The sequence below is a fragment of the Wansuia hejianensis genome (assembly GCF_014337215.1).
GTDB lineage: Bacteria > Bacillota > Clostridia > Lachnospirales > Lachnospiraceae > Scatomonas > Scatomonas hejianensis.
The window spans coordinates 3,219,697-3,681,069 of the sequence record NZ_CP060635.1 but is presented as its reverse complement, the minus strand read 5'-3'; the positions used below and the strand labels follow the sequence as shown (position 1 = coordinate 3,681,069).

The 461,373-nt window shown below is 49.6% G+C and carries 404 protein-coding genes, 9 tRNA genes, 7 pseudogenes, 5 riboswitches and 2 other annotated features (2 of these 427 cut by a window edge); of the genes and pseudogenes, 106 read left to right on the top strand and 314 right to left on the bottom strand.

Going from position 1 to position 461,373, the window contains the following annotated elements:
* From H9Q79_RS16885 to H9Q79_RS16815, 17 genes are all read right to left on the bottom strand, one after another.
* Positions 1-437 carry the 5' end (the start) of a propanediol/glycerol family dehydratase large subunit gene (locus H9Q79_RS16885; RefSeq protein WP_118646274.1) on the bottom strand. It extends 1,228 nt beyond the left edge of the window, so the window shows 437 of its 1,665 coding nt (coding positions 1-437); it begins with the start codon at positions 435-437; its stop codon lies off the left edge, out of view.
* 362 nt (positions 438-799) lie between these two features.
* The gene (locus H9Q79_RS16880; protein ID WP_118646276.1) at positions 800-2,419 is read right to left on the bottom strand and encodes a CvpA family protein; all 1,620 of its coding nucleotides are present in this window, start codon (positions 2,417-2,419) and stop codon (positions 800-802) included.
* Positions 2,420-2,525: 106 nt separating this feature from the next.
* Positions 2,526-3,293: a sulfite exporter TauE/SafE family protein gene (locus H9Q79_RS16875; RefSeq protein ID WP_118646278.1), complete on the bottom strand. Its 768-nt coding sequence runs from the start codon at positions 3,291-3,293 to the stop codon at positions 2,526-2,528.
* Complete coding sequence (locus H9Q79_RS16870; RefSeq protein WP_118646279.1) at positions 3,290-3,748, bottom strand: MarR family winged helix-turn-helix transcriptional regulator; 459 nt, start codon at positions 3,746-3,748, stop codon at positions 3,290-3,292. Before H9Q79_RS16870 ends, H9Q79_RS16875 begins: the two co-directional genes overlap by 4 nt.
* A 187-nt stretch (positions 3,749-3,935) precedes the next feature.
* Positions 3,936-4,874 carry a serine O-acetyltransferase EpsC gene (epsC, locus tag H9Q79_RS16865; RefSeq protein WP_249328774.1) on the bottom strand — a complete coding sequence of 313 codons (939 nt, stop codon included), beginning with the start codon at positions 4,872-4,874 and terminating at the stop codon, positions 3,936-3,938.
* 130 nt (positions 4,875-5,004) lie between these two features.
* Positions 5,005-5,391 carry a hypothetical protein gene (locus H9Q79_RS18435; protein ID WP_330596852.1) on the bottom strand — a complete coding sequence of 129 codons (387 nt, stop codon included), beginning with the start codon at positions 5,389-5,391 and terminating at the stop codon, positions 5,005-5,007.
* Between the two features lie 7 nt (positions 5,392-5,398).
* Positions 5,399-5,794 (bottom strand): MATE family efflux transporter, encoded by a 396-nt coding sequence (locus H9Q79_RS18430; RefSeq protein ID WP_330596851.1) that lies wholly within the window; start codon positions 5,792-5,794, stop codon positions 5,399-5,401.
* Positions 5,795-5,822: 28 nt separating this feature from the next.
* Complete coding sequence (locus H9Q79_RS18425; protein WP_330596850.1) at positions 5,823-5,945, bottom strand: hypothetical protein; 123 nt, start codon at positions 5,943-5,945, stop codon at positions 5,823-5,825.
* Between the two features lie 334 nt (positions 5,946-6,279).
* Positions 6,280-6,807, bottom strand: coding sequence for an FmdE family protein (locus H9Q79_RS16855; protein ID WP_118646385.1), 528 nt, complete (start codon positions 6,805-6,807; stop codon positions 6,280-6,282).
* 56 nt (positions 6,808-6,863) lie between these two features.
* Positions 6,864-7,634 (bottom strand): ABC transporter ATP-binding protein, encoded by a 771-nt coding sequence (locus tag H9Q79_RS16850; protein ID WP_118646280.1) that lies wholly within the window; start codon positions 7,632-7,634, stop codon positions 6,864-6,866.
* Complete coding sequence (locus tag H9Q79_RS16845; protein WP_249328773.1) at positions 7,627-8,706, bottom strand: FecCD family ABC transporter permease; 1,080 nt, start codon at positions 8,704-8,706, stop codon at positions 7,627-7,629. Before H9Q79_RS16845 ends, H9Q79_RS16850 begins: the two co-directional genes overlap by 8 nt.
* A 15-nt stretch (positions 8,707-8,721) precedes the next feature.
* Positions 8,722-9,909 carry an ABC transporter substrate-binding protein gene (locus H9Q79_RS16840; RefSeq protein ID WP_118646281.1) on the bottom strand — a complete coding sequence of 396 codons (1,188 nt, stop codon included), beginning with the start codon at positions 9,907-9,909 and terminating at the stop codon, positions 8,722-8,724.
* A gap of 146 nt (positions 9,910-10,055) precedes the next feature.
* Positions 10,056-10,139: transfer RNA gene (locus tag H9Q79_RS16835), tRNA-Leu, on the bottom strand.
* A 75-nt stretch (positions 10,140-10,214) separates the two neighbouring features.
* The gene (locus H9Q79_RS16830; RefSeq protein WP_330596848.1) at positions 10,215-11,483 is read right to left on the bottom strand and encodes a diaminopimelate decarboxylase; all 1,269 of its coding nucleotides are present in this window, start codon (positions 11,481-11,483) and stop codon (positions 10,215-10,217) included.
* A 27-nt stretch (positions 11,484-11,510) separates the two neighbouring features.
* The gene (gene pyk, locus H9Q79_RS16825; protein WP_249328772.1) at positions 11,511-12,947 is read right to left on the bottom strand and encodes a pyruvate kinase; all 1,437 of its coding nucleotides are present in this window, start codon (positions 12,945-12,947) and stop codon (positions 11,511-11,513) included.
* 91 nt (positions 12,948-13,038) lie between these two features.
* Positions 13,039-13,893: a DUF1751 domain-containing protein gene (locus tag H9Q79_RS16820; RefSeq protein WP_118646283.1), complete on the bottom strand. Its 855-nt coding sequence runs from the start codon at positions 13,891-13,893 to the stop codon at positions 13,039-13,041.
* Between the two features lie 48 nt (positions 13,894-13,941).
* Entirely contained in the window at positions 13,942-14,883 is a 942-nt protein-coding gene (locus H9Q79_RS16815) for a magnesium transporter CorA family protein (RefSeq protein ID WP_118646284.1), read from the bottom strand.
* A 418-nt stretch (positions 14,884-15,301) separates the two neighbouring features.
* Between H9Q79_RS16815 and aroC the strand changes: the two genes are divergently transcribed.
* Together aroC and add are read left to right on the top strand one after the other, a co-directional pair.
* The gene (aroC, locus tag H9Q79_RS16810) at positions 15,302-16,402 is read left to right on the top strand and encodes a chorismate synthase (protein WP_249328771.1); all 1,101 of its coding nucleotides are present in this window, start codon (positions 15,302-15,304) and stop codon (positions 16,400-16,402) included.
* Entirely contained in the window at positions 16,395-17,360 is a 966-nt protein-coding gene (gene add, locus H9Q79_RS16805) for an adenosine deaminase (protein WP_118646285.1), read from the top strand. Before aroC ends, add begins: the two co-directional genes overlap by 8 nt.
* A gap of 96 nt (positions 17,361-17,456) precedes the next feature.
* On the opposite strand, the gene rplT is transcribed toward add, so the two are convergent.
* The 4 genes from rplT to H9Q79_RS16785 form a co-directional block, all read right to left on the bottom strand.
* The gene (gene rplT, locus H9Q79_RS16800) at positions 17,457-17,813 is read right to left on the bottom strand and encodes a 50S ribosomal protein L20 (RefSeq protein ID WP_249328770.1); all 357 of its coding nucleotides are present in this window, start codon (positions 17,811-17,813) and stop codon (positions 17,457-17,459) included.
* Positions 17,814-17,836: 23 nt separating this feature from the next.
* A complete protein-coding gene (gene rpmI / locus H9Q79_RS16795; RefSeq protein WP_118646287.1) occupies positions 17,837-18,034 on the bottom strand; it encodes a 50S ribosomal protein L35 in 198 nt (65 codons plus the stop codon).
* A 21-nt stretch (positions 18,035-18,055) separates the two neighbouring features.
* Positions 18,056-18,553 (bottom strand): translation initiation factor IF-3, encoded by a 498-nt coding sequence (gene infC / locus H9Q79_RS16790; RefSeq protein WP_118646288.1) that lies wholly within the window; start codon positions 18,551-18,553, stop codon positions 18,056-18,058.
* Positions 18,554-18,861: 308 nt separating this feature from the next.
* Positions 18,862-19,944: a uroporphyrinogen decarboxylase family protein gene (locus H9Q79_RS16785; protein WP_118646289.1), complete on the bottom strand. Its 1,083-nt coding sequence runs from the start codon at positions 19,942-19,944 to the stop codon at positions 18,862-18,864.
* Positions 19,945-20,127: 183 nt separating this feature from the next.
* Here H9Q79_RS16785 and H9Q79_RS16780 point away from each other — a divergent pair, with 183 nt between their 5' ends.
* Complete coding sequence (locus H9Q79_RS16780; protein ID WP_118646290.1) at positions 20,128-20,907, top strand: IclR family transcriptional regulator; 780 nt, start codon at positions 20,128-20,130, stop codon at positions 20,905-20,907.
* Positions 20,908-21,123: 216 nt separating this feature from the next.
* Here H9Q79_RS16780 and H9Q79_RS16775 read toward each other — a convergent pair whose 3' ends face one another.
* From H9Q79_RS16775 to H9Q79_RS16760, 4 genes are all read right to left on the bottom strand, one after another.
* On the bottom strand, positions 21,124-22,536 hold the full coding sequence (locus tag H9Q79_RS16775; protein WP_118646291.1) for an amidophosphoribosyltransferase: 1,413 nt from the start codon (positions 22,534-22,536) through the stop codon (positions 21,124-21,126).
* 171 nt (positions 22,537-22,707) lie between these two features.
* Complete coding sequence (locus H9Q79_RS16770; RefSeq protein ID WP_249328769.1) at positions 22,708-23,787, bottom strand: uroporphyrinogen decarboxylase family protein; 1,080 nt, start codon at positions 23,785-23,787, stop codon at positions 22,708-22,710.
* 33 nt (positions 23,788-23,820) lie between these two features.
* The gene (locus H9Q79_RS16765; RefSeq protein WP_249328768.1) at positions 23,821-24,861 is read right to left on the bottom strand and encodes a uroporphyrinogen decarboxylase family protein; all 1,041 of its coding nucleotides are present in this window, start codon (positions 24,859-24,861) and stop codon (positions 23,821-23,823) included.
* Positions 24,862-24,883: 22 nt separating this feature from the next.
* A complete protein-coding gene (locus tag H9Q79_RS16760) occupies positions 24,884-25,594 on the bottom strand; it encodes a FadR/GntR family transcriptional regulator (RefSeq protein ID WP_249328767.1) in 711 nt (236 codons plus the stop codon).
* Positions 25,595-25,792: 198 nt separating this feature from the next.
* Between H9Q79_RS16760 and H9Q79_RS16755 the strand changes: the two genes are divergently transcribed.
* Positions 25,793-26,428, top strand: coding sequence for a hypothetical protein (locus H9Q79_RS16755; RefSeq protein WP_147371465.1), 636 nt, complete (start codon positions 25,793-25,795; stop codon positions 26,426-26,428).
* 106 nt (positions 26,429-26,534) lie between these two features.
* Here H9Q79_RS16755 and H9Q79_RS16750 read toward each other — a convergent pair whose 3' ends face one another.
* Together H9Q79_RS16750 and thrS are read right to left on the bottom strand one after the other, a co-directional pair.
* Positions 26,535-26,855, bottom strand: a complete 321-nt coding sequence (locus H9Q79_RS16750; protein ID WP_118646299.1) for a DUF1540 domain-containing protein — start codon at positions 26,853-26,855, stop codon at positions 26,535-26,537.
* A 62-nt stretch (positions 26,856-26,917) separates the two neighbouring features.
* On the bottom strand, positions 26,918-28,831 hold the full coding sequence (gene thrS, locus H9Q79_RS16745; RefSeq protein WP_118646301.1) for a threonine--tRNA ligase: 1,914 nt from the start codon (positions 28,829-28,831) through the stop codon (positions 26,918-26,920).
* Between the two features lie 87 nt (positions 28,832-28,918).
* Positions 28,919-29,128, bottom strand: a binding site (T-box leader).
* Between the two features lie 213 nt (positions 29,129-29,341).
* Here thrS and H9Q79_RS16740 point away from each other — a divergent pair.
* Positions 29,342-30,220: a LysR family transcriptional regulator gene (locus H9Q79_RS16740; protein WP_118646303.1), complete on the top strand. Its 879-nt coding sequence runs from the start codon at positions 29,342-29,344 to the stop codon at positions 30,218-30,220.
* 24 nt (positions 30,221-30,244) lie between these two features.
* Here the strand turns inward: H9Q79_RS16740 and H9Q79_RS16735 are convergent, their stop codons facing one another.
* The 8 genes from H9Q79_RS16735 to H9Q79_RS16700 all read right to left on the bottom strand — a co-directional run bounded on the left by H9Q79_RS16735 (position 30,245) and on the right by H9Q79_RS16700 (position 36,428).
* Positions 30,245-32,629: an ATP-dependent DNA helicase gene (locus H9Q79_RS16735; RefSeq protein WP_249328766.1), complete on the bottom strand. Its 2,385-nt coding sequence runs from the start codon at positions 32,627-32,629 to the stop codon at positions 30,245-30,247.
* 143 nt (positions 32,630-32,772) lie between these two features.
* Positions 32,773-33,012, bottom strand: a complete 240-nt coding sequence (locus H9Q79_RS16730) for an HPr family phosphocarrier protein (protein WP_118646305.1) — start codon at positions 33,010-33,012, stop codon at positions 32,773-32,775.
* A gap of 186 nt (positions 33,013-33,198) precedes the next feature.
* Positions 33,199-34,026 carry an Mrp/NBP35 family ATP-binding protein gene (locus H9Q79_RS16725; protein WP_118646307.1) on the bottom strand — a complete coding sequence of 276 codons (828 nt, stop codon included), beginning with the start codon at positions 34,024-34,026 and terminating at the stop codon, positions 33,199-33,201.
* A 27-nt stretch (positions 34,027-34,053) separates the two neighbouring features.
* Entirely contained in the window at positions 34,054-34,401 is a 348-nt protein-coding gene (locus tag H9Q79_RS16720) for a metal-sensing transcriptional repressor (RefSeq protein ID WP_118646309.1), read from the bottom strand.
* A gap of 17 nt (positions 34,402-34,418) precedes the next feature.
* On the bottom strand, positions 34,419-34,643 hold the full coding sequence (locus H9Q79_RS16715) for a hypothetical protein (protein ID WP_118646311.1): 225 nt from the start codon (positions 34,641-34,643) through the stop codon (positions 34,419-34,421).
* A gap of 43 nt (positions 34,644-34,686) precedes the next feature.
* Positions 34,687-35,202, bottom strand: coding sequence for a DNA-deoxyinosine glycosylase (locus H9Q79_RS16710; RefSeq protein WP_118646313.1), 516 nt, complete (start codon positions 35,200-35,202; stop codon positions 34,687-34,689).
* Complete coding sequence (locus H9Q79_RS16705; RefSeq protein ID WP_118646387.1) at positions 35,183-35,416, bottom strand: hypothetical protein; 234 nt, start codon at positions 35,414-35,416, stop codon at positions 35,183-35,185. The genes H9Q79_RS16710 and H9Q79_RS16705 overlap by 20 nt, the downstream gene beginning before the upstream one ends.
* 232 nt (positions 35,417-35,648) lie before the next feature.
* The gene (locus H9Q79_RS16700; RefSeq protein ID WP_249328764.1) at positions 35,649-36,428 is read right to left on the bottom strand and encodes an SDR family NAD(P)-dependent oxidoreductase; all 780 of its coding nucleotides are present in this window, start codon (positions 36,426-36,428) and stop codon (positions 35,649-35,651) included.
* A 212-nt stretch (positions 36,429-36,640) separates the two neighbouring features.
* Here H9Q79_RS16700 and H9Q79_RS16695 point away from each other — a divergent pair, with 212 nt between their 5' ends.
* Entirely contained in the window at positions 36,641-37,498 is an 858-nt protein-coding gene (locus H9Q79_RS16695) for a helix-turn-helix domain-containing protein (RefSeq protein WP_249328763.1), read from the top strand.
* A 103-nt stretch (positions 37,499-37,601) separates the two neighbouring features.
* Here the strand turns inward: H9Q79_RS16695 and H9Q79_RS16690 are convergent, their stop codons facing one another.
* Both H9Q79_RS16690 and H9Q79_RS16685 read right to left on the bottom strand, forming a co-directional pair.
* Positions 37,602-38,780 (bottom strand): phosphoribosylaminoimidazolecarboxamide formyltransferase, encoded by a 1,179-nt coding sequence (locus H9Q79_RS16690; protein WP_118646319.1) that lies wholly within the window; start codon positions 38,778-38,780, stop codon positions 37,602-37,604.
* Positions 38,781-38,792: 12 nt separating this feature from the next.
* Positions 38,793-39,506, bottom strand: a complete 714-nt coding sequence (locus tag H9Q79_RS16685; RefSeq protein WP_118646321.1) for an IMP cyclohydrolase — start codon at positions 39,504-39,506, stop codon at positions 38,793-38,795.
* A 60-nt stretch (positions 39,507-39,566) separates the two neighbouring features.
* A riboswitch (ZMP/ZTP riboswitch) is annotated at positions 39,567-39,645 on the bottom strand.
* A gap of 174 nt (positions 39,646-39,819) precedes the next feature.
* Here H9Q79_RS16685 and H9Q79_RS16680 point away from each other — a divergent pair.
* Genes H9Q79_RS16680 through H9Q79_RS16670 form a run of 3 tightly spaced genes read left to right on the top strand, consistent with a single transcriptional unit; the run spans position 39,820 to position 42,442 of the window.
* Positions 39,820-40,797: a Gfo/Idh/MocA family protein gene (locus H9Q79_RS16680; protein WP_118646323.1), complete on the top strand. Its 978-nt coding sequence runs from the start codon at positions 39,820-39,822 to the stop codon at positions 40,795-40,797.
* Between the two features lie 35 nt (positions 40,798-40,832).
* Positions 40,833-41,624, top strand: coding sequence for an SDR family NAD(P)-dependent oxidoreductase (locus H9Q79_RS16675; protein WP_118646325.1), 792 nt, complete (start codon positions 40,833-40,835; stop codon positions 41,622-41,624).
* An 11-nt stretch (positions 41,625-41,635) separates the two neighbouring features.
* Positions 41,636-42,442: an SDR family NAD(P)-dependent oxidoreductase gene (locus tag H9Q79_RS16670; RefSeq protein WP_249328762.1), complete on the top strand. Its 807-nt coding sequence runs from the start codon at positions 41,636-41,638 to the stop codon at positions 42,440-42,442.
* Between the two features lie 118 nt (positions 42,443-42,560).
* On the opposite strand, the gene H9Q79_RS16665 is transcribed toward H9Q79_RS16670, so the two are convergent.
* The 21 genes from H9Q79_RS16665 to H9Q79_RS16565 all read right to left on the bottom strand — a co-directional run bounded on the left by H9Q79_RS16665 (position 42,561) and on the right by H9Q79_RS16565 (position 63,303).
* Entirely contained in the window at positions 42,561-43,679 is a 1,119-nt protein-coding gene (locus H9Q79_RS16665; protein ID WP_118646331.1) for a sialidase family protein, read from the bottom strand.
* Positions 43,680-43,752: 73 nt separating this feature from the next.
* The gene (locus H9Q79_RS16660; protein WP_249328761.1) at positions 43,753-45,591 is read right to left on the bottom strand and encodes a hypothetical protein; all 1,839 of its coding nucleotides are present in this window, start codon (positions 45,589-45,591) and stop codon (positions 43,753-43,755) included.
* 77 nt (positions 45,592-45,668) lie between these two features.
* Entirely contained in the window at positions 45,669-46,907 is a 1,239-nt protein-coding gene (glyA, locus tag H9Q79_RS16655; RefSeq protein ID WP_283245087.1) for a serine hydroxymethyltransferase, read from the bottom strand.
* Between the two features lie 84 nt (positions 46,908-46,991).
* A complete protein-coding gene (locus tag H9Q79_RS16650; RefSeq protein WP_147371467.1) occupies positions 46,992-47,882 on the bottom strand; it encodes a DMT family transporter in 891 nt (296 codons plus the stop codon).
* Positions 47,882-49,048: an N-acetylglucosamine-6-phosphate deacetylase gene (locus H9Q79_RS16645; protein WP_118646339.1), complete on the bottom strand. Its 1,167-nt coding sequence runs from the start codon at positions 49,046-49,048 to the stop codon at positions 47,882-47,884. Before H9Q79_RS16645 ends, H9Q79_RS16650 begins: the two co-directional genes overlap by 1 nt.
* A 23-nt stretch (positions 49,049-49,071) precedes the next feature.
* Positions 49,072-49,950, bottom strand: coding sequence for an ROK family protein (locus tag H9Q79_RS16640; RefSeq protein WP_118646341.1), 879 nt, complete (start codon positions 49,948-49,950; stop codon positions 49,072-49,074).
* Complete coding sequence (locus H9Q79_RS16635; RefSeq protein WP_118646389.1) at positions 49,947-50,633, bottom strand: N-acetylmannosamine-6-phosphate 2-epimerase; 687 nt, start codon at positions 50,631-50,633, stop codon at positions 49,947-49,949. The genes H9Q79_RS16640 and H9Q79_RS16635 overlap by 4 nt, the downstream gene beginning before the upstream one ends.
* Positions 50,634-50,825: 192 nt before the next feature.
* Positions 50,826-51,290 carry a NanQ anomerase/TabA/YiaL family protein gene (locus H9Q79_RS16630; protein WP_118646343.1) on the bottom strand — a complete coding sequence of 155 codons (465 nt, stop codon included), beginning with the start codon at positions 51,288-51,290 and terminating at the stop codon, positions 50,826-50,828.
* A 1-nt stretch (position 51,291) separates the two neighbouring features.
* Complete coding sequence (locus H9Q79_RS16625) at positions 51,292-52,173, bottom strand: dihydrodipicolinate synthase family protein (protein WP_118646345.1); 882 nt, start codon at positions 52,171-52,173, stop codon at positions 51,292-51,294.
* 19 nt (positions 52,174-52,192) lie between these two features.
* Positions 52,193-53,539, bottom strand: a complete 1,347-nt coding sequence (locus H9Q79_RS16620) for a hypothetical protein (RefSeq protein WP_118646347.1) — start codon at positions 53,537-53,539, stop codon at positions 52,193-52,195.
* Positions 53,536-54,564, bottom strand: coding sequence for an ABC transporter ATP-binding protein (locus H9Q79_RS16615; protein ID WP_118646349.1), 1,029 nt, complete (start codon positions 54,562-54,564; stop codon positions 53,536-53,538). The genes H9Q79_RS16620 and H9Q79_RS16615 overlap by 4 nt, the downstream gene beginning before the upstream one ends.
* Positions 54,561-55,568 carry an ABC transporter ATP-binding protein gene (locus H9Q79_RS16610; protein WP_118646351.1) on the bottom strand — a complete coding sequence of 336 codons (1,008 nt, stop codon included), beginning with the start codon at positions 55,566-55,568 and terminating at the stop codon, positions 54,561-54,563. The genes H9Q79_RS16615 and H9Q79_RS16610 overlap by 4 nt, the downstream gene beginning before the upstream one ends.
* A 12-nt stretch (positions 55,569-55,580) precedes the next feature.
* On the bottom strand, positions 55,581-56,504 hold the full coding sequence (locus H9Q79_RS16605; protein ID WP_118646353.1) for an ABC transporter permease: 924 nt from the start codon (positions 56,502-56,504) through the stop codon (positions 55,581-55,583).
* 11 nt (positions 56,505-56,515) lie between these two features.
* On the bottom strand, positions 56,516-57,475 hold the full coding sequence (locus tag H9Q79_RS16600) for an ABC transporter permease (protein ID WP_118646355.1): 960 nt from the start codon (positions 57,473-57,475) through the stop codon (positions 56,516-56,518).
* A 91-nt stretch (positions 57,476-57,566) separates the two neighbouring features.
* Entirely contained in the window at positions 57,567-59,315 is a 1,749-nt protein-coding gene (locus tag H9Q79_RS16595) for an ABC transporter substrate-binding protein (RefSeq protein ID WP_118646357.1), read from the bottom strand.
* Positions 59,316-59,427: 112 nt separating this feature from the next.
* Positions 59,428-60,315 (bottom strand): aldo/keto reductase, encoded by an 888-nt coding sequence (locus tag H9Q79_RS16590; protein ID WP_249328760.1) that lies wholly within the window; start codon positions 60,313-60,315, stop codon positions 59,428-59,430.
* Entirely contained in the window at positions 60,312-61,112 is an 801-nt protein-coding gene (locus H9Q79_RS16585; RefSeq protein ID WP_118646363.1) for an SDR family NAD(P)-dependent oxidoreductase, read from the bottom strand. The genes H9Q79_RS16590 and H9Q79_RS16585 overlap by 4 nt, the downstream gene beginning before the upstream one ends.
* Before the next feature lie 14 nt (positions 61,113-61,126).
* A complete protein-coding gene (locus H9Q79_RS16580) occupies positions 61,127-61,903 on the bottom strand; it encodes an HpcH/HpaI aldolase family protein (RefSeq protein ID WP_249328759.1) in 777 nt (258 codons plus the stop codon).
* Between the two features lie 34 nt (positions 61,904-61,937).
* Positions 61,938-62,390, bottom strand: coding sequence for a hypothetical protein (locus H9Q79_RS16575; protein WP_118646365.1), 453 nt, complete (start codon positions 62,388-62,390; stop codon positions 61,938-61,940).
* Complete coding sequence (locus H9Q79_RS16570) at positions 62,387-62,830, bottom strand: hypothetical protein (protein ID WP_147371468.1); 444 nt, start codon at positions 62,828-62,830, stop codon at positions 62,387-62,389. The genes H9Q79_RS16575 and H9Q79_RS16570 overlap by 4 nt, the downstream gene beginning before the upstream one ends.
* A 5-nt stretch (positions 62,831-62,835) precedes the next feature.
* A complete protein-coding gene (locus H9Q79_RS16565) occupies positions 62,836-63,303 on the bottom strand; it encodes a hypothetical protein (protein WP_118646369.1) in 468 nt (155 codons plus the stop codon).
* Between the two features lie 463 nt (positions 63,304-63,766).
* Here H9Q79_RS16565 and H9Q79_RS16560 point away from each other — a divergent pair, with 463 nt between their 5' ends.
* Both H9Q79_RS16560 and H9Q79_RS16555 read left to right on the top strand, forming a co-directional pair.
* Positions 63,767-64,750 carry an ornithine cyclodeaminase family protein gene (locus tag H9Q79_RS16560; protein ID WP_118646371.1) on the top strand — a complete coding sequence of 328 codons (984 nt, stop codon included), beginning with the start codon at positions 63,767-63,769 and terminating at the stop codon, positions 64,748-64,750.
* 190 nt (positions 64,751-64,940) lie between these two features.
* On the top strand, positions 64,941-65,636 hold the full coding sequence (locus tag H9Q79_RS16555; protein WP_118646373.1) for a FadR/GntR family transcriptional regulator: 696 nt from the start codon (positions 64,941-64,943) through the stop codon (positions 65,634-65,636).
* An 89-nt stretch (positions 65,637-65,725) separates the two neighbouring features.
* Here the strand turns inward: H9Q79_RS16555 and H9Q79_RS16550 are convergent, their stop codons facing one another.
* The 3 genes from H9Q79_RS16550 to H9Q79_RS16540 are packed head-to-tail and all read right to left on the bottom strand — an operon-like array spanning position 65,726 to position 68,820.
* Complete coding sequence (locus tag H9Q79_RS16550; protein WP_249328758.1) at positions 65,726-66,634, bottom strand: aldo/keto reductase; 909 nt, start codon at positions 66,632-66,634, stop codon at positions 65,726-65,728.
* A gap of 17 nt (positions 66,635-66,651) precedes the next feature.
* Positions 66,652-67,884: a DegT/DnrJ/EryC1/StrS family aminotransferase gene (locus tag H9Q79_RS16545; RefSeq protein ID WP_118646379.1), complete on the bottom strand. Its 1,233-nt coding sequence runs from the start codon at positions 67,882-67,884 to the stop codon at positions 66,652-66,654.
* Between the two features lie 36 nt (positions 67,885-67,920).
* Positions 67,921-68,820 (bottom strand): AraC family transcriptional regulator, encoded by a 900-nt coding sequence (locus H9Q79_RS16540; protein ID WP_249328757.1) that lies wholly within the window; start codon positions 68,818-68,820, stop codon positions 67,921-67,923.
* 709 nt (positions 68,821-69,529) lie between these two features.
* Here H9Q79_RS16540 and H9Q79_RS16535 point away from each other — a divergent pair.
* On the top strand, positions 69,530-70,414 hold the full coding sequence (locus tag H9Q79_RS16535) for an AraC family transcriptional regulator (RefSeq protein WP_118644787.1): 885 nt from the start codon (positions 69,530-69,532) through the stop codon (positions 70,412-70,414).
* Between the two features lie 151 nt (positions 70,415-70,565).
* On the opposite strand, the gene H9Q79_RS16530 is transcribed toward H9Q79_RS16535, so the two are convergent.
* The 33 genes from H9Q79_RS16530 to H9Q79_RS16370 all read right to left on the bottom strand — a co-directional run bounded on the left by H9Q79_RS16530 (position 70,566) and on the right by H9Q79_RS16370 (position 101,127).
* A complete protein-coding gene (locus H9Q79_RS16530; RefSeq protein ID WP_118644789.1) occupies positions 70,566-71,879 on the bottom strand; it encodes an aminotransferase class III-fold pyridoxal phosphate-dependent enzyme in 1,314 nt (437 codons plus the stop codon).
* A 164-nt stretch (positions 71,880-72,043) separates the two neighbouring features.
* The gene (locus H9Q79_RS16525; protein WP_249328756.1) at positions 72,044-73,237 is read right to left on the bottom strand and encodes a DegT/DnrJ/EryC1/StrS family aminotransferase; all 1,194 of its coding nucleotides are present in this window, start codon (positions 73,235-73,237) and stop codon (positions 72,044-72,046) included.
* A gap of 131 nt (positions 73,238-73,368) precedes the next feature.
* Positions 73,369-74,733, bottom strand: coding sequence for an MATE family efflux transporter (locus H9Q79_RS16520; protein WP_249328755.1), 1,365 nt, complete (start codon positions 74,731-74,733; stop codon positions 73,369-73,371).
* Between the two features lies 1 nt (position 74,734).
* Positions 74,735-75,643, bottom strand: a complete 909-nt coding sequence (locus H9Q79_RS16515; RefSeq protein ID WP_118644797.1) for an AraC family transcriptional regulator — start codon at positions 75,641-75,643, stop codon at positions 74,735-74,737.
* Between the two features lie 134 nt (positions 75,644-75,777).
* On the bottom strand, positions 75,778-76,698 hold the full coding sequence (locus H9Q79_RS16510) for a dihydrodipicolinate synthase family protein (protein ID WP_118644799.1): 921 nt from the start codon (positions 76,696-76,698) through the stop codon (positions 75,778-75,780).
* A gap of 104 nt (positions 76,699-76,802) precedes the next feature.
* Positions 76,803-77,714, bottom strand: a complete 912-nt coding sequence (locus H9Q79_RS16505; protein ID WP_118644801.1) for a dihydrodipicolinate synthase family protein — start codon at positions 77,712-77,714, stop codon at positions 76,803-76,805.
* 185 nt (positions 77,715-77,899) lie between these two features.
* Entirely contained in the window at positions 77,900-78,958 is a 1,059-nt protein-coding gene (locus H9Q79_RS16500) for a M24 family metallopeptidase (protein ID WP_118644803.1), read from the bottom strand.
* Between the two features lie 39 nt (positions 78,959-78,997).
* The gene (locus H9Q79_RS16495; protein ID WP_249328754.1) at positions 78,998-80,275 is read right to left on the bottom strand and encodes an O-acetylhomoserine aminocarboxypropyltransferase/cysteine synthase family protein; all 1,278 of its coding nucleotides are present in this window, start codon (positions 80,273-80,275) and stop codon (positions 78,998-79,000) included.
* Between the two features lie 185 nt (positions 80,276-80,460).
* Positions 80,461-82,830 (bottom strand): ribonucleoside triphosphate reductase, encoded by a 2,370-nt coding sequence (locus H9Q79_RS16490; protein ID WP_118644805.1) that lies wholly within the window; start codon positions 82,828-82,830, stop codon positions 80,461-80,463.
* A 237-nt stretch (positions 82,831-83,067) separates the two neighbouring features.
* Positions 83,068-84,303: a GTPase HflX gene (gene hflX / locus H9Q79_RS16485; RefSeq protein ID WP_118644807.1), complete on the bottom strand. Its 1,236-nt coding sequence runs from the start codon at positions 84,301-84,303 to the stop codon at positions 83,068-83,070.
* Positions 84,304-84,309: 6 nt separating this feature from the next.
* The gene (locus H9Q79_RS16480) at positions 84,310-85,323 is read right to left on the bottom strand and encodes a tetratricopeptide repeat protein (RefSeq protein WP_249328753.1); all 1,014 of its coding nucleotides are present in this window, start codon (positions 85,321-85,323) and stop codon (positions 84,310-84,312) included.
* Positions 85,324-85,393: 70 nt separating this feature from the next.
* Positions 85,394-86,740 (bottom strand): phosphoglucosamine mutase, encoded by a 1,347-nt coding sequence (gene glmM, locus H9Q79_RS16475; RefSeq protein ID WP_249328752.1) that lies wholly within the window; start codon positions 86,738-86,740, stop codon positions 85,394-85,396.
* A gap of 18 nt (positions 86,741-86,758) precedes the next feature.
* The gene (locus tag H9Q79_RS16470) at positions 86,759-87,679 is read right to left on the bottom strand and encodes a nucleotidyltransferase family protein (protein ID WP_118644813.1); all 921 of its coding nucleotides are present in this window, start codon (positions 87,677-87,679) and stop codon (positions 86,759-86,761) included.
* Between the two features lie 7 nt (positions 87,680-87,686).
* Positions 87,687-88,772: a peptide chain release factor 1 gene (gene prfA, locus H9Q79_RS16465; RefSeq protein ID WP_118644815.1), complete on the bottom strand. Its 1,086-nt coding sequence runs from the start codon at positions 88,770-88,772 to the stop codon at positions 87,687-87,689.
* A 12-nt stretch (positions 88,773-88,784) separates the two neighbouring features.
* The gene (gene prmC / locus H9Q79_RS16460) at positions 88,785-89,648 is read right to left on the bottom strand and encodes a peptide chain release factor N(5)-glutamine methyltransferase (protein ID WP_118644817.1); all 864 of its coding nucleotides are present in this window, start codon (positions 89,646-89,648) and stop codon (positions 88,785-88,787) included.
* Positions 89,641-90,639, bottom strand: coding sequence for a DUF1385 domain-containing protein (locus H9Q79_RS16455; protein ID WP_118644992.1), 999 nt, complete (start codon positions 90,637-90,639; stop codon positions 89,641-89,643). The genes prmC and H9Q79_RS16455 overlap by 8 nt, the downstream gene beginning before the upstream one ends.
* A 148-nt stretch (positions 90,640-90,787) precedes the next feature.
* On the bottom strand, positions 90,788-90,985 hold the full coding sequence (gene rpmE, locus H9Q79_RS16450) for a 50S ribosomal protein L31 (RefSeq protein WP_118644995.1): 198 nt from the start codon (positions 90,983-90,985) through the stop codon (positions 90,788-90,790).
* A 133-nt stretch (positions 90,986-91,118) separates the two neighbouring features.
* Positions 91,119-92,510 carry a transcription termination factor Rho gene (gene rho / locus H9Q79_RS16445; protein WP_118644998.1) on the bottom strand — a complete coding sequence of 464 codons (1,392 nt, stop codon included), beginning with the start codon at positions 92,508-92,510 and terminating at the stop codon, positions 91,119-91,121.
* Between the two features lie 395 nt (positions 92,511-92,905).
* A tRNA-Leu gene (locus H9Q79_RS16440) sits at positions 92,906-92,985 on the bottom strand.
* A gap of 74 nt (positions 92,986-93,059) precedes the next feature.
* Positions 93,060-93,132, bottom strand: a tRNA-Lys gene (locus H9Q79_RS16435).
* A gap of 8 nt (positions 93,133-93,140) precedes the next feature.
* Positions 93,141-93,212: transfer RNA gene (locus tag H9Q79_RS16430), tRNA-Gln, on the bottom strand.
* A 20-nt stretch (positions 93,213-93,232) separates the two neighbouring features.
* Positions 93,233-93,306, bottom strand: a tRNA-His gene (locus H9Q79_RS16425).
* A 93-nt stretch (positions 93,307-93,399) separates the two neighbouring features.
* Positions 93,400-93,473 (bottom strand) — tRNA-Arg (locus H9Q79_RS16420).
* Between the two features lie 19 nt (positions 93,474-93,492).
* Positions 93,493-93,563, bottom strand: a tRNA-Gly gene (locus H9Q79_RS16415).
* Between the two features lie 25 nt (positions 93,564-93,588).
* Positions 93,589-93,663 (bottom strand) — tRNA-Pro (locus H9Q79_RS16410).
* Between the two features lie 130 nt (positions 93,664-93,793).
* Positions 93,794-94,276 (bottom strand): metallophosphoesterase family protein, encoded by a 483-nt coding sequence (locus H9Q79_RS16405; RefSeq protein ID WP_118644819.1) that lies wholly within the window; start codon positions 94,274-94,276, stop codon positions 93,794-93,796.
* Positions 94,273-94,884, bottom strand: a complete 612-nt coding sequence (locus H9Q79_RS16400; protein WP_118644821.1) for an XTP/dITP diphosphatase — start codon at positions 94,882-94,884, stop codon at positions 94,273-94,275. Before H9Q79_RS16400 ends, H9Q79_RS16405 begins: the two co-directional genes overlap by 4 nt.
* 51 nt (positions 94,885-94,935) lie before the next feature.
* Positions 94,936-96,093 carry a THUMP domain-containing class I SAM-dependent RNA methyltransferase gene (locus tag H9Q79_RS16395; RefSeq protein ID WP_118644823.1) on the bottom strand — a complete coding sequence of 386 codons (1,158 nt, stop codon included), beginning with the start codon at positions 96,091-96,093 and terminating at the stop codon, positions 94,936-94,938.
* An 8-nt stretch (positions 96,094-96,101) separates the two neighbouring features.
* Positions 96,102-96,644: a phosphodiesterase gene (gene yfcE, locus H9Q79_RS16390; RefSeq protein WP_118644825.1), complete on the bottom strand. Its 543-nt coding sequence runs from the start codon at positions 96,642-96,644 to the stop codon at positions 96,102-96,104.
* Positions 96,645-96,774: 130 nt separating this feature from the next.
* On the bottom strand, positions 96,775-97,083 hold the full coding sequence (locus tag H9Q79_RS16385) for a rhodanese-like domain-containing protein (protein ID WP_118644827.1): 309 nt from the start codon (positions 97,081-97,083) through the stop codon (positions 96,775-96,777).
* A gap of 113 nt (positions 97,084-97,196) precedes the next feature.
* Positions 97,197-97,391 (bottom strand): hypothetical protein, encoded by a 195-nt coding sequence (locus tag H9Q79_RS16380; RefSeq protein ID WP_249328750.1) that lies wholly within the window; start codon positions 97,389-97,391, stop codon positions 97,197-97,199.
* Between the two features lie 108 nt (positions 97,392-97,499).
* Positions 97,500-98,435 (bottom strand): cysteine synthase A, encoded by a 936-nt coding sequence (gene cysK / locus H9Q79_RS16375; protein WP_330596844.1) that lies wholly within the window; start codon positions 98,433-98,435, stop codon positions 97,500-97,502.
* Positions 98,436-98,544: 109 nt separating this feature from the next.
* On the bottom strand, positions 98,545-101,127 hold the full coding sequence (locus H9Q79_RS16370) for an FAD-dependent oxidoreductase (RefSeq protein WP_249328749.1): 2,583 nt from the start codon (positions 101,125-101,127) through the stop codon (positions 98,545-98,547).
* Between the two features lie 240 nt (positions 101,128-101,367).
* Between H9Q79_RS16370 and H9Q79_RS16365 the strand changes: the two genes are divergently transcribed.
* Positions 101,368-102,243, top strand: a complete 876-nt coding sequence (locus H9Q79_RS16365; protein WP_249328748.1) for a LysR family transcriptional regulator — start codon at positions 101,368-101,370, stop codon at positions 102,241-102,243.
* Here the strand turns inward: H9Q79_RS16365 and H9Q79_RS16360 are convergent.
* Positions 102,240-103,043 (bottom strand): NifB/NifX family molybdenum-iron cluster-binding protein, encoded by an 804-nt coding sequence (locus H9Q79_RS16360; RefSeq protein WP_118644831.1) that lies wholly within the window; start codon positions 103,041-103,043, stop codon positions 102,240-102,242. The two genes, H9Q79_RS16365 and H9Q79_RS16360, sit on opposite strands and share 4 nt — an antisense overlap.
* Before the next feature lie 685 nt (positions 103,044-103,728).
* Between H9Q79_RS16360 and H9Q79_RS16355 the strand changes: the two genes are divergently transcribed.
* The 4 genes from H9Q79_RS16355 to H9Q79_RS16340 all read left to right on the top strand — a co-directional run bounded on the left by H9Q79_RS16355 (position 103,729) and on the right by H9Q79_RS16340 (position 107,221).
* Positions 103,729-104,103 (top strand): metal-dependent transcriptional regulator, encoded by a 375-nt coding sequence (locus tag H9Q79_RS16355; protein WP_118644833.1) that lies wholly within the window; start codon positions 103,729-103,731, stop codon positions 104,101-104,103.
* A 135-nt stretch (positions 104,104-104,238) separates the two neighbouring features.
* The gene (locus H9Q79_RS16350; protein WP_408646482.1) at positions 104,239-105,711 is read left to right on the top strand and encodes a DUF1538 domain-containing protein; all 1,473 of its coding nucleotides are present in this window, start codon (positions 104,239-104,241) and stop codon (positions 105,709-105,711) included.
* Positions 105,708-106,391, top strand: coding sequence for a P-II family nitrogen regulator (locus tag H9Q79_RS16345; RefSeq protein WP_118644835.1), 684 nt, complete (start codon positions 105,708-105,710; stop codon positions 106,389-106,391). Before H9Q79_RS16350 ends, H9Q79_RS16345 begins: the two co-directional genes overlap by 4 nt.
* Before the next feature lie 62 nt (positions 106,392-106,453).
* Entirely contained in the window at positions 106,454-107,221 is a 768-nt protein-coding gene (locus H9Q79_RS16340) for an SDR family NAD(P)-dependent oxidoreductase (RefSeq protein ID WP_118644837.1), read from the top strand.
* Here the strand turns inward: H9Q79_RS16340 and H9Q79_RS16335 are convergent, their stop codons facing one another.
* The 7 genes from H9Q79_RS16335 to H9Q79_RS16305 all read right to left on the bottom strand — a co-directional run bounded on the left by H9Q79_RS16335 (position 107,222) and on the right by H9Q79_RS16305 (position 116,189).
* Entirely contained in the window at positions 107,222-108,589 is a 1,368-nt protein-coding gene (locus H9Q79_RS16335; RefSeq protein ID WP_118644839.1) for a UDP-N-acetylmuramoyl-tripeptide--D-alanyl-D-alanine ligase, read from the bottom strand.
* Positions 108,586-109,632 (bottom strand): D-alanine--D-alanine ligase family protein, encoded by a 1,047-nt coding sequence (locus H9Q79_RS16330; RefSeq protein WP_118644841.1) that lies wholly within the window; start codon positions 109,630-109,632, stop codon positions 108,586-108,588. The genes H9Q79_RS16335 and H9Q79_RS16330 overlap by 4 nt, the downstream gene beginning before the upstream one ends.
* A gap of 31 nt (positions 109,633-109,663) precedes the next feature.
* Positions 109,664-111,100, bottom strand: a complete 1,437-nt coding sequence (locus tag H9Q79_RS16325) for a L,D-transpeptidase family protein (RefSeq protein WP_249328746.1) — start codon at positions 111,098-111,100, stop codon at positions 109,664-109,666.
* A gap of 158 nt (positions 111,101-111,258) precedes the next feature.
* Entirely contained in the window at positions 111,259-112,554 is a 1,296-nt protein-coding gene (locus tag H9Q79_RS16320; RefSeq protein ID WP_118645004.1) for an aspartate aminotransferase type Ic, read from the bottom strand.
* Positions 112,555-112,821: 267 nt separating this feature from the next.
* Entirely contained in the window at positions 112,822-113,682 is an 861-nt protein-coding gene (locus H9Q79_RS16315; RefSeq protein ID WP_118644845.1) for a class I SAM-dependent methyltransferase, read from the bottom strand.
* Between the two features lie 17 nt (positions 113,683-113,699).
* Entirely contained in the window at positions 113,700-114,209 is a 510-nt protein-coding gene (locus H9Q79_RS16310; protein WP_118644847.1) for a flavin reductase, read from the bottom strand.
* A gap of 48 nt (positions 114,210-114,257) precedes the next feature.
* A complete protein-coding gene (locus tag H9Q79_RS16305; RefSeq protein WP_249328745.1) occupies positions 114,258-116,189 on the bottom strand; it encodes a gluzincin family metallopeptidase in 1,932 nt (643 codons plus the stop codon).
* A gap of 247 nt (positions 116,190-116,436) precedes the next feature.
* On the opposite strand from H9Q79_RS16305, the gene H9Q79_RS16300 reads away from it, so the two are divergent.
* Both H9Q79_RS16300 and H9Q79_RS16295 read left to right on the top strand, forming a co-directional pair.
* On the top strand, positions 116,437-117,744 hold the full coding sequence (locus tag H9Q79_RS16300) for a putative DNA modification/repair radical SAM protein (RefSeq protein ID WP_249328744.1): 1,308 nt from the start codon (positions 116,437-116,439) through the stop codon (positions 117,742-117,744).
* A gap of 102 nt (positions 117,745-117,846) precedes the next feature.
* A complete protein-coding gene (locus H9Q79_RS16295) occupies positions 117,847-118,686 on the top strand; it encodes a TIGR03915 family putative DNA repair protein (RefSeq protein WP_118644855.1) in 840 nt (279 codons plus the stop codon).
* A gap of 22 nt (positions 118,687-118,708) precedes the next feature.
* Here H9Q79_RS16295 and H9Q79_RS16290 read toward each other — a convergent pair whose 3' ends face one another.
* The 3 genes from H9Q79_RS16290 to aspS are packed head-to-tail and all read right to left on the bottom strand — an operon-like array spanning position 118,709 to position 121,510.
* Complete coding sequence (locus H9Q79_RS16290) at positions 118,709-119,380, bottom strand: YkgJ family cysteine cluster protein (protein WP_118644856.1); 672 nt, start codon at positions 119,378-119,380, stop codon at positions 118,709-118,711.
* A gap of 13 nt (positions 119,381-119,393) precedes the next feature.
* On the bottom strand, positions 119,394-119,744 hold the full coding sequence (locus tag H9Q79_RS16285) for an SdpI family protein (RefSeq protein ID WP_118644857.1): 351 nt from the start codon (positions 119,742-119,744) through the stop codon (positions 119,394-119,396).
* A gap of 14 nt (positions 119,745-119,758) precedes the next feature.
* A complete protein-coding gene (gene aspS, locus H9Q79_RS16280) occupies positions 119,759-121,510 on the bottom strand; it encodes an aspartate--tRNA ligase (protein ID WP_118645007.1) in 1,752 nt (583 codons plus the stop codon).
* Positions 121,511-122,293: 783 nt separating this feature from the next.
* On the opposite strand from aspS, the gene H9Q79_RS16275 reads away from it, so the two are divergent.
* Positions 122,294-122,488, top strand: a complete 195-nt coding sequence (locus tag H9Q79_RS16275; RefSeq protein WP_118644858.1) for a hypothetical protein — start codon at positions 122,294-122,296, stop codon at positions 122,486-122,488.
* 135 nt (positions 122,489-122,623) lie between these two features.
* Here the strand turns inward: H9Q79_RS16275 and H9Q79_RS16270 are convergent, their stop codons facing one another.
* The 5 genes from H9Q79_RS16270 to H9Q79_RS16250 form a co-directional block, all read right to left on the bottom strand.
* Complete coding sequence (locus H9Q79_RS16270) at positions 122,624-123,742, bottom strand: sialidase family protein (RefSeq protein ID WP_249328743.1); 1,119 nt, start codon at positions 123,740-123,742, stop codon at positions 122,624-122,626.
* Between the two features lie 22 nt (positions 123,743-123,764).
* Entirely contained in the window at positions 123,765-124,625 is an 861-nt protein-coding gene (locus H9Q79_RS16265; RefSeq protein ID WP_249328742.1) for a carbohydrate ABC transporter permease, read from the bottom strand.
* 12 nt (positions 124,626-124,637) lie between these two features.
* A complete protein-coding gene (locus H9Q79_RS16260) occupies positions 124,638-125,576 on the bottom strand; it encodes a carbohydrate ABC transporter permease (RefSeq protein ID WP_118644862.1) in 939 nt (312 codons plus the stop codon).
* A 152-nt stretch (positions 125,577-125,728) separates the two neighbouring features.
* The gene (locus H9Q79_RS16255) at positions 125,729-127,183 is read right to left on the bottom strand and encodes an ABC transporter substrate-binding protein (RefSeq protein ID WP_249328741.1); all 1,455 of its coding nucleotides are present in this window, start codon (positions 127,181-127,183) and stop codon (positions 125,729-125,731) included.
* Between the two features lie 62 nt (positions 127,184-127,245).
* Positions 127,246-128,364: an ABC transporter ATP-binding protein gene (locus tag H9Q79_RS16250; protein WP_118644864.1), complete on the bottom strand. Its 1,119-nt coding sequence runs from the start codon at positions 128,362-128,364 to the stop codon at positions 127,246-127,248.
* 229 nt (positions 128,365-128,593) lie between these two features.
* Between H9Q79_RS16250 and H9Q79_RS16245 the strand changes: the two genes are divergently transcribed.
* Both H9Q79_RS16245 and H9Q79_RS16240 read left to right on the top strand, forming a co-directional pair.
* Complete coding sequence (locus H9Q79_RS16245; RefSeq protein ID WP_118644866.1) at positions 128,594-129,700, top strand: sialidase family protein; 1,107 nt, start codon at positions 128,594-128,596, stop codon at positions 129,698-129,700.
* 47 nt (positions 129,701-129,747) lie between these two features.
* Complete coding sequence (locus H9Q79_RS16240) at positions 129,748-130,407, top strand: DUF624 domain-containing protein (protein WP_118644868.1); 660 nt, start codon at positions 129,748-129,750, stop codon at positions 130,405-130,407.
* 80 nt (positions 130,408-130,487) lie between these two features.
* On the opposite strand, the gene H9Q79_RS16235 is transcribed toward H9Q79_RS16240, so the two are convergent.
* From H9Q79_RS16235 to H9Q79_RS16220, 4 genes are all read right to left on the bottom strand, one after another.
* The gene (locus H9Q79_RS16235) at positions 130,488-131,789 is read right to left on the bottom strand and encodes a DUF2099 family protein (protein ID WP_118644870.1); all 1,302 of its coding nucleotides are present in this window, start codon (positions 131,787-131,789) and stop codon (positions 130,488-130,490) included.
* A 259-nt stretch (positions 131,790-132,048) separates the two neighbouring features.
* Entirely contained in the window at positions 132,049-133,254 is a 1,206-nt protein-coding gene (locus H9Q79_RS16230) for an MFS transporter (protein WP_249328740.1), read from the bottom strand.
* 13 nt (positions 133,255-133,267) lie between these two features.
* Entirely contained in the window at positions 133,268-134,257 is a 990-nt protein-coding gene (locus H9Q79_RS16225; protein WP_118644880.1) for a uroporphyrinogen decarboxylase family protein, read from the bottom strand.
* Between the two features lie 32 nt (positions 134,258-134,289).
* Positions 134,290-135,630: a Na+/H+ antiporter NhaC family protein gene (locus H9Q79_RS16220; protein ID WP_118644882.1), complete on the bottom strand. Its 1,341-nt coding sequence runs from the start codon at positions 135,628-135,630 to the stop codon at positions 134,290-134,292.
* A gap of 186 nt (positions 135,631-135,816) precedes the next feature.
* On the opposite strand from H9Q79_RS16220, the gene H9Q79_RS16215 reads away from it, so the two are divergent.
* Positions 135,817-137,358 (top strand): PucR family transcriptional regulator, encoded by a 1,542-nt coding sequence (locus H9Q79_RS16215; RefSeq protein WP_249328739.1) that lies wholly within the window; start codon positions 135,817-135,819, stop codon positions 137,356-137,358.
* Between the two features lie 12 nt (positions 137,359-137,370).
* On the opposite strand, the gene H9Q79_RS16210 is transcribed toward H9Q79_RS16215, so the two are convergent.
* From H9Q79_RS16210 to H9Q79_RS16130, 17 genes are all read right to left on the bottom strand, one after another.
* Positions 137,371-137,871, bottom strand: a complete 501-nt coding sequence (locus H9Q79_RS16210) for a DUF3887 domain-containing protein (RefSeq protein ID WP_249328738.1) — start codon at positions 137,869-137,871, stop codon at positions 137,371-137,373.
* Positions 137,868-138,545, bottom strand: a complete 678-nt coding sequence (locus tag H9Q79_RS16205; protein ID WP_118644888.1) for a YhfC family glutamic-type intramembrane protease — start codon at positions 138,543-138,545, stop codon at positions 137,868-137,870. Before H9Q79_RS16205 ends, H9Q79_RS16210 begins: the two co-directional genes overlap by 4 nt.
* Positions 138,542-140,011: a sensor histidine kinase gene (locus tag H9Q79_RS16200; protein WP_118644891.1), complete on the bottom strand. Its 1,470-nt coding sequence runs from the start codon at positions 140,009-140,011 to the stop codon at positions 138,542-138,544. The genes H9Q79_RS16205 and H9Q79_RS16200 overlap by 4 nt, the downstream gene beginning before the upstream one ends.
* A 12-nt stretch (positions 140,012-140,023) precedes the next feature.
* Complete coding sequence (locus H9Q79_RS16195) at positions 140,024-140,722, bottom strand: LytR/AlgR family response regulator transcription factor (RefSeq protein WP_118645013.1); 699 nt, start codon at positions 140,720-140,722, stop codon at positions 140,024-140,026.
* A gap of 112 nt (positions 140,723-140,834) precedes the next feature.
* The gene (locus tag H9Q79_RS16190; protein ID WP_118644894.1) at positions 140,835-141,158 is read right to left on the bottom strand and encodes a TfoX/Sxy family protein; all 324 of its coding nucleotides are present in this window, start codon (positions 141,156-141,158) and stop codon (positions 140,835-140,837) included.
* A 149-nt stretch (positions 141,159-141,307) separates the two neighbouring features.
* Entirely contained in the window at positions 141,308-141,829 is a 522-nt protein-coding gene (locus H9Q79_RS16185) for a nitroreductase family protein (RefSeq protein WP_249328737.1), read from the bottom strand.
* 126 nt (positions 141,830-141,955) lie between these two features.
* Complete coding sequence (locus tag H9Q79_RS18420) at positions 141,956-142,105, bottom strand: helix-turn-helix transcriptional regulator (RefSeq protein WP_330596838.1); 150 nt, start codon at positions 142,103-142,105, stop codon at positions 141,956-141,958.
* 289 nt (positions 142,106-142,394) lie between these two features.
* A complete protein-coding gene (gene tuf / locus H9Q79_RS16175; RefSeq protein WP_118644900.1) occupies positions 142,395-143,588 on the bottom strand; it encodes an elongation factor Tu in 1,194 nt (397 codons plus the stop codon).
* Positions 143,589-143,713: 125 nt separating this feature from the next.
* Entirely contained in the window at positions 143,714-145,831 is a 2,118-nt protein-coding gene (gene fusA, locus H9Q79_RS16170) for an elongation factor G (RefSeq protein ID WP_118644903.1), read from the bottom strand.
* A gap of 14 nt (positions 145,832-145,845) precedes the next feature.
* Positions 145,846-146,316 carry a 30S ribosomal protein S7 gene (gene rpsG / locus H9Q79_RS16165; protein WP_249328736.1) on the bottom strand — a complete coding sequence of 157 codons (471 nt, stop codon included), beginning with the start codon at positions 146,314-146,316 and terminating at the stop codon, positions 145,846-145,848.
* Positions 146,317-146,509: 193 nt separating this feature from the next.
* Complete coding sequence (rpsL, locus tag H9Q79_RS16160) at positions 146,510-146,923, bottom strand: 30S ribosomal protein S12 (protein ID WP_118644909.1); 414 nt, start codon at positions 146,921-146,923, stop codon at positions 146,510-146,512.
* 192 nt (positions 146,924-147,115) lie between these two features.
* Positions 147,116-147,189, bottom strand: a tRNA-Pro gene (locus H9Q79_RS16155).
* A gap of 132 nt (positions 147,190-147,321) precedes the next feature.
* Positions 147,322-148,551 (bottom strand): PcsB-like coiled-coil domain-containing protein, encoded by a 1,230-nt coding sequence (locus H9Q79_RS16150; RefSeq protein ID WP_118644912.1) that lies wholly within the window; start codon positions 148,549-148,551, stop codon positions 147,322-147,324.
* A 215-nt stretch (positions 148,552-148,766) separates the two neighbouring features.
* On the bottom strand, positions 148,767-150,206 hold the full coding sequence (locus H9Q79_RS16145) for an RsmB/NOP family class I SAM-dependent RNA methyltransferase (protein ID WP_249328735.1): 1,440 nt from the start codon (positions 150,204-150,206) through the stop codon (positions 148,767-148,769).
* Between the two features lie 298 nt (positions 150,207-150,504).
* Positions 150,505-150,783: a septation regulator SpoVG gene (gene spoVG, locus H9Q79_RS16140; protein WP_118644918.1), complete on the bottom strand. Its 279-nt coding sequence runs from the start codon at positions 150,781-150,783 to the stop codon at positions 150,505-150,507.
* A gap of 29 nt (positions 150,784-150,812) precedes the next feature.
* Positions 150,813-151,928, bottom strand: a complete 1,116-nt coding sequence (glgD, locus tag H9Q79_RS16135) for a glucose-1-phosphate adenylyltransferase subunit GlgD (protein WP_118644921.1) — start codon at positions 151,926-151,928, stop codon at positions 150,813-150,815.
* Positions 151,929-151,930: 2 nt separating this feature from the next.
* Complete coding sequence (locus tag H9Q79_RS16130; RefSeq protein ID WP_249328734.1) at positions 151,931-153,202, bottom strand: glucose-1-phosphate adenylyltransferase; 1,272 nt, start codon at positions 153,200-153,202, stop codon at positions 151,931-151,933.
* Positions 153,203-153,567: 365 nt separating this feature from the next.
* Between H9Q79_RS16130 and murC the strand changes: the two genes are divergently transcribed.
* The 4 genes from murC to H9Q79_RS16110 all read left to right on the top strand — a co-directional run bounded on the left by murC (position 153,568) and on the right by H9Q79_RS16110 (position 158,673).
* The gene (gene murC, locus H9Q79_RS16125; protein ID WP_249328733.1) at positions 153,568-154,947 is read left to right on the top strand and encodes a UDP-N-acetylmuramate--L-alanine ligase; all 1,380 of its coding nucleotides are present in this window, start codon (positions 153,568-153,570) and stop codon (positions 154,945-154,947) included.
* Positions 154,948-155,314: 367 nt separating this feature from the next.
* Complete coding sequence (locus H9Q79_RS16120; RefSeq protein WP_118644930.1) at positions 155,315-156,475, top strand: DnaD domain protein; 1,161 nt, start codon at positions 155,315-155,317, stop codon at positions 156,473-156,475.
* 22 nt (positions 156,476-156,497) lie between these two features.
* Positions 156,498-157,505 carry an ATP-binding protein gene (locus H9Q79_RS16115; RefSeq protein ID WP_118644933.1) on the top strand — a complete coding sequence of 336 codons (1,008 nt, stop codon included), beginning with the start codon at positions 156,498-156,500 and terminating at the stop codon, positions 157,503-157,505.
* The gene (locus tag H9Q79_RS16110) at positions 157,489-158,673 is read left to right on the top strand and encodes a ribose-phosphate pyrophosphokinase (protein WP_249328732.1); all 1,185 of its coding nucleotides are present in this window, start codon (positions 157,489-157,491) and stop codon (positions 158,671-158,673) included. Before H9Q79_RS16115 ends, H9Q79_RS16110 begins: the two co-directional genes overlap by 17 nt.
* Before the next feature lie 58 nt (positions 158,674-158,731).
* Here the strand turns inward: H9Q79_RS16110 and H9Q79_RS16105 are convergent, their stop codons facing one another.
* The 14 genes from H9Q79_RS16105 to H9Q79_RS16040 form a co-directional block, all read right to left on the bottom strand.
* A complete protein-coding gene (locus H9Q79_RS16105; protein WP_249328731.1) occupies positions 158,732-159,094 on the bottom strand; it encodes a hypothetical protein in 363 nt (120 codons plus the stop codon).
* A gap of 49 nt (positions 159,095-159,143) precedes the next feature.
* Positions 159,144-160,085 (bottom strand): ROK family protein, encoded by a 942-nt coding sequence (locus H9Q79_RS16100; protein WP_249328730.1) that lies wholly within the window; start codon positions 160,083-160,085, stop codon positions 159,144-159,146.
* Positions 160,082-161,002 (bottom strand): 1-phosphofructokinase, encoded by a 921-nt coding sequence (pfkB, locus tag H9Q79_RS16095; RefSeq protein WP_249328729.1) that lies wholly within the window; start codon positions 161,000-161,002, stop codon positions 160,082-160,084. The genes H9Q79_RS16100 and pfkB overlap by 4 nt, the downstream gene beginning before the upstream one ends.
* Before the next feature lie 29 nt (positions 161,003-161,031).
* Entirely contained in the window at positions 161,032-162,150 is a 1,119-nt protein-coding gene (locus tag H9Q79_RS16090; protein ID WP_118644950.1) for a uroporphyrinogen decarboxylase family protein, read from the bottom strand.
* Between the two features lie 18 nt (positions 162,151-162,168).
* Positions 162,169-163,686, bottom strand: coding sequence for a xylulokinase (locus H9Q79_RS16085; protein WP_249328728.1), 1,518 nt, complete (start codon positions 163,684-163,686; stop codon positions 162,169-162,171).
* Positions 163,687-163,707: 21 nt separating this feature from the next.
* Complete coding sequence (locus tag H9Q79_RS16080; RefSeq protein WP_118644962.1) at positions 163,708-164,709, bottom strand: zinc-dependent alcohol dehydrogenase family protein; 1,002 nt, start codon at positions 164,707-164,709, stop codon at positions 163,708-163,710.
* A 28-nt stretch (positions 164,710-164,737) separates the two neighbouring features.
* Positions 164,738-165,790: an NAD(P)-dependent alcohol dehydrogenase gene (locus H9Q79_RS16075; RefSeq protein WP_249328727.1), complete on the bottom strand. Its 1,053-nt coding sequence runs from the start codon at positions 165,788-165,790 to the stop codon at positions 164,738-164,740.
* 23 nt (positions 165,791-165,813) lie between these two features.
* Positions 165,814-166,797 (bottom strand): ABC transporter permease, encoded by a 984-nt coding sequence (locus tag H9Q79_RS16070; protein ID WP_118644968.1) that lies wholly within the window; start codon positions 166,795-166,797, stop codon positions 165,814-165,816.
* Between the two features lie 3 nt (positions 166,798-166,800).
* Complete coding sequence (locus H9Q79_RS16065; protein ID WP_249328726.1) at positions 166,801-168,288, bottom strand: sugar ABC transporter ATP-binding protein; 1,488 nt, start codon at positions 168,286-168,288, stop codon at positions 166,801-166,803.
* Positions 168,289-168,469: 181 nt separating this feature from the next.
* Positions 168,470-169,675, bottom strand: coding sequence for a sugar ABC transporter substrate-binding protein (locus tag H9Q79_RS16060; protein WP_249328725.1), 1,206 nt, complete (start codon positions 169,673-169,675; stop codon positions 168,470-168,472).
* A gap of 380 nt (positions 169,676-170,055) precedes the next feature.
* Positions 170,056-171,120 carry a LacI family DNA-binding transcriptional regulator gene (locus H9Q79_RS16055; RefSeq protein ID WP_118644977.1) on the bottom strand — a complete coding sequence of 355 codons (1,065 nt, stop codon included), beginning with the start codon at positions 171,118-171,120 and terminating at the stop codon, positions 170,056-170,058.
* A 228-nt stretch (positions 171,121-171,348) separates the two neighbouring features.
* Positions 171,349-172,104, bottom strand: a complete 756-nt coding sequence (dapB, locus tag H9Q79_RS16050; protein WP_118644980.1) for a 4-hydroxy-tetrahydrodipicolinate reductase — start codon at positions 172,102-172,104, stop codon at positions 171,349-171,351.
* A gap of 10 nt (positions 172,105-172,114) precedes the next feature.
* Positions 172,115-173,005: a 4-hydroxy-tetrahydrodipicolinate synthase gene (dapA, locus tag H9Q79_RS16045; protein WP_118644983.1), complete on the bottom strand. Its 891-nt coding sequence runs from the start codon at positions 173,003-173,005 to the stop codon at positions 172,115-172,117.
* Between the two features lie 80 nt (positions 173,006-173,085).
* A riboswitch (Lysine riboswitch) is annotated at positions 173,086-173,257 on the bottom strand.
* A 52-nt stretch (positions 173,258-173,309) separates the two neighbouring features.
* On the bottom strand, positions 173,310-173,936 hold the full coding sequence (locus tag H9Q79_RS16040) for a single-stranded DNA-binding protein (protein WP_118644986.1): 627 nt from the start codon (positions 173,934-173,936) through the stop codon (positions 173,310-173,312).
* Between the two features lie 729 nt (positions 173,937-174,665).
* Between H9Q79_RS16040 and typA the strand changes: the two genes are divergently transcribed.
* Positions 174,666-176,492: a translational GTPase TypA gene (typA, locus tag H9Q79_RS16035; RefSeq protein WP_249328724.1), complete on the top strand. Its 1,827-nt coding sequence runs from the start codon at positions 174,666-174,668 to the stop codon at positions 176,490-176,492.
* A 103-nt stretch (positions 176,493-176,595) separates the two neighbouring features.
* Here the strand turns inward: typA and H9Q79_RS16030 are convergent, their stop codons facing one another.
* The 20 genes from H9Q79_RS16030 to H9Q79_RS15935 form a co-directional block, all read right to left on the bottom strand.
* Complete coding sequence (locus tag H9Q79_RS16030; protein ID WP_249328723.1) at positions 176,596-177,732, bottom strand: polysaccharide deacetylase family protein; 1,137 nt, start codon at positions 177,730-177,732, stop codon at positions 176,596-176,598.
* A gap of 898 nt (positions 177,733-178,630) precedes the next feature.
* A complete protein-coding gene (locus H9Q79_RS16025) occupies positions 178,631-179,203 on the bottom strand; it encodes a manganese efflux pump MntP (RefSeq protein WP_118646964.1) in 573 nt (190 codons plus the stop codon).
* A 230-nt stretch (positions 179,204-179,433) separates the two neighbouring features.
* Positions 179,434-180,750, bottom strand: a complete 1,317-nt coding sequence (locus tag H9Q79_RS16020) for a zinc-ribbon domain-containing protein (protein ID WP_249328722.1) — start codon at positions 180,748-180,750, stop codon at positions 179,434-179,436.
* Positions 180,751-180,764: 14 nt separating this feature from the next.
* On the bottom strand, positions 180,765-181,391 hold the full coding sequence (locus tag H9Q79_RS16015; RefSeq protein WP_249328721.1) for a YARHG domain-containing protein: 627 nt from the start codon (positions 181,389-181,391) through the stop codon (positions 180,765-180,767).
* 73 nt (positions 181,392-181,464) lie between these two features.
* Positions 181,465-185,175 (bottom strand): DNA-directed RNA polymerase subunit beta', encoded by a 3,711-nt coding sequence (gene rpoC / locus H9Q79_RS16010; protein WP_249328720.1) that lies wholly within the window; start codon positions 185,173-185,175, stop codon positions 181,465-181,467.
* Between the two features lie 17 nt (positions 185,176-185,192).
* Complete coding sequence (gene rpoB / locus H9Q79_RS16005) at positions 185,193-189,053, bottom strand: DNA-directed RNA polymerase subunit beta (protein WP_249328719.1); 3,861 nt, start codon at positions 189,051-189,053, stop codon at positions 185,193-185,195.
* A gap of 419 nt (positions 189,054-189,472) precedes the next feature.
* On the bottom strand, positions 189,473-190,231 hold the full coding sequence (locus H9Q79_RS16000; RefSeq protein ID WP_118646956.1) for an ABC transporter ATP-binding protein: 759 nt from the start codon (positions 190,229-190,231) through the stop codon (positions 189,473-189,475).
* Positions 190,215-191,183, bottom strand: coding sequence for an ABC transporter ATP-binding protein (locus tag H9Q79_RS15995; RefSeq protein ID WP_249328718.1), 969 nt, complete (start codon positions 191,181-191,183; stop codon positions 190,215-190,217). The genes H9Q79_RS16000 and H9Q79_RS15995 overlap by 17 nt, the downstream gene beginning before the upstream one ends.
* A gap of 8 nt (positions 191,184-191,191) precedes the next feature.
* On the bottom strand, positions 191,192-191,989 hold the full coding sequence (locus H9Q79_RS15990) for an ABC transporter permease (RefSeq protein ID WP_249328717.1): 798 nt from the start codon (positions 191,987-191,989) through the stop codon (positions 191,192-191,194).
* A gap of 1 nt (position 191,990) precedes the next feature.
* The gene (gene nikB / locus H9Q79_RS15985; RefSeq protein WP_330596836.1) at positions 191,991-192,920 is read right to left on the bottom strand and encodes a nickel ABC transporter permease; all 930 of its coding nucleotides are present in this window, start codon (positions 192,918-192,920) and stop codon (positions 191,991-191,993) included.
* A gap of 74 nt (positions 192,921-192,994) precedes the next feature.
* The gene (locus H9Q79_RS15980; RefSeq protein WP_249328715.1) at positions 192,995-194,590 is read right to left on the bottom strand and encodes an ABC transporter substrate-binding protein; all 1,596 of its coding nucleotides are present in this window, start codon (positions 194,588-194,590) and stop codon (positions 192,995-192,997) included.
* A gap of 181 nt (positions 194,591-194,771) precedes the next feature.
* Entirely contained in the window at positions 194,772-195,152 is a 381-nt protein-coding gene (gene rplL, locus H9Q79_RS15975; protein ID WP_118646949.1) for a 50S ribosomal protein L7/L12, read from the bottom strand.
* 78 nt (positions 195,153-195,230) lie between these two features.
* A complete protein-coding gene (gene rplJ / locus H9Q79_RS15970; RefSeq protein WP_118646948.1) occupies positions 195,231-195,734 on the bottom strand; it encodes a 50S ribosomal protein L10 in 504 nt (167 codons plus the stop codon).
* A gap of 35 nt (positions 195,735-195,769) precedes the next feature.
* Positions 195,770-195,905, bottom strand: a sequence feature (ribosomal protein L10 leader region).
* A gap of 170 nt (positions 195,906-196,075) precedes the next feature.
* A complete protein-coding gene (rplA, locus tag H9Q79_RS15965; protein ID WP_118646947.1) occupies positions 196,076-196,768 on the bottom strand; it encodes a 50S ribosomal protein L1 in 693 nt (230 codons plus the stop codon).
* A gap of 92 nt (positions 196,769-196,860) precedes the next feature.
* A complete protein-coding gene (rplK, locus tag H9Q79_RS15960; RefSeq protein ID WP_118646946.1) occupies positions 196,861-197,286 on the bottom strand; it encodes a 50S ribosomal protein L11 in 426 nt (141 codons plus the stop codon).
* Positions 197,287-197,343: 57 nt separating this feature from the next.
* On the bottom strand, positions 197,344-197,865 hold the full coding sequence (gene nusG / locus H9Q79_RS15955) for a transcription termination/antitermination protein NusG (RefSeq protein ID WP_118646945.1): 522 nt from the start codon (positions 197,863-197,865) through the stop codon (positions 197,344-197,346).
* A 16-nt stretch (positions 197,866-197,881) separates the two neighbouring features.
* Positions 197,882-198,121: a preprotein translocase subunit SecE gene (secE, locus tag H9Q79_RS15950; protein ID WP_118646986.1), complete on the bottom strand. Its 240-nt coding sequence runs from the start codon at positions 198,119-198,121 to the stop codon at positions 197,882-197,884.
* A gap of 18 nt (positions 198,122-198,139) precedes the next feature.
* The gene (rpmG, locus tag H9Q79_RS15945; RefSeq protein WP_118646944.1) at positions 198,140-198,289 is read right to left on the bottom strand and encodes a 50S ribosomal protein L33; all 150 of its coding nucleotides are present in this window, start codon (positions 198,287-198,289) and stop codon (positions 198,140-198,142) included.
* Between the two features lie 227 nt (positions 198,290-198,516).
* On the bottom strand, positions 198,517-199,029 hold the full coding sequence (locus H9Q79_RS15940) for a ferritin (RefSeq protein WP_118646942.1): 513 nt from the start codon (positions 199,027-199,029) through the stop codon (positions 198,517-198,519).
* A 92-nt stretch (positions 199,030-199,121) separates the two neighbouring features.
* Positions 199,122-200,987 (bottom strand): DUF975 family protein, encoded by a 1,866-nt coding sequence (locus H9Q79_RS15935; protein ID WP_118646940.1) that lies wholly within the window; start codon positions 200,985-200,987, stop codon positions 199,122-199,124.
* Positions 200,988-201,399: 412 nt separating this feature from the next.
* Here H9Q79_RS15935 and H9Q79_RS15930 point away from each other — a divergent pair, with 412 nt between their 5' ends.
* The 10 genes and pseudogenes from H9Q79_RS15930 (at position 201,400) to H9Q79_RS15890 (ending at position 211,082) form a co-directional block, all read left to right on the top strand.
* Entirely contained in the window at positions 201,400-202,767 is a 1,368-nt protein-coding gene (locus tag H9Q79_RS15930; protein ID WP_118646984.1) for an MATE family efflux transporter, read from the top strand.
* Between the two features lie 192 nt (positions 202,768-202,959).
* On the top strand, positions 202,960-203,532 hold the full coding sequence (locus H9Q79_RS15925) for a TetR/AcrR family transcriptional regulator (protein ID WP_118646938.1): 573 nt from the start codon (positions 202,960-202,962) through the stop codon (positions 203,530-203,532).
* Between the two features lie 83 nt (positions 203,533-203,615).
* On the top strand, positions 203,616-203,906 hold the full coding sequence (locus tag H9Q79_RS15920; RefSeq protein WP_118646936.1) for a DUF1330 domain-containing protein: 291 nt from the start codon (positions 203,616-203,618) through the stop codon (positions 203,904-203,906).
* A gap of 3 nt (positions 203,907-203,909) precedes the next feature.
* On the top strand, positions 203,910-204,761 hold the full coding sequence (locus H9Q79_RS15915; protein ID WP_249328713.1) for an MBL fold metallo-hydrolase: 852 nt from the start codon (positions 203,910-203,912) through the stop codon (positions 204,759-204,761).
* 581 nt (positions 204,762-205,342) lie between these two features.
* Positions 205,343-206,365, top strand: a complete 1,023-nt coding sequence (gene asrA / locus H9Q79_RS15910; RefSeq protein WP_118646931.1) for an anaerobic sulfite reductase subunit AsrA — start codon at positions 205,343-205,345, stop codon at positions 206,363-206,365.
* Positions 206,352-206,623, top strand: a pseudogene (locus H9Q79_RS18575) (anaerobic sulfite reductase subunit AsrB); the annotation flags it as partial. The gene asrA and the pseudogene H9Q79_RS18575, both read left to right, overlap by 14 nt.
* A 155-nt stretch (positions 206,624-206,778) precedes the next feature.
* Entirely contained in the window at positions 206,779-206,970 is a 192-nt protein-coding gene (locus H9Q79_RS18705) for a ferredoxin-like domain-containing protein (protein WP_408646481.1), read from the top strand.
* Positions 206,971-206,991: 21 nt separating this feature from the next.
* Positions 206,992-207,264: a hypothetical protein gene (locus H9Q79_RS18700; protein ID WP_330596834.1), complete on the top strand. Its 273-nt coding sequence runs from the start codon at positions 206,992-206,994 to the stop codon at positions 207,262-207,264.
* A gap of 234 nt (positions 207,265-207,498) precedes the next feature.
* A complete protein-coding gene (locus H9Q79_RS15895; protein ID WP_249328712.1) occupies positions 207,499-209,235 on the top strand; it encodes an ABC transporter ATP-binding protein in 1,737 nt (578 codons plus the stop codon).
* Positions 209,232-211,082 carry an ABC transporter ATP-binding protein gene (locus tag H9Q79_RS15890; protein WP_118646927.1) on the top strand — a complete coding sequence of 617 codons (1,851 nt, stop codon included), beginning with the start codon at positions 209,232-209,234 and terminating at the stop codon, positions 211,080-211,082. Before H9Q79_RS15895 ends, H9Q79_RS15890 begins: the two co-directional genes overlap by 4 nt.
* Positions 211,083-211,128: 46 nt before the next feature.
* Here H9Q79_RS15890 and H9Q79_RS15885 read toward each other — a convergent pair whose 3' ends face one another.
* Entirely contained in the window at positions 211,129-211,944 is an 816-nt protein-coding gene (locus H9Q79_RS15885) for a MerR family DNA-binding transcriptional regulator (protein WP_249328711.1), read from the bottom strand.
* 439 nt (positions 211,945-212,383) lie between these two features.
* On the opposite strand from H9Q79_RS15885, the gene H9Q79_RS15880 reads away from it, so the two are divergent.
* Complete coding sequence (locus H9Q79_RS15880) at positions 212,384-213,256, top strand: Rpn family recombination-promoting nuclease/putative transposase (RefSeq protein WP_249328710.1); 873 nt, start codon at positions 212,384-212,386, stop codon at positions 213,254-213,256.
* A gap of 324 nt (positions 213,257-213,580) precedes the next feature.
* Here H9Q79_RS15880 and H9Q79_RS15875 read toward each other — a convergent pair whose 3' ends face one another.
* The 6 genes and pseudogenes from H9Q79_RS15875 to H9Q79_RS15850 form a co-directional block, all read right to left on the bottom strand.
* Entirely contained in the window at positions 213,581-214,462 is an 882-nt protein-coding gene (locus H9Q79_RS15875; protein ID WP_118648373.1) for a MerR family transcriptional regulator, read from the bottom strand.
* A gap of 262 nt (positions 214,463-214,724) precedes the next feature.
* Entirely contained in the window at positions 214,725-215,666 is a 942-nt protein-coding gene (locus H9Q79_RS15870) for an ABC transporter permease (RefSeq protein WP_118648351.1), read from the bottom strand.
* A gap of 9 nt (positions 215,667-215,675) precedes the next feature.
* Entirely contained in the window at positions 215,676-216,635 is a 960-nt protein-coding gene (locus H9Q79_RS15865) for an ABC transporter permease (protein ID WP_118648353.1), read from the bottom strand.
* A 1-nt stretch (position 216,636) separates the two neighbouring features.
* A complete protein-coding gene (locus H9Q79_RS15860; RefSeq protein WP_249328709.1) occupies positions 216,637-218,136 on the bottom strand; it encodes a sugar ABC transporter ATP-binding protein in 1,500 nt (499 codons plus the stop codon).
* A gap of 93 nt (positions 218,137-218,229) precedes the next feature.
* Complete coding sequence (locus tag H9Q79_RS15855) at positions 218,230-219,399, bottom strand: sugar ABC transporter substrate-binding protein (RefSeq protein WP_118648355.1); 1,170 nt, start codon at positions 219,397-219,399, stop codon at positions 218,230-218,232.
* 11 nt (positions 219,400-219,410) lie between these two features.
* Positions 219,411-221,144 (bottom strand): annotated as a pseudogene (locus H9Q79_RS15850) (recombinase family protein); the annotation flags it as partial.
* 285 nt (positions 221,145-221,429) lie between these two features.
* On the opposite strand from H9Q79_RS15850, the gene H9Q79_RS15845 reads away from it, so the two are divergent.
* From H9Q79_RS15845 to H9Q79_RS15770, 16 genes and pseudogenes are all read left to right on the top strand, one after another.
* On the top strand, positions 221,430-222,413 hold the full coding sequence (locus tag H9Q79_RS15845; RefSeq protein WP_002586632.1) for a DUF6017 domain-containing protein: 984 nt from the start codon (positions 221,430-221,432) through the stop codon (positions 222,411-222,413).
* A 23-nt stretch (positions 222,414-222,436) separates the two neighbouring features.
* Positions 222,437-222,658, top strand: coding sequence for a DUF5348 domain-containing protein (locus H9Q79_RS15840; RefSeq protein ID WP_002569164.1), 222 nt, complete (start codon positions 222,437-222,439; stop codon positions 222,656-222,658).
* 41 nt (positions 222,659-222,699) lie between these two features.
* On the top strand, positions 222,700-223,176 hold the full coding sequence (locus tag H9Q79_RS15835) for a PcfB family protein (protein ID WP_002586631.1): 477 nt from the start codon (positions 222,700-222,702) through the stop codon (positions 223,174-223,176).
* Complete coding sequence (locus H9Q79_RS15830; protein WP_002586630.1) at positions 223,173-224,981, top strand: VirD4-like conjugal transfer protein, CD1115 family; 1,809 nt, start codon at positions 223,173-223,175, stop codon at positions 224,979-224,981. The genes H9Q79_RS15835 and H9Q79_RS15830 overlap by 4 nt, the downstream gene beginning before the upstream one ends.
* A complete protein-coding gene (locus H9Q79_RS15825; RefSeq protein WP_002586629.1) occupies positions 224,968-225,270 on the top strand; it encodes a hypothetical protein in 303 nt (100 codons plus the stop codon). Before H9Q79_RS15830 ends, H9Q79_RS15825 begins: the two co-directional genes overlap by 14 nt.
* A 276-nt stretch (positions 225,271-225,546) precedes the next feature.
* Complete coding sequence (locus H9Q79_RS15820; RefSeq protein ID WP_249328708.1) at positions 225,547-225,708, top strand: Maff2 family mobile element protein; 162 nt, start codon at positions 225,547-225,549, stop codon at positions 225,706-225,708.
* Between the two features lie 64 nt (positions 225,709-225,772).
* Positions 225,773-226,114, top strand: coding sequence for a transposase (locus H9Q79_RS15815; protein WP_118648886.1), 342 nt, complete (start codon positions 225,773-225,775; stop codon positions 226,112-226,114).
* Positions 226,111-227,019 carry an IS3 family transposase gene (locus H9Q79_RS15810; RefSeq protein WP_118648884.1) on the top strand — a complete coding sequence of 303 codons (909 nt, stop codon included), beginning with the start codon at positions 226,111-226,113 and terminating at the stop codon, positions 227,017-227,019. The genes H9Q79_RS15815 and H9Q79_RS15810 overlap by 4 nt, the downstream gene beginning before the upstream one ends.
* 49 nt (positions 227,020-227,068) lie before the next feature.
* Positions 227,069-227,137 carry a Maff2 family mobile element protein gene (locus H9Q79_RS15805; RefSeq protein ID WP_015524261.1) on the top strand — a complete coding sequence of 23 codons (69 nt, stop codon included), beginning with the start codon at positions 227,069-227,071 and terminating at the stop codon, positions 227,135-227,137.
* A gap of 19 nt (positions 227,138-227,156) precedes the next feature.
* Positions 227,157-228,026, top strand: a complete 870-nt coding sequence (locus tag H9Q79_RS15800; protein WP_002584320.1) for a VirB6/TrbL-like conjugal transfer protein, CD1112 family — start codon at positions 227,157-227,159, stop codon at positions 228,024-228,026.
* Positions 228,027-228,203: 177 nt separating this feature from the next.
* Positions 228,204-228,605 carry a PrgI family protein gene (locus tag H9Q79_RS15795; protein ID WP_002569171.1) on the top strand — a complete coding sequence of 134 codons (402 nt, stop codon included), beginning with the start codon at positions 228,204-228,206 and terminating at the stop codon, positions 228,603-228,605.
* Positions 228,556-230,994, top strand: a complete 2,439-nt coding sequence (locus H9Q79_RS15790) for a VirB4-like conjugal transfer ATPase, CD1110 family (RefSeq protein WP_117534033.1) — start codon at positions 228,556-228,558, stop codon at positions 230,992-230,994. The genes H9Q79_RS15795 and H9Q79_RS15790 overlap by 50 nt, the downstream gene beginning before the upstream one ends.
* A complete protein-coding gene (locus tag H9Q79_RS15785; protein ID WP_002585097.1) occupies positions 230,991-231,950 on the top strand; it encodes a DNA-methyltransferase in 960 nt (319 codons plus the stop codon). The genes H9Q79_RS15790 and H9Q79_RS15785 overlap by 4 nt, the downstream gene beginning before the upstream one ends.
* A gap of 35 nt (positions 231,951-231,985) precedes the next feature.
* Positions 231,986-234,055 carry a C40 family peptidase gene (locus H9Q79_RS15780; protein ID WP_002585096.1) on the top strand — a complete coding sequence of 690 codons (2,070 nt, stop codon included), beginning with the start codon at positions 231,986-231,988 and terminating at the stop codon, positions 234,053-234,055.
* Positions 234,056-234,089: 34 nt separating this feature from the next.
* The gene (locus H9Q79_RS15775; protein WP_002585095.1) at positions 234,090-234,368 is read left to right on the top strand and encodes a DUF4315 family protein; all 279 of its coding nucleotides are present in this window, start codon (positions 234,090-234,092) and stop codon (positions 234,366-234,368) included.
* Positions 234,361-234,666: pseudogene (locus H9Q79_RS15770) on the top strand (CD1107 family mobile element protein); the annotation flags it as partial. The gene H9Q79_RS15775 and the pseudogene H9Q79_RS15770, both read left to right, overlap by 8 nt.
* A 46-nt stretch (positions 234,667-234,712) precedes the next feature.
* On the opposite strand, the gene H9Q79_RS15765 reads toward H9Q79_RS15770, so the two are convergent.
* The gene (locus H9Q79_RS15765) at positions 234,713-235,621 is read right to left on the bottom strand and encodes an IS3 family transposase (protein ID WP_118648884.1); all 909 of its coding nucleotides are present in this window, start codon (positions 235,619-235,621) and stop codon (positions 234,713-234,715) included.
* Positions 235,618-235,959 carry a transposase gene (locus H9Q79_RS15760; protein WP_118648886.1) on the bottom strand — a complete coding sequence of 114 codons (342 nt, stop codon included), beginning with the start codon at positions 235,957-235,959 and terminating at the stop codon, positions 235,618-235,620. The genes H9Q79_RS15765 and H9Q79_RS15760 overlap by 4 nt, the downstream gene beginning before the upstream one ends.
* Before the next feature lie 76 nt (positions 235,960-236,035).
* Here H9Q79_RS15760 and H9Q79_RS15755 point away from each other — a divergent pair.
* From H9Q79_RS15755 to H9Q79_RS15725, 7 genes and pseudogenes are all read left to right on the top strand, one after another.
* Positions 236,036-236,437: pseudogene (locus tag H9Q79_RS15755) on the top strand (DUF4366 domain-containing protein); the annotation flags it as partial.
* Positions 236,434-236,622, top strand: a complete 189-nt coding sequence (locus tag H9Q79_RS15750) for a hypothetical protein (RefSeq protein WP_002585093.1) — start codon at positions 236,434-236,436, stop codon at positions 236,620-236,622. The pseudogene H9Q79_RS15755 and the gene H9Q79_RS15750, both read left to right, overlap by 4 nt.
* A 15-nt stretch (positions 236,623-236,637) precedes the next feature.
* Complete coding sequence (locus H9Q79_RS15745) at positions 236,638-238,728, top strand: DNA topoisomerase 3 (protein WP_074033657.1); 2,091 nt, start codon at positions 236,638-236,640, stop codon at positions 238,726-238,728.
* 239 nt (positions 238,729-238,967) lie between these two features.
* Positions 238,968-242,294, top strand: a complete 3,327-nt coding sequence (locus tag H9Q79_RS15740) for an antirestriction protein ArdA (RefSeq protein ID WP_002585091.1) — start codon at positions 238,968-238,970, stop codon at positions 242,292-242,294.
* 3 nt (positions 242,295-242,297) lie between these two features.
* Positions 242,298-243,101, top strand: a pseudogene (locus tag H9Q79_RS15735) (hypothetical protein); the annotation flags it as partial.
* Between the two features lie 78 nt (positions 243,102-243,179).
* Complete coding sequence (locus tag H9Q79_RS15730; protein ID WP_118648886.1) at positions 243,180-243,521, top strand: transposase; 342 nt, start codon at positions 243,180-243,182, stop codon at positions 243,519-243,521.
* A complete protein-coding gene (locus H9Q79_RS15725) occupies positions 243,518-244,426 on the top strand; it encodes an IS3 family transposase (protein WP_118648884.1) in 909 nt (302 codons plus the stop codon). The genes H9Q79_RS15730 and H9Q79_RS15725 overlap by 4 nt, the downstream gene beginning before the upstream one ends.
* On the opposite strand, the gene H9Q79_RS15720 is transcribed toward H9Q79_RS15725, so the two are convergent.
* The 3 genes from H9Q79_RS15720 to H9Q79_RS15710 are packed head-to-tail and all read right to left on the bottom strand — an operon-like array spanning position 244,383 to position 248,288.
* Positions 244,383-244,733 carry an MptD family putative ECF transporter S component gene (locus tag H9Q79_RS15720; protein ID WP_118648525.1) on the bottom strand — a complete coding sequence of 117 codons (351 nt, stop codon included), beginning with the start codon at positions 244,731-244,733 and terminating at the stop codon, positions 244,383-244,385. The genes H9Q79_RS15725 and H9Q79_RS15720 overlap by 44 nt on opposite strands.
* An 11-nt stretch (positions 244,734-244,744) precedes the next feature.
* A complete protein-coding gene (locus H9Q79_RS15715; RefSeq protein ID WP_249328707.1) occupies positions 244,745-246,487 on the bottom strand; it encodes an ABC transporter ATP-binding protein in 1,743 nt (580 codons plus the stop codon).
* The gene (locus H9Q79_RS15710; RefSeq protein ID WP_249328706.1) at positions 246,453-248,288 is read right to left on the bottom strand and encodes an ABC transporter ATP-binding protein; all 1,836 of its coding nucleotides are present in this window, start codon (positions 248,286-248,288) and stop codon (positions 246,453-246,455) included. The genes H9Q79_RS15715 and H9Q79_RS15710 overlap by 35 nt, the downstream gene beginning before the upstream one ends.
* 279 nt (positions 248,289-248,567) lie before the next feature.
* Here H9Q79_RS15710 and H9Q79_RS15705 point away from each other — a divergent pair, with 279 nt between their 5' ends.
* Positions 248,568-249,524: a helix-turn-helix transcriptional regulator gene (locus H9Q79_RS15705; RefSeq protein ID WP_249328705.1), complete on the top strand. Its 957-nt coding sequence runs from the start codon at positions 248,568-248,570 to the stop codon at positions 249,522-249,524.
* Positions 249,525-249,947: 423 nt separating this feature from the next.
* Here the strand turns inward: H9Q79_RS15705 and H9Q79_RS15700 are convergent, their stop codons facing one another.
* The 12 genes from H9Q79_RS15700 to H9Q79_RS15645 all read right to left on the bottom strand — a co-directional run bounded on the left by H9Q79_RS15700 (position 249,948) and on the right by H9Q79_RS15645 (position 262,796).
* Positions 249,948-250,472 carry a hypothetical protein gene (locus tag H9Q79_RS15700; RefSeq protein WP_118648515.1) on the bottom strand — a complete coding sequence of 175 codons (525 nt, stop codon included), beginning with the start codon at positions 250,470-250,472 and terminating at the stop codon, positions 249,948-249,950.
* Between the two features lie 496 nt (positions 250,473-250,968).
* Positions 250,969-252,546 carry a type IV secretory system conjugative DNA transfer family protein gene (locus H9Q79_RS15695; RefSeq protein WP_118648513.1) on the bottom strand — a complete coding sequence of 526 codons (1,578 nt, stop codon included), beginning with the start codon at positions 252,544-252,546 and terminating at the stop codon, positions 250,969-250,971.
* 23 nt (positions 252,547-252,569) lie between these two features.
* A complete protein-coding gene (locus tag H9Q79_RS15690; protein WP_249328704.1) occupies positions 252,570-253,487 on the bottom strand; it encodes a plasmid recombination protein in 918 nt (305 codons plus the stop codon).
* Positions 253,488-254,155: 668 nt separating this feature from the next.
* Positions 254,156-255,478: a helix-turn-helix domain-containing protein gene (locus H9Q79_RS15685; RefSeq protein WP_249328703.1), complete on the bottom strand. Its 1,323-nt coding sequence runs from the start codon at positions 255,476-255,478 to the stop codon at positions 254,156-254,158.
* A gap of 39 nt (positions 255,479-255,517) precedes the next feature.
* A complete protein-coding gene (locus H9Q79_RS15680; protein WP_118648505.1) occupies positions 255,518-255,814 on the bottom strand; it encodes a hypothetical protein in 297 nt (98 codons plus the stop codon).
* Entirely contained in the window at positions 255,801-256,886 is a 1,086-nt protein-coding gene (locus H9Q79_RS15675) for a hypothetical protein (protein WP_118648503.1), read from the bottom strand. Before H9Q79_RS15675 ends, H9Q79_RS15680 begins: the two co-directional genes overlap by 14 nt.
* A 14-nt stretch (positions 256,887-256,900) precedes the next feature.
* The gene (locus tag H9Q79_RS15670; RefSeq protein ID WP_118648501.1) at positions 256,901-257,200 is read right to left on the bottom strand and encodes a hypothetical protein; all 300 of its coding nucleotides are present in this window, start codon (positions 257,198-257,200) and stop codon (positions 256,901-256,903) included.
* A 3-nt stretch (positions 257,201-257,203) separates the two neighbouring features.
* Complete coding sequence (locus tag H9Q79_RS15665; protein ID WP_249328702.1) at positions 257,204-258,007, bottom strand: coiled-coil domain-containing protein; 804 nt, start codon at positions 258,005-258,007, stop codon at positions 257,204-257,206.
* Between the two features lie 18 nt (positions 258,008-258,025).
* Entirely contained in the window at positions 258,026-258,637 is a 612-nt protein-coding gene (locus tag H9Q79_RS15660) for a hypothetical protein (protein WP_118648497.1), read from the bottom strand.
* A 1-nt stretch (position 258,638) separates the two neighbouring features.
* Positions 258,639-259,346 carry a C40 family peptidase gene (locus H9Q79_RS15655; RefSeq protein ID WP_118648495.1) on the bottom strand — a complete coding sequence of 236 codons (708 nt, stop codon included), beginning with the start codon at positions 259,344-259,346 and terminating at the stop codon, positions 258,639-258,641.
* Positions 259,347-259,363: 17 nt separating this feature from the next.
* On the bottom strand, positions 259,364-260,719 hold the full coding sequence (locus tag H9Q79_RS15650) for a C39 family peptidase (protein ID WP_118648493.1): 1,356 nt from the start codon (positions 260,717-260,719) through the stop codon (positions 259,364-259,366).
* A gap of 268 nt (positions 260,720-260,987) precedes the next feature.
* Positions 260,988-262,796 carry a VirB4 family type IV secretion system protein gene (locus H9Q79_RS15645; RefSeq protein WP_249328701.1) on the bottom strand — a complete coding sequence of 603 codons (1,809 nt, stop codon included), beginning with the start codon at positions 262,794-262,796 and terminating at the stop codon, positions 260,988-260,990.
* 51 nt (positions 262,797-262,847) lie between these two features.
* Here H9Q79_RS15645 and H9Q79_RS15640 point away from each other — a divergent pair, with 51 nt between their 5' ends.
* A complete protein-coding gene (locus tag H9Q79_RS15640; RefSeq protein ID WP_118648886.1) occupies positions 262,848-263,189 on the top strand; it encodes a transposase in 342 nt (113 codons plus the stop codon).
* A complete protein-coding gene (locus tag H9Q79_RS15635; protein ID WP_118648884.1) occupies positions 263,186-264,094 on the top strand; it encodes an IS3 family transposase in 909 nt (302 codons plus the stop codon). The genes H9Q79_RS15640 and H9Q79_RS15635 overlap by 4 nt, the downstream gene beginning before the upstream one ends.
* Before the next feature lie 26 nt (positions 264,095-264,120).
* Here the strand turns inward: H9Q79_RS15635 and H9Q79_RS15630 are convergent, their stop codons facing one another.
* From H9Q79_RS15630 to H9Q79_RS15600, 8 genes are read right to left on the bottom strand one after another with little or no spacing between them, the layout of a single operon-like run.
* Positions 264,121-264,684, bottom strand: a complete 564-nt coding sequence (locus H9Q79_RS15630; RefSeq protein ID WP_118648844.1) for a hypothetical protein — start codon at positions 264,682-264,684, stop codon at positions 264,121-264,123.
* A complete protein-coding gene (locus H9Q79_RS18695; RefSeq protein WP_118648842.1) occupies positions 264,674-264,988 on the bottom strand; it encodes a DUF5592 family protein in 315 nt (104 codons plus the stop codon). The genes H9Q79_RS15630 and H9Q79_RS18695 overlap by 11 nt, the downstream gene beginning before the upstream one ends.
* Positions 264,989-264,990: 2 nt before the next feature.
* Positions 264,991-267,057: a pLS20_p028 family conjugation system transmembrane protein gene (locus H9Q79_RS15625; RefSeq protein WP_118648840.1), complete on the bottom strand. Its 2,067-nt coding sequence runs from the start codon at positions 267,055-267,057 to the stop codon at positions 264,991-264,993.
* Positions 267,029-267,313, bottom strand: a complete 285-nt coding sequence (locus H9Q79_RS15620) for a hypothetical protein (protein ID WP_118648838.1) — start codon at positions 267,311-267,313, stop codon at positions 267,029-267,031. The genes H9Q79_RS15625 and H9Q79_RS15620 overlap by 29 nt, the downstream gene beginning before the upstream one ends.
* Entirely contained in the window at positions 267,310-268,386 is a 1,077-nt protein-coding gene (locus H9Q79_RS15615; RefSeq protein WP_118648836.1) for an ArdC-like ssDNA-binding domain-containing protein, read from the bottom strand. Before H9Q79_RS15615 ends, H9Q79_RS15620 begins: the two co-directional genes overlap by 4 nt.
* Positions 268,387-268,410: 24 nt before the next feature.
* A complete protein-coding gene (locus tag H9Q79_RS15610; protein WP_118648834.1) occupies positions 268,411-269,115 on the bottom strand; it encodes a DUF5688 family protein in 705 nt (234 codons plus the stop codon).
* A 5-nt stretch (positions 269,116-269,120) separates the two neighbouring features.
* Positions 269,121-269,264: a hypothetical protein gene (locus H9Q79_RS15605; RefSeq protein ID WP_249328700.1), complete on the bottom strand. Its 144-nt coding sequence runs from the start codon at positions 269,262-269,264 to the stop codon at positions 269,121-269,123.
* A gap of 16 nt (positions 269,265-269,280) precedes the next feature.
* A complete protein-coding gene (locus H9Q79_RS15600) occupies positions 269,281-269,508 on the bottom strand; it encodes a hypothetical protein (protein ID WP_249328699.1) in 228 nt (75 codons plus the stop codon).
* A 302-nt stretch (positions 269,509-269,810) separates the two neighbouring features.
* Between H9Q79_RS15600 and H9Q79_RS15595 the strand changes: the two genes are divergently transcribed.
* Positions 269,811-271,028, top strand: coding sequence for an IS110 family RNA-guided transposase (locus tag H9Q79_RS15595; protein ID WP_118648864.1), 1,218 nt, complete (start codon positions 269,811-269,813; stop codon positions 271,026-271,028).
* Between the two features lie 90 nt (positions 271,029-271,118).
* On the opposite strand, the gene H9Q79_RS15590 is transcribed toward H9Q79_RS15595, so the two are convergent.
* From H9Q79_RS15590 to H9Q79_RS15550, 9 genes are all read right to left on the bottom strand, one after another.
* Positions 271,119-272,177, bottom strand: a complete 1,059-nt coding sequence (locus H9Q79_RS15590) for a hypothetical protein (protein ID WP_118648293.1) — start codon at positions 272,175-272,177, stop codon at positions 271,119-271,121.
* Positions 272,161-275,937, bottom strand: coding sequence for a VaFE repeat-containing surface-anchored protein (locus H9Q79_RS15585; protein WP_249328698.1), 3,777 nt, complete (start codon positions 275,935-275,937; stop codon positions 272,161-272,163). Before H9Q79_RS15585 ends, H9Q79_RS15590 begins: the two co-directional genes overlap by 17 nt.
* Positions 275,938-275,953: 16 nt before the next feature.
* Positions 275,954-276,370, bottom strand: coding sequence for a single-stranded DNA-binding protein (locus H9Q79_RS15580; protein WP_118648287.1), 417 nt, complete (start codon positions 276,368-276,370; stop codon positions 275,954-275,956).
* A 49-nt stretch (positions 276,371-276,419) separates the two neighbouring features.
* A complete protein-coding gene (locus H9Q79_RS15575; RefSeq protein WP_118648285.1) occupies positions 276,420-279,560 on the bottom strand; it encodes an MSCRAMM family protein in 3,141 nt (1,046 codons plus the stop codon).
* The gene (locus H9Q79_RS15570) at positions 279,557-280,084 is read right to left on the bottom strand and encodes a signal peptidase I (protein WP_118648283.1); all 528 of its coding nucleotides are present in this window, start codon (positions 280,082-280,084) and stop codon (positions 279,557-279,559) included. The genes H9Q79_RS15575 and H9Q79_RS15570 overlap by 4 nt, the downstream gene beginning before the upstream one ends.
* Positions 280,085-280,144: 60 nt before the next feature.
* Positions 280,145-281,323 (bottom strand): hypothetical protein, encoded by a 1,179-nt coding sequence (locus H9Q79_RS15565; protein ID WP_118648281.1) that lies wholly within the window; start codon positions 281,321-281,323, stop codon positions 280,145-280,147.
* A gap of 163 nt (positions 281,324-281,486) precedes the next feature.
* The gene (locus H9Q79_RS15560; protein WP_249328697.1) at positions 281,487-282,170 is read right to left on the bottom strand and encodes a TasA family protein; all 684 of its coding nucleotides are present in this window, start codon (positions 282,168-282,170) and stop codon (positions 281,487-281,489) included.
* A 92-nt stretch (positions 282,171-282,262) separates the two neighbouring features.
* Entirely contained in the window at positions 282,263-282,673 is a 411-nt protein-coding gene (locus H9Q79_RS15555; RefSeq protein ID WP_118648277.1) for a hypothetical protein, read from the bottom strand.
* Position 282,674: 1 nt separating this feature from the next.
* A complete protein-coding gene (locus tag H9Q79_RS15550; protein WP_118648275.1) occupies positions 282,675-283,193 on the bottom strand; it encodes a hypothetical protein in 519 nt (172 codons plus the stop codon).
* A 534-nt stretch (positions 283,194-283,727) separates the two neighbouring features.
* Between H9Q79_RS15550 and H9Q79_RS15545 the strand changes: the two genes are divergently transcribed.
* Positions 283,728-284,543, top strand: coding sequence for a collagen-like domain-containing protein (locus H9Q79_RS15545; RefSeq protein WP_283245086.1), 816 nt, complete (start codon positions 283,728-283,730; stop codon positions 284,541-284,543).
* Positions 284,544-284,678: 135 nt separating this feature from the next.
* Here the strand turns inward: H9Q79_RS15545 and H9Q79_RS15540 are convergent, their stop codons facing one another.
* The 5 genes from H9Q79_RS15540 to H9Q79_RS15520 form a co-directional block, all read right to left on the bottom strand.
* Positions 284,679-285,821 carry an adenosylcobinamide amidohydrolase gene (locus H9Q79_RS15540; protein ID WP_249328696.1) on the bottom strand — a complete coding sequence of 381 codons (1,143 nt, stop codon included), beginning with the start codon at positions 285,819-285,821 and terminating at the stop codon, positions 284,679-284,681.
* Positions 285,811-286,791 (bottom strand): TIM barrel protein, encoded by a 981-nt coding sequence (locus tag H9Q79_RS15535; protein ID WP_249328695.1) that lies wholly within the window; start codon positions 286,789-286,791, stop codon positions 285,811-285,813. Before H9Q79_RS15535 ends, H9Q79_RS15540 begins: the two co-directional genes overlap by 11 nt.
* A gap of 406 nt (positions 286,792-287,197) precedes the next feature.
* Positions 287,198-287,392, bottom strand: a riboswitch (cobalamin riboswitch).
* A gap of 93 nt (positions 287,393-287,485) precedes the next feature.
* On the bottom strand, positions 287,486-287,626 hold the full coding sequence (locus H9Q79_RS15530; protein WP_249328694.1) for a hypothetical protein: 141 nt from the start codon (positions 287,624-287,626) through the stop codon (positions 287,486-287,488).
* Between the two features lie 23 nt (positions 287,627-287,649).
* The gene (locus H9Q79_RS15525; protein ID WP_118648271.1) at positions 287,650-292,071 is read right to left on the bottom strand and encodes a DUF3783 domain-containing protein; all 4,422 of its coding nucleotides are present in this window, start codon (positions 292,069-292,071) and stop codon (positions 287,650-287,652) included.
* Between the two features lie 157 nt (positions 292,072-292,228).
* Positions 292,229-292,768 carry a DUF6512 family protein gene (locus tag H9Q79_RS15520; RefSeq protein WP_118648269.1) on the bottom strand — a complete coding sequence of 180 codons (540 nt, stop codon included), beginning with the start codon at positions 292,766-292,768 and terminating at the stop codon, positions 292,229-292,231.
* 66 nt (positions 292,769-292,834) lie between these two features.
* Between H9Q79_RS15520 and H9Q79_RS15515 the strand changes: the two genes are divergently transcribed.
* Positions 292,835-293,824, top strand: coding sequence for a 2-hydroxyacid dehydrogenase (locus tag H9Q79_RS15515; protein WP_118648267.1), 990 nt, complete (start codon positions 292,835-292,837; stop codon positions 293,822-293,824).
* On the opposite strand, the gene yaaA is transcribed toward H9Q79_RS15515, so the two are convergent.
* The 3 genes from yaaA to H9Q79_RS15500 all read right to left on the bottom strand — a co-directional run bounded on the left by yaaA (position 293,819) and on the right by H9Q79_RS15500 (position 297,013).
* Positions 293,819-294,568 (bottom strand): peroxide stress protein YaaA, encoded by a 750-nt coding sequence (gene yaaA, locus H9Q79_RS15510; RefSeq protein WP_118648295.1) that lies wholly within the window; start codon positions 294,566-294,568, stop codon positions 293,819-293,821. The two genes, H9Q79_RS15515 and yaaA, sit on opposite strands and share 6 nt — an antisense overlap.
* A 13-nt stretch (positions 294,569-294,581) precedes the next feature.
* Positions 294,582-295,775 (bottom strand): pyridoxal phosphate-dependent aminotransferase, encoded by a 1,194-nt coding sequence (locus tag H9Q79_RS15505; protein ID WP_118648265.1) that lies wholly within the window; start codon positions 295,773-295,775, stop codon positions 294,582-294,584.
* A gap of 377 nt (positions 295,776-296,152) precedes the next feature.
* Positions 296,153-297,013 carry an Rpn family recombination-promoting nuclease/putative transposase gene (locus H9Q79_RS15500; protein ID WP_249328693.1) on the bottom strand — a complete coding sequence of 287 codons (861 nt, stop codon included), beginning with the start codon at positions 297,011-297,013 and terminating at the stop codon, positions 296,153-296,155.
* Between the two features lie 250 nt (positions 297,014-297,263).
* Between H9Q79_RS15500 and H9Q79_RS15495 the strand changes: the two genes are divergently transcribed.
* The 5 genes from H9Q79_RS15495 to H9Q79_RS15475 all read left to right on the top strand — a co-directional run bounded on the left by H9Q79_RS15495 (position 297,264) and on the right by H9Q79_RS15475 (position 300,995).
* Positions 297,264-297,524, top strand: coding sequence for a helix-turn-helix transcriptional regulator (locus tag H9Q79_RS15495; protein WP_118648812.1), 261 nt, complete (start codon positions 297,264-297,266; stop codon positions 297,522-297,524).
* A 69-nt stretch (positions 297,525-297,593) separates the two neighbouring features.
* Positions 297,594-298,262 (top strand): response regulator transcription factor, encoded by a 669-nt coding sequence (locus tag H9Q79_RS15490; protein ID WP_118648824.1) that lies wholly within the window; start codon positions 297,594-297,596, stop codon positions 298,260-298,262.
* An 88-nt stretch (positions 298,263-298,350) separates the two neighbouring features.
* Positions 298,351-299,265 (top strand): ABC transporter ATP-binding protein, encoded by a 915-nt coding sequence (locus H9Q79_RS15485; RefSeq protein ID WP_118648814.1) that lies wholly within the window; start codon positions 298,351-298,353, stop codon positions 299,263-299,265.
* On the top strand, positions 299,258-300,088 hold the full coding sequence (locus tag H9Q79_RS15480; protein WP_249328692.1) for an ABC transporter permease: 831 nt from the start codon (positions 299,258-299,260) through the stop codon (positions 300,086-300,088). The genes H9Q79_RS15485 and H9Q79_RS15480 overlap by 8 nt, the downstream gene beginning before the upstream one ends.
* Positions 300,089-300,107: 19 nt before the next feature.
* A complete protein-coding gene (locus tag H9Q79_RS15475; protein ID WP_118648820.1) occupies positions 300,108-300,995 on the top strand; it encodes a sensor histidine kinase in 888 nt (295 codons plus the stop codon).
* Here the strand turns inward: H9Q79_RS15475 and H9Q79_RS15470 are convergent.
* Positions 300,974-302,302, bottom strand: a complete 1,329-nt coding sequence (locus H9Q79_RS15470) for an MATE family efflux transporter (protein WP_249328691.1) — start codon at positions 302,300-302,302, stop codon at positions 300,974-300,976. The two genes, H9Q79_RS15475 and H9Q79_RS15470, sit on opposite strands and share 22 nt — an antisense overlap.
* 217 nt (positions 302,303-302,519) lie before the next feature.
* Entirely contained in the window at positions 302,520-302,729 is a 210-nt protein-coding gene (locus H9Q79_RS15465) for an alpha/beta-type small acid-soluble spore protein (RefSeq protein WP_118648822.1), read from the bottom strand.
* A gap of 393 nt (positions 302,730-303,122) precedes the next feature.
* Here H9Q79_RS15465 and H9Q79_RS15460 point away from each other — a divergent pair, with 393 nt between their 5' ends.
* Positions 303,123-303,971: an Rpn family recombination-promoting nuclease/putative transposase gene (locus H9Q79_RS15460; RefSeq protein ID WP_249328690.1), complete on the top strand. Its 849-nt coding sequence runs from the start codon at positions 303,123-303,125 to the stop codon at positions 303,969-303,971.
* 177 nt (positions 303,972-304,148) lie between these two features.
* On the opposite strand, the gene H9Q79_RS15455 is transcribed toward H9Q79_RS15460, so the two are convergent.
* The 13 genes from H9Q79_RS15455 to addB all read right to left on the bottom strand — a co-directional run bounded on the left by H9Q79_RS15455 (position 304,149) and on the right by addB (position 324,701).
* Positions 304,149-305,582: an ATP-binding cassette domain-containing protein gene (locus tag H9Q79_RS15455; protein WP_249328689.1), complete on the bottom strand. Its 1,434-nt coding sequence runs from the start codon at positions 305,580-305,582 to the stop codon at positions 304,149-304,151.
* Positions 305,572-307,353, bottom strand: coding sequence for a sensor histidine kinase (locus tag H9Q79_RS15450; protein WP_249328688.1), 1,782 nt, complete (start codon positions 307,351-307,353; stop codon positions 305,572-305,574). The genes H9Q79_RS15455 and H9Q79_RS15450 overlap by 11 nt, the downstream gene beginning before the upstream one ends.
* Before the next feature lie 20 nt (positions 307,354-307,373).
* The gene (locus H9Q79_RS15445) at positions 307,374-308,990 is read right to left on the bottom strand and encodes a response regulator (RefSeq protein ID WP_118647104.1); all 1,617 of its coding nucleotides are present in this window, start codon (positions 308,988-308,990) and stop codon (positions 307,374-307,376) included.
* Positions 308,991-309,131: 141 nt separating this feature from the next.
* Positions 309,132-309,776 carry a dihydroxyacetone kinase subunit DhaL gene (gene dhaL / locus H9Q79_RS15440; RefSeq protein WP_118647106.1) on the bottom strand — a complete coding sequence of 215 codons (645 nt, stop codon included), beginning with the start codon at positions 309,774-309,776 and terminating at the stop codon, positions 309,132-309,134.
* A 9-nt stretch (positions 309,777-309,785) separates the two neighbouring features.
* Positions 309,786-310,781, bottom strand: a complete 996-nt coding sequence (locus H9Q79_RS15435) for a dihydroxyacetone kinase subunit DhaK (RefSeq protein WP_118647108.1) — start codon at positions 310,779-310,781, stop codon at positions 309,786-309,788.
* Positions 310,782-310,821: 40 nt separating this feature from the next.
* Positions 310,822-311,880, bottom strand: coding sequence for an alcohol dehydrogenase catalytic domain-containing protein (locus tag H9Q79_RS15430; protein WP_118647110.1), 1,059 nt, complete (start codon positions 311,878-311,880; stop codon positions 310,822-310,824).
* Positions 311,881-311,902: 22 nt separating this feature from the next.
* A complete protein-coding gene (locus H9Q79_RS15425) occupies positions 311,903-312,871 on the bottom strand; it encodes an ABC transporter permease (protein WP_249328687.1) in 969 nt (322 codons plus the stop codon).
* Positions 312,872-312,877: 6 nt separating this feature from the next.
* Positions 312,878-314,383: a sugar ABC transporter ATP-binding protein gene (locus H9Q79_RS15420; protein ID WP_118647114.1), complete on the bottom strand. Its 1,506-nt coding sequence runs from the start codon at positions 314,381-314,383 to the stop codon at positions 312,878-312,880.
* An 87-nt stretch (positions 314,384-314,470) separates the two neighbouring features.
* Positions 314,471-315,562, bottom strand: coding sequence for a substrate-binding domain-containing protein (locus H9Q79_RS15415; protein WP_249328686.1), 1,092 nt, complete (start codon positions 315,560-315,562; stop codon positions 314,471-314,473).
* Positions 315,563-315,657: 95 nt separating this feature from the next.
* The gene (locus H9Q79_RS15410; RefSeq protein ID WP_118647120.1) at positions 315,658-316,740 is read right to left on the bottom strand and encodes a uroporphyrinogen decarboxylase family protein; all 1,083 of its coding nucleotides are present in this window, start codon (positions 316,738-316,740) and stop codon (positions 315,658-315,660) included.
* A 129-nt stretch (positions 316,741-316,869) separates the two neighbouring features.
* Positions 316,870-317,310, bottom strand: a complete 441-nt coding sequence (locus tag H9Q79_RS15405; protein WP_118647122.1) for an RpiB/LacA/LacB family sugar-phosphate isomerase — start codon at positions 317,308-317,310, stop codon at positions 316,870-316,872.
* A 240-nt stretch (positions 317,311-317,550) separates the two neighbouring features.
* Positions 317,551-321,249, bottom strand: a complete 3,699-nt coding sequence (gene addA, locus H9Q79_RS15400) for a helicase-exonuclease AddAB subunit AddA (RefSeq protein WP_249328685.1) — start codon at positions 321,247-321,249, stop codon at positions 317,551-317,553.
* Positions 321,240-324,701 carry a helicase-exonuclease AddAB subunit AddB gene (gene addB / locus H9Q79_RS15395; protein ID WP_118647151.1) on the bottom strand — a complete coding sequence of 1,154 codons (3,462 nt, stop codon included), beginning with the start codon at positions 324,699-324,701 and terminating at the stop codon, positions 321,240-321,242. The genes addA and addB overlap by 10 nt, the downstream gene beginning before the upstream one ends.
* Positions 324,702-324,902: 201 nt before the next feature.
* On the opposite strand from addB, the gene H9Q79_RS15390 reads away from it, so the two are divergent.
* The gene (locus H9Q79_RS15390) at positions 324,903-325,358 is read left to right on the top strand and encodes an FMN-binding protein (protein WP_118647124.1); all 456 of its coding nucleotides are present in this window, start codon (positions 324,903-324,905) and stop codon (positions 325,356-325,358) included.
* 112 nt (positions 325,359-325,470) lie between these two features.
* Here H9Q79_RS15390 and H9Q79_RS18400 read toward each other — a convergent pair whose 3' ends face one another.
* From H9Q79_RS18400 to H9Q79_RS18560, 3 genes and pseudogenes are all read right to left on the bottom strand, one after another.
* Positions 325,471-326,625 (bottom strand): GNAT family N-acetyltransferase, encoded by a 1,155-nt coding sequence (locus H9Q79_RS18400; RefSeq protein ID WP_330596831.1) that lies wholly within the window; start codon positions 326,623-326,625, stop codon positions 325,471-325,473.
* Positions 326,626-326,769: 144 nt separating this feature from the next.
* Positions 326,770-327,018, bottom strand: coding sequence for an ACT domain-containing protein (locus tag H9Q79_RS18565; RefSeq protein WP_334298983.1), 249 nt, complete (start codon positions 327,016-327,018; stop codon positions 326,770-326,772).
* A 159-nt stretch (positions 327,019-327,177) separates the two neighbouring features.
* Positions 327,178-327,801: pseudogene (locus H9Q79_RS18560) on the bottom strand (CatA-like O-acetyltransferase); the annotation flags it as partial.
* A 225-nt stretch (positions 327,802-328,026) separates the two neighbouring features.
* On the opposite strand from H9Q79_RS18560, the gene H9Q79_RS15365 reads away from it, so the two are divergent.
* The gene (locus tag H9Q79_RS15365; RefSeq protein WP_118647126.1) at positions 328,027-329,757 is read left to right on the top strand and encodes a Na/Pi cotransporter family protein; all 1,731 of its coding nucleotides are present in this window, start codon (positions 328,027-328,029) and stop codon (positions 329,755-329,757) included.
* Between the two features lie 57 nt (positions 329,758-329,814).
* On the opposite strand, the gene H9Q79_RS15360 is transcribed toward H9Q79_RS15365, so the two are convergent.
* From H9Q79_RS15360 to H9Q79_RS15350, 3 genes are all read right to left on the bottom strand, one after another.
* Positions 329,815-331,743: an NAD(+) synthase gene (locus H9Q79_RS15360; RefSeq protein WP_249328684.1), complete on the bottom strand. Its 1,929-nt coding sequence runs from the start codon at positions 331,741-331,743 to the stop codon at positions 329,815-329,817.
* Positions 331,744-331,820: 77 nt separating this feature from the next.
* Entirely contained in the window at positions 331,821-332,717 is an 897-nt protein-coding gene (gene hslO, locus H9Q79_RS15355) for an Hsp33 family molecular chaperone HslO (protein ID WP_249328683.1), read from the bottom strand.
* 83 nt (positions 332,718-332,800) lie between these two features.
* Positions 332,801-333,574: a class I SAM-dependent DNA methyltransferase gene (locus tag H9Q79_RS15350; RefSeq protein WP_118647130.1), complete on the bottom strand. Its 774-nt coding sequence runs from the start codon at positions 333,572-333,574 to the stop codon at positions 332,801-332,803.
* A gap of 189 nt (positions 333,575-333,763) precedes the next feature.
* Between H9Q79_RS15350 and H9Q79_RS15345 the strand changes: the two genes are divergently transcribed.
* Positions 333,764-335,131 (top strand): MATE family efflux transporter, encoded by a 1,368-nt coding sequence (locus tag H9Q79_RS15345; protein ID WP_118647132.1) that lies wholly within the window; start codon positions 333,764-333,766, stop codon positions 335,129-335,131.
* Positions 335,132-335,168: 37 nt separating this feature from the next.
* Here H9Q79_RS15345 and H9Q79_RS15340 read toward each other — a convergent pair whose 3' ends face one another.
* A complete protein-coding gene (locus H9Q79_RS15340; RefSeq protein WP_249328682.1) occupies positions 335,169-336,425 on the bottom strand; it encodes a ComEC/Rec2 family competence protein in 1,257 nt (418 codons plus the stop codon).
* A gap of 276 nt (positions 336,426-336,701) precedes the next feature.
* On the opposite strand from H9Q79_RS15340, the gene H9Q79_RS15335 reads away from it, so the two are divergent.
* Together H9Q79_RS15335 and H9Q79_RS15330 are read left to right on the top strand one after the other, a co-directional pair.
* Positions 336,702-337,151: a pyridoxamine 5'-phosphate oxidase family protein gene (locus H9Q79_RS15335; RefSeq protein WP_118647134.1), complete on the top strand. Its 450-nt coding sequence runs from the start codon at positions 336,702-336,704 to the stop codon at positions 337,149-337,151.
* Positions 337,152-337,163: 12 nt separating this feature from the next.
* Positions 337,164-337,637, top strand: coding sequence for a hypothetical protein (locus H9Q79_RS15330; protein WP_118647136.1), 474 nt, complete (start codon positions 337,164-337,166; stop codon positions 337,635-337,637).
* 93 nt (positions 337,638-337,730) lie between these two features.
* Here the strand turns inward: H9Q79_RS15330 and H9Q79_RS15325 are convergent, their stop codons facing one another.
* The 5 genes from H9Q79_RS15325 to H9Q79_RS15305 form a co-directional block, all read right to left on the bottom strand.
* The gene (locus tag H9Q79_RS15325) at positions 337,731-337,904 is read right to left on the bottom strand and encodes a DUF4250 domain-containing protein (RefSeq protein WP_118647138.1); all 174 of its coding nucleotides are present in this window, start codon (positions 337,902-337,904) and stop codon (positions 337,731-337,733) included.
* Positions 337,901-340,504 (bottom strand): ATP-dependent chaperone ClpB, encoded by a 2,604-nt coding sequence (clpB, locus tag H9Q79_RS15320; protein ID WP_118647140.1) that lies wholly within the window; start codon positions 340,502-340,504, stop codon positions 337,901-337,903. The genes H9Q79_RS15325 and clpB overlap by 4 nt, the downstream gene beginning before the upstream one ends.
* A 93-nt stretch (positions 340,505-340,597) precedes the next feature.
* Positions 340,598-341,590 carry a DnaJ C-terminal domain-containing protein gene (locus tag H9Q79_RS15315; protein WP_118647142.1) on the bottom strand — a complete coding sequence of 331 codons (993 nt, stop codon included), beginning with the start codon at positions 341,588-341,590 and terminating at the stop codon, positions 340,598-340,600.
* A 100-nt stretch (positions 341,591-341,690) separates the two neighbouring features.
* Positions 341,691-342,125, bottom strand: coding sequence for an Hsp20/alpha crystallin family protein (locus H9Q79_RS15310; RefSeq protein WP_118647144.1), 435 nt, complete (start codon positions 342,123-342,125; stop codon positions 341,691-341,693).
* A 212-nt stretch (positions 342,126-342,337) separates the two neighbouring features.
* Positions 342,338-342,754: a hypothetical protein gene (locus H9Q79_RS15305; RefSeq protein ID WP_118647145.1), complete on the bottom strand. Its 417-nt coding sequence runs from the start codon at positions 342,752-342,754 to the stop codon at positions 342,338-342,340.
* Positions 342,755-342,769: 15 nt separating this feature from the next.
* Here H9Q79_RS15305 and H9Q79_RS15300 point away from each other — a divergent pair, with 15 nt between their 5' ends.
* A complete protein-coding gene (locus H9Q79_RS15300) occupies positions 342,770-344,275 on the top strand; it encodes a response regulator (RefSeq protein ID WP_330596829.1) in 1,506 nt (501 codons plus the stop codon).
* Between the two features lie 11 nt (positions 344,276-344,286).
* On the opposite strand, the gene H9Q79_RS15295 is transcribed toward H9Q79_RS15300, so the two are convergent.
* Positions 344,287-344,685, bottom strand: coding sequence for an SDR family oxidoreductase (locus H9Q79_RS15295; RefSeq protein ID WP_118647149.1), 399 nt, complete (start codon positions 344,683-344,685; stop codon positions 344,287-344,289).
* Between the two features lie 362 nt (positions 344,686-345,047).
* Here H9Q79_RS15295 and H9Q79_RS15290 point away from each other — a divergent pair, with 362 nt between their 5' ends.
* The 3 genes from H9Q79_RS15290 (at position 345,048) to H9Q79_RS15275 (ending at position 347,525) form a co-directional block, all read left to right on the top strand.
* Positions 345,048-346,256 (top strand): IS110 family RNA-guided transposase, encoded by a 1,209-nt coding sequence (locus H9Q79_RS15290; RefSeq protein WP_118648870.1) that lies wholly within the window; start codon positions 345,048-345,050, stop codon positions 346,254-346,256.
* Positions 346,257-346,686: 430 nt separating this feature from the next.
* Positions 346,687-346,899 carry a hypothetical protein gene (locus H9Q79_RS15280; RefSeq protein WP_249328681.1) on the top strand — a complete coding sequence of 71 codons (213 nt, stop codon included), beginning with the start codon at positions 346,687-346,689 and terminating at the stop codon, positions 346,897-346,899.
* Positions 346,896-347,525 carry an EAL domain-containing protein gene (locus H9Q79_RS15275; RefSeq protein WP_249328680.1) on the top strand — a complete coding sequence of 210 codons (630 nt, stop codon included), beginning with the start codon at positions 346,896-346,898 and terminating at the stop codon, positions 347,523-347,525. Before H9Q79_RS15280 ends, H9Q79_RS15275 begins: the two co-directional genes overlap by 4 nt.
* 30 nt (positions 347,526-347,555) lie before the next feature.
* Here H9Q79_RS15275 and H9Q79_RS15270 read toward each other — a convergent pair whose 3' ends face one another.
* From H9Q79_RS15270 to H9Q79_RS15255, 4 genes are all read right to left on the bottom strand, one after another.
* Positions 347,556-348,119, bottom strand: coding sequence for a biotin transporter BioY (locus H9Q79_RS15270; RefSeq protein WP_249328679.1), 564 nt, complete (start codon positions 348,117-348,119; stop codon positions 347,556-347,558).
* Complete coding sequence (gene bioB / locus H9Q79_RS15265; RefSeq protein WP_249328678.1) at positions 348,112-349,110, bottom strand: biotin synthase BioB; 999 nt, start codon at positions 349,108-349,110, stop codon at positions 348,112-348,114. The genes H9Q79_RS15270 and bioB overlap by 8 nt, the downstream gene beginning before the upstream one ends.
* Before the next feature lie 277 nt (positions 349,111-349,387).
* Positions 349,388-350,719 (bottom strand): C40 family peptidase, encoded by a 1,332-nt coding sequence (locus H9Q79_RS15260; protein ID WP_118648830.1) that lies wholly within the window; start codon positions 350,717-350,719, stop codon positions 349,388-349,390.
* Between the two features lie 218 nt (positions 350,720-350,937).
* The gene (locus tag H9Q79_RS15255) at positions 350,938-352,026 is read right to left on the bottom strand and encodes a BMP family lipoprotein (RefSeq protein WP_118648828.1); all 1,089 of its coding nucleotides are present in this window, start codon (positions 352,024-352,026) and stop codon (positions 350,938-350,940) included.
* A 208-nt stretch (positions 352,027-352,234) separates the two neighbouring features.
* Positions 352,235-352,319: riboswitch (ZMP/ZTP riboswitch) on the top strand.
* A 135-nt stretch (positions 352,320-352,454) separates the two neighbouring features.
* Here H9Q79_RS15255 and H9Q79_RS15250 point away from each other — a divergent pair.
* The 4 genes from H9Q79_RS15250 to H9Q79_RS15235 all read left to right on the top strand — a co-directional run bounded on the left by H9Q79_RS15250 (position 352,455) and on the right by H9Q79_RS15235 (position 358,261).
* Entirely contained in the window at positions 352,455-354,143 is a 1,689-nt protein-coding gene (locus H9Q79_RS15250) for a formate--tetrahydrofolate ligase (RefSeq protein WP_249328677.1), read from the top strand.
* Positions 354,144-354,234: 91 nt separating this feature from the next.
* Positions 354,235-355,161, top strand: coding sequence for a DMT family transporter (locus H9Q79_RS15245; protein ID WP_249328676.1), 927 nt, complete (start codon positions 354,235-354,237; stop codon positions 355,159-355,161).
* 170 nt (positions 355,162-355,331) lie between these two features.
* Complete coding sequence (locus H9Q79_RS15240) at positions 355,332-356,519, top strand: acetyl-CoA C-acetyltransferase (RefSeq protein WP_249328675.1); 1,188 nt, start codon at positions 355,332-355,334, stop codon at positions 356,517-356,519.
* Between the two features lie 716 nt (positions 356,520-357,235).
* Complete coding sequence (locus H9Q79_RS15235; RefSeq protein ID WP_249328674.1) at positions 357,236-358,261, top strand: uroporphyrinogen decarboxylase family protein; 1,026 nt, start codon at positions 357,236-357,238, stop codon at positions 358,259-358,261.
* A gap of 138 nt (positions 358,262-358,399) precedes the next feature.
* On the opposite strand, the gene nrdD is transcribed toward H9Q79_RS15235, so the two are convergent.
* From nrdD to H9Q79_RS15215, 4 genes are all read right to left on the bottom strand, one after another.
* Positions 358,400-360,535 (bottom strand): anaerobic ribonucleoside-triphosphate reductase, encoded by a 2,136-nt coding sequence (gene nrdD / locus H9Q79_RS15230; protein WP_118648325.1) that lies wholly within the window; start codon positions 360,533-360,535, stop codon positions 358,400-358,402.
* A 152-nt stretch (positions 360,536-360,687) separates the two neighbouring features.
* Positions 360,688-361,068 carry a hypothetical protein gene (locus tag H9Q79_RS15225; RefSeq protein WP_118648323.1) on the bottom strand — a complete coding sequence of 127 codons (381 nt, stop codon included), beginning with the start codon at positions 361,066-361,068 and terminating at the stop codon, positions 360,688-360,690.
* Complete coding sequence (gene dapF, locus H9Q79_RS15220; protein WP_118648321.1) at positions 361,065-361,901, bottom strand: diaminopimelate epimerase; 837 nt, start codon at positions 361,899-361,901, stop codon at positions 361,065-361,067. Before dapF ends, H9Q79_RS15225 begins: the two co-directional genes overlap by 4 nt.
* Before the next feature lie 26 nt (positions 361,902-361,927).
* Positions 361,928-362,698, bottom strand: coding sequence for an NYN domain-containing protein (locus H9Q79_RS15215; protein ID WP_118648319.1), 771 nt, complete (start codon positions 362,696-362,698; stop codon positions 361,928-361,930).
* 291 nt (positions 362,699-362,989) lie between these two features.
* Between H9Q79_RS15215 and H9Q79_RS15210 the strand changes: the two are divergent.
* The 3 genes and pseudogenes from H9Q79_RS15210 to H9Q79_RS15200 all read left to right on the top strand — a co-directional run.
* Positions 362,990-363,555, top strand: a pseudogene (locus H9Q79_RS15210) (IS110 family transposase); the annotation flags it as partial.
* A gap of 240 nt (positions 363,556-363,795) precedes the next feature.
* A complete protein-coding gene (locus H9Q79_RS15205) occupies positions 363,796-364,920 on the top strand; it encodes a GGDEF domain-containing protein (RefSeq protein ID WP_118648317.1) in 1,125 nt (374 codons plus the stop codon).
* Positions 364,921-365,074: 154 nt separating this feature from the next.
* Positions 365,075-365,272, top strand: a complete 198-nt coding sequence (locus tag H9Q79_RS15200) for a hypothetical protein (protein ID WP_118648315.1) — start codon at positions 365,075-365,077, stop codon at positions 365,270-365,272.
* 88 nt (positions 365,273-365,360) lie between these two features.
* On the opposite strand, the gene H9Q79_RS15195 is transcribed toward H9Q79_RS15200, so the two are convergent.
* Both H9Q79_RS15195 and H9Q79_RS15190 read right to left on the bottom strand, forming a co-directional pair.
* Positions 365,361-366,092 (bottom strand): polysaccharide deacetylase family protein, encoded by a 732-nt coding sequence (locus H9Q79_RS15195; RefSeq protein WP_118648313.1) that lies wholly within the window; start codon positions 366,090-366,092, stop codon positions 365,361-365,363.
* 153 nt (positions 366,093-366,245) lie between these two features.
* Positions 366,246-367,493, bottom strand: coding sequence for a 6-phosphofructokinase (locus H9Q79_RS15190; protein ID WP_249328673.1), 1,248 nt, complete (start codon positions 367,491-367,493; stop codon positions 366,246-366,248).
* Between the two features lie 222 nt (positions 367,494-367,715).
* Here H9Q79_RS15190 and H9Q79_RS15185 point away from each other — a divergent pair, with 222 nt between their 5' ends.
* Entirely contained in the window at positions 367,716-368,363 is a 648-nt protein-coding gene (locus tag H9Q79_RS15185; RefSeq protein WP_249328672.1) for an L-rhamnose mutarotase, read from the top strand.
* Positions 368,364-368,544: 181 nt separating this feature from the next.
* Here the strand turns inward: H9Q79_RS15185 and hisC are convergent, their stop codons facing one another.
* The 3 genes from hisC to trkA are packed head-to-tail and all read right to left on the bottom strand — an operon-like array spanning position 368,545 to position 372,438.
* On the bottom strand, positions 368,545-369,609 hold the full coding sequence (gene hisC, locus H9Q79_RS15180) for a histidinol-phosphate transaminase (RefSeq protein WP_249328671.1): 1,065 nt from the start codon (positions 369,607-369,609) through the stop codon (positions 368,545-368,547).
* Between the two features lie 15 nt (positions 369,610-369,624).
* Positions 369,625-371,067, bottom strand: a complete 1,443-nt coding sequence (locus tag H9Q79_RS15175; protein WP_118648307.1) for a TrkH family potassium uptake protein — start codon at positions 371,065-371,067, stop codon at positions 369,625-369,627.
* A gap of 12 nt (positions 371,068-371,079) precedes the next feature.
* On the bottom strand, positions 371,080-372,438 hold the full coding sequence (gene trkA / locus H9Q79_RS15170; protein WP_249328670.1) for a Trk system potassium transporter TrkA: 1,359 nt from the start codon (positions 372,436-372,438) through the stop codon (positions 371,080-371,082).
* A 146-nt stretch (positions 372,439-372,584) separates the two neighbouring features.
* On the opposite strand from trkA, the gene H9Q79_RS15165 reads away from it, so the two are divergent.
* The 3 genes from H9Q79_RS15165 (at position 372,585) to H9Q79_RS15155 (ending at position 376,633) form a co-directional block, all read left to right on the top strand.
* Positions 372,585-372,869, top strand: a complete 285-nt coding sequence (locus H9Q79_RS15165) for a helix-turn-helix transcriptional regulator (RefSeq protein ID WP_118648305.1) — start codon at positions 372,585-372,587, stop codon at positions 372,867-372,869.
* A gap of 100 nt (positions 372,870-372,969) precedes the next feature.
* Complete coding sequence (recQ, locus tag H9Q79_RS15160) at positions 372,970-374,811, top strand: DNA helicase RecQ (protein WP_249328669.1); 1,842 nt, start codon at positions 372,970-372,972, stop codon at positions 374,809-374,811.
* A gap of 85 nt (positions 374,812-374,896) precedes the next feature.
* Positions 374,897-376,633, top strand: a complete 1,737-nt coding sequence (locus H9Q79_RS15155) for a S8 family peptidase (protein WP_249328668.1) — start codon at positions 374,897-374,899, stop codon at positions 376,631-376,633.
* Between the two features lie 156 nt (positions 376,634-376,789).
* On the opposite strand, the gene H9Q79_RS15150 is transcribed toward H9Q79_RS15155, so the two are convergent.
* Both H9Q79_RS15150 and H9Q79_RS15145 read right to left on the bottom strand, forming a co-directional pair.
* Entirely contained in the window at positions 376,790-377,638 is an 849-nt protein-coding gene (locus tag H9Q79_RS15150; protein WP_249328667.1) for a DMT family transporter, read from the bottom strand.
* A gap of 11 nt (positions 377,639-377,649) precedes the next feature.
* Complete coding sequence (locus tag H9Q79_RS15145; protein WP_249328666.1) at positions 377,650-378,189, bottom strand: prolyl-tRNA synthetase associated domain-containing protein; 540 nt, start codon at positions 378,187-378,189, stop codon at positions 377,650-377,652.
* Positions 378,190-378,307: 118 nt separating this feature from the next.
* On the opposite strand from H9Q79_RS15145, the gene H9Q79_RS15140 reads away from it, so the two are divergent.
* The gene (locus H9Q79_RS15140) at positions 378,308-379,180 is read left to right on the top strand and encodes a LysR family transcriptional regulator (protein WP_118647610.1); all 873 of its coding nucleotides are present in this window, start codon (positions 378,308-378,310) and stop codon (positions 379,178-379,180) included.
* 407 nt (positions 379,181-379,587) lie between these two features.
* On the top strand, positions 379,588-380,022 hold the full coding sequence (locus H9Q79_RS15135; RefSeq protein WP_118647612.1) for a hypothetical protein: 435 nt from the start codon (positions 379,588-379,590) through the stop codon (positions 380,020-380,022).
* A gap of 169 nt (positions 380,023-380,191) precedes the next feature.
* On the opposite strand, the gene H9Q79_RS15130 is transcribed toward H9Q79_RS15135, so the two are convergent.
* On the bottom strand, positions 380,192-380,800 hold the full coding sequence (locus H9Q79_RS15130) for an NUDIX hydrolase (protein WP_249328665.1): 609 nt from the start codon (positions 380,798-380,800) through the stop codon (positions 380,192-380,194).
* Positions 380,801-380,840: 40 nt separating this feature from the next.
* Positions 380,841-381,479: an ECF transporter S component gene (locus H9Q79_RS15125; RefSeq protein ID WP_249328664.1), complete on the bottom strand. Its 639-nt coding sequence runs from the start codon at positions 381,477-381,479 to the stop codon at positions 380,841-380,843.
* A 216-nt stretch (positions 381,480-381,695) separates the two neighbouring features.
* Positions 381,696-381,821: riboswitch (FMN riboswitch) on the bottom strand.
* Between the two features lie 112 nt (positions 381,822-381,933).
* Here H9Q79_RS15125 and rbr point away from each other — a divergent pair.
* Positions 381,934-382,527 carry a rubrerythrin gene (gene rbr / locus H9Q79_RS15120; protein ID WP_118647614.1) on the top strand — a complete coding sequence of 198 codons (594 nt, stop codon included), beginning with the start codon at positions 381,934-381,936 and terminating at the stop codon, positions 382,525-382,527.
* Here rbr and H9Q79_RS15115 read toward each other — a convergent pair.
* On the bottom strand, positions 382,496-383,140 hold the full coding sequence (locus H9Q79_RS15115; RefSeq protein WP_249328663.1) for a TetR/AcrR family transcriptional regulator: 645 nt from the start codon (positions 383,138-383,140) through the stop codon (positions 382,496-382,498). The genes rbr and H9Q79_RS15115 overlap by 32 nt on opposite strands.
* A 171-nt stretch (positions 383,141-383,311) precedes the next feature.
* Here H9Q79_RS15115 and H9Q79_RS15110 point away from each other — a divergent pair, with 171 nt between their 5' ends.
* The gene (locus H9Q79_RS15110) at positions 383,312-385,747 is read left to right on the top strand and encodes a YhgE/Pip domain-containing protein (protein WP_249328662.1); all 2,436 of its coding nucleotides are present in this window, start codon (positions 383,312-383,314) and stop codon (positions 385,745-385,747) included.
* Between the two features lie 112 nt (positions 385,748-385,859).
* On the opposite strand, the gene H9Q79_RS15105 is transcribed toward H9Q79_RS15110, so the two are convergent.
* A complete protein-coding gene (locus tag H9Q79_RS15105; protein WP_249328661.1) occupies positions 385,860-388,001 on the bottom strand; it encodes a Tex family protein in 2,142 nt (713 codons plus the stop codon).
* Between the two features lie 166 nt (positions 388,002-388,167).
* Here H9Q79_RS15105 and H9Q79_RS15100 point away from each other — a divergent pair, with 166 nt between their 5' ends.
* Both H9Q79_RS15100 and H9Q79_RS15095 read left to right on the top strand, forming a co-directional pair.
* Positions 388,168-388,599 carry a hypothetical protein gene (locus H9Q79_RS15100; RefSeq protein WP_118647622.1) on the top strand — a complete coding sequence of 144 codons (432 nt, stop codon included), beginning with the start codon at positions 388,168-388,170 and terminating at the stop codon, positions 388,597-388,599.
* On the top strand, positions 388,596-389,312 hold the full coding sequence (locus H9Q79_RS15095) for a DUF975 family protein (protein WP_118647624.1): 717 nt from the start codon (positions 388,596-388,598) through the stop codon (positions 389,310-389,312). Before H9Q79_RS15100 ends, H9Q79_RS15095 begins: the two co-directional genes overlap by 4 nt.
* Positions 389,313-389,331: 19 nt before the next feature.
* Here H9Q79_RS15095 and H9Q79_RS15090 read toward each other — a convergent pair whose 3' ends face one another.
* The 10 genes from H9Q79_RS15090 to secA form a co-directional block, all read right to left on the bottom strand.
* The gene (locus tag H9Q79_RS15090) at positions 389,332-390,807 is read right to left on the bottom strand and encodes a GntR family transcriptional regulator (protein ID WP_249328660.1); all 1,476 of its coding nucleotides are present in this window, start codon (positions 390,805-390,807) and stop codon (positions 389,332-389,334) included.
* Between the two features lie 16 nt (positions 390,808-390,823).
* A complete protein-coding gene (locus H9Q79_RS15085) occupies positions 390,824-393,565 on the bottom strand; it encodes a bifunctional diguanylate cyclase/phosphodiesterase (RefSeq protein ID WP_249328659.1) in 2,742 nt (913 codons plus the stop codon).
* A gap of 7 nt (positions 393,566-393,572) precedes the next feature.
* Positions 393,573-395,129 carry a sensor domain-containing diguanylate cyclase gene (locus H9Q79_RS15080; protein ID WP_249328658.1) on the bottom strand — a complete coding sequence of 519 codons (1,557 nt, stop codon included), beginning with the start codon at positions 395,127-395,129 and terminating at the stop codon, positions 393,573-393,575.
* 30 nt (positions 395,130-395,159) lie between these two features.
* Positions 395,160-396,488 carry an ABC transporter substrate-binding protein gene (locus H9Q79_RS15075; RefSeq protein ID WP_118647627.1) on the bottom strand — a complete coding sequence of 443 codons (1,329 nt, stop codon included), beginning with the start codon at positions 396,486-396,488 and terminating at the stop codon, positions 395,160-395,162.
* The gene (locus H9Q79_RS15070) at positions 396,485-398,623 is read right to left on the bottom strand and encodes an ATP-binding protein (RefSeq protein WP_118647629.1); all 2,139 of its coding nucleotides are present in this window, start codon (positions 398,621-398,623) and stop codon (positions 396,485-396,487) included. Before H9Q79_RS15070 ends, H9Q79_RS15075 begins: the two co-directional genes overlap by 4 nt.
* A gap of 288 nt (positions 398,624-398,911) precedes the next feature.
* The gene (locus H9Q79_RS15065; RefSeq protein WP_118647633.1) at positions 398,912-400,114 is read right to left on the bottom strand and encodes a cofactor-independent phosphoglycerate mutase; all 1,203 of its coding nucleotides are present in this window, start codon (positions 400,112-400,114) and stop codon (positions 398,912-398,914) included.
* Positions 400,115-400,143: 29 nt separating this feature from the next.
* Positions 400,144-401,361, bottom strand: coding sequence for a homoserine dehydrogenase (locus H9Q79_RS15060; protein WP_118647635.1), 1,218 nt, complete (start codon positions 401,359-401,361; stop codon positions 400,144-400,146).
* Between the two features lie 7 nt (positions 401,362-401,368).
* Positions 401,369-401,803: an ACT domain-containing protein gene (locus H9Q79_RS15055; protein ID WP_118647637.1), complete on the bottom strand. Its 435-nt coding sequence runs from the start codon at positions 401,801-401,803 to the stop codon at positions 401,369-401,371.
* Between the two features lie 212 nt (positions 401,804-402,015).
* Positions 402,016-403,126, bottom strand: a protein-coding gene (gene prfB, locus H9Q79_RS15050) for a peptide chain release factor 2 (protein WP_118647639.1) whose coding sequence is annotated in 2 segments (ribosomal slippage) — positions 402,016-403,050 and positions 403,052-403,126 — 1,110 coding nt in all. Because the reading frame shifts where the segments join, the coding sequence is not laid out codon by codon here.
* A gap of 235 nt (positions 403,127-403,361) precedes the next feature.
* Entirely contained in the window at positions 403,362-405,932 is a 2,571-nt protein-coding gene (gene secA / locus H9Q79_RS15045) for a preprotein translocase subunit SecA (protein ID WP_118647643.1), read from the bottom strand.
* Positions 405,933-406,163: 231 nt separating this feature from the next.
* Between secA and H9Q79_RS15040 the strand changes: the two genes are divergently transcribed.
* Positions 406,164-406,622: a ferritin-like domain-containing protein gene (locus tag H9Q79_RS15040; protein WP_118647645.1), complete on the top strand. Its 459-nt coding sequence runs from the start codon at positions 406,164-406,166 to the stop codon at positions 406,620-406,622.
* Positions 406,623-406,739: 117 nt separating this feature from the next.
* Here H9Q79_RS15040 and H9Q79_RS15035 read toward each other — a convergent pair whose 3' ends face one another.
* The 4 genes from H9Q79_RS15035 to H9Q79_RS15020 form a co-directional block, all read right to left on the bottom strand.
* Positions 406,740-407,219: a flavodoxin gene (locus H9Q79_RS15035; protein WP_118647647.1), complete on the bottom strand. Its 480-nt coding sequence runs from the start codon at positions 407,217-407,219 to the stop codon at positions 406,740-406,742.
* A 209-nt stretch (positions 407,220-407,428) separates the two neighbouring features.
* Positions 407,429-407,956, bottom strand: a complete 528-nt coding sequence (gene hpf, locus H9Q79_RS15030) for a ribosome hibernation-promoting factor, HPF/YfiA family (RefSeq protein WP_118647649.1) — start codon at positions 407,954-407,956, stop codon at positions 407,429-407,431.
* Positions 407,957-408,054: 98 nt separating this feature from the next.
* Entirely contained in the window at positions 408,055-411,567 is a 3,513-nt protein-coding gene (locus H9Q79_RS15025) for an FtsX-like permease family protein (protein WP_249328657.1), read from the bottom strand.
* Between the two features lie 15 nt (positions 411,568-411,582).
* Entirely contained in the window at positions 411,583-412,287 is a 705-nt protein-coding gene (locus tag H9Q79_RS15020) for an ABC transporter ATP-binding protein (RefSeq protein WP_118647655.1), read from the bottom strand.
* Positions 412,288-412,604: 317 nt separating this feature from the next.
* Here H9Q79_RS15020 and H9Q79_RS15015 point away from each other — a divergent pair, with 317 nt between their 5' ends.
* Positions 412,605-413,786 carry an IS91 family transposase gene (locus H9Q79_RS15015; RefSeq protein ID WP_249328656.1) on the top strand — a complete coding sequence of 394 codons (1,182 nt, stop codon included), beginning with the start codon at positions 412,605-412,607 and terminating at the stop codon, positions 413,784-413,786.
* Between the two features lie 49 nt (positions 413,787-413,835).
* Positions 413,836-414,021, top strand: coding sequence for a hypothetical protein (locus H9Q79_RS15010; RefSeq protein ID WP_249328243.1), 186 nt, complete (start codon positions 413,836-413,838; stop codon positions 414,019-414,021).
* Positions 414,022-414,093: 72 nt separating this feature from the next.
* Here the strand turns inward: H9Q79_RS15010 and H9Q79_RS15005 are convergent, their stop codons facing one another.
* From H9Q79_RS15005 to H9Q79_RS14885, 25 genes are all read right to left on the bottom strand, one after another.
* On the bottom strand, positions 414,094-414,708 hold the full coding sequence (locus tag H9Q79_RS15005) for a nucleoside recognition domain-containing protein (RefSeq protein ID WP_249328655.1): 615 nt from the start codon (positions 414,706-414,708) through the stop codon (positions 414,094-414,096).
* A 118-nt stretch (positions 414,709-414,826) separates the two neighbouring features.
* Positions 414,827-415,420, bottom strand: a complete 594-nt coding sequence (locus H9Q79_RS15000; RefSeq protein ID WP_118648595.1) for a hypothetical protein — start codon at positions 415,418-415,420, stop codon at positions 414,827-414,829.
* A 15-nt stretch (positions 415,421-415,435) separates the two neighbouring features.
* A complete protein-coding gene (locus H9Q79_RS14995) occupies positions 415,436-416,035 on the bottom strand; it encodes a GTP-binding protein (protein ID WP_249328654.1) in 600 nt (199 codons plus the stop codon).
* Positions 416,036-416,206: 171 nt separating this feature from the next.
* Positions 416,207-417,442 (bottom strand): uroporphyrinogen decarboxylase family protein, encoded by a 1,236-nt coding sequence (locus H9Q79_RS14990; protein ID WP_118648599.1) that lies wholly within the window; start codon positions 417,440-417,442, stop codon positions 416,207-416,209.
* Positions 417,439-418,056: a GTP-binding protein gene (locus H9Q79_RS14985; protein ID WP_118648601.1), complete on the bottom strand. Its 618-nt coding sequence runs from the start codon at positions 418,054-418,056 to the stop codon at positions 417,439-417,441. Before H9Q79_RS14985 ends, H9Q79_RS14990 begins: the two co-directional genes overlap by 4 nt.
* 33 nt (positions 418,057-418,089) lie before the next feature.
* Positions 418,090-419,202 (bottom strand): uroporphyrinogen decarboxylase family protein, encoded by a 1,113-nt coding sequence (locus H9Q79_RS14980; protein WP_118648603.1) that lies wholly within the window; start codon positions 419,200-419,202, stop codon positions 418,090-418,092.
* A 24-nt stretch (positions 419,203-419,226) separates the two neighbouring features.
* Positions 419,227-419,961, bottom strand: a complete 735-nt coding sequence (locus H9Q79_RS14975; protein WP_249328653.1) for an MBL fold metallo-hydrolase — start codon at positions 419,959-419,961, stop codon at positions 419,227-419,229.
* 116 nt (positions 419,962-420,077) lie between these two features.
* Complete coding sequence (locus tag H9Q79_RS14970) at positions 420,078-421,487, bottom strand: MATE family efflux transporter (protein ID WP_249328652.1); 1,410 nt, start codon at positions 421,485-421,487, stop codon at positions 420,078-420,080.
* A 34-nt stretch (positions 421,488-421,521) separates the two neighbouring features.
* Positions 421,522-422,514 carry a uroporphyrinogen decarboxylase family protein gene (locus H9Q79_RS14965; RefSeq protein ID WP_249328651.1) on the bottom strand — a complete coding sequence of 331 codons (993 nt, stop codon included), beginning with the start codon at positions 422,512-422,514 and terminating at the stop codon, positions 421,522-421,524.
* A gap of 102 nt (positions 422,515-422,616) precedes the next feature.
* A complete protein-coding gene (locus tag H9Q79_RS14960; protein WP_249328650.1) occupies positions 422,617-424,326 on the bottom strand; it encodes a UGSC family (seleno)protein in 1,710 nt (569 codons plus the stop codon).
* A 27-nt stretch (positions 424,327-424,353) separates the two neighbouring features.
* Positions 424,354-425,562: an MFS transporter gene (locus H9Q79_RS14955; RefSeq protein WP_249328649.1), complete on the bottom strand. Its 1,209-nt coding sequence runs from the start codon at positions 425,560-425,562 to the stop codon at positions 424,354-424,356.
* Positions 425,563-425,653: 91 nt separating this feature from the next.
* Positions 425,654-426,943: an iron-containing alcohol dehydrogenase family protein gene (locus H9Q79_RS14950; protein WP_249328648.1), complete on the bottom strand. Its 1,290-nt coding sequence runs from the start codon at positions 426,941-426,943 to the stop codon at positions 425,654-425,656.
* Positions 426,944-426,963: 20 nt separating this feature from the next.
* Positions 426,964-428,451 (bottom strand): FAD-dependent oxidoreductase, encoded by a 1,488-nt coding sequence (locus tag H9Q79_RS14945; protein WP_118648615.1) that lies wholly within the window; start codon positions 428,449-428,451, stop codon positions 426,964-426,966.
* Between the two features lie 26 nt (positions 428,452-428,477).
* Positions 428,478-429,512 (bottom strand): Gfo/Idh/MocA family protein, encoded by a 1,035-nt coding sequence (locus H9Q79_RS14940; RefSeq protein WP_118648563.1) that lies wholly within the window; start codon positions 429,510-429,512, stop codon positions 428,478-428,480.
* Positions 429,513-429,761: 249 nt separating this feature from the next.
* Entirely contained in the window at positions 429,762-430,997 is a 1,236-nt protein-coding gene (locus H9Q79_RS14935; RefSeq protein ID WP_118648567.1) for a type 1 periplasmic-binding domain-containing protein, read from the bottom strand.
* Between the two features lie 103 nt (positions 430,998-431,100).
* A complete protein-coding gene (locus H9Q79_RS14930; protein ID WP_249328647.1) occupies positions 431,101-432,069 on the bottom strand; it encodes an ABC transporter permease in 969 nt (322 codons plus the stop codon).
* 24 nt (positions 432,070-432,093) lie between these two features.
* Complete coding sequence (locus H9Q79_RS14925; protein WP_249328646.1) at positions 432,094-433,035, bottom strand: ABC transporter permease; 942 nt, start codon at positions 433,033-433,035, stop codon at positions 432,094-432,096.
* Positions 433,032-434,558, bottom strand: coding sequence for a sugar ABC transporter ATP-binding protein (locus H9Q79_RS14920; RefSeq protein WP_249328645.1), 1,527 nt, complete (start codon positions 434,556-434,558; stop codon positions 433,032-433,034). The genes H9Q79_RS14925 and H9Q79_RS14920 overlap by 4 nt, the downstream gene beginning before the upstream one ends.
* Positions 434,559-434,806: 248 nt before the next feature.
* Positions 434,807-435,184 carry a PucR family transcriptional regulator gene (locus H9Q79_RS14915; protein WP_249328644.1) on the bottom strand — a complete coding sequence of 126 codons (378 nt, stop codon included), beginning with the start codon at positions 435,182-435,184 and terminating at the stop codon, positions 434,807-434,809.
* Entirely contained in the window at positions 435,162-436,313 is a 1,152-nt protein-coding gene (locus tag H9Q79_RS14910; RefSeq protein ID WP_249328643.1) for a hypothetical protein, read from the bottom strand. The genes H9Q79_RS14915 and H9Q79_RS14910 overlap by 23 nt, the downstream gene beginning before the upstream one ends.
* A 236-nt stretch (positions 436,314-436,549) precedes the next feature.
* Positions 436,550-437,590 carry a uroporphyrinogen decarboxylase family protein gene (locus H9Q79_RS14905; RefSeq protein WP_118648581.1) on the bottom strand — a complete coding sequence of 347 codons (1,041 nt, stop codon included), beginning with the start codon at positions 437,588-437,590 and terminating at the stop codon, positions 436,550-436,552.
* Positions 437,591-437,628: 38 nt separating this feature from the next.
* Positions 437,629-438,801, bottom strand: coding sequence for an MFS transporter (locus H9Q79_RS14900; RefSeq protein ID WP_249328642.1), 1,173 nt, complete (start codon positions 438,799-438,801; stop codon positions 437,629-437,631).
* A 33-nt stretch (positions 438,802-438,834) separates the two neighbouring features.
* A complete protein-coding gene (locus tag H9Q79_RS14895; protein ID WP_249328641.1) occupies positions 438,835-439,794 on the bottom strand; it encodes a uroporphyrinogen decarboxylase family protein in 960 nt (319 codons plus the stop codon).
* A 3-nt stretch (positions 439,795-439,797) separates the two neighbouring features.
* Positions 439,798-440,862, bottom strand: coding sequence for a uroporphyrinogen decarboxylase family protein (locus H9Q79_RS14890; RefSeq protein ID WP_118648585.1), 1,065 nt, complete (start codon positions 440,860-440,862; stop codon positions 439,798-439,800).
* 187 nt (positions 440,863-441,049) lie between these two features.
* The gene (locus H9Q79_RS14885; RefSeq protein ID WP_118648587.1) at positions 441,050-442,531 is read right to left on the bottom strand and encodes a PucR family transcriptional regulator; all 1,482 of its coding nucleotides are present in this window, start codon (positions 442,529-442,531) and stop codon (positions 441,050-441,052) included.
* A gap of 311 nt (positions 442,532-442,842) precedes the next feature.
* Between H9Q79_RS14885 and H9Q79_RS14880 the strand changes: the two genes are divergently transcribed.
* Entirely contained in the window at positions 442,843-443,865 is a 1,023-nt protein-coding gene (locus H9Q79_RS14880) for a uroporphyrinogen decarboxylase family protein (protein ID WP_249328640.1), read from the top strand.
* Positions 443,866-444,152: 287 nt separating this feature from the next.
* Positions 444,153-445,466 (top strand): MFS transporter, encoded by a 1,314-nt coding sequence (locus H9Q79_RS14875; protein ID WP_249328639.1) that lies wholly within the window; start codon positions 444,153-444,155, stop codon positions 445,464-445,466.
* A gap of 18 nt (positions 445,467-445,484) precedes the next feature.
* Here the strand turns inward: H9Q79_RS14875 and H9Q79_RS14870 are convergent, their stop codons facing one another.
* The 10 genes from H9Q79_RS14870 to H9Q79_RS14825 all read right to left on the bottom strand — a co-directional run bounded on the left by H9Q79_RS14870 (position 445,485) and on the right by H9Q79_RS14825 (position 457,442).
* The gene (locus H9Q79_RS14870; protein ID WP_249328638.1) at positions 445,485-446,177 is read right to left on the bottom strand and encodes an L-ribulose-5-phosphate 4-epimerase; all 693 of its coding nucleotides are present in this window, start codon (positions 446,175-446,177) and stop codon (positions 445,485-445,487) included.
* A gap of 169 nt (positions 446,178-446,346) precedes the next feature.
* Positions 446,347-447,201, bottom strand: coding sequence for an L-ribulose-5-phosphate 3-epimerase (locus tag H9Q79_RS14865; RefSeq protein ID WP_118648860.1), 855 nt, complete (start codon positions 447,199-447,201; stop codon positions 446,347-446,349).
* A 119-nt stretch (positions 447,202-447,320) separates the two neighbouring features.
* Positions 447,321-448,415: a hypothetical protein gene (locus H9Q79_RS14860; RefSeq protein ID WP_118648858.1), complete on the bottom strand. Its 1,095-nt coding sequence runs from the start codon at positions 448,413-448,415 to the stop codon at positions 447,321-447,323.
* A 41-nt stretch (positions 448,416-448,456) separates the two neighbouring features.
* The gene (ulaG, locus tag H9Q79_RS14855; protein ID WP_249328637.1) at positions 448,457-449,560 is read right to left on the bottom strand and encodes an L-ascorbate 6-phosphate lactonase; all 1,104 of its coding nucleotides are present in this window, start codon (positions 449,558-449,560) and stop codon (positions 448,457-448,459) included.
* A 97-nt stretch (positions 449,561-449,657) separates the two neighbouring features.
* The gene (locus H9Q79_RS14850) at positions 449,658-451,160 is read right to left on the bottom strand and encodes an FGGY-family carbohydrate kinase (protein WP_249328636.1); all 1,503 of its coding nucleotides are present in this window, start codon (positions 451,158-451,160) and stop codon (positions 449,658-449,660) included.
* 19 nt (positions 451,161-451,179) lie between these two features.
* Positions 451,180-452,691 carry a trimethylamine methyltransferase family protein gene (locus tag H9Q79_RS14845; RefSeq protein ID WP_118646397.1) on the bottom strand — a complete coding sequence of 504 codons (1,512 nt, stop codon included), beginning with the start codon at positions 452,689-452,691 and terminating at the stop codon, positions 451,180-451,182.
* 4 nt (positions 452,692-452,695) lie between these two features.
* A complete protein-coding gene (locus H9Q79_RS14840) occupies positions 452,696-453,646 on the bottom strand; it encodes an ABC transporter permease (RefSeq protein ID WP_118646399.1) in 951 nt (316 codons plus the stop codon).
* On the bottom strand, positions 453,643-454,599 hold the full coding sequence (locus tag H9Q79_RS14835; protein WP_118646401.1) for an ABC transporter permease: 957 nt from the start codon (positions 454,597-454,599) through the stop codon (positions 453,643-453,645). Before H9Q79_RS14835 ends, H9Q79_RS14840 begins: the two co-directional genes overlap by 4 nt.
* Positions 454,596-456,125: a sugar ABC transporter ATP-binding protein gene (locus tag H9Q79_RS14830; protein ID WP_118646403.1), complete on the bottom strand. Its 1,530-nt coding sequence runs from the start codon at positions 456,123-456,125 to the stop codon at positions 454,596-454,598. Before H9Q79_RS14830 ends, H9Q79_RS14835 begins: the two co-directional genes overlap by 4 nt.
* A 150-nt stretch (positions 456,126-456,275) precedes the next feature.
* Positions 456,276-457,442, bottom strand: coding sequence for a substrate-binding domain-containing protein (locus tag H9Q79_RS14825; RefSeq protein WP_118646405.1), 1,167 nt, complete (start codon positions 457,440-457,442; stop codon positions 456,276-456,278).
* Positions 457,443-457,738: 296 nt separating this feature from the next.
* Here H9Q79_RS14825 and H9Q79_RS14820 point away from each other — a divergent pair, with 296 nt between their 5' ends.
* Positions 457,739-458,518, top strand: coding sequence for a DeoR/GlpR family DNA-binding transcription regulator (locus tag H9Q79_RS14820; protein ID WP_118646407.1), 780 nt, complete (start codon positions 457,739-457,741; stop codon positions 458,516-458,518).
* 11 nt (positions 458,519-458,529) lie between these two features.
* Here H9Q79_RS14820 and H9Q79_RS14815 read toward each other — a convergent pair whose 3' ends face one another.
* The 4 genes in view from H9Q79_RS14815 to H9Q79_RS14800 are tightly spaced (at most 52 nt apart) and all read right to left on the bottom strand, a layout consistent with a single transcriptional unit that may run on beyond the window.
* A complete protein-coding gene (locus H9Q79_RS14815; RefSeq protein WP_249328635.1) occupies positions 458,530-459,306 on the bottom strand; it encodes an MBL fold metallo-hydrolase in 777 nt (258 codons plus the stop codon).
* Between the two features lie 29 nt (positions 459,307-459,335).
* Positions 459,336-460,109 carry an SDR family NAD(P)-dependent oxidoreductase gene (locus tag H9Q79_RS14810; RefSeq protein WP_249328634.1) on the bottom strand — a complete coding sequence of 258 codons (774 nt, stop codon included), beginning with the start codon at positions 460,107-460,109 and terminating at the stop codon, positions 459,336-459,338.
* A gap of 52 nt (positions 460,110-460,161) precedes the next feature.
* The gene (locus H9Q79_RS14805; RefSeq protein WP_249328633.1) at positions 460,162-461,187 is read right to left on the bottom strand and encodes an alcohol dehydrogenase catalytic domain-containing protein; all 1,026 of its coding nucleotides are present in this window, start codon (positions 461,185-461,187) and stop codon (positions 460,162-460,164) included.
* Between the two features lie 15 nt (positions 461,188-461,202).
* A protein-coding gene (locus H9Q79_RS14800) for an enolase C-terminal domain-like protein (RefSeq protein WP_249328632.1) crosses the window boundary here: on the bottom strand, positions 461,203-461,373 show its final stretch. It continues 1,077 nt past the right edge of the window; only the last 171 of its 1,248 coding nucleotides appear in the window; the start codon falls outside the window, past its right edge — the gene reads right to left on this strand; it ends in the stop codon at positions 461,203-461,205.

Below are 461,373 nucleotides of genomic sequence, written 5' to 3'. Positions count from 1 at the left end.
GTGATATGAGCCTGGTTGCCCGGCGTCTTCCTGGCACGTATTTTCTGCATGCCCATCATCAGCTCCACCACATTCAGATGGTTCATAACCTCTACCATCTTGGCAGGTGTGATTCCGGAAATTAATTCCAGGATCTCCTTCCGGGACACATGTATATCCACAATCATCCTGGCAATGTTCAAAGCAGGCACCGACATGGATTTTTCCGCTCGTTCAATATCAATCGCATAATCTGCAATAAACTGGTCAATAAAATCAAATTCTTCTCTTTTCTTGCCGTCCAGTTCAACGATCTTCCCTTCCCGCACTTTCACGGATGGCTTGGGATCGTAGGGACTGCTCATCGCAACAAATCCCATTTCAGGCCATTCATTAATAAATCCGTCCAGATTCACCGGCCGTTGATCCAGTGTTTCAATACGTTTAGATCTCTTCATCTTCATTCTCCTTGCAGATACTTCTCCACAATTCCATCGTTAGGCTCATTATAACGCAACCCCACTAAAATAGCAATAGATATTTCCCCAAAACATTCACAATCCCACATTTTTCTGCGAATCATTCCACAAGAAGCAACATCAAAGTCCCGCTCAATCTCACAAATTCCCGCAAATCTATACCCACAAGGCATCCCGAAATACATGCCCCAGCAGGCAGGGGAACAGACCGGAAAAATTCAGGGAACTTACTATCCACCAAAAACAGAAGGACAGGCACTCTATCAATGATCCCCTCATTCACTGAGCACCTGCCCCTCTGACCTGTCAGCGAAGTTCCGTTTCTACGACAGGCAATAAATTTATTTTATTTCGCTGACGATGCAGCTATCCACACCTTCTGTATACTCTATCGTGATACGGTCTCCCACGTCAAATCTCAGCACATCCAGATTTTCCGCTACATTCACATCATAGAGGTTCTCATCTCCTTCCAGCATGATATAGAAGTGAGTATTGCCTTCCACTACCACCTGAACCATTTTTTCAATGATGCCTCGCGCGCTCTGGCTTTCCTTGACCTCTGTCCCAATGTCATTCGTAGCCAGAAGCTTCGCATAATTCTCCTGGCACTCGCTGACCGTATCGCCGATCGCAACAATCTGGTATTTCTGCACATTCACCAGGGCATATTTCTTCACCAGGCCACTGTCGTCTTTCAATGCCAGGAAATATGTCGGCTGGTCGCTGATATTCAACAGCAGCGGGAAAGTCGCCCGGTAACCCAGGTTCTGCACCTGGCCCTCCGCGCTGCCCATGGCACTGTTTTCCACGGCGCCGGTCACGGAATAGAATTTCGTCTCCTTCGTCCGCTGGTTCATCAGCACAAAACCGACAATACTCTGGTCACCCGTCACGGAAGTCACGCCCGTATACACCCAGACATCATCATCGATCGCAAGATAATTATATCCGTCTGTAGTCGTCAGGCAGTCCTTCTGACCGAGAACAGAATTCAGCCAGCCGTGCTTCAGCGTCCCATAATAATCATAGAACTGAGTGAGCAGCTCCGCCGAATAGACCTTATCCACCCACTGCGGCACGTCCTCCACCGCCAGATCCTGGCATTCGCCGGTCTGGGCATTACACAGCACCACCCGGCCGATGGTCTGGCCGCCGAACAGCCCAATCGTAAATTTCTTCACGGAACAGATATACCAGGGAGTCCCTTCATCGTCTATCTCAAAAAAGAGATTATCAAAAATATAAGTTGGATATTTGAACCGCAGATGGCGGTAAATGTTCCTGTTAAAATGTTCACCCTTCGAGTAGCGGATTGGCTTATCCAGCTTTACCAGCTCTGTATCCTGAGTCGCCATATCAATCTTCATGTAGGCAGGAATTCCGCTGCTCTGATTCGTCAGCCATTTGATCGGGCTGGCATAGGTCAGGGGCGATACACGGACAGGGGCATCCTGATAATTAATCTGGCTGTAATCATCTGCCACTTCAAACTGAGACACCATATCCGCCATGCTTCCCATCTTCCTGTTCCCCAGAAGAGTCGCGCTGTCCTTGTCCAGAAGCGGGATCGTCTTGATATCCACCTCCTCAATATCAGATGCAAAATCCCCCTCCTGTACTGTCAGGAGCTTTTGGTATTTCCCTGCATTCACGATGGGGGAAGATAAAATGGAACCAATAATAAATATCAAAATCAACGCCCCAACAATGATAATTCCAACTCTCAGAGGCTTGTCTCCCCGGAAATCAGGGGAAATCCCATCCTCCTGCGATCTCTTTATCAACGGCAGTACCCGCAGTACGGCCACCAGCAGGATGGCAATCAGGATCATGAATCCCCAAAACCCCCCCGAATGGATATTAATTGCAGGAAGTTCAATATAATAATACAGAAACACAATCGCTGCGAGAACCGCAATTAATATAATTCTTCTTTTTAGTTTCTTTGATTTGCTCATACCTGTTATTCTCCTATATTCTACCGTACTCGTGTGCCGAGACTTCTGTATTTATTATACAGTAAGCCACATAAAGATGCTATAAGAATTTTAGCCACATATCCGTTTAAAGATAATTTACCGCCAGAATTGCAACGCCTAATACTGTCAGGACTACACCGGTAACGCGGTTCAGCACAATGGGCTCTGCCTTATTGGCAAATTTAGCAGCAATTCTGGCCCAAAGCAGCGTACTTGCCACGCAAAACACAAAAGTGGTGATCTCCGGCAAGCCCCCGATCACAAAATGGCTGGCTGAACCTGTCAGGGCTGTAAATGTCATGATAAAGACGCTGGTACCCACGGCTGTCTTCAATTCATAACCCAGCACGCTGGTCAGCAGCAGAAGCATCATCATGCCGCCTCCCGCTCCGACAAAGCCGCAGATGAAACCAACCACACTGCCGCAGACCAGGGACTGTATGATCCTTTTCCTGACACTGACGCCTTCCATGGAAGCTTTGGTCGTCATGACCGGCCTCACAATAAACTTTATTCCCAGAAGCAGCGTCATAAATGTGGAAAATCCCCCCATGGCCGTGCTGGGTACAAGGCTCGATACGTAACTGCCTACCAGGGTAAAAGCCAGTACAGCCGCCATCATGACCAGACCGTTCTTAATGTCCAGATTTTTATTCTTACCATAAGTATAGGCAGAAACAGCGCTTGCTAATACATCGCTTGCCAAAGCAATTCCAACTGCCATATAAGGTTCCATGCCTAAAAATGCGATCAGCATGGGGCTGATCACCGCAGCCGCGCTCATACCTGCAAAGCCTGTGCCAAGCCCGGCCCCCATGCCCGCCAGAAAACAGATCACTAACTTATAAATCATTTCCGCTTCTCCTTCCCTTCCTCTCTCTCTCGCAGCGCTTCCTGTATATTCAGGTCAATGCGCCGTGCGAATCGATTCCAGAGTTCTCGCTCCTCCTCAGTGAACCCCCTGAGCGCCCGCGCAAACCCGGCTGTCTGACAGGCCGCCAGTTCTTCTGCTCTGCCGAGCATTTTATCCGATATACTCAGCCGCTTGATCTTCCTGCTCTCCGGATCTGGTTCGCTGTTCAAATATCCCCGCCCGCGCAGAATCTCCACTGCATTGGACACATTCGATTTGGCCAGCCCGCGCATTTCGGAAATATCCCGGACTGTATTAAATTCCGGATTATTATATAAAAACAGCAAGACATCAATTTCCAGCTGTGACAGCCCATACTTGTCTGCGTATGCCGAAAAAACCTGAGTATAAAACTTTTTAAAATGGCTGATATACCCCAATAACTCCGTTCTCATCTTCACTCCCCTCCGGACTCCCATCCCTATATTGTAATAATTATAACAGTTATAAATATAACATATATTTTGTAATGCGTCAAATACAGTCCGACAAAATTCAGTAATTCTTTTTTCTATATTAAAGTCCCATACAAAAAAGGTACCGTCCCCAGTACCCTTTTCATAATTACCATATACAAAATTTCTATATCACCCAATCCCAGAATTCATCCTGCACCAGTTCGCTGGCGGAGGTTCCCTCGCTGAACTGCAGTTCCGGATTTTTCACGCTTACCTTCATCCCTTCTGCTATTGAGCTCACAATAAATGCATTGCCCCCGATTGTCGCCCCGTTCCCAATAACAGTATCTCCTCCCAGCACCGTAGTTCCCGAATAGATGGTTACATTATCGCCGATGGTCGGATGACGTTTCACACCCTTAAGCTGCTGTCCTTTCCTTGTTGAAAGGGCGCCCAGTGTCACGCCCTGATAAATCTTTACATTGTCCCCAATCAGCGTGGTCTCGCCGATTACAATGCCTGTACCGTGATCTATAAAAAAATGTTTTCCGATTGTTGCACCAGGATGGATATCAATTCCCGTGACGCTGTGTGCATATTCTGTGATGATTCTCGGTATCATCGGAACCTTCAGAAGCCAGAGTTCATGGGCAATCCGGTACACAGTGACTGCAAAAACCCCAGGATAACAGAAAATAATCTCATCTGTGCTGTATGCCGCCGGATCTCCATTATAGGCCGCCTCTATATCTGTAGACAGGTACTCCCGGAGCTTCGGGATTTTAGAGATAAATTCATAGACCAGATCTTCCGCCTGCTTCATGATTACAGAACGCCTGCACTCTTCGCACAGGTCCCGGTTTCCCAGAGCCTTCGCAACCTGTTTTCTCAAATGGTACTGAATAAATTCCATACGTTCACCCACGAGAAACTTCACATATTCCGTACGGACTCTGTTAGGATCAAAAAATCCCGGAAAAAGGAGCTGTCTGATCTTCTCCACAACTTCAATCAAAATTTCCTTATTCAGAATATTATCCTCATCCAGCCGGGTAATTGTATCATATTGTTCATAGCTTTCCAGAATTGCATCCACTAATTGCTCCGTATTACGCTTCATCATGACCTCCCTATCCATTTACTGCATTCCATAAGACACTTTAACGCATGCCATGCCGGGCGTGAAGCTCGTGGTGCCCTGCGGGCATGTAATCCGTCCTGTCAATCTATGGTAGCATCGCCCCCGCCACTTGTCAATGGCGTACCTCTCCGCGAACCCGCCGCTCCCGTCCATATTTGTGCATCAGAGCTGTTACGGCTATGGCAACCGCCAGCTCGGTAACCGGCATCGCGAACCACAGAGAGTCCGCTCCCGCAATTACAGGCAGCAGCCAGATCAGAATTCCGCTCACCGCCAGCCCTCTGAGAATCGATATCCTCAGCGAAGCCGCCGGTTTCATCACCGACTGAAAATAGTAGGTGGAAAACCCTGTCACAAGAACTCGCCGGCTTTTTTCCGCCATTCGTCCCGGCCTGACCAGTCTGAGAGAATTCTTCCGGGAGAAAAAATGGGCCGTCATGACCAGCAGAGTAATCAGCGCGCCGATAGCCGTTGCCAGCCCGGCCCCTTCTATTCCCATATCCATCTTAAATACAAAGAAATAGTCGCCGAATATTAAAAACACCTCCGGACAGGACTGCCGCCGTGGCAAAACCCGGATGATTATCATTTCTGAGAAACGCAGACAGCATCTGATTGAATACGAACAAAGGCACAGCAAATTTCACGGGAAACAGATATCTCTTGGCCAAAATCATCAGCGTTTCTTCCGCTCCAAAAAAACCGAGCAGCTGTGTATCCCAGAACACTATGACAAACCAGCTGACTGCCGCCAAAAAGGCAGTAAGGATTAAGGCTAAAGTAAAATAATCATTCCCCTTCTTTTTATCTCCCCTGCCGCGCGCGGCGCTGAATAATACCGAACCGCCGATTCCCGTCAGCAGCCCCGGGCTGTAGATGAGATTCCAGACCGGAGCCGCCACTGCAAGCGCTGCCGTGCCTCCGGAACCTTCATACTAACCCCACCATAGCCATATCCACAATGCTGTAAATCGAGCTGACCAGCGCGCTTCCGAAAGCGGCGCTTAAATACCTGAAATAAACGGTTTTGATATTGCCTCTTAATACGTCCATTTTTTCTCCTTTCCGCCATTTTAAAATTTCCCCTTAAAATCACCTGCCGCATTACTGTTCACTCCGAAATAGGCGGCGCCCTGATGTGCTGCTGAAGTCCAGCTTTTCCCCCGCCCGTCATGCGCATCCGGCCAGAAAGCTTTCGTAACAAAAAGAAGCCCCCAGAGCTTTCTTATATAACAAAAAAGCTGGATAAGGGTACAGGCATCTCAGCCTGTCACCTTATCCAGCTCACCATTTTCTTGACGAATGGCTCACCCTCCGAGTAAACAATACGCAGTATAAAGGATACCCGTTCAAATATCAACCCGGTTTTTCGACTATTTTCTGATTTTCAGACGTCAAAGCGGCTGTATGCGTGGAAACAATCCAGGCACAGCTTTCTGCCATTTTCAAGCCTGAGCATATTCTCAGCGGTGGCTTCACCGCATTCCTCACATTCCAATGACCGGAAAATACATGCTCGTTCCGGTACCACAGCCATCGCTTCTTTTACCTCAAACATTTCTGCCGGTTCCAGGGACTGGTAATAGTGAAAAGACTCTTCCCTGCTCATCCCCTCCGGCCGCTTTTTCAGCACCAGGCGGACAGATTTCCCACTTTTCCGGTTATAGAAGGAAAAAGCCTGTTTGCCCCGCATGCGGAATAAAAGATTCCCTTTACCGACGCTGCAGCCCAGGATCACCTGAATGGCATCCACGCCGCAGGCGTCATTTTCAGCAATACACACCACCTGCTCATCATCCGAAAACTTCAATTCCAGAAGCTCAATCGCATAGAGGGCCGCTTTATAGCCAATGGTCAGCCCACCGCATTCGTGGCCGTGAAAGGCCACACATTTTTCCCAATCATTCTGTTCCATCTCACTCATCCTTTCTCCTGCCCGGGCCAGCCTCCTGGCTTCCCCCACGATCCTGTTCAGACCTTTACATCCGGAAACGGTACAATCACCGGAATATCCATATATTCAATAATATGTACATGCATTTTATACACTTCCTCTATCGCCTCCGGGGTCATCGTCTCAATCCCCCCGTAGGAATACACCTTCGCGCCGTCCAGGAACAGGAACCGGTCACAGTAACGGATGGCCAGGTTCAGATCATGTATGATAATTATCACGCTGATCTTGCGTTCCTTCGCAATCCCTCTCACAAGCCTCAGGACTTCATGTTGATTGTGCGGATCCAGGTTGCTGGTAGGCTCATCCAGCAGAAGCAGCCGGGGCTCCTGGGCCAATGCCCTCGCCAGCGCCACCTTCTGCGCTTCCCCGCCTGACAGCTCAGACACATTCCGCAGTATATAATCCTCCAGCTTCATCTTGCATATGATATTACTGGTGATTTCCCGGTCCTCCTTCGCAGCGTCCCACTTGATATAAGGCCTGCGGCCGAGAAGCACCGCATCATACACCGTCATATTAATAGCGCCTGTGTTCTGGGGGACGTATGCGATATTCTGCGCCATTTCACTGCTGTGCATGGAAAAAACATCCTTGCCATCCACCGCAACCGATCCTTCCTGGGCATGGCAGATCCTGTCAATGCACTTCAGAAGTGTGCTCTTCCCTGCTCCGTTGTTGCCCAGAACCGCGATACACTGCCCTTCCTCTATATCAAAACCGATCTGCTCCAGTACATTTTTGCCTGTCCGGTTATAAGCGAACGTTATGCCTTCCACATTAACCATTTGTCTTTACCCCCTTAAACAACAGGAACAAAAACATGGGTGCGCCCAGGAATGAGGTGATCGCGCCGATCGGCAGAATGACAGGCGCAATGATCCATTTTCCAAAGGTATCCGCAAGAATCAGCAGCAGCGCTCCCGCCACCGCGGAACAGGGCACCAGATAGCGGAAATCATTCCCCACAAACCGGCGCATAATATGTGGGGCGACCAGTCCCACGAAGCTGATAATTCCCACGAACGAAACCGCGACCGATGCAGCCAGGGAGCAAATGGCCATGCTCACCACCATGACCACGCGCGTATTTACACCCAGGCTCTTGGCCGTATCTGCTCCGCTTTCCATGGCATTGTAATTCCATCTGTTCAGCATGAAATAAATCATAGAACAGACAAACACCAGCAGTAGAATCAGCAGCTCCGTCCAGTTTGCCCCGCCCAGATTTCCAAACGTCCAGAATACTACAGCTCCGATCTTCTGTTCATCGGCAAAATACTGAAGAAGCGTGCTCCCGCCGGAAAACAGAGAGCTGAGAGCCACCCCTGCCAGCACAAGGCCAGCAGGCCCTATATCCTTCTTAAGCTGTGAAATAGCGATGATCACAACCGTGGAAAGTGCCCCGAACACGAAAGCACAGAGTGTAACAATATACGGGTTATCAATGGTAACCGCTGACGCGGCAGACGCTGAATTCACTACGCCCCCGCCGAACACGATGATGCCCAGCGCGGCCCCGAAGGCCGCTCCCTGTGATACGCCCAGCGTCGACGCTGACGCCAGAGGATTCCTGAGCACACACTGCATGACAGCCCCTGAGGTAGCCAAAATCGCCCCGACCAGGATCGCCGCCGTCACCCTGGGAAGCCGTATGCCCATAATAACTGTCTGGGACTGGAGCTCCCCCCGCCCGAAGATCGTCCCGATAATCTCCTTCACCGGAATCTGTATCGAACCTACACCGATGGAAAAGAGGGCAATCACCAGAGTTGCCGCCGCCGCGATCAGAAAGACCAGCTTCTTGCGGCGCACAAACCGCGTATATTTTTCCATCTGAACCATTTGATTCTCTGCCATCACACCAATCCCCGCTTACTCCCCGAAAGTGACCTTCCCATAGCCCGCGCCGGCGTCTTCCAGCACGCTGAGATAATCCGGCTCTCCGAGAAACATATCGAATATTTCGCTTGCTTTTTCTTCAAAATCCACATCACTGAAAGCATCCGGATAGAGAAGCATGGCGGTATAATACGCGCTCACCAGAGGGATCTCCACATTCGACCAGTGCCAGGTGGAATTCGGCCACTGATATACATTTCCATCGGTAAAAGCCTTCAACTGCTGATAATAATCCGGATTTTCCGCATAATCTGCCCTGACAAGTTCTACGCCACTGTAATCCAGAAAAATCATATCCGGATTCCAGGAAAGGATCTGCTCCTTATCCACCAGAAGCCCGCCTACCGTATCCGAAATCCCCACGGCCATATCCTTCGCCGCGATTTCAGCAAAAACCGGATAGTTAGAGTATACGCCTTCAATTCCATGGCTGCCCTTAAAGGTGGCAGCGGCTCCCAGTACAGACGGCTTGTTCTCATCAGGAATCGATTCCGTTCTCGTCTCAAGGTCTTCCAGGCACTGTTTGATATAGGCAATTAATTCTTCCGCCCTGTCGCTCACGCCGCAGACCTCACCCAATATGCGGAGCGCCTCGTCATAATCCTCATCGAAGAGGGTCCCCTGGGAAACTGCCACTACAGGGATACCTGTCTGCTTCTGAATGTCATTCGCCGCATCCTCTGTATAAGTACAGAGAATCACATCCGGGGCGGCCGTAATGATCTCTTCCGGATAATAGGCAGTTTCCCCCATCGCATCCGTTCCGCAGTTGGGCAGCCCGCTCCAGTTCTTTTCATTCACATAGGCGTAAGCTTTAATCGGACTGTCGGCTGTTTCACATTCCCCAATTCCCACAACCATGTCTGCAACACCGAGATATGCCACCATGCGCGGCGCATTTCCCAGCGGAACAATCGCGTCCACAACCGACGGAATCTCCACCTCCCGGCCCAGCGCGTCAGTCACTGTTCTGGTACCCCTTTCGCTGCCGCCCGCTGTCTTATCTTTCGCACTTCCTGCGCTGCTGTCCGCCGCGCTGCTTCCTGTATGTTTTGGCTTTGACTGATCTGCCGTCTGATTCTGCTTAGCGCCGCATGCGCCCAAAGACACCGCCAGTACAAACGCCGTCAGAACAGAGGCCATTTTCACCGCGTTCTTCATCTATTTTTCTCCTGTTTTCTATTCATTTATTCCCGGGTATGATAAAATCATAACACAGCAGTTCATACAGCGTAAGCCCCGTGGGGGGTATGAATTTATACAAAAAGAAAAGGCCCGGCATTCCTGAGAATGCTGAACCTTGTGCCTGCCGGCGGCGGGACTTGAACCCGCACGATGTTGCCATCAACAGATTTTGAGTCTGCCTCGTCTGCCAATTCCGACACGCCGGCTGAAAAGTGTTCCGGTTGAGTCCGGAACACTTTGTTATTCTATCATAATCACCATTTAAAATCAAGTATTTTCCTCTAACCGAACATTTTCCTGTATTCCGGCGTGAAATCCAGTGTGGCAAAGTAATCCTTCGGTGTCTCCGGCCGGCGGATCATCTCGTAGCTGCCGTCTTCCTTCAGCAGCACTTCAGCGGACCACAGCTTTCCGTTATAGTTATAGCCCATGGCAAAGCCGTGCGCACCGGTATCATGGATTACCAGGAGATCACCCATATCAATCTTCGGAAGCATCCGGTCGATAGCGAACTTATCATTGTTTTCGCAGAGCGAGCCTGTCACATCGTACTTGTGGTCGCAGGGCGCGTCCTCTTTGCCCATCACCGTGATATGATGATAAGATCCATACATGGCAGGGCGCATCAGGTTAACCGCGCAAGCGTCACAGCCGATGTATTCCTTATAAATATGCTTCTCATGAATGGCGGTGGTGACCAGGCAGCCATAGGGGCCCATCATGAAACGTCCCATCTCTGTATAAATGCTCACATCCCCCATACCTGCTGCCGTCAATACCTTATTGTACACCTGACGGACGCCCTCGCCGATCACCCGGATATCGTTAGGCTCCTGATCTGGCCGGTAGGGAATTCCAACACCGCCGGAAAGATTGATAAAGCTTACGTGACAGCCTGTCTCCTTCTGCAGCTTCACAGCCAGCTCAAAGAGCACCTCCGCCAGCATCGGATAATATTCATTGGTCACGGTGTTGCTGGCCAAAAAGGCATGGATTCCAAATTCCTCAGCTCCCTTAGATTTTAGAATCCGGAACGCGTCAAACAGCTGCTCCGTCGTCATCCCATATTTGGCATCGCCAGGGTTGTCCATGATGTCATTGCTGATTTTAAACAATCCGCCGGGATTATAACGGCAGCTGATTTTCTTTGGGATATATCCCAGAGTTTTCTCCAGGAAATCAATATGGGTGATATCATCCAGATTTATAATGGCTCCTATCTTTTCTGCCATTTCATATTCACAGGCAGGCGTTACGTTGGAAGAGAACATGATCTCATCGCCAGTAAATCCCATGGCATCCGACAGCATCAGCTCCGTCATGGAAGAACAGTCACAGCCGCAGCCGTATTCCCTCAATATCTTAATCAATGTAGGATTGGGATTCGCCTTTACCGCAAAATACTCACGGAACCCCGGATTCCATGAAAAAGCTTCCTTGACTGCCTTTGCGTTCTCACGAATGCCCTTTTCGTCATAAAGATGGAAGGGAGTTGGAATCTCCTTCACAATCTCCGTTAATTTGTCCTTTGACACAAATGGTTTTTTCATAATGTCTCTCTCCTCAACTTCTCTCTTCTATTTCACCTGTGCGATGTGAAGCATGTTGGTGGCATTGCCCTCATTGCTCACCTCGTTGGTTGCCGGATCTCCGGCTGTAAAAATAACCATTTCACCTTTTTTAACAAGTTTTTCCCGTACGATCATGTACAGCGCGTGGGATATGATATTCTCCGTAGAATCTTCCATATAGCCTGTTACAGATTTCACGCCCCAATAGAGCTGCATCTTCCTTTTTGCCCACTCATGGGGAGTCACCGCATAGATTGGCACGCTGGGGCGCAGGTTGGAGATCAGCCGGGCCGTCTGCCCCGACATGGTTGGCGTGGCAATACAGGCGGCATTGATATGTTCCACCATATCAACTGCCGCAAAGCCGACTGCACTGGATACGCTGGCAGAATCTCTGGCAACCTCTACATCCCTGTAGCTTTCAAATTTTAAAAACCGCTCTGTTTCCAGCGCGATATGCACCATCATTTCAACCGATTCAATGGGATATTTGCCCATGGCTGTCTCCCCTGACAGCATGATGGCATCTGTACCGTCATAGATCGCATTGGCCACATCTGTCACTTCAGCCCGGGTTGGCCGCGGGTTCCGGATCATGGAATCCAGCATCTGCGTCGCTGTAATAACCGGCAGATAATGATGATTACATTTTTCAATGATCGTCTTCTGGATATGCGGCACCTTGTAGGCGGGTATCTCCACACCCAGGTCGCCCCTGGCGACCATCACTCCATCTGTCACAGCAATAATTTCATCAATGTTTTCAACGCCCTCTGCGTTCTCAATCTTCGCAATGACGTCAATATGGTCTCCGCCGTGCTCACTCAGGAACCTTTTAATCTCCCGGATGTCCTCAGCCTTCCGCACAAAAGAAGCCGCTATATAATCCACGTCCTGCTCAATTCCGAACAGGATATCGCTCTTATCCTTATCTGTGATGGCCGGAAGATTGACTGCCACGTTCGGCACATTAATCCCCTTCCGCTCTCCCAGCTCCCCGCCATTAATAATCCGGCATGTGATCTCCGTATCCGTCAGGGCCATTACCTTCAGCTCGATGAGGCCGTCATCAATCAGGACTGTATCCCCCTCCTTCAGATCCGACGGCAGTTCCCGGTAACTGATAGAAACCTTCTGAGCATTCCCCACGATTTCTTCCGTGGTCAGTACCAGGGTATCTCCTTCCTCCAGGCTGACCTTCCGTCCGGCTTCCAGCAATCCCGTCCGGATCTCCGGGCCTTTGGTATCCAGAAGTATGGCGACAGGGATCTTCTTCTCTTCCCGGATCGCTTTCAGGCGGTCCATTCTCAGTTTATGTTCCGCGTGATCTCCATGGGAAAAATTAAAACGCGCCACATCCATTCCTGCATCTACGAGGCCCTCCAGCAGCCCCGGTTTATCTGAGTTCGGACCCATCGTACATATAATTTTCGTTCGCTTCATGCTTTTTTTCTCGTCTCCCATCATTTCATCTCTTCCGTCCGCTGCGCCGCACCGGACCGGCGCCGGTCTTGATCAGTCAGCTTCCGGGATCTCACTTGACATGCTCATGTGTGAACAAATGATTCTGGCAATATTCATAGTTACCGTTACATTTGGAGCAGAACCGGAATTCCAGATTCGGGTCGTCCAGCTCCGTCCGCCCGCAGATGGCACATTTATGCTTGGCAACCCTTCCGCCGCCCCTGGCCTGGCCGTAGCCCATGGCCTTCGTAAAGTCCTTCTTCCGCTTCCGCTCCTTGGGATTAAACCTCTGGTAATTCCTCGTCCCCAGGAAGAACAGAATCGTGCTGGCCAGTGAACAGATGATCATCACACGGGAGACCCATCCGCCCTGTATCATGTTGTAGACCAGATACACCACATCCACCAGTGCCAGGTATTTGATCTTAATCGGTATAATGAACATAAACAGCATCTGCTGATCGGGAAAAGTCATGGCAAATCCCAGGAATATTGAAAGGCTGACATAATATGTGGAGAACAGCATCCCTCCAGTCATCTCAATCAGCAGGGCTCCGCCGGCAAAATACATAATAAACGCGCCGATTACCGTCATGATAAGGCCGAAAAAGATGTAGACATTATAGAGGAATGCACCCCAGGTGCGTTCCAGAATAGAACCCAGCTGATAGTAGCAAATCAGCATGATAATCGTGAATACATCCAGAGAACCCGGCGGCATCAGCACCCAGGTCACGAGCCTCCATACCTGGCCGCGCATGATCGCCCCAGGGTTCATCGTCAGCCAGCTCAGAACATTGAATGAACTGTAGCTGCTGATCAGCAGGAGTACATATCCGACAATATACGTCAGTATGATATATTTCGTAAGATTACGGATCGCGTATTTACCAAATTTGCGTTCCATTTTGTTCAAAAATTTCATTTTACCCTCCGTAGCACAATCCTTTGTATTCTATCCCCGCCCCCAGTTTCAGAATAACTTTTTCTTGGCCATAATCAACGCAACCACCAGGCACACGACCAGCGAAAACAGGCAGACGATCAAAAAACCCTGGGGATGGTCCGCGAATGGCATTCCGATCCCTTTCAGGTTCATGCCGTAGGCCGAAAAGATAATCGTAGGAATGGACAGGACAATGGTCACTGTCGCCAGAAATTTCATGACAATATTCAGGTTATTAGAAATAATAGACGCGAAGGCCTCTGTCATATCGCTCAGAATATTGCTGTAGATACCCGCCATCTCGATGGCCTGCTTATTCTCGATGATGACGTCCTCCAGCAGATCCTCATCCTCCGGATAATGCTTGATTGAATCAATCTTCATCAGTTTTTCCAGAACCAGCTCGTTAGAACGGAGAGAAGTGGTAAAATAGACCAGACATTTCTCCAGTTCCAGCAGCTCGATCAGCTCCTTGTTCTTCTGGGAAGAATGAAGCAGATCCTCGATCTGCTCACTTTTTTTATCGATTATTCTCAGATAATGCAGATACATATTGGCATTCTTGTATAGCATCTGTAAGATAAACCGTGTTTTCATATAAGTATAAAAATTGCGGACACGTCCATCCATAAAGCTGCTCAGCACCGGCGTATCCTCTAAGCAGACCGTTATGATCACCTTATCCACCACTATGATGCCCATGGGGATTGTCACATACCAGTCCTTATCATTCCTCTCCTCTAACGCGGGTATATCCACAAGGATCAGCGTATAATTATCCTCTGCCTCTATACGCGACCGTTCCTCTTCATCCAGAGGTGCCCGGAGATCGTCCACCTCAATCCCGAATTTCTGCGCGATCTCAAATATCTCTGTCGCCGTAGGGTCCGTCAGGGCGATCCAGCATCCATCGGCAGGCTCTTCCAGCTGTTCCAGAGCCCCGTCCGCCGTCTTAAATATTCTAACCATGTTGCCATACTCCTCTTCTGTCCGCAAAGGGACAAAAAAACAGCACGCCTTTGTCCGCCTTGCTTATTTATACAACTTCTGTATTCGACCTTCCTCGCTACTCGGACCAGGCACGCCTTCCATAACAACACATCCCTTCTATTATCACCAGGTTTTACTAAATATTATCCCACAATACAAGCCCATTATAAGCGTCCGCCTTTGGTTTGTCAAACTCTTTACATAAATTTAATCCCTCCGCAGAAGCCCGCCGGTAACCGTCCGCAGACGAAGTTCCACGAGGTATTTTTTAGGGGCAGAGCAACGTAAAAGCAGCAGAATCCCCGGCCGTCTCATAAATCAGTAATTTTCTTTTGACCACAAATGTGATAAACTGGATTTCAGAGACAAACAGCCCTATTTCAAAGGAGATACACATATGTCAGGTTCATCATTCGGCACTATTTTCAGGATTACCACCTGGGGAGAATCCCACGGCAGAGGGGTCGGCGTAGTAGTCGACGGCTGCCCCGCCGGCCTCCCCCTGCAGGAAGAAACCATACAGGCCTTTCTGGACCGGAGGAAGCCGGGACAGAGCCGCTATACCACGAAACGGGCAGAGGCCGACCGGGTAGAGATCCTTTCCGGCGTCTTTGAGGGACGTACCACCGGGACCCCTCTGTCCATGGTCGTATTCAATACCGACCAGCGATCCAGGGATTACAGTGAGATCGCCAGGTGCTACAGGCCCGGCCATGCGGATTACGGCTTTGACGTCAAATACGGCTTCCGTGATTACCGGGGCGGCGGGCGCTCTTCCGGCCGGGAGACCATAGGCCGGGTAGCCGCAGGCGCTGTCGCTTCCCAGCTTCTGAAAGAGCTTGGGATCACGCTCTGCGCCTACACTCGCTCCATCGGACCCGTAACGATCCGCAGCTTTTCCCAGGATGAGATAGCCAACAATTCCCTGTACATGCCTGATCCTGAGGCCGCCAGAGAAGCGGAACAATGGCTGGAATCCTGCATGCAGCAGAAGAATTCCTCCGGCGGCCTGATCGAGTGCGTCGTTCACGGCATGATTCCCGGGGCAGGCGACCCGGTCTTCGATAAACTGGACGCTAACCTGGCCAGGGCCATCATGTCCATAGGCGCCGTAAAGGGTGTTGAAATCGGTGACGGTTTTTCAGCTGCCTCCTCCACAGGAGCTGATAACAACGATGCTTTCACATTGGACGAACAGGGCCGCATCACGAAACTCTCCAACCATGCAGGCGGGATTCTGGGCGGCATCAGCGACGGAAGTGATATCATCCTGCGGGCGGCTTTCAAGCCCACTCCTTCCATCGCTTCCCCGCAGAAAACCGTGACCTGTTCCGGAGACCCCACAGAGATTGTAATCCACGGACGTCATGATCCCGTCGTCGTCCCACGCGCCGTCGTAGTCGTAGAATCCATGACAGCAGTCACACTGGCGGACGCCCTGCTGTGCGGCATGGGCAGCCGCCTGGACAACGTGAAAAAGGTTTGGCACCATGATTGATCTGCATCTTCATATGGACGGTTCGCTGACTCCGGAGCTGGTCGGGGAGCTGGCTGCAGAACGCTCCATCCGCCTGCCCGTGCCGGAGGGCCGCACCCTGGCGCAGTCCCTCCGGGTGCCGGATTCCTGCCGTTCGCTGAATGACTATCTGGCCTGTTTTCACCTGCCTCTTCTGGTTCTTCAGGACCCTCCGGCTGTGGAAAAAGCTTTCGACAGCCTGTGCCGGCGTCTGAAGCGGCAAGGTCTGGCCTATGCCGAGATCCGTTTCGCGCCCCAGCTCCATCTGAAAAACGGCTGCACCCAGGAGGAGATCACAGAGGCCGCAATCCGCGGAATTGCCCGGAGCGGATTTTTTGCCGGGCTGATCCTCTGCTGTATGCGTGGAAAAGGCAACGAAGCAGAAAATCTGGAAACATTAGAGACAGCCTCCCGCCGCCTGGGCAGGGGTGTGGCAGCCGCAGACCTGGCAGGTGCAGAGGCTCTCTATCCCACCAGGGCTTTTTCCGGTCTGTTTGCCAGAGCTGCGGTTCTGGGTCTTCCTCTTACCACCCATGCAGGCGAGGCAGGCGGCCCGGACAGCGTCGCCTCCGCCGTCAGCTTTGGCGCGGTACGGATCGGGCATGGTCTTCGCAGCGTGGAAGATCCGCAGGTAATGAGCCTGCTTGCCGAACAGCAGATCTGCCTGGAGCTGTGCCCCACCAGCAATCTCCAGACAGGCGCCTGCCCTTCCCTGGCCGAATACCCGGTCCGGCACTTTCTGGAACTGGGCATTCCCTGCACCATCAACACGGATAACATGACCGTTTCAGGAACCGACATATTCCGGGAACACAGTCTGCTCCAGCACGCCTTTTCCTTCACAGCGGAAGAAATGGGCGGCTTCCTCCAGACGGCTATTCGGCACGCCTTCCTGGACCCTGAGCAGAAACAGTTTCTCCGGCGGTCCATCGGAATCTGAGCCTTCTCCTCATAACTGCAAAAAAGAACGAGAATCTCCCCTCTCAGGACATCCTCGTTCTTTTTTCAAATCATCTATGATCAAACTATTCAGTTCTTAAGCTACTTTGCTCTTAGCCAGCTGAGCCAGAGTGGTGAAGCCTTCTTTGTCATTAACGGCCATATCAGCCAGAACCTTTCTGTTCAGCTCCACGCCGGCCACCTTCAGGCCGTACATGAACTTGCTGTAGGTAAGTCCGTTCAATCTTGCTGCTGCATTGATACGGGCAATCCACAGCTGACGGAACTGGCGTTTTCTCTCTTTTCTTCCTGCGTATGCGCTGGTCAGAGCACGCATTACGGACTGTTTGGCAACTCTGTACTGCTTGCTTCTGGCTCCTCTGTAACCTTTCGCCAGCTTTAATACTCTATTGTGCTTTTTCTTAGCGTTTAATCCGCCTTTAATTCTTGCCATTTTTTATATCCTCCTTAACCCAATTATAAATACGGTAAAATTTTCTTCATGTTCTTTACGTTGGTCTGATCCACAACCGTCTGCTTTCTCAGATTTCTCTTTCTCTTCTGGGATTTTTTGGTTAAGATATGGCTCTTATAAGCTTTGTTTCTCACTAATTTACCGGTTCCGGTCACTTTAAAACGCTTTGCTGCGGCTCTGCTGGTTTTCATTTTTGGCATTGTCTGTTTCCTCCTTGATTATCAATTCCGTTTTTCGGTTAATACCATTGTCATGCTTCTGCCTTCTACCTTCGGATGCTTCTCAATTACCGAAATATCGGACAGCTGCTCAGCAAATTCAGTCAGGATATGTCTGCTGCTCCCCATATGGGCCATCTCACGTCCGCGGAAACGCAAAGTCACCTTTACTTTATCGCCTTTGGTCAAAAATTTTCTTGCAGCACCTACTTTAGTGTTTAAATCATTGGTATCAATGTTGGGAGATAGGCGCACTTCCTTGATTTCCACAGTCTTCTGCTTCTTCCGTGCTTCCTTTTCTTTCCGGGCCGTCTCATATCTGAATTTCCCATAATCGATAATTTTGCAGACGGGCGGTTTTGCCATAGGCGCAATTTTAACCAGATCCAGCCCTGCCTCCTGAGCCTTCAGATATGCATCTCTGGCCGACATAATACCTAACTGTTCCCCATCCTCACCGACCAGCCGGACTTCTCTGTCACGGATCTGATCATTAATCATTAAATCGCTAATTGTAGTATACCTCCATCCAAATTCACTGTTGACATTGCCTGTACCCGCTGACAGTCTGTCTCTTGGACATAATAAAAAGCGGATAGTCAGACTATCCGCATAATACGCCATAATAAAGGTTCCTTTATTATTTCCATATTAACCATAGTCGCCCGATTGCGCTAAGGTGAGAGCGGATACTCTTCTTTGTTTTCATACTTTGTAATAATAGCACGGGCCTTCTTGAAAGTCAAGCTTTTTCTTGATTGGGTTTCAGCAATCCCATACTCTGTTCTATCCGGCTCTTTTACCCCTGCCTAAATATTAGCCTGGCAAACATCATTCACACCCAGCTCTTTTGCCTTATTCAAAAAATAAATGACGTTTTCAGTGGGCACCCCTTCGTGAAACGAATGGTCTGTCGCAATGATCAGTCCGCCGTCCTGGCCTGCTATGTCAATTACGTCCTGAATCGCATCTGCAATCAGCTGCTGATCACTCTGGCACATAATACCGGTCGCATCTACATTTCCCACGATCGTAACCCGGTCTCCAATCCGTTTCTTCGTGGAGGCCAGATCCATACCGGCACGCACCTGGATGTTATTAATCGCGTCAATCCCCATGTCCGCCAGATCTTCCAGTATGGCATCTATGTTACCGCAGGAGTGAAGAAGCACCCTGCCGCCTGCTTTTTTCCAGGTTTCAATCTGCTTTTTCATCGACGGGAAGAAAAATTCCCGGAACTGTGCCGGCGAAAGCAGCGTTCTCTGGTTCATTCCCATATCATTCGCCACATAGAGGGCGTCGCAGCCTGCATCGATGAGCCGTAAGCCCAGCTCTGTCCAGAAGTCATCAGCCGCTTCAATAATTTCTGTCAGCAGCTCCGGCTCATTATAAATGGCGTCAGACATATTTTCAAGACCCAGCAAAATAAACAGAAATCCAAACGTCCCTCTTACGCTTCCGAAAACAGCGATTTCATCCCCTGCCTCTTCTACCGCTTCTTTAACCTGTAAGACGTCCTCATCCGTAATTTGGGCATTCCGTATGGTTTCCAGCAATTCCTTGCTGACTTCCTGGGGGTTGACTGCCATACCCAAAGGCCATGAAGTATCCACAACTTTACAGTGAACCCCAAAACGGTCCGTGAAAGTCGTCGGGGTGTCAAACTGATCTCTCGGAGGTATCAGACAGGTATACGGAGCACTGTGCGCCACCACTGCATCCATGCCCACTTTTTTTGCCAGCCGCACCGCCAGCCTTCCTTTTGATTCATAATTATCTGCCCCCAAAATATCCCGGTACATATCCGGTTTATTAATAGCATCAAATACGGGGAGCCGGTCCGCTTTTTTATGTTCAAAAGCACAAATGATTCTCTGTTTTCCTGTGTACATGAGATACCTCCTTCAAAGTGCGCTCATTCATATATATGAACGTCATTCCTATATAAAATCATAATTTCATATTATACTCTGCTGCTTCATGTGTCAACCAGAAATTATATATCTATTTCATTTTCTTGCCAGGAATTGCAAAGTATAGTATACTAGACCTCAAAAACGGAAGGGGTTCCAGATATGAACAACACAGTCATCAAGGCTTTTGAAATTTTAAAGCTGGTTTCTCAAAACAAAAGCGGACTTACACTGGCTCAAATTACCAGATCACTGAACCTCTCCAAAAGCACTGCATTTAATATCGTTCATACATTGACAAACGTAGGCTTACTCACCATGGAGGAAGGTCAGCTTCCAGTATACCGGATGGGTATTGAAAGCCTGAAGCTGGGCCTGGCCTATCTGCGCGAAACCTCCCTGGATACAGCAGCGCGCCCGGTTCTTTCCCGTCTGTGCAGAGATGTTCAGGAGACTGTTTTTATGGCGGTCCGCTGCGGTATGACAGATCTGGTCTACATCATGAAATTTATATCTGATTCAGAATTCCAGACTGTCTATTCGGTGGGAGACGTCCGGCCTATGCTCTCTCTCGGCATGGGCAAAGCAATGCTCTCCGCCATGACAGATGAAGAAATCCGGTCAATTATAACTCCCGAACACTTTTCCTTCAGCAACCAGCCTTCCATCTCAGACATGAACTCACTGCTGGAATACATCCATAATACAAGAAATATCGGCTATGCTATCGACGATACCTCAGAAAATATTTACTTCGCAGGTACTGTAGCCGCTCCGGTTTTGGACATCGATAACCATCTGGCCGGTGCTATTTCTATCGTCTTTATCCGAGATCCCCGTAATATAGACCGCGTTCAACTACTCGGCCAAAAAGTCAGCCAGGCGGCGCTGGAAATCTCTCAGGGACTGGGTTACATGCACAGCAACTTGTATTCCACCTGATTCCTCCTCGAACCCTATTGTACATCACCAGCCTGCCCGCCGAATTTACCTGACAAGATACTGGCTTGCCGGACTCGCGCGCCGGAGCGCGGTCGCCTCAGCGGCCATATTTTCTCAGTGCGGAGTGCGCATCCCCCGGAACTATCCTATGAAATAAAAAACAGTGTAACAAAAGATAATTCCTATCTCTTGTTACACTTAAGTTTCCAGGCCATTCTATTCTTTTCCGTTAAAGCAATACGTACAAACCTTGCAAGGATCAATCCCAATAGACGCCAGCAGATCATCCAGCCGATGAAAACGGAGCGTTGTAAAATTCTGCTGTTTCCTGATATCTTCAATTAACTGAGCATACCGGCAGCTGCAGGGATCGGCATATTCATCCAACACCTCCTGGGGGCAGCTGTCGCCTTCGCGCTTCCGGATCGTCTGCCTGGTAATCAATTCCATCTCCGATTTCGACCGCGAGAAATTCAGGAACTTACAGCCGTACAAAAGCGGGGGGCACGCAGGACGGACATGTACCTCCTTAGCGCCGCTCTGATATAAAAATTCGGTTGTCTCCCTGAGCTGTGTGCCGCGGACAATTGAATCATCAATCAGCAGCAGCTTTTTATTATTAATCAGCGCCTGTACAGGAATCAGCTTCATCCGTGCAATCAGATTCCTCTGATTCTGATCCGTGGGCATAAAAGAACGGGGCCAGGTTGGCGTATATTTGATAAACGGCCTCGCATAAGGGATTCCTGATTCGTTGGCGTAACCGATTGCATGGGCCACACCGGAATCCGGCACGCCGGCCACACTGTCCGGGTGAACGGAATCCCCGTCACGCTTTGCCAGCATACTGCCGCATTTATACCGCATTTCTTCTACATTGACGCCCTCGTAGGAAGAAGTGGGATACCCGTAATACACCCACAAAAAGGAACAGATCTTCATCTCATGCCCCGGCTGTTTCAGCGTCTCGACTCCTTCCGGTGTAATATATGCGATTTCTGCCGGTCCCAGCTCCCTGTAATCGTTATAGCCCAGATTAATATATGCATGGCTTTCAAACGAAACACAGTAAGCGCCTTCCTTATGCCCGATCACCAGCGGTGTCCTTCCAAAACGGTCCCGGGCCGCATAAATTCCTTCCTTAGTCATCACCAGCATGGTCATAGATCCGTCCACAATCTCCTGGACATATTCCATACCTTCTAAAATCGAATCCTTCTCACAGATCAGCGCCGCAATCAGCTCCGTCACATTCACCTGCCCGTTTGTCATCTCCTGGAAATGTGAATGCGCGCTGTTAAACAGCCGGACCCGCAGCTCGTCATAATTATTCACTTTACCAACCGTTGTGATCGCAAAGCTTCCCAGCTTCGACTGGATCAGCAGCGGCTGCGGCTCAAAATCGGAGATACAGCCAATCCCCAGATTGCCCTTCATCTCTCCGACATCATGGTCAAATTTCGTTCGAAACGGAGAATTCTCAATATTGTGGATCGCACGGTTAAATCCCTCAGCCCCGTATGTTGCCATTCCTCCGCGCCTGGTTCCCAGATGAGAATGATAATCTACTCCATAAAAAAGCTCTAACGCACATTCATTCTTCGATGCTACACCAAAAAAACCGCCCATTTCACAACTCCTTTTCTGCTCCTGCTATGAATTCCGGCATTTCCAAAACACCGTAACATACCCATTCCTCCTGAGAAATAGGCTGTACTTTTATATCATATCATAAAACCAGTTATACTGGGCAGATATTTTCTATAAATTTCAAAAGAATACGTTATAGTATCTCCCATTTCAGTTTTGCTTCCGGCCAGCCGGTGAAGAGGGCATGCCGTGCCCCAGCTTTACCAGCGCCTGCACGTTCTCCAACGGCGCATCCACTGCGATCTCACATCCGCTTCCCAATATGAACCGGCTTCCGGCGGCTGCCTTCTGAATGGCTGTCATTGCTTCTTCCCTCACGTCCTCTGCCGTCCCTGACATCACGTTACCGGCCGGATTAATATTTCCCAGCAGACAGACTCTGTCTCCTATCTTTTCTTTATAATAGGATAAATCCACTTTATAATCCACCTCCAGGATATCGCAGCCGGTATCTGCCAGTTTTTCTGCCACTCTGCTATTATTTCCGCAAATATGCAAAAGTGTTGCAAAGGAATAATCTTTCTTCAGCAGATTCAGCCTTCGGAAAAATTTTTTTTCAAAAGGCAGAGCATATTTCTCATATATGGCTGGCGAAATCATATCCAGCGAAGCCAGAGAATCCGCGTCCTGGACGATGCTGGCCCCCGCCTTAACGCAGGCCTCTGCAAAACGGCAGAGAGTCTCCGTACAAACCTCCATCATCTCCATGATATATTTTTCTTTCTCTGTATCCTCTTCTGCCTCAGTAACCGCCAGCTCCATGACAAACTCATTAATCCCCATCAGATGGGCTGCCATGGCCAGAGAACCGCAGCCGGGCGCCCGTACAGGAACTTCTCCCTTCAGCTTCTCCGCCAGATGGCCAACCGCTTCTATATACACATAGGCACGGCCATCTCTGTACGGATCGATAGGTCTCAGCTTCCCAACATCTTTCAGTTCCTTCACCGGCACCTCTCTGACTCCCGGCAGCCTGTCATGGTAGTATTCTGTCTTAACGCCCATTCCTTCCACCATATAATACTGGTCCGACTGAGCGACTACCACATCCTGACCCACCAGCTCCCAGGCCCGGTACTGGGCTTCCGCCAGCTTCTTCCCGTCAAGATAGCATTCATCAAGCGTATAACCTGACGTATGTATGGAAAAATTCCCATTGTAAGGAGCCACGGGGAGACAGTCTGTCTGCTCTCCCCGGATCGCTCCGAATACCCTCTCCATCGAATTCATTTTGCTCCTCCTTGTATCTATAAGCATCTGCCTCTAAATATGACGGTATTTCAGCGCCGCACGGCAGTAGGCCTCCACATTTTCCAGCGGAGCGTCCATGCCGACACCGTTGGACGGCGATATGATATAGCGGCCGTTCCTTCCCAGGATCTCTGTCACATGTTTCACATTCGCATCGATTTCTTCCGGTTTCAGGAACGGAATCACATTCTGGTTGCAGATACCTCCGAAGAAGGTCAGCCTTTTACCGTATTGATCCGCCAGCTCCTGAATGTCCATGACATTAGGCTGTACAGGGTTCAGCACGTTCACTCCGATCTCTATCAGATCCTCAATGATCGGCGTGATGTTGCCGCAGCTGTGATGGATCACAGGCAGGCCTGCATTTCTGTATACTGCAATAATCCTGGCCAGGCGCGGCTTGATATACTTTCTCCACATGGGCGGGGACATAATCATTCCAATCTGGCTTCCGTAGTCATCCACTGTCCTTCCGCAGTTTACACCCAGCTGGATATAACGTTTCGCCAGCTCCACATGAAAATCCGTGATGCGGTCCAAAAGGTCGCTGACCAGTTCCTCTTCTTCAATGAAATCCGCAAGCACATTCTCAAAACCCCTCAGGATGTACGCCCTCTCGAACAGACAGCAGAAATGATAAGCGGTTACTATATGTGTCTCCGCATATTCCTTCACCAGCTTCTCCGTATAGTCCAGATAACCCGGCGCCCAGGGATCCGGAAAAACATACTTTTCGTAATCTTCCCAGTCTGGAATCGGATGGCTGCAGTAAAACAGATCCTGGGAAGTATCCCAGTCACAGCCCCACTCATCCGTGATCACAGCCTTTCCGCCAAAATTCTTGGTCTTCATCTGAAGTACAGCACCGTTCATATAGGCATACAGCACATGATTCGGAAAGAAAGGCAGCAGTTCCAGATCGCTGACATTAGTAATCCCTTTACTGGCCAGGAAGTGCTTCAGTCCGCTGCCCGAAAAATCACACTGTACAGGCAGCATATCCAAATCCTGCCCGAAAGCACATCTTGTAAAGCGTTCACGTTCATTCATCATTATTTTTCTCCTTTTTTCTTCTTTATTTATTTTTAATTCCTTTTGTAACCCGCTCTTTCACATCTCGGATATGCCCTGCCATCGCTTCCCGGGCGCCCTCCTCGTCACCGGCCTGAATTCTGTCGATGATTCTCCGGTGATATTCAAGAGCGGCCTTGGTCTTATCCTCAGACATCACTTCTATATTACTTTTCAATAAGACCACAGCCAGCGCATCAAGCATGCTGCACATAAATACATTCTGTGATCCTTCGGCTATCGCCTTATGTACACGGAAATCACATTCAACAATTTCCTCCTTGTCACCTCGCTCTACTGCCTCTTCCAACCTCGCGTTGGCCTCGGCCATGGCTTCTATCTGATCCCCGGAAGCCCTCCTGGCCGCCAGCGCCACTGTCTGCACCTCTAGTGCCTGCCTCGCTTCGCTCATATCCAGAACATTAAAAGCTTCAATCATCTGGCTGGTGTTAAAGATCCTGGCTGCTCCTACCGGTATGTCCGTCAGGTAGGAACCACTCCCCGCCCGTTTTTCTACAATCTCCATTGACTGCAGAACTCGGAGTGCTTCACGGACAGAGGAACGGCCGACACCGAACATCTCCGAAAAATCTCTTTCCGTCGGAAGGAGCTCACCCGGCTGGTAGACTCCCTGTTCTACCAGATCGAGTATCTTCGCCACAATCTTCTCACAAATTGTTGTCTGTTTGATTTTCCCTATTATCTCTTTCTCCATAGCTCTCCTCCCGTCCTTCATGTATTCAGGTTGTCAGACCAATTTTGTTTATAACATATCATTCTGCGGCATAATTGTCAATTAGCAATATCCCATAAAAAAACGTCTTTGTTTTTTCACAGTTTTACTCCACGGATGCTTGTCTTCTTCAGAAAGTGATGATAAAATTGTACCAGAAAAAATAGAAGGGATGTTGTTATGAAAAAACGTTTTATATACCCTGTCATAGCCGCTCTGTGCCTGACAGCTCTGGCAGCGGGAGGCTGCAGCAAAGAAGAAACTGTCACTGGAAGCAGCTCCGCCTCCTCTGCCTCAGCCGGCAAAAACCCGTCTTCCACTCCTGCCGCAACGCCTGAAGCGTCGCCCACCGAAGACCCGTCAACCATGGGAGAAGGCGCGGCGCCAACGGACATGCCTGAACTGGAGTCTGCCATCGCCAGGAGCTTGAATGAAACCTGTGAATTTACGAAAGATGGACAGTCTCTGTATACCGTGACAATCACTGGTGTTTCCTTCACAGACCGGAGAGCAGTCGTAGATACTGAAGAACCTGAGAAAATCCTGCTCGTCACCTATACTTACCAATCCCTCACTGACGATCCCGTGTTGGTGGATGACATGAGCTTCCGTTGTATCATCAATGATACTGAAGTCGCCCCGCCCTACTACCTGACAGACCAGGTGATGCCTGAACTATCCGTCAGGGATCAGCCTGTCACGGCCGAGCTGGCATACAATGTTCCCGCCAATACTGAAAAAGCCGCTTTGTACCTGACGAATACTTCCAATCCAGAGGGGGACAGCTTCCTGGTAACAGCCAGTTCCATCCAATAGCCCCACATATTAAAATAAGCGCAGGCCGTTCCACAACCGGAACGGCCTGCGCCTCACTCACAGGAGCATCAGGCAAGCTGCTGACTCTCATCTGTGATCATAATTATTACTTACAGCGAAAGCTGCCACATCTCGTATCTTCACGATGGCAGGCTTCACAGCCTTCAATATTAATGGCTCCTGCCACACATTTGCATTTGTCGTTTGAAATGCAGTCATGGGCATCGCAGTCAACACCGATATTGGTGCAGCCGCATCCGGTTCCCATGCTGTTAGACATGGAACCTTCATTTCGCTCCTTAAAGCTTTCGCAGCAGGTCTCGTCCGCGGTCATCGCGTTGCTTCCGCCCACCTTGATATCGCCCTTAGAACAGAGCTCCCCATCGTTATAGACGCACGTCATTGCTGAACATCTTAAAGCCGGCATATACAATACCTCCTTTCATTTATTCGGAGATAGTATATCCTGTTTTCCGGTATTTATTCGCGTCACTCAGCCTGCATTCTTTTTTCAGCAATTTCTGATTTAATTTCTGCGACGAAATCCTCCAGGCTCTTCTGTCCCTGGTCTCCACCCAGACGGGTGCGGACAGCCACGACTCCCAGCTCTTCTTCCTTGGCGCCCACGACCAGCATAAATGGAATTTTCTGATTTTGAGCCTCGCGGATTTTGTAACCGATTTTTTCAGAACGGACATCCAGCTCTGCACGGATTCCTGCATCTTCCAGCGATTTCTTAATTTTCTCACCGTAATCCAGGAATTTTTCGGAAATCGGCAGTACCTTTACCTGTACCGGAGCCAGCCAGGTCGGGAAAGCCCCTGCAAAATGCTCAATCAGTATACCGATAAACCTTTCAATCGACCCGAAAGCAACTCTGTGGATCATGATCGGCCTGTGTTTTTCTCCGTCAGCTCCTGTGTATTCCAGCTGGAAGCGCAGCGGCAGCTGGAAATCCAACTGGATCGTTCCGCACTGCCAAGTTCTTCCGATAGAATCCTGCAGATGGAAATCAATCTTGGGACCGTAGAAGGCACCGTCGCCCTCGTTGACCGCATATTCCAGACCCAGGTCATCCAGGGCGCCCCTCAGCGCTTCTGTGGCCATCTCCCAGTCCTCGTCGCTTCCCATGGAATTCTCCGGCCTGGTAGACAGCTCTACATGATATTTGAATCCAAACAGGCTGTAGACCTCATCGATCAGCTTTGCAACCCCTTTGATCTCATCTCTGATCTGATCCGGAGTCATAAAAATATGGGCATCATCCTGGGTGAAGCAGCGTACACGCATCAGCCCGTGAAGCTGTCCTGACTTCTCATGACGGTGGACAATTCCCAGCTCACCCAGACGCAGGGGAAGATCACGGTAAGAGCGCGGTTCCGACTGATACACCAGAACGCCGCCGGGACAGTTCATGGGCTTGATCGCATAATCCTGCTCGTCGATCACCGTCGTATACATATTATCCTTATAGTGATCCCAGTGGCCGGAAGTCTCCCACAGGCTCCTGTTCAGGATGATCGGCGTGGCGATCTCCTGATAGCCGTTCCGGTTATGAAGCTCATGCCAGTAATCCAGCAGCGCGTTTTTCAATATCATACCCTTCGGAAGGAAGAATGGGAAACCCGGTCCGGCATCATTCATCATGAACAGTCCCAGTTCTTTTCCCAGCTTTCTGTGGTCACGCTTTTTAGCCTCTTCCATCATCGTCAGATAATCGTCCAGATCACTCTTCTTAGCAAAAGCTGTACCATAGATGCGGGTCAGCATCTTGTTGTGCTCATTCCCTCTCCAGTAGGCACCGGCCAGACTGGTCAGCTTAAACGCCTTCACCGGCTTGGTACTCATCAGATGGGGACCCGCGCAGAGGTCCACAAACTCGCCCTGCTCATAAAAACTAATCTCTGAGCCCTCCGGCAAATCCTCAATCAGTTCGACCTTATACGGCTCCTGCCGATCCCTCATGAAGGCGACTGCCTCATCCCTGGGCAGAGTAAATCGTTTCAGGGGAAGCGCTTCTTTGATGATCTTTTTCATCTCTGCTTCAATTTTCTCCAGATCCTCCGGAGTGAAGCCGCCTTCAATATCTATATCATAGTAAAATCCGTCCGCAATAGACGGCCCGATGGCTAGCTTCGCCTGAGGGTACAGGCGCTTAATGGCCTGAGCCATGATGTGGGAAGTCGTATGGCGATAAGCAGCCAGGCCTTCCGGATCATTTGCGGTCAGAATATTCAAACTGCAATCCTCATCAACTTCATGCCTTAAATCTACAACCTCCCCGTTTAATTCGCCGGCCGTAGCCATGCGCCCCAGACCCTCGCTGATGTCCCTGGCAATATCCAGCACAGACATCGGTGAACTGTACTCCTTGGTTGATCCATCCTTCAACGTAATAATCATATTCCTCTCTCCTTTTCAGCTTAAGAATAAATAGACAGGCCGGCTGAACAAAAAAAGTATTCATTCCCTGCAGTTTCCTGAGAAACGGCAAGGGACGAATACTTTTGAATTCGCGGTTCCACCCTGATTGTCCTGAATCTGCATTCAGAACCACTTCATTATGACGATAACGGAATCACCGGGCCTGATTGGGGCCGCTCCGAGATGGTCTTCAGCTGGTTCCTGCCGGGATGCTTCCACCGTTCCATCCCTCTCTGTGACATTGCCGCAGCTTACTCTTCTCTTCAGCGCTTTCATTTATATGCTTATATCTGTGTTTTCATTCATTATAACACCATTCTTTTATTTGTCAACGCCGGAGTTTCTCTTAACTTTTCACCGTACTAGCCAGCTTTGTCCGGGACAGCTTCACATAGAAGAGCGGCTTGCTTCTTTTCTGAAGCTCCAGATAAATGAAACTGTTGACATACTAACTTTTCCTCTTTATACTTTTTATAAGGAGGTCTTATCATGGATATTAATTATGAGTTATATAAAGTCTTTTATCACGTAGCCGTTTCCCTGAGCTTTTCGGAAGCTTCCAAACAACTGTTCATCTCTCAGTCAGCCGTCAGCCAGTCTGTCAAAGTGCTGGAAAAGAAACTGGGTATCACTCTCTTCATCCGCAGCACCAAGCGGGTACAGCTGACGCCGGAGGGTGAGATTCTTCTGCGCTACGTAGAGCCTGCCATCAACCTGATTAAGCGTGGAGAAGCCCAGCTCATGGAATCCAGCACCCTGGGCGGCGGCCAGCTGCGCATCGGAGCCAGCGATACAATCTGCCGCTATTTCCTGGTCCCTTATCTGAACCAGTTTCACAAGGAATATCCCAATGTCCACATCAAGGTGACCAATCAGACCTCCACGAAATGCGTGGATCTCCTGGAATCCGGGCAGGTGGACTTGATCGTCACCAACTATCCCAATTCCCACCTCCCGGAACGCATGAAATCCATCCCGATCCACACCTTCCAGGATGTATTTATCGCCAGCCGGGAATATTATCCCGAACTGATGGACAAGGCCATCTCCCTAAAGGAGCTGCTGAACCATCCGATCCTGATGCTGGACCGGAAAAGCACCACCAGCGAATTCCTCCATCAGCTATTCCAGCAGCACCAGCTGGACCTGGTGCCGGAAATCGAGCTGGGCAGCAATGACCTGCTGATCGATCTGGCGAATATCGGACTCGGCGTCGCTTTCGTCCCAGACTACTGCCTGACCAGTACCGGAACCCTCTTTCAGGTCCATATCACAGAGCCGCTTCCCACGCGGGAGCTGGTCATCGCCCACAACGCCCACCTCCCGGTTCCCCAGGCCGCCAAAGCGTTTATACAGTCCTTTTCCTGAGACCCGACGGATTCCCGCGCCCTATCAGCACCCGATGCGGTCCCAGAATTCTCTGATTTCACCGGCGACGGTCTGGAGGGTACACAGCCGGCAATCCGACCATTCCCTGGGGAACAGGTCCCGGTACTCCCGGAGCCGGAACCGCTCGTCCAGCAGCAGGATCACTCCCTGGTCCTCTGTGGTTCGGATCACCCTGCCGGCAGACTGAAGAACTTTATTCATTCCCGGGAACCGGTAGGCGAAGTCAAAACCGTTTTCTCCTTTCCGGTCATAAAAACGGCGCAGCAGCTCCCGTTCATCGCCGATCTGGGGCAGCCCTGTCCCTACGACGATTGCCCCGATCAGCCGTTTTCCGCTCAGATCAATGCCTTCTGCAAAAATGCCCCCCATCACACAGAAACCAATCAACGTGCGCCCATCCTCATCCTGAAAGCCCGCCAGGAAATCTTCTCTGGCCGCCTCTCCCATGGACGGAGTCTGACAGACACACCGGCAGCCATCCGGGGCTGCCGGAAGGAATTCCTGTTCAAAAATCCCATAAACTTCAGAGAGCATCCGGTAAGACGGAAAGAACACCAGATAGTTGCCACGCCGTCCCATCGTGACCTGCCGGATATAGGAAGCCATCCGTACATATTCTTCCCGGGTCCTGCGCTTATACCTGCTGCTCACATCGCTGCCGATTGCCAGATACCGATTGGACGGGGCGAAGGGCGATGGGATATATACTGCATAATCGTCCGTGCGGGCGCTCAAGAGACTCTGATAATACCTGACCGGCAGCAGCGTGGCCGACAGGAACACCGTACTTCTCCCCCTGTCCAGGCAATTCTGCAGGTTTACGGCCGGATTAACACAGAACAGCTTCAGCTGGAATTTTCCTTCCTCCGTATGCCTGGTATAAATCAGATAGTTCTCATCTACCAGCTCATAGATTGACGCGAAGGACCGGGCCTGAAAGTAAAATTCCAATACCTCTTTTCTCAGACTCCCTTCTGCCAGCTCCGGAAGGAATTCCTCCAGTTCGCCCAGAAGCCCTGTCAGTAACAGCACAAAGCTGCCCACTGATTCCAGCTCTCTGCACTCATCACACTCCCGTTTATTGACCAGCAGTTGATGGTTGCAGCGCTCCAGGGCCTTTTCCAGCTTCTTACTGTAAGCTCTCAGCTTTTTTTTCATCTCCAGGAAATCTTCTTTATACAGGCTGGCGCTGTACATCTCCCGTCCCCGTTCTACCAGGTTATGGGCTTCATCGATCAGGAAAAGGTATTCTCCCTTCCTGCCTCCTTCTCCGAAAAACCGTTTCAGATGGACAACCGGGTCGAACACGTAATTATAATCACAGATCACCGCATCCATAAAAACCGCCAGATCCAGCTGCATTTCATAGGGACATACCTGCCATTTTTCACTCTGGGCAAGAATATCATCCCTTCCAAAGCGCTCCTGTTCCGTCAGCATTTCAAATACCGCATCATTCACCCGGTCGAAATGCCCTTTAGCCCGTGGGCAAAGCTCCGGATTGCAATCCACCTCCTCACAGACACACATTTTCTCCTTGGCAGTTATGGTCAGAGCTTTGCAGAAAAGCCCCTGCCCCTTCAGCACGGAAAATGCCTCCTCCGCCACCGTCCGGGTAATCGTCTTTGCCGTTAAATAGAAGATTTTCTCGCCATATCCCTCGCCCAGGGCGCGAACCGCCGGGAACACAGCTGACATGGTCTTGCCGATTCCCGTGGGAGCCTGGACAAACAACTGCTTCTTCCGCAAAATCGTCCGGTACACATCGGCAACCAGACCCTTCTGACCCTGCCGGTAGTCGAAGGGAAACTCCAGGCCTTCCATGGAGGCATCCCGCTTCCGCTCCCAGCACACTTGAAAGTCCGCCCACTTGTAATAAGAATCTAAAAGGCTGGAAAACCACAGGTCCAGTTCCTCCATCCGGAAATCCTGGACGAATTTACGAACCTCCTCCGTATCCATGTTACAATAGGTCATCTGTACGCGGATCTGCTCCAGCTTTTGCTGCAGTCCGTAGACATATGCATAACACTTCGCCTGAGCCAGGTGAACAGGCACCGGCTCCTCTAACTGCTCCAGATTCTGGTAAACCCCTTTGATCTCATCAATCACAGTCCCCTTCTGGTCAGTAAAAATACCGTCGGCACGCCCCTCCACGATCAGGATAAAATTCTCATATTCTTTTTCAAAGCGCAAAGGTACCTCCGCCTGATAACCGCCCCCCATGCGCTTCTGAAGCTTCCTGTGTATCCTGCTCCCCTGCTGCATGGCCTCCTTGTCAGCCCAGCCTCCTCCCCTGTTATCCAGATCGCCGCTGCGCAGCAGAAATTCCACCAGAGAACGGACAGAAATCCTTTCTCTCTTTTTTTCTCCTTTCCTGTCCGCCACCTCCGGCTCACCTCCAATCGGCTGATTGATTGCTCCCCCGGCCGGTCCCGCCCGAGAAGCCCATCCCTATTAACAGAAAAAGCTGCTGCAGATCACTCTGCAGCAGCATCACAAAATCACATCACATACCTGTCTGTCCCCGTTCAGGCTTCCATCGCGGAAAACCGCTTTAAGGTACGGTTAAAATCCGGATTGGTGCCATAACACTGAACAGTCAGCGCCTGGCTCAGGTCCATGCTGAGTATGCCGAGAATGGACTTGGCGTCGATGATTACACGGTTATAAAAAATATCAATGTCGAAATCACATCTAGAAGCGGCGTCAACAAACTCTTCAACTTCTTCTGCATCATGAAACCTGACTTTCATTTTCGTCTCAGACATATCAATCATCCTTTCCAAATACTTCTATAAAAGCTGTGAACAATTGTCCTCTTTTCATTTTTCTTTTACGGTAGTATCTCACTTTTTGGCAGGAATTGTCAATCGACGAATCGACGAAAATATTGTGAAATCGTTCTCATATTTGTGCAAACCGCTGTAAAATCAGCAGAAAATTTTTGTAAAATCCTATTTTTTCAGGGACGCTGCAGCGTTCTCCAGATATTCATTTAAGACTTCCGCAAACCGTCCTTCGTCGGCTGCTTTTGCATATTCGGTCTGGATCGGCATCTTGCCCAGAACCTCCAGATCCATAGATGCCGCTATTTCATCGATGTGGCTCTCACCGAACACATAGATCCTCTTGCCGCAGTCCGGGCATTCCACATAGCTGTAATTTTCCACAATCCCCAGCACTGGAACCTTCATCATCTGGGCCATCTTGTAAGCCTTCGTCACAATCATCTTCACAAGATCCTGAGGTGAAGTCACAATCACGACACCCTCCACCGGCAGTGACTGGAACACCGTCAGCGGAACGTCGCCTGTTCCCGGAGGCATGTCCACAAACAGATAATCCAGCTCGCCCCAGACCACATCTGTCCAGAACTGCTTCACCATATTGGCAATGATCGGGCCTCGCCAGATTACAGGCTCTTCCTCACCCGGCAGCAGCAGATTGATGGACATCACCTTAATGCCGTTGGCCGTCAGCGGCGGATAAATCCCATTGTCATCCACCTGGGCAGGGCCCTGCAGCCCAAACATACGGGGAATTGACGGACCGGTAATATCGGCATCCAGAATCCCAACCCTGTAGCCCTTCGCCGCCATGGCATTGGCCAGGGACGCGGTTACCAGAGATTTCCCCACGCCTCCCTTGCCGCTCACCACGCCGATCACATGGCCGATGCTGGAATAGCTGTTCAGCTCCGCCCGGAAATTCGGCTTTTCTCTGCTGGGACAGCCCTCACAGCTCTCCTTTGTACACGTTTCATTGCTGCATTCCTTTTCCATTTCAAATGTCTCCCTTGATATTATCTCTTATTTAATAAACTGATCGATTGCTTTGTTCAATTCGTCCAGCGCTTCCGTATCGCCGCTCTCCACCGCATCCACTATGCAGTGGGCGATATGGTCATGCAGGATCACCTTACCGGTGTTATTAATGGCTGCCTTCACCGCTGACAGCTGGATCAACACCTCGCTGCAGTCACGCCCGCTCTCCACCATGCGCTTAATGGATTCCAGATGGCCGATTGCGCGGGAAATCCGGTTTAATACCGCCTTTGTATTCTGATGCGTATGCGCGTGGGTGTGCTCATGGGTATGTTCCACCACCGTACCGTCTTCCAGCACATGGGTGTGTTTCTCCGTTGATAAATGCTCCATTGTATTCCGCATCCTTTCTATTCAGAAAAAGTATACCGCTGGTGGATTCCCGAAGTTATGATATCGAATACCATCGTACCGTCCGGGCGCACCGTTTTCTCATAAGTCATTTCTTTATCCTTAAATTTATCCCGGATATAAGTTTCCGGATCATCGGTTTCAATTTCTTCTATAAACACATCCCGCATCTGATTGTTCGGGCACTGATTAAAGATCTCCCAAACTGCTTCGTATGTTTTCATAATCCTGCCCTCCTCTGAAAATTCTTCCATTCAGATAACGCTATTATACCCCATTTTCCATAAAACTCAAGCAAATCTTCCATTCGCTCTTCAGTTTTTCCAGATTCCAAGCTGCATTCGCCGGACTGGTGGACGGGAGCTTCACCGCCTCGCGCCCAGTCAAAGGATAGAGATATTTCCTATATAACTGATAAGAGGTGCCACCGTTGCAAAAAATACAACGAATTGGAGCCGCCTCCAATATTCTGCCGATCTCGTTGGGCACGACCTCACGAATGCTGCTGTCGCTGGAACCCGTAATCACACAGGAGGCGATTACATCCCAGACGGCGATGTGGCGTTGCAGAAGAAACGCCTTTTTCTCTTCTGTCGTTACCGGCACCTCTGAATCAGTGATACCGGCCAGCACTTTCCAGAAACGGTTCTGGGGATGGCCGTAGAAAAAACCGGCTTCTCTGGATTTTACCGATGGAAAGCTGCCCAAGATCAGTATTCTGGAAGCACTGTCGAACACCGGCTCTATGGTATGTACCTGATTCTCAGGATGGTTCTTCTTCATCAAATTCGACAATCGTATAATACCCCCTGCTGGTCTGATTGATTTCCCTGACAATTCCCTTCGTGGACTTCAGCCGTTCATAGGCCTGGTAATTCCTGCTCATGGCGATGGCCGGCACGATCGTATAATAATAAGAAGTCGGAAGAGCACTTTCCGTCACTGTAATTTCCTGCCCCGCCTCTAAGAGCCCGTGACGCTCCATTTTAAATTCCATGGTCCGCACAGGATCACATCCTTTCTTTTAAATCTTTGTCTTTCAGTATAGCACAAAATATATATTTTCGGAACAAAAAAGGCGGTAATCCGCCAATTATGTAATGCTAGAGACAATTTCAGAATAGCCGGAAAAACCCTCCCGCCAGGCCCGGCTGTCTACGCCAGGGCCTGACGGGAGGGTTTTTCGTGCAGATTTCCACCCACTTCCACCTCACCGCAAACTGAATTATTTACCAGGCTGTCCATCCTCCGTCTACTACCACATTCGCACCAGTAGTAAAAGAAGCCGCATCCGAGGCCAGATAGACAAATGCTCCGGCGATCTCCTCCGGACGGCCTACGCGTCCAAGCATGGTTTTCTTAGACATTTCTTTCATGAAATCTTCCGGCGGATTTTTCCTCGCATCCGGGAACGGCCCAGGTGTCACGCAATTAGTCCGGATTCCATAAGATGCCAGATGAGCGGCGCAATAGCGGGTAAACTGTGCTACTGCTGCTTTTGCCGCGCCGTAATTCGGCGGATTATTCTGTCCGCTGTCCCCGTAGATCCTGTAATCTGGTGATACCAGGCCATACATGGAACAGGTATTTACAATCGCGCTGTTTTCGTTCTTTTTCAGATAGGGGATCGCTGCCTGGGTCGCACGGAACACATAGCCAATGCAGCCGTCAAACATGCTGTTCCAATCCTCATAGCTCATTGTCTCTAAATTTCCGGCTCTTCCATAGCAGGCAATATTCAACAGCGTATTGAACCCGCCAAATTCTGAAATACAGGTGTCATATGCCGCCTTGATTTCATCAGTGCTTTCCAGATTACACTGAAAGCAAACACAATTGGGATTCTCCCTCAGATCCTGAATGTAAGGTTCGCTCCATTCCGGGAATACGTCCGCTACAACTACCTTTGCCCCCTCGTTCAGAAACGCCCGTGTTATAGCGCTTCCCAGATACCCTGCGCCGCCGAAAATGACGACTTTTTTCTGCTTCATTTCAAAAATACTTCCCATTTCCTGCCTCCTCTGTTTTGTGGGTGAACATCCTCATACAGATCACTCATCGTACCTACATGTTACTCTATTGCGCCCGCGGAAACAATAATTAGAACAGACGGATATGCCTTTTTTTTGTCCCTTTTGGACTATCCAGCAATCCCCTTTTTGACAATTAGCAGAAAGAGCGCTATACTTTAAAAAAAGCGGATTAAGGAGGAGCTTGATTTATGGAACGTGTTGAACTGGATATCCGATATGAAAATTCACATTTTACAATTCTATGTAAAAATTCCCCTACAGACGCCCCCGCTTCTTATGTGCAATATCTGCATACCCACCGGCTGAGTGAGCTTCACGGCATTATTTCCGGACAGGGAATTCTACATACAAATAACGGGCAGCATTTGTTAAAGCCTGGCGACTGTCTGCTCATAGGCCCATTTGTTCCCCATTATTTCAGCCTGGACCCGGGAAGCACGCTGGTGCGTCTGGAAGCGTATATCCGAGCAGACGGCAGCGATCCGGCAGATCTGTACTCATCGATCATCAACCGGTCGGATGTGCGCATCTGGTCCCTGGATGATGCCGCCTTTTCCTATTTCCGCCAGGCAGTCGAAGAGCTGTCTGCATGCCGGGCCGGATATCTGGAAGCAGCTTCCGCCTACCTGACTCTGCTTCTTACAGAGCTGCTGCGGCAGAATAATTCCTACCTCTCCTCATCGGACCAGAAGGAAAGCAAATCCACGCTGGAATTCCAGATTGCAGCACAGATCGATGTGTTCTTCTCAGAAAATTACAATCAGCCGGTGACGATTGATGACCTTTCAGAATATCTAAATGTCAGTTCCAGACAAGCCCAGAGGCTGGTATACCGATACTGCGGCACCACCTTCCGCCAGAAAATCATTTTTATCCGCATGGAATTTGCCAAACGGTATCTGGAAGAGACAAAGCTTCCCATCGCACAGATTTCAGAGCTTATCGGGTATGAATATCCCAGCAGCTTCTGCAAAGCCTTTTACAAACAGCTGGGCCTGACCCCGGACAGTTACCGCAGACAGGTTCACGAGAGTATAAACGCATAATCAAGAGGCTGCTGCAAAATATATCCTTCCTGCAAGAACTACACTTGCAGGAATTCATATTTTGCGGCAGCCTCTTTTCAATCATCCGGCTTCCCGGTAAGAATCAGTGATGGAACAGACGGATTCCTGTGAAGGCCATTGCCATTCCATATTTATTGCAGCATTCGATCACTGCATCATCACGCACGGAACCTCCTGGCTCTGCTACGTACTGCACACCGCTCTTATGCGCTCTTTCGATATTGTCGGAGAAGGGGAAGAAGGCGTCTGAACCAAGTGTCACGCCTGTCATCTGATCCAGCCAGGCACGTTTTTCCTCTCTCGTGAAAACCTCTGGCTTCTCCTTGAAGATCTTCTGCCATGCGCCGTCAGCCAGAACATCCATGTACTCCTCGCCGATATAAACATCAATCGCGTTATCCCTGTCCGCACGGCGGATGCCGTCTACGAAGGGCAGGTTCAGCACCTTCGGGCACTGGCGCAGCCACCAGTTGTCGGCCTTCTGCCCGGCAAGGCGGGTACAGTGAACCCTTGACTGCTGTCCGGCGCCAACGCCGATCGCCTGTCCATCTTTGACAAAGCAGACAGAATTAGACTGAGTATATTTCAGGGTAATCAGGGAGATCTTCAGATCTCTCAGCGCTTCCGCAGGAATGTCTTTCTTCTCTGTCACTACATTGGACAGGAACGCATCATCAATCACCAGTTCCTGCCTGCCCTGCTCAAAGGTAACGCCAAACACTTCTTTGTGTTCCAGAGGCGCGGGCACATAATTCTCATCGATCTGGATTACACAATAATTGCCGTTTTTCTTGCTTTTGAGAATCTCTAATGCTTCATCGGTATATCCAGGCGCGATCACTCCGTCCGAAACCTCTCTTTTAATCAGAGAAGCCGTGTCTTTATCACATATATCTGACAGAGAAACAAAATCACCAAAGGAAGACATCCTGTCAGCGCCTCTTGCTCTCGCATAGGCACATGCCAGCGGTGAAAGCTCGCCCATATCATCCACCCAGTAAATCTTCTTCAGAACATCGCTCATGGGAAGGCCTACGGCGGCTCCTGCAGGAGACACATGCTTAAAGGAGGTCGCCGCCGGAAGTCCTGTGGCTTTCTCCAATTCACGCACCAGCTGCCAGCCGTTGAACGCATCCAGAAAATTGATATATCCGGGCCGTCCGGAGAGCACCTGAATGGGCAAGTCGCCGCCGTCCGCCACATAGATCCGGGACGGCTTCTGGTTGGGGTTACATCCATATTTTAATTCCAGTTCCTTCATGAAAATTCCTCCTCAGCAATTTTTATTAACAATTTTAGTCTCATATTTACCGGTTGCAATATCGATATAGCGGACGAATAGGGATACTTTGTTGTCCTCATTCAGGCTGTCCCACAGCATATCTGTAAAAGCGCCGATCTCATCAGGAATGGCCACCAGCTTCGGCTCGCCCTCAAAGCTCGGCAGCGGGTTACCGTCATGCATATAGGTATGGATAAAATGCCCTTCCCCGGCCACACACTCATTATATGCAAAAGTAAAGCGGTTGCACTGTGCCGGATTACCGTTGTTGCTCTTCAGAATCGAAAGGGCATAGCTGAAGGTTCCGTTCTCCACATGCAAAATGCCGGAAATCCTCGGCGTATAATTGGGAGCGTCAGGCTCAAATTCACGGATGCGCAGAGACTGTTCAAAGGTCAGCTGTTTGTCCATTCCCTCATAAATCGTATCCGTCTGATCCCCATTCGTCACAATTGTCTTATTGCCCAAAACGCGCACCGGCGCATAAATGATCAGGCTCGGGTCTGTCAGCTTCGAGGGGTCAAATGCCTGCGTGCGGATGCCCTCGCCATCTTCCACAAACACACGGTTTCTGCTGTTTTCACTTCTGCCCATGATAAAATAAGCAGTTACGGCTGATTTCCCATCCCCGGACCGTCCGATCACGATACCTCTTCCGGGATAAGAATTACTCTTCAGATCCTGTTCCAGTGATAACATTTCCATGAACTCTTCTCCTTTTCTCACTTGTTAACGGGTTTAAAAAAAGACCATACACACTCCAAGCAGATATGCCCAGACGGTCGGCCTCAAATCATTATACTTCCTGTGGTCAATTCCACTTCCGTCAGTCGTATAATTCAATTTTACCTTAACATCTTCCTCCAAAAATGTCAACAAGATTTTCCTTTTATCTCATCGTCCTATCCGGACAAAAGCCGCCGATTTATGTCTGAAAAGCATATTGACTTCATCTTTGTATCCTGTATAGTGAGAGTAGGATATTATTCCGGAAAATATAAGAAAACGAGGTGTCACTATGTCCAATCAATTTCCACTCGGAGACAAAGAACTGAAAATCGGTATCCTCGGCATGTCTGAGGGCAACGCGCATCCCTTCTCCTGGAGCGCCATGTACAACAATTACAACAAAGAAGAAATGGACAAATGGACGAGGGAGCTGTATCCCACAATTCCTGCATATCTGGGCAAGCAGCCGTCTGAGACTCTGGCGATCCCGGGCGCTCACATCACTCACATCTGCTTTACAGGCTATGCCGACAGGAAGATGGCTGAGAACTGCGCGCGCGCTTCACTCATTCCCAATGTGGTGGATAAGCCGGAAGACATGATCGGCGAAGTCGATGCCGTTATCTGTGCCACCGATATCGGCGCTGAGCACATCGAGCGCTGCCGTCCTTTCCTGGAAGCAGGGCTGCCCATGTTCATCGATAAACCTCTGGTTGATAATGAAGAAGATCTGAAGACATTTGTAAAATGGCGTGATGAGGGAGCACATTTCATATCTTCCTCCTCCATGCGCTACAGCAAGGCTATGGAGCCCTTCTATGAGAACCACTACGAGTTCGGCAAGCTCCGCTACATCTGCAGCCCCATGGCCAAAAAATGGGAAACCTACGGAATTCACGCGGTTGAAGGCATGTTTAACCTGCTGGGACGGGGATTCGATTCCGTGCAGAACACCGGAACCTATGAGAGCACCATGGTCCATCTCCACCACGAGAGTGGCTGTTATGTGGACATTCCCATGGGAATCGGTATGGCCGGACTTGGAATCATGATTCTGGGTGAAGGCGGCTCCACCTTGGTCAAGGATGGCGACTCCTATTACGCATTCAAGAAACAGATGGACAACTTTGTGCACTATCTGCGCACCGGGGAAGAACCTTGCCCGTTCGAGGATACAATCGAGATGATGAAGATTATCATCGCCGGAATCCGCAGCCGTGAAGAAGGCGGAAGAAAAGTAATGCTTTCTGAAATCAAAGAACGGTAAACCTCAGACCCCGGACGAAAATCAGGAGATAAATTATGAATATTCTTGACAAATTTTCACTGGCCGGTAAGCACGCTCTTGTGACTTATCCGGAATATACTTACGGCACAGAGATCGCTGCCGGACTGGCCGCTGCAGGCGCAGCCGTCTATCTGGCAGGCCCGGATCAGGAAGCCCTTGACCAGGCGGCGGCAGACATGCAGGCTGCAGGCGTTTCCGCTGCCGGCACCTTTATCTACTCTCAGGAGACAGAGGCTGCCGCTGCCGCGCTGGCTGCGTCAGTAAAAGCCGCCCTTCCTTCTCTGGACATCTTCGTGGACAACAGCTCCGGCCTTCAGCTGGAGGGGTGGAGCCATTCTTTTGAGGAGATTTACAATAATCTGCGCATCACACAGATGGGCATGATGCTGACAGTCAAGCATTTGGGAGAAATCATGGCAGAGCAGGGGCACGGTTCGATGATTTTTGTGTCCGACTATGCGGCTCTGGTAGGCTGTGATCCTCAGAACTACAAAGACTGCCCGGAATATGCCCCAAAGGATTTTTCAGTAGATTACTGCTTTGTCAAGGGCAGCTATGTCAATTACGCAAGGCAGGCCGCCGGTTACCTGGGCGCTCATAACTGCCGCTGCAACTGTATCGCCTATGGCCCGCTGGCAGGCACCAAGCCTGAGGCGTTTGAAAAAGCCTTTATTCGTCACTCGCACATTAAACGTCTCGCCAACGGCGATGACGTTGCACAGGCAGCCGTTTTCTTCGCCTCTGACGCGTCGGAGTTCATCACGGGCACAACGCTGGCAGTGGACGGCGGCTACACGGCGAAATAGGAGGCGCATCTATGAATACATTTGATTTATTTTCTTTAAAAGGAAAGACGGCCCTGATCACCGGCGGCCGCGCCATGTACGGTAAGGGCGCGACGCTGGCTCTGGCAGACGCCGGCGCAGATATCTATCTGGCCAGCCACTCCATCGAATCCGCACAGGAATTCGTCGAAGAGCTGAAACGCGAAAAGGGCGTAAAGGTAGAAGCTATCCCCTTCGAGCAGGGTGACATCGACAGCATCCGCAATCTGGTGGATACCGTCATACAGAAAGCCGGACGCATAGACGTATTCATCAACTGCAGCCGCATTCTTCCCCAGGGGGACGGCGGTGTCGGCTGGTTTCAGGATGAGAAGCAGATGGACGAAGGCGTCCGTGTCAACACCGCGGCATCCCTTTACATGACCACCCTGGTAGGCGATCAGATGATCCGGCAGCACAGCGGTTCTATTGTCACCTTCGGTTCCATGATGGGCCTGATCGGCGTGGAGGAGCATAATTACGACGGCAATCCCGGCATGGCTGCCGGAACCTTCGGCCACATTTATGCCGTGGACAAATCAGGTGTTTCCGCCTGGGTACGCCATGCCGCCAGTTATTACGGCCAGTACGGCGTCCGCATTAATGCGGTATGTCCCGGCGGCCTTCAGTCAGACCGCACCAATCCCGTCTTTGCAAAGGAGTACAGTAAGCACACTCAGCTGGGACGGCTGGCCAACGGAGACGACATCAAAGGTCCCATCGCATTCCTGGCCTCTGACGCATCTGCTTATCTGACAGGACTGAGCATACCGGTAGACGGCGGCTATACCTGCATCTGACACTTCCGGCAAATGATCTTATTAAAAACCTCCGAGCTGAAACCTCTTCAGACTCGGAGGTTTTTTCTCCGGCACCTCTCCGTGGAGGCTTCCAATTGGTCAATGAGGAATCCCAAAATTACAGTTCGATCCTGGTGGCCGCTATCTTGGCCTCCCCGTTCTCCTCAAACCAATGCGTCATCAGAAGCTCCTTTTCCGACAGCCGAACCGCGCTGGGCTGCCCGAATTTCAGATAAGCGAATACATCCGCGAACTTATCATTTTTCACCACCGGGACGCCCGGCTCCCAGAGCAGCTTCTTTTCTTCCGTTTTCCATTCCCCGTGTTCCAGCAATACCCGGCATCCGTAGATTCCAGGACGCTCTGTATCTCTTCTGCAGGCGTGCAGGGACAGAAGCTCGTTGCCGCCCAGGGCGCACACACTGGACGCCTGTCCCATAATTCCCGTGTCTCTGGGCTCTGAAAATGTCTTTCCGTTGTCATGTGATACCGTATAATGGTTCGTCATGCGGCGGCCGACCGCCGTATCTTCATTCCAGGCGATCACTACCAGATCCCCGCTCGCCTCCAGCTGGCACAAACGCTGCTCATAGCACAGTACCGTATGACCCGGAAAATCCATGCAGACAGTCTCGTCCTGCCAGCTCTTCCCCTGGTCGCTGCTGCGGAGAAGCCTGCCACAGTTCACTCCGGCCAGCCTTCCGTCCCAGCCGGGAAATCCGGTGATGGGAGTTACCCAATCCCCATCTTTTAGCACCGTAACAGGAGCCGATGCCTCCGTATGCCCGTTCCAGGCAGTGGGAATCACCGACGGCTCCGACCAGCTAACGCCGCTGTCCCGGCTTTCCGCCCAGAACACCTCGTCCTCCAGCAGGCCGCCTGTCTCCGGGTTGCCCAGGGGGCAGTCCGGGTCCTCCCTCCGGAACCGGTATCCCAGAACGATCAGACGCCCGTCTCCAACTCTGGTAATTTTAGCCACATCGCTCACCGGCACTCTCTCACGCTCCGCAGAAACCTGTCCCGAAAACATCCGGATCGGTTCAGACCACGTTCTCCCCCCGTCATTGGATCTGGCCAGATAACTGGTCTGGTCTACGCTCTCCATCGCCTGGCCGATTGCAAAGGCCGCCGCCAGTTCGCCGCCATCCAGAAGGCACAGATTGGGGAAATACGCTTTCCTGGCCTTCAGTTGGGGAAGCGGATTTTCATATATGATTGAACATTCGGATACTCTCATTGTAAAACCTCCCAATATAAAGAACGGAGGCTATTTTCTCCCAAAAGGGCACAGCCTCCGTCAATTAATTTACTTAATTATGCTTTTTCCGCTTGATAACCACGGTTGACAGAGTAATCAATACACCGCAGCCTGCCACGGCTAATACAATCCAAAAATCCATATGATTCTCATCACCTGTTTTCGCGTTAACCGCGCTGGCTGTCTTAGTTCCGCCGGCACCCGCTGCCTTCGTCGGAGTAACTGTACTCTCCGACCCTCCCGGGGTAATGACCGCTTTCTTTTCAAGGCCTTTGATAGCATTCTCTATTGCCGCCGCCATGGCGTCAACCTCTGACTGCCTGGAAACATCCATATCCCGGATTACGCCACTGACAGCAGCATCAACCGCTGAAAAATCTTTATAATCATTCTTATTCAGGGCTTCAGCCTTCTTTACCGCTTCATCCACCTTGCTGTAATCTGCCCGTTCCAGCATAGCGATCTCTTCTGTCCTTGTATGGCTGCTGTCATTCCTGCAGGTAAAAGTCTTCACACCCCCTGACGTGACCGTAGGTGCCGTTGTTATTACTCCCTCGTCCCAGTCATGGATCGCGTTAATCGCATTTCCGGTCACCTCAAACAGCGAATTACATCTGCTGCTGATTTCACCGTCATTTTTGAGAGCCGTTCCTTCCGTCTCCTTCACCGTCCCCAGGTTCTCAAGTACACCGGCATTCACAGAAACTGCCCCATTCAGCAACACCGTTCCGTGATTGATTAATTTACCGTTCAGAATCACTGCAGCAGCTTTCGACAGATCCAGCGTCACATTTTCCGAAATCATGACCTCTGAACCGGCCGGAATCGTCAGGGTCTGCCCTTCTGACAGCGCCTCATCCGCAGCTACCGTATAGATACCGCTCAGCACAACCATTTGATCCGAACTGTGTAAAATCTTTCCATTTACAGAAGTACCTTCCCCGCAGGTCACCGTACCGGCACCTGAAGCACGCAAAATCGCGGTTCCCACCTCTTCCCCGCTGAGCACTGCCCCGTTTTGGACAATGATATTTCCCGTATACTGATCCGGATAAGACGTAAAGGAATTAGCTCCATAGGACGTACCGGAAAAAGAAACACTGCCTCCGTCGATCACAATATCACTGTCTGCGCTGATGCCGCAGCTCAAAGTGCCTTCCGCCTGATAACCGGCATTGGATATCAGCGTCAGATTACAGTCTTTCAGTTCCGTTACATACTTTTTATCCAGATTGAGACCACGGATACAAGCTCTGGCCGGAGTACCAATCACCCCACTGGGACAGTCTGTGGAAATCGTACCGGTACAGGCAGTCAGATAAACCCCTCCGAACCGGCTGCTGAGCGCTGCGTTCGGAGCTGTGACATCCAGCTCAGTATCTGCGATAACCAGATTTTCATTATTCGCATGGAAGGCGTTAATGCCCGACACTGCTTTTATCTTGCTTCCGGAAATATTCATCCCGTCGTAACAGTTCAAAGTAACGCCGCTGGATGTTAAATCCATCTCGCAGTCAGTGATAGTGAGATAAAATTCGCTCATGATACACGCGATGGATCCGCTTCCGGGATCAGACGGCTCATTGACTGCCGTGAGCTTACAGTTCTCAATGCTGATATCACGCTCACTGTGGATCGCGTAATCCTTTCCGGTGATCGACAGCGACGGTCTGGAATCCGCATCTCCCACGCCTTCAATGTTCAGATACCACCACTTTTTATCAAAGCTTCCCCTGTAATCATATCCCAGAGACGCATTTTCTGTCTTTAAACCATCGCTTGTGGTGGCGCCAATCGCGTTCACACTGCCTGCCGCCAGTTCCAGATTCAGGTTGCAGTCTGCCACAATCGGCCCGCCGTTATAGCCGTCCAGCCTCAGTTTATGTATCATTTCCACTTCATTATTCCTGTTGGTAAACTCCTCTGAGCCGAGATACTGCCAGCCGGACGTTCCGCCCTTACTTCCTCTCACATCAACGGATATTTATCCGTCAGCGATTTCACATTTGCTTTCGCCTGTTCTGCGTTGCTCTCCGGATCCTTCAGCATTATGGCTATGGTTTCCGCGATCAGATCCATATCCTGCTCATTCATCCCCCGGGAAGTGACAGCCGGGCTTCCCAGACGCAGGCCGCTGGTCACAAAAGGTGATTGGGGATCGTTGGGAATCGTGTTCTTATTAGCTGTAATATTCACGCTGTCCAGGAGATTCTCCACTTCTTTTCCCGTCTTGCCGATGGCCGCCAGGTTCACCAACATCAGGTGATTGTCCGTGCCTCCGGACACCACCGGAATTCCCCGGCTGATCAGGCCCTTGCAAAGCGCTTTCGCATTCAGCACAACATTTTTTCCATATTCCTGGAACTCAGGACTCAATACCTCCTGGAAGCAGACCGCTTTGGAAGCGATCACATGCATCAGCGGTCCCCCCTGGATTCCCGGAAATACCGCCTTATTCAGCTTGTGTTCCTTCGCAAATTCCTCACTGGACAGGATCAGGCCGCCTCTTGGACCTCTCAGCGTCTTATGCGTGGTAGTCGTAGTCACATGCGCATAGGGAATTGGGCTGGGATGCTGCCCGGTAGCCACAAGCCCCGCAATATGGGCAATATCCACCATCAGATACGCGCCCACCTCATCCGCTATCTCACGGAACCGCTTAAAATCAATCGTTCTGGCATACGCGCTGGCGCCTGCCACAATCATCTTCGGCCGGCATTCCCGGGCGATGCGCTCCACCTCATCGTAATCAATGAAGCCTTCCGCATTAACCCCATAGGGTACGACTTTAAAATAGGCGCCGGAGAGATTTGCCGGGCTTCCGTGCGACAGATGGCCACCCTCCGAAAGGTTCATGCCCATCACGGTATCCCCTGGCTGAAGCAGGGCAAAAAATACTGCCATATTTGCCTGCGCGCCGGAATGAGGCTGCACGTTAGCATAGGTACATCCAAAAATCTTCTTGGCACGCGCTATGGCCAAAGCCTCCACTTCATCTACGCACTGGCAGCCTCCATAAAACCTTTTTCCCGGATATCCCTCTGCATATTTATTGGTAAGGGGGCTTCCCATAGCTGCCATAACCGCTTTAGAAACCCAGTTTTCTGATGCAATCAGTTCAATATGGCTGTTCTGACGGGCCAGTTCTGCCATGATCAATTCGGCAATTTCCGGATCGACCGCTCTTACTTCGTCCAATGAATACATTGTAATCTGTTCCTCCTAGAGATACTTTTGTAGTTCCCGTGCAAACACGGCCTTCTAACATGATAAGGATAAACGCGAAAAAAGTCAAGCCTTAACGGCAGTATTTTTCTTGCCCCACGGCCTTTCCTGCAGAATAATTCCCATTATGACAAATATAATCCCCGCTGCTGAATACGCCGTCACTTTTTCCCCCAGGAATACGCAGGTAAAAATCAGGGACACAAAAGGAGTCAGGTACGATAGCGTCGATACCTTCGCCGTGTCTCCCGCATCCATCGCATAGGCCCAGGCCAGATACGCTGTGCCGATGCAGACTACACCCTGGTAAATCAAACCGCCCCAGTTAGCGGTCTGAACCAGATGGATCTGGCCGGACGCCAGCACCCACACCAGGGAACAGGCCGCGCTGGTGACACAGGCAATTGTGATGCAGAGGAATTTATCGTAGGATTCCCTTTTATTTAGCACAGAATACAAGCTGTAAACAACCGCCCCCAGTAAAGCAAAAGTCACTCCCTCTGCCTTACTGGTGAACAGAGACTTGAGATTCCCGTCCGCTGAGTAGATGAGCACTCCGGCAAAGGATACCAGAACCGCCCCAACCTTCCAGAAGGTCAGCTTCTCCTTCAACAGAAAGCCGGAAAACACCACGATCAGCGCCGGCCAGAAATAATTCAGCATATAAGCCTGCTGAGCCGGCATACACTCCACGGCGCGCATATAAAGAGCATTATACACAAACATACCCACTAATCCGATCAGGATCATCCGAAAAATGGTTCCTGCGGAATACTCCCTGAGCTTCCGGAAACGTCCCTGAACCCCACACACAATACACAGGAACACCGCCGCCGTCAAGGAAACGCCAAACAGGAGAAAGACGGTGTCCAGGCTGCCCTGCATCAGCTTCACCGAAGTAGCCGAAGTTCCCCATGCCAGTATAGCAATTCCGGCGTATAAATATTCCTTTTTCATCAGCAAACCGCCTCTCTCCTCACAGGCTTTCCATGTAAAAATACTTGTTCTACCTTCAATTCGCTGTCGCAGATCAGAATGTCCGCCCACTTACCGGCCGCAAGCGATCCGGTCTGCTCATAAAGCCCTACCGCCCTGGCCGGATTGGCCGCCGCCATCAGAAACAGCTCTCTGACCGTCGCTCCCGTATGGCGGCGCATGTTCTTCACCGCCAGCTCCATTGTCAGCCTGCTGCCAGAAAGCTCCCCGTCACTGTTAAAATTCAGATCCGGATAGCGGCGCCTCATATCATCCTCCGAAAGCTCTTCCAGCCGGTATTGCCCAATATTGGCGTCCGTAATCAGAATGATATTTTCCGCCCCGGCCGCCCGGAGCGTCAGGCGGAGGTTAGCAGGCTTCACATGCATTCCCGCGCTGTCACAGATCAACTCATAGTACAGCCCTTCCTGCGCCAGCGCCACCTCCGCGGCCGTCTCCTGAATCACTCCCGTCACGGCGATGGAATCATTGCCTCTCCAGCAGCCCATTGCATCAAACAGATGCGTAACGATCGTCGCCCCATGGCTCATGGCCCGTTTCAATTCCTCCGGAGACATCTCGGTGTGGCCCACGGATTGTGGGATCTGAAGCTTTTCTACATATTCTTCAAATTCCTCTATTCCCGGGATCTCCGGCGCATGGGTCACCTGGCGGACGCAGCCTGCCGCCTCCCGGAACAGCAATTCATAGTCTTCTCTGTTCAGTTCCCAGGCCTTTGCTGCGGCAGCCCCATATTTCTGGCTGGTGTAGGGACCTTCCAGATGAATGCCCGCCACGCTGTTCCCGCCCTGTTTCATGGCCTGCCGGATGTTGCGGATTCCCTGGAGCATCTCTTCCTTCGTCAGCTCGTAGGCCAGCGAGGGGCAGATAGAGGTCGTTCCATACTGAAGATGATATTCCGCCATCTCAAGAGGCTCCCCATGAGAGGTATGGCTTCCGCCTCCATGCGTATGTATATCCACGTAACCGGGGCCCACATAGCCCCCGGCCGCGTCGATAACCTCCGCCCCTTCAGGCGCCGTTTTTTCTTCAACAGACAAAATCCTGCCGTTTTCCATGAGCAGAACACGGTCTGCCAGGATTTTGTCCTCCAACACAATTCTGCCGTTAACAATCGCCGTTATCACCGCTGTATCCCTCCTGCCGCAATTTATAACTCCTTTTCCGCGGTCATGGCCGCTCCAAGCATGCCCGCCTGATTACCTAGCCTGGCCCTCTCAAACTGTACATGAGCGAAACTCGGCATGATATAGCTGCCGATCCTTCTGCGTATTTCTTCTAATATGTACGGCTGGTTCATTACCCCACCTCCCAGCACTATATAAGACGGGTTAAAGATATGGATCAGACTGGATAATCCCAGCAGAATCTCGCCGATCCATTCATCCACAATCTCTCTGATCTCCGCTTCCCCCAGCCTTGCAAAAATAGCTCTCCCATCTGTACAGGAAGTGTCGCGCGCGCTGGCCATGCGCACCAGAGCCGTGGTAGACGCATATTTCTCATAAATACCTGCCGGAAACCCGCCCTGGTTCTCCTGATCCTTCCCGTGTGTCACGATCGACCCGAATTCCGCCGCAGAAAAGCTGCTTCCCCGGAATATCTGCCGGTCCTGCACGATGGCTCCTCCGATCCCCGTACCATAAGTCAGGCACAGAAAATCTCTCTGATCTTTACCTGCGCCCAGGTACGCTTCCCCGATGGCCGCCATGTTCACATCATTGTCCACCACCACAGGCACAGAAAACGCGTCCTCCAGTATCTCTCTGACCTTTGTCCCCGTATAGCCGGGGATGTTCTCATTGGCATATCGGATGCTGCCGCTGACCACGTCAACCTGTCCCGCCGTGCTGACCCCGATGGCATCATAGCCTGTATAGCCGCGCAATATCTGTTTTGCACATTCCATGAGCGCCGCTCCCCCTTCCCTGGCCGGGGTGGGCGTCTCCTGGATCTGCTGCAGCCCCGCAGGCCCATAGATCCCGGACTTTATGAAGGTTCCGCCAATATCCAGAACCGCTGTCCTCACTGGATGGCCTCCACATATCTGCGGGTAATCTCTCTCGGCCTAGTAATCGCCGTTCCCACAACTGCTGCCAGGGCGCCTGTATCCAGGGCTTGTTTCAGTTCTGCCGGAGACCAGATGCCTCCTTCTGCAATCACTGGTTTTCCGCTCTTTTCTACCAGTGTCTTCATCATATTGAAATCCGGAATTGACGTTCCCTTAGTATAAGGAGTATAACTGGCCATCGTAGTCCCAATCAGGTCAAAGCCGATTTCCGCGGCATGCAGCCCCTCTTCTATACAGGAGCAATCCGCCATGAATAATTGATCCGGATACTTTGCCCTGACTTCTCTGAAGAATTCTGCGATCGGCCTTCCGTCAGGTCTTGGGCGCTTTGTGGCATCCATTGCGATGATTTCCACACCCGTAGCCGCCAGATCATCCACTTCCTTCATGGTAGGCGTTATATAGACGTCACAGCCGTCATATACCTGCTTAACAATTCCGATAACGGGAAGGCTCACCACCTTGCGGATCTCCGTAATATCTTCCGCCGTATTGGCCCTGATTCCCACGGCCCCGCCTTCATAGGCCGCAAAAGCCATCCGTGACATGATGTAAGAACTGTGCAGCGGCTCGTCCTCCAGCGCCTGACAAGATACAATCAGGCCTCCTCTGATGCGTTCTAAAATCTCCTGGTTGTTCATGAAAATCATCTCTCCTTTCTGCAATCTCTGTGCCCCCATATGGCAGCCGCAAAACATTCCACCGCCGGGGCCTGAAACATCAGTTTCTGTTCCTCCAACACGATTTTAAAGCTTAGCAAACGCAAAGAAAGCCGCCGCATGGAACACTGCCGGAAATCGTCCGGCACACATTACATGCGGCAGCCTGCTTTCTTAATCCTGTACCGGCACCTTCAAAATTAACCGTTTCGCCGGTTTCGCTTCGCCGCTGCAGATACAGGGCATATGCCCGTCCTGAGGATACCATACGGCAAAATCGCCCACACGAAATGTAAACAGCACAACCTCCTCCTTATCCTCAGCCAGAAGCGCGTCCTGCTCTTCCACATATTCCTGTGTGATCTTTTCCAGCTCTGCAGCGGGCTTATAGCCAATCTGCTCCGTGCCGGAAAGCATTGCCATCACGTCAATATAACGGCGGTGCGCCTCAAAACAGCAGTCCTCCAGAGGCCGGGTGGTATAAGCAGCACATCTAACCAGAACGCCGCAGCCGGGATCGTATTCCCTCGATTCATCAAATCCTTCTTCGGAAATCACTTTCAGAAAATTCAGCGCTGCGTCCATCGCTTCTCCGGTTCCCAGATAGGTCCCTATATTTTCAATCCGGTCAAATACCATATTAAATTTCTCCTATTTTCCTCATGAATTCTGTAACCCGCGCTCTGTCATCATCTGATATGCCGTCTTCATAATCGATGGCAAAGCTGCCCTCACATCCCAGAAGATTCATCGCATGGGTATAGGCATTCAGCAGAGAAGGCGTCGTCAGGAAGAGATCGCGCAGAGCCAGAATAGAATCCAGGCACTGTCCCGCAGTCTCTCTGTCTCCGGCTTCCAGCGCCCGGTACATTTTTCCTGCCGTTTTCGGCGTACAGGAAAACATACCGTCCAGATTACGATCAATTCCGTAACAGTAAGCGATGTCAAATTCATCTATATTGCTGAAAATCATGCTGAAATTGTCCGGCCTGTCTTCACTCCGCTTCAAAATTCTCTGGGTCACCAGATTTCCGGATTTAATTCCCCGGATGTTCGGATGCTTCCAAAGCTTCTGAACCGTGGACGGAGCAATCGGCGCTTTAGTTACCACGGCCAGGTCATAGAGATATACAGGATATCTGGACGCATCTGCAAGAGCAGTATAGAAATTATAAATATCGCTCTGGCCACAGGTGGAATAATAGGGTATTGTTGAAACAACTCCCTCTATGCCGTCGATATCCGATACTTCTTTGATCCTGTCAATTACACGGGCTATGGATACATCGGTAACGCCTACCAGAACAGGACATTTGCCTCTGGCGGCTGCAACACTGATCTCCGCCACTTTTCGGTATTCAGAGTTCTTAATATAAGGCTCATTTCCCATGGATCCCATCACTAAAAGGCCGGAAGCCCCCGCTGCAACCTGCCGCTCAACTTGTGTGACCATGCTTCCGGCACAGAAAGTGCCATCCTTTTCTACCGGCGTCCCTAGAGCCGTATAAAATCCTTTTTCCATGCTTGGATCTCCCTTGTTTTTACTTTAATATGTCATCCACCAGCTCACAGCAGGCATTCCCCAGCAGTTCCCCCGCTTCAGGAGCAAATTTACTGCTGCATATGGATGTTTTCACTTCGTAACCACCCTGCCCAAAGGCTTCTCTTGTCGGTATGTAGCCCACATAGTCATTTGCCAGACCAAAGATCATAGTATCCTTAAGGGGCGAGTGACGGATTACCTGAAGGCCATATTCCAGAAACACTTCTCCGGGGAAAGTGACAATCAGCTCATCGTCAATCTTAACCGCCTGCACAGGAACATCTTCCTCCTTCTTTGGATATTCAGCCATCTCCAGTATGCTGGTGGCTTCTGCTCTGGGATCCAGCCCGTGAAGAAGTACGTCTTCTGTCAGATGCTCCAACATTTCCCTGGCCCTCGCCACATCAGCCTCCGGAACCTTACGGATGGGAAGCGTCACTTCTCTTCTGAGCGTCCGGATATCCACCTCACGCTTCAGCTCCTTGTCCATGAGAATCCGGTCGGCGATGAGCTTTGCGCCGTCAGCCATACCTTTCCCCACTTTATCAGCTTCTTCCCAGCCGGTGATAAATGGCTTGTAGGGGTCAGCAGCCACCTGATTGCCCTGTGCGCCGTTGGCATAAAGCACCACTACTTCCCGGCCATATCTCTTCTGAAGTTCTACGGTCAGAGCATTGATATAATCCCGGGTATAAAGCCAGTCCTCACCGCAGACTACTGCGGGATGGCTGGTATAATTCACCAGAATGCCTTTTACATTTTCTTTCATATCTGTCAGAAGAAAAACACTCATAACAGGATTGCCGTTGGGACAAGCCAGATGGTCGATGTCTTCTGGATCATACTCCTCAAACACCATCTTAAAGGTACCGTCCTTCAGAACGATCCGGCGGCAGAAGGAGTATCCCTCCACCACATCCCGTCCGTATCCCAGCTTGCCGTCGAAAGCATTTCCGACCAGGGCAGGAACCGGTTTTACCAGTTCCTGTACCAGCCATTCTGTATATTCCGCACAGTTTTTTATATCCTGCTCTGTCAGAAAACACTTGAAAAACTCATGCATATTCGGGCCGCTATGCGTGTGCGTCGCCATAATATTGATTTCATCCGGCGACAGTCCCACAACCTTCCCGATCTGTTCCTTGACCCGGTCCGCATCTGCCCGGAAGAAAGCCAGCAGGTCAAGACCGATAAACAAAAGCCTCTTCCCATTGCTTTCCATGAAAAGATAATTTGCCCTCAAATCATCGTGAACTCCTTTGGAATTACTGTCCGCCCGGCCGTTTCCCGCCAGCGGGATACCTACCGGAGGCGTGATCACGATGGAATCCATATTAATCTTCATGATTTAACTTCCTCTGCTGATTTACCATTTTTTTTAAAATGCTCATCTGAAAAATGACAAGCAACCATATGCTCCCGGCCATTTACCATATATTTCTTCAGCTCGGGCTCCTTCTCCTTACAGATATCCTGACAATATTTACACCTGGTATGGAACCTGCAACCGGAGGGTATGTTCATGGGGCTGGGCACATCACCTTCCAGAAGGACTCGTTTCTTCTGATAGTCAATATCAGCCACCGGGATTGCTGAAAGCAGCGCCTGGGTGTAGGGATGTACCGCTGAACGGTACAGCTCCTCCGCATCCGCGATCTCCATGATCTTGCCCAGATACATAACTGCTATACGATCACTGATATATTCAATTACGCTCAGGTCATGGGAAATGAATATATAAGTCAGATTTCGCTCTTCCTTCAGCTTATTCAAAAGATTCAGCACCTGCGCCTGGATAGACACGTCCAGGGCACTGACCGCTTCGTCGCAGACAATCAGTCTCGGATTGATAGACAATGCCCTTGCAATACCGATACGCTGCCTCTGGCCGCCGGAAAACTCCGTCGGATAACGGTCCATATAATCCCGCTGCATGTTAACTTCTTCCAGCAGATCCCCAACAATTTTCCTTCTCTCTTCCTTAGTCTTTACCCCAAATTTCTTCAGCGGGTCCGACATGGACTGGTAAATAGTAAAAGAAGGGTTCAGGGATGACTGCGGATCCTGAAATACAATCTGCATTTCCTTTCTTGCCGCGTCCAGCTCTCTGTTACTCATTTTCCGGAGATCCTTGGGACCATCCTCAAATTCATAAATCACTTCACCGCCGGTAGGCTTAATCAGCTGCAGGATCGATTTCCCCAGTGTAGTTTTTCCGCAGCCCGATTCTCCCACCAGACCCAGTGTCTCCCCTTCATATACCACCAGATCAATTCCGTCCACAGCCCTGACCGCCTTCTTGCTGCCTTTCACAGGAAAATGGGTCTGAATATTATTTACCGTCAAAATTGGTTTTCTTTCTTCCATCATTTATTCAGCACCTCCTTCCAGCGATAGCAGCGAGCCATGTGCGTTCCCTCTATGATGTCCTCGTCAGGCATTGCCTCCCGGCATTTGTCACAGGCGAAATCACACCTGGGCTCAAACTGACAGCCCGGCGGACGGTTGTAGGGATCAGGAGTCATGCCGCGGATCGGCTCAATCTGCTGGTCCTTTCCTCTTCCCAGGATCGGAATCGAGGCCAGCAGAGCCTGGGTATACGGATGAGCCGGCTTCTTCAGAACCTCCCTTGCCGTACCGCTTTCAATCACATTTCCCATATACATGACGATTACGTCATCCGCTAGCTCACTCACCACACCCATATCGTGTGTGATCAGTAAAATTGCCGTATCATACTCCGTCTTCAGCTTCTCCATCAACTCAAATATCTGTGCCTGAATGGTAACGTCCAGCGCCGTGGTAGGCTCGTCCGCCAGAAGCACTTTGGGATTACAGCTCATGGCCATGGCTATCATGGCTCTCTGTCTCATACCTCCCGAATATTCATGGGGGTACTGATCAATTCTCTTCTCCGGCTCCGGGATACCCATCTGTTTCAACAGATCCAGCGCCCTTTTCCGGGCTTCCTGTTTGGTCACATCCTCATGCTGGAGGATATTCTCCGTGATCTGCCAGCCAACCTTGTATACTGGATTCAACGCGGTCAACGGATCCTGAAAAATCATGGCGATATCGCTGCCGCGGAAACTTCTCATCTCTTTGCTGTTCCTCTTCAGCTTGCTCAGAACAATATCACCCTTTTCTTCAGAATGATAGGTGATTTCTCCTTCTTCAATCCTCGAAAGCTTTGGAAGAAGCTGGATGATAGAGGAAGCGGTAACACTCTTGCCGCAGCCGGATTCACCTACCACACAGAGTGTGCGCCCTTTCCGGATATCAAAGCTGACACCGTTCACCGCTTTATTGCAGCGGTTATTGGAATAAAAATATGTTTTTAGATTTTTTACGGTAATTACATTTTCTCCACTCATATGCTGCCTCCTTTAACCCTGCATCGAAGAGTCCGTCGTGTCACGGATACCGTCACCAACAAAACTGATACTCATAACGAACAGAGAAATAACAATTCCGACAGGAGCCCACATCCACCATGCATTCTGCAGTGTGTACATATCCTGCGATGCATTCAGTATATTGCCCCAGGTCGGTACGGCCAGAGGAACGCCCAGGCCCAGGAAGCTGAGAGACGCCTCCTCCAGAATAAATGCAGCAACATTAATGGTAATATTAACGATAATTGGACTCAGCGCATTGGGCAGCATGTGTTTAAAACAGATCACCAGATCGCTCAGCCCAAAGGCATGCAGGGCCTGGACATACTCTTCCTCACGTATGGAAAGCATCGCCGCCCTCGCCTGACGGTATACACCTCCCCAGCCGGTTATCATGAAAATAATGATGATATTCTTTGTGCTCTGTCCCATAATGGACACCAGCATCAGCACCAGAATCAGCTGCGGGAAAGACATGAAGATTTCAGACAGACGCATGGTCACTTTATCAAACCATCCGCCCTTGTAGCCGGCAAAACATCCCAGGAGAACGCCGACAGCAGCTCCGCCCAGCGCGCCTCCCCCGGCGACCAGGATCGATATCCTTCCGCCGTACAGACAGCGGGCGAACAGGTCACGCCCAACCTTATCCGTGCCAAACCAGTGCTCCGGTGACGGCGGCTTCAGAATATTCAGAAGGTCTACTGTCTCCGGATTATACGGTGTAACCAACGGTGCGAATACACATGCCAAAAATATGATAGCAAATATAATTAAACCAACGACAGCCAGCTTGTTGCTTTTAAACTTTGCCAGTGCCCGGCTGCCTTTTTTCTTCTGTTTTAAAACGCCAGACTCTTCTAGTTGGCGTATTTTATCTAATCTCCGATTAAATCTTGCTTCGCCTATAGCCATAGTATCCCTCCTTACTCTAGTTGTACACGTGGATCGAGAACTCTTGTCAAAATATCCAGTAACAGGCTCATCAAAAGCACCATGACAACCATGATCAGAGCGATCATCATAACCAGCGGGTAGTTGGATGACGTTACAGCTTCCTTGAAGGTCACACCGATACCCGGCCACTGGAAGACATTTTCAATAACTACGGCACTACTTATCATAAGCGGCAGACGAAATGCGATCAGAACCACTACGGGAGTCATGGTAACCCTGAATCCGTGTACCAGATTGACTCTCCACTCCGGCAGACCTTTACTTCGTGCTGTCTTCACATAATCCTTGTTCATACTGTCCAGCATGGCAGAACGGGCATACCTCATAACGGAAGCCGTCTGGGTCAAGCCCAGAACCAGTGCCGGTAAAATCAGATACCTCAAATGTTCCCACCAGTGCACCATCTGAGGCGTTGTCCGCCCACCGACAGGCAGCCAGTGCAGGTTCAAAGCAAAAATCAGGATGGCCACCATACCGAAGAAAAACTGTGGTATAGACATTCCGATAACGCCGGCCACCGTCAACGCATTATCGGCTATCGAGCCTCTTTTTAAGGCCGAAATCAAACCAAAAACACTACCTAATATTACAGAAATTATAAGCCCGGTAATCATCAGCTCTAATGTAATCGGAAGCTTCTGAAGAATAATATCCTTTACCGGGGCACCGCTCGACATACTATAACCCCAATTGCCAGTCAACACCTGACCCAACCATTTACCATATCTCACTATAAACGGATCGTTCAAACCATAGGCTTCCCGGACAGCATCCAGCTCCTCAGGCGTCATCTGCGCCTGGGCATCCGGTGAAATCATGCTGGACACAATGTCCCCGGGAGCCAGCTCCATGCCTCCGTAAATCAGAAAGCTCATAAGAAAAATCATGGGTATACAGATCAGGATTCGCCTAATAATAAATTTTGCCATACATAAGCCCCTTTCCGTTCTTTATACATGGAGAGGCAGCCCTAAAGCTGCCTCCCCACCTTCTCTTGCTTTTCATACTCAGGGGTTGATATTACTTCAGCTCCCAATTCTGAATATCCCAATTCCAGAAGTACTGCGGGTTGCCCCAGGTCTCTACGTTGTCAATGATCTTGTCGCTTGCAATAACCCATGCCGGCTGATAATACAGCGGGACATACAGCATATTCTCTGCCTGATAAGCTTCAATATCTGCTACGATCTCTTTCTGTTTGTCGGTATCAACCGTGCTGTTCAGTTCTTCCAGGAGTCCATCCAGTTCTTCCGTTGCCGGTGTGCAGTAGTTAGCCGGATCTGTAGAACCAAATCTGTTGTAATAATCTGTCGGGGACATAGCAGCCAGCGCGCCGTAGCAAATATCCCATTTAACACCAGAAATACCGTTAGCATCCTTAGAGGTCGGCGGTACGTTCAGAACGGCTGCCGTATCACCGGTTACCAGTTCTGCTTCAATGTTGATTCCAACCTGAGCCAGCATCTGCTGCAGAATGGAAACAAGATCCTTGGTCTGCTCATCCTGATAGTAATAGACCATCTTCAGGGTCTGGCTGGAATCCCATCCTGCCTCGTCGAGAAGGGCTTTTGCTTTTTCAGGATCATACTCATATTTTTCGCAGTTTTCATTCTTCATTGCTGTTCCTGTGGGAAGCAGAGTGCCGTCACCAGGATCACATGCGCCTTCAAAAATAGATTCACAGATCTGTTTTCTGTCAATTGCATACGCAACTGCCTGACGGACGCGCTTGTCGGCGAAGGTACCTGTCTCACCTTCTGCCTTCGGATACTCGTTCAGCTGCAGCCAACGGGTATACAGAACAGGAACGGTGATGATATTGATGCCTTCTGTACCCTGCAGAGCCTGTACGTCTGCATAGGATTTAGTGAACGCATAGTCAACTTTCCCGTCTTTTGCATTCTTAACGATGTTCGCATCAGACTCTGCTGAAGAAGCGTAAGCCTGAATTGTGAAATCTGCCACACCGTTCCAGTAATCTTCAAACGGAACATACGTAGCATAGTTGCCGATCTCAACTTTTCCAACCTTGAACGGACCGGAACCGATGGGGTTCTGCCAGAACGGATCCTGCTGGAACTGGGTCTTATCCGCTTTTTCCAGGCAGTGCTTTGGAAGAATTGCCAACTGTGCGAAGCTGATCAATACGTTAGGAGCAACTTTGGCAAATTTAAGCGTAACCGTGTTGCCGTCTGTAGTAATTCCTGAAAAATGTTCAGCAGTGCCATCTGCGCACTCCTGATAACCTTCGATAGACTGTACTGTGCTCTTGATCATCTCTTTGGCGCTTGAGGTAATCGTCGCCAGAGTTTCCATGGACCACTGCACATCCTCTGCGGTTACGTCCTGGCCGTCATGCCATTTCAGGCCGTCACGCAGCTTCAGAGTCAGGGTGAGACCATCCTCGCTCAGTTCATAGCTCTCGCACATGCCGCTGTCCGTGGTAGGCTCGAAGTTCGCATCAGTTCCGATGAGTGTCTCGAACAAAACTTTGTGGTCCACGTACTCGCCACAGTTGAACCAGGGTACTTCGAAGAAGTCTTCCGGTGCAGTATTCGTGTACACGATCTTCTCTCCGGTAGTCTCTGCTCCTGAAGAAGCGCCCGAGCTGCTGGAGGCCGCACTGGAGCTGCCAGAGGCTGCGCTGGAGCTGGAACCTGTGCTTCCAGAGGAAGCAGCAGATGAGCTGCCATTGGATCCACCACCACATGCGGTCAGTCCTACTGCCATTGCACCTACGAGTAACAATGAGATAATTCGTCTTTTCATACGTTCATCTCCTCCTTATAATTATTTTTCGTCATCAGCCATACTATGATTTCTTGTCTGACAACTGATTTATGTAAAACAATACATAAATTTCATCTAAATCAGACCTCTGTCACTTCTTGCCCAGAATGCGGTCCATCGCCTCCTGGATCGGAACCCGTTTGCCCAGCGCGCGGATCGCATCCGTGCCCGCAGGGGAAATAGCTTTTACACCGATCAACGCCGCATTTTCCTTCACTTGTCCGGCGGTCTCGCAGCCCAACGCCAGAGAGGTAATCCCCGGCAGATCCCGGATATATGCTACAGACATTTCACGAAGGCTCATATTCTCTGATTTCGCTATATCTCTCAGTTCTTCCACATAAGGCCCCAGGAATTCAAATCTCTCGGGAACTGTATCCATACACAGGAGCCCCTGAAGAAATACACTCCTGACAAACACCAAAACGCCCCGCTTCTTCAGCTCTTCCAAAAGTCCTGACTCCACGATCCGGTTATCCAGGATGTTCATGGGAACCTGTATTCCCTGGAGCCATTCGCACTTCAGAAAGTCTTCTATATCCTCTACTTCATAGACAGAAGCGCCTACCATAGAGGTCAGTCCTTCTTCCTTCATCCTCTCCATCGGCTCTCTCAGAAGGCTGCCGTAAGCCCGCATCTGATGAGCGTCATGGTAAAAATACATATTTACCTTACCCAAATGCTCCTTCGTGAGATTCTTCTGCTGCTCGAATTCCGCTAGAGGATCATCCTTCCCGGCCAGCTTAAATTTGCTGGTAATGAAGAACCTGTTCTGGCTCTGGGCCAGATATTTACCGATCACTTCCTCGGAAGTACCATAAGCGACAGCCGTATCCAGAGAGGTAACTCCGTTCTCCGCAGCCGCGTCCAGAATAGCAAAAGCCTGTTCTGTGGACGGCTGACCCGTCTTGTTCGCCATGCCATAATTCATTCCCAGCTGGACCGTGCCCAGCGTAAACTTAGAAATCTGTTCTGTCATTTCGCCGTATAACCTCCATCTACCGGAATATTCGTACCGGTTACATAACCGGAAGCATCCATTGCAAGAAACATGACTGTGCCCACCAGATCAACCGGCTCCGCCATTCTTCCCAATTGGGTTCTCACTCCATACCTCTCCGCAAATACCTCCGTCTGATGCTCGCTTCTGCAGCCGCCGGGACTCACACAGTTCACACGTATATTATACGGTCCATAATGGCTGGCGCAGAACCTGGCGAAGTTAATATCGCCGCTTTTGTGGAAGAAATAGTCCGGCGCCGCGTTGGCGGCATTGAACATGTTCTGTCCCTCATAAAGCGTCCAGTCTGGCCCGATCATGCCCTGCATCGAACCGATAATGATAATTGACCCATGCCTTTGATCCACCATGGTGTCACCAAGGGTTCTTGTGGCGAGGAACAGCCCTGTCGCATTGACCTTCATGGATTCCTCATACTCTTCCTTCGGACAATTCCAATCGGAGGTTGTTCTCGCAACCGCGTTCAGAACAAGCGCGTCTATGTGGTCCGTCTCTTTGAATATGGAATCCCGGAATGTAAACAGGCTTTCTTCATCCGCCTGATCGCAGGGAAATGCAGTCACATCATAACCCTCGTCTCTGAGTTCTGCCGCATTGGCCTCCAGCGGCTCCAACCGCCGGGCGCCAGTAAACACCCGGGCGCCGGCCTTCGCAAATGCCTCTGTCAGCGCATTGCCATAGACTCCCTTTCCACCGACAATTACAACCACTTTATCTTCCAGTGAAAACAAATCCGTAATTTTCTTGTCTGTCATGGCAGTCCTCCTGTTTATAGACCCAGCTTCTTCACCTCAGAAATAATATTGCCGAAATAAGAACTCAGCGCTACCACATCTGCTCCCAGATTCACGAAACGGAAGCCCATATCATACAGCTCCTTTACATTACCCGTACCGCCGACGGTCCCGGCATACTTTCCATGGGCCTTGGCCGCTTCCACAACCTTTTTTCTGGCCTCCAGAGTCTTTTCATTCCAGATATTCTCCGGGCAGCCAACCGACTGCGAGAAATCCGCAGGCCCAAAGAACAGCATGTCAATTCCCTCCAGCGCTGCGATCTTATCCAAATCCTCCAGCGCCTCCACATCTTCGATCTGAATGATCGTCAGCTTCTCTTCGTTGGAATACTTCAGATAGCTGTCCTGATCCAGCATACAATACATGCCGTCAGCATTGCCGCCGTCCAGCGGACGACGTCCGATCGGATGGAATTTCGTATAATACACTACCTCTTTCGCGTCTTCATAACTCATCACGTGGGGCACCATCACGCCGGAAGCATCCATCTCAAGAGGCCTCGTCAGATTGGAATAAGCTCCCCTCGGGGTTCTGACGATCACCTCTGTTCCGTGCATCTTGGCTCCCAGCATGGCTTTGTTCACCTGGCTGTAATCTGCAGCCACATGCTCCATGTCCAGCCACACACAGTCAACACCGCACATAGCGGCAATCTCTGTCGGAATATTGTCCGTAATATTGATTTTGAGACATGTTACCAGTTCGTCTCTTTTCAGTTTTTCAATCATCCTGTTCTTCTTGTAGTCCATGGTTCATCCTTTCGCTGTGTTTTCCACACAATATTTATATTTTTTCCCCGTCTTCCCAGGGACCGGTAATCGTCAGACAGCAGGCCGCGTGATCCACACCGTCCATATTATAATCATAGGTATAGCCCAGTTTTTCCAGCACGCGCCTGTAAATCAGGCCGCAGTGACCGCAGTAATCGTGATAAGGAACCATCTGTTTAAATTCCAGCAGCCTGCCCTTGGAGGGGCAGTGGTGCATATCGATGATAAATTCCTTCTTCTCTTCATCCAGTGTCATGGTAAAATCGGCCGCTTCTTCATTGAGGCTCTTAGACCAATAAGTATAACATCCTTTCAGTCCTTCTGCCCTGACACATTTATCCAGTTCCTGAATCGCATTTTGTGCTATGTATTCCCAATAGTCAATAACAGCTTCCCGTCCGCCTATATGTTCCAGATATGTAAACAGTTCACTGTATGCCGGGATAAATTCTGTGCAGGAAATCATGCCTGTTTCTCCTTTCTGGTTACCCGTTCAATGCACCTTGCTTCATCTGCATGGCTGATATCCATTTCATAATGGTAGCCCATCTTCTCCAGGACGCCGGCGTAGATCCAGGAACAGTGCCCACAGTAATTCCTGTAGGGAACCAGCTGCTTGTATTCCAGAAGCCTTCCCATAGACGGGCAATGGTGCATTACACATTCATAGGTATCCGTATCTTCATCATAGGTCATGGTAAAATCTGCGGCTTCCTCATTCAGATTCTTGGAAAAATAAGTATAACAGCCCTTTACACCTTCAGCCTCTACTGCTTTTGCCAAACCATCCAGGGCGTTTCCTGAAATATACTCCCAATAATCCTCTACCGCTTCATCACCACCGAGTCCGTCAAGATAAGTGAACAGTTCACTGTATGCCGGAATGAATTCTGTACAAGAGATCATTGCCATTACCCCTTTCTGAACAGATGAACCGCTTTTCCCGTCTCTTCGTCATAAGATCGCATTTCATAAGTAAATCCCGTATCCTCTGCCAGAGTTTTGTAAACCACTCTGGACGTCTCCGGGTAAACTTCTGAAACCGTATGTCCAGTCTCATGGATATATGTAACGCCAGGGCACCTGTCAACACTTACCTTCATGCCTTCTTCCGACTCTTCTATATGCAGATCTCCCAAAGCCCCCTCAATCTCATATATCTTTTCCAGATGTTCCCTGAATGGAGACAATCCTTCCGCTTTCATCCGTTCAATCAAAGGTCCATAAAAATGTCTCGTAAAAGTCTCCAGATAATCCACCACTTTTTCAGGGCCATACTTTTTATACAGATAATCGATCCCCACATTGATGTGATTGTGAAATTCCCGATGGAAATAGGGATTATCCGTAGCTTTCCGTTCCATCACAAGCTTGGCCATTTCTCTTCTCCTCGCTTTCCCGATGCTAAAAGGCAGTCGCATCTTTCCTGATTAATTGTACAATCGATATACAATTCATTACATAAAAGCTCCCTTTTTAGTGGGAGTGAGTGTTAGAATGGTTTAAAAAAAGCGCATAAATATATCGTTCTTTTATAAATACTTTATGCACCTTTGCTGAGTAATGTATTCAATTGTACTTTTCTGATAAGATAATTCTAACACTTACAACTATATTTGTCAACGATTTTTCTTCAAATCTGTTCCGTCAAAAAATACTTTTGTCCGCCAGGCGCAATACAACCGCTATCCCTGAGCATTCAGAAATATATGGAAAATTTATAAAATCACTTGACGAAAATCCAGATATCGGCTACTCTATTGATAGGATTGTAGGATGATTGGACATATCATTTCCCCGATCCTGAAATCAGGCAGGTTTTAATTAAAGGAGGATAATCTCATGCAAGAAAATGTTATGGTAATCAGTGAAAGTCTGGTACGAAAACACCTGACGCCGGAGGACGCAATCCACTGTGTAGAAGAAACATGGCTTGAATATGGCCGCGGAGAAGTGATCATGCCCTCCAAAATCACCCTGGATATGGCCAATGCCGGCATAAAAGGCTGGTATAATTCTATGCCCTCTTACATACGGCAGACAGATCTTGCAGGCATTAAATGGGTCGGCGGATTTGAGGATAATCCCAAACACGGCATGCCCTTCATCCGGGCCAAGGTGCTGTTGAGCGATCCTCGCACCGGCAGTCTCCGGGCACTGGTTGCGGGAGATTATATTTCTGACCTCCGCACAGGCGCCCAGCCGGCCATCGCAGCTAAATACCTGGCTGCGTCCACAGATGTGGTCACTATCATCGGAGCCGGCAACCAGGGCTACCACTCCCTGCTGTGCATGTCCAAAATACTCGATCTGAAGGAAGTACGGATCTGCGATCTGAACCCGGCAGCAAGAGAACAGTTTATATCCAGATTTCCGGATGCCAACTTTAAGCTGGTATCCTGTGAAGACAATCAGACTGCCTGTCTGGGAAGCGACATTATTATCACAGTAACCACCGCAAACGCTCCTCTGGTTCAGGAATCCTGGGTGAAAAAGGGCGCGCTGGTCATGACCATGGGTTCCTATACAGAAGTATCTGAAGAACTGATGCGCTGCTCCGACAAGCTGGTAACAGACCATATCGGCCAGGCCCTTCACCGCGGAGGCTTTGCGGAAATGGCCGCCAAAGGAGAAATAACCGCTCAGTCCTTCTGCGCCGAACTGCCTGACATCATAGCGGGAACAAAATCCGGCCGAACCTCCTCTGATGAGCGGATACTGACCGCCCTGATCGGAATAGGCGCCCATGACGCCGCCTGTGCAGCCCTGATCTGCCGCCGGCTTGAAGAAATCGGAGAAGCCGTTCCCACCGTGGATATGGCATAGTTACCCTTGATGTTACGCTTCCTCATATGTTATACTTCAATGTATCCCCGCAATGCACGCCCTGACAAGCGCAGGCATATGTTGCGGGACTCTGGAGTATACCCATAGGGCATGCATTACGGGGTGACCTGTGAGTATCATTCATTGATTTAATACAACACACCCTCCGGGTAGAAATGAGGAAGCTAGCATGATACAGCCGATTGTAAAATCCAAATTATATGAAGATGTTTCACGCCAGATCAAGGAGCTGATCAAGACCGGCACCTGGGAAGAAGGCATGAGGATTCCCACTGAGAATGAACTGGCCGCACAGTTTCACGTGGGCCGCAATTCGGTGCGGGAAGCGATTAAAAGCCTCCAGATGACCGGTATCCTGACTTCTTCACCTGGCAGGGGCACCTTCGTCACAGGCAATGCCCTCCATGCCATTTGCCTGAACGAACTGTTCACCATAATGTCAGACGAAAAATACATGACCGATCTGATCGAGACAAGGCTGGCCCTGGAAAGCTACATGGCCTACCTGGCAGCCAGGCGCGCAGATGCTTCTGATCTCTCTGCAATGGACGGTATTCTGAAAGTCATGCACGGCTGCACTTCTAAAGAAGAACTGATGAAACAGGGCTACCTGTTCCACCGGAAAATTGCTGAAGCCGCCGGCAATAAGATATTGAGCGGATTCTACCACTCAATCGAGACCCAGCTGCTCAGTCAGAGAGATCTGGATTTCCTGACGATGGAGGTCTACCAGCGGGGAATCGGTGACCATGAAGCCATCCTTCAGGCCATAAAGGCCCATGAGGCAGATCTGGCTAAAACGCTCATGGAACAGCATCTCCGGCGGGACTATCAACGTTACCTGGACACCCGGGCTCCGGAGTAATTGCTGTTCTCAAGATACAAAACGGGATTCTTTTCTGCCTTATTTTTCCGGGCAGAAAGAATCCCGTTAGTTTTTACGGCTTAAGATGCTTATGCCTTAACGGCCGCATCGATCTGCGACGTTTTCTTTACTCCTACTATAGCAGATACTACTGCCGGCTGGCGCAGCGTCCAACGAATCGCATATTCAAGCATTGTGCAGCCTTCTTTTGCCGCTTCTGCTTCAATCGCTTCCAGCTGGTCGTACAGGCCATCCTCCAGCTTCCAGAGCCATCCGGGCATTTCACTTCCTCTGGAGCCTTCAGGCGCCTGCGCGCCTCTGTGGTATTTACCGGTCAAAAGGCCGCCCTGGAAAATCTGATAAGGTGTCACAGCAATATTTTCCTTAGCACACAGCGGCAACAGTTCCTCCAGCGCTTCCTGTTTCAACAGGCTTAAGGGAGGTTCGCATATAACAGGGCGCGCCACATCCAGGCGGTCCGCCGTCTGAATCAGCTCAGACAGCTGAGCAGCATTATAATTGCTGACGCCGTAATACCGTACTTTGCCTTCTTTGATTTTCCGGTTCATTGTCGTCAGAGTATCTTCCAGGGACGAATCCGGGTCTGGTTTGTGAAGATAGTAAATGTCCACATAATCTGTCTGCATCCGTCTCATGCTCAGTTCCAGATGTTTATCAATGGCGGCCGCACTGGTCCCCTCGTCCTCCGGGGCATCTCCCACTTTCATGCCAAGCTTGGTCGCAATCACTACTTTGTTTCTATCATATTTTTTCAGAAAAGCACCTATAATTTCCTCAGCAACTCCACCGCTGCTTCCCGGCGTCCGGTTATATCCTTCATACATGTTAGCTGTATCGATGATATTGATTCCCTGGCTCACCGCATATTCCGTCAGCCTGACAGCATCCTCAAAGGGTACCGGTGATCCATAGGTCATAGTTCCCAGCGTGATCGTGCTGACATTCAGATCCGTACCCGGAATTTTTCTATATTCCAATCTTATGCCCCCCTATATTATTTTTTCAGATCGGCAATCGCCGCCTTCAAAGAATCCGCAATAGTTACCAGAACTTCATCCGGCATTCCGCACCACATCGGCACGCTGAAGGAATTATCCCACCAGCTCTCAAGCACCGGGCAGTCAAACTCGCCGGCCCCCAGCTTCTGGAACAGCGGGTAACGGTACAGCGGATAATATTGTGTAATACAGCGGATACCGTATTTTCCGGTCATCAGATCCAGAAGATCATTCCGGTCCTTGCCGAACGCGCTGCCGTCAAAATGCTGAATCCACTGATGTCTCACATGACGGTATCCTTCCGGAATCTTGTTAAAGCTGATTTCCGGTACATCCTTCAGAAGCTCACGAAGCCTTTCATTCGTTGCGATGATCGTATCTGTATTCTTTTTCAGAGATTTCAGGGATACGCTTCCCAGCGCGCACTGAGCTTCTCCGATACAGAAATTGTTGGGCCAGAAGCCTTCAATGTCCAGATCCACATTGCTCATAGCCGGCACCCAGTACCGCTCTCTCGGATAATTGAAACCGGTACAGCCGTTGTGACGGATTCCCGGTACCAGTTTTGCATCGTCGTCACTCTTTACCAGAAGCACTCCGCCCTCTCCCAGGGTAGTCATGGTCTTCGCACCATGGAAGCTGAAGCATCCATAATCGCCAAAGGTTCCCACATGCTGGCCGTTGATTCTTGCATCCAAAGCCTGCGCACAGTCTTCTACCACCTTCAGGTTGTGTGCTTTGGCAATCTTCATGATCTCTGGCATATTTGCCGGCATCCCAAGAAGGTGAACGGCAACAATCGCTTTTGTCTTCGGTGTGATCTTTCTCTCGATATCCTTCGGGTCGATGGTCCAGGTCTCGGGATCTATGTCGCCCCATACGATCTTAGCCCCTGCTTTTCCAAATGGTATTGCGCTCGCACAGAAGGTATACGCGGAAATGATCACTTCATCCCCTTCCTGAATACCGCAGAGGGTAGCTGCCAGAGAAAGAGCATTTGTCGCATTGTCTACCGCAAATGCGTGATTTGCGCCTGTAAATTCAGCGAAATCCTTCTGAAACTGGGCCAGCTTCGGCCCCTGTGTCTGGCACTCGCAGTTACGCATAACATCCACTACGGTAGCGATCTCCTCTTCCGTATACGGATGCTGCCTTGCCGGAATGGAAACCCGGAAGCCTTCCACCTGTCCTCTGCCTGAAGCATCACCTTTTAATACTTTGTCTGCCATTCTCTCATCCTCCTAAATCTAAATTTTCTTCTTAATTCATACACTTCTGTAAGTGTTTGATTCTTTAACTGTCTGTCTCTTGCTCTCTTTCCGGATCTCAAGCGGTGTCTTTCCGGCCATCTTTTTCACAAAAGAGCAGAAATTGGCGGTACAGCTGTACCCCATAAGCTCACTGATCTCGCCAATACTTTTCTGCGTCGACTTCAACAGGTCTGTTGATATTTCCAGACGAACCTCATTCATTTTCTCCCTGTAATTCATCCCGTATTGCTCGTTCAGAATGCGGTTCAGCTGCCGTCTGCTGACACCCAGCTCCGCAGCCAATATTTCATCTCCATCCCGCAGATAAAAGCTGTTATTAAAAAACTCTCCTATTTTGTAATTCCGGCAGATTCTCTCCAACTCCGGATCGCCGGACGGATCTGTCAAAAGCTTCCGGTTAATCTTCTGAGACAGCTCCAGCACCAGAATCTCAGACAAGGCCCTCAGTTCTTCCCGAACCACCAGCTTATGTATACTCTTCCCTGAGGCCTCCTGGATTCTCCGCAGGATCTGTGAAGTATCCCCCGCTTCCCCCCTGAAAACATCCAGAGAGTTCAAAGTTTCCAACAGCATAACCGCCTCTCTGTTCTTATATTCCAGAGAAGGCCTGGGCACTTCGAAACCTATACACAGCCTGCCTGCAGTATCAGGCTGCGACTTGACAGAATGATAAATGCCGGGCGCAATCAGGCATATTTCGTCCTTATGCATCTCATGAATACGATCCCCTATGTCAAGCTCACACTCTCCCTCATAGACATAATGCAGCTCAAAATACTGATGTTGATGCCTGTAATAAGGAGCCTCAATCTGCGCCCGGTAATCCGGTGAAATTGTAATCAGCTGACAAGGAATTTCCTCAATTCGAAAATCCAGCATATACACATGATCCATCTGAATTCCTCCGTGTCTCTATGAATTAACTATAGCAAAATATTGCTTTTGAGACAATCCTTTCAGTTGCCGACTTACACTTTTTCACGTCCGGAAATCACAATATAGTGGGTTTATGGTGAGTGGGGTGGATACCCGGACGAAAAGCAGCGGGAGAGCTTCAGCGGTTGCGTCCTGCCAGAGGTGGAACCCCGGTGTCCTCAGACGGTATATTTCAGTATTTAATAAAGAAATACTGGCGCCAATAGATTACAATCAGCCACTGATTACTGTCTGAAACCATACCGATGACACTTTCGGAGAACCCGGGTGAAGCGTTTAGATCACCAGAAAGGGTGGGGGGAGGCGGGGCGGAACAGGGACGGCGCCATGGATTTCTGCAGGCCTGATTAGTTCTGCTTAGCGGGCAGCAGCGCCGGAAGGGAGGGCAGGTATTGTGCCTCAAGCACAATACCTGAAGGGCACGGAGGATAGAAAGACATCAGTCTTTCTACCGGACTTGCCCTGGTACCTCCCTGTAGGCGCTGATGGCCGCTTAGCAGAACTTCAGGCCGAAGCCTTCCATGGCGCCGCCCCTGTTCCGCCCCGCCTCCCCTCAGCCTTTCGTCCGGGTATCCAAATCCCCCTCCCCGACTATTTGGAAGCAATTTTCTTGTTTTTTTGAAGATTTCATATATAATAGGATAGAGACATACATCTGGAGGTGCTCATGGAACATCTTTTTATGCTGGAATTTAATGCCGGGGGCGTACCCGGAAGGCTGATTACGTTTTCCGCGGAATATCAACAGCCTTCGGAAACTTCATATTTTAGGCACCGCCACCAGCACTTCGAGCTTCATTATGTGCGGGAGGGCAGCTGTACATTTCTCGCGGATGCAGATTCTTTCGTGGTGGAAGCCGGGAATCTCTGTCTGATCGCGCCGGATAATTATCATTCCATTAAGTCTACTTCTCCGGATCTGAAGAAGATGTGTATTGGTTTTGAACTTTCTTTGCCGCCTGACGCCGAGGCAGACAGCTTATCCGCTGTTCTGAGGCCGTTTCAGTCTTTTCGGGTATTCACCGGGCCCGCTTCACGTCTGCAGAATACGCTTCAGAGAATCCTGCAGACCACCATGAGCAGCCAGCCTGAATTTTTTGCCCGTGAGGAACTGCGCTGCCTCCTTTCTCTGCTGCTGCTGGAGCTGGCGCGTCAGATCGGACCGGTTCCTCCGGCCACAAGAGACAGTGGCATCACCATTGATCTGAAACGGAATTACATGATTGATGAATTCTTCAACAATAACTTTCACCTCCGCGGAGGCGATCAGGTCCTTGCGGGACAGCTTCATATCAGCAGCCGCCAGCTGGACCGCATTTTGAAATCACTGTACGGGAAAAGCTATCGGGAAAAACTTCTGGAAATTCGGTTGGAGGTTTCACTGGATTTGCTGAAATTCTCTGACAAATCCGTAGCTGCTATTTCCGAGCTCACCGGTTACAGCAACCCGGCCAGCTTCTGTTCCTTTATAAAAAAGGAAACCGGGCATACACCCGGAGAAATACGCCGGCTAACCTCCCCGGTACACACGCCCGGTTCTGGATTCTGTTAATCCTTTCCTGACAAGGGCTGCGCCCCAGCTGCCGGATCTCCGGCGTCTGGGGCGCTCATAGTATGGCTATATATTAATTATGTATGGCCTTAAAATAAATAGCTAGCCTGTTCCAACTCCTATCCCGTCAATCGTGAGGAACCTGGATGTTTTAATTCAGGCGCTTGAAACCCGACACGCACACCGGTCCTCCGATGGCTTCTTCAAGGTTCCCTTTTTTCAGAATGTCTGCTATCTCGCCAAAGACTTCATCTACGGCTTTGCGGTACAATTCTAGAACCTCAGGCGTATGCGCCAGCGTCGGATAAATCGCCGTATTTCCCAAAAATCCTTTTTTCAGCATGAGAACTGTATAAAGTGTCTTCAGCTCCATAGGATGTTCCGTAAATGCGAAGTGGGCAAGGCTTGTGATCTCATTTTCCACATGGACCGGAAGACCGTGGGCCTCCCCTAAATCCTTCCAGTATTCCGCAACTTTCGCGCCACAGTCCTGGACGTATTCCCATGCCCTGGTCTTTTCCATCTTATCCAGAGTAGCCAGAGCCGCCGCCGGCCCTATGGATTCTGTCCAATAGGTGCTGCTGATGAAGGAAAAGTTCGCTCCTTCCATGGCGGCCTTTGTCCCTATGACCGCTGCGATCGGATGTCCGTTGCCCAGCGCTTTCGCGTAGGTAGCCAGATCCGGTTGAACCCCCAGCACCAGATGGGACCCTCCAAAAGTATACCGCCAGCCAATAGTGATCTCATCATAGATCAACAGGCCGCCCGCTCTGTGAATCCGGTCTCGGACATGCTGAAGGAACTGATCCTTGGGCAGCTCATTCCTGACCGGTTCCATAATGACGCATGCCAGCTGGTCTCCGTATTGATCCATCACCTGGTCAAATTCTTCCCGGTTATTAAAGTGGAAGGTGACGGTAGTATTTCTGAGATTTTTCGGCACGCCGGCGGGCTTCAGGCCCGGAAGCAGATGGCCGCAGAGAGAATCATCCTCTCCCAGGTTTGCCGCGAGATACCAGTCATGCCATCCGCTGTATCCGCAGACGGCCACCATCTGACGCCCCGTCGTCGCTCTTGCTATCCGCACAGCCATGGCGGCGCACTCCCCGCCCGTCCTGGCAAATCTGGCCTGTTCTGCCCATGGATGTATTCCAATCAGCCGCTCGGCCAGCTCTACTTCTTCCGGCGGATTTAAAGTACACATGGAACCGTTCTCTACCCGGCGGATCACCGCCGCGGATACATCCGGATCGGCAAAGCCCAGCATACAGGCCCCGATTCCATTTGTCGTCATATCGTAATAGTGGTTTCCATCCAGATCCCACACTTCACAGCCCTTTGCTTTCGCAAAATAACCCGGCCACTGTCCGGGGGCAAACTGCTCCGGGCTCTTGCTCAAAAGCTGCACTCCTCCCGGGATCAGCTCTTTTGCTCTCTTATACTTTTCCTGTGTTTTATTCCCCATATCCTGTCCTCCTTGTTTTTTCCACATGTGGCTTGTTTTCACTATAACAGGATATTCCCCCCGTTACAATTTCAGGGCCTGCCTACTTTTTCCGAATGACGTCTGAATTTCTATATTTGCCGTAAAAGCTCTGCCTGTTGTAGAATAGCCGGCTTTTATAATCATCAGAAATAATCAATGGTTTTTCTGAGGATATCCGCCTGGCGGACCGCATCCTCTTCCTTCCAGTAATCCGTCTTAAACTGGAGGATTCTGGGCTGCAGGTCTTCAGCCACAGGGCACAGGCCCGGACCGTAAGGATAGTCCCCGAAAGCTTCCACCAGCTTCTCTCTTCCCAGGAACGCGTGGTTACGGAAAGCCGGCTCCATATATGACAGCTTCCAGGCTCCGTATATGCCGTCGCCTCCCAGCTCCATGAATTTTCCCCGGAATTCTCTCCACCCCACCTTCTCTGTATCCAGCAAAAGCGGAAGGCACCAGTAGACATGCCGGCTGCCTTCCGGCACCTTCTGAGGCTTCAGCCAGGTACAGCCTTCCACCGCTTCCAGAAAGTGCCCGGCCGCGCGGACGCGGGCGCCGACCAGCTCATCCAGCCTCTCCAGCTGTCCCAGGGCGACTGCCCCGCACAAGTCTGACATTCTGTAATTCCAGCCCAGAACCAGATGGCGTTCATATTCCGGGTCCTGAATTTCATCTCTCGTGATCCTTCCTTTTCCAGGCGTGATTCCGGCATAACCCAGCCCGGAATACCTGCGGATCTTCAAGGCCAGTTCGTCATCATTCGTAATCAGCATACCGCCTTCCCCGCAGGTCATGTGTTTGGAGGTCTGAAAACTGAAGGAAGCCATATGTCCCAGGCCTCCGGCCAGCCGTCCCTTATATGTACCTTCAAAGCACTGGGCATCGTCTTCTATTACTGTCAGTCCATATTCACCGGCTATTTTCATGATTTCATCATAGTCCGGCGTAAGACCGTACAGGGCCACCGGAATAATCGCTTTTGTCCGCACGGTAATTTTCTTCCGGACAGACTCCGGTGACAGCAAAAAGGTCTCCGGATCCACATCGGCGAATACCGGAACAGCATTTGCCATCAACACAGCCAACGATGTGCTGCTCATGGTGAGAGGCGGGCAGATGACCTCGTCTCCCATCCCCACACCTGCCGCCTCCAGAGCGATGTGCAGGGTGCAGGTTCCATTCACCATAGCTACCGCATGGTTCACCTGAAATTTATCTGCAAACTTCTTTTCAAGCGCCGTGACCATAGAATAAGAGGTGGCGCTTTTGAACTGCCCATTCAAAAAATCATCCAGATATTTTCTTTCCAGGCTGCTGATTCTCTCTATTTCATTCATTCTGAATTCTCCTTTTTCTATAAGAAATGATCCTCATCAGAGGAGTTACCTTGAATATAAGAGAATTCAGCTACCCATCTTCTATGACCGGCTTCATAGTTTCTCTCCAGTCTGTCTGATTGTCAGCCGGTTCAGGTCGTTCCCACCGCCATCTGCCTCTGCCATTTGCCATGCACATACCGCAGCAGCACCAGGGTGAACCTGACCGCCCAGTCAATAACCATTGCTATCTTTACTCCCAATATGCCCATTCCCAGATATTGCCCCAGAATGAAGCTGAATACCACGCGGAACAGCCAGACACATATGATAGAGCTCCACAGGCAGAACTTAACATCATTGGCTGCCCTGAGCACATTCGGCAGGTTAAAGCCCACCGGCCAGAGCGTCACGCTGAACAGCCCCATCATGATAATAATCTGCCGGGTCAGTTCCCCCGTCGACGGCGACAGGTGGTAAATCCTCAGTATTACCGGCATCAGAAACAGAATCAGAAGATTAATCCCTGCCACCATAAGGTAGGAAAATCCAAGCAGCTTTTTGGCATAAAATCTGACCTGTTCATATTTCCCTGCTCCCACACAGTGGGCTGCCACCGTCAGCATCACATAACCAACAGCTTCACCCGCCAGCGTCTGGAAGACCGCAACCGTATTGGAGACCGCGTTTGCCGCAATGGCCGCCGTTCCGAAGGTGCTGGTCAGAGACAGCAGAAGAATCGTCCCCAGCTGGAAAATGCCGTTTTCAATTCCATTCGGCACACCGATATGAAAAATACGTTTTAAGAGGTCCCATCTGAATCTCAGTACCGGCCTCCTTGACAGATGTAGCAGACGGCCCTGGTTTCTCAAAAGCGCAATCATAAGAATACTCGTGACGCCTCTGGATACCAGCGTTGATAGGGCAGCTCCCTCAATGCCGAAATGGAACCCGTAAAGCAACACCGCATTCAGCGGGATGTGAATGCCGTTCATGAGCAGCGACATCTTCATAGGCGTTGCAGAGTCTTCCATCATGCGGAACATTGCTGATCCCGCATTGTACAGAGAAAGAAACGGAATTGAAAACGCGACAACCGTCATATAGACATTCGCGTTATATTCCACATCTGCTTCTATGGACCCATAGATTCCCCGGAATATCAAAGTGCGGCAGGCCATCATCACTACAACCGCAGCAACCGAGGCCAGGACTGTGAAAAGGAACAGCTGATCCGCCGAATCACAGGCTTCTTTCTTCCTGCCTGCTCCCAGGAACTGGCCGCACACGATAGCGGCTCCGTTCGCCAGGGAGGTGAAGAAAAGCGTCAGCATGCAAAAGGTAGTATCCACCAGTGATACCGCCGATACTGCTTCCTCACCGATCACAGAGACCATGATCGAATCAATAATCCCGATCATATTCACCAGTGCCAGCTCTGCCATGACAGGCAGCAGCAGACGGATCAGAAATCCGTTGGTAAAGGGATAACCTTCCCTGTTTTTTAACCAGTTCATTTTAACATGCCCCCGCTGTTCTGGACTTTTCATTCAGGATCTCACAACGCGTCCTTTTCATCTGACGTATCTGCGTCGGCGTCATTCCTGTAGTGCTTTTAATAAAGGCGCTGAAATTAGCCGGCGCACTGTAGCCTACCAGCTCCGAAATTTCTGCAATGCTGATATTCGTCGAATTCAGCAGATCTATGGATACTTCCAGGCGGATCTCCATCAGTTTTTCCCTATAGCTTTTGCCGTACAATGATTTGAGGATACGATCCAGATGGCGGCTGCTTACGCTGAGCTTATCAGCCAGTATCCGGTCGCCGTCCCTCAGATTAAAATCACGGCAAAAGAACTCTTCAATCAGGAAATTCCTCCTGATGTCCCCCGGCTTTCCTCTTCCGGCCTCTTCCTTATGGGGCAGAAGCCCAATCTGGCGGGACAGCTCTGAAAGCAGCAGAATCAGCATAGCCTTCAGCTGTTCCCTGGCGACCAAATCCCATCCCTCTCTTCTCGACATGGAGCGAATCTGCTCCAGCATCGGTTCCAGGGTCCCCGCTGCACAGGCGAACACCCCCTGTGACAGAAGCTTTTTTTCCAGGCGGCGAGACTCTTCGTCAGAATATCCAGCTACCGGCTCCTCCATTCCAAATCCGATACAGAGCTTGCCCAGATCTGAGGACACTTCACGGTTTGAATGATAAAACCCCGGCGGAATCAGGCATATCTCCCCCTTCTGAACACAGCACTCTCCGTCACGAATGCCGAACACACATTTCCCCCGGTACACATAGTGAAGCTCAAAACACTGGTGCTGATGCCTGAGATACAGCTCTTCTTTGTTCGGCTCGAAATCCGGGTCCAGGGTCAACATCTGAAAACGGACTTCCCCGATTCTGAAGTCCAAAACACCCGGTCCACTCATTTTTCATCCCTCCCCGATCCCTCCATGATGGCAGGGATCTTTGCTTTCAGCCTCACTATATCAAAAGGAACCGCGAATGACAATGCTGCAAACCGTCAACTTTATGCTATAAATGTCCGAAATTCAATAGTCGCTTATATCTCTTCCAGCCAATGGGGAAGTGCAGCTGCAACTTCTGCCCTGAAAATCTCATATTCTTCATCGCTGATCCCCTCATACGGCGGATAGAGCCTCTGTGGGAAATCTGGCAGGGAAAATTTTACAAATAGCTTATCATAGGCTCCATCCATTTTTCCTGCCGGTAGGCGCCCTACCAGCTCCAGGCATCTGTGGAACTCCCCGGCCAACCGTATCACTTTCCCTGTGTCTTGCTCCACTCCTGCCTGATAATACTCCTGTGTCCGCCGGTAATTGATATTCCCAAGAGAAATGAGAAGAGAGGCTTCTCCGGTCAGGCTGGCATAGCCATAGGCTTCCTCCAGAAAAAATATCTGCAAAGGCAGATCCCGTTCCATCAGATCCAGTATCTCATAGACAGTGGCCGCCGTATGCTTCACTGCCACAAGGTTTGGAATTTCCCTGCAAATCCGTTCGTAATCCTTCCCTCCCAGTTTCTTCCTGGAACGAAGTCCATTATTATAATGCATGAAAGAAAGTTCCGGAAACCTGTCACAGATATAGTGTAAAAACGTCAGGGCCTCACTGTCGCCCACCGCTCCCCAGGCTGGAAAAGATATCTGAAAATCTCTGATCCCTGCCGCCGCCGCACAGTCGATTCTTCGGAGTATTTCATCCGGAGACAGGCTGATGACTCCAACCATCGGACGCACCCCCTGCCTGCACCGAGTCTCTTCGTAAAATGCCTTTACTATTTCCAGATACTGCGTATTGCTGACACTGTAGCCTTCTCCTGCCGTTCCATAGAGATAAATATTCTTCAGACCATTGTCACAAAGCAGATCTACCTCCTGCCGGAACATCTGTTCATCAAAGCAGTAATCTTCCGTCCACGGTATACAAGCCGTAGCCATAATTCCACGGGGATATCTTTTCATCTCTATTCCTCCTTGTCAAAAAAATGAGCTGCCCCACAACGTGAAATCTTCAGATTCCAGTTCTGTGACAGCCTCATTAATATCACGCCCTATGACTGTAAATATCAGCAGAATTTCGCTTTTGCAGCCACGATCATTTCTGCGCACCGATCAATAACCGGAACATCTTCTTCGGTGAACGGAGGCAGCGGGAGCCGTGCCTGCCCGATATCAATTCCCTGATGCCGCAGGATCTCTTTCTCGACAGAGTACAGATTACCTTTGCAGGAAACCATTGTGTAGATGATCTCGTTGATCGAGTTCTGAATATCTCTGGCTTTTCTGATATCCCCGTTTTCCAGCGCCGCATTCGCCGCCAGGAACAGCTCGGGCATAACACCGTATGTACCGCCGATACCTGCATCCGCGCCGATCACCCGGCCGGAAATAAACTGTTCGTCGGGCCCGTTAAACACCACAAAATCTTCACCTCCGGCCGATTTAAACTTCTGTATGTCCTGAGTGGGCATTGAAGAGTTCTTCACGCCAATCACTTTATCATAGGTCCTCATTTTATTGAACAGGTTCATGGAAAGAGTAAACTGTGTTGTACCCGGAATGTTATAAATGATAAAAGGCAGGTCAGTGGCGTCAAACATCGCTTTCCAATACTGCTCAACCGCATATTCCGGAAGTGTAAAATAGTAGGGTGGCAGAGCCGCCAGCGCGTCGGCACCGCATTTCTCCGCATGTTTTGCAAGTTCAACACTTTCCCTGGTGGACAGTGCAGCAATGTGAGCGATCACGGTGATTTTCCCCTTCGCAACAGCCATGACATTCTCCAGAACCAGCATACGCTCTTCCTTGGTCATGTAGATGCACTCTCCTGAGCTTCCATTTACATACAGCCCGTTAACACCCTTGTCAATCAGAAACTGGGTAAACGCCCTGACCCTCTCCGGACTCACTTCACCGCTCTCATCGTAGCAGGCAAAAAATGCCGGAATCACACCTTTAAACTTGTCAATTCTACTCATAAATTATCCTCCTGTTCTCTATGTCCGCCGTCCTGCGGCAGATAGGATTCAATAAAATCATACGTTTTCCGTTCATAAATGTCAAGCCGTTTTACTATTCTTCTGTCCTGCTCCCGCAATAGTGGGGAATTTCGCTATTCCTGAACGCGCTGCTGTACACCGCACGGCGCCGGAGGGCCAAATGTTCATAGCTCGATCAGTTCCTTGGGGGATCTCGTCAGATTCCGGCAACCGTCTTCCGTTATAATAACCAGATCTTCTATCCGGACACCGCCAAATCCCGGCACATAGATTCCCGGCTCTACTGTCTCAGCCATACCGGCCTCCAGCACAGTATTGTCAGCCGGCGAAAGTCTGGGTTCTTCATGAATAAACAAGCCGACACTGTGCCCCAACCCATGGCCAAAACACTTGCCGTATCCTGCCCGTTCAATGATATCCCGTGCCACCCGGTCAACCTCCTTCCCGGTCATTCCTTCACATATCACTGACAGAGCCTCCTTCTGGGCTTTCAGAACTGTGTTGTAGATCTCCTTCTGCTTTTCATCCGCTTTCCCCAGAACCACTGTTCTCGTCATATCAGAGCAGTAACCCTCATACATGCAGCCAAAATCCATAGTGATAAAATCGCCGCGCTCCAGCTTTTTGACCGATGGAATCGCATGCGGCATGGATGAATTCTTTCCGGAGGCGATGATCGTATCAAAGGACAGCCCGGAAGCGCCATTCTTTTTCATCTGATATTCCAGCTCAGCCGCAGCTTCCAGCTCAGTCATCCCAGGCCGCAGAATCTTCAGGATTTCTGCAAAAGCCGCATCCCCGATAGCCTCCGCTTTTGCCAACAGCTCCTGCTCCTCCGGCGTCTTAATCCGGCGCAGTTGGTCGATTTGCCCCTGGAGGGGAATCCACTCCTTCACCAGCGGAAGCTCTGCACGGAACCTGTCAAACTCACAGCAGCGGAGAGACTGATCCTCATAGCCCACCGTTCTCGCCCCATCCTGTTCCAGGCACGCCTGCAGCAACTCCGGACGCCTGTGTTCCTGGTTCTCTTCCAGAACATCAAAGCTGCTCTCCTGACGGGCCGCCTCAGTGTAGCGGGAATCAGTGATCAGCACGCTCCGTTTCCCTGACAGGTAGAGTATGCCCTCACCGCCCCGGAATCCGGAGAGATACCTCATATTATAAGGGTCCGTAACCAGCAGCGCGTCAATACCCGTTTCTTTCTGGATTTCCTGTAAATTCATATTACGCCTCCTGAAAAATGACTGCTCCAAAATAACCGTTTAAATACCGTTCAATGCCTGATCCAGATCCGCTATGATGTCCTCTGCGTCCTCGATACCCACGGACAGCCGGATCAGATCCGGAAGCACTCCTGCTTCCTTAAGCTGCTCTTCATTCAGCTGCCTGTGTGTATGGCTGGCCGGATGCAGTACGCAGGATTTCGCGTCAGCCACATGGGTTTCGATGGCTACCATCTTCAAATTATTAGTAAACTTCATAGCGCCATCTTTTCCGCCCTTCGGCCCGAAACAGAGCACACCGCAGGTCCCCCTGGGCATGTATTTCTGTGCCAGTTCATAATAGCGATCCCCCGGCAGGCCCGCATACTCTACCCACTCCACCTTCGGATGATTCTTCAAAAACGCAGCCGCCTTTTCCGCATTCTCACAGTGACGCGGAACCCGCAGGTGAAGAGTCTCCAGTCCCACATTGGTCAGAAACGCATTCTGCGGCGACTGGCAGGCCCCCAGGTCTCTCATCATCTGGGCTACCGCTTTCTGGATATAAGCGCCTTTTCCAAATCTCTGGGTGTATATAATTCCATGATAGGACTCATCCGGAGTCGTCAGCCCGGGAAATTTCTCTGCATGCGCCGTCCAGTCAAAATTGCCGGAATCCACGATGGCGCCTCCAACCGCCATACCATGGCCATCCATATATTTTGTAGTTGAATGAGTCACAATATCCACTCCCCACTCAAATGGACGGCAATTCACCGGCGTGGCAAAGGTATTATCGCAGATCAGGGGAACACCGTGACTATGAGCCAGCTTCACAAACTTTTCAATATCCAGCACAACACCGGCCGGATTGGAAATCGTCTCAGCAAACACAGCCTTGGTATTTGTTCGGAACGCTTTCGCAATCTCTTCCGCCGGATCGTCAGGATCTACCAGGGTCACTTCCAGGCCAAAACGTCTCAGGGTGACTGTCAGCAGATTGGAGGTACCTCCATAGCATTTCGCGCTGCAAACCACATGATCTCCCGCCTCGCAGATATTAGTCACGGCGATCAGCGTCGCAGCCTGCCCGGAGGATGTGAGCATCGCCGCGGCTCCTCCTTCCAGCTGACAGATCTTGGCAGCCACCATGTCACAGGTAGGATTCTGCAGCCGGGTATAAAAATATCCGTCTTTTTCCAGATCAAACAGGGCGCCCATCTCTTCACTGGTTTCATAACGGTAAGTCGTGCTCTGATAAATGGGCAGCATCCTGGGCTCACCGTTCTTCGGCTGCCAGCCGCCCTGTACGCAAATTGAATCTGTCTTCAGTCCCATAACATTCTCCTCTTTTCTGTAAATTCCTAAGGACAGTATAACACAATGGATAAAAAAGGAATAGGGGAAAAAAATCAGGTAAGAACCCGCAAAGCAGGATTTCTTACCTGATTTTCATTTATCTCAGTGCCCAGAAGCCGTACAATCCTTGGAAATGATGATTGGAAGACGCTTCCTGCCAGCTATTATGAATGAGCGTCCACGTATCTCTGTATGTTAGACGCATTTACATATTTTGTCGCATTCCCGCCGTCTACTACGACCAGCGTCGGGGCCTGCCTGATTCCATACTGCTGTACCAGAGCCGGGTTGCTCTCGGCATCTACGATTTCGTACTCTTCACCTTCCAGCATCTCTTTGGCAATTCTGCAGTTGGGGCAAGTATTAGTGGTGAACAGATACACGGCATGGTTCTCGGAGGATTCTGTGTTCTCCTGTATAGTTCTGTCAGAGACCTCACGTTTTTTCCCGGGCTTTAATGCAGACTGGATCAGGTTGTATACAGTCCTGTTTTTGTATTCCTGGGTTTTTCCATCGTTCCAGTTCTGTACCGGACGGTAATATCCGGTGATCCTGCTGTAAACCTCAGCAGTCTTGCCGCAGGTAGGACAGTTAAAATGCTCTCCGGCAATGTAACCGTGATCTTTACAGACGGAATAGGTGGGCGAAAGGGTATAATAGGGCAGCTTGTAGTTCTCAGCGATCTTTTTTACAAGAGCTGCCGCTGACTTCCAGTCCGGAAGCTTCTCGCCCAGGAATGCGTGGAACACAGTTCCCGAGGTATAGAGGGTCTGAAGCTCATCCTGGATATCCAGGGCCGCGAATATATCTTCTGTATAATCTACTGGAAGATGGGAGCTGTTCGTGTAGTACGGGGTATCTCCCTCGTTGCCCGCCGTCCGGATATCCGGCCATTTAGCCCTGTCATGCTTCGCCAGGCGGTAGGTGGTTGACTCCGCGGGTGTGGCCTCCAGATTATACAGATCGCCATACTCTTCCTGATATATGACAAGACGTTCGCGCATATGATTCAGCACATCTTTAGTAAAGTGCTGGGTTCTCAGGTCTGACATATCCCCGCCCAGCCATTTGGCATTCAGTCCCACCTCATTCATTCCAATCAGACCGATCGTCGAAAAATGGTTCTCAAAAGTGCCCAGATACCGCTTTGTATACGGGTAAAGGCCCTCATTTAACAGTTTCGTGATCACTTCCCGCTTTACCTTCAGGGAGCGGGCAGAAATATCCATCATGTGATCCAGCTTATGGTAGAAGTCCTTCTCATTCTTGGCCAAATAAGCAATCCTGGGCATGTTGATTGTCACAACACCCACAGATCCGGTGCTTTCTCCTGACCCGAAGAAGCCTCCCGTCTTTTTCCTCAGCTCCCGAAGATCCAGACGCAGGCGGCAGCACATGGAACGCACATCGCTGGGTTCCATATCGCTGTTAATATAGTTGGAGAAATACGGCGTACCATATTTGCTCGTCATCTCAAACAACAGACGGTTATTTTCCGTATCAGACCAGTCAAAATCAGAGGTGATGGAATACGTAGGTATCGGATACTGGAATCCTCTTCCGTTGGCGTCGCCCTCGATCATCGTTTCGATGAACGCTTTATTAATCATATCCATCTCTTTTTTACAATCCTTGTAGCGGAAATCCATCTCCGCTCCGCCCACAATGGCCGGAAGCTCTGCCAGGTCGGACGGCACCGTCCAGTCCAGAGTGATATTGGAAAATGGAGCCTGAGTTCCCCAGCGGCTGGGAGTATTCACGCCGTATATGAAGGACTCTATACATTTCTTCACTTCCGGATATGACAGGTGATCCGCTTTAACAAAAGGCGCCAAATAGGTGTCAAAGGAGGAGAACGCCTGCGCTCCCGCCCACTCATTCTGCATAATTCCCAGAAAGTTTACCATCTGGTTGCAGAGCACGCTTAAATGCTTTGCCGGAGACGAGGTGATTTTCCCATTAATGCCGCCCAGCCCTTCCGAAATCAACTGCTTCAGCGACCATCCGGCACAATAGCCGGTCAGCATGGACAGGTCATGGATGTGGATATCCGCGTTCCTGTGCGCAGCGGCTATCTCTTCGTCATAGATCTCAGAAAGCCAGTAATTAGCCGTGACCGCCCCGGAATTGCTCAGAATCAGTCCGCCCACAGAGTAAGTAACTGTTGAATTCTCCTTCACCCGCCAATCCTCAACTTTTACATAGCTGTTGACGATTTCTTTGTAATCCAGAATCGTGGACTTCATATTGCGCATCTTTTCCCGCTGTTTCCGGTAAAGGATATACGCTTTGGCCACATCGCCGTACCCGCACTGAATCAAAACGTTCTCAACGGAATCCTGTATTTTTTCTACGGGTACTTTTCCTTCTTCTATCTTGGGCTGGAAATCCGACGTAACCCGCAAGGCAAGCATCTCCAGCATATCCTGACTATAATTCTTCTGTGTAGCGTCAAAAGCTTTCCCAATCGCTTCCGAAATTTTGGCTAACTGGAAGTCTGCAATTGCACCGTCTCTTTTTTCTACTTGGAACATTTTCTTCTATCCCCTCAACCTTTCCTTCTTTTCTCTTCTGTGGCACAAAAAAAGTGCAGCTTCCGCTTCTGCCGCTTTTTCGGTACGCTTCTATGATAGCAAAGATATAGCAGGTAGTCAAGGCAAAAATACTATATCTTGTGTCTCCATTCCAAAAGTGTGCAATATATGGGTTTATAACAAAATCAGGGCCTCTTACAAAGCCCTGATTTCCACGCATTTCCAGCCCTCCGGCCGTCAAATTTTTCCATATATTTCCTTAGGAACATACGCCCTTATCTGTATACCCTCCGGAAGAAATTCCTCCTCCAGCAGCTGTCCCCACTGCCGGATTAACGCTACCTTTCCCGCCTCGTTATAGGGGTAGAGGCGTTCCAGATAGATCTGCTGCTCCAGGAGGATCTTTTCCAGCACTTCCCGGAACTGCTGCAGGCCGATACCAGCCTTGGCGGAGATCTTCAGGCAATAATCCGCATTATGATCCCTGAGATTCATTTTCTCCACTACTTTATCCTGTTTATTGAACAGTGTGACGACTGGTTTCTTCTCCACACCCAGCTGGTGCAGAGTTTCGTAAACTACCTGCATCTGTTGTTCCATCTGGGAGCTGGAAGCATCTACCACATGCACGATGATATCCGCAAAAACTGCCTCCTCCAGCGTACTTTTAAAAGCTTCAATCAGATGATGCGGCAGTTTCCGGATAAAACCAACCGTATCTGTCAGAAGTATCTGGCTGCCGCCAGGCAGGTCCAGCACACGGGTCGTCGGGTCCAGCGTCGCAAACAGTGCATCTTCTTCCAGTACCCCGGCACCGGTCAGCACATTGAGCAGCGTCGATTTGCCGGCATTAGTATAACCCACAATGGCAGCCGTCTTCAGATTACCGCCCTGCCGGCCTTCCCGGATCAGGTCCCGGTGCCGTTTTACTTCCTCCAGCTCTTTCTTCAGAGCTCCGATCCTCTCCGAGATCAGACGCCGGTCCATCTCCAGCTTCTTCTCACCCGGCCCTCTGGTTCCGATTCCCCCGCCGAGGCGGGACAGGGAACTGCGCAGTCCGATCAGCCTGGCCTGGCGGTATTTCAGCTGGGCCAGTTCTACCTGTATCTTACCCTCACTGGTCCTGGCTCTTCCGGCGAAGATATCCAAAATCAGAAGGGTCCGGTCCATTACCTTACATTCCAGCTCTCTCTCAAGATGATTCATCTGAGCCGGGGTCAGCTCATCGTCACAGATAATCCCGTTGGCATCCAGCAGATACAGCATCTGGCGTATCTCTTCAATTTTTCCTTTTCCAATGTAGGTCCCTGGATGAACGGATTCACGGTTCTGGATGACGCTGGATGCCACTTCGGCTCCGGCCGTCCTGGCTAAGTCTTCCAGCTCCTTCACCGATGCATACGTGCTCTCTTCCGAATCCACACACACACCAACCAGGATCACGCGTTCTCTGCATTCTTCTACTTCATACATTCGCTCTTACCTGCTCTGCAAAAATTTATTTTCCCGGACTGCATCCTCATTCCCCGGATACCTTTCCAGAAATTCTTGCATCTTCCCCTTAGCGGTATCAAAATCTAATTTATATTCATAAATAACAATTTCATTATACAGAAGATTTTCGTTCTCCTCTTCGTCGTTGCATTCCAGGCCTTTTTTAACATTAGAAAGGGCGCTGTCATAATTCCCCTCCGCTATATCACAAAGCGCAAGCCCGTTGTAAGCGGCTGCAGGACGGGTATTTTTCTCCAGATAATTCCGATACAGCGCCCTGGCCCCGGACGTGTCGCCCGTCTCCAGGCAGATATGTCCCAGAAGCATTACCGCCTCCTGGTTTCCTCCGTCAACCGCCTGATTAAGGCTGGCCTTCGCCTGATCGTACTCTTCCAGGTAATAGTGGACTCTCCCCTCCTGATAGTAATCCGCCGCATCTGATGGTGACAGCTTCAGTGCTTCTTCCAGATATACTGCCCCATCCGCTTCCAAATTCAAAGCAGAATACGCTTCATAGATCCTCACATAGGTCTCATAACTGCCGTCTTTTTCCACAGCCCTCTGGAAATCTGCTTCCGCCTGGTCCTTATCGCCTTCCAGCAGATACATGCGTCCTCTCATAAAACAGGCCTGCCCGCCGTTAACGCCTTCCTCCAGCTCCTCATAGATGGAAAAGGCCTCCTGCCTCTGTCCTGTCCCTTGATAAGCCTCAGCCTGATAAAAAAGGACATCCTCCCGGAATTCCTGGTTCTCAAATTTCATTTCCTGCAGGCTCAGTGAGAAAAGAGTGACAGCATGAGCATAGTCCTGCCTGCGCAGATAGATAATACCCTCGCCCCGGTAGGCTTCCGCCTTTCTTCCGTCTTCATTTGCCGCCTTCTGGAACTCTCCCATCGCAGTTTCATAATCCGCGGAAGCCAAAGCCTGCATCCCCCTGTCATATGCGCCGGAATCCTCTCCTCTGCAGCCGCCCAGAGTCAACGCCAGAATACACAACAAAATTCCGATGTTCCTTCTCACCACATTTCAACCTTTCTTCCCTCTGTTCTCCCGCAGTATCAAACCCGGATCAATCCAGCACCAGGCCTTCCGCCTTCATCACATCAATTACTTGATCCACATATTTTGCACAGAGCACGTCATTCTCAGCCTCTACCATCACACGGATTACCGGTTCCGTACCGCTCTCACGGACGAGGATTCTTCCGTCGTCCCCCAGAGCTTCCCCTGCGGCCGCTACTGCTGCAATCACTTTCGGATTCTCCCTGGCCGTTTTCTTGTCAGCCACCCGGACATTTTTCAGCAACTGAGGATAAATAGTCACTTCATCAGCCAGCACACTCAGAGGCTGCTTTTTCTCCAGCATGACTTCCATGACCATCAGAGAAGTCAGAATGCCGTCGCCTGTTGTCGCGTGCTTGCTGAAGATAATGTGTCCGGACTGCTCACCGCCCAGGTTATAGCCGTTTGCCATCATATTCTCACAGACGTATTTATCGCCCACGGCCGTCTGCTCATACCGGAGCCCTTCCCGTTCACAGGCCTTATAAAGACCCATGTTCGACATAATGGTGGTGACGATCGTGTTATCTTTGAGCCGCCCCTGCTCCTTCATATACTTTCCGCAGAGAAACATGATTCTGTCGCCGTCTACCACATGGCCCTTTTCATCCACGGCAAGACATCTGTCGGCATCCCCGTCGTAAGCAAAGCCCACATCCAATCCGTTTTCTATTACATATTTCTGAAGCGATTCAATATGGGTGGAGCCGCAGCTATCGTTGATGTTGGTACCATCCGGCTCACTGTGAATCACATAGGTTCTGGCCCCCACCGCGTCAAATACGCTCTTTGCAACAGAAGAAGCGCTTCCATTGGCACAGTCCAGACCAACCTTGACATTTTTAAAGGAACGTATGGGAATCGAAATCAGATGGCCGATATAACGGTTCCTGCCCGCAGCAAAATCCACGGTACGGCCGATATACTCTCTCTGCGCCAGCGGTATCTCCGGCTGTTCCCCGTCTATATAGGACTCTATCTTCGCCTCAACCTCTGCGTCCATCTTCTGGCCCAGGCCGTTGATGATCTTGATTCCATTGTCATAAAAAGGATTATGGCTCGCAGAGATCATAATTCCACAGTCAAACCCCTCGGTGCGTACCACATAGGATACGCTGGGTGTGGTTGTCACATGCAGCAGATATGCGTCGGCTCCTGAGGCCGTAAGTCCCGCCACCAGCGAATATTCAAACATATAGCTGGAACGCCTGGTATCCTTGCCGATCACGATCTTCGCTTTGTGGTCTCTTCCAAAATACCAGCCCAGATATCTGCCCACCTGATAAGCGTGTTCCACTGTCAAATTTACGTTGGCTTCCCCCCGGAAACCGTCTGTGCCAAAATACTTTCCCATTTGCTGCCTCCTTTTTTGTCATTCATAGAGATTCCGGCTGTATACCCCTTCGGCAATCAGTCTCTGAAAAGCCCGTACCACAGCCTCTTTATCTTCCTGATAGGTGACTCCGAACCAGTTCTCCTGAGTTTCCAGCACCTTTACCTGAGCGCGGCCGCTCTGCAGAAGCCCGTCGATAAAAATGGGAAGCAGATATTCTTTTTTCAGATCTCCCGATTCCATCTCCGACAGAAAGCTTACAAAACCTTTTTCCAGTAAATCTATAAATTCCGGCTGAAGCCCCCACATGTTCATGGACACTCTGGAATCGGCGTCCAGCGGAGTCAGTCCCTGCTCGCCTTCCACAGCCGCTCCCTCCGCAGTCTTTACTATATTAGAGGTTTCATGTATCCCAATCAGACGGTTCTGGCCGTCCATCACACAGACTCCGCGGGTAACGCCTCCATTGTCGCTCAGCGTGTTGCCCAAACGGAAACCAGCCATGCAGACCGGCTGCACTCCGTCTCTGACCGGATGATCCTGGATCAGGTAGTCATGCAGCTTGACAAAAGGTTCTTTACCATAATAATCATCTGCATTAATAACCGCAAAAGGTTCATGAACCAGGCCTTTGCAGCAAAGGATCGCCTGCCCTGTGCCCCAGGGCTTCGTCCGTCCCTCTGGCTTCGTGAAGCCGTCCGGCAGATCATCCAGCTCCTGGAACGCATAGACTACCTCTGTTCTCTGCTCCATCCGCTGCCCGATAATTTCCTTAAAATCCTTCTCAAGATCCTTGCGGATAATAAATACCACCTTATTAAAGCCAGCTTCCAGTGCATCATGAACCGAGTAATCCATGATGATCTCTCCCCCCGGCCCCACTGGCTCCAGCTGTTTGATCCCCTTGCCAAAGCGGCTCCCAATCCCGGCAGCCATAATCACCAGCGCTGTTTTTTTCATACCGTATTCAACCCTCCTGTTCCTCTCCCTGCAGGTTCGCCAATTTGGCCGCCTGGTCTGCTGCCGTCAGGCTGTCGATCAGCTCATCCATCTCTCCGTTCAAAATGCTGTCTATCTTGTGCAGTGTCAGCTTGATCCTGTGATCTGTCACCCGCCCCTGGGGGAAATTGTAGGTACGGATCTTCTCTGAACGGTCCCCGGTGCCCACCTGGCTTCTCCGTTCCTTAGCCTCCGCATCATGCTGCTTCTCAAGCTCCATCTCATAGAGGCGCGAACGCAGAACCTTCAGGGCTTTCTCTTTATTCTTCAGCTGCGATTTCTCATCCTGGCAGGAAATGACGATTCCCGAAGGGATGTGGGTCAGGCGCACTGCGGAATCCGTTGTATTAACACACTGTCCCCCGTTTCCGGACGCCCGGAATACATCAAACTTACAGTCATTCATATCCAGATGGAAATCAATTTCCTCTGCCTCCGGCATGATAGCAACGGTGATCGTGGAAGTATGGATACGTCCTCCGCTCTCCGTCTCCGGCACCCGCTGCACCCGGTGTACGCCGCTCTCATATTTCAGCCTTGAATAGGCACCGGCACCGTTCAGCAGGAAGGTAACTTCCTTAAAACCGCCGATTCCATTCTCGTTCAGGCTCATCATCTCCGTCTTCCAGTTCCGGGATTCCGCGTATTTATTATACATCCGGTAGATTTCCGCTGCAAAGAGAGCGGCCTCATCCCCTCCGGCTCCCGCCCGGATCTCTACGATTACATTTTTGCTGTCGTTGGGGTCTCTGGGCAGCAGCAAAATCTTCAGCTCATGCTCCAGCTCTTCCTGCTGTTTTTTCGCCTCTGCCAGCTCTTCCTTCAGCATTTCCCGCATCTCTTCGTCATTCTCAGTGTCCAGAAGCTCCAGGCTGTCTTCAATGGTCTGCCGGCTCTTCTTATAGGCCAGATAGGTGTCCGCAATGGGCTGCAGCTCTGCCTGCTCCTTCATCAGCCTCTGGAATCCCGACGGGTCATCCGCCACACCCGGCTCATTGAGCTGACGCAGTATCTCCTCCAGCCGGATCAGTATATCCTCCAGCTTATCAAACATAATAGCTTCCTCCTACAGCTCCCGGCCGCTCAGCGCGCCAACCGCAACACGGTCGTTCCCGGCCAGGTCCTTGATGATTTTCACTTCCGTATAACCATGGCTCTTCAGCATGTTCTCCAGGGCTTCTCCCTGGTCATATCCTATCTCCAGGCAGAGCCAGCCGCCAGGGCAGAGATAGCTTCGGGCCTCATCCACGATCCTCCTGTAGAAATACAGGCCGTCTTCCCTGCCGTCCAGCGCCAGCACCGGCTCATGCTCCCGCACCTCCGGATCCAGTTCCGGTATTACATCAGAAGGGATGTAGGGCGGATTGGACAAGATCATCTGGAACGTACCTCCCACATTTTCAAACAGATCGCTTTCAATCCAGCCCGCATGAACACCCAGACGCTTCCTGTTCAGCTCTGCCACTAACAAAGCTTCCTGCGAGATATCTGTTCCCACCCCTGACACAGAAGCCTCTTTCAGAACCGACAGCAGAACACAGCCGCTTCCCGTACAGAGATCCAGTACCCTCATACCCGGCTCTATACGCTTCAGAGCCTCTTCCACCAGGATCTCCGTATCCTGTCTGGGGATCAGCACATGCTGGTTCACCCTGAAGGAATAGCCATAGAACCAGGCTTCTCCCGTCAGATACTGGACAGGAACGTGTTCCCCTCTCCGCTTCAGCAGACCCAGATAGTCCTCCGTGTCGTTCTCATCCATGGGCTCATGCATGTGCATATAATAAAAACTACGAGTGATATTCGCCACATATTCCATCAACAGCCAGGCATCAGTCTTCGCATCTGCAATCTGCCTGGCCTGCAGGTATTCGGTTCCGTAATCCAGCCAGGCTTTTAAAGACCGATCTGCGCCGCCGGCGCTACGCATCCATTCCGGGAACCGCTGCTCCCTCACCTGTACCAGCCGCATCCACGGCCTGGTATCCAAAATTTTCTTTTAAAAACGCTCTCCAGTCGAATACAGCTTCCACTGCCGCTATGGCAACCTCCGCCTGAGATTCATCCGGCTCTCTGGTTGTCAGCTTCTGCAGCGCCATGCCTGGCTTACTCAGCAGATTCACCACAGGATTCTCAGATCTTCCGGCCAGGCGGATGATCTCATAGGAAACTCCCGCTATCACCGGCACCAGCAAAAGCCGGATCACAATCCTCCAGACATGAGATTCGACTTGTATGAACATCAGGAACACCGCGCTCACAATGATTACAAAAAACAGAAAGCTGGTTCCGCAGCGCTTATGCAGGCGGGAACTTTTCATCACATTCTCCACGTTCAGTTCCAGTCCGTGCTCAATGCAGTTGATACATTTATGCTCAGCCCCATGGTACATGAATGTCCTCTGGATATCCTTCATCCGTGAAACCAACAACAGGTAGCCCAGGAAGATCGCCACCCGTACAAGGGATTCCAGAAGGGAGATCGCCCATTTAGAGGTAATTACCTGACGGAACAGGTTCGTCAGAAAATATGGAAGCATCATAAATACGGCCACGGCGATCACAATCGAAAAAATCAGAGTGCCTGTCATCATCGCCTTCTCCTCTTTTTTCTCTTTCTCTTCCCTGGCTTTTTTCTCTTCTTCTGCCATTTCCTGTTTTGCTGCGTCCTCTTCCTCCTCGTAGAATGTGGCGGAATACATCAGACATTTGATTCCCACAACCAGTGAATCAATGAAGTTGAACACACCGCGTATGACTGGTATTTTCAAAAGTGGTTTGCAGTTGATCACGCTTTTGTAAGGCTCCACTTTAACTTCTATTTCCTGGTCAGGCTTTCTTACCGCGATTGAATACTGATCCTGATTCCGCATCATGATCCCTTCCATCACAGCCTGGCCGCCGATGTTCGATGATTTCATGCATATTACCTCTCTGTCGGACCGCCCGCCGGTATCCGTGCTTCGCTGCATGCTGACATGTGCTCCGTACCTTCGGGGCTTTCATAGTAAAATGGGTTGAGATTTTGCAACCTCAACCCTTTGTTTACGCTTACAAGCTTCAATTAAATTACATGCCGTATTTCTTATTGAATTTCTCAATACGTCCACGGGCTGCAGCAGCTTTCTGCTGTCCGGTATAGAACGGATGGCATTTGGAACAAATTTCCACATGAATATCCTGCTTTGTTGAACCGGTCTTAAATGTGTTACCGCAGTTGCATGTAACTGTTGCTTCATAATACTCCGGATGGATTCCCTCTTTCATTGCTTTCACCTCTTCCATATCATTTATCTCTTGCTATATCATCTATAGTTTGCCTGATTCGTTGGCTGTGCGTTCTTTCAAACAATCCAACAGCTTAGCAATTATATCATATCCCCCTGATAATTGCAAGTAATTAAATGATTTTTTGTTTTCTCAGTACCTGAACCAGTTCAGCGTTATTGCGGCTGCGCGCAAACATGTTCAGGATATTTTCTGCCGCCTCGTCGGACTTCATACCGTTCAGTGCTCGCCGCATGCTGCTGACGGCTTCCTGCTCCTCTGTTGTCAGCAGCAGGTCTTCTCGCCTGGTCCCGGACTTCACAATGTCAATAGCGGGGAAGACCCGTTTTTCCTGAAGCTTACGATCCAGGACCAGTTCCATATTGCCGGTTCCCTTGAATTCTTCATAGACCACATCGTCCATCTTGCTTCCCGTATCCACAAGCGCCGTTGCCAGAATCGTCAGGCTTCCGCCTTCACGCATATTCCGGGCCGCGCCGAAGAAACGCTTCGGCATATGGAGGGCCGCCGGGTCCAGACCACCGGAGAGTGTTCTTCCGCTGGGCGGCACCACCTGGTTATAGGCTCGCGCCAGACGGGTAATGCTGTCAATAAAAATCACTACGTCCCTTTTGTTCTCTACCAGGCGCTTTGCACGTTCAATAACCATCTCAGACACCCTCTTGTGGTGCTCCGGCAGTTCATCAAAGGTAGAGTAGATCACTTCCACATTTGGCCCCTGCACCGTCTCCTTTATATCGGTCACTTCCTCCGGCCGCTCGTCAATCAGCAGGATCATAAGATGCATCTCCGGATTGTTGCGCAGGATTGATTTGGCTGCGTCCTTCAGAAGTGTGGTTTTTCCAGCTTTCGGAGGCGATACGATCATCCCCCTCTGCCCCTTACCGATGGGGCTGACCAGATCTACGATCCTCATGGCCAGACTTCCGCCGGGCCTCTCCAGATGAATTCTGTGATCCGGAAAGATCGGCGTCATATCTTCAAAATTAAAACGTTTTGAGCTCTCATGAGGGCTCATCCCATTGATATTCTTAACATATAATAAGGCTGAAAACTTCTCATTCTGTGATTTAACCCTGGTATTTCCCTTCAGCACGTCACCGGTCTTCAGTCCAAACCTGCGGATCTGGGAAGGGGATACATATACATCATTGTCACCGGGCAGGAAATTGTCTGAACGGATAAACCCATATCCGTCCGCCAGCACTTCCAGGATCCCGCAGACCTCCTGGCCGCTGTCCAATGCCTGGAAATCTGATTTCGGATGCTCTTCACCGTCATTTACCGGACGGCCTTTCCCTCCGTCTGCCCGTTCAGATCTGTCTGGCTTTTCCTCTGTTTCCGGGTCTGGTCTCTCTGGCTTTTCCGTCTTCTCCTTTTCATCTTCCTGCAGCATCCGCTCTACCAGCTGTTCCTTGCGCAGGGTTGAAATCCCCTTCAGACCTCTGGCCTTAGCGACCTGCCTCAGTTCACTTAATGGCAAAGACTCATATTTTTCTTTCATCATGGTTCTATTCCTCACATCTTTCTATTGTTCACAACGGGGATTTTTGAGATTGACTGACAAGTGTCAATAGACGGGATAATACGTCTGTGTATAGATGGCAAAATCCACAATATGCCAAAACACTATATATAGTATAGCAAAAGGGGGTATAAAACTCAACTATTTTTTTTCGACAGAATTTATCCATCTTCGTGCCCCTGCAGCCTCTTTTTCTTCATTATAAATACAACTGATAACGGACAGGGACTGATTTAGCACTTCTCATGCTGTGCCGGCTGAGTATTAAAACAGGGCCGCTGCAAAACAGAAACCACCGGCAGGCAAATAATTCCGCATTCCGTCCGGAAAAACTAGCCCTCGTGGAACAATCATTTTGCAGTGGCCCATTCCTCTGCGGCTAACAGGACTTGAACCTGCATGGTTTCCCAACGGGACCTAAACCCGCCGCGTCTGCCAATTCCGCCATAGCCGCGTATATAAAACAGATGATGACTTCTGCCCTCACGAATCCCATTCCTAAGAGTAAAAGTCATCATCCATTCTTCGTGAAGCATCGGGGATTCGAACCCCGGACAACTTGATTAAAAGTCAAGTGCTCTACCACCTGAGCTAATGCTCCGTAAGTGACTGGGCTAGCTGGATTCGAACCAGCGTATGCAGCAGTCAAAGTGCTGTGCCTTACCGCTTGGCGATAGCCCAATGTTTCGCCATCACGGCAGGGTGGATAAAGGGATTCGAACCCTTGGCCTCCAGAGCCACAATCTGGCGCGCTAACCAACTGCGCTATACCCACCATATTCATGTGCCGAGTTCTTCCGGCGGAAGAAATACATCTGCACTGAGAGTGAATGGATTACCTTTCACCCTATCCGCTTATAAGCGAAAACGTGCTTGAAGGGATTCGAACCCCCGACCCACGGCTTAGAAGGCCGTTGCTCTATCCAACTGAGCTACAAACACGTAGTACCTTACGGTACAAAGCAGGTGATGGGAATCGAACCCACGTATCCAGCTTGGAAGGCTGGTGTTCTACCATTGAACTACACCTGCACGCATGCCCAATACGGGCTGTCAGTCGGGGTGACAGGATTCGAACCTGCGACCTCCTGGTCCCAAACCAGGCGCTCTAGCCAAGCTGAGCCACACCCCGAAAGGTCACAGAATCCGCTATCTGCACTGGTTTTGGGCAAACCAGCGCTTAACGCAAGTTATAGTATATTATATAAACCACAACTTGTCAATACTTTTTTTCTGTAAACTGCGCGCCGCAAATCAGGTCCCTAATCCAGCTGTCCGATGGCATAATGAGCCTCATGATCCCTGTCTATATTGATGACCAGATATGTAGGTTTCCTGCCGATCTGGCGCGGATAACAGAGGGAACCGGGATTGAGCAATGTCAGGTTATCCTCGGTATCGATCAGAGGCCTGTGCGTGTGGCCGAAAATTGCGATCTGCACATTCCGGCTGGCCGCTTCATCCCGAATCCGCTCCGTTCCCAGAGACACTCCATAAGAATGCCCATGAGTGATAAATACCCGGTAATCATCCAGTGTCAGCAAAATCTCTCTGTTCAGGTCAGTTCCCCAGTCATTATTCCCCGCAACCATATAGCAGGGACAATCCGCCAGCCTGCGGATATATTCCTCCTGCCCCTCAATATCCCCACAGTGTACAAGAGCATCAACAGCCCCGGTCTTATCCAGAACCCTCTTAATCTGTTCCGCATGTCCATGAGTATCGCTTACAACCAAAACTTTCATCCCTGCATCCTCTCCGACAATTCCTTTTTCATCGCCATTAAGGCATTTCCCCGATGGCTGACTGCGTTTTTCTCCGCAGGAGTCAGCTCTGCCGTCGTTCTGCTCATATCCGGCAGATAGAAAATAGGATCGTATCCGAATCCGTTGGCCCCCCGTTCCTCATAGCCGATCTTCCCCTCTATAACTCCACGGGTCGTAAGTACCTCCCCGTCCGGAAGCACTGCTGCGATGGCACAGACAAAACGGGCCGTCCTTTTTTCGGGAGGGACACCGTCCAGGCGGGCAATCAGATTGGCGTTTTTAATCCTGTAGGAAGTATCCTCGCCCATGTAGCGCGCTGAATATATGCCCGGTTCTCCATTCAGCCAGTCTATCTCCAGACCTGAATCATCCGCCAGCACTACCGCCTTTTCCCTTTCGCCCAGGGCGCCGGCAACCGCTCTCGCTTTTATGACCGCATTCTCCTCAAATGAGGTGCCGTCCTCCACAATGTCTGTGTCTATTCCTGCCTCTTTCATTGACAGGACCTGCGCGGGAAGGTCTGCGAGGATCTCCCGGACTTCTTTCATCTTTCCGGCATTTCCGGTAGCAAAAATTATCTGGTACATATTACTCTTTATCCTCCGTATTATACACGATTTGGGGTAGGTTGACAATTTCTACTGGATTTTTTCTGTTCTTTTTGGCGGCTTTGGTCCCGGATACTGGTAAAAATAAGTTTTCAGCATTCCGTTGTAGATTTTTCTGTTCTTGGCCGCCTGCCTGCCTATACAGCGCTGGGCATCCTCAAAATTGGTGATGAGATACAGCGACCAGGTATCTAACTGCGAAAAACGTTCTCCCAGGGTACGGTATATTTCGGGGAGCGCCGATTTTTCCTCCAGCCGTTCTCCATAAGGGGGATTTGTCACTATAAATCCATATTTTCCGGAATGCGACAATTCTGATACTGCCCTCTGCTGAAAATGTATCATTTGCTCCACGCCGGCCAGCCTGGCATTTTCTCTGGCTGCTTTGATGATCTCACCGTCGATATCATACCCCTGAATATCAGTTGCCACCGAAAGATCCACCTGTTCCCTTGCCTCTTCCAGGGCATCACGCCAGCACTTCTCTGGAACCAGTTCTCTCCACTGCTGTGCCAGAAATGTCCGGTTCATGCCGGGGGCTATGACTGCTGCCATCATCGCTGCTTCTATAACGAAGGTCCCGCTGCCGCAAAAAGGGTCCACCAGAATACGTTCCCTCTTCCAGGGCGTTAGCATCAGAAGAGCAGCCGCCAGCGTCTCTGTGATCGGTGCCTTGGCCGTCAGCTGTCGGTATCCTCTCTTATGCAGAGAAACCCCCGTCGTGTCCAGGCCAATTACCGCCTGATCTTTCAAAAAAGATACCCGGATCGGATAGCTGGCCCCGTCCTCCGGAAACCATTCCACACGATAGTGTTCCTTTAGCCGCTCCACAATGGCCTTTTTCATGACAGACTGAATATCTGAAGGGCTGAACAGCTTGCTTTTAATAGAATTAGCCTTCGCAACCCAAAATTTCCCGTCTTTGGGGATATAATTCTCCCAGGGCAGGGCGCGCGTTTGCTCAAACAGCTCTTCAAAGCTCTCCGCCTGAAACTGTCCCACCTTCAGAAGCACCCTCTCCGTAGTCCTCAGGAAGATGTTGGCATAGGCAATTGCCTCCGCGTCTCCCAGGAATGTTACCTTTCCGTCCTCCACCGAACTTATCTCATAACCCAGATCCAGAATCTCCCGTTTCATCACCGACTCCAGGCCAAAGTGGCAGGGAGCGATCAACTCATATATGTCCATATTGCTCCTTATGGCCGCAGTTCCCTAAGCACTGTGCCTTCAAATGTTTTGACAAGAAACTTCCCATCCTCCAGAATCCCATAGCTGGGAGGATTCCCCTCCTTGGGCAGCGACACTGAGCCAGGATTGAAGAATACTCTCTTCCCCTGCCTGTCCGCCCGCGGCACATGGGTGTGGCCGTAAATAAAAACGTCTGATTCCATCAGCGGAGGAAGATTCTTTTCATTGTAAATATGCCCATGGCTCAGATAGTAAGTCCGGCCGCACTCAGAAATCAAGGCATAATCTGCCAGTATCGGAAATTGAAGAACCATCTGATCTACCTCTGCATCGCAATTACCCCGGATACAGAGCAGCTTTTCTCTGCTGCCATTCAGCATTGCCGCAACCTCTTTAGGACTGTATTCTTCCGGAAGATCGTTGCGGGGTCCATGATAAAGAATATCTCCCAGCAGCAATAGCCGGTCAGCCTGTTCCCTTTCATATGCTCTCAGCATCTTGCCGCAGTATAAAGCAGAGCCGTGAATATCGGAAGCTATCATATACTTCATGAATCTATCCTCCCTGCTAAAATATCTTTTGTTTTTCGATTTTTTTATCATAACATACCTTACAGAACAGCGCAAGCTGTTCCCCGCCCCGGCAGAGACATGACGTCACAGCCTGGTTGCTGTTCACTTGTCAGGCGATCACAAAATTACGCCCTCTGTAGGCCCGGATCCCTCCGATTACACTTTTCACCTGATAACCTCTCTCAGCAAGCTGTTTCCCCATTGCCAGGCTTGACGCTCCGCGCTCGCAATAGAGCAGCAGTACCTTGCGCCTGGAATATTGAATTTTTTCTTCCGCATCGTCATAAGGTATATTCACCGCACCTCTGATATGTCCAGAGGTAAATTCCTCTTCGGAACGTAAATCTATTATTACTACGTCAGGCCTCCCCACGTAGAAATCAATCATATCCGCCGATATCGGCTCCAGACCTGTCACACATATCCCTTCTTCTCTTTTTTATTAATATATGCAGCCCCTCTTCGGAACGTTTTGACAGAAAAAAAGGGACGCCGCAGCGCCCCTTTTCCTACCGTACAGTATTTTACTGTTTAGTATCTTTCAGATTCATCATCCATATCATAAGCAGATTTGGATGTGGAGTTCTTGCTAGAACTGTTCTTGCTGGTGGTATTCTTGCTCCCACAGTTTTTGCTGTTCTTGCTGGTTTCGTTCGTATTGTTGTTTTCGTTTGTGCTGTTGGTCTTATTCTGGTTGGAAGCATCGCTGCTGTAATTTTTAGCCATTTGTAATTCCTCCTGACGTTTTTTGTTTTTGGTTACGATACTATTGTTCCTGGTCAGGGAGAAATTATGCACTTAAAATAATCGAAAATTTTTTTAACTATTATTGTGTTATTCGCCGCCGAAAAGAGGGGTGCTGAAATACCGTTCCGCCGTATCCGGAAGAACTGTCACCACTGTTTTTCCCTTTCCCAGCTTTTTCGCCAGCTTTACCGCAGCTGCTACGTTGGTTCCACTGGAGATTCCGCACATCAGGCCTTCTCTTCTCGCCAGGTCCTTCGCCGTCTGGATTGCCTCGTCATCTGTTATAATGCAGATATCGCTGTAAATATTCTGATTCAGGTTCTCCGGAATCAGACCGTCACCGATTCCCATTTGAAGATGGGTGCCGATATTTCCTCCGGCCAGTATCGCCGCGTTTTCCGGCTCTACCGCCCAGATCTCGATCTCCGGATTCTGTGCCTTCAGCACTTCTCCAATGCCTGAAATCGTTCCGCCGGTACCGACGCCCGAACAAAAGCCATCGATAGGCCCCTCTACCTGCTCAAGGATCTCTGCCGCCGTGTGATAGCGGTGGACCTCATTATTGGCAGGGTTTGAAAACTGCTGGGGCACATAAACCCTGGGATTCTCACTGGCCATCCGCAGCGCAGTCTGAAGGCACTCATCTATGCATGCCCCAATATCGCCTGCATCGTGAATCAGGATAACTTCCGCCCCGTAATGGCGCACCAGTTTTCTTCGTTCTTCGCTGACGGAATCAGGCATGATAATAATCGTATGATATCCGCAGACTGCTCCAATCAAAGCCAGGCCTATTCCCTGGTTCCCGCTGGTGGGCTCCACTATAATTGTATCGCTCTGAATCAATCCCTGCTTTTCTGCTTCCTGGATCATATTATAAGCCGTTCTCGTTTTAATGGAACCGCCCACATTCAGCCCTTCATATTTTACCAGGATTCTCGCGCCGTCAGGATCGCCCAGGTGGTTTAACTGAATCATCGGTGTATGCCCCATGGCATCCAACACATTTTTATGGACCATCATCTTTCCCTCTGTTTTTCATTTTTAGATGATTAAAAAGCATCTATCATCTCACTTTATGCATTATACAGAAAAATGTGATCTTTTGCAACCGTTTAACGCCTTCCGGCTATCAGCAGGTGGCTCCGCCTGTCAGATGCTTCTCAGCTTTAATGTTTTCTTCCTTTCTATTCAAAAGCTCTTCAGAAAGAAGCTGCTCCTGAACGTTCTCAAATCCCAGCCTGGCTATGGTATCAGAGAAACGTTCTCCGGTAATTCCCTGCTCTCTGAAAAGAAGGATTGCTTTTTCTATGACATCCATCATTTCTTCTTTATCTGTAAATACTTTATCCAGATAACGTCCTTTGGCAACCCATTTTCCCCAGCGTCCTCCGATATAGATCCTGTATCCGTTGGTATAGGAAGTTACTGCATGGAACGGGCATTTGCCCACACAGCGGCCGCAGTGGTTGCAGGCTTCCGGGTCGATGGAAAGCTTACCATTTTCCAGCTTCGCGATCTTAATCGGGCAGTTTTCCACTATCTGGCATTTCTTACAGCCCCGGCACTTTTCCATGTCAATCTCCGGAATTCTCTGGCCGATGACTCCCAGGTCATTCAGATCCGGTTTCACACAGTTATTGGGGCAGCCGCCAACCGCTATTTTAAACTTATGCGGCAGTTTTACATCGTGATAGCCCTTATAAAAACGCTCATGGATCTCTTCTGAGATCGCGAAGGTATCAATCAGGCCGTACTGGCAGGTAGTTCCCTTACAGGACACCACCGGACGCACCTTTGATCCGGTTCCTCCCGTCTCCAGGCCGGCATCCATCAAGAACTCCCTCAACGGTTCAATATTCTCATAAGGGACAGACTGTATCTCCATGGTCAGCCGGGAAGTCATAGTAACCTCTCCGTTCCCGAACTTCTTTGCCCCCTCCGTGATCGCCTGCATCTCGTCAGCAGTTATTTTCCCATTCCGCGTGATCACACGGGCGTTAAAACGGTCCGCCGTATTTTTATCATGCAGGAATCCCAAACCCTTCACACGGGTGATATCTTCCGGGGATACAGTAGCCTTTACACCCTTAACTTTTACATCATTAAAGAATGTGGAGCCCTCCAGAACCACAGTATTCGTGTAACCGTAATGTTTGAGCCTGTTCTGCAGGAAATATGCCCGTTTTCCTTTGGCACAGACCAGAAGCAGCTTCTCTTCCTGACCCAATCCATCTACCGGCCCGTTCACCTCTTCCAGCTTCACATATACGGCCCCGGGTATCTGAGGCGCCGTGGAAGCGTCCACCACGCGGAATTCATCAGCCGCTCCGGCCAGATACTCCGCCGGCGTCATGCTCACCATCGTTCCGTCCAGTTTGTTTTCAAGCATATAGACAGCCTGCACAAAAGGATGAATCGCTGTGGAGAACGGCGGTGCATAGCTATAGTCCATCTGGTCAAAATCTTCCAGGACCGCACCCATGGAGATTCCGGTTACAGCTATATCCACCATCTTATCAACCGTTCCCGGGCCGAACACCTGCATGCCCAGCAGCTTATGGCTCTTCCGGTCAGCAATCAGCTTCGTGACAAAATTCGCCGCTCCCGGATAGTAATGTGCTTTATCATCGGTTACCGCCAGAACGGTTTCCACGTCATAGCCCTCATCCCGGGCAGCTTTTTCCGTGAGCCCGGTGCGGCCGCAATTCAATCCCGGGAGCTTCACGACACCAGTTCCAAGGACACCCGGATAGTTCTTTTTCTCTCCTGCAAGCACCTGTGCCAGCATACGCCCTTCCAGGTTAGCGCTGGAGCCCATGGGTGACCATTGCCGTTTACCGGTAATCCTGTTGGTAACCATGGCGCAGTCCCCCGCCGCATAGACATCCGGAAGATTCGTGCGGAGTTCTCCGTCGGTAAGGATTGTACCCTTCTCCATCTCCAGTCCGCTGTCCTGCAGCCAGGCAGTATTGGGCCGGATTCCTATGGACATCACAACCAGATCGGCCGGAAACGTTCCTGCGCTGGATTTCACGGCTGTTACTCTGCTGTCTCCCAGAAGTTCTTCTACCATCACTCCTGTGAACACGCGGATACCATTCTTTTGAAGATGTCTTTTGGCGTAAACCGCCATCTCCGGATCCAGGACGCCTGGTATAATCTGCGGCGCGGCATCCAATACAGTCACCTGGAGACCCTGAGCTTTCAGATTCTCCGCCGTCTCCAGGCCTATAAAGCCGCCGCCCACTACGACCGCTTTGCCCGCTCCAGATTCCTGCAGATACCTCCGCATATCAATGGCGTCATCCGGCATACGGAGCTTGAACACTCCTTTCAATGCCGCCCCGTTCATTTTCGGAACAATTGAAGAGGCTCCTGTAGCAATCACAAGCGCATCGTATCCGTAGCTTTCACTGCTTCCGTCTTCCAGGTTTTTAACCTGCACTTTTTTGCCCTTCGCATCCAGGCTGAAAGCTTCCCGTCCTGTCAGCACTCTGACGCCTGTGAGTGCCGCGTACTTCTCTGGAGTGTTGACGATCAGCTGATCTCTTGATTCAACCTCACCGCCCACATAATAGGGCAGCGCGCAGCCCGCATAGGAAATATCCCGGTCTTTCGTTAAAATTGTAACGTCCATGTCTCTGTTCTCACGCTTCAGCTTGGCTGCTGCTTTTGTTCCGGCTGCTACGCCTCCGATTAATAATACGTTCATTTTTTTCCTCCCACACAAAATATACTTTGTGGAACAGCAAAGCTGTTCCTCCGCCCGTTAGGGCATGCATTACGGGGTGCCCTGTGGGTACACGTTCAAAATTTGCCCTTAATACTTGATTTCATTTTACGCCCAATGATTTATAATGTAAAATTATTATACTTTATATATCAATAAATATGTGTTATGATTTTAACATATTATCCCGCAACCCGGATATTTATTAGAATGGAGGCTACTATGCTGGATTTTCGTACAGAAACCTTTTTATGCGCCGCCCGCCTTCTGAATTTCACCAGAGCAGCGGCTGAACTGAATATTACGCAGCCCGCGGTCACGCAGCATATTCACTATCTGGAGGAATACTATCACACAAAATTATTTTCTCTCCGGGGCAAAAAACTGCTGCTGACAGAGCAGGGCGAACACCTGTATCAGGCACTTACGACCATCAGGAACGATGAGCTCCGGCTGCAGAATGAACTAAATACGATTGCGAAAAGAAAAAAGCCACTCTCGATGGGAGCGACTATGACTGTCGGAGAATTCATGCTCCCTGTTCCTCTGAGCCGCCTTCTCCGCAGCCATCCGGACAGGAAAATCCGCCTCTCAATTGATAATACTACTAAACTTCTGAATATGCTCAGAGAGGGAACTCTGGATGTAGCCATGATCGAGGGCCGTTTTCCAAAGGAGGAATTCGATTTCCTGATCTGGAAGCAAGTCGAATTCATACCGGTTTGTTCCTCCCGCCATCATTTTAGAGAGGAGCCGTCCATCATCAGTGACCTTTTCCCGGAAACGCTTATTCTGCGCGAATCTGGTTCCGGCACCCGCGAAATTCTGGAATTCTACCTGAAAGATCACGATTGCGATGTGGACTGTTTCTCCGGAATCCAGGAAATCACCAATATGAATGCAATACGGATCCTTACAGAGGAGGATTGCGGTATCACTTTTCTGTATGAGTCCGTAGTGCGTGACTCCATCCGGCGGGGCGCTATCCGGCAGATCCCGCTGAAGGATTTCCATATTGTTCATAATATTGTCTTTATCTGGCGCAAAAACAGCATATTTTCCGGGGAATACCAGGAAATCTTCCGTGAGCTGTCTTAATGACAGCCGTGTTCTCCGCAGCCGCCTTCACCGCAGTTGCCATGATGTTCATGTTCATGGTGGCTGCAGGTGGCTTCCGAATTAAAATTCAGATTCCCTTTCAAAAGAGCTTCCACCGCTTCGTCAGCATTCCCGCTCACACCGCCGTATAAAGTGATCCTCGCTTCCGACAGGGCATTCTGTGCTCCCATTCCGATTCCACCGCAGATCAGCGCATCCACGCTGTGATCCTTCAGAAAGCCCGCAAGTGCGCCGTGGCCGCTCCCATTCGTATCCACTACCTCTGCAGACAGAACTTTGCCGTCAGCCGTTTCATAGATCTTAAACTGCTCGCTGTGTCCGAAATGCTGAAATATCTCCCCATTCTCATAAGTTACTGCTATTCTCATCTTTTTTCCTCCTGTTTGCTGATAAATTTCTGTGTTACATTCACAGTCTGCCGTCTTCTGATGCCCCTGCCGCGGACACCGCCCACAGCCGCAGTTTCCCGCGGCTTCCTGGCAGAGAACATACTGCCCGCCCTCAATGCGCAGCTCCAGGCCTTCGGTCAGGCATTCCGCCAGCTTCCGGCGCGCGCTGTTATAGACCGCCTGTGCCGTGGTTCTGGCTATGCCCATTTGCCTGGCACAGTCTTCCTGGCTGAGATCCTCCAGATCAATCAGCCTGACCGCTTCATATTCATCCAACGACATGATGATCCTCTTCTCCGGCTTCTCATCCCTCTCTCCATTGCCCATGGGCGCAAAACTGTTGTTGCGGGGCATGGCACAGATTCTTCTTCGTTTACAGGGTCTTGGCATTCAGTTCCTCCATCATTTCTGGCATATGCCATTTATGATTTATAGTTTACACTCTTCTTTTATATCTGTCAAGCCCCGGATCACATCATCCAGCGTTGTCCGGTATCATATATTGTTAAAATATCGTTCACAGTCTTTTTAATTTGTGAACACAATTCTTTCACAGTCCTGTTGTAAGATAAAAATATAGAAAAGCCAATCAGACTTTTATTAAAATAAATCTTTTTCATACGCCGGTATTCCAGGAATACCGGCCCCTCCTTTTTATTCAGAACCTTTCAAGAGACATTTTATCAAAACCACTTCCCCATGATATCCCTTCATCTATATCCCTGGCCATAAAAGAGAAATGCTCCGGTAGGGGAGCTACCGAAGCACTTCGAGGGGAGTATAAATAATTAATAAGGGGTTATTAATTGTAAAAAAAATTTTTTGAAGGGTAAATTCTTTTTACATCATGATTATAATACAATAACTGGAAAAAAGCAACCTAAATATTCTGCAACTTCTTTTCTTCCATCAATATTTTTTTCCGCGGGCGTTTTCCCGTGAAAAATCAGGCTTTTCCGGTTGCCCATTTTTCCAGAACATGTTACAATTTATAATATTGAGGAAATAACCTTGCAGAGTATCTGATCCCGGACCAAATTGCTCTGCATTTTTCAAATTAAAAGGAAGGTGCAATATGAAAATTCAGGAATCCGCTGAAAATTATCTTGAAACCATATTAATTCTGAGCCAGAGACAGCCTTATGTCCGTTCCATAGATATCGCTGCGGAACTTGAGTTCTCAAAACCCAGCGTAAGTGTTGCCATGAAGAATCTGAGGCAGAATGACCTCATCATAATGAACGAAGACGGACACATCACTCTGACTCCGTCCGGTCTGGCAATCGCCGCGAAAATGTACGAACGTCATACACTGATCTCCAGTCTCCTGATAAAGCTGGGCGTCAACGAGAAGACCGCCGTGGAAGATGCATGCCGTATCGAACACGTAATCAGTGAAGAAAGTTTTGAAGCTATCAAACGCCACATATCTGATAAGACAGACCATTGACGATCTGCCGCGCTCTGAAGCATTTCTGTTTTTTGGCTTTCTGTCGGGCATATCCTTTACCGGAATACCATCACAGGAGGTACCTATTTGAATAAACAGTTACGACAAAAGACTCTGGAATCTCTTTCTGCCGTCATGCCGATCACCTTCATCGTGATACTCCTCTGTATCACTATTACGCCCATGCCGCTGGCCCCGCTGATGCTTTTCCTTGTAGGCGCCGTTTTGCTGATACTCGGTATGGGCTTTTTTACACTGGGTGTCGACATGGCCATGCTGCCTATTGGCGAACAGGTAGGCACACAGCTCGCCAAATCAGGCCGTCTCGTATTCATCATCCCTGCCTGCTTTCTGATCGGTGCCTTTGTGACCATGGCGGAACCGGACCTTCAGGTTCTTGCAGGTCAGACCCCCGGCGTTCCGGATATGCTTCTGATCCTGTCCGTGGCGGCGGGAGTGGGAATATTCCTGATCGTGGCATTTCTGCGCAGCCTGTTTGGCTGGAGCCTTTCCAGAATTCTCCTGATTTTTTACGCCATCGTTTTTATCTTAGCAATTTTTGTTCCAAAAGATTTTCTTTCTGTTGCGTTCGATTCCGGCGGAGTGACTACCGGTCCTATCACTGTGCCCTTTATTCTCACCCTGGGCGTTGGGCTCTCATCTATCGGCCAGAGTAAGAACAGTGAATCCGGCAGCTTCGGCATGGTTGCCCTCTGTTCGATTGGCCCCATCCTGGCCACTATGATCCTTGGCCTGGCTTTCGGTTCTTCCTCCGGTACTTACGAGCCTCTGGAAATACCCAATATACAAACTACAGCGGAGCTTTCTCAGATCTTCGGGCGGGAATTCCCCGAATATGCGAGAGAGGTGGCCTTTGCCCTCATGCCCATACTGCTTTTCTTTCTGTTTTTCCAGATTTTCTTTTTAAAACTGCGCAGAAAAAAAATAATCAAGATACTGGTGGGCATGCTCTATTCCTTCATCGGGCTGACACTCTTTCTCACAGGCGTCAACGTGGGTTTCATGCCGGCCGGAAATTATCTGGGACAGCAGCTGGCCTCTCTTCCCTGGAAGTGGATTCTGGTGCCTGTAGGCATGGTCATCGGCTATTTTATTGTCCGGGCGGAGCCCGCTGTCGCAGTGCTGAATCAGCAGGTAGAAGACGTAACCGGAGGCTCCATCTCCCGCACCACTATGATGAAGGGCTTATCCATCGGCATGGCCGTATCTGTGGGTTTGTCCATGTTCCGTTTGGTTTCGGGCCTTCCGCTTCTGCCTTTCCTTGCAGTGGGATACGCAATAGCCCTGGCACTCACCTTTGCTGTGCCCCCTATCTTTACTTCCATTGCGTTTGACTCCGGCGGAGTAGCCTCAGGGGCCATGACCGCTACCTTCCTGCTGCCGCTGGCCATGGGCGCCTGCTCAGCGGTTGGCGGGGATATTCTGTCAGACGCTTTCGGGATTGTAGCCATGGTGGCAATGACCCCGCTGGTTATTCTTCAACTGATCGGGGCTGTCTACCAGAGAAGGCTGAGACACCTGCCGGCCCGTCCGGACATCATAGAACAAGATGAAATCATTGAACTGGAGGAGGATGAATCTCAATGAAAGGTATACTTCCCGTTTATTTACTTATGATTGTTGTGGATCGTGGAAAAGCTGCCAAGGCCGCCCGGTTTCTTCAGGAATATTCTTGTCCCGTCCAGCTGATTCTGAACGGTCACGGAACGGCCAGCTCAAAGATCATGGATTACCTGGGACTGGATGAACCACAGAAAGAAATTATCATCAGCATGGCAGCCGGCGAATGCGCATCCGTCATCCTGAAGCGTCTGGAAAAAGAAATGAACTTTTCCAGGCCAGGTTTGGGTATCGCCTGCTCCCTGCCCCTGTCAGGAATCACCAAAGCCCTGTCCGTACAGCTGGAAAACACTCCAGCCACAGTCTGTCTGCCTGAGGAGGAATTAAAAATGAAAGAGACACTACACCATGAACTGATTCTGTCCATCGTTGACAATGGCATGTCCGACCTGGCGATGGAAGCGGCTAAGCAGGCCGGAAGCAAGGGCGGCACCGTATGCAAAGCCCGGAGTATCTATTCCGAAGAGGTAAAGCGGATCTTTGGCATGACGCTTCAGCAAGAAAAAGAGATACTGATGATCCTTGTTCCTGCGGAGAAAAAGCTGCCCGTCATGGAAGCAATCAACAGCACATTGTCTTCTAAGACAGGAGAACGCGGCATTGTATTCTCTCTTCCCGTCCATGAAGTGTTCGGCCTAAAGCAATAAGATCTCCCCCCTTGTTTTCTGCCCGGATTCATTGTAAGATTCCTGTAAAAGGAGGTAATGCCATGAGAATTGCATTGATCACAGGAGCTTCATCGGGGCTGGGCAGGGAATTCGTCCTGCAGCTGTGCAGAGAAAGCCTGGACGAGATCTGGGCAGTCGCCCGCAGAAAGGACCGCCTACTGGAACTATCCAGGCTTGCCAGCATCCCCGTGCGCCCTCTTTCCCTGGATCTGACCAGTCCGGAGAGCATGGACGAGCTGGAACAGCTGCTTGCGAAGGAAAATCCCCAGATTCACATATTAATTAATGCTGCCGGATTCGGCAAGATCGGAAACTACCGGGAAGTAACCCGCCAGGACGCGGACCGAATGATCGATCTGAACTGCCGGGCCGCCGTAGATGTCACCCTGCTTGCACTCCCTTACATGCACAGAGGCGACCGGATACTGGAGATCTGTTCCACATCTGCTTTCCAGCCATTTCCCTATCTGAATGTATATTCTTCATCCAAGGCTTTTCTTTACCGCTTCAGCCGGGCTCTGCGCATAGAGTTGATGAGCCGCAGAATAAAGGTCACAGCTGTATGCCCTTATTGGATTAAGAACACAGAATTTATACCAAAAGCAAAAGAAACGGCCGGCAGCAACGCTATCCGGCACTTCCCGCTGGCCTCTAAAAAAGAAACCGTGGTACGCCTGGCGCTGTCTGACAGCCGTCTCGGACTTCCTGTATCTACTCCCGGCCCCGTCTCTTTTTTCCACCGGATCGCTGCAAAATTCATTCCCAGTGAAATCATGATGGGCATATGGGCGCTGCTTCGCCGTATCTAATCAGTTTTCCAGCATGGACACGATCCGGTTGAACTGCATGGAATGAGATGCTTTCACCAGTACAGTATCCCCTTCCTCCAGCAGGCGCGGCAGCTCAACCATCAGCTGATCTCTGCTGTAGAAATGCCGGACATCCAGCTTTGGCCGGACCTCCTTCGCCGCTTCCGCCAGAGAGGCGCAGAGAGGCCCGGCACAATATAGGGCGTCGATGGACAGGCTTGCAGCAAACGCCCCTACCTCTGCATGAAGCCGTTTCTCGTCCTCTCCCAGCTCAGCCATATCCCCCAGTACAGCTATCCGCCTCCCTTCCCCGTCCTGCAGCACCTGCAGGGAAGCTTTCATAGATACCGGATTAGCATTATAACAATCGTCTATTACTGTGTATCTGGGAGCTTCTATGATATGGAACCGCCCGCTCAGAGACTCAAAACTCTCAATCCCTCTGCGGATCTCTTCCAGGTTCAGACCATAGATCAGGCCAGCCGCGGTTCCGGCCAGTGCATTATATACCATATGGCGTCCAGGCATCGGAACCAGCGTCCGGAATGCCCCCGACGGTGTGTGAATCTGACAGCTGATTCCCTTCAGCCCTCTGCCCTCCAGCTCATCCGCCCAGATATCATTGGATGGATTCATGCCGAACCTGCAAGGTTCTATCCCTTTCACTTCTTGAATCCCGGAAAGCTTATCGTCATCGCCGTTCAGTATAATTCTCCCATCAGACTGCAAGAAATCGAAGATTTCCGATTTGGCCTTTAAGATCCCATCCCTGGTCTTCAGGTTCTCCAGATGACACCAGCCAATATTTGTCATAATGCAGGTTTTCGGCCTGGCTATCTTAGCCAGACGGTGCATCTCTCCAAAATCACTGATACCCATTTCTAAAACGGCAATCTCATCTTCTTCTCTCAGACGGAAAACAGTCAGGGGCAGCCCCAGTTCGTTATTAAAATTGCCCTCTGTCTTCAGCACCCGGTATCTCTGACGCAGCACCGCCGCCACCATCTCCTTGGTACTGGTCTTTCCCACGCTTCCGGTAATACCGATGACCGGGATATCCAGCTGGCGGAGGTAATACTCCGCGATGTCCTTCACCGCCTGCAGGGAAGACTCTACCAAAATATAAGGGAATCCCGTATCTCCCAGTTCCTTTTCCGACAGCACTGCCGCCGCACCCTTTTCTATTACCTGGCCGATATAATCATGGCCGTCGGCCCTGGCTCCCCTGATGGGGACAAACAGACAGCCTTCGGTCGTCTTCCGGCTGTCTGTGGTAATATCTGTCACACAGAGATTCTTCTTGTCATCCGGCCCTGTATAGCGCCCTCCGCAGGCATCCGCCAGATGTTCCAAAGTCAGATTTTTCATAGCACCTGCTCCTGATATTTTTCCAATGAAATCCGAATCAGCTTTTCGCACAACTCAGGGTAACTTTCTCCAAGAACTTCCGCTTCCTGCGGGATCAGGCTGGTAGGCGTCATCCCCGGCAGAGTATTCGCCTCCAGGCAGTACATCTTTTCATCCTGATCCATCATGAAATCCAGCCGGCAATATCCGGTAATCCCCAGGGCTTTCGTTCCCAGTTTGGCGTACTCCTGCATCTCCCTGGTCTTATCAGGGGAAAGCTCTGCCGGGCAGGTCTCCACTGTAGAACCTGCCTGATACTTATTGTGATAATCGTAAAAGCCTTCCTTAGGAGCGATCTCTATGACAGGATAAGCCTTACCGCCGATCACGGCCACAGAGAATTCCCGGCCGTCAATATATTCCTCCACAACAATCTGGTCTTCATAAGAAAAAGCCTCTTTCAGAGATTGCTCATATTCTTCATCAGTGCGCGCAATTGTGATGCCGACACTGGAGCCGCCGCAGCACGGTTTCACAACCACCGGAAGCTTCAGGCCGTTCGCCTCAAGCCCGATATCCTTCTGATTCCTGTTGAAAACCGCCCCTCCCGGCGTCGGCACCTTCCAGGCCCTAAAAAACTGTTTAGTCAATGACTTATTCATGGCTATGGCGCTGCTCAGATATTCAGTACCCGTGTACCGGATCCCGTACAGGTCAAAGGCTGCCTGTACCTTCCCGTCTTCTCCGTTAGACCCATGCAGAGCCATAAAAACGATATCAGCCGCCTGACAGAGACGGATCACCTGAGGGCCGAAGAATTCCCGCCGTTGAACCTTCTCCTGCTCCAGCCGCCCGTTAAAGCTGCGCATGTAAGCGGCCGCCTGATCCACATCGTAATCATCCGTGAAAACTTCTCCAGACTCTGCTGAAGCCAAGCCGAAAAACACATCCAGCAACACGGCCTGATGCCCTCTCTCCCTCAGCGCCTTGCAGACTCCTGTTCCTGTAACAATGGAAACCTCCCTTTCCGTACTGGTTCCTCCAGCTAAAACAACAATTTTCATAATATGCTCCTCATTTCCTCCATACGATGTATCAGCCCACCGTCACTTCCTGGGTAGGCTCCGGTCCAACGACCTGATCCGTGCTGTAATATACTATGACAGGATAGCCGATTTCCACCGTATTAAAAATCTTTTCCGCCGCATCATAGGGCGTGTTGACACAGCCATGGGAACCATTGGTCAGATAAATATCACCGCCAAATTCCGTACGGCTCGCCAGATCGTGAATTCCACAATCGCCGTTAAAGGGCAGCCAGAACGCCACCTTTACATTAAACAGCTTAAACTGGGCGTCCGCTTTTTTCGCATCGATCGCCCACACACTTCCCGACGGGGTCTGAAAACCTGTGGAATCATTGCCTGTAACGACAGGTGTCTCCACCACAAGCTGTCCGTCCTTATAACACCACATGGTCTGCTTTGTGATGCAGATCTCCACGTATGTATTCCCGATATCATTCGTGGCCCTGTCCATGCCTCTGTACAGATATACAGGCTCTGTCGTGATGTTCTGTCCCTCCTGAACCGCCTGTATCAGAGCAGCTGTAGTGGCCTCCTTATCGATGACCCATCCATAGTCCCCGCCTGCGGCCAGCGTAATCGTCGGCCCCAGGGAGGTCTTAAATTCATGCTCCAGTCCAAAGGTATCTGTCTCATAGGCCATATGCTTCACCCATGCCGCTACCTGTTCCTGATCCAGCGCATAGTTCCCATCCTCACCCTTATAGAGCCAGGAACGGATTGTATCCCGGTCAACGGTCATCTGTCGGTCCTTGAAATCATAGACAATATGAGCCGCCGTCATCTGATTCAACTGGGCCACTTCCGTATTCATCGCCTCATCCGTGCTGAGGATCGCCGGCTTCTCATACAGATCCAGCTCCTCAAAGTTCACTCCTGTCTTGCCGGATTCTACTGCATCCATCAAAGCTTCCCTGGTCTTCTCTCGGTTCAGAGTATTCCCCTGTACTTCCGGCACAATCTCATAAGAAGTCCCATTATCATTGATATAGGCGTCAGCCGGCGCAGTGACATTGGCCTCCTGAAAACATTCCATCTGATCCATAATCGTGTCTATCGTTGCCTTGTCATATGTAAAATTGGCGCTCGTCTCGTAGGCCTTGCTGTTCCCGACCGACACGATCCAGGCAGCCGCATCCTGTTCCTCCAGAAGCTTTTCAACGCCTCCGTCATCCACGTATTTCATGTCCAGCTGCTCCGCAGTAATTTCCTCGGTCTTGCCGTCTCTCTCCGTCACTGTCAGAGTATATTCCGATATTTTATCCTGAAGATCAGCCTTCACCTCTTCTACCGTCTTCTCACCACAGTCAATCCCATTAATTACTGTACCGGGGAAAAAGTGGGTAGAAAAATGTTTGGAACCAATCAGGTAGATGCTGATGATAGCGACAACAAATGCAGCTATGACGATCATCATAATTTTCGCGTTTTTCGATAATTTCTTCATGGCGTACTCGCTTTCTATCAAGTCTAGTTCTATAACGGATCACTTTTTACGCAATAATAGTATACCACCCTTTATTTGCCGGGTAAAGTAAAACCGTACCCTAAACAGAACTGCAATCCGTTAAGGGTACGGTCTCAGATTAATGATATTTTATCTAATTAAGCCTTTTCTTCCAGCAGCTTTTCCAGGCTCACCAGCTTCACGCTGAGAACAAAGATATCCGCAGCCACCGCCAGCTCTTCCGGCGTGGGAAGTGAAGGTGCTATCCGGATATTGGAATCCTCCGGATCCTTCCCGTAAGGATAAGTGGCTCCGGCACCGGTCATGACAAGCCCCGCTTCTTTTGCCCTGGCTACAATCGCCCTGGCGCAGCCAGGCATCGCGTCAAAGGAGATGAAATATCCGCCTTTCGGCATCTGCCAGGAACCTATTCCCAGACCTCCAAGCTCCTTCTCCAGTACGCTGACGACTGTCTCGAACTTCGGCCGCATAATCGCCGCATGCTTCATCATGTGAGCCTTAACGCCTTCCAGATCCCTGAAGAACTTCACATGACGCAGCTGGTTGATTTTATCATGGCTGATGATCTGATAATTCATATGGCGCTTAATCTCCTCCAGATTAGCCTTGGAAGATGCCACCGCCGAGATGCCTCCTCCCGCGAAGCTTACCTTTGAGGTGGAAGCGAATTCATAGACCATATCCGGATTGCCGGCCTTTTCACACTCTTCAATGATATTCAGTATCTGGTCTTGCTTTTCCGCTTCCTCATACAGATGATGGATACAGTACGCATTGTCCCAGAAAATCCGGAAATCCTTCGCCGCCGGCTTCAGCGACGCAAAACGCCTGACTGTTTCATCTGAGTAGGATATACCCTGCGGATTGGAATACTTCGGCACACACCAGATACCCTTGATACTCTCATCCCCAGCCACCAGCTTTTCCACCAGATCCATGTCCGGACCCTCAGGAGTCATCGGCACATTGATCATCTCTACTCCAAAATACTCCGTAATCCCGAAATGGCGGTCATAGCCAGGAACCGGACAGAGGAATTTCACCCGGTCCAGTTTGCTCCACGGGGTATTCCCCAGCACGCCGTGGGTAAACGACCGGGACACCGTATCGAACATAATTGTCAGACTGGCATTCCCACAGACAATCACCTGATCCATAGGCACTCCCATAATATCTCCCATAAATCTCCTGGCTTCCGGAATGCCGACAGGGCCGCCGTAATTCCTGCAGTCCAAGCCGTCCTCAGCCATACAGTCTTCATTGGATGATATCACTGTCAGCATGCCCTCCGCCAGATCCAGCTGCTTTTTTGAAGGCTTGCCTCTGGACATGTCCAGCTTCAGCCCTTTGCCCCTGGCCTCTTCATAGCTGGCTTCCACTTCCTGTTTCATTGCCAGCAGTTCTTCTCGATTCAGTTCTCCATACGCTCTCATAGTCTCCTCCTTATTTCCATCCACACTCATAATATTACAGAGCACAACCGCCTCTCTGCCTGGCGTGTGGCTTGCCCCCTTGCTGATGGGAACTCCCGATTCCTCTCTGCCCATCAAAGCAGTTCACCTTGCCAATGTTTATATTGTATTGTAGTGATCCCGGAAACAGATGTCAAGCAAAATCTTCCGGCACTGTTCCTAGAGAATCACCCCTTCCGCCTTCCAGATCCGCAGTTACAGAAGCATGCACAAAAGTCACCTGATCTGTTACTGCAGCGACCATCTTCCGGAAGCACCGCAGGGCAGCACCAGGCCCGTTGCCGCGACGGGCAGCCCGATTTCAGACGCTTCCGCCCGTCCCCCCCGTTCTTTCAGCGCAACGGACAGCATATAAGTCAGTACGGCAGGCGCTAGGCCTGTCGTATAAGAATTCACCAGAAAAAACAGCGGATCATCGCTCAGCAGCTTTTCACACAGCTTTATAAATGGAAATACAGAATCTTCAATCTTCCAGATTTCTCCCTTAGGTCCTCTGCCGTAGGAGGGCGGGTCCATGATGATTCCATCATAGTGATTTCCCCTGCGTATCTCTCGTTCCACAAATTTAACACAGTCATCCACCAGCCATCTCACTGGACGGTCAGCCAGGCCTGAGGATGCTGCATTCTCCCTGGCCCAGGACACCATCCCCTTGGAGGCGTCCACATGGGTCACCTGGGCTCCGGCCGCCGCTGCCGCAAGGGTAGCGCCGCCTGTATAGGCGAAAAGGTTCAGCACCCGCACCGGGCGCCCGGCAAGCCTGATCTTTTCAGAAAACCAATCCCAGTTTACCGCCTGCTCCGGAAAAAGCCCCGTATGCTTAAAACTAAAGGGCTTCAGCTGGAAGGTCAGATCTCCATACCGGATGGACCACTGCTCCGGAAGATGGGAAAATTCCCATTCGCCTCCGCCTTTGCTGCTCCTGTGATAATAACCATTCCACTTTTTCCAGCCAGGATGCCTCTTCTCCGTGCTCCAAATCACCTGGGGATCCGGCCGGATCAGGAGATAATCTCCCCAGCGCTCCAGCTTTTCTCCGTCAGAGGTGTCCAAAACCTCGTAATCTTTCCAGTTATCTGCAGTCCACATGTTATTCTCCCGACTCTTCAGTTTTTCTGATATGCTTTTACAATCTCAGCAATATACATGGTGTGAAAATCCTTATCCGGATACCACTTTTCAATCTCTTCGGAGCCAAAAAAGCAATCCGGCTTCATCTCCTGGGCATAGAGCTTCCTGCACACCAGGACAAGCTCCGCTTCTTCAAAAGATGGCTGACCATCCACCTCCGTTATATGCAAGCCCGCATTCACAATCTTATCGCTTTCGTCCCTGCCGGACACGCTGCCCAGATGGCCCATTGCCTTCTTCTCCCGCCCTCCGAAAAAACTCAGAGTAAAGGAACTGCCTGCGTCCACAAATTCCTTTGTATATCTCTGCGGCCGTATATAGACAGTTGCAACCGTCTTCCCCCACATGATTCCCACTCCGCCCCAGGAGGCTGTCATCGTATTGACTTTTCCTGCTTTTTCCGCGGTTATCAGCATCCACTCGTCACCAATCATTTTCCAGGGGTTTGCCTGGAGATCCTTCACATCTATTACCTCAAAACTCATATTGACACTCCTTTCCCATAAACAGTTATCATTTATTCTACCCCATCCCTAGTATCGTGGCAAGTCATTGTTATCCCTGTGTTTCTTTTTCTTCATATGGATGCAAAGAAGTGTGGACACGGCCGCGGCGGCGCCAATCGCGAGAATCACAGCCAGTGCCAGTTCCCGGTATCCGCCAAAGCTGGTATCCCTGAAACCCTCCTCCAGATCAGCCCCCAGATCCTTCCAGGTGTTGTCGGCATTCTGCTCCAGCCACTCCGGAAGAGAGAGCTGTTCTTTTTTCTGTTCTTTTTTCTGACTGCCGTCGTTTTCTTTCTGACCAGACACGGGATCATGAGTAATGCCCACGATATCATCCAGATCTTCTTTCAGCTTTGTAACCGTACCCTCCTCAAATATATCTTCCAGACCACATGCCTCCATAACCGCACAATAAGGCTCTGCCGTAGCGTACGCTGAAATCTGCATATAACAGTCCACAGCCTTATCTCTGTCGTCCGCTGACAGGCGAAACAGCTCCAGGGCTGCCAGGGCTGAGGTTCCATAACTGATCATATAAAACGGCTGCATGAACAGGTGCGTCATCTCTACCCAGGTCTCGCTGTTCACACTCTGGCTGACAAGCCCGTATTCCATACCAACCTCATCCATAAGACTGTTGATTTCTTCCAGTGTAAGATCCGGATTGCGGTAAACCGCATTTTCAACTTCATCGAAAGCACAGCTGAGCAGTATGTTGTTAAACATCTCATACACTGCGTAGAATTGCATGGCGCTGCCCATTCCCGGGTACATCTGTTCATAGTACGGATAGAACAGCAGCTCCAGCCCCTGTGAGTGGATCTCTGAAACATCCATATTGATATTGGTATACAGGGCAGGAGTGTCATCATGGTAAACAGAATTAAAATGGCCAAACTCATGAACCACAGTAAATATGTCGTAATACATGCCGCTTCTGTTGTCATAAATATAGGCAGAGCCGTAAGCCGGCAGTTCAACTGTATATGCCATAGATATCTTGTCTTCTGAAGAATCCAGGTCATACAGCTGCTGTTCCCTGAAAAACCCGAAGGCCTCTCCAACCTCCGGACTGATGGCCTCCATATAGGGCGCGAACGTCTCCAACAGTTCTTCACTGCTTACATCATATTCCTCAAAAACATCATTAACGCCTCTATCCAGTGCACGGCCCGTCAGATCATAAAAGAACGGCACCAGCTCTTCTTTTACCTCTTGCCGCAGGTTTTCCACATCCTCCACAGTATAATCCCGGAAGTATCCTGCTTCATAGGCATAGTCGGCATAATTGTCATACCCGCCAGCCTGGGCGATTTCTGTCCTGACCTGAAGCAGCTCCAAAAAGAGCTGTCCCAATACCTGATTCTCTTCCTCCTGGCTGTCATAATCATCCATGAGTTTCTCTTCATACTCCGACACCAGCTCCTGCTGGCGGTCAATCAGCGCTTCCTCCTCTTCTGTCATATCCTCATAATACTGATAAACATCAGCGTTATAATCGCCCATTTCTTCCCGGTATATTTCTCCATAACCGGAATTCAGCACTTCTCTCAGTGTCCCGGCGGCCTCATCCATGATTTCGGAATACAGTCCCGTCACCTCATCATTCCATTCAGCAGCTGCGTCATCATTCATATCCGAATAATAATCCAGCATTGCCAGTGCTGAAACGGTGGACAGACGGTTTGTCTGATCAAGCACCACAGCATACAGTTCTGCCACCCGGTCTTCCTGCCCTTCCTCCCGGCATACCTGTTTTAATTCCGAAGCAGCTTTTCTAAATTCTTCTTCATTAAATGACTTCCTGTCCATATCGGCAAGAGAAACCTGCTCGTGTTCTTTTTCACGATAATAACTGCCTTCCCCGCCTGTTGCCACAGCGCCGCTGACACCCTGGGCTGCCAGCGCCAAAACCAGAGTTCCGGCAATCATGATCCTTCCGGCTGTTTTTAAATGCACACGACAATCCTCTCTTTCTTAAGTAGTAAAACCACTCGGCTCCCGCTGCCGTCCGGCAGCCGGTTAATGCCCTGGATGCCGCACGGGAGTAATATTTATATCCATTATAAGGTTTTCCGTCTTATGCTGCAAGTTTATTATAATTTTAGCAATAAACTCACAGGCAGGCAGATTCTATAATTATCCATTGACAAGAACACATGTTTTGTATTATAATAGAACAAACGTTCGATTTATGGAGGCGGCCATGATTCTCACTGAGCAAATAAGCCTGATGGATAAACTGAAGATTCTCTCGGATGCTGCAAAGTATGATGTAGCATGCACCTCCAGCGGTGTGAACAGGACCGGCAAGGCCGGTACCATGGGCAATTGTATTGCCGACGGCATATGCCACAGTTTTTCTGCCGACGGGCGGTGTATCTCCCTTTTGAAGATACTTTTTACTAATGAATGTGTCTTCGACTGCCGTTATTGCCTCAACCGTTCCTCCAATGACATCCCCCGCGCCTCCTTCACTCCCGACGAGGTCTGTACATTAACCTTTGAGTTCTACCGGAGGAACTACATTGAAGGTCTTTTTCTGAGTTCAGGTATTTTCAGAACACCTGACTACACCATGGAGCTCCTTCTTGAGACCGTGATGCGCCTGCGCACCCAATATCATTTCAATGGTTATATTCACCTGAAGGCCATACCAGGCGCTGATGCCGCCCTCATCGAGCAGGCCGGCTATTACGTGGACCGTATGAGCATCAACCTGGAGCTGGCCACTGCAGAGGGGCTCAAAAAGCTGGCCCCTCACAAGAACCGCAAGACAATCCTGAAGCCCATGCGCCAGATTCAAGCCCGCAGGGAAGAGAACCGCGAAGAGCTGACCCTCTACCGGCACGCCCCTCAGTTCGTCCCTTCCGGGCAGAGCACTCAGATGATTGTGGGCGCCATGGGTGAAAGCGACTTTCAGCTGGTACACACTGCGGAATCCCTATACCAGAACTTTTCCCTGAAGAGAGTATTCTATTCCGCTTTTGTGAATGTCAACCACGATACCACTCTGCCTATGATCCCACAGGGTCCTCCTCTGCTCCGGGAACACCGCCTGTATCAGGCCGACTGGCTCATGAGATTCTACGGGTTCCAGGCCAGGGAACTGCTCACAGAGGAACACCCGAATTTTAACCCCCTTCTCGATCCCAAATGCGACTGGGCGATCCACCATCTGGAACAGTTTCCTGTAGAGATTAACCGGGCCGACTACCATACACTGCTCCGGGTCCCAGGCGTCGGCGTACGGTCTGCCCAGAAGATTGTCGCCTCCCGCCGTTATGGCTCCCTGACCTTTGAGGACCTGAAGAAAATGCATGTTGTGCTCAAGCGGGCCCAGTATTTTATTACCTGCAGCGGAAAAACCTATTATCCCTTCAAGCTGGAAGAAGCCTATATTCTGCGGAACATCATCGATCCGAGGGATACGCTGCCCAGAGAACTCCGCCAGTCCGGTTATCAGCAGCTGTCATTTTTTGACTCCTCCTCCCAATATCATCTTACAGACTGACACTTATTCACTGAATGATCCGGGCGGAAGGATTTATTCTTGTATTCACGAATATCCAGCCGCTCTCAGCCGGATATTTCCATTCAAAAAAAGGAGGCCACCATGCCAGAAAAACACCGTTTCATCTGCGAAGACACCCTGGAAGGCATTTTCACAGCCGTCTACGACGCCTGGGCCTCCCGCTGCGGCCATGAAAATGTGGAGATATCCGTCCGGGAACCAGACAGTCTGGAGCTGTTCTGCCAGTATCACTACATCCCCGCCGATCAGGAAAAATCTATGAAAGTGGCGCGCACCCTGCAGCGGCGGCTGAACGCCCGCTCTTATGAGATGCTGTGCTATGCGGCTGTATCCCAGTCAGAAGATAAGGGCACTCCTATTTACCAGTCCATTGTGGAATGTCTCTGCGGCTGCGGTAATCTGACCAACCAGAAACATCCCGGCATCCGGAGAGTCAATGAGCTTTATAAAAACACCTGGTACGAATATCATCACCTCCTTGGTTTCACGCGCTTTAAGGAGCTCTCCTCCGGCGTACTTTTTTCAGTCATACACCCCAAGAACGATGTGCTGCTCATGCTGGGAGAGCATTTCGCGGACCGCCTGTCCGGAGAACATTTCGCCATCTATGACCGCGGCCGCCACAAAGCCTGCATCCACCAATCAGAGAAGCCCTGTATGCTGCTGTCCGATATACCGCTGCTTTCCGGACAGCTGGATCAGCTCACTGATGCCTCCGGAGACTATGAATCCCTCTGGGTAGAATTTTGCAAGAGCATTGCGATCCCAGAACGTAAAAATAGGAACCTGCAGAGACAGATGCTGCCCCTGAGGTTCCGTGATACTATGACTGAATTTATTAAAAAAACCCCGGACGCCAGCCATGAGGCAGGGCATGACTGCATGCGGCGGCACATGGATACCGGGCAGGCGATCCAGTAGGCGCAAGCTATTCCAAAGCAGTTTACACCTGCCGGCGGAAATTGCTTCGCGCCAATGAGAGCCTGTGCCCAAACTGACTGTAAAAATCCTCTGCCGGATCATAAGCCTGGAGATAAAAGGTATTCAGGACATACATGCTGATTTCCTTCCGCAGCCCCCCATCCTGAGTGTTTTCAGCCAGTTTCTGCAGCCCTTTCAGATAATAATGCCAGTCGGTTATGAACTGCTCATTTTTACGGTAATCGGGAGTATCAATCCATTTCTTAACTTTAATCTTTGAGCGGCTGGTGTTTTTGCATTCATTTACCTGAAGGAAGTATTGAAAGCTGTGATTCTCATAGATCCTTCCCAGAGGAAAGATTCTGCAGATACCCGGACGGAAGGCATGGACGCTGCAGCGCCCCGTCTCATCGAGGAACACGCACCGTTCTGTATCCTCCTGCATTTTCAGATTGGGCAGGATCACCCCATCCACCACATTCAATTCTATTCTGTCCTCCAGAAGTCCCTCAAATGTCCTGTTCAGGTGTTGCGACAGCCTGAAAATATCCAGTGGATCCAGCAGGATTGAGCTGCCCATCCCCTGGCAGCAGGCAGAACATCCGGCACAGTCATGGCAATCTGCCTTAACCATATCGTTAATTCCATACAGGCGGCCGTCTGATACCTCTTCCATACAAATCTGTCTCTCCATACCAGTTCCTTCCTCAACCAAACTTTCTCTTAAGGCTGCACTCCACCGGAATCATTCCAAGCAGCATGACTGCCAGCTGGATTGCCAGAATGAGCAGCGATACCACATCCTCAAAGCTGCCGGAATCCTTCCAGAACAGCACAGCAGCCAAAGTCAGCCCTGCAAGCGGAATGCTGCAGGAACTCCAGATTTTCCCCATTCGGGTCTGCGCATAAACGTACGCCTCCGGGCTTTTCAACGCTCTCCGGGTCCGATAGCCGTACCATTTATCCACTTCACGGGAAGGACACCTCCAGAACACCAGGCCAAAGGCCAGCATCAATACAGGAATTAAGAAATCCACCATACACATGACCAGCTTCATTCGGATGCCTCCTTTTACTGACGGACTTTAATATGGACCTCTCTCAGCTGTGTCTCTGTTACTTCTCCCGGAGCCCCGCACATGAGATCCTGAGCATTCCCGTTCATCGGGAATGGAATGATCTCCCGGATATTTTCTTCATTTCTTAAAAGCATGATCATCCGGTCAACCCCCGGAGCCATCCCAGCATGCGGCGGAGCGCCGAACTGAAATGCGTTATAGAGTGCGCCAAATTTCTGCTTCAGATCTTCTTCTGTGTATCCCGCTATCTCAAAGGCTTTTATCATAATATCCAGATTGTGGTTCCGTACCGCTCCGGACGAAAGCTCTACGCCGTTGCACACGATATCATACTGGTAAGCCAGGATCTCAAGCGGATCTTTTGTATTCAGCGCTTCCAGCCCTCCCTGCGGCATGGAGAAGGGATTGTGGGTAAAGTTGACCTTTTTCTCCTCAGGATCATATTCATACATCGGGAAATCATTTACGAAACAGAACCTGTATGCTTGCTTTTCACAAATATCCAGCCGATTCCCCAGCTCAGTACGGATCTGGCCTGCAAAGAGCGCCGCCCGTTCTTCTTTATCAGCGATAAAGAAAATCGTATCTCCGGGAACCAGTCCTGCGATATCCGCAATTTCTTTTTTCATCTCATCTGGTATAAATTTATCAATCGGCCCTTTATAGGTCATATCTTCATTAACTTCCAGATAGCCGAGCCCTCCCATGCCAATAGAAACAGCGAACTTCAGAAGCTTTTCGTGAAAACCCTTTGACATGTCGGCATGCACTTTAATTGCCCGCACCGTCTTCTTATGGAAAGGCTTAAAAGTACAGCGCTGGAAGAAATCTGTCACATCCACAATTCTCAGAGGGTTTCTCAGATCCGGTTTATCCGTCCCGAATTCCAGCATGGCCTGCTTATAGCTGATCACCGGATAGGGTGCGTCCGTTACCTCATAGCCTTCAGGCGCAAATTTACGGAATGTCTCCGTCAGCACTTCTTCTCCTACCCGGAATACATCTTCCTGTGTGGCAAAGCTCATTTCAAAATCCAGCTGATAGAACTCGCCGGGAGACCGGTCCGCTCTCGCATCTTCATCGCGGAAGCAGGGGGCGATCTGAAAATACTTGTCAAACCCTGACACCATCAACAACTGTTTATACTGCTGCGGAGCCTGGGGGAGCGCATAGAATTTCCCCTTAAATTTCCTGGACGGAACAATATAATCCCTGGCGCCTTCCGGGGAGGAGGCACAGAGAATCGGGGTTTGAATCTCCAGGAACCCCATCTCCGTCATTTTCTGGCGCAGAAAGCTGATTACCTGTGAACGAAAAATCATATTCTCCTGAACCTTCTTATTTCTAAGATCCAGATAACGGTATTTCAGGCGAACATCTTCCCTGGTCTCTCGGGATGTCATGACTTCAAATGGAAGCTGCTTATAGACCTTGCCCAGAATCTCCACAGAATGAGCCTCCAGTTCAATCGTACCAGTCGGAATTTTAGGATTATACGTCTCTTCGTCCCGGTGCTCGATCACTCCCTCCACAGAGATACAATCTTCTTTATTAATTCCATCCAGAAGGCTTGTATCGCGCATTACAACCTGCATAACTCCATACATATCCCTCAGGTCAATAAAAGACACGCCTCCGTGATCCCGGATGTTTTCCACCCACCCAGCCAGCTTCAAGGTAGCTCCTACATCCCCCTCGCCCACCTGGTTCAGAGTTCTGTTCCGATAAATGTTTGATGTGTTCATTTTTTTCTCCTTTACTATCATATATGGATTGCTGCAGCGGGCCGCAATAACGGCCCGGTTCCTTTCCGCCCGGCGCTTCCCACTCAGAAAGCCTTGTGCTGCATAGAAAATTCAGAGAATTATTCTATGTAATAAAAAAACTGCCCATCCCAAACAATACGCTCAGGACGAACAGTAACTGTCCGCGGTACCACCTGAATTGCTGCTCTGCAGCCACTCATGCTTAATCTCCTGCCGTTTATCGCACAGCACACGGCGCACCTACTGACCTTTGGGCTATTCCTCCCTTCCGGCGTTCAGATTGCAGCTGATAAAGTGTTATTCACGCAGATTCACTTTACGGAGTTCTCACCATCCCCCGCTCACTGGAAACGATAAACTGCGTTACTTCTCTTCGTCATCGCCATTGCAGAAATTATATAATACAGTTTTGCAGTTTGTCAACGGTTTATTCCTCTAAAAGCATTTTCATTAACAAAATTTTGCTTTCAAATGGTTGGGGAGGGGGGCGAGGTGGATACCCGGACGAAAGGCTGGGGGGAGGCGGTAATCATTGGCTGATTGTGGACTATTGGCGCCAGTATTTTTTTGCCGAATTTCAAAGTCTACCGCCTGAGACCATCGGGGGTTCCACCCCTGGCGAAAGCCACTGTACCGTCTGTAATTGCCAGAAAACCATTTATTTGAGGGGTAAGCTTGCGTTTTCTAAATTCTGGGTTTATAATAATTTTAAATAGAGCTTATTGATCGCAGCGATTGCTGTTCTCTTAAAAGGAGGATATTATGGCAGTTTTAGACGGATGTGAAGCAAAATTTAAAACACCGGTACCGGAGGATCGTACATGTCCCAAGTGTGGTGCAGAGGTTGAAGTTTTTACTATAAAAGGAAGGATCGTTGAAGACGTCACCTGCAAATGCGGATACGTTTTCAAGGCCCAGGAACCTGATTCTCCCATGCCGCCGGAAAAAGAGCAGTGATGCTGCTCTTTTTTCATGGCCGGATGCTGTTGTTTTTACGGTACACGTTACGTATAATTTCTTCAACAATTTATATCAGGAATGGCAGAGACAGACCCCTATGGAGCCTGATATCTCTGCCATTTTCAATGCTCATTACTCTTTTATATAAGTAGCTTCTATTCTTCGTATCCCATCCTCACCGTCAATATAGTAGCTGACGAGAATTGTTCCGTCCTCCAGCTGTATGGAATGGGGATATCCCAGATCGCCGTCCGGGGCGTCGTCCCGCAGAATGATTTCCTCTGCTTCTGCAATATCAGATAATTCTCCGTTGCAGAGGCGGGCGCGTATCCCGAAAGGTTCCTTACGCCATCCGTAGGTCACCAGCACTTTTCCGCTTTTCAGCCGAAGCGCGTGGAACGGGCTCGAACCCCAGAGATTTTCTATCTCATAAACAGGTCCAAATGTTTTGCCTCCGTCGTCTGAAGCTGCCATATGCAGATTCAGATAGGTCTGTTCAAAATCCACGCCCGGCTTGCCAAAATCTGACTGGGTTCTGAATAGACCCAGGAGACGGCCGCTGTCCGTCAGGAACAGGCCCGGTTCCAGATAGTTTTTCTGACAGGTGGGGTCAAAGGCCATATCTGAGTAGTAATACCAGCTTTCCCCTCTGTCATCAGACCGCAGCAGGCCGGAGCGTGACAGCTCGCCCACACGTTTTGCCCCATAGTAGGGCATCAGCAGATAGCCTTCCGGCATTTCTACAATGTTTCCGCGGACAGCTGGCTCTACTTCACAGCCTTCTACTTCAATCTTGCCCATGGCCCTCCACGTTTTACCGTTGTCATCGGATATACTGTAGCCTACACCGCCGTTCAAGCAGTCATATTTTCCGTGCAAGGAACGCCCGAAGCTTTTAAAAGCCTCTCCCCAGACTGCTTCGCCCTGCCCGATCGGTACCAGGGACCAGCGGAAATAGGTGGCTATCACCCTTCCGTCAGACAATACCTTCATACAGGGGTCCTGGTTGCTGACATTTTCTTCATCAATAATGAGATTTAATTCCTGTTCAAAGGTCTTTCCTCCGTCTCTTGAAATGATATATACATCCTTGGCAGTAGGATCAACATGGGTTACCTTGCCGTATTCCTTTTGTCTTTCCTTCGCATGGCGGAACGCACAGATCACCGTGCCGTCTGCCAGTCTCTCCATATTTGGAAAGGCCACATACTCTCCATCCCGGTACAACAGCTTATGTCCTAAAATCTCCATAACAAAAATCCCTCGCTTTCTATCAGCCTTTTACGCCGGAAGTTACCAGTGACTGCACGAAATACTTCTGGCATGCAAAGAAAAATATGATGATTGGCAGCAGCATACAGACATTGGCAGCCATGATGGCCGGATAATTCTGCATCTGCTCATCTGCGAAAAACTTCACAGCAAACGGCAGCGTAAACAGTTCTTTGCTGCGCAGGAACAGGAGCGGCTTTTCATAATCGTTCCAGGTCCAGATAAAGTACATGAATATGAGCGTCGCCACCGATGCCTTGACATTGGGAAGCGCTATGCTCCAGTAAATCCTTGGATGTCCGGCCCCGTCAATCTTGGCCGCTTCCATCAGATCCCTCGGCAGAGACATGAATGCCTGGCGCATGATAAATACGCCGAAGGCGCCGCCGAAGAAAGCCGGAAGCCACAATGCCGCGTGAGTGTTTACCAGGTGCATTTTACTGTACAGCAGGTATGTGGGCAGAATTGTTACTAAGGATGGGATCATAGTTGTCATCAGCTTCAGCAGAAACAGTTTATCTCTGCCTTTGAAGTCAATTTTAGCATAAGCATATCCGGCCATCGTACATGCAAAAAAGGTGCCTATCAGTGAAATCAGTGCTATTTTTACCGAGTTCAGGAAATATGTAATAAACGGCACATCTCCCTTCAGCAAAAGCTCATAGCCTTTCAGCGTGGGATTCTTGGGAATCCACTCGATCGGGAAATTAAAGACTTCATTAATGCCTTTAAATGAAGCTGAAACCATCCACAGGAAAGGAAATACCATGATTATGCCGCCGGCCCAGATTAAAATGCTGAGTAAAGTCTTTTTCGTAATGCGTATTGCTTTTGCATGTTTTTTTGCAGTTTGTCCATTCATAAGCCTACTCCTTTAATCAATTGACCACTTTTTCTGGCCCCGCCAGCGGATCAGTGAAAATATGAACACGATGAGACACAGCAGCCAGGACAGAGCGCAGGCATACCCGGTCCGATAGGTAATGAAACCGGAACGATAGATATAGAGTCCCAGCGTGTAGGACGCCGTACCGGGGCCTCCTTCTGTAATAATCTGTACGAAGCTCCACATCTGCAGGCTGGAAATGACGCCCAGAATGGACAGCAGAAATGTGGTCGGCTTCATCATGGGCAGAGTGATCTTAAAAAAGCGTTTAATCGGGCCTGCCCCATCGATCTCCGCTGCCTCCAGATACTCTGTGGGGATACTCTGAATCGCAGAGCTGTACATCAAAATATCATAGCCTATGTTCTGCCAGACCAGTATAATCATAAGCGCCGGAAGCACCCACTTACTGCTGGCTAGCCAACCAGGCACCTCCTCCGCCCCCAGTCCGGTGAGCGCCATAATGATAGAGTTAATAGGTCCTTTTGATTTATGAAATAATGCCTGCCATACAGTGGCAATGGCAACCATATTCGTTACATAGGGAAGAAAGTACAGTGCCCTCGCGCCTGCTTTTCCATAAATGGCCTTATTCATGATCGTTGCCAGAACTGCGGCCAGTATCAAAGTAATCGGTATTACTAATAAAAGAATCAGATTATTTCTCAGGGATGACACCAGATAAGGATCCCCCCACATATCTATAAAGTTCTTAAAACCTACAAACTGTGCTTTCTCAATGCCCTTCAGAAGATTCCAGTCTGTAAAGGCCATAATCAGAGAAAATACAATTCCAAAAAGCGTAAAAACACAAAAGCCAATCAGATTCGGAAGAATGAAAAGATACCCCCAAAAATTTTCATTGCCCTTATTAGACAACGCAAATCTCTTCTTTGGCTTCGCCCCATTTGTCATATCCGCATTCATGCCTCCATCTCCTTACTTTCTGCATAGTCTTATACCGGGCTGGCTGGGGCGGCTGCTAAGCTGCCGTAAGCGGCAGTGACAGACTGACACCTCATGCCATGCCAATGCCGCTTACTTCTATTTATGCTGCCGCCCTGCTGCCGGCCGGAAATTTACTGTATGTTTGCGATTTCAGCAGCGGCCAGCTCCTGCATCATGGAGCACCAGTCATCGAGAGACATTTCCCCTCCAAGATACACGCTGTACTGCTCAGTGAACAGTGTATACATAAGATTGTAGTACGCCGCCAGAGACGGATCTTTTCCCCACTTGGCCACATGAGATTCATACGGGGTAGAAACTGCTCCTTCTGCAACTTCTTTCGGGTAAATATCTTCATGGACTTCGCCGTTAGAATCCGTATATTCGCGGAAGCTTTCTGTTGCAGCCTCCCAGTCGGCATCTACATATGTAGGCATATAGTTCGCGCTCTCAACGTAGCACTCATTGCAGAGGAATTTTTCAAATTCATAGGCCCACTCTGGATACGCAGATGTTTTCGGCACATAGAACGCTCCAACGATAGTATTAAAGGACACTTCCTTCGCTTCTTCTGTCATATAAGGCAGGTCTGCAACTCCGATTTCAAAAGGCAGCTGACCTTCGCCGGGATCATCAAACATGTAGGTCTGCAGCCATACCAGGGTAAAGGGTCCGTCTATGATCATTGCCGTATCGCCCTGTGCCAGAGCCTGACGTCTGTTCAAGCTTTCTGCCTTAATGGTTGCATAAGATGGAGATACCTTATCTGTTTCAGCTAGATCATAGACCCACTGCATATTTTTCTTAAATACTTCATCTTCAAAATTAGGAACCAAATTGCCGTCAGCGTCCTTCACCACGCTCTGCCAGCCGGCCACTTCTGCCGGAGCATAGCACAGATCAGACCATGTGCTGGGGAACACACAGCCGTATACACCGTTGTCCGGATCGTTCACCTGCTTCGCGATCTCAGTAAATTCTTCGTAAGACCAGGTTTCCGGAATCTCAATTCCCTTTTCTTCCATCATAGTTTTGTTATAAAATACCTTATAGGTATTATTCGCGAACGGCACGCCATACAGCTCGCCGTTATAGCTCAGCTGTGTTTTGGCCAATGTGCCATACATTTCATCGTAGTCGTCTCCCGCAGCCTCCACATACTCGGTAACCGGCAGAGCGCCTCCGTTCATAATGCGGTTAAACGCATCATCAATTCCCAGATATGTAATGTCAACCTGCTCTCCGCCGCTGATCATAATATTCAGATTCTTCATATACTCCTCATCCACTACGCTGGCCAGCTCAACATAATTGACTTTCACGTTGGGATGAAGCTCATTCCATTTCGCAATTACCTTGTCTGCCTTGTTATTTGCCTGCCAGCCGGCCCCCACCCACTGCAGGGTAATCTCTTCTTCTGACGTGCTTCCCGCAGTACTTGCGGAACTGGATGCTGAACTTGCGCTGCCGGACGCCGCGCTGCCACCGGAACTGGATGCTCCTGAACTTCCATCATTCCCGCCGCCGCATGCTGTTAAAGAAGCACACATGGCCACACTCAATAATACCGCTAATCCTTTCTTCATATGAAACCTCCTTTTATTAATTTTAACCATTCGGGTTAAAAACCATGTTATAATGGTGCCTGCTACAGCAGATTTTCCTCCGTATCCTTGCTGAACATGTGCATAAATTCAGTTTTAAACTTCAGGCCGATTGCCGGCTTCTTCTGAAATGACCCATTCACCAGCTCTTCCGGCAGATCCGCCACCGCTATCTTCAGCAGAACATCACGTTCGCCAACCCTCGTATGTACATGAGCGTCCACGCCCATCATCTCGTAAATATCCATCTCGGCCTGAATGACTCCCGGTCCCGCTTCTCCCAAAAGAATATGCTCCGGTCTCACTCCAATTGTTACCTCACAGGGTTCCTGCCCCTTCTCCAGCAGCGCGCCGGATTGTTCTGCGGGAAGGTCAAAGCGTACTCCCTGGCACATCGCGTAATACTGGCTGCCTTCTTTGCAAAGCTCTCCATCGAAAAAGTTCATCTGGGGCGAGCCGATGAACCCGGCCACAAACAGATTGGACGGATGATTAAACACCTCATAAGGAGTTCCGATCTGCTGGATAAATCCATCTTTCATAATTACAATTCTGTCTCCCAGAGTCATTGCCTCTGTCTGGTCATGGGTAACATATATAAATGTGGTCTGTATCCGCTTTCTCAGCTTAATGATTTCGGCTCGCATCTCATTCCTGAGCTTCGCGTCCAGGTTCGATAACGGCTCATCCATCAGGAATACCTGGGGGTTTCTCACAATCGCCCTTCCAATGGCCACGCGCTGCTTTTGCCCTCCGGACAATGCCTTGGGCTTTCGCTGCAGGTAATCAGTGATCCCCAGAATCCGTGCAGCCTCCTTTACCTTGGCATCAATCTCCTGCTTTTTAACCTTTTTCAGTTTCAGGGAAAACGCCATGTTTTCATATACCGTCATATGGGGATAAAGCGCGTAATTCTGAAATACCATGGCTATGTCTCTATTCTTCGGCGGCATATCATTCACCAGTTTGTCTCCAATGTAGACTTCACCTTCGGAAATTTCCTCCAGCCCCGCAACCATCCGTAGTGTTGTGGATTTACCGCATCCGGAGGGACCGACCAAAACAATAAATTCATTGTCTTCTATTTCCAGATTAAAGTCATGCACTGCTACAACGTTCTTGTCATATATTTTTTTTACATTTTTTAAAATAACTTTTCCCACTGCGTGCCTCCCATTTTGAACTTTAATATCTCCCACGATAATTATTATCTTAATAATACTAATCAGCACTTCTTTAATCAATAATGCACATTGCCAATGCCGAAACGAAAAATGGCATTCTTGGACAAATTCGCTAAATTTTAATCTTATATTCGATTTATCTCTTTACATTTTTTTCAGATGAGATTATAATACATCGTAAATTTGTAGAATAAGCAGGAGTAATATTATGAATTATTGTGCAGAATTTCAATCAGCAGACGGAAAACCCGTTTTTCACCTCAGATCTGACAAACAGTTTACTCGCCACAGTGAAGGTGCATTTCTGCGTCTGCTTGACGGGCGCATCATGTATGCATATAGCAGATTTGCAAATGGATACCAGGATGACTCCCCTTCCCATATCGCCGCGTGCTACTCCTCTGATGAAGGGCTGACCTGGACAACTCCGCAGCAGATTCTGAACCCGTCTGATTTCGGTACTCACAACATCATGAGCGTCTCCCTGCTCCGAATGCAGAATCAGGATCTGGGACTGTTCTTAGGCGCCAGACGTTCACCTCAGGACTCTGTTACCTATCTGGCACGCTCCAGAGATGAGGGGAAAACCTTCTATCAGGTTACTTCCTGCACTCCGGAAGACCGTCCCGGCTATTATGTTCTGAACAACGACCGGGTGATCCGCACGAAGAACGGCCGTCTGATCATGCCAGCCGCCTATCACCGCGGCGGTTATGACACTGCCCATCCGGGCACCGTATATTTTGAATGGCGGTCTTATCTCATATTCCGGATCTCTGACGACGACGGTATGACTTGGAGAGAATCTGCCGACATCATTTTCCCTCCATTTTCCAGAACCCGTTCGGGGCTGCAGGAACCAGGCGTCATTGAATTGCAGTCCGGCGTTTTGTATGGTTATGCAAGAACCGATAAAATGTATCAATATGAATTCTATTCCTTTGACGGAGGAGAACACTGGACACAGGCTGAGCCTTCGTCCTTTACCTCTCCCAACTCGCCGCTGCAGATGAAACGCTCTCCGGATGGCCGGTCTCTACTGGCAGTCTGGAATCCGATTCCCAATTACAACGGCAGGAAAATCTATCCGGGATTTGACGGACGCACCCCTTTGGTCTGTGCCATCAGCAGAGACGACGGCGGCTCCTGGTCAGCTCCCATGCTGATAGAAGGCGGCGAGGACTGTGGTTACTGTTATCCAGCCATCTTCTTTACCGATGACGGCCATGTCCTTATCAGTTACTGCAGCGGGATTCAGTCATCCGGCAACTGCCTGGCGGATTCAACTATTTACCGAATGAAGTACAACGGATAATCCGAACTTCAGGACAATTATCATGACAGAAGGAAAGTGATCAAACCATGGCAAAATATCCGCCCCCTTGGCGGCCCGGAAGCCAAATGGACGCGCCACCTCCCGCAGATGGGATGCGGCGTTTCTGGTTTCTGTTCTGTACGCATTTTTTCAAAATCATACTACTCAACCTGTTGTATCTTCTTTTCTGCGTTCCGGTTTTTACCATTCCGGCCGCAACAGCAGGTATGACCAATGTACTCATGAAGCTCTGGCGTGAGGGCAACTGCTTTTTATGGGCGGACTTCTGGAGCGAATTCAAAACGGAGTTTCCATCCAGGATGTTCCTGTGGTTTGCCATGCAGCTGGTTCCCATGGCGTTCTGGTTCCTTCCGGCTTTTCTGGGGGCCAAGACTGTAGCATTCTGGCTTTCCCTGATCGCGGAAGCCTTTATCCTTCTGATCGACGCCTATTGGTTCCCTCTGGTCACCACCATGGACGTCTCATCGGCTGTCAGCCTGAAGAACGCCTGCCTGCTGCTTCCCATTGCATTTAAGAATTCACTGGCGATGCTGGCTGTGATTGCCCTTTTCTACGGCGTATGCTACCTGCTTCTGCCTTTTACGCTGCCGGTGATCCTTTTATTCTCATTTTCCTGTGAAAGGCTGATCCTGTGCCTCAGGGTGCAGCCCGTCATGGAACAGTGGCTGGTTCAGAAGGAAGAATGATACTTGCAAATACAGCGTGTGCGCCATGCCGGAACCCCGTCATGGCGCACACGCTGTTTCTATTTCTTTCTTCTCCTCTCTCATATACAAGGGTGCGGACAATCCCGGCACTCTCCCAATTCCTCTTTTCTAATGATTCTGAATCCCTCCGCATCATTCAGGATCACTGGCCTCCGGTCACCGGCGGTCAGTTCCACCCTGTCAAAAGCTGCGGCTTCATCACGTTCCCGGGCAATTTTCCTAAGATGGTTCTCAGCCAAAAGCCACCCCTTCCTGTCCATAATATATACTGGTATTTTTATACCCACCTGGGCAGTCGCCCTGGGTTCAATCCATGTTTTAACAGCACGGGACGAGCAGGACCAGACCAAATCCGCTTCACTGCTCATAGCTCTTGCGGCATCCTCCCCCAGCCCTGTAGAACATAACGCAAATTTATAGATAATGATCCCGTCTCTCTCGAGCTTCCTTATTTCTTCCAGTATGATATTGTCCTCCCATGCCACGGAAACTGCAATCCTGCGGTATCCCAGGCTGATCGCCTTACGCACTCCTTCCAGCTGGTCAATAATGCCCGTATGAGGAAATACAGGGCAGATCCCCGCCTTCACAGCAGTCTCTGTGATTGTCTTAGAGGGACTCGTGGCAAACAGCCCGGTCATTCTCCGCACCGCCCCCTGAGTATTGCTCTGGCCGGTGGTTATAATGGTTCCCAGATTATTTGAGACAATCACGGCAGCGTCAATCAGGCCCGCTTCAAAGGCCGAGCTCATGGTCTCAGACGCTCCGAACAGAACATTAACCTCACAGGAATTCAACGGCCGTGATGTATCGAAATACCCCCCTTTGATTACCACTTCATCGATCAGTTCACACATCAGACCGGCTGAATCCTCTGCACCCTGAGCCACAGCCTCCAGCAGCCCCGCAGCAGTATCCCCTCCGATTTCCGTCAGAAGCTTCTTCATCAACGGACAATAGCGGAGCGGTATGGGCGTGGCGTGAACCGCTTTCAGCTTCCCGCGGATTCTTTTCAGATAGACAAAGCTGCCAAACATACGCGTAATATGGCATTCGTTTACTTCATAGAAATTCCGCAGCCCTTCCAGGAGATAATCCGCAAATATATTCTCCCCGTCTCCCGGAACAATGGAAACTTCCAGCCTTCCATTCCGGACAGACACCGACTGAACACTCTTCCCGGCCATGCGTTTCTCGGCCCCGGCAACAATCTGGCGGGCCGTATTCTCGTCCAGACACTCTTCATCCATGAAATCAGCAAAATACCTTTTAAAATCTATCAGCCTCAGCCTGATAGAAATGAGATCAGATAAATTACCGCGTTCTATAAAATATTCTGACTGTTCAACTGTTTTTTCCATATTGGCGAGTTACCTCCTTTACCATCTTAACAAATCATGCATACCCGCTTACCGCATTTGAGACCGCCGCTGCCAGCCAAAAGAGGGTATAGAACACGCTATACCCTCTCTGCCGAATCATTCTCTATGTTGTTCTTCCGCATACCGGAACTTGCGAAGCAGAATGCCCCTGCGGGTATCTGTTCATATTATACCTTATCAGAAAATATTTGTCACCCTCCGGGCCTGCAAATCATCTGCAATAACCTGCGGCTTCTCATCACGCTGCTTCTCTTTTCTTACCTCGCATAAGCAATAAAACCACATACACGCAAACCCCAAGCACCACAATCCCGAACACGGGGAATACCGCTGTTACGCTCTCTGCTTTCATCACCGACTTTAATCCAGTCACCAAATATGTACACAGGAACATTGCAATTCCATTTACAGCGCTGGTAATGCCAATCGCGGTCCCCTGCTTCTCTTCCGGCACCACGACAGAGCATTCGGTAAAGAAGAAGGAATAGAAGATTCCCCAGAAGCCTCCCATCAGCGCACATACAACCAGGGCAACCGCTCTGGACGGGAAAAAGGCCATCAACAGGAAACCTGCTCCGATTGCGATGAAGGAGGGTATCGCCGTAGCTTTTTTCAATTTACTGTAAATGAGCCCGAAGGCCAGGTTAGCCAGGAAGGAACAGATCGTCCCCGCCGACGACAGGGTTCCGGAAAATGCTTCGTTGCCAATTCCTGTATCGATCACGTAGACTGAAATCATATAAGTAATCACGTAATAGCTGGATGCCACCAGCAGCACCTGAATCAGGATCGGAATCAGGCCTTTCATCCAGCCAGCCTGTGTTGTCCTTCCTTTTTTCACCTCTTCCGCAGCAGATGCTTCCTTTTTCTCAGCCGGCATGCTGGGAAGAAATACAACCAGCAGAATCAGAATCGGAATATTGATCCAATACGCGCGGAAAGCGTTCTGCCAGGCTGAAACCGCCAGATATCCGGCTACCAGGCTCAGAACAGATCCCAGAGCCGCCATGACGGCATTATACCATCCGTTTACGGTTCCTCGTTTTCCCTCGTCCTCGTATAATTCAGCAATGATTCCCAGCGCTGCCGAGCTTGTCAGCCCCCATGCAACACCTGTGGCGATCAGCCGGCAAACCAGTATAAAATAAACATTTTCAAAGGCACACCCGAACACTGAAGTAACTGTGTACAGGGCGAAACCAATCACCATCAGTATCTTTTTGTTCATCTTGTCAGACAGATAGCCTCCCAAGAGACAGAACGGCACGCCAATAAGGGCAGGTGCGCTGATGATGGCATTTACCAGGCCCACCTGCGGGAACACATCGTACAGGTTTCCCGCGATTGGCACGATGACCATATCTCCCATTGTACAGCTCGTAGATAAAAACAGCGCCAGCAAAATCAGTATCATTCTGGCTTTTGACAGTTTTCTGGTATTCATTGAATTATCCCCCCTAAAACATTTCTTTTCCTGCTGCGGCTATTTCTTCCGTCAGCGCTTCATAGACTCCTTCAAATGTAGACATGGGCAGCCCCTGGGACGCGCTCGGGATATAGTAATATTTCCCATACTCCCGGCAGGCCCTAGTAACCTGAGTTTTTACCTCTTCTCTCGTCCATCCCGGATGATCCACGCTTGCCGAGTTAATGCCTCCCATGAAAGAGATCTGGCCGCCGTATTTCCGAATCAGCTCCGTTATATTATTTTCCGTCATGACCCCCTGCCAGATATCGACACCCATTTCAATCATAAAGGGCACCAGAGTGGCTGCGTATGAATCCGAATGGTGTACGATCAGCTGGACTCCGTGAGATTTGTAATAGCCGTAGATCTCTTTATAAGAGTCCAGAAGGAACTCCTCGAACATATCAGGAGATATGAACGTGGAAATCTGGCTGCCCCAGTCATCATGGTGAAACAGCGCGTCCGGGTGCAGCCTGCTGCACAGCGTTTCCGCGTACTGCAGCTCCCATTCCGTCAGATACTTAATCAACTCCTTCATCTCTTCCGGTTCTTCATAAAAATTAATGAGGGCGTCTTCCATTCCCATCAGATAATGAAGCCGTTCAAAGATCCCCGGAGCAATAAAGGGCGCCAGAAACAGCTCATTCCTGTCCACGGATTCTGCCTCCCGGACTGCCTCTTCCCATTCTGCATCCGAAAAAATCAGGTTTGGCGCTTTTACCCGTTCTCTCCACTCTCCAATGTCCTCAAGGACCTTATGTCCAGCGTCATGCACCGGAAATGCCCCAGGCGTTCCTTCCGGCCACGACAGCGTCACTCCCCAGGCATTGACAATATTCTTCTGCCCGTACTCCGGAAAGGGATCTGTCAGATTGTAAGGGTCCGACATCAAAATGTGAAGAAATTCATATTGATTCACGAACCGGTCCGGATTTCCTCCATGAATTGTTTCCAGCAGGTTTTGTCTCTTTGTCAGCATTTTCTGTCCTCCTATTATTTACGTATCATCATTCAGGATAAAAATCCCGCTATCACAAACAGCGCCGCCGCTGCCGCCGCCCCCGCCGCTACATAGGGAAGCGCTGTCCGGAACTGAACATCATTGGGGACATCTGTCCCCGCCGCCACCATGAAAACAGCGTCCGAATACAGGCAGGCCTGGCTTCCCAGTGCTACCCCTGACATAACCGCCCCGATAATCAGCGCCGGATTGACCCCGGCCTGGACAGCCATTGGCAGGAAAATCGGAAACGCAATCACAATCAGCGCCCAGAAGGACGCAGCGAAAAAAGTAATCCCGCCCGCCGCCAGAAATGCAGTCACCGGAATCAGCCCCGCCGGAATCGTCTTTGAAAGCAGCCCCGTCATGTATCCCGTAAATCCCATCTGCTCTATGGACATTTCCATAATGAACGCAGCAAAAATCGTAATCATCATGGGCGTCATCCCGGACGCTCCCCTCAGGAAGCAGTCAAAAAACTCTGCCGCTTTCATACGTTTCTGTCCCGCATACAGGATCAGCATTGCCGCTATGGCAAACAGAATTCCGACCACAATATTGCTGCCAAACGCCAGCATTCCCACCACCAGCGCAGCCATCGGTATCAAAAAGTTCAGGGGACTGGACGGTGTAACATCCGCAGACACCCTTTCCGGTCCTAGAACCGCCCGGGAATCGTCCAGAACCTCTCCTCCGCCTTCCACGCGCCGATATGCCTTTTTCAGCTCCCCCAGCCTGGGAAATTTACCAAAGGCCAGCAGGAGGCTGATCAAAATTGCGCAGATAGGATAAAACATGAAAGGAATCGCCTGAAGGTATTCTGTCATCCCCATATTCTGCTCTGAAGCGCAGCCTACGGCAAAGGCTGCCCAGCTTGAAATCGGCAGCAAGACACAGACGCATGCCCCCATACAGTTCACCGTATATGCCAGATGCTCCCGGGGTATCCGTTTCTCATCAGAGATCCCCTTCATGGAAGCCGACACCGCAAGAGCGTTGAGATAATCGTCAATGAAAACAATACCTCCCAGCAGCCAGGTGAAAAAAATAGTCTGCGAACGGGTGCGGCAGATCTTCTCCATAACCCTCCGGAATCCCAGCATAGCGCCTGACTTTTCCAGAAGGGCAGAGATACCTGCAAATCCTAGGCCTACAAAAACCAGAAGCTGATAGGAAGGATTGGACAGCACCTCGTACATTTTGCCAACATATCCATTTACGAAGTTGCCGCCTTCCAGCATTGCCACTGCTACCACTGAGGAAATCAACGCAGGTTCCATTATTCTTTTTGTAATCAGGGCACCTGCAATCAGAATCAGCAGCGGGATTCCTGCCCATAGTTCATTCGCCATAAAAGCCTCCCGATTTATACTTTTTGTTCAACTTAAACCTGCACCGGAATTTTTCTTTTTTCTGTAGAAATATTCTGATTTTCCTGTTATGATTAACATGATAGCACCAGAAAAGAACTTTGAAAATATCCCAAACTGTGCGTATTAGAAAACATTTTTCGCACAAAATGTACGAAAGGAAAAACCATGAATCTGAACCTATATATTATCCGCGACTACCTGAACCAGGCAATATTACATCAGAATATTCATCACAGCCTGATCTTCTGCCCCTTTGACAGCGTAACGCTGTACTATCCAGGTCAGGCAGTTTTAGCTAACTATTTGTATGTAATTGACGGAGAGGTCTGGATGAAAGAAAAGGAATACTTTGCAGGAGGGAATTTTGTAATCTGGAACTGGGACGGCCAGTGCGAGGGCACCCCCTCCATAAACAGCATCGGCCTTTCCCCCGAACCGTCCATTCATGAAATATTTTTTCAGATCCAGCAAATTTTCAGCCGGTTCCAGAAATGGGAACTTGAATTATATGGTCTGCTGGCCAACCATGCGCCGTTTAAAAAGTATGGGGACATTTCCCTGGGCTTTCTGGAAAATCCCATCTGCATGTATACAGCCGGCCTGAGGAATATTTTCTACAGCGAAAGAAAAAAGGCGAAGAACCTGATGCTGTTCACAGAGGAAGATGCCGACAACTTTCTTCCCTATGATGACATCGAGGGTCTTCGCCTGAATCCGGAATTTACCAGGACTATCGACCAGACAGAGCCAACCATCTTTCCGGATGATTTCTGGGGCTATCGGATTCTTTACGACAATATCCGCGTCCAGGGACTTTACATCGCCCGGCTGATGGTCTGTGAAGTAGAGCGTCCGCTCCGTTCCAGCGATTATGCTTTGCTCCATATGCTTTCTACTATGATCCAACACGGCATCGCCAATCAGGAGATGGCAATCAACAGCCATCCGCAGTATTTTGACGATTATATTCTAAGACTCATCCACCGGGAGCCGGTCAGCGTCCAGGAGCTTCTTCCGGTTCTGGAAAAATTCCAGTGGGCGGTAAACGACTCCTATTTCTGCGTGCTGATACCCATCAGCACTTATGACCAGGCTATCAGCACAGTGAGCACATTCTGTATCAAGCTGGAATCCCTGATCTCCGGCTGCGCAGCGCTGGAAAAGGATTCTCACATCGTACTCCTTGTAAACCTGCGCAATGCTGCTTCCACCCGCGATGAAATCCTGGCAAACCTGATCTATCTGCTGCGTGAAAATCTGCTGAAAGCCGGTATCAGCTCAGAATTTTCTGATCTGTGGCAGCTTTATCACTACTATAACCAGGCCGAAAATGCACTGCACATCGGCGCAGAAACCAATCCCACCCTGTGGTATTACAGATACGAGCATTACGCCTACCGCCATCTTCTGAAACGGGCGCTGGGGGATTCCACCATTGAATCCATCTGTCCAAGCGGCCTGCAGAAGCTGCTCTCTTATGATCTTCTCCACAACCGCCAGTATACCCGTTCACTGAAGGTATACCTGGAAGAAGACCAGAGCGTCACCCGAACTATACGCAAGCTTTACATGCAGCGCTCTACCTTTATTTATCAATTAAAACGGATCGAGGAAATATCCGCTTTGAACCTGTCGGAAAAAAGCTGCAAGATCCATCTGCTTCTTGTATTCCAAATCATGGAAGAAAGTGGTTACCAATTGCCCTAAGGCGCTGTGTGCTCAGATTGTAAAGGTAATCAGGTTCATATCCTCATCGTAAGCGATATTATACTTGATATCCTCTTTTTCATGCTTTGCAATGATGAGTATGCCGCCGTATTTCTTGCCGCCGACTACCTGTCCGAGAAATGCCGCGCTGCCGAATTCCTTAAAAGCGCCTTTCTTCTCCAGGATTGCCAGATACGACGTATAGGCATCTTCTGTCAGCCCGCTCTGTAATTCTTCCGCAAACCTGGCTTTCCACCCTTCATAATCATCGGACTCTGCCAGCCGGATATCCTCCATTGCCTGGTTCCTGACCGTCTCCTCATCAAACCCTTCAGGCAGCCCTTTCGTGACTTCTCCATCTGCTGCTTCTCCGCTGCTGCCGGAAGCACTGCTTTCACTGCCCGAACTGCTCTTTTCAGCCGTTGTCTGTGAACAGCCAGCCAGCGGCATCAGTGTCAGCACCAATACACATATTCCAATTACAAGACGTTTTACATTCTTTCTCATTTTCATAAATCCTCCTCTTTCCAATGTTTTCTCGTCCACAGTACAGCCGCTGCACCCATGACGAGGCCGCCTGCCAGAACACTCCAGATCAATATCTGATTCTGAAAGGCAATGGTAAAATCAAACAGGCCGTGCAATAATACCGCCAACAGCCAAAACAACAGCTTTTTATGCCTTTGGATTCCTTCCAGCACGACATAGGTCATCAAAACATGAAATCCCATGGCGCATATTCGTTCCACTCCCGCCAGCAGCACGGAAGCTCCCGCCAGAGAAGCAGTTCCGTTCAGCATAGCCGGAAGGACGCTGCCAAGCCCGATCCATATCGATTCAACCCCTCCGTGCCCCAGACCAAAGGCAAGTCCGTGTATCCATCCGGTCTTCCCCCTTCTCAGAAGTCCCAGACAGGCCACTCTCCCGGTCTCCTCAAACAATCCTGCCGAAATTGCCAGAAGGCCCATATAGAGAAAATATCCGGTATAAGGCAAAAGCATAAACCAGTCCCAGTGGGTGCTCAGATACCGCAGCAGAGGAAGCCGCACAACCAGCTGTGTCAATGCAAAAGACAGCATACCTGCCAGAAATGACCAGAACGCCGGCCTTCCCCGCGCCGACAGATAAATTCCACCCAGGACGGGAATTCCCACACACATGATAAGACTGATTATCCCGTAAATCATAGCTCCTCCTTCTTAGGCAGCATAATGCTGACACGATATTCGCCGCCGGTTTCCTCACACTGAAGCGTGCCATGGTAAACCGCCAAAGTCCTTCTGACATTCTCCAGCCCGATCCCCATATGCCCTTTCTTTTTCTGCCTGTTCGCTCTATCCTGTTGAACAGCATAAGCTGTTCCCCCGCCCGCCAGGGCATGCATTACGAGGTGCTCTGCGGGTATACCTTGTTGATCAGCGTCAATGGATCTCCCCTGCCGGTCTGGCTGGGCTGAACGATCCACCTTGCCAGGCTCATAAGTCAAGAGGCGCTGTTCAGGTATCGAATTTATGATGCTGATTACCCGGAAATTCTGGATCTCCTGGATTTTCATCTCAATAAACCGGTCCTGCCCTGATTCGGCTGCCGCATCTGTGGCATTATCCAATAGGTTTGCAAAAATTGTAGTTATATCTATATCTTTCAGATCCGAAAAATCCACGTCTCCTATTTCCGCCGCTACTCTGATTCCCCGCCGCCGGGCGGCAGAAAGTTTGTCATTGCAGATAATGTTAAGCATATGATTGGAGCTGTAAAACTTCTCACCCAGCATGTTCACCATATGATACAGGTCTTTTACATAGCGGTTCCCGCGGCTCTCCTCATCCGCATTGCTTCCTGCCCCCTCCTGGTACAGGCTTTCCACAGCCTGAAGATGATTTTTCATATCGTGAAGAATCTTTCTGGATTCTCTGTACTTCCGTTCCATGTCTTCATAGTATTTATATTGCAGTTCACTCTGTATCTGAAAAGCTCTCAGCTCCTGCTCCAGTTGATCGGCCCGCATCCAGCGGCTGAACAGATACAGAAAACAGAAATTAACCAGAAGCAAGGCAACCACATTGATCAGGATCAGACGGCTCCCCATCAAATCTATGTAGATCTCCGCCACCCGCACCAGTGAGTACATGAACAGAATACTGAACAACGGCAGCGTCAGAATTAACGCTATCTGCTTCTTTTTTACCCGGATGATCTGCTGTTGTTTCCTCCAGGAAACCACCAAAGCCGTAACGCAAACCATCAGTACGATCTTCACTGCCATTATTATGCTTCCGCTCCAGACGTTTAAAATTAGAATCCGGGAAAAAAACATAAAATTAAGCAGCATGATTCCAACTTCCATTGCCAGGAAAAGCATGACAGAAAACAAAAGATCCAGAAAAAGATCCAGGACCTTTCTGTGGAACAGCAGAAGCCCCAGGACTATCACCCAAATCACCTGAAATTCCAGGGTTATCCATTCATTGGCAATGATTCTTCCCACTATGGTAAAACCGAAGCTCCCGGCTCCCAAAACAAAAAATCCAAAAAAATAATATATTTTCCTGCTATAGATCACCTGGTCATTATTTTTCATAAAGCTATACTGACAGATGCAAAATACCGCTGTTTCCAAAAACGCCATCAGAATATTGACCGCTGCCGCCATTTTATCCTCCTTCTAAATCTGCTGTGCCAACCATCTGGTCAGCATTTCCCGGAGCTCAGCCGATTTTTTCTGAGACAGCGGCAGGATCTCACCGTTAGTCATGAACATGTCATAGCCCTTCAGATTCTTCACATGATGCAGGTTCACCACAAAGCTTTTATGGGGAACTGCGAATCCGAAGCTTTCCATCTTCACCGCAATATCCCCGATACTCCCTCTCATATGGAACAGGCATTCTGTCGTCACAAGCTTTATTTTCCGGTTCGCATATTCAAAATAGCAAATATCCCGAACCGGAAATTCCTGAAAGCCCTCATCCGTCTGAAAACGGACCTTCGGTCCCACAGCCTCTTCCTGTTCATAATCCATAGCCTCCTGCAGCAGCGCCTGAATCTTCTCCCTGCTCACCGGCTTTACCAGATATCCAAAAGCGTGGACCGAAAACGCATACTCTCTGAAATCTTCATAAGCGGTCACATAGATGATCTTCGCCTTCTTGTCTTTGCTTCTCCATATTCTCGCCGTATCAATGCCAGTAAGCCCCCGCATATCAATATCCAGAAAAATTACATCATAAAAGATACCTGCATCCAGAAGTGCATTGCCGCTCTCGTAATAATCCGCCTGAAAAACCGGCTCCAGATCCTTCAAGTATTCCCGCATCTGATCCCGCATACACTTTTCATCATCACATACTGCAATTCTCTTCATAGATTTCACCATCTGAACCGTCCCCGTGTATCTTCCAAGTATAAAGCATGCCCTTCTCTGGTACAAGAGCTTTTACACAACCGACAGTATTTCCGCATAAAAGACAGATACCTTAGGGAAAAACTTTTCTCGGCCTCTGCTCTGGCAGCTCACTCACCATCGCTTCAAATAACCCAGCCAAGTATTCCGCATTATCTATTTCATCAACAAGCAGCATAGCTTTTGCCCCTTCATAGGGAAATTCATAAGAAACTTTCTTCATATAGGAAATCGCAGATTTAACCGGCTTAACAAGCAATCTGTTATCATATATCCCGCCTGCTATTTTACCATGATAATAGATAATGTACTCACCCATCATTGCCCTGTATGTTATATCTTCCAAACCCGATAATTGTCCCAGAATAAACTGCAAATACTCCCGATCAGATGCCATTCGCATACCTCCTGTAAGATGATTGTCCACGCCTTGTTCTATGCTTTCAAAAAAGAGCAGTTAAAATTCATTTCCCTGTGTGCAACCTGTATTCATTTTTATATTGCATACTAAAAATACAGGCAAATCCCAGAGATACCATAATGCTTTTAATATATTTCTTTATGAACTCTTTCCGTTTTTATCTCATTCAAAGTATGTGCCGGCAGCCTCTCTTCCGGATAACCCACAGCAATTATGTTCAAAATGGCCATATGCTTTGGTACTCCAAGAAGTTCACGCACATATTCTTCGCTGCTCTTACCCTGGTTGGATTCTCTCAGGCGAATTTGTACCCAACAGGACCCCAATCCTAAGCTCTCTGCCTCCAACTGCATGATGGCAGAGGCAATGGAACCATCTTCAATCCAGGTATCGGACTTCTCTGTATTGCATAATACTGCGATAGCCAGGGGCGCCTGGGGCAAAAATGGCTGATTAGGCTTCCGGCAATCACCGAGCTTTTGCAGCGTCTCTTTATCCTCAATGGTAATAAATTCCCACGGACATGCGTTTTTCCCAGAGGGTGAAAGCTGTGCCGATAGGAGAATTTTCTCTATCTTATCTGTCTCCACTGTCTTTTGCTGAAACTTACGGCAGCTTCTTCTTTTCATCAATAGATCTAACATCATATTCTCCTCACTTTCCACTTTTCCGGCCATTCCATACCTTGAACAGAATGTCCTTTAACACTAAAACTGCGTCTTGTTCCCCGTACCCATAAGCTTCTTTTAACTCATCTAACATCAGACCTAATCTCACCCCGAAATTGGTAATATTGACTTCATCCTGATATCCGTTTCCCACTTAGAAATAGTTTGCCTGCTGACGCCCAGTTTTTCTGCCACATCTTCCTGCGACAATCCGCTTTTCTTCCTCGCCTGAAATAGACTGTTCCCTAAATTCATGGTAATCCTCCTTATCTGCGCCGATATTATCATTATAAATCCTGATAAAGACAAAATCCACCAACCATATTTACCATTTCAGCCCGTTTTTCTAACATGCAGCAATCCTGCCAATTATATCTGCAGCTTATGCTCCCAGGCGCTATATACCACACCACCCTCGTTTTTCCGGCTTGTACTTCTTTATCCTATTACAGCTTTAGCAATTATTTACAGGATCAATATTATACTGACAGAAAAAGGCTTCCAGGAAAAACCTGGAAGCCTTGATTCTCAGTATTTATTGGTATTACTCGATGATCGTAGCAACACGGCCTGATCCAACAGTACGTCCACCTTCACGGATAGCGAAAGTAAGACCTTGCTCCATAGCGATCGGATGAATCAGTTCGATGGTCATCTCTACGTTATCGCCAGGCATGCACATCTCAGTACCTTCCGGCAGGTTAATAACACCTGTTACGTCGGTTGTACGGAAATAGAACTGCGGTCTGTAGTTGTTGAAGAAAGGTGTATGACGTCCACCCTCATCTTTGGTCAGTACGTATACCTGAGCCGTAAACTTCTTATGGCAGGTTACAGTACCCGGTTTTGCAAGAACCTGTCCTCTTTCAATTTCGGTTCTCTGAACGCCACGAAGCAGCGCGCCGATGTTATCACCAGCCTGTGCCTCATCCAGCAGCTTACGGAACATCTCGATACCGGTTACAACAGTCTTACGAGTCTCTTCCTTGATACCAACGATCTCAACTTCTTCGTTCAGATGCAGAATACCACGCTCTACTCTACCGGTGGCAACAGTACCACGTCCGGTGATGGTGAATACATCCTCTACAGGCATCAGGAACGGCTTGTCAGTGTCACGCTGCGGATCCGGAACCCACTCGTCAACAGCCTTCATCAGCTCAAGAATCTTATCGCCCCACTCGCTGTTGGGATCTTCCAGAGCCTTCAGAGCGGAACCCTGAATGATCGGGGTGTCATCTCCCGGGAAATCATACTCGTTCAGCAGCTCACGGATCTCCATGTCTACCAGCTCGAGCAGCTCTTCGTCATCAACCATGTCACATTTGTTCATGAATACAACGATATAGGGAACACCTACCTGACGGGACAGCAGGATGTGCTCTTTCGTCTGAGCCATAACACCATCGGTAGCGGCTACAACCAGGATAGCACCATCCATCTGTGCAGCGCCGGTGATCATGTTCTTAACGTAATCGGCATGTCCTGGGCAGTCAACGTGTGCGTAATGTCTGTTCTCGGTCTCATACTCAACATGAGCGGTAGAGATCGTGATTCCACGCTCTCTCTCTTCCGGAGCCTTATCAATGTTATCAAATGCAACTGCCTGGCCCAGGCCCAGTCTTACGTTCAGGGTCTTGGTGATAGCTGCGGTCAAAGTGGTTTTGCCATGGTCTACGTGACCGATGGTACCAATGTTACAATGCGGTTTTGATCTTTCAAACTTAGCTTTTGCCATTTTTAAATGTCCTCCTTATAAATCTTCAGCCCCGTGGGCTTTTCATGATTTTTATTTTCGTTTTCGTGAAACCTGCTAAGGTAGATTATATTGCATTTTTGCCCTTATTGCAAGTGAAATCTGGATTATTTGCCCTTCTCAGAAAGAACTTTTTCCTGTACAGATTTCGGAACCTGCTCGTATCTTTCAAAGAACATCGAGTAGTTTCCACGTCCCTGAGTTCTGGAACGGAGGTCGGTCGCATAGCCGAACATCTCTGCCAGCGGAACGAATCCACGGATCATCTTTCCTCCGCCGATATCATCCATGCCCTCGATACGTCCGCGGCGGGAGTTGATATCGCCGATTACATCACCCATGTAATCCTCCGGTGTGGACACCTCCACCTTCATGATGGGCTCCAGCAGTACCGGGGAGGCTTTGGACATCGCGTCTTTAAATGCCAGAGATCCGGCAATGTGGAATGCCATTTCTGAAGAGTCGACTTCATGGTAGGAGCCGTCATATACATTGGCATGAACGCCTACTACCGGGAATCCACCCAGGATACCGGCCTTCATTGCATCCTCGATACCTTCGCCGACCGCCGGGATATACTCCTTCGGAATCGCACCGCCGACAACCGTGGATTCAAACTTATAGGTCTCTTCCGCATTCGCATCCATGGGTTCAAATTTAACCTTACAATGGCCGTACTGTCCACGTCCGCCGGACTGTTTCGCGTACTTGCTGTCCACGTCCACAGATTTGGTGATGGTCTCTTTATAGGCTACCTGCGGTGCGCCTACATTAGCCTCCACGTGGAACTCACGGAGCAGACGATCTACGATAATCTCCAGATGCAGTTCACCCATACCTGCGATAATGGTCTGCCCGGTTTCTTTATTCGTGTGCGCACGGAAGGTAGGATCTTCTTCTGCCAGCTTGGCAAGCGCTTCACCCAGCTTGCCCTGTCCAGCTTTCGTCTTTGGCTCGATCGCCAGCTCAATAACCGGCTCCGGGAACTCCATGGACTCCAGGATCACAGGATGCTGGTCATCACAGATCGTATCACCTGTCGTGGAGAATTTGAAACCGATCGCTGCAGCGATATCACCGGAATACACTTTGTCAAGCTCCATCCTCTTGTTGGCGTGCATCTGAAGAATACGTCCCACACGTTCTTTCTTGCCCTTGGTGGCATTCAGCACATAGGAGCCTGCGTTCATGCTTCCGGAATATACCCGGAAGTATGCCAGCTTACCAACAAACGGGTCAGTCATGATCTTAAATACCAGCGCGGAGAACGGCTCATCATCAGATGAGTGCCTCAGCACTTCATTGCCTTCCATATCTTTACCGTCAATGGGCGGAATATCAACAGGGGACGGCATATATTCAACGATTGCGTCCAGAAGCTTCTGAACGCCTTTATTCCTGTAGGCAGTTCCGCAGCACACAGGAACGGCTGCGCATTCGCAGGTCGCTTTACGGAGAACAGCTTTCATCTCATCCACTGACGGAATGTCGTCTTCCAGATAACGCATCATCAGATCGTCATCCAGCTCGCAGACCTTTTCAATCAGCTCTGTATGATACAGCTCCGCATCATCCTGCATGTCTTCAGGAATATCAACAATGGAAATATCCTCGCCTTTGTCATCATTATAGATATAAGCTTTCATCTCAAACAGGTCGATGATTCCCTGGAATTCATCTTCCTTGCCGATGGGCAGCTGAAGAATGATCGCATTCTTGCCTAATCTGGTTCTGATCTGGTCAACGGCTCCATAGAAGTTTGCTCCCAGGATATCCATCTTGTTGATGAATGCCATACGCGGTACGTTGTAGGTATCCGCCTGACGCCATACGTTCTCAGACTGAGGTTCAACTCCACCCTTCGCACAGAACACGCCGACAGCGCCGTCCAGCACACGCAGAGAACGCTCCACCTCTACGGTAAAGTCAACGTGTCCAGGAGTATCAATGATATTGATACGGTGCTCCAGAGCTCCCGGTTTATTCATGCAGTTTTCCTGCAGTGTCCAGTGACAGGTTGTAGCGGCTGAAGTAATGGTAATACCACGCTCCTGCTCCTGTTCCATCCAGTCCATGGTGGCAGTTCCTTCGTGAGTATCTCCAATTTTGTAGTTAACACCGGTATAGTACAGGATACGTTCGGTAAGAGTTGTCTTACCCGCATCGATATGTGCCATAATACCAATGTTTCTGGTTCTCTCTAATGGATATTCTCTTCCAGCCAACGGGTTTTCCTCCTTTAGAATCGATAATGAGCAAATGCCTTATTAGCCTCTGCCATCTTATGCATGTCTTCTTTCTTCTTTACAGATGCGCCTGTGTTGTTCATGGCATCCATAAGCTCATTAGCCAGTCTGTCTTCCATTGTCTTCTCGCCTCTCTTGCGGGAGTACAGGGTAATCCAGCGAAGCGCCAGCGCCTGGCGTCTCTCCGGTCTGACCTCGATGGGCACCTGATAGGTGGCACCGCCGATACGTCTTGCTTTTACTTCCAGAACCGGCATAATATTGTTCATTGCTTCTTCAAATATTTCCAGAGCCGGCTTTCCGGCTTTTTCTTCAACTTTAGCAAATGCTCCGTATACAATCTTCTGGGCTACACCCTTCTTACCGTCTAACATGATGTTATTGATAAGCTTGGTAACCACTTTATTGTTATAGATCGGATCTGCTAAAACATCTCTCTTCTGAGTATGTCCTTTACGTGGCACGTTACTTCCCTCCTTAATCATAATGCGATTAGATCTCAGGTACTCACACTGATATGGTACACGAATGTGTCTGCGCCGGTAAATTCTCTATCAACCTGCAGCCGTTCAGGTTCGGAATAACCGTCTTAACATTAACCATAATCTGTGATACAACTCTAATCAGTCTCCATGCGGCAAATTTCACAGCCGCGGATTATTTTTTCGGTCTCTTGGCGCCGTATTTGGAACGAGCCTGTTTTCTGTTCGCTACTCCTGCGGTATCCAGGGTTCCACGGATGATGTGGTATCTGGTACCGGGCAGGTCCTTAACTCTTCCTCCACGGATCAGCACCACGCTGTGCTCCTGAAGGTTGTGGCCTTCTCCTGGAATATAGCTGGTAACTTCGATACCATTGGAAAGACGAACCCTGGCAATCTTTCTAAGAGCTGAGTTAGGCTTCTTAGGAGTTGCTGTCTTAACTGCGGTACATACGCCTCGCTTCTGCGGTGAGGACATATCTGTTGATTTTTTCTTCAGAGAATTGAAGCTTTTCTGAAGAGCCGGTGCTGTGGACTTTTTAACGGAAGTCTCACGGCCTTTTCTAACTAACTGGTTAAATGTTGGCATTCCTTTCACCTCCTGATAATTTTGGGTTACGGCTGCTGTAAATCGTTATAAAAACGCGCATAAAAACAACTGCATTTTCATGCACGCTTGAACATTATAGCTTCTGCGCTGTAAAAAGTCAAGGGAAAACCTGTGAAATCCCTGTAAAACCGCAAAAAAAGAGTATCTTCCAAATCAGAAAATACTCTTCCGTCGAAGCGACGGGATTCGAACCCACGACCTCTGCGTCCCGAACGCAGCGCTCTACCAAACTGAGCCACGCTTCGATTGCTCTCAATATCAGCAAAAGTTATTATATTAGAATTTCGTAAAAATGTCAACACTTAAATACAAATTCTTTCTAACTTTGTAAAGATATTGAAAAGGTGCCTCAGGCCTCCCCAAGGCACCTTCCTGTATCAGCCAACCTGGTAGACGTCTGCATACTGCAGTCCAAATGCCAAGGCATCTGAATGATTGGAGAAATAAACATCTACATGTCCATAAGCGGTTCCACGGTCCTGAACTGTATACACATGGCCGTTAATGGATAGCTTCGTGCCGAACGGCACTCCTCCCATGGCAACTGTCACACCCTGCTCTGCTTTCGCCCCGCTGGCCGTTGTTCCTGCATATTCAGCCCACTTGCCGCAGCATATGGAACAGGAGCAATATGCGGTCAGTTTAAATCTTCCGAGATAGGTCCCGCCGCCGGAATTGCTGCCATCCTCTTGTTCCGGCTCTGAGGGTGCCGGAGACGCTTCGTTCCCTGATGAACCGGATGAAGAGCTGCTTCCTGATGAACTGCCTCCCGAAGAGCTGTTATTGGATACCGCTGCCTGCTGAGCCGCCTGCCTTGCTGCTTCCTCTGCCTGTGCCTTCTGCTGGGCTGCCACTTCTTCTTCCTTAGCCTGGATCAGAAGCTGATTCAGAGCATCCTCCTGCTTCTGTATCTGCGCCACCAGACTGGCCTGTTCGCCCTGGGCTCCTTCCAGGTCTTCTGTATAATCTCTTATTTCATTATATGTAGCTTCGTAAAGGGCCTGCACCTGCTCCTGCTTGTCCGCACTTTCTTCCTGAAGTTTGCGGATCGCTTCCTGCTCGTCCTTTACCTGCTGCTCCTTCGCCGCTACCTCTTCCTTAGTCTCTTGGTAGGTAGTGAGCATTTCCCGGTCGTACTTATTGATCGAGGACATCGTGTCTGCCCGGTTCAGAAAATCCGTAAAACTTTCTGCCGAAAACAGTGCTTCCAGAGCACCTGTACTGGTTGAATGCTCGTACATGTACTGGATACGGAGCTTCATATCCTCGTACTGTTTTTCTTCCTGGGCCTTTGCTTCTTCCAGCTCAGCCTGTACCTCTTCCAGCTCAGACTGCTTATCATTGTAATCCTGCTGGAGCTGCTGAAGGCTCAATGTCAAATCGGACAACTGTTGGTTCAGTTCTGACAAATACGCTTCCGACTCACCTTTTTTAGATTCCAGCGCCTCAATTCTCGCTTCTGTGGTCTGCAATTCAGCTTCCGTCTGCTGCTTCTCCTGCTGTGTCTCTCCAATCTGTTCCTGAGTGGTTGCACCATAGCAGGGCAATACATTCGCCACGACTAAGAATGCGGCCAGAATCCCGTAGAATCTTTTCCTATTTTTCATCTCTTACACCTCATGTTACCCCTCGCCCTCCCTGGCTCTTCACTTCCAGAAAAGACTTGCACCAGAGTCTCTGACAGATCCTCTGCTCCCCGTGCTTTTTTGATTATACCACAGAGTCTTAAAAAATGAAAGCATTTTTTAATTATTTGTAACATAAACGTAATATTTTGTCGCTTTTTTGTATCACTTTTGAATCATTTTATACAAGATATAGCTTAATTTTTTCTCCAGCTACACAAGTACTTGTTCTTTAACACCCCATTTGACAATTTCCCCCAGCCCAAAGAAAATTTATCGACACAGACTAAATTCCACCCATTTTTACATTTCTCACCCACTTTTATGTCAAAAACAGTCTCTCCCCGCAGATACATTTCCACCTGTTCACTTTCTGCTCCAAAGCTCAGCACTTTAGAGTAACATTCCGGAGACAGATACATGGCATAAGCCTCCGACGGTTCAAATCTTCCTTTCTTAAACTCTCCCAGATACAGACCGTTTCTCAAAAATCTGATCCCCTTGACAGAATCCGGCATTTCCGGGACCAGGTACGCTTTTCCCCCTCTGCTTTCCACCCGGCCGCAGGGAAGCTGTGCCCCTCCTTCCCGCAAAAATGCTTCCAGATGCTTCTTTTCCTCTGCTTCCAATTTTCCCTCTGCCTTCGGCTGCTCCTTCTTCTTCCGTTTCACCCTGTTCTGCTGCTTTTCCTCCTGCTGTTCCAGCCTCTTCCGTTCATCTTCACTGCCCGCCGTCCGTTTTCTCAGAAGCGCCATGAAATGTCCCTCTCCGTTCATTCTGTGCGGCCAGATCCGGACACAGCAGGAAAGCGTCTCATTCCCGCCGCCCCATTCCGGTTTTCCCTCTGAAAAGCCTTCGTAAGGCTCCAGCTTCAGCAGTTCCAGCTCCGGGTTTTGCTCCAAAAGCCATCCTACGGTCCCTTCATTCTCCTCCGCCGAAAATGTACAGGTAGAATACAGCATAACCCCGCCCGGCCTCAACATTTCAACCGCGCTTTTGACAATCGACCGCTGCTGCTTCGCAAAGAAGTCCACGCGTTCACTGCTCCATGAACCAATCACATCCGGGTCCTTCCGAAACATCCCCTCCCCGGAGCACGGCGCATCCACCAGTATTTTATCAAAATACCCCGGAAAGCTCTCTGCCAGCCTCGCCGGGATTTCATTCGTTACAAAAATGTTGGCCGCCCCGAACAGCTCCAGATTGTGCAGCAATGCCCTGGCCCGTGAGTTGCTGATATCATTGGCCACTAGCACCCCTTTCCCCTTAAGCCTGGCCGCCAGCTCGGTCGCCTTCCCTCCCGGAGCCGCACACAGGTCCAAAACCCTGTCCCCCGGCTCCACCGAAAGGCGGCTGGCCGGGGTCATTGCACTAGGCTCCTGGAGATAATAGACCCCTGCCGCGTAATACGGATGCCTCGCCGGAAAAATCCCTTCTTTATAAAAGAATCCGTTCTTTATCCAGGGAATCCGTTCCACCGGAAACGGAGCCATCTCCCCAAACTCCTCCGGTGAAACCTTCAGCGTATTCACCCTCAGCCCATATTGACGCGGCATCTCATAGCTATCTATAAAATCCTGATACTCATCCCCCAGCATATTCCTCATCCTGTTCTTAAATTGCTCTGGTAAAACCATAACGGACCTCCTCGAACCATATTATACAAATCTCATTATAGCCCACTACCAAACTCCCCGGCAATCCCCCAAAAAATGGGGGGGCAAGGGGATGGATATACGGACGAAAAGCAGCGGGAAACCCTTTCGGCGAGCCTGGCTGAAGCGTTTTAGATGACCAGAAAGGCTGGGTATCCACCCCCCTCCTTCTCACCGCCCAATTGGAACCAATCTGAAAAAGACACCGCATTCTGCCGTCAAAACCTCCTCGGCCGCAAAATACGGTGTCCATACCTTCTTCAAAAATTATACAGTTTTTCTAAATGGCTTCTTCGACATCCTCTGCCATTGCCTGCTCATATTTGTCGAGAATGATCTTCTGAATTTTATCACGGGTAGCGGAATTGATCGGATGAGCAATATCCCGGTACTCCCCATCTGTGGCCTTTCGGCTGGGCATAGCTATGAACATGCCTTTTTCGCCCTCTATCACCTTGATATCATGAACTACAAATTCATCATCAATCGTGATGGATACCACCGCCTTCATCTTTCCCTCTTTTGCTACCTTGCGTACTCTGACATCTGTAATCTGCATAAAAACCTTATCCCCTTTCGCCTCATAAACTAGATTGCGTATCTTTCGTTTTTTTCTACTACAATCTTAATACCATCTTCCCCGCAATGATAAGAATTTGCCCGAATCGTATCACGGCTTTCAACAATACAGTTCTCAATATGCGTATTATCCCCCAGATAAACATTATTAAGAACGATAGAATTCTTGATCACGCAATTGTTGCCCACATAGACATCTTTAAAGATGACGGAGTTCTCTATCTGTCCATTGATGATACAGCCGCTGGCTATCAGGCTGTTCTTTACGCTGCTTCCGGGATTGTATTTTGCCGGGGGCAGGTCATCAATCTTAGAATAGACACCCGGATACTGGCTGAAGAAGTAATCTCTCACTTCAGGCTTCAGAAAATCCATATTTGTCTTATAATAGGATTCTACTGTTGCGATGTTGCTCCAGTAAGTATCTATCTTATATCCATAAATCCGTTTTAAATTCTTATAGCGGATAAAGATGTCTTTCACAAGATCATGACGGTCTTCCTGGGCGCACCGCTCCACAAGCTCAATTAGCTGGCGCCTTCGGATCACATAGATGCCGGTGGAGATCAGGTTAGAGCTTGAAACCATGGGTTTCTCCTCGAATTCCTCGATCCTGTAGTCTTCGTTCATCTTCAGGACGCCAAATCTGCTGGGATCGTCATCCCTGCATTCAGTACAGACGATCGTCACGTCAGCCCGCTTGGCGATATGATATTCCAGGACCTTATTATAGTCCATCTTATACACTCCATCTCCTGAAGCGATAATCACATAAGGTTCATGGCTGTTCTTCAGCCATTTCAGGTTCTGATAGATGGCGTCTGCCGTCCCCCGGTACCACCAGCTATTGTCAGCCGTAACCGTAGGGGTGAACACATACAGGCCTCCTTGCTTCCTTCCGAAATCCCACCACTTGGAAGACATCAGGTGTTCATTCAGAGATCTGGCGTTGTACTGTGTCAATACCGCCACCTTCTGTACATGAGAGTTGGTCATACTGCTCAGGGCAAAATCTATGCTGCGGTAGCTTCCCGCCACAGGCATGGCCGCAATGGCCCTCTTGTTGGATAACTCTCTCATCTTGCTGCTGTTGCCGCCAGCCAATATAATTCCCAGTGCTCTCATATCTATTCACCGTCCTTCTCAAGAAGTGCGCCGCCGCTGGGCAGCTCCCCATCCGGATAGTCCTCTGAACTGGTCTCTCCGGAAATTGCTGTGTTCTTGCCGACCTTCACGCCGTCAGGAATTACAGTATTTTCCCCGATTGTGACAAGGCCCCAGCTATAGATATTCGGTTTTTCCACATTAGGCACTTCCTCGCCGACACCAAGCTGAACATTTTTCCCGATTGTAACATTCTCGGCGATAATACTTTTATTAACCTGAGTTCCCTCTCCTACGTCACTGTGCCGCATGATAATAGAATCCCGGATGACTGCGCCTTTTTCAATTCGTACATCTGCCCCGATTACGGAGTTATGTACCTCACCGTATATTTCTGCGCCGTCACCAACTATGCAGCGGTCAATCACTGCTTCCGATGAAATATACTGGGGACGAATTACATCGCCCTTTGTATAGATCTTCCAGAACTCTTCATAGAGGTTAAATTCCGGTATGATATCAATCAGCTCCATATTGGCTTCCCAATAGGAACCCAGAGTCCCTACATCCTTCCAATAACCGTTAAACTCATAAGCGAAGAGCCGCATGCTATTATCCCGGCAGTATGGCAGGATATGCTTGCCGAAATCGCAGCCGGGCTGGTCCTTCAGGGCAGTCAGCGATTCCTTCAGCGCTTTCCAGCTGAAAATATAAATACCCATGGAGGCCAGATTGCTTCTGGGATGCTCCGGCTTCTCCTCAAACTCGGTGATTCTTCCATTCCCATCGGTGATCATGACCCCAAAGCGGCTGGCCTCTTCAATGGGAACCGGCATGCACGCAATGGTTACATCAGCCTTGTTGGCCTTGTGGTAATCCAGCATTACCTCATAATCCATCTTATATATATGGTCACCGGACAAGATTAGTACATAATCTGGATTATAGGTTTCCATGTATGCCATATTCTGAAAGATCGCGTTAGCTGTTCCGGTATACCACTCACTGCTTGTACTTTTTTCATAAGGCGGCAGAATCGTAACTCCGCCCACATTCCGGTCCAGATCCCACGGAATGCCGATTCCTATATGTGTATTTAGTCGCAAAGGCTGATATTGCGTCAAAACACCAACTGTATCAACTCCCGAATTAATACAGTTACTTAACGGAAAATCTATAATTCGGTATTTCCCGCCAAATGCCACGGCTGGTTTCGCCACCTTCGAAGTCAAAACTCCGAGCCTGCTGCCTTGTCCGCCTGCCAGCAACATAGCAATCATCTCTTTTTTTATCATGCGATCACCTCTTGTTGTATATGATAATTGATTATAGCATAGTTTCCAAAAATTGTGAACATTTTTAATATTTTTTATTAAAATATTTCTCCGATTTTATGACTTTTGCCCTATAATTTTTTTTGTTCGCCGCAGAAAATGAGAAATTTCTACAATATATTGTACAGTTTTTCGTTATTTTTTTCCTTCCTTTCATCTATTTTTTACAATTTCCGACTTTTTGTGATTCGATCTCAGATAAAGCGCTTTCTGCTTAAAACACCCCGGATTACAATTATTTTTCAGATTTACATTTATGACGGAAAAGGGTATAATCACCTTTGAGAATGATCTCACAAAATTTATACTATAATAAGGATGGAAACATGTATACCATTAATTTTGAAAAACCCATACACATTCATTTCATCGGAATCGGCGGCATCAGCATGAGCGGCCTGGCTGAGATCCTTCTGGAGGAAGGCTTCACCATCAGCGGCTCAGACTCCAGAGAAAGCGATCTGACCCGCCGTCTGGCCGATTCAGGCGCTCACATTATCTATGGGCAGTCTGCCGCAAATATTACTGATGATATTGATGTGGTCGTTTATACCGCAGCCATTCACCCGGATAACCCTGAATTCACATGCGCATCCGTTAAGGGCCTCCCCATGCTGACCCGCGCCCAGCTGCTCGGACAGATCATGAAGAATTATCAGATACCGATTGCCGTATCCGGCACCCATGGTAAAACAACCACCACTTCCATGGCTTCACACATCCTGATGGAAGCAGGCTGTGACCCCACTATATCAGTGGGAGGTATCCTCCCCTCGATAGGAGGCAATATCAGGGTAGGGCAGTCTGAGACATTTATCACAGAAGCCTGTGAATATACCAACAGCTTTCTGAGCTTCTTCCCGAAAATCAGCCTAATTCTAAATATTGATGCCGATCATCTGGATTTTTTCAAGGATATTGACGATATCCGGCACTCTTTCCGGGAATTTGCCAGACTTCTTCCTGAAGACGGCACTCTCATCATTAACGCCGACACCCCTTGCTACGAAACTATCACCAACGGACTGTCCTGCCAGGTTATCACCTATTCACTGAAGGCAGAAGCAGACTATACAGCCTGCGGGATTGAGTATGATGAATTCGGTCATCCCTCCTTCACCGCACTCTGTCATGGGGAACCGATAGGCAAGTTCTCCCTGCACATTCCGGGTATTCACAACGTATCCAATGCGCTGGCTTCTATCGCCCTGGCAACCCGGCTCGGCATCACTCCCGAACTGATACAGAAGGGGTTTTCCACATTCTACGGAACAGACCGGCGCTTCCAATATAAAGGAAAGGTCGGTGAAGTGACAATTATAGACGATTATGCCCATCACCCGACAGAGATCAGGGCCACTCTGAATGCCGCCCGGAATTATCCGCACAAAACTATCTGGTGCGTGTTCCAGCCTCACACCTACACCCGCACTAAGGCGCTGCTTCCGGAATTCGCAGAGGCACTGACACTGGCCGACAAAGTTGTGCTGGCAGATATTTACGCGGCGCGTGAAAAAAATACTATCGGAATTTCTTCCGCTGATCTGCAGTTAAAGATACAGGAGTCCGGTACAGAATGCCATTATTTTCCGACCTTTGACGAAATTGAAAATTTCTTATTAAAAAATTGTTCCCCAGGCGATTTGTTGATAACTATGGGCGCGGGAGACGTTGTAAAGATTGGAGAAACACTTCTCGGAAAATAGTTATCCACACTATCCACATGCTTATTCACAATTTAAAACGAATAAACATGTGGATTTTTTGTGTAAAACCAATTTACATAAGTTCTCTTGCAGATTTTGTTAAAAATCTGTAAAATACGGGCTTTTACGACATTATTTCTCGACAGGAACCGATCGGGGTATTTTTTCTCCACACTTTCCACATTTTTCACATTCTCCCCCCGAAATTCCCCTGAAAAAAATGGCTATTCTCTTTCCCAAAATACTGTGCTATACTTGGTATGCAGCAGGATTTCCACCGGCAGAAGGGCAAGACACGCATTCATACAGACTGCGGCTATGCCGCACTGCGGGAATACCCGGCGCAGATTGAGAAGAGGGTGTTTTTATGAGTTTTATATCCATTCAGGACAATCTCCTGTCATGTGTCTCCGTCATACCGGACGAATTTGTGGATACCTACATGCCCCAGGCCAATGGGGAATTTGTAAAAATATATCTTTATCTGCTGAGGATTACGCATAAGCCGGATGTGCATCCGACACTATCCTCTCTGGCAGATGTTTTTTCCTGCACAGAAAAAGACATTTTGAGAGCTCTGCGCTATTGGGAAAAGGCGGGATTGCTGGCCCTTTCCTTCGATGGCAGGAATCTGAGCGGAATCCGTTTTCTCTCCGCTGCTCCTGTGAAAACATCGGAACTCACGGCCAATGCAGCTTCCGGAACAGCCCAGCCGTCATCCGGAGGCCCTGTACCTTCCGGAACGCATTCCGCGAAAGCTTCAGAGATACCCGCAAAGACGGCGGATGGTCTCTCCCATGCGGAGTCTGTGCCCGCCGGAAAGGCTACCCAGACAGCGCGCCTGTCCAGCATAAGAGTCCGGGAACTGCAGAAAGAGAACGACGAAATACGACAGCTGCTTTTCCTGGCCGAGCAGTACATGGGCCGCACTTTAAGCCCTACAGATATCAGCAGAATACTGTATTTTTATGACGTTTTGCATTTCCCCATGGATTTGCTGGAATATTTAATAGAATACTGCGTTTCCAAAGGCAGCACCAGCCTCCACTACATAGAAAAAGTGGGCCTGGAATGGCACCAGGACGGCATCCGGACCGTTAAGATGGCAAAATCCCGCACGAACACCTGGAACAAGAATTATTACGCAATCTTAAAGGCATTTGGCATCCGGAACCGCAATCCGGTTCCTGCAGAGACAGAATGCATGGAGCGCTGGCTGAAGGAATACGGCTTCTCCATGGATATCATTATCGAGGCCTGTTCACGCACGGTCACCCAGACCGGACAGCCCAGCTTCCAATACGCAGAAGGCATTCTTTCCAGTTGGAAGAGGCAGGGCGTCCAAACACCGGAAGATATCCGCACCCTGGATGATAAGCACAAAGCCAGCCAGCACCAGAAGGCCTCCGCCGCATCCCGGCCGGCCAAGCCTGTCGCATCGAACCGGTTTAATAATTTTCACCAGAGGGATTACGATTACAAGCAGCTGGAAAAAGAGTTATTTGAAAAACAACTGATGGATCAGTAATCAGCAGCACGAAGGAGATACCATGCCACTGACGAATTCCCAATACGACGCGGTTCTGCGTCTCTATAATGAAAGGCAGCTCCGCAACAGGCGGGAACAGGACCGGCGCATCGCGAACGCCCGGCGAAGGATTCCCCGCCTCTCTGAAATAGACGGCGAGGTCGCTTCTCTCAGCCTGAAGAAAGCACGTATACTGCTCAACAAGAATTATGAAAAGGATTTTGACCTGCCCGCCGCTCTGAAAGAACTTTCCGAGGAGCGGAGGGTACTTTTGCTGTCCAATGGACTTCCGGAGGATTACCTGGAGCTTCACTATGACTGTGCCCTCTGTCAGGACACCGGGTTTATTCACGGACAGAAGTGTATCTGCTTCCGCCGCGCAGAAGTGGAACTTCTGTATTCCCAGTCCAATCTCCGGGAAGTCCTGGAGGAAGAGAATTTTCAAAATTTCTCATTGGATTACTATTCTGAGGATATTGTCAACGGCGACAGCGGGCTGACCTCCCGTCAGACGGCCGCCCTTGCCCTGAAGCATGCCGGGGAATTCGTGAAGGGATTTGTGAATTCCTTTGAAAATATCTGCTTTTATGGCGATACAGGCGTGGGAAAGACCTTTTTGTCCCATTGCATTGCCAGAGAACTGATAGAGCTGGGATACAGCGTCCTTTATCTCACTGCCTTCGATCTCTTCGAGCTGCTGGAGCAGAACAAGTTTTTCACCAGCGCCGAAACCCGGGAGGCTCACCATCACCTTTTCGACTGTGATTTGCTGATTATTGACGATCTGGGCACGGAGCTGACCAATACCTTCGTCTCTTCTCAGCTTTTTCTATGTATCAATGAAAGGATTCTGCAGAAAAAATCGACGATTATCTCTACGAATCTTTCGCTGGCGCAATTTGCCGAGACTTATTCAGAGCGGACCTTTTCCCGCATATTAAGTCACTACAAAATGATCCGGCTGTTCGGAAACGACATTCGCATACAAAAACAATTATCAGGAGGAAACAACCATGTCGCAGACAAATGAAAACTATTTCGAGACGCTCCCTGTAGGCAGGCTCGGAATCATACCCCTTGAAAGCTGTATGCCGCTGGGGCGGAAGGTAGACAACTACCTGGTCCAATGGCGTCAGGAACGGGAACATGAACACAAATCTACCCTGGCTTTTGACGGCTATGAGAGAGATTCCTACATCATCCCGTCCAGCGTACCACGTTTTGGGTCCGGAGAGGCAAAGGGGCGCATCAATGAATCTGTCCGCGGCGACGATATTTATATTCTGGTCGACGTCTGCAATTATTCACTCACCTACTCCCTCTGCGGGCATAAAAACCATATGTCCCCGGATGACCATTTCCAGGATCTGAAGCGCATCATCGCAGCCGTGGGCGGCAAAGCCCGCCGGGTCAATGTAATCATGCCCTTCCTCTATGAAAGCCGCCAGCACAAGCGCTCCGGCAGAGAATCCCTGGACTGCGCCCTGGCCCTGCAGGAACTGGTCAGCATGGGTGTTGAGAACATCATCACCTTTGACGCCCACGATCCGCGTGTCCAGAATGCCATACCGCTGAATGGTTTTGAGACTATACAGCCGGCTTACCAGTTTATCAAGAATATCCTCCGGAACGCTCCGGACATGAAGATCGATTCTGACCATCTGATGGTCATCAGCCCGGATGAGGGCGGCATGGGCCGGGCAATTTATATTGCCAATAACCTGGGCGTCGACATGGGCATGTTCTACAAACGCCGGGATTATTCTACCATCATTGACGGGCGCAATCCTATTGTAGCCCATGAATTCCTCGGAACCAATGTGGCCGGCAAGGATATGATCATCATTGACGATATGATCTCTTCCGGAGACAGCATGATCGAGGTAGCTAAGCTTCTGAAAGAACAGGATGCCCGCAATATTTATATGTGCTGTACATTTGGCCTGTTTACCAATGGTCTTGAGAAGTTTGACAAGGCATATGAAAAGGGCTATTTCACAAAGCTGGTGACCACCAATCTGGTATATCAGACTCCTGAGCTTCTTGAGAAGCCCTACTATATCAGCTGTGACATGAGCAAGTACATCGCTTTGATCATTGATACGCTCAACCACGACACATCCATCAGCAGCCTGTTAGACCCGGTAGAAAGAATCCAGAAGGTTCTGAGAAAGTTTCATAATCACGAAAAAATCTGATAATAAAAGAAAAGGCCCTGCCGGGGCCTTTCTTTTATTTCTCTGTTATCGCCGTTAGTTATGGTGCCGGAGTCGTCTCCGCTGCGCCGTCTGTACCTGCAGGAGCCTGGGTAGTGGTATCCCCGAGGTTCTCAACATTCTCTCCCATATCTTCCAGGCCTTCGCCCACTCCGTCCGTTACGCTGCCATCTGTGGTATTTCCGTCGGTTCCATCTACCGTATCGCCGCTTTCGTCCGGAAGATCCTTGGTATCGTTCTTGTTGTCGTCTTTCCTGTCTCCGTCCTCATCGTTGGTGGTACTTTCTGTATTTGGCTTGTTGGAATTATCGGTCGTATTCTTATCTTTGCCACAGGCAGTAATCACAACGCCGATTGCTACTACCATCAGCACACCCAGCATAATTTTCTTTACACACTTCATACTATGATCTCCTTTTTTCTGTATTATACTGGTAGTATTCCTGATTTCTTTAATTATATACAGTCATAAAATTTTTTACGAGATGATACAAGCCATACAACACAGAGTCTTCCGGATGTTCTGCCCTTTTAATCTCCACATGGCCGCAGCAGTCCCAGATGAATCTGTCAAGCCCTTCTGTCAGCATCTGATACAGGCCTCTGAAATTCATGATGGCGCCGCTCAGGACTACCAGCTCCGGGTCATAGGCATGGATCAGATTCAGGATGCCCGTTCTCCAGGCTTTTACGCATTTTTTTAATACGCTGACTGCCGTTTTGTCCTGCTTCAGATACCATTTTTCCAGTATCCGGAAATTAATTTCATCTTCGCCCGCAAGACCGCTGGCAATATATTCCGGCTGGCTGCGCACCAGCCTTTCCAGCGCCCAACCGGACGCCGTCGCTTCCAGACAGCCAGAATTGGGGCAGGTGCATTGATCGCCGTCCATATTAATAATAATATGAGAGGATAATGCTCCGGCCACATAATTCCGGCTGTTCAGAATTTTACCATCAAAGGCGACCGCCGTTCCCACGCCTGTACCCAGGATCAGCATAACCGCGTCTTTATAGCCCTGGCCGCAGCCGGAATTCAGTTCTCCCATGAGGGCCAGTTTTGAGTCCATCTCCATGACCATCGGAAGTCCGAAAGCTTCCCGGCACCACTGTTCCAGATCCAGCGATTTGCTGTCCTCATATTTATCATAGATCCCCAGGACCTTTTTCCGGACCGGGTCGACAATCCCGGGCATGGCAATTCCCACACCGGCATATTCCCTGAGCTCTTCCCCTTCCAGCATTCCCCTGACCGCCGCTTCCGTATCGGCAAGCCTCGGGGCCAGCCCTTTGTGGGAGTAAGCGGGAATGGTCCTTCTCTTCGATATTTTTCCATCCTGAAACAGCACCATTTTAATACTGCTTCCGCCAAAATCTATCGCTATACTTTTCATATTTTTAATTCCTCGATGACCACCTGTTCCATACAACCTGTGATTTCTTCTTCACCCGCAATCCCGAAAGAAAACGCAGTCGCTGTACCGGCTGCAGCGCCGGTGCGCAACGCCTCTCTGTAAGAGCCGCCAGTCAGATAGCCGGCCAGGAAGCCGGCCACCATGGAGTCGCCCGCTCCCACCGTGTTGCCTGCTTTCCCGGATATTCCTGCTGCATACAGGACTTCTCCCGGCTCCGTGAACAGACATGCCCCGTCCCTTCCCATGGATACCAGGACATTTCTCACCCCGGCTTTCTGCAGAGACCGTACACAGGCCGCCAGTTCATCCTTCGTCCTGATGGCAGCTCCACACAGCTCACTCAACTCATGGATGTTCGGTTTAATCAGAAACGGACGGTACTTTAGAGTCTGCAGCAGTTCTTCTCCCGTTGTATCCACCACAATACCGGCGCCACAACCGGAGATCCGTTCCAGAATATAGGCATAAGCACCGGATATCCTGCTGGGCACGCTGCCTGACAGAACCACAAAATCCTCCGGACCGGCAGACGCCAGCTGCCCGCAGAGCTGGTCCAGGTCCCTTTCCCGGATCCCAGGGCCTCCTCCATTTATCTCTGTTTCCTCTTCTGCGCTCACCTTCGTGTTGATTCTGGTAAACCCTCTGTCCAGGAACAGAAAACCGTGGTTCAGCCCGTTCTCCTGCAGCAACGCCTGATACGCCTTCCCCGTCGCTCCGGCCAGAAAGCCCAGCGCGACAGTCTCCATGCCAAGCCGCTCCAGAACCAGGGATACATTAACCCCTTTTCCGCCGGGAAAAATATACTCCCGGCAGGCCCGGTTGATATGGCCTTTCTGAAAGGCCTCCGTCTGTATGACGTTGTCAATGGCAGGATTCAGTGTCACTGTATAGATCATAATTCTTCTCCTGCTCCTCCCGCGCGCTTTCACGCACCGCCGTATTTTTTAGCGGCTTCAAACATCGCAATTATATTTTCTACCGGTATGTCATTCTGGATATGGTTGCAGCTGGTGAGGATATAACCTCCCCGATGGTTCATCGCATCCAGCATTTTCTTCACTTCCTCTTCCACGTCGTCCACAGTCCCTCTCAGAGCCTGCTGGGTGTCCACCCCTCCGTGAAAACAGATGGCGTCGCCGAATTCCCTTTTCAGGTCATAAGGATTCATATCCGCGGCCGCCGTCTGCACCGGATTCAGGATATCCACGCCGCAGGCGATCAGGTTGGGTATGCAGCGTTTGACCGCCCCGCAGCTGTGGAGAAATATCTTCGCCCCCGGCGCCTTCTCTTTGATCATATCATTCAGCCGCTTTCTCCGGGAGAGTATAAACTCTTCCAGGCAGTCCGGCGAAAGCATCAGTGAATGTTGGGTTCCGTAATCGTCTCCTGTTTCCACGATGTCCAAGTAAGGTCCCACCTCGTCCAGCACATAGCCATACCAGTCCAGTTGTACCTCCAGCACTTTTTCCGCCAGAGCATGGGCGAATTCTTCATCTGACAGCATATCCACGAGAAAATTCTGCATGCCCCGGAGCCAGCAGGAAATCTCAAAGATTCCATTCATCGGCGCCCGCAGGGAAACCGCATACTTATTCTGTTCATGCAGCTCCCTGGCCCGTTCCTTCATCCCGCTCAGATCAATCAATTCCTCCGCCCTTGGCCAGGGGTAGCTGTCCAGATCTTCAATCTCCGCTCCCTCCAGCGGATTTTTCACAAATTCCACCCCAAACTGTCCCTGCCTCTGAAGAATTCCCCACTCATTCTGGAAGGTACCGTCAGGAAAGTGGATCGGGAATTTATTTGAAGTCTTTACAAACAGCCGGCGGATATCAATATCAAAATAATCCAGAATTCTCTCATCATAATAACAGCTGTTGCTTCCTTCCCGGAAGGGCTCGATGTTCTCCCGGAACCCCAGATAGTTCTTCAATTTAAAATATACGCCGTCCAGCAGGGAGCAGGCCATGCCTCCCAGGTCCAGGGGAACCCGGTCAACCTCCTGATGGTTCATCGCGCGCATGACTCTTTCCTTCGATGTTAACATCTCTATACCTCCATCCGTTTATAGCACAAATTTTCTGTGTAATTCGCTCATATAGCCGACGATATCCAGGTATTTACCGTATTGAGCGGAGTATCTCTCCGTTTTCTGCCCTTCCGGAAAAACTCTGTCACCATAATATTTCTTACTCATCTTCAGCGCCATTTCGCTCATGTCGCTGTAAATCCCCACTCCGTATCCGGCGATGATCGCCGCTGCCTTATGTGAAGTATCCTTCTGCTTCAGAGGGACAAACGGCATCCCCAGCACATCAGCCTTAACCTGGGTAAATTCTTGGGAACGCGCTCCGCCCGCGCCTGTCAGAACCTCCCGGATCTCCAGCTCCGGAAACAACTCATGGATTCTCTGAAGATAAAATTTATATTCATAAGCAATTGATTCCATAATGGATTTAAACATGTGCTCTCTGCCATGGTAAAATTTCAAACCAAGCCAGTGCCCTGAAAAGCCGGCCTCGCTGGGGCAGATCCGGCCTGCGAAATACGGAAGGAAAAACAGCCCTTCATTTTCCACACCTGCCGCCGCCCTCGCCAGCTCACCGAAAGAATAGCTTCCGTCATAATTGATCTGATCGAAATACCAGCTCATGGTCTCCCCGCCCAGAACAAATCCGAAGGGCGTCCAGAGTCCCGGTATAATAGACCGGGGACAGATCAGAATCTTTTTCTCTGTATCCGGCCTGTATTCACTGACACATGCTGTGAGCACCGAAGCGGTACCCGCTACATCCAGCACCATATTTTTGCGGACAAGTCCTGCGCCCAGGCTGGACGCCGCAGTGTCGCCGCAGCCGGCCACAATGGGGGTTCCTTCCCGCAGTCCGGAACTATCCGCCCATTCCCTGGTAACACAGCCAATCACGTCATAGGGCGCTACAATTTTAGGAAGCTTCTCTTCCGGGAAATCGAACAGTTTCAGCAGTTCCCCGGACCAGACGTTGTGCTCTACATCGGCGAAACAGGTCAGGTGGATATGAGTATAGTCGATATAGGCATCTTCCGCCTTCAGGCCCGCCATACAGCCACAGACATATGTGGAAGCCGGCACGAATTTTTTCACTCTGGCAAACACTTCCGGATGGTTCATCTTCCACCAGTACATCTTCGCTCCCTGGGCTACGATGATTGGGCTGCCGCACAGCTCTATGACCTTGTTCTCGCCCATCTGCTGCATCCGGCGGATCGCTGTTTCACACCTCTTATCCAGACCTGAATCATAAGGAGTCAGGGCTTCCCAGCCATCCCCTATCCCCACGATGCCGGCCATCATCCCCACAACTCCGACCGCTGCGATTCCGGCAGCCGCGTCCGGCCGGCCTTCCAGGACCGCTTTCGTGGACGCCAGGACGCCTGCCAGCAGTTTTTCTGCACTCAGCGTGATTTCGCCGCCGTCACTTTCTGAAAATAAATTTTCGGAAAATCCACATGTAATCACGTTTCCGTCCAGATCCAGCAGGGCTGCCTTGGTACCCTGCGTCCCCAGATCGAGGGATAAAATATATTTTTTTTCTGTCTTCATAGACTTCAATCCTTCATCCTGTCATTTTTGCGGACATAGCACAATTTTCAAAGAACCGGACGGCTTGCCGTTCTCAAGGTAATCTGCCAGCCGTTCCATGGGGACACATTCGCTGATGATATCCTTCACAGAAATTTTCCCGCTGGAAATCATATCAATGGCCTGCGTATACGTATAAACCGCAGTTCTCGTGCCGATATACTCCCAGTCATTGTCATAGATCTGATAGGGGCTGATTGTGACTTCAGCGCTGCTGTCCGCACAGCCAAACTGCAGAATCCTGGCTCTTTTCGCCGCCACCGTGAACATGGCCCCGATGACCTTCGGATTGCCCGTAGCGTCCACTACCACGTCAAACCCTCTCGGAAACTCCTCCTTTGCCTCCGCTGCCGAACCATATACATCTGTTGCGCCCAGAGCTTTCGCCCTCTCCAGGCATTCCCCGTCAATGTCCACTACCGCCAGCCGGCTAATTCCGCCTGTCTTCAGCGCTTTCAGCAGCAACAGGCCCATGGGGCCCGCGCCGAATATGATAGCCCTGCTCCCGTATTCCGGTTTCAGCCGTTTCACTCCGTACAGCACACAGGCAAGAGGTTCAATCATCGCTCCTTCTTCAAAGCTGATATTATCCGGCAGCTCATAGAGCTGGGAAGCCGGCACCGCCACATATTCCGCGAAGGCGCCATTCCTCGTGACGCCGGAAGCCTCTGCGTTTTCACACATATTTTCCTGATCCTTCAGGCAATAATAGCAGTGATGGCAGTAAATATTCGGATCAGCCGTCACCCGCTGTCCCGGCTGCCAGCCGGATACCCTTTCTCCTACGGCTTCGATCACCCCTGAAAATTCGTGTCCCTGAATCAGTGGATATTTCGCCGGATAGGTGCCGTGGTAAATGTGGAAATCAGACCCGCACAGTCCCGCTGCTTCCACCCGGACCAGTACCTCATCCTCTGCCGGGACAGGCTTCGGAACCTCCTGAATGCTTATCTCTTCCTTATCCTTTAACAGTATTGCTTTCATCTTTCCTGCTCCCTTCCGTCACTTCTGCTCACTTCGCGTTCACAATCACAGTTTTCACAGATTCCATCTTATGGTTTAGCGCAAAATCCATGGCTTCCGCCGTTTCTTCCAGTTCAAAGCGTTTCGTGATCACGGCGTCAAAGTCTATTACCCGGGAATCCAAAATCTGGATGGCCAGCGGATAGCTGTTGGCGTACCGGAATACCCCCTTTAAGGTGACTTCCTTATCAATAATATCAAAGATATGGAACTGCACCGCCTCATCCTTCGGAATGCCTACCAGAGAAATCCTGCCGCCCTTCCGCACCAGATCCACAGACATATAATCAGCCACAGGCGCGCCGGAGGTCTCGATGACACAGTCAAACCCTTCTCCGCCCGTAAACCGTTCCACGATTTCTTCTGTCTTCAGCTCTCCGGTATTCACCGTGTGTTTCACATGACAGTGTTCTCTCGCAAACTGCAGCCTGTTTTCCTGAATATCTCCCAGCGTGATATCTGTCACCCCAAAAGCCAACGCCGCCGCCGCTGCCATGATACCGATGGGCCCTCCCCCGAGAATCATCAACCGATCTCCCGGCTTCACCTCCGCCAGCTCACAGGCGTGGATTCCCACGGAAAGCGGCTCCGACAGGCTTGCGACCTCATAGGACATCCGGTCCGGTATCGGAAACACCATATCGGCTCCGATCACCAGATATTCCGCGAAAGCCCCCTTGTTGCCGGGTGTGGACAGGAACCGCACGTCTCCGCACAGGTTATAGTGGCCTGATTTACAATGGCGGCAGCAGCCGCAGGTCTCGCCAGGCTCCACAGCCACCCGGTCCCCGGGCTTTATTCCTGTCACACCTTCTCCCGTCTCCACCACTATCCCGCTGGGCTCATGCCCCAAAATCTGAGGCTCAACCATCTCATAGGTCTTTCCCATCCGGAATTCTTCATAATAATGGACATCCGACCCACAGATCCCCACCGCCTTTATCTGCACGACGACCTCTCCGGGCCCTGCGGACGGCTTTTCCACTTCTTCTATCCGAATGTCTTTTTTCCCATATAAAACTGCTGCACGCATACCAGTCATACAACTTCCTCCAATCAGACTTTTTACGCGGCTTTCTTTTCCCGGAATGAGGAAAGGATCACTGCCGCCACGATGATAATTCCTTTCAGCATCTGCTGCGGATAAGCAGGCACATTGCAGAGGTTCAGAATATTATTGATGATCGCCAGGATAAAGGCTCCGATCAGGACTCCCAGAACATTTCCGGAACCGCCTGATAAGGAAGTGCCTCCCACAACGACCGCTGTGATGCAATCCATTTCCTGTCCGTCTCCGCTGGCCGGCGCCCCCACTCCCAGCCGGGCAGTCAGCACAACCCCGCCGAGCCCTGCCAGAAGGCCTGTATACGCATAAGGCAGTATTTTGTAAAATCCCGTTTTTATTCCGCTCAGCCTGGCCGCCTCTTCATTGCCGCCTATGGCGTAGCAGACACGTCCGAATTTGGAATATTTCACCAGAAGAATTGTAACTATGTAGACGATGATCCAGATCAGCGCGGGGATCGGCAGAAACCCGAATATACGTCCGCCGCCCATGGTTTTGAAGCCGGATACGTTATCAAAATTTGTCCAGAGGATCGTCTTCGCGCTTGTGAACCAGTACGCCAGTCCCCTCGCAAAATACATAGTACCTAAGGTTGTGATAAATGGTGCCACACGCAGCTTAGACACCAGAAGCCCGTTCAAAAGACCCAGCACCAGGCCTACCAGCATCGCCAGCACACTGGCCAGCACCCAGTTCATGGTTTCAATCCACGTCGCCACCATCACGCCCGACACGGCCACGATGGAACCCACAGAAAGGTCAATGCCCCCGGTCAGGAGAATCGTGAACATACCGCAGCTGATAATCATCGTCACCGCCATCTGAAGAAGAAGATTTTCAAAGTTGGCAGAGGTCAGAAATACAGGCGATGCGATGCTGGAAATGATGATAATCAGCACCAGTACCAGAAGCGGGATGACCTGGGCCATTAAAGACTGCTTGAATGCACTTACTGTTTCTCTATTTTCTTTTCTTCCTGCCATGATTTATTCACTCCTATACATCAAACGTATTGTATTTTCACTGGTCATCTCTTCCGGCTCCAGCATGCCCGAAATCCTGCCCTCGCGCATGACCAGAAGTCTGTTGGAAATACCGATCGCCTCTTCCATTTCAGAGGAAATGACGATTACCGCCGTCCCGCTCTTTGCCAGCTCATGGATCAGCTCGTAGATCTCTGCTTTGGCCCCCACGTCAATCCCCTGGGTCGGCTCGTCGAAGATCAATATCCTGGGTTTTGAGGTCAGCGCCTTGGCGACCACGACCTTCTGTTGGTTACCGCCGCTCAGCTGTCTGCACAGCGTGTCTGTAGATGGGGCTTTAATGCGGATCTGCCGCTTCAGCTCCTCTGCGTAGTCCTGTTCCATTTTCCTCCGGACCATGCCCAGATGAAAAAAACGGTCCATGTCACTGTAAGTAATGTTCTCCTTAATAGACCGCTCCGGAACGATCCCTTCCCCCTTCCGGTCCTCCGGTGCCAGGAAAATCCCGTGCCTGATGGCGTCATAGGGCGAATGAATATCTGCTTTTTTGCCCTCAATCAATATCTGGCCGGACTTCAAACGGTCGATCCCATAGATCGCCCTGGCCAGCTCTGTCCGCTTCGATCCCACCAGACCTACGATCCCCAGAATCTCTCCTCTGTGCACTGTGAAGGATATATCGTGAAGATATTCATTCGTAAAATTCTCCACCCGCAGCTCTTCTTCTGTAAACGGCCCCCCGGATTTCGGCGGAAACATGGTCTCCAGCTTTCTGCCCAGCATATGGCTCACCAGATCCTCGTGGGTCAGGTTCTGATTCTCCAGAACGGTAATCATCATCCCGTCGCGCATGACTGCAATTCTGTCGGAGATCTGGAAAATCTCATCCAGCCTGTGGGAAATGTAAATAATCGTGATACCTTCCTTTTGTATCTTGCGGATCATCCGGAACAGGATATCCACCTCGTTGTCTGACAACACCGCAGTAGGCTCATCCAGAATCACCAGCTTCGGCTTCTGCCGCAGCATTTTGACAATCGTAATCAGCTGGCACTCTGCCACGCTGAGATTTTTCATCTTCATGTGAGCGTCAATGCTCAGTCCGTATTCTTCTAAAGATTCCTGAGCCTCCCGGTACATCTTTCCCCAGGATACAAATCCTCTCGATGTGTACTCCGGCTCTCCCATAAATATATTTTCTGCCACGCTCAGCTCCGGCACATATTCCGCCCGCTGATAAGCCTGGCAGATTCCCAGCTTCTTCGCATGAATCGGGGAAGTAATTTCAACAGCCTGACCGTTAAACCGAATCGTTCCGGCGTCTTTTTTATGCGCCCCGGTCAGTATCTTGACCAGCGTACTTTTGCCGGCCCCATTTTCTCCGACCAGCGCCAGAGTTTCTCCCTGATAAACATCCAAATCAATGCTTTTCAACGCGTGGACTGCCTGGAAATATTTTTCAATGCCCTTGAGGCTTAACATTGTGTTCATTTCCGTGTCCTCCTGTTTATGATAGTTCTCCAAGTGCGCTCCGGCTAACCCAAGCGATCCGCCGGAACACTGATCTTCCTCCGTGATAAAGCATGAGCCGTCATAACACACCCTGATATGACAGCCCATACTTTGTGGAACAGCGGAAGCTGTTCCTTCCGTACCCATTCTCTTCCAGCGCTTAGAATGCCGCGTCCGGATCGTATACTTCATCAATATTATCCACGCCGGCTTCAATCGGAGCAAGGCGCAGGATACGTGCTTCCGGAAGGGTTCCGTTCTCCAGATAGGAAAGCACCAGATCTGTTGCGATAATGCCCATACCCACGGGGTCCTGCCCTGCGATAAATTTAACCGCAGTACCGTCCTTCACCGCTTTGAGAGCCGCTTTGTCCCCGTCGCGCCCGCACATGAACATCTCGCTTCTTCCGGCGCGTTCACAGGCTGTTAAAGCTCCCATCAGGAACGGATCGCTGATTGCAAACATAATATCAATATGTTCATTGGCCACCAGCATGTCTTCCGCCATCTGCAGCCCGGCTTCTTCTGTCCATGCGCCGCCATACAGGTGGGAAACCTCTTCCAGCTTGTGATCTTCCTGGATGCTGGCCACGCCGTCCCAGAAACCGTCATAGATTAGCTGTGCCACGGCATTGCCTTCCACTCCGTCGAATACGCCGCAGGTACCTTTTACCTCACCGTAAAGCTCAACCAGATGATTGGCCGCAGCAACGCCGCAGGAGAATCCAAGGGCATAATTATCACTTCCGATAAATGCCAGATAGTTTTCAAAATTCTCATCCAACATACTGTCTACTGCTGCCACCGGGATTCCTGCATCTGCCGCCTTCTGAAGGGCTTCGCTCACACCTGACGGCGGATCTACTACGTTGATGATGATCGCGTCCACGCCCTGAGTGATAAAGTTTTCAATCTGGTTTACCTGTGTCGCCAGATCTGCATCCGCGTCTGAAATCAGGCATTTGCACCCCAAAGATTCTATGTATTTCTGAGTCTCCGTAGGCCCTGCGTAAAAATAAGCGGATCCCATATTGCCTGCCACATAGGCAATCGTATATTCCTTGCTCACATCTCCGCTCAGCTTAAAGCTGTCCCTGGAGATGAAATCTGCCGCTTCCACCGTCTCATAAGACGCGTAGTCTGAAATCAGATCATTTCCTCCTTTAGCCTCACTGCCCGATGTGCCGGATGCTGCGGATGAGGAACTGCTCTTAGACTCCGATGAAGCTGACTGTGCTTCTGTCTTTGCGGAACTCCCGGATGTGCTCGCCGCCTTGCTGCCGGAATCACTATTGCCACACCCTGCCAATGTGCCAGTCAGCATTGCACCTGCCGCCAGTAATGCTACAATCCTTTTTCTTAACATTTTCATACCTCCCAGTATTTAAATAGTTTTCTATTCTTAAATTGCTGTTCCGCTTTCCGGTAAATGCCCCCGCTCACACGTTTCTCTTTCCCATCGCCTGCGAACAAACAATTTAGAACCTTAAAATGAAAGCGTTTTCATCAGTTTCCAAAAAATTTGCATACATCAAGTCTGCTTATGCGGGCGTAATCATTGTATAATTTTCCCATTCAACAGCCGGATATATGCTATTTTTTATATGTTTTTGGTATCTTCTTTTTCTTTAACGCTATAATACTATACTATCTCCATCTTGTCAATATTTTTATTGAAATCGTTTTCATTTCATGCTACCATTCAACACCCCTGCTATTTCATTACTTATACCCACAGGGCATGCATTACGGGGTGCCCTGTGGGTATACCAACTGTGATATCCCAGTCAGGTTCTTTACCGAGTTGCCTGTTTTCAACACTGTCGGCAAAGTCACGGACCGTAAGACTTCCGGATTGCCGAATTCAATATTGTGTATTACAAGCTCCACCGCTTCCTTTGCCATATCCCTCATGGGAAGCGCAACAGTTGTCAGGCGGGGAACCAGAAGCTTCGTATTTTCCTGGCCGTCAAATGCGGAGACGGATATATCATCAGGAATCCTGATTCCTTTCTCCATCAGCGCCATGTAGACACCATGTGCGCAGTATTCGTTCATGCACTGTACGGCTGTGGGCGGGTCATCCAGCTGAAGCAGCTTCAGCGCTGCGGAATATCCCGGATTCTTGTGATTCCCCTCATCGATGACATACTGCTCGCAGATTTCCACCCCATAGTCTGTCATAGCTTTCCGGTATCCCTCAACCCTTTTACCCAGGCTGCCCCGCTCAAACTGATACCCTACAAACGCAATTTTTTTATGCCCGTTTTTTATAAGATTTTCTACGGCAGCATAAATCCCCTGTTTGTTCTCCACGCAAATCCGGTCAACACCCTCTATATCGCCTTCTATAGAGACTACCGCCATGCTGTTCCTCATCTTTCGTATCATCTCATCCGAATCGATTCCCATGCTCAGTATGATTATGCCGGCAACCCTGCGTCGGATCATGTCGTCAATATAATAAGCGATCTTGTCAGGCTCAGAATTAGTGATACAAAGCTGCAGGGAATAGCCTTTCTCACTCAAGAGCGGTTCTATGTAAGTGGTCAGCTCCGCATAATACCCATTGAAAATATCAGGAATCAGCATGCCGATGATCTTATTGCTTTTCATGACCAACCCCCTGGCCATCTCGTTGGGCACATAGTCAACGGACTGGATCACCTGAAGCACCTTTTTGCGTGTTTTTTTACTGACTTTGTCGCTGTCATTTAACACCCTGGAAACCGTTGTAATCGACACGCCTGCCATCCTGGCAATATCATTGATCTTAAATACTTTATTTTCTTCCCCAGAATCCCGTACCATACTTTCTCCATCTCCAATTTATTTTAAAATATAACTAAAATATACCCTCTCTTACTTTTTAACCTTATCATTTAAAATTGAAGTTGTCAATAATATTGAAAACGTTTTCATCCTCCGGACATTGCGGTGCTTGAACACTTGATTTGCTATTTCGCGTACCATATCTGCACTAAAAGAGCCGCCTGCCCTCTCCCCATACGAAATGGCCAGAGTTGACAGGCGGCTTTTTTATCCGATTACATCACTCATGTCATACATCCCGGCAGGCTTACCGGCCAAGAATTTAGCTGCCTCTATCGCTCCTTTTCCAAAAACTGCTTTTGAGTATGCTGTATGCTTAAATTCAATAACCTCATCCGCCCCTGCAAATATGATTTCATGTTCGCCTACGATCGTGCCGCCTCTCACTGCAGATACTCCGATCTCTTTCGGATCTCTCTGCTCATGCCGCTGGCTTCTGTCGTACGTGTAATGATAGCTTCCTTCCATGGCCTCATTCAGGCTGTTGGCAAGGGCAAGGGCCGTTCCGCTCGGCGCATCACATTTCAGCTTGTGATGGCGTTCTACAATCTCCATATCAAATCCCGCGGGCGCCAGAGTCTTCGCTGCGTCCTGGATCAGTTTCAGCAGCATATTGATTCCCAACGACATATTAGCAGACCGGAGAACCGCCACTTCCCTGCTGGCCTCCTGCACTTTGTCAAGCTGCTCCTGTGTCAGCCCGGTCGTACACAGCACCAGAGGAAGCTTTTTCTCCCGGCAATAACCGATCACCTGATCTGCCGCCTTGAAGGAAGAGAAATCAATCATCGCGTCTGCCTCTACACTGCAGTCCTCCAACCTGGTAAATACAGGATAGCCGTTCTCCCGGTTATCCGCAACGTCAATACCTGCTACAATTTCAACCGTATCATCTTCTGCAATCAGCCCTGTGATGACCTGCCCCATATGACCGTTGCAGCCGTGCATTATCACTCTAACCATTTTTATCTCCTTATTGGCATTCAATTCCCATATCCAGCATGGCTTTCCTCAGTTTCTCCTGATTCTCCGGCTCCATCTCATACAGAGGGGCTCGAAGTGGGCCTGCCTCTCTGCCCATCAGATTCAGGGCTGCCTTCACCGGAATCGGGTTCACCTCGCAAAACAGAGCGTTGATGAGCGGCAGCGCCTTCAACTGCATCTCACAGCTCCCTTTCACATCGCCCTCCAGGTATTTCCAGGCCATCTCATGGGTAAATCTGGGCGCCACATTGGCAAGCACAGATATAACTCCTAACCCTCCCAGCGACATAATGGGTACCACCTCGTCATCATTTCCGGAATAAAGCTCGATATCATCACCGGCCAATTGTTTTACTTTAGCGATCTGCGAGATATTGCCGCTGGCTTCTTTGATCCCTACGATGTTTTTCACATTTTTCGCAAGGTATGCGACTGTCTCCGGCAGTATATTGCAGCCAGTCCTGCTCGGCACGTTATAGAGGATGATTGGCAGGCTAACCGCCTCAGCAACCTCTGTAAAATGCTTAATCAGACCCTTCTGCGTCGCCTTATTATAATAAGGGGATACCAAAAGCAGTGCATCCGCCCCGATCTTCTCTGCCTCACTGGACAGATAAATGGCCGTTTCTGTACTGTTGGAGCCTGTTCCGGCAATCACCGGCACTCGTTTCGCCACTTTTTCCACACAAAACCTAATTGCGTCCAGATGTTCCTCATGACTCAGCGTCGAGGATTCTCCAGTGGTTCCGCAGATAACGATCGCGTCAGTTCCCTCCGCGATCTGCATCTCAATCAACTCTCCCAGTTTATCAAAATTCACCTCTTTATTATCCTTCATCGGGGTTACAATTGCAACTGCTGATCCTTTAAAAATAGGCATCTTATCTCCTCCTTATGAATGTAGAAAAGAGGCTACCAAAAAATGGCGCCTCTATATCATACGCATACTCCATGCATACTCAATCAGATAGCTCTCCATCTTTCGATGACAGTCATGAACTTCTTCAGCCCATGCCCAAGAATCAGAATCCAGGCCTCTGACCCTTTCGGCGTCTTCCCCTTTCAGCGGCCTTCGTCTGTGCCTGACACATCCGACCGCCTAATCTTGAAACACGCGACCTCTACCTACTGCTGCTAATTATTTAAGAAGAATATAACATTAAAGCAATGCCTTGTCAAGAACTCTAGTCTACATATTCCAGTTTGCTGACCGACACCTCGTATGCAATTCGTTTTTCTGCCTCTGTCTCGCTGAGCTTTTTCACATACTCACGGCTCTGGATGCGTCCCCAGACCAATACATGTCCGCCCACAGCAAACGCAGAAGCGTACCTGGCATTCCTACCCCAGCAAATGCATGGGATATAATCTGATTTTCCATAGGGCCGGTTGACGGCAATTAACAGATCCGCGATCTCCCGTCCAAGAGGGGTTTTCCGATAGACCGGCGGCTTACATATGTACCCGTCCAGGAAAATCTGATTTGATTTGATAGAGTCATCCTCTTCCTCCACAAAGCTGACCTCCCGTGCAAACACTGAGAGCACCAGCCTGTTCTTCTTTTCTTCGTGTCTGTTATAGGAGCGAAATTGGCCGTAAACCTGAATATACTCCCCTTCATAATCCTGCGTCACGTCGATCAACCGCTCTGAAACCATGACCGGAATCCGGTCTTCAGAATCGCTCAGGCGCTTAACCATCACATCAATCAGGTAGAATCCCTCCCCGAATACCTGATGACTGAACGTAAACTGTGAAACGATTTGTCCCATAATGGACACCTGGTTGTTTTCAATAATCTTATCTGCCATGAATGATAGTTCCCCTTTCCTCTGGTTGGTATTTTGTCTATATCATATGTATGAACCCATACCAGAAAATAGAACTAAAAATTTTGGTTTTGCTTCCAATTGGTCGGGGAAGGGAGGGCGTTTTGGATACCCAGCCTCTCTGGTGATCTAAAACTCTTCACCCAAGTTCTCCGAAAGTGTCATCAGGATGGTTTCAAACAGTAATTACTGGCTTATCGCGGCAGACTGGCGCCAGTATTTCTTTATTAAATATCGAAATCTACCGCCTGAGATTATCGGGGTTCCACCCCTGGCGAGAGCCATTGTACCGTCTGGAACAGCCAGAAAAGCAACGGGGGACCTCCGGCGGCTGCGGCCTGTTGGGCAGACCTCTGCAGGGTTGTTAGTGATTCTTGACTTCCGGAGGCCGCTCTCCAGGGGGCGTCCGCTGTGCCTCATGCACGGCGGGCGAGGGGAACGGAGGATGGAAGGCATCAAGCCTTCCACCGGACTTTCCCCGGTACCCCTGGAGGGTGGCCTCCGGAAGTCTTAGAATCACTTCAACCCGAAGCCCAGTCTGCCTGGCAGGCCGCAGCCGCCGGAGGTCCCCCGCTGCTTTTCGTCCGGGTATCCACCTCCACCTCGCCACAAAACCGTAAGTTTGCAGTTTTTCGGGCATTTCCCCTACACAACCAGAAAAAAGTGTGCTATACTTCTTGAGAAGTTTGTGTATTTGAAAGGACAAAGGTCATGAAAACCAAAAGAGAAGATGTAAGAAATGTTGCCATAATTGCCCACGTTGACCACGGCAAGACGACACTCGTAGACGGACTGTTAAAGCAGAGCGGTGTATTCCGCGAGAATCAGGAAGTCCAGGAGCGTGTGATGGATTCCAATGATATTGAGCGTGAACGCGGTATCACGATTCTTTCCAAAAATACCGCTGTTTTCTATAAAGGCACTAAAATTAACATCATAGATACCCCAGGTCATGCTGATTTTGGCGGCGAGGTGGAACGTGTTCTGAAGATGGTGAACGGCGTCATCCTACTGGTCGACGCGTTTGAGGGCGCCATGCCGCAGACGAAGTTTGTTCTTAAAAAGGCCCTGGAGCTGGACCTTAAGGTGATTGTGTGCATCAACAAGATTGACAGGCCCGAAGCCCGTCCTAATGAGGTCGTAGATGAGGTACTGGAGCTTTTGATGGATCTGGACGCTTCTGATGAGCAGCTGGATTGCCCATTCCTCTATGCTTCAGCAAAAAGAGGCCATGCAATGCTGGATCTGAACGATACTTCCTCTGATATGACTCCTCTCTTTGACGCCATTTTAAAATATATTCCTGCCCCTGAGGGCGACCCGGATGCCGGCACACAGCTGTTAATCAGCACCATTGACTACAATGAGTATGTGGGCCGTATTGGTGTGGGCAAAGTGGATAACGGGAAAATTGCCGTTAACCAGGAAGTCATGCTGATGAACCACCATGATCCGGACAAGAAGAAAAAAGTAAAGATCAGTAAGCTGTATGAATTCGACGGTTTGAATAAAATAGAGGTCCGTGAAGCGACCGTAGGCTCTATTGTTGCCATTTCCGGCATTCCGGACATCCATATCGGCGATACACTCTGCGACCTGGAAAATCCGGAGCCGATCCCCTTCCAGAAGATTTCAGAGCCAACGATCTCAATGAATTTCATGGTAAACGATTCACCTTTGGCAGGCCAGGAGGGAAAATTCGTCACCTCCCGCCACATCCGCGACCGTCTGTTCCGGGAACTGAATACCGACGTGAGCCTGCGGGTAGAAGAGACAGATTCCGCAGACTGCTTCAAGGTTTCAGGCCGTGGGGAATTACACCTTTCCGTGCTGATTGAAAACATGCGGCGTGAGGGTTATGAATTTGCCGTCAGCAAGGCAGAGGTTATATACCATACAGATGAACGCGGCAAGCTTCTCGAGCCTATTGAGCTGGCGTATGTGGATGTTCCGGAGGAATTTTCCGGCACTGTCATTCAGCGGCTCAGCGAACGCAAGGGTGAGCTTCAGGGCATGAGCTTGGGCAGCGACGGTTCTTCCCGTCTGGAATTTTCCATTCCGGCCAGAGGGCTGATCGGATTCCGCGGTAATTTTCTTACTATGACCAAAGGAACCGGCATCATAAATACCATCTTTGATGAATACGCCCCTTATAAGGGGGACATCCAATACAGAAAACAAGGCTCACTGATCGCCTTTGAATCCGGAGAATCCGTGACCTACGGTTTATTTGCCGCCCAGCAGCGCGGCACTCTGTTCATAGGCCCCGGCGAAAGGGTATACGGAGGGATGGTCATCGGCCAGAACGGTAAAGCCGAAGACATTGAACTGAACGTCTGCAAAACCAAACATCTGACCAACACCCGCTCCTCCTCAGCTGATGAAGCCCTGACCCTGACTCCTCCCAAAATACTTTCTCTCGAGGAAGCTCTGGAATTCATTGACAAGGACGAGCTGCTGGAGGTTACACCCAAAAGCCTGAGAATCCGCAAACGGCAGCTGGACTCCAGACTCCGTAAGCGGGAAAGCATGAAATAATTGTACGTAGCAGTGATGCCGGACAGCACAGAATGATCTGCTGTACGGCATCACTGTCTTTATCTTCTTATTCAACTGTCAGGCCAATATGGCACAACATCTCTCATACATCATCGCGGTTCTTATCGGTCACACTGTTATCAGCGATATCCTCATCCGTAAATCCAAAATAGGTAACTCCCGGTTCCAGCTCATATCCCCGAGCTGCGGCAAGCTCTTCCACCGTCACCAGCCGATACCCCTGAGCAAGAAGCTGCGGAATAAAGATACTGCTGGCATCTACTGTTTCCTGATAAATATCATGCATCAGTATGATATTGCCTCCGGTAACATGGCTCATTACCTCATTGGCAATGGCATTGGCATCCTGGCTGTCCCAATCCATCGTGTCCACATCCCAGAAAAAGCACGGCCTTCCGGTATTCGCCGCCTCCTCCTTCGTATACTCACCATAAGGAAAACGAATGACCGCAGCTCCCACCCCATTATTATACTGCGCGATCAGCCCGTCCGTCTGACTGAACTGCTGCTGCGCCGCCTCCGGGCCTGCTTCTCTCAGGTTGCTGTGATCATACGAATGATTCCCCAGCGTGCAGCCCAGCTGCACCATCCTCGGAATCGTCTCCGCTCCATACTGCTCCACCTTGCTGCCCAGCATCATAAATGTAGCCTTCACCCCATTGGACTGCAGGATATCCAGAAGCTGCGAAGTATACTGGCTTGGTCCGTCGTCATAAGTCAGAGCGATCATCATGGAACTGTCCGCATTCGGATCATAGACGCCATTCTGATCAAAATAGCAACCCTTTCCGCCAATTGCTGTCCAGCCCGTATCCATGTACCCATTGCTGTCAAAATGATATTGATTCCCCTCCAGCTCCAACCAGCCATTCACATAGCAGGTAGCCGCATCAGCCGCATACCACCAGCCCCTGTCATTCAGCTGCCACCCCGGAGTGTCATACTGTACCGCCATATTCTCACCCAGAGCCGCTTTCCCGGCCTTTCCGGATCCATCCGGACGCTCCGGTTCCATAACATCCGCGTGAACATTCACCAACGCCCCGGCCACATCCTCCGTCCGCCACTCAGACTTCCTCACAAACGGTTTAGCCACCGACCACCCTGCAGACACCAGGACAAGCGCCGCCCCAACACAAATCGCCACTTTCAGGCAATTCTGCAGCATAGCCTTCCGCCGGTTCCTCCTGATTCTCTTCCTAAGTGTCTCTTTATCCATTCTTAAACTCCAAACTTCATCGTATGTAGTATTAATAATTCTTATTATACCTTTTTCCGACTTATTATTCAACGCCATAAATCCAAAAAGAAAATTATGGTTTTGCTTCCAAATGGTCGGGGTGGGGGGAGGCGGTTTGGATACCCGGACGAAAGGGTGGGGGGAGGCGGGGCGGAACAGGGACGGCGCCATGGAAGGCTTCGGCCTGAAGTTCTGCTAAGCGGCCATCAGCACCTACAGGGAGGTACCAGGGCAAGTCCGGTAGAAAGACTGATGTCTTTCTATCCTCCGTGCCCTTCAGGTATTGTGCGTGAGGCACAATACCTGCCCTCCCTTCCGGCGCTGCTGCCCGCTAAGCAGAACTAATCAGGCCTGCAGAAATCCATGGTGCCGTCCCTGTTCCGCCCCGCCTCCCCCCACTCTTTCTGGTGATCTAAAACGCTTCACCCGGGTTCTCCGAAAGTGTCATCGGTATGGTTTCTGATAGTAATCAGTGATTAATTGTGACCGATTGGCGCCAGTATTTCTTTATTGAATTCCGAAATCTACCGTCTGTAACCATCGGGGTTCCACCTCTGGCGAGCGCCATTGTACCGTCTGGAACAGCCAGAAAAGCATCGGGAGACCTCCGGCGGCTGCGGCCTGTTGGGCAGACCTCTGCAGGGTTGTTAGTAGTTCTTGCTTTCCGGCGGCTCCTCGCAGGAGGGCGAAAATTGTGCCTCCAGCACAATTTTCGAGGGGTACGGAGCTCAGAAAACATCGGTTTTCTGGGCGACTTACCCCGGTCCCTCCGGAGAGGAGCCGTCGGAATGCTTAGAACTCCTTCAACCCGAAGCCCAGTCTGCCCGGCAGGCCGCAGCCGCCGGAGGTCTCCCGATGCTTTTCGTCCGGGTATCCACTATCTCGCCACAAACACTCCCATATGTTCCAACAGTATTTTTGTCCCGATCAGCAGAAGTATAATTCCTCCTGCCAGCTCTGCCTTTGACTGATATTTCTTACCGAAGATATGGCCGATGAAGACTCCCGCTGCCGACAGGGTCAGCGTTACAATTCCGATAAAAGAGACAGCCGGAACGACGTCTACTTTCAGGCAGGCGTAGGTGATTCCCACAGCCAGGGCATCTATGCTTGTGGCTATCGCCAGAAGCAGCATCGCCCGAAAGCCCAGGTCGGCGGTTTCTTCTTGGTCTTCTTTGGAGAACAGGGCTTCACGGATCATATTTCCTCCAATCAGCGCCAGCAGGACGAATGCTACCCAGTGGTCAATCGCCTCTATCTGTTTCTGAAACTGGGTTCCCAGCAGATAGCCCAAGAGCGGCATCAGTGCCTGAAAGCCTCCGAACCAGATTCCAACTGTTAATGCCTTCTTAAATGTTACCTTCTGCATTGCCAGGCCCTTGCTGACAGACACGGCAAATGCGTCCATTGACAGTGCCACGGCTGTCAAAAGTAATTCCCAAAGCTGCATATGTTTGTTTCATCCTTTCTGATGCGGGGTATTCTCACATAAAAGAAGACCCACGGGACCGCACCTTTCCAAGCGGTCCTGTGAGTCTCGTTTTTTAAAGTAATACCAGATCTGCATCATTATGTTGATATTACTACAGTTTCCTGCAAACTACTCCCTCATAGGAGATTTCTATATAAACTGCTAATGTAAAGGATTCTACCGGAAAAGAGCGGGTTTGTCAAGGCTAATCAGGACAATTCTTGTAGCTTCCAAACACCATTCTCCAGGTGATAACGGATATCCCAGGTGTCATTCCCGGTCTCTTCCTCTTCCGTCTCGCCGTCATAGGTATAGTATGCCGTCATATCGCCGTGTATCCTCAGGATCACATCGCCGGGCTCACTTACATAGCTGTCAGCCGGGCTTACGAATTCTATGTTTATATTACTGAGCTCACACCTTGTGATTCCATATTCTTTTTTGCTGCTATAGGCAGAATCCTTCAGATTATTGTAATTTTCCTCGGCGGCTCCGTCTTCCAGGGCCGTTTCAGTAAAATAGGAGGATACCGTATCAAAATCCTGGCCCTTTAAGGCGCTGTCCAGTAAGGCGCCATAATCTGCTGCAAATTGCTCTGTCAGCGCATCCATCGTCTCCCGGTCAGGCATCAGATAGACATTATAAAAATCAAAGGCATCACTGTTCCCCTGATAATCCACCAGCTTCCGGTAGGTTTCCATGCCTTCCTGCCTGATTTCTACCTGATATGTACCATAAAACAGGGCTGGGATCTCATACACTGAGTAAAAGGTGCCATCCTCAGCATCTGCTTCCTTCATGTCCGGCGTCTGTCCGTTCAGCAATAATTCAGATTCTGCCGGAACGGTTACTGATATATTTTCGCCATAAAGCCCGGCAGGAACGATCTTCCATTCGTCAAACAGGAAAAATTTCCTGTAGCCGGTCCTCACCGCTACGACCGTTGATTTCTGTGTCTCACCTTCCACCTTGCAGCGCACCTCATAATTGACAAAGTCTTCACTGCTGTCGCCGCTGGCCGCGAGCTGACGGATTTCCTTGTCCACCTTCCCTGACTTTTCACGCACTGTAAGATCTGTGTAATCCTGATCTTCTCTGGCCGCTCTTGAATTGAGATACTGGGCCTTAGAAAGCCCGTCACTGTCCAGATCAAGATATCCATACGCCTCGTCCCATCTGCCTTCCAATCCGGCCTGCGCGTAATCCTTCACCAGCTTTTCCGGGCCATAGAGATATTTGCCGAGCATAAAGCCTCCGATCAGTAAAGCAGCCAGGAGCACTCCCTCTATCAGAACCATCCAGTGGACAGGCTTCATCTGAAAAGTCCCGGACGCCTTTTTTCTCCTCCGCGTATCGCCACCACCGGTTCTCCTGCCAGTGTTTCCCGGTCCGGTCTGCCTGTCCCCCGGACGGCCGGCGGCAAGAGGGGTGTAGCCTCCTTCAGCTCCGCTGCTCAGCGGAGCACCGCAGTATTGGCAGAAACGCTTGCCGTCTTCATTCTTCTTACCACATTTTTCGCAAAACATTCTCTTCCCCCCTGTCAAGTCCAGCCTTTTGACTCTTTATACGCCATCAGAGCATCCACGTTGGCAATTTCCGTACTGCTGAACAGTTTCCGTACCTCTTCCTGGCTTTCGTACTTTTTCAGGGCCTGATACCAGGATTTGCTGTTGAAATACTGATAGTCCACGGGATTCTTGTCTTCATGAAACTGATAACCGTGACGGGCATAGATTTCATTGACCGCCCGCTGGCATTTCTCCTTATCTGTCAGCTTCTGGTTCATCTCGTCCTGGGTAATCAGACGGATATTGCTGTTTGGAAAAATAAAGTCGCTGTCCGGCATTCCTGCGGTGTTTTCAGTCCCCGGCACCGGCTCATTTCCCGGTGTTACTGTCGGCGCAGGCTCATTGGCAGGCTTTGCCGTCCCAGTGAAGGCAGCGCCTTTCGCGGTCACCATGCCTGAATAACTGGTTTCAAAATCCTGATCCATATAGTTTTCATCATTGCTTTGAAAATCCTCCGTTATGACTGCAGAGGTCTCATCTGACACTTCTTCAGCCCTGTCCACGGCGCGTGATTGAAGAAACATCAGAACAATGCCGGCCACCAGGGCAGCATCCAGTATACCAAGCACAACTGCCAATATTACAGGTACTTTTTTCATGGTTTCCCCTCCCATTCTTCATAAAAGGAGGTCATTACACAACTGTAACGGCCTCCTTACCTATTGCTTTCTATTATACTTCTGGCGTCTCCAGCTCTTCCTCAAGGAAATCCTCTGCCTCGTCTTCGTCTACCTCATCCTGGAGCATGTCATCCGGAAGCTCCAGATCCTCGTCAAAATCCAGATCGTCTTCCAGAAGCAAGTCGTCCTCCTCCTGATTCAACTCGTCATCAGAATCCAGCTTGATATTGCTGTAGCACTTCATTCCGGTACCGGCCGGAATCAGTTTACCGATAATCACATTTTCCTTCAGGCCGATCAAATGATCCACCTTGCCTTTGATGGCCGCCTCTGTCAGCACCTTCGTAGTCTCCTGGAAAGAGGCCGCGGAAAGGAACGAATCTGTTGCCAGAGAAGCTTTGGTAATACCCAGCAGAACCCTCTTACCCTCTGCCGGCTGCTTTCCTTCCTCTTCAAGCTGCGCATTCACTTCTTCATAATCCAACACATCAACCAGTGTCCCGGGAAGGAATTCTGTATCACCGTTCTGCTCGATGCGGACCTTCTTCAGCATCTGGCGGACGATAACCTCTATATGCTTGTCACTGATTTCAACACCCTGCAGGCGGTAAACTCTCTGTACCTCCCTCAGCATATAATCCTGCACGTCACGCACACCTTTGATCCTGAGAATATCGTGAGGATTCACACTTCCTTCTGTCAGCTCGTCGCCGGCCTCCAGAATGGCGCCGTCCATTACCTTGATTCTAGATCCATAGGGGATCAGATAGGTTTTGGAAATTCCCTCTTCGGGATCTGTCACCGTAATCTCACGTTTTTTCTTAGTATCCTTGATCGTGGCAATGCCCTTGATCTCCGTAATGATTGCAAGGCCCTTCGGCTTACGGGCTTCAAAAAGCTCCTCGACACGGGGAAGACCCTGTGTGATATCTCCTCCGGCCACACCTCCGGTATGGAAGGTACGCATGGTCAGCTGTGTTCCAGGCTCGCCGATTGACTGGGCGGCAATGATGCCGACAGACTCGCCAACCTGCACAGCCTCACCGGTTGCCATATTAGCACCATAGCATTTTGCACAGATTCCGATATGGGAACGGCAGGTCAAAATGGTACGGATCTTCACTTTCTCATAAGGTTTGCCGTTGCTGTCGACTCCCTCGTTGATAATTCTGGCGGCGCGCTTCGGCGTAATCATGTGGTTCGCTTTCACAATTACATTGCCGTCCTTATCTTTGATCGTCTCACAGGAGAACCGGCCTGTAATACGCTCCTGAAGCGCTTCAATCTCTTCCTTGCCATCCGCGAAGGTTTTCACATACATTCCCGGAATCTCATCTTTTCCCGCGCAGCAGTCCACTTCACGGATAATCAGATCCTGGGAAACGTCAACCATACGCCTGGTCAGATAACCGGAATCAGCCGTACGCAGGGCTGTATCAGACAGACCTTTACGGGCTCCGTGAGCAGACATGAAGTATTCCAGTACGTCAAGTCCTTCACGGAAATTGGATTTGATCGGCAGCTCGATGGTATGACCCGTCGTATCGGCCATCAATCCACGCATACCCGCCAGCTGTTTGATCTGCTTGTCGGAACCACGGGCTCCGGAATCAGCCATCATAAAGATATTGTTATACTGATCCAGGCCGGAGAGCAGTGCATGCGTCAGTTCCTCATCAGTCTCCTTCCACGTTTCTACAACCTCTTTGTACCGTTCTTCGTCAGTGATCAGGCCACGCTTGTAGTTCTTGGTAATCTTATCCACCGTGTCCTGAGCTTTCTCGATCAGCTCCGGCTTCTGGGGCGGGACCGTCATATCCGAAATGGATACGGTCATGGCCGCACGTGTGGAATACTTGTACCCCATAGCTTTGATAGAGTCCAGAACCTCGGCAGTTTTCGTCGCGCCATGAGTATTGATAACCTTTTCCAGTATCTGCTTTAACTGCTTCTTGGCTACCAGGAAATCTACTTCCGGAAGAAGCTCATTCCCTGCCGCCGTGCGGTCCACATACCCCAAATCCTGGGGAAGGATCTCATTGAACAGGAACCGGCCCAGAGTGGAACTCACATTGCCGGAAATTGGTTTTCCATCAATGCTGATTCCCTGACGGCGTACGTGAATCCTCGCCTGAAGGGTCAGATACCCGTTTTCATAGGCTAGTATTGCTTCATTCACGTTCTTATAGTAATTGCCCTCTCCCTTATCTCCCGGACGTTCCTGTGTCAGATAATAGATGCCCAGGACCATATCCTGTGACGGCACTGCAACAGGCCCTCCGTCAGAAGGCTTCAGCAGGTTGTTAGGTGACAGCAGCATAAAGCGGCATTCAGCCTGCGCTTCCACCGAAAGAGGCAGATGGACAGCCATCTGGTCGCCGTCGAAGTCAGCGTTAAATGCGGTACACACCAGCGGATGAAGCTTGATGGCTTTACCCTCTACCAGGATCGGCTCAAACGCCTGGATACCCAGTCTGTGCAGGGTAGGCGCACGGTTCAGCATAACAGGATGCTCTTTGATGACTTCTTCCAGGACATCCCACACTTCCGGTTGGAGCTTTTCCACCATTTTCTTGGCATTTTTAATATTATGAGCGGTGCCGTTGGCGACCAGCTCTTTCATAACAAAGGGCTTAAACAACTCAATAGCCATTTCTTTCGGAAGCCCGCACTGGAAAATCTTCAGCTCAGGTCCGACAACGATAACAGAACGGCCGGAATAATCCACACGCTTGCCCAGAAGGTTCTGGCGGAAACGGCCGGATTTTCCCTTCAGCATGTCAGAAAGCGACTTCAACGCACGGTTGCCCGGTCCCGTTACTGGGCGTCCGCGGCGGCCGTTGTCAATCAGGGCGTCAACTGCCTCCTGAAGCATACGTTTTTCATTGCGGACGATGATATCCGGGGCGCCCAGCTCCAGCAGCCTTTTCAGACGGTTATTGCGGTTTATGATCCTACGATACAGATCGTTCAGATCGGAGGTGGCAAAACGGCCGCCGTCCAGCTGTACCATCGGCCGGAGATCCGGCGGAATAACCGGGATGGCATCCATGATCATCCATTCCGGACGGTTACCCGATTCACGGAATGCTTCCACAACCTCAAGTCTCTTGATGATACGGGCGCGCTTCTGCCCGGTAGATTCCTTAAGTCCCTGTTTCAGCTCCGCGGATTCTCTCTCCAGATCAATGGCGCACAGCAGCTCTTTGATCGCTTCCGCACCCATTCCGACACGGAATGCGCTGCCGTACTCTTCTCTGGCATCCTGATATTCCTTCTCGGTCAGGACCTGCTTATACTGAAGTCTCGTATCCCCGCCGTCCAGGACAATGTAGTTGGCGAAATACAGAACCTTCTCAAGCGTTCTGGGAGACAGGTCAAGGATCAGTCCCATTCTTGAGGGAATTCCCTTGAAATACCAGATATGAGAAACCGGAGCCGCCAGCTCAATGTGCCCCATGCGCTCGCGGCGCACAGAGGCTTTGGTGACTTCTACGCCGCATCGGTCGCAGACCACACCTTTATATCGGATCTTTTTATATTTACCACAATGACATTCCCAGTCCTTGGAGGGACCGAAAATGCGTTCGCAGAACAGTCCGTCTTTTTCCGGCTTCAGAGTCCTGTAATTGATGGTCTCCGGCTTCTTCACCTCGCCGTGGGACCAGTCCCGGATCTTTTCCGGTGAAGCCAGGCCGATCTTGATTGCGTCAAAGGTCATGGGTTGATAGGTAGTTGCTTCTTTATTAATTGTTTCTGGCATTTGATTACCCCTTTCCATTACTCTTCGCTGTCATCGAAAGTCTCGTCTAAATCGTCCAGGAATTCTTCTTCATCCTCTTCCTCGGCACTTTCATCGATGTCAATCAGCTCCTCACCGTCAAACTCCTGTTTGCCAAAGCCGTAGGCGCCCAGAGAACCTTCTTCGTCCTCCCTGCCTGAATAGCGGTCTCCCTCAATGATCGAATGCAGATCCGTATCGCCGTAATCCACAGTCTCCATAATCTCAACTTCGGTATTATCATCTCTCAGGACTCTCACATCCAGCCCCAGAGACTGCAGCTCCTTCAGCAGTACCTTGAAGGATTCCGGAATACCTGGTTCAGGGATATTCTCGCCTTTGATAATCGCTTCGTAGGTCTTCACACGCCCGACAACATCATCAGACTTCACAGTCAATATCTCCTGCAGCGTGTAGGAAGCGCCGTACGCTTCCAGCGCCCATACCTCCATCTCTCCGAAACGCTGGCCGCCGAACTGGGCCTTGCCTCCCAGAGGCTGCTGTGTGACCAGAGAATATGGCCCGGTTGAACGCGCATGAATCTTATCATCCACCAGATGATGCAGCTTCAGGTAATGCATGTGCCCAATCGTCGTCGGGCTGTCGAAATATTCTCCGGTACGGCCGTCTCTCAGCAGTACCTTGCCATCTCCGGAAATAGGAACACCTTTCCACAGTGATCTGTGTTCTTTGTTCTCATCCAAATATTCATAAACCTCCGGGAGAAGCTCTTCCTTGTGTTTGGCAGAGAATTCATCCCAGGAAAGATTCACGTAATCATTGGCCAGCTCCAGGGTATCCTGGATGTCGACCTCGTTGGCTCCGTCAAATACAGGCGTGGAAATATTGAAGCCCAGCGCCTTTGCCGCAAGGCTCAGATGAATCTCCAGCACCTGCCCGATATTCATACGGGAGGGCACGCCCAGAGGGTTCAGCACGATATCCAGCGGACGTCCGTTAGGCAGGAAAGGCATATCCTCCACAGGAAGCACGCGGGAAACAACACCCTTGTTACCATGGCGTCCCGCCATTTTATCACCCACAGAGATCTTTCTCTTCTGAGCGATGTATATACGGACAGCCTGATTCACTCCGGGGGACAGCTCGTCGCCGTTTTCCCTTGTAAAAATCTTGGCATCCACAACAATTCCATATTCACCATGGGGCACCTTCAATGAGGTGTCGCGGACCTCTCTGGCCTTCTCGCCGAAGATCGCACGGAGAAGACGCTCTTCTGCCGTCAGCTCCGTCTCACCCTTAGGCGTCACTTTGCCGACCAGAATATCCCCGGCACGAACCTCCGCGCCGATGCGGATAATTCCCCGCTCATCCAGATCCTTCAGCGCGTCGTCACCGACACCCGGAACATCCTTGGTAATCTCTTCAGGCCCCAGCTTCGTATCTCTGGCCTCAGCCTCATACTCCTCTATATGAACAGAGGTGTATACATCCTCCTGCACAAGCCTTTCACTCAGAAGAACAGCATCCTCGTAGTTATAGCCTTCCCAGGTCATGAACCCGATCAGCGGGTTCTTGCCCAGCGCCAGCTCTCCGTCAGATGTAGACGGGCCGTCCGCGATTACGTCGCCAGCCTCCACATGATCTCCCTTATTCACAATTGGGCGCTGGTTATAGCAGTTGCTCTGGTTGCTTCGCATGAACTTGGTCAGATGATATACATCTCTGGTACCGTCCGCATTGTCCATACGGATCTCCCTGGAAGAAGCGAACGTGATCGTACCTGTTTTCCTGGCCACCACACAGACACCGGAGTCTACTGCGGCCTTTGCTTCCATACCGGTCCCTACCACAGGAGCCTCGGTGAACAGCAGCGGCACTGCCTGGCGCTGCATGTTGGAGCCCATCAGCGCACGGTTGGCGTCGTCGTTCTGCAGGAAAGGAATCAGAGCCGTAGCCACGGAAAATACCATCTTTGGAGATACGTCCATGTAATCAAACATCTGGCGCTCATATTCCTGCGTCTCATCCATATAACGGCCGGACACATTCCTGTGAATGAAATGCCCTTCTTTATCCAGCGGCTCATTGGCCTGGGCCACATGGTAATTATCTTCTTCATCAGCCGTCATGTAGACAACTTCATCTGTAACCCTGGGATTCTTGGGGTCCGTCTTGTCAATCTTCCGGTACGGCGCTTCCACAAAACCATAGGTGTTGATACGGGCATAGGACGCCAGGGAGTTAATCAGACCGATATTCGGGCCTTCAGGAGTCTCAATGGGGCACATTCTTCCATAATGGGAATAGTGCACGTCACGTACTTCGAAACCGGCACGGTCTCTTGAAAGGCCTCCGGGGCCCAGGGCCGACAGACGCCTCTTATGAGTCAGCTCGCCCAGAGGATTATTCTGATCCATAAACTGCGACAGCTGGGAGGAACCAAAGAATTCCTTCACAGCAGCGGTCACTGGCTTGATATTGATCAGGGACTGGGGAGAAATGCTGTCCATATCCTGCGTGGTCATGCGTTCCCGAACCACTCTTTCCAGACGGGAAAGCCCGATACGGTACTGATTCTGAAGCAGTTCACCTACCGCACGGATACGCCGGTTGCCCAGGTGGTCGATGTCATCATCGTTGCCAAGGCCATACTCCAGATGCATGTTATAGTTGATGGACGCAAATATATCATCCTTTGTAATATGCTTCGGAATCAGATCATGGATCTGGCGGCGGACCGCCTCCTTGATATCCTCCAGATCCGTGTGCTCTTCCAGAATCTTCTCCAAAACCGGATAATACACTTCTTCCGTCACATGAACTTCCTTCGGGTCCACATCCACCCAGCGGGTGATGTCTACCATCATATTTGAAAGAACTTTTATCGTTCTCTCTTCTGTCTCAATCCAGACATAGGGAACCGCTGCGTACTGTATATCGTCTGCCAGCTCCCGTGTCACCTTCGTACCTTTTTCCGCGATAATCTCACCGGTAGAAGCGTTAACAACATCTTCTGCCAGCACATGGCCGCGGATCCGGTTCTTCAGGGACAGCTTTTTATTGAATTTATAACGGCCCACCTTCGCCAGATCATAGCGGCGGGGATCGAAGAACATAGAATTGATCAGGCTCTCCGCACTCTCAACCGCCAGCGGCTCGCCGGGACGGATTTTTTTATAAAGCTCCAGAAGGCCTTCCTGATAGTTGGTCGCCGTATCCTTGGTAAAGCTGGCCAGGATCTTCGGCTCTTCGCCAAAGAGCTCTACGATCTCAGCGTTGCTTCCCACGCCCAGGGCACGGACAAGGACGGTGATCGGAACCTTTCTGGTACGGTCTACACGCACATAAAACACATCATTGGAGTCAGTTTCATATTCCAGCCAAGCACCTCTGTTCGGGATGACGGTACAGGAGTACAGCTTCTTGCCCAGCTTGTCATGGGCCACTGCATAATAGATGCCGGGGGAACGCACCAGCTGGCTTACAATAACACGCTCTGCGCCGTTGATTACAAATGTGCCGGTTGCTGTCATCAGAGGCAAATCGCCCATGAAGATCTCATGTTCACTGATTTCGTCTTTTTCCTTGTTGTATAGCCTGACTTTGACCTTCAATGGTGCCGCGTAGGTCGCATCACGCTGCTTACACTCTTCGATGGAATACTTCACGTCGTCTTCACACAGAGTAAAGTCTACGAATTCCAGACTGAGTTTCCCGCCGTAATCCTCGATTGGAGAAATGTCATCGAAGACTTCCTTCAGTCCCTCATCAAGGAACCAGTTATAGGAATCCTTCTGAACTTCAATCAGATTGGGCATTTCCAAAACTTCTTTTTGTCTCTGGTAACTCATTCGCATACTTTTTCCGGTGGTAATCGGACGTATTCTGTTTTTCTCCATTGACGTTTCACCCCTTGTGTGTATAATATTTATTATGAAGATGCATCTTGACCCCTATATTTTGTGCAACATATAAATCATATAAATAAGGGAAAAGGCATATCTTGCCATAATAGTGCATTTTTAACTGTACCATAGAATTTCAAGCATGTCAACCAAAATTTATACATGAAAATTGTACTTTTTGACATACAGCATTGTGTTTGCATCTCATCTCCCGATATCTTCCTTTCCAGGTATCGGGATTTTTAAATGTCAGAACGCGCTCCGCTCTCTGAGAGAGTGGAACGCGTCCCCGATCACGTTTTTGATATCCAGGCCTATGTTTCATCACCGGTTTTACCGACGCTGCGGCCACCGGCGTATTCTTAGGATTCTGAATCGGCGAGGGTGTTGGTAATCGTCTGCTGTTCCGCACATCACTCTACGGTCAGCACTGAGTTTATTAACCGTCTGGTATATTCATTCTGAGGATTATTCACAACCTTCTGCGAAGTTCCCTCTTCCACACATCTTCCGCCGTTCATTACCATCAGCCTGTCACACAGGCAGCTGGCCAGCGCCAGGTCATGAGATACGAACAGGAGGGCAAGCCGGAGTTCTCTTCGCAGCTTAGCCAGAAGCCTGACGATCTGGGCCTGGGCGGAGACGTCCAGGGCGCTGGTGATTTCATCACACAAAATTACCTTCGGCTCCGCGGCCAGAGCCCTGGCGATCGCCATCCGCTGGCACTGTCCGCCGCTCAGCTGAAAAGGATACCGGCCGGCCAGCTCAGGCGCCATCCCCACCATATGGATCAGCTCTTCCCTTCTGGCAGCCACCGGCTCGCCCCTGAGCCCGGGGAGATTGCGCAGTGTCTCGTCAATCGAAGCAGCAATTTTCATCCGGGGGTTAAAGGAACCTGTTGAATCCTGGAATATCATCTGCAGTTCTCCGCAGATGTCCCTGGTTTTTCTTCCCGTGATATCTGTGCCGCTTAGCACAATCCTTCCCCTGTCGGCCCTTTCCAGACAGGCAATCTGACGCAGCAGCGTACTTTTTCCACTTCCGCTTTCTCCAACGATCCCCAATATTTCTCCCGGCCTGAGACTCAGGCTCACATCAGCTACTGCCTCAACGCCGCGGCCATTCCGTTTGTAATTTTTAGAGATGTGTTGCACTTCAAGAACCGTATTCATGAGACTCTTCTATCCCTTCCATACAGCAGGACATGTGTCCTCCGGATACTTCCTTTAGCTGATATCTGTACTCTCCGCAGGATTCTTTCTTGTATCTGCACCGTCCTGAAAAAGAGCAGCTCCCTTGCTCCGCGCCGTACAGAGGCGGCTGCCCTTCCAGGCTCTCAGGCAGGCGGCCGCCTAGACAAGGGATGGCAGAAATCAGGCTTCTGGTATAGGGGTGCGCAGGGGTGCGCAGCACTTTCTGCGTATCTCCCCATTCCAACAGCCGGCCGGCATACATGACGCCTGTCAGGTCCGCCATTTTCGCAGCAATCCCCAGATTATGAGTGACTATTATAATGGACGTTCCGGTCAATTCCTTCATTTTCAGCAATTCCTCCACGACCGTCTTCTGGGTTGTGGCGTCCAGCGCGCTGGTAGGTTCATCGGCGAGCAGGAGCCTGGGCTTCTGCAGCATAGCCGCCGCAATGGCAACCCTCTGGTTCATCCCACCGCTCATTTCATAAGGACAGCTATCCAGAATGCGCCGTCCCTCCGGCAAATGGAGCTTTCCAAAACAGTCCAAAATTTCCGAATACGACTGTTCTCCTTTAAAACCACCGCTGCTTATCAGCATTTCGGCAAATTGTTTTCTGTAGCTGCGAATGGGGTTAAAGGACGCTCCCGGATTCTGGAAAATCATCGCGATTTCGCCTCCCAGCAATTTCTTCCGTTCCCGGCAGCCCAGCCCTGTCAGATCCCGTCCGTCATACAGAATCCGCCCCCCGGTAATGGCAACGCCTGAATCTGGAAGGCCAGCCAAGGCTTTTAAAAGGGTGGTTTTCCCGCATCCACTCTCTCCAACCAGAGCCAGCACCTGGCCTCCGGATATCTGAAAGGAGAGATCCGCCACCACCTGCTTCTCATAGGAAAGGCTTACGTTTTCTAAAGCAAGTAAATATTCACTCATCTTTCGCCTCATCTGCCGACATCCGCAAGATCGCGGACCGCGTCTCCCAAACAATTAAATACAATAATCGTAATGACAACCGCAGCAGCAGGCGCCATCACCGCCCAGGGCGCCAGCTGCATATAGGCCCTGGCCTCATTAATCATGGAACCCCATTCTGCCTGAGGCGGAATGACTCCGACCCCCAGGAAAGAAAGCCCCGCAATACCGATCATCATTGTCCCGATCTGCGTCGCCGCGCTGACCAGAAGCGGCCCTGCGATGTTGGGTAATATGTGTCTAAAGAGAATTCGTCCGCTGCCGCTGCCGGAAAATTTCGCTGCCGCGAGAAAGGGTTCTTTTTTTAACTTCAACACGGAACTTCTGGCCAGCCTGGCGTACAGCGTCCAGCTGGTGATCCCCAGCGCTATCATGGCGTTAACCAGTCCGCCGCCCAGGACCCCCGCCACCGCAATCGCCAGCACCATCTGAGGAAAAGCCAGCAGGATGTCGGCAATCCGCATAACGACCTCATCCAGTATGCCACCATAGTAGCCGCACAGCATGCCCAGCAGAGTACCGACCGCAAAAGACAGGCCAACCAGCGCCAGAGCCGAGAATACGGAAGCAGGGGCTCCCATGAGCACCCTGGACAGAATGCAGCGCCCCAGCTTATCAGTCCCCAAGGGAAATCTCATGCTGGGGGCAGCCTTCATAAAATCGGCATGGGTTGCATTCGGGTCGTTGGGGGCAATGAATGGCGCGAGAATGCTTATAGCCACCAGAAGAAGGGCAAGCGTCAAAAAGAAATAAAATCTTTTTTTCATCCTATTCCTCCTCCCATTCTTCATTCACACGGGGGTCCAGCCTATGATAGCTCAGGTCCGTGATCAGGTTCACCAGGACATAGATCACAGCCATCAGGATGACAAAGCCCTGCACGACCGGGTAATCCCTCGCAGTGATGGAATCCATGGCCAGCTTACCAAGGCCCGGCCACATAAAGATGGTCTCAACGACAACACTTCCTGCCATCAGTGAACCGACAGACAGCCCCAGGACTGTCACAATGGGAATCATTGAATTATGAAGCACATTCCCGAACAGAATAAATCTTTCCTTCACGCCTCTCGCCCGTGCGCCGGAAACGTATGGCTGATGCAGCTGTTCCAGAACCTCCGCACGTATCTGCCGGATAAACTGGCTCATCATCGGAACTGCCAGTGTCAGGGCCGGCAGGAAAAGTCCCTTCAGCGACTGCTCGGCTATGATTGGAAATATCTTGAACTTGATACAGAAGAAATACATCAATAATACGGATATAAGGAAATTGGGCAGAGAATTCCCAATAAAGCTCAGGAACCGGATCAGATAATCACCGAATCTGTTCTGCCTCACCGCCGAATAGATGCCCAGGGGGATCGAAACCAGAACGGCAAGCAGAAAACTGCTCACCGAGAGGATCGCCGTATATTTTATCCCTTTTAGAAGCTTTTCACCCACCGGAATCCCATCCTTGAAAGATGTGCCAAGATCACCCCTTAGAGCCTTACCCAGCCAGTCGCCGTACTGCACCAGAAACGGCCGGTTCAACCCCATTTCCTCGCGGGTTTCCTCCAGCACGTCTTCGCTGACGGCAATTCCGCCTGCGGTCAGCTTCTTCTGCGCCGGATCACCGGGAGAAATGTACATGAGCCCAAAGACCAGGAACGTCACTCCGAAAAGGATCAATATCAATTGTAATATCCGTTTTATCACATATTTTCTCAACGTTATTTCACCACTTAAATATATTAGGGAGGCTGAATGGCCTCCCTATTTCATCACAATCCTCAGGTTTTATCGGAGTCCGCATCGATCCCATAAAAGTCATAGGGCAGGTGTTCTGCAAAACCGGTGACTCCCGGCAGCGTGACGGTAATTTTATTAAACAAGCCCACGTATCCGAAGGCGTTATCGTCTATGGCTATCTGAACTATCTGGTTCGCCAGCTCCGCCCGCCTATCTGTATCCACTTCGTATTTTAACTGATCAATGAGAGCTTCACATTCGTCATTGTCAAAACCACCGACGTCAAAATACGCGCCGTCGCGGAGTGTGCTGTCTATGAAGTAATAAGGATCACCTGACTTATCCGCGATCATACAGTACAGAGCAATATCAAAATCCGCTGTGGCGATGTATGTGGAATCCGGATCTTCCTCACAGGTCAGATAAGAATTCACGCCAATCGCCTTTAGCTGCTCCTGAATCAGAATCGCCAGTGTGTCCAGAGAACGTGACGCATAGTAGGCGATATTCAGGTTCAGCTCCTGCCCGCCCTTCTCGTAGAAGCCGTTGGGGTTCAGAGTATATCCTGCGCCTTCGATGAGGCTTTTGGCTTTCTCCGTGTCTACCGCTGGAACAGTTACCCGCCCGTATGCGGTATTGGTGCCAAAGGGACCCTCCGCAGCGCTCACCGTCCCCTGCAGATAGGAGGCAATGGCCTCTTTATCCACTGTGAGGTTTATCGCTTCGCGAACCGGGTCATCCAGCCGGTTCTCATTCAGGATATAGAACTGCAGCCGGGAGGCCGGCAGGACCGTCACCTGATATTTATCCGGTTCCAGCTGATAAGTCTCCATGGCCGACGCCGTCACGAAATCATAACAGTCAATCTCCCCATTCTGCAGAGCCATCTGCTTCGTGTCGTCCTCCGGCATATAGTAAAACACTGCGCCATCCAGCCTGACATCCCCGTTCCAGTAATTTTCATTGCGCACTACTTTCACAGTTCCCTTCGGTTCAAATGACGAAACGGTAAAAGGCCCTGTGCAGACCGGGCTGTTATCTATATCTCCGGAATCCTCCAGGTCCATAATCCCCAGCTCCGGGCTTGCCAGATCATTTACCATTGTAGGATAAACTTCTGGCGTGGTAATTGTCAAGGTCTTTTCATCCAAAGCCTTCATTTCATAATCGCTGAGATACGCAAACCTCTCATTCTTCTCGGCGGCCCTCTGCAGATTCTTAACAACCATCTCAGCCGTCACTGATTTCCCGTTGGAAAAAGCGATCCCATCCTTCAGGGTGATCGTCCACACCTTGCCGTCGCTCTCGGCTTTCTCTGCCAGCCAGGGCTCTACCTCATAATTCTCATTCAGCTTAAACAGTTCCTCTGTAATACCATATACATTCGTATACCATCCGTTGTAATCCAGATGCGGGTCCATAGAGGCAATGTTAAAGCTCACACCTGCATTCAGTATTTTTTCCCCTGACCCGGTCTGCGCCGCTTCGTCAGGATCGGAAACTGCAGAACTTGACGGAGCTGCTTCCGTTTTAGATGAGCTAGATGTTGGTTCCTTCGGGGAATTGCCGCAGGCAGACAATGACAGAAGCATAGCCATGGCCAACGCCCCTGCTATAAATTTCCTGATTTTTTTCATAATATAAACTCCTCTTCGGTTCTGATATCTGAAATTCAGTATAACTTTCACAAACCAGGGATACAAGCCCCTGAGGGGGATAGTTTTTCAAGCGGACCAACGCCGCCATACAAAAAACCGCCGCACCGGTTTCCCGATATGGCGGTCTTGTCCTGTTACTAATTGTTCTATAAGTGCTGAGTTACTTCAGGGTAACTTTAGCTCCCTCTGCTTCCAGTTTGGTCTTGATATCTTCTGCTTCTGCCTTAGCGGCTGCCTCTTTGATTACCTTCGGAGCGCTGTCAACCATCTCTTTTGCTTCCTTCAGTCCAAGACCGGTTGCCTCACGAACTACCTTGATAACTTTAACTTTGTTCGGTCCGATCTCAGTCAGCTCAACGTCGAACTCGGTCTTCTCTTCCTCAGCTGCCGCCTCACCGGCTCCGCCTGCTGCTGCTACAACAACGCCTGCTGCTGCGGATACGCCGAACTCTTCCTCACATGCTTTTACCAGGTCGTTTAACTCTAATACAGATAACTCTTTAATAGCTTCGATAAACTCTGCGGTTGTTAACTTTGCCATTGTAATTTCCTCCATTTAATATTATTTTCGTTTATTTTCATCATCAGCCCGCGTCCTGCAGGCATTCACGCAGCCAGATTATTCTGCTGCTGCAGTCTCGCCATTGGCTTCGGCGATCTGCTTGATAACACGTGCGAAATTGGCGATCGGGGACTGGATGCTTCCAAGCAGCTTGCCCAGCAGTTCTTCTCTGGACGGTACGGCTGCCAGGGCCTGTACGCCTGCTGCGTCGTAATAATTGCCTTCTACAACACCGGCTACCAGCTCCAGCTTCGGATTCTTCTTCGCAAATCCGGCCAGCACTCTTGCGGGAGCAGTTGCGTCATCCTTAGAAACGGCCAGAGCGTTGGTTCCTTCCAGATGTTTGCAGAGCTCTTCGCAGGATGTTCCCTTAAATGCGAAATTCATCATCGTGTTTTTGTAGACCTTGTATGTGATTCCGGCTTCTCTCAGCGTTCTGCGCAGCTCAGTGTCCTGTGCTACGGTGAGACCGCTGTAGTTAACCAGCACTACGGAATCCGCATCAGTGATTACGCCGGAAATCTCTTCTACAACCGGCTTTTTCAGTTCTACTTTTGCCATGAAACGGTGCACCTCCTTATAGTATTTGTGTACACGCTTAAACAAAGAAATCCTGTTCAGCCGAAGCTGAACAGGACACGAAATTCTCATAAAAGAATGTTCATCCTCGGCAGGCGTTTGCTTCTTACGCCATACGGCACCTGCTGTCTTCGGCGTGATACTAAATTATAGTACCATTAACCGGAACCGTTGTCAATACCATTTTTGATCTCCGCTCCAATTCCTACCGCTTTCCAATAATCCGCAAACTTATAGACTTTTTGCTGTCATTCTACACAAAAGAGGCCGCCGCCCCGCAGATTCTCATCTGCCTGGGCGTCGGCCTCTTTGTATGGCATATATTATGCAAGCTTAACAGGGTTAATCTTCACGCCAGGTCCCATGGTCGGGGCAACAGTAACACTTCTTAGATACTGTCCCTTCAGGGCTGCTGGTTTTGCCTTGTTAATTGCACCTATCAGCGTCTGGAAGTTGTCCGCTAACTGCTCCTCTGTGAAAGAAGCTTTTCCGATTGGCACGTGAATGATATTTGTTTTGTCAAGACGATACTCAACTTTACCAGCCTTGATATCTGCAATCGCTTTGGTCACATCCATGGTTACAGTACCGGATTTCGGGTTGGGCATTAAGCCTTTTGGGCCCAGCACACGTCCCAGACGTCCTACGACGCCCATCATATCCGGTGTAGCTACTACTACATCGAAATCCAGCCAGCCTTCGTTCTGGATCTTCGGAACAAGTTCCTCCGCCCCTACGAAATCTGCGCCTGCCGCAGCGGCCTCTTCAGCTTTTGCGCCCTTGGCGAATACCAGCACACGCACGGTCTTGCCGGTTCCATGGGGCAGTACGACGGCACCACGGATCTGCTGGTCTGCATGACGTCCGTCACAGCCTGTACGGATGTGAGCTTCGATTGTCTCATCAAATTTGGCTACGGCTAACTTCTTTACCAGAGCAATGGCCTCCTCCGTATCGTAAAGGTTAGCACGGTTTACTGCTTTCGCAGCCTCTAAATATTTTTTACCATGTTTCATATCTAAATAACCTCCTAGTGGTAATTGCGGGATTCTCCCTCCCACGTCTCTTTTTCAAAGTAACTGTTCCAAACTGAGCCCGTTATTCGGAATTATTCCTCTACGGTGATGCCCATGCTTCTTGCGGTTCCGGCAATCATGCTCATGGCCGCTTCGATAGTCGCCGCATTCAGATCCGGCATCTTCATCTCAGCGATCTCGCGTACTTTGTCTTTGGAAATAGTAGCAACCTTGGTCTTATTCGGAACACCTGAACCGGATTTGAGGTTGCAGGCCTTCTTCAGCAAAACGGCTGCCGGTGGAGTTTTGGTTACAAAGCTGAAACTTCTGTCTGCGTATACAGTAATTACAACCGGGATGATCAGATCTCCCTTATCCGCAGTCCTGGCATTGAACTCCTTTGTAAACTGTACGATGTTGACGCCATGCTGTCCAAGCGCGGGACCAACCGGGGGGGCTGGTGTTGCCTTTCCAGCAGGAATCTGTAATTTAATATAACCTGTTACTTTCTTTGCCATTTTTCGGCACCTCCTATAAAATGTGGTATTTGCGGGGATTTCCCTCCCACGGGCCGCTTATCCGACCTTCTTGACTTCTGCGAAACTTATTTCTACTGGCGTTTCGCGGCCGAACAGCTCAACATTGATGGTGACAACCTGCTTGGTCTTGTTGATGTTCTGGATCACTCCGGTGGTATCCTTCCATGCGCCGCCGATAACGACTACGGAATCTCCCACCTCCAGATCGATGACAACCTTGTCCTCATCCTTGATTCCCAGAGGCATCATCTCCTCAGGAGTCAGCGGGACAGGCTTGGAGCCGGGTCCTACAAACCCAGTTACACCCCGGGTGTTCCTGACCACGTACCAGGTATCATCATTCATGACCATGTTCAGCAGAACATAACCCGGAAACATCTTTTTCTGCACCTGCCTCTTGGTTCCGTTCTTAACTTCAATCACGTCTTCCATGGGGACACGCACTTCCAGAATCTGATCCTCCAGATGCCTGTTCTCAATTGTTTTCTCAATATTGGCTTTCACCTTGTTCTCATAACCTGAATAAGTATGAACTACATACCATTTTGCTTCTGACATTGACTCACCCTTATCCTTACTTGATTATAAACTCAACAAGCTGTAACGCCACACTGTCTACCAGCGTAATCAGAGCACAGATAATCGCAGAGATAACTACAACCGCAACGGTCTGTTTTCCCAATGTCTTCTTGTCAGTCCAGATGATTTTTTTGAACTCAGCTTTCAGCCCTTTGAACCAGCTTTTCTTGGTTTTCTTGTCCTTTTGATCCTTCTTGTCGGACTTTGAGGACGTTTTTACCGCGTCATCTGCCATATCTTCACCTCGCCCCAATTACTTGGTCTCTTTGTGTAACGTGTGTTTCTTACAGAATCTGCAGTATTTGCTGGTTTCCATTCTGTCCGGATGATTCTTTTTCTCTTTTGTCATGTTGTAGTTCCGTTGTTTACACTCCGTACATGCCAATGTGATTTTTACGCGCACGACTTCCACCTCCACTGTGTATTTGCGTTTTACACGGTCTAAAAAAGCCTGTCCTCAGCCGCATAACCTCAGGGTACTCCGGATTCACGCCCATCGGCGGGAGCACTCTGTGCCATAAGGTATTCATCTGCTGTTTTCAGGCATAAAAAAAAGACCTACTTCCATGTCGCTATACAACTATAGCATGAAGCAGGTCTTATGTCAAGATTTTTTAATACATATAATGCTTAAAGAACCAGCGACGGAGCCGCATACACCCTGGCTGCCAGCTCGCCGTCCATCATGTAGAGCGATCTGGGGTCTGATCCGAAAAGCTCAAATTTCTTAATCAGGTTATCGGCGTTCGTCTCCTCCTCGCCCTGTTCTTTCACAAACCAGTCAAGGAACTGCATGGTCCGGAAATCCTTGACCGCGTTCGCGGCGTCGTATATGGTATGGATCAGGCCGGTGACATACTGCTCATGCGCATAGCCTGCCCGGAGCGGCGCATCGAAGGAATCCAGCTTCTGGTCCGGCCTGTCAATAGCCTCGAGAGTTACCTTACATCCGTTATTCTGAAGGTATTTGATCATCAGCATCGCATGGTCTCGTTCTTCCTGCGCCTGAACATTATACCAGTTGGCAAATCCCTCCAGCCCCTGCTCTGTATAATAATTTGCGAAGTCCAGATACAGATAGGCGGAGTAAAATTCTTTGTTAACCTGTGTATTTAACAGTTCAGCTACTTTTGTATCCAGCATTTTATTATCTCCTTTTCTTCTGATGTCAGCTTGCTGCACATATATTGTATCACTTTATCGGGTGTGCTGCAATTCTGAATTATTCCCAGGAATTATTCTTTCCTCGTCATCAAAAGCTCAGCCGTCCCGCCGGCATGGAGCTGCCCGGCAGAAGCAGAGGTAACTCCTTCTCCTGTATTGGGATTACCTGATGAGTAAACCACATCGGTACAGAACGCCCCTAAAAGGATTGCGCACAGCGGGACTGCCGCCCGCGCAGGAATCCGCCTCAGCATATTGTCCAGCAGCGGCGCCAACACATATACAAATATCATACCCATAATTCCAAAGACCAGCAGCCCCTCCGCGCAGATTCTGCCATGCAGGTTCAGGAAATACCCGCTGTAATCCCACCATTTAGCTCCGCCGTGAAGAATTTCCAGAACCAGCGAAGTAAAATATTCCACACATCCGCACAGCACCATTATGGATAGGAATTCCCAGAAAGGAGATTTTCTCAGCCTATTCAGGACTACTAGGACCAGAACGCCTCCCGTCCCGTAGATCGGCAGCCACGGGCCGTGCAGGACGCCCCGGTTTACGAAGTCTCCGTACACCACCATGTGCTGGCTGACCTCCCATACCCATCCAAAGAGGGAGAAAATGAAAAACAGCAGGATCAACGAACACAGTGAATACCGGCGCATATAGTGCAGGCTCTCTACCCGCCTGTTTTTCTGCCTTTCCGGTATCGGAGAGAGCCTTCCCGGATAAGCCTTGCCTTCAATGGCCTCTTTCCAGACGGCGTATTTAATAAGCTTCGCCTGGGTTTCCTCATATTCCTTCTCTTCCCTGCGGTAAAAAAGTGCTATTCCAAAATTCCTTGCCAGGAACCCCCGCATTCCCCGCAGGTCCTTCGACTCATCCGGCTGGCTCAGTGCTTCAATGGCGTCAGCATAAGCCTCGCGTATCACATCTTCACCGGCTTTTTCATACAGATATCTGTCATTCAAAAGCTCCGTTCCTTCTATTCCTGCCTCTTTGGAAATCCTGCGTATCTCCGTATAATATTCGCTGAACGCCGCTACTTTATAAGGATTGGAATAAAAAACCGCCGTGGCGCCAAAGGTCAGTGCGCCGAGGATTTCCCAGCCTATGTATGAAAGCTCGAAGACAAAGCACTGCCACTTATGGCCCTTCATCATCCTTCTGGAAAGCGTGATGGCCATTCCCGGGGATATGTCCGGGTTCTCAGCCACAATATACGGTATCAGATAGTAGGAATACCGTTTAATAATGCCGCCCACAATTGTCAGTGTCCACAAAGTCAGGTATAAAGCCGACAGAAGCATGGTACAGGCAGCCTTAAACCACTTCCTCACACGGAGCAGGAACATGAATCGCTGAACCGGCAGTTTTTCATAGGTGCGGCCTTCCAGAAAAATACGCCGGGAAATGGCCGTATACAGATTCTTAATTAAAAACCAGAACAAAAAGATGAGCAGAAAGCTGCCGATGATCCAGATAACAGCGCTCACGCTTCTGGAGCCCGTAATTGAATTCAGCGCTGAGATTAATGAAACATAGATACCGCCGGAGGTAATATCATTCACCAGCCCCGCCAGCACTCCCTGGGTCCTCCCCAGCATCGGGTTCCCGTTCCTGGATGCTTCGATATCCTGTTCTCTCAGTCTGTCCGCCAGGTTTCGCGCGTCCTCTTCCCTGCCCGCCAGCATATCATACACCACGTCCACAATCCCCTCCCGGGAACTGACCTCCATCCTCACCGTTTCTTCAGATTCGCCAAAAGCCCCCTCCGCCGGGTATCCGATATTCGCGGTCTGCGCCTTTATGCCGTTCAGGGAACTTCCAAATTCTGATCCCAGAAAAGCCGCAATCAGACAGGCTGCCACCAGTACCAGATAATGCTTTTTTAAAACCCGCCGTCCTCTGTGTTTCATATCACGTCTTGTTATCATTCTCCTGTGCCCTCATCTGCCTTCTATGTTTGGTCTTCAGTTAACCGCATACTCCCCGGAAGTGATGCGGCTTCAATGGGCCAGAACAAGCCTGGCTCATTTTTTACGCATAACCATATAATCCGGGAAATTTGTCCCCGGATCACATTATATATGACATCTGCAGTCTTCGCAACTGTAAGAAATTTTTCAGGCGCACTTCCTTTGCTGCAAGCACGAGAGATTCTGTCCGAGTATCTATAGAAGACTGGGCCTCACCTAGAATCAGCGCCGGAGAATCGGCCGCCGCCAGAAAATTCTTTTCTTGCTTTCCGTCAGCCGCATGATTATACTGTTTCTAGTGCCTGAGCACAATCTGTCATGTCAGATACATCAATTTATCCAGGAGTTTACACAGATCATGCAGCAAAAGATAAAACATACCAATGATTTCGGCAATGACCCGATTCCTTCCTTAGTCCTGCGCCTGTCTGTTCCCTTCATGTTCGCGCAGTTTGTGAATGTTCTGTACAGCATTGTGGACAGAATCTATATCGGCAATATCCCCGGGTCCGGGAGCGTCGCTCTGGCAGGGGCGGGGGTGTGCGCACCTATCATTACGCTCCTCTCTTCCTTTGGCACCCTGGTGGGTATCGGGGGTTCTATTCTGTTCTCCATGAGGCTGGGGCAGGACAATAAACGGCAGGCGCGGCTGATTCTCGGCAACTGTTTCAGCGTACTGCTGATCTTTTCTGCCGTTCTGACACTGGTGTTTCTGCTCACTAAGGGATATCTTCTGAGCTGGTTCGGGGCCAGCCAGACTACGTACCCTTACGCCGATACCTACCTGACCATCTATACCTGCGGGACCTTTTTTGCCCTGCTTTCCATCGGTATGAATTATTTTATCACTGCCCAGGGATTTCCCCTTCTGGGTATGGCTACAACCCTGATCGGCGCAGTCCTGAATATTTTGCTGGACCCGCTGTTTATCTTCGTGTTTCATATGAATATAGCGGGGGCGGCCGTTGCCACAGTGCTGTCGCAGCTGGCCTCCTGCGTCTTTGTTCTGCTGGTGCTTCTCCGGAAACGCATGCCTATTCGTCTCTGCCTTCTGCGGCCGGCCGGACGGCTGCTTGGGCAAATTATGGGCCTGGGCTTTTCCCCGTTCCTGATCCTGGCGACCGACAGTATCATCATCATTGCTATGAATGCGGCCCTGCAGTATCACGGAGGCCCCGGATATGGAGATACTCTCATCACCTGCGCCACAATTGTACAGAGCTACATGATGCTGATTACATCACCCATGTTGGGAATTACCGGTGGAAGCCAGCCGCTGATCAGCTTTAACCTGGGGGCCGGAAAACAGGACCGCATCTGCAGGATTATCCGCTGTGTCCTGCTGCTGTGCATCTGTTTTACATCTGTGATGTTCCTGCTGTCCAGGATACTGCCTTCAGCCTTTGCCCGTATCTTCACGGCGAATCCGGAATACATACAGCTGTCTGTCTGGGGCATCCACGTATTTACAATGATGATCATTCCTCTGTCGCTCCAGTACACATTCGTGGATTCACTGACAGCCCTGGGGATGACAAAGCTCTCCCTGACTTTGTCTCTGTTCCGTAAAACACTGTATCTCCTGGCCGCCTGCCTCCTGCCCTTCGCCTTTGATCCATCTGGCTCCTTCTATGCGGAACCTGTCGCAGACGGCACAGGCGCATTCCTTTCTACGGCAGTTTATCTGTTTATCTATTTTAAATATCTGAGAAAACCGGGAAGCCTCCAGTCCATATGAAACCATCTTTCTGCGCGTCTCAGAACCTTACAGCACAGCAGGCAGTTGCCAGATCGAAGCGACAGCCACAGGATAGCCACAGAAAACCCGAAATACTTGGTTCAACAGTAACCCAATTCTAACGGGATATACATTGACATCTGATGTATAGAGCGCTATAATGCAAGTATTCACTTGCGCCAGGAGAAAACAATGTTTGATGAGACACAGGCAAAAATCATACAAGCCACTATGAATCTGGTCATGGAAAAAGGTTATTCTTCCACAACCACCAAAGATATAGCCCTTCATGCCGGTATCAATGAATGTACTATTTTCCGCAAATTTCACGGAAAAAAGGATATCGTACTTTCGGCCATGCAGCTTCCAGAATGGAATCCCGGGCTGGAGGAATCTGATTTTACCTGGTGCGGCGACCCGGAAAGTGATCTTGTCTCCTTCGCCGAGACCTATATGCGCCATGTAACACCGCGGATGGTAAAAGTCTCCATTGGCCTGCGCACCCCGGAGCTTTATCCCGATACCGCCGAAGGTATCCTGAAAGTTCCCTGTGTATTTAAGGCTGTCCTGCTGAGATATTTTCAGTCTATGCTTGTAAAAGGGAACATCAGGAATACGGACTGCGAGTCTATGTCCATGGCTTTTCTATCCATGTGCTTTGGTTTTGTATTTTTTAGAGCTTCTTTTGGGGAAAAGCTGTCAGCCCTTCCGGAAAAGCAGTATATATCTGAAAGTGTACGGATTTTTTTAAAAGGCATCGGTTAATGCACAATCCTGGTGCCTTTGTTTTTGCCCGCAACGCAAGTGTTTACTTGCATCCACATCTGTTAACCAAAAAGGAGGGTATTATGGTTTATTTTATTGCAGCTATCATGATTGATCCACAGAAAGGTGCCGGAGAATATGAAGGCTACATCCGAAGAGTAAAGCCTGTTGTGGAACGGTATGGAGGCCGCTATCTCCTCAGATCAGAAAAAATCACGCCTCTTACCAGCCGCTGGGAACCTGACAGGATGATCGTGATTGAATGGGATTCCAGAGAGCAGCTGGAACTTTGCTTCAATTCGTCAGCTTACAGAAAAATCGCCGGGATGCGTGAAAACTCCGTAGACAGCCGGGCAGTGATTGTGGAGGGATGATAAATGGAACTATGCAGAAATATTCATCAGATACGGATTGATTTCCAGGTAACAGAGACTGTGAGCCGTTACGTGTTTATTTATCTGATTACCGGAAAAAACTGTTACCTCATAGATACAGGCACGGCCGGGAGTGAACATCAGATTGCCGCGTACATGACAGCCATCGGCCGGAGCATCCGGGAGATTAAAGCCATCCTGCTGACCCATTCTCATCCTGACCATATGGGAGGTGCAGCCGCAGTACAAAGGGCTTCCGGCTGTAATATATATGCTTCCTGCAGGGAACAAACCTGGATTGAAAACATAGACATACAATTCAGAGTACGCCCGGTTCCTAACTTTTACAAACTGCTGAAGGAACCGGCAGCCGTGGACCATCCGCTTAAGGATGGAGAGCAGATATGCCTTGAACCCGGCCTAACCTCCATAAGCCTGGAAACGCCCGGACATTCTCCGGGCTCCCTGACTTACCTCTTCAATGAAAAACACATTTTGTTCACCGGAGATGCCATACCGGCAAGAGATGATTTTCCGATATTTTCAGATCTGCCGAAAAGCCTCTCATCCCTCCATAAACTAAGCAGTCTTCCGGACATCCTGACCTGCTGCCCCGCGTGGGACAGAGTGTATCGCAGAGAAGAAATGAGCAGCAGAATCCGGCAAGCCGAAGCGCTCCTGCGCAGTCTGGATTCCTGCATTCAGACTGCGCTGGGAAGGGCAGATCTGAAGCCCGGTGAAGAAAAGCTGAATTATATCTGCGGATCTATGGGATGGAATCCGGCGCTCATAAACCCTTTGCTAAAAAAAGCCTTGCTGCATCAATGCAGAGCATTGCGCAATATTCAGAGATAACTCTTCTGGGGGGGGGGGTGGAATTTTTAAGCTATATTTATCATGACGGGAATCTCCATCGATACCAGGGCAATCAGCTTACTTTTTCTGCTGGAACTACAAACAGAAAAAAGGATGAATTTGGGAAACAATTCAGTTTTTCGGTTACTGCATCAGAATCAATTTCGATTAAACCATGCACAACACTTACACCTTTTAGGCATACTTATTACACCTTTTAGAACAACACAAACTATCCTTCCAACCTCCAAGGCATGCATTACGGAATACTGTTAAGTATACCACCAGAATCTATGACAGTCTATATCTATAGACATCTCACCTCATAAACGTGAAAATTCCTCTTTAGAAATGCAAACATTTTTATCAGCTTTTAAGATATTATAAAGAAGTGAAGAAAACTATGTAAATTACAAAATAAAACGATTTATTTCTAACAGCCAGATAAATCCCACTTTCAAAGGCATATGTTGCACAGGCAACGTTTATTCTCCACCTTTTGTGATATCTTTAGTACAACAGCAATCGGGGATGTTAAATATTTAACATCAAATTATCTAAGGATTTTGGGAGATGTAGCCATGGGTTTTATCACACAGCAGGAGCAGCCGGATGCTCTGCTTGAGCACTTGAGGGCTGATTATACCATTTATGCGCCTAAGCGCTATGTGGGCGGCGGTTCTTTTTCCGATACATACTGTGTTCGATATGGTGAGATACAGTCAGTGAACGAAATTATCTTTGATGAAAAATCGCAGTATTCTTTTAAAGAAGTCCTGCTACCGGTCTCGCAGACTCTGTTTTATTTCACAGAGCATGAGGTGAAGGAGGCGGATGCGCCCGTCAAAGGCGCTGTCATCTTTCTCCGAAGCTGTGATATTCACGCATTAAAACGGCTGGATGACATGTATCTTCATAACGGCCCGGAGGATTATTATTACAGGCGGCTCAGGGATCGCATTAAGCTGGTGTTAATGGGATGCGGGGATTCTTTTGAGAACTGCTTTTGTGTCAGCATGGACATAAATATTGCAGATCACTATGACCTGAGCACAGACGCCGTCGGCGGTCAATATTTTCTGGACAGCAAGGATTCTGAATGGTCACAGTTTCTTTGTGGATTAGGTATTCCTAAGCAGCCGGTGGTTCCCGCCCATGTGACTGAAAACACTGTAACACTTTCAATTCCTGACAATCTGGACTGCTCTGTGAGCGGCAGCAGTATATGGACGGAATACGACAGCCGCTGCATAAACTGCGGGCGGTGTAACTTTGTCTGCCCCACCTGCACCTGTTTTTCCATGCAGGATCTCTTTTACTCCGAAAATGCGAGAGCAGGTGAACGCCGGAGGGTATGGGCCTCCTGTATGGTAGATGGCTTTACGGATGTGGCCGGAGGCAGAAGTTACCGGAAGCAGAACGGGCAGCGCATGCGGTTCAAGGTTTTGCACAAGGTTCTGGATTATAAGCAGCGCAATGGCTATCACATGTGTGTGGGCTGTGGGCGATGCGACGATATCTGCCCGGAATATATTTCTTTTTCCAATTGTGTTAACCGGTTAGAAAACGCTATGAAGGAGGTATCCAGCCATGTTGCAGAATGATTACATACCCTTTTCCTCTGAAATAATGGACGTAATCCGCCATACGGCGATTGAATATACTTTCCGCATGTCCTGTAAAAGCGTCGTCAGACCCGGGCAGTTTTTGAGGTGTCTATTCCAAAGTATGGCGAAGCGCCTATCTCTGTCAGCGGTATCGGCGACGGCTACGTGGATCTGACGATCCGCAGGGTAGGGAAGGTGACAGATGAAGTTTTTGAACGCTACGTAGGCGATTCACTGTATCTGCGGGGGCCTTGGGAAATGCGGACACTGTAAAATAGGAAAGACTTATATCTGCCTGGACGGCCCGGTCTATAACTATTCTATTGGCAAAAATCTAATTGACTGAAAAGAGGTGAACGCTATGGATATAAATACAAAAAAATTAAAGAAAAACGCTTTCCGCATCCCGCATACGTGTTCCCGGCGGCCACCTGGACGCGAAGTATCTCGGAAAGATTCAGGAAATAGCCGAAACCTACGGGGACGGGACTGTGCACATCACCAACCGTCAGGGCTTTGAGATCCCGGGCATTCCCTTTGATAAAATGCCCGAGGTTAACGCCGCTCTCCAGCCGCTGATTGACGGCCTGGACCCGCAGTGAAAAAAATATTACCGCCTGACATTGTTCGAACGCAGCGGCAAGAAAAACCTGCGGCTGGGCGAAGACTTCATTAAATGGGCAGATGAAGACAGCATCATTAAAATTATTTTAAACACTTACGACTACGTGAAGGAATACATCGATCTCAGCGCTCCCGGCGGCAAAGAACATATCGGCTACATCGTTGACCGGACAGGATTTGAAGAATACAGAAGATGGGCGCTGCGCGGCGTAAAGCTGCCCGGCATCGCAGAGGTTTATACACCTGTTTACTGGAAGGGAGTGAAATACTAATTAAAAGCAAAGCACCAGATACAGCACATGATGAACAGAGGTAAATCAAAGGTGCCGATTCAGGAGGGCAGCCGAAATTAGTTTGTCTGCCCTTGTGAAAACTAAAACCTATTGATTTTTTCCAAACGGAAAAATATAACTTGACTCTCCCATAATAGGATACTTTATAATTGCTCCAAAGAGAGTATACCCGGCAGACTTCAACTAGCTAACAGGAGGAAAATATATTCAGCTATGATCAGACTTCTCAGATTTCTATCACCCTATAAAGGCAGAGCAGCCGCAATGCTTCTTCTGCTGTTCCTACAGGTACTGGGCACACTGTACATTCCCACCCTTACGGCGGATATCGTAAATAGAGGCATCGTAACGGGGGATCTGGATCACATCTGGAGGGTCGGCGGCTTCATGCTGCTGGCAGCCATTTTGACCGCAGGAGTCTCTGTCGCCGTCACCTATCTGACCACATGGATCTTCTCTATCATGGGAAGGGATATCCGGAATGCTCTGTTCCAGAAATCCCAGTCGCTGTCCCTGAATGAATTCAACCGATTCGGCACAGCGTCCATGATCACACGGTGTACCAATGACATCACCCAGATCCAGCAGGCGTATATGGCCGCCATTGAAATGCTTCTGCCCGCCCCGGTCATGACGGTGGCCGGGTTGATTCTGGCATTTTCCAAAGACACTCTGCTGGCATTCTCAATCATTGGAGCGATGCTGGTGGTCTGTCTGTTCGCCTTTCTGGTCAGCCGCAAAGCGCTGCCCATGTTTGCCAGACTTCAGTCCCTGTTGGACAGGTTCACCCGGGTTCTCCGCGAAAATCTCACAGGCATCCGGGTTATACGGGCTTTTAACCGCTCAGACAGTGAAAAAGAACGAGTGGATCAGACTTTCACCGATTATGCCGAAACTGCCATCCGGATCAATAAGATTTTTGCAGCAATGATGCCTGTGATCCTGATTATCATGAACTTCTGTACTTTACTCATCATAGGCGCCGGCGGGCAGCGGGTGGCCGCCGGACGGATGCAGATCGGCGATATCATGGCGCTGATCGAATACGCCATGCTGATCCTCTACTACCTGATCATGGGAATCATGGTGTTCATGATCTTTCCAAGAGCGCAGAGCTGTGCCAACAGGGTCAGCGAAGTCCTGTCCGTTCAACCTGAGGCGCCCGGAACTCCGCGGTCCCACAGGGACAGCAATGAGGCCGCCAGCCCGGCCCGGTTGGAGCTGTGCAATGTTACCTTCCAATATCAGGGAGCGGAGGAGCCTGTGTTGAACAATATCAGCTTTTCCGCCCATAAGGGCCAGACGACGGCAATTATTGGAGGCACCGGTTCCGGAAAGTCCACGGTCGCCAGCCTGATTCCCCGGTTCTACGACATCCAGAGCGGGACGATCCGTATTGACGGCCGCAACATCCGGCATATGCCGAAGCGGGAACTTCGGGATAAGATTGGCTATGTTCCTCAGAAAGCATTTCTGTTCAGCGGCACGATCCTGGATAATTTTCTCCACGGGAAGAAAGACGCCGGGATGGAGGAAATCCGTCACGCAGCCCAGGTCGCGCAGATCAGTGATTTCATCGACAGCCTGGAATCCGGTTATCAGACCTGCGTATCCCAGGGCGGCAGCAATTTTTCCGGCGGTCAGCGGCAGCGGCTCTCCATTGCCAGAGCACTCGTCAAACGGCCGGAAATCTATATTTTTGACGACAGCTTTTCCGCTCTTGATTTTAAGACAGACGCAAGGCTGCGGGCTGCTCTGAGGGAAGAGGTCCGGGACGCGGCCGTCATCCTGGTAGCCCAGCGGATCAGTACAATTATGGATGCGGACCAGATCGTCGTGCTCGATGAGGGCCGGGTCGCAGGAACAGGCACCCACAGAGAGCTGATGGAATCCTGCCAGGTCTACCAGCAGATTGCCCAGTCACAGCTCAGCGAGGAGGAATTAGCATGAGCAGCGAAAAAAGCACCAACGACGCGGCAGAAATCAACCTTTTAGACGATGGTATGAGTGCGGAAAGAGCCCGGAATGCCAAGGGCACCGCCCTCCGCCTACTGAAGAAGCTGATGGAACAGAGATGGAAGCTGTTAGTGGTAATCGTCAGCATTATCATAAGCTCTGTCTTCACCGTACTCTCTCCAAAGCTTATCGGCATAGCCATCAACCAGATATTTAACGGCATTCAGAGCGCCGCCGCAGGCGGAGGCCCCTTCCGTGTAAGCTTTGAGACCATGGGGATGATCCTGCTGGGACTGGCCGGCCTGTATCTGCTCTCTTCACTATTTTCTTTTATTCAGCAGAATACCATGGCCGGCATTTCCCAAACCCTGTCACTTTCTCTGAGAAAAGAAGTCAGCGCAAAGCTGAACCGGCTGCCCCTGAAGTATTTTGACCGCCATTCCAAAGGCGAGATCCTAAGCCGGATAACGAACGATATGGAAAAGGTTTCCGATACCCTTCAGGAAGGAATGATCCAGTTCCTGAGCTCTATTGTGAGCATTCTCGGCGCTTTTCTGATGATGCTGTTCATCAGTCCCCTTTTGACACTGATCGCGTTCGGCACCATCTTCGCCAGTCTGCTCGTGGCCGCGCTCATCTCACAGAAAACACAGCGCAGCTTTTCAGCCAATCAGGAAGCTCTGAGCCGCCTCAACGGGAGCATCGAGGAGGCTTTTACCGGCAATACGGTGATTAAAGCCTTTAATCTGGAGGATCAGATGATTGAAAACACCAGGGTTTTGAATGATAGCCTCTACCGGGAGGGCAAAAAGGCGCTGTTTATGAATTACGCCATCAGCCCTGTCATCCGGCTGATCGGCCAGTTCGGCTATGTGGCCGTCGCCATCCGCGGCGCGATGTACGCCATACAGGGCCGTATCTCCATCGGCGACATCCAGGCATTTATCCAATATGTGAACCAGGTTTCCGAACCGATCACACAGTTTTCCTATACCTGGAACTCTCTGCATGGAGCTGTTGCCGCCGCCGAACACATTTTTCAGATTCTCGACGAAGAGGAAGAGATTCCCGACACCCCCGAACCACTGGCAATTCCCGAACCGAAAGGCAGCGTGAGCTTTGAGCACGTGCACTTCGGCTACAGCGAAGATGCCATATTGATGCAGGATATCTCCTTTGACGTGGAAGCAGGAAGTAAAATCGCAGTCGTCGGCCCTACCGGAGCCGGGAAGACGACTCTTGTCAACCTGCTGATGCGTTTTTATGAATTGCAGGGCGGACGGATTACCATAGACGGCACAGATATTTCAAAAATGAGACGCGCCGACCTGCGTTCCCTGATGGGGATGGTCCTGCAGGATACCTGGCTCTTCGGCGGCACTATCTGGGAAAATATCGCCTATGGCCGCACAGACGCCACAGAAGAAGAGATTTACCAGGCGGCGCGGGCGGCGCGGGCAGATCATTTCATCCGTACAATGCCGGAAGGTTACGACACTGTCCTTGACAATGAAATATCCAGTTTTTCACAGGGGCAGAAGCAGCTTCTTACCATCGCGCGGGCCATACTGGCCGACCCTGCCATCCTGATATTGGATGAAGCCACGTCCAGCGTGGATACACGGACGGAATTAGAGATCCAGAAGGCAATGGACGCCCTGATGAAAGGGCGTACCAGTTTTGTCATCGCCCACCGCCTCTCCACCATCCGCGACGCCGACCACATCCTGGTGATGAACAAGGGGACAATCATCGAACAGGGCAGCCATCAGTCCCTGATGGCCCGGAAGGGCTTTTATGCCGACCTGTATAACAGTCAGTTCACTTCCGCCGCCGGCTGAGACAGTTAGATAGCCGGAGCACCCTTCACCGTACTCCGGCTATCGCTTAAATCTGCATCCGTATCTGGTCTGTCCGCGCATAGCGCAGCTCCAGCTCCGGCACCAGGCAGGAATAATCACTCCCGCTTATCTCTGTCTCAAATACCACGCAAATACCCGGCCGGCTGCGCAGGTCCGGGAAATAACTCTCAAGCTCCCGGTCGCGCCCTCCCGATACCTTCTGGCAGTCAAATTCCAGCGCCGGCACCTTCACGATATTTTTTGCCCCCTCCGGCGCCTCCCCCTCCAGATCCACATACAGATACTGCCGTTCCTCCCGCCCGGTATAATAATACAGCATTCCGCATTCATACCCAATCTGGCAGCCGGCATCCAGAATCCTCTGATAGGTGTCCCCGAACCGCCAGTAATAATCCGCCTCATCCCGCAATCCCTCGCAGGGTTCTGCCCAGATAACCTTCTGCGGAAGCTGCATCGGCACGATCAGCCCCTCCTGCCGAAGCTCCTTTGCCCGCCGGATCTCTGTCTGCATCGCCCGCAGCCAGTCCAGTTCCCGCCGGACAGCGGCAAACTTCTTCTCCATCTGCCTCGTTCCATATTGAATCAGCTCCTCAAAGTGGATCTGATTGCTTCCGTCCTCATAGAACCGGTGAAACTCCTTCAGAGGAATATTCAGCCCTATACAAAGCTTAATAGCTTCCACAATCTGAAGCTGCGGAAACGAATAATAACGGTACCTGCTCTCCGGATCCACATACGCAGGCTTCAAAATGCCGAGGCTGTCATAGTACCGGAGAGATTTGATATTTACATCGGACAATTTAGAAAACTCCCCGATGCTCAGCCATTTATTTTTCTTCATATATGCCGTCGCTCTCTCACTTTTTTGATTTCAGTATAACACATAATAGGGTATCCTTTCAATTCTCCAGCCGGCTTCCCACCGCATTCGCTTTGGCCCGTTCTTCTCCTCATATGGAGCCGCTTAAGCCGAAACGCGTCGCGTTTGCCCGTTCGATTACATCATCCCATCGCTCCAATTTATAAGACATGTGATTGTCCCTTTTCACTGTCCTGACGGCCCAGCTTTCCATCCTCTAAAAATGATAGCAGTTATTCCCAGGCAGAAACACTCGGTATTGCTCTTCTTCAATGCAATTATATATATCCACAGGGCATGCTTACGGGGCTCCCCGATGAATATCATTTGTAAACCGGCAAGCAAAAACGGTGTTGATGTTCATTTGAAGTTGTGATATAATTCATTGTAAGTAGTATTCCTCTGAAGAAACGGAGGATTCATGAGCCAAACTAAAACTCTGGCGGAGCTGACAATTAAGAATAATTTCTTGTTCAGCGCCGTCATGCTGGACCCGGAGAATTGCCGGGGACTTCTCGAGATCATCCTCGGCATTCCCATTGACCGGGTGATTGTCAGCCGGGAACAATGTCTGATCTATCATCCGGAATACCGCAGCGTCCGTCTGGATATCTACGCCAAAGACAGCCGGAATACCCATTATAACGTGGAGATGCAGGTCTCTCCCAAGCCTGCTCTTGCAAAACGCTGCCGCTATTATCACAGCCAGATGGACATGGAGCTGCTTCTGGCCGGAACAGATTATACAGGGCTTCCGGATACCTATGTCATTTTTATCTGTGATTTTGATCCCTTCGGCAGACAAAGATATATATACACCTTTGAAAACTGCTGTATGGAAGACGGACAAATCATGCTGAATGAAGGCTGCAAGACTATATTTCTCAGCACGCGGGGGACCAACAGGAGCGAAATTTCAGCGGAATTAGCAGCTTTCCTGGAATTCGCGGGCGCGGACCTGGCGGGCAGCCAGGGGGAGTTTGACAGCGCTTATGTCAGACAGCTTCAGACGTCCATCAGGAACATCAAAAACAGCAGGGAAATGAGGGAACGTTATATGATCTTTGAAGAACTCTTAAAGGAAGAACGAAGTGAGGGAAAAACAGAGGGCAGAATTGAGGGCAGAATTGAGGCCACGGCCGAAGCCATTCTGGAACTGCTGGAAGTGCTTGGACCTGTCCCGGGACATTTGTCATCAGTAATCTGTTCTGAGACAGACCTGGAACTGCTGAAAAAATGGCACCGCCTGGCAGCCAGATCAACCTCTGTTCAGCAGTTTATTAACAATATGTAAATTAAAATCTATTACCTATTTTCAATTCTATCTAAACGGCAGGCGTTGGGGGATTCCCCCTTTTGCCTGTCATCAGTGGAATCTAATCTCATTGCCTAATCAGGCGTCATTCACTTAACATTCACTTAAAAGTCAGAGGAATACTATTTTAACTGACCCGTAATTAGTATCAGCGGCGCCAAATAACTTTACGCTTCGTTTGTCTAAATTCCATACACCGCGTTGTCATCGGACAGCGCAGCCGACGCTGCACCGCCCTCTTTCACCTCGCAGCATTGAACAGGGTGTCCTACGGGTATGCTTTTTTGAGCACAGCGTTCAGATTCACAAGCACTGCTGCTGCCCGCGGCGCAGATAATACCGATATGCCTCCGCCATGAACTTTGCTGCCCCGCTGCCATGTATTTTATCAAATCCTTCGATCACTTTCTGGTTTTTCAAAAATTCTTCTGTGATTGCTTCCCAGTAATTTTCCCCCATATCCATATCCGGGGCACTTTGTTCTCCTAATTCTATTAATTTCTTTACTGTCTTCTGTACTTCTTCTGACGTCACGTCCCTTGTCAGATCGCTTAACAGCTCTTCAGTCAGTTCCCGGTTTCTCTCTACAAGGCCGTTTTCTTTGATTCTCTCCATTTGCTCCATTCTCTCCGAGAAGTGATCCAGGTTTTCTTTCATCGCGGCTGTGTATTTTTCCACACTTCCATAATATTTGATGGCTGTTTTTGCAATACCGGACTCATGTTCCCTGGTCTTCATGATGAAGTCATTGAAGGCTTCCACGCTTCCCCAGTATCTGATTACGTCTTCGGTTTTGTTGTTTTTAAAATCTTCCAGAGCCTGTATATACCCGCTCAGATCAAATTCTCTGAAACTCATGCACGCCTCACCCTTCTCCAGTTTTTCCAGCAGACTGATTAAGTCATTCAGCCTGTCCCGCTTGATCCTCAGCAGCTCCTTCTGTTTTTTGAACGCTCCTATCCGGTTGAAGTCAGGGTCTTCCAGGATAGCTTTTATCTCCTTCAGCCGAAAATCCAATTCCTTAAAAAATAAAATCTGCTGCAGGATCTCCAGCGCCCTGCTATCATACAGCCGGTAACCGGCTTCTGTAACCTTTGAAGGCTTTAACAGCCCTATTTCATCGTAATACTGTAATGTCCGGACGCTGATTCCGGTCATTTCCGCAACTTCCTTTACTGTTTTCATTCTCATTTTCCCTCTCCGTTCCGGCAAACATACCTGTCCCGCCGCCTGTATGGCAGGTTTTCCTTTATTGTACATTATCACGCAGCGTAAGGGTCAAGCATTAACTGTATTTACCATATGGCCCGCGGATTTTACAGAAGCTCCGGCCGCATCCCTTTCCGGAGGCTTGATGGTAAATTGCACGTCCGTTTCATGACGGACGCACAAACGGGCTTTCCTATGTGCCGAAACACATGAAAGAAAGCCCGCTGACCAAAGGGAATCAATAATTATTATTTTTATAAGACTGATACGATTCAAATGCGATAATTGCTACCAAAAGAAGTCCTCTGATTGCCGTCTGATAATAGGAGTATACCCTCATGATATCCAGAGCATTAGAGAGAACGTTCAGCAGCAATATGCCGGACATTGTTTTCCCGATACTTCCAATCCCTCCAGACAGGCTGGTTCCGCCGATTACGGTTCCCGTAATCACAGACAGCGCCAGAGTGTCGCCATGAGCCGCGGAGCCTGTATTGAGCCGGGATGCGTTTAGTACCCCCGCAATTGCGGCAGTGAGTGATGCGATCACAAAAACCATAGTCTTATCGCGGACTACCTTAACTCCGCTGAAATGAGCGACCTCACGGCTGCCTCCTATCGTATATACATTTCTTCCGAACCTGGTCTGACGCAGGACATATCCTGTAATCAGCACGCAGATCACCATGATGAGCACCATCACAGGAATGCCCAGCACAGAGCTGTTGCCGATATTCTGGAACCAGCTGCTCTGGCTCTGCACGGGCTTTCCGTCAGAGATTCTCAGCGCCGCCCCCTTTATGATATACTGCATGCCGATCGTCACAATAAATGAGCTGATCCCGCATTTGGCAATCAGGAAGCCGTTTACCAGCCCGATGAGGGCGGCCGCTCCCAACGCAAAAAGGATTGCGCCCGCCTGCCCGATTTTGGGTTCCAGCATCACGCAGAGCAGCCCTGTCAAAGCCATCGTGGACCCTACGGACAGGTCGAATTCACCGCTGATGATTGCAAAGGTCATGCCGCACGCGGTTATCCCGTATATCGACACCTGCACCAGCACATTAATCAGATTGCTTCCTGTCAGAAATCCCGGGATAAAGATGCTGGTGAACACGCAAAACAGCACTAAAATAACAAGCGTCTTCTGTTCCTTTAAAAATACTTTTGCCTTTGTCATACTGTCCTCCTATGCCTTCTTCATCTGGCTGCGGTTCCAGGCATCAAACGCAATCGCCAGAATCAGCACAGCGCCTTTTACAATATTCTGGTCATATGATACGAAGCCCATAAGATTCATGGCATTCGACAAAACCTGCAATGTAATGACGCCGATCACTGCCTTCCAGACGCTTCCTCTTCCTCCATTCAGGCTTATCCCGCCCAGGACGGCGGCCACTATCGCATCCATCTCGTAACCACTTCCCGCATTCGGATTCGCTCCGGACGTCCGGGAGGTCAGAATAATGGCCGCAGCGGCGCTCATAAAACCCATTACAATATAACTCGTCAGAACTGTTTCAGAGGTGCGAAGGCCAGACAGACGGCTGCACTCCTGGTTATAGCCCAGCATATGCAGGGTACGCCCGAATCTGCTCTTCGATTCCACAATGCCCAGAACCAGGATCAGGACTGCCCAGATGATGATCGGATAAGAGATATATTTTCCAACAGTTCCCATTCCGATCTGGCTGTAAAATTCCGAGCTGCTGCCGGGCAGGGTAAAGCCTTGAGTATACAAGAGACAAACAGCCGAAAACAATAGGTTTGTACCAAAGGTAATCATCAGTGAACCGCCGGAATCGGCATGAGATTTCACGATAATGATTCCGTTGACAAATCCCAGAAAACAGCCAATCAGGAGTGCGCACAGGATCGCCAGGCCCACAGGCATGTGATTCTGAAGCGTAATTGCCATCAGGCCTGTCAAGCTTACCTGAGAACCGATGGACAGATCCATATGGCCGGATATCAGCACATAGGAAAGACCCACCGTCAATATCCCTAATATACAGCTCTGTTTCAATATATTCGTCAGGTTCCGCACGGTAAAGAAGCTGTCCGAAAAAGCGGCCGCGATCAGACAGAATATGATGAGCAAAAGAATATTTGCATATTTATAAAGCAGGCTTAACTTTTTGTTTTTCATGTCATTCCTCCGTCAGAATTGCTAATTTCATAACATTTTCCGCAGTCATTTCCTCCTTCGTCAGCTCGCCTTTCTGATTTCCCTCGTGAATGACGATCACACGGTCACTCATATTCAACACTTCAGGCATTTCCGAAGAAATCATTATCACAGATTTTCCTTCACCCACAAATTTATGAATTAATTGATAGATCTCGTATTTCGCTCCCACATCGATCCCGCGCGTAGGTTCGTCTAATATCAAAATATCCGCCTGTGTATACAGCCATTTGGCCAGCACTACCTTCTGCTGGTTCCCTCCGCTTAAAGTCATGCAGGAAGTCCCTTCGCCGGGCGCTTTTGTCTTCAATTGCCGGATGTAATCCCTGGCGACCTCATTTTCCTTCTTACGGTTGATAAATCCCCGGTCTGTGACGGCCTTCAGGTTAGCAAGCGTTGTATTTCCCGCAATGCTCGCTTCCAGCACAAGCCCCTGGGTCTTTCTGTCCTCGGTAACCAGGGCGATACCCAGGGCGATCGCCTGCCTGGGCGACTTTATTTCTACCGGCTTCACCCTGACATAGAGGGCGCCGCTGTCCAGCCGGTCTGCGCCGAAGATGCATCTCACGATTTCCGTTCTTCCCGCGCCGACCAACCCGGCAATGCCGAGAATTTCTCCCTTCTTCAGTTCAAATGAAATATTCCTGAATTTTGGCTCGCGTGTCAGGTTTTCTGCCCGCAATACCGTCTCTGCGCCAGGAACTCCCCGGCGTTTCGGATATTCCTGATCCATGGACCGGCCCACCATTTTAGAGATGATGGATTTCCTGTCCAGCTCTTCAATCCGGTTTGTATCTATAACCGCGCCGTCACGGATAACCGTCACGGTATCACACAGCCGGAATATCTCATCCAGGCGGTGCGATATGTATATGACAGTGATATTCTCTCTTTTTAAAACGTCTATGATCTCAAACAGATGCTGCAGCTCATTCGTCGTCAGCGTGGCGGACGGTTCATCCATGATAATAATCTTAGAATGGAACGACAGAGCCTTTGCAATCTCAACCATCTGTTTGCCTGCCACACTCAATGAACCTACTTTTTTCGTCACATCTTCAGAAAGCCCCACTTTTGCAAGCCATTCGCCTGCCTGGCGGTATACCGCCTTCCAGTCAATTCCCTTTACACCTTTTTGGGGCAGCCGTCCGACAAAGATATTTTCCGCGATGCTTAAAGAGTTTACCAGGTTAAATTCCTGGAAAATGATGCTTAGTCCCAGCTTCTGCGCATCCAGCGGCGTGTTGATCCTGACCTCTTTCCCGTCAATTTTTATGGTGCCTGAATCCTTGGGATAGACTCCGGTCAGAATCTTCATCAGCGTAGATTTTCCCGCGCCATTTTCCCCCACAAGGCCTCGGACTTCTCCCCTGCGGATGGACAGAGATACGTCATCCAATGCCTTGACCCCCGGAAACGCTTTATTGATATGCTCCAACTCCAAAATATACTCTTCTGACATATATGAATTTCTCCTGTGTATGTTTGAAATGGGAACGGCTGTAAGACCGTTCCCTTATGGCTGGCACTCTGGCACTGATGACTTCCCGGCTGCTTACCACAGCAGGGATTTATCATATGATTCTACATTATCTTTGCTGAGAGGTGTGATTTCATCCTTATACCAGGCGCTCAGCTCTTCACCATTAATCGCTTTCACCAGCGCCTTGATGCAGCCGCGGCCCTCATCCACCAGAGGCTGTACGGCTGTCGCTACCAGATAACCCTCCTGTACAAGTTCTGCGCCTTTGGCGCTTCCGCCGTAACCAACTACCACAAGATCGCTGCCGGTATAACCCAGTTCCTTCATCGCCTGGGCAACGCCGGAGGCCATTGTGTCGTCATGGCAGAAAATTCCCGCCAGATCAGAATATTTGGTGAGCAGGTCTTCCGCAATACCCATCGCCGTGGCTTCATCGTAATCCGCCGCGTTCTTGGCTACCACCTCTACAGCACTTCCGGCTACCGCTTCCTCAAAGCCTTCTGTTCTGTTCACCTGGGCGGAGCTTCCTGCGGTTCCTTCGATGATTGCAACTTTTCCGCCTTTGTCGCCCAATGCTTCCATCATCGTCTGTCCGGCGATTCTTCCCACATCCTTGTCATCCGGTCCTACAAAGGTCCTGATGTATTCATAGCCGGATTCATCCACATTCATGGCCCCTGTCACCACAGGGATTCCTGCCTCATCAGCGTTTTTGCAGGAGGAGACCAAAGACGTACCGTCGCTGGGGTTCAGCACGATTCCATCCACCTTCTGAGAAATAAATGTATTCATCTGATCCGCCTGGGTGGCCGCATCAAAATTACCGTCCAGCTCAATCAGTTCAATTCCCAGCTCTTTCGCCTCTTCCTGAATCCCCTGGGCAAAAACCTTAACCGCAGGGGCGCTGCTGGTGCAGTATGTCACTCCGATCGTCAGTCCTTTAGCGGACGCTTTTTCTTCGTCCGTAAGCTCCAGATCTGAATAAGTGGCCGTGTCAGATGAAGCGGCCTCCGAACCAGCGGACGTACTTTTTGAATCTGTGCTCTCTGAACCCGCGCTCTTAGAATCCGTGCTCTCATTCCCACTGTTCCCCGCGCCGGATGAGGAAGCTGAAGCCGTACTCTTAGACGAGGCAGAACTACCCGCAGATCCGGCGGCCGTTTCTTTTGAATCCCCGCAGCCCGCCATCAGTGCTGACACCATTGCTACTGACAATAACACTCCTACAACTCTCTTTTTCATACCTTTCCTCCTTATAAATAATTTTTAAACCACTCAGTGATATCTGTAAATGCGGCCCGGCTCAGTCGGTCATTTTTTGCGGACAGTTCAATACATGCCTGTCTGTTTCGCTCCCTGCTCCTGCGTTTGCTCTCGTTTGATTTCTCCCTCTGTATCTTCTTGGCACAAGCAGGACAATACTTCGATATGCCAGAGCGGGGAACATATTCAACACCGCACACCGTACAATTCTTAGGCTTTAACGCAGTCCACCGCTTTGTCGGTGTGATATGTAATTCACCGACAAAGCCGATGAATTTATAATAAATCTTGATTTCCTGCCGCACCATTCCGTCTGTAAGTTTCTCACGTTCCGAAACAAGTATCTTGTCTATAAGTGCGTTTATGATGGTTGCGTCCAGTTCCTTAATGCCTTGATAGTTGCGGATTAGGGAGAGGAAATCACGGACACCCTGCGTCTTCTCATAGCTGTCGCTGAGCGTTTCCGTTACCTCTTTCAGCCTTGCTTCAATTTCAAGCTGTTCTTTCTGGTATTTTCCCGACATCATCTCAAAATTCCGCTCGGTAATACGCTCCATCACCTTATCTTCATAGAGTGAGGAAAACAGCCTGTCCAGTTCTGCAAGGCGTTTGTTCAGTTTTCTTTGCTCCTTTTCCAGTGCCTTTGCCTTGCTCTGGTCTGTTTCCGTGAGCCGCTTTTCAATCGCCCTCACTGCCTTTTCATCATTGACTGCCATATCCGCAAATCGGTTGATGTCGGTGAGGACAGCGTTGAACAAGTCCCTCGCTTCAATGCTGTGTGCGGTACACATGATATTACCGTATCTGCCATAATTATTGCAGGAATATTGTACGCAGTCGATGATGTCGGGGCGTTTCCTCCTGTTGGCACTCATAGCCCGCATCGCATAGCCGCAGTCCGCACACTTAATAACGCCTGCAAAGATGTTCTCAAAGCCGCCCTTGTTTTCTGGTAATCTGCGGCTTGTAATAAGCTGCTGTACGGTATCAAATTCCTCCTGCGTGACTATCCCCTCATGGGTGTCTGGTATCACTTCCCATTCTTCGGGCAGCTTAGAGGGGCGTTTCTTGCTTTTCATGTTGGCGGCAATCCGCTTGTAGCCTGCAAGGTTTCCCGCATATATCGGGCTTCTTAAAATGCCCCTTACGCTGTTCTCGCTCCAAATATAACGGTTCTCCTCATTCTCCTCAAAATACCTCTCATAGCCTGTTGCCCCCTGCTCCGCCGCATAAGCGGCGGGGCGTAAGATATGCTGTTTGTTGATGTGCTTGCGGATTTTGGCGATTCCGTTGCCCGCTAACGCAAGGTCAAATATTTCCCTTACCACATGGGCAACTTTGTCATCTATCAGCAGATGGTTGTGGTCGGCGGGGTCTTTGACGTAACCGTATGGTGCTGTCGTCCCCATGAATTTCCCCTGCTGAAACCTCGCTCGGTACGCCGATTTTATCTTGACCGACACATCGGCGGAATACATTTCGTTTAGGATGTTGCGGAAAGGCGTGATGTCCATAGCGGATTTATTGAGCGTGTCCACGCCGTCATTGACCGCTATATACCTCACATTATGCTCTGGGAAAAACACTTCCAGATACAGTCCGCAATCAAGATAGTTCCTCCCCAGACGAGATAAATCTTTCGTGATAACGCAGTTTATCAGACCGCTTTCAATGTCCTTAATCATGTTCTGGAAACTTGGTCTTTGGAAAGCTGACGTTAGATAACGATACTTTTGAAAACACTGGAAAATCAAGGTTTTTCGAGCGACGGACAAGCAGGGTATTGTACTAAAAACTGAATACGACGCAGAAGCGGCGTTTCTTACTCTCTACATGGGAGAACAGGAACGCCGCTTTTTTCATGCCCTTTGTTACGCAGTAGGGGCAGAAAAAGCCTTGCTACAAGCGGTTTTCCGGGCGCGTATCTGGTGCGGAAAGGGATTTATACCTTATCCCCCGAAACCGCGCTTCTACTGCGTAACAAATCCAAAGCAAAGGAGTTATGAACTATGGCAGTTTTCAGAGTGGAACGGAACAAGGGCTACACCGTAATGAGCAACCACCACCTACGCAACAAGGAGCTTTCCCTAAAGGCAAAGGGGCTGTTGTCGCAAATGCTGTCACTCCCCGAAGATTGGGACTACACCTTGAAAGGCTTATCCCTTATCAACCGGGAGAAGATAGACGCTATCCGCGAAGCCATTAAGGAGCTTGAACGCGCCGGGTATATCGTCCGTTCAAGGGAGCGCGACGAGAAAGGACGCTTGCGGGGCGCGGACTATGTGATATTCGAGCAGCCGCAGCCGCCTACGCCGGATTTACCTACATTGGAAAATCCAACATTGGATAATCCAACACAGGAAAAACCTACATTGGAAAAACCTACGTTGGAAAATCCAACGCAATTAAATAAAGATATACAAAGAACTGACTTACCAAAAAAAGAAAAAATAATTACTGATGAACAAAGTACCCATTCCATTCCTATCCTTTCCCCTAACCCCTCTCCTTGCAGAGAAGCGGCTACGCCGCCGGAACGGAAAGGAACGGAAGCGGCAGCACAGAGCGCAGTTGATATATACCGGGAAATCATCAAGGACAATATCGACTACCACATTCTCAAACAGGACATGAAGTTTGACAGTGACAGGCTTGACGAGATTGTAGACCTCATGCTTGAAACCGTATGCACCGCCAGAAAGCGGGTACGGATTGCGGGGGACGACTACCCGGCAGAGCTTGTGAAGTCAAAGTTTATGAAACTGGACGGCGAGCATATCCGCTTTGTGCTTGACTGTATGCGGGAGAACACAACGAAAATCCGCAACATCAAGCAATATCTGAAAGCAGCCCTTTTCAACGCCCCGTCCACTATCGGCAATTATTACACTTCCCTTGTCGCCCATGACATGGCAAGCGGCGCACTGTCACCGAAGAAGCCGCAGTACGGCGACCCGGACTATTATTCATGCAAACCGGGCGAAAGCCTGTAAAACAACAAAAGGAGGATTTTATTATGGCACAGAAAATGACAGGAGCATTGGTATTTGACGAGCGCACCGACCGTTACGACATTCGCTTTGACTTAAACAGCTACTATGGCGGGCTGCATTGTGGAGAATGTTTTGACGTATTCGTGCGGGGCAAGTGGAAGCCGACCCGGATTGAGTACGGCGACAACTGGTATCTTGTGGGTATCAGAGCCGAGGACTTGAACGGGCTGCGGGTGCGTATCTGACCGCCGCCCCATAAAGAAACGCGAAAGGAGGACGCGACAAATTGCAGGACGAAGTAAACGAAAAGACCATAGCCCTTTACATCAAGACCGGGAAGCTGACCGCCCAGACGCTCCAAAAGGCAATGAAAGCCATACTGTCAAAGGGAAAAAAGCAGCTTTCCAAACCGCCACAGGGCAAGCAGAGCTTAAAGCAGCTTATGAAGCAGAACGCGGGCGTTTCCAACATTGAGATTACCGAGGGCAATATCAAAGCCTTTGAGAGTACGGCGAAAAAGTACGGTATCGACTTTGCGCTGAAAAAGGACGCGACGGAAAGCCCGCCCCGCTATCTGGTTTTCTTCAAGGGGCGGGACGCGGACGTGCTGACCGCAGCCTTTAAGGAATTTTCCGCAAAAAAGCTGACACAGGAGAAAAAGCCCTCAATCCGAAAGCTGCTCTCTACCCTCAAAGAAGCTGCACAGGGCAGAAACGCGGAACGGGCAAAGGTCAAGAACAAGGACAGGGAGGTATCGCTATGAAGCCGGAAATCAAGAAGCTGCTTATCTTAAATCTCCCGTATCTGCTCTTTGTCTGGCTCTTTGATAAAGCGGGCGCGGCTGTCCGGCTCTCCCCCGGCGCGGACGCAAGCGCAAAGCTGCTACATCTTGGGGACGGTTTTACCGCCGCCTTTTCCAGTATCGCGCCGAGCTTCCACCCGGCAGACTTAGCTTTAGGCATTGCGGGGGCGGTCATTGTTCGGCTGATTATCTACACCAAAGGCAAGAACGCGAAGAAATACCGCCGCGGGACAGAATACGGTTCGGCGCGTTGGGGCGGGGCTGACGATATAAAGCCATACACAGACCCGGTATTTGAGAATAATATCCCCTTAACGCAGACGGAACGGCTCACCATGAACAGCCGCCCGAAGCAGCCGAAATACGCAAGAAACAAAAATATCCTTGTAATCGGCGGTTCCGGCAGCGGCAAGACCCGGTTCTTTGTGAAACCGTCGCTCATGCAATGTACGTCAAAGGATTTTCCAACGTCGTATATCGTCACTGACCCGAAAGGAACACTGATTTTGGAAACCGGAAAAATGTTGCAGCGGTACAAATACCGTATCAAAGTGCTAAATACGATTAACTTCAAAAAATCCATGAAATACAACCCCTTTGCCTATCTGCGGAGCGAAAAGGACATTTTGAAGTTAGTCAATACCATTATCGCCAACACCAAAGGCGACGGGGAAAAATCCGGCGAGGATTTCTGGGTGAAAGCGGAAAAGCTCTACTATACCGCACTAATCGGCTATATCTGGTATGAAGCCCCGGAGGACGAGAAGAACTTCACGACGCTGCTTGAAATGATAAATGCGTCGGAAGCCCGCGAGGACGACGAGGACTTCCAGAACCCGGTTGACCTCATGTTTGAACGTCTGGAAGAAAAAGACCCGGAACATTTTGCAGTCAAGCAGTACAAAAAATACAAACTTGCGGCGGGCAAGACCGCAAAAAGCATACTTATCTCATGCGGCGCGAGGTTAGCCCCATTCGACATTAAGGAGCTGCGGGAGCTTATGGAAACCGACGAAATGGAGCTTGACACCATAGGCGACAGAAAGACCGCCCTTTTCGTGATTATCAGCGACACCGACGACACCTTTAACTTTGTCGTGAGTATTCTCTACACACAGCTATTCAACCTCTTGTGCGACAAAGCAGATGATGAATACGGCGGGCGGCTTCCCGTCCATGTAAGGTGCTTACTTGATGAATTTGCGAATATCGGGCAGATACCGAAGTTTGAAAAGCTCATTGCAACGATACGGAGCCGGGAAATATCCGCGTCAATCATCTTGCAGAGCCAGTCACAGCTAAAGGCAATCTACAAGGACAACGCCGATACCATAGTCGGCAACTGCGACACCACGCTTTTCTTGGGTGGCAAGGAAAAAACGACGCTCAAAGAAATATCGGAGATTTTAGGCAAGGAAACGATAGACAGCTTCAACACGTCCGAAACAAGGGGGCGGGAGCTTTCGCATGGGCTGAACTATCAGAAATTGGGAAAGCAGCTTATGACGGAAGATGAAATCGCAGTCATGGACGGAGGGAAATGTATCTTGCAGCTACGCGGGGTGCGCCCGTTCTTTTCGGACAAATTCGACATAACGAAGCACCCGAAATACAAGTACCTGTCCGACGCAGACCCGAAGAACGCCTTTGACATGGAAAAGCACCTTAAACGCCGCCCCGCCATTGTCAAGCCCGACGAGGTTTTTGACTATTACGAGATTGACGCGGCAGACTTACAGGAGGACGCAGACCATGAGGAAACGTAGCGCAGAGGAAAAACAAAAGCAGCTTGAACGGTTTTTAATGAATGTTGCGGAAGCCGCCGACGCTGCATTATGGGAGTATTGGCGGGAAAAGGAAGCGGAACACCGCCGTTTTGCAACGGAGTATGTCACGCGCCGGGGGGCTTATCCCGCAACAGTGACAGCATGGCAGACCGCCGGGGGACAGGGGAAGCTACACTTCCCCTACGCTGCCTTGCGGCAGCTACCCCTTTGTGAACTTGCGGGAAGCGAACACCTTGCTACGCAAGCTATTCACTTCCCGCAAGTCTGAAAAAAACGTCCGGCAGCACAGCGGGACACAGAAAGGAGCGATTGAAGCAATCACATCTATCCATACCGGCTACATGATACGCGCCCCCACTTTCCGGCGCAGTACACAGCGGCAGGAGCCGCACCCCCTACAACTGAATACCGCCGCGCCGCAGAACTTACGCAGCGCGGGGACAGCCGCCTTTACCAGAGGGCGGTTTTTTTGTGCGGCGGCATATGCTGACCGCCTTTTGTCCGCTTGCCGGACAGCCGCAGACGCGGCAGAAAGGATATATTTATGGCATTTTTCAATAGCGCAGTAGACGTTTTGCAGACCCTTGTTGTAGCACTTGGAGCCGGGCTTGGTATCTGGGGCGTAATCAATCTGATGGAGGGCTACGGCAACGACAATCCGGGCGCGAAAAGCCAGGGCATGAAGCAGCTTATTGATGTCGTATAAATAAAGTTGGCACCTTATTCTCAAAGAATTCATGTATAATAAAGAGAATAAGGAGGAACTCTCAATGTCACGTACTCAACGTAAATACGACCACGAATATAAGATCCAGGCTGTCAAACTTGCCAGAGAAATCGGCGGTGCTAAGGCAGCCAAAGAATTAGGTATTCCAGAAGGAACCATCCATACATGGCTGAAAGCAGTTAGAGCCGGTACATTGGATATTGGCGACGGTGCACATACTCCAGAAAGTGCCATGAGTCTCGCTGAGGAACTTGCTATGCTCCGCAAACGTGTTAAGGATCAGGATAAAGAAATCCGGCGTCTAAAAGAGGAAAATGAATTTCTCGAGGAAGCAAGTGCTTTTTTCGCAGCCAGCCGTCGGAAGTCAGCAAGAACCAAAGAATGATGTTCATTGCCATAAAAACGGAAGACGGCGCGATTAAGGGAAAACTCTCATTCTATTGCCGGATGCTTGGTGTCAGCCGCCAGGGGTTCTACAAATATCTTGCTAATAAAGACCGGCCCTGGAAATATCAGGATCTCGCTGATGCTATGATAGCAATCCATACTGAAGATGAATACAATGATACATATGGGCGCATTCGCATGTATCAGGCACTTCTCCTTAAGAAACCGGAAGGACTCAAGATTCCCAGTGAGCGAACCGTCTACAGGGTCATGGATGAAATAGGCCTTAGTCATCAACCAAAGCGTAAGCCGAATGGTATTACCAAGGCTGATCGGGAAGCTCGTAAGTCAGATGATCTTCTGAAGCGAGATTTCAAATCCGACAAGCCACTTGAAAAATGTGTAACTGACATTACAGAAATCAAGGCTAAAGATGGGAAACTGTATGTTTCAGCTATCTTTGACTGCTTTGATTCCGGTGTCCTTGGTCTGGCAATGGAAACCAACATGAAAGCAACGTTGTGTGAGCATACCCTGGATAATGCCTATCTGGCATATCCTGATCTGCGAGGGGCTATTGTACACTCTGACAGAGGAACACAATATACCAGTGAAACTTATCGTAAGGCTCTTGCTAAATACGGTATTATTCAAAGCATGAACAGTGCTGGTGGCAGGTGCCACGATAATGCCCGATGCGAAAGCATGTGGGCCAGAATGAAAAGTGAGCTTCTCTATGACCGCTACAATACGGAGACTATGACCATAGAGGAACTGAAGGTTCTCATTTGGAGATACTTCATCAGTTACTGGAATAACAGGAGGATCTGCTCTGCCAACGGTGGGCTTCCTCCGATAATTAAGCGACAGAGATACTACCAATCTCTGGAACAGGCTGCATAGGCAGTGATATCTTTGAGATAAATGTGTCAACCAATATTGACAATATCATATGGCGGGCGGCGGCGTTGCCCTTATCGGCATGACCCTTGTACCGCTGCTTTCCGGGCTGTTCGGTTAAGAAGCGCGGGTAAAGGCTTATGCAGAGCATACTTGACGCGATTAACGAATGGATAAAGGAAATCCTCATAGGAGCCATAAACGGTAATCTGTCAACTATGTTCGGGGACGTAAACGAAAAAGTCGGCACTATCGCCGCAGAGGTAGGGCAGACCCCGCAAGGGTGGAACGCAAATATATTCTCCATGATACAGACCCTTAGTGAGAATGTAATCGTACCCATTGCGGGGCTTGTCATTACCTACGTCCTATGCTATGAGCTTATCAGCATGGTAACGGAAAAGAACAATATGCACGACGTTGACACTTCCATGTTCTTCAAGTGGGTGTTCAAGGCGTTTGTGGCAGTCTACCTTGTGACGCACACCTTTGACATCACTATGGCGGTGTTCGATATGGCGCAGCACGTTGTTTCCGGCGCGGCGGGGGTAATCGGCGGCAGCACAGAGATTGATGTTGCCGCCGCCCTTGCTTCCATGCAAAGCGGGCTTGACGCTATGGAAATCCCCGAACTGCTCTTACTTGTCATGGAAACAAGCCTTGTGAGCTTGTGCATGAAAATCATGTCCGTACTGATAACCGTTATCCTCTACGGGCGTATGATAGAAATTTACCTTTACTGTTCGGTATCGCCTATCCCGTTTGCAACTATGACTAACCGGGAATGGGGGCAGATAGGAAACAACTACCTAAAATCCCTGTTCGCTATCGGTTTTCAAGGCTTCCTCATTATGATATGCGTCGGCATTTACGCGGTTCTGGTAAACAACATGATAATAGCGGACAATCTGCACAGCGCGATATTCTCCCTTGCAGCCTACACCGTTATCCTCTGTTTCTCCCTGTTCAAATCCGGCGCACTGGCGAAGTCGATTTTTTCCGCGCATTAGCGGCGTGTCAAGGGCAGGGTGGAGATTTTCAGAGCGAAGCGGCGAAAATACGACCCGACCTTGACGCGGATAACCCCCATATAATACGGGCGGGCAAAGGGCATAGATTGACCTTTGCCTTGATTACCCTTATGGAAAATTACAGCAACACCAAACCCAGAGAAAGGAGGTTTTCACTTGGCGTATGTACCCGTACCCAAAGACTTATCCAAAGTCAAGACAAAAGTAGCGTTCAACCTTACCAAACGGCAGATTGTATGTTTTGCGGCGGCTCTCCTGTTCGGCTTGCCGCTTTTCTTTCTGCTCAAAGACAGCACAGGCACCAGCCTTGCGTCTATGGCTATGATTGCCGTCATGCTGCCCTGTTTCCTCTTTGCCATGTATGAGAAGCATGGACAGCCCCTTGAAGTGGTGGTGAAGAACATCATTCAGACAAAATTCATAGCCCCCAAAGAACGACCATACAGGACAGACAACTTTTATTCCGTCTTAGAACGGCAGAGAAAACTTGAAAAGGAGGTATCAGCGATTGCAAAAGGAAACACGAAGAAACAGCGCGGCGGGAAGCGCAAAGCCTAACCCGCCCCGCAAGCTCACCCGCGCCGAGAAAAAGCAGATTGCGGAAATCATCAGACAGGCAAAGGGCGACGGGAAAGCGCACACCGCGCAGCAGACAATCCCCTATATCCAGATGTACCCGGACGGTATCTGCAAGGTTACGCAGCGCAAATACTCAAAGACCGTCGCCTTTGAAGATATTAACTATCAGCTTGCACAGGCAGACGACAAGACCGCCATTTTTGAGAACTGGTGCGACTTCCTAAACTACTTTGACGCTTCCGTTTCGGTGCAGCTTTCTTTCATCAATCAGGGGACGCAGCGGGGCGAAGCGGAAAAGGCGGTCAATATCCCGGCACAGGAGGACGCTTTCAATTCTATCCGCACAGAATACCGGGATATGCTGAAAAACCAGCTTGCAAAGGGCAACAACGGGCTTGTCAAGGCGAAGTATATCACCTTTGCCATTGAAGCCGACAGTCTGGGCGCGGCGAAATCCCGCCTTGCCCGTATCGAAACGGACGTGCTGAACAACTTTAAGCTCTTGGGCGTAGCTGCCCGCCCCATGACAGGCTATGAACGCCTTAAAATGCTGCATGGCATTTTCCACCCGGAGGGCGGGCAGTTTTCCTTTGATTTTTCTTGGCTTGCCCCGTCCGGGCTTTCCACAAAGGACTTTATCGCCCCGTCCTCTTTCCGTTTTGGCGAGGGGCGTTATTTCCGCATGGGGCGCAAAATCGGCGCGGTTTCATTCCTTGAAATCCTTGCCCCGGAGTTAAACGACCGTATCTTATCGGATATTCTGGACTTGGAAACGGGCGTTATCGTCAATCTGCATATCCACAGTATCGACCAGACCGAAGCCATAAAGACAATCAAGCGGAAAATCACCGACCTTGACAAAATGAAAATCGAGGAACAGAAAAAAGCGGTACGCAGCGGCTATGACATGGATATAATCCCGTCCGACCTTGCCACGTTCGGCAGCGAAGCGAAGAACCTCTTACAGGACTTGCAGAGCCGGAATGAAAGAATGTTCCTCTTGACGTTCCTTGTGGTGAACATGGCGGACACGAAGCGGAAACTGGAAAATGACGTATTCGCGGCGGCGGGCATAGCACAGAAGAACAACTGCGCCTTAACCCGCCTTGACTACCAACAGGAAGCGGGGCTTATGTCCTCTGTACCGCTTGGGGAGAACCTTATCCCCATTCAAAGAGGGCTTACCACGTCAAGCACCGCTATCTTTATCCCCTTTATCACACAGGAGCTTTTCCAGACGGGCGCGGCTTTGTACTACGGCTTGAACGCCCTGTCTAACAACATGATACTCTGCGACCGCAAGCAGCTAAAGAACCCCAACGGCTTAATCTTGGGTACGCCGGGAAGCGGGAAATCCTTTGCCGCCAAACGGGAAATGACAAACGCTTTCCTCATTACAGACGACGACATTATTATCTGCGACCCAGAAGCAGAGTATTTTTCCCTTGTGCAGCGGCTTGACGGGCAAGTGATACGGTTATCGCCTACGGGCAAGGGCATTGACGGGAAGCCCCAGTATGTGAACCCTATGGATATTAACCTCAACTATTCCGAGGACGACAGCCCCCTTGCGCTGAAATCCGACTTTATCCTCTCCCTCTGCGAGCTTGTCATAGGCGGTAAGGAGGGCTTGCAGCCTGTCGATAAGACCGTCATTGACCGCGCTGTTAGGAACGTGTACCGCCCTTTCCTTGCAGACCCCGACCCGGAGAAAATGCCTATCTTGGGCGACCTCTACGACGAGCTTTTGAAGCAGCCGGAGCCGGAAGCGGCGCGTATCGCGGCGGCATTGGAGCTTTACGTTTCCGGGAGCCTTAACGTATTCAACCACCGTACCAACGTGGAGCTGAACAACCGCCTTGTCTGCTTTGACATCAAGCAGCTTGGGAAGCAGCTCAAAAAGTTAGGTATGCTCATTGTGCAGGACCAGGTATGGAACCGCGTCACCGTCAACCGGGCAGAAAGGAAATCCACCCGGTATTTTATGGACGAATTTCATCTTCTCTTGAAAGAGGAACAGACCGCCGCCTATTCCGTTGAAATCTGGAAGCGTTTCAGAAAATGGGGCGGCATACCCACAGCCATTACGCAGAATGTCAAGGATTTGCTTGCTTCCCGCGAAGTGGAGAATATCTTTGAAAACTCTGATTTTGTCCTCATGCTCAATCAGGCGGCGGGCGACCGGGCTATCCTTGCAAAGCAGCTCAACATCTCCCCGCAGCAGATGAAATATGTCACCCACACCGAAGCGGGCGAGGGGCTTATCTTCTACGGGAACGTGGTGCTGCCCTTTGTAGACCGCTTCCCGAAAGACACCGAGCTTTACCGGGTAATGACGACGAAGCCGGAGGAAGTAGGCGAAGCATGAACGGGCTGAAAACTGACACCATCATCAACCGCGACGCGCTCTATGCCTTGCGGGAGCTTCCAGAGGAAAGCGTACACTGTTGCGTCACAAGCCCGCCCTACTATGCGCTTAGAGATTATGGGCTTGATATGCAGATTGGGCGGGAGGACACGCCGGAGCAGTACATTGACAGGCTGACCGAGGTTTTCCGCGAGCTGCGCCGGGTACTGCGTTCTGACGGTACGCTCTGGCTGAATATCGCGGACACTTACTGCGGCACAGGAAATAAAGGCTACCATGCAGACCCGAAGAACCCGAAAGGCAGAAACGGACAGCAGATTGCAAGAAACAACCGCGTTTCCGGCTGCAAACAAAAGGACTTAATCGGTATCCCTTGGCTTTTAGCCTTTGCCCTACGCGCTGACGGGTGGTATTTACGGAGCGACATTATCTGGCAGAAAGAAAACCCCATGCCGGAGAGCGTGAAAGACCGCCCTACCCGCTGCTATGAACATATCTTTCTGCTTACGAAGTCAAAGAAATATTTCTATGACGCAGCCGCCATAGCCGAGCCGTTAGCCCCCACAACGGCGGCGCGGTACCGCACCGGGCGCAGCGCGGGACAGAAATATGCGGACGAAATACCCGGACAGGGGAAAGTACAGGGGCTTAACCGGGCGCGAAGCGGCAGCTACTACGACGAAGCCCTCATGCCGACCATGCGGAACAGGCGGGACGTGTGGCTTATCAATACCGTTCCCTACAAGGGCGGGCATTTCGCCGCGTTCCCGCCAAAACTTGCCGAAACCTGTATCAAGGCGGGCTGTCCGAAAGGCGGCGTTGTGCTTGACCCCTTTTTCGGCAGCGGCACGACGGGGGCAGCCGCAAGGCAGCTTGACAGGCATTATATAGGCATTGAGATAAACGCCGAGTATTGCGCCCTTGCAAGGGCGCGGATTGGAGGGACAGAAAAATAAAACAGTATCGAGCGCGTGAGAAAGTCACGCAGAAAATGACCCGCGAGGGGGCTGTCGAGGTAAACGCCGCCACCGGGAAAAAGAAACGTATCAGCAAGCGGATAAGGGACGCGGACTTTGCAAAGACCGAAGCACCGCAGCCGCCGGAACAGGCAGCGCAGCCCCTACCGGGCGGCGCAACTTCCCCGCCCTTAACCGACACGCCGCCACTTCCCCATGCGCCGGGGGCAGAACGGGAACAGGACACCGCCGCAGCCGAGCGCGTCTTGGAGCGTATCGACGGGGCGCGTACCAGAAAGGCGAGCAAAAAGGCGGCGAGGAAAGCACAGGCAGAAGCCACAGCAAAAGAAAAATCTTCCCGCTTGCAGTTTACCGACGAGGAACGGGCAACGCCGGAGCTTGAAAAGTATATCCGAAAATCGGACAAAGCAGCCGACCGTCTGGACGCGGCAAAGGCGGCTATCCCCAAAGAAAAGAAACTTGTACGGGAGCGCACCTTTGACGAAGCTACCGGGAAAGGCAAGACCCGCCTACGCTTTGAGGAACGGGAAAAGCCCATAGGAAAGAATAAGCCCCACAATAACCCGCTATCCCGCCCCGCACAGGAAGCGGGTATTTTCGTCCACAACAAGATACATTCCGTTGAAAAGGACAATTCCGGCGTTGAGGGGGCGCACAAATCCGAAGAACTGGCAGAGCGCGGCGCAAAGTACGGGGCGAGGAAAGTCAAGGAGGGCTACCGCAGCCACAAGCTGAAACCCTACCGGGCGGCGGCAAAGGCAGAGAAAGCGGCGTTCAAGGCAAATGTGGATTTCCAGTACCACAAAGCCTTACATGACAATCCGCAGATTGCGAGCAATCCCCTTTCCCGCTTCATGCAGAAGCAGCAAATCAAGCGGCAGTATGCAAAGGCAGCGAAAAAAGGGGGCGCAGCCACAGCAAAAAAGGCAGCGGAGAATACAAGGAAAGCGGCAAAGAAAACCGCCGAGGAAACCAAACGGGCAATCGCTTTTGTAGGGCGGCACCCGGCGGGCGTATGTATCGCCGTTGCCGCGCTGCTCTTATTCATCATGGTATCGGCGGGGCTTTCCTCTTGCGGCTCCATGTTCTCCGGCTTGATGAACGGCATACTTGGGACTTCCTACACGTCGGAGGACAGCGACCTTGTGGCGACGGAGAACAATTACGCCGCAAAGGAAAACGAGCTTCAGCAGCAGATTGACAATATCGAAAGCACCCACCCCGGCTATGACGAATACCGCTATGACCTTGACAGTATCGGGCATAACCCCCATGAGTTAGCGTCCTACCTCACCGCCCTTTTACAGACCTACACCCCGCAGAGCGCACAGGCAGAACTAAACCGCGTCTTTGCCATGCAGTACACCTTGACGCTGACGGAAGAAACGGAAATCCGCTACCGCACAGAAACAAGCACCGACCCGGAAACAGGGGAAACGACCACCGAGGAAGTACCCTACGAGTACCATATCCTTAATGTGAAGCTGACGAACAAGCCCATTTCCGAGATTGCGGAGGAACTTCTAACGCCACAGCAGCTTGAAATGTACCGCGTCTATCTGGAAACAAGCGGAAACAAACCGCTGATTTTCGGCGGCGGCTCCCCCGATATGGGCGCGTCCGAGGATTTAAGCGGCGTACAGCTTGTAAACGGCACACGCCCCGGCAACACCGCCGTTGTAGACCTTGCAAAGCGGCAAGTCGGCAACGTGGGCGGGCGACCCTTTTGGAGCTGGTACGGATTTAACAGCCGCGTGGAATGGTGCGCCTGTTTCGTTTCATGGTGCTACAATCAAGCCGGAAAGAGCGAGCCGCGCTTTGCCGGGTGCCAGTCACAGGGCGTACCCTGGTTCCAGTCACGCGGGCAATGGGGCGCGAGGGGCTATGAGAATATCGCCCCCGGCGACGCTATCTTTTTCGACTGGGACGGGGACGGGAGCGCAGACCATGTGGGGCTTGTTATCGGAACGGACGGGGAGCGCGTCTATACCGTCGAGGGCAATTCCGGCGACGCCTGCAAGATAAAGAGCTACCCCGTCAATTACTCCTGTATCAAAGGCTATGGGCTGATGAACTGGAATTAACATATTTTTGAGCAAAGAAAGGAGAAATTTATTTATGGCTATGAACAAAATTGAACGTATCGACAGGGAGATTGCAAAGACCCGCGAGAAAATCACCGAGTACCAGAACAAATTAAGGGGGCTTGAAGCGCAGAAAACCGAAGCGGAAAACCTGCAAATCGTACAGCTTGTGCGCTCCATGCGCCTTTCCCCGCATGAGCTTTCCGCTATGCTTTCCGGGGGCGGTATTCCGGGCATGGAAGCCGCGCCGGGCTACCCCGCAGAACCCGCAGACCATGACACCGAAGAAATGGAGGACACCGAGAATGAATAAGAAAATCCTTAGAACCTTGACCGCACTTTGCGCCGCCCTTGTACTTATGGGCGGCTTTTCCGTCACCGCTTTTGCACAGACCCCGGAGGGAGAGGACGACACCAACGACAGCGGCGTTGTCTACGAGGAACCCCAAAAGGAAGAACCCCTTACCCCGGACGGGAACGCGACCCTTGTAGACGATTTCGGCGGCAACAAGCAGCTTATCACCGTAACGACCAAAAACGGCAATTACTTTTATATCCTCATTGACCGGGACGACGAGGGCGAGGACACCGTACATTTCCTTAATCAAGTGATATTGTCAATATTGGTTGACACATTTATCTCAAAGATATCACTGCCTATGCAGCCTGTTCCAGAGATTGGTAGTATCTCTGTCGCTTAATTATCGGAGGAAGCCCACCGTTGGCAGAGCAGATCCTCCTGTTATTCCAGTAACTGATGAAGTATCTCCAAATGAGAACCTTCAGTTCCTCTATGGTCATAGTCTCCGTATTGTAGCGGTCATAGAGAAGCTCACTTTTCATTCTGGCCCACATGCTTTCGCATCGGGCATTATCGTGGCACCTGCCACCAGCACTGTTCATGCTTTGAATAATACCGTATTTAGCAAGAGCCTTACGATAAGTTTCACTGGTATATTGTGTTCCTCTGTCAGAGTGTACAATAGCCCCTCGCAGATCAGGATATGCCAGATAGGCATTATCCAGGGTATGCTCACACAACGTTGCTTTCATGTTGGTTTCCATTGCCAGACCAAGGACACCGGAATCAAAGCAGTCAAAGATAGCTGAAACATACAGTTTCCCATCTTTAGCCTTGATTTCTGTAATGTCAGTTACACATTTTTCAAGTGGCTTGTCGGATTTGAAATCTCGCTTCAGAAGATCATCTGACTTACGAGCTTCCCGATCAGCCTTGGTAATACCATTCGGCTTACGCTTTGGTTGATGACTAAGGCCTATTTCATCCATGACCCTGTAGACGGTTCGCTCACTGGGAATCTTGAGTCCTTCCGGTTTCTTAAGGAGAAGTGCCTGATACATGCGAATGCGCCCATATGTATCATTGTATTCATCTTCAGTATGGATTGCTATCATAGCATCAGCGAGATCCTGATATTTCCAGGGCCGGTCTTTATTAGCAAGATATTTGTAGAACCCCTGGCGGCTGACACCAAGCATCCGGCAATAGAATGAGAGTTTTCCCTTAATCGCGCCGTCTTCCGTTTTTATGGCAATGAACATCATTCTTTGGTTCTTGCTGACTTCCGACGGCTGGCTGCGAAAAAAGCACTTGCTTCCTCGAGAAATTCATTTTCCTCTTTTAGACGCCGGATTTCTTTATCCTGATCCTTAACACGTTTGCGGAGCATAGCAAGTTCCTCAGCGAGACTCATGGCACTTTCTGGAGTATGTGCACCGTCGCCAATATCCAATGTACCGGCTCTAACTGCTTTCAGCCATGTATGGATGGTTCCTTCTGGAATACCTAATTCTTTGGCTGCCTTAGCACCGCCGATTTCTCTGGCAAGTTTGACAGCCTGGATCTTATATTCGTGGTCGTATTTACGTTGAGTACGTGACATTGAGAGTTCCTCCTTATTCTCTTTATTATACATGAATTCTTTGAGAATAAGGTGCCAACTTTATTTATACGACATCAAAGTGGACGAAGCCGACCTCTTAGCACTTATGGAGGACGGAAGCACCGAAGCAGCCCCGCCCGCCGTTTGCAGTTGCACCGATAAATGCGAAGCCGGAAAGGTAAATGTGAGCTGCCCTGTCTGCAAGGACAACATGACCGCTTGCAGTGGCAAGGAAGCGGAGCCGGAAACCGAGAAACCAACAGAGCAGCCCAAAGAGAAAGGCAATACAGGCGGGCTTGTGCTTTTCCTTGTCGTGGCACTTCTTGGCGGCGGGGGCGCGTTCTATTATTTTAAGTTTATGAAGCCAAAGCAGAACGTCAAGGGCGACACCGACCTTGAAGATTTCGATTTTGACGATTACGACGAGGACGAGGGGGACGGGCTTTCTGATGAAGAACAGGAGGACGAGGAAGCATGAGGCTTTTCACCGAAAATCCTTTGGAAAAAATGATGGTACAAAGACCCACCGGGCGGCGTGACAGTGCGCCGCCCGTTCCAAAATCCCCGGCGTGTGTGCGCTGCCCTTATAAGGCGCAATCCCCCTGTATCGGCTATTGTCTGAAACAGGCACAGGAGAAGAAGCACACCGCGCCGGAACGCTGAAAGGAGGATTTTTTCATGGCACTTAGACTTGTGATTGCAGAAAAGCCGAGCGTGGCGCAGACTATCGCCGCCGCGCTTGGCGTTAAGGAAAAGAAAGACGGATATATCGAGGGCGTCGGCTACCTCATTTCATGGTGCGTCGGGCATTTGGTACAGCTTGCGGAAGCTGCCGCCTACGGGGAGCAATATAAAAAATGGAGTTTTGACAGCTTACCCATTCTGCCGGAGGAATGGCAGTACGCCGTTGACCCGGACAAGGGGAAGCAATTCAAGACCTTAAAAGAGCTTATGCACCGCGCCGACGTTTCCGAAGTGGTGAACGCCTGCGACGCGGGGCGCGAGGGAGAATTGATTTTCCGCTTTGTCTACGAAGCGGCGGGCTGCAAGAAGCCCATGCGCCGCTTGTGGATTTCCTCAATGGAGGACGGGGCGATTAAGGCGGGCTTTGCTTCCCTCAAAGACGGGCGGGACTACGACGCGCTCTTTGCGTCTGCCCTCTGCCGCGCAAAGGCTGACTGGCTTATCGGCATTAACGCCACCCGGCTTTTCTCCTGCCTGTATGGAAAGACCTTGAACGTGGGGCGCGTCCAGACCCCGACCTTAAAAATGCTCACCGACCGGGACGCGGCTATCTCCCATTTCCAGAAAGAAAAATATTATCATGTTCGCCTTGATTTATCCGGCGCGGAAGCGGCAAGCGAAAGGATTTCAGACAAGGCAGAAGCCGACGCGCTGAAAGGGGCTTGCGAAACAGAAACGGCGGTATGCGTTTCCCTTACCAGAGAGAAGAAAACCGCAGCCCCGCCGAAGCTCTTTGACCTTACCTCTTTGCAGCGGGAAGCGAACCGCATTTTCGGCTACACCGCGAAACAGACCCTTGACCTTGCACAAGCCCTTTATGAAAAAAGACTGCTTACCTATCCGAGGACGGACAGCAGCTTTCTTACTGACGACATGGGCGGCACCGCAGCGGGCATTATCGCGCTGCTTTGCGAAAAGCTCCCCTTTATGGCGGGCGCGGACTTCACGCCGGAGGTTGCAAAGGTAACAGACAGTAAAAAAGTATCAGACCACCACGCAATCATTCCCACTATGGAGCTTGCAAAGGCTGACCCGGACGCGCTGCCGGAAAGCGAGAGAAATATCCTCACCCTTGCGGGGGCGCGTCTGCTCCTTGCCACCGCCGAGCCGCATATCTTTGAAGCGGTTACGGCGGTTTTCTCATGCGCCGATACGGAGTTTACGGTGCGGGGAAAGACTGTTATTTCTGACGGTTGGAAAGAGATGGAACGCAGATACCGGGCGACGCTGAAAGATAAGCCCGAAGCGGAGGACGGGGAAAATGCAGACGTGACGCTGCCGGAGCTTTCCGAGGGACAGGGCTTTCCTAACCCCGCCGCAAAAGTAACGGAGCATATCACAACGCCGCCGAAGCCCCACAGCGAAGCAAGCCTTTTGTCGGCTATGGAACGCGCCGGGAACGGGGACACCGACCCGGACGCGGAACGCCGGGGGCTTGGCACTCCCGCCACCCGCGCCGCCGTCATTGAAAAACTGGTAAAGGGCGGCTTTGCAGAGCGCAAAGGCAAGCAGCTTATCCCCACGCAGAATGGAGCCGCCCTTGTATCAATCTTGCCGGATATGCTCACTTCCCCGCAGCTTACCGCAGAATGGGAAAACAATCTGACGCAGATAGCAAAGGGAGCCGCAGACCCCGGCGAATTTCTGTCCGGCATTGAAGCTATGGCGCGGGAGCTTGTGCGGACACACGCCGCAGCACTTGACGGGAAAAAGGATTTGTTCCGGGAGGAAAAGCCCTCTGTCGGCAAATGCCCCCGTTGCGGTTCCCCCGTCCATGAGGGGAAGAAAAACTATTATTGCAGCAACAAAGAATGTGCCTTTGTCATGTGGAAGAACGACCGCTTTTTCGAGGAACGCAAGACCGCTTTTTCCGCGAAGATTGCCGCCGCGCTCCTTAAATCCGGCAAGGCAAATGTAAAGAAGCTCTACTCCCCGAAAACAGGCAAGACCTACGACGGAACTATCGTTCTGGCTGACACTGGCGGAAAATACGTCAACTACCGTATCGAAGTACAGAAGAACTAAAAACTTGAATAGCAAGCATAGGAAGCGGGTACCCACTTCCGTAAATCCCCGTTGCGACGCTGACGCGCCGGACGGGGATTTTGCTTGTTGGGAAGTTTCCCAAACCCTCTTTTGCGGAGGGCTTCACCCTCTAAAAATTTTCAAAAATATTTGGCAGAAATGCGGGCGTACCCGTAGTAGACCATGCAGCCAAAAAATGCAGCTTATGACGCTGCCGCAGAGAAAGGAGGTTTTTCACTATGGCAAGTTTACGGGACACCGTAAAGGACTATCAAGACGAGCTTAGGGACGGTATCGCATGGGTGGCGTTCTGGAAACAGGGGCGTTCATGGAACGCGGAATATTTTCATCTTGATATGGACGATACGCTCTACCCGGAGGACAGGAGCCGGTTAGAGGAAATAAAAAGCATTGACCCCGCCGCCGTTATCTTAAACGGCTACTATTGCGGGCATTTAGGCGAGGACATGAGCCTTGACGAGCTGACCGCCGGAGTGCGTTACCACTACGAAAACAGCATGAACGACATTGACGGTTTTATCGGAGCGCATGACGACAGGCTTCCCCCGGAGGTTATCGAGGAAGCGAGGGCAGCCGCCCATGAAGCGGGGCTTCCCTTTTCCGAAAAGCCCTACCGGGACGGGGAGGATTTTAACCCCTATGTATTTGACGGGAGCATGAGCATTGAGGATTTTGAGCTTATGCACCGCATGATTGAAAAAGAAAGGAGCGAACAAATGGCAGAACCGATTTTAAGCGGCTATCTTTCCAATCTTGGGAAGTACACCGAGGGCAGACCCGCGGGCGAATGGGTGACATTCCCCACGACTGCCGAACATCTGAAAGAAGTCTTTGACCGTATCGGGATTGACTTCAAGCACTATGAGGAATGGCATTTCACAGAATTTCAATCCACTATCCCCGGCTTGACGGAGCATTTAAGCGAGTATTCCCACCCCGACGAGCTGAACTATTTAGGGAAGCTCTTGGAAATGCAGTTTGACGACGACCGGGAGAAATTCATTGCAGCCATTGAATACGGCGACCATGCCGACAGCTTACAGGACATTATCAACCTTGCACAGAACCTTGACTGCTACTGGATTTATCCGTCCGTCCACAATGAAGAAGAATACGGGCGTTATCTGGTTGATGAACTGGAAGAACCGGAACTTCCCGAAGAAGCGAAAAAGTATTTCATGTATGAGGAATACGGGCGGGACGCTTCCATTAACGACGACGGTATGTTTACCGAAAAGGGCTATATCTACAACAACCGCAACACCTTTACAGAATGGTACGACGGGCGCGACGTGCCGGAGGAATACCGGGTAACGCCGCAGCCCCCGCAGCCGGAAAGACCCGACCCGTCAAAGGTAGAAATGGACGCAGCCGCGCCGGGGCAGAGAACGGCGCAGACCGCAGAGCAGCCACAGGAGCCGCGCCCGGTTATCCCTATCGTGCTGACGAGCGAGAAGCCCGCCGAAAAGCTCAAAGAGATTACCGACCGTCTGGAACAGGGTATTGCGGAACTCTTTGACAGCGAGCGTTACCGGGAATATCTGAAAGTCATGTCAAAATTCCATAATTACAGCTTCCGAAACACCGTCCTTATCGCCATGCAGAAGCCGGACGCTTCCCTTGTGGCGGGCTTTTCCGCTTGGAAGAACAACTTTGAACGAAACGTGATGAAAGGGCAAAAGGGAATTAAAATCATTGCTCCGTCACCCTATAAAATCAAACAGGAAATGCAGAAAATCGACCCGCACACGCAGAAGCCCGTTATCGGCAAGGACGGGAAGCCCGTCACCGAGGAAAAGGAAGTCACCATACCCGCCTACAAGGTGGTATCCGTCTTTGACGTTTCCCAGACCGAGGGAAAGGAGCTGCCGGACATTGCGGTTGACGAGCTGACAGGCGACGTTGACCGCTACAAGGATTTTTTCGCAGCCCTTGAAAAGACTTCCCCCGTTCCTATCGCCTTTGAGAATATCGAGGGCGGCTCTCATGGCTACTACCACTTGGAGGACAAGCGCATTGCTATCAACGAGGGCATGAGCGAATTACAGACCTTAAAGACCGCTATTCACGAAATCGCCCATGCGAAGCTGCACGACATTGACCTCAACGCGCCAAAGGACGAGCAGCAGCCCCACGTTGACCGCCGCACCCGCGAAGTCGAAGCGGAAAGCGTCGCCTATACTGTCTGCCAACATTACGGGCTTGACACGTCGGACTACTCTTTCGGCTATGTCGCCGGGTGGAGCAGCGGGCGGGAGCTGTCCGAGCTGAAAAGCTCCCTTGAAACGATACGCAGCGCAGCCGCCGAGATTATCAATTCCATAGACGAGAACTTAGCGGAGCTGCAAAAGGCACAGGACAAGGAGCAGACCGCCGGACAGGAGCAGCCCACCAGAGAGGGACAGGAAGCCGCGCCGGAGAAGCCGGAGCCGGAAGCAGCCGCACCGGGAAAATCCGGCGCACAGGAAAAAGCGGGCGCAGCCCCGAAAGAAGCCTTTACCCCGGAAACGATTTACAGAGTGCGCCGGAACCTTTACAGCGACAGCCGGGAAAACAGCTACCTCTTGCAAGCCTATGTGACACAGGAGAACGGGCGGGCGAAAATGGGCGACGTGCTTTATACGGGAACGCCGGAGAAATGCCGCGAGCTTATGGGGCAGCTCAAAAGCGGCGAGCTGACCGAGGGCGACGTGAAGCAGCTTTACGCAAAGGCACAGGAAACGGCGCAGACCGCCGGACAGGACAAAGACACCTTTTCCATTTACCAGATAAAGGGCGGGGACGAAACAAGGGATTTCCGCTTTGAGCCTTACGACCGCCTGCAGGCGGCGGGAAATGTGGTTGACAGGGCGAACTATGAGCTTGTCTATTCCGCGCCCCTTGCGCCGGAAACTTCCCTTGAAGATATTTACACCTGTTTCAATATCGACCACCCCAAAGATTTTAAGGGACACAGCCTTTCCGTTTCCGACGTGGTAGTGCTTCATCAGGACGGACAGGACGCGGCGCATTTCGTTGACAGTGTAGGTTTTCGGGAAGTGCCGGAGTTTTTACAGGAGCAAAAGCAGCTTACCCCGGACGACTTGGAAACGGGCGAAACTGTCAAGACACCGAGGGGGACTTTCCATGTGACCGCCATGAGCCGGGAGCAGATAGAAGCCGCCGGATATGGCTTTCACCACCAGTCGGACGACGGAAAGTATCTGATTATGGGGAATGGGACGCGGGCGTTTGCCGTTGCCGCAGAACAGGCGCAGCGGGACAATCCCTTGAAAACCGCCGAGCAGACCACAGAGCAGAACGGGAACATGATTGACGGTATCATCAACAACACCCCCACCGTTGACGAACTGGAAGCAAAGGTAAAGGCGGGCGAGCAGATTTCCCTTGTTGACCTGGCTAACGCTGTCAAAGCCGACAAGGAGCGCGGCAAGGGAGCGAAGCCGGAAAAGAAACCCTCTATCCGGGCGCAGCTTAGAGCCGACAAGGAAAAGGCACAGAAGAAAAACGCAAAGCAGAAGTCACAGGACTTGGAAAGGAGCTGACCCATGCCGGAACAGAGCAAATTTGAAAACATGGATTTGTTTGCTTCCCTTGAAGCGATTATGAAGCAGAACACAGGCTTTTACCAGAGCGACTTAGACATTGACAAAGAGATTATCGCAAAGGCGGCGGCAAGCCCCCACAGGGAGGACAAAACACTTTTGTGGTTCTGCCGCCCGTCCGGGACGCACTGTTTCCGGGAGCGCGACGTTTTCCTCAAAGACACCGCGCCCCACAACACATGGCGTTTCTACATGGAGCAGACAAGCGACCGCGTTCTTGCCTATGCAATCGAGCTGACGGGAAAGGAGCGCGGGAAAATCAAGGGCAATCTGTACGAACTGGACTACTCTAAACATTATGAGCGCGTCAAGGAAAAGGAGCTGCCCGCCGATACGGTGAAGCTGATTTATGAGCATGGGGAAAGGGTACAGGAAGCCGGGAGATATTTTGACGGAACCCCAGACCCGCAGCTTGGGAAATTTGAACGCTTTGAAGCCGTACCCAACGACCCGGACGCGCTGCAATCGCTCTTACAGGAAGAACGGCGCAGCCGGGAGCAGCTTTCGCCGGGGGATTTCAAAATGCATATCGCAGCTTTGCGGGACGGGCTGATTGAAACGGAAGCGCGGCGCATTGTGCGGGAAATGAAGCGGCATTACGAGCCGAACAGCCCGAACAAGACCCATTTCATGGCAGAGCTTTCCCCGGCGTTCATGCGGCTTGCAGCCACAAAGGACACTGACCGCCTTTTCTCCATGCTGCCCTACAAGACCCTTTCCTTTTCCAAAATCGAGGGCAGACATGGGATGATGTCGTATAAATAAAGTTGGCACCTTATTCTCAAAGAATTCATGTATAATAAAGAGAATAAGGAGGAACTCTCAATGTCACGTACTCAACGTAAATACGACCACGAATATAAGATCCAGGCTGTCAAACTTGCCAGAGAAATCGGCGGTGCTAAGGCAGCCAAAGAATTAGGTATTCCAGAAGGAACCATCCATACATGGCTGAAAGCAGTTAGAGCCGGTACATTGGATATTGGCGACGGTGCACATACTCCAGAAAGTGCCATGAGTCTCGCTGAGGAACTTGCTATGCTCCGCAAACGTGTTAAGGATCAGGATAAAGAAATCCGGCGTCTAAAAGAGGAAAATGAATTTCTCGAGGAAGCAAGTGCTTTTTTCGCAGCCAGCCGTCGGAAGTCAGCAAGAACCAAAGAATGATGTTCATTGCCATAAAAACGGAAGACGGCGCGATTAAGGGAAAACTCTCATTCTATTGCCGGATGCTTGGTGTCAGCCGCCAGGGGTTCTACAAATATCTTGCTAATAAAGACCGGCCCTGGAAATATCAGGATCTCGCTGATGCTATGATAGCAATCCATACTGAAGATGAATACAATGATACATATGGGCGCATTCGCATGTATCAGGCACTTCTCCTTAAGAAACCGGAAGGACTCAAGATTCCCAGTGAGCGAACCGTCTACAGGGTCATGGATGAAATAGGCCTTAGTCATCAACCAAAGCGTAAGCCGAATGGTATTACCAAGGCTGATCGGGAAGCTCGTAAGTCAGATGATCTTCTGAAGCGAGATTTCAAATCCGACAAGCCACTTGAAAAATGTGTAACTGACATTACAGAAATCAAGGCTAAAGATGGGAAACTGTATGTTTCAGCTATCTTTGACTGCTTTGATTCCGGTGTCCTTGGTCTGGCAATGGAAACCAACATGAAAGCAACGTTGTGTGAGCATACCCTGGATAATGCCTATCTGGCATATCCTGATCTGCGAGGGGCTATTGTACACTCTGACAGAGGAACACAATATACCAGTGAAACTTATCGTAAGGCTCTTGCTAAATACGGTATTATTCAAAGCATGAACAGTGCTGGTGGCAGGTGCCACGATAATGCCCGATGCGAAAGCATGTGGGCCAGAATGAAAAGTGAGCTTCTCTATGACCGCTACAATACGGAGACTATGACCATAGAGGAACTGAAGGTTCTCATTTGGAGATACTTCATCAGTTACTGGAATAACAGGAGGATCTGCTCTGCCAACGGTGGGCTTCCTCCGATAATTAAGCGACAGAGATACTACCAATCTCTGGAACAGGCTGCATAGGCAGTGATATCTTTGAGATAAATGTGTCAACCAATATTGACAATATCACATAGACGCTGCCCGTAAACAGGAAGTACAGACCATAAATCATTGGGATGATAAACTGCGTGCCGATTTTCGGGCACTTCTTTATAAGCAGGACATAGATGATACCGTTAATCAACCCCGCAAGGCCGGGCACGAGAAAATAGACAAGCTGCAAATTTGCCGCAAACGGCATGGCGGTTACAAGCGCGATAGCTGTTTCCACGCAGGCCAGCAGCAGGACAATGACAAATTCTTTCAGACCTAATACCTTTTCTTTCATTTGAAAACCTCCTAAGATTGTTTGAATGTATAATCTCCAGCTTGGCTTTGCAGCCCCCACAGCCGGGCATATAATCCTTTTTGCCCTGCAAACTGGTTATGGGTTCCTTTCTCTACGATCTTCCCATCCTGTAATACGAGGATTTGATCGGCGCTGCGTACTGTTTTTAATCGGTGCGCAATCATAATGACCGTGCGTTCTTTGGAAATCTCGTCCAGCGCTTTCTGCACCATTGCCTCATTATCCGCATCCAAAGAGGCAGTTGGTTCGTCCAGCAGAAGAATCGGTACATCTTTTAAGAATGCTCTGGCAAGAGAAATCCTCTGGCGCTCACCACCGGAGAGCGTTGCGCCTCCTTCGCCAACAACCGTATCATATCCTTCCGGCAGGGCAGAGATAAAACCGTGGCAGCGGGCTTGCTTACACGCATTTATCATCTGTTCTTCCGTAATGCTCTCATTGCCAAAACAAAGATTATCCCGAATGGTTCCACGGAATAAATAGGCGTTCTGCATTACCATAGAAATGTTGGAAAGCAGACTGTCCGTTTGAACTTCACGAATATCTTTGCCATTCATCCAGATATGCCCGGCCTGATAATCCCAAAACCGCGCCATCAGGCGGAGCAGGGTGGATTTTCCGCTTCCTGATGGTCCTACCAATGCAGTCAGCAAACCGGAAGGCGTATCAAAGGAAACACCTTGGATAATCTCTTGTCCCTTTGCGTAATGAAATGAAACATTCTCAAAGGAGTAGGAATTTCCGGTTTCTATCTGTTCTTTCCCCGTCGGTTCGTCTGTTGTCATCACCTTGTCTAACCGCTCGCCGGAAGGAAGCATCCCGCGCAGCGCGGATATGCTGGTGACAATCATCAACTCCGCTTCTACCAGTTTAGTCGCTAAGACGAGAAAGCCTGCAAAATCCAAAACAGACAGTGTGCCGCCGATCAGCAGATAAAGCCCAACCGCAGCAGTAATAGGAACAATGAACTTTACTAAAGAAGAACACAAGGTGGACAAGCTGCCTGCAACTGCTTCTTCTTTCAGCGATTCATCCCGCAATTTCCGCATGGCCGTTTCCAAAGCATGAAATCCGTCTCCTGTACGGTGGTATGCCTTCAGGTCTTTCATACCATAAAGATATTCATTGATTTGCGTAGCCGCATGGGTTTTTGCAGCCATGACCTGCCTGCTGTGTTTTTCTTTGATTCGGGCAATCCCGAACATAAGCGCCGCGCAAACCGGCAGCATACCGAACATGGCAACACCCATGCGCCAGTTATAAATACTGATCCATACAATACAAATTGCCAGCAATACGCCAACGCCAATGGAATAAGGCAGCCAGTAACAAAGCGTGTATTCCACATTTGAAAAATCATTGGCAAAGGAACTAATCAGCTCCCCAGATTCTTTGGATGAAAAGAATCCCAGCGGCTGGCGGCGCAGCTTTTGGATATATGCCACCCGTTTTTTCGCCGTATCACTGTAGGCGCACCCGTAAGTGAAATAATAGGTTATCATCTCTATTCCATATTGAAGCAGGATATATCCCAAACCTGTGGCGGCAAGCGTGATAAGAAGCTGCAAATCCAATGTGTAAGGCGGCACAAAAGCCTGCCCCAGCGTATAGATTGCCATATACGCCAGAATTGCTGGAAGCATACTGAACGCCTGCGAAAGAAACAGCCATACGGTGGGCTGAATGATTTCCTTCGGCCTATGGAAGGTGAATTGCCGGATTATCTGAAACATGTGCTGTCCCTCCTTTCATCCGCCAGCTTTCGGTTTCGTTCTGAATGTCCCACAGATGGGCATACAGGCCATGCTTTTGAAGCAAGTCTTTGTGCGTCCCGCTTTCTTTCAGCCGTCCGTTTTCCAAAACGAAAATCATATCTGCGTCCTGGATAGAGTAGAGGCGGTGTGCGATCATCAGAACGGTTTTTCCTTTCAGTAATTCTGCCATACCTTCCCGCAATGCAAGCTCGTTTTCTGCATCCGTAAAAGCCATCGCTTCATCCAGCACGACAATCGGGGCACTTTTCAGAATCGCTCTTGCAATGGCAATGCGCTGCGCTTCTCCACCGGATAATTTGTGCCCGCCGTCACCTAATTTGGTATGATAGCCTTCCGGTAATGCCTGAATAAAATCGTGGCAGCGTGCGGCCTTTGCAGCATACTCAACTGCTTTTTGAGTTACATTTTGGTGCATGGCGATATTGTCGTACACACTTTCAGCGAATATATAGGTATCTTGAAATACAAAGGCAACCGTATTCATAAGTGCCTTGGTGGAATAATCCCGTATATCCTTTCCACCAATGGAAATGCTTCCGCTTTCCACATCCCAAAATCTTGCCAGCAGTTGCCCGGCTGTGGATTTTCCACCGCCCGACGGTCCGACTAAAGCCGCGAAAGAACCAGCCGGAATGTGCATTGTGACATGCTCCAGCGCCATGCGCCGCAGAGGGTCAGCCGCTTTTTGGTAGGAAAAACTCACATCCTGAAAGCTAAGCTCCGCAGAAACCGGCGGGGTATCGCACGTGCCTTCCGCTATCGGTTCCATCTTCATAACGTCCTCGATTTGATCCATCCGCACAGCCAGATTCCGAAGGTCTGCGCCAAACTCCACCAATTCCATCAGTGGGCTGATGACTGCCGGGCCGACAATCAGAAACATCAACAGTTCCATCATTAAGCTGTGATCGCCGGGATTCAGATACAGCAGGACACATCCCACAGCCAAAATAAAGGCCAGTACAGAAAGCGTGATGGTTTTGTAAGCGCCGTAAATAGGCGTAACCCGTTTTAAGTAAGCCACCATGCTTTTCCGATTTTTCTCTATCAGATTGGTTAGCCGTAAAGCTGCGGCCTCCGGCTTTCCAAAGATTTTTTCTTCCTCCATCCCGGACACATACTCTGAAAAGGCCGCGTCCAGTTCTGTGGAAGAACGGTTGAGATCCGTCCAAATCTTCTGCCCACGCTTCCCTCCGAAAGCCGAAAACTGAATGATAAACGCGAGCACCAATGCGGCAACAATCGTCAAAGCAAGCGGTACATTGATGGAAAACAGCAGCGCCGACAGCGAAACCAGCAAAATACCGGCTCCTATGAGGTTCGATACATCGTGGGCGATAATATTTTCCATTTTCTCGATGTTATCATTCATGGTCTTTTGTACCGCACCGGATTGCCCTCCTGTGAAAAAGCCCAGATTTAATCTACCCATGTGATTCAATATTCTCATACGCAGGTCATAAAGCGCATGAAAGGCACAGGAATGGCAAACAAAACTGCCAATAATTGAAAGCACTATGCCAACGGCAATACTTGCCAGCGTAATTCCCGCCCACAGCCATGCAGCGGACACGTCTACAGCCGTATTGTTTAAGGACGCTTCCAGAAAGATACGGACGATTTGGTAGATCGTATAGAATGGAACGCCCGACAGCAATATGCTGACAGAGGAACAGGCTACGCCAATGATATATCGGGCAGAACTGCATCGCGCGGTTTGGAATACCCGCAGGACAGCGTTTTTCTTTGTCTCTTTCATAGTTCTCCTTTCTCTGCCTTTCAGATTTGCTGTTCGGAAAGACAAGTGTTTATCGTTGGTTAGCGTAAGCTAACCAACGGACATTATGCAACACTTCCTGCTTTCCGTCAAGCGGCCTTACAGTGCCTAAAACACACCGCAATCATCCGGGTGTATTGGAAAAACCCTTGATTTTATGCGGTTTTCTTGTTATACTTTATATTGTTGGTTAGTTTTTGCTAATCAAAAATCGTGCCAAAACAGAAAAAGATGTGCCATTTCCGTATAGAGGTGATTACTATGATTACAATTCATAATATAGATGAAACATTGCTGTTTTATGGTTCTCTGGGAGCCGAACAAAAAGAAATTGGAAACTGCACTTTGTTTACTTTTTTCGATAAGACTTCCTATGTCCGGTTTTGGGGAGATTTGCATGGTTTTTGTGTGGCTTCTGTTGACGTTATATTTCCAAAGGATATAGTGTTCCGTTCGCAAATCCAACAGAGATATATAGGGATCGGCTTTACGGAAGAAGGACAAATGATTAGTTATAACCGAAAATCCGAAATGAGGAAATCCCGCAACGGCATAGACTGTTATGTTTTTAATTCTCCGGTCCCTCTTTTTATGAAAATATCCGGTGGGCAGCGGCTCCGGTTTCGGGGAATGTATTTTCAGGAATCTTTTTTTCGAGAAAATAACGTGTCTCTTTATGACAGCTTTTGGGAGGATGCTAAACAATCTCTAACCTGCAATGAGATTCATTCACCGGAGTTGTTATCTATCTATCGGCGTATTGAAAATTGCTCACTTGCAGGAGACGCATTTCAGCTTTGGATGCGTGGACAGGGATTGACTGCTGCGAGTTATCTGCTGGATTTGATGCAGCGATATACTTCGGCTTCGCCTGTTTACCTAAGTGAAGATGAAATTGCAGCCGTTTTACAGGCAAAGCGATTGATTAAAGAAAACATCGGCAGTGTTCCCACAATTCTTGAACTTAGCAAAAGCGTTGCTCTTAACAAAAACAAGCTCCAAAAAGCATTTCAGCTTACAGAAGGCAAAAGCATTGGGGAATACATTCGGGCATTGCGGATGGAACTTGCTCTGGAACTTCTTGAAAAAAGCGATATGTCCACTGGCGACATCGCAAAAGCAGTTGGCTATCATGGAGTATCAAATTTCTACCATATCTTTCAGCAGAGATTTGGAGAAACGCCGCAAGCAGTCCGAGTATTGCTTCAAAACAATTAGAAATTCAGTTATATTCATAGACTGTTTTCACAGATTGGCAAGCAATGCAAACATGTACATGTTTGCGATTTTGGCGGGTTTTCTACTCGCCAAAATGCTTGTTGAGGGATAACCCCCAAGCCCCCAAGATCGTCCCCATTCGGTGACGGCTGCGTGTCCTACGGACGCTGAAAAATTTTAAGAAGCAAAAGAAAACCTCTATGCAAATGGTTCGTCCATTCACATAGAGGTTTCTTATTTCCCGTTCACTTGGCATAGGTTAGTATTTTCGCAATACTTCTTTATGCTCCTCTGCTATTCTGGCAAGTGCCTTTGTGAACTTATTCCATTTTCGTCTGAAACTCGCAAGAATTTTTCACTTGACAACCCAATAAGCGTATTTTATACTTAGAATTAAGGAATGGGTTTTTACCAAGTAGAATCTTATGATTTGAACGGGTTGCTCGTTTCTTTTTTTATGTCTAAAATATCATACAGATACATTTTCCCATCATTCGCATGGCGGATCAACATAGACGCATGGAACACATTATATCGTTCAACTTCGCCCCCGTCATCATAGACTGGCAAAGCGAAGCGAGAATTATATCTGTACCAGCCATTTGCGGCACTTCTTTGATGCTTTTCCCCTAAATTTTCCCTGTAATGTTTTCCAACTGCAATCTCCAGCATTTGGGGGATCCCCTGTGATGCATTGGCCTTTGCTTTCGCATTCGCACCTTTTAAAGAATAGGTATATCGGGAACCCGTATACTCATCCGGCAGGTCATTACCAATATACACGATATCATTTGTATCGGCTATTTCATAAAACTCACCCACATAGGACTCAAGATACATTTTAACAGCATCCCAATTGATAGACTTTTTCCCTTTGAAAATAATATCATTAATTAGAACGATTTTATTTCCATTCAAGTCTGTGATTATGCTAATATTTCTATCCAACAGAATATCCTCCCTATAAATTAGTAGCTTCCAGTCACTTCCTGCCATTAAGTATAGCAAGAAGCAGCTGGCATAGCAATCAAAATCAGAACTTGCGTTTCCGTAGTTTTATCCACAATCCTATGATTTTACCAGCTCCATAATCAATAACGTTTGAAAACAAGGAATTTCTTTTTATGTAAAATTAAGCTACCTGTGAAATAGCCAATTATAAATCCCCGTAATGCTGCAACCTTCGTAATTTATAATTTTCATTTCCATCTCATTACTCTGACAGTGTGCTTTCTAAAACAGCACACTGTCAGAGTATCGTTTCCTAAACGGAGCCTTTAATTTGCGGTGATGGAAGTATTCATAGGACATGTAATATGCTGGCTAACAGTTCATTGCAAGCAGAATATTTAAAACCGTTTATTCCTCACCTTACCTTGATGATTGATTATTCATTTGCATACATGGATTCACTCTTTCTGTTTTAGGGGTCAATTTTGACCCCTTATTCATAACACTTAATTTTCTCTGCTTTAATATAGCGTCCATTTGCGTAGATAATTAATTTTTCATCAAGATTTCCAAAATCCTCTGGCTGAAAGATAGATTCTCTGGATTCATTAATACTTCTGCTGACATCTTTTCGATTCTCCGAATTACTTATTCTAAGTACTTTCCGCGTTCCAATCAGTTTCTGGAAAAACTCCCTGGATTTGGGATCCTGTGCAGACAGGATAGAAATATATGCGCATGTGTCAATGATTTCCCTGCAGCCAGCTTCTCCGTATCGTTTCTCGATTTGCGCGATGGATTGCTGCGCTAGGAACAAGGTAACTCCTTTCGACCGGAGTGTAGATAAACCAGCGGACAGTGTATCAAACTCAAAACGCAGCTGAGGGAACTCATCCAGCAAAAAGATAATAGGACGTAACTTTTCTCCTCTGGAAGCATCTGGCCTTCTCATAAAACCGGTCATAAAATTTTGTACGATCAATGTCGTAACCGGGGCATATACCTTGATCTTATCCTGCGGAATTTCAATGTAGACATCGTGTCCTTCCTCAAGAGTATTGACAGATATAACCTCACCTCTGCCGTTTAACAGTGTTTCCAACGGCCCACTGCCAAAGGGCAGCAGCGCCTTGGAAATTGCATTGTAGCATCCGGCAACGTTTTTTTCGTTGGATCCCCAATAGCTCGCCAAATATTCCTGCGCTTCGCCACAATCTCCATCTATGATTTTTTCAACCCATTCGATTGCATTGCCATGCAATATTTCCGATACAATTTCCGGAAACGTAATCTGTGCTTTTTGATGCAACAGGTACAACGAAATGCCACAGAAAAAATTACGACCTCCTTCGACAAAATACTTCCCCGCAGAATCGCTCTCATCCTGCACCAAAATAAATGATATACGTTCTAGGAAAAGCTTCCGTTCATGGACTGGTGATTCTGCAAGCCCTTCAATCGGATTGAAATGGCAACTGCTTTCAGGCTCTTCCGGATTAAATACCTTGATTCTTCTTTTGTCTTTTGTGGAATTTAGTATATCTCCTTTGATGTCTATCGCTAAAACACTGCCAGCAAACTGCAATGCCGTTGGTATGATCTGCCCTGTGGTTTTGCCGCAACCTGGCAAGCCAAATGTGGCCAGGTTTCCTACTCCTTCCGAATCCCGTTTTATGATTTTTTTGCCATATTTCCCTAACATGACTCCTTCCGTTTCTTTCCATGATATTTCAGGCAGGCAGTCTGCATCCATCTGATAGGGGTCTGCATCGGTATAATAATCTATCAGTTCCGAATATCCCCGTTTGTAACGCCTATAATCCTGGCTGTAGCTTCGGCCACGCGTTTTTACCCGGTATACCGAACGCCGGATGCTGAACGCACAAATCAAACCAAACATGATTCCGCCGAAAATCCAGCTAATCGGGGTGCATATGACTCTTACCGGCTCTGGCAACTGCTCTGCCAACAGATCACTTAACTTCGGGACACAAATGCAAATAACGATACCTACTGCTACCAACAGGATCAGATGATAATTCCAAATAAATTTCAAGATACGTGCTCTCATGTATGACTCCTTCGTATAAATTTTTATAATTCCTGCTCTATGTCACGGTTTCCCCAATGCATCTGGGTTTTCCATCCTGCTTTTCCGGGAACTGCTGTGCTGTTCACACGTTTTTGCAGCGCCTTCACTTGTTCCTTTAACACTTTGTTTTTTCTTTCCAACTCATTATTCCTCTGTTTTTCCTTGGCCAGTAGCTTTTCCTTTGTTTCCAGCTTTAACTCCGCGACTGAACGGTTGCTGCCTCCGGTTGCGCCGTTATAGACGCTTCCTTGAATTCCTGCTTTATCGAGCCATGCCTGCAACTCTGGATGGAATGTCTGCAGATGTTTTCTATTTAAAACCCCTTTAAAGTCCAGCTTTTCTGGATATTTATATTTCTTTGAATGATCCAGCCTGTTTTTTGCTTTTTCATATCCACGGGGATCCTCCTTATATTTTTCCTGAATCAATTCTAGTTTCTCTGCATATTCTTTTTGATTGTCCACTTCTTTTGTGGCAAGAAATGTATAATGCATATGCGGTGATCCGGCTATGACTTCACCTTTTCCGTTTTTAACTCCTTCATCAAAATGAGTAATACACTGAATACAGTTCTTTTCGCCGTATTTGCTGTTCATAAATTCATAAACAGACTCGAAAAAAGCTTTTTGCTCCTGTTTTGGTAAATCATGTGGTGCAGTCACACACCATTCCGCCGTACAGATCGTGTCTTTCCGATCCATCTTGTAGACAGACTTCATACGCTGACGGTAATATTTCATTGACTGCCGATGATCCCCCGCATCCCTTCCGCGGTCTGACGGATGCAGCGTATAGTTCAACGCCATCCGTTCCTGGTCGATCTCAATATTCCGCGGGGCCTTCCCTGGGCCATATTCACGGGTATTATGGCACAAGTGATAGTACACACCCGATTCCGTATGCTTCGTTAATGCTGCCATCAAAACCTCCTTCTTCTGTCCGTTTGCAATGATTGTATATGCCACTTTACAACGTATAATTCTCCCCAAAAGTCGCTCTACGCTCCAAACGGGAAGAATCAGGGAAACAGCAAAGGTCGCTCTACGCTCCCAATCCTGCTTCCCTGCGCTGCCCGTATCTTCATACGGCCAGCTTGTATACGTCACAGAACATTGTGGCATATACAAGATATACCAAAAATTCCACTCCACTGCCGTGGGCTCCATTTTTGGTACCGCTTGCTGTGCGCGCTTATCTTGTCCAAAAGGGGCGCTCTGCTCCCCTTTGGAGAATCCCCTCGGTCAAGGCGCTGCGCTCCTTACGAAAGATACATTCTTCGCTCCTGCTCAGAACGTCTCTTTCTATCCTGGCTTCCCTTCGGGCTGCTTCGCTGCCCAAAGGGAATGGGGCACTGCGCTGCCCCAGCAGACAAACCGCATGCCTCTGACGAGCCCTGCTGTCTGCTCCCTACGCTTTCTTCCCGCCGTACTCTGGCCGGAAGAAACAGTGGTCCGTTCCGTCCCCCTGAGGAGCGTCTGCTCCTATCCCATTTTAGGGGCTCTGCCCCCACAGTAAGCACAAAGGTCGCTCCACACTCCCAATGCGTTTCCTGCCCCCCCCGCAGGGATCTCCTCCCTGCACCCAAGAATCATGGCAGTTCCTCTCCATCTTCCAGGAGTTGCTTTTTGAAGAGTTCCTGTTCCAGCTTTTTGTAGTCATATTTCCTTTGCGGAAAATGATTGAACTGTTTTTCCGGTGGGTTATGGCCATTTTTTGCTGCATATTCACTGACCGCCGCTTGGCATGCCTGGCTGTGCAGGCTGCGATACAAAGATGTCAGCAGGTAGGAAATGATATTACGTGGTCTCTTTTCAATACATTTCAAGTTAGACATTACCGATTCGACCTGTTCACGGGTTAATTTTGAAAATTCCATTTGCACCAACCTTGTATCATTGTCGGATCGCCCAAAGCGGATTGTCTCGCTGCGGCACATATACACCTCATTTGTCAATGTTCCTACAATATCCTCAAGAATCTGCAGCTCTCTTGGGTCTTCCCGGTGTGCCGCATGTATTTTTTTATAACCAATTGCAGCTTTAAGCGCCCGCTGTATTTTTTTCTGCTTCTCTATCGGCGGGATCGTTTTTTTCGGCAAATTGCGCAACTGTTCCCGGTATTGTTCTTCCGGTATATCCGGACTTTGTTTGACGCCATCCGGTTTATGAGGTGTTTTTTTGTCTATGTATCCCCTTCCGTTCGGAGCCTCTGGATAAGATAAGAAGGGAGAAACTTTTGGTATATAAAAATCTTTATTATTATCTTTATTATCGTCTTTATTATCGGGTGATGTTTCATCACCCCTCCCCTGATGTTTCATCACTCCCCCCTGATGAAACATCATCCCCCCTGCGGCACGAGAACCTGTCTCTTCGGGTTGAAAACCGCCTTTTTCCGGGATGGATGCCTCATTTTGCAAAGGTTTTCTTTCGTATTCCAGGGGGGGTGATGAAACATCATCCCCCTCTAATAGCGCTTCGGATACATGTGACAATTCATTTAATTGTCTGATATTTTCGTTATTTGCTGATGACTGATCCGGTTCTTCGGTTCCTTCTTCCTCCTGGAGACTCATGCCTTTCGGGTTTTCATGGCAGTTATTTAAGAAAACCAGCCGGTCAGGATTAATTCGATAGCGGTTACACAGACCGGTATCTTCATTGCGCGCATCTTTCAAAATCAAGCCATCATTGACCAATTTTGCCAGATTGCTCGTAACGTTCCGCTGATCAATCGAACACCATTCGGCAATATACGCACGGGAACCATGAAACCAGCCCTCCTCATCCTGTGAAAAGCCATAGATAACTGCATAAATCAGCAGTTGGTTTCCCTTCAAATGAAGCTCTGTTACCATCCATCCCTGGATATTCAAATAATTTGTTGCCTTTAAAACCTTAAGCTCGCTCATAGATTCTCCCACCCGGTTTTTTTGAAACTGCTTTTCCCGTCAGAAAAACTGCTGCAGCTCCTGCATGATCTGCTCATATATCTTATAAAGTCCTTCCCGTGTCTCTGGATAAACCAGAGACAAAATGCCTATTGCCGCAAAGATTAACAGTGTGATCACCGCCGATGTCTGAATGATCCTTCCAATGCTGCGGAGCAGAAATTTTGCCATATTGCTTTTTTCTACAATCAGAACATCCGGATCCACTTTGTACTTTTCCTGCAGCTTTTCCTGTTCTTTTTCCTGTGCCAGTTCCTTTTTAATGTCACCTACAAGTTTTCGCTTAAACTTGTTCATTTTTTCCTTTCTTTCCCCGTATGCGGAAAAAACGTTTCTTTTCGGTTTCAGGTGTATTCCTGTTTTCTACAGGAACCATTTTTTGATAAATGTCCGAATTGCAGTATACGAATGGATCCGGCGTATACGGACTAAAAAATGTTTGTTCCTGCTTATCCTCCATCAGCTCCAGCAACTCTGTCCGGTCAGATTCCGGAGATAAGTTGAATATGTAATATACGTCGTTGTAAAATGAATTTCTCAGCACCTGGTATGCCTTTTCTAGTTCATCCGGACCGGATCCACAGACAAATATCTGGAAATCCCGTTCCAGAAATGATATTTTGTTAAAATCTGGATCATTATATACCCCATAGTCATAGACATAATAATCGTATCCTTGTTTTAACACGCTCTGCAGCTTGGTGAGGTCATAGAACATATCCACGCTGCAGTATGTAATCTTCCCCAAGTTATCGTCACAAGTCACTTCATACCAGTCTTTCAGGGTTTCGACGTAATGATGCCCGTTCATTTCGATGTAGCAGGCCTTATATCCCATTAGAAGCAGATATTTTATGATCTGTATCGCTTGTGTCGTAGTCCCCATCCGGGGATTCGCTCCGACCACACCGATATTATGAAAATTCAAATATTCTTTAGCTGCTTCTTCCTGCAGCACCGGTTCTACATAGCCAAATTCCTTAATGCTATGCGTATCATAATAACCGTTCAGGCATTTTCCAAGCTCATCTTTTTGATCCGATAGATTTACTCCGAAAATATAATTCTTAAACTGTTTTCCGAGAAGAGCGACGATCACATTACTCGTTGGCCGGTATCCTGGAGCATATATAATCACCTTTGCATTATTCACCTGGTGGACGCTTAGAATCTGGCTTGCAAGCACATCTGCTGAATCCGCATACTGTTCAATGTCAAATATCATATAGTCGCATTTGACATCCAGGATTGCATTGACATGATCCGCAATTTTTGTCCGTTCCGGAACCATCCGGAAGCTTTCCCCCCACCGGGCGGCTTCCTCTTCCATCCATTTACCGCGGCTTTCCGGCCCGATATATGTAATCATGGATATCTCCTTCCTTATAACTCTTCTGCCAATTTTGCTACCATGGCTGCAGCATCTGCAAAATCATCCAGTTCACAGACTGCGATGCAGGGCTCTCCCTGACTGTTTTCTGCCTGCTCTTCCGTCGTGTCAAAGTAATATGACCTTATCTCCAGGTAACGGTCATTCCGTATCTCTCGTAGAGTCAGAAATCGAACCAGAATGGATAGCTTTTCGGCTTTCTGATTGAGTGCTATAAAAACCTGTTCGTTGATCTCAAATCTTTTTGCTTCATCAAATCCCATCATTCCTTGTGTAGTCTGCAATATATACATCTTTTATCCCTCCTGATCCCGAAATAATGCTTTTTTTTCATTTGTCTTTTCTATTTTTTTCTGGTATTCTTTGATTTCGTCTTTGTTCTGCTGGACTAACTCTTCTGATGCTTCCTGCTTCTGCTCCGCCGTTTGAATCAGTCGGTCCGTTTCTTCAATTTCTTCTTCTGTCTGGAACTTCTTATTGTCCGTTAAGCGCTTGATTTCCTCTTGCGCGTTTTTCTGATACTCCTCCTGTTCATGGATTGTCTGCTCAAGGGCTTGTATCTCTTCTTCATAATAGGCAATCTGCAGATCCATCCGTTGAATGAGATAATCGTTTCTTGATTTAGGCTCCAATGAATTTACCCGCTGAACGTCCCTTACATTCGTATACATCCGCAATATCACTGTATTTGTGGCATCTTCGGATTCTTCGGGAAGCCCCATCCGCAGAGAAACTTCGCTCCACCGTTTCGGTACATTCTCTAACTGCAGCACCACATAATCCGGATCCTGAAGGATGGGAACCACATTCAGCTTCGAATTGCTGGCGTCAATCGCACAATACTCATAGGTATTAATTCCATCGAATGTTGGATTTTCAACCTCAAGTTCCACTTCCATCTTGTGTTCTGTTTCTGAATAATCCCAACGTAGAAGCGTTACCGTCCGGTTGTTAAACTCCATTGGCTGGTTAAATTTGGTTAATTTATTGGCATTCCCTGAAACCGGCATCCACAGGTTAGAGGAAAAAAAGAATCCATAACCGCACAAGAACAGGACAAGAAATACTACAATTCCTTTGCTCTTACTATGCCTTAACATGAAAATCACCTCCTCCTGCTACAGCTGCCGGAAATCTGTCAGTGAGTCAATTTTCCAGCCGCCCGTCTCCGTGTACACGCATTCTGCCTGCAGAAGTATGCTGGCCGTTGCAACGTCTGAATTTTCCGTAAAACTGCAATCCGCAAAGACCAAAATCTGCGCTCTCAGTTGATCCTCCGCCAGGCGTACATACATGTCATTTGTGATCAGCTGCATGGATGCTGCTGATCTGCTGTTTTCCGGGCTCTTTAACTGTTCATCGGAACGAATTGCATGTATTATATCCTCAGATACTTCCGCATAGGTGACCGGATCCATTTTCAGAAGCAGACTGCGGATCCCCTGATCTGTCAGATACTCCTGTACATAGGGCAGCTGTCCATAGGAAGTGGCCGGTGACTGATAGAGCGTCACAAGAAACTGTTTTGCTAACGTCTGAATCTCTTCTTGCATGCCCTTTTGCTGATATTCTTTTTCGTAGAATGCATCTAACTTTTCCTGCAGCTCTGCATCCGCATCCGGCTTTATTTCCAATTTTGCTTCCAGGTCTATCTTTTCCTTTTCCAGACGGACATTTCTATAGCTCAGGACACCTGCTACAATCAAAAGTCCTAAAAAAACACACAACATGCTAATTTTCCTGGACATATTTTTCATAATCCCCTTCTCTGTCTGGCTGGGTACCATAGCTACAGACCCGACCAAACGTGGCAATAATCTCTTCCCAGCCTTCTTGTAATTCCACTTGTTCTACGTTTGTTCCGCAATGGATCATTCGATGATTCCCCAGGTAGATTCCTACATGACATAGGTTCCCGCCCTGTTCAAAAAAAATCAGATCTCCTGGCAGATATGTTTCTGTCGATTCGGACAGGCACCGGGAATATAATATGTCATAAGATGTTACCTTGAAGTCTGCAATCCCGGCTTGTTTCATGCAGTATGTGACATACGACAAATCCGAAAATCCGGTTGAAGGACTTGTTCCAATATAGTTATGCGGCGTCCCTAAGAACTCCTTCGCTGTCTCGATCAACCGGACTGCCTCCGCCATATTCTGGGACTGACTGGCGGCAACTTCATCCCCTACCAAAGCAATTTCAGGCCCCGAAAGAGTTTCTTCCTCCGGCTCTTTTGTGGCCTCCGGAAGCGTTTCCTCTTCCGGATCCGGGACCCCAGCAGTTTCTTCGGAGGATTCTTCCTGTTTTTTTTGACTTTCTGTCACATTTTTCTGTGGATCTTGCTTCTGTGCTTCCTGGGAAATGCTCACAAATACCACAAAACATAGAATGGTGGCTGCGCCGATAAAACATATGATTCCCGATTTTTTTCTGTCCAATTTTATTCCTCCTATACCTATCGGCTGAATATCCAATACTGCTTACAGTGGGAAAACGCTGATGTCTGGTCGAATCCTCCGTTATCTGCGGATTCCTGAGTTTTTGCTCGGTCACCCGGGTCATTGACGGTGATCTTCCCGTTGTTTGTGATTCCTGTATATACTACATAGTGACCGGAACCGGAAGGATTCAAATAGCCGCCGGTATGGCTAGCAATAACCAGTTTACCTTGCTGCAGGGCTTGTATAATTGGAACTGAGGATCCGCCATACAAGGGCCCGGTCTTCTGTGACTCTAACGTGATTCCGTAGTGGCTGGCTAATATGGCATAGGCACCCCAATTCGTCACTGTATTCGCTCCGTTCCCCATTGCCCATGGCGCGGTTTCCTCCGGCGTAATATTTTGATTTAAAAAATAGGATGCTACCATCGAAAATGACACAATTCCACAGCCATCCGATTTCACTGTACCGCTGTTAAACGCGATATGTCCATAATCTCCCTGGTTGTAATATGGTACATGATTAATTACTTCCGCTCCGACATTTCCGGAGCTGTTCCCATAGTTCCCATGCAATATTGCCAGAGCCATATTTTTTTCGCAAAGCAATCCGCAAGCACCGGATGAATAATCCACACAGTACCGCTCGTAAATATAACCACCCCGGGTTCCAAAAGAATCACATAGCTTTGTAATAAACTCCTCATCCGACATTTCATTGCTTACACCGGATTGTGTGATATAAGAATACCGGGATGTTTCCATGCCTTTCCGGTTGTGAATGGACGTACACAAACCTTTAATCACGTCAGGCCTTCCAGATAAATCTAGGCCCCTGGCTTTATGGTATGCCTCAATTGCCAGGTACTTTGTATCGTACACATATGTATCCTGGCGTCTGGAAAAATCAGTAGGATCTGCAGCATACACGGCGCGCCAGGCGTCAGCCAGATTTTGATTTCCATATAAATTTTCTTTTGCGATCTGTGCCGATGTATACGGATACAACGCACCATATTTTACCGTGTTGTACTGATAGCAATAGTCCAGGAACGGCTGCAGATCATATTCGTAGTCAAAACCATAAGCACCACAGCCCCGGCCACCATCACCCATAACCGAGTTGTATAACTCGGCCCCGCCCTCATAGATACAAAAATATGAAAAGGGCGTCAAACCATCCATACCATTTCCCAGACCTGTCAAATATCCATCGCTTGAAGTTGTCCGTTTTAGTTTTTCTGTTTCCTGTTTTGAACCGATTGAAACAAGGCTAACCGCCATTGTAGCTGCAATTAGCACAAAAAGCAGCAGAGCGGGAAGTGATGTGCCCACAACCATCCAGATGATTTTCTTCCGTAACCGATTCATTCTTCTGTCCTTTACCTGTTTTTACTAACTCTTTTGATTGGCATCTTTACCTCAAACGGCAATAATATAAATGAAAGCTGGTGGTTATATATGTCACCAACTCCAACAAAGCTCCGGATTGATAGGTGTAACTGACCGATTATAGTCAACGTACACTGGTTGCACTGACCGAAGCCAAATGTATCTCCTATGACCCTGATGTTCCTGGATATACCAGCATGGATACACTGAAAAAAACCTTGAAAGAATAGCTGACTCTCAAAACTGATTACGCACCACCTGCAAACAACCGCTCCTCTTCTTTTGTCAAATAGACTTTAAACTCCAGGTTCTTGTCCGATGCTATGCATAGGACATTTTCTCCGATCTCCAATTTGGGAATTCGAACTTTCTGTGATTCGGTCAGAACCCCGGCGAATATGGTATCAATCAGCGGCAGCACGTTGGAATCCTGATGGAACAAAAATTTATATTGTGTCAGCTCAAATACTGTTTTGATCTTATTAATGCTTTCGGCGCTGCTGCCTTCCGGGACATAATCGCGGATGGATTGGCTGGCCAGAAGGATTCCTCCGAAAAATTTTCGTGCTTCACGTAAATACACCAGGATCTGATCCAAGGCATGCGGCTTTTCTGTATTGATCCAACGATGGGATTCATCAATAATAATCAGAAACCGAACTATATCTTCCCAATCTATTTCTTCCGCTTCATAGCGCTCCTTCATGATCTTTCCATTTGTAACGCAGTTGCCCCAACAAAATGACACCATGTTAAAAATTTGTGCGTCAAAGATTTCCGCTTTCATTTCTTTAACAGACGACATGTCAAAGGTGACAATCTGCTCATCGGAAATATTATCAATGGTTGTCGGGCCATCGAACAGATCCCCATAATTTCGGACAATATTTTCAAGTACACGGCGGATCTTGTCGTACTGCAGTATGTGTTGCTCTGCCAGTGCCTGTTCCAATTTTCCATATTTTCTCTGCTGCAGTTCTTGTATCCTTTGCCGGATAAATTCCAGCAGCACAGAAAACGTTGGGTAACGGCTAGCTGGCAACCCCGTAATCTGCTGCTCTATCCCTGAAACTGCGCGGGGACTTAAGTCCAGTGACTCGTATAGCTCCCTCAATATGTTCTCAAAATCCAGGATTTCTTCCACTTGTACCGCCTGCCCGGCTAAGAAACGGTAAATGGTAGACATCTTGGAAATATGCCGCATGTAGGACTGCCCTTCTGTCTCCCCGCTCCGCAGGATTTCCAGTGGATTTAAGATTCCCGCAGAGCCATCCAACTTCAGTACCTTTCCGCCAAGAGTTTTCGTCAGAAGCGTAAACTCTCCGGTGATATCGAATGCCCGGACATAATCTCCACGGATCGCCCGCGCCAAAAACCGCTTTTTCAAAAGCGTAGACTTCCCGGATCCCATCGTTCCTACCACCAGGGAATTGTAATACAGCCGCGTCTGGGTTTTAATAAATTCATCGTACAGGACATTCCCACCGCAGGGCGTACTCCCCAGATAATCCCCGTAGGGATCCTCTAAGGACGAAAAATGAAATGGGTTTCCTCCGGCCACGGCCAAAGACTGCAGGGGCTGGCCATAAACGGCAAATACTTCTTTCTGCTGTTCCTCATATGGCTGATAGATCGAACGCCACTCGGCCTGCATTTCATTTAAAAATATGGTCGGCCTGTAGCCATTGCTTTCCAGCGTAGCCATGATCCCTTTTACCTTTTCCTCCAGTGCTGCAAAGGAACGGTCAGCCACATAGATCCGAATCTTTAATATCTTGATCACCTCGCCCATGGCGACGATCTCCTCATACAGTGCTTCCATTTCTTTAAGCCGTTGCTCCGCGGCCAAACGCTCCCCAAAATCATGCGCTTCATGGAAGCGTACATTCTGTTCCTTCATGGATTTATTCAGGTTTTTTTTCACTTCCAAAATGTTTTCTGTTGCAATGTCAACGGATGCTACCGTATCTTTGATACTACAGACATTCGACAGCCAGTGGTCTGACACCTGCTGCGGCAGCTCGTAAATATGATGTCGTATAAATAAAGTTGGCACCTTATTCTCAAAGAATTCATGTATAATAAAGAGAATAAGGAGGAACTCTCAATGTCACGTACTCAACGTAAATACGACCACGAATATAAGATCCAGGCTGTCAAACTTGCCAGAGAAATCGGCGGTGCTAAGGCAGCCAAAGAATTAGGTATTCCAGAAGGAACCATCCATACATGGCTGAAAGCAGTTAGAGCCGGTACATTGGATATTGGCGACGGTGCACATACTCCAGAAAGTGCCATGAGTCTCGCTGAGGAACTTGCTATGCTCCGCAAACGTGTTAAGGATCAGGATAAAGAAATCCGGCGTCTAAAAGAGGAAAATGAATTTCTCGAGGAAGCAAGTGCTTTTTTCGCAGCCAGCCGTCGGAAGTCAGCAAGAACCAAAGAATGATGTTCATTGCCATAAAAACGGAAGACGGCGCGATTAAGGGAAAACTCTCATTCTATTGCCGGATGCTTGGTGTCAGCCGCCAGGGGTTCTACAAATATCTTGCTAATAAAGACCGGCCCTGGAAATATCAGGATCTCGCTGATGCTATGATAGCAATCCATACTGAAGATGAATACAATGATACATATGGGCGCATTCGCATGTATCAGGCACTTCTCCTTAAGAAACCGGAAGGACTCAAGATTCCCAGTGAGCGAACCGTCTACAGGGTCATGGATGAAATAGGCCTTAGTCATCAACCAAAGCGTAAGCCGAATGGTATTACCAAGGCTGATCGGGAAGCTCGTAAGTCAGATGATCTTCTGAAGCGAGATTTCAAATCCGACAAGCCACTTGAAAAATGTGTAACTGACATTACAGAAATCAAGGCTAAAGATGGGAAACTGTATGTTTCAGCTATCTTTGACTGCTTTGATTCCGGTGTCCTTGGTCTGGCAATGGAAACCAACATGAAAGCAACGTTGTGTGAGCATACCCTGGATAATGCCTATCTGGCATATCCTGATCTGCGAGGGGCTATTGTACACTCTGACAGAGGAACACAATATACCAGTGAAACTTATCGTAAGGCTCTTGCTAAATACGGTATTATTCAAAGCATGAACAGTGCTGGTGGCAGGTGCCACGATAATGCCCGATGCGAAAGCATGTGGGCCAGAATGAAAAGTGAGCTTCTCTATGACCGCTACAATACGGAGACTATGACCATAGAGGAACTGAAGGTTCTCATTTGGAGATACTTCATCAGTTACTGGAATAACAGGAGGATCTGCTCTGCCAACGGTGGGCTTCCTCCGATAATTAAGCGACAGAGATACTACCAATCTCTGGAACAGGCTGCATAGGCAGTGATATCTTTGAGATAAATGTGTCAACCAATATTGACAATATCAAACATAAGATAAAACTCCCGAGTGGTATGGGTTTTTTCCAATGCCTCTAATTCTTTCAGCTTTTTCTGCAGCCAGTGCCGGTACACTTCGTTTCCTGCCTTTACCATCTTCTGCTTAAAATATAGCTGCTGATGTAGCGTGTTACACGGAAAATTCAATGATACAAGCTTGAGATCATTTCCGTAAATCTTGTACAGTTTTCCAAACTTCAGGCAATCGAACTCTACCTCATCCGGAGAAGAGGTGACCAGATCCTTTGACTGGATCATTAATAGATCCAGATTACTTCCGTCTTTTAGGACATAATAACCTTTTGCGTCATAATACTGAATCGGAAGCTGTTCCAGCACTGACCGGGCCGGGGGAGCCCAGAAATGACTTTTCCAGCCCCGTTTCGCTGGCTCCCTTTCCATTTCTATACTCGCTTCCTTTTTTGCCTTTGCGGACGCATCCTTTCGCTTTTCCTGCAGGAATACAATACTAATCACCAGTAATGCGGCAGCAAAGACCACTACGCCAAATATCAAATAATTACCTAACACCTTCCAGTCCCTCCTCTTTTTTCAGTGGGCATTGGATTGGATTATAAACTGATCTGGATTTCCGGATATATAAAATCATGCTCTGCAGGTTCCGCCGTTTTCGGTTTTTTGCCGAAGATGCCGTTAATCCCAAAGCCATACAGCCGGAGAAAATTCCATAAGGGAGCAATAAGCTCCCATTGACCAATCCGGAAGACACAACAGAAAGCCCGCCATAAATAATCAGGAAGAAAAAATCCTGAACATACAATCCTTTCCCCACTTTTGAGGGGGACTTGATTTCCTGGGTAACAAGATATCTCATGCTTACGCCTCCTTCCAAAAACATTTCATCTTTACCGTTGCTCTGTTATTTTTTTTATCCGGAACTGTTCCCGGGTCTTGCAACGTGTTCTTCTGTTCCTGTTCTCTCTGATACTCTTCCATTAACCAGCTGCTTCCGGATATTCCATGCTCAGCTTCCGGCATCTGACCAGTGTAATCTTGTGTTGGATAGGATTCCTGACGAGCAGCAAATAGCTCCTTAAATAAGCGGCCGCCAAACTGGGATGGGCCTTTTCTCGTCTCTTGCAGGCCTGCTTCGTCCTGAAGCGGGAGCTCATTATACAGCCCAGTCTGTCCATAAGCATCCAGGCCTTCCAGGGGATTACTGTTTCCTTCTAGTTCCGATTCATCCGGTGCACCGGAGCTGCCAAACGTTTTTTCATTTTCTTCTGTTTCCCTTGAGAGGTCGGATCCGGTTTCTTGATTCTGTATGCTGCTGTTTTCATCGGTACCTTGTACCGATTCGGCATTCCCGTAACCAGTAGCTCCAGATAAGTCATTTTTTTTCGAACCGGAAGCACCTTGCATTCCGGATGCATTTTCGTTTCCCAGAGTTCCTGCATCCACACCCGCTCCAACATATGCAGCTGCATTCCCGGTGCTTGTCTGCCTTGCGCCTGCCAGCCCTCCCGGAGTTCCGTCCGGACCGTTCCCAGGAGAGCCTAGGGAATTACCGCCGGAACCTCTTAAATTTGGACTGCCAGTGGTTCCACCATGGTTCAGGCCATTCAGATTGCTTTTATCGCTTCCCATCCGCTCTGATCCTGCCGGGCTGTTTTTACCGGCAGCCCCTTTGATCATGTTCCCAGTTTTCTGAATCGTCTTGCTGATCAGTGACGCCGCGCCACTCCCAGCATTACTCGCCATATGATAACCGACAGCCATCCGTCCCATTCCGGAGGACAGACCTGCATCGATACCGAACAGATGCTGGATCAGGTTAGGTCCATCAATGACCGCCATAGCCAAAAATATAAGAAAGATTCCTTTGACAAATCCATTATTAATAATGGCACTCTGGTTAATAAATTTTGCTCCCAGACTATAAAACTTTAAAAGCACGCAGGTAATCAACAGGACGATGTAGGAATTTTTAATCGCATCCAGTATCTGCAGGGCTTTCTGGGAATTGGAAAGATTGGCTGACATCACAAGCGCAATGATTCGATACACCCCCACTTCAAATAGAATCCGGAATACCTTATACCCCATAAGCAGGTATACCAGACATAGGCTGATAAGCGACAGATACATTGGCCACCAATCTATACTATAACGATAATAAAACCCATTGAACCAATCATTGTCGTCTGCCGAGTTCCAACCGAATCCGTTGTACACTTCTTCCAACCCATAGTCCTTGCCATGGTTGTATACCAATTTATATTTCAAAATTACATTTGCTTCCTCGGTTGCCATCCTATTTGTATTAAAATTAATGACTTCCGCGGGGTCAATTGCAGCCAGTTCTTTGGGCGTGATTGTGTCATATGCCGGATAATCCGCTTTGTTTCCTGTCAGGTTAGCGAGGCCCACCTGCTCGTCGATATAGATCAAATCATAGACATTGGATGCTACCGTATCATAAATAGGCGTTGTGGAATTAGATCCCACGATCGCATCTTTCCCAGCCAACAATACATTGTTCATTAGCTGCAAGACATAGGTCGTAGAACTGATTACCAGCACCGCGAGACATATGTTAATTGCAATTTTAGGCTTACGGTCATGCTGAAAAATCAGCATCACCCCAACTGCAAACAACGAAACCGCAATGATTGCAGCAATGACCGGCTGAAAGGAATTAACAAAATCCTGGACGGGCTGGAACGCTGAAAAATCAACAAACGAAAAAGCCAAATCATATATTTTTGCGCATGTTGTTGCCAACGCTGTAAGCCATTTTGAGATCTGCCAACCAACCGCCCGTAAAATACTCATAAAAAAGCTGTTAGTATTCAGAAGCCATTGGTTATCAACCCATAAGTATATATATGGAAGCAGTGCTTCTACCGTAATGCTACTTATATTTCCCGCAATACCGCCCATTTTCCTTTACCTCCAGTTTTTCCTGCTTCGTTATAGGCAGCTCACTATGTTTCCTAAGGAGATATTGGGCTGTCTGCCCATGGTCATGTATCTGATTCGTCAAATACTGCACCGCATCCACCCATTCTTTTGCCGAATACTGGTTAATTGAAAGATCGGAAATTGTCCTTTGGATCTCCTGAAAGGGTTTTTCTGTAAGATCTGACAGATACATGCATCCCATCCGCGCCGCAAGTTCTTCCAGTAATCCGTTCAAACCTCAATTTCCTCCTCCCATTGTTTTTCTTTTTGCTTCACATTTTTCCATTTTGGCGCCACATGCCCCGTATGCTCCCCGCCAGGTGCAATTGCTAAATTGGGCCCTTTTACAGACTCTTTGATCTGCTCCCTGGTCTGCAGCTGCGTGGGCTTCTCCCCGGTAATAGGCTGAATGATGTACTTTATCCGGCCGGCGGCGGGCTGCCCCACAACAGGAAGCTTTTCCTTTTCCATGCTTTTTACGCGCACCATTTCTTTTTCAATTGCATGAATAAGATCTGACGCACCAGTATGTATATCTTGCATGCTTCCCCGAAGCTCCTCCAGTTCCTTCCCACAGCTCCAGGCTGCCACATAACCAAAAGAATAATCTGACGTATCTAAGCCATAATAGCTGCATACGGTATAGGCCACAGCTTCCGCTTCCACTTCCTTTACATCCCTAGGCTTTTCGGTATCCTTGTGCATATGGGCATGGGCAATTTCATGGACAAGAGTTTTAAGCGTCTGGGCTTCCGGAAGTTCAGACTTAACGACTATTCTATTTTCTTTTTTACGGTAATAGCCATACGCTTCGCCTGAAAACATCTCAAACGTGACCGGTACAGGGGAAATCGCACACAAAATTTGCTTTTTTTCATTGAAATCAAGGACATTTGTATCTAGTCGCTTACATATCTGTGGAAGTGGTGCCCCCACCGTCTGCGATATATCAAATACCCATGTGGGCCGAAAGCCGGCTATCCAAGTGTTTTTTATTTCACCGGTTACTTCATCCTTTTCATTCCGGACAATTGGTGCCAAAATCTGAATCCCTTTTTCACCTTTTTTTACATGGCGAGCAAATTTTTCTTCCCATGCCCGAAATCCTGCTACATAGCTGGCGTCAGGACGCTGCATTGCAATCATAATTTGGTTATTCAGACTGTACTGATGGAATTTTGACAATGTTTTCAAATATGTCTGAAACTGTCCGCCTTCAAAAAAATCATGAATCCCTTTTTCCAACTTGGCTGTAATTGCTTCAATTTTTTCCTGCCGGGTTTTCCCGGAATTTGTCTTCTGAGCCATAATCCCTCCAGTTTCTCGTGCTGACTACAATTCTATGTCCTTATCATCACGTTTTCTGTCCGAAAACTGTTTCTCGTGTACATCACGGATCCACTTTCTTCCATCATACCGTTTCATATCTTTTGTGATTGGATGGTACTGGTAGATGCTGTCTGACAATACGTCCTCTGGTTTTACACAACCTGATCGGTTCACTTCGGCTACAATTTTCTGTAATTCTTTTGGATCTGCCCCGTTGGGTGCAATCAACAGCTCATGTGCACTAGATGGCAGCAAATATAGGCTTTTTCGTTTCAGTGATTCTGCGGCAGCATCCATAGCTTTTTGATTTAATATAACGGTTGCACCATACATATCCTCATAAGAAAAATAATAAAGCATATCCTTTTGAGGCAGTTCATTCAGATAGCTTGTGTCCGTTTCCGGTAAAATTTCTTGGATAATGCCTCCAAGGGTTCGTAATACCGGTTTTCTGTTTTGGTCGTTTTCCTTTGCTATTTGCAGCCATTCTTCTCTTTCGATATGCAGGCTGTCCAGCAACCACGAACCATGCCGTATCATCGCCGTTGTGTCGTCCGATAATTTTAAATATGGAACAAATGCTAAGCCATCATACGTAAAAGATGGCAAATCGGAATATTCATGTTCTGCAGCTTCCAGGCTGCACGGCCGCAGTCTGGAAGATTCGAGAAATTCTTCCCTGCTCATGCCAATACTATTTTTTTCCATCTTCTTTACTCCCCTGTTGATTTTTTATCTGTTGTGTTCTTTATGTGGCTGCTATACTCCGTCAGTCGTTTTTTCCTTTCTACCGTGGTTATTTCAGATTTCCAATTTTGTTTTTCAAACTCTGTTTTTTGCCTTCTCTCTTCATTCATTTTCTTCACCTCAATATTAAAATGCAATTAATCCGGTCAGCCATTTCCCCAGGTAGACAGCGCCCATGGCGATAATACTGCCAAGAACGATAAATGGTAGTGCTTTGAGCGCACTATGATGCACCCGCTCTGATGGAATAATCAGCATAATTCCAGTGACCATTAATGCCACTACTACCAAAACCCACACATAGGGGATTGCCGCCGTACAGATGTTGTTTAAGTTCTCAGCAAATTTATCCATTCTGTTTTCCTCTCTCTTCCTTTCTACTACAATATATTTATGGTTAATACCCCTTACAGCCAGTAAGGAATTATCCATCTTGTTGCTTAAGCTGTTAGAATGAGTATGGCAATAGGTCTGGCCTCCTTCCTTTCAGGACTTTACGTCCGTAGAAAAGTCAGCCAACCAGCCCCCTCATTCGCAGCATTCGTTTTACGCAGGTTGAACCATGAGACGTTCGTGTGAAACACCCAGTAGATTGAATAGGCAATGGGAAAACTGGTATTGACCATTGCTAATCCATTTACAAAGGAGTATCCATTATGAACGCTGTTGGTATTGATGTTTCCAAAGGCAAAAGCACCGTTACGATCCGCAGACCAGGCGATGTGGTCCTCATGCCGCCCCGCGACATCCCACACACCAAGTCCGCCATCAATGAATTAATCAAACAAATCCAAAGCCTTGACGGCGAGACAAAAGCCTGCATGGAACACACGGGCAGATACTACGAGCCGCTTGCCGCCTGGCTTTCCGACGCCGGCATCTTTGTCAGTGCCGTAAATCCTGTCCTCATCAGGGATTTCGCTGATGATTCCCTCCGCTCTCCCAAGACGGACAAGGCGGATTCCAAAAAAATCGCACGATATACTCTTGACCGATGGGCAAAACTGAAGCAATATGGAAGCATGGATAAAACACGCAACCAACTCAAAACAATGAACCGGCAGTTCAGCTTCTTTATGGCACAGAAAACTGCCATGAAGAACAACCTCATTGCACTGCTCGACCAGTCTTACCCGGGCGCGAACGACCTCTTTGACAGTCCCGCCCGCAGCGACGGCAGCCAGAAATGGGTGGATTTTGTTTACACCTACTGGCATGTGGACTGTGTCCGGGGAAAATCCCTTTCCGCCTTTACGGAGCACTATCGGAAATGGTGCAAGCACAAGGGTTACAATTTCAGTGCGGAGAAAGCGGAGAAAGTCTACGAGGCTTCCTGCGACCTCATTGCCGTGTTCCCGAAAGATGACAACACGAAAATGCTCATCCGGCAGGCTGTCGCCATGCTAAACACCGCTTCCGAAACCGTGGAAAACCTTCGGATAAAGATGGACGAAACCGCTTCTGCTCTACCGGAATATCCCGTTGTCATGGCAATGAACGGCGTCGGCTCTACCCTTGGTCCGCAGCTTATGGCTGAGATCGGGGACGTGACGCGTTTCACGCACCGGGAAGCCCTAACAGCCTTTGCGGGCGTCGATCCCGGAAAGAACGATTCCGGCAAACACGTCCAGAAGAGCGTGCGTACCTCAAAGAAAGGTTCTCCCCATTTGCGAAGGACGCTCTTTCAGATCATGGACGGGCTAATCAAGCGTTCGCCCATTGACGACCCCGTTTACGTCTTTATGGATAAAAAACGTGCTCAGGGCAAGCCTTACTACGTCTACATGACTGCCGGCGCAAACAAGTTTCTCCGTATTTATTACGGACGGGTACGGGAATACTTCGCATCACTGCCCGAAACGGGAGAAAACTAAGCCCAGCTTTCATATCTTTGTCAGACCAACGTCCTGCGGTGGTCTGGTTTTTGTACTTTTAATTCAACCTGTATAAATTTTTCAAAGTTCTCAAATTTCTGCTTGACTTTTTATTTGCAGACTTTTCTTTGCCAAGACGTACAAGATCAGGACAGCAAGTACGGCCAGGGTCACAATACCAATGCCAATGGCAAGAGGCTTCCAAATGTTCTCTCTCTCACGGACATAGCGTGCTGTCGCCAGTACAGCATACTCCTTCTGCCCCGGTATCTCCCGCTTCTTCATCCTTGTATAGACTGCGTTATAATAAACACCTCTTTTTTCCTCTGTCTGGATGCTCCCGGAATAATACGCCATATAGACCGGTTGCAGGCTTTCCACGGACGCGGATCCCTCACGGACCAACTGTCCGTCCAGGTAATAAGGCTCCCCGGCCCAGGCATAGCCTGTAACTGTCCAGACAGCCGGGTCATAACCGGCTTCCTCTAAAAGCGCTGTCTCATACCCGGCAAGCGCCGGTGCCTGGTCATTGGGAGCAATAACCTGCCCCGTGAACAGATAACCTCCCGCGTCATACTCGTAAAAGATGAGCGGCAGCGTTTCGTATACGGTCTGCCAGCCGGATTCCTCCACACGGTACAGCTCACAAGAGATTGTTACTTCTTCGCCCGTCACCTCATCCGTTACTGTGACTTCCTTTGTCCGTAGAATCATCTCCGGATCGATCCCCGGCCCATACGCTTCCTGTGCTTCCACTTCCTGCGTATGTGCTTCTTGAAGAATTGTATCCGCATAGCTGACGTCTGAAAGCTCCCAGAGGATCCCCTCTTTGGTCAAGTGCTCCGGCGGGCGCAGATCCTCCGAGGACGGGACCGGATCGCTGGTCACGGTCTGCGCCACCGTTTCCTCTTCTGTCACCGGCCGAGTTTCTTCCACTTCATAAGTAACGTCTGTCAACTGCCAGGTCCTCCCACTTTCCGTTATACGTTCCTGAAACAGTCCTTCCTTTTGATAAGCACCCTCTTTTGACTGTACCGTGTAGCGCTCTGTCCGGAACAGTTCCCCGCTATCCGCAGACACGGGCAAGGCCAGGGCCAGACACAGGCAAAACACCAAAAGCAACGCTGCCCTTCTATTCCTTCGTTTCATAGGATTCCTCCTTTACCACGCAAGCCCTTCTTTGCCTGCTCCGCCCTATAACCAGGCAGACGAGAATCGCGGCTGCAAGGCCCAGTCCCTCGACCGTCCGGAGCATCCCAGCCACATCCCCGGTCACCACGCGGCCGGCCCGATAGCTTCCACTCCCTCCGCCGGTCACAATCCATCCCAACTTCGGATACCGAACCGACTGTTCTTCATCCTCTAAGTCTGCGTGGGAGACTAGGAGGAGCCCCTCCCGGTACAGGTCCTCGAATACCACCAGCGTTTCACCCCAAAGGCTGCTGGAATCCACTGAAAAAGACAGTTCCACAGTCCCGGAGGATTCTTCTGCCGTAAAGGTGGTTTCCGCCGTCACTTCTTTTCCATCCATCCGTAACGTCTCCCCGGTGGACTGCAACATCAGTTTCCCGGAAACTCTGTATTTTTTCCCTGGTAGCAGGTTGGAATATGAGACGGTATCCACAATCACCGTCTTGGTCCCAATGGTTCCAGTGTGTGTCTTACTCGTCTGATCCTTCGCAGTTGTCCGAATCTCTGGTATATAGATGGTCTGGGTTTCGTTTTCCAGATCCGCCTCCGCCTCCAAGAGAACTTCCTCCCGGTACACTTCTTCAAACACCACCAGCGTTTTCCCACGACAGGCCGTGGCATCAAACACAAACGTAAGTTCAATTTCCCCATCTGCTTTTTCTGGCGTGAAGCTCTGTTCCGCAGTTACTTCTATCCCATTTACCAGCAGGGGATCCCCGGTTTCCCGGTCCATCAGCCTGCCTTTCAGCAGATACGTTTCGCCAGAAATCAGATTTTCGTACTCAACCCGGTCGGTTAAGATGGCAACTTCTGATACAGCCGCCTGGGAATCTCCTGTTGCTGCACCCCTCGCAGACGTCCCGATCCTGGGGTAGTGGACGGACTGACCTTCCTCATCGATTTCTTTATGGGAGACTACATGGATCCCTTGGCAGGTGATCGCTTCAAAGGCCACCAGTGTCTGCCCGGCCAGGGCGCAGCTGTCAAAGGAAAATACCAATTCCACACTTCCATCTCTTTCTTTCGGCGTAAAGACAGTTTCCGCCGTCACCGGTTTGCCGTCTGCCAGCAGCTCCTCCCCGGTTTCTCGGACCATCAGCGTTCCGAAAACTCGATATTCCTTTCCAGGCGTCAATCCTGTATAGACAACGGTATCTATGAGGGTAATTTTTTCCCGTACAGAGCCCGTATGGGAACCGGTCTGCCCGTCCCTGGCTGTCGTCCCCATCGTGGGCACGTAAACGGTCTGCGCCTGATCTAATAGGTCTTCGTGAGACGCGATTTTTTGATCCAGCCAATACAGCTCTGCCGTGCAGACAATCGCTGTTCCCTCCATGGAGGAGGTATCCAGAGTCAGCTCTGCCGTTGCCGATGCACTGCTTCCCTCTGGCACTACCATTACCTCAGCAGTAACCGGCACTCCATTTCTTTCAATCAGTGCCCCGGTTTTTGCATCTCTTGCCGACACTGCCAGGCGGTAAGTGCGTCCGGCTGTTAAGCCCTGGAGAATGTAGGTATCTGCAATCCGTGCGTCACGCTCTGCAGCAATCGTATGGGTCCCAGTTTTCGTATCCACTGCTTCCGATTTCATGCGAATGGTCTGGTTAGAAAGCTCTCCCAGATCTATGCTCACCCCAGCTTCCATCACTGGGATCCCGCTCAAAACCAACAGATCTTTTCCATAATTGGCGCTGCAGGATAACTCCTCCAGGGTGTAGGTATCATAAAGCAGGGCTCCTTTGTTATCATCCGGATCGCTCTCTCCAAACCACACGCCGAAGGAGGAGGAATAGTCCGATTCATCGGTTACTCCATCATTGCTATTGGTTTGATAACTATGCTTTGCCAGTTTCGTTGAAACATGTCCATTCTCATCCGTCACTATTATATGGCTTTCACCGGTAGTCTCTGAAGTGATCCGAAAAGGAATTCCCACCATAGGGCTGTCGTCATCTGCGTCCAATTTTATAAACTCCAGATCCCCACGCTTTACCTGCTCTGTCGCAGCATAGTTTTCATCATTCGGAAGATTGGTTGTTGATACTGAACCATTCTGCAGTATCGTGTTCGCTACATATACAGTATTATTCAGTAAATAACCTTCTGGCGCTTTACGCTCTTGAATAGTGATTGTTCCTAAAGGTAAAACCGGATTTCCATGTAATCCTATAACAAATTCATCGCCCGATATCTTGTGTGCATTATCCAAATATGCTCGTCCATTCTCATCCGTTTTCAATACCCATGTATATTTTTCCATCAATCCTGCTTCTGCTGGATCTGTGGCCATTTCCGTGTCGTAATACTTTACGGTATACTCTGCCCCTTCCAACTTCGCACTGCCCTGGGGTTTTTCTGTTTCTATATCTCTCTTAAATAGAAATATATTAATCGGGTCATTTCCCGGCTCATCAGTAAAGTAATAAGTAAATGTGGTATTCCCGCTAATGCTCACTGTATGCCGAGAACTATCCACTAAAAATCCTTTGGGGGCTGTTGTCTCCTGGATGTCATAGCTTCCTGTCTGCAGATGTTCCAGATGCCCATATCCGTCCGCATCGGTAGTGATCGTCCCCACCACCTGGTCGGTGCCTGCCTGATAGACCGTAAATACGGCTCCCTCTAGGCTGTAGCAGGCGTTATTGTCGCTGATTGATGGGTTCGCAGAAAACTTTTGGACTGCCAGATTCCCGTATTGGATATCTATGATCAGATAAGCGATATCCTGCATCCCCTCCGCCGCATGTATCCGGATCAGCCGGAAGCTCCCCGCCGGCAGATCCGGCTGCGCCAGGGCCGCCGCATAAAACTGGTTGGCTGCATCAATCCCGGCTTGTGTGCAATTGTAGTAAGGATTGGGATCCCCATAGGCAATCGCAGATGCGGTATGGGTGACCACATGGCGCCTGGAAGCATCCCCGCCTATTACATTGGCTGTGATATCCCCGTCTCCGCCATATCCGTAATACAGCACCTTTGCCAGCGCCTGGTTACTGATTTCCGATGCAGCCGAGGAGCTGTAGTAGCCGCTCTCCGGGCCTGCCATCTGGGGATTCACACAATAAGCCCGGTTCCCGTCTACCCAGTAATCCCATTCATAAGCGTTTCCAAAATCTGCCGGGTACTGGATGATCCCGCTGTTTTGTATGTAGATGGAGCCCCGCAGGCCAGCCGCAAAAAGCTGCGGCTTTTTTTCTGGTACGGCTTCCGGCGCATCCTCATCCTTTTCCGCCTGTGCCCTGCCTTCTGCCGTCTCCTCTGGCGCTTCCAGGGCCTCTGCTTTTTTCGGCTGTTCTTTTGCCTGTTTTCCCGGTTCTCCCTCTGTTTCTTGTCCCTTCAGGCTTTCTTCCACCTTTTGTTCCACAAACAAAGCCCGGATGCCCACATCTTGCGCGGGCATGGTAAAGGATACCTCCAGTTCCTTTCCCTCCCATTCGGTTCCATCTGTTTCCCACGCCTGCAGCTCATACCCATCTTCCGGGAACGCCTGCAGGATGACTGTCTCCCCGGCTACCACTCCTCTTGTTTCCTCTTTCGTCCCATCCGCCAGAAGTTCCCCATGTTCTGTTTGTTCCAGCTGCAGCAGGTAGGTTTCCGGTAACGGATCCGTCTCCTCCGGCGCTGCTTCTGCTGCCGCATACACCGGCATGCCCGATCCAATAACTGCCAGGCATAGGATAGCAGCTGCCAGACGCATAATCCTTTTGTTTCTTATCATTCTCACTTTCCTCCTGTCATGAAAACGGCGTCTCTTCCTCCATTCCATCCGGAATGTTCATGAACCCATCCGCAGTTACTGTTCTAGGCGCAGCAGCTGCAGGGGCGCTGCTGCTTTTGCCGTCTGCAAACTCCTGCTCCTCTACGATTACTTCCGTCACGGATACCTTGTTTCCCTCCTTGTTGGTATAGCTCCTGGTTTGGAGCCTGCCGGCTATGGCTACCCGGAACCCTTTCCGGAAGTATTTCTCTGCAAACTCTGCACTTTTCTGGAAGGTAATACAGGAAATAAAATCCGCCTCCGGTTCCCCTTCCCGGCGATAGCGCCTCTGGACTGCCAGGCTGTACCTGGCCACCGCTATGGAATCCTCGCCGGCAGAATAATGGAGCTCCGGATTCCTTGTCAGCCTTCCGATTAACATGACTCGGTTCATATACTTTCTTCTCCCTTCTTTTCGCTGTTGTATGTTGGACCTTCCTCCGTTACTGAATGACGTTGTGGAGCAAGGCCGTATGGGACTCCCATGCGTCATTGGTCTTTTGGTTAGTAATTGTTACTTCTGTGCCGGACGGCTGGCTCACGAGGTCTGCCAGTGCATAAGAACCATAGACAGTAACGTTACCCCCATTCCCTTTAAAACCCATCAGGGAATATCGGCTGACAGGCACCTCCTCCACTTGATAGCTTCCGGAGATTGGAATGTCCCGGAATGTATACGCCAGGGATACCGTGCCGTCTGACGCGGTGTTCGCCTCTACATAGTCCTGCGTAAACTCATAGGTATGATAGAACTGCCGGCGCTTCCCCGTCTGGCTGAGACCAGAAACTTTTACGAGAAATATAGGATTCCCATGGGCCCAGACAATCTCATCCGCAGCAATGGTCTTTGTGACGGTCAAATCTCCAGTTAAAACAGTGACCGTCTGGTCCGGGTCATCCAGGTCTTCATGCGTGGTCCGCAGGGAGTCCCCGTCATACAGCTCTTCGGTCACCACCACCTGTTTCCCCTCCAGTTCTGCAGCATGCAGAAGAAACGTAAGCTTTACCTCGCCATTTACTGCAGCTGATGTAAATGCTTTTTCTGCGATGAGGGGAGCGCCATTCTGCACAATCACTTCCCCGGTTTCCGGATTCCTGACGGCTCCTTTTACCGTGTATTTCCTCCCAGGCGTCAGGTTTTCGTAGTAGAACGTATCCACGATGGAAGCATAGTTCACCGACGTGATAACCTGCGTCCCCGTTTCCGCGTCTCTGGCCTTTGTATTCGTCAGAATCGTCTGATTTTCTACGGTTCCAACATCTACTGTTTTCCCATTCTCAGAAATGGTTACGGTAAACTCTGCCAGGTCTTTTCCATAGTTTGCCTCACAGGGAAGTTCCCTGACGGTATACGTATCATACGGCAAAGCCCCTTTGGTATCATCCGGTTCACTTCCACCAAACCAAATACCAAATGAAGAAGAATAGTCTGCCTCACCGATAACAGCATCATTTTCATTTGTTTCTGCACTGTGGGGTACGGCGGATGTAGACGCATGACCATCTGCATCCGCCACCAAAATATGGTTTTCTCCCGTTGTTTGGGAGATAACCCGAAAAGGAATGCCGGCCATAAACCTGCCGGTTTCTGTATCCAATTTTGTAAACTCCAGATCACCACGCTTTACCTGCTCTGTCGCGGCATAGGTTTCTTCATTCGGAAGATTGGTTGTTGATACTGAGCCATTCTGCTGTATCGTGTTCGCTACATATAAAGTAGTATTCAGTAAATAACCCTCTGGTGCTTTGCTTTCTTGGATAGTGATCGTTCCTAAAGGTAAAACCGGATTTCCATGTAATCCTATAACAAATTCATCACCCGATATCTTATGTGCATTGTCCAAATATGCTCGTCCCTTCTCATCCGTCTCTAAGATCCAAGTATATTTTTCTGTTATTCCTATTTCCGCTGGATCCGTACTCAAATTTACGTCATAATATTTGACAGTGTATTCCGCTCCCTTTAGCCTAGCATTTCCCATGGGTTTGCCTGTTTCAACATCTCTTTTTACTAAAAGCGTAAGCACAGGGTCGTTCCCAGGTTCATCCTTTGCCTGATAGGTTGTGGTTTGACCGGCATTGATGGTTATCGTATGTCTTGTGCTGTCCAACAGGTAGCCCTTCGGCGCCTTCATCTCCACGATGTCATAGCTTCCTGCCGGCAGATTTCCCAGGGTGCCATATCCGCCCGCATCTGTCGTAATCGTTCCGACCACTGTATCTGTCCCCATTTGATAAACGGTATACTCAGCTCCCTCCAAACTGTAGCAAGCATTATTGTCAGAGATTTGAGGCAACGCGGAAGACTTTTGGATTGCCAAAGTACCCTTTGGATTCTCGACTGCTTTAAATACACCACATTTTTGTCCGGTATGATTATCAAGTACCTTGCAGTAGCCCGTATAATTTCCTTTATTTGCAATAGCCCAAGCGATAGAATTCTGAACAAATGCATAGGCGAAATTGATATCCCCATTATGCGATACCGTATAGGGCGCTACATAGTTTGTCTGAACACTATATGCACGATATCCATGATTTTCCCGTATGGTCCAAACTGCACACTGCTGCAGAAAAAATAAATCTGTTTTATTACCATTCAGCACGCTGATATGATCTTCCATATATTTGCAGGCTAGAGCACATTCTATAATCTCATCTTGACTCAAATAATTTCGTCCCTCATAAACAGTGGCTAAGACTGAGTTATTATAGTCAATATCCGCCTCGATACAAAAAAACGGTATTCCGTCCGGTGTACCCATTACGCCTTCTTCCCAGGAATCCACCAGCGAATTATCTCCATTTTTCAACGCAAATATATACTGGCGATCTCCATAGCCGCCGGCAGTTGTCAGTCCCCACAGTTGAACACTTTGTCCTAATGCAAACTGCTCATAAGCGTCCGCTGTGTAATAGGAACCGCTATAACGCGGCTGTGCCGCAGCTGCCAGGTTATATTTTTCCAACTCCTTATCCTGCAGCTCTTCGGTTTGCTCCTCCGCTTCTCTCCCCAACGCCTGGGGAATTCCAGGTATTTCCGTTTTTTCTCCAGTCCCCCACGGATCTTCTTTTGGTCGTCCCTGCATCTTTAAACTCACCAGCACGTCAGACGCCGGCATCCGGAACTTGCATCCGTTTTCCGTTTCTGTCAGTTCCAGAAAATTTCCATATTTATCTAATACCTGCAACTTCTCCCATTCGTAGTCGTCTTCAGGCTGCACCTCCATAATAACCGTCTCTCCTTCCTGACTCTCCCAGCTCTCAAAACCAGCTGTATGCCAGGCCTCCCACTGGGCCTTCCACTCTTCTCCCTCTGGAAAGCGAAAGCTCTCCAAGCCTTCTGCGGCTGTCCCTGTTGCCCCGTTTACCCATAGGGTTCTGCCGGCTTCTTTTCCTGCATAGATCCAAAAGCTCCCTTCTTCCGGCCCTGCTCCTGTTTCTTTTATCAGTTCTGTTTCTTCACACACTTCTTCCTTTGTCTCTGAGGCCTCCTGGGGCTCTTCCGCGTAGGCCGGGTAGACGCAGACCACAGACAAGCTTACGGCCAACACTGCCGCAAGGATTCCTGCCCTACTTTTCATATCTCTTTTACCTCCTCTCTGTTGCTTATTGTTGTTTCTCCGCCCGTTAGCTCCTTCCTTTCATTTCCAAAAAAGAGACTGAGGATCACCAGACAGGCAATGGCTGTAAGCCCTAAGATTTTTCCCCGCCCGGTTTCCAAACCCCCGAACAGGTATCCGAGCTTCGGGATGTTAAAGGCTTCTTTTCCGATATAGTTTTCTTTCCGTACCGTGATACCGTCGCTGCGCCCATTCGCATCCCCTTTGGTTACCAGACCTTCATCTGTGACTGCAATCACGCGGTGCAGCACCCGCTCTCCAAGTGCGGACCGGTACGCTGCCAAATCCCCCACCTTTATCTCCATATAAGAGATCCGCTGATTGACAAAACACAGGCTTCCGACGGGGATGTCCGGCTCCATGGAGCCAGACCGAACCACATAGGGACGGATCCCCAAAAGAAACAGAATCAAAAGACCCGCGCTGAACGCCAATGTGGCGGCTGCCAGAATCCCCGTCACTTTTGCAATAATTTTACGCATCATGATATTTTCTCCTCCCAAGCCTCCTGTAACACTCGATACAGTCACCTTCCATCCGCGCCGTCACCTGTTCTTTCTGCGCCTGGCAGCCCTCATGCCAGCCAGGATCACAAGTACGGCGGCGACAACGCCTCCCAAAACAGCACTCCCGCTCCCCGGATCACCGGTTTTTACCCCTCCAGTTCCATAGGCGCTTTCCGGATCCGCTGCAAATACCCATTTGACCAGGCTCTTAGAAATGCTGTATGTATTATTTAACCCGACCGGAACGTCCAGCCGGAATGAAAAGCTCTCCGTCCCCCCTGCCGGGAGTGTCGTCAGAAGGAACTCTCGGCTGATTTCCTCCCCGCGCAGCGCCCCCTCATACACCTGTTTTCCTCCGTCTCCTGGGGCCCAGATGGCCAGCCGGAGCTTGTCCAAGAGCCCAGAGTCTTCCAGCTGCTCCGTATGGAAGTACAGCCTTACCGGCTTGTCCGATGTGTTTTTTAATACTATGGAGTCTGTATAGCTGTCCCCCGGCATCAGGGCAGGGAGATTCTGGAAAAAGTCCCTTCCCTCAGTGAACAGGCTTTCCGTGTTCCCTTCATAAACAACGGCAAATTCCTCCTCATCTGCCTGTTTAAGCAGCGTCAGATCATACAAGCCTTCTTTGCCGCAGTCCAGAACCTCCACATCCCCCCATGGCGATTCCCGGCTGTAATCCGGCTGGAAGTTGGCGCTTTGGATCGCATCCACCCCGATCTGCAACTCAAACTCCCGCCCTTCTTCCTCCTGAAGGAAATCCTCCGGCAGTTTGATCCCTGCAAACAGATCCACACTCTTTTCAGAAGCAAGGACTTCCGTATAGTAATAATAGCCGTCTTCTGCGTGCAGCCATTGATCACTTTGTCCGTAAATCCCTTCTTCCAGTTCCTTTTCCTGGCTGGTTCCGGTAAAGGTGAGTTTTGCTCGGATATAACAGTCGCTTCCGGCATTGGTGATTCTGGGAATCTTAGATATGTCCATACCCGGAAGGACCGTCGGAATTCCCTGCCACAGGACTTCCGTTCCTTCCTGAAGGTGGTATTCCTGCAGGCTGATATCTACAATTCCTGTTTCCAGATGGTTAACAACAGATGTCTGGCTCCTGGCGTACAGCCCGCCGATCAGGCCGGCAGTGCCAAGCAGCCCGCAGACTGCAGCTCGTCTCCACGTTTTTTCCTTCCGGTTTGATTTTTGTCTACCGGCTCTTTTCTTTTCCATTTGCTTTTCCCCCGTATCATAAGCTGACGTATGACCAGGATGTTTCCTGCTATGTACACATCAAACCGTTTTTCTGCCAGCCGGCTCTCCCGGCTAAGGCTGATGGCTTCTGGTCCTTTTCTTCATGGCTTTATTTTTTATTTCTTTTTCAGTTTTCGGTCTTTCAGCCGCCTACAATATCTGTCTTTGTATCTTCCCCGGTCTTATCCTTCGACGGCCCCTGGTTTACAAGAACCTTCCAGACGTCCGACGGCGCCGTTTTGTCGTCTGCCCCAATGTCATTCGCCTGGATTCCAAACGCTTCTACCTGGATATTTTGGGTGGTTTGCTCCAGCGTCTGGTCCTCCACAACATTTGCGACCGTTATGCTGTCAAACAGCGCAGGGGTCACCTGGTCTTTTGCAAGGGCTGTACATGCCTGGTCAGTGCCATACACATACCGGTGCAGGACGGTTTCTGCGACAGTGTCCTTTTCTCCGCTTCCCAGTTCTGTCCAGCCTGCGTTTACGGTATATTTTACAAGCTCTGTGTCTGCTGCTGTCTGTTTCACACCGGCATCATTGACCGTAACCACGTTCTTATAAGGCACAGTCACTTCCAGGAATACAAACTCGTCATTGATTCCATCATTTTTGATTTGGGGATCTTTCTGTACCACCTGATTGGGCGTCAGATCTTTTACTTGGTCCGGATTCCAGCTGGGTTCCTGCAGGTCCAAGGATATTTTTCCAACGGTAAAGGTATTTGTCGCCGTATCTGCGTCTGTAAAATAAGCGCTTACCCCTCCAACGATCAGGACTCCGGCTAATGCTGCCGCCAGCATAATTGTCTTCGTTCCTCTTTTCATTTGTCGCCTCCTCATCTATCAGTAATCAGCAATCAGTAACCAGCAGAAAAGCGGCCTGATGTGTACACAGCCTGTTTCTTTATTTCTTTCATTCATAGATCCACAAAGTCGTACCCATAGTCTTCCGGATGCTCCATTTCCTGAATCAGCCGCTTCGCTTCTTCCTGGGTGTTGCACCGTACTCCGAGATCGCTCCAGTCTCCCGACATCCGGTCCGTGATCCGATAAATCCGGATGTTCTGATTCCTCAGACATTTGTCCCAGTCCCAATCCTCCACCGGGGTTTCATGGTCATAGTGCTTTGCAGTATACCCTTCTACGGCCAGCATCGGTTTTGCCCCATGGAAAGGGATATTTCCCAAGTACCGGATACTGTTCACAGTAAAGCGCACAGCCCACAACGCACACTGCTCCGGATCATAAATAAGTTCTTTTTTAAATCCATACAGCTCCTCAATGCTCTCCAACAGCTCTTCCTTCGTATTCCTGCCATTTGCATCCATGTTATCCCTCCTGCCCTGCTATTTGCTCAAATGCTTCCCAGGTATCCCTTGCACCTTCCGCCTGCGCGGATTCAAAGTAGACGTCAATGCTGACATCTGTTAACTCTTCCGGCAGCTCTTCCAGAAGCTGGATGCCGGTGAACAGGGGCGTGGTCTCTTCCCCCGGCGCAAGAACCGGCGTATAGTAATAGTAACCATCTTCCCATTCCGCCCATCCCGTTCCCCGGATCCCTTTCAGCCCATTGGTGTAGTAGTCAATGTATTCCGCTACCCTATGGTCTGATAGGAAAATGAACGCCCTCACATAACAGTTTACTTTCCCTGTGTTCTCCACCCTGGGTGTTTTTGCCGTAATCTCCCCGATGGCCGGTGTTGTAAACTCTTCCTTCGCCTCAATGGTGTTCGTTCCAATCCTGAAGTTATTCGCTGCCGTATCAGAATCTGTGAGATACGCACTCAGGCTCGCCATCAGCACGGCTGCTGCTGCAATGCTGATATAAGGTAGGATTGTCTTCCTCATAAATCTCACCTCCCTCCACATGGTACACCGATGAATATATCCTTTTGCTTGCATGGTTCTATGTACATTTTCCTTATATAAAAGTATGAGGACTTAGTTAACTAGGAGTCCTTCCTTGTATTACCACTCTCAAAGCCTTGGGAGAGCGGCTGTATCCTCGGCATTAGCGTTTACAGCCGTATTGCTTTCGACGAAAAGGAGCCCTCCGTCCTTCCCGATTACATTTTGATATCGAGACTATCTGTAATTATGCTTTGCAAGTTTTGCGGCCTACGCTTAGCAGTTAGTATCTCTACTACCCACTCAAGGCTCGCTTGCTGCGGTACGGCTTATACCTCACAACATGGAACTTTCACCCATGGAACTTCAAGCCCTTATCTGCGCGTACCCTGTTAACAAAAAAGGAAGCCGCTGTTTTAAACGACTTCCTCTTTTGCAAACCTGATTTTTATTTGCCTCTGTACATTTTGGTGACTGTCCCCGTGTCAGGACTTGTCCAGCCCTGCTACGGTCTTTTTGTAATTATAGGTGCAATTGTCTTTAAGATGTTTCAATGCCGCATGGTTACGGCGTTTTCCCCGTTGCGCATATATTTACGGTGCTACTGGGCCTACTGGCCCTACCGGACCTACTGGTCCCATTGGGCCTACCGGCATTGCGGGCGCTGTCGGTGCTACCGGGCCTACCGGCGCTGACGGCGCTGTCGGAGAAATCGGACCCACCGGACCTACCGGCGCTGAAGGCGGTGCAGGCGAAACCGGTCCCACCGGGCCTACTGGTGAAACCGGGCCCGAAGGGCGCGCCGCAACAATTAATATTGGCAATGTAACCACCGGAGACCCTGGCACTGAAGCTCAAGTATTTAATTCTGGAACTGATACTGACGCCATATTCAACTTTGTCATTCCCAGAGGTGAACCCGGAGGCGGAGGCACTCCCGACGTATTAGGTACTGTTGATACTGCAGCTCAAATACCTGCAGCCGGAGAAGCCCTGACTTTCACCACGAACCCGCTTATATCAGGAACAGCAATTACGCACCAGGCAGGCTCTTCTGACGTCAATATCTACCAGCCTGGCATATATCAGGCAGCCTTCCACACAACAATGACCGCTAATACAGGAACCACAATACCAGCACAGGCAGCTGTGCAGCTTTACCTCAACGGTACGCCGATCCCTGGCTCTGCAACTCGTTATACGTTCTCATCTTCAACGGAAGTTGGAACGCTCTCAACTAATGTACCATTCCAGGTGGCACAGACACCATCCACTCTGACAGTCGTTGTTGAAACTGACGGATTTACCGTTACGGACCGGGCTCTCACTGTATACCGTCTTGGAGATTAAACCAACGCATCATGCGTAGACTGTGCCGCTGATACATTGGTTCCCCACTCATAGAGAACTGGAGTTATTTCTTCTGAAGTTCCAAACAGGAGGTAGCCCTCAGGGCTGCCTCCTGTTCCTGTATATCGGTCTATTTTACGAATAGTTTATGATCCTGTTAATCAGTCTTTCCAAATACTGCTCTGCCATTCGGCATATGCATGCCTCTCTCTCCCCGGGCTGTACCAAAGACTCCTTTTCCGTCATCTCTTCCTGAAGGCCTGCCAGGCACAGCATCTGTGTACCCGCTTCCCATGCTTCCTCAGGGCTTAGTAGCTCCCAGTCCAGCTGATCGAGCAGATGGGCGTACAGAGAGGTATATGTAACCAGCGTATTATCTGTTTTAATATGATCCAGCCGGTCTTCAAACTCTGCTCTGGAGATGACTCCTTCCGCCTGTCTTCCCTGAAAAGCGGCCCAAAGGCTGTCCTCTGTGATGCCAAAACGGTCCATCCGGTTAAGTATGTTATGCTGGTAAGACGGGCAAAGGCCTGACTGAAGATAAAGTGCTTCTTTTACTGCTTTTTTTACAGTCTTTCCGATGTACTCACCCAGCTTACTATGTTTTCCTGCATTGGTCAGGTAAGTGTCAGACTCCGCATTGCATACAATAATTGTGCCATCGGTTCCCGATCCGGTAGCCAGTCCTCTGGAATAGCGGCTGGGCGCCAGAAGCTCCTGAATCGCCGCCGTTTTCGCCTCCGTACAGGATACCAGAGCCCGTGCCAGAGCTCCTTCCGACAGATCCGCATCAATATACAAAATAATATTTATGGTTCCTGGTTTTACTTGATAAGATGCCTCAGACTTTTCATGCCAGGTCGCCGGGTCGCCGATCCGCCCGGCATTATTTTTAATACCTCCGGTCACTATGGCTGTCACAGAAAAATCTTCGTATGACATCGTCTGAACAGACACATTGTCCATACTGGCAGCCGTAGACAGCCCCGAACAGTGTTCCGGGTCCAGACCCAGATCCTCCAAAGCCAGGATATCCATGTGTTCCCGGTAGGTATCCGCCCGCATAGTGCAGGCCATACCCGGACCCGGATTGCCGTCATTATTAAATACAGCCCGCAGGTCTGTACGGTATCCTCCATTGTTCGGTCCGGTACTCAGCACCTTGCGCTTCCCTTTAAAACAAACAACCAGTGATTTTTTATAATGATGTACTTCGTCTCCACCAGGTAATTGAAATATTTTCATGATTTTATTCCCTTTCAATCTCTTACACTCCATCAACCATTACTCCAAGGGCCTCACACTGTCTCAGCAGCTTTTCCTCATGCTCCTCCCTGTCGCTGGTAATCAGTTCATAAGTCAGATAATCCGGTGCAACTGCCTCTATAATTTCACGGACTCTTGGCGTGGTAAAGGGGAAATGCCCGTCAATCTGAAATACATGTTCATAACAGGCGCTTACCCGCTCTTTGTGTGTCTTAGGCATTTCATCCCTTTTTTTCAGCAAATCTTTAACATACTGCCCGGTCAGGCTCTGATTCAAATGTATTCCTTTCATATAGGGGATCATATCACTGTGCGCACGCACCATATCCAGGATATAATCAACAGCTTCTTCCTGTGCCGCAAGCTCCAGATTCGTATGCATCAAATGTCCCGTATCCAGCATGATCCCTTTTTTAGGATAATGGATCTGATCCAGAAGCCGCCTGGTAATCTCAGGCCTGGTAAGAGTCAACCCTGGCCACCAGAGATTTTCCATTAAAAAATCAAATTCATAACCCTTTCCATCCAGCAAGTCGTTCACCAGTTCCGCAGTGTAATCCACTACCTCTTCATCCGTGTGACTGAAAGTGTATGTAAAAAGCTCTGTCATTTTCACATCACTAACATGAAATACAACATAAGAAGCCCCCAGTCTCCTGGCCGTCTCCAAATCTTCGGTCAGAGGTTTTATCATCCCTTCCCGCTCCAGACTGCCAAATACCTCCTCTGCCTGCTTCAGCGTGTCATATTCCGCTTCCAGTGCAGCCATGTCTCCTTTCCACAGGTCAATCCATTCATTAAAAAACCTCAGATGAACTCCTACAATATCTTCTGACGGAAAAAAATCCAGCTTCCCGCCAATACAATGCATCAGTTCAAAACCATCACAGCAGAACCTGCGCACGAAATCAGCAGCATCTTGTCCATCCTTGTAACGGTCTGTATCAAAACTGCAATCCGTAATGTTAATCATCTTTTTCATCTGTCCCGTACTCCTGTACCACTGTTTTTTCCGCTCCTGCTCATAGTTTCCCGCTCAAACACCTCTGGCCCCCACAGGGCATACATTATGGGGTGCCCTGCGTTTTTCCCAGCAGGAACAACTTTCTTCTGTGCAGTTATCTGCAAAAAAAAAGCTCCCGCTCAGGGAGGATAACAATTAAAGTGGGGAGAATGACTTCGGCGCCCGATCGCTGTCAAGCGGAAAACCGGACCATCATTCGTTGCGGAGGAAAATGATGCGGTATAAACAGTGTACCCGACTCCGAAGTATCTCACCCTGCCGTTTAAACGGTGCATAAATCCCGCTCGAAGGTTCCCGGCTGAGTGAATACTCTATCAGGCATTCCATATCTGATGGATAGATGGAAAACTTTGCTCGGAAGCTTCAACCTTATACGGAACAAGCAGGTTTCCTGGCTTACAGATCATCGCGTGACGCCCCTTCTCATATGTAAAAACATACAATGGATAACCGCGTCGTACTCCCTGATTACAGTGACCGGATCGCTCGGGTTTCTCACCCAATTCCCTTTTCACCGACATGATTCTCATGCAGATGCACTTGCAACGTTGATATGGAATTTATACACAACATAATATTACCATCAGACATACTCTCTGTCAAGACATCTCATGTATTTTTTATGGACACAAAGAATCCACTTATAGTTAAATTATGGTTTTATGGCGAGAGGATGATAGATACCCGCTGCTTTTCTGGCTGTTCCAGACGGTACAACGGCTCTCGCCAGCAAGCTGGCGCGCCCCTGTTCCGCCCCGTCTCCCGCCAGCCTTTCGTCCGGGTATCCAAACACCTCCCCTCTCACCGGCCAATATTTTATTTCATTTTTTTCTTCCGAACGCCCATGACAACGGCTCCGGCCCCGCACATGAGGACTAATGCGCTCCAGACAAGCAGGGAGGTTCTGTCAGAGGTGTTTACGGAGGAGGAGGTTTTCTTCCCTGAGGTCAGCGCCGCTGCAGGCATCACCGAGGGACTCACAGACGGTATCTGTGCCTGACCGCCGCTTTCGGCCTGTCCGGGTCCGCCCTGCTCCGCTTTACCGGTTGTGACAGCCAGTATGGCCATATCGCTGCGTCCCACCGGGCTGACGGCGTACATTTTAACCGTATAGGTGGTTTCTTCTTCTAAGCCTTCAAGGTATGCGGAAGTATCCTGACCTCCGCGCTCATAAGTTTTCACCAGCTGTTCACCGGCATATACAACAATACTGTAATTCTCCGGAGCCGGACAGTTATCGGCAGCGGAGGCGGCTGCCCAGTTCAGCTGGATACCCTGGTTTCTCACCATAACGGACACGTTTGGCCTCTCAGGGACCTGCAGCTGAGCTGTCAGTTTACCAAACATATTTACGCCTGTCACAGTAACCGTATTTGAAATCAGACTCTCTGCAGGCACTCCTGTCAGTGTCTGGCTTTTTTCACCGCTGCTCCAGCTGTATTCATATTCTGCGTCCTCCGGGCCATCCTTAACACGGACAGTCATGCTATAGGCGCCGCTGTTTTCTTTTTCAACTGTAATAACGGCAGTTCCCTCTATTTCTGTCATGCCTGTCAGCTCCAGATACTGCTCTTTAAGCGCAGAGTACGCTGACTGAAGACTGGCAAGCGGAGGTTCATTAGATGAAAGGATTTCTCTGGCTTCACTGAGGGCAGTCTGGAAATCCGCCCAGCCCTCTGTTTCCCCATACGTATCTTCTAAAAGTTTTTCTGCTTCTTTAACCATATTTCCCAGAGCCAGCAAGGCCTGGAAGACATCGTGCTCCTCTTCGATATCTCCAATCAGTTCATAAAACAGATATTCCCGGTTATATTCCGTGACAATCGCCTTATGGTCAATGCGCAGCCCGCCATCTGTCATAGCATCAAGGAACCGGTCCAGCAGGGATTCCGGCAGATTGCACATAAGCATAAACTCTGTAGTATAATTTACTCCTGTATATGGTTCAACAGCAGACTCATAGCCCTCCAAGCCGGCCAGATATCCTACAGATTCATTCAGATGACCGTATTCCATAGTCTCTGCCGGGATGCCGAGGTTGTTCAGGATGGTGCGCAGACGCGCACCCCGCGAGCTTTCCTCACCCAGGTTGTAGAGTACGACTTTATAATCCGGCACTTCTTCATCCGGACTAATAACAGGCACTGATGCCGACAGATAATCAACCTCCTCACCTTCCCACTCTGCATGAGGCAGACGAAGCTTGATTATCACCCGGTCTCCAGGGGTCAGTACAACGCCATCTTTTACCGGTACTGTGATTTTTCCCCTGGTCTCCTGCCCGCTCGTGGAATTTACCTGTCCCACACGGGTGACGCGCCCGTACTGCTCCCACATCTCTCCTTCTTCAAATTCCTCGTCTGTATAAGCTGCGGAAAACTGGTAAATAGTTACGTCACAGTAAAACTCCTCACCCATCGCCAGATAGTCATCGGCATAATCCACGGTGACTGCAATGCTGTCAGCATCGGCCTTCACCGCCGACACATCGAAAGCCGCATAGGGAGTGCCCCAGTCCGGAGAAGGCTCTACGGTTACTGTTTCAGACAATGCTTCCGCCCCGTCCACGGTGAGCACCACCTGCAGCTTAGCCCCTGCTTTCAGCTTTCCTGTTCCAAGATACAGGGATTTATTTGTCTCACTCCTGTAAAGTGATCTCTCGTTAATTACCATATCTGTATTCTGATCCAGCGTCTCACCGGTAAACTGGTACAGCTTATAGGACGCCTGCTCCGCACCGGGATCAAAGGTCAGAGAAACCTTCATATACGTATCGCCTTCTGTAATCTGGCTGTCCAGAATATGGGCTGCCGGTTTCTGCTTTTCAGGAACCGCCTGTACGGTCACTGTTCCGGAGGCCGTCTCCGATCCGTCTGAAAGGGCGAGAACCGCCGTCAGTTTTTCTCCTGCTTCCAGCTTTCCGCTGCCAAATATTATTTTCTGACTGCCTGGTCCCGGGGTCACGTCTCCACTGTATATGAGATCCTCTTCTGTATAACCTTCTCCGGCATAGCAGTACAGATCCAGCCGCCCCGTCGATGTACTGTCAAAATTGGCTGTCACCCAGATATCCTCTCTGTCTGCCCGGACCTGGGAAGTCACGATTTCCACTGAGGCTTTTACAGCATCCCCTCCCTCCGACGTGATAAGGACAGGATCTCCGTATTTGTATTTGACAGCATCAGTTTCAGCATCATACAAGTAGAGATGCGGCAAAATCGTCTCTCCGGCTTTCAGCCCTCCCTGGGTAAGTGAGATTGTATAGCTTCCCTCTCCGGTAAATGTAACGCTTCCGATCTGTTTCCGGCTGTCCGCGTCTAATTCACCAGCAGGGCCGGTGGTCAGTATCAGCCTGCCTCCCTGAAACTCTTCACAGCCGGCCACAACTACGGTGGCTTCACCGGAAGCTGTCGTAAAGCTTTCCTCCAGAATCTTCAGGCTGTTTTCAGCCAAAGGCAAACGGACGGCAAAGGAATCACTTTGATATGTTTCACTGCCATTCGCATAGGTCAGAACCAGGCAGACCTTCTCTCCGTCCGCCAGGGTTCCCGGGGCAAATTCAAACAGCAAAGTACCCGGCGCCTGCCCATATTTCCGGGCAATAGGGTTTTCCGTGTCCGCTGTTCCGTCTGATGCCACCCTGCAAAGGGCCGCAATATTAATAGTTCCGGCTGTTTCGCTGTTACCCGCCACCTGAAACTCCGCCTGCCTGCTGTCCGGCGTCAGGACGCCATTAAGCTGAATGGTAAAGGGCTGTGCCTTCTGTATCTCAGTCGGTGCTGACTGGGCCAGAATGCTCCCCTCACGCTGCAAAAATGCGACCAGCAGCTTCCCGGCAGCCAGCGACCCGCTCTGGGGAATGATCTCACAGCTCTGTGCCGTCACGTCAAAGGCAGAACCCACCCAAGCCCCCTGAGACATCTGAAATTCTGTGGTTCCGCTTTCATAGCTTTTTATCAAGAGCACAGAGCCTTCCGGAATGTCTCCCCTGACAGTCACCCGGATCTTATCCGCATCTGCCAATACCGGATTCTCGACCGTTACGCCGGGATGCTTGTCCTGCGCCGCGTCCGCCACCAGCACAGAGTCATCGGGATACCCGAATTGTGGTTCATAGTCATTGCCCTTCGCCAAAAAAATATCTGTATTCTGCGCCCAGTAAACAACCGCGCGTACCCGGTAGCCTTCCCTGAGAGGTTCACTCAGCGTAATTTCTCTGTTGCTGAAGGCCTCTGGGGAAACGATATTGGATGCCAGCGAGATCTGATTTTCCCCCTCAAAATCAAAGCTTTCCCCGTCCGGATATTGTCCGACCGCACATACAATACTTGTTTTTCCTTCCCTGGCCGCCTGGAACAGCCGCTCATCACCTGTAAGGCTGATATGTAGAGAGGTAGTTCCTGCAGTCAGCTCCGTCTCATCAATTTTTACGTCCGGATATATATAATCCTGAAAGCCCTCACCATTTTCATCCACCACCTCTACCGCCTGTGAGTTGACCGCCCGATAGTAATCATCCCCCAGAGGCACGTTCAGGCTGGCAATCACTTTATACCCGGCCTGCAGTGGGAGCGCTGGCGCCGCAAAGCTGCAGCTTCCTTCATAGCCGTCTGTCACACGTCCCGACCAGAGGCGTTTATTATGAGAATCATCCGGGTCAAATGAAGTATTTCCGGCATAGGCATAAATAGTCAGATAACAGCTTTCCACATGGCTGTCCAGCTTTACCCTGACATCCACTCCGGTGTCATCCTGCTGAAATTTCCCATCCTTCACCAATTCTGCCGAACAGTTAGCCAGAATCGATTCCGGCTTGGGATTTTCCGTTTCGGCTGCAGCCACTATCACCGGGTCAGAAGTGTAATCCTTAATCTCTCCGCCGCTGTCTCTTAAAATAACCATAATCTTCTTTCCCGCTTCCGGCGACGGAGACAGCGGCAGCACATTCGTCCCCACCTCCAAATTGCCGGCCAGTGTAAAGTTTAGGCTGGTATAGGAATTCAGTTTACTGCTGTCATAGCTTTCTCCCGCTTCCATCTGAATCACACGTAATATTCCAGAATCCGGCACCTGTGTCAGCTGTACCGTAATAGATGACGTTTCAGATGTAACCACGTTCTCACTGACAGACACAGTCTCACCACTTCCGGCCCCATAGACAGGCACATTCCACAGCGACAAAACCATAATCAGCACTAAGAAAATGCTTCCAATCCGTTTTAGCTTTCCCTCTAACATAGTCCCTCCCTTTAGTTAGTTTTAACTAACTATTGTCTGTTTTTTATGGTTAGCTTTCGCTAACCACTTTTATATATATCACTCTCCCGCAAAAAAGTCAAGGGAATCTCCTTGTTCAGCAAAATATATATAGCACAGAAGCTCGGACTTTCAGACATCATATCCTTAGGAAAACTGACGCCACCCCCGGCTCCGGATTTTGAAACAGCCCGATTTCCGGAGGATTCCAGGTAAAAAAGAAAAAGGCTATGGTACACGCTACCAGGCCGGTTAAAATCAGCCATTTAAAGCGGTACAGCCTCTCCCGCTTCCCCGCCAGGCGGTGTCCTGAAAGAAAAGCGATTACCACACTGAGATAAAAGATCCCGATATCCACCGGCGTGCAGCTATTTCCCAGAATGCCGGAATAAGTATAGAAAAGCACAACAATAGACAGCATTCCCACGAACGCTCCCGTAATGTTGGCATAAAACAATTCCGGAACCCTGCTGTGAAATACCAGCGCTTCGAAAATACTGTAAATAATCATTGGGAAGAATAACAGCTTTAAATGCTCCCAGGTTGACTCACTCACCGGGGTGAACAGCGCCACCACCAGATTCTCGCCTGACCACAGATAAAAAAAATGTGCCAGCGTCCCTGCCAGTGCGGTAAAAATGATACCGATCACTGTGTACTTTTTCAAAGATTTCTGCATAGACAAATCACCTCAATCATAGTATATTCAAAGTTAAGGACTATGATGACAAAAAGGAGCAAAAAGATGAAAATTTTGGTCATGGGGGACAGAAAGCGCTATGAAAAGTACGCCCCGCAGATGAATATTATAGAGAAATCCGAGATAATCTACATTGCCAGAGATGCCTGTACGGCCGCCGCGCTGGAGGCTGCTCCGGATGCCGGCATACTTTTCGCAGATGCCATCTCCCGGGTGGGCGGAGACCTGTTAAAGCAGATGAAGAATCTGAAAATGGTTCATTCTGAGGGTGTTGCCTATAATGGAATCGATGTGGAAACTGCAAAGGAGCTGGGCATTTATGTCTGCAACAACAAGGGCGCCAACGCCGGTGCGGTGGCTGAACAAGCCATTTACCTGATGCTGGCCCTGCTCCGCAGCGGCATTGCCGGAGACGCCGCCGTCAGAGACGGTCGGCAGATTGAGATGAAGGAAGCGCGTATGCGTGAGGGCATCACGGATTTGGCCGACTGCCGGGTAGGCCTGGTAGGCTTAGGAGATATCGGACAAGCCACCGCGCAGCGTCTCAACGCATTCGGTTGTGAGCTGTATTATTACAGCCTTCACAGGAAATCAGCAGAGCTCGAAAAGCAGCTGAAGCTGACCTGGCTCCCGCTTAACCGCCTGGCCGCCGCCTGCGATATTATCAGTCTGCATATGGCAGTCACGCCGGACACTGCCGGAATCATTAACGAGGATTTTTTAAGCCACATGAAAAAAAGCTCTTATCTCATCAACACCGCCCGGGGAGAGCTTGTGGACAACCATGCGCTGCGTGCCGCGCTGATCCAGGGACTGATCGCGGGAGCCGGTCTGGATACTGTCGCTCCGGAACCTGTAACAAAAGACAATCCCCTGGTCACTCTTCCAGAGGATTGTAAAGACCATATTATATTCTCACCTCATCTGGGAGGAATCACAAGCGGAAGCTTCCGGCGCATGTACCGGAAAATGTGGGAAAATGCAGACAGGATCAGCCGCGGCGAACGCCCTGACAACATAGTCAACGGGCTATGAGCTTTTCCTGACGAATACATAGGTCCGCGTATCAGACAAATCCTCACGGTACTGATAGTTCAAACGGCTGAACATCCGGACGCCATCCGGGTCTCTGATCTTACGTTCTGCCAGAAAACGGACCATCTCGCCCCGCGCCATTTTCACAAGGGTGCCCTTCTCGATTATTTTACCGTCTTTTTCTTCACCGAATACGCAGGTAATACAGGGCAGTCCCCGGGGCAGGCCGCTTATAACACTTCTGCTATACTCTTTTGAGGCCAGGTTCAGCACCCAGCCGGCTCCTTCAGATAGGTTATCAGACAGCTTCCGGCCCCAGAACTGATACAGGTTCCCGGCAGTTCCCAGGCAGACCGGAGCCTGCATCTCCAGCCGGTAGGGAACGACTCCGTCCAGCGGCCGCAGCATCCCGTAGAATCCCGACAGTATCCTCAGATGTTCCTGCAGATACTCCCATCCTCCGTCTTCCAGAACAACCGGGGCCATGTACTGGTACTGGATACCCTCATAGGCAATCAGCGCAGGCGTCAGAGCCCGGCGCAGATCCATCTCATGCACACGCCGGTAATTCAGCTCTGCAATTTTTTCATTACAGTTCCAGAGCTTCCGGCATTCTTCCGCCGTCAGGCACTGCAAATACTCCTTCAGCTGCTCCGCTTCCTCCAGAAACACCGGATAATCCCTGAAAGGAAGCGTATCTGTGTCTGTTCTCATCCGTTTTGCCGGAGAGATGATAATTCTCATTCCGGCCGCGCCCTCAAAGCTTCCCATATTCCTCCGCCAGCGCCCGGAAAGCCGGCAGAGACCGGGTGATCTGATCGGTAGTCACGCAATAGGCAATCCGCACATATCCGGGCGTACCGAAATCATCCCCCGGCACCAGCAGCAATTCATGCTTTTTCGCCTTCTCACAGAAAGCGCCCGCATCCTCTTCCATGGCTTTCACAAACAGATAAAAGGCTCCGTCCGGATAAACGCAGTCATAGCCGTAATCCGTCAGCGCCCGGTACAGCAGATCCCGGTTTTTCTTATAGACGCTCAAATCCGACACCTGCCCCGCACATTTCGCAATCACATGCTGGAACAGGCTTGGAGCGCAGACGTAGCCCAGCGCCCGCCCCGCCCCGCAGACAGCGGCGTAAATATCTCCCGCGTCACTGATCTCATCCGGTACCAGTATGTATCCGACTCTTTCTCCGGGCAGCGAAAGAGACTTGCTGTAGGAATAGCAGACTAATGTGTCCCTGTAATATTTCGTCAGATACGGCACCTCCAGGCTGCTGTCATACACCAGCTCCCGGTACGGTTCGTCGGCGATCAGATAGATCGGATGTCCATACTCCTCTTCTTTGACAGAAAGCAGCTCCGCCAGCCTGCGGACAGACTCCTTTCGGAACACAACTCCAGAAGGATTATTGGGAGAATTAACAATCACAGCTTTTGTGTTCTCAGACACAGCGGCCTCCAGCCGCCCAAAATCAATCTGAAAACTGTCAGGCTCTGTCGCCACTTCCCGGAGCACAGCCCCTGCGGTTTCCACAAACACCCGGTATTCCGGGAAAAACGGGGTAAATGTAAGGAATTCATCCCCCGGCACGCACAGCGCAGTAATACAGATTTTTAGAGAGGCCGCGGCCCCGCAGGTCATGTACAGGTTATTCTCATGAAAAGCTGTGCCGAACCTCCTGTTCAAGTCTTCCGCAATTGCTCTGCGCGTCTCTGAATCACCCTGAGCAGAGGTGTAACCATGAAGGTAAACATCATCCTGCGTGTCAAGAAGCTCTCTGACGGCCGCTTTCACGCTGTCAGGCGCAGGCACATTGGGATTGCCGATGCTGAAATCGAAGACATTCCCGGCTCCGATCTCTGCCGCCCTCTGTTTGCTGTACTCAAAAATTTCACGTATTACAGATCTGTGTTTTCCCAGCCTGCACATTGTTTCTGATATCATAAAGATTCCTCCTTAATTTCCTTTCTGAATGCATAAGTTGTATTTATTATATCTCAAACAGATTCCCTGGTAAATAAAAATACGGCAAATATCCTGAGGTTTCCCTCTTGATTATCATTCACAAATACTGTTTTGCAAAAGTTTTTATACATACTATAGAAGCAAAAATCAATGAAGCCCAAAGCGTAAAGTTTTTTGACGCCGTTGATACTAATTACGGGTCAGTTAAAATAGTATTCCTCTGACTTTTATGTGATTGTTAAGTGAGTGACGCCTGATTAGGCAATGAAATTAGATTCCACTGATGACAGGCAAAAGGGGGAATCCCCCAACGCCTGCCGTTTAGATAGAATTGAAAATAGGTAATAGATTTTAATTTACATATTGTTAATAAACTGCTGAACAGAGGTTGATCTGGCTGCCAGGCGGTGCCATTTTTTCAGCAGTTCCAGGTCTGTCTCAGAACAGATTACTGATGACAAATGTCCCGGGACAGGTCCAAGCACTTCCAGCAGTTCCAGAATGGCTTCGGCCGTGGCCTCAATTCTGCCCTCTGTTTTTCCCTCACTTCGTTCTTCCTTTAAGAGTTCTTCAAAGATCATATAACGTTCCCTCATTTCCCTGCTGTTTTTGATGTTCCTGATGGACGTCTGAAGCTGTCTGACATAAGCGCTGTCAAACTCCCCCTGGCTGCCCGCCAGATCTGCGCCCGCGAATTCCAGGAAAGCTGCTAATTCCGCTGAAATTTCGCTCCTGTTGGTCCCCCGCGTGCTGAGAAATATAGTCTTGCAGCCTTCATTCAGCATGATTTGTCCGTCTTCCATACAGCAGTTTTCAAAGGTGTATATATATCTTTGTCTGCCGAAGGGATCAAAATCACAGATAAAAATGACATAGGTATCCGGAAGCCCTGTATAATCTGTTCCGGCCAGAAGCAGCTCCATGTCCATCTGGCTGTGATAATAGCGGCAACGTTTTGTGAGAGCGGGCTTGGGAGAGACCTGCATCTCCACGTTATAATGGGTATTCCGGCTGTCTCTGGCGTAGATATCCAGACGGACGCTGCGGTATTCCGGATGATAGATCAGACATTGTTCCCGGCTGACAATCACCCGGTCAATGGAAATGCCGAGGATGATCTCGAGAAGTCCCCGGCAATTCTCCGGGTCCAGCATGACGGCGCTGAACAGGAAATTATTCTTAATTGTCAGCTCTGCCAGAGTCTTAGTTTGGCTCATGAATCCTCCGTTTCTGCAGAGGAATACTACCTATAATGAATTATATCACAACCCCAAATGAATTTCAATACCATTTTAGCTTGCCGCTTATTAAATGATTGTCAAGTCAGAGGATACTATTGTTTATTTATTGTAAACCGATCATGCTGACTCACTTCCATGTTTGGTTTAACGCAGATGTAACGTTGACTTTACATATAGTGGCGTATATATTAAATATAGGGTTTACTTCACAAGAAGGCTGGCACATATGAAAAATAGAATCAAGGATTTAAGAGAAGAAAATGGACTGACTCAGGAGCAGCTTGGGATTATGGTTGGCGCATCCAGACAGGCCATTCATGCCATAGAAACAGAAAAATCGGAGCCTTCTATCTGGCTTGCCCGCGACATCGCACAGGTTTTCAACTGCCAGATCGAAGAGGTCTTTTTATTTGAAAGAAGTCCCAGAAGAACCAGAGCCAACAGCAGCAAAAGGGAAAACCCTGGAAATCAGAACTCATCGATATGACAATGACCTTATGATTACGGAAAAAATGCAGGGAGGTTCATAGGGTTGACGGCAGAAAGGACATTATTAATGAAAACAATTGCAGTGATCGAAGACGATCCCTATATCGGCGATATGCTGGAAGAGCTGCTGCACAAGTCCGGATACAGAGTCCTTCGGGCATATTCCGGCACGGAAGCCCTTTTGCTTCTGGCACGGAACCGTCCTGACCTGGTACTTTTGGATCTGATGCTGCCTGGCCTTTCCGGCGAAGATATTCTGCCGGAAATCCAGGGACTTCCCGTCATAGTGGTCAGCGCCAGAGCGGATACAGAAGATAAAGTCGGCCTGCTGCTGGGCGGCGCAGCCGATTATATCACCAAGCCTTTTGATCCCCGGGAGCTTCTGGCCCGCATCACAGTCCAGCTGAGGAACGGAGTCTCCGGCCCTCCCCTTCCCCGTCTCACCTTCCATGACCTGACCCTGGATACAACCACACACGAAGCACAGATTTCCGGTGAGGCCGTCCGGCTGACCAAGACGGAATTCGCAATCCTAAGGCTTCTGATGCAGAATCCTGAGCAGGTCATCACGAAATCACTGATGCTGGATCGGATCAGCGAGGATACTCCTGACTGTATGGAAAGCTCTCTGAAGGTCCACATCAGCAATCTCCGCAGAAAACTTCGTGAGGCTGGAGGACATGATTATATTGAGGCGGTCTGGGGCATCGGCTTTAAGTTAAAAGAGCCTTCTTAAATCTTTACGGTTTCTTTACTTTTTTCTTTACCGCTTTCTTAACCTCCTGCTGTTAGAATGACCGTATCAAAGACAAGGAGGCATTTTTATGGAATATTGTTTAACCACCAGAGCCTTAAAAAAGCAATACGGCCATTTCACCGCTCTGGGCGGCTTAACCATGCACGTACCGAAAGGCTCTATCTATGGCTTCGTGGGTAAGAACGGGGCGGGAAAAACCACTCTGATCCGGCTAATCTGCGGGCTTCAGGAGCCCACCTCAGGCACTTACACCCTTTACGGCCGGGAAAATACAAGCCGGGAACTAATAAAATCCCGGCGCAGAATGGGAGCTGTCGTAGAGACACCCTCTATCTATCTGGACATGACGGCAGAAGATAATCTCAAAGAGCAGTACCGGATTCTGGGCCTGCCGTCTTTTAAAGGTATAGCAGATTTGCTCCGCCTGGTGGGGCTGGAACATACCGGCAAAAAGAAAGCCCGTAATTTTTCTCTGGGCATGCGCCAACGCCTCGGCATCGCCGTCGCTCTGGCAGGCGATCCGGATTTTCTTGTGCTGGATGAACCCGTGAACGGCCTGGACCCCCAGGGCATCATAGAAATACGGGAGCTGATCCTGAAGCTGAACCGTGAACACCAGATCACTGTTCTGATATCCAGCCATATTCTGGATGAGCTTTCCCGCCTGGCAACCCATTACGGTTTTATAGATAACGGGCAAATGCTGAAGGAAATCAGTGCAGAGGAGCTTGAGAACGCCTTCCGCAAATGTATCCGTCTGGAGGTCACCGATACCAGGATACTGTCCCGTGTCCTGGACAGCATGGGGCAGGAATATTCTGTGCTTTCAGATACGGAAGCCGATATATACGGACAGATTAGCATCACAGAACTGACCATGGCTCTTGTACAGGAAAATTGCATCATCAAAGCCATGCACGAACATGACGAGAGCCTGGAAAGCTACTATGTCAGTCTGGTGGGAGGTGAGCGTGATGAATAGACTATTAGCCTCTAATTTTTCCCGATTGCTGAAGAGCAAAGTATTCTGGATCACCATCGCGGGTATGCTTCTCTACGGCGTCGGAACCTGCATCAGCAGCTATCAAAACCAGATAAAATATGATACCGCCGTTACCCTGGATGGGATTTTCTTTCTACACATGATGCTTATCGGCGCATTCTGTGCGGTATTTTGCAGCCTGTTCATCGGTACGGAATACAGCGACGGCACGATCCGCAATAAGCTTATGATCGGCCACCGGCGAAGCTCTATTTACCTGTCAAACCTGATTGTCAGCTCTGCCGCAGGTCTTCTGATGTGCCTGATCTACTTTATGACGGTCAGTGCTATCGGCATTCCACTGTTTGGTTTTTTACAGACTGATCCGAAAATCATATGGCTTATGATATTAAACAGCGCATTACTGATTATCTCTTATTGCTCAGTTTTTACAATGCTCTCGATGCTCAGTCAGAATAAAGCTGTTGTGGCCGTAATCAGCATTATCGGATTTTTCGTGCTGTTCTTCCTGGCTATGAACATCTATGCCCGGCTCTCAGCGCCTGAATTCTATGAAAGCTACATCATGGGCGAAGCCGTCGGTGACATGACCTCCCAGGCTATGGCTAACCCGCAATACCTTAGGGGTTCTGAACGGGAAATCTGGCAATTTTTCTTTGATTTCCTGCCAACGGGCCAGGCTGCACAGATTTCTAACCTGAAAGCTGTCCATCCGTTCCGCCTGCCCCTGTATTCCCTGGCCATCCTTGCCCTGACGGCTGTTCCCGGCATATTGGCCTTTCGTAAAAAAGATATCAAATAATCAGTAAGGAGAACTGTCTATGGAAGTCTGGCTGTGGGCGCTGTGCGGCCTGTTCGCACTTATCATTCTGCTTCTCATCTTAAAACTGTATCTGATGCGGAAATCCGCAGATGAAATCTGCAAGGCAGTTACCGACAGGCTTGCAGCCGAATCCAATGTCCTCATTGATATTTCCAGCCGGGACAGCCGCATGCGCAGGCTGGCAGATGCCCTCAACCTGCAGCTTCGCAGGCTCCGCAGTGAACGAAACCGCTATCAGCAGGGAGACACCGAGCTGAAGGAATCTGTCACTAACATCTCTCACGATCTGAGAACTCCCCTGACAGCCATCTGTGGATATCTGGACCTGCTTTCCCAGGAAGCGCTTCCGGAACAGGCCAGACGGTATCTGGGATTCATCAAAAACCGGACAACGGCTATGAAACAACTGACTGCAGAACTATTCCGCTATTCCATCGTCCGCTCCACAGAGACGGAGCAGCCGGAACAACTGACATTAAACAGAGTCCTGGAAGAAAGCCTGGCTTCCTATTATGCAGCCATGTGCCAGAAACAGATTACCCCCGTCATTTCTATTCCGGAACAGCCGGTCAGACGCTACCTGGAGCCCACCGCCCTTACCAGGATTTTTGAAAACATACTCAGCAATGTCCTGAAGTACAGTGACGGCGACCTTTCAGTCATTATGGACAGCGATGGGAAAATTTCTTTTTCCAATAAAGCTGCAGGCCTGACCCCTGTTCTGACCGGACAGCTTTTTAACCGTTTTTACACGGTGGAGACCGGAAGAAATTCCACCGGCCTGGGACTTTCTATCGCTAAGCTGCTGACCGAACGCATGGGCGGACAGATCACGGCCAAATACCAGGATGAAACACTCTCTATTCAGGTCTGGTTCCCCGCCTGAGCCGCACTTCCGTATTTTCGTTTCAGCACACAGGCTAAAACGGCGACAAAGCATTCTGTCACAGGAAATGCCAGCCACACGCCTGTAAGACCCCAGCATGCCGAAAGCAGGAACGCCATGGGAACGATAAGGAAAATCCCCCTGCACAGAGAGATCACTTGTGCGGGAACCGCTTGATCCATCGCGGAGAAGTATGTAGCGAGTACGATATTAAAACCGGCGAAAAATGTCGCAGTGAAATACAGCCTCAGCCCTTCTACGGCAATTTCCTGAAGCTGCAGGTTCTTCCCGCTGTTAAAAACTTCCGCAATCGGACCGGCAAACCAGAACACCACCAGATAAATCAAGCCGGACAGCACAGCGACCGTAATAATGCCATAGCGCAGCACTTTCCGGCTGCCCTCCTGCTGGTTATATCCACAGGCCCTGCTGACCAGCGGCTGGATTCCCTGAGCGACCCCGGTAAAGACCGCCAGCACCACCAGCGAAAGGTTGGCAATCACCCCATAAGCTGCGATTCCCACGTTGCCCTGCAGATTCAGAATAATTGTATTAAAAACGATGATCACAATTCCGGAGGAAACCTCCGTGACTAACGAAGGAAACCCAAGCGAAAGAATCATACGTGTCCATCTCAGCGACGGCTTCCCTTTCACAAAATGAAACTGATTCCTCTTTTTCACCCAGTGAGGGGAAAGGATCACCATACTGATCACAGGCGCGAATCCCGTGGCTAGCACCGCTCCAAAAATCCCCATATTCAAAGGAAATATGAAGATATAATCCAGCAAAATATTAGACAGGCTCCCGCCGGCCATGGCAAACATCGCCCTTCCGGGATCTCCGTCGTTTCTCACAAAACAGATTAAAACGTCATTCACCAAAAAAGCCGGCGAGAACAAAAGCAGCACTCTCAGATACGTTTCCGTCATCCCAAAAACCTGAGTGTCCGCCCCCAGCATCCTGGCAATTCCGCCGGACAGAAACAGGCCGGCGCAGAAAAATATCAGCGCGAACACTGCTGTGAGGCAGATTACATTTGTAAAAATCCCATCAGCATTTTTTGTCTCCTTCTGTCCCCGGCAGATGGAATAGCGGATAGCCCCTCCCATCCCCAGCATCAGGCCGCTTCCATGAATAAAACTGAAGACCGGAATCGCCAGATTCAGCGCCGCCAGCCCTTCCGCACCCATCCCTTTGGACACAAAAAACGTATCCGCCAGAATATAACAGGATAACGCCACCATTCCCAGCACATTCAGCGATGAATACTTGATAAAATCTTTCAGATAATGATTTCCTTCCATACCGTTTCCCCTTAACACTTTTGACGATTCCAAACAGAACCTCTTAAAAAATACTTCGGCACAAAAAACGCCAGCCTTTCTATCTTCTATGGCCTATCGATAGAAAGCCTGACGCATAAATTCTTACCCGGCGGTAAAAACTGGTCTGTCTGATTCAATTTCCGCCCATATTATAACAAAGACTTTTAAAAGTGTCAACAGAAGAACTTTCCCGTTTTCACCCCTTTATTGTCAGTGCTTCATCATTTAATTCTCTTTTTCTTTTCGTCACCAGCCCTCCTATACGTCCTGTTTCTTTGGCCGACAGTTGTTTCCATCCGTTTTCCAGGACTTTATCCAGCAGTCCCAGCTCATCTGCTATTTCGTATTTCAGAGATTCTTCAGGTGTCAGATTATGAAGGTCAATTTTCTTTTCTTTTTTTGGCATTAAAACCACACTCCTTGTCAAACGTGTTTGTCCTTTAGAGTGTGGCCTTATTTCTGTTCCTTATTCAACATTTTCCATTTTGTCCTATCCCTTACATTCCAGATTATACCCACAAGGCACCCCGTAACTCATGCTTCTGGCGGGGCGGGCGAGCAACTCACGCTGTTCCTCTGACCTGTCAGGGCATGCATCACGGGATACTCTGGAGTTATACATTGCGAAGCCGCACAGGCTGCTCCCCCACCCGCTAGGGTATTCATTGCGAGGTCCCCCTGGGGGTATCATTTAAGAAACATTATTTTATAATCCGCAAACCAAAACGGCATTGATATTCATTTGAAGTTGTGTTATAATTCATTATAAATAGTATTCCTCTGAAGAAACGGAGGATTCATGAGCCAAACTAAGACTCTGGCGGAACTGACAATTAAGAATAATTTCCTGTTCAGCGCCGTCATGCTGGACCCGGAGAATTGCCGGGGACTTCTCGAGATCGTCCTCGGCATTCCCATTGACCGGGTGATTGTCAGCCGGGAACAATGTCTGATCTATCATCCGGAATACCGCAGCGTCCGTCTGGATATCTACGCCAGAGACAGCCGGAATACCCATTATAACGTGGAGATGCAGGTCTCTCCCAAGCCCGCTCTTGCAAAACGCTGCCGCTATTATCACAGCCAGATGGACATGGAGCTGCTTCTGGCCGGAACAGATTATACAGGGCTTCCGGATACCTATGTCATTTTTATCTGTGATTTTGATCCCTTCGGCAGACAAAGATATATATACACCTTTGAAAACTGCTGTATGGAAGACGGACAAATCATGCTGGACGAGGGCTGCAAGACTATATTTCTCAGCACGCGGGGGACCAATAGGAGCGAAATTTCAGCGGAATTAGCAGCTTTCCTGGAATTCGCGGGCGCGGATCTGGCAGGCAGCCAGGGGGAGTTTGACAGCGCTTATGTCAGACAGCTTCAGACGTCCATCAGGAACATCAAAAACAGCAGGGAAATGAGGGAACGTTATATGATTTTTGAAGAACTTTTAAAAGAAGAACGAAGTGAAGGCAGAATTGAGGCCAAGGCCGAAGCCATTCTGGAACTGCTGGAAGTGCTCGGGCCTGTCCCAGGACACTTGTCAGCAAAAATCCGTTCTGAGACGGACCTGGAGCTGCTGAAAAAATGGCTCCGCCTGGCGGCCAGATCAACCTCTGTTCAGCAGTTTATTAACAATATGTAAATTCATCAAAATCTATTACCTATTTTCAATTCTATCTAAACGGCAGGCATTGGGGACTCCCTCCCCTTTTGCCTGTCATCAGTGGAATCTAATTTCATTGCCTAATCAGGCGTCACTCACTTAACATTCACTTAAAAGTCAGAGGAATACTATTTAACTTGCACCTTTCACATACCATCAATAAAACCATTTGTCTGAAATCTGCTGATCCAATACGTAAATAATGCGATCGCTGATGATTCGAAGCTCTTCGAATTCTTTTGCTATAAATAAAAACGAGGCCCCCTCCCGCTTAAGCTCTGACATTTTATTATAAAGGATTTTCTGGGATTGGAAATCGACGTGGGACATAATGTTGTCCAAGATATAAATGCGCGTACCGATGGCGATGCTGTTGGCAAATGCCAGCTTCTGTCTAGCACCGGCGCTCAGGCATGCGACATCCATGTGCAGTTCCTCTTCCGTCAGTCCGCATTCTGCGGCCAGCTCGGCCGCCGCCAGTTTTTCCATCGTCAAATTCCTGGTGCCATGATGGGCGGCTTTTTTCATGGAAAAGAATGCAATATTGTCTAATACTGTATCCTTATATAACAGCATCTGATTCAATTCTTCTCCTAAAATCACACAGATTCCATGGTCGGCAAGCCTTTCCGGGGAAAATTTTTTCATTCTTTTTCCCCATACATTTATCTCTCCCCCCATTGGTTTTTCCTGGCCGCACAGGGCGCCGATCAGCCCGTCGGTTACCAGCGTGTCATTGATATAGATCCCCAACACCTCTCCTTCGTATAAAGAGAAGGTAGCTTCTGCGCATTTTCTAGTCCGCAGCCTCTCAACGGTCAATACTTTCTTTCCGGTCAGAAGGCTTTCTTCCTGCTGCAGCATGTCATCTCCCCTCCGCAGCATAGCGAACAGGGAGCTGAGATAAATATCGTCACCGGCCACAATTTGCACGATCTGGGAATCCTGCATGATCGCAATGCGGTCACAGAGATCCATCACCAGATCCAGATTCTGTGACACAATGAGAACCGCAGTCCCCTTTTGCTTAGCCGCATTAATTTGCTCGGCGAACCACGACCGGTATTCCACGCCCAGAGATGAAAAAATTTCATCTAAAATCAGTAATTTAGGATTTTTCAGGATTACCTTGAGTAATTCCACCTGTTTTTTCTGGATCAGCGACAGTTCTCCCACAAGCGTCCCGGGAGAGATCTTCAGGCCGAATTGTTCCAAATGGTTTCTGGCGATGGCGTTCATTTTTCTTTTGGTCATAAAGATGATTTTTGAAAAATGCTGAACACAGGTCAGGTTTTCAGCCACCGTCATATCATCAAGCAGCATGCTTTTATGAGAGATCCGGTATATTCCTCCTTTTTGCGCTTCAAGAATATCCCCCGGTTCAAATCTCCGGTCCTCAAAAAATAGATCTCCCTGGTCTTTCTTCAGTTCCCCTGCTATGATCCGGATCAGGACGCTTTTCCCGGAACCATTTTCTCCTATGATACCCATAACCTCGCCTCTGACCACATCCAGGTTGATATCATCCAGAGCAATCCCATAGGAAAAACTTTTTCTGACATGTCTGATATTCAGTATCTCATCTATCATCGCTTAATCCTCTGTGTGCGCCCTCCCTGTTGAACGCGGTGTTGGGCAGAACGTCCATATCATCAACAATGGGAAGGGAAATGATTACCTCTGTCCCAATTTTCTCCTTGCTGTAGATGGAAATTCCATATTCCCTTCCAAAATACAGGCGGATTCTCTGATTCACATTTTTTAAGGCAATTCCATACTTGCTGCGGTCTATGGACTCAACGTGATCATTTTTCAATATCTCTTCGTTCAGCTTGTGCAGGTTTTCTGGTGAAATCCCCATTCCGTTGTCTTTGATCACAATTCTTAAATGCTTTGTGGTCAGGTAAATACGTATCGTAATGGCCCCTTTCCCTATCATTGGCTCAAGTCCGTGAAAGATAGCATTCTCAACGACCGGCTGCAGCATCATTTTGATTACTCTGCAATTCATATAGGGGGCGGATGTGTCGAATTCTCTGTTGTACACGAATTTGTTCTGAAAACGGTAGTTTTGGATCGTCAGATAATCTTCTATATTTTTCAATTCTTCCTGAACAGTTACTATCGTATCCTTTTTGCTGATTGTGTAACGGAAAAAATCCGCCAGAGCCTTTACCATCTTGGGCGCTTCCGCCGCACCTTCCAGCGTGGCCATCGCGCGTATGGACTCCAGCGTGTTATACATAAAATGAGGGTTAATCTGACTCTGGAGCATAATCAGCTCAGCCTGTTCCTTTAATAAACGTTCTTTGTATTCATTCTCTTTTATCAGAAGAATCTTCCGCTTCATTTCATTGACAATATCAACGACCGGCGAATAAATGGCCGAAGATTCCGAAGCGTCGGAAAAGAGCGTCTCATCCTGGATCTCTCTGTTTAACGCTTCGCTGATCGCAATCACCGGACGGCATATAAAACGGTAAAAAACCCAGCCCACCCCGCTTACGGCACACAGAAATACTATATAAAGCGGAAGCTTTTCTTTCAGATCCTGAACCAGAAAAGACTGAAAGGATGCGATTGGAATACTGTTAAACAGATATACGTCAACTTTCTCACATTTTACATATGAAACCAGCCGGTCGGACGTATCATTCCCGAAGATCAGGGAGCCCAGCTCCTTTCCCTTCTTCAATTCCCTGACCACCTCTGTCATATTTACAAAAGAAGGCCTGGAGGGCGCCAGCGAGTCCAGAATAATATCATATAAAAAATAACCATTTCTCAGTGAATTATCGGTATAGTCAGACCAGTAATAGGTGTCTTCTATCTGATACACAAACAGCAAATCAGCCCCGCCGGTCTCAACCTGATGCACCAGAACAATTGCGTTTTTTGAATTGCTGAAATTATGGGCAAAAAAATGGATGTTCCCGGTCAGGGTGTTCTGCTCCAGGAACTCATCCATCGTCTTTTTAAAGGAATAATAGGAGACAACCCTTGGGTAATATCCGGTAATCACTCCGTCTTGTCTCTCCAGAACACCATAATAAGTGCTCTCAATATTCTCAGCCCGCCCGCCGGCATCCTCCAGCTTCTGATCCCCAGCAGTATATTTCTCAGCGGTTTCATAGTCCAGCCGTATGATCTCTTCGACCTGACGGACAAAGGAGCGTTCGGCATTCTTGATTCCTATTTCAGAATCATTGATTTCCATTGACTTAATTTCCTCATAGCTGTTTTTGGTCGCCGAAAACTCCAGCACGGCGGTCAGGGCACAGACGATGCCGCAGAACAGCGCCAGGATCACAGCAATTCTTCTCTTCATCTGCAAAAACCGGCAGGGAGTTTTCTTCTTCATGGTCTTCCTTTCAGATATGGCTATTGTCTATAGAATTTCTTATATTCAGCGGGAGATACCCCCAGCGTCTTTTTAAAAGACTTGCTGAAATGTTTAGGGTCCAGATACCCCACCTTCTCTGCTACCTGATCCAGGCTGTACTCACCGGACCGGATGAGCTGCTGTGCGATAGCCATCCTGTATTGCCTTAAATAATCATTAAAGCCGATGCCTACATCCTTTTTAAAAACAGAAGAAAAATAATCTGCATTCACAAACAGTTCATTGGCCAGATCCTTCAGCACGATTTTTTCAGCATAGTGCTCCTCCACATACTGTTTGGCCTTAATGACCGGCCACCTCTCCTTCAGCTCCACCTTTCCTATGCATTCATGATAGATCTCCATCGTTATTTTAACCAGCTTCCCGTACAGATCCGGTATGGACCTGCTGTGTACACAGGCGTCATCAATCATCCTCGAATACTTCCTCTCATCAAACACCTCGTGAAACAGGCGCTTTGCCTCCTGCTGGAACAGTGAAGTACAGATCTTAAAAGCCTGCAGATAGATATTAGGATCCACATGGCCTTTTTTTGAAATTTCCTGCTGTATGTTCTCCAGCAGCTGCTTTAATTCGTTCTCATTTCCCACGTCTATCAGGTTGAGGTAATGGTTCTCCCACTCTAAATTCAGGATTTCGTATACATTAAATTTAATATAAGAGATCTCACCGTCCACAATCACACACCGGTTATCCACATAACGGCACCCCAGGGCATGGATGGCCTCTCTGTACAGCTGCGGATAGTCTTTTCCTCTGCCGCTGCCCAAACCGATCGTTATTCTGGCACTCATCAGCTCCATATTTCTCTGCAGCTTTTCGATCACATGATTTATCTCTGCCTCCACCTGATGTTCCACAGCCGGTTCATAATTCAGCAGGAACAGGAGCTGTTCCTGGCCGACCACTGCCTGGCATTCGCAGCACAGCGGCATGATATGCTGCCGGAATTGCTCTTCTATCCTGGCGTACACATTTACAGAGATTGTATTCATCTCTCTGCCTTCATCCAATATGGAAAGATTAGAGACCGCAACATTAAAAGCAGCTTCCTCGTTAAAGCAACAGCCATAAAGCCTGTTGATCTTATCCAGTGACAGGGCATTTTCATTTTCTGTAATCAGCCTGCACAGAATATCCTGCTTTGCATAATTAATGGTGTGAATCTGTGACTCCTGCTGCTCTTCCAGCTGCCTGGCCCACTGTCCGCCGTCCTGCCGTTCCTCTATGCTTCTGCACACCTTGAGAAGCGTGTTCTCCAGTTCCAGTTCATCTATGGGTTTTAGTATGTAATTGATAGCGCCTCGCGTAAATGCTGTTTTCACATATTCAAAATCCGGATAGCCGCTGATGATGATAAAGCTGCAGTCAATCTCAGCCTGACCGCACTTTTCTATCAATTCCAGACCTGACAGGCCGGGCATCCGGACATCTGCTATCACAATGTCCGGCGACAACTGCTGAATTAACCGAAATGCTTCAATTCCATTGGAAGCTTCGCCGGCGCACTCCAGCTTCATTCTCTTCCAGTCTATAATTTTTTTAAGGAATTGACATACAAGATACTCATCGTCCGCGATAATCACTTTCAGCATACTGTTTGCCTCCACCCTGTTTGTATAAAGCGGGCAATCCCACTTCAGCTCCCCATTCTCTCATTCATGAGGGATTTGCAGAACCTTTCTATGCACATAATGAACGCGGAATGCCTGACGGCATCCCGCATTTATTATACATTAATCAGACCCTGACAGCAATATTCCCTCCGCCATGGAACTAAGGAGAATCTTGCAGGATGTGGCGCCTGCGTCCGGAACACCTCTGGATCTCTCGCCGAGGCGGCTGGAACGGCCATATTTCGCAGCCAGATCTTTTGTACTCCTGCAGCCCTCATTTGCGGCTGACACCATACCGGCCAATGCCGTCCTGAAGTCACAATGCTTTTCTGCAGCTTCTTTCAGAACTTTTACAGCCGGAGACAGTGTATCAATCAATGTTTTATCTCCGACCCTGGCATCTACAAGGCCATACAAGCCCTTCAGCCCCGCTTCCAGCATATCTGCCAGACCCTTTACGGATATTGATTCGGAGTCAGCGCCGGCATCCGCCATTTCCAGAAACAGTGTTCCGTAGATCGGGCCCATGGAGCCTCCGATTTCATTCATTAATACCGTTCCCAGCTTTTCCAGGCCATCTGTAAAAGAATAGTCCTCTGCCGCAAACCGTGCCTCAAATACCGTGAAGCCCTTATTCATATTCATTCCATGGTCGCCGTCGCCGATCAGCCCGTCTACCTCTGCCAGATAATCCTTATTTTCCTGAATGCCCTTTACCATTTGAAGCAATACAGGTTTTCCATCTTTATTCAGAAACGAATTCATAAATACTCCTTATCTCTGTTTGAAGCCCATGCTGTATGCAGGCATATCAATCAGCTCTTTCAGCTCCCCGTCCAGCTTCATGACGGTTAAGGTAGCGCCGCCCATATTGAGAGAAGTAAAGTAATTGCCCACATAGGCCCTGTGGATTTTAATGCCTTCTTGGGAGAGGAGCTTCTCGATTTCATTATAAAGCACATATAATTCCATGACCGGCGTCGCGCCGAGCCCGGAAACCAGCACCGCCACCTCGTCACCGGACACGAACGGGTAATCTGGCAGCACTATGTTCACCATGCGTTTTGCCATCTGGGCGGCAGTCTCCAATGGGACAACCTCAATGCCCGGCTCGCCGTGATGTCCAATCCCGACTTCCATAGTGCCGTCTTCGATCTCAAAATTGGGATGGCCCACTGCAGGCAGTGTACACGGTGTTAAACCGATCCCCACTGACCGGGTATTGTCGATCGCTTTTTGAGCTGCCTCTATTACTTCCTCCAGGCTGGCTCCCTGGGCTGCTTTCGCGCCTCCGGCCTTCCACATCAGGATCTCTCCCGCAACGCCTCTCCGCTTATCTCTCTGATCCTTTGGAGCGGATGCGACGTCATCGTTGGCTATCACAGTTTTGATTTCAATGCCCTCTTTCCGGGCCATCCGCACGGCCATTTTCACATTCATATTATCTCCGGAATAGTTTCCATAGAGACAGGCTACCCCTCTTCCCTGATCTGCCGTTCTGGCAGCGTTCAGAAAAGCTTTGGCAGTCGGGGAGGAGCAGATCTCCCCCACCGCTGCAGCATCGCATAGATTTTTTCCCACATACCCTATAAATGCGGGCTTATGGCCGGAGCCGCCCCCGGTAATGACTCCGACTTTTCCCTCCGGAATCTGCTTCGCCCTGACAACTCTCCCATCCTCTGTCGCTTCCACAATATCCGGATGAGCCTTCAAAAAACCCTGCAGCATTTCGTCCACTACATCATCGGGATTATTCAGAATTCTCTGCATATAGATTCTCCTTTGAAAACTGTGTTTTACACTATTCCATTCATGGAATTAACGCTACCTTTAACGCCCCGTCCGCTCCTGTATGAGCCAGGTCAAAGCCTTTTTTCCACTCCTTCAGGGGGAACTTGTGGCTGACCACCCCATCGGCGGGCAGCTTGCCGTTTCCGATCCATTCTATTACATCCTCATAACAGAAAGCGCTCAGATGAGATCCCAGAAGGTTCAGCTCCTTCCGGTCGCTGATGATGCTCCAGTCAACGCTGACCGGATCTTTAAACACGGAAAATTCAACAAATGTCCCCATTTTCCTGATGGCATCCAGACCCTGCTGTACGCTGGACGGATGGCCGGTCGCCTCAATATAGATATCGCAGCCATATCCGCCTGTCATCTCTTTGATCCGCGCAACCACATCTTCTCTGGCAGGGTTCATCACCAGATCCGCACCGAATTCTTTCGCCTTTTCCAGCCGCTCATCCTTCACATCCAGGACAATCAGGCGTTTCGGATTGGCCTGCCGTATCGCTCCCACCATGCCAAGGCCCAGAGTGCCCGCGCCTGACAGGACGACTGTGTCACAGGTGCCGATATTCGCCCTGTCCACACAGTGGAAGGAACAGGAATAAGGTTCAATCAGAAGAGCTTTCTCGACCGGCAGCTCCTCAGGCACAGCATGTACCACCGCTTCCTTCGTCAGCCTGATATACTCAGCCATGCCGCCGTTCACGTTGTTCTGGAAGCCCCAGAGATCATGTTTTTCGCACATCCATCTTCTGCCGGTCCTGCAGAACAGGCACTCGCCGCAGGGGACGATCTGTTCAGGGATCACCCGGTCTCCGATCTTCCAGCCGCCCTTCACATTTGGCCCCAGCTCTACGATATGGCCTACAAATTCATGGCCGGGAATCATAGGCGCTTTTATGTATGCCGGCTGGTTCTCATCGCCCCAGAAAGACGGAGCGCCGCCGAACGCTTTAACGTCTCCCGCGCAAATACCACAGGCTTCTACCTTCAGAATCATTTCGCCTTCTCCCGCACGGGGCCTCTCTCTCTCCTCAAGGCGGTAATCCCCAGGCGCATAAGCAACAAGTGCTTTCATAATCGTTTCCTCCTTTTCCCTTTTAACCCTCTTTTTTCTCACCGGTTTGAACCTGCAGTATGATTGCTGCCAGTATAATCACGCCCTGGATGACCTGCTGCCAATATGCAGACACATTCATCAGGTTCATGATATTACCGATCATACCTATGATAAAAATACCCGCCAATGTTTTCAGGGCATCCCTTTTTCCTCCTGAGAGACTCGCACCGCCGATTACGACCATAGAAATGGCATCCATCTCATACCCTTCGCCGAGAAGCGGCCCCGCTGAGCCGATGCGGGCGACAGAACAGACACCTGCCAGTCCACAGAGAAACCCCGTGATGATGTATATGCTGAAGCGATATCTGTTTACCCGGATTCCGGCCAGACGGACCGCCTGTGCGTTTGAGCCGATGGCTTTAATAATACGCCCGTAAGGCACAAATCTGAGAACGATGAACATAATCACAAAGATAATCACGAAAAACCACACATAGGGAGGTAAGCCGAGAAGTTCATTTTGCTTGATCGCTACTAATACCGGGTCGCTGACAGAGATCGGACGGCCGCCTGACCAAAGATAGGCAAAGCCCCTCGCAATCGTCATCATTGCCAGCGTCACAATAAAGGCGGGTAGCTTTCTGTACACAATAAAGAATCCATTTACCGCGCCCATGGCGACACTCATAGCAATCGCCAGGAAGATTGATATACCCGCGTTCATAGACCAGTCTACCAGCGCCACGGCCACCAGTATGTTGGACGCGCCCGCAATTGAACCTACGCTCAGATCTATATCGCCAGTCATGATAATCAGGAGCATTCCTATGGCCAGCATTCCTTTTATTGAATTTTGTTTAATCAGGTTTCCCAGGTTCTGGCCAGTCAGAAAGTTGCTGGATATGATCGCGCTCACAATAATCATGACCAGAAGGATCAGATATGTATTATTATCCTTCAGCCATTGGATGGCCGCCTGCTTTTTTGACATGTTTTTTTCATTCATAATTATTTACCCCGCTTCTGACGCTGAACCGGACAATTCCAGTATTCGCTGCTTTGTAATTTCATCTTTTTTCAGTTCCCCGCGAACCTTTCCGGCTCCCATCACGACTACCCGGTCGCACATGCCCACGATCTCTTCGATCTCCGAGGACACAAAAATAACCGCCATACCCGCCGTTACCAACTCGTTAATAATGTTGTACACCTCTACCTTGGCACCCACGTCGATCCCGCGGGTCGGTTCGTCCAGAATCAGGACTTTTGTTGGGACAAAAAGTGATTTGGCAATACTTACCTTCTGCTGATTTCCTCCGCTCAGCGATGAAACAGCGTCCTTTACATTTCCACATTTTACAGTAAATTTTTTAACCAGTTCTTTCACTGCATTTAGCTCTTTTTTTCTGTTTATAAATATTCCCCTCTGGATGGCTCTCATATTTGAAATTGTTATATTTTCAACGATTGGTAAATCCAGTAAAATCCCATCGTCCTTGCGGCTCTCTGAGAGATAATTAATACCCAGCTTCTGCGCCGCATAAGGACTGTTAATTTTACAGGGCTTTCCATCCACATAGATTCCGGCGTATTTTCCATGGTCGGCGCCATAGGCGATTCTGACGGATTCAGTCTTTCCGCTGCCCAGCAATCCGGCAATTCCCAGCACTTCCCCGGCCCGGACACTGAATGACACCGCCTGGACCTGAAAGCCGCGGTTAAGGCCTTCTACCCTGAGCACCTCTTTTCCAACCGTCACATTTTTCCGTTCCGGATAAAAGGCGCCGGGGTCCCGTCCCATCATCATGGTGACCAGCTCGCTGATGCCTATCTCACCTTTTCTGTATTCCGCCACATTCTCACCGTCTCTGAGCACAGTGATACGGTCTGACAATTCCAGCACATCCTCCAGCCTGTGAGATATGTAGATGATTGTCATGCCCTTTGCCCTGAGATCTCTTAATATTTCAAAGAGCTTTTCCGTCTCATAGGGTGACAGCACTGCTGTCAGCTCATCCAGAACCAATATATCAACATCTGCGCTCAGAGCTTTGGCAATTTCGACGATCTGCTGGTATGCTACACTTAAATTGCCGACCATCTCTCTGGGGTTGATATTAAAGCCAATATTTTTAATAAGATTTTCCGCTCGTTTATTCAGCTGTTTCCAATTTATAAAACGCCTGTCCTGTCCGGCGAGATGATTCATATAGATATTTTCGGCCACCGTACAGTCCGGCGCCAGGGCAAATTCCTGATAGATGACATCAACGCCCTTTTTCTTCATTTCAAAAACGCTTTTCGCCTCCACCGTCTTCCCATGAATGAGCAGTTCTCCGGAATCCTTCACATACATGCCAGACAAGATCTTAATGAGAGTAGATTTTCCTGCTCCGTTTTCACCGACCAGAGAATGTATTTCTCCTGAGCAGAAACGAACACTGACGTCCTTTAAAGCGTGGACACCGCCAAATTTCTTGTCGATATTCCGCATCTCTACACTATATTTTTCACTCATTCCATACTCACTTTCTTATTGATAAGATACGGCCGGGTTTTGACACACCGGCCGCATGTACAGATTCTAGCGCATCTGCCCGAAGCGTCAGGACTCAAGCAGCACGCCAGAGTTAATATATTCTGCCGCGTTTTCTTTTGTGATACATCCTCCTTCTACGAATGTCTCACTCATGAACTTGGTTTCTCCGTTGAAATAAGCCTGTGCCGTCTCAATCGCCAGATTGCCCTGACGAACAAAGCTGTTCAATCCCGTACAATAGGTGTCACAATCCTGAATCAGTTCAACCGCCCGTACCTCTGCGTCAGCAGTTGAGCAGACGATCACTTTATCCTGAAGGCCGTTATCTACCAGCAGCTGATAGGCCGGCAGCCCCATCACATCAGCTTCCGTAATAATCAGGTTGAAGTCGATGCCGCGAGCGAGGAAATCCTCCAGCTGGCTGACTGTTTCGTCCTCAAACCAATCCGTATACATCTGGTAAACGATATTGAAATCACAGGCACCGTCACTGATCAGTTTCGCTTCTGTGATACCTTCAATCACACCCTGTCTTCTATCCTGGCAAATCTGCTCGCCCTTAACGCCCGAAATGATAATCGCGTTAATTTCTGTCCCCTGGATCTTAGACGCCGCCCATTCACCGCAGAGCCTTCCGTTCTCTCTGTTGTCCGGAATAATTGTAGTCAGCAGCGACTGTGTATTGATCTTGTTATCAAGCGCGATCACGGGGATTCCCTGGGCGACCACACTGTCCACCGTCGAACAGATAGCCTCCGGGTCCGCGCAGTTTACAAAGATAAAATCCAGATTCTGAGCGGCCATATCCTCAATATCCGCAACCATCTGCGTCACATCGCCATTGGCGTCTGTAGAATAATAATTCCAGCCGAGGTCTTTACAATTCTGCGCAACGGTTGCTTCCAGTTGTGTCCAGGAATCATATACCAGAGAATAACTGGCAAAACCGACAGAATATGTATCCCCATTCTTTGGCGCAATGACGCCCCCCTCTGATGGTTTTGTCCCGGAAGAATCCTCAGTTTTCTGCTCAGTTTTCTCCGAGCTTTTCGCTGCGGATCCTGTTGTGGAAGACTCTTTTCCCCCACAAGCAGTCAGGCTCAGCGCCATAATCCCGGCCAGCATCACCGCTGCCAAACACCTTGTCCTTTTTTTCATTTCTAAACCCTCCTTTATATTATATTGTGGAACTACATAAGCTGTTTCCCCCGCCCTTATAGGGCATAGGAGCGACTCTATCCTACAGGCGCGATTTACAGCTGTCTGTATTCTCTGACTGCCTGTACCAGGGCCTCAAAGTTTTCAAAGCTTGTATCACGCATGATATTAATAGGCGCAAGCACCATATTCCCATACTTTGCCAGATGCTCTACAACATACTTTACATTGGCCCTGACATCCTCAGGACTGCCCAGCTTCAGCGTCTGCTGGCAGTCGATCGCGCCATAGAACACCAGATTATTCCCATACCGCCTGCCCAGCGCTTCAATGTCCATGGCGGCAGATTGCACCGGGTGGATTCCATCCAGCCCGATTTCGATCATGTCATCCAGGAAAAGCGAACAATCTCCACAGGAATGGTGAACGACTGCAAGACCTGCGTCTTTATATACCTTCCAGATTTTTTCGAGGCGGGGCTTATAAAATTCTCTCCACATATCCAGAGACATCATCGGCCCGCGCTGGGTTCCGTAATCATCACCGCTGTGCCCGAACGCTATATCATATTGAACCAGCCTCTCAGACACGCCGATGCGGTAGTTCATGATCTTATCCAGCAATTCCTCCACCTCATCCGGATATTCATAATGCGACATCAGCCCTTTTTCAAAGCCCTGCATCAGCCAGCATTTTTCAAACATCCCGTAATACTGTCCGACCGCTACCGCATAGCCCTTCGAGTTATAGTAATCAAGATATTTCTCCACCTCATAGAACTGGCCCTCTTTATTGGGGTCCGGGGCCACCAGCTCAGATACTTTTGTAATATCTGGGATCACAACGTTCTCTACAGGCCGCTCACCGTCGTGGTCAGTTCTCCATCCGATCCCCCAGCGGTCATACACTATATGGGGATCATTTTCATCCTGCCTTGCAAATCCATGCGTCAACACAAAGTTCATCAGATCCGGATCGTATACGAATTTCTGAACCTCATCCATCACGTTGCAGTACATGATATCGCAGCCGGTATACTCCAGCAGTTCCTCCGATGTCATACCATAATGATCCGCAAATCGCTGCATCGTCCGGTAATCCTCATACATAAAATCAACCGGAAGCATGTCCGCCTTTTCATGACGTAACGTTGTCTGCACTCTTTCCTTCTTCGTCATAGCTGTTTTCCACTCACCTTTCTCTGTAAATTTAAGCTTTCATGATACATTTTCCAACTTTATCCATATTTTAACAATAAGAAATGAAAATTACACCTTATTGCCCTTAGACAAAGGTGCAAAAAACTTTTATCTATTCCGGTCGAACTCCCTGAGAGCATCCACCTTAGCCTGGGAAGAACACCCCGGCTCAAACTCATTCGTCAAAAAGGCGTCCACCAATTCTTCCCTCAGCTTACTTCCAACAGTAAAGGCTCCCAGGCAGGCAATATTAGCATCATTACTTAAACGCGCCCTTTTCGCCGAATAAATATCAGACAGGAGTGCCGCATAAGCGCCTCTCACCTTATTGGCGGCCAGTGATACCCCGATACCCGTGCCGCAGATCAGGATTCCCCGGTCATATTCTCCTGCCGCAACCGCTTCTGCCACTCTGACAGCAACTTTCGTATAGATAACATCATCACTGCCAAAATCAGTCACCTCCCCGTACCCCTTTTGGTTCATGTAACAGATCATCTCTTCCTTCGCCTGCCGCGCGTTCGGATCACATCCAATGGCTATTTTCATATTTCGTATCCTCCCTGTTATTCATCTTTTTAAACCACCCTCTGACCTATATTCTAACGGCAAGCCCTATGATTGATCACCTTTACAGCTTTGTAAAAGGTGTGTAAAACCGGTTACTTTATGCAAATAAAAAAATTTGACCGGTAGCCCTGCGCTTTATTACAGAACTATCGGTCAGCATAATCCATTATTAATTTTGGTTTTGTGGCAAGGGATTGGATATCCAAATCGCCTCCTCTCTCACCGTCCGCTTGGAAGCAAAACTGAGATTTCCCTTCCCAGTGTCACTGAGTAAATTAACATTTCCTTTACCTCTCTCCCCGTAACCTGTTCCAGTGCCCGGCGGTAGTACAGTAGCTGGCGGCCGTATTTTCTGGCCAGATCGCTGCCGTCGGCTGTGTAAACACGGTCTGTCTTGTAGTCAACGATCACATAGCTGCCCTCTTCCTCAAAATAAGCATCGATCACCCCCTGCACAAGGACAGTTTCATCCCCCTGCCAGGACGGATTCGCTTCACTGGCAGGTATCTCCAGTGTAAAAGGCTGCTCCCGCTGAAGGCGTCCTGCCAGGGCAGCCGCTTTCATCCGTTTACCCAAAGGTGATTCCAGGAATATTAAAAAGTCATTTATGTCCAGGCACTCTATATCTGCTACCGACAGTTTACCCATTCTGACCATATCGCCGATCTGGTCCTGAATGGATTTCTCTGCTTCTCCCCCGCCGCCTTCACTTCTTACCACCTGACCGTAGTCCAGACATTCCAGCACTCTGTGGTAGATCGTCCCCCGGGCAGCGCCTTCCGCCTCTTCCCGGACCTGCTTCATAAATTGGGGGATATAGGGAATGATATCAGGTTCCGCATACAATTGAAGCCCCGGCTCGTCTGCGCCTGCTTTTTTCAGCTCTGAGACGGTCATCTTCGCAGGAATTCCGGCAAGATATTCATAGGGATAACGGTAGGCCTTCTGCCTCTCCAGAAAGTTTCGCACCTCCGGCTCGTAAACCTGCCCATCGTCTTCACGGATCAGGTTTTCACGGATCAGTTCCTGCTGTACCCGGACTTCCATCTGGGCTACCGTCATCTGGGAGGGAGTCAGCACTTCCAGCCTGATGCAGGCTTCCTCCTCCATTCCTGCTGCTTCCTCTCCATTTACCAGTTGGTACAGTGGCTGGAAGCTGCTGCTTCTGGACAGGGCGGGCAGCAGCCAGTCCATATAGCCTGCCGCTTTTGACAAAAGGCCATAGCTAAGGCTGTCTTTCCATAAATTCCGCTGTATTCCACAGGCCTGCACTCTCTTTTCCAGGTTATCCACAATTCCCGTCAGAATCAGCTTTTCCTTCGCCCGGGTCACCGCCACATAGAGCACACGCAGCTCTTCTCCCAGCAGATCCCGCTTCATGGCCTGCCGGATCGTCTGTTTCATGAGCGTAGACTTTCTGGCCCGTTTCTTCACGTCCACAGCGTCCATGCCGATTCCCAGGCCGGCATGAAGTACCACCTGGCTGTTCAGATCCATCTGGTTAAACCTGCCGCCCATTCCGGATACAAATACCACCGGGAATTCCAGGCCTTTACTCTTATGAATCGTCATAATCCGCACGGTATCCGCCGTTTCTCCATAGAGGTTTACTTCACCGAAATCCACCTGGTATTTCTCCAGCTCTTCAATATAGCGCACAAAATGAAACAGCCCGTGATAGCTGGAAGCCTCAAAATCTACTGCCTTTTCCACAAGCATGTCCAGATTGGCTTCTCTCTGCTCTCCGCCGGGCATGGCCGCCGCATAAGAGCGGTAACCCGTCATGGAAAAAATTTTCTGAATTACCCGATGCACGGGCGTATGCGAAACGATGCTCTGGATGTCCCGGAGCTGCCTGCTGAAGGCTCCCAGTTTTTCTCTTAAAGCTGCTTCTTCTCCTCCGGCCTCGTAAGCAGCAGAAGCCTCATATATGGGCAATTCTGGTGAATGGCAGCGAATCAGTGCCAGCTCCCGGTCTGTACAGCCCACAATAGGCGAGCGAAGCACGGCCGCGTAGGGGATCTCCTGTCTGGGATTGTCGCAGATACGCAGATAATTCAATACCGTAACTACTTCCACCGCTGAAAAATACCCGGATTTTGAGGTTGAATAGGCCGGGATGCCCTCGCTCTGCAAAACCCTGACAAAAGTTTCTGCCCATCCGCTGACAGAACGGAGCAGGATCACGCAGTCCCGGTACTGAAGGGGCCTGTAGAGCCCCGTATCGCGGTCTGCCACCTGCATGCTCCCCATGAGGCCACGGATCTTCTGGGCCACCGCCAGGGCCTCAGCCTCCATCATGGCTGTCCGGCTCCGGTCATCTTCAAACTCAGGTGATTTCCTGTCTATTAACAGCAATTCCGTCTCCAGCAAAGAAGCGTCCCCGCCTTCCGGAAAGGCCGCCCCCCCATGAAGAGCCGCCGCGTCATCATAAGCCAGCCCTCCCAGCTCCGGCCTCATAAGCCTTCGGAAGAAATAATTGACCGTATCCAGAACCTGCGGCCGGCTCCGGAAATTCTGATGCAGGTCAATTCTCTGACTGCTGCTGGCTTCAGAAGTATAGGTTTGGTATTTCTCCAGAAACAGCTCCGGACGGGCCATCCGGAAGCCATAAATGGCCTGTTTCATATCCCCGACCATAAACCGGTTAAGGTTCCCCTCTTCCGTCCCGGATACCGCTTCCAGCAGGTATTCCTGGATATAGTTGCTGTCCTGATACTCGTCAATCATGATCTCAGCGAACTGCTCCGACAATTCCCGGGCCGCGTCTGTGCGCACCCAGCCGTCTTCCGTCCTTTCCAGCAGGATATCCAGGGCAAAATGTTCAAGGTCTGAAAAATCCATGAGATTCTTTGCCCGTTTCCGCTCCGAAAATTCTCTCATAAACTTCACAGCCAGGCGGCAGAGCACCTCCATGGAGGGCCTGCACAGGGCGAGCTCCTTTAGGACTTCCTCCGGACTCCCGGTAAAATACTGCTTCTGAATCCCTTCCAGCAGCTTTTTCAGCTCTGCCCTGCTCTCCTTGACCTGCTCACGCAGCCCGGGGTCTCCATCGGGATCTTTTTTTCTCGAAAGCGGCGCAAAAGACAGGTTCTGAAATCCTTCGCAGAATTTTCCGTAGCTCTCACACCCCATAAGTCCCTCGATCAGTTCAAGGTCCGATGCAAGCTGCGGCAGATATACGGAAGGGCCTCCGGGCCGCTCCGCGAGGGCCGCGTTCTGCGACGCCGCTTCCCGGCAGCTGGACAGAAGCCGCTTCACTTCATCCAGTGCCGCGCGGACCCAGGCAGATTTCTCAAGCTCTTCCTCCGTCTCTATGACGCACGCCTTCCGGCAGCTTTCCAGCCAGCCCTCCGGCCAGGGATCACTGACAGCGAACTCATAGACGCGGAGAATCAATTCATCAATCTTTTTATCACTCTTGCCTGGTGCAAAGGCCTCCGCAAATTCCAGGAAGTCCCTGTCTCCCCAGGCATACTCTTCTTCCAGCAGGTCTGAGAGAACCTCCCCCTTCAGAAGCTTCAGTTCCCCTTCATCCGCAATCCGGTATCCCGGGTCCAGATCAATCCGGTGAAAATAATTCTGAATCACATACGTACAAAAACCATGGATGGTGCTGATCTGCGCGTGATGCAAAAGAATCCCCTGCCGCTGGAGATGTTCGTTCTCCGGGTCCTCTCTGAGCTTCTCCTCCAGCGCCCTGCCAATCCTCTCCTTCATCTCTCCGGCCGCCGCCCTGGTAAATGTCACTACAAGCAGCCTGTCGATATCCACCGGCCGGACAGGATCTGTCACCCTGGAAATGATGCGTTCCACCAGCACGGCAGTCTTCCCGGAGCCGGCCGCCGCGCTGACCAGAAGATTCCTGTCTCTAAGACGGATCACCTGCTCCTGTTCCCGTGTCCACTTCACTCCCATGGATTACTCCCCTCCTTTCCGTCTGATCCTCCATCACCTGCGCTCAATTCTTCCCGCATGAGTTTCATAATCTCCTCCTGAGACAGTTTACTCAGCCTCCGGTAGGAAAAACCAGGAATTCTCTCATCAAAGCCACAGATTCCGTGGTAGGGACAATAGGCGCAGCTATCCCTTTTCTCCGTCAGGCACGGGGAAACAGCTGTCTCTCCAGCCAGCATCCTGCGCCCGATCTCACGGATCTTTCTGTCTGTGTACCTCTGGATCACTTCGAAATCTTCCTTTTCCGCCACCTTGGAATACCAGGCCAGGCTTCCGTTCTTGTTATATCCCACGGGTATAACGCTGGAACGGCCGCCCGGAGGCACCGTGCGGTCCAGAAGGGACAGGATTTCCCCCTCATTGCGGGAAAGCCCGTCCATCTTGAGCGCCTTCAGGATTTCCTCCTGATCCTTTTCATCCTCTACAGACCCTGCAGTTACGAAGGGATCCTGTATATGATAATAATAAATCCCGGCCGGCTCCACCTCTTTTTCAGGATGCTTCTTCTGCTCCAGCTCAACCGCAGCGTTGAGATACACCGCCAACTGCAACTGCAGCCCATGATAGAGGGCCAGCAGGTCAAGCGTAGTATTTCCTGTCTTATAATCTATAATTTTCACATATATTTTATCAGCCGTCTCACAACGGTCCATACGGTCAATGCGCCCCCGCAGCTTCAGCTTTTCATCCTCGGACAGATCAATATTGATGGAATCCAGATGATCCTCCGCAGCAAAGGATATCTCAAATCCGCCCGGCTCAAATGCCCCCTTACGGATCTGTTCCTGAAGCGCCCACACCGTACACCGCATCATATTCTGAACTCTGGTAATCAGGTACGTATTCCTGCTGCTGCTGTGAAGGATTGTATTCCCATAGTCATGTACGATCTCTTCCAGCGACTCATCTACCAGCGAGTCCCTCTGCTCCTCTGTCAGCTCCGCCCACCGGTATCCTCTCCCGGCCAGCTTCTCTGAGAACTTCTCCAAGGTTTCATGCATCACAGTTCCCATGTCAGCGGCGCTGAACTCATATTTTTCACGTTCCCGGAGCTTCAGCCCATACTGAAGAAAATGTGCGAAGGCACAGGCCGCAAACTGCTCCAACCTGGTGGCCGAATTCTCCAGCACTCCTCCATACAGGGCCTTTGCCACGGCGCGGCCGATCCCCGTCTGGGGATTCTCATAAAATGCAGCCTGCAGCAGACATTCCAGCTGCTTTTTCCTCTGCCCGTCCTTTTGGTACCAGCGGTACAGCTCCAAAAACCCCACGTCTGTCCTTCCCTTCCGGATATTCTGAATCCCTTCGAGAAACAGTTCCATAGCGCCCTCAGACGTCTCCAGCCGGTCTGTCACATTCCGTTCCAACGCCAGCTTCGATATTCTGATCCCCGGGAACAGACGTGTAATCACACCAATGAGATAAGAAGGCATCAGCGCACTCCCCTTGGCATCCGCTTTGCAGTATGAGAGATACAACCGCTCAGAGGGCTTCGTCAGGTTCAGGTACAGATAAAACCGCTGGCGGTACATCTCTTCCCGGGCAGTGGGCGCCAGCTCCACAGAGCGGCTTCTCAGATACTCCCTGTCTACCTCCGACAGAATGCCTGCTTTCGACACAGGCTTTGGTATAATCCCCTCATTGATGCCCGCGAGAAACAGAACTTTGACATTTTTCAGGCGGGTGCGTTCGATATCCCCCACCAGCACCTGGTCGCCTCCCGGTGGGATCAGGCCGATCTGTGTCTCCTGGAACCCTGCCTCCAGAATCTGTTGATAGGCATTAATCCCCATGCGCTCCCTGCCCAGCACCTCCACCAGCTTATCCAGCAGGTTCATGACAATGCCGTAAATCTGCGCATACTCTTTTTCCATGGCCGCCTCGCCCAACGCATGAAAACTTTCTTCCTGCAGCTTTAGCTTCTTTTGTACCTCATTCCGGACAATGAGCTGGTAGAGCACTTCTGTCTTCCGGGACGCCGTCGATTTCCTCTCCCTCATTCCCGTGACAAATTCCTCCAGGCCAGAGCTGAACCGTTCCCGCAGACCGTTGAGACTGCCGATCTCCTCTGGTTTCATATTCCTGTACATCCGGACCCAGCGTTCCCCATACTGCTTCCAGCCCCGGATTCCCAGGGCCAGCACGTAATTTTCCAGCCTGTCTGTCTCCTCCCTGGTAAAGTCCGTAAGGCCACAGCGGAGATAACGGAACACACTCTCATACGAAAAATTCTGCACCACCATGTCAACCGCCGACCGGATGAATTCTACCAGAGGGTTCATCAGCACCGGATGCTTCTGATCCAGAAAGAACGGGATATCCGCTGCCTCGAAGACAGCTTCTGCCACTCTGCCGTAAGAGGGCAGGTCTCCCGTCACCAGAGCAAAGTCCCGGTAACAATATCCCTCTTCCCGGATCAGGCGGAGGATGGTTCCCGCCACATAGGACAGCTCTCCGGCCGGGTCCTCTGCCTCCCACACAGAGATGGCTTCCTGCTCCTCTCTAAATTCGTGCTTATCATAACGGAACAGATGCTGTTCCAGAAAATGCATAGGCCGGTTTCCGGCAAACCGCCCGTTCATACCTGGCACCACCCAATCCACCGGAAGCACCTCTGTCCCCGTCTCTCTGGCCATATCCACCAGCTTTCGCGTCATCTGGCGGCTCATGTGGAACAGCCTGTGCGGTCCGTCATTCCGACAGGGCTCTTCCCGTCTGTCCAGTGTCACGACCACATAGATCCGGCTGCACAGCCCGTACAACTCCCTTATTACCTGGTTCTGCACTGGCGTAAACCCGGTAAACCCATCCAGCACCACCGTGCTGCCCTTCAGAATCCGGGATTTCCCGATCACGCCGCAGAGCACCTCCGGAACCTCTTCAGCCGTCAGATACCGTTCCGACAGATAATCCGCAAATCCTCTGTAAACGGTTTTCACATCCTCCAGCTTCCAGGCCAGCAGCCGGCAGCCTTCCTGCTCCGGCACCCACTCCTCCAGATCCTCCGGCGCCACCTTATATTGCAGAAGCTCAGAAACCAGCGATTTCATCTGGGCTATAGACCCTGATTTTCTCAACGTCCCTCCCAGTACCTTCAGTTCCTTCTGCCGGTCCCAGACCACCTTCTGCAGCACCAGGCTCTTTCCCGTCTCCTCCAGAACCGGACGGGTGTTCCCCCCCACTTCTTCAAAAACGCGGTAAGCCAGCCTGTTAAAGCTCAGAACATCGATATTCAGGATCCCCTTTCTGGGATGAAGCGAAACCAGTTCTTTCTCCGTCTGCATAGTGAACTGCTCCGGAACAATCATCAGATAATTCCGCTCCGGATGCTCCACAGACTCCCGTATAATTTTCTCATAGATATAGTGTGATTTCCCGGAACCACTGTTCCCGGCTATTAATTGCAGCGACAAATTAATTCTCCTGCCTTCCCAAAAACTGTTCACAATTACTCTTCCATTGTACCATAAACAGGCAGGCAGAAAAACCGTTTTCCCATCCATATGCTGAAAAACCGGCAAGACTTCCTTCCAAAACTCTTTTTGCAAAATGGTCATACTTTCTGTATCTGACTCATATCATATATAGAAAACGCGAAAAGGAGTCTACCGCCCATGAGTTCCAAAACCAAAATTGTCGTTTTACATATGAAAGAAGTTGTCTATACTGCTATCTTTCTTGTGCTTGCCATATTAATGATCATCCTGGTCTTTGTCATGTTCAGCGGAAAGGATAAAAAGGATACTGCTGCCAAACCGGCCGAAGAGACCCTGTACATACCCGGCGTATATACATCCACGATTCAGCTGAACGACAACTCCTTTGATGTCCAGGTCACTGTAGATGCGAATCATATCAATTCCATCGAACTGGTGAACTTAAGTGAGACTGCTACCGTTATGTATCCTCTGATGGAGCCTACTCTCGAAGATATCGCAGAGCAGATTTATCTCTCCCAGTCTACAGACAACATAACCTATTCTGACGAGAACAAATATACCTCCATGCTACTTCTGGAAGCGATTCAGTCAGCAATTGCCAAAGCCGATGCCGGCACAGGCGCAGAATAAAGAAGAGTCTGCCAGAAGGGAAGCTCTCAAGCTTCCTCCCTGGCGGACTCTTTCATCTTTTTCTGAAACCAGACCTGGACACTTCTTCTGCCCTTCCGAAAACAGGAACAGTTTACATACAGTGCGCCCCGCCGTTATCATTGCTCAACTCAGCCTGAGGCGGAAGTACCACATCCGGCAGTTTCCCATGTACACCAATCATTTTTTCCATCCATATCATGTCATACCATCGTCCAAATTTATATCCGCACCGGCTGAATCTTCCGACAGTACGGAATCCCAGGCACTCATGAAAGCTTTTACTTGCGTTTGTCAGATACTCATCTTCCTGATCCGTAAAAGCGAGGCAGGCGTACATATTCAGGTAATGCTGTTTCTGAAGAATTCTTTCCAGTTCCCGATACAGCCGTTTCCCGTGGCCGTACCCGTGAAATCCCTGCTTAACATAGATCGACGTCTCCACCGACCAGCCATATGCTTCCCTCTCATGAAACGGCGACGCATATGCATACCCAATTATATTTTTATCTTCTTCCACCACCAGGAACGGGTATTTTTGCACAATCTTACCCATCCTTTTCTGGAATTCCTCTGCACCCGGAACTTTATATTCAAAAGAAATAGCGGTATTCCGAACGTATGGCCCATATATCCCCAGCAGAGTTTCCGCGTCATTCAGACGGGCCGGGCGTATGACAGCCGCGCATGAACCTTTCGCCTCTTCCCTTGCAAGCCTGGTATATTTTCTCACAAAATCCGTTTTCCCTTCCGTATAGCTGTCCCTGTCATACTCATACCGCCTCCACAGCGTGAGCTTCAGCTTCTCATAATCCCTGGCAGCCTCCGGATGCTTTCTCAGATAATCACGGAAAAAGATCTCATCGTGATCCCCTTCCCGCCGCAGGTGAAGGTGGTATACCTTTTCTGCAAACCCATTCTCCGTATAGCCTTTATTAAAGGAAAACCTGTCCCCCGAACGGGACATGCACAAATACCCGTGACTGACCAGCATATCTTCAATTTGGCTGAAATCACAGTCCGGCACGACCTCCAGAAGGATGTCCACAATCGGCTTTGCCCGGATCGTATCCACGGATGTACTTCCGACATGGCTGATATTCTTCACCAGCTGCGGCGGCAATATCCTTTCCAGATACGCATGCTCTTCCTCATACCAGTCCTTCCACTCCTTCCGATGCTCCGTCAGAAAGATCGGGAACAGTTGCCACAGCTCTTCATTGCTCATTTCACTCAGCTTTTTCATCATTCCGCCTCCCATCTGGTCATAATAACATTATGTTTTCGATCATTCTCCAAACGCCGAGTTACCGGATCATTGAGACTACCGTTCAGGCGCCATATCTTCCACGGCAATCTTCATGATACCCCCTTCCCCTATTTTTCTCTTTTGTCATATACCCCTGCATGGTATACTGATTTTATATCCCTTTTCCCCCAGCGCCCTGATTGCACGGTCAAAGTTTTCTCCCTTCGTAAAAATATAATCTGTATTATAAGTCGACACTGCAAATATCCCTATCCCGGCCGAGGCCAGTATTGCAGAAACCTTCGCCAGTATTCCTGTCAGCGTGAAATCCAGCGGCCCCATCATGCGGAGGCATCTCCAGCCGTCTTCCCGCTCCGTTATGTTCGGAGGCACCTTACTGCTCTCACAGACGACAGAATATTCTTCATCTGTACGGGCGGTAAAGCAATATTCCCCACTCAGGTCCAATTGTGAAAAATCTTCTGCTTTACAAACCGTGAACCGCTCCTCCAGAACCTGCAGCGTTAAAGCCGCATCTGTTCCATATCCCAACTTATTCAGATAATGCTGCAGCTTCTCCGCCAGCTTGCCCACATGAAGCCCGTCCACAAAGGAATGATGGGCCTGTACCGAGAATGGGAGAAGAATCCGTCCCTCTCTTTCAAAATACTTCCCCCAGTCAAACAGAGGAGTTGCATTGTCTTTTTTTCCGGAATTCGTATGCGAAATGTGTGTGTAAGTCACCCATGGCATCGGCGAAAACTGAAACACATCATTTCCCAGCGGACCCGTAAAATATTCTGTCTGTTCCTCAGCCGCTTTTGCCGCCGCTGCAGCATATGCTTCCATTGTTTTCTCCATCGGCACATGAACAACCTTAAACAGCTCTGATTCTTTATCCAGATAGGTAAACGCCGTATCGATCCGGTCGAACAGCACAGGCTGTCCATCTACAAAACGGCAGCGGAATTCTTCTATTTCATTCGCACATTTGGATACCGCTAATATCATAGCCATGGTAAAAGATATTTTGTCCCGCTTCACTGCTTCAAGGAAATGCGTGATATCCAGTTCAAAAGTCACACAGAATGCCGGTTCCACGCTGTTTCTGAATACCTTGCAATGCATGGCACGCTTCCAGTTCCTTTCATCGATTATTTTATATTGGTTTGACATAGAAGGAATCTCCCTTTTTGTTATTATCTGTTTGCTATTAAAATAAGGATATACTAAAACCTTTCATTTGAAAAGAAATTATAAAAAAATCAAAAGGTAAATTGACAACAGCCCAGAAAAAAAGTATGATTTTATAGAATATAAATATTACTTTAACTTTAAGTAAAGTTAAAGTTAAATCTCAATCGGTCCCTTAGGTAATTTCTTGGGACGAGAGGAGCATGTATGGATTTTTTTAATGTTTTATCCTGTATCGGGGGAATTGCACTTTTTCTGTTCGGTATGACTTATATGGGAGAAGCCCTGAAAAAATGTGCCGGCAATCAGATGAAGAATTTTCTTACCCGCATGACAGCCAATCCCATGCGCGGATTTATGGTTGGCCTTCTGGTCACAATGGTCATCCAGTCTTCTACCGCAACCAACGTCATGGCAGTCAGCTTCGTTAACTCCGGCATGATGGCCCTCGGCCAGGCAGTTCCTCTGATGATAGGCTCCAATCTGGGCACCACAGTCACGGCGTGGCTGATCAGCCTCACCAGCATTGACGGCGCCAGTTTCCTGATTCAGTTATTAAAACCTGCTTCTTTCACAGCAATTCTGGCATTCATAGGAATCATTTTATACCGATTTCAGTCAAAAGAACATAAAAGAGACGTGGGAGCCATTTTACTCGGCTTCTCTATCCTGATGTTTGGCATGACTACCATGTCCGGCTCCATGTCCGGCCTCAGCCAGATCCCGGAATTCATGCGCCTGTTTGACCTTCTGACCAATCCCTTCCTGGGATTGGCTGTCGGAATCCTGATGGCAGGAATTATGCAGAGCTCCTCCGCTTCCGTAGGTGTTCTTCAGGCACTGGCGCTGGCGGGCGGAATCACCTTCGAGAGTGTGATCCCCTTAATTCTGGGCATCAATATCGGTCAGGTATTACCAGTGCTGATTTCTTCCATGGGTACTTCCAAGAACGCTAAAAGGACTGCAGTGGTAGATCTTTATATCAACGTGATCGGTGCTTTCATCGCCCTTCCCGTCTACATGATCCTCAGATCCGCAGGAGCGCTCCCCTTTCTTTCTGCGATAGCGACCCCTGTCACAATCGCCATCTGCCACTCCGGATACAAGTTTGCATGCGCGGCCATTCTCCTGCCATGCTCCAGGCTTCTGGAAAAACTGGCGAGAATCACTGTCCGCGAAAGTACAGTTCAGGAAGAAACCCTTCTGGATACACGGCTTATGGCCACCCCCAGCCTGGCTCTGGCACAATGCCGCCAGCGGACTATAGAGTGCATACATGTTACCAATGAAGCCTTTACTGCCGCCGCCGGGCTGCTTGACCAGTGGAATGACAAATCCGCAAAGCTCATACATAAAGCTGAAGAACAGGTTGACTGGTATCAGGATGAGATTGAATCCTATCTCGCCAGGCTTTCCACACGAAGCCTGACAGAAGCGGAAAGTAAAGAGCTGTCACAGCTTCTGCATGTGATTTCCAACTATGAGAATATCAGCGACCATATATACCATATGGTGGTTTCCTTTAAGCGTCTGTGGGAAACCGGGCATTCCTTCTCGGGGGACGCCCGAAAGGAGCTTGAGGTGCTCAACGGGCGCATGGCCAAAATCCTGGAGCTGGCCGACGAATGCTTCCACACAGAGGACCCGAAGGTTGCTTTTAAGATTGTTTCCCTGGAGCATGAAATCATCCGTGAATGTGCCCACAGCCGCGAAGAACACCTGAACCGCCTGAAGCAGGGTCTTTGCTCTGTGTCTGAAGGCTGCGTTTTTACCGATATATTATTGGATTTTGAACGTATCGCGGATCACCTGTCCAAAGAAGCGCGTCTCACCCTGGTTCAGTCCTACAAGAGCCGCGGAACAGGCGCGACCCGTTTCCTGTCGGCTCTGCTCGACAAGAATCCAGAAGTGGAGGAACGCCTGAAGCGTTCCATATAGTGCTAAAAAATAAACGTAAAAAAGCTGCCATAAAATTTCACGGCAGCTTTTTTACGTTTATTTTTCCATTGTTGCTTCAAGCGCTTCCATCTGATCCATCCAGATTCTGACACATCCGTCGCTGGGCATCCGCAGATCCCCTCGCGGAGACACGGCCACAGAGCCTACTTTGGGCCCGTCCGGCAGGCAGGAACGTTTAAACTGCTGGGTAAAAAACCTCCGGTAGAAGTTTTTCATCCATTTCAAGACCGTTTCTGCATCGTATTCCCCCCGAAAAGCCAGCCGGGCTACCCGGTAGATCTTCGCCGGCGCATAGCCTGCACGCAGCATGTAGTACAAGAAAAAGTCATGGAGCTCATAAGGTCCTACCAGCTCCTCTGTCTTCTGGGATATCACACCGTCCTTCGGCGGCAGCAGCTCCGGACTCACCGGGGTATCCAGCACATCCAGGAGGATTTCCTCCAGCTCACCATCTCCGCAGGTATCCGCATAGTATCGAACCAGATGCCGCACCAGTGTCTTTGGCACAGAACAATTCACCGCATACATGGACATATGGTCGCCGTTATAGGTCGCCCAGCCCAGGGCCAGTTCAGAAAGGTCGCCGGTGCCGATCACCATTCCTCCCGTTTGATTGGCAATATCCATCAGAATCTGCGTGCGCTCCCTGGCCTGGGCATTCTCATAAGTCACATCATGCTTCTCCATATCCTGTCCGATATCCCGGAAATGCACCTGCACAGCCTCCCGTATATCAATCTCTCTCAACGTGGCTCCCAGGCACTGTGTCAGCCTGCAGGCATTCTGATAAGTTCTGTCGGTGGTGCCAAAACAAGGCATGGTAACCGCAGTGATATTTTCCCTGGGAATCTCCAGCAAGTCAAAAGCCCTGGCTGTCACCAGCAGAGCCAGCGTCGAATCCAGCCCGCCGGATATGCCGATCACTGCACTTTTACAGAGCGTATGCTCCAGACGCTTCTTAAGCCCCATCGCCTGAATGCTCAGAATCTCATCGCACCGTTTGTCCCTGTTCGCTCTGTCAGAAGGCACAAAGGGCCTGGGATCAAAATACCGGGTCAGTTCCGTCTCAACCATCTCCAGCTCAAAAGGAACTGTCACATAACGCTCCCTGTCCGCGGCCGGATAGGTAGTCATCCTGCGGCGTTCGCTGATCAGACGGTCCACATCCAGCTCACTGCAGATCATCTCATTGGCAAAACGTCTGGATTCCTTCATAACCGTTCCGTTTTCCGCAATCAGGTTCTGGCCTCCGAACACCAGATCTGTAGAAGACTCCCCCTCTCCGGCGCTCGCGTAAATATAGCCGCAGATCAGCCTGGCCGACTGTGATGCCACCAGATTCTTCCTGTAAGCATCCTTCCCCGTCATCTCGTCACTTGCCGACAGATTGGCAATCACCGTAGCTCCGGCCAGCGCATGCGCCACGCTCGGCGGAGCCGGCGCCCAAAGGTCTTCACAGATCTCCGCAGCCACAACCAGATGTGGCATCATGCTGCAGGCAAACAGTAAATTCATGCCGAAAGGAACCTTTTCGCCGTCCCACTCCATCCATTCCACGCGCTCTTCACCAGGCGTAAAATGGCGCAATTCATAAAATTCATTATAATTGGGAAGATATTTCTTCGGAATCACCCCCAGCAGACGGCCCCTGTTCAGAACAGCCGCAGCATTATAGAGCTTTCCCCCATGTTCCAGCGGCAGGCCTGTAAAAATAAGCGCATCCACCCCGCGGGTCTCCCTCAAAACCAGCCTGAGCCCTTCCCTGGCCTCATCTAAAAGCCGTCCCTGCCAGAACAGGTCGCTACAGGTATAACCGGACATGCACAGTTCGGGCAGCACCATGATCTTTGCACCCTGATTCTCCATCTTCCGGATCTCTTCCACAATTAATCCGGCATTTTCCACACAATCAGCCACGAGAATCTTAGGCGTGGCTGCTGCAACCTTTATAAATCCCTGTTTCATCTCAATCCTTCCTATCTGGCTGCCGCCGCTATTTTCCGTAATCCTACCGCTGCCAGCGGCTGCCGGAGCTATCTTTTTTATCTCTCAGGCTTCACTTCTCCGCCTGCAGCGTCGAGGAAATCCCTGATTTCAGGAATTAAAAATGTATGCGCGCTGCCACAGAAATGGCACTTCAACTCAATGGGTTCTCCCTCATCAATCAGCCGCTGCAATTCCTTGGCCCCTATGCTGATCAGTGCTCTGGCCATCCTGTCTCTGCTGCAGTTACAGTAAAACTCAGCCGGTATGGTATCCAGTATTTCCGGTTCCATCCCCTGCAGCAGCTGCTCCAGAAGCTGTTCCGGCGTGTATCCCGCCTCCAGCATCCGCGTTACAGAAGTGACCTGTGAGAGGTTCATCTCCAGCTTTTCAATCACTTCCTCTGAAGTCCCCGGCATTAACTGTACGATGAAGCCACCAGCCTGCTTCACGGTATTATTCTTCTCCATCAGAACTCCCAGGCCCACAGAAGAGGGTACCTGCTCGCTGACCGCGAAATAATAAGTCAGGTCATCCCCGATCTCCCCGGTCTGAAGCTCTATCTGTCCCGAATAAGGCTCCTTCAGCCCCAGATCCTTTATAACGGTCAGATAACCTGCACCAATGGCACCACTCACGTCCAGCTTTCCCAGCTCATTGGCATGGATCAGGACCTCCGGATTGTCTACAAATCCTTTCACCCGGCCTTTGGAATCTGCCGTCACTGTAATCCCATGCAGCGGCCCATTCCCTTTTATCTGCAAGGTCAGTATATCCTTGTCGCCTTTCATCATAACGCCCATCATGGCTCCGGCCGTCAAAAGCCTTCCCAGGGCTGCCGTCGCCACAGGACTGGTATTATGCAAAGCCCTGGCCTTCTCAGCCAACCCTCTCGCTGTTGCCGCAAAAGCCCGGATCTGTCCGCCTGCGGCCGTCGCTCTTACAATGTAATCCATCTGTCATTCTCCATTTCTCAACCTATACTCCAGAGTATCTTCAGGGTATTCTGCAGTACCTGACTATCATATATCAGTTTACCTTAATCTGAGCGATTTTGCAAATTTTTCCCCTGCTCCCTGGCCGCGATATATATCCTCTCGCTGGCTCCGTCCGGCGCGTGTTCTGTAAAAGCTTCAAAAGCATCCAGGAATTCCAGGCCTGCCTCTTTCAGAAGTTCTTTGATCCGTTCCAGCTCATAGCCCCTTTGATAATGCACCTCTTCATATTTTCTGTAAAGGTCACCGTCCCCTTCTCTCAGGAATATGGTCAACTGGTATTCGTTTATATCCTCATCCTCATCATAATAATTATCCCAGATGAAACTGCCTTCCTCTCTGTTTTCCGCAATCGTAGTGTCCCCAATCTTCCTGTACTTATCAATCGTATTCAGGTCAAACAGAAAAATCCCGCCCGGATCCAGGTAATTATTCACCAACCGGAACACCTTCACAAGTTCCTCATCCTCCAGGATATAATTCAGGCTGTCGCAGACGCTCACCACTGCCCGCACAGTCCCATACAGTTCAAATTCCCGCATATCCTGCTCCAGATACAAAATATCCAGTCCCGATTCACATTTCTTCTCCTGGGCGATCTCCAGCATCTCTCCGGAACAATCCACCCCAATCATATCGAATCCCGCCTCCGCCAGCCGCTCAGTCATACTTCCGGTCCCACACCCCAGTTCCAGAATAAGCCCATCCTCGACTCCATACCTGCGCAGTAGTTTTCTCAGATAATCACTCCAGCCATCATAATCCACATTATCCATAAACAAATCATAGACCATCGCAAAGCTTCCATATGCATCCATGGCAAAGCCCTCCCGCGGTAAACTCTTTTACATGCAGTATAGCTGAATTCCGCCGCAAAGTAAATGCTATTTCGGTTTTGCTTCCAATTGGTCGGGTATCCACCATCTCGACAAGAAAACACAATAGATCTTGACATTATATTTGTATTCTCATAGAATATTTACCGTAGGAAAAGGAGGTTTCCCCTGATGAATACCATAGAAAAAGAAAACAAGATGGGCGTCATGCCCATAGGCAGGCTCTTGTTTCAGATGTCTCTGCCGATGATTATTTCCATGCTGATCCAGGCTCTCTACAATATCGTGGACAGCATGTACGTTTCACAAATCAGTGAAAATGCTCTCACAGCAGTTTCCCTGGTCTTTCCCATACAAAACCTGATGATCTCTATCGCCGCCGGCACAGGCGTCGGTATCAATGCGCTTCTTTCCAAAAGCCTCGGTGAAAAGGAATTCGGCAAAGCCAATGACGTGGCCCGCCACGGTGTGGTGCTGGCTTTAGCCAGCAGTGTAATCTTTGCTGTTGCTATGTTCTTTTTTGCAAACCCTTTTATGGCTATGCAGACTGCTAACGCGGACCCGGAAATTTTTAATTATGGTGTCCAGTATATGCAGATTTGCTGTACTCTGTGTATCGGGGTATTTACACAGATCACCATGGAACGCCTTTTAACTTCAACCGGCAAAACTTTCTACACCATGATCTCACAGTCAGTTGGCGCAGTCATTAATATTATACTGGATCCGATCCTGATTTTCGGTTATTTCGGCCTTCCAAAGATGGGCGTGGCCGGTGCAGCGGCCGCTACGGTTCTGGGACAGGTAATCGGCGCCGTCCTCGCTCTGATCTTCAACCTGAAGTTCAACAAAGAAATTAATATCAGCCTGTTGAAGTTCCGCCCGAAGAGGGCAATTATCGGAGGAATTTATAAGATCGGCGTCCCTTCAATTATCATGCAGTGTATCGGTTCTGTAATGACCTTTGGAATGAATCTCATTCTAATGGAATTTTCTTCGACGGCGGCGGCTGTATTCGGTGTGTATTTTAAACTGAACAGTATCATCTTTATGCCCATATTCGGGCTGAATAACGGCATGGTTCCCATTGTCGCATATAATTATGGAGCCAGGCACAAAAAAAGAATTAAGAAAACAGTTCAGCTCAGCGTATTGACTGCCTGCTGCCTGATGCTCATCGGAATATTCTGCTTCTGGCTCATTCCAGACAAGCTCCTGGGAATTTTCAATGCCTCCGCCGACATGATCGCAATTGGCGTCCCGGCCCTGCGCACGATCAGCCTCAGCTTCATCTTCGCGGGATACTGTATCATTATCGGTTCAGTTCTCCAGGCGCTGGGGGATGCTGTCTACAGTATGATCAATTCACTGGCGCGCCAGATGTTCGTGCTGCTTCCTGCCGCATATATATTGGCCAGGCTTTTCGGCCTGTCGGCCGTATGGTGGGCAATTCCCATCGCAGAGATTGTCTCTGTCACGCTGACAACTATTTTCTACCGGAAGGTATACCGCCGGAAGGTGCAGCCCCTTCCAGATTAAAATAAAAGATGCCGCGGATTCTGCGGCATCTTTTATTTTAAAAGCATTTTTTACACGGCTCATAACCACTCGCCTGCGCATCGGCTTCACTCATCTGAGCCGCCTTATCCGGATTCATATTTCCACAATCCGGCTTATTGTGATACTTCGAGCCTGTGGCTGAGATCCAGACCATAACCGTCTGATCCGGAGCCTCTGTCACCTCTGGCTGTGGAGCTGCTTCCGGTGGGGCGGCTTGCACTTCCGGCTGGGCAGGCGGTTCCCCGGCCCCCTGCTGAGACTGCTCCTCAGGCTGTGTCCCCTGATCGCTCTCATCGCCCGGACTGTAATCATTACAGGGCGCCTGGTTCCATTTGATTGTGGTCCCGTCACTGACAGCGGTCACCGTACCTTGCTTATCCGTCCTGTATACCTGTATTTCCATGGACTCCAGCCTATCCATCGTATCCCTGTGAGGATGGCCGTAGCTGTTATCAGTTCCACATGAAACCACCGCCAGCTCCGGCACTGCCGCCTGCAAAAATTCCCAACTTGTCGCCGTAGCTGAACCATGGTGGGAAACAGACAGCACGTCACATTCCAGATCAAGCCCCGATCCACACATGGCAGCTTCACTTTCTGCGGAAGCATCGCCCGTAAAGATAAAGCTGTTTGATCCATTTTCCAGCTTTATGACAACAGAATTCCCGTTGTCATCCCCGCTTATGGAAGAAGGGGCAAGTATTGTAAACTTCCCAGATCCAAATGAAAACTCTGTCCCGACGGCCGGATGCTGCACGGAAAGCCCCTGCGCTTCTACGCCTTTCATGAATGACTCATAGATCTTTGTATCCTGTACGTAGTCCGCACCGATCACCTGCTCCACATGGAACGCATTCAGACAGCCCACCAGCCCGGCCACGTGATCCTCATCATAATGTGATGAAATTAGGTATTGAATATCAGTCACACCCTGCTGCTGAAGGTAGGAAACGGTAAAACTGGAAGCTCCCCTGCCTCCTCCGTCATAGATCAGATTCCTGCCCTGGGACTGAACAAGGACAGACAGCCCCTGGCCCACATCCAGAAAGTGAACCGTCATATCCCCTGCAGTCTCCTGCGTGGGCTCAGGCGCCGGAGTTCCCGTAACCACTGCCTTTGAATTTACTTCTGGTGCGGCAGCTACTGTAGTTTTCTGTGCCGTCTGCTCCCCGCTCCCCGCACTGCCGCCTCCTTCACCCCCGCACGCACTGAGGCCGCCCAGCAGCAAGACCGCCGACAACACCCAGATTAATACTCTCTTTTTACTTTTCATTTGTACTCCCTTCCCATATCATAATCTCTTTTGCTCTCTCAAATCTCTTCCAATTGTCTTTATTATACCAGAGATATGGAGCGGAAGGTAGCATTCCCTAAAAAACATTACAGGAGCGGCCGCTGGAAATCTGTCGCAAATATACAATCCATCAGTAAAGGAATGGTGTATAATCTGATATAAAGACCGGACAAAATGTTTGGGATTGGCCTGCCTGATCGGATGAAAAGGAGGATTGCCAGCGCTGTATAAAAAATAGGAGGAATTAAGAAAAGCATGGATAAAATCATACAGTTTTATGAAATAATAAAAAATGAGATGAGCGTTACACTTGCAACAGCATTGGATCAGAGCGTAACAATGCGTTTCGTCAGCCCCGTATACTATAAGAAAAGCATTTTATTCTTTACTGAACCTGAATCGCTGAAATACCGGCAGCTAAAAGCTAACCCCAATTGCTGTATTGGCGCCGGCAATTTCTTTGCTGAAGCCAGCGCAGAATTTTTGGGATCAACTATGTCAGATCATAATGAGGAACTTCGGAAGGTTTATTGCGAAAAATTTCCCGGCGCATTTGACGAAGGTGTCGCCCTGGGCGGACGAACTGCGGAATTCATATTACTTAAACCAACCAGGCTAAAGGGATGGGCATTCAAAGATGGCATTCCCTCCTCCGACGGAATACCTACAGTCCCATTTGAGATCGAGTTAACTGAAATACAATGAGGAAAAAATACTATGGATGATAAATATACGTTTCAAGATTTTTTATATTCAGTAGATGTGTCAAACAAAAAGTTCGTCAGCGATATGCATGATGAATTGACAGACCTCGGCTGCAGGGCAGAAGTGAAATCCGCTAAAAGCGGCTACGTAGTTTCCTACAGCCTGAACAAAAAGGCAATAGCAAATTATGTGTTTAGAAAAAAGGGGCTGATGGCACGGATCTACACAAACCACATCGGGCAGTACATGGACGTCTTAGACACCCTGCCTGAGGAAATGGTGCAGACCATCCGCCAGGCGCCGGTCTGCAAGCGCCTGGTAGATCCGGCCTCCTGCAATCAGAAATGTTCCATGGGCTATGATATTATCGTAAAAGGAGAACGCCTGCAAAGGTGCCGTAATAACGCCTTCATGTTCTTGCTTGACGAAGAAAGCAGGCCCTTTGTTAAAGCACTGTTGTTAAGCGAAGTACACGCATCTGTTTAATGTAAAAATAGTACCCTTCAGGCTATCTCCAGCGACATCTGGTTCAGGAATATATACTTCCTTATGGGTGATCAGCCCCTTATAAACTCTCTTTTATATAAATTGATTTACCTCTTCCTCATACTGGTAATCGATCGCAGACAGCTTTCTTTTCACTTCCTCCTCTGAGATCTGCAGACTTTTACACAATTCCTCTAAGGAGGGATAATAATCTCTCAGCTGAGTATTGACATAACTCAGAAGCATGGCCGGATCACTCGGTATCATTCCACTACCTCCACCTTTGGCTTGATGACTGCTTCCAGGCTATCTCCTGACCGTTCAAGCAGGATCACATCGCCCTGGCGGATATTCCCGCCCAGGATCAGCTTCGCGGATAAGGTTTCCACATATTTCTGGATAAACCGTTTCAGCGGTCGGGCACCATAGACCGGATCATAACCCCCGTCTATGACAAACTCCTTTGCCTCAGGCGTCAGTTCAATGGACAGCTCCTGGCCTGCCAGGCGCTTATTCAGATCAGCAACCAGCAGATCCACAATGTGTCCGATGTTATCCTTCGTCAGCGGCTTGAACAGAATGATCTCATCCAGACGGTTCAGGAACTCCGGACGGAAATGAGCCCTCAGGTCGTGCTGCACCATCTCCTGCGCTTCTTCCGAAATATCACCGTCTTCACCGATCCCATCCAGCAGATACTGTGAACCGATATTGGACGTCATGATCAGGATGGTGTTTTTAAAGTCTACCGTACGTCCCTGAGAATCTGTAATACGGCCGTCATCCAGCACCTGAAGCAGCACATTAAACACATCAGGATGAGCCTTCTCGATCTCATCAAACAGCACTACCGAATAAGGCTTTCTCCGTACGGCTTCTGTCAGCTGTCCGCCTTCCTCATAGCCCACGTAGCCCGGAGGCGCCCCGATCAGGCGGGATACGGAATATTTCTCCATATACTCACTCATGTCGATCCGCACCATATTATTCTCATCATCAAACAGCTTCTCAGCGAGAGTCTTAGCCAGCTCCGTTTTACCGACTCCGGTGGGCCCCAGGAACAGGAAGGAACCGATCGGCTTTGTCGGGTCCTTAATACCCGCCTTGGACCGGATGATGGCATCCGAAACCTTGGTGACAGCCTCATCCTGCCCAACGACTCTCTTATGAAGCTCATGTTCCAGCCCCAGGATCTTGGTTCTCTCACCTTCTGTCAGCTTGGAGACAGGGATTCCCGTCCAGCGGGAAATGATCCTGGCAATTTCTTCATCCGTAACACTTTCATGAACCAGAGAAAGATCCTGGCTCTTCACCCTCTCCTCCTCCGCCGCCAGCTGCTGCTGCAGCCTGGGCAGCTCGCCATACTGAAGTTCGGCTGCCTTGTTCAGGTCATAAGCCTGCTGGGCCGCCTGGATCTGACGGTTGATGTCCTCAATCTGTTCTCTCAGTCTGGAAAGCTTCTCCACAGAGGTCTTCTCATTCTCCCACTGGGCTTTCTGTACATTAAAAGCATCTCTCAGCTCTGCCAGCTCCTTCTGGAGATCCTCCAGCCGTTCTCTGCTCAGATTATCCGTCTCCTTCTTCAGGGCCGCTTCTTCAATCTCCAGCTGCATGATCTTCCGGTGCAGCTCATCCAGCTCAGTGGGCATGGAATCCATCTCCGTCTTGATCAGGGCACAGGCCTCGTCCACCAGGTCAATTGCCTTGTCCGGCAGGAAACGGTCGGAGATATAGCGGTCAGAAAGTGTAGCGGCAGCCACCAGGGCGCTGTCTGTGATCTTCACCCCATGAAACACCTCATACCGTTCCTTCAAACCACGCAGGATCGATATGGTGTCCTCTACCGTAGGTTCATCCACGAGGACAGGCTGGAAACGGCGTTCCAGGGCCGCATCCTTTTCGATATATTTTCTGTACTCATCCAGCGTCGTTGCACCGATGCAGTGCAGCTCGCCCCTGGCCAGCATGGGCTTCAGCATATTGCCCGCATCCATGGCCCCGTCTGTCTTGCCGGCTCCCACGATCAGATGAAGTTCATCGATAAACAGTATAATCTTGCCTTCGCTTTTCCGTACCTCCTCCAGGACAGCCTTCAGACGTTCCTCGAATTCGCCCCGGTACTTCGCGCCGGCGACCAGAGCGCCCATATCCAGTGAAAAAATTGTCTTGTCCTTAAGCCCTTCCGGCACGTCTCCGCGAACAATCCTCTGCGCCAGCCCTTCAACGACTGCCGTCTTGCCGACCCCAGGCTCTCCGATCAGCACCGGGTTATTCTTCGTCTTTCTTGAGAGTATCCGGATCACATTCCGGATCTCCGCATCACGGCCGATAACCGGGTCAAGCTTCTGATTCCTGGCCTTCTCCACCAGATCCGTACCGTATTTATTCAGTGTATCATACGTGCTCTCCGGATTATCTGTGGTCACTCGCTGATTGCCCCTGACAGTGCTCAGCGCCTGCAGGAACCGTTCTCTTGTAATACCGTATTCTCCCATGATCTGCTTAACCGAAGGGCTGGGATGCCTCAGCATTGCCAGGAACAGGTGCTCAACCGACACATACTCGTCGCCCATGGCCTTCGCCTCATCTTCCGCGCTCACCAGGGCTTTGTTCAGATACTGCCCGATATACGGCTGCCCGCCCTGAACTTTAACCCGCGCGTTCAGCGCCTCGTCTACCCGGTTCAGAAAGTGCTCTTTCTGAATCTCCATCTTCTCTATCATTTTAAGAATCAGGCTGTCATCCTGATGCAGAAGGTTATACAGCAGATGCTCCTGCTCAATTTCCTGATTCCCAAACTCATAGGCGGTCTTCTCCAGATCCTGCACAGCCTGCAGGGATTTCTGGGTAAATTTGCTGATATTCATAAACACACCTCCTTGTATTCCAATCATTGTTCTATTGCGAATATAACACATACTATTAGCACTGTCAACACCCGAGTGCTAACTCATCAGTTTTTATGCTACGCTTTTTCGGCCTTTTTGTCCGCAGGCCTGTTCATACTCTTTCAATTTCTTCCTGGCCTCTTCATTCAAGTTCCTGGGGACCTCAATCTGAATGCTCACATACTGGTCCCCGCGCGTCTCCGGATTCTTCATGGCAGCGACGCCCTTTCCCTTCAGCCGAATCTTGCTTCCTGACTGCGTACCTTCCGGAATCTTGACCTGAACTCCGCCGTACAGCGTCTGTATGATGGCTTCGCCGCCAAAGACTGCTGTTGTAAAAGGAATCGAGGCCGTCGTGTAGATATCTGCTCCTTTCCGCTCAAATCCCGGTCTATCACCAACCACCACCTTCAGCAGCAAATCCCCGGGGCTGCCTCCGCCGACGCCCGGCATGCCTCTTCCGCGGAGACGTATGCTCTTCCCGTTTTCTATACCCGCAGGGATGTGAACCTGCAAAGACTGTGATCCGCCTCCCGCCGCGTCCTGCAGGCTAATGATCTTATCACAGCCGAACGCAGCTTCATCAAAGCTGACCGAAACTTCAGCCCTCAGATCTGAACCTTTCCTGCGAAAGCTTTTTTGACGGAACCCGTCACCGAAGCCGTCTCTGTGGAAGCTCTGATGCTCATAGCCTCCGGTCTTTCCGCCGCCAAACATATTACCAAAAATATCCCCAAAAATATCATCCATATCTCCATTTTCAAAATGATATTCTCTGTAACTACCCTGCGGCCCTCCATTCTGCGCTCCATAGGCGTCCGCGCCCGGCATGCTCCCGTCAAAAGCCGCATGGCCGAACTGATCGTATAATTTCTTCTTCTCAGCATCGCTCAACACTGTATATGCTTCTGTTATGTCCTTGAACTTCTGCTCTGCCTCCGCATTGCCGGCATTCGAGTCCGGATGGTATTTCTTCGCAAGCTTACGGTATGCTTTTTTAATTGTCTCAGTATCCGCATTTCTGCCGACTCCAAGCACTTCATAATAATCCCTTTTGGCTGTCAATCTCATCACCTCCTGTCATCAAGACCCGCTCCGGCGAGCCCTCTCCCATCTATAAAACATCCCCGGAATTGCTTCCGGGGAATATTGACGGCCTTACCTGTCATCCTTCGATTGTCACATAGCGTTTCTTCTCTTCCTCCGGACTTTTCTTCGGAATATCCAGCGTCAGGATGCCGTTTTTATATTTCGCATGGATGTCACCTTCGGTAACATTCCCACCCACATAAAAGCTCCTGCTCATATTGCCTTCATAGCGTTCCTTCCGGATGAATTTACCTTTTTTATCCTTTTCATCTCTGTCAAGCCCTTTGGCTGCGCTGATTGTCAGATATCCATTCTTCAGCTCCACCTTCATCTCGTCCTTCCGGAAGCCGGGAAGGTCAACGGCTACTTCATAGCTGTCATCCTTTTCCTTGATATCAGTTTTCATCATGTGGCCGCTGCGTTTTCCATATAAGGCTTTCTCCACATCCGGCATTCTGAAATCCATCCACGGGGTAAACAGTTCATCTTTAAAAATACTGGGCATCATCATACGTCATCTCTCCTTCTATACTAAAGCGCATCCGGTATCACCGGAATGTTGTACCATTGTTACGGAACTCCAAAGCTTCAGCAATCATTGCCTTGCTTTTTGTTCTACATGTAATATAACACTTATTATCAGCACTGTCAAGCGTCGAGTGCTAATTTTTTATAATTTTTTTGCATACCCTGTATCATCAAGGGGTTGCAAATGTTTAACCACTACTCCTGCAATTCTTTTCTGATCTTTTCTATATCTGACTGTACAAACTTCAACAGCTTTAAAAATCCCTGGCAAAACATCTTTGCCTCCCGCACGTCAAGGGCAGTCTCCATCATCTCAATCATGTGGACAATAGTTTCGTCTGTATCCTGTGTCCGGTTCAGCAAAAGCGGATAGACTAGATACATTGGTTCCAGCAGATTGCCGTATATCTCACGTACCACATCCGATGGATAAACGACAGGCATATATTCCGCAAATGTAATTGCCATTTCTATAAGGCAGCGGTCCTTTTTACTGAGCAGAAAACTTTTTAAATCCTTCAGCTGACGGTCGGTCAGAAGGGGAAGGATGCGCTGGTCAATGCGCAGAATGCCAACGCTGCCAAACAGAATTTTCTCTCCCGAATGAGCCATGAGATACGCACTCCCATGAACGCGATTATCGGTATGACGACCATCGCATGCGCTTACATAGAAGACCGGCAGCGGGTGGAAAACTGCCTTGAGAAAATCGGCTACTCTTCTAAGCATCTGATGACCCTAATCAATGATGTGCTGGACATGTCCAAAATCGACGAAGGGAAGATGCGAATTGCCTGCGAGCCTTTTAACCTGGAGAGCGTTGCGGAATCCATTACCTCTATCTTTTACGCGCAGGCCGCAGATAAAGGCATTAATTTTACCATGCCCCTGATAGACATTGACGATACGCTTCTGGTCGGTGACGCCCTGCGTCTGAACCAGATTTTAATTAATCTTCTTTCTAACGCGCTCAAATTTACCCCTGCCGGCGGTACGGTACGCCTGGAGATCCGGCAGATTCAGAAGAAAAACGGGCGGGTACGCCTGCGTTTCACAGTCAGCGACACCGGTATTGGCATGAGTGAGGAATTCATGAACAGGATATTCCTGCCCTTTGAACAAGAAAGCGCCTCCTCAAGCCAGCAATACGGCGGCACAGGCCTTGGGCTGTCCATCACCAAAAACCTGGTCACGCTCATGGGCGGCACTCTGTCGGTAAAAAGCGAGCAAAAAAAGGGAACCACCTTCACTGCGGAACTGGATTTTGATGTGGACAATACAGGTGAACAACCTTCTGCACAAGATCATCAGGCGCTGGAAACCCTGAAGGTTCTCGTGGCGGATGACGACCGCGACTGCTGCATCCATACCTCGCTGCTGCTCCATAAGCTGGGGATTCTGTCGCAGTGGGTTTTGACCGGAATTGAATGTGTGGATGAGGTCTTGACAGCTCACAAAACCGGAGAAGATTACGATGTCTGCCTGATTGACTGGAAGATGCCGGATATGGACGGCATCGAGGTTACCCGGCGGGTCCGTGAATTCGTAGGCCCTGATACCACCATTATTATCATTACAGCTTATGACTGGGCTCCTATCGAACAGAGCGCACGGGCGGCCGGCGTCAATGCTTTCCTGACCAAACCCATCTTTGCCTCAACCCTTTATAATACCCTTCTCTCCGTGACCGGCATTGAAAGGGTATTAAAGGTTCCCGACAAGCCAAAGCTACATCATTCCCTGGACGGACGCGGCGTTTTGCTGGCAGAAGACAACGAACTCAATCGGGAAATTGCAGTAGAAATTTTGAAAATGGCGGGTATGGAAATTGATTGTGTGGAAAATGGACTGGAAGCTCTGGAACGGTTCCTCCAGGACGGAGACGCTTACGATTTAATACTGATGGATGTGCAAATGCCGGTTATGGGCGGCTATCAGGCTGTGAGGGCAATACGCCAGTCAGCTCATCCCCGTGCAAAATCCATTCCGATTGTTGCCATGACAGCCGACGCTTTTCATGAAGATATTGTAAAAGCCAATGAAGCAGGGATGAACGGGCATCTGTCAAAACCGATTGATTCAAACCTACTTTATCAAATGATTGAGACTGTCATTGCTGCGCCGCAAGAATGACAGTCCCTCACCTAATTGTCTCTGTAGACCTGATAAAAGGCATGATATGTCTTTTTCATTCCGGCGTTCAGCGGCGTATACACAATCCCCAGCTCACACATGGATTTTTCGCTGTTATACAGCTCGGTTTCCTGCTCCTGCACAGCAAACGGCAGCGGGATTCCCTGCTCCTGCGCCTGCTCCCAGGTCATGCGGCGTATTTCCACATGGGTACCGGCAGCGGCAGTCAGGGCATCTGCCAGCAGAGGATAATCGACTTGCTGCGGATTGCAGAGATTATAAGACTGGTTGAACGCTGCAGGATTGCTAATGCTCACTGCAATGGCCTGTGCCACATCCCTGACATAGACAAATTGAAAGCGCCCCTTCGCATTCTCAATGCGCGGCAGGAAACCTTTCTGAACCATCATACGGATAAACGCGCCCCAGAAAATAGCTGCCTCCAATAACGAGCACCTTTGGTTTTGTTTTGATTACCATCTCTTTTCCTTTCTACTACAATATATTTATGGGTAATATCCCTTACAGCCAGTAAGGAATTATCCATCTTGTTGCTTAAGCTGTATAATGATGGAGCAATCGGTATGTCGGCTTCCTTTCTTGGACTTCGCGTCCGTAAATTAGACTGATAACCAGCTCCTCATTCGCAGCGTTCGTTTTATGCAGGTTGAATCGTCATAGGCGCATTCGTGTCACACCACAGTAGATTGAATAGGCAATGAGTAAAACTGGTTTTAACCATTGCAATAATTCTTAAGGAGTGACAAATTTTATGAACGCAGTAGGTATCGATGTTTCTAAAGGAAAAAGCATGGTGGCAATCATGCGCCCATTCGGCGAAATTGTCTCTGCACCTTTTGAAATCAAACACACAGCCAGTGATATCAATTCACTTGTAGAACTCATCCACTCTGTTGAAGGCGAATCTCGAATCGTAATAGAGCATACAGGACATTATTACGAAGTCCTTGCCCATCAGCTTTCCGAGGCAAATCTTTTCGTCAGTGCCATTAACCCAAAGCTTATCAAGGATTTTGATAATGATTCCCTTCGCAAAGTCAAATCTGACAAAGCTGACTCCGTTAAGATTGCCCGATATGCACTTGACAAGTGGCAAAATCTCAAACAGTATAGTGTTATGGATGAATTACGAAATCAGCTTAAAACTATGAACCGTCAGTTTTGCTTTTACATGAAACATAAGACGGCTATGAAGAATAACCTCATTGGAATCCTTGACCAAACCTATCCTGGTGTGAATGCTTACTTTGACAGTCCTGCACGCAGTGACGGCAGCCAGAAATGGGTCGATTTTGCATCTACATACTGGCATGTGGACTGTGTCCGTAAAATGTCTCAAAATGCCTTTATCTGCCATTATCAAAACTGGTGCAAACGTAAGAAGTACAACTTCAGCCAGTCAAAGGCTGAAGAAATCTATGGAAAAGCAAAGGAACTTGTTCCTGTACTTCCAAAGGATGACATTACAAAGCTTATCATCAGGCAGGCTGTTGACCAGCTTAACAGTGCCTCTGCAACCGTTGAGTCGCTGCGTACCTTAATGAATGAAACCGCATCGAAACTCCCCGAATATCCTATCGTTATGGCTATGAAAGGGGTTGGACCTTCACTTGGTCCTCAGCTCATGGCTGAGATTGGCGATGTTTCCCGGTTTACTCATAAAGGCGCTATTACTGCATTTGCCGGTGTAGATCCCGGCGTGAATGAGTCCGGCACTTATGAACAAAAAAGTGTTCCAACTTCAAAGCGTGGTTCTTCTGACCTCAGGAAAACCTTATTTCAAGTAATGGACGTTTTAATTAAAACAAGACCACAGGCTGACCCTGTATATCAGTTCTTGGACAAAAAACGTGCTCAAGGTAAACCTTACTATGTCTACATGACAGCGGGTGCCAATAAGTTTCTAAGAATCTACTATGGTCGAGTGAAAGAATATCTTTCATCTCTTCCAGAATCCTAAATATCCACTACTATTTTCAGGCCAGCACTGGTGTGGTGGTCTTATTTTGATACCTAATTTTGAACCTGTATAAAATTTTCAATGTTCTTTCAATTTAGCCTTGACTTTTTATTTGCAGGCTAATTTTAATGCACGCATTACATTCTTTACAATGCATATTCCCAAGTGGTAGAATTCACAGAGGCTGTTCATAGAAGGAATCTTTTCCCCATACTGCAGGCGCCCCGTTAATGTCTGTTCCTTTAAGCTTTCATATAGATAATTAAATAAAGTCTGTTTTTCTTTAATAACGTAACTTCCAAACAATATACTATTGTCATTATTATACTGCCACCCCATGAAAAAGCAAGAACCTATATGCATACGTACACAGATCATCAGTTGCATCCTATTGCTGATATGATTTTTATAATCAATAAGGGAGATTATCATGAAAAAGGCTAAGCCAGCCTGGAAGAATTACTGGAATTCTTATAATGACTATACCGATATAGAATATAACCTCGCCTTCCACCAGGGAATCTATCTGGTTGACGATCCCGCGCTGGACGTAACGATTGCCCAGGACAGGGTCCGTACAGCCTGCAGACAGCAGAACGCCGACTCACTCTGCTCCGGTGGATACATCCCCAAAGAGAAGTGATATTCCCGTCGGATTTTATCCCTCTGTTTGAGCAGAACGGTAACATCTGCCTTCTGGATATCTATGTCTTTGAAAAAGTGTGTATCTATCTGAATCAATGCATTCAGGAGAAAAAAGAGCTGATTCCGATTTCCGTGAATCTCTCCCGGGTACATTTCAAGAACCTGAACTTTCTCAGAGACTTTTCAGTATTAAAAGAAAAATACGATATCCCCGATGGCCTGATAGAAATAGAGCTTACAGAATCTATATTTTTTGACACTCCTCAGCGGGAGCTGGTCAAGAATTCCATAACAGAGATGCACAGATGTGGCTTTGGATGCTCACTCGACGGCTTCGGGGTCGGCTATTCCGCCCTGGCGCTGCTGAAGGATTTCGATGTGGATACAATCAAGCTGGACCGTCAGTTTTTCAGTGATATCACCAATGCCAAGGCTCAGAAAATCATTTCCGGATTTATCCGGCTGGCCGAAAATCTGGGTATTCATGTGGTGGCAGAGGGTATTGAGACCCAATTGCAGATTGATATACTCCATAATGCCAACTGTGAAATGGTTCAGGGTTATTATTTCTCAAAGCCCCTGCCCATACCAGATTTTGAGAAATGGAGAGAGAGCGGTTTCTGACAACAGATACCGCTCTCTCCATTTATACTCTCAATTTCCTGATACCTTTTTCAGCCGTCTCCTGATCTGCGGCCCGAATGCCATGGCCAGCAGCATTTTAATCAGATCTCCGGGAATGAAGGGTATTACCCCCGCAAACAGTGATGCACGGAGATCCAGACCAGACTGGCGGGTAAGCCACAGTGTCCCGAAACCATAGCAGACAACTGTTCCCAGAAACATGCCCCCCAGGCAAATCATCCGGTTACTCCTGTGTCTGTCAATCAGATATCCGGCTATAACAGCCATGGGAATAAAACCAATCAGATAACCTCCAGTGGGGCCGAACAGTTTTTCCGGACCGCTGGTAAAACCTGAAAACACAGGAATTCCGATCAGCCCGATCAACAGATAGATCACATAGCTCACAGTCCCCTGCACCATTCCCAACAGATACAGGGCGAAATAAATCGCCAGATTCGTCAGGGAAATCGGCACCGGCCCAATCGGTACTGAAAATGGAGCCAATACACAGATGACCGCCGCCATCATTCCCATCAACGTAATTTGCTTAACAGATAACCTCCGCCCTCGTTTCACCGTTGTTTCACTCATTCTGCATCCTAACCTCCTGTCCGGGCTTCGCCGGCCTTCCTCCGGCCCTGAATCCCATTTCTGCGAGCATCTTCATGTCCTGTGCGGTATTCGTACCGGTAGTAGTCAGCATATCGCCTGTGATCGCCGCATTCACTCCAGACCGGAACAGCCTTCGCCCTCCATCCCTGAAATATGCCCGGCCGGCTGCTATTCGTATGTAAGCGGCTGGGTTCAGATACCGGAACATCGCCACAGTCCGTATAATCTCATCCTCTTCCAACGGAACCTGGCTGCCCAGCGGCGTCCCCTTAATCGGCATCAGAACATTAATGGGAATGGAAGAGACCCCCTGCCCCGCCAGAGCAGCTGCCATATCCACACGGTCCTGCCATAACTCACCCAAGCCTATAATTCCCCCGGAGCACACCTCCAGCCCCGCCTCACGGGCCATCTGAATCACCCGCAGCTTATCCCTGTAAGAATGTGTCGTACAGATACTGGGGAAATTCCGTTCCGAAGTCTCGATATTCGCATGATATCTCTCCACCCCGGCACCCTTCAGCCGTCTGAGAGCCTCCGCTCCCAACAACCCATGAGAGGCGCAGAGCCGTATCTTGCATTCCCTGCGCAGCCGTTTATATATCCTCACCAGACGTTCCAGCTCCTCCCCTTCCACGGATCTCCCGGCCGTCACAATGGAATATGCCTGGACCCCCGCCGCCTCCCGGGCCTTACAGTCACGCAGAATCGTCTCCTCATCCAGCATCTCGTATTTCTCACAGCCTGTTTGATGAAACGCCGACTGGGCGCAAAACCTGCAGTCCTCGCTGCACCGGCCGGATCTGCCATTGATAATGGTACACAAATCCACATTTCTTCCACAAAGGGATTCCCTTATTCTGTCCGCACCTTCCGCCAACTCCCCCAACTTAGCATATTCAAATACAGAAAGATCATCCTGCTGTGAAAGCCTTCTTCCTCTTATAATTTCCTCTGCCAGTTTTTTCATAATATCTCCTTTAGAAGCATCCTGATGCCATTATAGTTACTAGCCTATAGATTGTCAACCATATTTATAAATATAGGTGACAATCTATTGTATTTTGTTCGGCAGAGTCAGCCAAAACGAAGCGGAATCCTTTCGATCCAAGTACAAAGAGTCCGGCAAGCCGGACTCTCGCGCCGGAGCGCGGTCGCCCCAGCGGCCATAGGACACATTTTCCTATGATATAAAAAATGGCCTTACACTATTTGCATAGTGCAAGGCCTGTCCTGTTACTCTTCTGTTATACGATCCGTCTCACAGCAAGAATGGGTCTGTATGCTGCATTGTAGCTGACTTTAATTCCAGATTTCTCATCACTTGCGTGTACAATCGCGCCGCCGCCCATGTAAATCGCCACATGTCCGTCGTAGCAGATGATGTCTCCCGGCTGTGCTTCCGCATAGGATACTCCATATCCGTCGCTGCGAAGAGCTGCCGACTGTCTGGATACACTGTACCCGAAATGCGCATATACCAGATGAACAAATCCTGAACAGTCAGTTCCGTTCGTAAGGCTGTTGCCGCCCCAGACATATGGATTACCTACAAATTGCAGAGCATAGTCTACAATAGCTTGTCCCGTCGCGCTTCCTGTATTGGAGGAAGATCCGCCGCTGCTTCCGCCGTTATCCGGAACATATGTATCATCATTACTGCTTCCACCACCATTGCTTCCGCCGCCGTCATTACTGCTGCCGCCGTTGCTTCCGCCGCCATTATTGCTCGGCGTGGTGTTATTCGACTGATTATTCTGGTTATTCTGCTGAGCAGCCTGCTGTCTCGCTGCTTCTTCTGCCTCCGCCTGCTGTCTCGCTGCTTCCTCTGCCGCCTTACGCTGGCGTTCCTGTTCCTCAATCAGCTTCTGGATCTCAGCATTCTGTTGCTCAATCAACTGCTGATATTCTGCCGCCTTCGCATTGGCATCTGCCAGCTGCGCATCGTAATCTGCGGAAGTTGCTCTCTTTTCCTCCAGCATCTGCTCCAGATATGCCTGCTGGCCTTCCTGCTCAGATTTCATGGTCTCAAGCTCTGATTTCTCACCTTCCAGCTGAGACTGGAGATCGCTGACCTGAGTGACCACCGCTGCATAGTTCTCCAGGCAATTCCTGTCGTATTCATACATCTTCTGCGTATATTCCGCCTGATTCAGCAACTCTGTGATATCTTTCTCTTCCAGAAGGATTGTCGCCCATCCGGCATTCCCGCCCTTCTCGTACAGATACTGAATTCTCTTCTTCATTGCTTCGTATTGTTCTTGTTTGTCCGCTTCTGCTTCTTCCAGATCCGCTGCAGTCTGCTCCAGCTGAACTTCCTTATCACTGATCTGATCAGTCAGAGAATTAATAGAAGCGATCGTTGTGATCAGCTGCCCGTCCAGGCTGTCGATTTCACCGGTTATCTGTTCTTTCTGATCTTCCAGATCATTGATAGAATCCTCAATCTGACTCAGCTGTCCTTCGGTCTGCTGCTGCTGCTGCTGGACTTCTTCTATGGTATCTGCACTAACGGTAAGCATCTGTGCACTGCCAAGCATTATGGCCAATCCCAGTACAAGAACTTTCTTCTTCTTCATGAATCATTCTCCTAAATCATTTGTCTCATTTATGCTATCATCTGTAATAATTATGAAATACTTTTTTCAATCTTTCTACATATTAACATAATTCGCACTTTGATGCAAGTGTTAATTGTTATTTAATTGTAAACAAATCATGAACCCTAAAACCTGCCCATTCTACAAGGAAAAACAGCATTCGACAACATCTGATTTTCTTCTCTTTCCTCAGCTTGCTAACTTTCTATATTGACTGTACTGTGATTTATTTCAAATTTGTTAAGATTTTGCGTTACATCCTGTTTTGATACCTTAATTTCACCGCTGGCCAGCTTCTGTATTACCGTGTTATACTGTTCCTTAGTAAACGCCGAAAAACCGGAACCGGCTATCCTAAGCCCTACGCCGCCATAGGAAGCGTCCAGGACTGTCTTCTCACCGCCCGGAAGCTTTCCCTCTTCCAGCAGCTTCAGCGAATGGTAGGCCGCCTGCCGGTAATCCATTCCTGCAGACGTTAAAACACTGGCGGACTGAGGGCTTTCATCCATTCTGGTATCAATCACCTTGCCGCCATATGCTTCTGCGCTCTCCCGGGCCAGCAGCTCCGGTCCGCTGTCACAGGCGTAAACCACCTGGCAGCCCTGCTGATACCACTCTTTCACAGTCTGCATCAGAGAAGGGCTGATGGAATTGCCATCCAAAAAACGAAAACGTACCGTTACCTGCTCTGGGGAGAGCCCCATCTCTTCCGCTGCCTGGTCAATCCCCTGGAGATATCCAGACCCATATCTGATATTTTCTTCACTCTTCACGCCTCCCAGAAAGCCTAGGCTTACGTATCCTTCCTTTACCGCCGCATAACCGGCCAGAAAGCCTGCCTGCTCTTTAGCCAGCATCACGCTGGAGGTGTTCCCTCTTATTTTCTCAGGCCCGTCTTCTTCTCTTGGAGTCCCGTTCAGCAGTATAAAGCGCACGTCCCTTTCCATCCGCTGCATGTCATAAACAGCATGTTCAAAAGCCTCACCCGTACACACAATTACATTAGCTCCGTCAGTAACTGCATCCGCCATGGTCTTCTCATAAGACGCCAGATCCTTTCCACCCGGGACGTAAGCTTCTGCGGAGTCTGAGGATTCTCCAGCAAACTGCTCCACCCCCTGCCAGACTGCCTGATAGATTCCTGTCTCTTCAACGCCGGCGCCATCTGTAATCACCGCAATCTTCCATTCCTCCTGACCGCCGCCACAGCCTCCCAACACCAGGCTCAGAACACAGGCAGCTGCAATCAGGCATTTCGTGTTTCTTCCTATTCTATAATTCATCATCTATTTTCCTTTGATGGGCAACCGCTGACTGCCGCCCGTTATTCTCCCCACTGCCATCACTTAACAGTATAGCGGCTTATTCTGATTCTGAAAAGCCTTCTTCCGTTATTTTTTTAAATTCTTGTCCGCCGCCCGCAAACTCTCTTTTTTATAAAAATCTGATTGCATTTTTTATTATCTGGTGCTATACTTAATTCATCAATTAAATAGGGTGTTCTGTGTACTGACGGATATGTGGATGAGAACCACAGGGAATCAGAACCCGCGTTTAGCCGACCGTCTGGGCAGCATTTGTATTAGCACAAATGCTGCCCTTTTTGTATAACTGTTGTCGTGTTTTTCCGCTCACTGCAACCAGCAAACAGACGTAGGCAGAAGCGCCTGGAACCCCGGCCCCTGCTGTGGACAGCAGAAAGGAGATTGAAATTATGACTTACAAATCAGACATTGAAATCGCGCAGGAATGCACGATGGAGCCGATCGTCAAGATCGCGGAAAAGGCAGGTATCGATGAGAAATACCTGGAACAGTACGGAAGGTACAAAGCAAAAATTGATTACAACTTATTAAAAGAATCAGACGCTCCGGACGGCAAGCTGGTTCTCGTCACCGCCATCAACCCCACGCCCGCAGGCGAGGGCAAGACCACTACAACGGTCGGCCTGGCAGACGCCCTTCAGCGGATCGGGAAACATGTGGTGGTGGCTCTCAGAGAGCCCTCCCTCGGACCGGTCTTTGGCGTAAAGGGCGGCGCTGCCGGCGGCGGCTATGCCCAGGTAGTCCCCATGGAGGACATCAACCTGCATTTTACCGGTGATTTCCACGCCATCGGTGCTGCCAACAACCTGCTGGCGGCCATGATCGACAACCATATCTTCCAGGGCAACGAGCTGAACATCGATCCCCGGAAGATCACCTGGAGAAGATGCGTGGACATGAACGACCGCCAGCTCCGGAATGTGATTGACGGGCTGGGCGGCCGCACCAACGGGACTCCCAGGGAAGACGGCTATGATATCACCGTTGCGTCTGAGATCATGGCGGTACTCTGCCTGGCCAACGACATCACGGACCTGAAGGCGAGGCTGGCGCGTCTGGTGATCGGTTACACCTACGGCAAGCCCTCCGAGCAGCAGCCGGTTACGGCAGGAGACCTGCATGCGGAAGGAGCGATGTGCGCCCTTCTGAAGGACGCCCTGAAGCCGAACCTGGTGCAGACCCTGGAGCATGTTCCGGCAGTGGTGCACGGCGGCCCCTTCGCCAACATCGCCCACGGCTGCAATTCTGTCACGGCGACCAGGATGGCGATGAAGCTGGGGGATTACTGCATCACAGAGGCCGGCTTCGGCGCGGATCTGGGCGCGGAGAAGTTCCTGGACATCAAGTGCCGGATGGCGGGCCTGAAGCCCAATGCGGTGGTGATCGTGGCAACTGTCCGCGCGCTGAAATACAACGGAGGCGTGGCAAAGGCAGACCTGAACAATGAGAACCTGGAAGCGCTGGAGAAGGGCCTCCCGAACCTGCTGAAGCACGTGAGCAACATCCGGAACGTGTACCATCTGCCCTGCGTGGTGGCGGTCAATGCATTTCCGACGGATACGAAGGCAGAGCTGGACCTGGTGGAGAGCAAGTGCCGGGAGCTGGGCGTGAACGTAGCGCTGTCGGAGGTATGGGCCAAGGGAAGCGAAGGCGGCGTGAAGCTGGCGGAAGAAGTCGTGCGCCTGTGTGACGAGGACAATTCCGGCTTCAGCTTCTCCTATGGACTGGAGGGGAGCATCGAAGACAAGCTGAACCAGATTGTACAGAAGGTATACGGAGGGAAGTGCGCGGTGCTGACAGCCAACGCGAAGAAGCAGGCGGCCCAGCTGGAAGCCCTGGGCTACGGCAGCTGCCCGATCTGTGTGGCCAAAACCCAGTACAGCCTGACAGACGACGAGAAGAAGCTGGGAGCGCCCACAGACTTCGAGGTGACGGTGCGGAACCTGAAGATATCAGCGGGAGCAGGGTTCATTGTAGCGTTGACAGGAGATATCATGACCATGCCGGGGCTGCCTAAGAGGCCGGCTGCCGAGCGGATCGACGTGGATGAGAACGGGAAGATTTCAGGCCTGTTCTAGTTGTCTTTTAATAAAAAAACGTTTATAATCCATGGGAGACAATGCAGCCCCGCTGCCTTGTCTCCATTTTCATCTGAGGGGGATATTCGTCATGAAAGAAAAAATCTTAACGAAAGCACCTGTTGTCTGTCTGCTGACCTTCATCTGCTGTTTTCTCTGGGGAAGTGCATTTCCCTGTATAAAGATCGGATACCGGCTTTTCCAGATCTCATCCGGGGACACAGCCAGTCAGATTCTCTTTGCCGGCATCCGTTTCACCCTGGCCGGAATCCTGACCCTGCTCATCGGAAGCATCGCATCCAGAAAAATCCTGCGTCCCGGAAAGGATTCCCTGAAGCCTATCGCAGTACTTTCCATGGTTCAGACAGTCATCCAGTATTTCTTCTTTTATATCGGCCTGGCTCATACCACCGGCGTGAAATCTTCTATTATAGAGGCCTCCAGCTCCTTCTTCGCCATTCTGATTGCCAGCCTCATCTTCCGGTATGAGACTCTGACTGTCCGTAAGGTACTCGGCTGTCTCATCGGCTTCGCCGGAGTTGTCGTCATCAACCTGGCCGGAGGCTCTATGGATCTCAATCTGAGCCTGAACGGAGAAGGCTTCATATTGCTCTCCACCATCTCCTACGCTTTTTCATCCGCACTGATTAAGAAATACTCCCAACACGAAAATCCTGTCGTGTTAAGCGGCTGCCAGTTCCTGCTGGGCGGACTCATCCTGTCCCTGTGCGGAGCCTTCATGGGAGGCAGGCTGACAGCATTCACCCCGGCTTCTGTCCTGCTGCTGATCTATATGGCGCTCATTTCCGCTGTCGCATACAGCCTGTGGGGAATTCTCCTGAAACATAATCCAGTCAGCCGGATTTCCATATTCGGCTTCATGAATCCAGTCATCGGAGTTCTCCTGTCCGCCGTACTGCTAAACGAAAAGAACCAGGCATTCAGCATTTATGGACTTATATCGCTGGTGCTGGTATGCGTTGGAATCTATATTGTAAACCGCCAAAAAAAATTATAGGTTTTTGGCGAGGAGTGTGGATAACCGACCAATTGGAAGCAAATCTGAAATTCCCTTGTTTTTATATTAACAATCTGGTATGATAATTTATAGACAAAGTTACCGCGGAACTCTGAGGTATTTCGTCTTCTGACAATATGTAAATACACAAATTAAAGGAGGAATTTTACATGGCTAAAAAGATTGTTTTGGCAGGAGCCTGCCGGACTGCTATCGGTGTTATGGGCGGAGCGCTGAGCACGACTCCGGCGCCGGAGCTTGGGACTATCGTTATCAAAGAGGCTTTGAAGAGAGCGGGTCTGTCGCCGGAACAGGTGGATATGGTGTATATGGGCTGCGTGATTCAGGCGGGGACCGGACAGAATCCCGCGCGGCAGGCGGCTGTCAACGCCGGAATTCCAGTGGAATCACCGGCCATTACAATCAATGTACTGTGCGGCTCTGGACTGGACTGTGTGAATACGGCTGCAAGAATGATCCGCGAGGGCGAAGCAGACATCATAGTGGCAGGCGGTGTGGAGAATATGTCCATGGCTCCCTATGCTCTGAAAAACGCCAGATTTGGTTACCGTATGGGCAATAACCAGATTTATGACACTATGATCACCGATGCCCTGACCGACGCTTTCCACGGATACCACATGGGAATTACCGCTGAGAACGTGGCTGAACAATGGCACCTGACCCGCGGGCAGCTGGATGCGTTCGCCGCTTCCAGCCAGCAGAAAGCATGCGCCGCCATAGCTTCCGGCAGGTTTAAAGATGAGATTGTCCCCGTAGAGATTAAGAAGAAAAAGGAAACCGTTCTTTTTGATACCGACGAAGGCCCCCGCCAAGGCGTAACGGCTGAGGGCCTGGCAAAACTAAGACCGGCCTTTAAGAAGGACGGCGGGCTTGTGACCGCCGGCAATGCTTCTTCTATCAATGACGGTGCTGCCGCCGTAGTGGTTATGAGCGAAGAAAAAGCCCTGGCGCTCGGCGTGAAACCTATGGCGACCTGGGTAGACGGGACTCTGGGCGGCGTTGACCCCTCCATCATGGGAGTCGGACCTATCGTTTCCACTAAAAAGCTCTTCGCCAGAACCGGCCTGACGATTAAAGACATGGATCTGGTAGAAGCTAACGAAGCATTTGCCGCACAGTCTCTGGCCGTTGCCCACGATCTGGAATTCGATATGGAGAAGGTCAACGTGAACGGCGGCGCTATCGCATTGGGGCACCCGGTAGGAGCCTCCGGCTGCCGGATTCTGGTAACCCTGCTCTATGAAATGGAAAAGCGCGACGCCAAGACCGGCCTGGCTACGCTCTGCGTAGGCGGCGGAATGGGCTGCTCTGCAATCGTGAAACGCGAATCATAATACCGGAATAATATGAATCACATCGAATAAATGAGGCTGCCGCAAAAGCATTTTGCGGCAGCTCTTTTTTCCTGTAAGAACATGAAATTTTACTGTTTTTTTCCCATTGTAGGGTATCAAGAATTCTATAAACCTTCCAATCGGTTCTCTCGCAAATCCTGGATCTACTGCTACTCCAGATCACTTCAGCCTCCGGTATTCCCGACAGCGCCTGGCCCCTCAGGGAACGAGAAGTCGCTTCTGGGCATTCGCCAGCTAAAGTCCGGTCAGAAAGAACTGCCTTCCACCCATTTCGCGGTATCCATCCGGCCAGCTACTGTTTTGCTGCGGCGCTTTCCTTCTATTTCGCGTTTCGTGCCGATTTTATCACTGGCAGGACGCTTGATAAAATCGATCCCGTGGAAGCCCTTAAAAGTATTGAGCAAATCATTAGACACTACACATTGTAGTGTCTATCTTTCTTTTATCAGCCATTTTCATGATTTTATAAAATATGATTGACTGTCCTCTTTAACGATGTTATTCTAATTTACAGAAAGATACCTATAGAAAAACGCCATATTTCAAGGGTTATACAGAGTTTCATCTCTGTTTATTAATTGTGCCTGTGTAATGTTTTTCTTTTTTTTTTACCATTTTTCATCAATACTTGCAATGATATTTCTCTACACATTGTATATAATTTTATTAATTTATAAATCAAGGAGGCAAAAACTATGAACATGTATAATTGGATGGAACGCGTGATCTATGGACCTAAAAAACCGTTTCCTCTTCTTTCCTATCCCTGCGTACAGTATCTCTACGTCACTGTCAAGGAGCTGGTATGCAGCAGCGCTCACCAGGCTATCGGCATGAAGATGATTGCCGACCACTATGATATGCTCGCTTCAACCGCTTATATGGATCTTTCAGTAGAGGCTGAGGCATTCGGGGCTTTTACTGTCTACGGCGTAGACGAAATCCCTACGATCATCGGCAAGCTGATCGGAAACGAAGAAGAAGCTGACGCACTGGAAATCCCCCCCGTCGGCGCAGGAAGAACCGGAACAAACATTGACGCCATCCGTAAATCCCTGATGCTTATCAACGACCGCCCCGTATTCGCAGGCTGTATTGGGCCTTTTTCACTGGCCGGACGGCTTCTGAACGTCAACGATATCATGATCGATTGTTATGAAGAGCCGGAAATGGTACATAAAGTCCTTGAGAAAGCAACGACCTTCATCATCAACTACCTGCAGGAATTAAAAAAGGCAGGGGCCCATGGCGCCATCATGGCCGAACCTCTGGCGGGAATCCTCTCCCCAGATCTGATGAGCGAATTCTCCAGTTCCTATGTAAGAAGAATCGTAGAAACCATACAGGACAAACATTTTCTTCTGATCTACCATAACTGCGGCAGCGCCATCAACCACCAGGTAACACAGCTCATGGAAACCGGCTGCAAGGCTTTCCATTTCGGAGAGTCTGCCGATATGACTATGATGCTGGAAAAGCTTCCGAAAGATTATCTGATCCTCGGAAATATCAGCCCCTCAAATGGCTTTAACAATAACACCCCTGAGGGAATCAACCTGATGACCCGGAGACTTCTGGAACAATGCGGCCACCATAAGAACTTTGTTATATCTTCAGGATGCGACATACCGCCTAATACAGATTTGGATACCATAAGTTCTTTCTTTGATACGGTAGAATCTCACTACTATATGCAGCATTTGTGGGATATGGTAGGATAATTCAGCTTAAATGGGGCCCCGGTGCAACCGGGACCCCATTTAATTTGTCTCTGTTTCTTATTTATATATCATTCATCCGCAGACAGTTCTCAGCACGGGCCAAAATCAATTCTGCCTTCTGTCCTTCCATACTGTTACTTACATCGATTTCCTGTCGGCAATCTCCGCCATTTTTGCACTGTTGAGGCGGGTGTCACCGTGAACGCGGCTGTAGGACAGATATCCGTTCATCCGGTCAATCTTCGTCAGATTGCTGGAACCGCAGACAGGGCAAACATCCATTTCCAATTCCTGATGGCCGCAGTCGTCGCAATAGGCCAGGGAAAGATTAACCCCCTCATAAAAGCCTTTTGCCATGGCGCGGCGGATCAGCGTACGGATAGCGCTTTTATTGTAGCTGACCGGATAACGGACATACTGGATTTTCCCTCCGTTCAACAGCTCCCAGAATCTTCCCTCCTTATCCTGCTTTTCGATTGGAGTAATATCCTCCGTCACATGGCAGTGGAAGGAGTTACTCACATACGGCCTGTCAGATACATTATGGACGATTCCGTACATTTTACGGAACTGTTCAATCTGAAGGCCACACAGAGATTCCGCCGGAGTCCCGTAGATTGCATACAGGATACCATCCTCTTTCTTATATTCCGCGATTTTCTGATTGATATACCTCATAACCTCCAGTGCAAATTCACCGTCTTCCGCAATGGATTTGCCATTATAGAGCTCCTGCAGCTCATTCAGCGCCGTTATTCCGAAGGACGCTGTCATGGGCTTCAGAAGGGGACGTATTTTATCTGATGGCTTCAGATGGCCTCCATAAAATCCGCCTTCGCAATAAGCCAGCGGGTTCGTAGACGCCTTCATCTCTCCCAGATAATCATAAGTCCTTCTGTGCAAGTCGCGGATCATCTCAAGATAAAAATCCAAAACTTCATAAAAATCCCTGTTCTCCGCCTTCGCCTTGGCCAAGATCATCGGAAGGTGCAGAGAGACTGCCCCTATGTTAAACCTGCCCACAAAGACCGGCCGATCCTCTTCATCTGCCGGTTCCATGCCGCCACGCTCATACCAGGGGCTCAGGAACGCCCTGCAGCCCATGGGGCTGATGACGCGGCCGTACTTTTGGTACATGCTGGAAATATATCCCTCTCCGCTCATGGACAGCCAGTCCGGATACATGGTTTTTGCAGAGCAATCCACACCCGCTTCAAAGACATCTTCACAGGAAGCGCCCGGACCATGAATCGCCTCATCATATAAAAATACAATCTTTGGAAAAAGCACCGGCTTGCGGAAGCCTTTCTTACCCTGTCCCTCTTTATGTACTTCCAGAAGAGAAATAGAAATCATTTTTTCAAAAAGCCCTGTTCCCAGCCCCATTGTTACCGTTACAAACGGATAATCCCCCCGGGAAGAGCCAACGGTGTTGAGCTTATACTCTATTCCCTGCCAGCCCTGGTCACATTCTCTCTTGACCTTATCCATGGCGTATTCCACAGCCCGCTCTTCTCTTCCGTTCCAGCTTTCATCAGAATATTTCAGGAATTCGGCCACGTATTTATCATAGCTTTTCTGAGCATAGGGAGCCAGGATTTTATCAACCTCCGGCACTGTAAAACCGCCATACTGCTGGGCGGCCGTGCTCAATATGATGTCTCCCATCACGTCAAATGCCGTATCCAGCGTCTTTGGCTCGTTATACCAGACATTTCCCATCTCAAACCCGTCCTTCAGCACGCTGGCCACGTCGAACAGGCAGCAGTTCATGGTATCCAGACGGGCCGACTGGTCATGAATATAGATATAACCGTCTTTACACGCCTGCAGCTCGTTCCGGTTCATAAAGAACTTGCGGTAGAGTTCTTTATTCAATTCATTGAAGATCAGGCTCCGTTTCGTCGCAACCAGGGCGCTGTCTGTGTTGGCATTGCTCTTGTCTCCGATATAGCGGATGGACTGGCTCTTTGTGTAGACTTCATCCATCATATGAATAAAATCCACCTTATAATTCCGGTAATCCCGGTAGCTTTTCGCGACAGCCGGGTTTACGCGGTCCAGGGCGCCTTCCACAATACAATGCATATCTTCAATGGGTATCTCCTCTTTATGAAGAGATTCAGCCTGCTCTTTGGCAAACTGACAGATAAAATCCTGTTCGGCCGCTGTAAAAGCATAGAGAATTCTTTTAGCCGATTTGTTGACAGCCCTGACAATCTTAGCGGCGTCAAAGGGTTCTTTTGTCCCATCTTTCTTAATAACGTAGATCATAACCTCTCCTTTTTAACTCCATCTGCGCCCGCGATTCAGCAGAGCACAGCTGCATTTTCCAATATGTGGTGTATTTATGTTCGTTTTATCCTCTGCAGACACAACATATTGTATCATCCTTCACCCTAAAAGGAAAGCTTTTTTTCAGCCTGTCAGCCAAAAATCATTTCAAACAGAAGCGGCCCCAGAGTAAACAGTAAAATAAAAATAAATATAATAACGCCCACCCAGCCGTTCCTCGCCGCCTGCTGTTGGCGGCTCCCTACACCGCCCCGGAACGGGGCGCCGTCAGGCCTGCCCTGTCCGTTATTCTGCGGCGCGTACGTCTGTACAGGCGGTCTCTGCTGCCCATAGCCCATCTGCTGGCGCGCGTATTCCTGCTTATCCCCGGCGGACATGTGGTCTACGTGGTCACGCCTATTTTCATTCAGATGATAAAAATTACGGTTTTCCTGATAGGGCATTCCGCATTTCTCACACCGCCCCTCTACGATATTCCCATCGCAGACACAACATTTCTTTATCACACTCATAAGTTGATTTCTCCATCAAATACCACAGCGGCAGGGCCGGTCATAAATACCAGGTTCTTCTCACGATCCCATTCCACCTGTAATGTCCCTCCCAGCAGCTTTACCGTCACCTGGTTTCCCTTCACCACACCGTTCAGCACAGCCGCAACGGCAACCGCACAGGCGCCCGTTCCGCAGGCCAGCGTTTCACCGGACCCACGTTCCCACACCCGCATCTGAACTGTCCTGTCATCCAGCACCTTGACAAATTCCGTGTTAATCCTGTCCGGAAATCCGGAATAGTGTTCAAACAACGGGCCTATTTTCTCAAGCTCCAGGCAGTCCGTCTCTTCCACAAAAACTACCGCATGGGGATTGCCCATGGATACCGCTGTATACCGGTATTCCTCCCCTCCGATCTCAACAGGCCGGCCGATCACCTGCTCTGCCTCAGATAGCACAGGTATTCTGGAAGCTGTCAGCTCAGGCGCCCCCATATTGACTCTCACTTGTTCCACCCGGCCGTCTTTTACCATCAGATCCAGATATTTTACGCCGCTTTTGGTATCTACGCTTATGCTCGTTTGATCCGTAAGGCCGTAATCATATACATACTTCGCCACGCAGCGGATGCCGTTACCGCACATAGCTCCCGATGAACCATCCGCATTGTACATATCCATCTCAAAATCCGCCTTCTCCGAAGGTTTGATCAGGATCAGTCCGTCAGCTCCTATGCCGAAATGGCGGTCGCTGATCCTCCTGGAAACCTCTTCCGGGTGTTCCACCGTCTCCTGGAAACAATTCACATAGACGTAATCATTCCCACATCCATGCATTTTCGTAAATTTCATATCCCGCCCTCCTGTCTGCTCAATGATTATCTGCTGACCTTCTCGCGCCTGGTCTCCCTGACGCGGAAATAAATCTGCTTCTGGCTGTTCCCATCCGATATTTTATTAATCTCATAATCCCCCAGCGATTTGATAAATGGAGTCAGCTTTGAATACCCGAAATTCCTCACATCAAAATCCGGCAGCCGTTTCGACAGCTGGTCCCCCAGTTTCCCAGAAAAAATCCATCCGTCGTCATCTGAAAACTTCTCTATGATCGAATTGATCGTGATTTTAATCTTCTCCTGGTCCTTCTGCGGCTTGGTCTTTTCTTTCACTTCCTTCGGCTTGGCTAACGGCTCCGACGCCTCCTCCTGACGCTTTTCAAACAACAGGTCCAGATATTTAAACTGATTACAGGCGGAAATAAAAGGCTGGGGAGTCTTGCTCTCTCCCATGCCGATCACCTGCATTCCAGATTCCCTGAGCCTTGCCGCCAGACGTGTGAAATCACTGTCCGACGATGCAATGCAGAAGCCGTCCACAGTGCCAGAATACAGTATATCCATGGCATCTATAATCATCGCTGAATCAGTGGCGTTCTTGCCTGTCGTATAGCTGTATTGCTGCATGGGAATGATGGAATTATCCAACAGTACATTTTTCCATGACGACAGCTGGGGGCTGGTCCAGTCCCCATATATTCTCTTGTATGTCGCCACTCCGTTGTTTGCTGTCTCCTCTAATATAATTTTAATATATTTGTCGGAAATATTATCCGCATCAATTAATACTGCAAATTTCAGTTCATTTTCCATGATCTACCCCTTTTCTACTACAATATATTTATGGTTAATATCCCTTACAGCCAGTAAGGAATTATCCATCTTGTTGCTTAAGCTGTTAGAATGAGTGGTGCAATAGGTCTGGCTTCCCCCTTTCTAGGACTTTACGTCCGTAGATAAGTCAGCCAACCAGCCCCTCATCCGCAGCATTCGTTTTACGCAGGTTGAACCCTAAGACGTTCGTGTGAAACACCCAGTAGATTGAATAGGCAATGAGAAAACTGGCATTGGCCATTGCTATTACATTATAAAGGAGTTTTTACTATGAACGCTGTTGGTATTGATGTTTCCAAAGGAAAAGCACTGTCACTATCCGTAGACCGGGAAACGTGGTTGTTATGCCACCCTGTGATATCCCTCACACCCAATCTGCCATAAACTGCCTGATCGAGCAGCTCCTGAGCCTTGATGGTGAAACTAAAGTCTGTATGGAACATACCGGCAGGTACTATGAACCTGTTGCCACATGGCTTTCCGATGCAGGTCTCTTTGTCAGTGCTGTAAATCCCATCCTCATCAGGGATTTCGGTGATGACTCCCTCCGTACTCCCAAGACAGACAACGCGGATTCTAAGAAAATCGCACGTTATACTCTTGACCGTTGGGCAAAACTGAAGCAATATGGAAGCATGGACAAAACACGCAACCAATTAAAAACCATGAACCGGCAATTCGGATTCTATATGGCTCAGAAAACTGCAATGAAAAACAATCTTATTGCTCTTCTTGAACAGACTTATCCGGGAGCCAATGATTTCTTTGACAGCCCGGCCCGTAGCGACGGCAGCCAGAAATGGGTGGATTTTGTTCATACCTACTGGCATGTAGACTTATCTTTCATCCAGTATATCATTCAACCCCCGGAAAATCCATACTTTATCGCACAAAGCGGGCTGTATCCTTGGTTATTCCTGCCCTCCTCCCTGCACGTCAGTCCCTTTCTTTGCTGAGATTTCAAAAGTTCTCTTAAAAATGAAAGGAACTTGACAAACCCGGCGCCAGGCATTATTTTGTAAGCAGCACATCTTTAACTCACATAGAACTGACTTACAAGAAAGTATGGATATAATATGAATGATAATAACTACATATCACAAATTCAACAGGAATATGAGAAAATCAACTGCCGCTGGCTGAAGCTTCACAGAATGATTGCCCTGAGCTCCGCCATCGTTTCCCTTGCCATGGAAATCATAATGTTCTTTCTGCTCAATTCCATGAACGGGGGCATTACGGCATCGCCGGTTATCTACCTTGCAAAATATATTTTTACTCCCTGCGCGCTGAACATAATTTTCCTTATTCTCATCTATTTCGGTACCAGAAACCAGATCACCCCTATGCGCGTGAGAGAATATGTCGTTTCCCTGTGCTTTGTCGCGATCTGTTTTTCGCTGTTTTTTATACACAATATCTTTTCAGCCCTGTATTTACTGTTCGCGATTCCTATCATGATGACCACCGTTTACGGCAACTATCTTCTGACCACCATCACTGCGGCTGCAAGCCTTCTCGCTCTGACAGCCGGCGAACTGTGGATCACATGGGACCCCGATAAAGTAAGCGTACTAAACAGCGAAGACGCTTTTGTTAATTTTTTGATTTCTATTATTATCCTGACCGGCTTCTATTCTGCCAGTCTTGTCGTCATCCATTTTGAGCGCCAGAAGAATCAGGCCAGCATCACAAAAGAGCTGGAGCGGTATCAGATGCACCAGGAGCTTCTGACAGACCGTCTGACCGGACTTTACAACCGGACAGCCCTTCAGGAGGCCTTCAATGATCTGGAGACGAAAAGACTGCTGGATACCTGCCGCCTGGTAATGGTTGACATAGATAATTTTAAGACGATAAACGATACGCTGGGCCATCTCAAGGGCGATGAATGCCTGATAGCCTTCTCTTCTATCCTGAAAGAACGCTGTGCGCCTCATCCTGTCTACCGTTTCGGCGGCGATGAAATCTGTATCCTATTTCAGGGAATTTCCCTGGATCAGACACTGGCCATCTGCCGGGAGTCCAATCAGTCTCTGGAGGATTACTGTGCCCAAACTCTGGCAGGACTGCCCATATCCGCCAGTTTTGGAGTAGCATGCGGCCGCCCGGATCTGTCCCTCTACGAATTGCTGAAAAACGCAGACACCGCCCTTTATGAATCCAAAAAGCAAAAGGGCAGTATTTCCGTCTACCAGTAAAATTTTCTTCAGAAATGCCCTTCGGATAGTCTTTGCAGAACAGCGTAAGTTGTTCCTCCGGCTGTGAGCGCGTGCCTTTCAGGTATCCTGCGGGTATAATTTCCCAGATAACACACATACTGATTCTGACAAAATCACAACAGGAGGAATACACATGTCAGAAATCAAATCAGACGTAACCGGACTGCCACAATCCTGTAAAGCCGCAGCTGAACGGACGGCCGCTTTTCTTACTGAGGAAGACCGTTACGCCGACATCAGCGAATCCTGCCGTCAGAAAATCACGGAACTTGAGCAGGAGATCGGCAGCAAAACAGGAGAAAAAGTCGCTTTGGTAGCATATCACATTTAACAGTCCCTCTGAACACATTCAAACGGACATAGCCAGAGCCGCTGCGGCACTACAGCGGCTCTGGCTATTTTATTAACTGATTGGTTTATCATTTTGAATCAAACAGCCTGGATACAGGCACCAGGTCAAATCCCCGGCTCTGAAGCTCTGCAATAATTTCCTCCAGGGCCTCCGCGGTATACATCGCGCTGCTGCGGAAGATGACGATGCTTCCCTTACCCAGATCGTGGTGATTCAGAACCGTCTGGATGATAGAGTCCACGCCATAATCCTTCCAGTCCAGGCTGTCTACATTCCCCTGCACGGTGCGGTAACCACATCTCTCAGCATTTTCAATCACATGGTTATCATATTCCCCCAGAGGCGGACGGAACAGGGACATTTCATATCCGGTCAGCTTTTCTACCTGATTATGTACACTCATGAGCTCCTCCTGACATTCCCCATCAGAAAGCTGCCGCATATCAGCATAACTCTGCCCATAGTTCCCCAGCTCATGACCTGCCTCAGAGATTTCTTTCACCCGGTCCGGATACTGTTCCACCCATTCTCCGCTCACAAAGAAAGTCGCCTTCACCCCATTCCGCTTCAGAACAGCCAGAATCTCCTGTATATTTCCCTCTCCCCATACTGTATCAAAGCTCAGGGCCATCTGCTGTTTTTCCGTCTGGACACTGCAGACCGGGAATTTAGTTTCACTGGAAAGGTTCTGATTCACCTGAACCAGATCCCTTCCCAGATCTATTCCATACAGAAGTGTCAGGGCAACCATGGTCACCAGTCCGAACAGCACAACTCCCATCATATGATTTTTCCGCATACACTTCTCACGTTACTCTTTTGCATATATATATGCGGGTTTTGATTGTCCCTATACCTTATGGAACAGCATTGCTGTTCCCCCGCCCAGCAGGGCATGTATTACGGGGTGCCCTGCGGGTATACCTTATGGAACAGCATTGCTGTTCCCAGATTACCTCTGGCCCAGGTATCCCGGCTTGTACAGATGCCTGGGGATGCCATCCACCATAACCGGTGATACGTCTCCCTGGATCAGCGGGCGGACATAGGTCACGAATTCATCGGTCACGTACGTCCCCTCCTCGTTCACCCAGTTTCTCGGAACAAGCCGCTCGTCATTGGCAATCTTATGGACATCCTTCACCTCCGTCCCACACTGGTAGGGATCATCTGAAAGCCGGTTCAGCACGACCATCTTACCGGAATCGCCTTCATCTGCTGCTTTTACCGCCGCACCGCCTACCTGATAAGCTTCCAGAATATCCACACGGGAGCTGCAGTGAGACGCTGCCCGCTGCAGAGTGCTCAGCTCAATGGCACGGGTCTTGCAGCCAACCTCCCCTGCGATATAATTGGCCAGATAAGCGGCCGTCCCTGTTAACTGTTTATGACCAAAGGCATCTACAAAATCTGCCGTCTGTCCCAGTTCGCATACATAACGTCCATCCTCCAGACGGATTCCTTCTGAAACGGCCACAACCACCGACGTCTTTTCAGCAAGCAGCGCACGGATACGTTTCATAAATCCGCCCAGATCAAACGTCAGTTCCGGCAGATAAATCATATCCGGCCCCTGGCAGTCTTCCCCCTGGGCCAGCGCTGCCGCTCCGGTCAGCCATCCGGCATTCCTTCCCATGATCTCGATAATTGTTACCAGACCATTCTTATACTCCAGGCAAAAACTGTCCCTGATGATTTCCTTTACAGAAGTGCCGATGTATTTCGCCGCACTTCCGAATCCAGGCGTGTGATCCGTCAGCGCCAGGTCATTATCAATAGTCTTGGGACATCCGATAAATTTCTGGGAGTGCCCCTTTACAATTGCATAATCCGAGAGCTTCTTAATCGTATCCATGGAATCATTGCCGCCGATATAGATAAAGGCTTCTATCTCCAGCTTATTCAGGATTTCAAATATTTTATCGTAAAGTTCCATATTCTCATGGATTTCCGGAAGCTTGTACCGGCAGGAGCCCAGATAGGCCGCCGGCGTCCTTTTCAAAAGCTCCGCATCCAGCTCATTCGTAATATGCTCTGACAGGTCAATATAACGTTCCTCCAGCAGCCCCTGAATCCCATGAAGCATCCCGAACACCTTCCTGGCCCCCCGGTCCTTAGCAGTGCGGTAAACTCCGGCCAGACTCGAATTAATCGCCGCTGTAGGCCCTCCTGACTGCCCGACAATCACATTTCCCTTCATACATTCACCTCCATTTATACTTTGTGGAACAGCGTAAGCTGTTCCCCCGCCCGTCAGGGCATGTTTCACGGGGTGCCCCGCGGGTATGAGTTGATATTTCTATATTAGTGCATAAACACGGACATGTCCAGCACTTCCGTAAATCCGCCACAGCCCCCAAACAGCTTGCGCTGCCTGATAAGCTATGTTAAACTGTATAATCATAAAAATTAGGAGGTTACCATGGAAAGACATGCTATAGCCATGCGCATCAAGCCCGGCTGTTTCAATGAATACCGCAGGGGACTGGGCGAGATTTGGAGCTCTCTGACAACCGCCCTGGACCGCATCGGCATCAGGAATTTCAGCCTGTGGAATATAGAAGAGCTGATCTTCGGATACTGTGAAACCGAAGACGGCGTATCCCCGTCCGAAGGGGACTGGGAACTCTTCCGGAAGCTCGGAGCAGAAATGGGTGACACCTTCGAATGGATCTCCACACCAGGCGAACCCATGAGACTCATGTACCAGGATTTTGGAATTGTCAGAGAAAACAAAGAACTGATCCGCCACCGGGTATTTGCCACACGGCTCAAACCCGGCACACAGGAAGAGTACAAGCGCCGCCACGACGCTCTTGTAGAACAGCGGGGCAATACAGTCAATCCCGGACCAGACAGCAATTTTTCCATCTGGAACGCCGGAGACTACATATTCGGATACGATGAAATCGACATAACAATGGAAACCGCCGAAACCGAAGAAGACCGCCAGAATACCATCGCATGGGAAACAAAAATGCTGGAAATCATGAGCTGGTACACGGACGACGTAGACTGGATCACAGGCCTGCATCACAAACACATCCAAAAAATTGGCCACCACAACTAAATGGTTGGGTGGCGAGGTGGGGGTGGATACCCGGACGAAAAGCAACGGGAGAGCTCCAGGGGTTGCTGCCTGACGGGCAGACGGGGCTTCGGGCCGAAGCCTTCCATGGCGCCGCCCCGCTCCCCCCACCCTTTCGTCCAGGTATCCAAAACCCTCCCCCATCACCGATCAATTGGAAGATTTATTGTTCCCCCTTCAACCAGTTTCTCAGGAACTCAAACATTTTCTCCATCTGTTCTCTAGTTCCCACAGTGATTCTCAGATAGTTATCTATTCTCGGTTTTTCAAAGTATCTGACATATATGTGCTGTTCTCTCAGCGCCTGGTATATTTTTTTCGCCGGCACTGTTCTATGAGATGCAAAGATAAAATTCGCCTTTGAATCCTCAAAGACAAAGCCTAGCTGTGCCAGCACTTTTTTCGCCCATTCTCTTGTCTCGATGATCCTGCCGGTCATTTTTTTGAAATAATCGTCGTCTTTTACCGCTTCTGTTCCCAATGCCAGCGTCAGTTGATCCATTGTGTAGGAGTTGAAGGAATATTTGACGTCGTTCAGGTATGAAATCAGCTCTTCGTTGCCGATACAGAATCCGATTCTCATTCCGGCCATGGCGCGGGATTTTGAGAAGGTCTGCACTACCAGGAGGTTTTCATACTTTTCCAGCAGGGGAAGAGATGTTTCGGCTCCAAAGTCCACATAAGCCTCATCCACAATGACAACCACGTCCGGATTGTTACGGATCACGCGTTCGATAGCAGCCAGGGACAGCTCCTTTCCGGTGGGTGCGTTGGGGTTGGGGAATATTACTCCGCCGTTTTCGCAGAAGTAATCCTCAGGCACAATCTGGAAATGTTCATCCAACGGCACCTGCCGGTAGGGAATTCGGAATTCTTCAGCCCACACATCGTAAAAAGAATAGGTTATGTCTGGAAACAGAATCGGACGGTCCGAGTTGAAAAATGTCAGAAAGGCCATCGCCAGCACATCATCAGAACCCACTCCCACGAAAACTTGTGAAGGCTTTACCCGGTAATATTCCGCAAGAGCCTCCACCAAGACTGCCGCGGACGGATCTGGATACAGGCGCAGGCGGTCCGGATCAAACTGCTTCAGCGCCTTCAGCACGCCGGGAGCCGGTGGGTAAGGATTCTCATTTGTATTCAGCTTTATCATTCCAGCCTGGTCAGGCTGCTCTCCTGGCACATAAGGTACTACCCTCCGCACGTTTTCTCTCCAGTCATTCATCGTCATTTCCTCCTTTTAGCCTCTCTTTTTCCAGGTAGACGGGCAGAACAGTATCAGAACAGGGAAAAGCTCCAGCCTTCCCGCAATCATGTCAAAAATCAGCACTGCCTTTGACACGACCCCGTAAGCCGCGTAGTTGCTCATCGGCCCCACCAGATCCATACCGGGACCAATATTATTCAGCGTGGCTGCCACCGCAGTAAAATTCGTCTCCAGTGAAAATTCATTAAAACTGATAATCAGTACCGAAACCGCAAAAATCACCATATATGTGATAAAAAACACATTAATGGAACGCATTACCTCATGTTCCACAGGATGGCCGTCCATTTTGATCTTCTTAATACTTCTCGGATGAGCGATGGACTGCAGCTCCTTTCGTATGGTCTTAACCAGCAGCAGCATCCTGGATACCTTAATACCGCCCCCTGTGCTGCCCGCGCACGCTCCGATAAACATCAGAAGTACGAGTACATATTTCGACAGCTCCGGCCACAGGTTAAAGTCAGTGGTTGAAAATCCCGTTGTTGTAATAATACTTCCCACCTGGAAAGAGGCATTGCGGAACGCCTCCGAAAAGGATGAATACATGCTTCCAATATTCCAGGTAATGATTCCGATCGCCACCGCGATCACGACGAAATATGCCCTCACTTCTTCCATCCCGAAGGCCGCTCCAGCCTTCTTGCAGAGAATCAGATAATAAAAAGTGAAGTTGACTCCGAACAAGATCATAAAGACCGTGATAATCCATTGCTGAACCGGCGTATAAGCCGCACAGCTGGCATTCAGCACCCCGAAGCCTCCGGTCCCTGCGCTCCCGAAGGAAATACACATGGCGTCAAACCATTGCATCCCCGTCAACAGGAGCAGGACAATCTGTACAATTGTCATCACAATATAGATCTTATACAGCAGGATTGCCGTGTTGCGGACCCTCGGCACAAATTTTGAGACGGACGGCCCCGGGCTTTCTGCCCGCATCAGGTTCATCTGCGATCCGTTTTTCACCGGAATCAGCATCAGAATAAACACAAGGACTCCCATCCCGCCGATCCAGTGAGAAAAGCTTCTCCAGAACAGGCTGGTATGGGAGAGCGCCTCCACATCTGTCAGAATCGAAGCTCCCGTTGTCGTAAAGCCGGAGACTATCTCGAACAGCGCGTCAATCAGCGACGGAATCTCCTTCGTCATCACAAAGGGGATCGCCCCAAACAGACTCATAACACCCCAGGACATGGCTACTGCCGCAAATCCATCTTTCTGATAGATCTCTGTATTTTTCGGCTTTTTTACTGAGCCAAGGAATCCGATTGCCAGACAGACCACCATCCAGATCAGATAGCTGATTCCCTCTTTTTCCTGGTACATCAGGGCGATTATACAGGGAAGGCTGAGAATCGCGCCTTCTACCTTCAGCACCCAGGCCAGAATATAGCGAATCATTGCATAATTCATTCCGATATCCCCCTATTTCTCCAGAATATCATGGATATCCTGAAACCCGCTGTTGGTTGTTACGACTATGACGGAATCACCCGGCTGGAATTCATCCTGGCCGCCGGGTATGATAAATTTACCCTTACGCCCGATTCCGGCTATCAGCAGATTTTTCTTTAGCCTCATATCCTGGAACTTAATCCCGGTCATCTTTGACAAGGGGTTGATGATGAATTCCAGTGCCTCTACTCGTCCGTCCATGAGCTTATACAGCGTCTCCACATTGCTTCCGACACTATTTCTCATGGCCCGGACGTACTGTAAGATATATTCTGCGGTTATATTTTTAGGATATATCAAGCTGTCCAGATTCAGGCTGTGAATCACATCGTTAAAATCCAGATGATTCAGCTTCGTCACAACCTTAGACTTCACTTTTCCTTTGGCATACAGCGATAAGATAATGTTCTCCTCGTCAATATCCGTGCTGGCCACCAGGGCATCCATCTGCTCCAGATGCTCCTCATTCAGCAGATCCTGGTCACTCCCATCTCCATAAATAATCGTAGCTTTTGGCAGTAACTCACTCAGCTCCTCGCAGCGCATTCGGTTCTTCTCTATAATTTTCACCTGAATCCCCATGCTCAGCAAAATCACCGTCAGGTAATACGTAATCTCGCCCCCGCCGATGATCAGGGCATTCTTCACCTGATTGGTATGAATGCCGATTCTGTGGAAAAATACGCTGGCATTGCCCGGTATCGCGATGATAGACAAAATGTCTCCCGCCTGTATGGAAAAATCCCCATCCGGAATGACGACCTCTTCCTTCCGCTCTGCCGCGCAGACCAGCACATCCAGCTGAAGCTGCTGAGGCAGATTCTTCAGCGCGTGGCCGATCAGTGAAGAGCTCTCCGGGACTTTAAAACGCAACATTTCGATCCTGCCCTTTGAAAAACTGTCAATATCAATCGCGGATGGAAATCTCAGCAGCCGCGCGATCTCCTGCGCGGCCGCGTATTCCGGGTTGATCGTCATGGATAGCCCCAGCTCTCTCCTGATAAACTCTCTCTCCGCAGAATAAACAGGATTCCTGATGCGGGCGATTGTATGACAGTTCGCCGCTTTTTTTGCCACGACGCAGCAAAGGAGATTCACCTCATCACTGTGCGTAACAGCAATTAAAATATCAGTATGCTCAATATCAGCATCCGCCAGCACATGATAGCTGGTGCCATTTCCTACAATTCCCATAACATCATAAATGGTGGATACGTTCCTGACCATGTCCGCGTTAATATCCACCACTGTTACATTATTATCTTCTCTTGATAGCTGGGCCGTCAAAGCTCTCCCGACTTTTCCGCAGCCAACAATTATAATCTGCATGACTACTCCCTTTCCCTCCGCTGAAATGTTGTAACCTATTATAGCATATTTGCTCGAAAAGGGAATAGATTTTGAGGAATTTAAAAAGCCTTGACATTCGTATCATATATGATACAATAGATACAGTAAATTCCGGAGGTCCACCCATGAAAAGAGATATGGATTTTATATATACATCGGATCACGAAGAGATTCTCATAGAGCACACGCAGCAGAGGACCAGAGCCGGTGTCATCAGCCAGTACATCCGCTGCCGGCGGGAGCTGCATATGACGCAGGAGGAACTGGCCAGGCGATCGGGCATATCCAGGCCGAACATCGCCAGATTTGAAAGCGGTAACTATAACCCTTCCCTGGAAATGATGGTGAGAATCGCCGCCGCACTCGGCATGCGTCTCCAGATCTCATTGGAAAAAGCTTCGCCCCTCTGACACCTGCCGGCTGGAAGACATGACGCACAGCAATTACAAAAGCATCCGCAACGGTACGATACCAGGCGCGGATGGATAACAGGAGGAACCCTACCCATCTATGACTAAAGAAGAAGCATTAAAAAAATACTTTGGCTACGACTCCTTTCGTGCCGGCCAGGAAGCGCTTGTCGACGGCATACTTCAGGGACGGGATGTCTGCGGTATCATGCCCACAGGCGCCGGTAAATCTCTGTGCTATCAGATTCCCGCCCTGCTGCTGCCCGGCATTACCCTGGTCATCTCGCCCCTCATTTCTCTCATGAAGGATCAGGTGACCACACTCAATCAGGCCGGCGTCCATGCTGCCTTCCTGAACAGCTCCCTCACCGCCGGCCAATACCGTGCCGCCATCTCCAATATGGCCAACGGCCAGTACAAGATCGTATATGTAGCGCCTGAACGCCTGCACACGGAATCTTTTCTGCGCGCCATTAAACAAATACATATCTCCCTGATCAGCGTTGATGAAGCCCACTGTATCTCCCAGTGGGGCCAGGACTTCAGGCCCAGCTACCTGAAAATTTCTGATTTTACAGAGCTCCTGGATGACCGGCCTGTCATCGCCGCCTTCACCGCAACCGCGACTAAGGAGGTGCGCGACGACATCTTGGTACTTCTCGGCCTGAGAGACCCTCTGCAGATAACCACCGGATTTAACCGGAAGAATCTGCGCTTCCTCGTCCAGAAGCCCCAGAACAAATGGAACGCTGCCATGAAGATGGTCAGGGAGCACGAAGGGGAATGCGGGATCATTTACTGCCTGACCCGCAAGACGGTGGAGGAAGTCTGTTCAGAATTGATCAAAAATGGCTACTCGGCCACACGTTATCACGCCGGCTTAAGCGATGAAGAACGCCGTCATAACCAGGAGGATTTCCTCTATGACCGGAAACAGATCATGGTAGCCACCAACGCTTTCGGTATGGGTATCGACAAATCCAACGTTCGATATGTCCTCCACTATAATATGCCGAAGAATATAGAGAGTTATTATCAGGAGGCGGGAAGAGCCGGCAGGGATGGGCTTCCCTCAGACTGTATCCTTCTTTATTCCGGGCAGGATGTGGTCACCAACCAGTTTTTCATAGATAAGATGGAGCCTGCGGAGGATTCCGACCCGGAGACCGCTGCCCAGATCAGGGAGCGGGAAAGAGAACGGCTCAGGAAGATGACCTTCTACTGCTTTACCAGCGACTGCCTGAGAGACTACATACTGCGGTATTTTGGAGAATACGGGGACAGCTACTGCGGGAATTGTTCCAACTGCCTGACAAAATTTGAAGAACTGGATATCACACAGACAGCCCGGAACCTCATCAGCTTTATCAGAGAAAGCCCCAGGCCCTATGGCCTTGTCACTGTCACAGACGCACTGCACGGCAGCGGAAGCTCAAAGATCCTCCGTGCAGGTCTGAACAGGAACCCCTACTACGGAAGCTGCGCTTCCACTCCCCTGTATCAACTCCGCCAGGTTGCCAACCACCTGGTTCTGCACGACTATCTATGCGTATCCGATGGGGATTATCCGGTTGTAACGCTGACAGAAGCGGCCCGCAGTATTCTCAGCGGAGGACAGATTTTCATGAAAATAGCTCAGAAGCCCCTTCAAGACACCTCTGAAAAGGAGACATCAAAAGCTAAGAAGGGGACAAAGTCTTCCGTTCAGGGTGATATGGACCGGGATCTGTTCGAAAACCTCCGCCTCCTCAGGCTGGAGATCGCCAAAGCGGAAAAAGTCCCCCCTTACATCATATTTTCCGACAAAACCCTGGTTCAGATGTGTATCCTGAAACCAGCATCCAAAGAGGCCATGCTCCAGGTATCCGGCGTGGGCGAGATGAAATACGCAAAATATGGAGAAAAATTTCTTTCCGCCCTCAGGGATTATTCACGGGCCTAAATTCCTTCATACAGAAATAAGATCAACTGAAATACCTCTGGCGATCCCGGAATAGATTTAAAGTAAAACAACAAAGAGGCATAGTATGCCCAGCCAAAAAATCGAAAACCTGTTAAACCTGGCACTGGACGCCACGCCGGAGGAGCGGCGCAAGTCCCTGCAGCTGGATGTGGGATATGACGAATCGGACAGGACTTATGAAGTCCTGATACAGTACCAGGGAGACATTTCTTTCCTGACAGAGGCTTCCGTGGAATACACTCTTCTTTTCGGTAATTACGCCATCCTGCGCTTGCCCGCCGAGCTGGTGGAGCCTGTCAGCCTCCTGCCTCAGATCACATATATGGAAAAACCCAAACGCCTGTATTTTGCCGCATCCAACGGAAGGGCTTCCTCCTGTATCAATCCTTTGCAGTCCGGGATTTCCGGATTATTCGGCGCAGGGGTTCTGGTCGCCTGCATTGACTCTGGAATTGATTACACTCATCCCGATTTCCGCAATCCAGACGGTACTACCCGCCTTCTGTATTTATGGGATCAGACCATACCTGGAGCTCCGCCTCAGGGCTACCATACCGGCACCCTCTATGACGCCGTCCAGATCAATGAAGCCCTGGCCGCTTCGGATTCTGCCGAACGGTACCGCCTGGTTCCCAGCAGAGATTTGAGCGGCCACGGTACCGCCGTAATGGGCATAGCAGCAGGGAACGGCCTTTCCAGCGGCGGCGCCCTCAGGGGCATTGCTTCAGAAAGTCCCCTGGTTGTTGTCAAGCTTGGAACCCCGGAGCCAGGCAGTTTTCCTCGCACTACTCAGCTCATGCAGGCTCTTGACTACGTAATCCGTCTGTCTCTGGAGCTCCAGATTCCCACCGCAATCAATATCAGTTTTGGCAACAGCTACGGTTCACACGGCGGAGATTCCCTGATATCAACTTATATCAACACTGCCTCCAGTCTGGGGCAGAATGTAGTCTGCATTGGCACCGGCAATGAAGGCATCAGCGGCAATCATACTTCAGGACAGCTTGCAGAGGGTATCCCCTATGATGTGGAAGTGAGCATAGGCCAGTATGAGCCCACTACAAATGTGCAGATATGGAAGAACTATGTAGATACCATTGATGTCCAGATTATACATCCGAACGGCACCGCCGTGGGTCCGATACAGCCGATACTGGGGCCTCTGCGCCTGCGTCTACAGAACACAGAGCTTCTTACTTTTTACGGAATGCCCAGCCCCTTCTCCACTTCTCAGGAAATTTACATTGATTTCATCCCGGCCGGCGATCAATCCTATATAGACAGCGGCAACTGGATAATACGTCTCATTCCCCGCCGGATTGTGGACGGTAATTTTCACATGTGGCTGCCCGGGGGCGGCACCATGGGGACAGACACGCGTTTTTACAGGTCAAACCCTGAAACCACTCTGACCATCCCTTCCACTTCCCGCCGCCCAATTTCAGTAGGAGCCTATAATTCCGCTCTCCAGTCCTATGCGGATTTCTCCGGCCGCGGCTTCACCCGCAGCTTCCAGGAAATAAAACCAGATCTGGTTGCGCCGGGAGTTAATATTCAATCCACCAAAAGCGGCGGCGGCTATGGCGCCTTCACAGGAACCTCATTTGCCACCCCATTCGTGACCGGAGCGGCCGCCCTTATGATGGAATGGGGAATCATTCGGGGAAACGATCCCTTTCTCTATGGCGAAAAAGTCAAATCCTATCTGATCAAAGGCGCCCGCCATCTGCCAGGCTATGAAGTCTGGCCCAACCCACAGTTAGGCTGGGGAACATTATGTCTACGGGATTCACTGCCATGACCAGCGTTTAACATATACAAGATCAAAATTAAATTATTTTTAAAAACTAAATCTCTCTATAAACACAACATTTACAAGACTTTTCGCTTTAATTAAGTTTATTTTAATGTATTTTCCCTTGTTTTTGCCCTTATGAGCAGAAATAAGGGAAATTTTTTATTTATAACATTCTCCCAAAAGCGCACCACCAATAATCAGTATCGCACCGACTATCTGTAATGGAAACATTGTTTCTCCGAGTATAAGCGCTGCAAGAATTACCGCTGAAAGCGGCTCTATGTACCCACATATTGCAACTGTTTGAACAGGCAATTTACCGATAGAGGAAAAATAAAAATAACAGCCTAAACTTGTATTGATAAGTCCCAATACTATTACCCATATTAAATCCGTTTCCGATACGGAGATTTTGTATCCCGTTTTGAAACCCACAAAAACTGCAACAGTCAGAAAACTCACCAAAAGTTGAATGGTAGAGTTTTTGAGTCCCCGTACCTTTTTTGATTTTTTATTGAGAATTACCATAAAGGAATACATAACCGCAGACATTAAGCCACAGAATACGCCAAAGATATTTATCTTTTCGCCCGCTACAGTTCCATTTATTAAGAAAATACCGACAAGCACCTCTATAAAACCGATGATTTTATAAAGGGTTAGCTTTTCTTTGAATAGTAAAGGCGATAGAGCCATTACAATGACCGGACCGCAATAATAAGATAGCGAAGCAAGACTTACACCTATTTGGTTATATGCTTCATAAAGGAACATCCAGCTTATTCCCATAGCTACACCCGAAAGAACAATAAACAAAATATCTTTTTTTTCTTTCGTAAAAGTTATCTTTTGTCGGGCAGCAGCAAAAATTCCAATCATAAGCAAACTGCCGATAAGCGTTCTCAAAAATACGATTTCATAGCTTGATAAATGAATGTTACTTGCCACAATTCCGTTTGAGCCGAATAGCAACAATGCGAAAATATACTTAAAGTAGGCTTTTTTCATATTGTTATCATTTACACCTCTACAAACAATATGGTATGCTTTGTAAAAGGCACAAATTTTTGCAGAATATCTTCGGTCTTAATTTTCATATAACCGGTAGTTGTACCGTCACTGCATCCGTAATATTCTTCCTTCAAAACATCCTTATCAAAGACTAACTGAACATCGTCTGCATTTTCGAGCAAGGCACTGAATACAGTTGCCGCACCGATTTCGGTGCCAAGCATTTCATTCATTTTTTCAGCCGGAGCAAAAGAAAGGCGGGAAATTCCGAGCGCAGCACTAAATTTTTTGGAGCGAAATGGTTTATCTTCACAAGTGATAAAAAGATAAAACATTGTCTGCTGTCTGTTACACAGAAACAGCGTTTTTACCATTTTCATATCAAGTTTTTCATTTATTGCTATACAATCCTCCATAGTAATTGCTTTATCCGTATCGACTCGCTCAAATGGGATATTTAACTCCGATAGTATAGCATACACCTTTTCTTGAAGCTCCGTTTCTATTTTTGATGGTTTTGCTATTTGAATATCGCTAACATAAAACATAGGATTTACCTCGTTGTATTGACTTTTATTTTTTATAATATATCATAATAATAAGCATTCAAAAAGCGAATGTTTGTCATAATTGAAATCACTAAATCGCATAACAGGAGATAACAATATGGATATGAACATCCAAAAATATATGGCATTTATAAAAACAGTAGAGCGCGGAAGTTTTACAAAGGCGGCAGAAATACTGAATTATTCGCAATCGGGCATCAGCCGAATGATTGGTGATTTGGAAAAAGAGTGGAAAGTATCCTTGCTAGAACGTAACCGCACTGGCGTAAAGCTTACTTCAGATGGTACGAAACTGCTTCCATACGCAAGAAATGTATGCGAAGAATATATGAAGCTGCAAATGCAAGTAGATGACCTAAACGGACTTCAATCCGGTCTTATCCGCATTGGTACAATTTCAAGTATTGCAACTCATTGGCTGCCGAATATCATCGCTGAGTTTCAAAAGAAATACCCGAATATTAACTATGAGTTACTGCTTGGTCACTATGCAGATATTGAAGCGTGGATAAACGAAGGAAGAGTTGATGTTGGTTTTACAAGAGTTCCAACACACTCCGATTTGGAAATGGAGTTTTTGGAACAAGACAAGTTGCTCGTTGTACTTCCCGAAAATCATCCTCTCAGCAGTTGTGATAAATTTCCCGCTTCTGCATTGGCGGAATATCCTTTTATGCTACTTGAAAAGGGAGAAAAAGCGGAAATATCGGAAATCTTTGAACGCTGTGGAATTACTCCCCACATTCAATTTATAACAGTTGATGATTACGCCATAATGTCTATGGTGGAAAAAGGACTTGGTATTAGCATTTTGCCAGAGCTTATTTTGAGAAGAACGCCGTATCGTATTATTACAAAAGAGATTGATGCGCCATCCTTTAGAAAATTGGGTCTTGCAATGAGGGACAGAAAAAATGTTTCCCTTGCAGTAAAAAGATTTTTAGAATATTTAGACTGCAGAAACATCTAACAGAACAGTTCTGTTTCTAAAAGCATAAAACTTCTAATTGTAACGCCTATATCTGCTAAAATCGGACAGCTAATATAAAACCATTAACACCCAAAAACAAACCTTAAAAAGCCTTGCATAGCAAGGAAAAAAACAAAGGGTCGTAGTTATCTCTGTCTGCTTGTCAATGCCGGTAAGGCAGCGGTGCAGCTTGCCCTCAATCATCGTTGTGGTGTAGGCTGCCTTTCTAACGGAACCATTCGTTCTCCGCACATAAAATTCCAGGAATCCGGACATCCTGTTTATAGAAAAACAAATATCCCGCATTAAAAAGCAAGACATTCAAGCCTTGCATCAACCATCAAATGTGTACGTAAACTTGTACACTTGATTTGTCGTCTGCCGGGAATAAACAGGAGGTGTGTAATATGGTAGAACAGGATACCATTCGATTATTAAGAGAGTGTGATGCCGGAGTAAAAATGGGCGTATCCTCCATTGAGGATGTATTGGAAAAAGCCCAAAACGATGACCTGAAGCGGCTTCTGAGAGAATACCGCACAGAACACGAAAAACTGGAAGACGAAATCCGCGCTCTTCTTGAACAGTACCAGGATGAGGGAAAAGACCCCGCAATGATGGCCAAAGGCATGTCCTGGGTCAAAACCAACGTAAAACTGACAATGGAAAACTCTGACGAAACAATCGCCGATTTGATCACAGACGGATGCAATATGGGAATCAAGTCCCTCACCAAATATCTCAACCAGTACAAAGCAGCCGATGAAACCTCAAAAGACCTGGTCAAAAGACTGATTAAATTAGAAGAAGAGCTGGAAAGAGATCTTAGACAATATCTTTAAATTTTGCTTCCAATTGGTCGGAGAAGGGAAAGTGTTTTGGATACCCGGACGAAAGGGTGGGGGAGGCGGGGCGGAACAGGGACGGCGCCATGGAAGGCTGCGGCCTGCCGGAGCTTTCCCGCTGCTTTTCGTCCGGATATCCATTCACACCTCGCCACAAACCCGCGATTTATATTTCCAAGAATCCGAATGGTTTTTCTTCGCTGAGAAAATGCATGAGCTGATATGCGCAGATGATTGCCACATTTTCTTCTCTCATGATTCTTCTGGCCTCTGTTCTGTCTGCAAGTACCACTTCTATTTCTTCGTTTTCTTCCATATATTTCAGGCTTGCCTCTCCGCTGGCATATCCGAATACGGTCGCGCAGGACTCATCTGTCATACCGATGGTTGTGTAACCCGGCTTTTCGAACATGGGATCGGCTTTTACCGGTTCCAGGATGAGGCCTGTTTCTTCGTGGAGTTCACGAACTGCTGCCGCATGGTAATCCTCTCCGGGCTCAACCAGACCTGCGGGGAGTTCATAGATATAGTCGTCAATACTGAAACGGTACTGACGGATCAGCACAATTTTATCGTGCTTTTCCCCATAAAGGCTGTAGATAACAACGCCGTCCGGCGTGTTTTCCCCGGTCTTCAGTTTCAGATTTTCTACGTGTTTTGCTCTTGATGCTACGAAATAATTGGCCGGCCGGCCTTTTTTATTGGTTCCCTTTACCTGATAGAGGTTCACATAAGGATTTTCAGTCAGCTGCTTTACTTCTTGTATCTGTGCCATAATTTTCACTTCCTGATCTGTATTTACCCCGCCGGCTGTATTATGAGCTATGGCTCTTCAGCAAGCGGCTGATATGCTTATATAATAGCAAAGTTATAACAGAGACCGCAAGCCCCTTTACCAGATTAAAAGGAACCACCGTCAAAAGACAGAATCTGAACAGGCTGTTAATCGCCGGATTGATCGCCTGACCCATCTCTACGAAGGCCGATACTTCCAGATGGAACGCTTTTCCATAAGCAGGAAGAAGCATATATGCATTTACTGCGGCGCCGATCACAGCCATGCAGATAACTCCTGCAAGCATGCCGATCATAGCATATTTTCTGCTCTTATGTTTTCTGTAAATCATTCCTGCCGGCACTACCAGGGCACAGCCGATCAGGAAATTCGCCAGTTCCCCCACGAACATAGTGTCTGTCCCATTGATTACCAGATTGATCAGCACCTTCACCAGTTCAATACAGGCTCCGGCAAAAGGCCCCATAGCAAAGCTTCCGATCAGTACCGGTACCTCGCTGAAATCCAATTCATAAAAGGGCGGGGCAAAGGGCACCGGGAATTCAAAAAGCATGAGTACTGCCGCTACTGCCGCCAGCATGGCGATCTGCACCAGCATTCTCGTTTTTCCTGCTGTGCCGGAAACCGGTCTTTTTGTTTTACCTGCTGTACGTTCCATAATTTGTCACTCCTTCTTTTTACTATATGTCCTTTTTCGGGAATCTTCTCGGATAATATACTCCAGTGTATACCGTTGCGCATGCCTCTTTGAGACGCGGAACAGCATAGCGCGGAGTGCGCATCCCCTGTAGGGTTTTTATTCCATAGATTGAACTTTCCTATAAAATAAAAAACGCCCCGGACACAAACCCAGGGCGTAGTACGCAATGATATCATGATTCTTCTTCCATCCAGACTTTAACTGTTGGTACCGGAGTTACACCGGTTCAGCCGCTGCTGGCTGCAGCGGGTCGCGGACTATACCGCCAGTGGGGAATTACACCCCGCCCTGAAGATTTCCGTTATTTTTTTTACAAACTTATTATAGCGGATCAAACATCAATATGCAAGCAAAAACTGCATAAAACCACTTCTCAGGGAAATACTGTAAAAAAAGAAAAGAGGTAGTTACTATGTCTGTTAATTTTATGGAAAGTGAAACAAAAGTGAATCTCATGCGCGCATTCGCCGGAGAAAGCATGGCACGCAACCGTTATGTATTCAGCGCGGATTTTTCAAAAAAAGAGCATTTTCATGTGCTGGAGCAGCTCTTCCGCTTCACAGCCGACCAGGAACAGCAGCACGCCAAAATTTTCTATAACCACCTGCAGGAGCTGAGCGGAAAGACGGTCGTCATCGATGCAGGCTATCCGGTAGACCTTTACCCGGATGCCGGCGAGCTTCTCAGAGCTGCACAGCATAACGAATACGAAGAGCACGATGACATTTATCAGAAGTTCGGCAACGTCGCTAAAGAAGAGGGCTTCTCCAAAGTAGCATTCTCCTTCCACCAGATCGCTGAAATCGAAAAGGTGCACGGCGACCGTTTCGGACGCTTTGCTGAGCTTGTGGAACAAAAGAAACTGTTTGTATCCGATACCAAGATCGACTGGATCTGCCTGAAATGCGGATATGTCTGCAACGGCTTGGAGGCACCGAAGACCTGCCCCGTATGCGGACATGACCAGGGCTATTTCATGCGTCTTTCCCTGTGTCAGTTTGAATAAGCACGTCCTGATCTGATTCTGTAAAAGACCGGATAATCTCATGAACCGACCGATGGAGATACGGCAGGTACTCTTCCATGGATACCGGCTGATTATGCAGGATACAGCTGTAACAGGTGGCGCCTGTCAGCTCCACAATCGTGAAAAGCATCAGCTCCGGCTGTCGGCAGACAACGGAGCTTTTCTTCATGAGCTCCAGATAATACTCATAAAACTGCTGCGTTTCATCGGGAACTGTCTTTTCAAAGGCATTTTTTAAAATCCCCCAGGACAGATTTTTGGAAATGAACTGGAGAAGCATGTGATTCTTTCTCAAGTATTCTACGATATAATCAATCATTCGCAAAATCTGGTTTTCAAAACCGGAAACCGGATGTTCTATAAGATTCTCATAGGCATCCAGAAAAAGCTGCCCTGCTTTCCGGGCAATCAGCTTATCCCGAAGCTCATACTTGTCTTCAAAATAAAGATAAAAGGTCCCCTTTGCCAGCTCTGCTTTTTTTACTATATCTGAAATCGTAGTTTTTGCGAAGCCCTTATTGGTGAAAAGGTCAAAAGCTGCCTGATAGAGAGAGTTTTGCTTCAGTTTTTTATTAATCTCCAGTTTTCCCATGATTTTTCCTCCATTTAGCTTCATTATTTTACATATCCGCTAAAAAGTCAAGTATGCAAAAATGACCAAAATTCATTTTTTATACTCCGTTAAATTGTGGGGTTTTAATATTGACTATTGGTCATTTTTTATTATAATAAACCTAGAATACAAAGAAAGGAAGCTACTATCATGAACAGGAATAGAAAAATGAAGCGCAAAATCACCGCCTCCCTGGCCGCGAGCCTGGCTGTCGTCGTTGGCGCAGTTCCGGTTCTTGCCGCAGAATCGTCAATTAAGCAGTTAAATACAGACAATGTTTATAAAGAAGAAACTGTATACGTAAATGCCGACGCATCCGGCAACCAGACTTCTGTCATCGTATCCAACTGGCTGAAAAATGCAGGATCTGAAAAAGAACTGGAGGATTCCAGTATTTTAAAAGACATACAAAATGTAAAAGGTGATGAAACCTACCAGGCCTCAGGTAATTCCCTGACCTGGAAGACTGAAGGCAAAGACATTTATTACCAGGGAAGTACGGACAAAAAGCTTCCTGTCTCTGTTCATTTTACCTATTACCTGGACGGGAAGGAAATGAATCCTTCTGATCTCTCTGGAAAAAGCGGCCGCCTCCGGATAAAAGTAGCATATGAAAATAACACCCGCCAGACTGTGGAGATAGACGGAAAAAAAGAATCCATCTACACTCCTTTTGCGCTGCTCACAGGGATGATCCTGCCTGACGAGATATTTTCCAATGTTACAATTGATAATGGAAAAGTGATCTCGGACGGACAGCGCAGCATTGTGCTGGGAATCGCAATGCCCGGCCTCGCAGACAGCCTGGGCCTGAATAAGACAGATTCTTCCGCGGATCTTCTATCACTTGATATCCCTGAAACTCTGGAAATCTCCGCCGATGTAGAGAATTTTTCCATGGATCCTACCTTCACCATCGCCCTATCGGATATACTGGATTTTCTGGATACCAATGGCATTTCTGACATGAGCGAGTTGACAGAGGCGCTGGACGATCTGGAGGAGGCCACTCTACAGTTGGTTGACGGCTCTGAGGAGTTATTTAATGGAACAGATACACTGAATTCCAATTACCAGGAGCTGGACAGCGGAATCCAGACATTAAAAGCAGGCATCGATACAGCCGCCAGCGGTTCAAATACACTTGCGGAAGGCATCACCACTTATATAAATGGCGCCGCACAGCTTTCCGACGGGGCTGTTAGCTATGTGAACGGAGAACAACAGATTGCTGACGGAGCCCGGCAGCTGGAACCTCTGATCGCCGGCCTGAATAATATCCATGAGGGAACCGCACTGCTCTACAGCGCCATGGACGGTCAGGGCTCTGCTGATGAGGATCTCAGGGTAGCTTCCGGGCAGCTGGCAGCCGGCACACAGCTCTTAAAGGATAATCTCGATAAAATGTCCGGCATCCTGGATTCTCTGGATTCCGTGGAACAGCTGGGCGGACAGCTCATTTCAGAAGCACAGGCTCTTTCCTCTACACTTCAGAACCAGGTGGCAACTCCTCTGCAATCAGCAGCCGGGGCAGCTTCCCAGCTAAAGGAGCAGCTGAAAACACTGGAATCAGGCCTCTCTTCCGCCGCAGCCGCAACCGCTCAGTCGGCCGCCGAACAGTTAAACATTCAGATTGAAGCCAAAAATACGGAAATGCAGACAAAAGCCGGCCAGGTACAGGCAGAGGCCAATCAAAAGCTCTCAGGCGCCAGGAATGCCATCCAGAGCCAGCTGGATGCTCTGGATCAGTCTGCGAATCCCGAAGCAGCACAGGCGCTGCAGACCGCTTTACAGCAGCTGGACGGTGATGTGACAGTGAGCCAGCCGGAAGCATTACAGCCTATCAGCGCCTCTGACCTGAACATAACCATACCGGATGAAGCTCTCGCCCCTCTGATGCAGACCCTCACCATACTGGAGACATCAGCTCAGCAGTTCGCCAGTTTTCTGGCCAATCCAGAATTCAGTTCACAACTGGAAACCATGCAAAAACAACTGGAAGCTTTATCCTCATTCCAGGTTCCCACTGGCTCCGTCTCTCTTCTGAAGCAATCCGTCAACGCTCTGAACGATGGAATGCAGCAGCTGGACTCCGCCATCGGCAGCCTTTCCGGCAAGGTGAAAGGAATGAATGAGCAGACAGCCAGCCTTCCTGAAGCAGGCGCAGGTATCCAGACACTTTTGTACGGGTTTGATACGCTCGGACAGCATAACAGCGATCTCATCTCCGGGGCAGCAGAACTGACTCAGAGCAATCCGCTGCTGTTTCAGGGCGTCCAGACGCTTCAGACCGGAACAGCACAGCTGTCTGACGGGGCGCTTACCCTTCAGAACGGCAGCAGCCAGGTAAAAGGCGGAATTGAACAGATAAAAGACGGCGCCCGGGAACTCAAGGACGGCATGCAGGAATTTAACGAGGAAGGAATCGAGAAAATGACCTCCGCCCTGAAAGATGAATTTGGAGAGCTCATGGACCGGATTGAAGCTCTCAACTCAAACACGTGCGCATATGACACATTTAGCGGAAAGACAGACGCCATGGATGGAAATGTGAAATTCATCATCGAAACAGAAGCCATAAAGTAACAGAAAAAAGATGGCAAATTACAGCTGCTGTCAGTTGTAATTCGCCATCTTTCTGATTCATTATCCCGCACAATTCCTGTATGTTGAATTCTTATATTACCAGTTACGTTCATTACAGGATCATCGTTAACCCAATCCTCTTTTTCGCCACATCCACGCTTAAGACTTTTACCTCTACTATGTCTCCCACGCTCACCACTTCCAGCGGATGCTTAACAAACTTTTTATTCGTCAGCTGGGAGATGTGAACCAGGCCGTCCTGATGAACTCCGATATCCACAAAAGCCCCAAAATCTATCACGTTCCTGACTGTACCTTTCAGGATCATTCCTTCCTTAAGATCCTTCATATCCAGAACATCACTGCGCAGGATCGGCTTCGGCATGTCTTCTCTGGGGTCTCTTCCCGGCTTCTGCAGCTCCTTGATAATATCCCTGAGCGTGATTTCACCGATTCCCAGATCTTCAGCCATTTTTTTATAATCTTTGATATAGAACAGCGCCGTGCCATCCAGTATCTGTTCGGTCTTCATCTTTAGCCTGGAAAAAAGTTCTTCTACCGCCTGGTAGCTCTCCGGATGCACACTGGTGGCATCCAGCGGATTCCTGCCGCCGGCAATCCTCATAAAGCCCGCGCACTGCTCATAAGCCTTCGGTCCCAGCTTAGGCACCTTCAAAAGCTCTCTCCGGTCTGTAAACCTGCCATGCTCTTCCCTATAGGCCACAATATTTTTTGCAACCGTCTTGGTGATGCCTGAAATATACTCCATCAGAGGAGCGGACGCTGTATTCAGATCCACGCCCACTCGGTTTACACAGTCCTCTACCACTCCTGTCAGAGCGTCTCCCAGCTTCTTCTGATTCATATCATGCTGATACTGGCCAACACCAATGGATTTGGGATCTATTTTTACCAGCTCTGCCAGAGGGTCCTGTACACGCCTGGCGATAGACGCAGCGCTTCTCTGTCCCACATCGAAATTAGGAAACTCCTCTGTTGCCAGCTTGCTGGCAGAATAGACGGAGGCTCCCGCTTCATTGGTAATCACATACTGGACAGGCTCTGTAATTTCTTTTAAAAGCTCCACGATGATCTGCTCCGATTCTCTGGAGCCTGTCCCGTTGCCAACGGAAATCAGGGTAACGTGATATTTCTTAATCAGTCTCTTCAGTGTTTCCTTAGCTGCCGCTATTTTCGCGGGTGAGGTGGGGGCCGTGGGGTAAATCACTGTGGTATCCAGCACCTTTCCTGTGCCGTCAACCACCGCCAGCTTACAGCCTGTCCTGAAAGCCGGATCCCAGCCCAGGACTACCTGGCCTGAAATGGGAGGCTGCATTAAAAGCTGTTCCAGATTCTTGCCGAACACCTTGATGGCGCCGTCTTCCGCCGACTCTGTCAGCTCATTGCGGATCTCCCGTTCTATGGCGGGTGCGATCAACCTGTTATAGCTGTCCTCAGCAACCTCTTTCAGCACCGGTACTGTAAAGGGATTGTCTCTGACAATTATCTTTTTTTCCAGATACCTGAGGATCTCCTCCACTGGAGTCTCTATCTTCACAGTCAGAAACTTTTCATTCTCACCTCTGTTAATGGCCAGAACCCGGTGACCCGCTATCTTAGATACAGGCTCTTCAAACTGATAATACATTTCATATACAGATTCTGCCTTTTCGTCTTTAGCGGCTGTGGTGACCTTACCTGCTTTTCTGGTTCTCCTCCGGATCTCTGTACGGTAATCCGCTTCATCCGAAATACGTTCAGCCAGAATGTCACAGGCTCCTGCAATGGCCTCTTCCGGAGTTTCCACCCCCTTCTCTTCAGACAGATAAGCGGCTGCTTCATCCTCCAACGGCTTCTTCGTCATCTGAAGCCAGATAATGTCTGCCAGGGGTTCCAAGCCTTTCTCTTTGGCAATTGTAGCTCTGGTACGGCGTTTCGGACGGTATGGGCGGTAGATATCCTCCAGCATCACCAGCGTCTGCGCCGACTGAATCGCTTTCGAGAGCTCCTCTGTCATCTTACCCTGTTCTTCAATTCCAGACCGGATCTGAGCTTTCCGATCCTCCAGATTCCGCAGGTAAATCAGCCTTTCATAGAGGTTTCTGAGCACCTCATCATTTAAAGAGCCTGTAACCTCCTTGCGGTAACGGGCGATAAACGGGATTGTATTCCCTTCATCAATTAATTTAACCGCGGCCTCCACCTGCGAAGGTTGAACCTCCAGTTCTTTCGCAAGAACCTGTATCATATCCATAAAAATGCCTCCAACTTTCTACTGGATTAATTTGATTTTAATCATACACAGACTACATTAACAAGGGGGCTTGAATTTGTCAACTAGATCATGTAGAATAAAAGTTGCTGTTCCCTCTGTGAACAGCGGCTAATAAAACACATGCAATACAGAAAGGAAAATACAGATGGAAAACTACGGATATCCTGCCGATGATTCATCTCCAGGCATGGGCACTGCCGCTCTTGTCCTGGGGATTTGTTCTATGATTCTCCTGATCACTGGCCTCTCTTTTATCGCGGGAGCGCTGGGTATATTGTTCGCTCTGCTTTCCAGGGGATCCGGACGGATGAAATCGCTTCCGAAGGTGGGGCTGATGCTGTCTATTACCGGACTTGCCATTGAGACAGCCATTGTGGGAGCCGGCATATATATGCTCCGTTCCGGTGTGATGGACCCTTATATTAAGCAGATACAGGAGCTGTACGAATATTATTACGGTGATTCCGGGGATAGTTCGGATTATTTCGGAGACAGCCCCATGGCAGTGCTGGTGTCCTGTCCCTCACCAGATATTTCCCGGACAGAATGGGAGCTTTTTGAAGGAGATGTATTATGAGACAATATTCTGCTTATTTAAAACGCATGGCCAGAAGCGCCCTCAAGGGCAAATACGGTCTTTTTATCGCTTTCCTGATACTCGTCATGCTGGTTTCCGCCATCGCTGAATCCATCCCCTCCTCGCTGTTCGGCGCGCCTTCCAGCCTGCCTCTGTTTCTGAGCCAGCTGCTGGTGTCTTTCATGATTTCCGTACTGGTGAACATGCTGAATGTGGGGCTGGCAAAGCTGGCGCTCACCATCAGCAGGGCGCAGCAGGCCGCTTTTGGCGATATCTTTTATGCCTTCACCCACCAAGCAGATCATTTTCTGATCATTGAACTGATTCTGACGGCGATTGCCACCCTGTTCCAGCTCCCCGTCCTTTATCTGAACCATCTGGCAGATCAGAAAATCCTTTCGGTTCTGAGCTACAACCTGTTGTTCTGGGCCTGGAATATCATTGCCATGGTGCTCACGATTATAGTCACCCTATGGTTTGCACTGTCCATTTACCTGCTGATCGACAATTCGGAACTGCGCCCCATGGCTGCGCTTCGTGAGAGTTCGTTGCTCATGCGGGGCCTGAAAGGCCGGCTGTTTTATCTGCGGATCAGCTTCGCAGGCATGTATCTCCTCGGCGCAGCCAGCTGCATGCTGGGCTTCCTCTGGATTCTTCCCTATCAGGAAACCACGCTGGCTATGTTCTACCGGGATGTGCGGCACGAAATATAGCCGGGTCCTTTTGGCCCGGCTATTTCCACAGAAGACTGCCATCATAGGCATTCTCAGCAGCCTCCCAGTAACCAAGCTGCCGGCATCGTTCTATGACCAGACGATGCGTATATCTGAACATCTGTCCAGCTTTCTTCGCGAATTCTTCAGGCTCCCTTTCCGTCAGACACCTCACAGCATCCAGACACTCCCGGTGAATCCGGCAATTCTCTTCCGTCTTATTCAGTTCAACCAGTTTTGGTATTCCCCTCCCGATATGATAGTGATTCAGTATCATTTGATAAATCACACGCAGTGACTGAAGCTGGATATGGTCTGTAATATATTCTAACAGAACAATCGGAGAGAGTTGGTACAAATACTTTTCATTCCAAAGCTTTTCCAACCGGCCGGCCAGCATTGCAGCCTCATCGCAGGTTATGCAGGAAGCCGCGTGGGCCGCAGTCCCTTCGACCGTCAGAGATAAAAGCTCCAGGCCGTCCAGAAATCTGCGGACATGACAGGCGATCAATTCCAGGGGAATCTGAATCTGCTTCAGCTCTTCCAGATCTTTTAAAACGAAAATGCCTCTGCCCCGGACCGCCTTCACCGCTCCCCACTCCTGCAGCAGCCGCACCGCTTTGATCGTCGTGTCAACACTCACCCCGTACGTTTGGCATAGCTGGGCATGGGAAGGGAGGCGTTGCCCCGGCCGGTATCTGCCTACAGCTATCAGCCCCAGAATGTCAAGATATACACGGGAATAGCGTTCTTCCTCCCTGCTGACCTTCCGTTCCAGCACCTTTGAACCAATGCACAGAGGAGAATCCGGAGCCACCTTGTGAGGAAGCACACAGAGCCTCTGTTCCGGGAGATAGCCGTATAGCGCGGAAAGATCCGGAAATTGAACACTCCTGGTACAGCCTCCGTTCTTTACGGCCCGAATAAAATTTTGTAACCTGTTATGATAATCCGTCCGGAGATCAAGCGTGCCGGGCCGGGGCTGCAGTTCATTCAGTCCCAGGCTGTCCACAGCCTGAAGTATGATTTCATTTTCATTTCTCAGGATGAAGAATCTCCAGAATCTACTTGACAGTTTCCAGAAGTCCTTCGGCTCCCCAGGATCCATTTTCTCAAAAATAGTCTCAGGAATCCTCCAGTCTTCCTGCGTGCAGAGAGAAATCCCATGGCTGATCACCGGATAGCAGAGAAATATTCCCGTCTTCAATATGTCGCCGGCCACTGTGGCATCCGCTTTCTGAAGTGGCAGCAGCCCTTTTCCGCATCCATCTCCCTGGCGATAGACGATCACGGGCCGCCTTCTCTTCATGGTCTCTATATATCCCGCCTGTGCCAGCAGTTCCACCGCCCTGCGCACAGTCTTCTCAGACGTTTTGAATTCCAGGCACAGGTCTGCCCGGGAGGGCAGTTTCGACCCATAAGGGAGCAGCCCGCTTTCTATTTTATTTCTCAGGATCTGATAGACCCTCTCATATACAACCGTACCATCCTTCATCGTTCCACCTGCCTTTTCAGTTATTATAACTTGACCCGACAGATTTCTCAAGATTCCTTTCCTTTAAAAAGCTGACCAGCTCGTCCTCACGCATCGGCCTGGCATAGCAGAAGCCCTGCACAAATTCAGCTCCTGAAGTTTTGATCAGCTCCTGTTCCTCCGGCGTTTCTATTCCTTCCAGAACAACCGTCAGCGAGTTGATTTTAGCCATCTTCACAATCGCCCGAAGCAGCGTGTTCTGTTTCGGATTTGTGCGGATCTGACTGGTGAGCGACCGGTCTATTTTGACCACATCCACCGGCAGGTTAAACAGGTAATTCAGGCTGCTGTAACCCGCTCCGAAATCATCCAGCGCAATGTGCAGGCCCGTCTGCCGCAGCTGTTCCAGCGCTCCCCTGGCAAATTCAACCGATTGAATCAGTATGCTCTCTGTGATCTCCAGCGTGATCTGATCCGCTTTCACGCCTGTGGAACGGATCAGCTCCAACAGCTGTTCCACACTGTTCCCCACCAGAAGCTGTTGAACGGACAGATTCACACACATACGAAGCAGCCCCAGCTCACTGCCCTGAGAGTTCATGAAGCGTCCGGCCCGGTCCAGGACGTAATCGCCGAACTCCTTGACCATTCCCCTCCGCTCCGCCAGATCAACCACCTGTTCAGACGAATAATATCCGCCGTTTCCGTCCGGCAGCCGCACAAGAGCTTCCACGGCCGTGAAACGGCCGCTCCCCAGATGCATGATCGGCTGGTACCAGACTTCCAGCTCTCCCCGGCGGACAGAGGCCCTCATGCGGTGCAGAATCTCCGACTCCATCCGTATCGCCTGATCCAGCGCCAGATCATATATGACTGTTTTCCGTCCTGATTCCTTTGCATGCCGCAGGGCGGACTGAATGCGGTCCAGCAGAGCATCCGGGCTCCCCCCGCTTTCCGGATACCTGCACGCCGCGACCCGCACCTGCAGGGAAAATGACGTGTTACCGGCCACCACCGGCGCCGCAAGCAAATCATGGAGCCTTTGGGTGACCCTTTCTTCTGTCTCATCGGTGAGCATGAGACCCAGGAACACATCTCCGTTAATCCGGTACAGATAGGTGCCGAAGGTCCTCGACAGCCTGTGTATGACTTCATTGAGAATGGCGTCCCCGGTCTCTGCGCTGAACATTTCATTATACTGGCTGAACGCGCAGATATCTATGCAGAACAGATGAAAGGGCCTTTTTTTATCGTAGTTGATCAGTGTGCCGGCATCTCTCAGGTATTTCGACCGGTTCCCCACATGAAAGGCCGGGTCAAAATACGCGAGCTGTTCTACCTGCCTGCGGTATTGATTAAAGGTCTTTGACAGCTCCGTCATTTCCATATCCGAGTATTCGTCAAAGGTCACGTCGCTTTTTCCCTCTATCAGCCGCATGCAGTTTTCCCGGAGCCGGCGCACCGGAGATTCCTGGGCTCTCTGCTCATAATACGCGCTGATCAGTGTCCCGAGAGCAGCTTCAGCGCTGCTTTCACCCGGCCGGAAGCACGCCGTCCGGTAGCGGGCTGTCAGAAAGCTCTTCTTGCCGTTGATCCTGACTTTCAATATGAGCTCCAGAGACAGTCCCCGGGCGAAGTCCTCCAGCTGCTGGTCTGACATTTCTTCGCAGACGGCCGCCGCAAAGCTCCCCGCGCTCAGGCGTCCGGCAAAAAAAGGATTATGGATATAATCCGCCAGCTTCTGGGGAATGCTCTTCAGAAAAGCGGCCTCTTCCTCCGGTCCGATCAGCTGCGCCACCTGGTCATAGCCCTCAAAGACGAAGAGAAACAGGCTCACGGACATTTCTCTCTTCGAAAATCCGGATTCCAGCTCCGCGGTAAATCCTTTCCGGTTCCACATGCCGGTCTGGCTGTCCGTCAGAGACAGCTTATTTAAACGCATGCTCTTTCTCCGCAGCTTCGCCAGCGACCACATCAGTGACAGCATGAGGGCCATAGCTCCCAGGCACAGCAGCCCTGACAAAATATTTTCCCCGGGACTGAACCACCCGTCAGCGGGCTGTATGCTGATATTCCACTGGGTCGGCAGATAAAACGTCTCCTTGACCGCTGAGGAAAAATCCGTTTCATCGTCCGAGACTGTGATGACTTCCTTTCCCCCATTCTGCGGCTCAACGCGCCACAATTCATACGCATATCCCCGTTCGGACAGACTGCCAAACCCCAGCTGATCCAGCACATAATCCCGGTCCAGTGCCACGACGATCTCCCCCAGATATGCGTTCTCTTCCGTAAACGGCTGCAGGAATAAAAACACCTCACGGCCTCCGGCGTCACCTTCCATGACGACCGGCCCTTCCACCACCAGCTCCTTGACAACCTTTGCCATCGTATAGATATAGGAGAACTCATCCAGTCCCCGGCCGGCCTGCCCCCCATAGAGTGCTTCCGGCAACGCCTCTGTCACCGTATCTCCCTCAATCAGACAGACGTAGCGCACCTCCTCCCGTTCCAGCAGGATTTCGGCCGCCCGTTCAAACCATCCGCTGCCCCTGTCCTTCATCACATAGGCGGTCTGCGCCAGTGCGTCAGCTCCGCTCAGCTTGCCCTGAAGCTTATATTCTATATTATCAACGTAAAAATGCAGTATGTTCTCCGCTTCCGAACGGCGGACTCCTGTCAATGTCTGCCGCATCCACGCAAAAAGCCCCGCTGACAGCGCCAGCGATAAGCACCATGCCGCACAAGCCGGAAGCCAGCGCCTGATCCTATGTTTCATACACACCTCAGATCTGATGAATTTTATAGTAACCCTTGCCGTTTTGTTTCACAAAATACAGCGCTTCATCGGCCGCCGCGATCACCTCTTCCAGCTTCGAGTCTGCCCGGCAGACGGCCACGCCGACGCTGCACTGCACCGGGATGTCCCTGCCATTGGAGCCGATCTGCGCATGAAGGCGCAGCACCAGCTCATCCAAAAGGCCGGTCAGCTCTTCCATGTCATCCAGGTCCGGCAGCAGCAGTACAAATTCATCTCCGCCGTATCTGCCCGCCACACCGTCATATTTCTTCTCATACTCACGCAGGATGTAGCCGACACTTTTCAGAGCGATGTCGCCGCCGATGTGGCCTAAGGTATCGTTGATGTATTTCAGATTATCCATATCCACAAAGCAGAGGGCGCTGATCAGCTCCGGATTCAGCTTCCCAAGCCGGGCCTCCGCCTGGTTCAGGAATACCGAACGGGTCACCATATTGGTCAAGCTGTCCGTCAGACCGTCCCCGGTCAGGCGGATGATCTCATTGAAATCCACGCCGTCCGGGCGTTCGTCATGATAAATTTTCTTTTCCAGCTCTTCCACAGAATGGACCAGGACGTCGACTACCTTCATCTGGCCTGCGATATACCTCCGGATCAGAAGCATCAGTCCTGTGCACAAAAAGATGCCCAGGCACAGCACCAGTAATAAACTCGGCAGGTTCTCCGCAAAAACCGTTCCGAAGCTGACGGATGAAAGAATATCCCATCCTGTGTTCTCCACCCGCTGAAAGACGGTATAATAAAGCATTCCGTCCCGCAGGCTCCAATAGTCTCCGGGCATTCTGGCCAGCATCTGTTCTTCCAGGCGGTCCGCCGTGGTTCCAAACAGTCTGGCGTTCCTCAGCACATCCATCACCGGATCGCCATAGGGCAGGCCGACTGTAGAAGACATGATCTGTCCCCGCGACCCGATCAGCGTCGCCTCTGCTCTGTTGGCGCTCGCCGACTGCTGCAGGATCTCTGTCACCTCGTCAAAATAGATCGCGCAGAACAGGCAGCCGCTAATCTTCTCCCCGTTTTCCTCAAACAAAGGGACCGCCACCGTGTAATTGAGGGTTACGCCGTCCGCGCCCGCGGCGAAGCTGTCTGTCACCTGCCTCTGTCCGGTGGAAAACAGCTGCTGCATATATTCCCTGCTGGCCAGGCTGGCCGGCTCCGAGCCGTCGGAATAGACGATGATGTCCGCATCCACATAGCAGATCATCAGATACCCGAAGTGAGGGGACATCTGATCCAGCTTTTTCACCTTCTCGATCGGCGGTATCTCCGGATCATAGAATTCCGGCAGGCCTGCCAGAGACTCTAATAGAGTGACCGATTCTTCTATCCGCTGGGAAATCTGAGCATGAGAACTGGTCAGAGAAGATTTTGCGCGGGTTTTCATCTGGCTCAGGCTGAGCACAGCGCCTCCGATCAGAATCACCAGCAGAAGCAGAGCGCAAAACACCGTTCCGTACCTCACCACCGGGAAAAATGAGATTTCCCAATTCCTGTCTTTCTCTCTGGAGCTGTCTTTGTTCATATGTTCCGGCCTTTCTGTCACAGTCATTACTTACGTTTTGGCTTCTTCACGGCCCTGTTTCAGCGCCGCGTTGCAGCTGTCGTCGATATCCGCAGCCGTCTCCTCCGGCGTCCTGTTTCCACGCAGAAGATTCTGAATGTTCTTGTAAAACACATCCCGCACTCCCTGCCAGCCCAGGCTGTTCCGGATGTTATCCACCGAATTGGCCATGTTCCCGCCATATTCCTGCAGCATCCGAATCTCTCCCTTATGCTCTCTGATGACGGACTGGTTCACAGGCAGCGTGCCCAGCGCATAGTTCATCAGCTCGTCGTCCGTATAGATGAACCGGATAAAGTCTTTGGCCGCCTGTATCCGGTCTGCGTCCCCATTGTCAAACACGCAGAAGCCGTTGGTGCTGCTGGTGCAGTATCCCTCCCCGTCCATGCTGGGGAAATTAGCCGCAAATACGTCCAGCCCTTTATTCCAGGCATCCCACAGGTTGGTGAGATTTCCCAGGCAGATCGCGAGCTGTCCGTTATAGAACAGATTGACGCAGTCCAGCAGTTCCAGGTTTTCCGACCCCTTAGGAGTGATCCCCTGCGTATTCAGCTCCTGAATCCACTCAAGCGCTGCAATTCCCTCCGGCGTATTCACGTGAAAATTCCCGTTCTCGTCATACAGCGTGCCGCCAAAGGCCCGCAAAAGTGTCATGATATGGCTGTCGCCCTGGTTGTTGGCAGCGTACATCATGAAGGCGAACTGATTATCCTCTGTGAGAGAATCACCCAGAGCATGCAGGATCGTATCAAATTCCTCAGTGGACCAATGGGCTATCTCATCGCCCTCCGGTATGTACTCCTCCAGTCCCGCTTCCTTCATCATGGTCCGGTTCACGATCAGCGTGTTCTGAAGCTGCTGAAAAGGCATGATATACACCTTTCCCCCGATGGTATTCTGTTCCCAAATCGTCTCGTCAATGTCCTTCCTCAGTTCATCGTCAACGATATCGTCCAGCGGCACCAGCCATCCTCTGGCCACATAGGACGGTGTATTCCACGAACCGGAATAATATATATCCGCCGCCTCATCTGTGCCCTGCTTATCCGCCAGCTGTTCCTTTTCATCCAGATAGTCGTACTTGCTGATTTCAAAGCTGACCTCATAGGTATCATACTGTGCGGAAAACTTCTCTGCCGCGGCCACAAACAGGTCATAGCTTTCCTTCTCACCCAGCCCCGGCACTGTGCCGAATCCAATCGGCGGAGTTTTGATTGTGAGCGTCACCTGTTTTACGGCTTTCTTCTGTCCCGGCGCGCAGCCTGCCAGATTCAGGCAGACGGCGGCCGCCAGCGCCATACACAGCCATTTCATTCTCATCGTTTACCATCCTCCTGCTCTTTAAGATTCCGAATCTTTACCAATAAAAGTTTGACATCCAACGGCTTCGTGATCACGTCATTCATGCCTGCTTCCAAGGCCTTTTCCACATCCTCCCGAAAAGCGTTCGCCGTGATCGAAAATATCGGCACCTGTTCAGCATCCGGACGGGAAAGCGCGCGAATCCGGCGGGCCGCCTCATATCCGTTCATAACCGGCATCTGTACATCCATGAGGATCAGATCGAAGAAACCGGGAGAGCTGTGTTCAAAAACGGACAGCGCCTCCGCCCCGTCTGCTGCTTCTGTCAGCACGCAGCCCTGTTCCTCCAATATGGCGCCAAGGATCATCCGGTTGATTTCATTATCTTCCACGATCAGAACCTGCTTCCCCGCCAGCTCCCAGGAAGAATTCTCCTCCTCCGCGGAGAGTTCTGCGGCCTTTTGCTCCTGTACCGCCGGGAAAGGAATGGCCACGCGGAACACTGTGCCCTCTCCCTCCCTGCTTTCTACCTCGATGGTACCGTTCATCTTCTCCACCAGCGTCTTGCTCAGCGTCGTGCCCAGGCCGGTGCCGCTCTGTGAAGCGATTCTCCGTTCCTGTTCAAATGGCAGCCAGATCTTATCCAGAAATTCCTGGCTCATTCCGCACCCTGTATCCGCCACGGTAAATAGGGTCTGAACCGTTTCCCGGCCCTCCTCCTGACTGACGGTCAAAGTCACATGCCCTCCTTCGGGCGTGAATTTCAGAGCGTTTCCCAGAAGATTGGTCAGCACCTGCTTGACCCGCAGAGCGTCCCCCAGTACCAGCGGCTTGTTCAGTCCCGCGCAGTCCACCTGGAAAACAATTCCCTTTTCCTCCGCCTGCGTCTCCAGCAAAATTTTGATCTCTTCCACCAGAGCGAACAGGTTCATCTCACGGGGATAGAATTCCAGCTGGCCGCTCTCGATCTTGGACATGTCCAGAACGTCTGTGATCACCCCTTTGAGAAATTCCGCGGATATCTCGGCCTTCTTCAGGTATTCCTCCAGCTTTTCCCTGTCGTCCAGGCTGCTGCGCATCAGATAGTGCAGCCCTACAATGCCGTTGAGCGGCGTCCGTATCTCGTGACTCATATTGGCCAGAAAGGCGGACTTCGCCTGCTCGGACGCCCGGGCAATTTTGGCTGAATTGAGGCTTCTGTAGACAAAATAGGTGATGATCAGGATCATCACGCCCATGATGAGAAAGAAAGGTATGGAACGGACAATCAGCGTGCTCACCTGCTCAGCGGTCACATCCGTGGAAACCTGCACCACGAGATACCAGCCATTGTTGCTCCCGTGATTCATCGGCTGAAACAGCACATAATAGCTTTTTCCTTTCCAGCTATATGAAGTAAATAGTTTTTCTTTGTTCTCTATCGCCTGTCTGCAGGCGTCGTAGGAGCCTCCGTTCCGAAAGCTGGCGTTTTTCAGCGGATACAGATAATTCTGGTCAGGCGTGCTGTAATTCTGGCTGGCCGTGATGATCTCCCCCGTCGGGAGCATCACAATGGCCATGCCGCGCCCGTCAAAGCTGTCCATGCGCATCTGGCTGGCTATCTCTGAGATCGGCACCAGGCCCACCACTCCCGATATATTCACGCCTTCGCATGTGATGGATTCCTTCAGTCTGATCCCATACACCAGATAATCGCCCCACCGCTCCCGGCTGCTCTCACTGTATCTGACGGCAAAATTGCCCTCCGCCTGCCGGTATGCCTCATACCAGGGCGCGTTCTCCAGGGCGGATTCCAGGTACGCGCTGTTGAGCACCTTATCTTGGTCCGTGACGAGATTCAGCTGTACAAAAGACGTCGCGCGGGATTCTACGCCCAGATTGTAGAGAACCTCCTCGATGTCACTGTTGCGGGTCATTCTGATCCGTTCCAAAATGGACTCCAGGTATTCCCACTTGCTGTTCAGCTGATTGACAATATTCATCTGATCGTGGTCGGCGATCTGCTCCATGAAGGAGACAGTGGTTGAGTAGGCCGCCTGCCCGATGCTCTTCTGATACAGCCAGTAACCGGCGCCCAGCAGGAGGACGGCGGCGGCGAAAATCAACAGAAGCATCCAGTTCCGATGGCCGCTCTTTGTTTTTACTTTATCCATGTTCAGACCTCTCTGCAACCGGTAATCGTTTCATCCGGCGCCAGTAATTCTTGGTACCTTCACCAGATAATTATAGCATCAGCCATATTATAAAGCAACACTTTTGATTCCTGCCGGCCTGCTTGCTCATACTTTCTTGCCCGTTCGATACCCGTGCTTCGGTGCATGCAAGCATGCCCCAAGCCCGGCTGCCGTCCGGGGCTTTTATAGTAAAAAACGCCTGCCTCCGGTTCCCGGCTTCTGCGATTGCAAAAGTCCGTCAACCGGAGACAGGCGGTCTCCAACTCATTATTTTGAAAAAAGATATCCCATCAGCTCACAGCCTCTGTCAATGAATCTGCCGCTTTTCGCAGCTTCCCTTTCATTGTAATGCCAGTCATATTTCCCGGGTGCCGTGGTGTCATACAGAAGGTAAGGCACCGGGTCCGGCACATGGGTGCGGACGCGGATCGGCGTCGGATGATCCGGGAGCACCAGCAGGCGGTAATCCTCTCCGGAAGCGTCCATCTGCTCACGGATCGGGCCGAGAATCCTCCGGTCCATATTCGCGATGGCCCGGACCTTCTTTTCCACGCTTCCCTGATGGCCCATCTCATCCGGAGCTTCCAGGTGGATATAGGCAAAGTCATACCCCTCTTTCAGAAGTGCATCCACTGCAGTCTGGGCTTTTCCCTCATAGTTAGTATTTAGTCCGCCGTTGGCGCCGGGCACGATCTTATTCTCGATTCCCGCCCCGACGGCAATTCCCTTCAGCAGATCGACAGCAGAGATCATAACTCCACGCTTTTTATATTTCTCGTAAAACGGAGACAGAGCCGGCTTCGTACCGGCCCCCCAAAACCAAAAGCTGTTGGCGGGATTCAGGCCTTTTTTCTTCCGTTCCAGGTTAACAGGATGCTTTGACAATATCTCAAAGCTCCGTTCCTGCATCTCCCTCAGCTTCTTATCTGCCGGAAGGTATTGTCCGATCACCTGGCCCAAAACGTCATGGGGCGGTATCAGCGGAACTACCTGGCCCCCGGCCCAGATCAGACAGTGGCGGTAGCTGGTACCCACATAAAACTGGTACGTTTCATCCTGCAGCTCTTCAGCCACAGCTTTTAACAGGATTGCCGCATCTTCTGTGCTGATCTCATCGGAGCTGTGGTCAATGATCGTTTTCTTCTCATAAGGAACATCATCTTCAGAGAGCGTAACAATATTGCAGCGGAGCGCAACATCCGTGGGCTTCATGGGGACGCCGATGCTCAGCGCTTCCAGCGGCGACCGTCCCGTATAATACTCCCTCGGATCATAACCGATAACCGACAGATTGGCCGTATCGCTGCCCGGAGCCATTCCTGCCGGTATGGTAGCCACCATGCCGATCTCAGACCTGGCCGCGTAGCTGTCCAAAACGGGGGTGTCCGCATATTCCAGCGGAGTCTTGCCTCCCAGCGCCTCCAGCGGCTCATCTGCCATGCCATCCCCCAGCATCACAAGATATTTCATAATAATAATTCCTCCTCTAAAGCAGGCCTTTAGAACCTGGCGCGGATCATGCTGATGATACCCGTTACCATTTCTGCTTTTTCTTTATACTCTGCTTCTGTCATTTCCTCAGTGATAAAAGCAAACTCTTCCGTAACGCTGGGAATACTGATCGGTTCCACTTTTCCGAACACAGCCTCAATTCCGGCAAGCTCTCCGGCCATGCTGCCCGCAACCCGGACAAAGAACCGGTTTGTAACCTGAGAGATATCCATCAGCTCCAGCTTTTTACTGCTCCAATTCATCATAATATTCCTGTGCAGATGTTTTGCACAATCCACCACATCCGCTACCACAGCGCTGGCCGTAGGCAGTTTCCCTGCTCCGCTCCCGTAGAACATGGCATCGCCCAGCACATTGCCATGTATAAATATCGCGTTGAACACGCCCTGTACACTGAACAGCGGGTTGTTTGAATCGATCATGACCGGGCTGACCATGGCATAGAAGCCATCCCCTATCTTCCGGCTGGTGGCCAGTAGCTTAATGCTCGTGCCGATGGCCTGGGCATATTTAATATCTGTAGCTGTAATCCTTGTAATACCTTCTGTATATATGTCTTCAAAATCTACATGGCATCCAAATGCCAGCGAAGATAAAATTGCAATTTTCCTGCACGCATCGTAGCCTTCCACATCCGCCTCAGGATTCCGCTCTGCATAGCCTTTTTCCTGGGCCTCCTTCAGAGCCTCATCAAAGCCGGAACCGTCACTGGCCATTTTGCTCAGAATATAATTCGTAGTGCCGTTCAGGATACCAGTGATCTCATCGATCTCATCCGCCGTCAGCGAAGAGTTCAGCGGCCGTATGATCGGAATGCCGCCGCCGCAGCTCGCCTCAAAGAGATAGTTAATATCCCTGGCCTTCGCGATCTCCAGAAGTTCCGGTCCATGCTTAGCCACCAGCTCTTTATTAGAAGTACAGACACTCTTGCCTGCCAGCAGCGCCCGTTTCGTAAATTCATAGGCCGGGTTCACCCCACCCATAGTCTCCACAATAATCCTCACATCCGGATCATTGATGATCGTCTCAAAATCGTGCACCAGCTTCTTCTCCACCGGATCTCCCGGAAACTCCCTCAGATCCAGGACATATTTAATTTCAATGTCCTCTCCTGCTTTTTTATTGATGCTGGCATGATTGGTATCGATAACCTCCACCACGCCGGAACCTACGGTTCCATACCCTAATACTGCGATTTGTATCATTTTCTTCTCACTCCCTGCCTAATATTTTAAAATCATGTACGCCAGACCGGGCTTCTATATGCTCAACCATGGCGGATGCATCTCCCACCTCCGGCGCGATATCCACACTGATCGTCAGCGTTGCCACTCCATTGATGGGTATTGACTGATGGATCGTCAGAATATTCCCATGATAGGCGGCAATCGTCCTTAAAACATCCGAAAGCAGCCCTGGCTCATCATCCATCTGCAATATGAATGTGATCGTTTTTCCTTTTGCATTATCATGAAACGGGAAAATATCATCCTGATATTTATAAAAAGAACTCCGGCTAATCCCGACCTCCTCCGTAGCCTGCTGGACGGTCAGTTCCCGGCTGTCCATAATCCTCTTTGCCTCCAGCACCTTCAAAAGCACCTCCGGCACAGCTTTTTCCCTTACAACATAATATTTCTCACCCATAGTTCTAACCATTCCCTTTACTGTACGCCAACGAAAAACATTTGTACTCACAGTGAAGATAGTAACACAAACTACCGTATTTCGCAAGTATAAATTATGGTTTTCGTCCGGGTATTCAACCCCCTTCCCCCTCCCCAACCATTTGGAAACAAACTGAAATTGGATAACCGCGCAGTTCCCCCGCGCGGTTATCCAACCTGTTTTCCTGCTTTTTATTTTTTCAGTGCAATCCATTTCAGATATGCGTTGATAAACGGATCGATATCTCCGTCCATTACTGCATCTACCTGCGCCCGTTCCTCGTTTGTCCTGTGATCCTTTACCATTGTATATGGCTGCATGACATAGGACCGGATCTGATTGCCCCAGGCGATATCAGTCACTTCGCCGCGGATTCCTGACAGCTTGGCCGCCTGCTCTTCCTGAGCCAGCATATAGAGCTTCGCCTTCAGCATCTGCATGGCCTTATCCTTGTTCATGTGCTGGGACCGCTCATTCTGGCAGGTCACTACGATTCCGGTCGGGAAATGCGTGATCCGGATGGCAGATGATGTCTTGTTGATATGCTGGCCGCCTGCACCGCTGGAGCGGTAGGTATCTACCCGGATGTCTTCATCCTTTACTTCAATATCGATATCATCTTCAATATCCGGCATGACATCACAGGATACGAAAGAGGTCTGCCGCTTACCGTTGGCATTGAACGGCGAGATGCGCACCAGCCGGTGTACTCCTTTTTCTGATTTCAGATAGCCATAAGCATTCTCTCCGTTAACCTGAAATGTAACTGATTTGACGCCTGCTTCGTCGCCTTCCAGAAAGTCCAGCTCTTCCACCGTGAAGCCCTTTCTCTCTGCCCACCGGGTATACATACGGTACAGCATACCACACCAGTCCATGGCTTCGGTTCCTCCGGCTCCGGCATTGAGCTTCAGAATCGCGCTGTTTCGGTCATATTCGCCTGACAGCAGCGTCTTGATCCGGATGCTGTCAAACTTTTCCTTAAACTCATCCAGCATCTCCTGTATCTCCGGCACTACGGAAGGGTCATTTTCTTCATAACCCATCTCAATCAGGGTTTCCATATCCTCTTTGGCTGTTATCAGCTGCCGGTAAGTGTCCCGGTCTTCCTTAAGGCTTCCCAGCTCTTTCATCTGTTCCTGTGCCTTTTCCGGAATATCCCAGAAACCCGGCTCTTCCATCTTTCTTTCTAATTCTTCGATCCTCTGCTCTTTATTAGCGAGGTCAAAGTGAATCCCTCACTTCCACTAATGGTCCCTCGTAGGAATTCAGCTCAGTCTTAAACTGATCTAACTCAACCACAGTTTCACCCACTTTCTAATTTTTATTCCCGCGGACTTCGATCCGGCATGGGCGCTGACAGGCGCCGTCCGGCACGCGCCGCTGGGTTTCATACCTGCAGCCATGCTGCCTGGTATTGGGCTTGCAGGACGCTCCGCACCGTTTATCTCTGGGCGGAGGGACTTCCTGAAGCAAATATATTAACAGACCAGACATGCCTTCGCAGTCCGGCCTGTTAATCACGTGAATATGCGCATTAAGCCGGTTTTCGGCCGCAGCACTGTTTATATTTTTTACCGCTTCCACAGGGACAGGGATCATTGGGATAGATCTTCTTCTCTGTACGCTGAACCGGCTTTCTCGGACCGCTTTCGTCCTTATTCGTTCCAGTTACCTTGGCAACCTGTTCCCTTTCAACCTTCTGCTCAATTCTCACATGATACAATAGCCGGATGGTATCCTGCTGAATGGAATTGGTCATCTCGTTGAACATGTCATAGGCCGTCATCTTATATTCAACCTTGGGGTCTCTCTGCCCGTAAGCCTGAAGGCCGATGCCCTGGCGGAGCTGATCCATATCGTCTATGTGGTCCATCCATTTCTGGTCGATCACCTTCAGAAGTATCACCCGCTCCAGTTCACGGATCTGCTCTTCCTGAGGGAACTCTGTCTCCTTCTCTTCATAAAGCTTCACCGCTTCTTCTTTCAGCTTTTGCTTTAAATCGCCCTTACGGATTCCCTTAGTCTGTTCCGCAGTGACAGGCTTCACAGGAATGACTGGAAGCAGCAGACGGTTCAGCTCCGTCAGATCCCACTCTTCCCCATCCGTATCATCGGCAATACACATATCCACAGTGCTGTCGACGGTATCGTAAATCATCTTGAAGATGGCGTCCCGCATGTTCTCTCCATCCAGCACGCGGCGCCTTTCCTTATAAATGATCTCACGCTGTTCGTTATTCACACGGTCGTAATCCAGCAGATTCTTACGGATTCCGTAGTTGTTGCCCTCTATCTTCTTCTGAGCCTTTTCAATCGCTGAAGTCAGCATCTTATGCTCAATCTGCTCATTCTCAGCAACACCCATAGCCCGGAACATTCCCATCAGCTTATCGGAACCGAACAGCCGCATCAGATCATCTTCCAGTGAAATATAGAACCTGGATTCACCGGGATCTCCCTGACGTCCCGAACGTCCGCGCAGCTGATTGTCAATTCGCCTGGCCTCATGGCGCTCCGTACCGATAATCTTCAGGCCGCCAGCGGCGCGGGCCGCATCATCCAGCTTGATGTCCGTACCACGGCCAGCCATGTTAGTGGCAATCGTAACCGTTCCGGCCTCGCCGGCATGTGATACAATCTCCGCCTCCATCTCATGGAATTTGGCGTTCAGCACCTGGTGAGCGATCCCCTCTTTCTTCAGCATCCTGCTGAGCAGCTCCGAAGTCTCAATTGTGATGGTGCCGACCAGAACAGGCTGTCCTTTGGTATGGGCCTCCTTGATCTCATCTACAACCGCGTTGAACTTCTCTTTTTTAGTCATATATACCGCGTCTTCATAATCAATGCGGACAACTGGTTTGTTCGTCGGGATCTCAATAACATCCATACCATAGATATCGCGGAATTCCTGCTCTTCTGTCAGAGCCGTACCGGTCATACCGGCAGTTTTCTCATACTTATTGAAAAAGTTCTGGAAGGTAATCGTAGCAAGAGTCTTGCTCTCTCTTCTGACCTTCACATGTTCCTTGGCCTCAATCGCCTGGTGGAGTCCGTCGGAATACCTTCTGCCGGGCATGATACGTCCCGTAAATTCATCTACTATCAGAACTTCATCATCCTTTACCACATAATCCTGATCCTTAAACATCAGATTATGGGCTCTCAGCGCTAAAATGATATTGTGCTGGATCTCCAGGTTCTCCGGATCAGACAGGTTCTCAATGTGGAAAAACTTCTCCACCTTCTTCACGCCTTCTTCAGTCAGCGTTACAACCTTATCCTTTTCATTTACGATGAAATCACCGGTCTCCACAATCTCCTCGCCCATGATTGCCGTCATCTTGGTCACTTCACCGGACGCCTCACCCTTCTGAAGCTGCTGCGCCAGAATATCACAGGTTTCATATAGCTTTGTGGACTTGCCGCTCTGCCCGGATATGATCAGCGGTGTCCTGGCTTCATCGATCAGGACGGAGTCGACCTCGTCGATGATAGCGTAGGCGAGATCTCTCTGCACCAGCTGTTCCTTGTAAATGACCATGTTGTCACGCAGATAATCAAATCCCAGTTCGTTGTTGGTCACATAGGTAATATCACAGGCATAGGCTGCCCGCCGCTCATCATTCTTCATAGAGTTCAGAACGACGCCGACCGTCAGTCCCAGAAATTCATGTACCTTCCCCATCCATTCCGCATCACGGTTCGCCAGATAATCATTGACTGTGACGATATGAACGCCTCGTCCGGACAGCGCATTCAGATACGCAGGCAGCGTGGAAACCAGCGTCTTGCCCTCACCAGTCTTCATCTCGGCGATACGGCCCTGATGCAGGATAATACCTCCGACCAGCTGAACGCGGTAATGCTCCATATTCAGAACCCTTTTTGCCGCCTCACGCACTACAGCAAATGCCTCCGGAAGAATATCATCCAGCGTCTCGCCTTTTGCCAGGCGCTCTTTGAATTCTTTGGTCTTTCCAGTCAGTTCTGCATCAGACAGCTTCTGCATACCGGGGCGGAGGGATTCGATCTTATCTACGATAGGTGTGATTCTTTTTAATTCACGGGCACTGTGCGTACCAAATATTTTCTCAGATAATTTCATTCCATATGCTCCTGTTAGTGTTCATTTTCCGTACTGTCCCTATTCTAGCACTTTCTCTTCTATTAAACAATAAATTTTTCGTGAACAATCTATATTACTATAAGGGCCCCGGACAGCAACCATGAAACGGAGCAGCTAACTTTTATAATTAATAAAAGATTTGGGAATCCTGCATCAATCAGAGAAACCTGGGCAAGATATCCAGTATCAATTGAAAAGAGGTGTTTAATTATGATGCTGAAAGAAAAAGAGCTGACTGCCATTCAGGATTTACAGACTCAGGAGAAAACTTGTATTGAAAAATACCACCGATACCACGAAGAAGCAAAAGACGCGGTTCTGAAGGATCTCTTTTCTACCTTAGAAAAGAAAGAGCAGCAACACTATGATTCTCTGGAGCAGATTCTCAACGGGTCTGTACCGTCCTGTGACTGCAACGATAAAGACGGCCAGGAATATGCTCCGACTCCTACCTATCAGATGACAGATATGACGGAAGAAAAGGAAAATGACTGCTTCCTGGCAACCGATTGCATTGGGACAGAGAAAATGGTATCTTCTGAATATAATACAAATGTATTTATTTTTTCAGAGCCTCCTGTACGCAAGCTTCTGGCAGACATTCAGATTGAAGAACAGAACCATGCCGAAATGCTTTATAAATACAAGATGGTAAACAATATGCAGTAATATAAATTGTAAAGAGGCTGCTGTATGATAGAAGTTACCTCTCATGGAAATCTATGTACAGCAGCCTTTTTCATACATATCACTTACAGGCATTCAAAGACTCAAACCGTTCACCGTTTACAGCCCCAGACCCTTAATCCATCCTTTCAGTTCCGCTTCTCCCGCGCTTGCTTTGAAGCGTCTGCCTTCTTTTAAAACCGCTCCGGGGCACGAAGGCTCTAATTCCTCATTGGTATTTCCCATCCCGCTGCTGCCAGAGGTGGCAAAGGGGACAACCGTCTTTCCTTTCAGATCATAAGCTTCAAGAAAAGTTTGAACAATCCTGGGCGCTACATACCACCAGATGGGGAAACCGATATATACAATGTCGTACTCTTCCATATTGCTGACTTTATTAGCAATGGCCGGACGGCAGGATTTATCGTTCATTTCCACGCTGCTGCGGCTGTTTTTATCCATCCAGTCAAGATCCGCCGCTGTATAGGGATGTACGGGCTGTATCTCATGCAAATCCCCGCCGACGGCCGCTGCCAGTGCCTTTGCCAGCTTTGCAGTCACACCGCTGGCTGAAAAATATGCTACCAGGCTTTTACTCATTTTAATTACCTCCTCTTTCTTCCGGATTATTACTCTGCTCTTTATTACTTCTATATTTTACCGTTTCTGGTTCAGTAAGTCTAATGCTTATATCAAATTCACAGTTATTCATTTTCGGCATGGCAGGACGCCAGCTCCTGGTACAAGTCAAAAGAATGCTGCCCTGTGCCGGACAGCATTCTCTATAGACTAATTTATTGTTCTGATTCTCACGCCTCCGGTTCAATTAACCCGTAGGTATTCCCCTTTCTCTTATAAACCACATTCACCTCTTCAGTCTCCGCATTGCAGAACACGAAGAAATTGTGGCCCAGAAGTTCCATCTGAACACAGGCGTCTTCCGGATACATGGGCTTGATGTCGAACTTTTTGGTCCGGATGATCTTGATCTCCTCATTTTCCAGGTAGTCATTCTCCATATAAGCTTTCTGGAAATTGCCGCCGGTCTGATGCTTGTCCACAATTTTATTTTTATATTTACGAAGCTGTCTTTCTATTACTTCTTCTACCAGGTCAATGGAGACATACATATCATTGCTGACCTGTTCGGAACGGATGATGCTGCCTTTCACAGGGATCGTAACCTCTATCTTCTGTCTTTCCTTTTCCACACTGAGAGTAACGATAACGTCTGTATCCGGTGTAAAATACCTCTCAAGCTTGCCGAGTTTTTCATTTATTGCATGTTTGAGCCCTTCCGTTATCTCAATGTTTTTGCCGCTGATGGTAATATTCATAACATCAACCCCTTTGCTTATTATTTTACAGATGCTTCCTTTTCGCATTCTGTAATTATCTATTATTATAACAATTACCGAACATAATTGCAATGACTCTATTCCACACTCTTCAATGATTCAATCATATCGATTTTCCGCAGCCGGTAGAACATGAAGAAATTAACGAGCACGGAAAACAGCACTGTAATAATACCACTCAGGAAGAAACTGCCGGGACTGATGATCCTTCCGAACATCATGAGGTCTACTTCTACTGTCAGTATCGTAAACTGATGCAGAACCGCGCCCATGAATGCCCCCACCAGTATTCCTATCACCGTGAGCAGAATATTCTCCCGGTAAACGTACATAGCTACCTCTTTATCATAGAATCCCAGAACCTTCAGGGTCGCAAGCTCCCTCTGCCTCTCAGTAATATTAATGCTGTTCAGATTATAGAGTACCACAAATGCCAGCAGGCCGGCGGAGAATATCAGCACATATATGACTATATTCAGGCTCTTCAGCATATCGTTAATCTGCTCTTCCAAATCGGTCACGAAGGAGACTCCCGAACAGGCATCCCAATGCATGAGCTCCTGTCCCAGCGCCTGTTCCGCTCCCGCAGAATGATCTTCATAATTGAGGTAAAAGTAATCATACTCGGGCGCTTCCCCAAACAACTGCTCATAGGTATCCGGAGAAAGGAATGCATAGTGCTGTATATAGTTTTCCACAATTCTGGTAACTTTAACAGGCACGGGATCACTTTCATCACCCTTTTTAATCTGAATCGTACCTCCCACGGACACATTCAGCATCTTCGCAGTTTTTTCTGAAAGAGCCACTCCCTCCCGGGGATACTCATACACTTCCTGGCTCTTCCGGTCCCTAAGTGTCAGGAAATCTGAAATACCTTGTACATCGGATGGAACATACAGATTAGCGCTTCTGGTCTTCCTGCCGTTCTCCAGATCCACATTCACTTCACAGACCTCTATGGTTCCGGTGACTCCTTCCCGTTCCGAAACCGTCTTCATGAATTCTTCCCTCTGGGCGTCTGACGCCTTGGTATTCAACGTCGCCGACGCGTCATAGGTAAAGATATCCACATACTGGCGCTTTGCAATCTCAGTGATGGAATCCTCCAGCCCAAACCCTACCAGCATCAGCGCCATGCAGCCGCCGATACCGATAATTGTCATGAAGAAACGTTTCTTATATCTGATCAGGTTCCGCAGCGTTGATTTCTGCGTAAAGCTCAGGCGTTTCCAAAGAATCGTAACCCTCTCCAGGAATACACGCCTACCGCTCTTGGGCGCTTCCGGCCTCATCAGATCAGCCGGCTTCGCTTTCAGTTCTCTGAAACATGCGACCAGCGTGGCAATGCCGGTGCTGGCTGCAGCGGCCGCCAGGGCCAGGAATGCCTGATCCCAGTTAATCGGTGTCAGATATTCAGGCAGGCCGGTATATAGCATTCCATAGGCATCCATAATCACATAGGGGAGCACCTTTTCTCCTATCAGGATTCCACAAATACTGCCGCTCACGGTCGCCAGCATGGCATAGCTGAAATACTTCACCGCGATCGTTCCATCGCTGTAGCCCAGCGCCTTTAGTGTTCCAATCTGAAGCCTCTGTTCCTCCACCATTCTTGTCATCGCTGTCAGGCTGACCAGCGCCGCTACCAGGAAGAAAATCACCGGAAATACCTCTCCCAGATTCTTCATTCGTTCGGCATCCTGGCCAAACCCCACACAGGAGGATATTTTATCACGGTCCAGCACATACCACTTCGGAACCTCCAGGTCATCCAGCTCAGCCTGGCCGTCTTCAATCTTTTGTCTGGCATCGGCCAGCTCCGGCTGGGCATCTTCAAATGCTTCCTGATATTCCTGCTCGCCGTCTTCCAGCTCCCGGCGTTTTTCCTCCAGTTCTTCTCTTCCGGCCTTCAGCTGCTGTTCGCCGTCCTCCACCTGTCTTCTGGCATCGGCCAGCTCCGCCTCACCAGCTTCCATCTGGGCGCGTGCTTTTGCAAGCTCTGGCTTTTTCCCTTCCAGCTCCTGACGCCCGGCTGTCAAGGCGCCGTCACCTTCTGAAATCTGCCGTGCGGCGTTATCCAGCGTTCCCTTAGTGGCATCCAGCTGTTCCCTGGCACTCTGAAGCTGCGGCCCCGCGTCATCCAGCCGCTGCTTGGTGGCATCCAGCGTATCTCTGGCTTCCTGAAGCTTCTGGGACGCCGCAAGAAGCTCCTGAGCGGCATCCGCTACCGGCTTCATCGCCTCCCACTGAGCTTTCAGCATCTGATATTCCGGATCCTGTTCAGGGTCTTGCCCCGCCTGCTCCAGTTCCGCCTCTTTAGCCGATTTTTCCGCATCAAGAGCGGCAAACTGATCCGCTACGTCCTGAGGCACAAGCCCCTGGGACTGAAATTGCTCCAACCCTGCCTGGTACTTCTGGTATTCTTCCGCATAGAGCGCTTCTCCCGCCTGATACTGGGCCAGTCCCTGGTCATACTCGGCTTTCTGCTGGCTGTATGCCGCTTCTCCTGCCTGATATTGGGCCAGTCCGGTCTGATACTGCTCTCTGGCCGCGTTCAGTTCCGCCTCCTTTTGATCCAGAAGATCTTCAGCTTCCTGAAGCTGTCTCTCGCCGTCCTCCACCTGCGCCCGGACATCAGCCAGTTCCTGTTCTCCCTGTTCCAGTTCAGAACGGCCGTCTTCCAGCTCCTGTTCCTTCTCTTCTAATGTGGCTTCTGCCTCTTCCAGCTTCTGACGCCCATCTTCAAGCTCCTGCCGGGCGTCCTCCAGTTCCTGCTCTCCGTCTTCCACCTGCCTGCGGGCATCCTCCAGCTCTTTTTCTCCATCAGAACGCACCTCCTCATATCGGCGCTCAGAGGCTTTTTCTCCAACCGCCTCCAGCTCATCCACAGCGGCTGCCGTGAGGCTGTCATACGCATCGCTATAGCTCTGCAAGCCCTGGGCGCCTTTCAGCTGCACATATGCCTCCGTATAGACATCCAGATTAAAGGCACCCGGATTCACCACCAGGAAAGCATCTATATTGCCATCACCAATAGACCCAACCCCTCGGGTCAGATCCATATAGTAGGGAAGATATCCGGTTCCCACAATTGTATAGGTTTTATAGTTCAGAGAGTCTTCCAACGCTTCATCTGTTCCGGACGCCACGGTAATCTGATCCCCGATCCGGAAGTCCATCTTCGTCAGCAATACTGTGTCGGCCAGGCACTCATCATCCTTCTCGGGCAGCCTGCCCTCATCCAGAGTGACATGATTGATATTCTCCGTGCCTGCGATCATCTTGAGCACCAGCTCATTCTCCCCAGTATCGCAGAGTACCTCTTTCGTGTAACCGCCCACAGCCTTCTCAACCCCGGGAATCTCCTGCATATCCCGGATATCCTGATCTGTCAGGCCCAGGCTTCCGATCACGCGGATATCCATAAGCCTTGAATCATCAAAATAACTGTCGGCGGTGTATTTCATATCGTAATTGGCGGAACGGACGCCGGCATAAAATGCTGTTCCTAACAGAACGATGAAAAAGATGGAAATGAATCTCCCTGCATTCTTCCGTATTTCACGGAAAAAATCTTTTCTGAGCATATTCTTCATCTGATCTTACCATTCGATTTCTTCCACCGGAGTCGGGTGCGGATTGCGATCCATCCTGCTCACCTTACCGCTGCGGATATGAATGACCCTGTCAGCCATCGGCGTCAGAGCCGTATTATGAGTGATTACGATAACGGTCATCCCTCTATGCCTGCAGGTATCCTGAAGCAGCTTCAGGATAGACTTCCCTGTCGCATAGTCCAGTGCGCCCGTAGGTTCGTCGCAAAGCAGCAGCTTCGGATTCTTAGCAAGCGCCCTGGCGATGGCAACTCTCTGCTGTTCGCCTCCCGAAAGCTGTGCCGGAAAGTTATTCTTCCGTTCTCCCAGGCCCACTTCCTCCAGAACCTGTCCCGCGTCCAGAGGCTCCCGGCAGATCTGTAAAGCCAGCTCCACATTCTCCAAAGCTGTCAGATTCTGCATCAGATTATAAAACTGAAACACAAAACCAATATCTTCTCTTCGGTATTGTATCAACTGCTTTCCGCGCAGAGAACCGACATCACGGCCGTCAACCCGCACCTCACCACTGGTTACCGTATCCATTCCACCCAAAATATTCAGTACCGTCGTCTTCCCTGCGCCGGAGGGGCCTACGATAATCGCGAATTCACCCTCCTCAATATCGAAATTAACCCCGTCACAGGCTTTGATTGAGACTTCCCCCATCTGATATACTTTTGTAACATCCTTTAAAGTCACGTATGCAGACACAGAAATCCCTCCTCTCCTGTCGTTATTCAAAATGCAATACAAATATGTATTTTCATTATATCATAATCCATTTCACACAACAGTAAAAAAACTCTTAAATTTATGCAAACGGAAAAAATACTATATTTGCTTAAAACGTCAAATAGTTTGCAAACAGGGCGCCTCCAAAGAGTCCTATTACCCTGCCTGCATCTCTTAAAAAATTCAGAGAACTTTCCGGTTCATAAAAAAGTGTCTTCGACACTTCAACTCCCCTGCCCCTCAATCTTGAGGGGTTAGGGGTTTCTTTTTCTGTTACTTTCCTTCATAATAGTCTTATGAATATACTACAAAAGATTTTTTCCGACCATTTTGAAGAAATGATTTATCTTCAACATCCTCGTGACCCTGTCATCGAAAATGTAGAAAAAATGATTCACTGCGGCAATCCTTCCTTTGGGGGTGCCATGTTTGCCTGCCCTTGCTGTGGCTATTTCAAATTTGTCCCTTTTCGCTGTCATTCCCGCTTCTGCCCTACCTGCGGCAACATGTATTCCATTGACAGGACTACTTCTATGTCTTTTAAGCTCATTGATGTCCAGCACCGGCACTGCGTCTTTACTATCGCCAGAGAACTTCGCCCCTTTTTTCTGCAGGACCGTTCCCTTTTAAACTCTCTCTTTTCCTTCGTTAATAGCGTTGTTTCCCGCATGTTTCATAAAGATAACAAATCAGAGCTATTTACTCCCGGTTTCATTTGTGTCCTCCATTCCTTTGACAGGGATCTCAAATGGAATCCTCATATCCATTGCTTAGTCCCGGAAGGCGGCGTTGGTTCCTCGCTCCTGTGGCTTAACAAAAAGCATTTCAATTACAAACTTTTACGGGATTCCTTTCAGACCGCTCTCCTCAACGAATTGCACAAACGGCTGGGGGATTCTTTTAAAAATGTAAAATCCCGCATCTATGCAGACCACAACAATGGGTTCTATGTCAGAGCTATGCCCAATCAATGCAATCCCAGTCAACTCATTAAGTATATCGGCCGCTACCTTGGCAGACCTGTCATCGCCACTTCTCGCATTGACTCTTATGACGGTGTTTGTGTAACCTTCCATTACAACCGCCATGAAGATAATCAATTGATTACTGAAACGATTTATGCCCTTGATTTCATTTCCCGTTTAACACAGCATATCCCCGAAAAACACTTTAAAATGATCCGCTACTATGGCATTTATGCCAGACATCGTCAATCTGACCTGCTTTTACGCAGAGCTATTTCTAAAGAAAAACATAAAATCTATCTCTCTTTCAACCGCTGGCGGGACTCCATCCTTCATTCTTTTGGATATGACCCGTTAAAATGCCCCAGTTGTGGCACAACCATGCTCTTCTTAGAGCTTTACTTTAACCACAAGCCCGTTCCTTTGCATGAATTATACGAAAAGGCAATGCGGAAATACCGCTGCCGTTCCCCTGCTCCTCTTCTGTTACTTTCACATCCTTCATTCTCGTGATACAATGAAACTATCTTAAATCTGAATGGAGGCGGTTACAATCAAACGTATGACTGAAGCGGAGCTTGCAAAAGAACTACGGGCGCAATATATTCAAAATCCTCCGGAAGGCATGACTTCTGATGAAGTCCGTGACATGGATGACGATGACCTTCTGGATATGGACTATTTTTTACATGAATTCGATGATATCGATGAGGACGATTTTGATGAAGAAGGATTCTATATTTTCTAAATCAGAAACGGCTATTTTCATTCCCAAATCCATAACTAAGCAATTTCCTATAAAGAAAAAAAGCAGAGAGCTTTAAGCCCTCCGCCTTGCGTCCATCAGTTTACAAAATATAATTGCCACCACAGTACTTACAGCAGTGGCCACAATTCCAGGGCCCACAATTCCTGTCGGATTCACGCTTCCATATTGGCTGCGGTAAGCTATGATATTTACCGGTATCAACTGCAGGGAAGAAATATTGATGATGAGAAACGTGCACATTTCATTGCTGGCAATCCCCGCTTCCCTTACCGGACCAGGCAGCTTTCCCGCCCGGCGTTCCTCTTCCAGCTCTGACAGCGATTCCATGGCTTTCAGTCCCGCAGGTGTGGCAGCCCAGCCCAGACCCAGGATATTGGCTATCATGTTCGTGGCGATGTGTTTTCCGGCCGGGTGTTTCTCCGGAATTCCCGGGAACAGGAAGCGCAGAACCGGTCTCATCTTCTCTGTCAGTTTTCCGATCAGGCCAGCATTCTCCGCAATCTTCATGAGCCCGCACCACATAGCAGTCACTCCTGCCACCGTCACACAGAGCGTCACAGCTTCCTTGGACGATGAAATGACCGCCTCTGTCACTTCTTTTAGATTTCCTGTCAGCGATCCATAGAGGATCCCGATCAGCAACATACCTCCCCAGAGAAAATTCATAACGGCTCCTAAACATCCGGGGAAAAAGACATAGTCTCTTCCCCCGTCCGGTTCTGCTTTATTTATAATATTATATAAGCAGTGTCCTGAAAACATGCCTGAAAGCCAGATCTCCGTTCTATTTCAAATACGCTTTAAAAGCCCCTTTCAATATCTCTTCCAGACGGGCCGGAGTTACACTGAATACAATATTGGCATTCTCCACGCAGATTCCGTTTCCCACAGATGGTTTTCTCTGAATATCCTCGCCATCGGTTATGGAGATCATGCAGCTCCTGGCCTCCTCTTTCGCAAACGCCTTCACATGGCCGATCATGCCTCCGGCAGCTTCCACTGCTCTAGCTGCTTCCTCCATGCAGCCCTGAAGTTTGTCCAGCGCGTCTTCATACTCACCGTCTATCCTGCATTTGACAGACCCGACGACTGCTATGTCATGAGTATATACGCTGACTGATGGAAATTCATCGCTCTCATGATGGTGATGGTGCTCACGCTCATGATCCTGGTCATGACAGCCGCATTCTTCTCCGTGATGGCGGTCATGACACTCCCCAGCCTCTCCGTGATGGTGCTCATGGCACTCTCCAGTCTCCCCGTGATGATGGTCGTGATCCCTGCGTCCCGCCTCTTCCCCGTGATGATCGTTATGGCAGCCGCACCCTTCTCCGTGACGATGCCCCAATTCTTCCTGCTTTTTCAGTTCTTCACTCATCGCATTGCCTCCTGATTATGCGCTAAAAATATCCTTCCATACAGCTTCATCTATCGTATTCGCAGCAGATACGCAAAATCGTTTCGCATCCGTATTAAAGCGCCTCACAGACTCGTCCACCTCTTCCAGGGTTTTACCATCCACTGCATCAATTTTATTGATGAATACAACATCCGCGCAATCCAGCTGATCGCGGACGAACACCTCCATGGCATTTTTCAGGCGCTTCCAGCGTTTGGCGTCCGCGGCGCAGAATATCTGACAGGATTCCATCTGAAGATACTGAACCAGATTCTCCTTAATGCGGCGCGGATACGCGACCCCCGTCGCTTCCATGATGATCCAGTCCGGATCAAATCTTTCCATGATCTGACAAATATTCCCCATCAGCTCTCCGGCCATCGTACAGCACACACACCCGGAAAACATTGTCTGTACTTCAAATCCCCCGCTTTTCAGGATTTTGTCGTCAATGCTCACCTCTCCGATCTCATTCTCCAATATTACAACCTTCGCCTGCTTATCCGGATTCCTTCCGGCCAGATATCTGGCCATCTGCAATACCAGGCTGGTTTTGCCCGCCCCCAGAAATCCGCCCATAATAATCATTTTCATACTAATCCGCCTCCTGTCAAGCCCGGACAGAAACAGCTCCTGCTGTAAGATCGATCCGCCGGTGCTCCTCCTATACATCAGATACAGACATTTTAGCATGTTTTATAGGCAGATATCCACCTTTTTCGCAAACTTTCCCCTGCCGCGCCATTCGGGGATTCCTTCTATAACTCAATATTTCCCATATTTCTCTACAGCCATCAGTAACGCTTCCAGATTTTCCTCCGGACAGTCTTCCAGGGCATATCCCGTCGCGAACAGATATCCTCCGCCGGGAGCCATAATATCCAGCAGCTCCTTTACCTGTTCTTCAATCTGAACCGGCGTGCCGTACCGCACAGTATACACCGGGAATCCGCCCATGATGCAGGCAATACCTCCCAGCTCCTGTTTTGCCAGCTTCATATCCACATTTTCAAAATGGTAAATCACTTTGTTTTCCGGCACATCTTTCAGGTATTTGATTCTGGTGTTATAGGCGCCTTCTGTATAAACTACGGGTGTGATACCTTCGTCGACGAGGCCCAGAATCCATTTCTGAAGATACGGCCAGTAAAGCTCTCCGTAATCCTTATCACTGATAAAATTATCAAAGCCTTTATGGAGCATGACCCATGCGTATTTTTTGCCTGACGCACGGCAAAATCTAAGGCTTCTCCGCAAATGCAGTTCCCCAAAAATGTCCAGGGCGCGCTTTACATTTTCCCGTTCCTCTATTAAATCCGGCATCATGCCAAAGGTTCCCCGCAGGGTATCTGCCAAAAGGTCAAAGGCCGTCGCGGAGCCTCCGCCCATTATGGAATAATAGCCGAGAGCCTTCAGCTTTTGATCATACTCGCTGATAATCCTGTTCATCCTCTGGGTTTCCTCTGCTGCAGCAAGGAGCCTCCGGTAGACAGGGATTGCAGCGCCTGACGTCAGCAGGTTCTGTGCGCCTCCTAATATCAGGTCATAATAATCCAATTTCCCCAGCGGCTCAAATATACCCATCGTCCGCGGCAGGTGCTTACTGATCCAGAAGCCTGCAGGTGAGCGGAAAAATTCTTCATATTCATCTTCCAGAAGCGTGGGGAATTCAAGAAACTGATAGGTGTTATTGACATCCAGCCCTTTGGGATCTCCCGGCCATCTGGCAGTCTTTATATCCAGGTTCTCCAGAACCCCTGCTGCAGGCATAAAATTGCTGATACTCCCCGTATCCGTATATGTATAATTCTGATAAAAGGACAGCATCGCCTGGCAGGCCTTCTCATGGTCGACCATGCTTTCGGCCATGGTCATCCCTGCTTTGTGCAGCGGATAAGTCCCCACCTGGAGGGTGTCCGGCACCCGGTCCGGCTCCTGATTGGCAATGGCTGTCTCTACCCTCGTTTTCCTCTCTTCATACAGCTGAGCGTAATCTGTCATAGCCCCTCCCCTCCTTCTAATATTTTCCTCCACACATCATCGCTCATTTCATTTTTAGCCACGATATGGACCAGCAGCGGTTTATCATTCATTTCCCGCACAGAGGCGTCTACTTCCATCAGCTCTTTATCTGATACCAGGTCGCACTTGTTAACCAGCACTGTGTCCGCACCTTCCAGCTGATCCCCGGAGAACTGGCGCAGCTCCGGAACCCTCTGCAGCCTTTTCCAGCGCCTGGCATCGACCAGACACATGAGGCGGCATTCCAGCTCCGGAAAGTTTTCCCTGATATTTTGTTTTATTTTGCTTGGATAAGCCATCCCGGTCGTCTCCAGCACGATCCACTCCGGAGAGAACTTTTTGGCAATATATTTTATGTTTTCAATCATCTCGCCTGCCATCGTGCAGCATACGCACCCGGAAAACAGTGTTTCTACCCGAAGCCCTGTGCCTGCTATGGCCTGATCGTCTATGCCGGAGTTACCGATTTCATTTTCAAGGAGCACAACCTTTGACTTCACATTCTGATCCATAGAGACCATATGGCGAACCATCTGCATGATTACCGTGGTCTTACCTGCTCCCAGAAATCCGCCGAATACCAATATTTTCATTCAGAACACCTCAATTCCTCACTGAGCCCATGATCAGACGGTCCCTTCGGGAAATCTGTCCATCGGATGCCTCTCATAATAACCTCTGGTATAGAAATAAAGTTCCTCCGAGAGCATTCCGTTAATCCGCATAATCTCCTGGTCGCCATATGCCCCGAGCGCCCCCATGGCCGCCATATAGGGGCCTGTCAGGGCGTATTTATCCACGGTTTCACGCACCATTTGATCGATGTGTTCTCTCGTAATCAACGCTGTATCTACCGGCGGCACCCAGTCAAATCCGCCTGCTATGACAAGGTCTTTTCCATATTGTTTCCGTATCGCGTCCAGATCGTTCATAGTCTGCGCCGGGTCCCAGATTTTTACGCCCAGCTCCACCATATGTGGAATAAAAATACTGCACTTTCCGCAGTTATGAAATTCCAGAGGAATCCCGGCGTCCCTGAAGGGCTTGGAGAGTGTCTGGTACACCGGCAGCAGGAACTCCTCATACATTTCCATGGAAATAAACGGATTCAGGGAGGTGGCCGTATCATCCAGCAAATATGCCGCATCCGGCTGATAATACTTTACGCACGCTTCACAGATGGGCAGATATACGTTGATGAATTCCTGGAGGATCTCATGTATCGCCTCAGGCTCTTCGTACAGCGCCATAAAACAATCTTCAAATCCCAGGAAGGCGATCAGCTCCTGAAACGGCATGACTCCGATCAGTCCCATGGCGGCAGTTGTTTCCCGATTAATGCCGCTGGCGGCAATATCCTTCCTGGCCATTATCTCCCAGTCGATGTCGTCCGGAATCTGCGGCACCTTAATAAAATCTCTCCAATGAGGAAGGTCGTCAATCGTAAGCAGCGCGCTGCCCGGCGCCGGAACCGGCGCAAAATTCGTAGACTCGTTGCAGGCGAACTCAACACCCCAGGAATCCACAAAGCCGCCCTTTTGAGCGTGTAAATGCGTTTCATCAAAAAGGGAAGGCCCTATGTTGCAATAACACATTTCATTATTAAAATCTTTCAGGACGCCGTAATTCCAGACTGGCACGCTTTCCGGCACCTGTCCGTTCACCAGGCGTAAAAAATTTTCTTTCGGCGTCAATTTTAAGCTGTCTATGATTTTTTGTTTTTCATTCTCTGAATACATATAAACCCTCCCTGTCTCTGGAACCTAATAATCCAGCTCCTTATAATCAAAGAATCCGCTTTCCCCCTTCATATAGAGCGCTGCCGGCTTATAATCCGGGCCTTCCAGGGGGATATCGCCCGGCTCTGTGCCTGTCAGTTTCCCCGCCAGAAGATCTTCTGCGGCTGACAATTCCTGAAGAATAAAAGTCCTGTCCACCGGGCAGTCGGAATGTGACGTATAAATCTGATCAAACGCTTCAAAATACTGGACGCGTAATTTTTTCAGGCTTGAGATCAGGGCGCGCAGATTTCTCTGAGGCCCGAAGATAAACACAATCTTAAGGATCGAATCCCCGCCGACCAGAAATCTTTCTTTCCTGTTCAGCAGACAGATGCTCCCGTATGTATGTCCGGGAGTAAGGATGACCTCGAACACTCTTCCTCCGATATCAATTTCTTCTCCCTCCTGCAGGGGAAGCGGCTCCGCGTCTCCTTTTTTGCATTTCACGGCGTAGTACGCAAATTCTGAGGGATGCATATACGCATGTTCAAACTGCTCATTACATCCGATATGATCTGAATCTCCATGGGTGTTCACGAGAAGAACCGGCAAATCACCCACAAGCTTTGTAACTTCTCCCCTCAGATCGCCCGGTCCCATAGTGGTATCGACCAGCAGAGCCTGTTTCTCTCCTTTAAAAAGAAACGCGCGGCCTACGGCACCATCAAAATACCAGCTGTTTTCATTGATTTGTACAACTTCAAAATTTTGACTCACTTTTTCACCTCTTTCTCAACAGTCTTATATCCAAGCAAGCTCCTGGCGGCGTCCGGGCGAAGCATGTGCTTGCATGTGCAAAAGCACAGAGTTCGGACGGGACGGTAGCGGATCTTTTACGGCGGCGTCCCGCCCCGGCGCCCCTCTGTCTCAGCCTGAATGTTGCGGACCGCGGCCAGATAGTACAGAAAGAGCACAGTAAAGGTTACAATCCACGAAATTGGATAGGATATCAGCAGGATATGGTACGCCTGTGTGATCCCCAGGCCACGGCGCGCCCGGGGAAAGACGGTAAAGATCCAGATAATCCTGAATACCACGCTTCCTGCCACAGTGGCGACCAACGGGAAAATCGTCCGGTTCATCCCCCGGATCATATATGTGGTACAATCCATAATGCCGCACAAAAAATAGGTTACGGCGATGACCTGCAGCCTGGCCATCCCGTATTCTATTCCGGCTGCCGAATCCGGAAGGAACAGCCGGAGCAGATCTCTTCCACAGAAGCAGGCAGCCAGCCCCATCGGGGCCCCCACCGCTATTTCCAGGAAAATGCTCACCTGATAGACTTTTTTCAGGCGTACAACGCTGCGCGCCCCGTAATTCTGTCCCGAGAACGCGATGCAGCCCTGGGCGACAGATATCATCGCCGTATAGATAAAGCCTTCTATGTTAGTGGCCGATGAATTCCCCGCTACAAGGGATGTGGAATTCAAAGAATTTACTGAGCTCTGGATCAGGACTGTGGACATGAGGAACAGCATCGTCTGCAGGCCGGAAGGCACTCCCAGATACATGATCCTGGCAATCACCGTCTTTTCGAGCATGAGCTTCTTAAGAGAAAGCCTGTGAGGCTCCTCAAGCGCCCGCAGCCTGCCTGTCACCAAAATAGCCGAAAGAAACTGTGACATAACTGTGGCGGCCGCCACTCCGGCTACCCCCTGGCCGCAGATAACCACAAAAAACAGGTTAAATACCACATTAACGGCGCCTGCCGCCGCCAGATAACAGAGCGGTGATCTGGTGTCTCCAAATGCAGACAAAATAGCCCGCCCGAATGAAAAAATCATAAATCCCGGCTGGCCGATAAAATAGATACGGAGATACAGAGTTGCCTGAGGAAGTACATCTGACGGGGTCTTCATCCAGACCAGCATATTTTCCGCCAGGATACAACCTGTCAGGCAGGTTACCAGCCCGAAGATGATCCCCAGCGTATAGGCAGTCTGAACCGCCCGGTTCAGGTTCTTCTCTCCCGCGCCGATGTCTGTCGCCAGCTTCACGGTGGCGCCCATCGATATGCCCAGAAAGAAATTCGTGATAAATCCGATCAGCGAGGTGGTGGAGCCAACCGCCGCCACCGCCGATTCTCCCACGAATTGTCCGACCACCACCATATCAACCGTGTTAAACAGCAGGGACAGCATACCCGAAAGGACGACCGGCAGCGTGTAGCGGATAAACGGCAGTAATACCGGCCCCTCCGTCATATTCACCGCGCCGGCGTTTCTTTTAAAATTTTTCATATCCACAATAGCCTCAGAATATCAGTCAGAACTCTTAGAAATATTTCGCGTCAAATTCATCCCGCAGCAATTCGTCCACACAGTCATAAACGCCCGGGAAAATAGCTCCCGGTTCTCCCATGGTGAGCGCCGGAATCAGGTATTTCATCCCCTTCGTCTCTTCCAGCAGGCCCGCAAGCCCTGTTCTGATCTCATCCCTGGTCCAGTCCGGCTTATCATATTTTCCGTTATTCAGGCCGCCCATAAAAGAGAGCTTCCCTCCATAATTTCTGATCTGTTCCGGTATTCTGTTGGTATCCAGGGTTCCCTGGTGCACATCGACGCCCATCTCGATCATCGAGGGGATCAGGTCTGCCACATAGGAATCCGAATGGTGTACGATCACCTCTACACCGTTTGCTTTCCAGAATCCATAGATCTTCTTATAGGGTTCCAGCAAGAATTCGTCGAACATATCCCGTGACATGAACAAACTTTTTTGAGTGCCCCAGTCGTCATGATGGAACAGGCAGTCAGGATGGACATATTTTATATATTCCTTTGCCAGCTCAATCTCCCAGTCCGCCAGAAAATCTATAAAATCATGCATGGCTTCCGGCTCTTCGTACAGTGAAATCATGGCGTCTTCCATGCCCATCATAAAATGGACCTTCTCAAAGAGCCCGTTGAATACAGTGGCAGTAACAAACTTCTCTTTCCGGTCCACTTCATCGGCGCGCATCACACAGTCCTTCCAGGCTTCGTCCCCCAGAACCAGATTTGGGGCATGTACGTATTCCTTCCAGCGGGTGATATCCTTGATTACCTTATGCTCCCCGTCACACACAGGGAAACCGCCCGGCTCATGTTCGGGAAATATCATCTTCACGCCCCAGCCGCTGGTCCATTCCGTGCCCTTCTTTGCAGGCCCTCCATATGCTCCGGCCAGAGGATCCCCGATCCAGGCCTGGTATTCAAACTGCTTCACAAACCGGTCCGGACGCCCTCCGTGAATTGTTTCCAGAAAATTATCTCTAATTGATAACATGCTTTTTCCTCCGTCTCATGTATCCGCTTTTTGCTATGAAAGTTTAGGATAAGGGATAAACAATCCTTGACAGTCTGTTCATCCCTTATGATTTATAGCAGATTATTTTTTAAATTCGTTGATGGATTTTGCAATCTTGCCGTCAGGAAGCGCGACCGGCTCCACACAGCCTTCACTGTGCAGCGCCCACGGGAGAATTACTCCGGAATGGCCGCCGCGGCCGCCGATTACTACGACTTCCACATCCTTCGGCGAACGGGTAACGGGCAGCGGATGGCGGTTTTCCCATTCTTTCGGACGAACCGGCACAAGCCCTCTGTTCCGCACCATCGGTACCTCGTGGTACACATACTGGTGGATGTGTTCCTGAATCATCTCCTTGGTATAGCCGGCTTTTTTCAGCATGATTCCATGATCAGGGGTCAGGCAGACGATCAGCGGGCCAGGCATGTACGCATTGTTGGAACCGAGAGTCGTACAGCAGTGAGTGATGGTATCCAAAAGGTCATGACCGTCCAGACTCAGGAAATCAATGATGTCATGGAGCGGCTCTGCCTTCAGCACATAGACAGTCGTTGTCTCAGAATCATAATGATCCTCATTAATCATATTCCACTGGGCCAGCTCCGGCTCCTCTGCGAAGCAATATGTGAATTCAGCCTGGGAAGCGATGCAGTCCAGATCGCACACGCCCGGTACAGAACGGAATATGTTCATCATCACCAGATTAACCGCACGGCCGATCGTTGCATTTGCCGGCCATCCCGGACCCTGGCAGCCCTGTTTTCCGGAAATTCCGATTTCCTGGGCGATCGGTCCGGATACCAGTACCAGATTTCCGCCCGGATGGGAGGTGGTGACTGACTGGTTCAGGTTATATTTCTTAGAATTCAGCGCCTTGAAAGCCGCTACCAGCACGGGCATGGCGTTGGGCTTGCATCCTGCCATAATGGCCGCGATGGCAACATCCTTTACCGTAACCACTTTTCCGCTGGGGCCGCTGGGATCGCAGAGTACCAGATCCTCATCAAAGGGGCAGTATTCCATCATTTTCTCATAGCGGGCTTTAGTCGGCGGAATGATAGGCAGACCGTCGCTGATATGCTCCTGGTTGAAGAAGTCATTGATCTCCTCCAGCCCTGCACCCGGTTCGGCCAGCTCTTCCTCATTGAGCTTGAGTTCCAGCGGCAGCAGGCCGTCAGCCCTGGGCGGAACCAGATCCATCTTTGCGTCGATACGGGCCAGTTCCTCCAGCTCTTCGCCGTTGGTAGTCAGAGATTTCAGAATATAATCCCACTTCTTGTCTACTTCCGCCGCAACCTCTTCGACGGTAGAAGCCTGCATGATATCCACTGAGCAGAGGCAGAGATGTCCCGCGCGGTACAGTCCGACGCCTTCTGTAATGCCGGTTCCTGGAGGCGCTGTCATATAGACAGCCGGGATTCCAAGCTTTTCCAGAGCGATTGTGAGGACTGTTGTGGATGAAGAGGTTCCCATATCGCCGAATGCCACGATTGCCGCAACCGGTTTTTCCTTTGCCAACATTGCCGCATAGTCAGCCAGCATCGCCGCATCCTTGCCGCGTACGGTCTCTGTATATTCCACCCAGTTCGCCGGATCGGCGCCGATTTCTTCCAAGTGCTCTTTAATGCGGTCAAACACCGTATAATAATTGCAGAATCCCAGCTTTGTGTTATTGTAAAATAAAATCTTGCCTTTTTTCAGTTCCTCCAGCGTGGGACGTTTGGCCAGCTGGATGACCGTTCTTTCCTGGAGCCCCCGCGGGTCCAGAAGGGAATTCAAATTAACCATGTACATTTACCTCCTATTTTCTAAAAATTAAACCTTACCAACCTCCATGCTGCGGGATAAGAAGCCTATCAGCGCCGCTCCCGCAATGGAGAAGCATCCGCAGAGAATTACAAACAGCGTATAGTTGCCTGCAGCAATTCTTGAAATAACATAAGTGGGGATTACCACGGCTCCCAGAAGCTGGAAGGTAGCAATCAGCCCGCCAGCCGTACCGGTTCTCTGAACACCGATTGATTTCAGCCTGAGCGGTACGGACATTAATACCGGCACACATCCCCCGATCAGCAGTCCTCCGCACAGCAAGACCACCTTCAGCAGCATACCGTTCGGGATAAACGCCACCAGAACCGTAAGGATTCCGCCGGCCGCCCCAAAACAGCACAGTGTGCGGCGCATCTTCCCGCTCTTCCCCACGATCCAGGGAACCATCAGATTTCCCACAAACATGCCGACGGCAACAAACGCTGAAGTCGCTCCTGCCTGGCTCTGGCTCATCCCTTTTTCCATCAGGATAATTCCGAGGAAAACTGACAGAGACTGCAGTCCGCCATATAAAAGCATATCTGCAAAACCGGCCAGCAGGATATCCTTCTGCCGGAGAACGACCTTTATCGTGGCAAAAAGACCTTCTTTTTTCTCAGCGCCAATACCGGCACTGGCTTCCTCCTGACGCCCCACAGCGCGCCTGTCTCTGTAAAACAGGAACCAGAACACCGTAACAAACGTGATGATCACAGCCGAGACTATATAGGCGGCCTTCAGGGAGGGCATGTGCGGCGTCGTGGCTGTAGCCGCTGCCGTAGCCAGCGCGCCGAAGGCCATATAGATCCCTATGCATACGCTGCTCTCTGCCGGTGAAAACCATCCGCCAAACATTTTAGCATTGGAAGAATTGCCGAAGGTAGCGGCAAACCCTACCACAAATATGCACAGGTACAGAGTGCCATAGCTCGTGGCAAATACCCGGCCCCATAAACCCAGGGTTCCCAGAACAAGGCTCAGGAACATCGGCCAGCGACCGCCAAATTTATCAACAATAATGCCGCATATGAGGCTGATGAAAATCGCCGGCGCCATGGGGGCCGTGAATAAAGCCGAATACTGGGAGTCCGTCAGGCTCATCGTGCTTTTAATCTCATTCGCCATGGGCTGCATCTGGTACTGGCAAAACATGCTTATGAAGCCTACCATGCACAGAGCAGCCAATATCAGATATTTATATCTTTTACTGTTCATGTATCAGCCTTTCTGTAGTGGGGAAGAGGGCAGCCCGGCCGCCTCTCCCCCTGCAGATTGAGTAACAAACATGAGAAATTGTCAGATGAAATTATTCCGGCCTGTAAATATACCTGCCGTTGTTCACTGCGATCAGTGCCTGCAGCATTTCTTCTTTTGATGTTTTGCGGGGAGCTGTGTAAGAGGGTCCATACTGGGCTTCAATAATCTGCCTGCATGTCTCGTCTGTGCAGCCTTCTGCGGTGCCGCGCCATTTCACATACTCGTCCATCGTCATGTTGTTCATGATGTTCAGGTCATAGTTCAGCTTCATGAGCTTCTTCACAAAATCATCAATGGTGAAATCCGGGAAGGAAACCTGATCCAGCGGATACATGGCATTATGTACCTTCCAGAATTTTTCCTTCGCGTTCTCTCCGTTCCACTCTACAAACCATGGAAGCAGGATCGCGCAGGCGTCGCCGTGGGAAATATGCAGGATCTCGGTGATCGGATGGTTGCAGCCGTGGATCTGGCACGGGAAAGAACCGTTCCAGGCCATGCCGCCCAGCATGGATCCCTTGCTGATGCAGTCAGCGACCACAGGGTCCGAGGGATTGCGGACATATTTCACCAGGTTCGGCCCCAGCAGCTCGATGGCACGCATCGAGCACATCTCTGAAAACAGAGTGGCGGCGTTGCTCACATAGGATTCTACGGACTGGACAAAAGCGTCCATGACCGTGGAGGAAGCCACATGGGCCGGAAGGCTGGCCAAAAGATCCGGGTCTTCAATCGCATATTTCGGAAGAATACAGTCGTGCATCAGAACGCCCTTGTGGCCATTTCTCTCCGTGATGACGGCATTGCGGATCACCTCAGATCCGGTCCCGCACGTGGTGGTGACCGCGATCATCGGATAGGTCTTCCAGGGAAGATCCACATAGGGATTCGCCGTGAAGGATACCTTCTCACAGTCTACGATATCATTATCGGATTCACCGATCATTGCAATGCCCTTTGCGCTGTCCATGGTGGAACCGCCGCCTACGGCGATCAGACAGTCAGCGCCCATTTCCCGGTACATGGGAAGTCCTATCTCTTCCACATCCTCCGCCAAAGGATTCGGCTCAATCTTGGAGAAAATCTTATATTCCAGCCCTGCATCTTCTACAACCCTGATCACACTGTCCGCGCCGCCCACCTTCAGGACGCCCGGATCAATCACCAGCAGGACTTTCTTCCATCCCTCACAGGCGCAGATATTTTTTATCATGGAGATTGCGCCGCTTCCTTGATATACCATGGATTTCTGTCCCATGACCGCATATTGTACGGGGCTGAAAAACTGATTCATCTCCGTTGGCATCATGACCAGCTTGTCTTCATATCTTTTATCCATTAACATTCATCCCCTTCCATTTATTTTGTGCCTTCCAGGATCGCCCCGTTCCTGCGCAGGATATCCTGAACCTCGGATACGTCTGCTTCCAGCTCTCTGGGCGTCTTGCCTGTCCTGACGCAGACTGCCGCCGCTGTTCCGGCTGCCTGTCCCCATATCATATTGTCAGGAAGGAGGTCACGCTTGAAGTCCGGCGTGCAGGATACCAGCTTGCCCGTCATCAGCATGCCTTCAATCCCCTTCGGCACGAATGCGCGGTAAGGAATATCGTAAGATCCGCCGTCAGCAGGTACATAACCAACCTTGCCTTCCGTCACATTATATGCTGTGCCCGGGGTGGCCGCTGAATGGAACGGTCCGCCTGCAGTAGCGCTCATTCCACACTTAGCCATAACATCCGGGAATTTAGCACAGCTTGAAACGTCCGTTGCAACCATCTGATAATCGCCAACTGTATGCCGTCCTTCACGGGTACGCATGGTGGTGGTAATTCTGGTCAGGTACGCATGCTCATAGCCGGGAAGGTATTTCTGAATCGCCTTGATGGAAATGACTACCTGACGGCGTGCCTCAACCTCACCTGCAGACCATTCCGTAATATTCGTGGTATCACAATCTTTAATCTGCGCAGTATGCTGGAAGGCAGCCTGCACATGGCCAAACTGTCTGGGAGTGAAGAAATGTCCCAGGTCGCCATAGGGATGCATATCGCCGTTTTTGATTGCTTCCAGCGTCAGCGCCTGATAATCGATGTTATCGGTAACGCCGTCCATGACACAGTCAATCAGGTTATCGTATTTTTCAAGAGCCTCTATACGGTTCTTAGCCACTCTGGAATTCTCCCAGCCGGGCATTCCTTTAATCCATGCCGGCACCCACTCATCCGGGTTATCCTTGTAATACTGCCAGGCTTTGTCCCAATCAATACCATCCATATGGAATGTGATGGACGGCGGATCCAGCTCTTCCTTCGTCCTGTCGATCTGCTGATATTCAACGCCTGCCTTTTTGCAGATCTCGCCTTCGCCGGAAGCTTCGATGATTATCTTGCCCATAACAGCCATGCGGCCTTCGCAGTTCTCAACAACCACACCTTTTACACAGTTGCCTTCTTTTAATACATCCACCGCCATGGTGTGAAGCAGGAAATGAACGCCCGCTTCTCTCATCTTCTCGAACAGAAGAAGCCCGCACCAGTCAACATCTACGTTGGTCTGTACGTGAAGCTGTTTATACTGGTCCAGCGGCGGATGGAAAGCCAGTCCGTCCTTGTACAGATCCTGATAAAGCTCTTCTACGATACCGGCAATGATTCTTTCACCGGATTCATTATACAGATGGCTGAATGCCCATCCTGGAGGTCCGCTGATGTTCATCATTCCTCCAACCGCACCTAACTGCTCAATTACCAATGTGTTCGCACCTTCACGCGCCGCTGCTATAGCTGCACAGCACCCGGAAGCACCGCCGCCTACAATTACAACGTCATAGTTCCCATAAATTCTCATGGTTTTATTCTCCTTTCTTTTTTTAACTAGATCATTTTTAACGTTTTACGAATCTGCTCCATTGTGTAAGCCAGATCCAGGCTGTACTGCAACGGAACCTCCTCTGCTTCAGTCCTGCCTTCAGTCACATATTTTGAAACGGCATCGAACTGGTATTTGAATCCCTCTCGCCCTGTCCCGCCATATGGGTCCTCAAATGTCTCCTCCAGATCGTTATACCAAAAGTGATCCTTATGGGTATACAGCTCTGCCCTGAACGGCGCGAAGAACGGCCTTCCAATCACTATCTCGCCTTTTGTACCGCTGATCCTTGAATCGCTGACAGTCCTCGCATCCCAGGAACAGGAGACCATGGAATGGCGGGCACCGCCGTCATAGGACAGGATAAACGCGGTATTGACATCGCTTCCGTCTTCAAAAGGAAGCCTCTGGCTCTTGCCCAGGATCTCCTCTGGCTTTTGCCCGTAGACATACTGGGAAAGGTTTACGTTATAGCATCCGAACTGTGAGAGTGCGCCGCCGCCGGAAGACATTTTATTCCCCCAGTGGGACATATCCGACGGATTGCCGATCTCGCACATCGGAAACCCAAAGGTTGTGATGATCTCCACCACATTGCCGATCCTGCCTGCACCGATCCACTCCCTCATCTTCTTCACTGCCGGGAAATAGTTGCTCCAGATGCCTTCCGCGCAGAATACATGATTCTTTCTGGCACAGTAGGCAATATCCACGGCGTCCTGATAATTTAATGTCATGGGCTTCTCACAGAGAACCGCCTTGCCCGATTCCATCACCTGGCAGCAGTGCTCTACATGAAGCCACGGCGGAGAAGCGATATATACGATATCAATATCCTCTCTTTTTAACACTTCTTTAATGTCATCGTACGCCTTGGCTTCTGACAAACCGTTATCTTCGATAAATTTTTGTGCTTTATTTATATTGGATGAGCAAACAGCAGCCACATCATATTCTGTTGCCTCTCTCATCTCTATGATTACTCGGTTCGCAATGTTTCCCACACTCCATATGGCCCATCTTGCTTTTCTTTCACTCATAAATCCGATTCCCCTTTCGTGCCGTTTTTTTATTCATTTTTATGTAAGCTGCCTAAGACACTTATTTTCAATATTCATCCGCAGCGCCTGCTCCGGCTGCCTGCGTTTTCCTTTTTTGTTAAATCCCTCATTTTTTTCCGCCCGGCAGTAGCCGCCATACAGAACTCTTCCGGCCTTTTCGGTCTGATGCCGCAGGGACAAGCCCTGCGGCAACCCATTGAAACATTCATCTATCATCTGCAATAAGCGTTACGGCCCATAAATCGCTTCAATTTCTTCCAGATAATCCTTATACGTGTCTTTTGTAACGATGGAATAATCTGCTCTCCAGGTGCCATAAGCATCATGATCCGAGAAGTAGTCATGCTTATCCGGCCACAGTGTCTCAGCCGTCGCACGTCCGTCACAGAGAGCTCTCAGCCCCAGGATAATCGGGGTAGCGTACGCATAGTTATTAATGGCAATACAGCATTTCCATGCGCCCTCATAACCAGATTCTGTTTCCTCAATAAATAGCGGGGAACCAACGTCGGATATCAGCATGCTGTCGTTAATACCCAGATCTTCTGCAGCACGAGCCGCACCCTGTGCGTAATACTCCAGACAGGAGGACATCATCCAGTACTTGATCTCCGGATGCGCTGCTACAGTTGTAGCGGTCGGCTGATAGCCGCCGTCGAGGGTCATCCAATACTGCTCGCCAAGCGCAAAGGAGTCTGTAACAAAAATGTTTTCCTCAGGAAAGCCATATTCTATAAAGCAGTCATTAATACCCTTTGTACGGTCTGCCAGCGGCTGAGAGGTAGAAAAGTCAACGTTGATCAGGCCAACTTCCGACGGATCTACATCACCCCAGTAATCTTTATAGTTCTGGCAAATCCACTCTAATGAATCATAGCCGGACTGCCACTGAGGAATAATAACGGTAGGGGTAGCCACATTGCCGTCCTCATCATAAAACTCTGTAAACTGATTAATCCACGGAATTCCGGATTCCTGCAGAATAGGAAGCAGGGCGTCACTCATAGATGTATTGCTTTCAACGATCAGGCCATCCACATCACCGCGGTCTACCAGAGTCTGCAGGTTCGTCACAAACACTTCGTCGACGCCTTCACAGGGAACATACTCAATTGTGAAATTATACTTTTTTTCCAGCGCTTTATAAGCTTCCAGCATCTGCTGCATCAGCGTCTGGTCATCGCTGCAGATATATACAAATTTGTAGGTTTCACCTGCCGCATAATCCACGTCTTCGTCAACAGTACCTACCGTTGCGTCTGCTTCACCCGCCGCAGAATTCGATGCCGCAGAACCTGATTTCGCAGAGCTTGCTGAAGAGCTTGACGCAGAGCTTGTTGTGCCGGAACCTGCAGAGCTTGACGCACTGGCTGCTGTCGCAGAACCTTTCTCGCCGCCGCAGGCCGTTAAGGAAAGCGCCATACTGGAAACGAGCAAAACCGCTGTGAGCTTTTTCAATTTCATACCTTTTTTCCTCCTATAGATATTAATTTATGCCCCTACGGACTGTGTTCCGAGCCGTCTCAAACGCAGTCCGTTAAAGCTCTTGCAAATCACAATTAACCGGTCATCCTTTTAATTTCTTCTGTTTACTCCGGTTAACCAGGAAATCAATTGTCAAAGCCAGGATCAGGAGAGCACCCTTTGCGACAATCTGCCAGTAGGCCGGGAATCCCACTGCCGTCAGGCCGGAATTGAAGAAATCCAGCAGGAAAACACCTACAAAACAGGCGCCTGCGCCTCCTACCCCGCCCATGAAGGATACGCCGCCGAGTACGGCCGCCGTCAGCGCGTTTGTCTCTCCTCCGGTCCCTGTCGTGGTAGCTATGGTATGCATGCGGCAGGTCCAGATGATTCCGGCCAGCGCGCAGACAAATGCAGAATTAATATAAATGAAATATGACATCTTTTTCGGATTGACGCCGCTCAGACGGGCTGCTTCCGCGTTGCCGCCGATCAGATAGATGGAGCGGCCGACTCTCCGCGTATTCAGAATGACCGCATACACAATCAGCACGATTATAAAAATGAGAAATGCCACCGGAATGCCGGCAATGGTGGCGCCCAGCACACGTACTCCCGGGTTGGTGATCTGAATATTTCTTCCTGTCAGCCAATAATCTACGAAACCTCTGTATACCTGCGCTACTGCCAGAGTGGAGATGAAGCTCATGAACTTCAGTTCATTGATCAGCAGCGCATTAATCAGGCCAAGGATCAGTCCAACCAGGATGCCCAGCGCAAGCGCAATACCCCAGGGGATTCCCGCGTTGCAGGCAAGTCCGAACAGGCATCCGGAGAAGCAGGCGACCGCTCCTGTAGAAAGGTCCACGTTGCCGCCGATCAATACCAGCGCGGCGCCCAGCGTCAGCAAGCCGTCAAAGGATATGGTCAGCAGCACCGTCTGGATATTCGCAAGCGAAAGGTAATTCTTGTTGATGAAGAAGAAGAACACAATGACTGCTATTGCTACCAGCAGCATGATAAACGTATTATTTCTAAGCAGGTTTTTTAACCGATTGTTTTGTATTTTCATTTTTATATTTACCCCCTTCTCCTGTCACTTAACCTTATCCCGATCTCTGGTAGAGATCAGGAAATCAACGAACAAAGCAACAATCAGAAGCAGGCCTTTTGCGATTGTCTGCCAGTAGGAGTTCATTCCAACGACCGTCGTTGCGTTATCAAAGCAGTTCAGAATCAGGATACCTATCAGGGTCCCGCCCATTCCGCCGGTACCGCCCCCCAAGGACACACCGCCCAGGATCGCTGCGGTCAGGCCGTCAAACTGGCACAGCGTTGTCAGCCGGGGGTTCGCAATCTTCAGTTTGCCGGCCACCAGCGTAGCCAGGATAGCGGCATTGATAAACAGCGTAAAAGAAACCCGTTTCGGATTCAGGCCGCAGAGCCTGGAAGCTTCTCTGTTGCCGCCCACCATGTAAATACTTCTTCCGAAGGCTGTCTTCTTGAGCATGATGCCGTAAACTAACAGCAGCACAAGGGAAATAATCAGCGCATACGGTAAATAGTCAAACAGTTTGCCGCTGCCCAGCGTTCTGATGACTTTATTCTTAACGCTAATCTGGGACCCGCCGCATACCATGGAGCCAAAGCCCTGGGCAATGGAAGCCATTGCCAGTGTCGCCACAAATGACGGAATATTTAAAAAATTCACCAGCGCCGCTGTGCAGGCTCCGCATACCACGCCAATCAGGACGCCGATTAACAGGGCGGGCAGCCAGGGCAGCCCCGCCTGCATGCAATACGCCACAACCAGGGCGCCCAGCGTCCCGACAGCCCCCAGAGAAAGGTCAATTTCACCGGAAATCATCAGCAGGGCTGAACCGATTGCCAGAAGAGAAACCGTCGTGGTTGATTCCAAAATATTTCTGATATTGTTGACTGACAGAAGCTTGCCGCCGGAAATGATCCCGAAAATCACAATTTCGCCAATTAACAGGCACAGCAGCACCAGCATTTTTGTACTAATTCGTTTTTTCATTTCCCCTCACCGCCATTCTGATTATCTGTATCGCTCATTGCCAGCGTAAGTATACTTTCCTCAGTCGCCTCGTTCCTGTCCAGGCATCCGGTTATGTGTCCTTCGCGCATAACATACAGACGGTCCGAAATACCCAGTACCTCCGGCAGCTCGCTGGAAATAAAAATAATTCCAATTCCTTCCTTTGCGAAGTTACAGATAGTCTGATAAATCTCTGCCTTGGTTCCCACGTCGATGCCTTTTGTGGGTTCGTCCAGAATCAAAACCTTAACCGGCATCTTCTCACTGGTCCAGCGCCCCAGGATCACTTTCTGCTGATTGCCGCCAGAAAGCTCCACACATTTCTTCTCTATGGTAGGCGTCTTAATGCTGTATTTTTCCACAGCCGTATCCGCCAGCTTTTTCTCTTCCGCTCTGTTCAGGAAAACAGAACCTCCGCGTATTTTCTTCAAAACCGGCACACTGATATTCTCACGCACGGTGCTGTGCAGGATGAGGCCCTGCGCTTTTCTGTCCTCAGGGCAGAAAGCAATGCCTTCCCTGATGGCATCCGCCGGAGATTTAAAGATCACTTTTTTCCCTTCCAGATAAATCTCACCTTCCGTGAGCTTATCCGCGCCAAACAGGGCGCGTACGGTTTCCGTTCTTCCGGCTCCTACCAATCCGGCAAACCCGATTACCTCGCCTGCACGCAGCTGAAAGCTGATATTATGTATCTTGGACGATCCCATTCCCTTCGCTTCCAGTAAAACATCCCCAAATTTGGTGTTTCTGGACAATGTTGAGAAGACATCTCCGATGTCCCGGCCAACCATGGCGCTGATCAGTTCATCTTCTTTTACTGAATGTGCGTCGAAGTCCTTTACATGGGCTCCATCCTTGAACACTACAATGTCATCGCAGATCTCAAAGATTTCCGCCATGCGGTGAGATACGTATAAAATAATCTTACCTTCTTTTTTCAGTTCTCTAATGAGCTCAAACAGCTTGACTACTTCATGGTCTGCCAGACTGGAGGTCGGTTCATCAAAAGCAATAATTTCAGAATTCCTGCGATAGGACTTCATGATTTCAACCATCTGCTGATGAGCAACTGAAAGCATTCCTACTTTATCCGAAGGATGTATGGGCAGATCGAATTTATCAATGATCTTCTGCGTTTCTTCACGCATTTTTTTCTTGTCTATAAATCCGAGTTTTGTCAGAGGCAAGTCACCTGAAAATACATTTTCCATCACGCTCAGCTCCGGCACACTCTGACGTTCCTGATAAATTACGCTGATACCCGTATCTATGGCATCACGCGGCGAAGCAAATTTCTTACTCTCACCGGAAATAATTATTTCCCCTTCTTCCGGCTGCAGATCGCCGGACATAACCTTAAGCAGTGTGGATTTTCCGGCGCCGTTTTCCCCCAGCAGCGCCATCACGCGCCCTGCGTCAGCCCGGAAACTTACGCCTTTTAACGCCATAACGCCAGGAAAAGATTTCTTAACATTTTTAAATTCCAAATACTTTTCCATCTTACCTCCTCCAAAACACATCTAAATTATGAATTCTCTGCCTGATCTGTATCATTTATCAGAATTATAACATTCAGCATTTTGTCTTACTACGTCCTGGAAATACATGATTTTTACAATTATTATTTAATTTTTTGTACTCTTCATACGAATGGATTCTGCATTTTGTATGTTTATTTACAATAATAGGCGGATGGTTTGTGCAATTATCACAAACCATCCGCCTGTTATCGTGGCAGAAACATCCTTTATTTATTATTTATCATATAGTACAACCGCAGCACCCGGATAGACAGCTGCATGTATTCCCTGGTATAGGAATCATCCAGGTCGCACAGCAAAGTTTCCAGAATTTTATTAACCCGGTATACCAGCGTATTCCTGTGGATGAAAAGCTCGTTCGCCGCTTTCACCAAAGAACGCTCATTACTCAGATACGCCCTCAGCGTCTCGACACGTTCGCCCCCGTCCGGCTTTCCTTCTTCCCACAGATTATTGATATCCACCTGGCAGGCATACCGGGCCAGTTCCATATCCCGGACGCTGAGTATATAATCCACCGCATAATTATAAAAATGATAAAGATTCGGTAAGGGGGTCGCTTTACCCCCCCCCCCCCCGAACATCCGTTCTACCCTTTGTTTTCCCCCATTCCAGAGCTTTTACACCCTGGTCGTAGTAACAATACAGCCTGCTGATATCACGAACCACAAGGCTGACGCCGACTTTCAGATGAAACCGTTCCGAAAAATCCAACAGACGTTTCCATTTATCCGCAACCTCCTTCTCGCTCTGGTCAATCAGCAAAAAAGAAATTTTATCCTTTATCAGAACGATACCCCCATTGTCCCCAAAACAGCTCCGGATCAAGTTCTCCACACTACGGCGCCGGTTCCTGTCAACTGCTTTGGCGTCGTTCTGGCAAACGACAACGCGATACTTTTTTTTCCGCAGCCATCCTGAAGTTTTCTTCCAATACTCCAGCTCCTCCCCGCTCACCCTTTCCTTAGTGAGCAGCTTCATGTACACGGAAGCAAAGCTGTCGCTCAGCTGATTCTGGTTGCTGGTCCTCCCCAGAATTTCTGCCAGATAGCCGACGAGATGATCCGCCATCAGTAAATCCCCGGGATTCAGCTCCCGGTCCTTCTCCACTATGTTCAGCCGCCCGTACTGCACATACTGGTAAAAAATCGCAACGGACAGCTCTTTTCCATTAATCCAGGGAGTTTTCAAATGAAAAATCCTGGACTTGTCATTCATATAATAATCGTATGGCGCACCATTTTCAATTAAAAACTGCTGGACCTCCAGGGAACTGCGCTTATGGCGGGCCATATATTTCCAGTCCTCATTGACCTCATCATCCCGGTACTGCGCACTCATCGCCATCAGGTTATTGCCCGCGTCCAAAAGCATCATCGGATTTTTAAAGACCGACCAGCTCTGATCTATGATCTGCTTATAGTCCATCTTCTCCGCCGCTTCGCTGAGCTTATCTTCCCAGCCACTATAGAAGTCGAACGTAAACTGTACCATTTCCAGGACCTCTCTGAAATTCATATTCTCAAAGATCAAATACCCTCCTTCTTTTCCGGCATCTACGAACACGTCCGATTTCTTCTGATATACGTAGGCACACCGGGGAACGTAAATTGTCCTGGCGCCAATCAAAACTGCCGGCGCATCCCGGGGGACGGAAATAACCGGTTCCAGCGCGTGTAAACAATTAGCCACAATCCATAAATTTAATTTCATAAAACGTCTCCTTCATTTCCTTCCCGCGTGTTTCTGTACACCGCTTCATGCATCGACACCTGACTATACTGTTTTCTCTTTATAATACACGTTCAATTCTATCATATGAGTGATTTATTTTCAATCGTCAGAAGATTCACTGGAATAAACTATGAAGTTTCATCAAAGAGAGCCTCCGGCTAAAAGAGGGTTTTAACCGGAAGCTCTCTAAAATCTCTATTAGCAGCTAATGCTGCCTATCCTTTCTTTTCCGAATCCGCCTGGGCATAAGCAGTTTTCTTAGGCGCTGCAGGCTTCGGAGGCGGAGTATATCCCGCTTTTTCCCACAGGGGAGCATTGTATTCATACAGAGCATCGATCAGCGGTTCACTGATGGTGGGATCGACCATCGTCGGATGGGCTACCCAGCCGCCTCCCGGTGCCATCAGCTTGATACGGTACATGATTTCCTCATATCGCTCCTGATAGGTAGCCCCCTGGCGGTCCAGAACGCCCTGGTTGTCAAATCCTCCCACAAAGCACAGCCGGTCACCGTATTGATTCTTCAACTCATAAGGATCATTGGTCAGCTGCAGCGGATTCAGACCGTCGATTCCCAGTTCTATGAAATCTTCAATCATAGGCGCCACATAGCCGCAGGAATGATGCTCATAGATCATTCCCAGCCCGTGGACTGCGTCAATGATCCGCTTCAGATGGGGCTTAATCAGCTCTCTCCAGGTATCCAGCGCCATAAACATCCGGTTATTTGTACCGTAATCGTCATGCATCTGAATTTTATCAGGCTTATAATAACGGGCGATCAGCTCCATTTCCCGAATCCGGTAATCCGCTATGGCTCCCAGAAGCTCATACGTTTCTTCCGGATCAGTGAGCAGATAGCACAGGGCGTCTTCAATCCCCGTCATCGCATGCAGCTGTTCAAACAGGCCGTCCACCACGATTACGCTCTGTATCTTATGTTCTCTGTCCCAGGCGGCCGTATCCCTGGACGCTCCGCCTTCCCAGTCATAGGAAGCCGGATCTGGAAATTTCACCACGTCCCGCCACCGGCCGATATCTTCCAGGAGCTTCGTTCCCACAGTCACCATGGGCCCCGGCATTCCCTGTTCAAAGGTCCAGGATACACCAAAGGCATCGATCGTTGTCCCATATCCTGCCGGCCCCTCCGGCACACAGGTTGGCAGACAAGTATTCTGATCCAATACCTGGGAGGGCACCCATTCCGTCTTCTCATGGCGGTAAGCTTTCAATATGTTCTCTCTTGCAGTTATCATTCTCTTACCTCCCACAGCGCAGTCTGCGCCGCAAAGTCTTATGCTTTCTTCTTACCCGTTACTGCCAGCGCCACAAATCCGATCACACATCCGATTATGATCGCGATGCTGGCTACCTGCCAGTCGGCGCGGATAGCAGTCAGATTCAGCGTATTGGTGATAAATTTCAGCACATAGGCGGACAGGAATTGTCCAACGCCTGTGGCGCACACGTAAATGGAAATCGCCATCGGAGTCTTGGAAGGATTCGTCACAGAAGACGCTGCCTTCAGCGTAAGCGCCGGGTTCGTAAAACCAAAGCCCAGTCCAAAAATAGCCGCCGCCACAAACAGAACCGGCAGAGACGGAGCAGCTACCGCAACTGCAAATGCGATTCCTACCAGGAGGATCGCCACAACCGGCGTAAATCTCTTAAACAGTTTTGCAAACAGTACATAGATCAAACCGGCAATAAAGGAAAAAGCAGTAAAAGTGCTCAGCACATTGGCCGCATCCAGAGCAGCGCCGAAATTCTCTCCCGTCACTACAAAGGACATATCCTGCATGAATGAAAACTGTACAGTATTCAGAAGAAATCCAACAATTGCACAGATCGCCAGCCCCTTGGTGAACTTTCCGTCCGCCTTGCCTCCGGCCTTCGCCTGTACGCCTGTATCGGGCAGGAAAATCAAGACCATGATTACAATCGGGATTACCAGCAGAAAGCCGAGGAACGCATATCTCCAGCTATAAGCCGTGAGGATACCGCCCAGCGTCTGGAACACAACGCCGGCCAGAGCGCCGATCGCACTCTTCCAGCCCATCATGGTGTCCTTCTTGGCTCCCTCAAACAGATCAGTAACAACGGCCGACGCCAGCGGGAAAATCAGCCCGTAGCCGGCTCCAAAAATCACACGCGTAAAGATAATAAATTCAATTCCTCCGAAGAAAGATGGCAGAATGCCTACGAAAATCAGCCCGCTGGCAATCAGCACACATTTCTTAATGGACAGCTTTGTGGTCATCCAGCCTGATACCAGTGAGAAAATACACAGCATCAGGGACGGTATGGAAGAAATCAGTTTAATTGTCTCTGCCGATGCATCCGGAAAAGCTCCCGCAATCGCAGAAAGGGCAGGCGTTGTCATACTGGTCGTGTACATCAGGAGCGCCACGACAAGGGATGTCACCTGTACCATTACTCCATATTTCGGTTTTGTTTGTTCGCTCATAGCAAACCCTCCTCACATATTGTTTGATAGTATTTAATTCTTCTTGTAGAATTCCGCCCCGTATTTTTTTATCTCGTCCAGCACAATGGCATTACGCGGTGACATGGATACTGCAAATGGTATGTATCCGCCGCCGGGAGCCAGCAGATTGATCTTCCTGCGCACCTCCGCGCGGACCTCCTCCTCAGGCACCGATTCATTATCCACGATATTCTGGGCGTCGATCCCTCCCATGAAGGCCACTTTATCTCCGAATTCTCTCTTCCAGCGCGCCAGATCATTGACGGGCTGGGCGGGGTCCATCACGTCCACTTCCAATCCGGCAATCTCCCCGGCAATCCTGTCAATCTTCCCGCAGGAATGCATGATGAAATAGATTCCCAGCTCATGCGCCGCATTCACAGCCCGCTTGATGTGCGGCCTGATCAGAGTTCTCCAGATATCAGGGGCAAAGAACAGGTCTCTCTGCTGACCCCAGTCGTCATGGAAATGAACGATATCCACATGGTAGTATTTTTTCAGATAGTACATCTGCCTGATTTTAAAATCCACGACTGCGGAAAAGAATTCCCCGCATTCCTCCGGATCAGTCAGCAGGGCGCACAGCGCATTTTCAAATCCCATCAGTGCGTGCAGCCGCTCGAAAGGCCCTGTCGGCATGATGATGAAGGTCAGTTTCGAGGGATCTCTGTCTTTACAATCCTCCGCCGCATATTTCTCCCAGTCCCAGTGGTCCAGATCCGGAAAAATTACCTTTTCCCTCCATTCTGTCACATCCTCCAGGACAGGCTTCCTTCCTGCTGTAGGAACGGCCAGACCTCCTTCACAGGTCCAGTGAACGCCAAACCAGTCATAACCGGTCACATACCCAAGCGGCTTCTCATGAAGTGCATTGGCGCGGATCATCTGAAATGCTTCCGGCTGGTACGGCACATATTCCGGGACCTCATGGCGCAGCAGCTTCAGCATGTTTTCTTTCGGAGTTAATCCCATACTTTATTCCTCCCCGCACATCATCTTTCTTCCGGTCACATAGATTGCTTCCGCCGCATCCAGCCTGCAGTCCGGCTTAGTAGGCACATACCAGCACATATAGCGGCCGGCGGCGCCCAGCTCTTCGATATTCTTCACAATCTGAGCGATATATTCTTCGTCCGTACAGTTGGGATTCGGGGTGTAGACAGACAGCTGGGCAAGCTGCGCCCCATATTTATCCATGAGGCCTTTTTTGTCATTGCAGTTGTCCTGACCCTCCCAGAAGTCAAATCCGGCTTCTATGTAATGCGGGATCAGCGTACCCACACAGCCGCAGCTATGATAATTCACATACAGGCCCATCTCGTGAGCCGCATCGGTCATCCGCCGGTACTGGGGTACCATGATATCCTCGAACATAGACGGTGACATAAAGGTGCTGATCTGCGTCCCCATATCATCATGGAAGGTAATCAGATCCGCCCCATAATACTTCCTGGCCACCTCCATCAGCTCTATATGGAAATCGGTAAACCTGCTGAACAGCGCGGTAACTTCTTCTTCCTCTTCAATCAGATACATCAGGCAGTCCGCAAAACTGGTCAGATCTCCCAGCCGTTCAAAACAGCCGTTCACAATGGCGAAATTGGTCGCCCGGTCCGGTTCCATAAAAGGAGCGTAGGTTTCTTCATAATCTTTCGCCCAATCGATCTTCTTCAAATCCGGCCAGACCAGCTCTTCTCTCCACTTCGTGATGTCGCTCAGCCTTCTGGTTCCGGGTTTTACCATAGCCGCGTTAGACCGGGGCTCATATTCCCACTCAATGCCGAACCAGTCCGTGCCCCCATGGCATCTGGCGCTGGCGTCAGGCATCACCTGCGGTTGGATACTGTTGAATTCCGCGGATACATTGGGAATCCAAAGCGGTTTTTCCTTCCGGGCAATCCGCAGGAAATTCTCTTTCGGTGTAATCGGGGAATTAAATTTCCTGGCCGCTCTCCCCGGCATACCGTACATTTTCGGCACCGGCTTATACTCTCCTATATCCTGCAGTTCGATTTCCGGGCGAAATGCATATTCTCCCATCCACAATACCTCCTTTAACACTGATCGCACAAAATACCCCTTAAAAGACACGGATCACAGGGTACTCCGTGAGTATAAAAGGAATTATATGGTTTCGTCCCGGACAAAAAAAGGGCGCCGGGATACAAATTTTAACAGTCCGCCTCCGTTAAAAAGGGGACTTTTTGTATCCCGGCACCAAAAATGCCTATTTAATATCCATCTGTCCGAAATCCTCTCCGTACTTTTTACGGTAGAAATTGAGAATCAGTATAGATTGCTTCATATAGTCTCTGTTATAGATATCGTCCCAGTCATAATGCATGAGCTCCGTCAGCTTACCGATCCGGTATACCAGAGTGTTTCTGTGAACATACATTGCCTTTGCCGTGTTAACCAGTGAGCACTCATTATCAAAATAATTCTTCAGCAGCTCCAGCCATCCGGTATTCTTCCGCCTGTCCAGTTCCTCCAGATGCAGCACATCCGGGTGCAGCGCACAGTACAGGTTCTGCGGGTCGCTGCTCTCAATCATATAATAAAGGGCATAATCATAAAAATAATATTCCTTCTTACCAGGCTTCATCAGATTGCCATAGTTAATTGCCGCTTCCGCCTGTTGATAATACCTTTTCAGCTGCTGCAGCCCGACAGCCGGGCTGCTGACCCCTGCCTGATAATCCATATCCTTCTGCAGCGTCACACGGATCGTCTCCAGCACAGCGCTCTTATCCATATACCGCAGATTATAAATAATGATGATCTCATCCTTATTCGGCATAATATAAATATTCAGCGAGTTCCTGCGGATCTGGTTGCTCACCAACGCACAGCTTCCGGAATCCTGGTATTCCCTGGACAGCTTCAGCACGCAGACCTGAAACACATCCCCCGGCTTCCAGTCCAGATAATCAAGCTGAGACTTCAGCATGGAGCTCATCACCTTTTTCCCCTGGATCAGCTCGTGGAACACACCCCTGCGCATGTTCAGAGTGTCCTGGTTCTGAAGCATATAAAGGGCCGGCGTGATAATCTGGAGCAGATATTCGATCACCTGAATATCCCCGTTATTAAAGTCCCTTTCCTTCCCCAGAACATTCAGCCTTCCGCAGTAAAAATCCTGATAATAGATTGCGGTCGTCAGCGTCTCATAATATACCTCAACATTATCCTTATGCAGGACCTGGACCCTGTTTTTAGAATACATGTCCACCACAGAATAGGAGCGGCGCATTTTCCTTATAAACCCCAGGGAGCTGTAACGGTTCCTGGAAACATACTCCCATTCAGGGTCCACCTCGTCATCCGAATACTGGCTGCACATCGCCAGGCATCTGTTGCTCCCATCCATCAAAATCAAAGGATTGCCGAAGAAAAACCAGCATTCATCCATGATTTTCTGAAAGTCCATATCATAGGTGGCCTGCTGAATCTTAGCCGTCCAGTCATTATAAAAATCAAAAATACCCTGAACTACGTTAAACACATAATTAAAGCCTATATCATGCAGCCGTATAAAATCATCCTCATACCTTATGTAAATATCATGATTCTGTTCATACACATGCACACACCCCGGCGCCACCACATTCCTGGCTCCCCGCAGCTCCATAGGCGCCTCACTTTTAATGTGAACTTCCGGTTCCAGCGCATGAAGCCGGTTCGCAATCATCCACATGCTAAGTCGCATAACAGCCTCCTTCTCCGCAACTGCCCCTGTAATTGCCTTTCATTCTATCACGCAAAACCATTTCGCGTCAACGATTATGGTTTTGTGGCGAGGGGGGTGGACACCCAAAACCCTGCTCCTTCCCCGACCTCTGGAAGCAAACTCATAATTTCTGTATTTGAGATACTAAAGCTGTTTCTTTTTTTGTCTGACAGTATTTCATTTTTTATATGCCTGGTACATACCTTCTCCACCCCCTGTTCCTTTATACTTTAATCATAGTCGAGACTTTCCATATGGTCTCAGTTAGGTTTATTGAAAGGAGCATTATAATGAAAATATCTGAAATTGAAGTATGCGCTGTGAAACCTGTGGCTCCGCCAAAGCTGGATGTAGCGCTCCCGGTGTCTGAGCGGGAAAATTTCCTGAAGGCTTTAAACCATGAAAAACCCTGTTGGATGCCGAATCAGTACCGCACCACACAATTTGCTTTCTGCAAGGCGAATCAGGATATGCCCAGAAGCATGAAGTCGGCAACTGACGACTGGTTTGGATGCCAGTATATTTTTTCCGAAAAATATGGGACGCCTACGCCCCATGGCGTCATGTTCGATGACATCACTGACTGGAAGGCATTCGTAAAATGGCCGGATATGGACGATTATGTATGGGAGAAAACTCCTGGCTTTCAGGCAAATCCCGACAAGGTGCTGTGCACTCCTTACGGCAACGGGATTTTTGAACGGATGCATATGTTCATGGGATTTGAAAATGCCCTGGTCGCCCTGATCACAGAACCGGAAGCGTGCAAAGATTTCTTTAATGCAATGGCTGATTATAAAATAGAAATTTTTAACCGGATGGCTGATATCTATGATTTCGATTTTGTCATCTATAACGATGACTGGGGCACCGCCAAAGATACATTTTTCTCCATTGATACCATGAAGGACCTGCTCCTGGAGCCCACTAGGCGCATTTTTGAGGCTATTCACAGCCGCGGCGTAAAGGTCGAATTCCATAACTGCGGAAAAATAGACCGCTTCATTCCCTATATTCTTGAAGAGCTGAATCCTGACGCCCTGGAAATTCAGACTATCAATGACATCAAACAGATCATCTCCACATATGGAGACCGGGTGACTGTTGAGTACGCGCCGAACCCCTTCTTTATCAATGACCGCGATGTCACCGCCGGGCAGCTAAAGGCCTATGCACGGGAAATCGTGGACACCTACGGAGCACACGCCAACAAAGGCGCCGGCGTCGCTCTGAATATTAACTGCAACGACGCGGAGACCTATAAAATCTTTGAGACGGAAATCATAGAATACTCTATGAAAATGTATCAGTAATCACTTTTTTCAGAAAAACGAGCGCAGAAAAAATTCTCAATGAATCTCCTCTGCGCTTTTTTTCTGCAATTATTCCATCCGCCCGGATGTACCGCCCGTCTCACAGTTTCGGCTTTCGTCACATTTGACGAAAAAAGAATCGCTCCTTCACACTTTCTCATTTGTTTTTGGTTTTTTTGAACGTAGGTTTCCCGGCCGGCAGCGCTTATACTTTTCAGTATCATTTATTCGGCGATTGCCTCATTAAATACTCAACATCAGATAGAAGCCGGGAAAGGACTTTTTTAATGAATAAGAAACCAAAACTTCACTATTGTTGGATTATTCTCATCGGAACCTGTATTATGATGTCTGTCGGCTTTGGCATGTGCCTGAACTCCGTAGGCGTATTTCTGCCCTTTGTCGCAGACTCTCTCGGCGTCACAAAGGGACAGGTATCCTACTACATGACCATCCAGGGCTTCGGCATGATTATCGGAATGTACCTGGCAGGAAAGCTGATTCCCCGCAAAAATATCAAAATATTGCTGAGCATAGCAACCATTTTGATGGCTGTCTGCTTTTTCATTCTCTCAGGCGGAACACACCTTTATCACTGGTATATTGTAGCTATACCTCTGGGGATTTCTGTGGCGTTTATCGCCCCTCTCCCTATTTCGATACTCATCAGCAACTGGTTTGAGAAAAAGAGAGGGCTTGCTTCTGGAATCGCATTCGCCTTTTCGGGAATTACCGGGTCCATTCTGTCCCCGCTGGCCACCAAGATGATTTCGGCCTTCGGCTGGCAGACCACTTACCGTTTTTACGGTCTGCTCGCCCTTGTATTCATGCTGCCCACCGCTATATTCCTTCTGGTTAACAGCCCGGAGAAAAAAGGGCTGCTTCCTTATGGCGTGGATACCTCTGAGCTTCATAAGGCGGAAAAGAAAAAGGCAGTGCCCGTTTCTTATGGCACATCCCTGAAAGATGCGCTGCGCATGCCCATTTTCTATACCTCCATTTTACTGGCAGGCTTTTTATCAATTGCCGGAGGCTTCAGCCAGCAATTCCCCAATCATGCCGTGACCATGGGAATGGGAGCTGAATTCGGTTCCTATCTGGTCAGCATTTGCATGATGATGCAGCTTGTAGCCAACGTTCCATTGGGAATCCTCTGTGACAAGATCGGGGTACGCCTGTCCGCAACACTTTACAGTGCGGTCGGCGGCGCCGGCGCGCTTCTGCTCGCCACGGCCGGCACGGCCCCTCTGATGTATCTGGGCTGCGCCATGTACGGGATCGGGATCTGCCAGACCATGGTCATATCTCCTCAGGTAGCGCGTGAAATCTTTGGCAAAAAGGATTATGGCCAGATAAACTCTATTGTCATGATGTGTTTTGCCCTCTTCGGCGCTTTTTCACACACCGTCTATGCTTCTATCGCAGACGCCAGAGGCTCATACGCACTTTCCCTGGCCCTGGCCGGCATTTTCTATCTGGTATCTATCTTCCTGGTAAACTTCTCTTGCCTGGGCGGTAAATCCCTGATGGAGGAAAACCGCCGGATGGAAGGGAAAATAGTAATCAAACAGCAATTCTCAGAGGAAAATATTGCCGAATAAAACATTTCACCTTCTCCGTCAGTGACTCACCTGCCCATAATAGGCATTGGCCCCGTGCTTCCGGAAGTAATGCTTGTCCTGAAGACACTGGGGCGCGGGAGCCACGCGGGGATTAATCATCTCGCACTGTGCCGCCATACGGGCCACCTCTTCCAATACAACTGAATTATGCACCGCCTCTGCCGCGTCTTTTCCCCATGCAAAGGCGCCGTGATTTTTACACAGGGCGCAGGGTACCGCTTCCACATCCCCTTTACGGAAATATTCCACAATCAGTTTTCCCGTATTGGCTTCATAATCCTTTAGCTCTTCTTCCGTAAGATTCCTCAGACACGGCACTTCCCCATAAATATAGTCGGCGTGCGTCGTCCCATAACAGGGAATCGCCCTCCCCGCCTGAGCCCAGCTGGTAGCCCAGCAGGAATGTGTGTGCACCACGCCCCCGACAGAAGGAAATGCCCGATACAGCTCACAATGAGTGGCCGTATCAGAAGAGGGATTCAAATCCCCTTCCACCTTCTTCATATTCAGATCCATGACCACCATATCCTCAGGCCGCAGTTTCTCATACTCCACTCCACTGGGCTTAATCACAAACAATCCCGTCTCCCGGTCAATCGCGCTGGCATTCCCCCAGGTAAAGGTCACAAGCCCATACCTGGGCAGCTCCATATTGGCTTCGTAGACTTTTCTTTTTAATTCCTCAAGCATTTGACTCACTCCTCCTAAACTCGTCTTCTCTCTTAAACAATTATAATTTGCTTCCAATTGGTCGGTGGGGGGTGGGGTTTGGGATACCCGGACGAAAAGCAGCGGGGGACCTCCGCTGCTTTTCGTCCGGGTATCCACACCCCTCCGCCTCACCGACCAATTCAAAGAGTTACATTTTCTCCAGGATATTCCTCATCCTGCTTTCCGCGTCTTCCAGATCTTTTCTCCAATCAGCGCTTCCTTTATACCAGAATTCTGTCACAAACCGCCGCACACCCAGTTCCCATGCTTTTCCGATGGCCGCCTCGAAGTTTACATGTCCCGTTCCGAAGGGGATTTCTCTGTATTTTCCCGGTACGGTTTCTTTCAGATGCATAGCTGCCAGATGCCCCCGGCCGGTTTCCAGATCCTGCAGAACATCCGTTCCGTACAGAACCGCTGCATTGGTGAGATTTCCACAGTCTGGATAGACCTGTAGATAAGGGGATTTTATCTGATTTACGTATTTCATGGCTTTTTCTACCGTGTCCATGAAGGCGGTCTCCATTGTCTCAAAGCCCATCAGTATTCCACGGCACGCTGCCATCTCAACAGCCAGTTTCAGGTTTTTGCCAAACCGCAGGCGGGTTTCGTCTGTTGATTCTTCGTAGTAGACGTCATACCCGGCGAGCTGAATGATCCGGATTCCCAGATCATCTGCCAGCAATATAGCTTTTTCCATGATTTCCATGCTGCGCCTGCAGATCTCCGGATCTCTGCTTCCAAACGGATATTTCCGGTGTCCGGACAGGCACATACTTCGGATGGGCACGCCTGTTTCCGCCATGAGGCTTACCAATTCCATCCGTTCGTCCCTGCTCATGTCCAGACGTCTCAGTTTTTCATCCGTTTCATCAATGCTGATTTCCACAAAATCAAACCCTGCCCTGCCCGCAGCTGTCAGCTTCTCTTTCCAGTTCAATTCCGCCGGCATGGCTTTCTCATATAACCCCAACGTATACCCACAGGGCGCCCCTTGACTCATACCCTGACGGCCGGGGGAACAGCTCCCGCTGTTCCGCAAAGTATACTCCAGAGTATCTCGCAACTCATGCCCCTCCGGGGCAGGGGAACAGCTCCCGCTGTTCCGCAAAGTATATGTCCTCATGTCAAATCCTCTGCAAAATCTGTATACATCGCAACTTCGTTCACCTCACGGTTTGCGGAGATCAGAATTTCCTTTCCGTTTTCCACAAATTTATAAACGTTTGCAGGACCGCAGTCATGATCCAGCACTTCTGCCCTGTAATCCTTCGCCGATCCGTCATAGGTAAACACCAGAAGATCTCTTGTACCCTCTCTGTGCCCGATGATGACAGCCGGCCTGCCCAGCAGCCGGCCCCCGTAGATCGCATGGGCGAAATCAGCTTTTTCATAACAGTACACAGGCTCATATTCTCCGGAATCGCCTTCACAGCTACAAGCTTCGGTCTCCATTCTGTGTTTTTTATAAATACAGATCTTGTTGCCGTGAAATGGCGAAATACAGATCAGCTCCTTCTCACCATCCTGATCCAAATCCACTAAAACCGCGTCACTGGCAGGCTCCTTCACCAGATGTTCTATGTACCAGGCGCCGCCCGCCTCTTCCGGAGGAGTGAACCGGAATACGCCTTCTTCTGATGAAATGAGGCTGGTTTCCACCCCATTTTCCATGACTTTATAATATCCATGGTTTTTCAGCATCCCATCCTTAATCACAGTGAACTTCAGCTGATTCTGTTCGTCAAACTGCTCCAGATCCTCCGGCAGTACCGCGGCATAGACCTTTCCAGGCATAGACCAGTCATTTTTATATTCATGTCCGGACTTCAGCGTGCAGGCCACCAGATAATGAACGTCATTTCTCGTAACAATATCAAACCTGTGGACATGCGGCAGACAAGCCAGCGTGTGAATCTGCCATTTCCCATCCTGATCCGGTTTTACCACAACGATTCTGGCTTCTTTGGAATCATTGGGAGAATAGAATTTATGCGTCGCCAGAAATACGCCGTCTGAACCTGGAATCTGCACCATGCTCATGACGCCGCCGGGCTTTTCCCAGATCGTGTCCACCCTGTTCCCCTCCATGTCAAACAGATAACAGGGGTCCTGTTTTTCCGCCGCAACAAGGAAATAATCTCTGTTATGGTAATGAAGCGGAGCAATCGAATAACATTTTGTTAAGCTTGAAATTACTTTCTTTTTTACCTGCATATAGTTCCTCCTGCCTCTTTTTCCGTTTCAGCATACTGCCCTTACAGCAAGGAACGGAACGGTATATTCTGAGGCGCCTCAAAGCAATCCTCAAATCCTCTTCTGTGATGGTATGCTCTCTTCTCCTGGTCTGTTGGATAGACATACTTTCCGCCGACTTCCCAGAAGAAAGGATGAAAGCCGTATTCCAGACGGTCCTTCTTCATGTCATACAGTACCTTGATCTCATTCACATCCGCCATGAAGTTCGTCCAGACGTCATAGTGGATCGGGATCACAACCTTGCAGCGCAGCGCCTCAGCCATCCGCAGGATATCGCAGGAGGTCATTTTGTCCGCCATCCCCACCGGATTCTCCCCATAGGAGCCGAACGCCACATCGACGTCGTAATCCTTCCCGTGCTTCGCGAAGTAAATGGAATAATGGGAATCCCCGCTGTGATAGATGTTCCCTCCCGGCGTTTTAATCAGATAGTTGACCGCCTTATCGTCCATGTCTGTCGGGCATTTCCCCGTCAGCTCTTCCCGGTCGGGCCCCTGGGAATCTGTGGTCACAATACAGGTGCGGTCAAAGGAGTCCAGGGCGATGATCTCCACATCCTTGATCTTGATGGAATCCCCCGGCTTCACAGTGATGCAGCGGTCCGCAGGGACTCCCCACTTCTGCCACAGCTCCACGGATTTTTTCGGCCCGATGAACGGTACCGGAATCTCCTTCCCATTCTCATCCACAGTCGTCAGACCACTTTTGATCACATGGGCGGCATATTCCGCGCTCATGTGGTCCTGATGGTAATGGGTGGCCAGAACGGCGTCCACCTGTTTCACCGCAAAAGGATCAATGACAAAGGGCACCGCCCGCAGGTTCGGCTGCATGGCGCGGGCGCCGCACATGTTCGCCATCTGATGGCCCACCTTCATCCTGCCGTCCCCATGGGTGCGTTTTCCGTTGCCGCACCAGAGATCCACGGAAATATTGCAGCCGCCCGGAGTCTTAAACCAGACTCCGGTGCAGCCCAGCCACCACATCGCGACTGTTCCGGGCTTTACCTCTTCATTTTCGATTTCTTCATTCAGCCAGGTTCCCCACTCCGGAAACGTATTCATAATCCAGCTTTCTCTGGTTATATCATCAATTTTGCTCATAAATCGCAGCCTCCCTTATCATTTAGTAAACACTCATAACGCCTGACAGCGTCATCACCCGTGATGAAAGCCAGCAGCCCCGCACCTCCTGTGTTCCTCAGCCCGGCTGCCGTCCGGGACTTTCATTATATATTTTTTCATAAATTTGATTCATTTGGATTCTTTTATTTTGGTACAGTAAAGCCTTTTTAGTATCCGGTTCATAGGTGAGTATTTCATTTCCTCCGCAGAGCTTTTGAAACGCCTCTTCCGCAGTGCTGTACTCTTTCTGTGCCACAAGTGTGACAAGCAGGGCTCCAATGGATGTCGCTTCACTGTTTTTCATGCGTTTTAACGGCAGATGATAGATATCGGCCTGCATCTGGTTCATGATTCTGCTGTTTGTCATTCCGCCGCTGATATAAACCTGCGATATTTCCACACAGTCCTGTAACAGCCGGATGCTGTTGCTGACCTCAAGGAAAATTCCCTCTACCAGTGACTTCAATAAATCCTGCCTTGTGGTTGCCAGTGTGATATTGGCAAACAGAGCCCTGGCCCCTGCGTTCCAGGCGCCGCAGCTCCTGCCCTGAAAATAAGGAAGCACTACTGCTTCTTCTTCTGCGTCATAGACCGATTCCAGCTCCCGGTTAATCCGTTCATAATCTGCCGGCCTCTCATAGAAGTTCCTCAGATACCAGTCAAAAGCCGATGAACACGTCAGGACATTTGCTTCCAGAATATATCTGCCCGAAAGGGCCGAACAGTTGCAGATGAGCTCACGGGGCAGGCAGTCCGGGACGTGGTCGCAGGATACGGCCAAATAAGCGCCTGTGCCGGCAACAATAGACAGTATCCCCTCCGAAATAGCACCCTGGCCCACTGCGGCGCACTGCTGGTCGCCTCCCGCACTGATGACCGGAGTCCCTTCAGCCAATCCGGTTGCCCGTGCGAACTCCTTGTTTACCGTACCAACGACAGAGCCAGGCTCCAGCAGAGGGCAAAGCTCTTCACTTTTTATTCCGAAAAGCTCCAGCAGCCGGGGATCCCATCGCCTTTCCCGCAGGTTCATGAGATTCGATCTGCTCCCATAGGTATAATCGGAAGCAAAGCCGCCCGTCATACGGTACATGAGATATTCCGGTATATTCACAAAACGGCTGAGCCTGGACGCAGCCTCCGGGCATTCCCTTTTGATCCAGGCCATTTTCCCTCCGGAAAAAACTGTGTTTACGGTAGTTCCGCTTAACTGAAATACTAAATCATTTTCTTTTTCCAGCTCTCTGCAGACTGCCGCGTTCCGGGTATCCTGCCACATGACCGCCGGCATCAGGGGCTGCCCCAGGCGGTCCAGCGGAATAACGGCAGATCGTTGGGAAGTGACAGATAACGCATCTATGACAAGCCTTTTCCCGGCCGCTTCGGCTGCACCGCTCACGATCCCGTTCACGATCTGGACGAGCGCATGGTAGAAATCACCTGCCTTCTGTTCCACCTGAACCGGGGATTTATAATCCGGGCGGTACTTTTCCCGTTTCTGAATCAGTATCCTGCCCTCCCGGTCGAATAAAATCCCCCGCATGCTGGATGTCCCTACATCAATCACTAATATATTCATCATTCATCTCCGCACCGGCAGCCTACGCGAACGGATAATTGGGAGAATGGATATCTTCCTGATAAACCTTCCATTCTTCTTCCGAAATTTCACCGCTCCTGCGATAATAATTCCTGGCGTCATTCAATATATCCTCCAGCGCCTGCTCCTTTTCCGCAGACAGCGCCGGCGCCTGATGATTCTCCAGCAGTGTGCGCATTCTGTCTCCGGCTATTTCCACAATATTTCTTCTGCCTGTCACCGACCATTCTTCATAGCTCTGACGGGAAGAGACCGTAGGTACATAGCATTCCTCACGCCAGTTCTCCAGGGTCTCATCCGAATCCATGAAAGATCCTGGAATCGGGCCGATCTCATGGATCAGCTCCAGGGACAGCCCTTCGGCGCTGGCGTCGATCCCCTTCATCAGCCGTTTAGTCATACCTACCACATCATCGTCAATGACAGCCTTCAGCGGGCTCGCATACAGCTCTGCATACAGCCCCCCCTGATAGGAGATGACCGTCGAACCACTCAGTGCCTGGCTCAGCAGCGCGAGGCTCTGCTCAAACCCTGCCTGGTAATCAATGACCTTAGAGCTGGTCCAGGAAGCAGCGTTGGACCAACAGGGAATTCCATAGTTCCGCCAATACTGATTGAACGCCATATCCGTATACGAATTGCCCACATCTCCAAACGCCGGCTTTCCGGTGGCCATGTTCGGCGTCATAATCATGCTGTTCATCCAGACTCTGGAGCCCGGCTTAACAGCCTGGGCCATAACCAGACCCGCCATGCATTCGGCATTGTTGGAAATCACCGACCCTGCCGCTCCCATGGGGCTGGTCAGCCCCCGCGTGGGCCCTGCCGCGAAATGGAACGGCAGGCCTGCCTCCGTATAGTTAAAAATCTGTTCCGCTGTCTCTGTAAAATAAGTGAGCGGCGCCGCTGAATTAACAATCTGACACAGGTCCGTCCCCACAGCTTTTGCCATCTCTGTCGTGAACCTGTAATTATCAAACACTGTCCCCTCAATCTGTGCCTTGGTGGATACACGGTATTTTGCCGCCACAGACTCCAGCAGCTTCATGCACTCCGGCACCTTCTCAAATCCGAAAAATGGAAAACAGTTCTGGAAATCCAGGTTTGGAAGCGCGTCAAGAAGCCTCATATAATCATAAAATTCTTTTCTGGTGGGAAGTTTGGCCTCCTGTGAATCAGTGTGAAAGATGCTGGTTCCACAGGCGTTGATAAACTGCGTTGTCTTTCCCGGCTGCAGAAACACATGATTCTTCTCTTCCCTGGCACGGATTTCAAATCCCTTCGGCGCAGCTTCCAGCGCGCGCAGCACCACCTCTCTGTCAAAGTAGACTCTCTCTAATGCATCATCCACACGGCAGCCATAGTCCTTGAGGATCTTCCTCATCTTCTGATTCTGCACTGTAACCCCGGTTTTCTCCATCACCTCGAAAACACCGCCGCAGACTGCCGAAAACGCTGCCTCATCCAGAATGTTAATATAAGGAAACGTACATTCCGCACCTTTTCTTGCCATCTGATTACCTCCTGACTTTCTGCTTCCTGCTGGACAGCAAAACTGCCAGCATCAATACAACACCATAAATGATCTTCTGTACGCTCTGGGCGAAGCCGAGAGCTGAAAGGACGCCATCCAGCATGACCAGAACCAGCACGCCGGCAACCGTTCCTATATAGCTTCCCGATCCTCCCAGCAGGGAGACTCCGCCGATGGCCACTGCAGATACAGACTGCATCTGATAAGGGTCTCCCATGCCCAGATAGAGCTGGCTGACCCGCCCTGAGAAAAGAATGCCTGCCAGGGCTGCAAAGAAACCGCAGACCATATAGGCGCTGGCGCGCATCAGCTTAACATTGACGCCGGAAAACAGCGCCACCGTATCACTGTGCCCGATGGCGTACAGCTTTCTTCCATACGGTGATTTTGCAATGATGATATAAAATACAACCGATATGGCGATCCAGAACAGCAGCATCGTGGAAATCCCGCCGACAGAACCGTTGGCAAAGTCTTTCAGCGCCTGAGGGGCCGTACCGCCCGGCGTTCCCCCGGTTATGCCCACCAGGAGCCCCTGGAAAATGATATTCGACGCCATGGTCATGATAACCGGCGCAATGCCCACATAAGCAATGCCGATTCCGTTAAACGCGCCCATCAGGACGCCTACCAGCAGGATCACAGGAATTGCAAAGATCAGCTTCCCGTTTTCCCCCTGAGTCAGGTTCCCGGTCAAAAACGCGGCGATTGTAAACATCCAGGGAATCGATAAATCCATCCCTCCCGTGAGTATCGCCGCCATCTGGCCCATAGCCGTCAGTCCCAGAAAGGACGCCGTTATGGACAGCACGCGAAGGTTATTCACATTGGCGTATCCCGGCCGCAGAATTGATATAAATACCAGCAACAGCAGTGCGATAATAAATGTCATGAAGATTGAAAAGTTCTTCTTCAGAAAAGATTTTGCCGTCATGCCGCCGCACCTCCTCTTCTCTTAAGCATAGTGCCGTACGCACTGGCAGCGACCGCAAGGATCAGCAAGACTCCCTGAACCAGTGACGACCAGTAAGATGAAACTTTCATGAATACCAGCAGATCTCCAATGGTCCGCAGCACCAGCGCACCCACAATGGTACCGATCATGCCGCCGGAGCCCCCGCTCAGCGCTGTTCCGCCGATTACCGCGGCCGATATGGAAATCATCACAAAGTCGGCGCCTGCGGTTGGTGACCCGCTGGCCACCTGGGCGGTCCTGAAAAGCCCGGCCAGCGCGGCGAATGCTCCCGACAGGCCGTAAGCCAAAATTTTCGTTTTCATAATGGAAATACCGTTCAGCCGTGCGGCTGATTCGTTGCTTCCAATGGCGTAGATGCTAAAGCCCTTCTTCGTGTTCTTAAAGAACATCCATACCAGGGCCAGCGCTGCGATGATAAACATGGAAAGCGGCAGCGGGCCGAAGCGGTGCAGCAGCGTACTGATATATGCCGCCGGAACATTTCCCCCGTCCACCTTCATGATTAATAGCGCGATTCCATAACAGACATATTGAGTAGCCAGTGTAACAATAAATGGCTGCATTTTCGTCTTTTCAATCACAAATCCATTCAGCGCGCCGATTCCGACGCCAACCGCCAGACAGATCACCGCCCAGATCAGCATGCTGCCCACGCTGTTCTGCATCCTGGACGCAGCCAGGCAGTTCGTAATACAGATCACTCCGCCGACAGACAGATCAAAGCCTCCCGTCAGCAACACAAGCGTCTGCCCGGCCGCAACCAGGATCAATGACAGGGCCGCATCCGATTTATTGGCAATATACCGGATACTCAGGGTATTTGAGTTTAACGCGCCCATCACAATAATCATGATCACAAACATAACATAGGGAATCATGGCAATCCAATTTTCTTTTATAAATTTTTTCATCCCTGTTCCCTCCTTTCCGTGCCTTCGGCCGCTGTCTCAACTGTATTTCCGATAGACGCCCCGACAATGTTCTCCTTTGTCAGGGACGCTCCTCTCAGATCCGCTCCTATTTTTCCGTCATACATGACAAGCACCCGGTCGCAGACCTTCACCAGCTCCTCCACATCCGTGGAGAAAAAGATAACCGGATGGCCTTCCTTGGCAAAATTCCGCACCATAGTGAACATCTCTTTTTTTGTACCCACGTCAACGCCTCTGGTGATGTCGTGCATCAGGAAAATTTCCGGCTCCATAGCCAGGATCTTGGCCATTACCACCTTCTGCTGGTTGCCTCCGGACAGATTCATAGCCGCCATCTCACGGTTTTCCGCTTTAATCTGCAAATCCTGCATATATTTATCTACAACTGCATATTCCTTTTGCTGCGAAACCCAGAACGGATTGCTGATCCTGCCCAGGACAGGCAGGGAAATATTATAACGGATGGATTCGGACAGGATCAGTCCCTGTATTCCCCGTTCTTCCGGAACCAGCGCGATGCCGTTCCTGATGCTTTCCTTAGGAGATCTCAGATGTACCTTTTTACCATTGAGGCGGATGTCCCCGCTGGCCTTGACGACGCCGTACAGCGACAGCAGAAGCTCTGCCTGCCCCTGTCCCGCAAGCCCGCCGATCCCCAGGACTTCGCCTTTATAAAGGTCAAAATCAATGCCGTTAAGGATCTGCAGATATCTGAGATCTTTCACCTCCAGAACCTTATCCTTCCCGGCATAGCTCTCAGTATCAGGAAAATATCCGGACATCTTACGTCCAAGCATTCTGGAGATGACGTCATCCATCTGCGCCTCGCTCACGCTGACTTCACCCGAATTCTCACCGTTTCTCAAAATAGAAATGTTGTCACAGCCATCCTGTATCTCCGACATCCTGTGTGAGATAAATAATACGATCTTACCCTGGTTTGCCAGTTTTCTCGCGACAGACAGCAGCCATTTCACACGGTTTGTCGTGAGGGCGGATGTCGCCTCATCCAATATGACAATCTCCGGGTCTTTGGAGAGAGTCTTCAGGATTTCCACAATCTGCTTCTGCGACAGAGACAGCGCTTTGGCCTTCGCGTTTGGGTTAATGTCATGTATGCCATACTCCTCAAACAGATCCATGGTATTTTTATAAAGCTTTTTCCTGTCAAAGGACCCGAATTTATTCTTGGGGATCCGGCCGATAAAAATATTTTCTCCTACCGTCAGATCGGGGATAATGGATAGCTCCTGATAGACAGTCCCTATCCCGTGCTTCATCGCGTCCATCGGACTTTTAATATCCACCTTTTCTCCGAACAACCGGATTTCTCCCGAATCCGGAAGGTGCGCTCCACTCAAAACCTTAAGCAGCGTGCTCTTTCCAGCCCCGTTTTCACCTAACAGAGCATGAACCTCTCCCCGGTTACAATGGAGAGAGACATTTTTTAATACAGGCACCCCTGAAAAAGATTTTGAAATCTGATTCATCTCTAAATCTGCCATACTTTCTCCTCTTCCTCTGATACTGTGTCTCATAAACTTTCCCGAACAATACGCGGATTGTTTCTTAGAAAACGCTGTACCGCCATTTCCAGTGATAATTTAAGGGGCCGGTAAACAGCCCCTTAAACCTCTCATTCATGATCTTTCTGATTACTGTTTGTAATTGGATACTTCTTCAGCACTTACCTGAGGATCAAAGTCTGCAGGCACTGCAGGATAGTCAAATGCATCCGGCAGGTCTCTGAAGAACGTCTTGCCTTCTTCAATTGCAGTGGTTTTATAACCGAAATCTACGGAAGTGTCATTCGTAAACAATCCGGCAGTTACAAACGTTTCCTGTGAAACTTCTTTTCCGTCCAGCACGTCTACGGCAACCTTCATGGCCTCTGCGCCCAGTCCGGGTGTATTCTGTCCGATCAGGACATCCATCTTGTTGTCAAATGCCGTGGCCTGTCCAATATTGCTGTTGAAGCTGGTGGTAGGAACCAGTTCTCTTCCGGCGTCAGTAAATGCATTATATACAGTGTTCGCATAGCAAAGGGAATATACTCCGTCCACATTGTCATTTGCAGCCAGAACGCTGGCGATCTGTTCCTGTCCCACACCGTCTGCATATTCGCTGGCAAACTCGGAAACCACATTCATTTTATGCTCATCAAACACCTTCATGGCCGCTTCATACATAACGTTGCCTGAAGTTGAACCTGCAATTCCAGTATCTACAATTACGTTGGAGCCGTCGCCGCACATTTTGGCCAGCCATTCTGCCCAGGCTGTACTCAAGCCAGCCAGGTCTGTAGAAACGCGGTATACGCCGTCTGCCTCCACTACGTTGTCAAAGGTTACGATGACAATTCCTGCCTCCTGCGCCCTCTGAATGGAAGGGATCAGAGCAGTCGGTGAAGCTGCGTTCAGGATGATGGCGTCGTAGCCCTGCTCAACCAGAGCATCGATGGAAGCCGCCTGCGCCTCAGCCGTATTTTCACAGGTTACCACATCCAGTTCTACTTTATCTGCATACGGCTCTTTCTCAGCAACCACCTGAGTAGTCTTGATCATGAGCTGCCTCCAGTCATTACCCATATAAGAATTGCTCAGCGCTATTTTATATTTCTCCCCGCTCTTTTCTGAGGAAGAGGAAGCTGCTGAGGAAGAAGATGAAGCGCTGCCCGCCGCCTGGCTGCTGGAACTGCCTGCACTGCTGCCTGCCGATGCAGAGCTTGAACCGTTACTTCCTCCGCAGCCTGCAAGCAAACCGCCAACCATCATAAATGATAATGCAATACCCACTGTTTTTTTCAAAAATCCTTTTTTCATATGTTCTTTCCATCCTTTCTAAAACATGTTTAACGTTCATTTATATGAACTATAATTATCATATCGCGGACTGTTTTCCCTTTCAATTGATAATTTCTACATAAAATCATGTCGATTTTTGTTTATTTTTTCAGTATTCAACCTCGTATTTCCAAAATAATTCATTTATTTACCTTTAATTGTTCATTTTAAATAATATCCTGTTAAACGATCCTTTTTACAGTTGATTTTTTCCACCGATGTCTCTATAATGAAATTAAACAAGTTCCTATTATGCAAACACAGAGGATAATTACATGAACCAATCAAGATCTGTTATTCAGGACCGCCAGCATAAGCTGCTGGATTACATCCGCACGAATAAGACGCTGAGTGTCACAGAAGCCAGCAAGCTGTTCAATGTGTCTCAGCTCACTATCCGCCGGGATTTTAACTTTCTGGAAGAGAAGAACCTGATCATCCGCTTCCATGGCGGCGCCACCTTCAATAATTCTTTTTCTGACCACGAGATTTTTCTCGAAGAGAAAAAGAGCCTGAACGAACACATAAAGGACTGTATCGGCAAGCATGTGGCTTCCATCATTACGGAAGGTTCCACCGTCTTTCTCAACTCCGGAACCACCACTCTGGCCGTGCTCAGGCATTTGAATGATAAAAAGGTGCGCGTGATCACCAATAACGCACTGGCTCCCACTTCCGTCTGGAGTGACAGCATCGAGCTGATCCTAACAGGCGGCGAATGCAGGAACCGCTCAAAATCCCTGGTCGGAGGCTTTGCCACAGACGTCATCAACAAAGTATACAGTAATTACTGCATTCTAGGCGCCAATGGAATCAGTGACATCGGCACCACCACTTCCGTATACTCCGAAACCCAGGTCAATGAAGCGATGGTGAACAGATGCGACGGGAAAGTCATCATTGTAGCCGACGGTTCCAAAGTTGGGAAATCCCATAATTTTTTCAGTGTTCCGGCTAATAAGATTGATATTCTGGTCACCGATTCCACAGCCAACGCTGATGAGCTGAAGAAAACCGCCGAAAAGGGAATCGAAATCATCACCGTCAGAACCTGACCAGGCACTGATTACCGATTGTCCTTCGGTCTCACATCAATGATTTCCCCTTGTGCCATTACATAATAACTGCATCCTGGCGCCGCCTCCTTCATGGCTATCGTGAAATCCCACGGGCTCCCCTGATGTCTCGCGAACATCCAGAAATGACAGGGGACCGTAAGCTCTGCCCGAACCTGGGATGCCAGCATAGCGGCATCCCTTTCGTTCATATTTCCATATTCGCCGTTGATCGGCAGCAGCAGTACGTCAACCTGCTGTCTGGCTGCATATTGCATTCTCGTCTGCTGATAACCAGTGTCTCCTGTAAAATAGATTTTCACCCCCTCAGTCTCAATTAAAAATCCCAGAGCCTCCGGCGCTGTATCCCCATGATCTGCAAATACCGCCTCTATGCTGTACCCGGAATCTGTCACCCGGTCGCCCGCCGTCATGGCAGTGATCTGATCCTTTGCCAATCCTGCTTCCCTGCAGATCCTCTCTGATTCTCTGCAGCAGTACAGTCTCGCTCCGCCGGACAGCCATACCGGAAGGCTGTCCAGATCCAGATGGTCGGCATGGTGATGAGTGGCCAGGACCACATCCGTCTTGATCTCTTCCGGCCGGCAGAGAGCCGGCATCAGACGTTTATTCCCATCCTGTTTCTCTGCCAGGTCTGACAGGTATACGTCCAGAGCCAGAACCTGCTGGCTGCTGTTTTTCAGCAGAAACCCAGCCTGCCCCATCCAGGCGATGGATACAGATCCTTTTTTAGTTTCATGAAAAGTAAACTCATGTGCAAAATTCATAAAGCCCCCACATACCTTTCGTCTTAACCTTATTTACAGAGATAGCCTCCGTCAACCGGAATGACAGCGCCATTCAGATAGTCAGAAGCCGCTGACGCCAGGAACAGCACCGGTCCTTTCATATCCTCAGGCGTGCCCCAGCGCACCGCCGGTATTCTCTTTGACGTCTCGTCCTTGCGCTCCTGCGTCATATTCGCGCACATCTCTGTATCCATATAACCGGGCGCCAGCGCGTTGATATTGATATTCCTTCCCGCACAGTCCACCGCAATGCTTTTGGTCAGCTGTGTAACAGCTCCCTTACTGGCTGTGTACGCCGGAACCGTCGTACCTCCGAACCAGGAAACCATGGAACCGATCGTGATAATCTTGCCGCCCTCCGGCTGCTTCAGCATGATCTTCAATGCCTTCTGAATCATCAGAAAGACATGGTCCAGATTGATTTTTCTCACAAGATCCCATTCTTCCACCGGAAATTCCTCCGGCAGATGACGCCTCTGGATTCCTGCCGCCGGAATCAGCACGTCCAGCCTTCCTCCCAAGAGCTTCATGGCATCCTCAAACATCCTGGTAAGATCTTCCCGGTCCGCCAGGTTTCCGGAAACCCCGAAAGCCTCGTAACCCATTCCTCTGTATTCATCAACCACCTCCTTCAGTTTATCTTCTTGAATGTCCATCAGTACAACCCTGCAGCCGTTTTCCAACAACCCCTCGGCCATCCCTCTGGACAGTCCCTGGGCCCCTCCGGTGACAATGCAGCATTTGCCCGCCACATTAAATTTTTCCCTGTAATCGTAGCTCATGTTCTTCCTCCTGAATTAGTAATTATAAAAGACCCGGCTTATTCACAGCCTCTCAAAAAAGTATTACCATCTTTTTAGATTCCGGAGCCGGATGATCCATATATTTGAATACCTGCTGAACCTCTCCGAAGGGAATCAATGCCGTAGCGATCCCCTCTGTATCCAGCTCCCCCTTTTCCATCCTCTGAATGGTCGGTTCAAACTGAAAAGCAGACATCCGGCTCCCTATGATATCCAGCTCTCTCTGATTAATCATCGCTTGTGTGATCTGCTCCGGAGCCGTGCAGAAACCCATGGGAACCATCCGGCCTGCGTTGCACAGGATGCCCGGCTGCATGCACAGAGTCAGCGAACCGGGGAAGCAGGCAGAATCAAAGGCAACCGTCACGCCATGCCCGTCTGTCATCTCATGTACCCGTGACGCGACGTCCTCCGTCCGGGAATTGATGACCCCATCCGCTCCATATGCCTTCGCTCGTTCCAGCGAAGCATCGTCAATGTCACAGCAGATGACCTTCTTCACCCCCTTTGCCTTGCAGGTCTGTAAAATAATAGAACCAATCGTTCCCGTCCCCAATATGAAAACTACGTCCTCTTCCACAATCCGTGCGCGCGCGGTACAGTGCGCCCCGATGGCATACGGCTCTATCAGCGCCGCATCCTCCCATTTTACCCGGTCGTCAATTTTATAGACCTCTTTGGCCGGCGCGGTAAAATATTCCCGCCAGCCGCCGTCAGCTCCTGAGCCTCTCACCTTCACATGCTCGCATACATTTTTTCTTCCAATCCTGCACTGATAGCATTCCCCGCAGGAAGAAAGCAAATCCACAATCACATGGTCGCCCTCTTTTACATTTGTGACATTCTTTCCAGCCTTTGCCACAATTCCGGCATTTTCATGGCCGGGGATTCTGGGGTATGTAGAGCACGGATTGGAACCATGATAGATATGGTGATCAGATCCGCACACTCCCGCCGCTTTCATCTGAATCAGAACCTCGTCCTCATTGGCCAGTTCCGGGACCGGAACCTCCCGTATCTCAACCTTTCCCGGTTCTACTACAACAACTTCTTTCATTTTCCTCTTCCTTTCTCAGGGTGTCTGGAGGGCACCGTCTCTTCTTCTCGTCTGGGTCCACACGGTTACTGAGGGATCGCAGGGATATTTATCCGCTTCCTTTTCATTAATATCCACCCCCAGGCCCGGAAGGTCATTGGCATATACATAGCCGTCCCTGAATTCCGGAAGCCCCGGAAATACTTC

Coding starts and splice junctions, on each gene's coding strand:
- H9Q79_RS16880 (WP_118646276.1), bottom strand. CDS start 2,419: ATGAGCAAATCAAAGAAACTAAAAAGAAGAATTATATTAATTGCGGTT.
- H9Q79_RS16875 (WP_118646278.1), bottom strand. CDS start 3,293: ATGATTTATAAGTTAGTGATCTGTTTTCTGGCGGGCATGGGGGCCGGG.
- H9Q79_RS16870 (WP_118646279.1), bottom strand. CDS start 3,748: ATGAGAACGGAGTTATTGGGGTATATCAGCCATTTTAAAAAGTTTTAT.
- epsC (WP_249328774.1), bottom strand. CDS start 4,874: ATGATGAAGCGTAATACGGAGCAATTAGTGGATGCAATTCTGGAAAGC.
- H9Q79_RS18435 (WP_330596852.1), bottom strand. CDS start 5,391: ATGGGAATAGAAGGGGCCGGGCTGGCAACGGCTATCGGCGCGCTGATT.
- H9Q79_RS18425 (WP_330596850.1), bottom strand. CDS start 5,945: ATGGACGTATTAAGAGGCAATATCAAAACCGTTTATTTCAGGTATTTA.
- H9Q79_RS16855 (WP_118646385.1), bottom strand. CDS start 6,807: ATGGAACAGAATGATTGGGAAAAATGTGTGGCCTTTCACGGCCACGAA.
- H9Q79_RS16850 (WP_118646280.1), bottom strand. CDS start 7,634: ATGGTTAATGTGGAAGGCATAACGTTCGCTTATAACCGGACAGGCAAA.
- H9Q79_RS16845 (WP_249328773.1), bottom strand. CDS start 8,706: ATGGCAGAGAATCAAATGGTTCAGATGGAAAAATATACGCGGTTTGTG.
- H9Q79_RS16840 (WP_118646281.1), bottom strand. CDS start 9,909: ATGAAGAACGCGGTGAAAATGGCCTCTGTTCTGACGGCGTTTGTACTG.
- H9Q79_RS16830 (WP_330596848.1), bottom strand. CDS start 11,483: ATGAAAAAACCATTTGTGTCAAAGGACAAATTAACGGAGATTGTGAAG.
- pyk (WP_249328772.1), bottom strand. CDS start 12,947: ATGAAGCGAACGAAAATTATATGTACGATGGGTCCGAACTCAGATAAA.
- H9Q79_RS16820 (WP_118646283.1), bottom strand. CDS start 13,893: ATGAAATTTTTGAACAAAATGGAACGCAAATTTGGTAAATACGCGATC.
- H9Q79_RS16815 (WP_118646284.1), bottom strand. CDS start 14,883: ATGGTTAGAATATTTAAGACGGCGGACGGGGCTCTGGAACAGCTGGAA.
- aroC (WP_249328771.1), top strand. CDS start 15,302: ATGTCAGGTTCATCATTCGGCACTATTTTCAGGATTACCACCTGGGGA.
- add (WP_118646285.1), top strand. CDS start 16,395: ATGATTGATCTGCATCTTCATATGGACGGTTCGCTGACTCCGGAGCTG.
- rplT (WP_249328770.1), bottom strand. CDS start 17,813: ATGGCAAGAATTAAAGGCGGATTAAACGCTAAGAAAAAGCACAATAGA.
- rpmI (WP_118646287.1), bottom strand. CDS start 18,034: ATGCCAAAAATGAAAACCAGCAGAGCCGCAGCAAAGCGTTTTAAAGTG.
- infC (WP_118646288.1), bottom strand. CDS start 18,553: ATGATTAATGATCAGATCCGTGACAGAGAAGTCCGGCTGGTCGGTGAG.
- H9Q79_RS16785 (WP_118646289.1), bottom strand. CDS start 19,944: ATGTACACAGGAAAACAGAGAATCATTTGTGCTTTTGAACATAAAAAA.
- H9Q79_RS16780 (WP_118646290.1), top strand. CDS start 20,128: ATGAACAACACAGTCATCAAGGCTTTTGAAATTTTAAAGCTGGTTTCT.
- H9Q79_RS16775 (WP_118646291.1), bottom strand. CDS start 22,536: ATGGGCGGTTTTTTTGGTGTAGCATCGAAGAATGAATGTGCGTTAGAG.
- H9Q79_RS16770 (WP_249328769.1), bottom strand. CDS start 23,787: ATGAATTCGATGGAGAGGGTATTCGGAGCGATCCGGGGAGAGCAGACA.
- H9Q79_RS16765 (WP_249328768.1), bottom strand. CDS start 24,861: ATGATGAATGAACGTGAACGCTTTACAAGATGTGCTTTCGGGCAGGAT.
- H9Q79_RS16760 (WP_249328767.1), bottom strand. CDS start 25,594: ATGGAGAAAGAGATAATAGGGAAAATCAAACAGACAACAATTTGTGAG.
- H9Q79_RS16755 (WP_147371465.1), top strand. CDS start 25,793: ATGAAAAAACGTTTTATATACCCTGTCATAGCCGCTCTGTGCCTGACA.
- H9Q79_RS16750 (WP_118646299.1), bottom strand. CDS start 26,855: ATGCCGGCTTTAAGATGTTCAGCAATGACGTGCGTCTATAACGATGGG.
- thrS (WP_118646301.1), bottom strand. CDS start 28,831: ATGATTATTACGTTGAAGGATGGATCAACCAAGGAGTACAGTTCACCG.
- H9Q79_RS16740 (WP_118646303.1), top strand. CDS start 29,342: ATGGATATTAATTATGAGTTATATAAAGTCTTTTATCACGTAGCCGTT.
- H9Q79_RS16730 (WP_118646305.1), bottom strand. CDS start 33,012: ATGTCTGAGACGAAAATGAAAGTCAGGTTTCATGATGCAGAAGAAGTT.
- H9Q79_RS16725 (WP_118646307.1), bottom strand. CDS start 34,026: ATGGAAAAGGAATGCAGCAATGAAACGTGTACAAAGGAGAGCTGTGAG.
- H9Q79_RS16720 (WP_118646309.1), bottom strand. CDS start 34,401: ATGGAGCATTTATCAACGGAGAAACACACCCATGTGCTGGAAGACGGT.
- H9Q79_RS16715 (WP_118646311.1), bottom strand. CDS start 34,643: ATGAAAACATACGAAGCAGTTTGGGAGATCTTTAATCAGTGCCCGAAC.
- H9Q79_RS16710 (WP_118646313.1), bottom strand. CDS start 35,202: ATGAAGAAGAACCATCCTGAGAATCAGGTACATACCATAGAGCCGGTG.
- H9Q79_RS16705 (WP_118646387.1), bottom strand. CDS start 35,416: ATGGAATTTAAAATGGAGCGTCACGGGCTCTTAGAGGCGGGGCAGGAA.
- H9Q79_RS16700 (WP_249328764.1), bottom strand. CDS start 36,428: ATGGGAAGTATTTTTGAAATGAAGCAGAAAAAAGTCGTCATTTTCGGC.
- H9Q79_RS16695 (WP_249328763.1), top strand. CDS start 36,641: ATGGAACGTGTTGAACTGGATATCCGATATGAAAATTCACATTTTACA.
- H9Q79_RS16690 (WP_118646319.1), bottom strand. CDS start 38,780: ATGAAGGAACTGGAATTAAAATATGGATGTAACCCCAACCAGAAGCCG.
- H9Q79_RS16685 (WP_118646321.1), bottom strand. CDS start 39,506: ATGGAAATGTTATCACTGGAACAGGATCTGAAGAGTAATTCTTATCCC.
- H9Q79_RS16680 (WP_118646323.1), top strand. CDS start 39,820: ATGTCCAATCAATTTCCACTCGGAGACAAAGAACTGAAAATCGGTATC.
- H9Q79_RS16675 (WP_118646325.1), top strand. CDS start 40,833: ATGAATATTCTTGACAAATTTTCACTGGCCGGTAAGCACGCTCTTGTG.
- H9Q79_RS16670 (WP_249328762.1), top strand. CDS start 41,636: ATGAATACATTTGATTTATTTTCTTTAAAAGGAAAGACGGCCCTGATC.
- H9Q79_RS16665 (WP_118646331.1), bottom strand. CDS start 43,679: ATGAGAGTATCCGAATGTTCAATCATATATGAAAATCCGCTTCCCCAA.
- H9Q79_RS16660 (WP_249328761.1), bottom strand. CDS start 45,591: ATGATACATAAACTGAGGCTGGACGGCTATAACGGCGGGCCGATTGTG.
- glyA (WP_283245087.1), bottom strand. CDS start 46,907: ATGTATTCATTGGACGAAGTAAGAGCGGTCGATCCGGAAATTGCCGAA.
- H9Q79_RS16650 (WP_147371467.1), bottom strand. CDS start 47,882: ATGAAAAAGGAATATTTATACGCCGGAATTGCTATACTGGCATGGGGA.
- H9Q79_RS16635 (WP_118646389.1), bottom strand. CDS start 50,633: ATGAACAACCAGGAGATTTTAGAACGCATCAGAGGAGGCCTGATTGTA.
- H9Q79_RS16630 (WP_118646343.1), bottom strand. CDS start 51,290: ATGGTATTTGACCGGATTGAAAATATAGGGACCTATCTGGGAACCGGA.
- H9Q79_RS16625 (WP_118646345.1), bottom strand. CDS start 52,173: ATGGAAAAAGGATTTTATACGGCTCTAGGGACGCCGGTAGAAAAGGAT.
- H9Q79_RS16620 (WP_118646347.1), bottom strand. CDS start 53,539: ATGAAGATTAATATGGATTCCATCGTGATCACGCCTCCGGTAGGTATC.
- H9Q79_RS16615 (WP_118646349.1), bottom strand. CDS start 54,564: ATGATGGAAGAAAGAAAACCAATTTTGACGGTAAATAATATTCAGACC.
- H9Q79_RS16610 (WP_118646351.1), bottom strand. CDS start 55,568: ATGAGTGGAGAAAATGTAATTACCGTAAAAAATCTAAAAACATATTTT.
- H9Q79_RS16605 (WP_118646353.1), bottom strand. CDS start 56,504: ATGGCTATAGGCGAAGCAAGATTTAATCGGAGATTAGATAAAATACGC.
- H9Q79_RS16600 (WP_118646355.1), bottom strand. CDS start 57,475: ATGGCAAAATTTATTATTAGGCGAATCCTGATCTGTATACCCATGATT.
- H9Q79_RS16595 (WP_118646357.1), bottom strand. CDS start 59,315: ATGAAAAGACGAATTATCTCATTGTTACTCGTAGGTGCAATGGCAGTA.
- H9Q79_RS16590 (WP_249328760.1), bottom strand. CDS start 60,315: ATGACAGAACAGATTTCTAAGTTTACGCTGGGCACGGTCCAGCTGGGA.
- H9Q79_RS16585 (WP_118646363.1), bottom strand. CDS start 61,112: ATGACAGACAAGAAAATTACGGATTTGTTTTCACTGGAAGATAAAGTG.
- H9Q79_RS16580 (WP_249328759.1), bottom strand. CDS start 61,903: ATGGACTACAAGAAGAACAGGATGATTGAAAAACTGAAAAGAGACGAA.
- H9Q79_RS16575 (WP_118646365.1), bottom strand. CDS start 62,390: ATGATTTCCTGCACAGAATTTATCCCGGCATACAGTGAACTGTTTACA.
- H9Q79_RS16570 (WP_147371468.1), bottom strand. CDS start 62,830: ATGATCTCTTGTACAGAATTCATTCCGGCATACAGTGAACTGTTCACT.
- H9Q79_RS16565 (WP_118646369.1), bottom strand. CDS start 63,303: ATGGCCAAGCTTGTGATGGAACGGAAAGCTACGGATAATCCCTATTTC.
- H9Q79_RS16560 (WP_118646371.1), top strand. CDS start 63,767: ATGCAAGAAAATGTTATGGTAATCAGTGAAAGTCTGGTACGAAAACAC.
- H9Q79_RS16555 (WP_118646373.1), top strand. CDS start 64,941: ATGATACAGCCGATTGTAAAATCCAAATTATATGAAGATGTTTCACGC.
- H9Q79_RS16545 (WP_118646379.1), bottom strand. CDS start 67,884: ATGGCAGACAAAGTATTAAAAGGTGATGCTTCAGGCAGAGGACAGGTG.
- H9Q79_RS16540 (WP_249328757.1), bottom strand. CDS start 68,820: ATGGATCATGTGTATATGCTGGATTTTCGAATTGAGGAAATTCCTTGT.
- H9Q79_RS16535 (WP_118644787.1), top strand. CDS start 69,530: ATGGAACATCTTTTTATGCTGGAATTTAATGCCGGGGGCGTACCCGGA.
- H9Q79_RS16530 (WP_118644789.1), bottom strand. CDS start 71,879: ATGGGGAATAAAACACAGGAAAAGTATAAGAGAGCAAAAGAGCTGATC.
- H9Q79_RS16525 (WP_249328756.1), bottom strand. CDS start 73,237: ATGAATGAAATAGAGAGAATCAGCAGCCTGGAAAGAAAATATCTGGAT.
- H9Q79_RS16520 (WP_249328755.1), bottom strand. CDS start 74,733: ATGAACTGGTTAAAAAACAGGGAAGGTTATCCCTTTACCAACGGATTT.
- H9Q79_RS16515 (WP_118644797.1), bottom strand. CDS start 75,643: ATGAGTGGACCGGGTGTTTTGGACTTCAGAATCGGGGAAGTCCGTTTT.
- H9Q79_RS16510 (WP_118644799.1), bottom strand. CDS start 76,698: ATGAAAAGATATCCCCGTGGAATTATGGCTACGGCTTGTATACCGTGG.
- H9Q79_RS16505 (WP_118644801.1), bottom strand. CDS start 77,714: ATGAGTAGAATTGACAAGTTTAAAGGTGTGATTCCGGCATTTTTTGCC.
- H9Q79_RS16500 (WP_118644803.1), bottom strand. CDS start 78,958: ATGAATTTACAGGAAATCCAGAAAGAAACGGGTATTGACGCGCTGCTG.
- H9Q79_RS16495 (WP_249328754.1), bottom strand. CDS start 80,275: ATGGGACTGAAGACAGATTCAATTTGCGTACAGGGCGGCTGGCAGCCG.
- H9Q79_RS16490 (WP_118644805.1), bottom strand. CDS start 82,830: ATGTTCCAAGTAGAAAAAAGAGACGGTGCAATTGCAGACTTCCAGTTA.
- hflX (WP_118644807.1), bottom strand. CDS start 84,303: ATGTATGAAGTAGAAGAATGCAGAGAACGCGTGATCCTGGTTGGTGTG.
- glmM (WP_249328752.1), bottom strand. CDS start 86,740: ATGGGAAAGTATTTTGGCACAGACGGTTTCCGGGGGGAAGCCAACGTA.
- H9Q79_RS16470 (WP_118644813.1), bottom strand. CDS start 87,679: ATGAAAAAAACAGCGCTGGTGATTATGGCTGCCGGGATTGGGAGCCGC.
- prfA (WP_118644815.1), bottom strand. CDS start 88,772: ATGTTTGATAAGCTGGAGGATATACTGATCCGGCTGGAGGAGATACTG.
- prmC (WP_118644817.1), bottom strand. CDS start 89,648: ATGCGTAGCGCCGGCGGCGCAGATCGGTCTTTAAAAGCCTGGCTGGAT.
- H9Q79_RS16455 (WP_118644992.1), bottom strand. CDS start 90,639: ATGAAATCATCGAACATCGGCGGCCAGGCTGTGATGGAAGGGATCATG.
- rpmE (WP_118644995.1), bottom strand. CDS start 90,985: ATGAAAGAGGGAATCCATCCGGAGTATTATGAAGCAACAGTTACATGC.
- rho (WP_118644998.1), bottom strand. CDS start 92,510: ATGAAAGAAAAATATGAGTCTTTGCCATTAAGTGAACTGAGGCAGGTC.
- H9Q79_RS16405 (WP_118644819.1), bottom strand. CDS start 94,276: ATGAAAGTTTTGGTTGTAAGCGATACTCATGGACATGCGGAACAGATT.
- H9Q79_RS16400 (WP_118644821.1), bottom strand. CDS start 94,884: ATGTACCAGATAATTTTTGCTACCGGAAATGCCGGAAAGATGAAAGAA.
- H9Q79_RS16395 (WP_118644823.1), bottom strand. CDS start 96,093: ATGGACATATATGAGTTGATCGCTCCCTGCCACTTTGGCCTGGAGTCG.
- yfcE (WP_118644825.1), bottom strand. CDS start 96,644: ATGAAGTATATGATAGCTTCCGATATTCACGGCTCTGCTTTATACTGC.
- H9Q79_RS16380 (WP_249328750.1), bottom strand. CDS start 97,391: ATGGCTAAAAATTACAGCAGCGATGCTTCCAACCAGAATAAGACCAAC.
- cysK (WP_330596844.1), bottom strand. CDS start 98,435: ATGATGGTCCATAAAAATGTGTTGGATGCCATGGGGCATACACCGATG.
- H9Q79_RS16370 (WP_249328749.1), bottom strand. CDS start 101,127: ATGAACGTATTATTAATCGGAGGCGTAGCAGCCGGAACAAAAGCAGCA.
- H9Q79_RS16365 (WP_249328748.1), top strand. CDS start 101,368: ATGCTGGATTTTCGTACAGAAACCTTTTTATGCGCCGCCCGCCTTCTG.
- H9Q79_RS16360 (WP_118644831.1), bottom strand. CDS start 103,043: ATGCCAAGACCCTGTAAACGAAGAAGAATCTGTGCCATGCCCCGCAAC.
- H9Q79_RS16355 (WP_118644833.1), top strand. CDS start 103,729: ATGAAAATTCAGGAATCCGCTGAAAATTATCTTGAAACCATATTAATT.
- H9Q79_RS16350 (WP_408646482.1), top strand. CDS start 104,239: ATGCCGATCACCTTCATCGTGATACTCCTCTGTATCACTATTACGCCC.
- H9Q79_RS16345 (WP_118644835.1), top strand. CDS start 105,708: ATGAAAGGTATACTTCCCGTTTATTTACTTATGATTGTTGTGGATCGT.
- H9Q79_RS16340 (WP_118644837.1), top strand. CDS start 106,454: ATGAGAATTGCATTGATCACAGGAGCTTCATCGGGGCTGGGCAGGGAA.
- H9Q79_RS16335 (WP_118644839.1), bottom strand. CDS start 108,589: ATGAAAAATCTGACTTTGGAACATCTGGCGGATGCCTGCGGAGGGCGC.
- H9Q79_RS16330 (WP_118644841.1), bottom strand. CDS start 109,632: ATGAAAATTGTTGTTTTAGCTGGAGGAACCAGTACGGAAAGGGAGGTT.
- H9Q79_RS16325 (WP_249328746.1), bottom strand. CDS start 111,100: ATGAAGAAATTATCGAAAAACGCGAAAATTATGATGATCGTCATAGCT.
- H9Q79_RS16320 (WP_118645004.1), bottom strand. CDS start 112,554: ATGAGAGCGTATGGAGAACTGAATCGAGAAGAACTGCTGGCAATGAAA.
- H9Q79_RS16315 (WP_118644845.1), bottom strand. CDS start 113,682: ATGTGGACTGCAGATAACTGGAAAGATTACGAGGTTTTGGACACCTCT.
- H9Q79_RS16310 (WP_118644847.1), bottom strand. CDS start 114,209: ATGAGTTTTGAGGTAATAGATGTGAAGGATCTCCAGGCAAACCCCTGG.
- H9Q79_RS16300 (WP_249328744.1), top strand. CDS start 116,437: ATGATTCTCACTGAGCAAATAAGCCTGATGGATAAACTGAAGATTCTC.
- H9Q79_RS16295 (WP_118644855.1), top strand. CDS start 117,847: ATGCCAGAAAAACACCGTTTCATCTGCGAAGACACCCTGGAAGGCATT.
- H9Q79_RS16290 (WP_118644856.1), bottom strand. CDS start 119,380: ATGGAGAGACAGATTTGTATGGAAGAGGTATCAGACGGCCGCCTGTAT.
- H9Q79_RS16285 (WP_118644857.1), bottom strand. CDS start 119,744: ATGAAGCTGGTCATGTGTATGGTGGATTTCTTAATTCCTGTATTGATG.
- aspS (WP_118645007.1), bottom strand. CDS start 121,510: ATGAACACATCAAACATTTATCGGAACAGAACTCTGAACCAGGTGGGC.
- H9Q79_RS16275 (WP_118644858.1), top strand. CDS start 122,294: ATGGCAGTTTTAGACGGATGTGAAGCAAAATTTAAAACACCGGTACCG.
- H9Q79_RS16270 (WP_249328743.1), bottom strand. CDS start 123,742: ATGGAGATTTTAGGACATAAGCTGTTGTACCGGGATGGAGAGTATGTG.
- H9Q79_RS16265 (WP_249328742.1), bottom strand. CDS start 124,625: ATGAATGGACAAACTGCAAAAAAACATGCAAAAGCAATACGCATTACG.
- H9Q79_RS16260 (WP_118644862.1), bottom strand. CDS start 125,576: ATGAATGCGGATATGACAAATGGGGCGAAGCCAAAGAAGAGATTTGCG.
- H9Q79_RS16255 (WP_249328741.1), bottom strand. CDS start 127,183: ATGAAGAAAGGATTAGCGGTATTATTGAGTGTGGCCATGTGTGCTTCT.
- H9Q79_RS16245 (WP_118644866.1), top strand. CDS start 128,594: ATGAATTATTGTGCAGAATTTCAATCAGCAGACGGAAAACCCGTTTTT.
- H9Q79_RS16240 (WP_118644868.1), top strand. CDS start 129,748: ATGGCAAAATATCCGCCCCCTTGGCGGCCCGGAAGCCAAATGGACGCG.
- H9Q79_RS16235 (WP_118644870.1), bottom strand. CDS start 131,789: ATGGAAAAAACAGTTGAACAGTCAGAATATTTTATAGAACGCGGTAAT.
- H9Q79_RS16230 (WP_249328740.1), bottom strand. CDS start 133,254: ATGAATACCAGAAAACTGTCAAAAGCCAGAATGATACTGATTTTGCTG.
- H9Q79_RS16225 (WP_118644880.1), bottom strand. CDS start 134,257: ATGCTGACAAAGAGACAAAACCTGCTGGAAACAATTCATGGAGGAAAT.
- H9Q79_RS16220 (WP_118644882.1), bottom strand. CDS start 135,630: ATGGCGAATGAACTATGGGCAGGAATCCCGCTGCTGATTCTGATTGCA.
- H9Q79_RS16215 (WP_249328739.1), top strand. CDS start 135,817: ATGAATCTGAACCTATATATTATCCGCGACTACCTGAACCAGGCAATA.
- H9Q79_RS16210 (WP_249328738.1), bottom strand. CDS start 137,871: ATGAAAATGAGAAAGAATGTAAAACGTCTTGTAATTGGAATATGTGTA.
- H9Q79_RS16205 (WP_118644888.1), bottom strand. CDS start 138,545: ATGATTTACGGGATAATCAGTCTTATCATGTGTGTGGGAATTCCCGTC.
- H9Q79_RS16200 (WP_118644891.1), bottom strand. CDS start 140,011: ATGGCGGCAGCGGTCAATATTCTGATGGCGTTTTTGGAAACAGCGGTA.
- H9Q79_RS16195 (WP_118645013.1), bottom strand. CDS start 140,722: ATGAAGAGAATTGCAGTATGTGATGATGAAAAGTGTATGCGGGATCAG.
- H9Q79_RS16190 (WP_118644894.1), bottom strand. CDS start 141,158: ATGGCATCTGATCGGGAGTATTTGCAGTTTATTCTGGGACAATTATCG.
- H9Q79_RS16185 (WP_249328737.1), bottom strand. CDS start 141,829: ATGATGTTAGATCTATTGATGAAAAGAAGAAGCTGCCGTAAGTTTCAG.
- H9Q79_RS18420 (WP_330596838.1), bottom strand. CDS start 142,105: ATGAATTTAGGGAACAGTCTATTTCAGGCGAGGAAGAAAAGCGGATTG.
- tuf (WP_118644900.1), bottom strand. CDS start 143,588: ATGGCAAAAGCTAAGTTTGAAAGATCAAAACCGCATTGTAACATTGGT.
- rpsL (WP_118644909.1), bottom strand. CDS start 146,923: ATGCCAACATTTAACCAGTTAGTTAGAAAAGGCCGTGAGACTTCCGTT.
- H9Q79_RS16150 (WP_118644912.1), bottom strand. CDS start 148,551: ATGAAAAATAGGAAAAGATTCTACGGGATTCTGGCCGCATTCTTAGTC.
- H9Q79_RS16145 (WP_249328735.1), bottom strand. CDS start 150,206: ATGGTTTTACCAGAGCAATTTAAGAACAGGATGAGGAATATGCTGGGG.
- spoVG (WP_118644918.1), bottom strand. CDS start 150,783: ATGCAGATTACAGATGTCAGAGTACGCAAGGTAGCAAAAGAGGGAAAG.
- glgD (WP_118644921.1), bottom strand. CDS start 151,928: ATGAGAGCACTGGGAATTATATTGGCTGGCGGCAACAGCAGCAAGATG.
- H9Q79_RS16130 (WP_249328734.1), bottom strand. CDS start 153,202: ATGATAAAAAAAGAGATGATTGCTATGTTGCTGGCAGGCGGACAAGGC.
- murC (WP_249328733.1), top strand. CDS start 153,568: ATGTATACCATTAATTTTGAAAAACCCATACACATTCATTTCATCGGA.
- H9Q79_RS16120 (WP_118644930.1), top strand. CDS start 155,315: ATGAGTTTTATATCCATTCAGGACAATCTCCTGTCATGTGTCTCCGTC.
- H9Q79_RS16115 (WP_118644933.1), top strand. CDS start 156,498: ATGCCACTGACGAATTCCCAATACGACGCGGTTCTGCGTCTCTATAAT.
- H9Q79_RS16110 (WP_249328732.1), top strand. CDS start 157,489: ATGTCGCAGACAAATGAAAACTATTTCGAGACGCTCCCTGTAGGCAGG.
- H9Q79_RS16105 (WP_249328731.1), bottom strand. CDS start 159,094: ATGAAGTGTGTAAAGAAAATTATGCTGGGTGTGCTGATGGTAGTAGCA.
- H9Q79_RS16100 (WP_249328730.1), bottom strand. CDS start 160,085: ATGAAAAGTATAGCGATAGATTTTGGCGGAAGCAGTATTAAAATGGTG.
- pfkB (WP_249328729.1), bottom strand. CDS start 161,002: ATGATCTATACAGTGACACTGAATCCTGCCATTGACAACGTCATACAG.
- H9Q79_RS16090 (WP_118644950.1), bottom strand. CDS start 162,150: ATGTTAACATCGAAGGAAAGAGTCATGCGCGCGATGAACCATCAGGAG.
- H9Q79_RS16085 (WP_249328728.1), bottom strand. CDS start 163,686: ATGAAGACAGAAAAAAAATATATTTTATCCCTCGATCTGGGGACGCAG.
- H9Q79_RS16080 (WP_118644962.1), bottom strand. CDS start 164,709: ATGAAAGCAATACTGTTAAAGGATAAGGAAGAGATAAGCATTCAGGAG.
- H9Q79_RS16075 (WP_249328727.1), bottom strand. CDS start 165,790: ATGACTGGTATGCGTGCAGCAGTTTTATATGGGAAAAAAGACATTCGG.
- H9Q79_RS16070 (WP_118644968.1), bottom strand. CDS start 166,797: ATGGCAGGAAGAAAAGAAAATAGAGAAACAGTAAGTGCATTCAAGCAG.
- H9Q79_RS16065 (WP_249328726.1), bottom strand. CDS start 168,288: ATGAACACAATGTTAAGCCTCAAGGGCATTGAAAAATATTTCCAGGCA.
- H9Q79_RS16060 (WP_249328725.1), bottom strand. CDS start 169,675: ATGTTAAGAAAAAGGATTGTAGCATTACTGGCGGCAGGTGCAATGCTG.
- H9Q79_RS16055 (WP_118644977.1), bottom strand. CDS start 171,120: ATGGTACGGGATTCTGGGGAAGAAAATAAAGTATTTAAGATCAATGAT.
- dapB (WP_118644980.1), bottom strand. CDS start 172,104: ATGGTTAGAGTGATAATGCACGGCTGCAACGGTCATATGGGGCAGGTC.
- dapA (WP_118644983.1), bottom strand. CDS start 173,005: ATGCCTATTTTTAAAGGATCAGCAGTTGCAATTGTAACCCCGATGAAG.
- H9Q79_RS16040 (WP_118644986.1), bottom strand. CDS start 173,936: ATGGCAGATAAGATTATTGAAAACAACCAGGTGTCCATTATGGGACAA.
- typA (WP_249328724.1), top strand. CDS start 174,666: ATGAAAACCAAAAGAGAAGATGTAAGAAATGTTGCCATAATTGCCCAC.
- H9Q79_RS16030 (WP_249328723.1), bottom strand. CDS start 177,732: ATGGATAAAGAGACACTTAGGAAGAGAATCAGGAGGAACCGGCGGAAG.
- H9Q79_RS16025 (WP_118646964.1), bottom strand. CDS start 179,203: ATGCAGCTTTGGGAATTACTTTTGACAGCCGTGGCACTGTCAATGGAC.
- H9Q79_RS16020 (WP_249328722.1), bottom strand. CDS start 180,750: ATGTTTTGCGAAAAATGTGGTAAGAAGAATGAAGACGGCAAGCGTTTC.
- H9Q79_RS16015 (WP_249328721.1), bottom strand. CDS start 181,391: ATGAAAAAAGTACCTGTAATATTGGCAGTTGTGCTTGGTATACTGGAT.
- rpoC (WP_249328720.1), bottom strand. CDS start 185,175: ATGCCAGAAACAATTAATAAAGAAGCAACTACCTATCAACCCATGACC.
- rpoB (WP_249328719.1), bottom strand. CDS start 189,053: ATGGAGAAAAACAGAATACGTCCGATTACCACCGGAAAAAGTATGCGA.
- H9Q79_RS16000 (WP_118646956.1), bottom strand. CDS start 190,231: ATGAATACGGTTCTTGAAGTGCAACACATCTCTAAAAATTACAAACGG.
- H9Q79_RS15995 (WP_249328718.1), bottom strand. CDS start 191,183: ATGAGTGAATATTTACTTGCTTTAGAAAACGTAAGCCTTTCCTATGAG.
- H9Q79_RS15990 (WP_249328717.1), bottom strand. CDS start 191,989: ATGAAAAAAAGATTTTATTTCTTTTTGACGCTTGCCCTTCTTCTGGTG.
- H9Q79_RS15980 (WP_249328715.1), bottom strand. CDS start 194,590: ATGAAAAAAATCAGGAAATTTATAGCAGGGGCGTTGGCCATGGCTATG.
- rplL (WP_118646949.1), bottom strand. CDS start 195,152: ATGGCAAAGTTAACAACCGCAGAGTTTATCGAAGCTATTAAAGAGTTA.
- rplJ (WP_118646948.1), bottom strand. CDS start 195,734: ATGGCAAAAGTAGAACTGAAAAAGCCGGTTGTAGAAGAGATTTCCGGC.
- rplA (WP_118646947.1), bottom strand. CDS start 196,768: ATGAAACATGGTAAAAAATATTTAGAGGCTGCGAAAGCAGTAAACCGT.
- rplK (WP_118646946.1), bottom strand. CDS start 197,286: ATGGCAAAGAAAGTAACAGGTTATATTAAATTACAGATTCCTGCTGGA.
- nusG (WP_118646945.1), bottom strand. CDS start 197,865: ATGTCAGAAGCAAAATGGTATGTAGTTCATACTTATTCAGGTTATGAG.
- secE (WP_118646986.1), bottom strand. CDS start 198,121: ATGGCAGATGACGCGGTAAAAACGTCCTCAAAGTCCGACAAGAAGGAT.
- H9Q79_RS15940 (WP_118646942.1), bottom strand. CDS start 199,029: ATGCTGGATACAAAAGTAGCTGAACTGTTAAATACACAGGTTAACAAA.
- H9Q79_RS15935 (WP_118646940.1), bottom strand. CDS start 200,987: ATGATAACAAGACGTGATATGAAACACAGAGGACGGCGGGTTTTAAAA.
- H9Q79_RS15925 (WP_118646938.1), top strand. CDS start 202,960: ATGTTTGATGAGACACAGGCAAAAATCATACAAGCCACTATGAATCTG.
- H9Q79_RS15920 (WP_118646936.1), top strand. CDS start 203,616: ATGGTTTATTTTATTGCAGCTATCATGATTGATCCACAGAAAGGTGCC.
- H9Q79_RS15915 (WP_249328713.1), top strand. CDS start 203,910: ATGGAACTATGCAGAAATATTCATCAGATACGGATTGATTTCCAGGTA.
- asrA (WP_118646931.1), top strand. CDS start 205,343: ATGGGTTTTATCACACAGCAGGAGCAGCCGGATGCTCTGCTTGAGCAC.
- H9Q79_RS15895 (WP_249328712.1), top strand. CDS start 207,499: ATGATCAGACTTCTCAGATTTCTATCACCCTATAAAGGCAGAGCAGCC.
- H9Q79_RS15890 (WP_118646927.1), top strand. CDS start 209,232: ATGAGCAGCGAAAAAAGCACCAACGACGCGGCAGAAATCAACCTTTTA.
- H9Q79_RS15885 (WP_249328711.1), bottom strand. CDS start 211,944: ATGAAGAAAAATAAATGGCTGAGCATCGGGGAGTTTTCTAAATTGTCC.
- H9Q79_RS15880 (WP_249328710.1), top strand. CDS start 212,384: ATGAGCCAAACTAAAACTCTGGCGGAGCTGACAATTAAGAATAATTTC.
- H9Q79_RS15875 (WP_118648373.1), bottom strand. CDS start 214,462: ATGAAAACAGTAAAGGAAGTTGCGGAAATGACCGGAATCAGCGTCCGG.
- H9Q79_RS15870 (WP_118648351.1), bottom strand. CDS start 215,666: ATGACAAAGGCAAAAGTATTTTTAAAGGAACAGAAGACGCTTGTTATT.
- H9Q79_RS15865 (WP_118648353.1), bottom strand. CDS start 216,635: ATGAAAAACAAAAAGTTAAGCCTGCTTTATAAATATGCAAATATTCTT.
- H9Q79_RS15860 (WP_249328709.1), bottom strand. CDS start 218,136: ATGTCAGAAGAGTATATTTTGGAGTTGGAGCATATCAATAAAGCGTTT.
- H9Q79_RS15855 (WP_118648355.1), bottom strand. CDS start 219,399: ATGAAAAAGAGAGTTGTAGGAGTGTTATTGTCAGTAGCAATGGTGTCA.
- H9Q79_RS15845 (WP_002586632.1), top strand. CDS start 221,430: ATGGCAGTTTTCAGAGTGGAACGGAACAAGGGCTACACCGTAATGAGC.
- H9Q79_RS15840 (WP_002569164.1), top strand. CDS start 222,437: ATGGCACAGAAAATGACAGGAGCATTGGTATTTGACGAGCGCACCGAC.
- H9Q79_RS15830 (WP_002586630.1), top strand. CDS start 223,173: ATGAAGCCGGAAATCAAGAAGCTGCTTATCTTAAATCTCCCGTATCTG.
- H9Q79_RS15825 (WP_002586629.1), top strand. CDS start 224,968: ATGAGGAAACGTAGCGCAGAGGAAAAACAAAAGCAGCTTGAACGGTTT.
- H9Q79_RS15820 (WP_249328708.1), top strand. CDS start 225,547: ATGGCATTTTTCAATAGCGCAGTAGACGTTTTGCAGACCCTTGTTGTA.
- H9Q79_RS15815 (WP_118648886.1), top strand. CDS start 225,773: ATGTCACGTACTCAACGTAAATACGACCACGAATATAAGATCCAGGCT.
- H9Q79_RS15810 (WP_118648884.1), top strand. CDS start 226,111: ATGATGTTCATTGCCATAAAAACGGAAGACGGCGCGATTAAGGGAAAA.
- H9Q79_RS15800 (WP_002584320.1), top strand. CDS start 227,157: ATGCAGAGCATACTTGACGCGATTAACGAATGGATAAAGGAAATCCTC.
- H9Q79_RS15785 (WP_002585097.1), top strand. CDS start 230,991: ATGAACGGGCTGAAAACTGACACCATCATCAACCGCGACGCGCTCTAT.
- H9Q79_RS15780 (WP_002585096.1), top strand. CDS start 231,986: ATGACCCGCGAGGGGGCTGTCGAGGTAAACGCCGCCACCGGGAAAAAG.
- H9Q79_RS15775 (WP_002585095.1), top strand. CDS start 234,090: ATGGCTATGAACAAAATTGAACGTATCGACAGGGAGATTGCAAAGACC.
- H9Q79_RS15765 (WP_118648884.1), bottom strand. CDS start 235,621: ATGATGTTCATTGCCATAAAAACGGAAGACGGCGCGATTAAGGGAAAA.
- H9Q79_RS15760 (WP_118648886.1), bottom strand. CDS start 235,959: ATGTCACGTACTCAACGTAAATACGACCACGAATATAAGATCCAGGCT.
- H9Q79_RS15750 (WP_002585093.1), top strand. CDS start 236,434: ATGAGGCTTTTCACCGAAAATCCTTTGGAAAAAATGATGGTACAAAGA.
- H9Q79_RS15745 (WP_074033657.1), top strand. CDS start 236,638: ATGGCACTTAGACTTGTGATTGCAGAAAAGCCGAGCGTGGCGCAGACT.
- H9Q79_RS15740 (WP_002585091.1), top strand. CDS start 238,968: ATGGCAAGTTTACGGGACACCGTAAAGGACTATCAAGACGAGCTTAGG.
- H9Q79_RS15730 (WP_118648886.1), top strand. CDS start 243,180: ATGTCACGTACTCAACGTAAATACGACCACGAATATAAGATCCAGGCT.
- H9Q79_RS15725 (WP_118648884.1), top strand. CDS start 243,518: ATGATGTTCATTGCCATAAAAACGGAAGACGGCGCGATTAAGGGAAAA.
- H9Q79_RS15720 (WP_118648525.1), bottom strand. CDS start 244,733: ATGAAAGAAAAGGTATTAGGTCTGAAAGAATTTGTCATTGTCCTGCTG.
- H9Q79_RS15715 (WP_249328707.1), bottom strand. CDS start 246,487: ATGTTTCAGATAATCCGGCAATTCACCTTCCATAGGCCGAAGGAAATC.
- H9Q79_RS15710 (WP_249328706.1), bottom strand. CDS start 248,288: ATGAAAGAGACAAAGAAAAACGCTGTCCTGCGGGTATTCCAAACCGCG.
- H9Q79_RS15705 (WP_249328705.1), top strand. CDS start 248,568: ATGATTACAATTCATAATATAGATGAAACATTGCTGTTTTATGGTTCT.
- H9Q79_RS15695 (WP_118648513.1), bottom strand. CDS start 252,546: ATGAGAGCACGTATCTTGAAATTTATTTGGAATTATCATCTGATCCTG.
- H9Q79_RS15690 (WP_249328704.1), bottom strand. CDS start 253,487: ATGGCAGCATTAACGAAGCATACGGAATCGGGTGTGTACTATCACTTG.
- H9Q79_RS15685 (WP_249328703.1), bottom strand. CDS start 255,478: ATGAGCGAGCTTAAGGTTTTAAAGGCAACAAATTATTTGAATATCCAG.
- H9Q79_RS15680 (WP_118648505.1), bottom strand. CDS start 255,814: ATGAACAAGTTTAAGCGAAAACTTGTAGGTGACATTAAAAAGGAACTG.
- H9Q79_RS15675 (WP_118648503.1), bottom strand. CDS start 256,886: ATGATTACATATATCGGGCCGGAAAGCCGCGGTAAATGGATGGAAGAG.
- H9Q79_RS15670 (WP_118648501.1), bottom strand. CDS start 257,200: ATGTATATATTGCAGACTACACAAGGAATGATGGGATTTGATGAAGCA.
- H9Q79_RS15665 (WP_249328702.1), bottom strand. CDS start 258,007: ATGTTAAGGCATAGTAAGAGCAAAGGAATTGTAGTATTTCTTGTCCTG.
- H9Q79_RS15660 (WP_118648497.1), bottom strand. CDS start 258,637: ATGTTGTGTGTTTTTTTAGGACTTTTGATTGTAGCAGGTGTCCTGAGC.
- H9Q79_RS15650 (WP_118648493.1), bottom strand. CDS start 260,719: ATGAATCGGTTACGGAAGAAAATCATCTGGATGGTTGTGGGCACATCA.
- H9Q79_RS15640 (WP_118648886.1), top strand. CDS start 262,848: ATGTCACGTACTCAACGTAAATACGACCACGAATATAAGATCCAGGCT.
- H9Q79_RS15635 (WP_118648884.1), top strand. CDS start 263,186: ATGATGTTCATTGCCATAAAAACGGAAGACGGCGCGATTAAGGGAAAA.
- H9Q79_RS18695 (WP_118648842.1), bottom strand. CDS start 264,988: ATGAGATATCTTGTTACCCAGGAAATCAAGTCCCCCTCAAAAGTGGGG.
- H9Q79_RS15625 (WP_118648840.1), bottom strand. CDS start 267,057: ATGGGCGGTATTGCGGGAAATATAAGTAGCATTACGGTAGAAGCACTG.
- H9Q79_RS15615 (WP_118648836.1), bottom strand. CDS start 268,386: ATGGCTCAGAAGACAAATTCCGGGAAAACCCGGCAGGAAAAAATTGAA.
- H9Q79_RS15610 (WP_118648834.1), bottom strand. CDS start 269,115: ATGGAAAAAAATAGTATTGGCATGAGCAGGGAAGAATTTCTCGAATCT.
- H9Q79_RS15605 (WP_249328700.1), bottom strand. CDS start 269,264: ATGAATGAAGAGAGAAGGCAAAAAACAGAGTTTGAAAAACAAAATTGG.
- H9Q79_RS15600 (WP_249328699.1), bottom strand. CDS start 269,508: ATGGATAAATTTGCTGAGAACTTAAACAACATCTGTACGGCGGCAATC.
- H9Q79_RS15595 (WP_118648864.1), top strand. CDS start 269,811: ATGAACGCTGTTGGTATTGATGTTTCCAAAGGCAAAAGCACCGTTACG.
- H9Q79_RS15590 (WP_118648293.1), bottom strand. CDS start 272,177: ATGAAACGAAGGAATAGAAGGGCAGCGTTGCTTTTGGTGTTTTGCCTG.
- H9Q79_RS15585 (WP_249328698.1), bottom strand. CDS start 275,937: ATGATAAGAAACAAAAGGATTATGCGTCTGGCAGCTGCTATCCTATGC.
- H9Q79_RS15580 (WP_118648287.1), bottom strand. CDS start 276,370: ATGAACCGAGTCATGTTAATCGGAAGGCTGACAAGGAATCCGGAGCTC.
- H9Q79_RS15575 (WP_118648285.1), bottom strand. CDS start 279,560: ATGAAAAGTAGGGCAGGAATCCTTGCGGCAGTGTTGGCCGTAAGCTTG.
- H9Q79_RS15570 (WP_118648283.1), bottom strand. CDS start 280,084: ATGATGCGTAAAATTATTGCAAAAGTGACGGGGATTCTGGCAGCCGCC.
- H9Q79_RS15565 (WP_118648281.1), bottom strand. CDS start 281,323: ATGGAAAAGAAAAGAGCCGGTAGACAAAAATCAAACCGGAAGGAAAAA.
- H9Q79_RS15560 (WP_249328697.1), bottom strand. CDS start 282,170: ATGAAAAGAGGAACGAAGACAATTATGCTGGCGGCAGCATTAGCCGGA.
- H9Q79_RS15555 (WP_118648277.1), bottom strand. CDS start 282,673: ATGGATGCAAATGGCAGGAATACGAAGGAAGAGCTGTTGGAGAGCATT.
- H9Q79_RS15550 (WP_118648275.1), bottom strand. CDS start 283,193: ATGAGGAAGACAATCCTACCTTATATCAGCATTGCAGCAGCAGCCGTG.
- H9Q79_RS15540 (WP_249328696.1), bottom strand. CDS start 285,821: ATGGAGTGTAAGAGATTGAAAGGGAATAAAATCATGAAAATATTTCAA.
- H9Q79_RS15535 (WP_249328695.1), bottom strand. CDS start 286,791: ATGAAAAAGATGATTAACATTACGGATTGCAGTTTTGATACAGACCGT.
- H9Q79_RS15525 (WP_118648271.1), bottom strand. CDS start 292,071: ATGTTAGAGGGAAAGCTAAAACGGATTGGAAGCATTTTCTTAGTGCTG.
- H9Q79_RS15520 (WP_118648269.1), bottom strand. CDS start 292,768: ATGCAGAAATCTTTGAAAAAGTACACAGTGATCGGTATCATTTTTACC.
- H9Q79_RS15515 (WP_118648267.1), top strand. CDS start 292,835: ATGAAAATTTTGGTCATGGGGGACAGAAAGCGCTATGAAAAGTACGCC.
- yaaA (WP_118648295.1), bottom strand. CDS start 294,568: ATGAGAATTATCATCTCTCCGGCAAAACGGATGAGAACAGACACAGAT.
- H9Q79_RS15505 (WP_118648265.1), bottom strand. CDS start 295,775: ATGATATCAGAAACAATGTGCAGGCTGGGAAAACACAGATCTGTAATA.
- H9Q79_RS15500 (WP_249328693.1), bottom strand. CDS start 297,013: ATGAGCCAAACTAAGACTCTGGCAGAGCTGACAATTAAGAATAATTTC.
- H9Q79_RS15495 (WP_118648812.1), top strand. CDS start 297,264: ATGAAAAATAGAATCAAGGATTTAAGAGAAGAAAATGGACTGACTCAG.
- H9Q79_RS15490 (WP_118648824.1), top strand. CDS start 297,594: ATGAAAACAATTGCAGTGATCGAAGACGATCCCTATATCGGCGATATG.
- H9Q79_RS15485 (WP_118648814.1), top strand. CDS start 298,351: ATGGAATATTGTTTAACCACCAGAGCCTTAAAAAAGCAATACGGCCAT.
- H9Q79_RS15480 (WP_249328692.1), top strand. CDS start 299,258: ATGAATAGACTATTAGCCTCTAATTTTTCCCGATTGCTGAAGAGCAAA.
- H9Q79_RS15475 (WP_118648820.1), top strand. CDS start 300,108: ATGGAAGTCTGGCTGTGGGCGCTGTGCGGCCTGTTCGCACTTATCATT.
- H9Q79_RS15470 (WP_249328691.1), bottom strand. CDS start 302,302: ATGGAAGGAAATCATTATCTGAAAGATTTTATCAAGTATTCATCGCTG.
- H9Q79_RS15465 (WP_118648822.1), bottom strand. CDS start 302,729: ATGCCAAAAAAAGAAAAGAAAATTGACCTTCATAATCTGACACCTGAA.
- H9Q79_RS15460 (WP_249328690.1), top strand. CDS start 303,123: ATGAGCCAAACTAAGACTCTGGCGGAACTGACAATTAAGAATAATTTC.
- H9Q79_RS15455 (WP_249328689.1), bottom strand. CDS start 305,582: ATGATAGATGAGATACTGAATATCAGACATGTCAGAAAAAGTTTTTCC.
- H9Q79_RS15450 (WP_249328688.1), bottom strand. CDS start 307,353: ATGAAGAAGAAAACTCCCTGCCGGTTTTTGCAGATGAAGAGAAGAATT.
- H9Q79_RS15445 (WP_118647104.1), bottom strand. CDS start 308,990: ATGCTGAAAGTGATTATCGCGGACGATGAGTATCTTGTATGTCAATTC.
- dhaL (WP_118647106.1), bottom strand. CDS start 309,776: ATGAATTCGTTTCTGAATAAAGATGGAAAACCTGTATTGCTTCAAATG.
- H9Q79_RS15435 (WP_118647108.1), bottom strand. CDS start 310,781: ATGCAGAGAATTCTGAATAATCCCGATGATGTAGTGGACGAAATGCTG.
- H9Q79_RS15430 (WP_118647110.1), bottom strand. CDS start 311,880: ATGAAAGCACTTGTTGCTTATGCGCCTGGGGATTACCGCCTTGAGGAG.
- H9Q79_RS15425 (WP_249328687.1), bottom strand. CDS start 312,871: ATGAATGAAAAAAACATGTCAAAAAAGCAGGCGGCCATCCAATGGCTG.
- H9Q79_RS15420 (WP_118647114.1), bottom strand. CDS start 314,383: ATGAGTGAAAAATATAGTGTAGAGATGCGGAATATCGACAAGAAATTT.
- H9Q79_RS15415 (WP_249328686.1), bottom strand. CDS start 315,562: ATGAAAAAAAGGACAAGGTGTTTGGCAGCGGTGATGCTGGCCGGGATT.
- H9Q79_RS15410 (WP_118647120.1), bottom strand. CDS start 316,740: ATGACGAAGAAGGAAAGAGTGCAGACAACGTTACGTCATGAAAAGGCG.
- H9Q79_RS15405 (WP_118647122.1), bottom strand. CDS start 317,310: ATGAAAATAGCCATTGGATGTGATCCGAACGCGCGGCAGGCGAAGGAA.
- addA (WP_249328685.1), bottom strand. CDS start 321,249: ATGGGAGTGAAGTGGACACGGGAACAGGAGCAGGTGATCCGTCTTAGA.
- H9Q79_RS15390 (WP_118647124.1), top strand. CDS start 324,903: ATGAGTTCCAAAACCAAAATTGTCGTTTTACATATGAAAGAAGTTGTC.
- H9Q79_RS18400 (WP_330596831.1), bottom strand. CDS start 326,625: ATGATGAAAAAGCTGAGTGAAATGAGCAATGAAGAGCTGTGGCAACTG.
- H9Q79_RS15365 (WP_118647126.1), top strand. CDS start 328,027: ATGGATTTTTTTAATGTTTTATCCTGTATCGGGGGAATTGCACTTTTT.
- H9Q79_RS15360 (WP_249328684.1), bottom strand. CDS start 331,743: ATGAAACAGGGATTTATAAAGGTTGCAGCAGCCACGCCTAAGATTCTC.
- hslO (WP_249328683.1), bottom strand. CDS start 332,717: ATGGATTACATTGTAAGAGCGACGGCCGCAGGCGGACAGATCCGGGCT.
- H9Q79_RS15350 (WP_118647130.1), bottom strand. CDS start 333,574: ATGGATGCATATGGAAGCTTTGCGATGGTCTATGATTTGTTTATGGAT.
- H9Q79_RS15345 (WP_118647132.1), top strand. CDS start 333,764: ATGAATACCATAGAAAAAGAAAACAAGATGGGCGTCATGCCCATAGGC.
- H9Q79_RS15340 (WP_249328682.1), bottom strand. CDS start 336,425: ATGAAAAGTAAAAAGAGAGTATTAATCTGGGTGTTGTCGGCGGTCTTG.
- H9Q79_RS15335 (WP_118647134.1), top strand. CDS start 336,702: ATGGATAAAATCATACAGTTTTATGAAATAATAAAAAATGAGATGAGC.
- H9Q79_RS15330 (WP_118647136.1), top strand. CDS start 337,164: ATGGATGATAAATATACGTTTCAAGATTTTTTATATTCAGTAGATGTG.
- H9Q79_RS15325 (WP_118647138.1), bottom strand. CDS start 337,904: ATGATACCGAGTGATCCGGCCATGCTTCTGAGTTATGTCAATACTCAG.
- clpB (WP_118647140.1), bottom strand. CDS start 340,504: ATGAATATCAGCAAATTTACCCAGAAATCCCTGCAGGCTGTGCAGGAT.
- H9Q79_RS15310 (WP_118647144.1), bottom strand. CDS start 342,125: ATGATGATGCCCAGTATTTTTAAAGATGAACTGTTTACCCCGTGGATG.
- H9Q79_RS15305 (WP_118647145.1), bottom strand. CDS start 342,754: ATGGCTCATTCGGGAGAGAAAATTCTGTTTGGCAGCGTTGGCATTCTG.
- H9Q79_RS15300 (WP_330596829.1), top strand. CDS start 342,770: ATGAACGCGATTATCGGTATGACGACCATCGCATGCGCTTACATAGAA.
- H9Q79_RS15295 (WP_118647149.1), bottom strand. CDS start 344,685: ATGATGGTTCAGAAAGGTTTCCTGCCGCGCATTGAGAATGCGAAGGGG.
- H9Q79_RS15290 (WP_118648870.1), top strand. CDS start 345,048: ATGAACGCAGTAGGTATCGATGTTTCTAAAGGAAAAAGCATGGTGGCA.
- H9Q79_RS15280 (WP_249328681.1), top strand. CDS start 346,687: ATGAAAAAGGCTAAGCCAGCCTGGAAGAATTACTGGAATTCTTATAAT.
- H9Q79_RS15270 (WP_249328679.1), bottom strand. CDS start 348,119: ATGAGTGAAACAACGGTGAAACGAGGGCGGAGGTTATCTGTTAAGCAA.
- bioB (WP_249328678.1), bottom strand. CDS start 349,110: ATGAAAAAACTGGCAGAGGAAATTATAAGAGGAAGAAGGCTTTCACAG.
- H9Q79_RS15260 (WP_118648830.1), bottom strand. CDS start 350,719: ATGAAGAAGAAGAAAGTTCTTGTACTGGGATTGGCCATAATGCTTGGC.
- H9Q79_RS15255 (WP_118648828.1), bottom strand. CDS start 352,026: ATGATGAATTATAGAATAGGAAGAAACACGAAATGCCTGATTGCAGCT.
- H9Q79_RS15250 (WP_249328677.1), top strand. CDS start 352,455: ATGACTTACAAATCAGACATTGAAATCGCGCAGGAATGCACGATGGAG.
- H9Q79_RS15245 (WP_249328676.1), top strand. CDS start 354,235: ATGAAAGAAAAAATCTTAACGAAAGCACCTGTTGTCTGTCTGCTGACC.
- H9Q79_RS15240 (WP_249328675.1), top strand. CDS start 355,332: ATGGCTAAAAAGATTGTTTTGGCAGGAGCCTGCCGGACTGCTATCGGT.
- H9Q79_RS15235 (WP_249328674.1), top strand. CDS start 357,236: ATGAACATGTATAATTGGATGGAACGCGTGATCTATGGACCTAAAAAA.
- nrdD (WP_118648325.1), bottom strand. CDS start 360,535: ATGATCTACGTTATTAAGAAAGATGGGACAAAAGAACCCTTTGACGCC.
- H9Q79_RS15225 (WP_118648323.1), bottom strand. CDS start 361,068: ATGAGTGTGATAAAGAAATGTTGTGTCTGCGATGGGAATATCGTAGAG.
- dapF (WP_118648321.1), bottom strand. CDS start 361,901: ATGAAATTTACGAAAATGCATGGATGTGGGAATGATTACGTCTATGTG.
- H9Q79_RS15215 (WP_118648319.1), bottom strand. CDS start 362,698: ATGGAAAATGAACTGAAATTTGCAGTATTAATTGATGCGGATAATATT.
- H9Q79_RS15205 (WP_118648317.1), top strand. CDS start 363,796: ATGAATGATAATAACTACATATCACAAATTCAACAGGAATATGAGAAA.
- H9Q79_RS15200 (WP_118648315.1), top strand. CDS start 365,075: ATGTCAGAAATCAAATCAGACGTAACCGGACTGCCACAATCCTGTAAA.
- H9Q79_RS15195 (WP_118648313.1), bottom strand. CDS start 366,092: ATGCGGAAAAATCATATGATGGGAGTTGTGCTGTTCGGACTGGTGACC.
- H9Q79_RS15190 (WP_249328673.1), bottom strand. CDS start 367,493: ATGAAGGGAAATGTGATTGTCGGGCAGTCAGGAGGGCCTACAGCGGCG.
- H9Q79_RS15185 (WP_249328672.1), top strand. CDS start 367,716: ATGGAAAGACATGCTATAGCCATGCGCATCAAGCCCGGCTGTTTCAAT.
- hisC (WP_249328671.1), bottom strand. CDS start 369,609: ATGAATGACTGGAGAGAAAACGTGCGGAGGGTAGTACCTTATGTGCCA.
- H9Q79_RS15175 (WP_118648307.1), bottom strand. CDS start 371,067: ATGAATTATGCAATGATTCGCTATATTCTGGCCTGGGTGCTGAAGGTA.
- trkA (WP_249328670.1), bottom strand. CDS start 372,438: ATGCAGATTATAATTGTTGGCTGCGGAAAAGTCGGGAGAGCTTTGACG.
- H9Q79_RS15165 (WP_118648305.1), top strand. CDS start 372,585: ATGAAAAGAGATATGGATTTTATATATACATCGGATCACGAAGAGATT.
- recQ (WP_249328669.1), top strand. CDS start 372,970: ATGACTAAAGAAGAAGCATTAAAAAAATACTTTGGCTACGACTCCTTT.
- H9Q79_RS15155 (WP_249328668.1), top strand. CDS start 374,897: ATGCCCAGCCAAAAAATCGAAAACCTGTTAAACCTGGCACTGGACGCC.
- H9Q79_RS15150 (WP_249328667.1), bottom strand. CDS start 377,638: ATGAAAAAAGCCTACTTTAAGTATATTTTCGCATTGTTGCTATTCGGC.
- H9Q79_RS15145 (WP_249328666.1), bottom strand. CDS start 378,189: ATGTTTTATGTTAGCGATATTCAAATAGCAAAACCATCAAAAATAGAA.
- H9Q79_RS15140 (WP_118647610.1), top strand. CDS start 378,308: ATGGATATGAACATCCAAAAATATATGGCATTTATAAAAACAGTAGAG.
- H9Q79_RS15135 (WP_118647612.1), top strand. CDS start 379,588: ATGGTAGAACAGGATACCATTCGATTATTAAGAGAGTGTGATGCCGGA.
- H9Q79_RS15130 (WP_249328665.1), bottom strand. CDS start 380,800: ATGGCACAGATACAAGAAGTAAAGCAGCTGACTGAAAATCCTTATGTG.
- H9Q79_RS15125 (WP_249328664.1), bottom strand. CDS start 381,479: ATGGAACGTACAGCAGGTAAAACAAAAAGACCGGTTTCCGGCACAGCA.
- rbr (WP_118647614.1), top strand. CDS start 381,934: ATGTCTGTTAATTTTATGGAAAGTGAAACAAAAGTGAATCTCATGCGC.
- H9Q79_RS15115 (WP_249328663.1), bottom strand. CDS start 383,140: ATGGGAAAACTGGAGATTAATAAAAAACTGAAGCAAAACTCTCTCTAT.
- H9Q79_RS15110 (WP_249328662.1), top strand. CDS start 383,312: ATGAACAGGAATAGAAAAATGAAGCGCAAAATCACCGCCTCCCTGGCC.
- H9Q79_RS15105 (WP_249328661.1), bottom strand. CDS start 388,001: ATGGATATGATACAGGTTCTTGCGAAAGAACTGGAGGTTCAACCTTCG.
- H9Q79_RS15100 (WP_118647622.1), top strand. CDS start 388,168: ATGGAAAACTACGGATATCCTGCCGATGATTCATCTCCAGGCATGGGC.
- H9Q79_RS15095 (WP_118647624.1), top strand. CDS start 388,596: ATGAGACAATATTCTGCTTATTTAAAACGCATGGCCAGAAGCGCCCTC.
- H9Q79_RS15090 (WP_249328660.1), bottom strand. CDS start 390,807: ATGAAGGATGGTACGGTTGTATATGAGAGGGTCTATCAGATCCTGAGA.
- H9Q79_RS15085 (WP_249328659.1), bottom strand. CDS start 393,565: ATGAAACATAGGATCAGGCGCTGGCTTCCGGCTTGTGCGGCATGGTGC.
- H9Q79_RS15080 (WP_249328658.1), bottom strand. CDS start 395,129: ATGAACAAAGACAGCTCCAGAGAGAAAGACAGGAATTGGGAAATCTCA.
- H9Q79_RS15075 (WP_118647627.1), bottom strand. CDS start 396,488: ATGAGAATGAAATGGCTGTGTATGGCGCTGGCGGCCGCCGTCTGCCTG.
- H9Q79_RS15070 (WP_118647629.1), bottom strand. CDS start 398,623: ATGGATAAAGTAAAAACAAAGAGCGGCCATCGGAACTGGATGCTTCTG.
- H9Q79_RS15065 (WP_118647633.1), bottom strand. CDS start 400,114: ATGAAATATCTTGTGATGCTGGGGGATGGCATGGCAGATGAGCCGCTG.
- H9Q79_RS15060 (WP_118647635.1), bottom strand. CDS start 401,361: ATGATACAAATCGCAGTATTAGGGTATGGAACCGTAGGTTCCGGCGTG.
- H9Q79_RS15055 (WP_118647637.1), bottom strand. CDS start 401,803: ATGGGTGAGAAATATTATGTTGTAAGGGAAAAAGCTGTGCCGGAGGTG.
- secA (WP_118647643.1), bottom strand. CDS start 405,932: ATGAAATTATCTGAGAAAATATTTGGTACGCACAGTGCCCGTGAATTA.
- H9Q79_RS15040 (WP_118647645.1), top strand. CDS start 406,164: ATGATGCTGAAAGAAAAAGAGCTGACTGCCATTCAGGATTTACAGACT.
- H9Q79_RS15035 (WP_118647647.1), bottom strand. CDS start 407,219: ATGAGTAAAAGCCTGGTAGCATATTTTTCAGCCAGCGGTGTGACTGCA.
- hpf (WP_118647649.1), bottom strand. CDS start 407,956: ATGAATATTACCATCAGCGGCAAAAACATTGAGATAACGGAAGGGCTC.
- H9Q79_RS15025 (WP_249328657.1), bottom strand. CDS start 411,567: ATGCTCAGAAAAGATTTTTTCCGTGAAATACGGAAGAATGCAGGGAGA.
- H9Q79_RS15015 (WP_249328656.1), top strand. CDS start 412,605: ATGAATATACTACAAAAGATTTTTTCCGACCATTTTGAAGAAATGATT.
- H9Q79_RS15010 (WP_249328243.1), top strand. CDS start 413,836: ATGACTGAAGCGGAGCTTGCAAAAGAACTACGGGCGCAATATATTCAA.
- H9Q79_RS15005 (WP_249328655.1), bottom strand. CDS start 414,708: ATGAATTTTCTCTGGGGAGGTATGTTGCTGATCGGGATCCTCTATGGA.
- H9Q79_RS15000 (WP_118648595.1), bottom strand. CDS start 415,420: ATGAGTGAAGAACTGAAAAAGCAGGAAGAATTGGGGCATCGTCACGGA.
- H9Q79_RS14995 (WP_249328654.1), bottom strand. CDS start 416,035: ATGAAAATGATTATTATGGGCGGATTTCTGGGGGCGGGCAAAACCAGC.
- H9Q79_RS14990 (WP_118648599.1), bottom strand. CDS start 417,442: ATGACAGATTACGCTCAGCTGTATGAAGAGAGGAAAACGAGGGTAGAG.
- H9Q79_RS14985 (WP_118648601.1), bottom strand. CDS start 418,056: ATGAAAATATTGGTATTCGGCGGATTTCTGGGAGCAGGTAAGACCACG.
- H9Q79_RS14980 (WP_118648603.1), bottom strand. CDS start 419,202: ATGTATTCAGAGAATGAAAAACAAAAAATCATAGACAGCTTAAAATTG.
- H9Q79_RS14970 (WP_249328652.1), bottom strand. CDS start 421,487: ATGAAAAATTTTAAAAGAAACGCCGGCGCGGTGAATATGACGGAGGGG.
- H9Q79_RS14965 (WP_249328651.1), bottom strand. CDS start 422,514: ATGTTATCAATTAGAGATAATTTTCTGGAAACAATTCACGGAGGGCGT.
- H9Q79_RS14960 (WP_249328650.1), bottom strand. CDS start 424,326: ATGGTTAATTTGAATTCCCTTCTGGACCCGCGGGGGCTCCAGGAAAGA.
- H9Q79_RS14955 (WP_249328649.1), bottom strand. CDS start 425,562: ATGAACAGTAAAAGATATAAATATCTGATATTGGCTGCTCTGTGCATG.
- H9Q79_RS14950 (WP_249328648.1), bottom strand. CDS start 426,943: ATGGATAAAAGATATGAAGACAAGCTGGTCATGATGCCAACGGAGATG.
- H9Q79_RS14945 (WP_118648615.1), bottom strand. CDS start 428,451: ATGAGAATTTATGGGAACTATGACGTTGTAATTGTAGGCGGCGGTGCT.
- H9Q79_RS14940 (WP_118648563.1), bottom strand. CDS start 429,512: ATGAGTGAAAGAAAAGCAAGATGGGCCATATGGAGTGTGGGAAACATT.
- H9Q79_RS14935 (WP_118648567.1), bottom strand. CDS start 430,997: ATGAAATTGAAAAAGCTCACAGCGGTTTTGCTCGTTTCCAGTATGGCG.
- H9Q79_RS14930 (WP_249328647.1), bottom strand. CDS start 432,069: ATGAAAATACAAAACAATCGGTTAAAAAACCTGCTTAGAAATAATACG.
- H9Q79_RS14925 (WP_249328646.1), bottom strand. CDS start 433,035: ATGAAAAAACGAATTAGTACAAAAATGCTGGTGCTGCTGTGCCTGTTA.
- H9Q79_RS14920 (WP_249328645.1), bottom strand. CDS start 434,558: ATGGAAAAGTATTTGGAATTTAAAAATGTTAAGAAATCTTTTCCTGGC.
- H9Q79_RS14915 (WP_249328644.1), bottom strand. CDS start 435,184: ATGTTCGGGGGGGGGGGGGGTAAAGCGACCCCCTTACCGAATCTTTAT.
- H9Q79_RS14910 (WP_249328643.1), bottom strand. CDS start 436,313: ATGAAATTAAATTTATGGATTGTGGCTAATTGTTTACACGCGCTGGAA.
- H9Q79_RS14905 (WP_118648581.1), bottom strand. CDS start 437,590: ATGATAACTGCAAGAGAGAACATATTGAAAGCTTACCGCCATGAGAAG.
- H9Q79_RS14900 (WP_249328642.1), bottom strand. CDS start 438,801: ATGAGCGAACAAACAAAACCGAAATATGGAGTAATGGTACAGGTGACA.
- H9Q79_RS14895 (WP_249328641.1), bottom strand. CDS start 439,794: ATGGGATTAACTCCGAAAGAAAACATGCTGAAGCTGCTGCGCCATGAG.
- H9Q79_RS14890 (WP_118648585.1), bottom strand. CDS start 440,862: ATGGGAGAATATGCATTTCGCCCGGAAATCGAACTGCAGGATATAGGA.
- H9Q79_RS14885 (WP_118648587.1), bottom strand. CDS start 442,531: ATGCGACTTAGCATGTGGATGATTGCGAACCGGCTTCATGCGCTGGAA.
- H9Q79_RS14880 (WP_249328640.1), top strand. CDS start 442,843: ATGAAAATATCTGAAATTGAAGTATGCGCTGTGAAACCTGTGGCTCCG.
- H9Q79_RS14875 (WP_249328639.1), top strand. CDS start 444,153: ATGAATAAGAAACCAAAACTTCACTATTGTTGGATTATTCTCATCGGA.
- H9Q79_RS14870 (WP_249328638.1), bottom strand. CDS start 446,177: ATGCTTGAGGAATTAAAAAGAAAAGTCTACGAAGCCAATATGGAGCTG.
- H9Q79_RS14865 (WP_118648860.1), bottom strand. CDS start 447,201: ATGAGTCAAGGGGCGCCCTGTGGGTATACGTTGGGGTTATATGAGAAA.
- H9Q79_RS14860 (WP_118648858.1), bottom strand. CDS start 448,415: ATGCAGGTAAAAAAGAAAGTAATTTCAAGCTTAACAAAATGTTATTCG.
- ulaG (WP_249328637.1), bottom strand. CDS start 449,560: ATGAGCAAAATTGATGATATAACCAGAGAAAGCTGGATTATGAATACG.
- H9Q79_RS14850 (WP_249328636.1), bottom strand. CDS start 451,160: ATGATGAATATATTAGTGATTGATGTAGGGACATCCAGCATGCGGGGG.
- H9Q79_RS14845 (WP_118646397.1), bottom strand. CDS start 452,691: ATGGCAAGAAAAGGTGCGGAATGTACGTTTCCTTATATTAACATTCTG.
- H9Q79_RS14840 (WP_118646399.1), bottom strand. CDS start 453,646: ATGACGGCAAAATCTTTTCTGAAGAAGAACTTTTCAATCTTCATGACA.
- H9Q79_RS14835 (WP_118646401.1), bottom strand. CDS start 454,599: ATGAAAAAATTTATAAAAGAAAATTGGATTGCCATGATTCCCTATGTT.
- H9Q79_RS14830 (WP_118646403.1), bottom strand. CDS start 456,125: ATGGCAGATTTAGAGATGAATCAGATTTCAAAATCTTTTTCAGGGGTG.
- H9Q79_RS14825 (WP_118646405.1), bottom strand. CDS start 457,442: ATGAAAAAAGGATTTTTGAAAAAAACAGTGGGTATTGCATTATCATTT.
- H9Q79_RS14820 (WP_118646407.1), top strand. CDS start 457,739: ATGAACCAATCAAGATCTGTTATTCAGGACCGCCAGCATAAGCTGCTG.
- H9Q79_RS14815 (WP_249328635.1), bottom strand. CDS start 459,306: ATGAATTTTGCACATGAGTTTACTTTTCATGAAACTAAAAAAGGATCT.
- H9Q79_RS14810 (WP_249328634.1), bottom strand. CDS start 460,109: ATGAGCTACGATTACAGGGAAAAATTTAATGTGGCGGGCAAATGCTGC.
- H9Q79_RS14805 (WP_249328633.1), bottom strand. CDS start 461,187: ATGAAAGAAGTTGTTGTAGTAGAACCGGGAAAGGTTGAGATACGGGAG.